General features: G+C 47.0%; 437 protein-coding genes, 5 pseudogenes, 2 riboswitches and 1 other annotated feature (2 of these 445 only partly in view). Of the genes and pseudogenes, 91 read left to right on the top strand and 351 right to left on the bottom strand.

Features of this window, described 5'->3' with window-relative positions; all coding sequences use genetic code 11:
* Positions 1-1603, bottom strand: the 5' portion of a protein-coding gene (locus ADU24_RS08795) for an ABC transporter transmembrane domain-containing protein (RefSeq protein ID WP_053366272.1). Its footprint begins 149 nt before the window's first position; only the first 1603 of its 1752 coding nucleotides appear in the window; its start codon is at positions 1601-1603; the stop codon falls past the left edge of the window.
* A 445-nt stretch (positions 1604-2048) separates the two neighbouring features.
* Here ADU24_RS08795 and ADU24_RS08790 point away from each other — a divergent pair, with 445 nt between their 5' ends.
* The gene (locus ADU24_RS08790) at positions 2049-2330 is read left to right on the top strand and encodes a hypothetical protein (protein ID WP_053368854.1); all 282 of its coding nucleotides are present in this window, start codon (positions 2049-2051) and stop codon (positions 2328-2330) included.
* A gap of 455 nt (positions 2331-2785) precedes the next feature.
* Here ADU24_RS08790 and ADU24_RS08785 read toward each other — a convergent pair whose 3' ends face one another.
* The 6 genes from ADU24_RS08785 to yneA form a co-directional block, all read right to left on the bottom strand.
* Positions 2786-3007 (bottom strand): YneF family protein, encoded by a 222-nt coding sequence (locus ADU24_RS08785; RefSeq protein WP_053366271.1) that lies wholly within the window; start codon positions 3005-3007, stop codon positions 2786-2788.
* Between the two features lie 75 nt (positions 3008-3082).
* Positions 3083-3523, bottom strand: a complete 441-nt coding sequence (gene sirA, locus ADU24_RS08780; protein ID WP_053368853.1) for a sporulation inhibitor of replication protein SirA — start codon at positions 3521-3523, stop codon at positions 3083-3085.
* A 321-nt stretch (positions 3524-3844) separates the two neighbouring features.
* Entirely contained in the window at positions 3845-5851 is a 2007-nt protein-coding gene (gene tkt / locus ADU24_RS08775) for a transketolase (RefSeq protein WP_053366270.1), read from the bottom strand.
* Positions 5852-6029: 178 nt separating this feature from the next.
* Positions 6030-6263, bottom strand: coding sequence for a DUF896 domain-containing protein (locus tag ADU24_RS08770; protein ID WP_053366269.1), 234 nt, complete (start codon positions 6261-6263; stop codon positions 6030-6032).
* Positions 6264-6317: 54 nt separating this feature from the next.
* Positions 6318-6974 carry a YneB family resolvase-like protein gene (locus ADU24_RS08765; protein WP_053368852.1) on the bottom strand — a complete coding sequence of 219 codons (657 nt, stop codon included), beginning with the start codon at positions 6972-6974 and terminating at the stop codon, positions 6318-6320.
* Between the two features lie 17 nt (positions 6975-6991).
* The gene (yneA, locus tag ADU24_RS08760) at positions 6992-7327 is read right to left on the bottom strand and encodes a cell division suppressor protein YneA (RefSeq protein WP_053366268.1); all 336 of its coding nucleotides are present in this window, start codon (positions 7325-7327) and stop codon (positions 6992-6994) included.
* A gap of 155 nt (positions 7328-7482) precedes the next feature.
* Between yneA and lexA the strand changes: the two genes are divergently transcribed.
* Positions 7483-8103 (top strand): transcriptional repressor LexA, encoded by a 621-nt coding sequence (gene lexA, locus ADU24_RS08755; protein ID WP_053366267.1) that lies wholly within the window; start codon positions 7483-7485, stop codon positions 8101-8103.
* A gap of 41 nt (positions 8104-8144) precedes the next feature.
* Here lexA and ADU24_RS08750 read toward each other — a convergent pair whose 3' ends face one another.
* Positions 8145-8366 carry a hypothetical protein gene (locus ADU24_RS08750; RefSeq protein WP_231689682.1) on the bottom strand — a complete coding sequence of 74 codons (222 nt, stop codon included), beginning with the start codon at positions 8364-8366 and terminating at the stop codon, positions 8145-8147.
* A 1138-nt stretch (positions 8367-9504) separates the two neighbouring features.
* On the opposite strand from ADU24_RS08750, the gene ADU24_RS08745 reads away from it, so the two are divergent.
* Positions 9505-10428 carry a sensor domain-containing diguanylate cyclase gene (locus ADU24_RS08745; RefSeq protein WP_053366265.1) on the top strand — a complete coding sequence of 308 codons (924 nt, stop codon included), beginning with the start codon at positions 9505-9507 and terminating at the stop codon, positions 10426-10428.
* 77 nt (positions 10429-10505) lie between these two features.
* On the opposite strand, the gene glnA is transcribed toward ADU24_RS08745, so the two are convergent.
* The 4 genes from glnA to ADU24_RS08725 all read right to left on the bottom strand — a co-directional run bounded on the left by glnA (position 10506) and on the right by ADU24_RS08725 (position 13650).
* Positions 10506-11840 carry a type I glutamate--ammonia ligase gene (gene glnA / locus ADU24_RS08740; protein WP_053366264.1) on the bottom strand — a complete coding sequence of 445 codons (1335 nt, stop codon included), beginning with the start codon at positions 11838-11840 and terminating at the stop codon, positions 10506-10508.
* A gap of 30 nt (positions 11841-11870) precedes the next feature.
* Positions 11871-12272, bottom strand: a complete 402-nt coding sequence (locus tag ADU24_RS08735; protein WP_053366263.1) for a MerR family transcriptional regulator — start codon at positions 12270-12272, stop codon at positions 11871-11873.
* Between the two features lie 122 nt (positions 12273-12394).
* Positions 12395-13111, bottom strand: coding sequence for an MFS transporter (locus ADU24_RS08730; RefSeq protein ID WP_053366262.1), 717 nt, complete (start codon positions 13109-13111; stop codon positions 12395-12397).
* An 8-nt stretch (positions 13112-13119) separates the two neighbouring features.
* Entirely contained in the window at positions 13120-13650 is a 531-nt protein-coding gene (locus ADU24_RS08725; RefSeq protein ID WP_053366261.1) for an MFS transporter, read from the bottom strand.
* A 98-nt stretch (positions 13651-13748) separates the two neighbouring features.
* Between ADU24_RS08725 and ADU24_RS08720 the strand changes: the two genes are divergently transcribed.
* The gene (locus ADU24_RS08720; RefSeq protein WP_053366260.1) at positions 13749-14096 is read left to right on the top strand and encodes a winged helix-turn-helix transcriptional regulator; all 348 of its coding nucleotides are present in this window, start codon (positions 13749-13751) and stop codon (positions 14094-14096) included.
* Positions 14097-14965: 869 nt separating this feature from the next.
* On the opposite strand, the gene ADU24_RS08710 is transcribed toward ADU24_RS08720, so the two are convergent.
* From ADU24_RS08710 to miaA, 7 genes are all read right to left on the bottom strand, one after another.
* Complete coding sequence (locus tag ADU24_RS08710) at positions 14966-16228, bottom strand: methionine gamma-lyase family protein (RefSeq protein WP_053366258.1); 1263 nt, start codon at positions 16226-16228, stop codon at positions 14966-14968.
* 48 nt (positions 16229-16276) lie between these two features.
* Complete coding sequence (gene hflX / locus ADU24_RS08705) at positions 16277-17536, bottom strand: GTPase HflX (RefSeq protein WP_053366257.1); 1260 nt, start codon at positions 17534-17536, stop codon at positions 16277-16279.
* A gap of 249 nt (positions 17537-17785) precedes the next feature.
* A complete protein-coding gene (locus tag ADU24_RS08700) occupies positions 17786-18022 on the bottom strand; it encodes a hypothetical protein (RefSeq protein WP_053366256.1) in 237 nt (78 codons plus the stop codon).
* Between the two features lie 172 nt (positions 18023-18194).
* A complete protein-coding gene (locus ADU24_RS08695) occupies positions 18195-18428 on the bottom strand; it encodes a glutaredoxin family protein (protein ID WP_082306857.1) in 234 nt (77 codons plus the stop codon).
* A gap of 223 nt (positions 18429-18651) precedes the next feature.
* Positions 18652-19599: a stage V sporulation protein K gene (gene spoVK / locus ADU24_RS08690; protein ID WP_053368851.1), complete on the bottom strand. Its 948-nt coding sequence runs from the start codon at positions 19597-19599 to the stop codon at positions 18652-18654.
* A gap of 205 nt (positions 19600-19804) precedes the next feature.
* The gene (hfq, locus tag ADU24_RS08685; protein WP_053366255.1) at positions 19805-20041 is read right to left on the bottom strand and encodes an RNA chaperone Hfq; all 237 of its coding nucleotides are present in this window, start codon (positions 20039-20041) and stop codon (positions 19805-19807) included.
* A gap of 42 nt (positions 20042-20083) precedes the next feature.
* On the bottom strand, positions 20084-21025 hold the full coding sequence (gene miaA / locus ADU24_RS08680) for a tRNA (adenosine(37)-N6)-dimethylallyltransferase MiaA (protein ID WP_053366254.1): 942 nt from the start codon (positions 21023-21025) through the stop codon (positions 20084-20086).
* A gap of 322 nt (positions 21026-21347) precedes the next feature.
* Between miaA and mreBH the strand changes: the two genes are divergently transcribed.
* The gene (mreBH, locus tag ADU24_RS08675) at positions 21348-22355 is read left to right on the top strand and encodes a rod-share determining protein MreBH (RefSeq protein WP_053368850.1); all 1008 of its coding nucleotides are present in this window, start codon (positions 21348-21350) and stop codon (positions 22353-22355) included.
* 258 nt (positions 22356-22613) lie between these two features.
* Here mreBH and ADU24_RS08670 read toward each other — a convergent pair whose 3' ends face one another.
* From ADU24_RS08670 to ADU24_RS08650, 5 genes are all read right to left on the bottom strand, one after another.
* Entirely contained in the window at positions 22614-23027 is a 414-nt protein-coding gene (locus tag ADU24_RS08670; RefSeq protein ID WP_053366253.1) for a hypothetical protein, read from the bottom strand.
* Positions 23028-23090: 63 nt separating this feature from the next.
* A complete protein-coding gene (locus ADU24_RS08665) occupies positions 23091-23534 on the bottom strand; it encodes a hypothetical protein (RefSeq protein WP_053366252.1) in 444 nt (147 codons plus the stop codon).
* A gap of 294 nt (positions 23535-23828) precedes the next feature.
* A complete protein-coding gene (locus ADU24_RS08660) occupies positions 23829-24464 on the bottom strand; it encodes an NUDIX hydrolase (RefSeq protein ID WP_053366251.1) in 636 nt (211 codons plus the stop codon).
* Between the two features lie 21 nt (positions 24465-24485).
* Positions 24486-24797, bottom strand: a complete 312-nt coding sequence (locus ADU24_RS08655) for an iron-sulfur cluster biosynthesis family protein (protein ID WP_053366250.1) — start codon at positions 24795-24797, stop codon at positions 24486-24488.
* A gap of 239 nt (positions 24798-25036) precedes the next feature.
* Positions 25037-25465: an organic hydroperoxide resistance protein gene (locus tag ADU24_RS08650; RefSeq protein WP_053368849.1), complete on the bottom strand. Its 429-nt coding sequence runs from the start codon at positions 25463-25465 to the stop codon at positions 25037-25039.
* Between the two features lie 234 nt (positions 25466-25699).
* On the opposite strand from ADU24_RS08650, the gene ADU24_RS22970 reads away from it, so the two are divergent.
* The gene (locus ADU24_RS22970; protein WP_156324539.1) at positions 25700-25837 is read left to right on the top strand and encodes a hypothetical protein; all 138 of its coding nucleotides are present in this window, start codon (positions 25700-25702) and stop codon (positions 25835-25837) included.
* Positions 25838-25925: 88 nt separating this feature from the next.
* On the opposite strand, the gene mutL is transcribed toward ADU24_RS22970, so the two are convergent.
* Both mutL and mutS read right to left on the bottom strand, forming a co-directional pair.
* Positions 25926-27968: a DNA mismatch repair endonuclease MutL gene (mutL, locus tag ADU24_RS08645; RefSeq protein ID WP_053366249.1), complete on the bottom strand. Its 2043-nt coding sequence runs from the start codon at positions 27966-27968 to the stop codon at positions 25926-25928.
* A gap of 72 nt (positions 27969-28040) precedes the next feature.
* A complete protein-coding gene (gene mutS, locus ADU24_RS08640) occupies positions 28041-30695 on the bottom strand; it encodes a DNA mismatch repair protein MutS (RefSeq protein ID WP_053366248.1) in 2655 nt (884 codons plus the stop codon).
* A 350-nt stretch (positions 30696-31045) separates the two neighbouring features.
* Between mutS and ADU24_RS08635 the strand changes: the two genes are divergently transcribed.
* Positions 31046-31483: a cupin domain-containing protein gene (locus ADU24_RS08635; RefSeq protein WP_053366247.1), complete on the top strand. Its 438-nt coding sequence runs from the start codon at positions 31046-31048 to the stop codon at positions 31481-31483.
* A gap of 59 nt (positions 31484-31542) precedes the next feature.
* On the opposite strand, the gene ADU24_RS08630 is transcribed toward ADU24_RS08635, so the two are convergent.
* Positions 31543-31746, bottom strand: coding sequence for a hypothetical protein (locus ADU24_RS08630; protein ID WP_053366246.1), 204 nt, complete (start codon positions 31744-31746; stop codon positions 31543-31545).
* A 143-nt stretch (positions 31747-31889) separates the two neighbouring features.
* Here ADU24_RS08630 and ADU24_RS08625 point away from each other — a divergent pair, with 143 nt between their 5' ends.
* Positions 31890-33044 (top strand): 4Fe-4S dicluster domain-containing protein, encoded by a 1155-nt coding sequence (locus ADU24_RS08625; RefSeq protein WP_053366245.1) that lies wholly within the window; start codon positions 31890-31892, stop codon positions 33042-33044.
* Positions 33045-33169: 125 nt separating this feature from the next.
* Here ADU24_RS08625 and ADU24_RS08620 read toward each other — a convergent pair whose 3' ends face one another.
* The 97 genes from ADU24_RS08620 to ADU24_RS08135 all read right to left on the bottom strand — a co-directional run bounded on the left by ADU24_RS08620 (position 33170) and on the right by ADU24_RS08135 (position 144257).
* Positions 33170-33712 carry an outer spore coat protein CotE gene (locus ADU24_RS08620; protein ID WP_053366244.1) on the bottom strand — a complete coding sequence of 181 codons (543 nt, stop codon included), beginning with the start codon at positions 33710-33712 and terminating at the stop codon, positions 33170-33172.
* A 404-nt stretch (positions 33713-34116) separates the two neighbouring features.
* On the bottom strand, positions 34117-34551 hold the full coding sequence (locus ADU24_RS08615) for a RicAFT regulatory complex protein RicA family protein (protein WP_053366243.1): 435 nt from the start codon (positions 34549-34551) through the stop codon (positions 34117-34119).
* On the bottom strand, positions 34552-36111 hold the full coding sequence (miaB, locus tag ADU24_RS08610; RefSeq protein ID WP_053366242.1) for a tRNA (N6-isopentenyl adenosine(37)-C2)-methylthiotransferase MiaB: 1560 nt from the start codon (positions 36109-36111) through the stop codon (positions 34552-34554).
* A 223-nt stretch (positions 36112-36334) separates the two neighbouring features.
* Positions 36335-37201: a 2-oxoacid:ferredoxin oxidoreductase subunit beta gene (locus tag ADU24_RS08605; RefSeq protein WP_053366241.1), complete on the bottom strand. Its 867-nt coding sequence runs from the start codon at positions 37199-37201 to the stop codon at positions 36335-36337.
* Complete coding sequence (locus ADU24_RS08600; protein ID WP_053366240.1) at positions 37202-38935, bottom strand: 2-oxoacid:acceptor oxidoreductase subunit alpha; 1734 nt, start codon at positions 38933-38935, stop codon at positions 37202-37204.
* A gap of 295 nt (positions 38936-39230) precedes the next feature.
* Complete coding sequence (locus tag ADU24_RS08595) at positions 39231-40154, bottom strand: dipeptidase (protein WP_053366239.1); 924 nt, start codon at positions 40152-40154, stop codon at positions 39231-39233.
* Between the two features lie 157 nt (positions 40155-40311).
* Positions 40312-40572, bottom strand: a complete 261-nt coding sequence (gene spoVS / locus ADU24_RS08590; RefSeq protein ID WP_010193268.1) for a stage V sporulation protein SpoVS — start codon at positions 40570-40572, stop codon at positions 40312-40314.
* 173 nt (positions 40573-40745) lie between these two features.
* A complete protein-coding gene (locus ADU24_RS08585; protein WP_053366238.1) occupies positions 40746-41543 on the bottom strand; it encodes a TIGR00282 family metallophosphoesterase in 798 nt (265 codons plus the stop codon).
* Positions 41544-41790: 247 nt separating this feature from the next.
* On the bottom strand, positions 41791-43353 hold the full coding sequence (gene rny, locus ADU24_RS08580) for a ribonuclease Y (protein WP_053366237.1): 1563 nt from the start codon (positions 43351-43353) through the stop codon (positions 41791-41793).
* Positions 43354-43600: 247 nt separating this feature from the next.
* On the bottom strand, positions 43601-44644 hold the full coding sequence (gene recA, locus ADU24_RS08575) for a recombinase RecA (protein WP_053366236.1): 1044 nt from the start codon (positions 44642-44644) through the stop codon (positions 43601-43603).
* Between the two features lie 285 nt (positions 44645-44929).
* Positions 44930-46180, bottom strand: coding sequence for a competence/damage-inducible protein A (locus ADU24_RS08570; RefSeq protein ID WP_053366235.1), 1251 nt, complete (start codon positions 46178-46180; stop codon positions 44930-44932).
* A gap of 30 nt (positions 46181-46210) precedes the next feature.
* Positions 46211-46789 (bottom strand): CDP-diacylglycerol--glycerol-3-phosphate 3-phosphatidyltransferase, encoded by a 579-nt coding sequence (pgsA, locus tag ADU24_RS08565; protein WP_053366234.1) that lies wholly within the window; start codon positions 46787-46789, stop codon positions 46211-46213.
* Between the two features lie 58 nt (positions 46790-46847).
* Positions 46848-47756: a helix-turn-helix domain-containing protein gene (locus tag ADU24_RS08560; protein WP_331457037.1), complete on the bottom strand. Its 909-nt coding sequence runs from the start codon at positions 47754-47756 to the stop codon at positions 46848-46850.
* 12 nt (positions 47757-47768) lie between these two features.
* The gene (locus tag ADU24_RS08555) at positions 47769-48560 is read right to left on the bottom strand and encodes a DUF3388 domain-containing protein (RefSeq protein ID WP_053366232.1); all 792 of its coding nucleotides are present in this window, start codon (positions 48558-48560) and stop codon (positions 47769-47771) included.
* A 154-nt stretch (positions 48561-48714) separates the two neighbouring features.
* The gene (locus ADU24_RS08550) at positions 48715-48972 is read right to left on the bottom strand and encodes a DUF3243 domain-containing protein (RefSeq protein ID WP_053366231.1); all 258 of its coding nucleotides are present in this window, start codon (positions 48970-48972) and stop codon (positions 48715-48717) included.
* A gap of 79 nt (positions 48973-49051) precedes the next feature.
* Positions 49052-49774: an elongation factor P 5-aminopentanone reductase gene (gene ymfI / locus ADU24_RS08545; RefSeq protein WP_053368848.1), complete on the bottom strand. Its 723-nt coding sequence runs from the start codon at positions 49772-49774 to the stop codon at positions 49052-49054.
* A 162-nt stretch (positions 49775-49936) separates the two neighbouring features.
* A complete protein-coding gene (gene yfmH, locus ADU24_RS08540; protein WP_053366230.1) occupies positions 49937-51238 on the bottom strand; it encodes an EF-P 5-aminopentanol modification-associated protein YfmH in 1302 nt (433 codons plus the stop codon).
* Positions 51231-52517, bottom strand: a complete 1287-nt coding sequence (gene yfmF, locus ADU24_RS08535; RefSeq protein ID WP_053366229.1) for an EF-P 5-aminopentanol modification-associated protein YfmF — start codon at positions 52515-52517, stop codon at positions 51231-51233. Before yfmF ends, yfmH begins: the two co-directional genes overlap by 8 nt.
* A 303-nt stretch (positions 52518-52820) precedes the next feature.
* Positions 52821-53774, bottom strand: a complete 954-nt coding sequence (locus ADU24_RS08530) for an ABC transporter permease (RefSeq protein WP_053366228.1) — start codon at positions 53772-53774, stop codon at positions 52821-52823.
* A 1-nt stretch (position 53775) separates the two neighbouring features.
* Complete coding sequence (locus ADU24_RS08525) at positions 53776-54852, bottom strand: ABC transporter permease (protein WP_053366227.1); 1077 nt, start codon at positions 54850-54852, stop codon at positions 53776-53778.
* Positions 54849-56375: an ABC transporter ATP-binding protein gene (locus ADU24_RS08520; RefSeq protein WP_053366226.1), complete on the bottom strand. Its 1527-nt coding sequence runs from the start codon at positions 56373-56375 to the stop codon at positions 54849-54851. Before ADU24_RS08520 ends, ADU24_RS08525 begins: the two co-directional genes overlap by 4 nt.
* A gap of 162 nt (positions 56376-56537) precedes the next feature.
* Positions 56538-57644: a BMP family lipoprotein gene (locus tag ADU24_RS08515; RefSeq protein ID WP_053366225.1), complete on the bottom strand. Its 1107-nt coding sequence runs from the start codon at positions 57642-57644 to the stop codon at positions 56538-56540.
* Positions 57645-57715: 71 nt separating this feature from the next.
* Positions 57716-58441 (bottom strand): GntR family transcriptional regulator, encoded by a 726-nt coding sequence (locus ADU24_RS08510; protein ID WP_053366224.1) that lies wholly within the window; start codon positions 58439-58441, stop codon positions 57716-57718.
* A gap of 413 nt (positions 58442-58854) precedes the next feature.
* The gene (locus ADU24_RS08505) at positions 58855-61206 is read right to left on the bottom strand and encodes an FtsK/SpoIIIE family DNA translocase (RefSeq protein WP_053366223.1); all 2352 of its coding nucleotides are present in this window, start codon (positions 61204-61206) and stop codon (positions 58855-58857) included.
* Positions 61207-61387: 181 nt separating this feature from the next.
* Complete coding sequence (locus tag ADU24_RS08500) at positions 61388-61597, bottom strand: YlzJ-like family protein (RefSeq protein WP_053366222.1); 210 nt, start codon at positions 61595-61597, stop codon at positions 61388-61390.
* The gene (locus ADU24_RS08495; RefSeq protein WP_442853738.1) at positions 61594-62352 is read right to left on the bottom strand and encodes a ClpP family protease; all 759 of its coding nucleotides are present in this window, start codon (positions 62350-62352) and stop codon (positions 61594-61596) included. The genes ADU24_RS08500 and ADU24_RS08495 overlap by 4 nt, the downstream gene beginning before the upstream one ends.
* Positions 62353-62500: 148 nt before the next feature.
* Positions 62501-64168 carry a ribonuclease J gene (locus tag ADU24_RS08490; RefSeq protein WP_053366221.1) on the bottom strand — a complete coding sequence of 556 codons (1668 nt, stop codon included), beginning with the start codon at positions 64166-64168 and terminating at the stop codon, positions 62501-62503.
* A gap of 237 nt (positions 64169-64405) precedes the next feature.
* Positions 64406-65287: a 4-hydroxy-tetrahydrodipicolinate synthase gene (gene dapA, locus ADU24_RS08485; protein WP_053366220.1), complete on the bottom strand. Its 882-nt coding sequence runs from the start codon at positions 65285-65287 to the stop codon at positions 64406-64408.
* Between the two features lie 93 nt (positions 65288-65380).
* Positions 65381-66610 carry an aspartate kinase gene (gene dapG, locus ADU24_RS08480; protein ID WP_053366219.1) on the bottom strand — a complete coding sequence of 410 codons (1230 nt, stop codon included), beginning with the start codon at positions 66608-66610 and terminating at the stop codon, positions 65381-65383.
* Positions 66611-66640: 30 nt separating this feature from the next.
* Positions 66641-67696: an aspartate-semialdehyde dehydrogenase gene (gene asd, locus ADU24_RS08475; protein ID WP_053366218.1), complete on the bottom strand. Its 1056-nt coding sequence runs from the start codon at positions 67694-67696 to the stop codon at positions 66641-66643.
* Between the two features lie 198 nt (positions 67697-67894).
* Complete coding sequence (gene dpaB / locus ADU24_RS08470) at positions 67895-68494, bottom strand: dipicolinate synthase subunit B (protein WP_053366217.1); 600 nt, start codon at positions 68492-68494, stop codon at positions 67895-67897.
* Positions 68491-69393 carry a dipicolinic acid synthetase subunit A gene (gene dpaA, locus ADU24_RS08465; protein WP_053366216.1) on the bottom strand — a complete coding sequence of 301 codons (903 nt, stop codon included), beginning with the start codon at positions 69391-69393 and terminating at the stop codon, positions 68491-68493. Before dpaA ends, dpaB begins: the two co-directional genes overlap by 4 nt.
* A 355-nt stretch (positions 69394-69748) precedes the next feature.
* Complete coding sequence (locus ADU24_RS08460; RefSeq protein ID WP_053366215.1) at positions 69749-69997, bottom strand: YlmC/YmxH family sporulation protein; 249 nt, start codon at positions 69995-69997, stop codon at positions 69749-69751.
* A 180-nt stretch (positions 69998-70177) separates the two neighbouring features.
* On the bottom strand, positions 70178-71416 hold the full coding sequence (locus ADU24_RS08455) for a M16 family metallopeptidase (RefSeq protein WP_053366214.1): 1239 nt from the start codon (positions 71414-71416) through the stop codon (positions 70178-70180).
* A gap of 97 nt (positions 71417-71513) precedes the next feature.
* Positions 71514-72488 (bottom strand): polysaccharide deacetylase family protein, encoded by a 975-nt coding sequence (locus ADU24_RS08450; RefSeq protein ID WP_442853756.1) that lies wholly within the window; start codon positions 72486-72488, stop codon positions 71514-71516.
* Positions 72489-72763: 275 nt separating this feature from the next.
* Positions 72764-74884, bottom strand: coding sequence for a polyribonucleotide nucleotidyltransferase (gene pnp, locus ADU24_RS08440; RefSeq protein ID WP_053366211.1), 2121 nt, complete (start codon positions 74882-74884; stop codon positions 72764-72766).
* Positions 74885-75063: 179 nt separating this feature from the next.
* A complete protein-coding gene (gene rpsO / locus ADU24_RS08435) occupies positions 75064-75333 on the bottom strand; it encodes a 30S ribosomal protein S15 (protein ID WP_053366210.1) in 270 nt (89 codons plus the stop codon).
* 146 nt (positions 75334-75479) lie between these two features.
* Positions 75480-76430: a bifunctional riboflavin kinase/FAD synthetase gene (ribF, locus tag ADU24_RS08430; protein ID WP_053366209.1), complete on the bottom strand. Its 951-nt coding sequence runs from the start codon at positions 76428-76430 to the stop codon at positions 75480-75482.
* Positions 76431-76499: 69 nt separating this feature from the next.
* The gene (gene truB / locus ADU24_RS08425; protein ID WP_053366208.1) at positions 76500-77423 is read right to left on the bottom strand and encodes a tRNA pseudouridine(55) synthase TruB; all 924 of its coding nucleotides are present in this window, start codon (positions 77421-77423) and stop codon (positions 76500-76502) included.
* Between the two features lie 65 nt (positions 77424-77488).
* Positions 77489-77860, bottom strand: a complete 372-nt coding sequence (rbfA, locus tag ADU24_RS08420) for a 30S ribosome-binding factor RbfA (RefSeq protein ID WP_053366207.1) — start codon at positions 77858-77860, stop codon at positions 77489-77491.
* Positions 77861-77877: 17 nt separating this feature from the next.
* Positions 77878-78156 (bottom strand): DUF503 domain-containing protein, encoded by a 279-nt coding sequence (locus tag ADU24_RS08415; protein WP_053368846.1) that lies wholly within the window; start codon positions 78154-78156, stop codon positions 77878-77880.
* Positions 78156-80720 (bottom strand): translation initiation factor IF-2, encoded by a 2565-nt coding sequence (infB, locus tag ADU24_RS08410; protein ID WP_082306855.1) that lies wholly within the window; start codon positions 80718-80720, stop codon positions 78156-78158. Before infB ends, ADU24_RS08415 begins: the two co-directional genes overlap by 1 nt.
* Positions 80721-80739: 19 nt before the next feature.
* Positions 80740-81042: a YlxQ family RNA-binding protein gene (locus tag ADU24_RS08405; protein ID WP_053366206.1), complete on the bottom strand. Its 303-nt coding sequence runs from the start codon at positions 81040-81042 to the stop codon at positions 80740-80742.
* On the bottom strand, positions 81042-81323 hold the full coding sequence (gene rnpM / locus ADU24_RS08400; RefSeq protein WP_053366205.1) for an RNase P modulator RnpM: 282 nt from the start codon (positions 81321-81323) through the stop codon (positions 81042-81044). The genes ADU24_RS08405 and rnpM overlap by 1 nt, the downstream gene beginning before the upstream one ends.
* 18 nt (positions 81324-81341) lie before the next feature.
* Complete coding sequence (gene nusA, locus ADU24_RS08395; RefSeq protein WP_053366204.1) at positions 81342-82475, bottom strand: transcription termination factor NusA; 1134 nt, start codon at positions 82473-82475, stop codon at positions 81342-81344.
* Positions 82476-82580: 105 nt separating this feature from the next.
* The gene (gene rimP, locus ADU24_RS08390; protein ID WP_053366203.1) at positions 82581-83051 is read right to left on the bottom strand and encodes a ribosome maturation factor RimP; all 471 of its coding nucleotides are present in this window, start codon (positions 83049-83051) and stop codon (positions 82581-82583) included.
* Between the two features lie 197 nt (positions 83052-83248).
* The gene (locus ADU24_RS08385) at positions 83249-87580 is read right to left on the bottom strand and encodes a PolC-type DNA polymerase III (RefSeq protein WP_053366202.1); all 4332 of its coding nucleotides are present in this window, start codon (positions 87578-87580) and stop codon (positions 83249-83251) included.
* 186 nt (positions 87581-87766) lie between these two features.
* Entirely contained in the window at positions 87767-89464 is a 1698-nt protein-coding gene (locus ADU24_RS08380; RefSeq protein ID WP_053366201.1) for a proline--tRNA ligase, read from the bottom strand.
* 91 nt (positions 89465-89555) lie between these two features.
* On the bottom strand, positions 89556-90815 hold the full coding sequence (rseP, locus tag ADU24_RS08375; protein ID WP_053366200.1) for an RIP metalloprotease RseP: 1260 nt from the start codon (positions 90813-90815) through the stop codon (positions 89556-89558).
* A 101-nt stretch (positions 90816-90916) separates the two neighbouring features.
* The gene (locus ADU24_RS08370; protein ID WP_053366199.1) at positions 90917-92071 is read right to left on the bottom strand and encodes a 1-deoxy-D-xylulose-5-phosphate reductoisomerase; all 1155 of its coding nucleotides are present in this window, start codon (positions 92069-92071) and stop codon (positions 90917-90919) included.
* A 58-nt stretch (positions 92072-92129) separates the two neighbouring features.
* Entirely contained in the window at positions 92130-92921 is a 792-nt protein-coding gene (locus tag ADU24_RS08365; RefSeq protein ID WP_053366198.1) for a phosphatidate cytidylyltransferase, read from the bottom strand.
* A gap of 137 nt (positions 92922-93058) precedes the next feature.
* Complete coding sequence (locus ADU24_RS08360) at positions 93059-93844, bottom strand: isoprenyl transferase (protein ID WP_053366197.1); 786 nt, start codon at positions 93842-93844, stop codon at positions 93059-93061.
* 581 nt (positions 93845-94425) lie between these two features.
* On the bottom strand, positions 94426-94983 hold the full coding sequence (gene frr, locus ADU24_RS08355; RefSeq protein ID WP_053366196.1) for a ribosome recycling factor: 558 nt from the start codon (positions 94981-94983) through the stop codon (positions 94426-94428).
* Positions 94984-94985: 2 nt separating this feature from the next.
* Entirely contained in the window at positions 94986-95708 is a 723-nt protein-coding gene (gene pyrH, locus ADU24_RS08350; protein WP_053366195.1) for a UMP kinase, read from the bottom strand.
* A 268-nt stretch (positions 95709-95976) separates the two neighbouring features.
* Entirely contained in the window at positions 95977-96861 is an 885-nt protein-coding gene (gene tsf / locus ADU24_RS08345) for a translation elongation factor Ts (protein WP_053366194.1), read from the bottom strand.
* Positions 96862-97363: 502 nt separating this feature from the next.
* A complete protein-coding gene (gene rpsB, locus ADU24_RS08340; protein ID WP_053366193.1) occupies positions 97364-98071 on the bottom strand; it encodes a 30S ribosomal protein S2 in 708 nt (235 codons plus the stop codon).
* A 536-nt stretch (positions 98072-98607) separates the two neighbouring features.
* The gene (codY, locus tag ADU24_RS08335; RefSeq protein ID WP_053366192.1) at positions 98608-99387 is read right to left on the bottom strand and encodes a GTP-sensing pleiotropic transcriptional regulator CodY; all 780 of its coding nucleotides are present in this window, start codon (positions 99385-99387) and stop codon (positions 98608-98610) included.
* A gap of 106 nt (positions 99388-99493) precedes the next feature.
* Positions 99494-100900 (bottom strand): HslU--HslV peptidase ATPase subunit, encoded by a 1407-nt coding sequence (gene hslU, locus ADU24_RS08330; RefSeq protein WP_053366191.1) that lies wholly within the window; start codon positions 100898-100900, stop codon positions 99494-99496.
* A 19-nt stretch (positions 100901-100919) separates the two neighbouring features.
* Complete coding sequence (gene hslV / locus ADU24_RS08325; RefSeq protein WP_053366190.1) at positions 100920-101462, bottom strand: ATP-dependent protease subunit HslV; 543 nt, start codon at positions 101460-101462, stop codon at positions 100920-100922.
* A 37-nt stretch (positions 101463-101499) separates the two neighbouring features.
* Positions 101500-102399 carry a tyrosine recombinase XerC gene (xerC, locus tag ADU24_RS08320; protein ID WP_053366189.1) on the bottom strand — a complete coding sequence of 300 codons (900 nt, stop codon included), beginning with the start codon at positions 102397-102399 and terminating at the stop codon, positions 101500-101502.
* Between the two features lie 61 nt (positions 102400-102460).
* Positions 102461-103768, bottom strand: coding sequence for an FADH(2)-oxidizing methylenetetrahydrofolate--tRNA-(uracil(54)-C(5))-methyltransferase TrmFO (trmFO, locus tag ADU24_RS08315; protein ID WP_053366188.1), 1308 nt, complete (start codon positions 103766-103768; stop codon positions 102461-102463).
* Between the two features lie 200 nt (positions 103769-103968).
* Positions 103969-106044 (bottom strand): type I DNA topoisomerase, encoded by a 2076-nt coding sequence (topA, locus tag ADU24_RS08310; RefSeq protein ID WP_053366187.1) that lies wholly within the window; start codon positions 106042-106044, stop codon positions 103969-103971.
* A gap of 192 nt (positions 106045-106236) precedes the next feature.
* Complete coding sequence (dprA, locus tag ADU24_RS08305) at positions 106237-107109, bottom strand: DNA-processing protein DprA (RefSeq protein ID WP_053366186.1); 873 nt, start codon at positions 107107-107109, stop codon at positions 106237-106239.
* A 188-nt stretch (positions 107110-107297) separates the two neighbouring features.
* On the bottom strand, positions 107298-108200 hold the full coding sequence (gene sucD / locus ADU24_RS08300; RefSeq protein WP_053366185.1) for a succinate--CoA ligase subunit alpha: 903 nt from the start codon (positions 108198-108200) through the stop codon (positions 107298-107300).
* A 15-nt stretch (positions 108201-108215) separates the two neighbouring features.
* The gene (gene sucC / locus ADU24_RS08295; protein ID WP_053366184.1) at positions 108216-109376 is read right to left on the bottom strand and encodes an ADP-forming succinate--CoA ligase subunit beta; all 1161 of its coding nucleotides are present in this window, start codon (positions 109374-109376) and stop codon (positions 108216-108218) included.
* A gap of 150 nt (positions 109377-109526) precedes the next feature.
* Positions 109527-110318 carry a ribonuclease HII gene (locus ADU24_RS08290; RefSeq protein ID WP_053366183.1) on the bottom strand — a complete coding sequence of 264 codons (792 nt, stop codon included), beginning with the start codon at positions 110316-110318 and terminating at the stop codon, positions 109527-109529.
* A gap of 57 nt (positions 110319-110375) precedes the next feature.
* Positions 110376-111254 (bottom strand): ribosome biogenesis GTPase YlqF, encoded by an 879-nt coding sequence (gene ylqF, locus ADU24_RS08285; protein WP_053366182.1) that lies wholly within the window; start codon positions 111252-111254, stop codon positions 110376-110378.
* 32 nt (positions 111255-111286) lie between these two features.
* Positions 111287-111847 carry a signal peptidase I gene (lepB, locus tag ADU24_RS08280; protein ID WP_053366181.1) on the bottom strand — a complete coding sequence of 187 codons (561 nt, stop codon included), beginning with the start codon at positions 111845-111847 and terminating at the stop codon, positions 111287-111289.
* Positions 111848-112124: 277 nt separating this feature from the next.
* Positions 112125-112469: a 50S ribosomal protein L19 gene (gene rplS, locus ADU24_RS08275; RefSeq protein ID WP_053366180.1), complete on the bottom strand. Its 345-nt coding sequence runs from the start codon at positions 112467-112469 to the stop codon at positions 112125-112127.
* A gap of 135 nt (positions 112470-112604) precedes the next feature.
* Positions 112605-113342, bottom strand: coding sequence for a tRNA (guanosine(37)-N1)-methyltransferase TrmD (gene trmD / locus ADU24_RS08270; RefSeq protein ID WP_156324678.1), 738 nt, complete (start codon positions 113340-113342; stop codon positions 112605-112607).
* The gene (rimM, locus tag ADU24_RS08265) at positions 113342-113860 is read right to left on the bottom strand and encodes a ribosome maturation factor RimM (RefSeq protein ID WP_053366178.1); all 519 of its coding nucleotides are present in this window, start codon (positions 113858-113860) and stop codon (positions 113342-113344) included. Before rimM ends, trmD begins: the two co-directional genes overlap by 1 nt.
* A 5-nt stretch (positions 113861-113865) precedes the next feature.
* On the bottom strand, positions 113866-114258 hold the full coding sequence (locus ADU24_RS08260; protein WP_053366177.1) for a YlqD family protein: 393 nt from the start codon (positions 114256-114258) through the stop codon (positions 113866-113868).
* 144 nt (positions 114259-114402) lie between these two features.
* Positions 114403-114633 carry a KH domain-containing protein gene (locus ADU24_RS08255; protein ID WP_053366176.1) on the bottom strand — a complete coding sequence of 77 codons (231 nt, stop codon included), beginning with the start codon at positions 114631-114633 and terminating at the stop codon, positions 114403-114405.
* 15 nt (positions 114634-114648) lie between these two features.
* Positions 114649-114921, bottom strand: coding sequence for a 30S ribosomal protein S16 (gene rpsP, locus ADU24_RS08250; protein WP_053366175.1), 273 nt, complete (start codon positions 114919-114921; stop codon positions 114649-114651).
* A 106-nt stretch (positions 114922-115027) separates the two neighbouring features.
* Positions 115028-116380: a signal recognition particle protein gene (gene ffh, locus ADU24_RS08245; RefSeq protein ID WP_053366174.1), complete on the bottom strand. Its 1353-nt coding sequence runs from the start codon at positions 116378-116380 to the stop codon at positions 115028-115030.
* 11 nt (positions 116381-116391) lie between these two features.
* Complete coding sequence (locus ADU24_RS08240) at positions 116392-116724, bottom strand: putative DNA-binding protein (RefSeq protein ID WP_053366173.1); 333 nt, start codon at positions 116722-116724, stop codon at positions 116392-116394.
* Positions 116725-116851: 127 nt separating this feature from the next.
* Complete coding sequence (locus ADU24_RS08235) at positions 116852-119659, bottom strand: VWA domain-containing protein (RefSeq protein WP_053366172.1); 2808 nt, start codon at positions 119657-119659, stop codon at positions 116852-116854.
* The gene (locus tag ADU24_RS08230; RefSeq protein ID WP_053366171.1) at positions 119643-121418 is read right to left on the bottom strand and encodes a vWA domain-containing protein; all 1776 of its coding nucleotides are present in this window, start codon (positions 121416-121418) and stop codon (positions 119643-119645) included. Before ADU24_RS08230 ends, ADU24_RS08235 begins: the two co-directional genes overlap by 17 nt.
* A gap of 10 nt (positions 121419-121428) precedes the next feature.
* Positions 121429-122298: a DUF58 domain-containing protein gene (locus ADU24_RS08225; protein ID WP_053366170.1), complete on the bottom strand. Its 870-nt coding sequence runs from the start codon at positions 122296-122298 to the stop codon at positions 121429-121431.
* Positions 122295-123302 (bottom strand): AAA family ATPase, encoded by a 1008-nt coding sequence (locus tag ADU24_RS08220; RefSeq protein ID WP_053366169.1) that lies wholly within the window; start codon positions 123300-123302, stop codon positions 122295-122297. The genes ADU24_RS08225 and ADU24_RS08220 overlap by 4 nt, the downstream gene beginning before the upstream one ends.
* Positions 123303-123306: 4 nt before the next feature.
* The gene (locus ADU24_RS08215; protein WP_053366168.1) at positions 123307-124902 is read right to left on the bottom strand and encodes a hypothetical protein; all 1596 of its coding nucleotides are present in this window, start codon (positions 124900-124902) and stop codon (positions 123307-123309) included.
* A 16-nt stretch (positions 124903-124918) separates the two neighbouring features.
* Positions 124919-125749 (bottom strand): ABC transporter permease, encoded by an 831-nt coding sequence (locus ADU24_RS08210; RefSeq protein WP_053366167.1) that lies wholly within the window; start codon positions 125747-125749, stop codon positions 124919-124921.
* Entirely contained in the window at positions 125746-126681 is a 936-nt protein-coding gene (locus ADU24_RS08205) for an ABC transporter ATP-binding protein (RefSeq protein ID WP_053366166.1), read from the bottom strand. The genes ADU24_RS08210 and ADU24_RS08205 overlap by 4 nt, the downstream gene beginning before the upstream one ends.
* The gene (locus ADU24_RS08200; RefSeq protein WP_053366165.1) at positions 126674-129055 is read right to left on the bottom strand and encodes a hypothetical protein; all 2382 of its coding nucleotides are present in this window, start codon (positions 129053-129055) and stop codon (positions 126674-126676) included. Before ADU24_RS08200 ends, ADU24_RS08205 begins: the two co-directional genes overlap by 8 nt.
* A 163-nt stretch (positions 129056-129218) precedes the next feature.
* Positions 129219-130205 (bottom strand): signal recognition particle-docking protein FtsY, encoded by a 987-nt coding sequence (ftsY, locus tag ADU24_RS08195; RefSeq protein ID WP_053366164.1) that lies wholly within the window; start codon positions 130203-130205, stop codon positions 129219-129221.
* A 17-nt stretch (positions 130206-130222) separates the two neighbouring features.
* Positions 130223-133789 carry a chromosome segregation protein SMC gene (smc, locus tag ADU24_RS08190; RefSeq protein WP_053366163.1) on the bottom strand — a complete coding sequence of 1189 codons (3567 nt, stop codon included), beginning with the start codon at positions 133787-133789 and terminating at the stop codon, positions 130223-130225.
* A gap of 45 nt (positions 133790-133834) precedes the next feature.
* Positions 133835-134584, bottom strand: a complete 750-nt coding sequence (rnc, locus tag ADU24_RS08185; protein ID WP_053366162.1) for a ribonuclease III — start codon at positions 134582-134584, stop codon at positions 133835-133837.
* A gap of 119 nt (positions 134585-134703) precedes the next feature.
* A complete protein-coding gene (locus ADU24_RS08180; protein WP_043933362.1) occupies positions 134704-134937 on the bottom strand; it encodes an acyl carrier protein in 234 nt (77 codons plus the stop codon).
* 104 nt (positions 134938-135041) lie between these two features.
* On the bottom strand, positions 135042-135785 hold the full coding sequence (gene fabG, locus ADU24_RS08175; protein WP_053366161.1) for a 3-oxoacyl-[acyl-carrier-protein] reductase: 744 nt from the start codon (positions 135783-135785) through the stop codon (positions 135042-135044).
* Positions 135782-136729 (bottom strand): ACP S-malonyltransferase, encoded by a 948-nt coding sequence (gene fabD, locus ADU24_RS08170; RefSeq protein WP_053366160.1) that lies wholly within the window; start codon positions 136727-136729, stop codon positions 135782-135784. Before fabD ends, fabG begins: the two co-directional genes overlap by 4 nt.
* 16 nt (positions 136730-136745) lie before the next feature.
* Entirely contained in the window at positions 136746-137750 is a 1005-nt protein-coding gene (plsX, locus tag ADU24_RS08165) for a phosphate acyltransferase PlsX (RefSeq protein WP_053366159.1), read from the bottom strand.
* The gene (gene fapR / locus ADU24_RS08160) at positions 137734-138330 is read right to left on the bottom strand and encodes a transcription factor FapR (RefSeq protein WP_053366158.1); all 597 of its coding nucleotides are present in this window, start codon (positions 138328-138330) and stop codon (positions 137734-137736) included. Before fapR ends, plsX begins: the two co-directional genes overlap by 17 nt.
* A 97-nt stretch (positions 138331-138427) precedes the next feature.
* Positions 138428-140476 (bottom strand): ATP-dependent DNA helicase RecG, encoded by a 2049-nt coding sequence (recG, locus tag ADU24_RS08155; protein WP_053366157.1) that lies wholly within the window; start codon positions 140474-140476, stop codon positions 138428-138430.
* Positions 140473-141357 carry an L-serine ammonia-lyase, iron-sulfur-dependent, subunit alpha gene (sdaAA, locus tag ADU24_RS08150; RefSeq protein WP_053366156.1) on the bottom strand — a complete coding sequence of 295 codons (885 nt, stop codon included), beginning with the start codon at positions 141355-141357 and terminating at the stop codon, positions 140473-140475. Before sdaAA ends, recG begins: the two co-directional genes overlap by 4 nt.
* An 18-nt stretch (positions 141358-141375) precedes the next feature.
* Positions 141376-142038 carry an L-serine ammonia-lyase, iron-sulfur-dependent subunit beta gene (gene sdaAB, locus ADU24_RS08145; RefSeq protein WP_053366155.1) on the bottom strand — a complete coding sequence of 221 codons (663 nt, stop codon included), beginning with the start codon at positions 142036-142038 and terminating at the stop codon, positions 141376-141378.
* Between the two features lie 163 nt (positions 142039-142201).
* A complete protein-coding gene (locus ADU24_RS08140) occupies positions 142202-143872 on the bottom strand; it encodes a DAK2 domain-containing protein (RefSeq protein WP_442853755.1) in 1671 nt (556 codons plus the stop codon).
* A 22-nt stretch (positions 143873-143894) separates the two neighbouring features.
* Positions 143895-144257, bottom strand: a complete 363-nt coding sequence (locus tag ADU24_RS08135; RefSeq protein WP_053366153.1) for an Asp23/Gls24 family envelope stress response protein — start codon at positions 144255-144257, stop codon at positions 143895-143897.
* A 295-nt stretch (positions 144258-144552) separates the two neighbouring features.
* Between ADU24_RS08135 and rpmB the strand changes: the two genes are divergently transcribed.
* Complete coding sequence (gene rpmB, locus ADU24_RS08130; RefSeq protein WP_053366152.1) at positions 144553-144741, top strand: 50S ribosomal protein L28; 189 nt, start codon at positions 144553-144555, stop codon at positions 144739-144741.
* A gap of 513 nt (positions 144742-145254) precedes the next feature.
* On the opposite strand, the gene spoVM is transcribed toward rpmB, so the two are convergent.
* From spoVM to ADU24_RS08045, 17 genes are all read right to left on the bottom strand, one after another.
* Positions 145255-145338 carry a stage V sporulation protein SpoVM gene (spoVM, locus tag ADU24_RS08125; protein ID WP_048824436.1) on the bottom strand — a complete coding sequence of 28 codons (84 nt, stop codon included), beginning with the start codon at positions 145336-145338 and terminating at the stop codon, positions 145255-145257.
* Positions 145339-145438: 100 nt separating this feature from the next.
* A complete protein-coding gene (locus tag ADU24_RS08120; protein WP_053366151.1) occupies positions 145439-146086 on the bottom strand; it encodes a thiamine diphosphokinase in 648 nt (215 codons plus the stop codon).
* A gap of 102 nt (positions 146087-146188) precedes the next feature.
* On the bottom strand, positions 146189-146833 hold the full coding sequence (gene rpe / locus ADU24_RS08115; RefSeq protein WP_053366150.1) for a ribulose-phosphate 3-epimerase: 645 nt from the start codon (positions 146831-146833) through the stop codon (positions 146189-146191).
* 2 nt (positions 146834-146835) lie between these two features.
* Complete coding sequence (rsgA, locus tag ADU24_RS08110) at positions 146836-147717, bottom strand: ribosome small subunit-dependent GTPase A (RefSeq protein ID WP_053368845.1); 882 nt, start codon at positions 147715-147717, stop codon at positions 146836-146838.
* Between the two features lie 82 nt (positions 147718-147799).
* Complete coding sequence (gene pknB / locus ADU24_RS08105; protein ID WP_053366149.1) at positions 147800-149764, bottom strand: Stk1 family PASTA domain-containing Ser/Thr kinase; 1965 nt, start codon at positions 149762-149764, stop codon at positions 147800-147802.
* Positions 149765-150517 carry a Stp1/IreP family PP2C-type Ser/Thr phosphatase gene (locus tag ADU24_RS08100; RefSeq protein ID WP_053366148.1) on the bottom strand — a complete coding sequence of 251 codons (753 nt, stop codon included), beginning with the start codon at positions 150515-150517 and terminating at the stop codon, positions 149765-149767. It lies immediately after the preceding gene.
* On the bottom strand, positions 150518-151612 hold the full coding sequence (gene rlmN / locus ADU24_RS08095; RefSeq protein ID WP_053366147.1) for a 23S rRNA (adenine(2503)-C(2))-methyltransferase RlmN: 1095 nt from the start codon (positions 151610-151612) through the stop codon (positions 150518-150520).
* 3 nt (positions 151613-151615) lie between these two features.
* On the bottom strand, positions 151616-152965 hold the full coding sequence (rsmB, locus tag ADU24_RS08090; RefSeq protein ID WP_053366146.1) for a 16S rRNA (cytosine(967)-C(5))-methyltransferase RsmB: 1350 nt from the start codon (positions 152963-152965) through the stop codon (positions 151616-151618).
* A gap of 58 nt (positions 152966-153023) precedes the next feature.
* Positions 153024-153968 carry a methionyl-tRNA formyltransferase gene (gene fmt / locus ADU24_RS08085; protein ID WP_053366145.1) on the bottom strand — a complete coding sequence of 315 codons (945 nt, stop codon included), beginning with the start codon at positions 153966-153968 and terminating at the stop codon, positions 153024-153026.
* Positions 153965-154450 (bottom strand): peptide deformylase, encoded by a 486-nt coding sequence (gene def / locus ADU24_RS08080; protein ID WP_053366144.1) that lies wholly within the window; start codon positions 154448-154450, stop codon positions 153965-153967. Before def (ADU24_RS08080) ends, fmt begins: the two co-directional genes overlap by 4 nt.
* A 103-nt stretch (positions 154451-154553) precedes the next feature.
* A complete protein-coding gene (gene priA, locus ADU24_RS08075) occupies positions 154554-156968 on the bottom strand; it encodes a primosomal protein N' (RefSeq protein ID WP_053366143.1) in 2415 nt (804 codons plus the stop codon).
* A complete protein-coding gene (gene coaBC / locus ADU24_RS08070; RefSeq protein ID WP_053366142.1) occupies positions 156965-158173 on the bottom strand; it encodes a bifunctional phosphopantothenoylcysteine decarboxylase/phosphopantothenate--cysteine ligase CoaBC in 1209 nt (402 codons plus the stop codon). Before coaBC ends, priA begins: the two co-directional genes overlap by 4 nt.
* 391 nt (positions 158174-158564) lie before the next feature.
* Positions 158565-158786, bottom strand: coding sequence for a DNA-directed RNA polymerase subunit omega (gene rpoZ / locus ADU24_RS08065; protein ID WP_053366141.1), 222 nt, complete (start codon positions 158784-158786; stop codon positions 158565-158567).
* Positions 158787-159401, bottom strand: a complete 615-nt coding sequence (gene gmk / locus ADU24_RS08060; protein ID WP_053366140.1) for a guanylate kinase — start codon at positions 159399-159401, stop codon at positions 158787-158789.
* A 10-nt stretch (positions 159402-159411) separates the two neighbouring features.
* Positions 159412-159675 carry an extracellular matrix/biofilm regulator RemA gene (gene remA / locus ADU24_RS08055; RefSeq protein ID WP_053366139.1) on the bottom strand — a complete coding sequence of 88 codons (264 nt, stop codon included), beginning with the start codon at positions 159673-159675 and terminating at the stop codon, positions 159412-159414.
* A gap of 63 nt (positions 159676-159738) precedes the next feature.
* Entirely contained in the window at positions 159739-160716 is a 978-nt protein-coding gene (locus ADU24_RS08050; protein ID WP_331457035.1) for a YicC/YloC family endoribonuclease, read from the bottom strand.
* Positions 160713-163394 (bottom strand): cation-translocating P-type ATPase, encoded by a 2682-nt coding sequence (locus ADU24_RS08045; protein WP_053366138.1) that lies wholly within the window; start codon positions 163392-163394, stop codon positions 160713-160715. Before ADU24_RS08045 ends, ADU24_RS08050 begins: the two co-directional genes overlap by 4 nt.
* A gap of 186 nt (positions 163395-163580) precedes the next feature.
* On the opposite strand from ADU24_RS08045, the gene ADU24_RS08040 reads away from it, so the two are divergent.
* Positions 163581-165293 (top strand): Rqc2 family fibronectin-binding protein, encoded by a 1713-nt coding sequence (locus tag ADU24_RS08040; RefSeq protein ID WP_053366137.1) that lies wholly within the window; start codon positions 163581-163583, stop codon positions 165291-165293.
* A 70-nt stretch (positions 165294-165363) separates the two neighbouring features.
* Here ADU24_RS08040 and pyrE read toward each other — a convergent pair whose 3' ends face one another.
* The 45 genes and pseudogenes from pyrE to ADU24_RS07815 all read right to left on the bottom strand — a co-directional run bounded on the left by pyrE (position 165364) and on the right by ADU24_RS07815 (position 213933).
* Entirely contained in the window at positions 165364-165987 is a 624-nt protein-coding gene (gene pyrE, locus ADU24_RS08035; protein WP_053366136.1) for an orotate phosphoribosyltransferase, read from the bottom strand.
* Positions 165984-166703: an orotidine-5'-phosphate decarboxylase gene (gene pyrF, locus ADU24_RS08030; RefSeq protein ID WP_053366135.1), complete on the bottom strand. Its 720-nt coding sequence runs from the start codon at positions 166701-166703 to the stop codon at positions 165984-165986. Before pyrF ends, pyrE begins: the two co-directional genes overlap by 4 nt.
* Positions 166672-167613, bottom strand: a complete 942-nt coding sequence (locus tag ADU24_RS08025) for a dihydroorotate dehydrogenase (protein ID WP_053366134.1) — start codon at positions 167611-167613, stop codon at positions 166672-166674. The genes pyrF and ADU24_RS08025 overlap by 32 nt, the downstream gene beginning before the upstream one ends.
* Positions 167610-168386 (bottom strand): dihydroorotate dehydrogenase electron transfer subunit, encoded by a 777-nt coding sequence (locus tag ADU24_RS08020; protein ID WP_053366133.1) that lies wholly within the window; start codon positions 168384-168386, stop codon positions 167610-167612. Before ADU24_RS08020 ends, ADU24_RS08025 begins: the two co-directional genes overlap by 4 nt.
* On the bottom strand, positions 168383-171589 hold the full coding sequence (carB, locus tag ADU24_RS08015) for a carbamoyl-phosphate synthase large subunit (protein WP_053366132.1): 3207 nt from the start codon (positions 171587-171589) through the stop codon (positions 168383-168385). The genes ADU24_RS08020 and carB overlap by 4 nt, the downstream gene beginning before the upstream one ends.
* Entirely contained in the window at positions 171568-172674 is a 1107-nt protein-coding gene (locus ADU24_RS08010; RefSeq protein WP_053366131.1) for a carbamoyl phosphate synthase small subunit, read from the bottom strand. The genes carB and ADU24_RS08010 overlap by 22 nt, the downstream gene beginning before the upstream one ends.
* Positions 172671-173957 (bottom strand): dihydroorotase, encoded by a 1287-nt coding sequence (locus ADU24_RS08005; RefSeq protein ID WP_053366130.1) that lies wholly within the window; start codon positions 173955-173957, stop codon positions 172671-172673. The genes ADU24_RS08010 and ADU24_RS08005 overlap by 4 nt, the downstream gene beginning before the upstream one ends.
* A complete protein-coding gene (locus tag ADU24_RS08000; RefSeq protein WP_053368843.1) occupies positions 173920-174846 on the bottom strand; it encodes an aspartate carbamoyltransferase catalytic subunit in 927 nt (308 codons plus the stop codon). The genes ADU24_RS08005 and ADU24_RS08000 overlap by 38 nt, the downstream gene beginning before the upstream one ends.
* Positions 174847-175008: 162 nt before the next feature.
* Positions 175009-176313 (bottom strand): solute carrier family 23 protein, encoded by a 1305-nt coding sequence (locus ADU24_RS07995; protein WP_053366129.1) that lies wholly within the window; start codon positions 176311-176313, stop codon positions 175009-175011.
* A 246-nt stretch (positions 176314-176559) separates the two neighbouring features.
* Positions 176560-177099, bottom strand: coding sequence for a bifunctional pyr operon transcriptional regulator/uracil phosphoribosyltransferase PyrR (pyrR, locus tag ADU24_RS07990; protein WP_156324677.1), 540 nt, complete (start codon positions 177097-177099; stop codon positions 176560-176562).
* A gap of 183 nt (positions 177100-177282) precedes the next feature.
* A complete protein-coding gene (locus ADU24_RS07985; protein WP_053366127.1) occupies positions 177283-178194 on the bottom strand; it encodes an RluA family pseudouridine synthase in 912 nt (303 codons plus the stop codon).
* Positions 178166-178678, bottom strand: coding sequence for a signal peptidase II (lspA, locus tag ADU24_RS07980; protein WP_269432219.1), 513 nt, complete (start codon positions 178676-178678; stop codon positions 178166-178168). The genes ADU24_RS07985 and lspA overlap by 29 nt, the downstream gene beginning before the upstream one ends.
* Before the next feature lie 135 nt (positions 178679-178813).
* Entirely contained in the window at positions 178814-181579 is a 2766-nt protein-coding gene (ileS, locus tag ADU24_RS07975; RefSeq protein WP_053366126.1) for an isoleucine--tRNA ligase, read from the bottom strand.
* A gap of 75 nt (positions 181580-181654) precedes the next feature.
* Positions 181655-181893 (bottom strand) — a binding site (T-box leader).
* Positions 181894-181944: 51 nt separating this feature from the next.
* Positions 181945-182460, bottom strand: coding sequence for a DivIVA domain-containing protein (locus tag ADU24_RS07970; RefSeq protein ID WP_053366125.1), 516 nt, complete (start codon positions 182458-182460; stop codon positions 181945-181947).
* A gap of 130 nt (positions 182461-182590) precedes the next feature.
* Positions 182591-183364: a YlmH family RNA-binding protein gene (locus tag ADU24_RS07965; RefSeq protein ID WP_053366124.1), complete on the bottom strand. Its 774-nt coding sequence runs from the start codon at positions 183362-183364 to the stop codon at positions 182591-182593.
* Positions 183365-183443: 79 nt separating this feature from the next.
* A complete protein-coding gene (locus ADU24_RS07960; RefSeq protein WP_053366123.1) occupies positions 183444-183704 on the bottom strand; it encodes a YggT family protein in 261 nt (86 codons plus the stop codon).
* A gap of 6 nt (positions 183705-183710) precedes the next feature.
* Entirely contained in the window at positions 183711-184151 is a 441-nt protein-coding gene (locus tag ADU24_RS07955) for a cell division protein SepF (protein ID WP_053366122.1), read from the bottom strand.
* On the bottom strand, positions 184141-184842 hold the full coding sequence (locus tag ADU24_RS07950) for a YggS family pyridoxal phosphate-dependent enzyme (protein ID WP_053366121.1): 702 nt from the start codon (positions 184840-184842) through the stop codon (positions 184141-184143). Before ADU24_RS07950 ends, ADU24_RS07955 begins: the two co-directional genes overlap by 11 nt.
* A complete protein-coding gene (pgeF, locus tag ADU24_RS07945) occupies positions 184842-185669 on the bottom strand; it encodes a peptidoglycan editing factor PgeF (protein ID WP_053366120.1) in 828 nt (275 codons plus the stop codon). Before pgeF ends, ADU24_RS07950 begins: the two co-directional genes overlap by 1 nt.
* Positions 185670-185727: 58 nt before the next feature.
* Positions 185728-186009 carry a YlmC/YmxH family sporulation protein gene (locus tag ADU24_RS07940; protein ID WP_053366119.1) on the bottom strand — a complete coding sequence of 94 codons (282 nt, stop codon included), beginning with the start codon at positions 186007-186009 and terminating at the stop codon, positions 185728-185730.
* Between the two features lie 178 nt (positions 186010-186187).
* Complete coding sequence (gene sigG / locus ADU24_RS07935; RefSeq protein ID WP_053366118.1) at positions 186188-186967, bottom strand: RNA polymerase sporulation sigma factor SigG; 780 nt, start codon at positions 186965-186967, stop codon at positions 186188-186190.
* A 165-nt stretch (positions 186968-187132) separates the two neighbouring features.
* Positions 187133-187852, bottom strand: coding sequence for an RNA polymerase sporulation sigma factor SigE (gene sigE, locus ADU24_RS07930; protein WP_053366117.1), 720 nt, complete (start codon positions 187850-187852; stop codon positions 187133-187135).
* Between the two features lie 44 nt (positions 187853-187896).
* Positions 187897-188829, bottom strand: a complete 933-nt coding sequence (gene spoIIGA / locus ADU24_RS07925) for a sigma-E processing peptidase SpoIIGA (RefSeq protein WP_053366116.1) — start codon at positions 188827-188829, stop codon at positions 187897-187899.
* Positions 188830-189078: 249 nt separating this feature from the next.
* The gene (gene ftsZ, locus ADU24_RS07920) at positions 189079-190215 is read right to left on the bottom strand and encodes a cell division protein FtsZ (RefSeq protein WP_053366115.1); all 1137 of its coding nucleotides are present in this window, start codon (positions 190213-190215) and stop codon (positions 189079-189081) included.
* Positions 190216-190388: 173 nt separating this feature from the next.
* On the bottom strand, positions 190389-191672 hold the full coding sequence (gene ftsA, locus ADU24_RS07915; RefSeq protein WP_053366114.1) for a cell division protein FtsA: 1284 nt from the start codon (positions 191670-191672) through the stop codon (positions 190389-190391).
* A gap of 119 nt (positions 191673-191791) precedes the next feature.
* Positions 191792-192156: pseudogene (locus tag ADU24_RS07910) on the bottom strand (small basic family protein); the annotation flags it as partial.
* Positions 192156-192899, bottom strand: coding sequence for a DUF881 domain-containing protein (locus ADU24_RS07905; RefSeq protein ID WP_053368841.1), 744 nt, complete (start codon positions 192897-192899; stop codon positions 192156-192158). The gene ADU24_RS07905 and the pseudogene ADU24_RS07910, both read right to left, overlap by 1 nt.
* Before the next feature lie 37 nt (positions 192900-192936).
* On the bottom strand, positions 192937-193644 hold the full coding sequence (locus ADU24_RS07900; protein ID WP_231689589.1) for a DUF881 domain-containing protein: 708 nt from the start codon (positions 193642-193644) through the stop codon (positions 192937-192939).
* Entirely contained in the window at positions 193622-194407 is a 786-nt protein-coding gene (locus ADU24_RS07895; RefSeq protein WP_053366112.1) for a cell division protein FtsQ/DivIB, read from the bottom strand. Before ADU24_RS07895 ends, ADU24_RS07900 begins: the two co-directional genes overlap by 23 nt.
* 167 nt (positions 194408-194574) lie before the next feature.
* Positions 194575-195483 (bottom strand): UDP-N-acetylmuramate dehydrogenase, encoded by a 909-nt coding sequence (murB, locus tag ADU24_RS07890; protein WP_053366111.1) that lies wholly within the window; start codon positions 195481-195483, stop codon positions 194575-194577.
* 392 nt (positions 195484-195875) lie between these two features.
* Positions 195876-196976: a stage V sporulation protein E gene (spoVE, locus tag ADU24_RS07885; protein ID WP_053368839.1), complete on the bottom strand. Its 1101-nt coding sequence runs from the start codon at positions 196974-196976 to the stop codon at positions 195876-195878.
* Between the two features lie 85 nt (positions 196977-197061).
* Positions 197062-198414 (bottom strand): UDP-N-acetylmuramoyl-L-alanine--D-glutamate ligase, encoded by a 1353-nt coding sequence (murD, locus tag ADU24_RS07880; protein WP_053366110.1) that lies wholly within the window; start codon positions 198412-198414, stop codon positions 197062-197064.
* Positions 198415-199389 carry a phospho-N-acetylmuramoyl-pentapeptide-transferase gene (mraY, locus tag ADU24_RS07875; RefSeq protein ID WP_053366109.1) on the bottom strand — a complete coding sequence of 325 codons (975 nt, stop codon included), beginning with the start codon at positions 199387-199389 and terminating at the stop codon, positions 198415-198417.
* A gap of 163 nt (positions 199390-199552) precedes the next feature.
* On the bottom strand, positions 199553-201025 hold the full coding sequence (locus ADU24_RS07870; protein WP_053368838.1) for a UDP-N-acetylmuramoyl-L-alanyl-D-glutamate--2,6-diaminopimelate ligase: 1473 nt from the start codon (positions 201023-201025) through the stop codon (positions 199553-199555).
* A gap of 165 nt (positions 201026-201190) precedes the next feature.
* Complete coding sequence (locus tag ADU24_RS07865; protein ID WP_053366108.1) at positions 201191-203110, bottom strand: stage V sporulation protein D; 1920 nt, start codon at positions 203108-203110, stop codon at positions 201191-201193.
* Positions 203111-203283: 173 nt separating this feature from the next.
* Positions 203284-205497: a penicillin-binding protein gene (locus ADU24_RS07860; RefSeq protein ID WP_053366107.1), complete on the bottom strand. Its 2214-nt coding sequence runs from the start codon at positions 205495-205497 to the stop codon at positions 203284-203286.
* A 2-nt stretch (positions 205498-205499) separates the two neighbouring features.
* Positions 205500-205856, bottom strand: coding sequence for a cell division protein FtsL (gene ftsL / locus ADU24_RS07855; RefSeq protein WP_053366106.1), 357 nt, complete (start codon positions 205854-205856; stop codon positions 205500-205502).
* A 50-nt stretch (positions 205857-205906) separates the two neighbouring features.
* Positions 205907-206839 (bottom strand): 16S rRNA (cytosine(1402)-N(4))-methyltransferase RsmH, encoded by a 933-nt coding sequence (rsmH, locus tag ADU24_RS07850; RefSeq protein WP_053366105.1) that lies wholly within the window; start codon positions 206837-206839, stop codon positions 205907-205909.
* Positions 206840-206899: 60 nt separating this feature from the next.
* Positions 206900-207331 (bottom strand): division/cell wall cluster transcriptional repressor MraZ, encoded by a 432-nt coding sequence (mraZ, locus tag ADU24_RS07845; RefSeq protein WP_053366104.1) that lies wholly within the window; start codon positions 207329-207331, stop codon positions 206900-206902.
* A 187-nt stretch (positions 207332-207518) separates the two neighbouring features.
* Positions 207519-209153 carry a bacillithiol biosynthesis cysteine-adding enzyme BshC gene (gene bshC, locus ADU24_RS07840; RefSeq protein ID WP_053366103.1) on the bottom strand — a complete coding sequence of 545 codons (1635 nt, stop codon included), beginning with the start codon at positions 209151-209153 and terminating at the stop codon, positions 207519-207521.
* Positions 209154-209250: 97 nt separating this feature from the next.
* Entirely contained in the window at positions 209251-209646 is a 396-nt protein-coding gene (locus ADU24_RS07835) for a DUF3397 domain-containing protein (protein ID WP_053366102.1), read from the bottom strand.
* Entirely contained in the window at positions 209643-210536 is an 894-nt protein-coding gene (locus tag ADU24_RS07830; RefSeq protein WP_053366101.1) for a 2-dehydropantoate 2-reductase, read from the bottom strand. The genes ADU24_RS07835 and ADU24_RS07830 overlap by 4 nt, the downstream gene beginning before the upstream one ends.
* A gap of 155 nt (positions 210537-210691) precedes the next feature.
* Positions 210692-212233, bottom strand: coding sequence for an acyl-CoA carboxylase subunit beta (locus tag ADU24_RS07825; RefSeq protein WP_053366100.1), 1542 nt, complete (start codon positions 212231-212233; stop codon positions 210692-210694).
* Positions 212234-212243: 10 nt separating this feature from the next.
* Entirely contained in the window at positions 212244-212456 is a 213-nt protein-coding gene (locus ADU24_RS07820; RefSeq protein WP_053366099.1) for a biotin/lipoyl-binding carrier protein, read from the bottom strand.
* A gap of 148 nt (positions 212457-212604) precedes the next feature.
* On the bottom strand, positions 212605-213933 hold the full coding sequence (locus ADU24_RS07815; protein ID WP_053366098.1) for an acetyl-CoA carboxylase biotin carboxylase subunit: 1329 nt from the start codon (positions 213931-213933) through the stop codon (positions 212605-212607).
* A gap of 305 nt (positions 213934-214238) precedes the next feature.
* On the opposite strand from ADU24_RS07815, the gene ADU24_RS07810 reads away from it, so the two are divergent.
* Positions 214239-214712, top strand: coding sequence for an N-acetyltransferase (locus ADU24_RS07810; RefSeq protein WP_053366097.1), 474 nt, complete (start codon positions 214239-214241; stop codon positions 214710-214712).
* Between the two features lie 50 nt (positions 214713-214762).
* Here the strand turns inward: ADU24_RS07810 and ADU24_RS07805 are convergent, their stop codons facing one another.
* The 4 genes from ADU24_RS07805 to ADU24_RS07790 form a co-directional block, all read right to left on the bottom strand.
* On the bottom strand, positions 214763-215368 hold the full coding sequence (locus ADU24_RS07805) for an RsfA family transcriptional regulator (RefSeq protein ID WP_053366096.1): 606 nt from the start codon (positions 215366-215368) through the stop codon (positions 214763-214765).
* Positions 215369-215450: 82 nt separating this feature from the next.
* Complete coding sequence (locus ADU24_RS07800) at positions 215451-216206, bottom strand: enoyl-CoA hydratase/isomerase family protein (RefSeq protein WP_053366095.1); 756 nt, start codon at positions 216204-216206, stop codon at positions 215451-215453.
* Between the two features lie 89 nt (positions 216207-216295).
* Positions 216296-216469, bottom strand: a complete 174-nt coding sequence (rpmF, locus tag ADU24_RS07795) for a 50S ribosomal protein L32 (protein WP_053366094.1) — start codon at positions 216467-216469, stop codon at positions 216296-216298.
* An 80-nt stretch (positions 216470-216549) separates the two neighbouring features.
* Positions 216550-217074, bottom strand: a complete 525-nt coding sequence (locus tag ADU24_RS07790; protein WP_053368837.1) for a YceD family protein — start codon at positions 217072-217074, stop codon at positions 216550-216552.
* Between the two features lie 240 nt (positions 217075-217314).
* Here ADU24_RS07790 and ADU24_RS07785 point away from each other — a divergent pair, with 240 nt between their 5' ends.
* Complete coding sequence (locus ADU24_RS07785; protein WP_053366093.1) at positions 217315-218535, top strand: nucleotidyltransferase; 1221 nt, start codon at positions 217315-217317, stop codon at positions 218533-218535.
* A 13-nt stretch (positions 218536-218548) separates the two neighbouring features.
* Here ADU24_RS07785 and ADU24_RS07780 read toward each other — a convergent pair whose 3' ends face one another.
* Complete coding sequence (locus ADU24_RS07780) at positions 218549-219577, bottom strand: SepM family pheromone-processing serine protease (protein WP_053366092.1); 1029 nt, start codon at positions 219575-219577, stop codon at positions 218549-218551.
* 2 nt (positions 219578-219579) lie between these two features.
* A complete protein-coding gene (locus tag ADU24_RS07775) occupies positions 219580-220362 on the bottom strand; it encodes a patatin-like phospholipase family protein (protein ID WP_053366091.1) in 783 nt (260 codons plus the stop codon).
* A gap of 310 nt (positions 220363-220672) precedes the next feature.
* On the opposite strand from ADU24_RS07775, the gene ylbJ reads away from it, so the two are divergent.
* Positions 220673-221893, top strand: a complete 1221-nt coding sequence (ylbJ, locus tag ADU24_RS07770; RefSeq protein WP_053366090.1) for a sporulation integral membrane protein YlbJ — start codon at positions 220673-220675, stop codon at positions 221891-221893.
* A 235-nt stretch (positions 221894-222128) separates the two neighbouring features.
* On the opposite strand, the gene coaD is transcribed toward ylbJ, so the two are convergent.
* Positions 222129-222611, bottom strand: a complete 483-nt coding sequence (gene coaD / locus ADU24_RS07765; RefSeq protein WP_053366089.1) for a pantetheine-phosphate adenylyltransferase — start codon at positions 222609-222611, stop codon at positions 222129-222131.
* Entirely contained in the window at positions 222604-223185 is a 582-nt protein-coding gene (rsmD, locus tag ADU24_RS07760; protein ID WP_053366088.1) for a 16S rRNA (guanine(966)-N(2))-methyltransferase RsmD, read from the bottom strand. Before rsmD ends, coaD begins: the two co-directional genes overlap by 8 nt.
* A 365-nt stretch (positions 223186-223550) precedes the next feature.
* Here rsmD and ADU24_RS07755 point away from each other — a divergent pair, with 365 nt between their 5' ends.
* Positions 223551-223940 carry a DUF7147 family protein gene (locus ADU24_RS07755; RefSeq protein WP_053366087.1) on the top strand — a complete coding sequence of 130 codons (390 nt, stop codon included), beginning with the start codon at positions 223551-223553 and terminating at the stop codon, positions 223938-223940.
* 122 nt (positions 223941-224062) lie between these two features.
* Here the strand turns inward: ADU24_RS07755 and ADU24_RS07750 are convergent, their stop codons facing one another.
* The gene (locus ADU24_RS07750) at positions 224063-224338 is read right to left on the bottom strand and encodes a YlbG family protein (protein ID WP_053366086.1); all 276 of its coding nucleotides are present in this window, start codon (positions 224336-224338) and stop codon (positions 224063-224065) included.
* 140 nt (positions 224339-224478) lie between these two features.
* Between ADU24_RS07750 and ADU24_RS07745 the strand changes: the two genes are divergently transcribed.
* Positions 224479-224811, top strand: a complete 333-nt coding sequence (locus ADU24_RS07745; protein ID WP_053366085.1) for a hypothetical protein — start codon at positions 224479-224481, stop codon at positions 224809-224811.
* 200 nt (positions 224812-225011) lie between these two features.
* Here the strand turns inward: ADU24_RS07745 and ADU24_RS07740 are convergent, their stop codons facing one another.
* From ADU24_RS07740 to ADU24_RS07730, 3 genes are all read right to left on the bottom strand, one after another.
* Positions 225012-225452, bottom strand: a complete 441-nt coding sequence (locus tag ADU24_RS07740; RefSeq protein ID WP_053366084.1) for a YlbF family regulator — start codon at positions 225450-225452, stop codon at positions 225012-225014.
* A 100-nt stretch (positions 225453-225552) separates the two neighbouring features.
* The gene (locus ADU24_RS07735) at positions 225553-225801 is read right to left on the bottom strand and encodes a YlbE-like family protein (RefSeq protein WP_053366083.1); all 249 of its coding nucleotides are present in this window, start codon (positions 225799-225801) and stop codon (positions 225553-225555) included.
* Positions 225802-225815: 14 nt separating this feature from the next.
* Positions 225816-226226 (bottom strand): YlbD family protein, encoded by a 411-nt coding sequence (locus ADU24_RS07730; protein WP_053366082.1) that lies wholly within the window; start codon positions 226224-226226, stop codon positions 225816-225818.
* Positions 226227-226358: 132 nt separating this feature from the next.
* Here ADU24_RS07730 and ADU24_RS07725 point away from each other — a divergent pair, with 132 nt between their 5' ends.
* Positions 226359-226859, top strand: coding sequence for a PaaI family thioesterase (locus ADU24_RS07725; protein ID WP_231689588.1), 501 nt, complete (start codon positions 226359-226361; stop codon positions 226857-226859).
* A 7-nt stretch (positions 226860-226866) separates the two neighbouring features.
* Positions 226867-227229: a hypothetical protein gene (locus ADU24_RS07720; protein WP_053366081.1), complete on the top strand. Its 363-nt coding sequence runs from the start codon at positions 226867-226869 to the stop codon at positions 227227-227229.
* 32 nt (positions 227230-227261) lie between these two features.
* On the opposite strand, the gene ADU24_RS07715 is transcribed toward ADU24_RS07720, so the two are convergent.
* The gene (locus ADU24_RS07715) at positions 227262-228353 is read right to left on the bottom strand and encodes a CAP domain-containing protein (RefSeq protein ID WP_442853754.1); all 1092 of its coding nucleotides are present in this window, start codon (positions 228351-228353) and stop codon (positions 227262-227264) included.
* 157 nt (positions 228354-228510) lie between these two features.
* Positions 228511-228945 carry a CBS domain-containing protein gene (locus ADU24_RS07710; RefSeq protein ID WP_053366079.1) on the bottom strand — a complete coding sequence of 145 codons (435 nt, stop codon included), beginning with the start codon at positions 228943-228945 and terminating at the stop codon, positions 228511-228513.
* A gap of 251 nt (positions 228946-229196) precedes the next feature.
* Between ADU24_RS07710 and ADU24_RS07700 the strand changes: the two genes are divergently transcribed.
* Complete coding sequence (locus ADU24_RS07700; protein ID WP_053366077.1) at positions 229197-229556, top strand: YugN family protein; 360 nt, start codon at positions 229197-229199, stop codon at positions 229554-229556.
* 149 nt (positions 229557-229705) lie between these two features.
* Positions 229706-230764, top strand: a complete 1059-nt coding sequence (gene ytvI / locus ADU24_RS07695) for a sporulation integral membrane protein YtvI (RefSeq protein ID WP_053366076.1) — start codon at positions 229706-229708, stop codon at positions 230762-230764.
* 35 nt (positions 230765-230799) lie between these two features.
* Here the strand turns inward: ytvI (ADU24_RS07695) and ADU24_RS07690 are convergent, their stop codons facing one another.
* The 7 genes from ADU24_RS07690 to cyoE form a co-directional block, all read right to left on the bottom strand.
* A complete protein-coding gene (locus tag ADU24_RS07690; RefSeq protein WP_053366075.1) occupies positions 230800-231267 on the bottom strand; it encodes a DUF420 domain-containing protein in 468 nt (155 codons plus the stop codon).
* A gap of 119 nt (positions 231268-231386) precedes the next feature.
* Positions 231387-232280 (bottom strand): cytochrome c oxidase assembly factor CtaG, encoded by an 894-nt coding sequence (ctaG, locus tag ADU24_RS07685; RefSeq protein WP_053366074.1) that lies wholly within the window; start codon positions 232278-232280, stop codon positions 231387-231389.
* A 195-nt stretch (positions 232281-232475) separates the two neighbouring features.
* Positions 232476-232811 carry a cytochrome c oxidase subunit IVB gene (gene ctaF / locus ADU24_RS07680; protein ID WP_053366073.1) on the bottom strand — a complete coding sequence of 112 codons (336 nt, stop codon included), beginning with the start codon at positions 232809-232811 and terminating at the stop codon, positions 232476-232478.
* A gap of 4 nt (positions 232812-232815) precedes the next feature.
* Entirely contained in the window at positions 232816-233445 is a 630-nt protein-coding gene (locus ADU24_RS07675; RefSeq protein ID WP_053366072.1) for a cytochrome (ubi)quinol oxidase subunit III, read from the bottom strand.
* On the bottom strand, positions 233445-235316 hold the full coding sequence (ctaD, locus tag ADU24_RS07670; RefSeq protein ID WP_053366071.1) for a cytochrome c oxidase subunit I: 1872 nt from the start codon (positions 235314-235316) through the stop codon (positions 233445-233447). The genes ADU24_RS07675 and ctaD overlap by 1 nt, the downstream gene beginning before the upstream one ends.
* Before the next feature lie 30 nt (positions 235317-235346).
* A complete protein-coding gene (coxB, locus tag ADU24_RS07665; RefSeq protein WP_053366070.1) occupies positions 235347-236420 on the bottom strand; it encodes a cytochrome c oxidase subunit II in 1074 nt (357 codons plus the stop codon).
* Between the two features lie 87 nt (positions 236421-236507).
* On the bottom strand, positions 236508-237440 hold the full coding sequence (gene cyoE / locus ADU24_RS07660) for a heme o synthase (RefSeq protein WP_053366069.1): 933 nt from the start codon (positions 237438-237440) through the stop codon (positions 236508-236510).
* 662 nt (positions 237441-238102) lie between these two features.
* Between cyoE and ADU24_RS07655 the strand changes: the two genes are divergently transcribed.
* The gene (locus tag ADU24_RS07655) at positions 238103-239005 is read left to right on the top strand and encodes a COX15/CtaA family protein (RefSeq protein WP_053366068.1); all 903 of its coding nucleotides are present in this window, start codon (positions 238103-238105) and stop codon (positions 239003-239005) included.
* Positions 239006-239573: 568 nt separating this feature from the next.
* On the opposite strand, the gene ADU24_RS07650 is transcribed toward ADU24_RS07655, so the two are convergent.
* Positions 239574-240773, bottom strand: coding sequence for an FtsW/RodA/SpoVE family cell cycle protein (locus tag ADU24_RS07650; protein ID WP_053366067.1), 1200 nt, complete (start codon positions 240771-240773; stop codon positions 239574-239576).
* Between the two features lie 153 nt (positions 240774-240926).
* Positions 240927-241208, bottom strand: coding sequence for a YlaN family protein (locus tag ADU24_RS07645; protein ID WP_053368835.1), 282 nt, complete (start codon positions 241206-241208; stop codon positions 240927-240929).
* A 179-nt stretch (positions 241209-241387) separates the two neighbouring features.
* Between ADU24_RS07645 and ADU24_RS07640 the strand changes: the two genes are divergently transcribed.
* Entirely contained in the window at positions 241388-241882 is a 495-nt protein-coding gene (locus tag ADU24_RS07640; protein ID WP_053366066.1) for a hypothetical protein, read from the top strand.
* Between the two features lie 72 nt (positions 241883-241954).
* Here ADU24_RS07640 and ADU24_RS07635 read toward each other — a convergent pair whose 3' ends face one another.
* Positions 241955-243283 carry a PhoH family protein gene (locus ADU24_RS07635; RefSeq protein ID WP_053366065.1) on the bottom strand — a complete coding sequence of 443 codons (1329 nt, stop codon included), beginning with the start codon at positions 243281-243283 and terminating at the stop codon, positions 241955-241957.
* 156 nt (positions 243284-243439) lie between these two features.
* Here ADU24_RS07635 and ADU24_RS07630 point away from each other — a divergent pair, with 156 nt between their 5' ends.
* A complete protein-coding gene (locus tag ADU24_RS07630; protein ID WP_053366064.1) occupies positions 243440-244027 on the top strand; it encodes a YhcN/YlaJ family sporulation lipoprotein in 588 nt (195 codons plus the stop codon).
* A gap of 213 nt (positions 244028-244240) precedes the next feature.
* Here ADU24_RS07630 and ADU24_RS07625 read toward each other — a convergent pair whose 3' ends face one another.
* Positions 244241-244696, bottom strand: a complete 456-nt coding sequence (locus ADU24_RS07625) for a pyridoxamine 5'-phosphate oxidase family protein (RefSeq protein WP_053366063.1) — start codon at positions 244694-244696, stop codon at positions 244241-244243.
* A 180-nt stretch (positions 244697-244876) separates the two neighbouring features.
* On the opposite strand from ADU24_RS07625, the gene ADU24_RS07620 reads away from it, so the two are divergent.
* Positions 244877-245077, top strand: coding sequence for a YlaI family protein (locus ADU24_RS07620; protein ID WP_053366062.1), 201 nt, complete (start codon positions 244877-244879; stop codon positions 245075-245077).
* A gap of 79 nt (positions 245078-245156) precedes the next feature.
* Here ADU24_RS07620 and ADU24_RS07615 read toward each other — a convergent pair whose 3' ends face one another.
* Genes ADU24_RS07615 through typA form a run of 3 tightly spaced genes read right to left on the bottom strand, consistent with a single transcriptional unit; the run spans position 245157 to position 247646 of the window.
* Positions 245157-245462: a hypothetical protein gene (locus tag ADU24_RS07615; protein ID WP_053366061.1), complete on the bottom strand. Its 306-nt coding sequence runs from the start codon at positions 245460-245462 to the stop codon at positions 245157-245159.
* 18 nt (positions 245463-245480) lie between these two features.
* Positions 245481-245786, bottom strand: a complete 306-nt coding sequence (locus tag ADU24_RS07610; protein ID WP_053366060.1) for a YlaH-like family protein — start codon at positions 245784-245786, stop codon at positions 245481-245483.
* 21 nt (positions 245787-245807) lie between these two features.
* Complete coding sequence (typA, locus tag ADU24_RS07605; RefSeq protein ID WP_053366059.1) at positions 245808-247646, bottom strand: translational GTPase TypA; 1839 nt, start codon at positions 247644-247646, stop codon at positions 245808-245810.
* A 194-nt stretch (positions 247647-247840) separates the two neighbouring features.
* Here typA and ADU24_RS07595 point away from each other — a divergent pair, with 194 nt between their 5' ends.
* A complete protein-coding gene (locus ADU24_RS07595; protein WP_053366057.1) occupies positions 247841-248020 on the top strand; it encodes a DUF5325 family protein in 180 nt (59 codons plus the stop codon).
* A gap of 92 nt (positions 248021-248112) precedes the next feature.
* Here ADU24_RS07595 and ADU24_RS07590 read toward each other — a convergent pair whose 3' ends face one another.
* Both ADU24_RS07590 and ADU24_RS07585 read right to left on the bottom strand, forming a co-directional pair.
* Positions 248113-248907, bottom strand: coding sequence for an inositol monophosphatase family protein (locus ADU24_RS07590; RefSeq protein ID WP_053366056.1), 795 nt, complete (start codon positions 248905-248907; stop codon positions 248113-248115).
* A 205-nt stretch (positions 248908-249112) separates the two neighbouring features.
* A complete protein-coding gene (locus ADU24_RS07585; protein WP_053366055.1) occupies positions 249113-249307 on the bottom strand; it encodes a hypothetical protein in 195 nt (64 codons plus the stop codon).
* Between the two features lie 176 nt (positions 249308-249483).
* Between ADU24_RS07585 and ADU24_RS07580 the strand changes: the two genes are divergently transcribed.
* Positions 249484-250104 (top strand): YktB family protein, encoded by a 621-nt coding sequence (locus ADU24_RS07580; protein ID WP_053366054.1) that lies wholly within the window; start codon positions 249484-249486, stop codon positions 250102-250104.
* A 109-nt stretch (positions 250105-250213) separates the two neighbouring features.
* On the opposite strand, the gene ADU24_RS07575 is transcribed toward ADU24_RS07580, so the two are convergent.
* Positions 250214-250486, bottom strand: a complete 273-nt coding sequence (locus ADU24_RS07575) for a UPF0223 family protein (protein WP_053366053.1) — start codon at positions 250484-250486, stop codon at positions 250214-250216.
* Positions 250487-250571: 85 nt separating this feature from the next.
* Positions 250572-251537 (bottom strand): NAD(P)H-dependent flavin oxidoreductase, encoded by a 966-nt coding sequence (locus ADU24_RS07570; RefSeq protein WP_053366052.1) that lies wholly within the window; start codon positions 251535-251537, stop codon positions 250572-250574.
* A gap of 252 nt (positions 251538-251789) precedes the next feature.
* Here ADU24_RS07570 and ADU24_RS07565 point away from each other — a divergent pair, with 252 nt between their 5' ends.
* Positions 251790-253262 (top strand): aminotransferase class I/II-fold pyridoxal phosphate-dependent enzyme, encoded by a 1473-nt coding sequence (locus ADU24_RS07565; protein ID WP_053366051.1) that lies wholly within the window; start codon positions 251790-251792, stop codon positions 253260-253262.
* A 79-nt stretch (positions 253263-253341) separates the two neighbouring features.
* Here the strand turns inward: ADU24_RS07565 and ADU24_RS07560 are convergent, their stop codons facing one another.
* Together ADU24_RS07560 and ADU24_RS07555 are read right to left on the bottom strand one after the other, a co-directional pair.
* Positions 253342-253467: a GapA-binding peptide SR1P gene (locus tag ADU24_RS07560; RefSeq protein ID WP_053366050.1), complete on the bottom strand. Its 126-nt coding sequence runs from the start codon at positions 253465-253467 to the stop codon at positions 253342-253344.
* 417 nt (positions 253468-253884) lie between these two features.
* On the bottom strand, positions 253885-254184 hold the full coding sequence (locus ADU24_RS07555) for a DUF3055 domain-containing protein (RefSeq protein ID WP_053366049.1): 300 nt from the start codon (positions 254182-254184) through the stop codon (positions 253885-253887).
* A gap of 155 nt (positions 254185-254339) precedes the next feature.
* Between ADU24_RS07555 and ADU24_RS07550 the strand changes: the two genes are divergently transcribed.
* Both ADU24_RS07550 and ADU24_RS07540 read left to right on the top strand, forming a co-directional pair.
* Positions 254340-254777 carry a DUF1885 family protein gene (locus ADU24_RS07550; protein ID WP_197277487.1) on the top strand — a complete coding sequence of 146 codons (438 nt, stop codon included), beginning with the start codon at positions 254340-254342 and terminating at the stop codon, positions 254775-254777.
* Between the two features lie 505 nt (positions 254778-255282).
* Positions 255283-255663, top strand: coding sequence for a hypothetical protein (locus ADU24_RS07540; RefSeq protein WP_053366047.1), 381 nt, complete (start codon positions 255283-255285; stop codon positions 255661-255663).
* A 44-nt stretch (positions 255664-255707) separates the two neighbouring features.
* Here the strand turns inward: ADU24_RS07540 and lpdA are convergent, their stop codons facing one another.
* The 5 genes from lpdA to ADU24_RS07515 form a co-directional block, all read right to left on the bottom strand.
* On the bottom strand, positions 255708-257117 hold the full coding sequence (lpdA, locus tag ADU24_RS07535; RefSeq protein ID WP_053366046.1) for a dihydrolipoyl dehydrogenase: 1410 nt from the start codon (positions 257115-257117) through the stop codon (positions 255708-255710).
* 3 nt (positions 257118-257120) lie between these two features.
* Positions 257121-258497 (bottom strand): dihydrolipoamide acetyltransferase family protein, encoded by a 1377-nt coding sequence (locus ADU24_RS07530; RefSeq protein WP_053366045.1) that lies wholly within the window; start codon positions 258495-258497, stop codon positions 257121-257123.
* A 72-nt stretch (positions 258498-258569) separates the two neighbouring features.
* Entirely contained in the window at positions 258570-259547 is a 978-nt protein-coding gene (locus ADU24_RS07525) for an alpha-ketoacid dehydrogenase subunit beta (protein WP_053366044.1), read from the bottom strand.
* Positions 259548-259549: 2 nt separating this feature from the next.
* On the bottom strand, positions 259550-260665 hold the full coding sequence (gene pdhA, locus ADU24_RS07520) for a pyruvate dehydrogenase (acetyl-transferring) E1 component subunit alpha (protein ID WP_053368833.1): 1116 nt from the start codon (positions 260663-260665) through the stop codon (positions 259550-259552).
* A gap of 520 nt (positions 260666-261185) precedes the next feature.
* Complete coding sequence (locus ADU24_RS07515) at positions 261186-261851, bottom strand: YkyA family protein (protein ID WP_082306854.1); 666 nt, start codon at positions 261849-261851, stop codon at positions 261186-261188.
* A gap of 219 nt (positions 261852-262070) precedes the next feature.
* Here ADU24_RS07515 and ADU24_RS22525 point away from each other — a divergent pair, with 219 nt between their 5' ends.
* Together ADU24_RS22525 and def (ADU24_RS07510) are read left to right on the top strand one after the other, a co-directional pair.
* On the top strand, positions 262071-262205 hold the full coding sequence (locus ADU24_RS22525) for a YjcZ family sporulation protein (protein ID WP_082306853.1): 135 nt from the start codon (positions 262071-262073) through the stop codon (positions 262203-262205).
* A 217-nt stretch (positions 262206-262422) separates the two neighbouring features.
* A complete protein-coding gene (gene def / locus ADU24_RS07510) occupies positions 262423-262977 on the top strand; it encodes a peptide deformylase (protein ID WP_053366043.1) in 555 nt (184 codons plus the stop codon).
* Positions 262978-263079: 102 nt separating this feature from the next.
* Here def (ADU24_RS07510) and ADU24_RS07505 read toward each other — a convergent pair whose 3' ends face one another.
* Positions 263080-264003: a DMT family transporter gene (locus ADU24_RS07505; protein WP_053366042.1), complete on the bottom strand. Its 924-nt coding sequence runs from the start codon at positions 264001-264003 to the stop codon at positions 263080-263082.
* A gap of 488 nt (positions 264004-264491) precedes the next feature.
* On the opposite strand from ADU24_RS07505, the gene ADU24_RS07500 reads away from it, so the two are divergent.
* Entirely contained in the window at positions 264492-264701 is a 210-nt protein-coding gene (locus tag ADU24_RS07500; RefSeq protein ID WP_053366041.1) for a DNA-dependent RNA polymerase subunit epsilon, read from the top strand.
* 6 nt (positions 264702-264707) lie between these two features.
* Entirely contained in the window at positions 264708-266375 is a 1668-nt protein-coding gene (gene rnjA, locus ADU24_RS07495) for a ribonuclease J1 (RefSeq protein ID WP_053366040.1), read from the top strand.
* 53 nt (positions 266376-266428) lie between these two features.
* Here rnjA and ADU24_RS07490 read toward each other — a convergent pair whose 3' ends face one another.
* From ADU24_RS07490 to ADU24_RS07435, 13 genes and pseudogenes are all read right to left on the bottom strand, one after another.
* A complete protein-coding gene (locus ADU24_RS07490; RefSeq protein WP_053366039.1) occupies positions 266429-267091 on the bottom strand; it encodes a potassium channel family protein in 663 nt (220 codons plus the stop codon).
* A gap of 62 nt (positions 267092-267153) precedes the next feature.
* Positions 267154-268170 carry a cytochrome d ubiquinol oxidase subunit II gene (locus ADU24_RS07485; RefSeq protein WP_053366038.1) on the bottom strand — a complete coding sequence of 339 codons (1017 nt, stop codon included), beginning with the start codon at positions 268168-268170 and terminating at the stop codon, positions 267154-267156.
* Positions 268171-268227: 57 nt separating this feature from the next.
* The gene (locus ADU24_RS07480; RefSeq protein WP_053366037.1) at positions 268228-269559 is read right to left on the bottom strand and encodes a cytochrome ubiquinol oxidase subunit I; all 1332 of its coding nucleotides are present in this window, start codon (positions 269557-269559) and stop codon (positions 268228-268230) included.
* A 209-nt stretch (positions 269560-269768) separates the two neighbouring features.
* Positions 269769-270680: a DUF4349 domain-containing protein gene (locus ADU24_RS07475; protein ID WP_053366036.1), complete on the bottom strand. Its 912-nt coding sequence runs from the start codon at positions 270678-270680 to the stop codon at positions 269769-269771.
* Between the two features lie 116 nt (positions 270681-270796).
* Complete coding sequence (locus ADU24_RS07470) at positions 270797-271252, bottom strand: TlpA family protein disulfide reductase (protein WP_053366035.1); 456 nt, start codon at positions 271250-271252, stop codon at positions 270797-270799.
* A gap of 100 nt (positions 271253-271352) precedes the next feature.
* Positions 271353-271901, bottom strand: coding sequence for a peroxiredoxin (locus ADU24_RS07465; RefSeq protein WP_053366034.1), 549 nt, complete (start codon positions 271899-271901; stop codon positions 271353-271355).
* A 242-nt stretch (positions 271902-272143) separates the two neighbouring features.
* Positions 272144-272863, bottom strand: a pseudogene (locus tag ADU24_RS07460) (M20/M25/M40 family metallo-hydrolase); the annotation flags it as partial.
* Between the two features lie 7 nt (positions 272864-272870).
* Positions 272871-272948 (bottom strand): annotated as a pseudogene (locus ADU24_RS22520) (2,3,4,5-tetrahydropyridine-2,6-dicarboxylate N-acetyltransferase); the annotation flags it as partial.
* Positions 272949-273020: 72 nt separating this feature from the next.
* Positions 273021-273902, bottom strand: a complete 882-nt coding sequence (locus tag ADU24_RS07455; RefSeq protein WP_053366033.1) for a LysR family transcriptional regulator — start codon at positions 273900-273902, stop codon at positions 273021-273023.
* Between the two features lie 77 nt (positions 273903-273979).
* On the bottom strand, positions 273980-275488 hold the full coding sequence (locus tag ADU24_RS07450; protein WP_053366032.1) for an MFS transporter: 1509 nt from the start codon (positions 275486-275488) through the stop codon (positions 273980-273982).
* A 79-nt stretch (positions 275489-275567) separates the two neighbouring features.
* On the bottom strand, positions 275568-276014 hold the full coding sequence (gene cbpB, locus ADU24_RS07445; RefSeq protein ID WP_053366031.1) for a cyclic-di-AMP-binding protein CbpB: 447 nt from the start codon (positions 276012-276014) through the stop codon (positions 275568-275570).
* 127 nt (positions 276015-276141) lie between these two features.
* Positions 276142-276378, bottom strand: a complete 237-nt coding sequence (locus ADU24_RS07440) for a YkuJ family protein (protein WP_053366030.1) — start codon at positions 276376-276378, stop codon at positions 276142-276144.
* A 233-nt stretch (positions 276379-276611) separates the two neighbouring features.
* Positions 276612-277325 (bottom strand): DUF3993 domain-containing protein, encoded by a 714-nt coding sequence (locus ADU24_RS07435; RefSeq protein WP_053366029.1) that lies wholly within the window; start codon positions 277323-277325, stop codon positions 276612-276614.
* 248 nt (positions 277326-277573) lie between these two features.
* On the opposite strand from ADU24_RS07435, the gene ADU24_RS07430 reads away from it, so the two are divergent.
* The gene (locus ADU24_RS07430; protein ID WP_231689586.1) at positions 277574-278353 is read left to right on the top strand and encodes a C39 family peptidase; all 780 of its coding nucleotides are present in this window, start codon (positions 277574-277576) and stop codon (positions 278351-278353) included.
* 108 nt (positions 278354-278461) lie between these two features.
* On the opposite strand, the gene fadH is transcribed toward ADU24_RS07430, so the two are convergent.
* Complete coding sequence (fadH, locus tag ADU24_RS07425) at positions 278462-279226, bottom strand: 2,4-dienoyl-CoA reductase (protein WP_053366028.1); 765 nt, start codon at positions 279224-279226, stop codon at positions 278462-278464.
* A gap of 176 nt (positions 279227-279402) precedes the next feature.
* Here fadH and ADU24_RS07420 point away from each other — a divergent pair, with 176 nt between their 5' ends.
* On the top strand, positions 279403-280275 hold the full coding sequence (locus ADU24_RS07420; RefSeq protein ID WP_053366027.1) for a metallophosphoesterase: 873 nt from the start codon (positions 279403-279405) through the stop codon (positions 280273-280275).
* 82 nt (positions 280276-280357) lie between these two features.
* Here the strand turns inward: ADU24_RS07420 and ADU24_RS07415 are convergent, their stop codons facing one another.
* Positions 280358-282487 (bottom strand): putative bifunctional diguanylate cyclase/phosphodiesterase, encoded by a 2130-nt coding sequence (locus ADU24_RS07415; RefSeq protein ID WP_231689585.1) that lies wholly within the window; start codon positions 282485-282487, stop codon positions 280358-280360.
* A gap of 229 nt (positions 282488-282716) precedes the next feature.
* Here ADU24_RS07415 and ADU24_RS07410 point away from each other — a divergent pair, with 229 nt between their 5' ends.
* The 3 genes from ADU24_RS07410 (at position 282717) to ADU24_RS07400 (ending at position 285210) form a co-directional block, all read left to right on the top strand.
* Positions 282717-283331 carry a helix-turn-helix transcriptional regulator gene (locus tag ADU24_RS07410; RefSeq protein WP_053366026.1) on the top strand — a complete coding sequence of 205 codons (615 nt, stop codon included), beginning with the start codon at positions 282717-282719 and terminating at the stop codon, positions 283329-283331.
* Positions 283321-284583: an MFS transporter gene (locus tag ADU24_RS07405; protein WP_053366025.1), complete on the top strand. Its 1263-nt coding sequence runs from the start codon at positions 283321-283323 to the stop codon at positions 284581-284583. The genes ADU24_RS07410 and ADU24_RS07405 overlap by 11 nt, the downstream gene beginning before the upstream one ends.
* A 165-nt stretch (positions 284584-284748) precedes the next feature.
* Complete coding sequence (locus ADU24_RS07400; protein ID WP_053366024.1) at positions 284749-285210, top strand: YkyB family protein; 462 nt, start codon at positions 284749-284751, stop codon at positions 285208-285210.
* Positions 285211-285303: 93 nt separating this feature from the next.
* On the opposite strand, the gene ADU24_RS07395 is transcribed toward ADU24_RS07400, so the two are convergent.
* The gene (locus ADU24_RS07395; RefSeq protein WP_053366023.1) at positions 285304-286623 is read right to left on the bottom strand and encodes an MFS transporter; all 1320 of its coding nucleotides are present in this window, start codon (positions 286621-286623) and stop codon (positions 285304-285306) included.
* Between the two features lie 186 nt (positions 286624-286809).
* Here ADU24_RS07395 and ADU24_RS07390 point away from each other — a divergent pair.
* Positions 286810-287700: pseudogene (locus ADU24_RS07390) on the top strand (aminotransferase class I/II-fold pyridoxal phosphate-dependent enzyme); the annotation flags it as partial.
* Between the two features lie 43 nt (positions 287701-287743).
* On the opposite strand, the gene ADU24_RS07385 reads toward ADU24_RS07390, so the two are convergent.
* From ADU24_RS07385 to ADU24_RS07335, 12 genes are all read right to left on the bottom strand, one after another.
* Entirely contained in the window at positions 287744-288109 is a 366-nt protein-coding gene (locus tag ADU24_RS07385; protein WP_053366022.1) for a hypothetical protein, read from the bottom strand.
* Between the two features lie 60 nt (positions 288110-288169).
* Positions 288170-289045 carry an NAD(P)-dependent oxidoreductase gene (locus ADU24_RS07380; RefSeq protein ID WP_053366021.1) on the bottom strand — a complete coding sequence of 292 codons (876 nt, stop codon included), beginning with the start codon at positions 289043-289045 and terminating at the stop codon, positions 288170-288172.
* Between the two features lie 162 nt (positions 289046-289207).
* Positions 289208-289600, bottom strand: coding sequence for a hypothetical protein (locus tag ADU24_RS07375; RefSeq protein WP_231689584.1), 393 nt, complete (start codon positions 289598-289600; stop codon positions 289208-289210).
* Positions 289601-289787: 187 nt separating this feature from the next.
* Entirely contained in the window at positions 289788-289931 is a 144-nt protein-coding gene (locus ADU24_RS23295) for a hypothetical protein (RefSeq protein ID WP_197277486.1), read from the bottom strand.
* A gap of 258 nt (positions 289932-290189) precedes the next feature.
* Complete coding sequence (gene ptsP, locus ADU24_RS07370; protein ID WP_053366019.1) at positions 290190-291905, bottom strand: phosphoenolpyruvate--protein phosphotransferase; 1716 nt, start codon at positions 291903-291905, stop codon at positions 290190-290192.
* Positions 291905-292171, bottom strand: coding sequence for a phosphocarrier protein HPr (locus ADU24_RS07365; protein WP_053366018.1), 267 nt, complete (start codon positions 292169-292171; stop codon positions 291905-291907). The genes ptsP and ADU24_RS07365 overlap by 1 nt, the downstream gene beginning before the upstream one ends.
* Positions 292172-292402: 231 nt before the next feature.
* Positions 292403-293296 carry a hypothetical protein gene (locus tag ADU24_RS07360; protein ID WP_156324537.1) on the bottom strand — a complete coding sequence of 298 codons (894 nt, stop codon included), beginning with the start codon at positions 293294-293296 and terminating at the stop codon, positions 292403-292405.
* Between the two features lie 314 nt (positions 293297-293610).
* Positions 293611-294804 carry a DUF58 domain-containing protein gene (locus ADU24_RS07355; RefSeq protein ID WP_053366016.1) on the bottom strand — a complete coding sequence of 398 codons (1194 nt, stop codon included), beginning with the start codon at positions 294802-294804 and terminating at the stop codon, positions 293611-293613.
* Positions 294804-295751 (bottom strand): AAA family ATPase, encoded by a 948-nt coding sequence (locus ADU24_RS07350; RefSeq protein WP_053366015.1) that lies wholly within the window; start codon positions 295749-295751, stop codon positions 294804-294806. Before ADU24_RS07350 ends, ADU24_RS07355 begins: the two co-directional genes overlap by 1 nt.
* 32 nt (positions 295752-295783) lie before the next feature.
* The gene (locus ADU24_RS07345; RefSeq protein WP_053366014.1) at positions 295784-296527 is read right to left on the bottom strand and encodes an SDR family NAD(P)-dependent oxidoreductase; all 744 of its coding nucleotides are present in this window, start codon (positions 296525-296527) and stop codon (positions 295784-295786) included.
* Positions 296528-296602: 75 nt separating this feature from the next.
* Positions 296603-296791 carry an aspartyl-phosphate phosphatase Spo0E family protein gene (locus tag ADU24_RS07340; protein ID WP_053366013.1) on the bottom strand — a complete coding sequence of 63 codons (189 nt, stop codon included), beginning with the start codon at positions 296789-296791 and terminating at the stop codon, positions 296603-296605.
* A gap of 108 nt (positions 296792-296899) precedes the next feature.
* Positions 296900-297094 (bottom strand): hypothetical protein, encoded by a 195-nt coding sequence (locus ADU24_RS07335; RefSeq protein ID WP_053366012.1) that lies wholly within the window; start codon positions 297092-297094, stop codon positions 296900-296902.
* 256 nt (positions 297095-297350) lie between these two features.
* Here ADU24_RS07335 and ADU24_RS07330 point away from each other — a divergent pair, with 256 nt between their 5' ends.
* On the top strand, positions 297351-297539 hold the full coding sequence (locus ADU24_RS07330) for a YkvS family protein (RefSeq protein WP_053366011.1): 189 nt from the start codon (positions 297351-297353) through the stop codon (positions 297537-297539).
* Positions 297540-297576: 37 nt separating this feature from the next.
* Here the strand turns inward: ADU24_RS07330 and ADU24_RS07325 are convergent, their stop codons facing one another.
* Positions 297577-298248 (bottom strand): NAD-dependent epimerase/dehydratase family protein, encoded by a 672-nt coding sequence (locus tag ADU24_RS07325; RefSeq protein ID WP_231689583.1) that lies wholly within the window; start codon positions 298246-298248, stop codon positions 297577-297579.
* A gap of 156 nt (positions 298249-298404) precedes the next feature.
* On the opposite strand from ADU24_RS07325, the gene ADU24_RS07320 reads away from it, so the two are divergent.
* Entirely contained in the window at positions 298405-299016 is a 612-nt protein-coding gene (locus ADU24_RS07320) for a CPBP family intramembrane glutamic endopeptidase (protein ID WP_197277485.1), read from the top strand.
* Between the two features lie 23 nt (positions 299017-299039).
* On the opposite strand, the gene ADU24_RS07315 is transcribed toward ADU24_RS07320, so the two are convergent.
* Positions 299040-300083, bottom strand: coding sequence for a YkvI family membrane protein (locus ADU24_RS07315; protein ID WP_053366009.1), 1044 nt, complete (start codon positions 300081-300083; stop codon positions 299040-299042).
* A gap of 211 nt (positions 300084-300294) precedes the next feature.
* Between ADU24_RS07315 and ADU24_RS07310 the strand changes: the two genes are divergently transcribed.
* Complete coding sequence (locus tag ADU24_RS07310; RefSeq protein ID WP_053366008.1) at positions 300295-302454, top strand: ATP-dependent Clp protease ATP-binding subunit; 2160 nt, start codon at positions 300295-300297, stop codon at positions 302452-302454.
* A gap of 79 nt (positions 302455-302533) precedes the next feature.
* On the opposite strand, the gene ADU24_RS07305 is transcribed toward ADU24_RS07310, so the two are convergent.
* Entirely contained in the window at positions 302534-304228 is a 1695-nt protein-coding gene (locus ADU24_RS07305) for a M3 family oligoendopeptidase (protein WP_053368828.1), read from the bottom strand.
* A 217-nt stretch (positions 304229-304445) separates the two neighbouring features.
* A complete protein-coding gene (locus ADU24_RS07300) occupies positions 304446-304886 on the bottom strand; it encodes a MarR family winged helix-turn-helix transcriptional regulator (protein ID WP_053366007.1) in 441 nt (146 codons plus the stop codon).
* Positions 304887-305371: 485 nt separating this feature from the next.
* Here ADU24_RS07300 and ADU24_RS07295 point away from each other — a divergent pair, with 485 nt between their 5' ends.
* Entirely contained in the window at positions 305372-306604 is a 1233-nt protein-coding gene (locus ADU24_RS07295) for an MFS transporter (protein ID WP_053366006.1), read from the top strand.
* Positions 306605-306728: 124 nt separating this feature from the next.
* Here the strand turns inward: ADU24_RS07295 and ADU24_RS07290 are convergent, their stop codons facing one another.
* A complete protein-coding gene (locus ADU24_RS07290) occupies positions 306729-307244 on the bottom strand; it encodes a hemerythrin domain-containing protein (protein WP_053366005.1) in 516 nt (171 codons plus the stop codon).
* A 217-nt stretch (positions 307245-307461) separates the two neighbouring features.
* On the opposite strand from ADU24_RS07290, the gene ADU24_RS07285 reads away from it, so the two are divergent.
* Positions 307462-307803 (top strand): hypothetical protein, encoded by a 342-nt coding sequence (locus ADU24_RS07285; RefSeq protein WP_053366004.1) that lies wholly within the window; start codon positions 307462-307464, stop codon positions 307801-307803.
* A 364-nt stretch (positions 307804-308167) separates the two neighbouring features.
* Here the strand turns inward: ADU24_RS07285 and ADU24_RS07280 are convergent, their stop codons facing one another.
* From ADU24_RS07280 to ADU24_RS07235, 10 genes are all read right to left on the bottom strand, one after another.
* On the bottom strand, positions 308168-308452 hold the full coding sequence (locus ADU24_RS07280) for a ferredoxin family protein (protein WP_053368827.1): 285 nt from the start codon (positions 308450-308452) through the stop codon (positions 308168-308170).
* On the bottom strand, positions 308452-309747 hold the full coding sequence (locus ADU24_RS07275) for an FAD-dependent oxidoreductase (RefSeq protein ID WP_053366003.1): 1296 nt from the start codon (positions 309745-309747) through the stop codon (positions 308452-308454). Before ADU24_RS07275 ends, ADU24_RS07280 begins: the two co-directional genes overlap by 1 nt.
* Positions 309740-310771, bottom strand: coding sequence for an electron transfer flavoprotein subunit alpha/FixB family protein (locus ADU24_RS07270; RefSeq protein ID WP_053366002.1), 1032 nt, complete (start codon positions 310769-310771; stop codon positions 309740-309742). The genes ADU24_RS07275 and ADU24_RS07270 overlap by 8 nt, the downstream gene beginning before the upstream one ends.
* 32 nt (positions 310772-310803) lie before the next feature.
* Positions 310804-311628 carry an electron transfer flavoprotein subunit beta/FixA family protein gene (locus ADU24_RS07265; RefSeq protein ID WP_053366001.1) on the bottom strand — a complete coding sequence of 275 codons (825 nt, stop codon included), beginning with the start codon at positions 311626-311628 and terminating at the stop codon, positions 310804-310806.
* A gap of 342 nt (positions 311629-311970) precedes the next feature.
* The gene (locus tag ADU24_RS22965) at positions 311971-312237 is read right to left on the bottom strand and encodes an aspartyl-phosphate phosphatase Spo0E family protein (protein WP_231689582.1); all 267 of its coding nucleotides are present in this window, start codon (positions 312235-312237) and stop codon (positions 311971-311973) included.
* Between the two features lie 229 nt (positions 312238-312466).
* Positions 312467-312991: a 1,2-dihydroxy-3-keto-5-methylthiopentene dioxygenase gene (locus tag ADU24_RS07255; RefSeq protein ID WP_053365999.1), complete on the bottom strand. Its 525-nt coding sequence runs from the start codon at positions 312989-312991 to the stop codon at positions 312467-312469.
* A gap of 87 nt (positions 312992-313078) precedes the next feature.
* Positions 313079-313708, bottom strand: a complete 630-nt coding sequence (locus ADU24_RS07250) for a methylthioribulose 1-phosphate dehydratase (RefSeq protein ID WP_053365998.1) — start codon at positions 313706-313708, stop codon at positions 313079-313081.
* Positions 313702-314376 (bottom strand): 2-hydroxy-3-keto-5-methylthiopentenyl-1-phosphate phosphatase, encoded by a 675-nt coding sequence (locus ADU24_RS07245; protein WP_053365997.1) that lies wholly within the window; start codon positions 314374-314376, stop codon positions 313702-313704. The genes ADU24_RS07250 and ADU24_RS07245 overlap by 7 nt, the downstream gene beginning before the upstream one ends.
* Positions 314373-315581: a 2,3-diketo-5-methylthiopentyl-1-phosphate enolase gene (locus ADU24_RS07240; protein WP_053365996.1), complete on the bottom strand. Its 1209-nt coding sequence runs from the start codon at positions 315579-315581 to the stop codon at positions 314373-314375. Before ADU24_RS07240 ends, ADU24_RS07245 begins: the two co-directional genes overlap by 4 nt.
* A 99-nt stretch (positions 315582-315680) precedes the next feature.
* Positions 315681-315782: riboswitch (SAM riboswitch) on the bottom strand.
* A 75-nt stretch (positions 315783-315857) separates the two neighbouring features.
* Positions 315858-317042: a pyridoxal phosphate-dependent aminotransferase gene (locus ADU24_RS07235; RefSeq protein ID WP_053365995.1), complete on the bottom strand. Its 1185-nt coding sequence runs from the start codon at positions 317040-317042 to the stop codon at positions 315858-315860.
* 125 nt (positions 317043-317167) lie between these two features.
* On the opposite strand from ADU24_RS07235, the gene ADU24_RS07230 reads away from it, so the two are divergent.
* Positions 317168-317950, top strand: a complete 783-nt coding sequence (locus ADU24_RS07230) for a carbon-nitrogen family hydrolase (protein ID WP_197277564.1) — start codon at positions 317168-317170, stop codon at positions 317948-317950.
* 41 nt (positions 317951-317991) lie between these two features.
* Here ADU24_RS07230 and ADU24_RS07225 read toward each other — a convergent pair whose 3' ends face one another.
* Positions 317992-318573, bottom strand: a complete 582-nt coding sequence (locus ADU24_RS07225; RefSeq protein ID WP_053365993.1) for a DUF2087 domain-containing protein — start codon at positions 318571-318573, stop codon at positions 317992-317994.
* An 84-nt stretch (positions 318574-318657) separates the two neighbouring features.
* Here ADU24_RS07225 and ADU24_RS22960 point away from each other — a divergent pair, with 84 nt between their 5' ends.
* Positions 318658-318798, top strand: a complete 141-nt coding sequence (locus tag ADU24_RS22960) for a hypothetical protein (RefSeq protein ID WP_156324536.1) — start codon at positions 318658-318660, stop codon at positions 318796-318798.
* Between the two features lie 205 nt (positions 318799-319003).
* On the opposite strand, the gene ADU24_RS07220 is transcribed toward ADU24_RS22960, so the two are convergent.
* A complete protein-coding gene (locus ADU24_RS07220) occupies positions 319004-321298 on the bottom strand; it encodes a thiamine pyrophosphate-dependent enzyme (protein ID WP_053365992.1) in 2295 nt (764 codons plus the stop codon).
* A gap of 2 nt (positions 321299-321300) precedes the next feature.
* A complete protein-coding gene (locus ADU24_RS07215) occupies positions 321301-322311 on the bottom strand; it encodes a 2-oxoacid:acceptor oxidoreductase family protein (RefSeq protein WP_053368826.1) in 1011 nt (336 codons plus the stop codon).
* Between the two features lie 309 nt (positions 322312-322620).
* Between ADU24_RS07215 and ADU24_RS07210 the strand changes: the two genes are divergently transcribed.
* Together ADU24_RS07210 and ADU24_RS07205 are read left to right on the top strand one after the other, a co-directional pair.
* Positions 322621-323652, top strand: a complete 1032-nt coding sequence (locus ADU24_RS07210) for an acyltransferase family protein (protein WP_053368825.1) — start codon at positions 322621-322623, stop codon at positions 323650-323652.
* A gap of 185 nt (positions 323653-323837) precedes the next feature.
* Positions 323838-325583 carry a B12-binding domain-containing radical SAM protein gene (locus tag ADU24_RS07205; RefSeq protein ID WP_053365991.1) on the top strand — a complete coding sequence of 582 codons (1746 nt, stop codon included), beginning with the start codon at positions 323838-323840 and terminating at the stop codon, positions 325581-325583.
* A 16-nt stretch (positions 325584-325599) separates the two neighbouring features.
* Here the strand turns inward: ADU24_RS07205 and ADU24_RS22955 are convergent, their stop codons facing one another.
* Together ADU24_RS22955 and ADU24_RS23290 are read right to left on the bottom strand one after the other, a co-directional pair.
* Positions 325600-325749: a hypothetical protein gene (locus tag ADU24_RS22955; protein ID WP_156324535.1), complete on the bottom strand. Its 150-nt coding sequence runs from the start codon at positions 325747-325749 to the stop codon at positions 325600-325602.
* Positions 325749-325910: a hypothetical protein gene (locus ADU24_RS23290; protein WP_197277483.1), complete on the bottom strand. Its 162-nt coding sequence runs from the start codon at positions 325908-325910 to the stop codon at positions 325749-325751. Before ADU24_RS23290 ends, ADU24_RS22955 begins: the two co-directional genes overlap by 1 nt.
* Before the next feature lie 155 nt (positions 325911-326065).
* Here ADU24_RS23290 and ADU24_RS07195 point away from each other — a divergent pair, with 155 nt between their 5' ends.
* The 4 genes from ADU24_RS07195 to ADU24_RS07180 all read left to right on the top strand — a co-directional run bounded on the left by ADU24_RS07195 (position 326066) and on the right by ADU24_RS07180 (position 329626).
* Positions 326066-326413, top strand: a complete 348-nt coding sequence (locus tag ADU24_RS07195) for a DUF3905 domain-containing protein (RefSeq protein WP_053365989.1) — start codon at positions 326066-326068, stop codon at positions 326411-326413.
* A 118-nt stretch (positions 326414-326531) separates the two neighbouring features.
* A complete protein-coding gene (glcD, locus tag ADU24_RS07190) occupies positions 326532-327956 on the top strand; it encodes a glycolate oxidase subunit GlcD (RefSeq protein WP_053365988.1) in 1425 nt (474 codons plus the stop codon).
* A complete protein-coding gene (locus tag ADU24_RS07185; protein WP_053365987.1) occupies positions 327953-329293 on the top strand; it encodes a (Fe-S)-binding protein in 1341 nt (446 codons plus the stop codon). Before glcD ends, ADU24_RS07185 begins: the two co-directional genes overlap by 4 nt.
* A gap of 132 nt (positions 329294-329425) precedes the next feature.
* Entirely contained in the window at positions 329426-329626 is a 201-nt protein-coding gene (locus tag ADU24_RS07180; RefSeq protein ID WP_053365986.1) for an alpha/beta-type small acid-soluble spore protein, read from the top strand.
* A 29-nt stretch (positions 329627-329655) separates the two neighbouring features.
* Here the strand turns inward: ADU24_RS07180 and ADU24_RS07175 are convergent, their stop codons facing one another.
* The 4 genes from ADU24_RS07175 to ADU24_RS07160 all read right to left on the bottom strand — a co-directional run bounded on the left by ADU24_RS07175 (position 329656) and on the right by ADU24_RS07160 (position 335002).
* A complete protein-coding gene (locus ADU24_RS07175; protein ID WP_053365985.1) occupies positions 329656-331068 on the bottom strand; it encodes an anti-sigma factor domain-containing protein in 1413 nt (470 codons plus the stop codon).
* Positions 331065-331820 (bottom strand): RNA polymerase sigma factor SigI, encoded by a 756-nt coding sequence (gene sigI, locus ADU24_RS07170; protein ID WP_231689581.1) that lies wholly within the window; start codon positions 331818-331820, stop codon positions 331065-331067. The genes ADU24_RS07175 and sigI overlap by 4 nt, the downstream gene beginning before the upstream one ends.
* 119 nt (positions 331821-331939) lie before the next feature.
* Positions 331940-333091, bottom strand: coding sequence for a DUF5667 domain-containing protein (locus tag ADU24_RS07165; protein ID WP_053365983.1), 1152 nt, complete (start codon positions 333089-333091; stop codon positions 331940-331942).
* 330 nt (positions 333092-333421) lie between these two features.
* Positions 333422-335002, bottom strand: a complete 1581-nt coding sequence (locus ADU24_RS07160) for a peptide chain release factor 3 (RefSeq protein WP_053365982.1) — start codon at positions 335000-335002, stop codon at positions 333422-333424.
* A gap of 588 nt (positions 335003-335590) precedes the next feature.
* Between ADU24_RS07160 and ADU24_RS07155 the strand changes: the two genes are divergently transcribed.
* Entirely contained in the window at positions 335591-337327 is a 1737-nt protein-coding gene (locus tag ADU24_RS07155) for an AAA family ATPase (RefSeq protein ID WP_053368824.1), read from the top strand.
* Between the two features lie 141 nt (positions 337328-337468).
* A complete protein-coding gene (locus ADU24_RS07150; protein ID WP_231689580.1) occupies positions 337469-337885 on the top strand; it encodes a YkvA family protein in 417 nt (138 codons plus the stop codon).
* A 25-nt stretch (positions 337886-337910) separates the two neighbouring features.
* Here the strand turns inward: ADU24_RS07150 and ADU24_RS07145 are convergent, their stop codons facing one another.
* From ADU24_RS07145 to ADU24_RS07115, 9 genes are all read right to left on the bottom strand, one after another.
* Complete coding sequence (locus tag ADU24_RS07145) at positions 337911-338495, bottom strand: cell wall hydrolase (protein WP_231689579.1); 585 nt, start codon at positions 338493-338495, stop codon at positions 337911-337913.
* Between the two features lie 222 nt (positions 338496-338717).
* The gene (locus ADU24_RS07140) at positions 338718-339587 is read right to left on the bottom strand and encodes a carbohydrate ABC transporter permease (RefSeq protein WP_053365979.1); all 870 of its coding nucleotides are present in this window, start codon (positions 339585-339587) and stop codon (positions 338718-338720) included.
* Positions 339584-340591, bottom strand: a complete 1008-nt coding sequence (locus tag ADU24_RS07135; protein WP_156324534.1) for a carbohydrate ABC transporter permease — start codon at positions 340589-340591, stop codon at positions 339584-339586. The genes ADU24_RS07140 and ADU24_RS07135 overlap by 4 nt, the downstream gene beginning before the upstream one ends.
* Positions 340592-340852: 261 nt before the next feature.
* Positions 340853-342145 carry an ABC transporter substrate-binding protein gene (locus ADU24_RS07130; RefSeq protein ID WP_053365978.1) on the bottom strand — a complete coding sequence of 431 codons (1293 nt, stop codon included), beginning with the start codon at positions 342143-342145 and terminating at the stop codon, positions 340853-340855.
* A 307-nt stretch (positions 342146-342452) separates the two neighbouring features.
* Positions 342453-342590, bottom strand: a complete 138-nt coding sequence (locus ADU24_RS22515; protein WP_082306847.1) for a YjcZ family sporulation protein — start codon at positions 342588-342590, stop codon at positions 342453-342455.
* Positions 342591-342608: 18 nt separating this feature from the next.
* The gene (locus tag ADU24_RS22510) at positions 342609-342716 is read right to left on the bottom strand and encodes a YjcZ family sporulation protein (protein WP_082306846.1); all 108 of its coding nucleotides are present in this window, start codon (positions 342714-342716) and stop codon (positions 342609-342611) included.
* A gap of 131 nt (positions 342717-342847) precedes the next feature.
* Entirely contained in the window at positions 342848-343879 is a 1032-nt protein-coding gene (gene ytvI / locus ADU24_RS07125) for a sporulation integral membrane protein YtvI (RefSeq protein WP_053365977.1), read from the bottom strand.
* A gap of 132 nt (positions 343880-344011) precedes the next feature.
* Positions 344012-346648: a cyanophycin synthetase gene (gene cphA / locus ADU24_RS07120; RefSeq protein WP_053365976.1), complete on the bottom strand. Its 2637-nt coding sequence runs from the start codon at positions 346646-346648 to the stop codon at positions 344012-344014.
* A 3-nt stretch (positions 346649-346651) separates the two neighbouring features.
* Complete coding sequence (locus ADU24_RS07115) at positions 346652-347461, bottom strand: cyanophycinase (protein ID WP_053365975.1); 810 nt, start codon at positions 347459-347461, stop codon at positions 346652-346654.
* Between the two features lie 205 nt (positions 347462-347666).
* Between ADU24_RS07115 and ADU24_RS07110 the strand changes: the two genes are divergently transcribed.
* The 3 genes from ADU24_RS07110 (at position 347667) to ADU24_RS07100 (ending at position 348536) form a co-directional block, all read left to right on the top strand.
* Positions 347667-347897: a hypothetical protein gene (locus ADU24_RS07110; protein WP_053365974.1), complete on the top strand. Its 231-nt coding sequence runs from the start codon at positions 347667-347669 to the stop codon at positions 347895-347897.
* An 18-nt stretch (positions 347898-347915) separates the two neighbouring features.
* Positions 347916-348038 carry a hypothetical protein gene (locus ADU24_RS07105; RefSeq protein ID WP_053365973.1) on the top strand — a complete coding sequence of 41 codons (123 nt, stop codon included), beginning with the start codon at positions 347916-347918 and terminating at the stop codon, positions 348036-348038.
* Between the two features lie 153 nt (positions 348039-348191).
* Complete coding sequence (locus ADU24_RS07100) at positions 348192-348536, top strand: spore coat protein (protein WP_156324533.1); 345 nt, start codon at positions 348192-348194, stop codon at positions 348534-348536.
* An 88-nt stretch (positions 348537-348624) separates the two neighbouring features.
* Here the strand turns inward: ADU24_RS07100 and ADU24_RS07095 are convergent, their stop codons facing one another.
* From ADU24_RS07095 to ADU24_RS07080, 4 genes are all read right to left on the bottom strand, one after another.
* Entirely contained in the window at positions 348625-349275 is a 651-nt protein-coding gene (locus tag ADU24_RS07095) for an amino acid ABC transporter permease (protein WP_053365971.1), read from the bottom strand.
* A 12-nt stretch (positions 349276-349287) separates the two neighbouring features.
* The gene (locus ADU24_RS07090; protein WP_082306845.1) at positions 349288-349938 is read right to left on the bottom strand and encodes an amino acid ABC transporter permease; all 651 of its coding nucleotides are present in this window, start codon (positions 349936-349938) and stop codon (positions 349288-349290) included.
* Between the two features lie 98 nt (positions 349939-350036).
* The gene (locus ADU24_RS07085) at positions 350037-350849 is read right to left on the bottom strand and encodes a transporter substrate-binding domain-containing protein (RefSeq protein ID WP_053365969.1); all 813 of its coding nucleotides are present in this window, start codon (positions 350847-350849) and stop codon (positions 350037-350039) included.
* Between the two features lie 20 nt (positions 350850-350869).
* On the bottom strand, positions 350870-351598 hold the full coding sequence (locus ADU24_RS07080) for an amino acid ABC transporter ATP-binding protein (protein ID WP_053365968.1): 729 nt from the start codon (positions 351596-351598) through the stop codon (positions 350870-350872).
* 364 nt (positions 351599-351962) lie between these two features.
* Between ADU24_RS07080 and ADU24_RS07075 the strand changes: the two genes are divergently transcribed.
* Positions 351963-352316, top strand: a complete 354-nt coding sequence (locus ADU24_RS07075; protein WP_053365967.1) for a hypothetical protein — start codon at positions 351963-351965, stop codon at positions 352314-352316.
* A gap of 77 nt (positions 352317-352393) precedes the next feature.
* Here the strand turns inward: ADU24_RS07075 and ADU24_RS07070 are convergent, their stop codons facing one another.
* Together ADU24_RS07070 and ADU24_RS07065 are read right to left on the bottom strand one after the other, a co-directional pair.
* Positions 352394-353368, bottom strand: a complete 975-nt coding sequence (locus ADU24_RS07070; RefSeq protein ID WP_053365966.1) for an aldo/keto reductase — start codon at positions 353366-353368, stop codon at positions 352394-352396.
* A gap of 83 nt (positions 353369-353451) precedes the next feature.
* Entirely contained in the window at positions 353452-354333 is an 882-nt protein-coding gene (locus ADU24_RS07065) for a GNAT family N-acetyltransferase (RefSeq protein WP_197277482.1), read from the bottom strand.
* 133 nt (positions 354334-354466) lie between these two features.
* Between ADU24_RS07065 and ADU24_RS07060 the strand changes: the two genes are divergently transcribed.
* The 3 genes from ADU24_RS07060 (at position 354467) to ADU24_RS07050 (ending at position 358299) form a co-directional block, all read left to right on the top strand.
* Positions 354467-355363 (top strand): ABC transporter ATP-binding protein, encoded by an 897-nt coding sequence (locus ADU24_RS07060; protein WP_053365964.1) that lies wholly within the window; start codon positions 354467-354469, stop codon positions 355361-355363.
* Positions 355364-355374: 11 nt separating this feature from the next.
* Entirely contained in the window at positions 355375-356331 is a 957-nt protein-coding gene (locus tag ADU24_RS07055) for an ABC transporter permease (RefSeq protein ID WP_053365963.1), read from the top strand.
* A gap of 108 nt (positions 356332-356439) precedes the next feature.
* Positions 356440-358299, top strand: a complete 1860-nt coding sequence (locus tag ADU24_RS07050; protein ID WP_053365962.1) for a GGDEF domain-containing protein — start codon at positions 356440-356442, stop codon at positions 358297-358299.
* An 88-nt stretch (positions 358300-358387) separates the two neighbouring features.
* On the opposite strand, the gene ADU24_RS07045 is transcribed toward ADU24_RS07050, so the two are convergent.
* The 5 genes from ADU24_RS07045 to ADU24_RS07020 form a co-directional block, all read right to left on the bottom strand.
* Positions 358388-359644: a GNAT family N-acetyltransferase gene (locus ADU24_RS07045; RefSeq protein WP_053365961.1), complete on the bottom strand. Its 1257-nt coding sequence runs from the start codon at positions 359642-359644 to the stop codon at positions 358388-358390.
* A gap of 21 nt (positions 359645-359665) precedes the next feature.
* Positions 359666-360547 carry a GNAT family N-acetyltransferase gene (locus tag ADU24_RS07040; RefSeq protein ID WP_053365960.1) on the bottom strand — a complete coding sequence of 294 codons (882 nt, stop codon included), beginning with the start codon at positions 360545-360547 and terminating at the stop codon, positions 359666-359668.
* A gap of 314 nt (positions 360548-360861) precedes the next feature.
* Positions 360862-362016: a glycerate kinase family protein gene (locus ADU24_RS07030; RefSeq protein ID WP_053365958.1), complete on the bottom strand. Its 1155-nt coding sequence runs from the start codon at positions 362014-362016 to the stop codon at positions 360862-360864.
* A 152-nt stretch (positions 362017-362168) separates the two neighbouring features.
* Entirely contained in the window at positions 362169-365129 is a 2961-nt protein-coding gene (locus tag ADU24_RS07025) for a type III restriction-modification system endonuclease (protein ID WP_053365957.1), read from the bottom strand.
* A gap of 3 nt (positions 365130-365132) precedes the next feature.
* Positions 365133-367019, bottom strand: a complete 1887-nt coding sequence (locus tag ADU24_RS07020; RefSeq protein ID WP_053365956.1) for a site-specific DNA-methyltransferase — start codon at positions 367017-367019, stop codon at positions 365133-365135.
* Positions 367020-367306: 287 nt separating this feature from the next.
* Between ADU24_RS07020 and ADU24_RS07015 the strand changes: the two genes are divergently transcribed.
* The 8 genes from ADU24_RS07015 (at position 367307) to ADU24_RS06980 (ending at position 374288) form a co-directional block, all read left to right on the top strand.
* On the top strand, positions 367307-367879 hold the full coding sequence (locus ADU24_RS07015; protein ID WP_053365955.1) for an FAD-dependent oxidoreductase: 573 nt from the start codon (positions 367307-367309) through the stop codon (positions 367877-367879).
* Between the two features lie 415 nt (positions 367880-368294).
* Positions 368295-368825, top strand: coding sequence for an RNA polymerase sigma factor (locus ADU24_RS07010; RefSeq protein ID WP_053365954.1), 531 nt, complete (start codon positions 368295-368297; stop codon positions 368823-368825).
* A complete protein-coding gene (locus ADU24_RS07005) occupies positions 368806-369414 on the top strand; it encodes a hypothetical protein (protein WP_053365953.1) in 609 nt (202 codons plus the stop codon). The genes ADU24_RS07010 and ADU24_RS07005 overlap by 20 nt, the downstream gene beginning before the upstream one ends.
* 133 nt (positions 369415-369547) lie before the next feature.
* On the top strand, positions 369548-370738 hold the full coding sequence (locus ADU24_RS07000; RefSeq protein ID WP_053365952.1) for an NAD(P)/FAD-dependent oxidoreductase: 1191 nt from the start codon (positions 369548-369550) through the stop codon (positions 370736-370738).
* Positions 370739-370935: 197 nt separating this feature from the next.
* On the top strand, positions 370936-371631 hold the full coding sequence (locus tag ADU24_RS06995; protein ID WP_053365951.1) for a response regulator transcription factor: 696 nt from the start codon (positions 370936-370938) through the stop codon (positions 371629-371631).
* Positions 371628-372977 carry a sensor histidine kinase gene (locus ADU24_RS06990; RefSeq protein WP_053365950.1) on the top strand — a complete coding sequence of 450 codons (1350 nt, stop codon included), beginning with the start codon at positions 371628-371630 and terminating at the stop codon, positions 372975-372977. Before ADU24_RS06995 ends, ADU24_RS06990 begins: the two co-directional genes overlap by 4 nt.
* Positions 372978-373060: 83 nt before the next feature.
* Positions 373061-373759 (top strand): PepSY domain-containing protein, encoded by a 699-nt coding sequence (locus ADU24_RS06985; RefSeq protein WP_053365949.1) that lies wholly within the window; start codon positions 373061-373063, stop codon positions 373757-373759.
* Between the two features lie 124 nt (positions 373760-373883).
* Positions 373884-374288, top strand: coding sequence for a PepSY domain-containing protein (locus tag ADU24_RS06980; protein ID WP_053365948.1), 405 nt, complete (start codon positions 373884-373886; stop codon positions 374286-374288).
* Between the two features lie 47 nt (positions 374289-374335).
* Here ADU24_RS06980 and ADU24_RS06975 read toward each other — a convergent pair whose 3' ends face one another.
* From ADU24_RS06975 to ADU24_RS06960, 4 genes are all read right to left on the bottom strand, one after another.
* Positions 374336-375772 carry an NAD-dependent succinate-semialdehyde dehydrogenase gene (locus ADU24_RS06975; protein ID WP_053365947.1) on the bottom strand — a complete coding sequence of 479 codons (1437 nt, stop codon included), beginning with the start codon at positions 375770-375772 and terminating at the stop codon, positions 374336-374338.
* Positions 375773-375879: 107 nt separating this feature from the next.
* A complete protein-coding gene (locus tag ADU24_RS06970; RefSeq protein ID WP_053368822.1) occupies positions 375880-379080 on the bottom strand; it encodes a DEAD/DEAH box helicase in 3201 nt (1066 codons plus the stop codon).
* Between the two features lie 232 nt (positions 379081-379312).
* Positions 379313-380407 carry a cytochrome-c peroxidase gene (locus ADU24_RS06965; protein WP_053365946.1) on the bottom strand — a complete coding sequence of 365 codons (1095 nt, stop codon included), beginning with the start codon at positions 380405-380407 and terminating at the stop codon, positions 379313-379315.
* A 153-nt stretch (positions 380408-380560) separates the two neighbouring features.
* Entirely contained in the window at positions 380561-381292 is a 732-nt protein-coding gene (locus ADU24_RS06960) for a YwaF family protein (RefSeq protein ID WP_053365945.1), read from the bottom strand.
* A gap of 273 nt (positions 381293-381565) precedes the next feature.
* Between ADU24_RS06960 and ADU24_RS06955 the strand changes: the two genes are divergently transcribed.
* Complete coding sequence (locus ADU24_RS06955; protein ID WP_053365944.1) at positions 381566-382516, top strand: Gfo/Idh/MocA family protein; 951 nt, start codon at positions 381566-381568, stop codon at positions 382514-382516.
* 137 nt (positions 382517-382653) lie between these two features.
* Here ADU24_RS06955 and ADU24_RS06950 read toward each other — a convergent pair whose 3' ends face one another.
* From ADU24_RS06950 to ADU24_RS06935, 3 genes are all read right to left on the bottom strand, one after another.
* Complete coding sequence (locus ADU24_RS06950; RefSeq protein ID WP_082307036.1) at positions 382654-383910, bottom strand: cytochrome P450; 1257 nt, start codon at positions 383908-383910, stop codon at positions 382654-382656.
* A 464-nt stretch (positions 383911-384374) separates the two neighbouring features.
* Positions 384375-384911: a DinB family protein gene (locus ADU24_RS06940; RefSeq protein WP_053365942.1), complete on the bottom strand. Its 537-nt coding sequence runs from the start codon at positions 384909-384911 to the stop codon at positions 384375-384377.
* Between the two features lie 147 nt (positions 384912-385058).
* Complete coding sequence (locus ADU24_RS06935) at positions 385059-385718, bottom strand: HAD family hydrolase (protein ID WP_053368820.1); 660 nt, start codon at positions 385716-385718, stop codon at positions 385059-385061.
* Between the two features lie 115 nt (positions 385719-385833).
* Between ADU24_RS06935 and ADU24_RS06930 the strand changes: the two genes are divergently transcribed.
* Complete coding sequence (locus ADU24_RS06930; RefSeq protein WP_331457065.1) at positions 385834-386502, top strand: response regulator transcription factor; 669 nt, start codon at positions 385834-385836, stop codon at positions 386500-386502.
* Positions 386499-387518 carry a sensor histidine kinase gene (locus ADU24_RS06925; protein ID WP_053365940.1) on the top strand — a complete coding sequence of 340 codons (1020 nt, stop codon included), beginning with the start codon at positions 386499-386501 and terminating at the stop codon, positions 387516-387518. Before ADU24_RS06930 ends, ADU24_RS06925 begins: the two co-directional genes overlap by 4 nt.
* 39 nt (positions 387519-387557) lie before the next feature.
* On the opposite strand, the gene ADU24_RS06920 is transcribed toward ADU24_RS06925, so the two are convergent.
* Both ADU24_RS06920 and ADU24_RS06915 read right to left on the bottom strand, forming a co-directional pair.
* A complete protein-coding gene (locus ADU24_RS06920; RefSeq protein ID WP_053365939.1) occupies positions 387558-389477 on the bottom strand; it encodes an ABC transporter permease in 1920 nt (639 codons plus the stop codon).
* On the bottom strand, positions 389464-390231 hold the full coding sequence (locus tag ADU24_RS06915; RefSeq protein WP_053368819.1) for an ABC transporter ATP-binding protein: 768 nt from the start codon (positions 390229-390231) through the stop codon (positions 389464-389466). The genes ADU24_RS06920 and ADU24_RS06915 overlap by 14 nt, the downstream gene beginning before the upstream one ends.
* 426 nt (positions 390232-390657) lie before the next feature.
* Between ADU24_RS06915 and ADU24_RS06910 the strand changes: the two genes are divergently transcribed.
* A complete protein-coding gene (locus ADU24_RS06910) occupies positions 390658-391098 on the top strand; it encodes a C40 family peptidase (protein WP_053365938.1) in 441 nt (146 codons plus the stop codon).
* A gap of 46 nt (positions 391099-391144) precedes the next feature.
* Here ADU24_RS06910 and ADU24_RS06905 read toward each other — a convergent pair whose 3' ends face one another.
* From ADU24_RS06905 to ADU24_RS06835, 15 genes and pseudogenes are all read right to left on the bottom strand, one after another.
* Positions 391145-392275: an ABC transporter permease gene (locus tag ADU24_RS06905; RefSeq protein WP_053365937.1), complete on the bottom strand. Its 1131-nt coding sequence runs from the start codon at positions 392273-392275 to the stop codon at positions 391145-391147.
* The gene (locus ADU24_RS06900; RefSeq protein WP_053365936.1) at positions 392268-393476 is read right to left on the bottom strand and encodes an ABC transporter permease; all 1209 of its coding nucleotides are present in this window, start codon (positions 393474-393476) and stop codon (positions 392268-392270) included. The genes ADU24_RS06905 and ADU24_RS06900 overlap by 8 nt, the downstream gene beginning before the upstream one ends.
* 12 nt (positions 393477-393488) lie before the next feature.
* Positions 393489-394412: an ABC transporter ATP-binding protein gene (locus ADU24_RS06895; RefSeq protein ID WP_053368818.1), complete on the bottom strand. Its 924-nt coding sequence runs from the start codon at positions 394410-394412 to the stop codon at positions 393489-393491.
* A gap of 111 nt (positions 394413-394523) precedes the next feature.
* Positions 394524-395633, bottom strand: coding sequence for a bifunctional diaminohydroxyphosphoribosylaminopyrimidine deaminase/5-amino-6-(5-phosphoribosylamino)uracil reductase RibD (ribD, locus tag ADU24_RS06890; protein ID WP_053365935.1), 1110 nt, complete (start codon positions 395631-395633; stop codon positions 394524-394526).
* Positions 395626-396366 carry a GTP cyclohydrolase II gene (locus tag ADU24_RS06885; RefSeq protein WP_053368817.1) on the bottom strand — a complete coding sequence of 247 codons (741 nt, stop codon included), beginning with the start codon at positions 396364-396366 and terminating at the stop codon, positions 395626-395628. Before ADU24_RS06885 ends, ribD begins: the two co-directional genes overlap by 8 nt.
* Positions 396367-396510: 144 nt before the next feature.
* On the bottom strand, positions 396511-396981 hold the full coding sequence (ribH, locus tag ADU24_RS06880) for a 6,7-dimethyl-8-ribityllumazine synthase (protein WP_053365934.1): 471 nt from the start codon (positions 396979-396981) through the stop codon (positions 396511-396513).
* A gap of 50 nt (positions 396982-397031) precedes the next feature.
* Positions 397032-397640 (bottom strand): annotated as a pseudogene (gene ribB, locus ADU24_RS06875) (3,4-dihydroxy-2-butanone-4-phosphate synthase); the annotation flags it as partial.
* A 12-nt stretch (positions 397641-397652) separates the two neighbouring features.
* A complete protein-coding gene (ribE, locus tag ADU24_RS06870; RefSeq protein ID WP_053365933.1) occupies positions 397653-398309 on the bottom strand; it encodes a riboflavin synthase in 657 nt (218 codons plus the stop codon).
* Between the two features lie 238 nt (positions 398310-398547).
* Positions 398548-398697, bottom strand: a riboswitch (FMN riboswitch).
* A 95-nt stretch (positions 398698-398792) separates the two neighbouring features.
* Positions 398793-400493 (bottom strand): hypothetical protein, encoded by a 1701-nt coding sequence (locus ADU24_RS06865; protein WP_053365932.1) that lies wholly within the window; start codon positions 400491-400493, stop codon positions 398793-398795.
* Positions 400494-401000: 507 nt separating this feature from the next.
* Complete coding sequence (locus tag ADU24_RS06860) at positions 401001-401744, bottom strand: L,D-transpeptidase family protein (protein WP_053365931.1); 744 nt, start codon at positions 401742-401744, stop codon at positions 401001-401003.
* Between the two features lie 470 nt (positions 401745-402214).
* On the bottom strand, positions 402215-403984 hold the full coding sequence (locus ADU24_RS06855) for an ABC transporter ATP-binding protein (RefSeq protein WP_053365930.1): 1770 nt from the start codon (positions 403982-403984) through the stop codon (positions 402215-402217).
* 3 nt (positions 403985-403987) lie between these two features.
* Positions 403988-405739: an ABC transporter ATP-binding protein gene (locus ADU24_RS06850; RefSeq protein ID WP_053365929.1), complete on the bottom strand. Its 1752-nt coding sequence runs from the start codon at positions 405737-405739 to the stop codon at positions 403988-403990.
* Between the two features lie 340 nt (positions 405740-406079).
* A complete protein-coding gene (locus ADU24_RS06845) occupies positions 406080-407570 on the bottom strand; it encodes a peptide MFS transporter (protein WP_053365928.1) in 1491 nt (496 codons plus the stop codon).
* Between the two features lie 482 nt (positions 407571-408052).
* Positions 408053-408757 (bottom strand): DUF421 domain-containing protein, encoded by a 705-nt coding sequence (locus ADU24_RS06840; RefSeq protein WP_053368816.1) that lies wholly within the window; start codon positions 408755-408757, stop codon positions 408053-408055.
* Positions 408758-408916: 159 nt separating this feature from the next.
* Positions 408917-409579 (bottom strand): lysozyme family protein, encoded by a 663-nt coding sequence (locus tag ADU24_RS06835; RefSeq protein WP_053365927.1) that lies wholly within the window; start codon positions 409577-409579, stop codon positions 408917-408919.
* A gap of 350 nt (positions 409580-409929) precedes the next feature.
* Between ADU24_RS06835 and ADU24_RS06830 the strand changes: the two genes are divergently transcribed.
* On the top strand, positions 409930-411054 hold the full coding sequence (locus ADU24_RS06830; protein WP_053365926.1) for an ABC transporter ATP-binding protein: 1125 nt from the start codon (positions 409930-409932) through the stop codon (positions 411052-411054).
* Entirely contained in the window at positions 411054-412616 is a 1563-nt protein-coding gene (locus ADU24_RS06825; RefSeq protein WP_053365925.1) for an ABC transporter permease/substrate-binding protein, read from the top strand. Before ADU24_RS06830 ends, ADU24_RS06825 begins: the two co-directional genes overlap by 1 nt.
* Positions 412617-412684: 68 nt before the next feature.
* Here the strand turns inward: ADU24_RS06825 and ADU24_RS06820 are convergent, their stop codons facing one another.
* From ADU24_RS06820 to ADU24_RS06810, 3 genes are all read right to left on the bottom strand, one after another.
* Complete coding sequence (locus ADU24_RS06820; RefSeq protein WP_053365924.1) at positions 412685-413299, bottom strand: TrkA C-terminal domain-containing protein; 615 nt, start codon at positions 413297-413299, stop codon at positions 412685-412687.
* Positions 413300-413562: 263 nt separating this feature from the next.
* Entirely contained in the window at positions 413563-413880 is a 318-nt protein-coding gene (locus ADU24_RS06815; protein ID WP_156324530.1) for a hypothetical protein, read from the bottom strand.
* A gap of 148 nt (positions 413881-414028) precedes the next feature.
* Positions 414029-415243 (bottom strand): MFS transporter, encoded by a 1215-nt coding sequence (locus tag ADU24_RS06810; RefSeq protein WP_053365922.1) that lies wholly within the window; start codon positions 415241-415243, stop codon positions 414029-414031.
* A gap of 211 nt (positions 415244-415454) precedes the next feature.
* Between ADU24_RS06810 and ADU24_RS06805 the strand changes: the two genes are divergently transcribed.
* Positions 415455-415760 (top strand): BC1872 family protein, encoded by a 306-nt coding sequence (locus ADU24_RS06805; RefSeq protein ID WP_053365921.1) that lies wholly within the window; start codon positions 415455-415457, stop codon positions 415758-415760.
* 84 nt (positions 415761-415844) lie between these two features.
* Here ADU24_RS06805 and ADU24_RS06800 read toward each other — a convergent pair whose 3' ends face one another.
* The 10 genes from ADU24_RS06800 to ADU24_RS06755 all read right to left on the bottom strand — a co-directional run bounded on the left by ADU24_RS06800 (position 415845) and on the right by ADU24_RS06755 (position 429486).
* The gene (locus ADU24_RS06800) at positions 415845-416555 is read right to left on the bottom strand and encodes a response regulator (RefSeq protein ID WP_053365920.1); all 711 of its coding nucleotides are present in this window, start codon (positions 416553-416555) and stop codon (positions 415845-415847) included.
* Entirely contained in the window at positions 416533-418140 is a 1608-nt protein-coding gene (locus ADU24_RS06795; RefSeq protein ID WP_082306842.1) for an ATP-binding protein, read from the bottom strand. The genes ADU24_RS06800 and ADU24_RS06795 overlap by 23 nt, the downstream gene beginning before the upstream one ends.
* A gap of 99 nt (positions 418141-418239) precedes the next feature.
* The gene (locus ADU24_RS06790; protein ID WP_053365919.1) at positions 418240-419766 is read right to left on the bottom strand and encodes a tripartite tricarboxylate transporter permease; all 1527 of its coding nucleotides are present in this window, start codon (positions 419764-419766) and stop codon (positions 418240-418242) included.
* A gap of 20 nt (positions 419767-419786) precedes the next feature.
* A complete protein-coding gene (locus ADU24_RS06785) occupies positions 419787-420239 on the bottom strand; it encodes a tripartite tricarboxylate transporter TctB family protein (RefSeq protein ID WP_053365918.1) in 453 nt (150 codons plus the stop codon).
* Between the two features lie 97 nt (positions 420240-420336).
* Positions 420337-421362: a Bug family tripartite tricarboxylate transporter substrate binding protein gene (locus ADU24_RS06780; protein WP_053365917.1), complete on the bottom strand. Its 1026-nt coding sequence runs from the start codon at positions 421360-421362 to the stop codon at positions 420337-420339.
* A gap of 211 nt (positions 421363-421573) precedes the next feature.
* Positions 421574-423193, bottom strand: a complete 1620-nt coding sequence (locus ADU24_RS06775; RefSeq protein WP_053365916.1) for an ATP-binding protein — start codon at positions 423191-423193, stop codon at positions 421574-421576.
* A gap of 182 nt (positions 423194-423375) precedes the next feature.
* The gene (locus ADU24_RS06770) at positions 423376-425178 is read right to left on the bottom strand and encodes a S9 family peptidase (protein WP_053365915.1); all 1803 of its coding nucleotides are present in this window, start codon (positions 425176-425178) and stop codon (positions 423376-423378) included.
* A gap of 56 nt (positions 425179-425234) precedes the next feature.
* Positions 425235-426635: a M20/M25/M40 family metallo-hydrolase gene (locus ADU24_RS06765; protein ID WP_053368814.1), complete on the bottom strand. Its 1401-nt coding sequence runs from the start codon at positions 426633-426635 to the stop codon at positions 425235-425237.
* Positions 426636-426834: 199 nt separating this feature from the next.
* A complete protein-coding gene (locus tag ADU24_RS06760; protein WP_053365914.1) occupies positions 426835-428109 on the bottom strand; it encodes a M20/M25/M40 family metallo-hydrolase in 1275 nt (424 codons plus the stop codon).
* Positions 428110-428307: 198 nt separating this feature from the next.
* A complete protein-coding gene (locus tag ADU24_RS06755) occupies positions 428308-429486 on the bottom strand; it encodes a M24 family metallopeptidase (RefSeq protein ID WP_053365913.1) in 1179 nt (392 codons plus the stop codon).
* Between the two features lie 267 nt (positions 429487-429753).
* Here ADU24_RS06755 and ADU24_RS06750 point away from each other — a divergent pair, with 267 nt between their 5' ends.
* The gene (locus ADU24_RS06750) at positions 429754-430392 is read left to right on the top strand and encodes a helix-turn-helix transcriptional regulator (RefSeq protein ID WP_053365912.1); all 639 of its coding nucleotides are present in this window, start codon (positions 429754-429756) and stop codon (positions 430390-430392) included.
* Between the two features lie 50 nt (positions 430393-430442).
* Here the strand turns inward: ADU24_RS06750 and ADU24_RS06745 are convergent, their stop codons facing one another.
* A complete protein-coding gene (locus tag ADU24_RS06745; protein WP_053365911.1) occupies positions 430443-431054 on the bottom strand; it encodes a superoxide dismutase in 612 nt (203 codons plus the stop codon).
* 153 nt (positions 431055-431207) lie between these two features.
* On the opposite strand from ADU24_RS06745, the gene ADU24_RS06740 reads away from it, so the two are divergent.
* Positions 431208-431981 (top strand): YetF domain-containing protein, encoded by a 774-nt coding sequence (locus ADU24_RS06740; RefSeq protein ID WP_053365910.1) that lies wholly within the window; start codon positions 431208-431210, stop codon positions 431979-431981.
* Positions 431982-432022: 41 nt separating this feature from the next.
* Here ADU24_RS06740 and ADU24_RS06735 read toward each other — a convergent pair whose 3' ends face one another.
* Complete coding sequence (locus tag ADU24_RS06735; RefSeq protein ID WP_053365909.1) at positions 432023-432811, bottom strand: hypothetical protein; 789 nt, start codon at positions 432809-432811, stop codon at positions 432023-432025.
* A gap of 61 nt (positions 432812-432872) precedes the next feature.
* Between ADU24_RS06735 and ADU24_RS06730 the strand changes: the two genes are divergently transcribed.
* Positions 432873-433103, top strand: a complete 231-nt coding sequence (locus tag ADU24_RS06730) for a hypothetical protein (protein WP_053365908.1) — start codon at positions 432873-432875, stop codon at positions 433101-433103.
* A 54-nt stretch (positions 433104-433157) separates the two neighbouring features.
* Here the strand turns inward: ADU24_RS06730 and ADU24_RS06725 are convergent, their stop codons facing one another.
* Entirely contained in the window at positions 433158-433628 is a 471-nt protein-coding gene (locus ADU24_RS06725; protein WP_053365907.1) for an Hsp20/alpha crystallin family protein, read from the bottom strand.
* 99 nt (positions 433629-433727) lie between these two features.
* On the opposite strand from ADU24_RS06725, the gene ADU24_RS06720 reads away from it, so the two are divergent.
* From ADU24_RS06720 to ADU24_RS06705, 4 genes are all read left to right on the top strand, one after another.
* A complete protein-coding gene (locus ADU24_RS06720) occupies positions 433728-433958 on the top strand; it encodes a hypothetical protein (protein ID WP_053368813.1) in 231 nt (76 codons plus the stop codon).
* Entirely contained in the window at positions 433955-434188 is a 234-nt protein-coding gene (locus ADU24_RS06715) for a hypothetical protein (RefSeq protein WP_053365906.1), read from the top strand. Before ADU24_RS06720 ends, ADU24_RS06715 begins: the two co-directional genes overlap by 4 nt.
* A 113-nt stretch (positions 434189-434301) precedes the next feature.
* Positions 434302-435060 carry a YqcI/YcgG family protein gene (locus ADU24_RS06710; protein WP_053365905.1) on the top strand — a complete coding sequence of 253 codons (759 nt, stop codon included), beginning with the start codon at positions 434302-434304 and terminating at the stop codon, positions 435058-435060.
* 83 nt (positions 435061-435143) lie between these two features.
* Positions 435144-435710: a cysteine hydrolase family protein gene (locus ADU24_RS06705; RefSeq protein ID WP_053365904.1), complete on the top strand. Its 567-nt coding sequence runs from the start codon at positions 435144-435146 to the stop codon at positions 435708-435710.
* A 112-nt stretch (positions 435711-435822) separates the two neighbouring features.
* Here the strand turns inward: ADU24_RS06705 and trhO are convergent, their stop codons facing one another.
* Together trhO and ADU24_RS06695 are read right to left on the bottom strand one after the other, a co-directional pair.
* Positions 435823-436797 carry an oxygen-dependent tRNA uridine(34) hydroxylase TrhO gene (gene trhO, locus ADU24_RS06700; protein WP_053365903.1) on the bottom strand — a complete coding sequence of 325 codons (975 nt, stop codon included), beginning with the start codon at positions 436795-436797 and terminating at the stop codon, positions 435823-435825.
* Positions 436798-437006: 209 nt separating this feature from the next.
* Positions 437007-437252, bottom strand: coding sequence for a YuzB family protein (locus tag ADU24_RS06695; RefSeq protein ID WP_053365902.1), 246 nt, complete (start codon positions 437250-437252; stop codon positions 437007-437009).
* A gap of 251 nt (positions 437253-437503) precedes the next feature.
* Here ADU24_RS06695 and ADU24_RS06690 point away from each other — a divergent pair, with 251 nt between their 5' ends.
* The gene (locus ADU24_RS06690; RefSeq protein WP_053365901.1) at positions 437504-439030 is read left to right on the top strand and encodes a hypothetical protein; all 1527 of its coding nucleotides are present in this window, start codon (positions 437504-437506) and stop codon (positions 439028-439030) included.
* Positions 439031-439250: 220 nt separating this feature from the next.
* Here ADU24_RS06690 and ADU24_RS06685 read toward each other — a convergent pair whose 3' ends face one another.
* Together ADU24_RS06685 and ADU24_RS06680 are read right to left on the bottom strand one after the other, a co-directional pair.
* Positions 439251-440180 (bottom strand): aldo/keto reductase, encoded by a 930-nt coding sequence (locus ADU24_RS06685; protein ID WP_053365900.1) that lies wholly within the window; start codon positions 440178-440180, stop codon positions 439251-439253.
* A 33-nt stretch (positions 440181-440213) separates the two neighbouring features.
* Positions 440214-440801 carry a class I SAM-dependent methyltransferase gene (locus ADU24_RS06680; protein WP_053365899.1) on the bottom strand — a complete coding sequence of 196 codons (588 nt, stop codon included), beginning with the start codon at positions 440799-440801 and terminating at the stop codon, positions 440214-440216.
* Between the two features lie 690 nt (positions 440802-441491).
* Between ADU24_RS06680 and ADU24_RS06675 the strand changes: the two genes are divergently transcribed.
* From ADU24_RS06675 to ADU24_RS06650, 6 genes are all read left to right on the top strand, one after another.
* On the top strand, positions 441492-442760 hold the full coding sequence (locus ADU24_RS06675) for a thermonuclease family protein (RefSeq protein WP_231689578.1): 1269 nt from the start codon (positions 441492-441494) through the stop codon (positions 442758-442760).
* A 132-nt stretch (positions 442761-442892) separates the two neighbouring features.
* Complete coding sequence (locus ADU24_RS06670) at positions 442893-443303, top strand: DUF6944 family repetitive protein (protein WP_053365898.1); 411 nt, start codon at positions 442893-442895, stop codon at positions 443301-443303.
* A gap of 457 nt (positions 443304-443760) precedes the next feature.
* Positions 443761-445110 (top strand): S8 family peptidase, encoded by a 1350-nt coding sequence (locus ADU24_RS06665; protein ID WP_231689577.1) that lies wholly within the window; start codon positions 443761-443763, stop codon positions 445108-445110.
* Between the two features lie 137 nt (positions 445111-445247).
* Positions 445248-445634 carry a VOC family protein gene (locus ADU24_RS06660; protein WP_053365896.1) on the top strand — a complete coding sequence of 129 codons (387 nt, stop codon included), beginning with the start codon at positions 445248-445250 and terminating at the stop codon, positions 445632-445634.
* 360 nt (positions 445635-445994) lie between these two features.
* Positions 445995-447233, top strand: coding sequence for a serine/threonine transporter SstT (gene sstT / locus ADU24_RS06655; protein WP_053365895.1), 1239 nt, complete (start codon positions 445995-445997; stop codon positions 447231-447233).
* Between the two features lie 245 nt (positions 447234-447478).
* Positions 447479-449305: a CocE/NonD family hydrolase gene (locus ADU24_RS06650; RefSeq protein WP_053365894.1), complete on the top strand. Its 1827-nt coding sequence runs from the start codon at positions 447479-447481 to the stop codon at positions 449303-449305.
* Between the two features lie 77 nt (positions 449306-449382).
* Here ADU24_RS06650 and ADU24_RS06645 read toward each other — a convergent pair whose 3' ends face one another.
* From ADU24_RS06645 to ADU24_RS06615, 7 genes are all read right to left on the bottom strand, one after another.
* Positions 449383-449727, bottom strand: a complete 345-nt coding sequence (locus tag ADU24_RS06645; RefSeq protein WP_053365893.1) for a hypothetical protein — start codon at positions 449725-449727, stop codon at positions 449383-449385.
* 595 nt (positions 449728-450322) lie between these two features.
* Positions 450323-450853: an RDD family protein gene (locus ADU24_RS06640; RefSeq protein ID WP_053365892.1), complete on the bottom strand. Its 531-nt coding sequence runs from the start codon at positions 450851-450853 to the stop codon at positions 450323-450325.
* A 217-nt stretch (positions 450854-451070) separates the two neighbouring features.
* Positions 451071-451799, bottom strand: coding sequence for a gamma-glutamyl-gamma-aminobutyrate hydrolase family protein (locus tag ADU24_RS06635; RefSeq protein WP_053365891.1), 729 nt, complete (start codon positions 451797-451799; stop codon positions 451071-451073).
* 172 nt (positions 451800-451971) lie between these two features.
* Positions 451972-452757 (bottom strand): SDR family oxidoreductase, encoded by a 786-nt coding sequence (locus ADU24_RS06630; RefSeq protein ID WP_053365890.1) that lies wholly within the window; start codon positions 452755-452757, stop codon positions 451972-451974.
* A 166-nt stretch (positions 452758-452923) separates the two neighbouring features.
* Complete coding sequence (locus ADU24_RS06625; RefSeq protein WP_053365889.1) at positions 452924-454348, bottom strand: vWA domain-containing protein; 1425 nt, start codon at positions 454346-454348, stop codon at positions 452924-452926.
* A gap of 227 nt (positions 454349-454575) precedes the next feature.
* Positions 454576-455124 carry a GNAT family N-acetyltransferase gene (locus ADU24_RS06620; RefSeq protein WP_053368811.1) on the bottom strand — a complete coding sequence of 183 codons (549 nt, stop codon included), beginning with the start codon at positions 455122-455124 and terminating at the stop codon, positions 454576-454578.
* A 92-nt stretch (positions 455125-455216) separates the two neighbouring features.
* Positions 455217-455525, bottom strand: a complete 309-nt coding sequence (locus ADU24_RS06615) for an MTH1187 family thiamine-binding protein (protein WP_053365888.1) — start codon at positions 455523-455525, stop codon at positions 455217-455219.
* 129 nt (positions 455526-455654) lie between these two features.
* On the opposite strand from ADU24_RS06615, the gene ADU24_RS06610 reads away from it, so the two are divergent.
* Complete coding sequence (locus ADU24_RS06610) at positions 455655-457004, top strand: FAD-dependent oxidoreductase (protein ID WP_053368810.1); 1350 nt, start codon at positions 455655-455657, stop codon at positions 457002-457004.
* A 106-nt stretch (positions 457005-457110) separates the two neighbouring features.
* On the opposite strand, the gene ADU24_RS06605 is transcribed toward ADU24_RS06610, so the two are convergent.
* Together ADU24_RS06605 and ADU24_RS06600 are read right to left on the bottom strand one after the other, a co-directional pair.
* Positions 457111-458157 carry an ATP synthase subunit B gene (locus tag ADU24_RS06605; protein WP_053365887.1) on the bottom strand — a complete coding sequence of 349 codons (1047 nt, stop codon included), beginning with the start codon at positions 458155-458157 and terminating at the stop codon, positions 457111-457113.
* 593 nt (positions 458158-458750) lie between these two features.
* Positions 458751-460943: a S8 family serine peptidase gene (locus ADU24_RS06600; RefSeq protein ID WP_053365886.1), complete on the bottom strand. Its 2193-nt coding sequence runs from the start codon at positions 460941-460943 to the stop codon at positions 458751-458753.
* A 374-nt stretch (positions 460944-461317) separates the two neighbouring features.
* Here ADU24_RS06600 and ADU24_RS06595 point away from each other — a divergent pair, with 374 nt between their 5' ends.
* A protein-coding gene (locus tag ADU24_RS06595; protein WP_053365885.1) for a hypothetical protein crosses the window boundary here: on the top strand, positions 461318-461373 show its start. 310 nt of this gene lie beyond the right edge of the window; only the first 56 of its 366 coding nucleotides appear in the window; it begins with the start codon at positions 461318-461320; its stop codon lies off the right edge, out of view.

Below are 461373 nucleotides of genomic sequence, written 5' to 3'. Positions count from 1 at the left end.
TGGCGCTAAGCCTGTGGGAAGTGATGATCGTTGTCTTTCCTTCCCGTTCCTGCTTCAATGCGGACAGGATTGCTTCTTCCGTTTTCGCGTCAACGGCGGAGAGCGAATCGTCAAGAATCAGAACTTCCGGATTCATGAGCAGCGCTCTTGCAATTGAAATCCGCTGCTTTTGCCCTCCCGAAAGCGATACGCCGCGTTCCCCGACAACCGTTTCATAGCCATCGGTAAATCCAAGGATATCGGTATGGATATTCGCGAGTTTCGCAGCCCCGATTATTTCTTGCTCGGTCGCATCTGGCTTGGCGAACGCGATGTTTTCACCAACCGTTGCCGAGAACAGGAAATGGTCCTGCGGCACGTAGCCGATTGCCTTCCTTAATTTTTCAAGCTTATAGTCCAAGATGTTATGTCCGCCAAAGAGGATTTCGCCTTTTTCAACGTCATATTCCCTGATTAATAGCTTCAGAAGAGTCGTCTTCCCTGCCCCTGTTTTCCCGACAATCCCAAGTGTCTCGCCTTTGCCGATTTCGAAGTTGATATTTTTCAAAAGAGGGGCGTTTTCACCCGGGAAAGAAAACTCATCAATCGCGAATTCAATCCTGCCCGCAGGAATCTCGTCGATTGCATCTTCTTTTTCCTGGATGTCGACAGGCTGGCGCAATAATAGGGATACGCGGTCATAGGAAGCCCGGCCGCGTTCAACGATATTGAACAGCCACCCGAATGCAAGCATTGGCCAAATCAGCAGTCCAAGATACGTCGTAAAGGAAATCAGCTGGCCAATTGTCAGGTTGTCATTCAGCACTTCCCTTGCCCCGAATCCAATGGAAAGGAAGAAGGAAATGCCGGCAATGATGGAAATCGTCGGGTCATATAGGGAATCAATTTTCGCGACGACCATGTTTTTCTGAACAACATCTTCGGACTGGTTGCGGAAGTCCTCGATATCCTCGTCTTCCTGGCCGAACGTTTTGATTACCTTAATCCCGGTGATGCTCTCCTGCGTTTTGTCATTTAAGGACGAAAATGCTTCCTGCGCCTTGTGGAAGGAGCGGTGGAGCATCGTCCCGAACCAGCTCGTCAGCATCGCCATAAACGGCATTGGAATCAGTGCAATCAATGTCAATTTCCAGCTGATTGTAAAAGCCATCGCGAGGATGACGAAGCCTCCGGTAGCAAGCGAATCGACCAATGTTAGGACGCCTGCCCCAGCGGTTTGCTGGATGGCGGAAAGGTCGTTTGTCGCATGCGCCATCAAGTCACCAATTCTTCTTTTTTGGTAAAAGTTTGGCGACATATTGGTGAAGTGCTCGTAAAGATTGTTCCGGAGATTCCTCGTCAGCTTTACGGCTGAGCCGAAAATCATGATTCTCCAGAAAAAGCGAAGGATGTACATCGAAAGACCCGAACCAAGCAAAATGAGCACCCATTTGGTTAGTGACCCCGATGTTATGGTCCCTTCCTTGATTTGGTCGGCGACAATGCCGATGACCTTTGGCGGGATCAATTGAAGGAATGCAACTAATAAAAGCATAATGATTCCGGTTATGTATGCCTTTCTTTCTTGCCAAAAAAACCATTTTAACTCAGCAAATATTCTCATTATTCCCCCCACTCTTTCTCTCTAAATTCCATTGAAAGGGTAAATTTTGTGGCATAATCGCCCATTTAACCCAATCATCGGAATTACCATTTTACCAAATTTTTTAAAAATAAGGAAGATTACTAAATCTTTGAAATACACGCTGATGGCTGTAATCTAGCTGATTGCGGGACTCGAAAATTTTTTAACACGATAAGTAGCGGAGTTTTTTATAGAGGGAATTGGTGAAATCACATCCAACGAAACTGGATTTGCGTAACATTTGAACAGTGTCTTTGCTTTTGAATGTCACGCATCGGGTAGGTTGGTAGAGTCGGTCTTTTGAAGTGGTGCCACCTAAGAAGGAGGAGATAGTGGAGGCATTTCCCATTCGTGGAAAAGCATCTTTAATATTATGAATTTTTTTGAGCCTGTTTATGGTAAAATCAATTTTGGAGGTGAAATTGTGAAAAAATTTAGTATATTGTCAGCAGCCTTGCTGATTTTAGGACTATCATTATACGGTTTGAATTGGATAATAGATGGCTATTCGGAACTGGCTGCCCTATTTGGTTTTATTTCTTTCTTATTTGGAATTGTACTAAGCTTTATAGCAATCGCTAAACAAGAAGCAGGAGCCCTAAAATACATATCCCTTATTGCTTTCTTCGTTGTGATGTTTTTAATTATTTGGTTTGAACCCTTGGAGATTCTTCGGATTATTACTTGGTTAAAGAATATATCTTAACAGCTACTGTCGAAGCGTAAAATGGGAACCTCATGCATTTGGGGTTCTCTTTTTATAATTCCTAATCGGATGGATAACAGACATCCCATTTCACCTGACACGGCCTACAAGTGCGTCTAAAAGTGACAGTTCAGGATATATGTGATAAAGAAGTTCCCGATATATTTAAAAATTCCCGGATATAATCGAAAAATTACCCGATACCCGATATCCATTAAATATTGGCGGCATCCCACAACAGCGAGGAGCTTTTTTCCATTTAACGGAAATTTATAATGCTTGGCATGGCATTAATACCGGGTTTTGTCCTTGGTAAGTCACGTATCAGAATCTGAAATGACAGTGAATCCGTGTTCTTACTCAAGAATGTAACTCATACCGGCTTCCCCCTACCCGGAATATTATCAATCCATACAATAATAAAAGCGCCCATCCATTAATGAGCGCTTTGCGTGTTATTTCGTTTGCTTGTTCATTGCTTGCATCATTTGATTGATTTTCTTTTGGGACGGTTTCATTCCCATTTGCATCATCATGACTTTCAGCATTTGTTCGTTGATTGGCGGATTTTTTTTCAGATAATCCATCATGTACTTTCGTGTTATAAAAAATCCAATTGCGATACCGGCTACAAGCGCCAGAACGGCAATAAGGATTACATAACCAGTACTAACCATTTTATTTCCTCCTTCATGTTGTCCTGCTTATACAGTGTAAATTACCAAGCGTAATTATACAATAGTTCGCCCACATTAGACAAATTTTCTTTCCTTTATTGGTTTCAGCCATCCATATTTATCATTTTCCAGATCAATCGCCAGGAACGAAGCTTCACATTTGCGGAGGACTTCAAAAAATGCCGTTTCCGCTTCGTAGCCGCCTTCAGCGTTAATCAAAATGACAACTTCTTGGACCGTTAACTCTGCCCTGCTTGTCCGGTTGTTCAGCTCAATCGTATAGCAGCCGTTCTCCACCTTCAGGCTATTCGTCTTTTCAAGCTGTTTATGGAGCAGCTGGTGGATCCGCAGGACGGGCAGCGGTTTTGTTATGTAGCTGATTTGCTTGTCAGTTATGTGCTTCAGTTCACCGGCAGCCTGCCTATTTTCCTTGAATAAATGAAAAAATATGCGCTCTCTTCCGAAGTAATGGGAGGCAAACTCGTCTTCAATTAAATAGAGTTGGTACTTTCTCATTCCATTCTCTCCCTGCTTCAATCTCTTTCTCCTTGGACCGTGTAACGGAGGAAAAGCGAAATTTGGTCATTTAAAATGAAAATAACTCGGCTGGTTTGGTCGGTATCCCCTTTAGCAATCACGATTACTCCAATTATTACTACATTGAACTTATTTATTTGGACTATTGCAAATTTTTACCTTGTCTTTCATTATACTATTCCAGCCCCGGGCTGTCACGAGTTATACAAGGCTGATATAGGACAAAGTGGGCCGCCTGGGGATTTTTTTCAAAAAAAAGGCCGGGCAATTTAGCCCAGCCTTCGAAACATAGTCTATCAATTATTGTTGGAGAAGGTTTTTTACTTTTGCAACAACATTCCCGACACTGAAGCCATACTCTTCCATGACTTTTTCGCCAGGTGCGGATGCGCCAAATGTATCAATCGCAAGGACTTCACCTTCGTCACCTGTGTAACGGTGCCAGCCAAGGGATGAGCCCATTTCAATGCCAAGGCGTTTCTTAACAGACTTCGGAATAACAGAATCTTTGTATTCCTTCGATTGCTTTTCGAATCGATCCCATGATGGCATGCTCACGACGGATACTTCGATTCCTTCTTTTGAAAGCTCTTCCTGTGCTTTTACGGCAAGGCCTACTTCTGAGCCCGCAGCAAGGAGTAGTGCGTCCGGAGTTTCCTTAGTGGAAGGAGACACAACATAGGCACCTTTCTTAACGCCTTCATAGGCATTTTCATCCGTTCCTTTAATGGTAGGAAGGTTTTGCCTTGTCAGGACAAGAGCAGTTGGTACGTCCCTGGATTCGACAGCCAACTTCCAGGCAGCTACAGTTTCATTTCCATCAGCCGGACGGATGACGGAAAGGTTCGGCATTGCTCTTAGGGCAGCCAATTGCTCGATCGGCTCATGCGTCGGTCCGTCTTCACCGACAGCGATACTGTCATGAGTGAAAACATACGTAACTGGAAGTCCCATTAGAGCTGCAAGCCTGATTGCCGGGCGCAGATAATCCGAGAATACGAAGAACGTTCCAGCGAACACTTTCAAACCGCCGTGGAGAGCCATTCCGTTAAGCGCGGCACCCATTGCGAATTCCCTGACGCCGAACCAAATGTTGCGGCCTTCGAAAGAATTCGGCAGGAAGTCTCCTCCATCCTTGATTAAGGTTTTATTGGAACCAGCAAGGTCAGCGGAGCCGCCAAAGAACGTTGGAAGGTTTTTGGCGATTGCATTGATCGCTTCTCCGGATGAAGCCCTGCTCGCAAGGCTTTTTCCTTCGCTGTAAACTGGAAGATCCTTGTCCCAGCCTTCAGGAAGCTCGCCTTTAAGGGCCTGTTCCAGCTGGTTGCCTAGTTCAGGATGGTCTTTTTTGTATTGCTCGAACAAGCTGTTCCACTCGGCTTCTTTTTTCGCGCCGTTTTCCTCGACAAGCTTTTGGAAATGGGAATAAACTTCTTCAGGCACATAAAAATCTTCTTCGAATGTCCACTTGTACGCTTCTTTTGTCAGCTTAAGCTCATCCATTCCAAGCGGAGCGCCATGAACATCGGATTTACCGGAAAGGTTAGGGGAGCCGAACCCAATGATTGTTTTTACTTCAATCATAGTTGGGCGGTCCAAATCGCTTCTCGCTTCTTCAAGCGCCTTTGCCACCTGATCAAGGTCGTTACCGTCTTCTACTCTGATGTATTGCCAGCCGTAGGATAGGAAACGGTCTTTTACACTTTCAGAGAAAGACATGTGTAGGTCGCCATCGAGTGAGATGTCATTTGAATCGTAAAGCACGACAAGCCTTCCGAGCTTCAAATGGCCCGCAAGCGAAGCAGCTTCTGCGGATACGCCTTCCATCAAGTCCCCGTCACCGCAAATGCTGTATGTAAAGTGGTCTACGAGCTCGTAGTTGTCTTTGTTGTAGGTAGCTGCCAAATGGCGTTCTGCCATTGCCATCCCTACAGCCATTGCGATACCTTGTCCAAGCGGGCCAGTTGTGGCTTCAACGCCTTCAGTGTGGCCGTACTCAGGATGCCCAGGAGTTTTTGATCCCCATTGGCGGAATTGCTTAATGTCATCCATGGTTACATTGTAGCCGGAAAGGTGGAGCAAGCTGTACAACAGCATGGAGCCGTGTCCTGCGGATAGCACGAAACGGTCGCGGTTAAGCCAGTTCGGATTTTTTGGATTATGGTTCATGAACCGGGTCCATAGTGTATAGGCCATAGGCGCTGCACCCATTGGCATTCCCGGGTGACCGGAATTTGCTTTCTCAATTGCATCAATTGATAACGTCCTGATTGAATTCACGGACAAAGCATCAATTTTGTCAAACATACATTACATCCTTTCGTAATCAAATTCCTACCTTCTTAATATTATAGCTCTCTTGTGAATTATTCAACAAATCCCACTGTATGAAGGCGCTGTCATTTTATTTTTTTATTTTCCCTGGAAAAATACTCAAAAAACGCGCGATTCTAGCTTTTTTTGGCAAAAAAACAGGCACCCCATTTTAGTGGAGATGCCTGTTTCTTTTTCTATCCTTTATTTTCTCCGGGGTTACGTCGTTCCCTTCCGGATCAATGATGGTCGTGTTGGTTAATGTATCCAGCATGGAAGAACGGAAAACCTCAAGGTATTCCTTCCTTAACATGGTTTGCTCTTTGGCTTCTTCACCTGTCAATCCGACCGATTTTGATTTCCTGGCCAATTCGTTAATCCTGGCGATTTTTTCTTTTGATAGCATGGCGCTCCCTCTTTCGGTTAGACTACCATGCATAATACTAGAAATTAGGCCCTTTTACAAGGAAGATGGCTTGTCCGATTCAATTGCTTCCCTGTACCGGCGGTGTACAGTCGCCTTGGAAATATCGTAGCCGAAACCCCTAAGGGTCGCTGCTATTTCGGCGAAGGTAAGGCCATTTCCCTTCAGCCGGATGATTTCATTGACTGGGACCTCGATCCGTTCCCGGCCAGGGCTCTCATTCACGTTTTTTAGGTTTTTTTGGGGCTTATAGCCATTTTCAACCGCTCTTTTCATTCCGCGCTTTATCTTAATATTGTGAAGCTTCCGCTGATATTCCTCTACCATCGCGACGATATTCAGGATCATCGAATCGGATTCCGACAGCTGGAGTTCCCCGTCATGAGCGACGCTGTATAGCTTGATGCCGTTTTTTGATAGAACATGGAGAATCGCTATTTTCGCGTTTCCCCTCCCAAGCCTTGTTTCATCCTGAATGAGAACGGCATCGATTTCCCCTTCCTTTATAAGGCCCAGCAATTCGAGGAGACCTTCCCTTTCAAGGGAATAGCCGCTTGCCTGCTCCCTGTAGACCGCAGCTTTTTCAAATCCGTGCCTTTGGGCAAGAGAAAGAAGTTCCTCCTCCTGCCTTGCAAGGGAGGTTTCCTGGGCTTCCTTTTCTGTGCTGACACGGCAATAAATCGCTGCCCGGATGCCCTTGTTACCCATATTTATTCTTCCTTTCCGTTTACCGCGCTTGCTAGCTGCTTTCCTTCGCTAATTGTGAGCTTTTTTACAGGGACGATAATCTTGTCCCCCGGATAAATCGTGTCGCCCGCGAGCCCGTTGTTTTTCTTTACCCAGTTTATGATATCAGAACGGTCCATTGAATGCCGTTCGGCAAGCTCTTCCGCTACGGCCCAGATGGAGTCCCCTTCTTTTACTATAATAGTCATGTATGTATCTTCGGTTGCTGGTTTGCTGAAAAACGAAACCGCCCCTGCGCAAAGGCAGCTGACAAAAATCAATAGTACGACATAAGAATTATTCATCAAAAATTTCTTCACTAGACGCACCCCTTAGGAATGTATGTTCGGTTTATTTGATTTCATTATAATCCGAACGTCTGTTTGATGTCAACAATTTTATCGAACTTATGTTTGTATCTTTGTCCTACCCGTGCTATAATAAGGTAACAATACCAGAAGAGGTGTTTCCATTTATGGCTAAAATATCTAAGAGACAACAAGAAATTCTTGATTATATTAAAAGTGAAGTAAAAAAGAAGGGTTATCCGCCGTCTGTCCGTGAAATCGGAGAAGCAGTCGGGCTCGCCTCCAGTTCGACTGTACACGGCCATCTAGAACGCCTTGAGCTGAAGGGCCTCATCAGAAGGGACCCAACCAAGCCAAGGGCGATTGAAATTCTTGAAGCCGATGAAGCATACATCCCGAAAGTAAGGGTTGTCAATGTTCCAGTCGTCGGGCGTGTTACTGCCGGACAGCCAATCACCGCCGTTGAAAATGTCGAGGAGTACTTCCCTCTTCCGGAAACGATGGTCCCTTCGGACGAGCAGGTTTTCATGCTTGAAATCATGGGGGAAAGTATGATTGAGGCAGGCATCCTGGATGGCGACTACGTCATTGTGAAGCAGCAAAAGACCGCCAATAACGGGGATATTGTTGTCGCGATGACAGAAGAGGACGAAGCTACGTGTAAGAGGTTTTACAAAGAAAAGGACTATTTCCGACTCCAGCCGGAAAACCCGACCATGGAGCCAATCATCCTTCGGGAAGTGTCCATTTTGGGAAAAGTGATCGGCGTCTATCGGAGCATCCATTAAAAAACAGGCTATTTTCGGATAGCCTGTTTTTCTTTCTATTATTAATTGCTGTCCGTCTGGGCTTCTTCCTTTTGCAAGGCCCGCTCGTCATACCAAAGCTTTACGTGTGTAAGGATTGAGAACACAAAGAAGAAATTCATTGCCCAGACCCCGACAAATGGGCTGATACCCCCAAACTCGATTGTTGTATACCCTTTTACAACCATAACAAAATACGATTCTAAAAATACCAGAACAAATCCCACAGTACCAGCAATCGCCATTCTAATCAAATCGACCCCTCCTGTCGTGGAAATTCAAAAGTTTGTCAAATAGTTTTTACAGTATTGTGAACTTAAACAACATACGAACATTTTTAACGTCGAATCTGTTATTTTAAAAGTACAGAAAAACATCAACAGCAATCGATTCAAAAACAAGCCATCAAGTGATTGCTTAGCCAAAACATCGCAATACCCATCAGGAACACAACGAAGATTCAACAGCCATGATACATGGATGAAAACAAATCACATCGTGCATTAACAGGGGCTCCAGCCAGACACATCAATGATTTGCATCAAGATACAGAATCGTCCATCTAAGAAACACCTAGGGTTTGCATCCAGATACACATTATCTCAGCATCGATACAGCGAAGATCAGCATCCAGATACAGACCAATCCATTTTAGAAACAACCATGAATTGCATCCAGGTACACAAAGCTGCATCTTAGAAACATCTACGACTTACATCCAGATTCACAACGTTACAGCTTAGATACAACTATGCTATGACTTACATCCAGATTCACAACGTTACATCTTAGAAGCAACTATGACTTACATCCAGATTCACAACGTTACATCTTAGAAGCAACTACGATCCGCATCAAGATCCAGCCCAGTTCAGCATAGAAACAGCAAAGACGGGCGACATGAGGCACAATGACTACATCAGCACCCGAGAATAGCCAGGAAAAGGCATCTTAGAGACAACACAGAAAAGACTTACATCAAATCAGCTGGCATTAGTTGCAACTGGCTGCCAGCTGTGACCGCTTACCCGCATTGAAAAATGCTGTATATATTCCAAAGTGGCCGCCTCTCCCCCTTGGCGGCTATTTGCTGTTGTTTTCCTTTTATTATATACCAACCAGGAATATAAAGTCATAAACAAAAATCACTATTATGGCTTATTTTACAAGGCATCCCGTATTTTTAAAAATTTCTTGTCTTCTATCAAAAATAAAAAAATTTGACTCATGTATAAAAGGTCAACCTCATTAACAAAATAGTAATCGAATAAACCTTATAGGCCATAATAACTAGAAAATATCCAATATATTCATAGTTCTTGTCTTTTTCATAGCATTTTAGTTTATAATAAGACTCATTATTCAATCAGGAGGATAACAAGCGTGGATTTAAATGATTTAAAATTGCTTTCAGGCAAACGTTTTTTGCAAAATGATAAGGTCGATTTCCCATCAATCGAATTTATACTTGATCATCTATCAAGTGGTTTTTTTATTCTGGACAAAAATTGGTCGGTTGAATATATTAACAAACCGATGGAGTACTGGATTGGAAAAAGGCTGACCGAGCTGGCCGGAAAAAATATTTGGGATGAGTTCCCCGATATGCTGGATTCGAACTTCGCCTATTTTTATAACAAGGCTAAAACTAAAAAAATTAGTATTACATTTGAAGATTATTATGAGAGGACCAAAGAATGGCTAAAGGTGACGGTAGAACCTTATAACGGAGGAATTGTCGGATTTGTCAGCAACATCTCAGAGCAAAAATTAAGTGAGCAAACGATAAAGGATCTCGTTTATTACGATGCCGTTACAGAACTGCCGAATCGGGCGTCTTTTGAGGAAACGATTGATAAATTCATTTATAGCGCCGCACAAAGAATAGAAAGTCTTACTCTCATCATCATTCAGATAGAACAATTGATTAATTTTGAAGATGTGTACGATTATGAGGCAGAAAAACATATTTTCCGTAGTATTGGCTCGAGAATATTGCTGCAATTGGACCATCGCGGCTATGTAGCGAGAATTAGGGACAATCGGTTCGCGGTCTTGCTTTATGGAACCACAATGGAAACGGCCGAGGAATTCGTTAACAACCTGAATGAAAGCTTCCAATCCACCCCCTTCAAGGTGGAGGACTACAATGTCTATATCACCGCTAATGAGGGGATTGCCATGTACCCTCTTCAGGGGTACGATGCAGATGAGCTGATAAAAAACGCAAAAATGGCACTTGCGAAAGCAAAGGAATGCGGCTGCAATCATTTTTTTACATACAATAAGATGGACTTTGCCATTTAACAAAGGTCATGTACATATTCTAGCCCAATCAAAACAAGCAGCCCACTTCATAGAAGCGGGCTGCTTGTCTTGTTTTCTTAGTACATACTCATATACTGCTCGCGTTCCCAAGGATGTACTTGAGTGCGGAACATATCCCATTCGATTTCCTTCGCTTCGATGAAGTGCTCCACGATATGTTCGCCGAGCGCGGACAGGATAACTTCGTCAGTTTTCATCATATCAAGCGCCAGACCAAGTGTAGACGGCAGGTCGGCGATTCCTTCTTCGATGCGCTCTTCCTTCGTCATGACGTAAATGTTGCGGTCAACCGCTGGAGGAGGCGTCAGTTTGTTTTTGATACCGTCCAGACCCGCCTTAAGGAGAACAGCCATTGCCAAATATGGATTGGCCGAAGGGTCGACGCTGCGCACCTCAACGCGTGTGCTCAATCCGCGTGAAGCTGGGATACGAATGAGCGGTGACCTGTTTTTCGCAGACCATGCAACATAGCATGGTGCTTCATAGCCAGGTACTAAGCGCTTATAAGAGTTGACAGTCGGGTTTGTGATTGCGGTAAAGTTTGTTGCATGTTTCAGGACGCCAGCGATGAAATGGAATGCATTTTCACTTAGGTCCAATTTGCTGCCTTTTTCATAAAACACGTTCTCTTTTCCCTTGAACAGGGACAGGTTGCAGTGCATGCCGGAACCGCTCACCCCGAACAAAGGCTTTGGCATGAACGTTGCATGCAGGCCGTGCTTCCTGGCAATTGTTTTTACAACGAGCTTGAACGTTTGGATATAGTCGCACGCCGTGATGGCATCCGCGTATTTAAAATCGATTTCGTGCTGTCCCGCCGCGGTTTCATGGTGGGAAGCTTCTATCTCGAAGCCCATTTCTTCAAGCTCTAGAACGATGTCCCGGCGGCAGTTTTCGCCAAGATCGGTTGGGGCGAGGTCAAAATAGCCGCCGCTGTCATTCAGTTCAAGAGTTGGTTGGCCATTCTCGTCAAGCTTGAACAGGAAAAATTCCGGTTCTGGCCCGATGTTGAAGGTCGTGAAGCCGAGCTCTTCCATTTCTTTAAGAATTCGCTTCAAATTGTTGCGCGGGTCGCCGCCGAATGGCGTTCCATCCGCGTTATGGATGTCGCAAATGAGGCGTGCGACTTTTCCTTTTTCGGCTGTCCACGGGAAAATGACCCATGTATCAAGATCAGGGAATAGATACATGTCGGATTCCTCAATCCGGACGAAGCCTTCGATGGAGGAACCATCGAACATCATTTTATTGTCAAGTGCTTTTCCCAGCTGGGAGATTGGGATTTCCACGTTTTTGATTGTCCCGAGAATGTCCGTGAATTGTAGACGGACAAACTTTACGTTCTCCTGTTTTGCCATTTTTTCGATGTCATCTCGTGTGTACCTTGCCAAGTTGTTTCCTCCTTTATAAATAGCAACGGGTTAATTGAAAAATCGGGACATATCGCCTTGCCTCAAGGTCGAACGGTTGAACCGCCCGGCATGGAGCAATTCACTGCGAAGCAATTTCCTTAATTCAACTTCCGTTATTTCCTTTTTCGGCTTCTGTTCCTTTTCGGATTCGCGCTGCCGATCCGCCTGGTTGACGAGGAACAATTCCCTGATTCCAGCCATATTGACGCCCTTGTCAATCAGATCCTTAATCTCAAGGAGCCTGTCAATATCATTCAAGCTGAACATTCGCCTGTTCCCTTCAGTCCGTGCGGGAGAAATCAATTGATGCTCTTCGTAATAGCGGATTTGCCTCGCGGTCAAATCGGTCAGCTGCATCACAATTCCTATCGGAAACAGCGGCATGGAGCGACGGATCTTGCTTCCCCCCATGATTTCTCCTCCTTATCGTGACTTACAAACTGAATTATATTCCAATGTAAAAAAACCTGTCAACCTTATGTTAGGTTTCCTGACATGAGATTCGAAAAAAATTTTTCCCACAAGCCAATAAATCAGGAAATTATGGACGGAACGGCTCTACTCTTTTCCTTTTTTGGACTGAACATCCTAAAAAGGATACTTGCGGAAACCGAAATCAGGATGCCGGAAAGGACAAATAGGCTGATGTAGCCGATGCCTTCACCAAGGTGCGAAACGATTCTCATGCTTGTCAGGCCGGCTGCGCCTATCCCGATTGTCTGAGCCATAAAACCGATGCTGTTTGTCAGTCCCCTATTCGTAGGCGGGACTTTTTCCATCAATAGCTTTGACTGGATCGGCATCATCGCATAAAACAATGCTCTGAAACAGATAATGACCGCCGCTGTAAGCCAAATGTTTGTTGAAAAACCGATTGCCAGCAGGCATGGTATTCCTACAGCCTGATACAGCAGAATGGTTTGGATTTCCCCTACCCTTTTGCTGATAAGCGGATTCACGAAAATCATCCCAACCGTAAAGAGAGTGGCCGTTGACAGGATGAGGCTGATTGTTCCCGCCGACAAGGCGAACCGCGCCGATAGAAACAGATTGATAAACGGCAGGGTAAGCCCAACGCCGGTGCCTTCAAAAAGCTTCACCAGGCCGTAAATCCACATAAACGGAGAGGTTGCTTTCCTTTTTTGCCCATTGTCATCTTCTGTCCCTTTAGGCTTATTCCCTATTTTCTCTTTTTTAATAGTCAAAAGCGGAAAAAAACTTATAAAAATGATCGCGGCAGCTGAAAACAATACCCATTTCAGGCTACTGACGGCAGGCAGGGCAAAATAATTCTTGAAAAAATCAGCCGAGCCCCCGCAGCAAATGTTCCAAGGAACATGAACAAATTTCCCGATCCATAGGCAATACTGAAAAGCTTCGCCCTGCCTTCCGGGTTGGAATACTCCGTCAACAATGGAACGAACATGACATTCGTCAAAGCCTGGCCCACCCCGGTCACGACCGTGAAAAGGTAGAGCGACATCATCGATTGCGCGGAAACACTTCCGAAGATCCCTGTCGATAAAATAATAATGCCCAGCTGCAAAACACGGCGCGGGCCCATCCTGTCGGAGAGAATGCCCGCAATGATGGAAAAACCGCCGTAAAAAAGATAGCTCAATCCCACGAGGCTGCCGATTGTACGAATCGAATAAGCTTCATTTAAATATAAGTTGAATAAGACTGTGTACACACTTAACCCAAGACAAAATAAAATATTCCATAGTAGAATAGATTTAACAGAAAGTTTGAATTGGTTAATTGACGTAAGATGCCTAAAAAATTTCATCGTGGATATCCCCCTTTTTTTCCATCACAGGTGCTGGAAAACTAGGGAACAAGTAGGCACTTTTTTGTATCCACCTGTAATTGGGAAGGAGTTTTGGGATGAATGCAAAACGGTATTACTGCCCTGTAGAGGCGACCGTCGATGTGATCGGGGGGAAATGGAAGTCGAGGATTCTTTGGCATTTATCGCATAGCACATACAGATACGGGGATTTCATGAGGCTCATTCCCGAAATTTCAAAAAAGATGCTTTCCCAGGCTTTGAGGGAGCTTGAACGGGATGGGTTGATTATGCGGCAGGAATTTCCCGAAAAAATCCTGCGGGTTGAATATTCCCTGACAGAGTACGGAAAAAGCCTTGCTCCCCTATTGGCAGCGATGAGCAAGTGGGGCAAGAACCATATGGAGATGCTTTCCGATCCCGAGGAAACGCGAATTTCCTTGTAAAAGATATACGGAAGAGAACCGCGGACCAAACCTAACGGAGTCGGTCTTGAATTAAAAAGCGAATTAATAGTACTTTTCGCACAGTAAGTGGTATTAGGATTTGTAAGCGGTTTGGAGATATAATAAACACAAACAAGGCCTGGCGACCGATTTGATATGGTTCCAAGCCTTTTACTTATAAGAATTTATAGCGCCAATCCACCCGTTACTTAAAGATGATCCTTTACAATCTTTTGTTACTCAAGATATTGCAGTATTGTAGCTGCAATACTCAAGATTGTTAATAATATCGTCAAAGCCATCACCCGATTTAAACGCCTAATCCACTTACCTGATATTTCTCTGGTAATAACTTGTTCTCCATCAACTTGTTGAAAGTCTTTTTTTAAACGATAAAACTGTAGTCCCCCTAACAAAAAGCAAATAACCGATATGACCAAAACTAAAACTTTTATCCACTCCACATCTTCACCTACTTACAATCACTGTTAATTGACGTTTATATAATAATAGCTCAAGAAATGAAGCCTTTGATAATGAAAAATCGCAACCCGGTAGTTTAGTAACCATTTATTGTGAATTCCCCATTGATTCTTCTTGAACTAACCCCCCGTTCGTAAAATAAGCTTCCTTTTATTTTAATATAAATACCCAATAACCTCGTCAGAAATTTCAACATCCCCATTAGCATTAGAATTAACATGCGAAAACAGGTGCTATTTAGCCCTCAAATTGGTTAAAAAACCTGCTATATCAACAAAAAAAGCAGTCCAATTCAGCATTGAATTGGACTGTGAATCAGTGTACTATATTAGCTTTTGTACTCGAAAACAGAACCCGTTAAACCAAAAACCCATTGTGCAATTTTTTTACGCCAATCCCTCTTCAATCAGCCGGTCAAGCGCCAGGCAGATAGCCATTTTCACATGGGAGTACGTAAGCCCTCCCTGAACATAGGCGGCATACGGCGGCCGCAACGGCCCATCCGCAGTGAGCTCGATGCTTGCTCCCTGGATGAAGGTGCCGGCAGCCATAATTACGTCGTCTTCGTAACCCGGCATGTAGGCCGGATACGGCGTGACGTACGAATTGACCGGAGATGCGAACTGGATGGCCTGGCAGAATGAAACCATCTTTTGGCGGTCATTGAATTCCACCGCCTGGATGAGGTCGGTCCTTTTTTCGTCCCACTTCGGAAAGGATTTCATCCCGAACCGCTCAAGCATTGCCGCCGTAAAAACAGCGCCCTTCAGCGCCTGGCCCACAACATGCGGAGCAAGGAAAAATCCCTGGTACATTTCCTGGAGGCTGTAAAGCGACGCGCCAGCCTCTGCACCGATTCCCGGGGATGTCATCCGGTAGGAACATGCCTCGACATATTCCTGCTTGCCGACGATATAGCCGCCTGTTTTGGCAATGCCGCCACCCGGATTTTTAATGAGGGAACCAGCCATCAGGTCGACGCCCGCGTGGCACGGCTCTTCCAATTCCACGAACTCGCCATAACAGTTATCAACGAAAACGACAGCTTCGGGCTTGATTTCTTTTACAAACCGTGTCATTTCTCCGATTTCCGCAACTGTAAATGACGGCCTGGTCGCATACCCTTTGGAACGCTGGATGCCGATCATTTTCGTATTCGGTTTGATTGCGGCGGAGACAGCGTCCCAATCAATGCCGCCTTCTTCCGTCAGGGAAACACTATTATATGAAATCCCAAATTCCTTTAGCGACCCGTTCCCCGTCCCGCGGATTCCGACGATTTCCTCAAGAGTATCATATGGTTTACCTGTTATGTAAAGAAGCTCGTCGCCAGGCCTTAAAATTCCGAACAGGGCAATGGAAATGGCATGTGTGCCTGATATGATTTGCGGCCGGACAAGCCCAGCTTCCGCTCCGAAAACATCCGCATAGATGTCGGCGAGCACATCCCTCCCTGTATCGTCATAGCCATAGCCAGTGCTTGGGGTGAAATGGGAATCGCTCACTCTGTGCTTTTGAAAGCTTTGCAGCACCCTGAACTGGTTCGCCTCAATCATTTCATCAATCTCCCCGTGGATGGGGGCAATCTGTGTTTCCACCTCCCGTGCCGCCTGGCTTATTTGTTCTCCGTGCTTCAAGTGCTTAAACATGGTGTTTCTCCAATCTATTCTGTTAATTTTGCGGCTGGTCTTTCCAGCCTATAGTGTGAATTTTTGCAGCTGGCCAGCAACCTTGTGGTCCTTTAATGCATAGCCTTTGCAACGATAGACTTGGTCATTTTCCTGAAAAGAAAGCTCCCTAAGAATCGTTTCGTTTTTCAGGATGGACAATAGCTTTCCTTCATTCGCGGGAATGAGGACATTGTAGGGCTCCATCATCGCAATGGCGGTTTCTTCAATTTTCATTTTAAGCGCATCACGGTCTTCCTTGTCAAATGCCGATATAAAGGCTGTCGGCGTATCGGCCGTCGGAACGAAATCCGGATGCTGGATGTCCCGCTTGTTGTAGACCGTCAATTGCGGTATATCTTTTACATCGAGCTCCTCAAGCAGCCTGTTAACCGTTTTTTCGTGTTGGAAATAATCCGGGTTCGACATGTCCACTACATGGAGGATCAAATCTGCTTCCCTTACTTCCTCGAGTGTAGAACGAAAGGCTGCGATAAGGGAAGTCGGCAAGTCCTGGATGAAGCCTACCGTATCGGTAATCAGGCAATTATATCCGCTTGGCAAAATCATTTTCCGCGTCATCGGATCCAAGGTCGCGAAAAGTTGATTCTCTTCATAGGAATCTGCTTCCGAGAGCCTGTTGAACAAAGTGGATTTACCGGCATTCGTATAGCCGGCAATCGCGATTTGGAAGGCTTTGTTCTTTTTCCGGCGCTCCCGGTACCTGTCCCTGTGTTCGACAATCACGGCAAGCTGCTGCTTGATTTCATCAATTCTTCTCCGGATATGCCTTCGGTCGGATTCAAGCTTTGTTTCACCAGGACCCCTTGTGCCGATTCCTCCCCCTAGCCTGGAAAGCTCAGTCCCCTGGCCGGCAAGCCTTGGCAGTATGTATTGCAGTTGGGCAAGCTCAACCTGCAGCTTCCCTTCCTTCGAGCGGGCCCTTTGCGCGAAAATATCCAGAATCAATTGGGTCCTATCTATAATTCTGGCATCGAGCTCCGAGCCAAGGTTCCGTTTCTGGCTTGGAGACAGCTCATCATTGAAAATAACAATATCAGCTTCAAGCTGTCCAACCAGCGCCTTCAGTTCTTCCACTTTTCCCTTTCCAATATAGGTCGCAGGGTGAATCCGTTCACGCTTTTGGACAACAGAAATCAGTACTTCACCCTTCGCCGTTTCTGTCAGGGAAACAAGCTCTTCCATTGAATACTGAAAGCGAAGGTCATCGTTTTCGGTCGTCTGGCAGCCGACTAGGATAGCTTTTTCTTTTTCCATTTTTACTTCCATGCGCCACACTTCCTTCATTATTATCTTCTTCCCATCATAACAAAACTTTGTGGATTTCTCTATTTTGGCTATTGGTATGAGTGTTTACGGGATGACCCAATTAGGTTTCGGCAAGGTTCCGTTTGCTGATGGGTTTAAGTGACTTCCTTTCGCGATTTTGGCCCATCATTGTCACTCAACGGAATTAAAGTGACATTGTACCCGGTTTTCAGCCATTCATTGTCACTCAAACATGGTTTGCGTGACATCCTAACTGGCTTTCGGTAATTCTTTGTCGTTCAAACGGATTTGTGAGACACCTTTTCGGCTTTTGACCCAATCTTTGTCGTTCAAACGGATTTGTGAGACACCTTTTCGGCTCTTGGCCCAATCTTTGTCGTTCAAACGGATTTGTGAAACACCTTTTCTGAATTTCACCAAATCTTTGTCGCTCAAACGGATTTGTGAGACACCTTTTCTGAATTTCACCAAATCTTTGTCGCTCAAAAGGATTTGTGAGACACCTTTTCGGCTTTTGGATCAATCTTTGTCGTTCAAACGGATTTGAAGGACACCTTTTCCAAAAAGAATGAAATCTTTGTCACCCATACTTTTTCAACCTGCGCCTACCCGGTTTTTGCCGCCACAATGAAAAAAGAGGCCGCGGCCTCTTTTTCCTCTACTCTTTCACGTATTGCATCAAAGTTTCTGGATCAAATCCAAGCACCCAGTTGCCATTGACCTTCGTCTGCGGTACGCCCATCTGCCCAGTTTCGTTCACCAGTTTTTCAGCGGCGGCACGGTCATTCTGAACATTTACTTCTTTATAGTCCAATCCTTGAGCCTCAAGGAAGTTTTTCATCATTGTGCAGTACGGTCAAGTGTTTGTTGTGTAAACAATAATTTCGTTCATTTTTAAAAGCCTCCTTAACATTTTATACCCTTATAGGTATTATCACCGAAGGTTCCTCAAGCCGTCAAAGAATTGGCTTGGCCTACCCTTTGCAAATGAGGATACAGTATTGTCTTTCCCTGTTTCTCTGGATTTAACCATAAGGTTTTTTAACTATTGTGCGTTTCCCCCCCAATCATAAGGGAAGAAATTTCACAAAAAAAGAACCCCTTATAGGGGCCAGTTAGCCTTCGTCAAAAATGAGGTCATTGCTCCTAATAGTCATCAGGTCATGCCTGTCGTAGCTGTTCTGGATCAGAAGCCTCATCGCTTGGGCGCGGATCGACTTTTCGATGATATTCCGGATGTATCTGCCGTTCGAAAAGCTGTTTGGCGATAGGACCGACTTAATCCAAATGAGATGGTCCCGCAATTTCTTTTCCGCTTCATGGCTAAGCGAATATTCCCTTTCCCTGACCATCCTGTCCGCAATGTCCATCAACTGGTCTATTTTATAATCGGGAAAATCAATGACTAGCGGGAAGCGGGAATGGAGGCCCGGATTCAGAGACAGGAAATATTCCATCTCGCGTGAATAGCCGGCGAGAATCAGGATAAATTCATGCTGCTTGTCTTCCATATGCTTGACGAGCGTATCGATGGCCTCTTTGCCGAAATCCTTTTCACCGCCCCTCCCAAGTGAGTAGGCTTCATCAATGAACAGGATTCCGCCCATCGCCTTTTTTATAAGATCGCGTGTTTTCTGCGCCGTGTGGCCGATGTACTCCCCCACCAGGTCCGCCCGCTCCGCCTCGATCAGATGCCCTTTTGTAAGGACATTCATTTTTAGAAAAAGCTTGCCGATCAGCCTGGCGACGGTCGTTTTACCGGTACCGGGATTTCCCTTAAACATCATGTGAAGCGCCTGCTTCTTCGCCTTCAGTCCAGCCTCTTCCCTCTTTTTGTTAATATATATCCAGGCATAAATTTCTTTAATCGTTTTTTTCATCTCTTCCATTCCGACAAGGGAGCCGAGTTCTTCTTCAATTTCCTTCAATGCCGCGTGCTCTATTTTCTTTACTGCCATTGGCAGAGAGGGTTCGTGCTCACGCAGAAGTGCCGGATTTCGTTTCTGGGTATTCAGGACAATTCTGATTTGGCCATTGTCTTTCATGCGCATCGGCTGGTCCAAAGCTTTCACCTCTCAAAATCCTTCTCTTTCGCGCGGGTTCCGGTTCGCGACCGGAGATTTTATCCTTCATACTATCCTATTCGCCCATGGGAAAAACATTTCTTTTTTGCCAAAAACAGCTTTTGGAAGAAGCTTGGGTACATGGCCACCAGCCAACGAAAAAAGGCCCGGCTTGGGTAAGCCGGACCTGTTTCATTTTAAACGATTATTGCCCCTGGCCTTCAAGGTCGAGCTGGACATTGCGGGCTGGCGCGAATGTTGAAATCGCGTGCTTGTAGACGAGCTGCTGTTTTCCTTCAGATTCGAACAATACGGTGAAGTTATCAAATCCTTTGATTTGGCCCCTTAGCTGGAAACCGTTCAATAGGAATACGGTAACGTTCGTGTTATCCTTGCGAAGCTGGTTTAAAAATTGGTCCTGGATATTGATGGCTGTTTTCATTTAAAATCCTCCTCTATTGTCTCTACATTTTATGTATTCGATTTAAAGTTCAAGCTTTCCTTCCACATAGTTGAATATTTCAGGAATTATTTTCGGGAAGCCATCCGTTTCTGACATATCATACCATTCCACGTCCAGCTTGTTTCGAAACCAGGTAAGCTGCCGTTTTGCGTACCTTCTTGTATTTTGTTTCAAGGTATCGATTGATTCTGCGAGTGTCGCGTTCCCGTCAAAATAGCTATAAAACTCCTTATAGCCGATTGCCTGGATGGACTGGCAATCCCGGAGCCCCTGATCGTAAAATTTCTTCACCTCGTCGACGAGCCCTTCTTCGACCATTATGTCAACGCGCCTGTTGATCCTCTCGTACAGCAATTCCCGTTCCATCGTCAATCCGATGATGGCGGCGTTGTAGAGAAGTTCAGGCACTGTGGATTTCTGGTTTTCAGCGAGCGGCATGCCGGTTGATTTCACGATTTCGAGTGCCCTGATGACCCTTCTGACATTGTTTGGGTGCAGCTGTTCCGCCGCTTCGGGGTCGAGCTCCGCCAATTCCCGATGCACTGCCTCATTTCCCTCTTCCTCGGCCTTCTTTTCCAGCCTGGCGCGAAATGCCTCGTCCGCGGGCGCTTCGGAAAATTGGTAGTCATACAGCACGGACTGGATGTATAGGCCAGTGCCGCCTACAATGATCGGGAGCTTTCCCCTAGACGTGATTTCGTCGATTTTTTCCCTGACAAGGGTTTTGAATTCGGCAACCGAGAAAGTTTCTTCCGGGTTTTTAATATCGATGAGATGGTGGGGAATGCCTTCCATTTCCTCTTCGGTCACTTTTGCCGTACCGATATCCATCCCGCGGTATATTTGCATTGAATCCCCGCTGATCACCTCGCCATTGAAGTGTTTCGCCATTTCAACTCCCAACCTCGTTTTTCCCACCGCGGTCGGGCCGACAATGACGACTAATTTCTGCAAGCTTTCCAAATTGCCTCACACTGCCCTCTCATACTGGATGCCCTTATTATACACAATGAAAGCGCCAGAACCAAACTGAAGCAAATTCCGTTCAAGTATCGACGTCCTTTTCCAATCTTATTCTAACTGAATTGGCTGCTTTGCATAAATTTACATGTTTCTTTACAATTCGATAACGATTCAATTACATTCGGCTAGCAACCCCCATAGCAATGGTAGTCTAATAGAAGTCTATCTTGTGAGGGAGTTTGCGTCACGCTCCCACTGATTACGTATATTTCAGGGCTTTTGTCCTGCCTTCGGAAAATAATGAATGGGGGAACTGGGAAACATGTTTACATCTGCTGAAATTGGAATTGATTTAGGAACCGCCAATATACTTGTTTACAGCAAAAATAAAGGAATCGCCGTCAACGAACCTTCCGTTGTGGCCATTGATACGGAAACGAAAAATGTCCTTGCCGTAGGGAAGGAAGCGAAGGAAATGATCGGCAAGACGCCTGGTAAAATTGTCGCTATCAGGCCTCTGAAAGACGGGGTCATCGCCGATTACGATATGACCACGGAAATGCTCACCCATATAATGAAGAAAGCCTCGAAAAAAATCGGCCTGTCGATGAGAAAACCGAATGTGGTCGTCTGCACACCATCCGGTTCAACCAGTGTCGAACGGCGCGCCATCCACGATGCTGTCAGGAACGCGGGCGCCAAGAAAATCCAATTGATTGAGGAGCCTGTCGCCGCTGCAATCGGTGCGGGAATGCCGGTTGACGAGCCAGTCGCGAATGTAGTCGTCGATATTGGCGGCGGAACGACTGAAGTTGCAATCATTTCATTTGGTGGCGTCGTTGCCTGCCATTCAATCCGCATTGCCGGCGACCGCCTTGACGACGACATTATCAAGCATGTCCGCAACGAATACAACGTTCTGATCGGGGAACGGACCGCTGAAGCGATTAAGATGGAAATCGGCTATGCGCTTGTCGACCATAAAGAGCTTAAAATGGAAATCCGCGGACGTGACCTCGTTACAGGCCTTCCGAAAACCATAACGCTCTCTTCCTATGAAATTAGGGAAGCCATTAAGGAATCTCTTCTCCACATCCTTGAAGCAATCCGGGCCACGCTTGAGGATTGCCCAGCTGAGCTCAGTGGCGACATCGTAGACCGTGGCGTTATTTTAACCGGAGGCGGCGCCATGATGAAAGGCATGGAAGAATGGCTTTCAACCGAAATCTTCGTTCCTGTCCATGTTGCGCCAAACCCACTTGAATCAGTAGCGATTGGGACTGGAAAAGCGCTACAGTACATTGAAAAGCTGCAGACTGTAGCGAAATAAATGGCTTAAACCTTTGGTTTTGAAGTGCAAAATTCATTATAACCTTGCATTTATCACTTAAATTTTCATAAAGATCGTAAGCTATTTGGAAAGTAAAATTAGCACAAAAAGGGCTTGGAGACCGATTGATAGGTTCCAAGCCTTTTACTTATAAGATTCTATTGTGATAAAGCAGCACCCGACCTTGATGGACTAAAAGCTTAGTGTTAGTTCCTTTTGGAAAACCGAAAACAATTTGAATATCTTCAGTTTCAGGATCTAATCCCACCAAACTGAATACACTTTATAGCCATCAAATAATTCTGGTGCAAATGGTGGCTGTCCGAAAGCATAACCTTCATCCAGCTCCGAAGGTTCCAATATTTTTACCCAATCTTCAACCAGTTCAATTTCAGCATTAGTTAAGATATATATTCTTTCTGAAAACGGCCAATCCTCTTCATCATCTTCTAATTCCATTATTTCAACAAATACATCTTGAACGTTATCTTTTTCTCTAATATTACGAAGTACCCCATAAAATGTTTCAATTCCTGGGTGTTCCATTAAATTGCAACCGATCGAACTTTCGTCTGAATTTCCTTCAAAAAAATCCTCTAGAGTTACAATTGGTGCAGTTTCTTCCTCTGGATAACCCTGTGAATAGATGTTTTCTACAAGTTTTTCTCTCATTCTTTTCTCCCCCTTAGATGCTATTTAAAATTTTCATACTAAAACATTTACTAGGTAAATCTATCAGGAAATCAAATTATGTATGTACTTCAATGTGTTTATAAGAGGAAGTAGCGGTATTAAAACAGCAAAAATAATATTACTTTCAAGAATCGCTTTCCAAAATTTCAGTCCGTTGCGGACCTTATAAACGAACAAAAAGAGCGATATGGCAGCGAAAGCAAACAGCATCCAAAAGGATTTCTTTTGCCTACTTACTTGATGCTCAATTTCATCTACCTTCCAAGTGTCTTTTTCAGAAAAGGATTTAGTTTTTATATCCTTTTCAATCCCTAACAAATTGAAGGTTTTTAGTGAGACTTTATCCTTTTGCACTGTTTCAATTTCGAATCCATTAGGTAGATAGGACATTTTATACACAATAAAATATGAAGCATAAGCTAGGATGCTTGCAATTAATAAAAATGCCGAAATTTTTATAACCATTGCCCTAAACTTATTAACCATTCGCGTGTCAGCCTCCCCCTTTATTATTTTTCCGTTTGTTTTTGTAAAATTCACTCTATTTTAACATAAATATACAATCAATCTTCACAAAAGAATTCACATGCTTGCAAGGGTTTCAGTGGTTCGAATAAGGGTGCGAATTCCACCTCGAAAAAATGTAAGCTATATTTTATGAACAAAAAAAGCAGCCCAATTGTAGTTCGAATTAGGCTGCTAAGTGTTGTAGTAATTTGGTTTTTGTTCAGGAAGACATAACCTGGGACATTTAAGAGGGCGTGATTCTTTTTAGAAAAATCAGGGCATTTCGAGCCCGTCTTCCTTCATAATCGCGATGAAATGGGCTAGGATGCGCGCAGTTAAGCCCCAGATAATCCGCCCTTCGTAATGGTAAAAATATTCCTCCATATGCCTGGCCCGCCAATTATAATTTTTCCCGCCGGGAACCCAGTCGAACGGGAAATTTTCCTCAGGCTCCGGCTTAAAATTGATGTGGTAAACTTCGGGCTCTGCGGACATGAAAAAGCTAAGCGGAACCGTGAACACCTCGCCCACTTCGGCTTCATTCGGTTTAATTGCGTCCGCTTCCTGAATGAAACCTGCAAACGGGTAGATAATCATGCCAAATGGGGAGATCAAATAATCGAGCGGCTGTACACCCGTTATGGATTCCCGCTTGATTCCAAGCTCTTCAATGGTTTCCCTGATGGCAGCTCCCTTTTCATCCGGATCCTCCGGGTCGACCCGCCCGCCAGGAAAACAAATTTCTCCAGGCTGACGGCGGAGCTCCATCGACCGCACCTCGAACATAACCGAAACCCCTTCTTCTGTCTCGATTAAAGGCAGAAGGACGGCGTATTTTGAATAGTTTTCGCTTCCCAATATTTTCGGAGTGTGCCGCTTTAATTTTTCAATAATTGAATCAGGATTCATTCGTCATCATCCCCATTATTTCTATACCCTTTCCAGCTTCAGGTTGTACCTGTATACCTCTTCATCCGACGACAGCTTGAAACCAAGCCCCGGATTGAAATCAAGTGTAATCCGTTTGTACAGATGCTTTTGGCTCTCTTTGGAAACAAGGATCCGAATGCCCTCTATCTCAAAAAGATCGTCATCTTCATTCGTTTTATCGATTTTCAGGGAATACTCCGCATAAATGGAACAGCTCCCGATAAAGACTGCTTCAATCCGGATGCCTTCCACGTCATGAAGATTGGCCTTTTTCAATTCATCAAGTGCCGCTGGCCTTATGATAATCTCCATTATTACCATCCTTCTTTTAAAAATAAGTCATTTTATTTATTTTTGTGATAATCGAAGGCTTAGTCGTAATAGTATTTTTTGAAAACTTAGCCAGTCATTTGAGTGTTAGTTTTTCCTAGAGTAAGCTGTTAGTTGATGTGTTTATTATTTTCGAAAAAATCAAAAGGTGCCGCATGGCAGCACCCTGTTGTCATTTGTGTATTTGGCTTGCAATTTGGAACACAGTCCGATTCGTCCGATTATTCGGCTACTGATTCAAGGGAAACCTCGATGTTCCCACGGGTCGCCTTTGAATACGGGCAGAATTCGTGCGCTTTTTGCACAAGGCTTTCCAGCTTTTCCTGGTCAATTCCTTTGCCTTTTACCTGAAGAGTAACGGCGAGCTTGAAGCCATCGTCCTGTTCGTCTTTTAATAAGCTTACATTCGCGGTAACCTCGGAGTCAAACTTTACGCCTTCCTTCTTTGCCATCAGTTGCAGTGAGCCGTCAAAGCAGGCTGAATATCCGGCTGCGAAAAATTCCTCGGGGTTCACCGCATCTGGAAGCTGCTTCGCCCGATCCGTGCCTGGCATTGCCAGATCCATGTCGATTTTCCCTTCCGATGACCGAACATGTCCTTCCCTTCCGCCTGTTGCGGTTACAGAAGAAGTAAGAATTTTTTCACTCATGATTCCATCCCCTTTAACGTATAGTCTCTTTCTCTTTTCCACTGCCCGGACAACCATAAACCCGCCCGGGGGCAGAAAGTAATTTACAAGCTCCGCATAATGCATAAGTGTTAAAAATTTGTCACTATCCTCTATCCATCATGGACCCTGACATTGTAGAATGAAGGGACAGGTTGCTTTCGAAAGCGGAAACTTAAAGCAAACCATAGAAGGACACGCAAGGGGAGAAATTAGTTGCAGCACAGTTCCATTACAATTGATACGAACAAGACAATCATCACGTTGGTTAACACCGGGGAAACAGTTGACAATACCCATTTTGAACCTGGGAAGGAATATATCGTCACCATCCAGCTGACAAAAGTTAAATAACCTTAACAAACAAAATCCCCTGCCGCCAATGGCTAGGGGATTTTTTCCGTATTCGCGGGTTCCGCCGCAAATTCTTTTGCAAGTTCTTTTACATAACTCGCTTGAACATCTTCTCCATTTCATATGAAGAAAAATGAACAATAATCGGGCGGCCGTGCGGACAGGTGAATGGGTCCGAAGCGAGGCGAAGATCGTCAAGGAGCGCCTGGATCTCATCGTTCCGCAAATGGCGGTTCGCTTTGATGGACGCCTTGCAGCTCATCATGATTGCCGCCTCTTCACGAAGCCTTTTAATGTCGATCTTTTTCATTGAAATGAGCTGTTCAATCATTTCTTCAATGATTTCCTTTTCCTCACCCTGAGGTAGCCATTGCGGATGGGAACGGACAATAAAGCTGTTCGGGCCGAATTCCTCGAGAAAAACACCGACCTTTTCAAGCTCTTCCCTGTGTTCATTGATTTTCACACATTCGTCCGTCGAATACTCAAATGTGAGCGGAACAAGCATTTCCTGCAGCTCACTTTCTACCTGTCCAACTTTGTCCCGGAAAAACTCGTACTTCAGCCGCTCCTGTGCCGCATGCTGGTCTATGATATATAGCCCGTTCTCATTCTGTGCGAGGATATAAGTGCCGTGCATCTGGCCGATCGGATACATGCGTGGCACCCGTTCTGTTGCGGTCCCGGCGGATGGAGCAGGGCCTTCAGAAACTGCTACTTGTTCGCCCTCCAATGGCAAAGGCTCCCGGCTCCCCTCTTCGGCTTGCGGCAGGAACATTTCCTTCACCTGATTCGGCAGGCTCGTCCAGGAGGTTTCCGTGCTGGCAACCCGCCGCGTTGGGAATGGTGCGGATTGAGCCGAAGAATGGAGTGCTCCATTCATTCGGGACAGACCTATTTGCGCTTCCTCTCGCCCCGTACTACTTCCAGTAATCACAGAATCTTCGTAAACTGGTCCTCCTCCATTTGGAGGTAACTGGTTGGACGAAGATTGAGATGGTGCCTCGTACCCAAAACGAGATTCATTTTGGACACTTCGTGAAGTAGCTTGTGCGGTTGTTTCCTGCCCATTATCAAGTTGAAGACTCGTTTGTTCGGACATTGGTTTCACAATCCGCTCGGGTTTGTAGCCGGACGGGATGAGCTGCTTGTCCTTGAAGGCGGCTGAAATGGCGGATTGGACGAGTTCAAACAACTCGGCTTCCTTACTGATTCGCACTTCCATTTTCGAAGGATGGACGTTCACATCGACGAGAATCGGGTCCATTTCGATGTTCAGCAGCACGATCGGAAACCGGCCAATCGGGAGGAGCGTATGGTACCCTTCCATGACCGCCTTCGCAAGCCCGTAGTTCCGTATAAACCGGCTGTTGATCATCGTCGAAATATAATTGCGTGAAGCCCGCGTTACTTCAGGAAGCGACGCATAGCCGCTGATTTTGTAATCGAGAGACTTGCCCTCGATCGGCACAAGCATCTTTGCGATTCCCATGCCGTATATCGCAGCAAGAACCTGGCGGACATCCCCATTTCCGTTCGTGTGGAGCAGTTTTTTCCCATTATGGACGAGCCGGAACGAAACTTCGGGATGGGACAACGCAAGCCTGTTGACCAGGTCCGTGATATTGCCAAGTTCCGTATGGATCGTCTTCACATATTTCAGACGGGCGGGCGTGTTATAAAACAAGTCCGTGACCGTAATATCCGTTCCCCGCCTGCTCGGCGCCTTTTCAAAAGCGGTTTCCCGACCGCCTTCGATTACAATTCTCGTTCCGGCTGAGTCGCCGGTCGATGTTTTCATTTCGAGCCGGGAAACCGAGGCGATACTCGGAAGCGCCTCCCCGCGGAAACCAAGCGTCCGGATTCGGAACAAATCCGCTTCATCCTTGATCTTGCTCGTCGCATGCCGGTGGAAGGCTTTTGCCACATCGTCCTCGGAGATGCCTTCCCCATTATCTGTAATCCGGATTTTCGCAAGCCCGGCTTCTTCAACTTCTATTTCAATGATGGTGCTTCCCGCGTCAAGGGCATTTTCGACCAGCTCCTTGACGACGGAAGCCGGGCGTTCAACAACCTCGCCAGCCGCTATTTTATTCGATAACGCGTCATCAAGCTGAATGATTTTGCCCACGGACACACCCCCTGTATCTTTTTACGATGCCTTTTTACGGTGCCTTGCACCCGAATGGATGGCACACTACCGTTAATTCCGTACCTTTTTTTGCAGTTCATAAAGGATATTCATCGCCTGGAGCGGTGTTAGGTCCAGGATATCCAATTCGCGGATTTTTTCAACGACCTTCTTTTCCTTCGTACCAAGCTCCGCCTTTTTCGGCTGGACCGGCTCGTCAAAAAAGGATAGCTGGGCGGTCTTCGCAACTTTGTGCGCTTGTTCTGCCACATGTTCAGCCGCCGTTTCCTTCCCATCCGGCAACACCGGAACGGGCTTTTCAGGCGTTTCAAGCTTTTCCCCCTGAGCTTGCGACTGCTCGAGCGATGAAAGTATATCATTCGCCCTGGAAATGAGTTCCTTCGGGAGTCCGGCCAGTTCGGCAACATGGATTCCATAGCTCTTATCGGCCGGGCCTTCTTTTATTTTATGAAGAAAAACAACCTTGCCTTGATGCTCAATCGCGCTGACATGTACGTTATGCAGCCTTTCAAGCTCTTCTTCCAGCACGGTCAGTTCATGGTAATGCGTTGAAAATAGCGTTTTTGCGCCAATCCGGTTATGGACAAACTCAATGATCGCCTGGGCGAGCGCCATCCCGTCATACGTTGATGTCCCACGCCCGATTTCATCAAATAAAATCAGGCTGTCCTGCGTCGCGTTTGCAATCGCGTTTTTCGCCTCAAGCATCTCGACCATGAATGTGCTCTGCCCGGAAACAAGGTCGTCCGCCGCGCCAATCCGTGTGAACACCTGATCGAATATCGGCAGCACTGCCTTAGAAGCCGGGACATAGCAGCCAATCTGCGCGAGGATCGCCGTCAGGGCAACCTGGCGCATATACGTGCTTTTACCCGACATATTCGGTCCGGTGATGAGAAGTATTTCCCGGTCGCCGGACATCCTGCAGTCATTCGGGACGTATTCCTGGGAATCAAGCACCTTCTCGACAACCGGATGCCTGCCTTCTTCTATAACAATCTCCCGAGAGTCCGAAAACTCAGGCTTCACATACTTCCTCGTCTCGCTCACTTCGGCGAAGCTTTGCAGCACATCAATTTCGCTAAGCGTTTTTGCCAAAGCCTGAAGCCTCGGAATATGCTCCTTCACCTGGTCACGGATTTCACAGAAAAGCTCGTACTCAAGCTCGCCGCATTTCTCTTCCGCCTCAAGGATCAGCGCTTCCTTTTCCTTCAGCGCCGGTGTGATGAACCGCTCCGCATTCGTTAACGTCTGCTTTCGCTCGTACTGGCCCTCCTCAAGGAGATGCAGGTTTGCCCGGGTCACCTCAATGTAATAGCCGAACACGCGATTATAGCCTACCTTGAGCGATTTGATTCCCGTCTTTTCCCGCTCATCACGCTCGAGCTGGGCAATCCAAGTCTTCCCGTTCCTGCTCGCATCACGGTATTGGTCGAGCTGTTCGTTGAAACCATCCTTGATAATATTCCCGTCCTTTACCGACAGCGGCGGATTGTCGACAATCGCCTGCTCGAGAAGGTCGACTACTTCCTCGCAATGGTCAAGGTTTTCCGCTAGCTCCCCAGTCTCCTCTCCGGGAATCCGGCTCAGGATATCATTCAAATGGGGAATTTGCTGGAGGGACCGCAACAGCTGCTTCAGGTCGCGGGCATTCACATTCCCGAATGCAACACGCCCCGCAAGCCGTTCAAGGTCATACACTTCCTTCAACCGCTCCTGCAATTCCTTCCTCTCAAAATAGGCGCTGATGAACTGGCCGGTCAACGCAAGCCGCCTCTCGATTTCCTGGCGGTCAATCCGCGGCCTGTCAACCCATTGCTTCAGCATCCGGCCGCCCATCGCCGTCTTCGTTTCATCCAGAAGCCAGAGCAGTGAGCCCTTTTTTCCTTTCGAGCGGATTGTTTCCGTCAGCTCGAGATTGTGTTTTGAAAAATAATCGATTTTCATGAACTGGTGGACCTGGTACGTCGTCACCGGCTGCAGGTGGCCAAGGCTCCGTTTCTGGGTACGGTGCAAATAGTTGAACAACCGCGCCGCCGTCACCCGGAACTTGTCCTGATTCAGATCTTGCATCAAATCCGCAAAAGAATCCGCCACGTCCGTCTCTTCCTCATACGAAATTGCAAGCACATTCCGTTCCTGCATTTTCTTCTGAAGCCCTTCATCCAGCTTTGCGGAAAGGACAACCTCTTTTGCCCCGAGAACGGAAATTTCGTTCAGGACCTCTTCTTCTTTCGCCGCGAGCAGCGTGACCTTGTTTTCCCCCGTCGACAAATCCGTATAGGCAAAGCCGTACGTACCATCCTCGCATTGCGTAACCGTTGCGAGATAGTTGTTTTCTTTTTCCTGCAGGCTCCGGCCTTCCATGATTGTCCCCGGCGTAATCAGCTGGATCACTTCCCGGCGGACGACCCCCTTCGCCTGCTTCGGATCCTCCGTTTGCTCGCAGATCGCCACTTTATAACCCTTTTCAATCAATCGCTCTATGTACCCTTGAGCGGAATGATACGGAACGCCGCACATCGGAATCCGATCATCCGTGCCGCCTTCCCTGCTTGTCAATGTAATTTCAAGCTCCTGGGAAGCCTTCAGCGCGTCCTCGAAAAACATCTCGTAAAAATCGCCAAGGCGAAAAAATAAAAAGGCATCCTGGTATTCTGCCTTAATTTTTAAATATTGCTGTATCATCGGCGTATAAGCTGCCATCGTATCCTCCAAAAATCACATTCTAGTATGGGGCCTTCCCCATTCGTGTTCCTTCGACAGTTAATTATAACATATTTTGCTCCGCCGACCCGAAACAGAACGGTCTTTTTGGACACGTAGGCACGCAAAAAAACCACAGGTTTATCTCCATAACGTTACATTGGGAAACTTCCAAAGAAAAATGGAAACTTGTTTAATCTTCCAGCAAACCGGGAAACATGTGGTTAAAGCGACTTCCTTACGACGATTTCATCCCGAAAAACGATGGTCCCATTTTCAAAAACGCTAGCAACCAAACAGCACGCAATGGCTGTACATATGATGGCTGATTATTGGGAGGGTAGGCAGGTATGAAGTATTCTGATGTAAAAGTAATCTATTTACTCGAAAATCGTTTTGTGCCCGGGAAACCGGCCAGACCGGTCCTTTACTATCCAGGTGCACTGAAAGACGCATCGCACGGCGCCGAAAAGCAACTCGTGGACAAATGGAAGAACGGCATTTCCGGGTACTATCGCAACCACCGCTCCAGCCATGAAGTCCTCGGTGTCATCCAGGGAAGTGCCGCCCTTGAAATCGGCGGTGAGCGCAAAGTCCAGCTCGAAGTGAAGCCAGGCGACCTCATCGTTTTCCCGACGGGCACCGAAAAAAGGCCTGTCTCCGTAAGCCCCGACTTCAAAGCAGCCGGTTTCCATTCGGATGACGATGGCGAAGACGTCTTCTATTCCGAAACCCCGCTCTATAACAACCAGGAAGCACACTATTACCAACTGACCTTCAACTTCTAAACATGCCGCTAAATAGCAAAAGCAGCCCGCCGAATCAACGGCAGCTGCTTTTTTGAGTTTTAATCCGAAAAATACTCCTCGAACTTTTCCTTATCCGTTTGCTTCTTGTTTTCATAGTAAGGATTGTCCTCAGTCGGACTATCCGGATCCAAATTCGTCTTAATGACAAGCATCGGCCCCTTCGCCCCTTTGGCAATCACCCTATCATCAAGCTCCTTGAAATCCGGCAGGCGTTCGCTGCCCGGCTTATTCGGTTCCGTCATCTCCGCACCTCCTTCTCCTATCTTTCCATGAAGCAGCGCGTTTATGTATCGTTTCCGAACGTTTTGTGAAACAATGAGCATAAACAACAAATTCCCATCCTTCCGGTTTACAATGAAAGAAAAAGGGACGGGAGCTGAGTCCGTTGTCACTATTGACCAAATGGCTGGAAAACCTCGCCGGCGAAATCGAACTAACCCCCGCATGCCTCCGCGCACAAAGCCCGAAAAGCACCTGCGCCAAATGCCTATCAGGCTGTCCCGAACAAGCCATCGCCCTATCGGAAGCCGGCGCAACAATCAATCCTGCCCTATGCACCACCTGTGGAGCGTGCGTCCCTGCCTGTCCCGTCCAGGCAATCCACGGCCGCTCCCCCGAACGCCGCGTCACCGGAAACACCCTCCTGCTGGAAGAAGGACCGTTCCCCGTGGCCCAAGAGCTTCTTTATTTTTATAAAAAAGGGGTCAACACACTCGATTTCGGCCCCAAAAACCCTGGTTACCTGGATGCACTCCAGATAGCGGACTCCCTGCTCGCCGACATCGGCCTGCCTTCTTTTACCATCGTTCACTCGCTCCCGGCCGGTAAATACAGGCGAGATGGTTCTGAACGGGAGGTTTTAATGCTGAATGATATGCTGGCGGATGGCTCAGGACTGGACGGTTCTGTTCAAGGGCTTTCCATGTTGAACGATAAGCTGGAGGGTTGCTCTGGACTGGAAGGTTCTTTACAGGAGACTTCAATGCTGAATGTTATGCAAGAGGGTTGCTCTGGAAGGGTCTCTCCAGTGCACGGTATTTTTCCGCCAGATTCAACTTCTCAGCCATCTTCAAGGCGGCAATTTTTCCATCACGCATTTCGGGAAACTACGAAAATCGCGGCCAAAACGCTCACCCCATCCAAGTGGCGCTTCAATCATTCCGAATTCAATATGGCAAGGATGTTTACTGAAGTGTCTCTTTATGAAGTAGATTTGGATCGAAGCAGCTGCACCCTCTGTGAAGCGTGCTTCAAGCTATGCAAGCAGCGCATTTTTACAATAAAAGGCGATACTCTAGAAATTTGCCACGCCAAATGCAACGGCTGCGGCCTTTGCGCAGATGTATGCGACAGCAAGGCGGTTCGCATCCGCTTGAAAGCACATCGGGTATTACGCGAGGAACTACCGCTCAACCAGGATGTTTGTACTGAATGCGGTTCCGCCTATCCCGGCTGGCCTGAAAATAGAAAGGCGGACTCAACCTGCCCGCCGTGTGAAAGCAGGAAACAGTTTGGCTACCTGAACCCTTTTTGCACATAAAAATTTTCCAACCGCAAAGACCGATTCATCCCAACCCTCGTGGCGAATCGGTCTTTCGAAACAGCACAAGCGTGCATTGCCCGCAAAAAGAAGAAAACTAGGAAGAAAACCCTCCTAGTTTATGCTTATTCTTCTTCCGAGCCGACAAGGAAATCTGGGTTGATTTCTTCAAACTCCCCATCATCAAGGCCAAGATCCCATTCATCATCGCAGCCGCAGCCGTCTGGGTTGATCGCCACACAGACCTTTGTTTCCCCAATCACCTCAACCGTGAATTCCCTCTCCACGTGGACGATGATTTTGTTTCCGCTCGGCGAGATGACTGCCTCGCAGCAGTTTGGCTGCTGAAGGACTTTCGCGATGATTCCATCGTCATCCTGGCAATCTTTGTCCCGGTATTTGAGCTTGATGACATCCGTATAACGGACACGTTCAGTGACAACTTCTGTTTTTGAATTGTCATTGAACGAGTGCCAAATGTTGATGTCATAGGAGCCATGGATTTCAACCGTTTTGCCGACTTTTTTCGCTTCGTATTTATGGTTGATAATCCAGCAGCCAAGTATGCTGGATGGATTATGCGCCGGACAGATCGTGTGCTGGGACTGTGTAAACTTGTGCCCCTTTGCAACGACTGCTTTTGTAATTATCTCTCTGTAATCTCCCATTCGAGCAAACCCTCCTCATTCAGTATCACTTCATCCTATGCGTGTGTACAGACTTGGGTGCACTTAATTTACAATGCATCGGATAAATGTATAGGCATGCTTCATTATATGCGCGGCAGAATGATAAGTTCCTTTTCAGATGGGAGATGGTAGGTTTTTGCCCCGAAAAACAACCCGCCTGCCGATTAACCTGTCTTCTAAAAAGTTGAATGTCCGGACTCTATTAGGGCTGCGAGTGAAACCCTTTTCGAGTTTTAGTGCGTGCTTGTCACTCAACAGGGTTTGAATACTTGGTTGTCACGAATCAAGGCTTTGCATGACACCAACCTGTTCCCCCCTTTGAATGAGGCATCATTAAACGAAAAAAAGCAGGCTCAACTAGTGAGCCTGCCATAAAACATGTATTAATGATCGTGGCTGCAGCCGGCGCCGCTCTGAACAGCCGCGCCAGTTTCGCCGCGGAGAACATCCCCGCCTGTTGATTCGATTACAAGATCCGTTACGGTGTTTGAAATTGTTGTCGCGATCATTTGAAGAAGCTCATTGATTTCGACTTGGGATTGCTTGAAATCCTGAACGACAGGAATCTCATCCAATTCCTGCTGGATTGACTCGATTTTTTCTTCAACTTTTTTCAGGGCTTCGGGCTTCCCATAATGCTGAAGGTTGACCGCTTGCTTTTGAAGGCCTTTAATGTCTGCGATCAGGGTGCTTACCTTTGGATTGGAGTGGATTTTGGCTTCCGCCTTTTTGAAGAAATCCACTTCTTCTGTTTCCGCAATCATGTTGGCAAGCTCTTTCGCGCGTACAATGATATCATCTTTCGAATACTTCGCCATTTAATTCACCTCTGCCAATGATACAGCCTCCTCGGCTGTTGCTTCTACCATTTCGCCGTTCAATGACCATGTTCTTGTTTCGTTGATTTTCACTTTGACGATTTTGCCGATTGCCGTTTTTGGCCCTTTGAAGTTAACAAGCTTGTTCTTGTCTGTATAACCAGCAAGAATATCTGGATTGTTCTTGCTTTCCCCTTCAACAAGAACCTCGACAATTTGATTTTCGTACGTTTTCATCGCTTTGGCCGATAGCTCATTTACAAGGCTATTCAAACGCTGAAGTCGGGCTTTCTTTACATCCAGCGGTACATTGTCCTTCATTTTCGCAGCTGGCGTACCTTCACGTGGGGAGTAAATGAACGTGTATGCCAACTCATAGCCAACTTCCTCGTATAAGGTCATTGTCTCTTCGAATTGCTCATCCGTTTCATTTGGGTAGCCGACGATGATGTCAGTCGTCAAGGCGACGTTCGGGATGGCAGCCTTGATTTTGCTGACAAGCTCAAGGTATTCTTCACGGGTATATTTACGACCCATAATTTTCAGCACTTCCGTTGATCCTGACTGGACAGGAAGATGGATATGCGGCATTAGGTTTCCGCCCTTGGCAAGTACTTCAATGAGGCGGTCATCAAAATCCCAAGGATGGCTCGTTGTAAAACGGACACGAGGGATGCCTATCTTACGCATATCATCCAGAAGGTCACCAAGACCATATTGAATATCTTCTATATCTTTTCCATACGAATTCACGTTCTGGCCAAGCAAAGTAACTTCCTGGTAGCCTTCAGCAGCCAGCTGGCGGACTTCTTGGATGATATCTTCAGGCCTGCGGCTCCGTTCTTTTCCACGAGTGAACGGAACAATACAATACGTACAGAATTTATCACAGCCGTACATAATATTGACCCAAGCCTTAATGTTACCGCGGCGAACTTTAGGGAGGTTTTCTATAACGTCGCCTTCTTTGGACCATACTTCCACTACCATTTCCTTCGACATATATGCATCGCTAAGGATGTTTGGCAGCCTATGGATGTTATGGGTTCCGAAAATCATATCGACATGCTGATACGTCTTCAAAATTTTGTTGACGACGGATTCTTCCTGGGACATGCAGCCGCAGACCCCAATGAGCAAGTCAGGACGCTCCTTTTTCAAGCCCTTCAAGTGGCCGAGTTCACCGAAAACTTTGTTTTCCGCATTTTCACGGATGGCACAAGTGTTTAACAAGATGACATCGGCATCTTCGGTCTTATCGGTCGGTTCATAGCCAAGCGCCATAAAAATACCGGCCATCACCTCAGTATCATGCTCATTCATCTGGCAGCCATAGGTACGGATATAGAATTTCCTGCCATCGCCCATACCCCTGAATTCCTCGGAAATGGAAAAATCATCATGGTACTTAACTTCTTCTTTACCCCGTTTTCTCGCATCCTTTAGGGAAGGCGGCACAAATACGGTTTCGAAATACTTGCTGTAATCCTTCGCGGATTTTTTGTCCGTTGAATTATCAGCTTTTGCCTGGCTGGATTCTAAACGCTGATTCTCGTTCATTGTCCTGCTCCTTTCCTGCTTGTTTTCTATTAGAAAAACACACTTTTTATATAAATCTGCACATTACTATAGTATAAATGGTTGGAAGGGCGAAAACAATAGAAACTTCCCCCCCGGCGCCTCTTGCCCCCTACCCGCTTACAGCAGCTTTCAATTGGAGTGTTCCCTTAAAACAAAAGCACCCCGGCTGGAGAGCGGGGTGCTTTTAGACCAAAAGGATAGGTTACATGAATTCGGCTGCAAGCTTGTCGAAATGCGCCTGGTCAAGATCCAGGTCTGCGTGGGCAAGCGGGGTTTGGGAATAGCCGGTTACCAGCTCCTGATAGGACTGGCGCTCTGTGTTCTGGTAGATTAGACCTGTAACCAGCCCGTTATGCCTCATCAGCGTCTGCATCGCGAGTTCGCGGTTATGAGGGTCATAGCCTTCGATATCGCTCAGCTTTGTCAGGTTTTCCTTGAACCAGTCGTATGTGTTCACTTTATTGTACGTAACACAAGGGCTGAAAACGTTGATCAGGGAAAATCCTTTATGATTAATGCCCGCTTCGATGAGGGCGGTAAGGTCTTTCAGGTCGGTTGAAAAGCTTTGGGCAACGAAGGTCGCGCCGGCTGTCAAAGCCATTTCCATCGGTGCAATCGCCTGTTCAATCGAACCCATTGGCGTTGATTTTGTTTTGAAGCCTGCGGCGGACCTTGGGGATGTCTGCCCCTTGGTCAATCCGTAAATTTGGTTGTCCATGACAATATAGGTAATGTCGATGTTACGGCGAATCGCATGGATCGTATGTCCCATTCCGATGGCGAATCCATCTCCGTCCCCGCCGGAAGCGAGGACAGTCAGATCGCGGTTGGCCATTTTAACGCCCTGGGCGATTGGAAGCGAACGGCCATGGATGCCATGGAAACCATAGGAATTTATATAACCGGAGATACGGCCGGAGCAGCCTATTCCTGAAATGACGGCAAGTTGTTCCGGCTCAAGGCCAACGTTTGCTGCTGCGCGCTGGATGGCAGCCTGCACGGAAAAGTCCCCGCATCCTGGGCACCAGTTCGGTTTTACATTGTTGCGGAATTCCTTAAATGTTGCCATTTAGAACAACTCCTTGCTTTTTGTGTAAATTTCATTAGGAAGGAATGGGTTTCCGTCATATTTCAACAGATTGTACATTTTTTCGGCATGGCCCACATTCATCTTCATAATATTAGCCAGCTGTCCGGTTGCGTTGTTCTCGACAACCATGACCCGTTTGGCGGAGCGTACAAGCTCCAGGACCTCATTCGCCGGGAACGGGTGGATCAGTCGGATTTGGGCATGGTTCACTTTATGGCCGTCAGCTTCAAGGCGGCCAATTGCCTCTTCAATCGCCCCTCTTGTCGAGTTGAAGCCAACGATCAGCAGGTCTGCCTCCTTGTGCGGGGCATACGTATGGACAGGCGTGTTGAAGCGGATATTCTTGATCTTCCTGAAACGCTTATCCATTTGTGCGATGCGGTTCGCTGCCGATTCGGACGGTTTTCCAGTCTCATCGTGCTCTACGCCAGTGACGTGGTGGATACCGTTTTTCATGCCAGGAATAACCCTAGGTGATACCCCGTCTTCTGTAACTTCATAACGCTTAAAGTAGCCTTTATTATCAATTTCCGGAAGCTCGCCGGTTGCCAGCTTGCCTCGGCGGATTTCCACCTTGCTGAAATCAAGCGGCTCGACAGTCTGCTTTCCGAGCGAAAGCTGCAGGTCGGAAAGAACGATTACCGGACACTGATACTCTTCCGCCAAGTTGAACGCCTCGGCAGTATCGTAGAATGCTTCCTGTACAGTGCTCGGCGCCAGGACGATTTTCGGAATTTCCCCGTGTGTTCCGTAAATCATTTGCATCAGGTCGGATTGCTCCTGCTTAGTCGGAAGGCCTGTTGATGGGCCACCGCGCTGTGTATCGACGATAACGACTGGCGTTTCGGTGATGCCGGCGAGGCCGATTGCTTCCATTTTAAGCGAAAGGCCCGGGCCTGCTGATGCTGTCAACGCGCGGACACCAGCGTAGTTTGCGCCGATTGCCATCGTTGCCGCAGCAATTTCGTCTTCCGTTTGAATAACTGTTCCGCCAAGGGCAGGCAGTTTTTTAATCAGGTATTCCATGATTTCGGATGCCGGCGTGATTGGGTATGCTGCCATAAAACGGCAACCGCCTGCAAGCGCTCCCAAAGCAATCGCGTCGTTGCCAATCATGAATAGCCTCTTCTTCCCATCAGCCTTGCCTAGCTGCATTGTGCGGATGCCAGCAAGCTGTTCAATCATGTAATCATGCCCTGCCTGAATCGCTTCCATGTTCTTCGCGACAACCTGGTCGCCTTTACGGCCAAAGATTTCGCGGACAACCTCTTCAAATACTAAAATATCAAGATCCAAAACCGCTGTAGTAGCACCAATCGCCACCATGTTTTTCATCAGTGACGTGCCGAGCTCTGTAGCAATATCTGTAAATGGAACCGAATACATTGCTGCCTGAGTATCTTCCGGCTTTTTAGGGCTGAACTTTGCGTCGGCAAGGATAACCCCCTTGCTATGCAGTTCCTTGTAGTTCAGGTCAATTGTTTCCTGGTCAAACGCTACCAGAATATCAAGGTCGTCGGAAATCGACCTGACTTGGGTAGTGCTGACACGGATTTTATTGTTCGTATGCCCGCCCTTGATTCGTGAAGAAAAATGGCGGTATCCGTACAGATAGTAACCAAGACGATTTAATGCAATTGAAAAAATTTCTCCCGTGCTTTCAATACCTTCCCCTTGTTGCCCTCCAACTTTCCAGGAAAGTTGATTGATCATGCTTTACACCCCTTTGGATATGTAAAAAAATTATAGTAGTGACCTTCAACTAAAAGTGTAGCACTTTTCCAAATAAACAACTAGAAATACGCTTGAATCTCAGTGATGACAAGCACTTTAGGAATCTATCTGGAGGGGTACTAAACGCTATCAATTCTAGACCTATGTTGACAAAAAAGCAACCCTTTGTGAAATTTTCGTGTCGAATTTTTTTTATTTTTCTAACAGTCAGTTTTATTTTTCAAAAACACATCCCCAACCTGTTGCATTATCGGTATCTAAATGAAAAAAGGCGCTACTGCGGAAGCCGTTTCTCCATATTTTTAAAAAGGAAGTTTTCAACCTGTATTTCAGAATAATGTTTTTGAAGCTCATTTACTAGATTCGAATAATCGGAAGCGGAAGCCAGACGGTCCACCGTTTTTTCTATGCCATCAAAGTCGGAACCAAAGCCGACATGGCCCTCGGCGCCAAGCGAGCAAACATGATCAAGATGCCGAAGAATGTCGCCGATCCCAGCCTCACCCGATTCATTCAGGAAATACGGTACAAACGTAAGCCCCATCACGCTGTCCCTACGAATCAAGGCACGAATCTGGTCATCCTTCAAATTCCTCGGGTGGCGGCAAAGCGTATGGCTATTGGAGTGGGAGGCCATTGGATAATCGGCCAGCTCAATGACATCCCAGAAGCCTCTTTCTGATAAATGCGAAACGTCGCACCACGTTTTCGTTTCGTTCAGAAGCTCGACAACCTCCCTCCCGAAAGGCGTCAGGCCCCTTCCCCGCGGTTCCTTCGCTCCGTCAGCGACTGCGTTCGCCCAGTTCCATGTCAGGCCGACAGACGATACCCCGTAGCCGAGGAGAGTTTTCAGCTTTTCGATGTCACTTCCAATGCATTCGCAGCCTTCAAGCGTCAGCATTGCCCCCATTTCGTTTTCCTTTAACCGGGCAATATTGCCACGTGTCTTTACATGGACAATTCCTTCGCTCTCTGCAATGACTTTTTTATGAAAAATGGCCGCCATCTCTTCCGCGGCATTAAACAATTGATTCTCCTTCAGCTCGGAAGGAACGTAAATCGCAAAGCATTGGACCTTCACCCCCGACTTCTTCATTCCTTCAAAATTGGCCTGGAGAAGCGGTGAATTGTTAAAATCGATCGTCTTGTCCTCAAAAAGCTTCAATAGCACGTCGCAGTGCGCGTCAAAAATCTTCATGCCTGCTCATCTCCTCGTTTCAGGTTCAACTCCCACTATCTATTATGGCATGAAAAAACCTGCCTGGTAATCACCAAACAGGTTTTTGCGGCAAATTTTGGTTTTCCCCGAAAAAGTGAAGCGCCATCCGGCCCGGCAGACCATCGCAGCTTTTTGGCTAACGCGGTTCGACAATCAATTTAATGGCTGTCCGTTCTTCCCCGTCAATGAGGATATCGGTAAATGCAGGGATGCAAATCAAATCCACTCCGCTAGGCGCCACGAACCCTCTTGCAATCGCTACTGCTTTTACAGCCTGGTTCAATGCACCTGCACCAATCGCCTGGATTTCCGCTCCGCCTCTTTCACGCAGGACCCCGGCAAGCGCACCAGCTACAGAATTAGGATTAGATTTTGCTGAAACTTTTAATATTTCCATTCCTAGCTCCTCCTCATATAATCCCGATCCCGCATGAGCAGCTCATGGACAAATCAGGTATATATCTTTCCATTCATACTATATTCATAGCCAATGGGACATATTCCGTACTGGAGGATATTTCGCTCATCCTTCTCTTCTATAGCAGGTCCTGAGAGCTAGGGTGCGCGGTGCTATGAGTAAAAAGGATGGTCACTGTTGATGAGAATCCTCTCAATCTTCTTTGCCTTTCCCGTTTTTCGGTCCAGTTCGATGGAAACCGCCGATAATTGGAAACGCCCTTCCTTAGGCACCTCGAACCTGACTGGCATGGATGTGAGGAACCGCTTCAGAACCGCGTCCCTCTCAACGCCCAAAATACCGTCATACGGCCCGGTCATTCCTACATCTGTTATAAAACCCGTCCCTCCCGGCAAAATCCGGTTGTCGGCCGTCTGAACATGCGTATGCGTGCCGACAACCGCGGATACTCGTCCGTCAAGGTACCAGCCCATCGCCTGTTTTTCGCTTGTCGCTTCTGCATGGAAATCAACGAATATGAACGGCGTCCTCTTCTCCGCTTCGGCCACCAGTTCGTCCGCTTTCCGGAACGGGCAGTCGATAGGCGCCAAAAACGTCCGGCCCTGCAAATTGATAATTGCGACTTCAAGCTCATTTATTTTAATATAGGCAATCCCTTTGCCAGGCGTGCCTTCTGGAAAATTTGCAGGCCTGACCATATTTTTTGCCCGGTCGATAAATTCAAGGATTTCCCGGTTGTCCCAAGCATGGTTCCCAAGCGTAACCGCCTGTGCGCCTGCCTCAAGGAATCCTTTGTATATTTTTTCTGTAATCCCTTTGCCTCCAGCTGCATTTTCCCCGTTTATTACGGTTAGATGAGGCCTATATTTTTCTTTAAGTTTTGGCAGATATTCCTTTACCATATCCCGGCCTGGGGAACCTACCACATCACCGATAAATAATATGTTCATGCTGCGCTCCAATACTTTTTGTCTTTTCCCTCATTGTATCACATAACCAAGCCCTTTATCCCACTCTTGGTGGGCATCTGATGTGCTCCTCTTTATCCCGCGTGAACGGTAGTGAGAACAGCTATTCTATTTGACCACAAGTTTTCGGGACTTATGTAGCTCATATAACCATTCCTGTGTCCCGATTCCGAAGTTTTCTGAATTCATAAAAACGAAAGACAGCGGCATGACTGCCGCTGTCTGTTTCTTACTTAGCGTATTCCACTGCCCGGGTTTCACGGATGACCGTTACTTTAATGTGTCCCGGATAGTCAAGCTCTTCTTCGATCCGTTTGCGGATATCCCTTGCCAGCCTGTGGGCTGCAAGATCGTCAATCGCTTCCGGTTTAACCATGATCCTTACTTCACGCCCTGCCTGAATGGCGAATGATTTTTCGACTCCTTCATAGGACTCGGAAATTTCCTCCAGTTTTTCCAGGCGGCGAATGTAATTTTCAAGCGTTTCGCTGCGTGCGCCAGGGCGTGCGGCCGACAAGGCATCGGCGGCGGCGACCAGGACAGCGATAACGGAAGTAGGCTCCTTATCGCCATGATGGGAAGCGATACTGTTGATGACAACCGGATGTTCCTTGTACTTCGTAGCAAGTTCCACACCGATTTCAACATGGCTTCCTTCCACTTCATGGTCAATTGCCTTTCCGATATCATGCAATAGTCCCGCGCGGCGGGCCAGTGTTTCGTCTTCCCCAAGTTCGGCGGCCAGCAACCCGGAAAGGTGGGCCACTTCCATTGAGTGTTTAAGCACGTTCTGTCCGTAGCTCGTACGGAACTTCAGGCGCCCGAGAATCTTGATCAAGTCAGGATGCAATCCATGGACTCCGACCTCGAACGTCGTCTGCTCGCCGATTTCACGGATGTGCTCATCGACTTCACGGCGTGCTTTATCAACCATTTCTTCAATGCGCGCCGGGTGAATCCGTCCATCCTGCACGAGCTTGTCGAGCGCAAGGCGGGCAGTTTCGCGGCGGATTGGGTCAAACCCGGATAAGATAACCGCTTCAGGGGTATCATCGATAATCAAATCGATACCTGTCAATGTTTCAAGGGTGCGGATATTCCGTCCCTCACGGCCAATGATACGGCCTTTCATCTCATCATTCGGAAGGTTGACAACTGATACAGTGGTTTCTGCCACATGGTCGGCCGCGCAACGCTGGATTGCAAGGGAAAGGATATCCTTCGCCCGCTTGTCAGCTTCCTCTTTCGCGCGGTTTTCTGTTTCCTTGATCATCATGGCCATGTCATGGGCAAGTTCTTTCTCTGTCTGGTCCAGAATAATCGCTTTAGCTTCTTCCCTGGTCAAGCCTGAGATTCTCTCAAGCTCAGCCTGTTGGGCCCGTACCATCTCGTCCACTTTGCTTTCCATCTGTTCAATATGCTGTTGTCTTTGGTTAAGAGAATCGTCCTTTTTCTCTAAAAGAATTTCACGCTTGTTGAGCGTTTCATCCTTCCGGTCCAAATTTTCTTCTCTTTGCAGCAAACGGTTTTCTTGTTTTTGCAGTTCGTTTCTTCGTTCACGAATCTCACGTTCAGCTTCTGTGCGAAGCTTGTGAATTTCATCCTTTGCTTCAAGCAGGGCTTCCTTCTTGGAGGCTTCCGCATCACGCTTCGCATCATCAAGAATCAAAGCCGCTTCGCTTTTTGCTCCAGCTACTTGTTTTTCGGCAAAGGATTTACGAATAAAATAGCCAACAACCGCACCGACGAATAGGCCAAGCAAAATGGAGATGATGATAGTAAATGGATCCATCGTTACACCTCCTCTTGCTATGAACTTTTGTTACATTTTCAAGTGTCGGCATGTACATTGTCAATCAACATACAGCAAGCACCAAGGCTTTTTAACATGTAAAATTACCAAAAATGTAAAATATACAATGTTAATTGTATAGCTGTCAATATTTATTGTCAAGGGTTTGTCCTTTAACACTTTTCAATAATTTGGAATCTGCAGAACAAGGAAAAAAGCAAAGCCGTAATGGCTTTGCTTTTGGGAGTTAATCAATCAGTTCAAACTGCTCCGAATCGTCGTCAGTTTCGGTGATGGTCTTTTCCCCATCGAGACCGTAATGGTCGCGGATTTTCTGCTGGATCGTCTTGAGGACTTCAGGGTTTTCCTTCAGGAATGCCTTTGCGTTTTCGCGACCCTGTCCAAGCCTCTCCTCGTTATAGGAATACCAGGAGCCGCTCTTTTGGACAATATCAAGCTCGGAGCCAAGGTCAATGACCTCACCTTCCTTGGAGATTCCTTCACCATACATAATATCGACTTCCGCAGTCCTGAACGGCGGAGCGACCTTATTTTTCACAACCTTGATTTTCGTTTTATTCCCAACCATTTCGGTTCCCTGCTTCAATGTCTCCGCACGGCGAACTTCAAGGCGGACTGTCGAATAGAACTTAAGCGCGCGCCCGCCCGGAGTTGTCTCAGGGTTTCCGAACATGACGCCGACTTTTTCACGAATCTGGTTGATGAAAATAGCGATCGTCTTCGATTTATTGATTGCACCGGATAGCTTGCGGAGTGCCTGGGACATCAGGCGCGCCTGCAAACCGACGTGTGAGTCGCCCATTTCCCCTTCAATCTCGGCTTTTGGCACCAATGCCGCAACGGAGTCGATGACAATGATGTCAATCGCACCGCTTCGCACGAGGGCTTCAGCAATTTCAAGAGCCTGTTCCCCGGTATCCGGCTGGGAAAGAAGCAGCTCATCAATATTGACACCAAGCTTTTGCGCATATGCCGGGTCGAGCGCATGCTCGGCATCGATGAACGCTGCCTGGCCTCCAGAAGCCTGTACTTCAGCGATTGCATGAAGGGCCACTGTCGTTTTACCCGAGCTTTCCGGGCCGTAAATTTCGATGACGCGTCCCCTTGGATATCCTCCTACCCCAAGGGCTGCATCAAGTGCGAGCGAGCCGCTCGGAATTGTGGAAATCCTGCTCTCCGTCTGTTCACCGAGCTTCATGATAGAACCTTTTCCGAATTGTTTTTCTATTTGCTTTAGCGCCATTTCTAAGGCAGCCTGACGATCACTCACAGTGTTTCCTCCTCCAAAATCATATATATATAAAAGCATAAGCGATTGACTCTAATCTAGCAAATTGCTTCTATTAATACTATACAATTTCCAGTTGCATTTGTCCAGTAAAAATACGAACGTTTATTCGATTAATTTTGAATGGCACCAGCAACCAAAAAGCCAGAATTTCCTATGGAAAGGAGGTTTTTACCCCTGACTATCCCACTGGTTCGGCGGTTATGCCCCATAGTCTGAAAATTAGCCTTCAGCCTGCCTCCACAAAAAAAAGAGAAGGAAGCCAGTTTAGGCTTCCTTCCCTTCGTTCAACTGCTTCAGGAGAAAATGGCAGCCATATTTGACCGTTCTGATCCGATTGGCACGCCTCCCGCCTCCAAGATTCAACTTTTCCACATGGGCGGGTTTCCCGTTCAGGCTGATGCCGATGTAGACTGTTCCGACCGGTTTTCCTTCAAGTTCATCCGGCCCGGCGACACCGGTAAAACTAATTCCGATATCGGCGTCCATCAGGCTTGCGACATTTTCGGCAAGCTCCGCCGCGCATTGGGCGCTCACAACGCCTACATTTTCAATCGTTTCCTTCTTTACATGAAGGACGCCTGCCTTTACTTCGTTCGTATAACAAACTACTCCGCCTTTAAGGCTGGATCCTGCTCCGGGTATGCTTGTGAATTCCTCCTGGAACATACCGCCGGTCAGGCTTTCGGCGCAGGAAATCGTCAAGCCGGCTTCTTTGATTTTTTTGGCGAGCTCGTTCATTAGGGACGTGTCGTCATAGCCATAAAAATAATCGCCAACCCTGTCGAGGATTTTCTTTTCCGTCTCGTCAAGCAATTCAATGGCGCATCCCAAAATCGAATGCTTGGCGGTCAGGCGGAGAGTGACTTCCCCTTCAGATGCGAGCGGGGCGATGGTCGGGTTTGATTGGCTGTCTATTAAATCCTCAATTTCGTTCTCAAGCATGGCTTCCCCGATTCCGAAGAAACGTAGCACCCTGGAGACAATTTGCTCCTGGGAGGGCTGCCTGCTAGTTAAAGCCTTCACCCCATACGCCAGGAACATCGGCTCCATTTCGCTCGGCGGCCCTGGAAGCAGCATATAGAGCTTATCCCCCTTATCCAGGACCATGCCCGGTGCCATCCCATGATCATTCGGCAGCACCTGCGAACCTTTTAAAACAAGCGCCTGTTTACGGTTGTTCTCGGACATCACCCGGTTGGTCCTCTTGAAGAAAAGCTCGATCGATTCCATTGCCAGCTTATCCGTTTCGATGCCGACTCCCAAATGGGATGCAATCGTTTCTTTTGTCAGATCGTCTTTTGTTGGGCCAAGTCCCCCTGTAATAATCACCAGGTCGGAGCGGCTTTCGGCAATTTCGAGCGCCTGCTTCAGACGGCCCGGATTGTCCCCGACAACTGTATGGAAGTACACATTGATTCCGATTAGCGCGAGCTGCCCGGAAAGGAAGCGTGCGTTTGTATTCGTAATTTGACCGAGCAAAAGCTCGGAACCGACTGCAATAATTTCAGCATTCACCCATCAATCACACCTTCAACTATTAGAGCTTTATTTAGAGTTTTTAAAGACATGCATATTTTTCGCAAAATAATCCCATCCGGACCAAAGCGTGAAAAATAATGCTACCCATAGAGCGATATCATCGAAAGGAATGGAAACCATTTCGAAAATAATGTTATGGAGCAGCAGGGCTGAAATGGCTACAATTTGTGCCCATGTCTTAATTTTGCCAAGATTATTGGCCGCCACAACTTCTCCACCCTCTACGAGAAGAAGGCGCAAACCGGTTACGGCGAATTCCCTGCTGATGATTAAAATGACAATCCACGATGGCGCAAATTGCAATTCAACAAGCACGATCAGCGCCGCGGAAACAAGCAGTTTGTCCGCAAGCGGATCAAGGAATTTCCCCATATTCGTGACAAGCTTGTGTTTCCTTGCATAGTAACCATCAACCCAATCCGTAGCTGCCGCCACGATGAACAGCAGCGCTCCAACAAGGTGGGTGACCGGCATCGTCGCACCCAGCAGGCTGACCGTTCCCCAATCAAACGGGGCAAGCACAATAATCATAAATAAAGGGATTAATAAAATTCTCGAGATTGTTATCTTATTAGGCACATTCATTAGCTTTCCTCCAAGGTAATTGTTTAACGCGAGAAAAAATAGCCATCATCCAGGATGACTATTCATTCCCTTTGTTGTAGCGGATCGTAATATTCTGGGAGACCATTTTCGTTGGCGGTATCGCATATTCCAGCTTCTCGCCATTTACGAAAATATCAGTATCGCTTGTTCTCCCAACTCTTAATACTGCCTCCGCTTCATTGGAAAAATCAACTGTTTTTTCGCTATCCGGTTTGCCAACAGCCAATAATCCCTGGAAGAAAGTTTTGCCGCTGCCATTTTTAATACTTACCCAGGTTTCCCCTTTGGAAACAATCTTCAGCTCAAATTTTTCGGCATTATTCAAGTCATAGGTCGTATTGCCGCCGGAAGATTTCGCCACAACCATTTCCTGGGCAGGGGTTTCCGGCTCGGCAGGCTCTTCCTTTTGCTGGTTATCTTCGTCTTCTGCCTCTTTGCCGTTTCCAGCCTTGTCTTCTTGTTTATCGCTATCTTTCACATCAGGCTCGACAATTGACGCTGGATCCTTGGTATCGCCACCGGCCGAATTGGAATCTTTTCCGGCGTTTTGTTGGAAGAAGTAATAAATAAGCGCCGCCACTCCCAAAACAGCAACCCAAACCAATATTTTCGGTAAGATCTCAAAAACCTTGGAACCGCCATCTGTCAGTCCTTTCCTAGATTGCACCCGCGATAGCTGCTCAGGCAGGTCCTGCTGGTACGGGGAGGGGATGTCCTCCTTGTATGTATCGAAAATCTCATCCGGATTCAAGCCAAGCGCTTCACAGTATTGCTTGATAAACGCACGGACGTAAAAGTCGCCCGGCATGCTGGAATAATTCCCTTCCTCTATGCCGGATAAATATCGTTTCTGTATCTTCGTTGCAGCCTGCAGGTCATCGAGGCTCAGACCCTTCGCAAGCCGTTCCTCCTTTAATCGGTTTCCCAATTCAGTCAATGCAAACACCTTCCAACCTTATTAAAAATTGAACTCTCCAAAATCAGATGCGAACGGTTCGTTTTCGTTATCGACCACATCATATGTAATTTCCTCGTCAGCATCGTTACGGAGTTCAATGATGTAGTCAAAATCATCCATTGTATATTCCGAATTCCGTATAAAAATATCAGGATGCTCAATTACCTTAACAGCGGGCAGACGCATGATTTCCCGGACAAGCTGCCAATGTTTTTCGTTTGCCCGTTTGGCTGAAACAATCCCATCAATGATGAAAATATTGTTCTCACTGTATTCATCTTCAATCAGCTGGCTCCTGATCGTTTGTTTTAAAAGGGTTGACGATAAAAACAGCCACCTCTTATTTGCACAAACGCTTGCCGCTACAATTGATTCCGTCTTTCCAACCCGCGGCATACCCCTGATTCCGATTAATTTATGGCCTTCCTGCTTGTACAGTTCGGCCATGAAATCGACAAGGACGCCAAGCTCGTTCCTGACAAACCGGAACGTCTTTTTGTCATCGGCATCGCGCTGGATGTATCGTCCATGCCTGACTGCAAGGCGGTCCCTCAGCTTCGGTTCACGTATTTTAATTACCTTTATTGTATCCATTGTATGCAAAATCGACTCGAGGCGCTGAATCAAATCGTCGTTATCGGCGCGGATAAGCAGTCCACGCCTGCCCTGGTCGACTCCATTAATCGTCACAATGTTGATGGAGAGCATGCCAAGAAGGGATGAGATATCGCCCAGCAAGCCAGGCCGGTTTTGTTTGATTTCATATTCTACATACCATTCTTTCATCACCATAATTACCTCCTGGCCGAGCTTCTGACAAATTTCATCATATTATCTAAACCTATATTATATGATTTCGCTAGAAGATGAAAGGAAAAAACAATGCGTTCAATGTTTCCAGCCATCTTCCCGGAAAAAAGCAAAAAAAGAGAGGGTGCCCTCTCTTTTAGCGTGTACCGTTATTTTGGACAAGCTTGACCATCATGTTGGCAATGGCTTGCTGCTCATCCTTGTCAGCTACAGACCAAAGATCTGCTAGGATTCTTTCCTGCTCGTTTTTCGGTTCAACCTGGTTCGCAAGATAATCGCCAATCTGATAGGCCAAATCCGAAACAACCTCTTTGCTGACCCCTTCGTCCTGGGCCTGGTGAAGCCTATCGGCAAGGAAGTCCTCCCACTGTTTCCAGTTGTCAAGTACAGACATCGCAATCCCTCCTATTTCATAATACAACGTTAGTTTTCCGGAGGGCGGGCGAAAATATACCTTCATTTTTCTACGCCTATCATGTATACCATCCGCCATTGACGGACAGGATGTGTCCGGTAATATACGATGCCTGCCCAGATAGCAGGAAGGCGGCCGCATTGGCGATTTCTTCAGGCCGCCCAAGCCTGCCCATTGGAATATCGTCAGACAGCCCCGCTAATTCCTCTGGTGTAAAACCGGCAAGCATCGGAGTCTCCACGGCCCCCGGCGCAATGGCATTCACCCTGATTCCGCTCGGCGCCAGCTCTTTGCCCAAAGCTTTTACGAACGAAATTTGCGCGCCTTTCGCGGCCGAATAAACCGTTTCACAAGCGGCCCCTGTCTGTCCCCATATCGATGAAATAAAGATAACGCTGCCCGTTTTCTTTTTCAATAGTTCCGGAATCAACTCTTTCGTCAACAGGATTGGATTCAGGACATGGATATTGAACAGGCTCTCCGCCTCCTCATCCTCAATGTCCTGGAATAGCCCATATGCCCCCGTTCCTCCGCAATGCACAATCGCGTTCACTCCAACCAGGTTTGGGAGCAGTTCCTTATACCCTCCCTGTTTGGAAAAATCGGCCTGGACAGGCACGTATTCCCCTCCATGCCCGGAAAGCCTTGCCGACAAGTGTTCGACCGCTTCCATATTCGTATTGTAATGAAGGTATAAATGATAGCCACGCGCGGCAAGCTCGGCGGCGATTGCCTGGCCGATTCCGCCGCTCGCACCCGTGATCAAAGCGAATTCCCGCATTTCCCCAACCTCATTCCTATTAACCGATTTCTCTAAAAAAGCGCCTGAATTGGCGCTTCCGTACAAAATAAAATTGTATAAAGTTTTCAACCGAAATGCCAATGGCGCCTCCGCCTTTCCTCAACAGGACAGGTAAGCGCGCCAGGCATCAAGTTCCTCTTTTTATCCAGCCTGCGCGCTATCGCCAGGCACGACCTGGCATACCGAAAAACGGTCCTCCGAGAACAGGTCCTTTGCTACGTTCCGGATGTCATCGACCGTTATTTTCTCCAGCTCGGGCACGACAGAGAATAAATCCATTTCATTGAACGCGTACCTTGTGAACTGGTTGGCGATAAATTCAGGCGAGTTGACCGCCCTCAGAAACGTACCAATCCTTTTCCGTTTTGCCCGTTCAAGCTGCTCCCCGGAAATGTTTCCATCCTTTATTTTCTCAAGAATTGCCTTCAAGGCGTCAGCCAGTCCATCAGGGTTTGCCGTATCGCCGCCAATCATCGCAAATCCGAATCCCTGTTCCTGGGTATAATCGAACGAAAACGTCTCATCAATGAGCCCGTCATCATAGAGGCGGATATAGTTTTCGGAGCTTTTCCCAAAAAGGATATCCAGCAGGAGATTAACCGACAGTTCCTGCACAAGCATTTCCCTTCCGCTTGCATCCGTATGTGCCGCCTTAATCCCGACAAGGCACTTCGGAGTCTGGACATTCATTTTCAGCACTTGCTTCGCCTTGGCAACTCCTGCCTGCTCCTCTTCAAATTTCCTCTTAACCGGAGGGCGGTCGGTGAATTGTTTCCGTGCCTGGTTCTCCCTCACCTGATCCATAATCTTCTCCGGTGAAACCGGCCCGACAATGAACAGCAGCATGTTTGCAGGATGGTAGAAGGTATTGTAGCACTCATACAGCATATCTTTATCGATTTTCGCGATGGATTCAATTGTCCCCGCGATATCAATTTTCACAGGATGTGTGTGGTACATGTTTTCAATCAGGCCAAAGTATAGGCGCCAGTCCGGATTGTCATCGTACATCGTAATTTCCTGGCCGATGATTCCCTTTTCCTTTTCAACCGTCTTTTCGGAAAAATACGGATCCTGAACGAAGTCGACCAGTGTCTCAAGGTTTTCCTCCACGCGGGACGTGCTCGAAAAAAGGTAGGCGGTCCTTGTAAAGGAAGTGAACGCGTTGGCGGATGCACCCTGCTTGCTGAATTGCTGAAAAACGTCGCCGTCTTCCTTTTCAAACAGCTTATGTTCCAGGAAATGGGCAATGCCATCCGGTACTTTGACAAACTCATCCTTATCGTAGGGCTTAAACGTGTTGTCGATTGAACCGTATTTGGTTGTAAACGTCGCGTACGTTTTGTTGAACCCTTTTTTCGGAAGGATATATACATCGAGCCCATTTGGCATCTTTTCGTAATAAAGTTCTTCGTTTAATTGGCCGAACTGAATTTTATCCATTATTGGCAGCCTCCTTTCCTGTTAAAAAATAAATCGTATCAAGTTCGATTTTTTCACCGACGGCAATTATATCATCGCGTGTTGCTTCCTGCATGCCTTTAATCCAGTTATCAAACGGCACATGTTTTCCGGCGGCGACATTATGGTAGAGGACTTCGACTAAGCCCCTGTTCGTATCGATCGTTTCAAGGAGCTGGTTCACGATAACCGCTTTTGTTTGTTCAAGCTCTTCATCGGAGAAATCGCCTTTTTTCATCGCTTCCATTTGTTCCTTAATAATTCCGACTGCCTGATCGAAATTTTTCAGGTCGATTCCCGACATGACGAGCATGAGGCCTTTATGGCTTTCAAGCCTGCTTGCCGCGTAATATGCGAGGCTTGCCTTCTCACGAACGTTGATGAACAGCTTCGAATGCGAGAAGCCTCCGAATATACCGTTGAAAACCTGAAGCGCATTGTAATCGGAATCGCCATAAAGAATATTTGTCCTGTAGCCGATATTCAGCTTGCCCTGCTTTACATCCTGCGCTTCCTTAATCACTTTCGGCTCCCCTTTTCTCGCAAGGGGTGCGTTCGCCGGTGATTTGGCTTCTCGCTTGTCAAAGTGGAACAATTCCCCGGCAATGCCTTTCACCGCTTCTTCCTCCACATCGCCGACAATGTAGATGTCCATCTCATCCTCGGCAAGGACAGTGCGGTAATAATCGTAGAGGCTTTCAGGGCTAATCGCATCGACATCCTCAATGCGTCCGTTCACGTTCAGCGCATAAGGTTCCCCTTTGAACATCTCCTCAATCAGCCGGAAGCTTGAATAACGCATCTTGTCATCAAACGTTGACTGAATCCTTTGTTTCAGCGTCCGCTTTTCCTTTTCGACGGTCGCACTGTCAAAACCGCCCCCCTCCAGAAGCGGGTTGAGGATGATTTCCCTCAGGAACTCCATTCCTTTTCTTAATAGGGGTGCCTGATCCGATAGGAATTTTTCATTGGCAATTTCCATAAAAAACGTAATAATATGCGAGTTTCCCTTTTTTGCGAGGTCCACACTTAAGACCGCCCCATACAGATCATCGAGGTACGACCTTAGTAAAGTGGTTGTCGGGTATGCAGTTGAACTGCTTTGCAGGACATGCGGGAGAAGAGCCCTCATCGTCGCGGTTTCCTTGCTCAGGGGCGCTTTCATTTTAAAAACAATCGCATTCGTTTTATATTTTTCCGTCTTCGTTACATGAAGGTTATATCCTTGCATCGAAAACGTTTGTTCAGGCAATAAACTCATGTCCGAGGCCTCCTTTTGTAAAATCGATAGGCAATAATATCCATATTTCTGCCATATTATTTTCCCCATGCCATTTACATTCTATTCTAACTATAATTTGTCAGGGCTTATTTTTACAACTTATACAGCTTATATGCGATGATATAGGTTGAAACAAAAATGTATTTCCGAAACTCACCATTGCCGATTATTTCCTTTCTACAATTGAAGGCGCTCAAGAGGAATGATTTCATGGACCAGCAAAAAGCCCCCTGGACGTACCAGGAGGCTTGAGTGTTCTCACGTATTCAGAGTTTTTTAAAATTATCGTTTCCCAGAGTCGAACGGCTCGCCGACTGCTTTTGGCGCCTGGGATGATTTCGAGAATACGACCAGGGCAATCAACGTTACGACGTAAGGGAAAATTTTAAGGAGGATCGGCGGAATGACAGCCAACTCCGGAATAACTTGCGAAACGTTTGCGATCGTGCTTGCAAAGCCAAAGAATAATGTGGCTCCCAATACGCCGAGCGGCCTCCATTGTCCGAAAATCAGGGAAGCGAGGGCAAGGAATCCAAGGCCCGATACTGTACCCGTAAACTCACCAGCATAGGTGAGGATAATGAGAGCTCCGCCCAATCCTGCGAAAGCACCGGAAATTAGGACACCCGCGTACCGGATTCTCCGAACATTGATACCCGCCGCCTCTGCAGCCTGCGGATACTCACCGCATGACCGTAGGCGAAGGCCGAATCTTGTTTTATACAAAACAAACGTACTGACAATCAGGATAACGAGGATCAACCAAGTGGTTGGATACGTTTTTGTAAAAAACAAGTCGCCAATTACAGGAATTTTTGAGAGGCCGGGAATTGTATCCTGGGAGAATCCTTGTTTAATACGGATGTTTCCGCTTCCCGTCATATTCCTTGCCAGAAAGATTGTCAATGCTGTCGCAATCAAATTGATCGCAGTACCGCTGATGATTTGGTTTGCACTTAAATTGATGCTTGCAAAGGCATGCAGGATTGAAAACAAGAGTCCGACAACAACAGCCGTCAAAAGCCCTAACCAGAGCACCATTGTATTGTTGGACACTACCCCGCTTAGGAAGTGGACCGCGAGCGCGCTTGAGAATGCGCCAATGATCATTAACCCTTCCAAACCAATGTTGACAACGCCGCTTCTTTCACTAAAAAGGCCGCCCAATGCAGTAATCAGAAGAGGAATTGTAAAAGCAATCGCATACGGAAATATTTGCTCTATGATGGTCCACATTTTATGCTTCCCCCTTCTTGGACGCGGATGCATTGATTCCTTCTCCGGCACCGCGCTTCCAGAACTTATTGACAAGGCGGTGGATTAGAACACTCGTTGCCGCGAAATAAATAATGATGGCAATAATTGTGTTCGCCAATTCTGGTGGAATTTCCGTCATCGCATTCATGAAGCCGGTTCCGGAATATAGGATTCCAAATAGAATCGCCGCAAAGAACACGCCAAAAGGAGTGTTGTTCCCGAGCAGGGCGACAGCGATGCCGTCAAAGCCCTGGAACGGCATGATGCCGATTTGGATGCTTGACGCGTTCCCGGTGTATAACGCCACACCACCAAGGCCTGCAAGCGCCCCCGAAATAACCATTGAAAGGACGATGTTCCTGTTTACCTTCATACCGGCGTATTCTGCGGCATGCCTGTTGAAGCCAACCGCTTTCAATTCGAATCCAAGCGTTGTTTTGTTTATAATGAACGCAATAACAATGACCGAAATGATTCCCAGGAAAATGCCCATGTTAATAAAGGATCCCTGGAACAACTCCGTCAGAAATGGCATTTTTAAAGTTGCTGCATCCGCAAGCTTCTTTGATTCGGTTTCAAGAAATTCACCTTTAAAATAACCCGGAACGACATAATACACGGTCCAGTATGCGATCCAGTTCATCATGATGGTCGCGACAACTTCGTGAACATTGAATTTTGCTTTTAGCAAACCAGGCAGGAATGCCCACAATGCCCCGCCGAGCGCTCCCGCGAAAATCATCGCCAGCAAAAGGACCGGCCTGGAAAAATCGTAGGTAAGGCCTACCGCAGTAGCGCACAGTCCGCCTATCAGCATCTGGCCGGAAGCACCGATATTAAAGAGCCCCGTCCTGAAAGCAAACGCCACTGAAAGGCCTGTGAAAATGAGCGGAGTAGCCGTAGCAAGGGTATCACCTATACGCTGGATGTTTTTAAATGCACCCTGGATCAAATACGAATACCCTTCAATCGGGTTGCTTCCAATAAAGAGCATCAGGATGCCGCCCGCGATAAGTCCTAAAATGATAGAAATTAGTGAAACGATGGTATTTCTCATATGCTTCTCTCCTTAGTTACCCCTGCCATCATAAGGCCAACTTCGTTTTCATTCGTTTCAGAAGCTTGTACAATCCCGACTAACTCACCATTGTTAATTGCGGCAATACGGTCGGACAGTTGAAGGACTTCGTCAAGCTCAAGGGAAACGAGCAAGACTGCGTTGCCTTTGTCCCTGTGCTCAACAAGCCTTCTATGAATATATTCAATTGAACCAACATCCAAGCCCCTTGTAGGCTGAACCGCGATTAGCAATTTCGGATCAAGCTCGATTTCCCTCCCGATGATCGCCTTCTGCTGGTTTCCTCCTGATAGGGTTCTGGCAATGGACGCCGCACCTTCGCCAGAGCGGACATCAAAGTTTTCAAGAATGTTTTTTGCGTATGTTTTCATCGCAGATTCATTTAACAGGCCAAATTTTGAAAAAGGTTCTTTATTATAGACTTCAAGGACCATATTGGATTCCAGTGTATAATCGAGAACTAGTCCGCGCTTATGCCTGTCTTCGGGGATATGGCCCATTCCTTTTTCAATACGCTGGCGGATTGGGATGGAAGTAATTTCGTGGCCGTTTAATTCAACTCTGCCTGATTCGGCCTTGCGCAAACCGGTAATCGCCTCAACAAGCTCGGTCTGCCCATTTCCATCAACTCCCGCAATCCCGACAATTTCGCCGGCGCGGACTTCGAGCGAAAAATCCTTTAAGCCGAGTACCTTTCTGTTGTTTTTTACAGAAAGGGAATCTATTTTCAATACGACATCGCCTGGCGTACTTTCTTTCTTATCCACTTTGAATGAAACATGGCGGCCGACCATCATTTCGGCAAGGCTTTCAGTGCTTGCATCCGCCACATCGACTGTACCGATTGACTTACCTCTTCGGATAACCGTGCATCGGTCCGCAACGGCTTTGATTTCCTTCAATTTATGGGTTATGATGATAATCGATTTGCCTTCTTTAATAAGATTGCGCATGATTTTCATTAGTTCGTCAATTTCACTCGGTGTCAAAACCGCTGTCGGTTCATCAAAAATGAGCACTTCCGCTTCCCTGTAAAGCATTTTAAGAATCTCGACCCTCTGCTGCATCCCTACTGAAATATCCTCGATCTTCGCATGGGGATCAACATTCAAACCGTATGACTTTGATAACTGCTCAATCCTTTTTGCGGCGCTATTGATATCGAGGACAACTCCGCCCTTTAAAGGCTCACTTCCCAAAATGATATTTTCCGTAACAGTGAAATTGTCAACCAGCTTAAAGTGCTGGTGCACCATCCCAATTCCAAGCCGGTTCGCAACATTCGGGTTCGTTACGCGAACTTCCTTGCCATGGACTTTGATAACTCCCTTTTCCGGTTGGTACATTCCGAACAGCACGCCCATAAGGGTTGATTTTCCCGCTCCGTTCTCACCCAGGAGAGCATGTATCTCTCCCTTTTTCAACGAGAGGGAGATATTATCGTTGGCAACAATACCCGGGAACTCTTTCCGGATATTCAGCATTTCAACTACATAGCTCATAGTAACACTCACCTTTGCCATTTACTGATTCCTTGATTTATTGGAAATGCCCTATTTTGCCCAGCCTTCGATTATGGCCAGTTTGCGTGTTTTATAGAATCCAAGGGAGCCAATATACAAAAGAGACGGCAAAACCGTCTCATTTTGTATAGTTGCCTTTTTTTACTTGAACAAATCGCCTTGCTCTGCCTTAACTTCGATGTCACCAGATTTAATCTGTTCGTATACTTCCTTCACCTTGCTGACAGTGTCTTCGCTCAGGTTAGGATTTTCGTCAGGAAGGCCGACACCATCGTTTTTCGCGTCAAACGTAAGTGTCTTTCCGCCCTGGAATTTGCCATCCAGTTCATCTTTGATCATTTCATAGACTGAGTGACTAATTTTTTTCGTTGCAGAAGTAAGGATAACAGACTTGTCGCCGTCATATTTACCATCTTCATACTGGTCGACGTCAACACCCACGATCCAAACTTTTTCACCTTTGCTGGCACGTTGTTTCGCTTCGTTGATTGCACCTACTCCAACGCCGCCCGCAGCTGCGTGGATTGCGACAACACCACGATTAAACATTTGGGCTGCAATCTGAGCGCCTGCTGCAGAGTTGTCGAAAGAACCTTGGTAGAGGAAGTTTTCAGGTTTCATACCAATCTTCGTTCCAAAATTTTCGTTGGCATATTTAATACCTTGCTGGTAGCCCCAGTTGAATTTTTGGACTGGAGGAATTTCCATGCCGCCGATGAAGCCAACTTCTCCTTCTTTCACCTCAAGTGCAGTGGCAATACCAGCTAAGAAGCCTGATTCATGCTCGGCATAGAAAATGGAAACTGTGTTGTCCTTCACAACTGGGTTGTAATCGCCTTTGTGCGGATTTCCATCAATGATGACGAATTTCGCATCTTTATACTTGTCCTGAGCTTGGAATACAGCTGTTTCAAATTTAAATCCTGGTGTTACGATGAACTTGTAGCCTGCATCGTACAGGTTGCCAATTTCCTTCAAGTATTCAGCTTCGGTTGTACCTGCCGGCTTTAGGTATTTTGTTTTAACGCCAAGATCGCCCTCCGCTTGCTTAATTCCTTCCCAAGTACCCTGGTTGAACGATTTATCATCGATTGTACCCGCGTCAGTAACCATGCCTACTTTAAGGTCGTTTTTCTTTTGGTCTCCATCTTTACCTTTGGAATCATCGTCTTTACCGCCACATGCAGATAAAAGCATTCCCGCAGACAAAAGCAGCGACATGAACAATCCGAATTTGCGCTTTTTCAAGGCATTGTCCCCCTAAAAATTGTTGTTTGATTTAGTAGAAATGGTGTTCAATGGCGGGAACTCCAGCAAGGCTATACCCTCTTTCTAAGGACCTTGAAGCTGAACTTATCCGCTTTGAAATAGTTTACCGAGTAAAGGATTGGTTCGTCGGCCTCATCGTAGTGCATTTGTTTTAGCACCAATAAGGCCGTTTCCGGTTCGCATTCAAGGATTGGAGAAATTTTATCATGGTAGCCAATAGGTTCAATCTGGGCCACCGCGTACGTAATCCTCCGCCCCGCCTGGTTTTCCAAAATGGAAAGGAGCGATTCTTCCTGATGGGAAAATGCCTCGGGCAGTATGCGTACAGGCACAGTGTCTATGCAATAGACAACGGGTTCCCCATTGGCGGTCCTTACCCTCTCGGTCACGGCGATTGCTTCATCCTCTTCCAGCGAGAACCGGCGAGTGTCCTCCTCTGTCGGCAGTTGTGTTGATGAGCTCAGAAAAATAGTGCCCGGCTTCATTCCTGCCTGTAAAATCATGCTCGTCACACTGCTAAGCTGTTCGATCCCGGATGTAAACAATGGCTTCGCGTTAACAAACGTACCGACACCATGCCGGCGAATGATAACGTTTTCTTCTTCGAGTATGCGAAGCGCTTCCCGAAGCGTCGCCCTGCTTACCCCCAGTCGTTTCGCTAAATCGAATTCAGAAGGCAGCTTCTCTCTTTCTTTATAAACGCCCTCTTCAATATTCTGCTTCAACCGATCGATCACCTGCAAATACAAATGACGGTTATCAGACTTAATAGACATGTCAATCCTCCAGGCTTCACTGAGACATCAGACCTCTGATGTTTAATCATTCCTACTAATCGACAATACTATAACACTTTTCAAAGCATAAATAAATAGAATAAAGTCTTTTTTCCGAAAACAAAAATCGTCGAATTAATAATTTTTTTGTTGACATTTGTATTATTATTTTGATAAAGCGCTTGCGATTGCGTTAATGTGAACAATTTGTGAAAGAGCACCGGCTTTTTATTATCATCTGTCCCTTTTCCAATATTATCCTTTAGACACACGAACGATATAGTATGTCATATTCATTGAAATGATCTGCCGTTGGGAAAAGCGTAAACTATTTTTCTGCTTGTAGTTCTCAATTGTAAAACAAAAAAAAGAAGCCGGAATAACCGGCTTCCTCTATACAATACATTATTATCTTAATGCCCAGCTTCTTCCGGCTGCTTTGAAACAAGTACCGCCCTCGGTTTGCTTCCCTCATACGGGCCGACTACCCCGCGCGCTTCCATTTCATCAATCAGCCTCGCTGCCCTTGTGTAGCCTATCCTGAACCTCCGCTGCAGCATGGAAACGGATGCGGTCTGCATTTCAACAATCAGGTCGACTGCTTCCTCATAAAGTTCATCATCCACTTCACCTTCTACTTCCTGCACATCATCGGGTATCATTTCCTCCTGATACTGCGCCTTTTGCTGGGAGATGACAAACTCTACTGTATTTTCAACTTCTTCGTCCGATAAAAATGCTCCTTGTACCCTGATCGGCTTTGTGGCGCCGACAGGCAGGAACAGCATGTCGCCCCGGCCGAGCAGCTTTTCGGCCCCGCCCATATCAAGGATCGTCCGCGAATCCGTCATCGACGAAACCGCGAAGGCGATCCGGGATGGGATGTTCGCCTTGATTACCCCGGTAATGACATCCACGGAAGGGCGCTGGGTTGCGATGATTAAATGAATACCCGCAGCCCTGGCCATTTGCGCAAGCCTTGTAATCGAATCCTCAACATCCGACGATGCGACCATCATCAAATCCGCAAGCTCGTCAACAATGACAACGATATAGGGAAGCAGCGGCTGCTTATCGTCTTCTTCCGCGTTATGCCGCCTGATATGCTCATTATAGCCCTCAATATTCCTTGTTCCGGTGAATGAGAAGAGTTCATAACGCCTTTCCATCTCATTAACGACTTTTTTCAGTGCCTGGGACGCTTTTTTTGCATCGGTCACAACTGGCGCGAGCAAATGGGGAACTCCATTGTATACATTCAACTCGACCATCTTTGGATCGATCATCATCATCTTCACTTCATGTGGCTTTGCCCTCATCAAAATGCTCGTAATAATGCCGTTGATGCACACACTCTTCCCGCTTCCCGTTGCCCCTGCGACCAGAAGGTGCGGCATCTTGTTCAATTCAGCGAGAACCGCTTCCCCGGTAATATCGCGTCCAAGCCCGATTAATAGCTTGGAATCCGGGCGGTCGTTTTGAGTTGCTTCAAGTACTTCCCTTAAAGAAACCATCGCAACTTCGGAATTTGGGACCTCGATTCCAATCGCCGATTTTCCGGGAATAGGCGCTTCAATCCTAATATCCTTGGCGGCTAGTGCCAGTGCGAGGTCATCATTCAAGCTGACAATCTTGCTTACCTTGACGCCGACATCAGGATGGACCTCGTATTTTGTCACGGCCGGACCAAGGTGTACCTGGGTAACCCTTGCCTTAACCCCGAAGCTGTTGAATGTGCGTTCAAGCTTGGCGGCATTTGCGTGGATCAGTTCATATTCCCTGCTCTGGTCCGATTTCCTTGGAACATTTAACAGCGACAGCGGCGGAAGTTCATACGATGTATTTTCAAGTTCCACAAACGTGATTGGGGGAGCATTATCCTCCTCCGGTTCATTTTCCTCATTTGCAGGCTTGGCAGGTTTTTGGCGTTCCTGCACATTGCCGTTTCCATATGCCTTGTCTACAAAACTTGAAATAATCGGTTCCGGTACCGGCGGCTCTTCCGTGATGCCAGTACCTGGGCTATCGAGTATTTCAGTTGGGGCAGCCACAGGTTTTTCCGCAGGCTTTTTTTCCTTTGCGGGTTTTTCCCGTTTTTGCTTGTCTTTCTGTTTATTCCTATTTTCCTTCCATTCCGACAGATCGGCTTTAAACGCCTCAAGCTGGTTCTTGTAGCCCGACCCAATTAGGGAGAAGATTTTCCCAAGCGCTTCTCCAAATGTTTTTCCTGTCAACAGAATCAGGCCGCTCACAATCAGCAATCCCGCGATGATTTTCGTACCTGTCGTTGCGAACAGGTAATGGAACATTGCATACAGGACGGCGCCGACCATCCCGCCGCCAAGATCTGCAGTAGATGGCTTTCCCTTTACCTCATCCCAGAAAAATCCCCAAGTGTTGGCTATGACACTCGGATTCTCAATCTGGCCATTCTTTACCAGCGAAGAAAAGAGCGTAATATGGCTAAGGATCAGCAATGCGGCCAAAATCAGGTATGCCCCCATCAGCCTCGATGGAAAAAGAAAGGGCATTTCACGTTTCCACATCAGAATGATGCTTAACAGGAACATCCCGATAAGCCCTGCCATCGCCCATTCCCCAAGCCAAAGCCGGAAAAACAGGGAAACCCCATTTCCCACAGCGCCCAGTCCAGCCATTGAAATAATCGATAGCGCGAGCATAATCAGTCCGGCCAGCTCGAATTTAAGTGTTGTTTTTAATTGATTATCCCTGTTCCGGGTTTGCCTTCGTTTTTTCTTGGCCATTCAATCACCTTTATGTATAAGTCTGCAGCAAGGAGACCGCCAAATAGAACAAGCAGCCATCCGGCTGCTTGATTCAGTATGGCAATTCCAGCCTTTGGATACGGAATCCAAAAATGCCATTTTCCTAAACCGTAATCCGATTATAACATAAAGGGCTTCCGGATTGGACAGGACCTTTAACCTACATTGAAATTTTCGAGCCCGGCAGCCATCTGGCGTCCATATAATGGGCGGGATCCGTGCTCAGCAGCCTGACGATCATTAAACCGTCGCCCGAAGGTTCGACTTCCAATGGGACACCATCCCTGATAATGATTTTCCTTCCTAATTGTCCGGTTTCCTGCTGTGGTGGAAAAATAAGCTCTTCGGGCATCATTGTATAAAGGATCATTGAATCAGCCCTTCCTGCTCCGTTTTTTGCATATCAATTAATTCATTAAGTTTTTTCATCGCCGGGCCAAGCCCACCCACTTCATCAATAAGCCCATAAGCGACCGCATCGACGCCAACTACATTCGTCCCGATATCCCGGGTCAGGTTTCCTTTCGCAAACATCAATTCCTTGAACGTTTCCTCAGGGATATTGGAATGGGATGTGACAAAACGGACGACCCGTTCCTGCATTTTATCGAGGTATTCAAAGGTCTGCGGAACGCCAATAACAAGGCCTGTCAGCCGGATTGGGTGAATCGTCATTGTTGCTGTTTCGGCAATAAAGCTGTAATTGCAGGAAACCGCAATTGGAACTCCGATTGAATGGCCTCCCCCGAGGACTATGGAAACGGATGGCTTCGACAAGGATGCCAGCATTTCTGCAATGGCAAGGCCAGCTTCGACATCCCCGCCGACCGTGTTAAGAATAACGAGCAACCCTTCAATTTTCGGATTTTGCTCAATTGCCACAAGCTGAGGAATAATATGTTCATATTTCGTCGTTTTATTTTGCGGCGGTAAGGTAAGGTGGCCCTCAATTTGCCCCACGATTGTCATGCAGTGAATGCTCGAATCATTTGAAAGCTGCGGCACATTGGTTGCCCCAAGCTGCTGTATTTTCTCAATCAGCGTGGAACTTGGCTTCTCCTCGGTTTCAGGGCTCGGCGCCTCGGCCTTGTCGCCCATCCGCCCTGACGGAAGTAAGTGGTCCATTTCAACTGTCTCCCTTCGGTTCATATACGATTAGTATTGAACCGCCCAGTCAAAATCATGCCTCTTTGATTTTTCGATAAAAGAGCAATAGGAACACACTGATGAATATTACAAAAAAAAACACCGGCAAGGCAGCCGGTGCTCTGATTTAGGCTTCCATAATGATTGGTAAAATCATCGGGCGCCTTTTTGTTCTATCAAATAAGTATTTATTCAAATCATCCCTGATTTCCTGTTTCAGGCTGGTCCAATCAAAGAAATCACGGGAAATGTTTTTCTCAACGATATCCCTGACCATCTTTCCGGACTCTTCCATCAACTTTTCGGATTCCCTTACATAGACGAAGCCCCTTGAAATAATTTCAGGCCCCGCAAGAATTTTTCGCTCTTTCCTTGAAAGAGTGACGACAACAATCAATGTGCCGTCCTGGGAGAGTAGCCTGCGGTCACGTAGGACAATATTGCCGACATCGCCGACGCCAATTCCATCAATCAGAACGTTGCCGGATGGAACCTTTCCGCCCGGAACAAACTTCCCTTCCTTGATTTCGACGACTTCCCCATTATCCGGAATGTAAATTTGATCCCTTGAAAGCCCGCACTCCCTAGCAATTTTTTCATGGGCTTTCAGCATCCGGTATTCCCCATGTACCGGAATGAAAAGCTTAGGCTTCATCAAATTGATCATAAACTTCAATTCTTCCTGGCTGCCATGGCTTGAAACGTGGATCACTTTTTTGTTTGAAACAACATTCGCACCCGCGCGCAATAGCATATCCACCGTCTTGGCAAGGAAAAGTTCGCTTCCCCTAAGCGTAGAGGCGGCAATCATGACTGTGTCGCCTGCCTTGATGTTTACAAGCCTGTGCGACTTGCGCGCCATCTTTTGGAGCCCTTCGATTGGTTCTCCCTGGGATCCTGTCATCAAAATGACGATTTCCCTGTCCGGAAGATTCCCAATTTCCGACGCCGGGATAATCAGCCCTTCAGCTATATCAAGATAACCGAGTTCCACGGCGATATGGTAAATGCGTTCAAGGCTTTTCCCGACAACAGCCACCTTCCTCCCTGTTTCCTGGGCGGAATCGAAAATATGCTGGATGCGGTTAATATCCGAAGCGAAGCACGCCGCGATAATCCTGCCGGGCGAGCTATAGAAAGTGTCACACATTTCCCTGGCTACAATCGCTTCGGAAGTTGTATATCCTGGCTTTTCCGCCTCCGTGCTATCCGAAAGAAGGCAGAGCACCCCTTTTTCGCCAATCGCGGCCATTTTGCCGATATCAGGCTTGTACAGGTCTGTCGCGCCCTGGTCAAATTTGAAGTCGCCCGTATAAACGATTGCCCCTTCGGACGTGTTTATGCAAATGCCGACAGACCCGGGAATGCTATGGTTTGTTTTAAAAAATGAAACGGCCACGTTCCCAATCTCCACGATTGAATCCGAGTTGATTTCAATAAAATCGGTCTTTCCCCTGAACTCCTGTTCTTTCAGCTTCGCCCCGGCAAGTGCCAGCGTCAGCTCCGTCCCGTAAACAGGAACCTTGATTTGCCTAAGGATGTAGGATAATGCCCCAATATGGTCCTCATGGCCATGGGAAAGAAAAATCGCCTTTACCCTTTCCTTGTTTTCGAGCAGGTAGGTGATATCGGGAATGACAACATCAATGCCAAGCATTTCATCCTCGGGGAACATTAACCCGGCATCGATGATGAAGATATCCCTATCCACCTCGCACAGGAACATATTCTTCCCGATTTCTCCCACGCCGCCAAGAGCGACGATCCTGATATTCTTATTTTTTTTCTTTGCCAATTTCTGTTTCCTCCTATGGTGATTTAGGCCGATCGAGATCAGTTACAATCATTATACTTGAATGCGGAAAATCTTTACAACCTTATTCCCATTCCCGCATGCTAAAAGAGAAAAACCTTCCTGGCGCGACAATGGTTCATTCGTTATAAAGTTAAAGCATGAAAAAAGGCAGCGGGCAAAAATCACGCCAGCTGCCTTTAAAATCAAATCAATACCCTTTCGGGGACGAAAATACAATTACGATGGCTGATGGATTCCCAGCACTGAAGACAATGTAGCGCGTTCTTCAGCGGTTAACGGAACGAGCGGAAGCCTTACCGACCCAACGTCCAGCCCTTTCAACTGCAGCGCAGTTTTTACCGGGGCGGGGCTCGGAGCGGCGAATAATCCCTGCATGACCGGAAGAAGCTGCTGATGCAGCCGGGCTGCCTTGTCAGTTTCTTTCGTGAAAAACGCCTGGACCATTTCCTGCATTTCGTTGCCGATAATATGGGAAGCCACCGATACGACGCCAAACCCGCCAATGGAAAGGACAGGCAAAGTAATGCCGTCATCGCCACTGTAGAGAATGAAATCTTCCGGTGTACTTGCAATGATTTTTGTCATGGCATTCAGGTCGCCACTGGCTTCCTTCACTGCTACGATATTTGGAATCCCGGATAGGCGGATAATCGTTTCCGGCGCAATGTTGACGACTGCCCGGCCAGGAATGTTATAGACCATAACCGGCAGCTTTGTACTTTCCGCTACCGCCTTGAAATGCTGGTAAAGGCCTTCCTGGTTTGGCTTGTTGTAATAAGGAGCCACAACCATGACAGCATCCACGCCAAGCTGTTCCGCTTTCTTCGTCATTTCAATGGATTCGTACGTATTGTTGCTGCCGGTTCCCGCTATCACTGGAATCCTGCCGGCGACAGTTTTGACAGCATGGCTGAACAGCGCGAGCTTCTCCTCTTTTGACAATGTCGGGGATTCGCCGGTTGTACCCGCAATGACGAGGGAGTCAGTCCCATTTTCGATTAAATGGTTGATTAATTGGGTTGTTTTTGAAAAATCAATATGCCCTTTGTGGTCAAAAGGCGTTACCATTGCAGTTGAAACTCTTCCAAAATGAATCATTATCCTCTTCACCCATCCTTTGTTTGGTTTGGGCAGGCAAGGTACCTGCCGGCTAACTTCCATTTGCTATATGTGTACAATCCTTGCAGCCAATCAATAATCGGCGGACTCGTTTTCGAGCTGGAATGCATCATGCAACGCATTGACCGCCTTTACGAGGTCGTCCTGTTTTACAAGAACCCAAATGGTGGTATGGCTGTCCGCAGATTGGAGGATCCGGATTCCCTGGCCGGCAAGCGCTGTGACGATCCTAGCCGTCACGCCCGGAACCCCGGCCATTCCCGCTCCGACAACCGAAACTTTAGCGCAGTTCCTTTCCACGACCGGATCATGCCCAATTCCGTTCAGGACTGAAATTGCCCGGTCAGCGGAATCCTCTGATACGGTGTAAACAACCCCGTTTGGAGAAATATTGATAAAATCAACCGAAATTTTCTCGTTTGCCATTGCCTTAAAGACTTCGGATTGCAAATTGTACTGGCCGTCCTTTGCGAACACCTTAATCTGGGTCACGTTAGGCACATGTGCAATCCCGGTGACCGGCCGCTCCTTTATATCGCTGCCTGCGCTTGTTCTCGCCTGGCTTGTAACGAGTGTTCCCGGGCCGTCCGAGTAGGTGGAGCGGATGCGCATCGGCACTTTTGCCTGCATCGCGATTTCAACCGCGCGCGGATGGATGACTTTCGCGCCCTGATAGGCGAGGTTGCATACTTCTATATAGGTGACAACTGGCAATGGCCGAGCATTTTCGGCGATTCGCGGGTCGGCCGTCATGATTCCTTCAACGTCGGTAAAAATATCGATCCACTCGGCGCCAAGTGCTGCTCCAATTGCTGCCGCAGTTGTATCGCTACCGCCGCGTCCAATAGTCGTTACGTCCCCGTTTTGGGCGATTCCCTGGAAGCCGGCGACCACGACGACATCGTACTCATTCAATTCTTCGAGCAGCCGCTCGCATTTCATTTCAATGATCTTGGCGTTCGTATGATCGTCATTTGTCCGGAAACCGGCCTGTGCTCCATTCAGGGCGGCAGCCTTAATACCTGATTCAAGAAGAAGTGATGTAAACGCTACGCTGGAGATGATTTCACCACAGGACATGAGCATATCGATTTCACGCCTGCTGATTTTCCCGATGCTCCCTTCCACAAGGGATAGAAGCGTGTCTGTGGCATACGGGTCGCCCTTGCGTCCCATTGCCGATACAACGACAACGASCTTATACCCCTCCGAAAGGGCCTGTTCTATATGTCTTTTGGCATTTTGCCTGCTTTCTTCGTTCCTGACGGATGTTCCGCCAAACTTCTGGACAATTACTTTCATTCAAGCACCCCAAAACTGCTATGTTGTATTTTATTTTTGTCCAACGACTCCGAGGCGGACAAGGCTTTCCGCGATTTGAACGGAGTTCCAGGCCGCGCCTTTCAGGAGATTGTCCGAAACGACCCACATATGGAAGCCCTTCGTGTTATCAAGATCCCTTCTTACCCTGCCGACAAATACATCCTGTTTCCCTACACAATCAGCTGGCATCGGGTATACCTGGTTGGCCGGATCATCCTGGAGGACAACCCCTGGCGCTTCTTTTAAAAGTTCCTTAATATCGTCCGCGGTTACACCGTCGGATTCGATTTCAATGTAAAGCGATTCCGAGTGGCCTGTCTCGACAGGGAGCCTGACGCATGTAGCCGCTACCTGAAGGTTCTGGTCGTGCATGATTTTTTTCGTTTCATTGATCATTTTGAGTTCTTCAAATGTAAAGCCATTATCCTCAAACATGTCGATTTGCGGAATGGCGTTGAAGGCAATTTGATAATGCCTGTCTGCACTTTTAACCGGAAGAACTTTAGGTTCATATGGCTCACCGGCAAGTATGGCCTTTGTTTCCGCCTTCAGTTCCTCAATCGCCGCTGCTCCCGCGCCGGAAACTGCCTGGTATGTGGAGACGATGATTTTTTTCAGGCCAAATTTCTTGCGAATCGGTTCAAGCGCAACAACCATCTGAATTGTTGAACAGTTCGGGTTCGCGATTATTCCTTTATGAGTATGGACATCCTCTTCATTCACTTCCGGAACAACGAGGGGCACTTCCTGGTCCATCCGGAATGCGCTCGTATTATCGATGACAATGGCACCGCGCTTTGCCGCTTCCGGCGCTAGCTCCTTCGATACGCTGCCGCCTGCACTGAATAAAGCGATATCGATGCCTTCAAAGCTTTCCGGCCTTGCCTCCTCGACTACATGCTCCTTCCCGTTTACTGTAACAATTTTACCTGCCGACCGGGATGAGGACAACAGGACAAGTTTTTCAATCGGAAAATTCCTTTTCGCCAATGTTTCAATTATTTGCTGGCCAACAGCGCCAGTTGCACCTACCACAGCCACTTTCAATCCGGTTTGACGATCCATTTTCTGTTAACCCCTTCCATCCAACAAGCGTACGCTCAGATTATTTAAGTGAATGCAATCCTATGATGGAGCTTCCCCTTAAAGGAAGTCCATATGTATGAAAGATATCAGCGGGCCTTGCCCGCCGACAAACTTTCCTACATTTTATCACATTCACCCGACAATGAAATAATCAATTGCATGGCTGGTTCGAATTGGCTAGTTTTTATCGAGGTATCTTTCGACGAGAACTGGCTGCAATTGAACCCCTTCCAGGGCCGATTCTACCGTTTCTTTTAAAAGCCCCATCCGAGCAACCATTGAATTGGGTTTTTTAACAGGATCGTCCTGCCCGAACGGAATGAAGTAAATATTTTTCGCCGACATGAGCCTCATCAGGTTAACGCCATTCAGCCCAAGTGCATCGTTCGTGGAGATTCCAAGAACGACCGGCTTCTGGTTCCGGAGTGTGGCCTTGGCCGCCATCAATACAGGGGAATCATTGATCGCGTTCGCGAATTTGCTCATCGAGGCTCCGGTCAATGGGGCGATGACCATGCAATCGAGTGGTTCCTTCGGGCCGAGTGGCTCAGCTCTCACGATTGAATCTATGGCTGTTTTCCCGGTGAGCTTTTCGATCCTGTCAATCCAGTCCTCTCCCTTGCCGAATCTTGTCTCGGTATTCTTTACCGTAAACGTGACAATGGGAACAACCTCCGCGCCAGCGTTCACCAGCTTCTCAATTTCCGGATAGACGGCATCGTATGTGCAATGTGAGCCTGTAAGGCCGAAACCGATTCGTTTCCCTTTAAGATTCATGTTGCTTTCCCCTTTCGATTTTTTAAATCCGCTTGGAGCAATTGCGTCAAGACATTCGCCAAAATCTGCCCAGCTGTTTTCGGGGCCACGATTCCGGGAAGCCCCGGGGCCAGGAGCGCCTTGATGCCCCGTTTTTCCGCATAACGGAAGTCTGTTCCTCCTGGTTTGGATGCTAGATCGATAATCAGCGTATGCGCCGCCATTTTCGAAATGACAGAAGCACTGACGATTGGGTGCGGTACCGTATTGATAACGATATCCATATCCCTAAGTTCTTTTTCTATATCAGAAAGATGAAAAGGCTCAAGTGCCATTTCCGTAACCCTCGCAAGGTGTTCGCTCTTCCTTGCTCCCACTTTCACCTTGGCTCCAAGAGCGGAAAACGCCCGCGCAACACTCATGCCGGTCCTTCCAAGCCCGAGCACTGCCACTTTGGATCCGTGGATTGTAATATCGGTATGCTGGATCGCCATCATAATCGTTCCCTCGACGGTTGGAATCGAGTTGTAAATGGCCACATCATCCCGCTCAAACAGCTGGATAAGCCGCCTTTTCGCCTGCTTCGTTATTCGCGTCAAATATGGATTGGTGATTCCGGTATAAACCGTGCACGACTCAGGCGTTTTGGCTAAACATGCTTCTGTTAAAATAACTTGCTCATTCGAAAAAATCGTTTCAACCTGGCCCTCCAGGCTCGTTCCCGAAACCGGGAGGATGAGCGCATCCATTTCGGATAAGTCCGCTTCTGCAAGTTTTTCCTTTTGCGCACCTGTAAAGGCATGATCCAGTTGCTCGAAACCAATCAGCGATAGTCTTGCGTCCAGTTCGGTCAGCTTCCTGATAATTTCGAGCTGCCGGGCATCTCCGCCAATGATGGCTATCTGCATACCTGTCAGCATGAACCCTTCACCTTCTTTATAAGAATCATTCGTGCCCAGGTCTCCAGGCTACTTATCAGTTTATGAAGGGAAGCGGATTTCTGTGAAAAACAAACAATGCTCTATTATTTCCACGCCTCTTGTCTGTGTAAAGTGCCAGTCGCTTCAATCACAGCCCAATTAAGGCAATTGAAGACAGTGCAGTTTTCAACTTGTACACCTCTCACACGGAGAATGTAAATTTGCACAAAAAAATAACCCGGCTGTCCATCAACCGAGCTTTGTTAACATAATGTTATTATCGTTATTTAGCTGTTGGCAAAATCAAGTCGCTTTAACTTAAATTTCCTATAAAAGCTTTTGTCTTTCTTTGAAGCTATTCATCGGCTTCTCCAGGGAAATCAATGATAATCATATCAGCACCGATTTTTTTTATGTGCTTCCATTGAACCCGAATTTCATCGCCCTGCTTCCGGAGGCCAAACCATTTTAGTGACGGGATCAGCAATGCCTGGATCTGGCCTGTCTGTTCATTTATTTCAAGATCAGTCTGGCCAAGGACTCCCAGCCGTTCCGCCCGCTTCACATCCACAATTTCCTTTCCGCTTAGCTCGCTCAGCCTCAATTTGATCGCCCCCCTGCTATTCTCTTACTAGTGTATAGCTTTTGGCAGGAAAATAGACTACCTATGAAGGACAGCTATTTTACTCTTGCGTGTACAATTGGATTTTTGGATGTTTGGCTGCCCCCTGCCCATCCCGCCATGCAAAAAGCCATTGCATCCGCAATGGCTTCAATAAATCTTCTATTTCAATTTTGCCGGAAGTACTCCATCTGGGCTGATTAGGGAAATCGAGAAGTGGTCAGTGAAAATCGAGTTTGCCAGACGGTCGACGCCCTGTTTTGTTACATTGTCGATTAGCTCAACAATTTCATCCAGTGAACGATGATGTTTTAACAGCAGTTCATTTTTCCCATTCCGGCTCATCCTGCTGTTCGTGCTCTCAAGGCTAAGCATCAGGCTTCCCTTAAGCTGCTCCTTGCTGTTTATCAGCTCTTTTTCGGTAATGCCGTCACGCTTCAGTGTATCAAGTGTTTCCTGGATTGTTTCATACAGTAAATCGAGCTGGTTGGCGCCGGTTCCGCCATAAATCGTGACAATCCCGCTATCCTGGTAGGCTGAATGATACGAAAAGACCGAATAGGCGAGGCCGCGCTGTTCACGGACGTCCTGGAACAGACGGCTGCTCATGCTTCCTCCAAGGACATTGTTCAACACAATCAGGCTGTAAATATCCTCATGGCCAACCTTCAGCCCTTCAAATCCGATGCAAAGGTGGGCCTGCTCCGTTTCTTTTTTCCGTGAAAGCCTGTTCGCATGGAAAACCGGTTTGTTCTCGCTGAAGTTAGGATTGCCGCCCTCATATGAGCCGAAATACTTTTCCACCTCCGAAATAAAGGTGTCCGAAATATTCCCGGCGATCGAAATGACAACATTATCGGGAGTATAATAATTAAAAATATAGTCCTTTAGCGTGTCACTCGTGAACGTTTCAAGCGTCGATTCGGTTCCCAGGATCGGATAGCCGAGCGGATGGGATTCATAAACCGCTTTGCTTAAAAGATCATGGACGATGTCATCCGGCGTGTCGTCGTACATTTTGATTTCTTCCAGGACAACGTTCTTCTCCTTCTTTAGCTCTTCGCTGTCAAATATTGAATTGAAAAACATATCAGAAAGGATTTCTAACGCGAAATCCGCATGCGTATCAAGCACCTTTGCGTAATAGCAGGTGTATTCTTTCGAAGTAAAGGCATTTACCTGGCCGCCGATGCTATCGAATGATTCAGCGATTTCCCTGGCTGTACGCGTTTTTGTCCCTTTGAAGAACATATGCTCCAAAAAGTGTGAAATTCCGTTATTCTCAGGCAGTTCATTTCTGGAGCCTGTTCCGATCCAGACTCCGATGGCAACGGACCTTACCGTTGGAATCGTTTCCAGCACAACCCGTACACCATTTTGACAAGTATATTTCTTAATCATCGAATTCCTCCTGTTCTTGGACAACTGCTGCGGCTTGCTCTGAAATCATTTTACATGTTTAGGGCGGATTCTCCAAATTTTAGAGGAGCCCCTCAAGCTAATCAATTACTTCCACCCTGCTTTCCGAGAGCATATCGGATACCGTGCCGATTTTCAGTTTTTTTTCTTTTATCAATAATATTAATCGTTCCAGTGCAATTGCAGTCGGCTCAGTCGGATGCATTAGAATAATTGAGCCGTTTGCAACCTTCGATGATACCCTGTTAATAATTGTATCCGGACTCGGCTTTTGCCAGTCAACCGTATCAACCGTCCACATGATTGTCCTCATCCCCGTTTCGGCGGCAATCGCTGCTGTTTCCGAGCCCATACTGCCGCTTGGCGGGGCAAACCAAGTACATTTATTGCCGGTTGTCGCTTCTATGACCTCATTCGTCCGTCTTAACTCATCGAGGGCCTTTTCCCTGGATATTCGTTTCATATCCACGTGGGAATAAGAATGGTTGCCGATTTCATGGCCGGCCGTGGCAATCATCTTTGCCAACTCTGGATTCTTCTTTACCCAATTTCCTTCAAGAAAAAAACTCGCGGACACATTGTGCCTCTTCATCACGGCCAGCATATCCGGCAAGTACTCGTTCCCCCAGGCAACATTAACGGCAAACGACACCATCGGCTTTGACGGGCTCCCCCTGAAAATTGGAGCAGGCGGCAATTGGCCCAGGTGTACCTTAGGCCTGACCTGCTTATAAACGAGCTTCTTCGGGTCAAATTTTCCTGAAGCTTTCATTTTTCGGTATGAGCCAGGTATGTCGACCTCCAGGCCATTATATCCCGGCATCGCCTTCCATACTTTATCAATGCGGGCATCTTCAGGCGGAATCCTTTTTTCCTCTGCAGCCAATGAAATTTTCTCATACAAAGGATCTTTCTGCTTAGAAACGGCCTGTCCGCCAGCTTTCAGCGATTGTATGTATGTCCCGACCAGCGGGCTGTTAACTAATGATAATGAAAAAAAACATGCCACAAAAAACAGTCCAAACCGTTTTGCCATTTTCGCTCCCTCCTCCATACAAAAGTATGTTGGCGAAGCATTTGATAGAACAAGCCTCCTGGCTGCAATGGCATTTAGGACTGCCATAGGATTTTTTTAAAAAAAGCTGCCAACAGAACTTGCATTTTCTCCAAAAGGGTTTCTTTGAAAAAAAGTACATCAGCAACTTCCGTCATCCTTAAAAAAATGTTCCTCTGAAAAAAATTCTTTAAATACGAAAAGCCAGGGATCCCCCTGGCTTCGTTCTTATCCATATATAAGCAATCAACCGAGCCGCGGTTAATCCGGATGCATTAGTTGTTTTGTTGCTCCGCTTTTTCGCGCTGCTCCTTCAGGACGGCTTTCCTTGACAGGTTCACCCTGCCCTGGCGGTCGATTTCGGTTACCTTGACTAGCATTTCATCGCCAATTTTCACGACGTCCTCGACTTTACCGACCCTTTCTTCAGCAAGTTCGGAAATGTGGACGAGGCCATCTTTACCGGCAAATATTTCAACGAAGCAGCCAAACTTTTCAATCCGCTTGACCTTCCCTAGATAGTATTCACCGACTACTACTTCCCGGACGATATCTTCAATGATTTTCTTGGCTTTCTGGTTCATTTCTTCATTTGTCGAAGCAATGAAGACAGTTCCGTCCTGCTCAATATCAATTTTTACGCCGGTTTCTTCAATGATTTTATTGATTTGCTTTCCGCTTGGCCCAATAACATCCCTGATTTTGTCCGGATTAATGGTCATTGTCAGGATTTTAGGCGCGTACGGAGACAGCTGCTCCCTTGGCTCGGAAATGGTCGCAAGCATGGACTCGAGAATTTGCATCCTGCCCTTTTGCGCCTGTTCCAAAGCTTCCTGGAGAATTTCACGGGAAAGGCCTTCGATCTTGATGTCCATTTGAAGCGCCGTAACACCTTTTGATGTGCCGGCAACCTTAAAGTCCATATCGCCAAGATGGTCTTCCATTCCCTGGATGTCTGTCAATACAGTATAATTATCCCCTGATTTCACAAGGCCCATCGCGATTCCCGCTACAGGTGCCTTAATTGGCACGCCGGCATCCATCATGGCCAGGGTGCTTGCGCAGATGCTCGCCTGCGAAGTCGAACCGTTCGACTCCAGCACCTCGGAAACGAGGCGAATCGTGTATGGGAAATCCTTCTCGGATGGAATAACAGGCTCAAGCGCTCTCTCGCCCAATGCTCCATGGCCGATTTCCCTGCGGCCAGGACCCCTGATCGGACCGGTTTCCCCTACAGAGAAGAGCGGGAAGTTGTAATGGTGCATGAACCGCTTTTCTTCCTCAAGGCCAAGGCCGTCAAGAATCTGGACATCGCCCATCGCACCAAGCGTACAAACGCTAAGCGCCTGGGTTTGCCCGCGGGTAAACAGTCCGGAGCCATGTGTGCGCGGCAAAATGCCAACTTGGGAGGACAATGGGCGGATTTCATCCACGCCCCGGCCGTCCGGGCGCACTTTTTCTTCAGTAATCAAGCGGCGTACTTCATCCTTTACAAGCTTGTCCAGAATTTGTTTTACCTGCTTGATGTCTTCGTCGGTTGCTTCCTGCTCAACGTATTTCGCAAGAACCTGGTCTTTTACTTCTTTTATGGCTGCTTCACGCGCATGCTTTTCCTGCACCTGGATCGCGTTCAGCATGTCTTTTTCACATAGTTCAAGAACTTCGGCTTTCAAGTCCTGATCAACCTGATAAAGGGAAATTTCGCGTTTTTCCTTGCCGACCGCCTTAACGATCTCATCCTGGAATTCAATCAGGCGCTTGATTTCTTCATGGCCGAACATTATGGCTTCAAGCATAACCTCTTCCGGAACCTCCAGGGCACCCGCTTCAACCATGTTGATTGCATCCCTTGTCCCAGCTACAGCTAAATGGATATCACTCTTTTCGCCTTGCTCAACCGTTGGATTGATGACAAACTTGCCATCCACCCGGCCGACGATAACGCCTGCGATTGGGCCTTCAAACGGAATATCTGAAACGCACAAAGCGAGGGATGAACCAAACATTGCAGCCATATCGGAAGGGCAATCCTGGTCAACGCTCATGACAATGCTAATAACCTGGACATCATTCCTGAAGCCCTCTGCAAACAAAGGGCGAATCGGGCGGTCAATCAGGCGGCTGGCGAGAATTGCTTTTTCACTCGGACGGCCTTCGCGCTTAATAAATCCGCCAGGGATTTTCCCAACCGCGTATAGACGTTCCTCGTAGTTTACTGTTAGCGGGAAAAAGTCCAAGTTTTTTGGTTCTTTTGAAGCTGTTGCCGTGCTAAGGACGGCTGTATCTCCATAACGGACAAGGGCGGCGCCATTCGCCTGCTTTGCAAGCTGGCCAACCTCAACAGTTAGCTTTCTTCCTGCCCAGTCAATGGAAAACTCTTGTTTCGGTGATTCCATATAGTTATTACCCCTCTTTCCGGCTCATTCGCTTTTGAATATGCCATCAGCACTATTACATTTATTTAATAACAAATTAATGTTAGTATGCTCAAATTTCAACTGGCTTAAAATATGTATGAATATTGCCGCACTATTTTTACCTAACAAAAAAGCGGGAAAATTCCCGCTTCTTTTGACTATCGACGTAAGCCAAGCTTATTGATTAACTCACGGTAGCGTTGAACGTCCTTGTTGCGAAGGTAAGTCAAAAGGTTACGGCGCTTACCAACCATCTTCAAAAGACCGCGGCGTGAATGGTGGTCTTTCTTGTGCGTGCGCAAGTGGTCGTTCAGGTTGTTGATTGATTCTGTAAGGACAGCGATTTGGACCTCTGCGGATCCAGTGTCGTTTTCATGAGTTTTGAACTCATTGATCAGTTCGTTTTTGCGTTCTTGCGTGATTGCCATCCTGGTTCACCTCCTAAAATTTCAATCCCCGTTTACTGAGCAAGCGTCGGTGACTCGACTTGCCAAGCAAAGGTTCTTTTTAATACGTTTATAAGAATACAACGTTTCGGCTCAAAAAGCAAGCATGAACCTTGATTTCACAGTATTTATTCGGCAGGAATTCCGAAATAGTCCATAGCGTCCCGCTTGTCTTTTAAAATTTGGCCCACGAGCGCGTCAATGCCTGGAAACTTTTGTTCCTTTCGCAAATACTTGTGCCACTCGACAACGACTTGCTCATCATACACATTTTCCGAAAAATTGAATATATGGACTTCCACGGATGGCTTGCCTTCCAAATCTTTGTTGAACGTCGGCTTGAACCCGATATTGCAAACCCCAAAATGCCATTCTCCGGCAATCTTGATTCGGACCGCATAAACGCCAGGAGGAGGGATGATGTAGCCTTTTTCCGGTTCGACATTGGCAGTCGGAAACCCGATTGTCCTTCCCCGTTTGTCCCCGTGGATGACCACACCCGGCGTCGTATACTGCCTTCCGAGCAGATCAGCAACTTCATCCGTCCGGCCATCAGCCAAAAGCTTCCTGATCCGGGTGGAGCCGATTTTCTCTCCTCCATCACTTAGCTTCCCGACGGTCGACTGTGTAAATTTTCCTCTCGAATGGAAGGGAAGTGTTTCCATCGTCCCTTTTCCCATCCGTCCGTACGAATAATCAAAGCCGGCGGAAACATGGACAATATTCAATCCGATAATGTACTGGTCCACAAATTCCTGCGGAGTGAGATTGGCAAATTCAGGCGTGAAGTCCACGATGTATAAAATATCCACTCCTTGGTCACCGATACGCCGAATTTTCTCATTCAGGGGAGTGATATGGTCGATATCCTGCCTGAGCTTTCCAAGCACTGCCTTCGGATGGGGATGGAAAGTCATCACAGCAGTTTTAATTCCCATTTGCGCAGCATGCTCCCTAGCATCGCCGATGACGCGTTGGTGCCCGCGATGGACACCGTCGAAATAACCGAGCGCAACCGCTGCCTCGGGCACGGATTGTCGATCCAGGTTATGGGGGAATCCAAGATTTATTACTTCCACTATAGGTTCACCTTTCTCGTAAAGCTGCAGCCTCACAGGACTTGCAATGAAGCCGTTGAAGCATACTCTTTATAGTTCCCTGTCATTTCGCAGCACTTTGGCAGGCTTCATGATTCCGGGTTTTTCAGGATGGCGGCTGTAAATCGCCAAAGCCTTACCGTCACTGCTTTCCACAGCGATTGGGCCATCCACCTCCATGAATTGCTCAGGGATTGGAAGGCGCATCCCGTTCTTCACTTTCTCTGCTAATGTATCACTTATCCTGTATTTCGGCAAATGCAAAAGTGCATTTTCAAGGGGCCGGAGCGCTTCTCCGATTTCACCCTTTTCCATTAATTCCTCTATCTCGGTGAAAGTGAGGCAATCCTCAAGGGAAAAGGTTGCGGAACGCGTCCTGACCAGCGATGACATATGGGCTGGGTAGCCCAGGCGTTCGCCTATCATGACGGCTAGGGTCCTGATGTAAGTCCCCTTGCTGCATTCAGCCCTGAACCGGAAGCTAATTTTCTCACCGGCAAATTCTGTCCGGCTATCCAATAATTCAAGTGCGTAAATCGTTACCTTTCTTGATGGCCGCTCAACCTCCTGGCCGTTTCGCGCGTATTCATACAATCTTTTCCCGTTTACTTTAACAGCAGAGTACATTGGCGGCACCTGGATGATATTCCCTGTCAATGATTCAAGGACCGAGAGGATTTCCTCCCTCGTAATAACACGGTTGATTGGGATTTCCTCAACTATCGCTCCCGATGCATCTTCCGTTTCTGTTGAAACGCCGAGTGTCACTTCGCCCTCATACGCTTTTCCGGCATCCGTTATGTATTCGGCAACCTTTGTCGCCCTGCCTACGCAAATCGGCAATACCCCTGTAACATCAGGGTCGAGAGTCCCTGTATGCCCAACCTTCTTTGTTTTTAAAATTTTCCTCAGCTTAAAAACGCAGTCATGAGAGGTAAGCCCGGTCGGTTTATATAACGGTATTATCCCTTCCATCGCCACTGCTCCCTTCATTATTTAGTCAGAAAAAAGATGGATAGACATACGTCTACCCATCTTGCCTACTCCTCATCGTTCTGTCCATTTTGCTTTTCTTCATTGTGGATTTTCGTGAGGAGTGTTTCAATCCTGTTTCCATAGTCGATTGACTCGTCGAATTCAAATACGATTTCAGGAGTTTTCCTCAAGCGAATTCGGCTGCCTATCTCGGAGCGGATGAATCCTTTTGCAGTGGCAAGGCCCTTCAACGTATTTTCCCGCTGCTCCTCATCACCCAGAACAGAAATGTAAACCGTTGCCTGTTGAAGGTCGCCGGTTACATGCACATCTGTTACCGTTACAAATCCAATCCGTGGGTCCTTGATTTTCCGGCCGATGATTTCGCTCAACTCTTTTTTCATTTGTTCTCCAACACGGTTTGCTCTATGGCTCATGTCAGTCACCTCTTATTTTAAAGCCACTCTATATCGGTGAGGGTCCTTTCTATTTCCGGAAAGGAATCAATCAGTTTGATTGCATTCTGGATTTCCCGTTCGGCAGGGACCTTCGAGGAGGCGATGGCAGCAACCGCGATCGCTGTCCTCTGCCACGCATCCTGATAGTCCACTTCCGAAACGGAAACATTGTATTTTTGCCTAATGCGCGTGATGATCCTTTGTAGTACAGCCCGTTTATCTTTAAGGGACCCAGCATTGTAAATCATGCATTCGCACCTAGCAATGCCTACAATCATTTTCTTTCAATCTCTTCCATGATGAACGCTTCGAAGATATCGCCTTCCTTGACATCATTGAAGTTTTTAATGGTTATACCGCATTCATATCCTTGCGCGACTTCCTTGGCATCATCCTTGAAGCGCTTCAAGGCGTCGATTGTTCCTTCAAAAATGACGATGCCGTCACGAATGACACGGATACCGCTATCTCGGGTAATCTTGCCATCTGTTACATAAGAACCGGCAATTGTACCAATTTTGGATACTTTGAATGTCTGGCGCACTTCAGCCTGCCCAATAACCTTCTCCTGGAATTCAGGATCAAGCATACCCTTCATAGCTGCCTCAATCTCTTCAATTACCTTGTAAATAATCCTGTGCAGACGCATATCCACTTTTTCAGCTTCAGCTGCACGCTTAGCATTTGCATCAGGACGGACGTTAAATCCAATGACGATCGCATTTGAAGCAGCCGCTAAAGTGATGTCGGATTCATTAATAGCACCGACTCCAGTATGAATGATTCGGATATTGATTCCTGGAACCTCAATTTTCATAAGTGAACCAGCCATTGCCTCTGCAGAACCTTGAGCATCAGCTTTAATAATGATGTTCAAGTCTTTCATTTCCCCTAGTTTTAACTGTTCAAACAGGTTATCTAGGCTTACGCGGGATTTTTCCCCTCTGGATGCAACCAGTGAAGTCTGGGCGCGTGCTTCCCCGACCTGGCGGGCGGTTTTCTCATCTTCAAAGACAACAAATCGGTCGCCTGCCTGTGGAACGTCACTTAGACCAGTAATTTCAACCGGAGTTGATGGGCCGGCTTCTTTTACACGACGGCCTTTGTCGTTAACCATCGCTCGGACGCGTCCGAACGTATCGCCGACAACAATCGGGTCGCCGACTTTCAGCGTTCCATTCTGGACAAGCAATGTAGCAACGGATCCGCGGCCTTTATCAAGCTGGGCCTCGATGACAGTTCCTACCGCTTTCCGGTTCGGATTCGCTTTGTATTCTTCCACTTCACTTACGAGAAGAATCATTTCAAGGAGATTATCGATGCCCTCTCCAGTCTTCGCAGATAGGGGAACAAAGATCGTGTCTCCGCCCCATGCTTCCGGTACAAGTGCGTGCTCGGTCAATTCCTGCATGACCCTGTCAGGATTGGCGGTCGGTTTATCCATTTTGTTGATCGCGACAATGATTGGAACTTCCGCCGCCTTCGCATGGTTGATCGCTTCAACGGTCTGCGGCATAACGCCATCATCGGCTGCGACAACAAGGATGGTGATATCCGTGATTTTCGCCCCGCGCGCGCGCATCGTAGTAAACGCGGCGTGCCCCGGTGTATCAAGGAATGTGATTTTCTTTCCGTTTTCCTCCACTTGGTAAGCGCCGATGTGCTGGGTAATTCCCCCGGCCTCTCCAGCAGTTACCTTCGTATTCCGGATTGAATCAAGCAGGGTGGTCTTCCCATGGTCGACGTGGCCCATGATTGTAACGACAGACGGCCTTTCGATAAGATCGCCAGACTCGTCTTCCGTGAAATAAACCTCAAGATCGGTTGTGTCGATTTTGATTTCTTCTTCCACTTCGACTCCGTATTCACTGGCAATCAGCTCAATCGCATCTTTGTCAAGCTCCTGGTTGATTGTCGCCATAACACCGAGAAGGAACAATTTCTTGATAATCTCGGATGGTTCCCTGTAGAGCTTCTTTGCAAGTTCCGCAACGGTCAGGGACTCTGTAAAGGTAATCTTTTCAGGAAGCTCCCTTTCTTTTTTCACGACAGGAGCCTGCTGGTGCTGTTGCGGTCTCTTGCCAGGCTTATTCCTGTTTTGGCCCTGGTTATGGTTTGGCCTATTTGAAGGTTTCCCTTTATTGAACGCTTTATTTTCTTTTGACCTGAAATCATTTTCCGTCTTTTTACTTTCTCCAGGCTTTTGGCCTGCCGGCTTTGCAGCTGGCCTTTGCTGGCTCCCCGGTCCCCCCTGTTGTGGGCGTCCTTGTTGTCCACCCTGTGGACGGGATGATTGGCTGCCTTGCGGACGGCCATCGCGATTTCCCTGTGGACGCTGCCCCTGGCTGCCTTGTGGACGACCATCTCTGTTTCCTTGTGGGCGCTGCCCTTGGCCTCCCTGTGGACGGCCATCGCGGTTCCCCTGTGGACGCTGGCCACCTTGGCCACCTTGGCTTCCTTGAGGGCGGTTATCGCGGTTCCCCTGAGGACGTTGCGCCTGGGCGCCTTGAGGGCGGGATTGCTGGCTGCCCTGTGGGCGGCCATCACGATTTCCTTGTGGGCGGCCATCCCTGTTCCCTTGAGGACGCGTAGCTTGGCTGCCCTGTGGACGATTATCGCGGCTTCCTTGCTGCTGACGGCCGGATTGGTCGCCCTGCTGAGGACGTTGCTCTTTTGCATCCTTTTTATTGTAGATGGCTTCCAATTTATTAAACGCATCTTTTTCAATCGTCGCCATATGGTTAGAGACTTCAACATTCATATCTTTCAATTTCGAAATTATATCTTTACTTGAAACATTGTATTTTTTTGCGTATTCATATACACGTGTTTTACTCATTCTTTCACCCCCGCTAGTATTAATCGAGCAGTGTCATCAATTTCGCGGCAAAACCATCGTCCAGTACAGCCACAACCACACGCGCATCTTTTCCGATTGCCGATCCGAGGTCGTACCGGGTTTCAACAGTCCTGCATGGGACACGATAGGAATTGCACTTGTCAGTGATTTTTTTAGCCGTATTGGCAGATGCATCCGCGGATAACAGGACCAGCTTTGCTTTTCCGCTCCTGATTTCCTTTATGGAAAGCTCTTCTCCCGAAATGACTTTTCGTGCCCGATTTGCCAAGCCAAGCAATGACATCCATTGATTCGATTTCATCAGGATTGCCGTTTCTCCTTTTCAATGAGCCCGAGGAGCTCGTCATATATCGCAGAATCTATGTCAGTTTGCAAATGGTTTGATAGTACGTTCTTCTTTTTTGCCAACAGGATGGCTTCACGATCAAGGGTAAGGTACGCGCCACGGCCTGACTTCTTACCCGTCAGATCGATTGAAACCTCTCCTTCCTTAGAGCGAACGATGCGAACAAGTTCTTTTTTGGGCTTCATTTCCCCTGTTGCGACACATTTGCGCATCGGAACCTTTTTCATTTTGTTCACGCCATTTCCCTCCGCTCTTTAATCCGTTTCTTCCTCAAAGCCATAGTCATCTTCCTCGTAAAATTCTTCCTCTTCGTCAAAAAGCCTGATTGTTTCCTCACGAGGGAAGATGCCCATTTCACGAGCTTCGGTTTCTGCCTTAATATCAATCTTCCACCCGGTAAGTTTTGCTGCAAGGCGGGCGTTTTGGCCTCTTTTGCCGATTGCCAGGGATAATTGATAGTCTGGAACGATCACCGTTGTTGCTTTATCGGCCTCATTGACAATGACATCCAGGACCTTCGATGGGCTTAGTGCGTTTGCCACGAATACGACCGGGTCATCCGACCATTTGACGATATCGATTTTTTCGCCCTTCAGCTCATTTACAACTGCCTGTACGCGTGTTCCTTTAGGGCCAACACATGAACCGACAGGATCCACTTCCGGGTTTTCGGAATGGACGGAAATTTTCGACCTGTCCCCTGCTTCGCGAGCGACAGACTTGATTTCAACTGTTCCGTCATAAATTTCAGGCACTTCAATTTCAAATAGCCTTTTCAGAAGGCCGGGATGGGTCCTTGATACAAATATTTGCGGCCCCTTTGTTGTTTTCTCGACTTTTGTGAGAAAAACCTTAATCCTGTCGTGCGGTTTGTATTGTTCGTTCGGCATCTGCTCATTAACTGGCAGCAGCGCCTCAATTTTCCCAAGGCTTACATAAATGAATTTGGAATCGATCCGTTGGACAATCCCGGTCATGATATCCTCTTCACGGTCAATGAATTCCGAATAGATGATTCCGCGTTCTGCTTCGCGCACACGCTGGGTCACTACCTGTTTCGCGGTCTGGGCGGCAATCCTGCCGAAGTCCTTTGGTGTGACTTCCATTTCAACGATATCTTCAACTTGGTAGTTCGGGTTGATTTTCCTGGCCTCGTCGATTGAAATTTCCAAGCGAGGATCAAAAACTTCATCCACAACTTCTTTTCTGGCAAAAACGCGCATAAGCCCGTTCGCCATATTGATATCGATCCTTACATTTTGCGCCTGGTTGAAGTTTCGGCGATATGCCGAAACGAGGGCCGCTTCAATCGCTTCTATTAATACATCCCTGGAAATTCCCTTGTCTCTTTCCAGAATAGTCAGAGCATCCAAAAGTTCGCTGCTCATGAGTCCTTATCCCCCTTTAGCCTTTATAATAAAATGGGCAAACCGTTGGGCCGATGCCTTTCAATAATGGCCATCTGCCCAAGCTGTTGCCTTATGGCCGTCCAATCAGCCGAACGTTACCGCCAGCCGCGCGCTCGCCACTTTCCCGAATGGAATTTCAACTGTTTTTTTGCGTGTTTTTACTTTGATTTCAAGTTTGACCGTTTGACCGTCATATTCAAGCAGAGTGCCCTCAAACGACTTTTCTCCGTCGATTGGCTCATAGGTTTTGATAAAAACATTTTTGCCGATCGCATTGATGAAATCCTTTTCCTTTTTAAGCGGCCTTTCCGCGCCAGGGGAGGATACCTCCAGGAAGTAATTGTGCGGAATCGGATCGAGTTCATCAAGCTTTTCGCTTACCCGCTCGCTCACCGTCCCGCATTCCTCGATATCGACGCCTTCTTCCTTATCAATGTAAAGCCGTAAAAACCAATCCCGGCCTTCTTTAACGTATTCGACATCGACCAGTTCAAGGCCAAGATCATTTACAATCGGAGTGGCCAATTCTTCCACCACTTCAGTTACCTTGCTCATCGCTAACCTCCTTTACAGCTTCTCGCCCATATTGTGCGCTTTTTACGGTGACAATTATTATATACCCCGCAAAATGCCCCTAGACAACAACGAAAGAGTGGGTTTCCCCACTCTTCCGGACATTTTGCTTAGTATTTCCAATAAAACTATACCATACACGTTACCTTATTGCAAATGAACGGCTTTCTGTCCGGTTTTTAGAAAAGCGACAGTTGGTTTTGCTCAGGAAGGGCATCCAGGCAGCCCTGTTTGTCTAGGTATTCAAGGATTGTTTTTGAAACCTTTCCTCGTTGCTGGAGGTCTTCCTTCGACAGGAATTCCCCGTCTTCCCTTGCCTTTACGATGTTTACCGCCGCGTTGGTCCCAAGGCCGGGAATGGAGTTGAACGGCGGAATAAGTGACTTGCCTTCAATAATGAATTCAGCTGCTGCTGACTTGTACAAATCTATTTTCTGAAAAGAGAAGCCCCGTTCACACATTTCAAGCGCAAGCTCAAGTACGGTCAGGAGGTTCTTTTCCTTTGGCGCCGCGTCAAGGCCCTTCAGGTTGATTTCTTCAATCTTCGCCCTGATTGCTTCCGAGCCCCGGGCCATCGCCTCAATGTCGAAATCCTCCGCCCTTACCGTAAAGTATGCGGCGTAATAAAGGAGCGGCAGGTGTACCTTAAAGTAGGCGATCCTTACTGCCATCAGGACGTAAGCTGCCGCGTGCGCCTTCGGAAACATGTACTTTATCTTTTTGCAAGAATCGATGTACCACTCAGGCACTTCGTTCTTCCGCATTTCCGCTTCCATTTCGTCCGACAGTCCCTTGCCTTTACGGACCGACTCCATGATTTTAAAAGCAAAAGCGGGATCAAGCCCCTGATAAATCAAGTAAACCATGATATCGTCACGGCACCCGATTACTTCGCTAAGCGTGCAAATCTTGTTATGGATCAATTCCTGCGCATTGCCAAGCCATACATCCGTGCCGTGGGAAAGGCCGGAAATCTGGACAAGCTCGGAGAATGTCGTCGGCTTCGTGTCCTCTAGCATCTGGCGGACGAATCTTGTTCCGAATTCCGGAATGCCGAGCGTGCCGGTTTTGCACATAATCTGCTCTTCCGTTACGCCGAGCGATTCGGTGCCACTGAATATTTTCATGACTTCCGGGTCGTCCGTCGGAATCGTTTTTGGATCAATGCCGCTTAAGTCCTGGAGCATCCGGATAACGGTCGGATCATCGTGCCCCAGAATATCAAGCTTCAGCAGATTGTCATGGATGGAATGGAAGTCAAAATGGGTCGTTTTCCATTCCGATGTAGAAGCATCGGCGGGAAATTGAATGGGTGAAAAATCAAAAATATCCATATAGTCCGGAACTACAATGATTCCCCCAGGATGCTGTCCGGTAGTCCGTTTCACACCCACACAGCCTGAAGCTAGCCTGTCAATCTCCGCACCTCTCAAGTGGAGATTGTTTTCCTGCTGGTATGCTTTAACGTATCCAAACGCTGTTTTGTCAGCGACGGTTCCGATTGTCCCCGCACGATAAACATTGTCTTCCCCGAATAATACTTTTGTATAGTTGTGGGCCCGTGGCTGATATTCCCCAGAAAAGTTTAAATCGATGTCGGGTACCTTATCTCCTTTGAAGCCCAGGAACGTTTCGAACGGGATGTCATGGCCGTCCTTCCGGTATTTCGCCCCGCATTCCGGACAATTTTTATCAGGCAAGTCAAAGCCTGAACCGACTGAACCATCATTAAAAAATTCGGAATGCTTGCATTTAGGGCAAACATAATGCGGCGGCAGCGGATTCACCTCGGTAATCTCGGTCATTGTCGCAACAAATGATGAGCCGACCGAGCCTCGCGATCCAACAAGGTAGCCGTCGTCGAGCGATTTTTTAACAAGCTTGTGCGAAATAAGGTAAATAACCGCAAATCCGTGGCCAATGATGCTCTTCAGTTCTTTTTCAAGCCTTGCCTCTACAATTTCGGGAAGTGGCTCGCCATAGATTTTCCGAGCCATCGAGTAACTCATTTCCCTCATTTCATCATCGGCGCCTTCAATTTTTGGCGTGTACAAATCATCCTTGATTGGCTTGATCTCATCAATCATATCGGCGATTTTATTCGTGTTTTGGACAACGAGCTCCTTTGCTTTTTCAAGGCCAAGGAAACTGAATTCCCTCAGCATTTCATCAGTCGTCCTAAATTGGACATCCGGAAGCTTGTGCCTGTTCAGGGGATTCGCGCCGCCCTGTGAGTTAATCAGGATTTTTCGGTAAATCTTGTCATTTTCATTTAAATAGTGGACATTCCCAGTCGCTACGACGGGTATACCGAGTTTTTCGCCCACTTTGACGATATTGCCGATGATTTCCTCGAGAGCCTTTTCATTCCGGACAAGCTCCATTTCAATCAAATGTGCATAAATAGGTTTCGGCATGACTTCAAGGTAGTCGTAAAATCCCGCCAGCGCTTCCGCTTCTTCAGGCGATTTTTGCATCATCGTTTCAAAAACTTCGCCGCGGTCGCAGCCCGATCCTACCAAAATTCCTTCCCGGTATTTTTGGAGGACGGACCTTGGAATTCTTGGAACTCTGTAAAAGTAGTTGATGTGCGAGATTGATATGAGCTTAAAAAGATTTTTCAAACCGGTCTCGGTTTGCGCGAGCAGTGTGCAATGATAGGGGCGGGCCCTTTGAAAAGCATTCCCTTTCCCCATGTTGTCATTGAACTGGTCATGGTATTCGATTCCTTTTTCGAGCGAATCCTTTATCATTTTCATAAGCAGATAGCCTGTCGCTTCGGCATCGTAAATTGCCCGGTGGTGCTGGGTCAGTTCGACATCGAATTTCTTGGCCAATGTATTCAGCCTATGGTTTTTCATTTCGGGATATAGGAATCTTGCAAGTTCAAGCGTGTCGATAACCGGGTTTTTCGCTTTTTCATATCCCAGTTTTTTGTATCCCGCATTAATGAAGCCCATGTCAAAGGAGGCATTATGGGCGACAAATATGTCATCACCCGCCCATTCCTTAAAGCGTTCGAGCACCTCGCCTACTTCCGGGGCGTTTTGCACCATGTCATCGGTGATCCCTGTAAGGTTGATTGTTGTGGCCGATAGGCGGTGATGCGGGTTGGCAAACGACTCGAACCGGTCAATAATCTCGCCGTCCCTTATTTTAACAGCAGCAAGTTCAATGATTGTGTCGTAGAATGCCGATAATCCGGTCGTTTCGACGTCAAAGACAACATATGTCGCTTCCGCCAGGAGCCGGTGCGCGTCATTGTAGGCAATCGGGACTCCGTCATCGACAAGGTTTGCTTCAATTCCATAGAGGATTTTAATGTCGTTTTTCTTCCCCGCGGAAAATGCTTCCGGAAATGATTGGGCAACCGCATGGTCTGTAATCGCAATCGCCTTGTGGCCCCATTTCTTTGCCTGGGCAACCAGGGCTGCAACCGGAGTGACCGCGTCCATTTGGCTCATCGGCGTATGGAGATGCAGTTCGACCCGCTTTTCATCTTCAGGAGCGGCATCTTTCCTGCTCACCGGTTTAATTTCATTAATATCATTGCCGATCATGACAAGGTCCCTGACAAAGGTGTCATTTTGGATGCTGCCGCGAACCCTGGCCCACATCCCTTTTTTCACCCGCTGGAAGAGCGCGGCGTCTTCCTTGTCGCGCGAGAACATTTTAACCATGATCGAGCTTGTGTAATCGGTTATTTTAAATGTCAGCAACGTTCTTCCGCTTCTTAATTCCCTTGTTTCCGCATCAAAAATATACCCTTCTACCGCAATTCTCCGCTCCTCATCGACAATTTCGATAAGTTTGCGGAACTCGGCATCTTCCTTGATCGTCAGGCCGATAACAAGCGGACCCTCATCCGCTTGGGAACCATTCTGGTCTTTCCCGGATTCGCGCTTTTGCAATTCAGCAATCGCCTGTAAAGCGCGTTCCTGGTCTTCTTTTTGCTTGGCCTCCATGAATTGCCTGTATTCCTCGTTCTTTTCTTCGGAAACCAGTTCCGTATCAATGGAGAGGAATGGGAATCCATAGGTTTGGTAAATGGAAGAAATAATGGAGCCATACTTACCCTTGATGGCTCCCCCTTCTGCGATATTCCTGACAGAAAGGATAAGCCGCGATCCGTGGACTTTGGGGATTTGTTCGTGCATAAGCTTTAGGAGCGGAGGAGCAATGCCGTCAATTTCCTGGATGCATTTTTGCCAGTAGCCATGAATGAGCTCTTCTGAAAAAGACTGGTCGGCAACCTGCAATTCGAAAGTAACTCCTTTTGCCAATTCTGAAAACTTCTGTTTCAGCCTTGCTTCAAGCATGCTGTATACGTTGCAGGGAAGAATTTTTTCAAGTGACAGCAGAAAATGCATGGTTTTAGACTTCCTGCTAATTTGCACCTTTTCGATCCTTCCCTTTTGAAAAAATGGAACGAGGGCGTCATCTGTCATTTCGAGCTGATGGAGCAATACCAGCAGCCGTTCCACTCTGTCATCCGAATGGGTATTTATCATACAACTCTCCCCATCTCTGTCATCTATTTTCAAAAGTTAATTATACCATAGAAACCAGCGGCATTCGGGAGGATTCAACAAAAATTATGCTGGAATCACAATCCTTTGGGCCTTGCTTCAAATCCGAAGTGACAAGCACTTAGCCGAAAAAAATACCGGGTGCATCCAGTCGGCACCCGGCTTGTATTACCTTTTCAAAATGGAATTAATCGTGTCTTCCAGCTTGTCCGATTGGACTTCAATTACTTCGCCGGTTTTTCTCACCTTAACTTCAACCATTCCCTCAGACGCTTTTTTGCCTACCGTTATCCGCACAGGGAGGCCGATTAAATCGGAATCGGCAAACTTGACTCCTGCGCGTTCCTGCCTGTCATCATACAAAACTTCGAATTTTTTTCGAAGTGTTTCATAGAGAGCTTCCGACAGGTTCGACTGTGCTTCATCTTTCGTATTGACCGTGATAAGATGGACTTGGTACGGTGCGACGGCTTCAGGCCAGACAAGCCCTTTTTCATCATTGAATTGCTCCGCGATCGCGGACAATGTCCTGGACACGCCAATTCCGTAGCAGCCCATGATCATCGGCTGGGTTTTCCCGTTTTCATTAAGGTAAACGGCTTCCATTGCTTCACTGTAGCGCGTGCCAAGCTTGAACACATGGCCTACCTCTATGCCCTTCGCAAACTGGATGGTTCCTTGCCCATCCGGCGAAGGGTCCCCTTCCTTGATGAAACGTACATCCGCATAACGGCTCGCTTCAAAGTCGCGTCCCGGATTCACATTCACATAGTGATAATCCTCTTCGTTTGCCCCGCAGACGCCATTGACAATCGATTCGACCGCAAAGTCCGCGACAATCTCAACATCCTTTACACCAATAGGGCCGACCGAACCAACTTCACAGCCGAGAATGCTCTTCGTTTCCGACGCTTCGGCAAGCTCAACCGATGAAGCCTCAAACATGTTTTTCAGTTTAATATCATTGACTTCATGGTCTCCCCTGACCAAAACAAGGACCGGACGGCCGTCAATTTTGAACAAGAGCGACTTGATGCATTGTGTTTCATCTACTTTCAGGAACTCCGATACCTCGGCAATCGTTTTTTTGTTCTCGGTTCTTACTTTTTCCAATCCTCGTGGTGCTTCTTCGCTTTTCACATATGAAGCCACTACGGGAGCCATTTCAATGTTGGCTGCATAGGAAGAAGTGTCGGAGTAGGCGATTGTATCTTCGCCGATATCGGAAAGGACCATGAATTCATGGGTATCTTTTCCGCCCATTGCCCCGGAATCCGCGATAACGGCGCGGTAGTTCAGCCCGCAACGCGCAAAGATGTTCGAGTACGCGGTAAAAATCCGTTCATACACTTCATCCAGGCTCTCCTTCGACGAGTGGAAGGAATAGGCGTCCTTCATAATGAACTCCCTTCCGCGCAAAAGGCCAAAACGCGGGCGCTTTTCATCACGGAATTTCGTCTGGATTTGATAAAGCGTCAGCGGAAGCCTTTTGTATGACTTTACTTCGTCACGGATAAGGCTTGTAATGACTTCCTCGTGGGTCGGGCCCAAGGCGAACTCACGCTCATGGCGATCCTTCATCCGCATCAGTTCAGGCCCATACGAATACCACCTGCCTGACTCCTGCCAAAGTTCGGCCAGCTGCAGTGCCGGCATGAGCAGTTCAACCGCACCCGCATTGTCCATTTCCTCCCTGACAATCGCTTCAATTTTTACCAAAACCCTCTTTGCCAGGGGAAGATAGCTATATACCCCGCTGGCGTTCTGCCGGATGAAACCGGCTCTCAATAATAACTGATGGCTTTTAACGTCCGCATCAGCCGGAACTTCCCTTAATGTAGGGATTAAAGTCATGCTTTGTCTCACTCTGTCCGCCTCCAACACTTTGCTTTTTTCGCCCTCACCCTAGAAGGCATATGTATGCCGGCCAGGATTTACCGGGCCGGCTTTGTTTTTTTTACAAAAAGAACCTTTGGATGTCATGCCATGTTACGACCAGCATCAACAGCATCAGAAGGGCGAATCCGATAAAATGGACAAGGCCTTCTTTTTGCCGGTCGACTGGTTTTCCCCTGACTGCTTCGACAGCGAAGAAAAGGAGCCGTCCGCCGTCAAGGGCTGGAATCGGCAACAGGTTCATAATGCCAAGATTGACGCTTAGCATGGCAGTCCATTTCATCAGGACAAAGATCCCGGATTTCACGACCGTATCGGTTGTCGCGTAGATCCCGACCGGCCCGCTCAGCATGTCGATGGCGAATTGGCCGGTTACGAGAAGGCCAAGCATCTCGAATATTTTCTTGGACCAGTAGACCGTTTCATTAAAACCATAAGACACAGCCAGCATTGGTGATTTTTCGACAGGGCTGTATACCCCGATAATCCCCATCTTCTGCTTTTCGACTTCCTGCGCTTTCGGCGTTACAGGAATCACCAGTTCTTTCCCGCCGCGTTCTACGATAAAATCAAGCTCTTTATTTGGATTTTTCCTGATGATTTCAACAACGTCCTTCCAGCTCGATATTTCCGAGCCGCTAATGCTTTGGACGACATCGCCCTCCTTCAGCCCCGCTTCAGCCGCGGCGCCGCCATCGGCAAGCTTCCCTAGTCTTGGGTCGTCTGAAGGAACCCCTTGGATAAATGCAAGCGTCAGAAAAATCAGGAAGGCTAGGATGAAGTTCATCATCGGCCCCGCAAAAATCGCCATCGCCCTCTGGCCAAGCGTCTTGGAGGCGAATTGGCGGTTGTACGGCGCAATCTGCGTTTCCACACCGTTCTCAACCGTTACTGCTTCGGGATGGACCGCAAACGACTGAAGTGTTTCATCGGCATCTTCCGGATAACCTTTTAGAACGAGATCCCTTTCCAGGTCTGCCTTCTCAACTTCAATAATTCTAGCATCCGGGAACTTGTCCTTATTGTTCAGGATGATTTTGCTAACCTTTCCGTCCTGGCCAAAAAGAAGTCCTATCCTGTATCCAGGCTTAATTTCCACAGCTTCGGGATCATCGCCGGCCATCCTTACATACCCGCCGATTGGCAAAAGGCGGATTGTATACAGCGTTTCTCCCCTTTTATGTGTAAACACCTTTGGGCCCATGCCAATGGCAAATTCCCTGCAGAGTATCCCGGCTCTTTTTGCAAAAATGAAGTGCCCCAATTCGTGGAAGAATACGATCGCCCCGAAAATGATTATAAACGCTATGACTGTATTCAATAAAAAAACCACCTTTTAAAAGAGTTCCGCGTGAACGTCTGGACTACAGTACTGCCTGGCTTCCCAAACTGCGAACGTTGACACATGAAATCGGAAATCAATTACTTCCTTCTATCGAGGTGAGAATGAATGAAGTTTCTCGCCTCCCGGTCTGCATGAAGGATTTCTTCTAGCCCCGGATTCGCAATCCGTTCATGATTATCAAGCGCTCTTTCTATCAAATCCTCAATTTCAAGAAAGCGGATACGCCCTTCAAGGAATGCAGCAACTGCCGCTTCATTAGCGGCATTCAGGACGGTTGGCAGCGATCCGCCTGCTTTTCCCGCTTCATATGCGAAGCGAAGGCAACGGAACCGCTCAAAGTCCATCTCCCGGAAATGCAGTTTGCCTACTTCGGCAAGGTTTAGCCGTTTTGCCGATGAAAACGGAAACCTGTCGGGATAGGTTAGGGCATATTGGATCGGAACCCTCATATCCGGACTGCCAAGCTGGGCAATAATGCTTGAATCATGGAACTCTACCATCGAATGGATGATGCTCTCCCTATGAAGAAGAACGTCGATTTGTTCATAGGGCAAATTAAACAGCCAATGGGCTTCAATTACCTCAAGTCCTTTATTCATCATCGTTGCCGAATCAATCGTAATCTTCGCTCCCATAGACCAGTTGGGGTGATTCAGGGCGTCCTCAACGGTTACGTCCTTTAATTCCTCCCTGCTCCGGTCCCGGAAGCTCCCGCCGGAAGCCGTTATAATCAATCGTTCAATGTTTTTTGCTTTTTCTCCTTGCATTGCCTGAAATATGGCGGAGTGCTCGCTATCGACCGGAAGAAGGGCGACCCCTTGCTTTTTTGCCGCCTCCATTACTAGATGGCCAGCTGTTACGAGGGTTTCCTTGTTTGCCAAGGCAATTGTCTTGCCGCACGCAATTGCTTCAAGTGTCGGTTTCAGCCCAACGCTTCCGACGACGGCATTTACGACTATATCCGACTTACCAAAGGTTGCAACACGCGAAAGGCCATCGCCTCCATATGAAAAGGAGATTTCCGGAAATTCCGTTTCTAGCTTTATAGCGTCTTCCTTTTCCTGCACGGAAACGAATTCCGGTTTGAATTCGATTATGATTTTCCTGGCAAGCCCACTATTCCGCCCTGCGGAAAAAGCGGCCAGCCTGAAGCTTTCCGGATGTTCGCGGATAATATCGAGTGTTTGGATGCCGATGGAGCCAGTGGCACCCATTAAACTAATATATTTCATGATTTCCTCTCCTAAAAAAACTGCCCCAGATAACCTGCTGATTCAAACTGTGCTCCATTCAAATAAGCTGGAACAAATGGATCAACGGCCATACGAATAACAGGCTATCAAATCTATCAAGGATGCCGCCATGCCCCGGAAGGATCTTTCCGGAATCCTTGACATTGTATTTCCGTTTGAAAGCGGATTCGGCCAAGTCCCCAAGCTGTCCAAAAACAGACAGGAGCGCCGTTACCACGAGCAATTTCACTGGCGACGCATCGATTTCGCTGAAGAACAAGAAAGCTAGAGCGACAAGAAGCGCACACACTACCCCTCCGACCGAGCCCTCAACTGTTTTATTGGGGCTAATTTCCGGCCAAAGTTTCCGTTTTCCAAAAGCGCGGCCAATAAAATATGCACCCGAATCTGTTGCCCAAATGATGAACAGGGAGTAAAAAAGCCAGATCAGCCCGCCTGCTTCCCTTGTTTCCATAAAATAATAAAAACCCGCCCCAACATAGACTGCCGCCATCACCATAAATGACGCATCGTCAAATGTGAAGCGGTTCTTTGTTGCGACTGTATGGACGAGAAGCAGCAAAACAGCCAGGATGGCGATTTCGTGCTTTTCCAAACCGATTGTGGTTAGAAACCCGTTATACCCTTCAGGAAGAATCAACATCCACATTGCTAAAAGTGAGATGATTCCTGGTATAGAAAAGAGCTTTATATTTTTCATTTTCGCGAGCTCATACAAGCCGACGCTCGCAAGAAGGTATGCCAGTATGACAATTGGCAAGCCCCCGACGATGACGATTGGCAAAAAAAGTGCCGCTGCTATGACTGCAGTTATAATTCGTTGCTTCATTGAATCTTAGGCAATCAGCCCTTCCAAAAAAAACGCGCGGTTTGGCGGGGCGATCTGCCTTTCCTCCTTCTCGTATAAATGGCGAATCGGCGGGTCGCTCCGTTATAACCCGATGCGTTAAATGTAACCAACACTCTTTAGGAGCCTTCAAGCCCGCCGAATCTTCGCTGCCGGTTTTGGTAGGCCTCGACTGCTTCCAGGAAATTCTCCTCGCCAAAATCCGGCCAAAGTACATCCGTAAACCAAAACTCCGTATATGCAAGCTGCCAGAGCATAAAATTGCTAAGACGAATCTCTCCACTCGTACGGATTAATAGGTCCGGGTCAGCCATCTTTGAAGTCATCAAATAGGAGGAAAAGGCTTCTTCGTCAAGGCTGTTTCCATTCAGTATACCACTCTGGCAGTCTTTTAAGACATGTTTCACAGCATCAATAATCTCAGCCCTGCTACCGTAATTCAAGGCAAAATTGAGGACGAGTCCCGTATTTCCCTTCGTCTCTTCAATTGCCCGATTAATGGCCTTCAAGGTGTGTGGAGGAAGCTTTTCCTTGTAGCCCATCATTTCGACCCGGACATTTTCTTTCACAAGCTCCGGAAGAAATGAGCCGAGAAACTCTTCAGGCAGCTGCATCAAATAATCGACTTCTTTTTTTGGCCTTTTCCAATTTTCTGTTGAAAAAGCATATAATGTTAAGGTTCCGATGCCAAGTTCATTGGCAAGCCTCGTCATTCTCCTGACAACTTTCATTCCTTCATGATGCCCCGCGATTCTAGGCATCGCTCTTTTTTTGGCCCAGCGCCCGTTCCCGTCCATAATAATCGCAATATGGGCCGGCACTCCGGCGCTTTTAACGCAGTCTATCCTGTCTCGGAGAGTGGAAGGGGCATGTTGGGTCTTCCAAATTTTAAGTTTATTTATCATGTTCTTGCTCCTCCAATCCAATCAATCTCCCTCCGATAAAGGGTTGAAACCTTCGCAGGGTGGGCTCGCCCCCGGGCAAGGCCCCTTCGCTTTTCTATTTGTCCAGCTGCGGGGCCTGGGGGCTCGTGGTCGCTTCAGCCCATCAACTGAAGCCTAAGTGCGGGCTTCCGTTTCAGGCCTTCCAGCGCTTGTCGCCCCCGGGCAAGGCCCCTTCGCTTTTCTATGTATATGCCCTGGTTTTTTTGGCATGCTTTTATCATACCAAAAAAGGGCGAAGATATCTCTTTTAAAAAGCATAATGCCGCCAATTTTCTTAGAAAAGCCCAATCGCCCGTTTAGCGGTCGACAGGACTGTAGGGAAGCGGCTGCTGAGTTGCCTCCCTACAGCTTTGCGGTCGAGCTGAAGATATGCTTCCATCATTAGGCTATGGCGCACGAGCAGAAGCGAATCGATGTTGATTTATCTTAGCGGGGGGGACCGAAGTACACTATGCGCTGGGCGCTAGAGCTAGACAATATAAGCCCCGAAAGTGGAAAAAACCCCATTAAGGGGCTTTTTACCGGCTGGAATTCCTGGAATGTTAGACCTCCATGATTTCCTTTTCTTTGTCCTTTGTAATCTGGTCGATTTTGTTAATGTGGTCATCGGTCATTTTCTGGATATCATCGGAATAGCCACGAAGGTCGTCTTCCGTGATTTCGCCGTTCTTTTCGAGCTTCTTCAGGTCATCGTTGGCGTCGCGGCGGATATTCCGGATAGCAACCTTAGCATCTTCGGACTCCTTTTTAACAACTTTCACAAGCTCTTTGCGGCGTTCCTCTGTCAATTGCGGAATCGCAATCCGGATCAGTGAGCCATCGTTTGATGGATTTAGCCCAAGGTCCGATTTCAGGATAGCCTTCTCGATGTCGTTCAAAATGCTCTTGTCATATGGCTGGATGACAAGTAGCCTTGCTTCTGGCGTACTGATGCCAGCAAGCTGGTTTACCGGAGTCGGAGCTCCATAATAGTCGACTGTTATCCGGTCAAGGAGAGATGCGCTCGCCCTGCCAGCCCTAATAGAAGCAAGTTCGCGGGTATACGCTTGGATCGCTTTCGCCATTTTTTCCTTTGCGTTGTTGATGACTTGTTTCGGCATTATTATTTCCCCCTAACAATAGTTCCGATTTTTTCACCCATTACTACACGTTTAATATTGCCTTTTTCCATAATTGAGAAAACGATTAACGGAATGTCATTGTCCATGCACAGTGATGAAGCGGTCGAATCCATGACAGCCAGGCCTTCCTTCAACACATCCAGATAGGATAGCTGCTCGTATTTCTTCGCATCTTTATCGTGGCGCGGATCGGCGGAGTAAACCCCGTCCACATTGTTCTTGGCCATTAAAATGACATCCGCTTCAATCTCGGCTGCACGGAGCGCGGCAGTCGTATCTGTCGAGAAATAAGGGTTGCCTGTTCCGGCTGCAAAAATGACGACCCGGGTTTTTTCAAGGTGGCGAATTGCGCGGCGGCGAATATAAGGCTCGGCTACCTGGCGCATTTCAATTGAGGTCTGTACGCGGGTTTCTATTCCTAGCTGCTCCAGGCTATCCTGAAGAGCCAATGAGTTCATTACTGTGGCAAGCATCCCCATATAATCGGCAGTGGCACGGTCCATGCCCATTTCTTCACCGATTTTCCCCCGCCAAATGTTTCCTCCCCCAACGACGACTGCTACCTCGACGCCCAGTTCGGCAACTTCCTTTACCTGTTCGGCTATGGATTTAATGAATGCAGGGTTGATTCCGAAGCCAGCATCACCGGCAAGGGCCTCTCCACTTAATTTTAATACAACACGTTTATATTTGGGATTGCTCATAAAAACCTCCTATGTAATCTGAGGCTATCGTATGCCTGATCAGAAGAAATCGGATCACCAACCTGTAATGGCGGATGTCCGCATCAGTGATTTCCACTAAAGGTAGACGCTTCCATGAAAGCCGGTTCCCTCCGCTTCAATCAACTTAGTAATAATCAACACGATCCTCTAACATTGCCTTTCCTTTAAAAATAGGGAACACCGTGTGTTCCCTATCCGTTTTGAAACAAGTTTCAAATGGCGATAAACGCCTATCCAAATGAAGTGGTTATTTTTTGTTTACCTGGCTCATAACTTCTTCGGCAAAGTTGTCTTCACGCTTCTCAATGCCTTCGCCTACTTCATAGCGTACGAATTCACGAACAGTCGCGCCTTTGGACTCAACGAACTGGCGAACTTTTTGGTCAGGATTCTTAACGAATGTCTGATCAAGGAGGCATACATCTTCAAAGTATTTTCCTAGGCGGCCTTCAACCATTTTGGCAACAATGTTCTCAGGCTTGCCTTCGTTCAAGGCCTGCTGAGTAAGAACCTGGCGCTCACGCTCGATTTCATCAGCGGATACTTCGTCGCGGGATACATATTTAGGGTTAAGGGCTGCGATGTGCATGGAAACATCCTTCGCAACACTTTCATCCGCGCTGCCTTCAAGAACAGATAGAACCGCGATACGGCCACCCATGTGAAGGTATGCGCCGAAAGCATCATTGTCAGTCTTTGTTTTGATTTCAAAGCGGCGAAGGGAAAGCTTTTCACCAATCTTCGCAATTGCGGAATTAATGTGCTCTTCAACGCTAGAGCCATTGTCCATCTTTTGGCCCAACGTTTCTTCGACTGAAGCAGGCTTGTTGGTGAGGAGATGGGAAGCTAGCTCCTGAACAAGAGTTTGGAATCCTTCGTTTTTCGCAACGAAGTCAGTTTCGGAGTTCACTTCAAGGATAACAGCATTGTTTCCTTCAACTTTGATTGCGGCAAGGCCTTCAGCAGCGATACGGTCGCCTTTTTTGGCAGCCTTCGCAATTCCTTTTTCGCGAAGGAAGTCAATTGCTTTTTCCATATCGCCTTCCGTTTCCTGAAGGGCTTTTTTGCAGTCAAGCATGCCTGCACCTGTTTTTTCACGAAGTTCTTTAACCATTTGAGCAGTAATTGCCATGAGAATTTCCTCCTTTTAATCTATGTACAAATGTTCGGTAAGTTTCTGCAGTCCACGGTGCATATCACTACTGTATTATCATAGCCAGCCTGGGACATTGTAAACCTGTTTCACCGCTACTTATTATGCGGATGTCGCTCCGGCTTAAACAACAAGCGTGGCCCGCTTTTCCTTATCTAGCTCCAGTAGCCAGCGTCTAGTGTCCTTCGGTCCTCTCACTACGATAAGTCAACATCGAATCGCATAGTGCTCCTGCGCCATAGCTTATTCATGGAAGCATACCTTCAGCTCGTCGCAAAGCCCACGTAGCTTTTCGAAGATGTTGCTTCATGAAGTGATTCAGAGCAGTAGCTTCGCTCTTCGTGTTTCCTTTATCTCATGTCGAGGCCCTCCAGGCCATACGGCGCTTAACGGCTACTTTCCGCTTTTCCTTTAAAAAAAGGTGATAAAGGGTGTTCCCTCTTATCACCTTTTTATTTACCGTGGTTGAACAATTTTTTGCTTATTCAGCAGGGACAGCTGTTTCTTCACCTTGTTTTGCTTCAAGGATCGCATCAGCCATTTTGCCAGTCAAAAGCTTGACTGCACGGATAGCGTCATCGTTCGCAGGGATGACAACATCGATTTCATCCGGATCGCAGTTTGTATCAACGATACCAACGATAGGGATGTTCAATTTGCGGGCTTCCGCTACAGCAATGCGCTCTTTACGAGGGTCGATGATGAATAGTGCGTCTGGAAGAGACTTCATGTCCTTGATACCGCCAAGGAACTTTTCAAGGCGCTCTTGTTCTTTCTTAAGTTGAACGACTTCTTTCTTAGGAAGTACTTCGAAAGTGCCGTCTTCTGACATTCTTTCGATATCTTTAAGGCGCGCAATACGCTTTTGGATTGTTTCGAAGTTTGTAAGGGTTCCACCCAACCAGCGTTGGTTGACATAGTACATGCCGGAACGTTCTGCTTCTTCCTTAACAGAATCCTGAGCTTGTTTCTTAGTGCCGACGAACAGCATTGTGCCGCCCTGGCCTGCAAGCTCCTTAACGAAGTTGTAAGCTTCTTCAACCTTTTTAACTGTTTTTTGAAGGTCGATGATGTAGATGCCGTTCCTTTCAGTGAAGATATATTTCTTCATCTTAGGGTTCCAGCGGCGAGTCTGGTGGCCGAAGTGTACACCAGCTTCAAGCAGTTGCTTCATAGAAATGACTGACATGTGTTTTTCCTCCTAATGGTTTTTGTTTTCCTCCGCCCGTATCATTTTCATGCGGGAACTGGCTAGCCAGCACCATCCGCTTGAATCAACAGGCGTGTGTGATTAACACCATGTAGTAATATAGCATAAGACGAAACGACAATCAAGAATTTCATTTAAAAACCGAACACTTTTCTGTTTTAAAAAATGGCTCAGTTAAACTTGGATGTTGCTTTCCGCTCCTGGCACACGCTTTCCGCGGGGTGACATTGGAGCCTCCTCGGCGGTTGCGCCTGCGGGGTCTCCAATTTGCCGCTGCATCCCGCAGGACACTGACTGGCATCATCGAATTTGCCCACGCACCAAGGAAACGCGGTAGCGCAAGGAAAGCTTCCAAGAATCTGCATCGCACGAAAATTATGCGATAGCATAATTGAGGATTTTCGAGGAGTCGGTGCCCTCCGCTTCAATCAACGTATTTAAAAATCAACATCGTTCTATAACACAGCCTAAAAAATAAATGCCTGCCGGTTAAACGCCCGGCAGGCAGCAATTCATTAATTGGAACGAAGCTTATCCAATTCAACGAGGAACTTGTCATTAAGTACTTTAATGTATGTTCCCTTCATGCCAAGTGAACGTGATTCGATAACGCCCGCGCTCTCAAGTTTCCTTAGCGCGTTAACGATAACGGAGCGGGTAATGCCCACACGGTCGGCAATTTTTGAAGCGACAAGCAGGCCTTCATTGCCATTAAGCTCTTCAAAAATATGCTCGATCGCTTCTAGCTCGCTATAGGAAAGGGAGCTGATCGCCATTTGGACAACCGCTTTGCTCCTAGCTTCCTCTTCGATTTCCTCAGCTTTTTCACGGAGAATTTCCATGCCAACCACTGTCGCGCCGTATTCGGCAAGAATCAGGTCATCATCATGGAATTTTTCATGCAGCCTTGCTAGAATCAGCGTTCCAAGGCGCTCGCCCCCGCCAATAATCGGCACGATTGTCGTAAGCCCTTCGCGGAACAAATCCTTGTTCTCTACAGGGAAGGCGGTATATTCGCTTTCCACGCCAAGGTTTGGGGATGTTTCATGGATATCGAAGAGGCCGTTTGTATACTCCTCCGGGAACTGGCGGTCTTCAAGCATCTTCTTCATCCGCTCGTTTTCGATTTGCTGGTTGATCGCGAAACCGAGCAGCTTTCCCCTGCGGCTGACAACAAAAATGTTGGCTTCGATAATTTCACTTAAGGTTTCGGACATTTCCTTGAAATTGACCGGTTTACCTGCCGCTTTTTGCAAAAGAGCGTTTATCTTTCTTGTTTTTGTTAATAAATCCATTTTTCATTTCCTCCTATTTGCTGCATCCATTGCTAAATATATTACTGCATCTATTGGGATGTCCATCTCTGAATTTACCCTAAGGATGCCGTGGCAAAACGGCTTCCTAGAGGATGAACTGGCTTAAATCCTTGTTTCTTGAAATTGCCCCCAGCTTTTCCTCCACATATTGCGGAGTGATGACCACTTTTTCAAGGTTTATATCTGGTGCTTCAAAGGACAAATCTTCAAGGAGCTTTTCAAGAATTGTATGGAGCCTTCTTGCTCCAATATTGTCGGTGTTTTGGTTTACCTCGAAAGCGACTTCGGCAATTCTCTGAATAGCATCGTCAGAAAATTCAATTTCTATACCTTCTGTCTGTAATAAAGCTCCGTATTGTTTTATCAATGCATTGTCGGGTTCAACAAGGATTCGGTAAAAATCATCGACTGTCAATTTTCCGAGTTCCACCCGAATCGGGAATCTTCCCTGTAATTCAGGAATGAGGTCGGACGGCTTAGCCATGTGGAACGCGCCGGCGGCGATGAAAAGGACATGGTCTGTCTTCACCGGGCCATACTTCGTCACAACCGTCGAGCCTTCAACAATCGGAAGGATGTCCCTTTGTACTCCTTCACGGGAAACATCGGCAGAAGCGCTCCCTGAGCTTTTGCTTGCGATCTTGTCGATTTCATCGATGAAAATAATCCCTGACTGCTCTGCCCGGAAAACAGCGTCCTGGGTCACCTCATCCATATCGATCAGCTTCGCGGCTTCCTCGTTCGCCAAAACAGCCCTTGCCTCCCTGACGGTAAGCTTCCTCTTTTTTCTCTTTTTGGGCAACAGATTGCTGAACGCGTCCTGCATATTCATTCCCATCTGCTCCATACCTGAACCCTGGAGCATATCAAACATGGACGGTGCCTGCTCTTCCACTTCCACAGTAACTATTTCATTTTCCAATTCGCCCTTTTCAAGCTTTTCCTTGATGGCGGCCCGTTTTTGCTGGGCGGAATAGTCCTCGGTTGAATCCGTTTCTGGTTCAGGCTGGGCATTGCCTCCCCCAAACAGCATTTCAAGCGGATTTTTGTAGCTGGCCTGTTTTTTTGCAGAAGGGCCTAAAAGTTCGATAAGGCGGCGGTTTGCGTTTTCTTCCGCCCTTCCTTTCACCTTTTGCATTTTTTCAGCCTTGACAAGCCTGACAGCCGTTTCGACGAGGTCACGCACCATCGACTCGACGTCACGGCCGACATAGCCGACCTCGGTAAACTTTGTTGCCTCTACTTTAATAAAAGGCGCCCCTGTCAATTTGGCAATCCTTCTTGCGATTTCCGTTTTTCCTACTCCTGTAGGACCAATCATCAGGATATTTTTCGGAATGATTTCATCGCGGATGCTTTCATCGAGCATTTCCCTGCGATATCTGTTCCTAAGCGCCACTGCTACCGCTTTTTTGGCGTCCTTTTGGCCAATTATGTATTGGTCAAGTTTTTCGACGATCTGGCGGGGCGTTAAACTAGGTGCCTTTGGCATATTCGCATTCTCCTTCCGGTTACAGCTCTTCGACTATGATATTCGTGTTTGTATAAACGCATATATCAGCTGCCACTTCCAATGAAGCCTTTGCGATTTCCCGGGCGGATAAATGGTCCCCGGCAAAATTTTTCAATGAACGGCCGGCAGCCAGGGCATAGTTTCCGCCCGAGCCAATGGCAAGAATGCCATCATCCGGTTCAATGACTTCGCCCGTCCCGCTTACAAGAAGGAGATAATCCTCGTTCATGACGATCAGCATCGCTTCAAGCCTTCTAAGAACCTTGTCGCTCCGCCATTCCTTTGCAAGCTCAACGGCAGCCCGCTGCAAATTTCCGTTGTATTCCTCAAGCTTTGATTCGAACAGCTCGAACAATGTAAACGCGTCCGCAACGGAACCGGCAAAGCCTGCCAGTACTTTTCCATTAAATATCTTCCTTACCTTTTTGGCTGTGTGTTTCATCACAACCGCGTTGCCGAATGTCACCTGGCCGTCTCCGGCCATGGCGCATTTCCCTTTGTGCCTGATTGCAAATATCGTAGTTGCATGAAATTGGGACATTGTGCACCCCCTTAAATGTTTGGGCATTCTTCAGCTTTTACGCCCTTGGATGATGGGCCATATATGTTTTTTTTAGCTTTTCGTTCGTGACATGCGTGTATATTTGCGTCGAGGACAAAAAGGCATGCCCCAGAAGTTCCTGGACTGTCCTCAGGTCGGCGCCGTTGTTAAGAAGATGGGTAGCGAACGTATGCCTCAGCTTATGGGGATGGATTTTCCCTGTAAGGGACGATTTCTCAATCATCCCATCCAATATTGTCCTTMCCCCCCTGGCTGTCAGCGGCCCGCCCCTATGGTTAAGGAAGAGGGCTGCCTGGTTCGGTTTTCCCTCAAGCAGTTGCTTTCTTCCATCGCCAATATATCTTTTCAGAGCCTCGCAGGCCTTCCCTCCAAATGGAACATACCTTTCCTTGCTGCCTTTTCCCATGACAAGGACGGTCGAAAGGGAGAAATCGAGGTCTTTTACGGAAATATTGCAGCATTCACTCACGCGAATTCCGGTTGCGTACAGAAGCTCCAACAAGGCTAGATTCCTCTGGCCGAGAGGGGTATCCGCGGCGCACGCCTCAAACAGGATGTTTAGCTCATCTTCATAAAAAAATTCGGGCAGCCTTTTTTCCCCCTTTGGCAAAACAACCAAAGCGAAAGGATTCTCTTTTACAATGCTTTCCCTTAGCAGGAACTTATAAAAGCTGCGCAGGCTTGAAATTTTCCTCGAAATGGTTTTCCTCGCCTGTTTTTGGCCAAAGAGTTTTGTAAGAAAAAGCCGGGCATCATGGTATTGGACGTCTTTAACGTCCATGATGCCTTGTTCAGCCATTAAGCTAAAAAATTCACTAATCGCATGATGATAATGGTCAATTGTATATTGTGATGAATTTTTTTCAATTTGTAAATATTCAAGAAACAACTTTAAACAAACGTTCACATTTCCCATTCATACCACCTCGCACGGCCTTTTAAATAGTACCATACACGAAATGCACATGCAAGGAACTTTACAAATTTTTCACAAATTTCTGAATTGTTTCAATTGCCCGGTTTGCGTATTGAAGGTTCCGCTCCTGCTTCCCTTTGATTCTTACCGGAAGTTCAGGGAACAGGCCAAAATTTGCATTCATCGGCTGGAAGTTTTTCGGGTTCGCATGGGTGATGTAGTGGGCCATGCTCCCCAATGCTGTTTCAATCGGGAATTCCACCGGCTCCTGCCCAAGCGCAAGCCTGGCAGCGTTAATCCCGGCAATCTGGCCGCTCGCCGCCGATTCGACATATCCCTCCACACCGGTCATTTGCCCAGCAAAAAACAAGTCTTTCCTTGCGCGGAATTGATAGGTTGGATCAAGGACTTTCGGAGAATTGATGAAGGTATTCCTATGCATGACGCCGTATCGGACGATTTCTGCATTTTCAAGGCCAGGTATGAGCTGAATTACTTCTTTCTGCGGGCCCCATTTCAAATGTGTCTGAAATCCGACAATATTGAAAAGTGTTCCCGCGGCGTCGTCCTGCCGGAGCTGAACGACAGCAAATGGGCGCTTGCCTGTTTTCGGGTCTTCAAGACCAACCGGTTTCATCGGGCCGAAGAGCATCGTTTTCTTTCCCCTAACAGCCATTACTTCAATTGGCATGCATCCCTCGAAAAAGACTTCCTTTTCAAATTCCTTAAGGGGAACTGTTTCAGCCGATACGAGCGCATCATAAAACCGGTTGAATTCCTCCTCGGTCATCGGGCAATTAAGGTAAGCAGCTTCGCCTTTATCGTAGCGCGATTTTAGATAGACCTTATCCATATTTATGCTATCTTTCTCAATGATAGGCGCGGCCGCGTCATAAAAATACAAATATTCCTCGCCAGTTAGCTCTTTCAGGCGGGCGGAAAGGGATGGGCTTGTAAGCGGGCCTGTCGCAATGACGGTAATCCCCTCTGGAATTTCGTCTACCTCTTCGTTTATGACAGTGATATTCTCGTGGTTCCTGACAAGATTCGTGACTCTTCCAGCAAACTCATGCCTGTCCACGGCCAAAGCGCCCCCGGCGGGCACCGCGCATTGGTCCGCGGAGGAAATAATCACCGAATCAAGCATTCTCATTTCTTCCTTTAATACGCCGACAGCATTTGTCAGCGTGTTTGCCCTTAGTGAATTACTGCACACAAGCTCCGCGAACTTATCTGTGTGGTGTGCGGGCGTCTGCCTTACCGGCCTCATTTCAAACAGGCGCACTTTCACGCCGCGCTGGGCAATCTGCCACGCAGCCTCGCTGCCGGCAAGGCCAGCCCCCACCACATTTACTATTTTCTCGCTCATATTCCAACCTCCAGGATGTTTTCTATTCAACTAATTCCACTAAATGCAAAGGTAAATGCAAAAGATTCTATCCACATTCATCTCCATATTGCGTTTTACAATACGTATAGGCAAGCAAAAAGTTTCAGCTAAGCGCCGGCAACCTTGTTGCCATCTTCTGCCTGTCGGCCAAATGAAAGGAGCGGGCATTCAGCCCACTCCTAACTTTGCTGCTCTTCTTTGTAATCGCAATTGGAGCATTGTACCTGGACACCTTTTTTCAGCTTCTTCTCGATGAGGACATGGTCGCACTTCGGGCAATTCCGTGGAAGCGGCTTATCCCAGGAAAGGAAATCGCATTCCGGGAAACGGTCGCACCCATAAAAAATCCGCCTTTTCTTGCTCTTCCGTTCAATGACCCGGCCTTTTTCGCATTTCGGGCAGGTGACGCCAATGTCCTTGACGATCGCCTTTGTATTCCGGCATTCCGGGAAGTTGCTGCAGGCCATGAACTTGCCAAACCGGCCCATTTTAAAGACCATCGGGCTTCCACAGTTTTCGCAATCCTCGCCTGCGGGCTCATCCTTGATTTCAACTTCCTGCATTTCCTTTTCGGCTACTTCAAGCCTCTTCTCGAATCCTTCATAGAATTCGCCAATAATTTTGACCCAGGCAACTTTGCCGTCTTCAACATCATCAAGATCCTGTTCCATTTTCGCAGTGAACTCGACATTAAGTATTTCAGGGAAAAATTCCAGCGTCAGCTCATTTACGATTTCCCCGAGCTCCGTTGGGATAAAACGCTTATTATCGAGTGCTACATACCCACGCTTCTGAATTGTGTCAAGTGTCGGGGCATAAGTGGACGGCCGCCCTATTCCCAGTTCTTCCAGCGTCTTAACTAGCCGTGCTTCCGTATACCTCGGCGGCGGCTGGGTGAAATGCTGTTTTGGTTCAATGCCGGTATTGGCAACTTCATCGCCTTCCTTTAAATCAGGAAGCATGCGGTCTGTTTCCTCCACCTGGTCATCCGTGCCTTCAACATAGAGCTTCATAAAGCCTGGAAAACGTATTTTTGAGCCTGTGGCCCTGAAGGTTACATTTCCATTTATTAAATCGACACTCATCGTATCCATTACAGCCTGGGCCATCTGGCTTGCGATGAAACGGTCCCAGATCAGCTTGTACAGCCTTAATTGGTCCCTTGAGAGAAATTCCTTGAGAGACCCCGGGTCGCGGAACGAGCTCGTCGGCCGAACCGCTTCGTGGGCATCCTGTGCGTTCGCCTTCTTCTTCTCTTTTCCCGCTTCCTCTTTCAAAAAATTCGCACCGAATGAAGAAGTGATATATTCCTTCGCTTCTGACTGGGCAACTTCCGAAATCCGGGTCGAGTCCGTCCTCATGTAAGTGATAAGACCGACTGTGCCTTCTTTTCCGAGGTCGATCCCTTCATACAGCTGCTGCGCGAGCATCATTGTTTTTTTGGCGCGGAAATTTAACTTCCTGGCAGCTTCCTGCTGGAGGGAGGAAGTTGTAAATGGTGGCGCGGGATTCCTCCTCCGTTCCTTTTTCGTTACGGAGGCGACGGCAAACCGGTCGCCGCTCATTCCAGCCAGCGCTTCTTTTACGTCCTGGTCGGAATGGAGCTCCCTCTTCTGTCCGTCAATACCGTAAAAGGACGCTTCAAATGCATCCTTCCCTTTTGTAAACGTTCCGCCAATTGTCCAGTATTCTTCCGGGACGAATGCCTGGATTTCCTTTTCACGGTCAATAATCAATCTGACAGCGACCGATTGGACCCTTCCCGCGGAAAGCCCTTTTTTGACTTTTTTCCAAAGCAACGGGCTAATATTGTAGCCGACAAGCCTGTCGAGTATCCTCCTTGCCTGCTGTGCATCAACGAGATTCATGTTGATTGCCCTCGGATGCTTAAAAGATTCCTTGATTGCATCCTTGGTAATTTCATTGAAAACAACCCTGCAGTCCGAATCCAAATCAACATCAAGGGTGTTGGCGAGGTGCCAGGCAATCGCTTCCCCTTCCCTGTCGGGGTCAGCCGCGAGATAAACTTTCTTCGCTTTCTTCGCGGCGGCCTTTAATTCTTTCAGGACCGGGCCTTTGCCTCGAATGGTGATATATTTAGGATCGAAATCATTATCTATATCTACGCCCATTTGGCTTTTCGGCAAATCGCGCACATGGCCCATGGACGCTTTTACTTTATATTTTTTTCCAAGATATCGCTCGATTGTTTTCGCCTTTGCCGGCGATTCTACGATGACAAGAAATTCTGCCATTCAATCATCCTCCTTGCGAGGGATTATTCTAATACCTGTTGCAAAATGTATACTAGTTTACTGATAATTTCAACCTTTTTCCTAAAATTTACGTAAATATTTCCAGTTTGTGTGAACAAAACGATGCCTGAATGGTCCTTTAGGGATTCATTTCTCTCCAGCCACTTACATTACGCTCGGATTTAGTGAATGTCAATAGCGAAGTTCCTCCAAAATATCCCCCGCCTTTGTGACAAGTTTCGCACCCTGCTGGATTAATTCGTTCGTCCCTGCTGAAAAAGGGCTGAAAATATTGCCGGGCAGCGAAAATACATCCCTTCCTTCATGGACTGCGTAATTCGCGGTTATAAGCGAGCCGCTCTTATTTTTCGCTTCTACAATGAATGTTCCCCCCGAAAGCCCGCTGATAATCCTGTTTCTCATCGGAAATTGCCAGCGGGCGGGCTTTGTGCCAGGAGGATGCTCTGACAGGACGAGCTGTGTTTTCATCATTTCAATTGCCAGTTTTCTGTTTTCCTCAGGGTATACATGATAAAGGCCGCCAGCGATAACTGCAATTGTTTTGCCTCCGTTGCGGATTGCACATTCATGGGCAACCGTATCAACTCCCTTGGCCAGGCCACTGACAATGACGGTGCCTTTTTCAATCAATTCCGGGAACATGAGCCTGATCGCATTCTTTCCATACTCGGAAACCTGGCGGGAGCCAACTACAGCCAGCTTCGGTGTGGCGTGGAGAAGGGAAAGGTCCCCGCATGCGAAAAGCGCCCAGGGAGGCTGATAGATTTGTTTTAAAAATGGTGGATAATCGGGATCGAGAATGGTAATGATGGAGATTTTTTTTGCACTGTATTGTTGGAGAAGATTTGTGAGGATTTCATTTATGGGAGTGGTTTGATTCATAGAAGCGTGGGCAGAGCCCTTCATAGGAGGCAATAATTTAAGCGCAGGCAGGCTCGCAATGGGCTCTGGCAGAGGTTCCGCCTTCATTATGCGGCCAATAGAGTTCCATGTCGCATTAGGCTGGTTAAGCAGCCAAATGAGTTTGTTTCTTATCCTTTCCATTAAAAAACCCTCCATGATTTAGATTTTTTGTTTTAAAAAGGTGCAAGTTTATCGAATGTGGGAAAAATGCGGGACGCGGGACGCGGGAGAATGGATTTGGGTTCATCGACTGAAAATGGCAGATGGAAGAATGCGGGAATAAGCCCTCCAAAAATCGAAGGGCTTCTTTTCTTCCCGCTATTCATTTCTTAATGGGTTTTGCACTTTTCGTACAGGCCTTTTTCCTTCAATACTTCAATAAGCGTTTCGCCCATTACGGAAGGAGTGTCCGCTACCTTAATGCCGCATTCGTTCATGACGCGGATTTTTTCATCGGCCGTTCCTTTTCCGCCGGAAATGATCGCGCCAGCATGGCCCATCCTCTTTCCTGGAGGGGCAGTACGTCCGCCAATAAAGCCAACGACCGGTTTGGTCATGTTTGCTTTAACCCATTCAGCCGCTTCCTCTTCGGCAGTTCCACCAATTTCGCCAATCATGATAACAGCATAGGTCTCAGGATCTTCATTGAATGCTTTTAAAACATCGATGAAGTTCGTTCCATTGACAGGGTCGCCGCCGATCCCGACAGCTGTTGTCTGGCCGATTCCAGCCTGTGTGAGCTGATGGACGGCTTCGTACGTTAGGGTTCCGGAACGGGAAACGACGCCTACATGGCCTTTTTTATGGATGTAGCCAGGCATGATGCCGATTTTGCATTCGTCAGCGGTGATGACGCCAGGACAGTTCGGACCGACTAGGCGGGKTTTCTTCCCTTCCATATAGCGTTTTACTTTTACCATATCAAGGACTGGAATATGCTCCGTGATGCAGATGGCAATATCAAGTTCGGCATCGACTGCTTCGATAATCGCATCCGCTGCGAATGGAGCTGGAACGTAGATGACGGAAGCGTTTGCACCAGTGGCTTCAACAGCTTCTCTTACTGTATTAAAAACAGGTACGCCTTCCACTTCCTGGCCGCCCTTGCCGGGTGAGGTACCGCCGACAATTTTTGTGCCGTATTCAAGCATTTGTTTCGTATGGAAAAGTGCAGTTGATCCAGTAATCCCCTGGACGATGACTTTTGTGTCTTTATTGATAAAAACGCTCACAACAATTACCCCCTTCTATTTCACCAAAGAAACGATTTTCTGGGCACCGTCAGCCATTGATTCAGCCGCAACGATGTTCAGCCCGGATTCGTTCAGGATCTGCTTGCCTAGATCAACGTTCGTCCCTTCAAGGCGGACAACAAGCGGCACTTCAAGCCCTACCTGTTTCGCAGCCTCGACAACGCCCGTCGCAATGACATCGCACTTCATGATTCCGCCGAAAATATTGACAAAAATGCCTTTTACTTTCGAATCTGAAAGGATGATTTTAAATGCCTCGGTGACCTTTTCAGCTGTTGCACCGCCGCCAACATCAAGGAAGTTCGCGGGGTCGCCGCCGTAATGCTTGACGATATCCATTGTCGCCATAGCCAGGCCGGCTCCGTTTACCATGCAGCCAATGTTCCCATCAAGGGCGATATAGCTTAGGTCGTATTTGGAGGCTTCAATTTCCTTTGGATCCTCTTCTTCAAGGTCACGGTATTCCAGGACATCCTTTTGGCGATAAAGGGCATTTGAGTCAAAATTCAGCTTCGCATCAAGCGCCATTACTTTTCCGTCACCGGTTACTACTAGGGGGTTGATTTCTGCAATTGAGCAGTCTTTCTCAATGTAGGCATTGTAGAGGCTGGTCATGAATTTGACTGCCTGGCCGACAAGTTCCTTCGGTATATTGATGTTAAAAGCAAGCCGGCGTGCCTGGAACGGCTGAAGGCCGATAACAGGATCGATTTCTTCCTTGAAAATCTTTTCAGGAGTTTTTTCGGCAACCTCCTCGATTTCCGTTCCGCCCTCCTCGGAGCCCATCAAAACGACACGGGACGTAGCACGGTCAAGGACAAGGCCGATGTAATATTCCTTTTTGATATCACAGCCTTCTTCAATCAAAAGGCGCTTAACTTCTTTCCCTTCAGGCCCCGTTTGATGAGTGACAAGCGTTTTCCCAAGAATTTCACTCGCATATGTACGGACTTCATCAAGATTTTTGGCAACTTTAACACCGCCGGCTTTTCCCCTTCCGCCAGCATGGATTTGCGCTTTTACGACACAAACCTTCGTTCCAAGCTCACGCGCGGCTTCTACCGCTTCTTCAACCGTGAACGCCACTTTTCCATTAGGGACTGTTACTCCGTATTTCCTGAGTATTTCTTTCCCCTGATACTCGTGGATATTCATTTCCCATCCTCCTAACAACCTGTCAAAAATTGCACTGCGCTTTCATTTTATATAAAGCCTCGTGGCTTGTCCACACTTTAGGCTAAACATTGCCTCTCATCTGAAAGTTCGGAAAGATTTCTCCTCGTTTTGGAAAAGGTGCGGCCACAATCAGTTATTCAGCAAATTCCCGCTTTCATCCGCCAGTTTTATGGGAGCGAATGATTTTCTGTGGTAAGGCGTGATCCCATGTTTTTCAATCGCTTCCATATGCTCTTTTGTCCCATAGCCCATATTTTTTTCAAATCCGTATGCGGGAAATTGTTGCGCGAGATGTTTCATGAACCTGTCCCGTTCATTTTTGGCCAAGATGGAAGCCGCCGCGATTGTAATGCTTTTTGCGTCCCCTTTGATAATTGCCTCAGCCGGAAAAGGCAAATCAAGTTTGACTGCGTCGGCAATGACATAGTCCGGCAGGGGTGACAGGGCCGCGATTGCAGCCTTCATCGCTTTGATTGTCGCCTGGTAAATATTCAGTTCATCAATTTCCTCCGCTCCAATCAGGCAAGTGCTGAATGCGATGGCTTCCCGCTTAATAATCTCCTCAAATTCTTCCCGTTTTTTGGCCGTAAGCCTTTTTGAGTCGTCGAGCCCCGGAAGGAAAAAATCTTCCGGCAGGATAACGGCTGCCGCTGCTACAGGCCCTGCGAGAGGCCCCCTTCCCGCTTCATCAGTTCCGGCAATCCATTTGTATCCCTGCTCCCGCGCTCTTTTCTCAAAAGCGGTCATCTCGAAAAATTTAGCCTTCATTTTCTCTTCATCCAGCCTTGCCTTGTTCCATTTCTTCAGGAGCGCTGCGACACCCTTCCGGCCATCCAAGCCCAATTCTCGTAAAAATGGATCTTGTTCATCCGTTATTGAAGAAAGCCTATTCTCGATTTCAGTGATACTTAACTTTGTCATTTGGTTAATGCCCCTATGTATTTTGATTTAATGAAAGAAGGCCCTCGACAAGAGAGCCTACACCGTTCCATTTTCACTTTTTTCCCTAACTTCTTCCGGCCATTCAAAGGTTAGCGGCCCGAACTTTTCCATCCTGATGTCACGGACGACCAGTTCGGCGACTTTGTCATAATCAACTGACCCTCCGCTGCCAAGTGCCCCTCTCAACCGGCCAATATGCTCAAAAAGTTCCACCGGGTCTTCAGGAACCTCATTAAACTGATACCTCTCCGTTAGCCTTCCCGGGTATCTCTTTTCCAAAAACCTCAGTCCGAAAAGGGCCAAATCTTGCAAATTAAGGAGGGTATCTTTAATTGCTCCTGTAATTGCAAGCTTTTTCCCGACCTCCTGGTCTTCAAACTTCGGCCAGAGGATGCCAGGAGTATCAAGGAGTTCAAGTTCCTTGCCAACCTTGATCCATTGCTGCGCCTTTGTCACGCCAGGAGTATTTCCCGTTTTGGCGATATTTTTTTTGGCGAGCCTGTTAATCAGTGTCGACTTGCCGGCATTCGGGATTCCGACGATCATCGCCCGGATTGCGCGCGGCTTGACGCCCTTCGCCTTCAGCCGGTCGAATTTTTCCTTCAGTATTTCATGGGAAGCTGCAGTTATTTCCTTCATCCCTTCCCCTGCCTGCGAGTTGATTGCCAAAGCCTTAATCCCATTGTCAGCGAAATGGCGGATCCAGGCCTTAGTAGCCTCTTTATCGGCCATATCCGCTTTGTTCAAAAGGACAAGCCTTGGTTTATGCTGGATAATCTCATCAATCATCGGATTCCTGGATGAATAAGGTATCCTCGCATCAATGAGTTCGAAAATGATATCGACGAGCTTTAGTTTTTCGGTAACTTCCCTGCGCGCCTTTGCCATGTGGCCAGGAAACCATTGGATGGTCAATTCGGCCACCTCCTGTTGCTTTTAGTAGTAAATTATTCTTCCAATTTTACGATGCGCATATCCTTGACTGGCCAGTAAACCACACTTGTTTTTCCAAGCACTTTTTCCATCGGGACCGTGCCGATGTGGCGGCTGTCCTTCGAATATCTGCGGTTGTCCCCCATGACAAACAGCTCGCCCTCGGGGACAGTCTTCTCGCCGGTTTTCTCTTCAAGCGTGAACGGGTCGGTCAGCGGTCCGTCCACAACCATTTTCTTGTAGGCATCCAAATACGGCTCTTCGTATGCCTTTCCATTTACATAAAGGGTGTCGTCCTTATATTCAATATGGTCCCCAGGAAGGCCGATTACACGCTTAATATAATCTTTGTGCTCCGGAGCGTGGAAAACAATGATGTCAAACCGCTTCGGCTCCCCTATCCGGTAGCTTAATTTATTCACAATCATCCTGTCCTGGTCCTTCAGGGTTGGCATCATCGACTGCCCGTCAACAACAATCGGCGCAAAAAGGAAATAGCGGATGACTGCGGCAAGCGCAACAGCGACAAGCAGCGCTTTGGTCCATTCCCATACTTCATTTTTCTTTTTCGTCATAGTCTGTTTTCCACCCATTTCCCGTAAAGTTGATTCCATACTCTATTTTACATAACCCGGCCCGCTTAAACACAAACGGAAAGCATTTTTCAGGAGCCAATTTGATGATTGTTAAAAAGATGAAACATTTTGGGCGGCGGATAAGTTTAATATGGCTGATAAATTTTTACGACAGCACGCTTTCATCAGTTGAACATGCCCCATAAAACAAACGAAGCGCCATCGCGGGGCACCGGCCGAAATGGCTGGGAGACCTGGCGAAGGCGCTTCCTTGTTTTTATCGAATTTCTTTGATACGGGCTTTTTTCCCGCGAAGTTTGCGCAGGTAGTAAAGCTTCGCACGGCGGACTTTACCGCGGCGGATTACTTCCAATTTCGCAATTTTTGGTGTGTGGACAGGGAAAGTACGCTCTACGCCTACTCCATAAGAAATTTTACGAACAGTAAAAGTTTCGCTGATTCCACCACCACGACGCTTGATCACAACACCTTCGAACAACTGGATACGCTCGCGTGTGCCCTCGACAACCTTAACGTGTACACGTACAGTGTCACCAGGACGGAACGCAGGATGATCCGTGCGAAGCTGTGCTTTTGTGATTTCATTGATTAATTGTTGCATCGTATTCAACTCCTCCCACAGATGCTCTTGCAATCCATTGCCTATGCAGCGGAACATCGTTTTCAAAGGCCTACCCCGGAAACCGGTTCAAGCCACAAGAAGTATCTTACCATAAACAGAAGTATGACGCAATAACTAGCGGCCTTCTTTTTTAATCTCCTCAAGCCATTTTCTTTGGATTGGCTCGAGTTCAATCGCTTCGAATAAATCCGGCCGTCGTTCCCACGTTCTCCGCAGCGATTCCTTCGTCCGCCATTCTTCAATTAGCTTATGGTTGCCCGAGATGAGCACTTCTGGTACCTTATGGCCCCGGAAATCTGCTGGCCTTGTATAATGCGGGTGCTCGAGGAGCCCGGTGCTGAACGAATCCTTCCGATGGGACTCCTCGTTGCCCAGGGCCTCCGGAAGCAGCCGGACGACGCTGTCGATCACGACCATCGCCCCGAGCTCCCCGCCGGTTAAAATAAAGTCGCCTATCGACAACTCATCCGTCACCAGGTGCTCCCTTATTCTTTCATCATACCCTTCATAATGGCCGCATATAAAAATCAAATGCTCTTCACCAGCCAGCTCCTCCGCTTTCCGCTGGGAATGGCGCTCCCCTTGCGGACAAAGAAGGATGACCCGGGGCCTTGTGCCAGCCCCTTCCGACAATGCCTGGACAGCATCGAAAATCGGCTGCGGCTTCAACACCATCCCGGCTCCGCCCCCATACGGGTAATCGTCGACTGTTTTATGCTTATTGTCCGCATACTCCCGGAAATTGACGACATTATAGGCGACGGTCCCTTTTTCAGCCGCTTTTTTCAAAATAGAGCTGCCTAATACTCCTTCGAACATTTCCGGAAATAAAGTTAACACATCGATTTTCATCATGACAGGAGGCCTTCCATCGGGTCGATGATAACCGTCTTTTCTTTTACATCCACTTTCAGGACGACATGTGCGATATAGGGAATCAGGTGCTCCTTGCCGCCCTTCCCTTTTACGACCCACACATCATTCGCGCCCGGGGTAAGAATTTCGGTTATCTTCCCGATTTCCTCCCCTTCTGTTGTGAACACGTGGCATCCGATGATTTCATGGAAGTAATATTCATCTTCCTCCAGCTCGCCAAGCTGTGATTCATGCACTTTAAGGAGGCCGTCCCGGAACTTTTCAACATCATTGATATTCCCGTAGCCTTCGAACTGGAGCAGATCGAAATTTTTGTGCTGCCTATGGGCTTTTACCGTCAGTTCCAGCGGCTCTTTTTCCTTAGGAAGGAATAGAAATAGCTTGCTTCCTGGCTTGTACCTTTCGTCGGCAAAGTCGGTTCTTGAAATGACCCTTACCTCGCCCCTTATTCCGTGGGTATTGACAATTTTCCCTACATTGAACCATTTATCCATTTGCGTCACCTCTTGCGTATCTCTTCAATAATCCCGTCGCGAATGATAATTTCCTCCTGGAGAAGGCTATCCTCCCAGGGATCGCCAGGCTTTATCTCTATGATTGCCTGAACCTCTGTTTCTTTCAATTCGCTCCCTATTGGTAGCATATGCAGCTGTCCGATTTGAAAATCAAGCTGCCCAATCTTTTCCGCGCGCGAGAGGATTTCCTTTTCAAATTGCCTTTTGATTTCAGCAGGCGGAAGTCTGCCGGCCTTCTCGAGCTTTTTCTGTTCAAATTTCAGCTGGCCGCACTCTTTCTCAAGCTGCGCTTTCTTTTGCCCGTAGGCATCAAGCAGTTTCTGGCGGCTGTTTTCAGTCAGGACTTGCTTCACTGCAACATTTCGGAGAATTTTCATAAAAAAACCTCCCATATGTAAAGATACCAAAAAAGGAGGGATTTCTCCCTCCTTTCGTTTCGAAATAATAACTTTACTTGTCCAGCTCCAGCGCCCGGACCCTCGAGGCATCAATCCTCCCAGGTCTGGGGCAAAGCGCTTTTCTTATTCACTTATTTCCAAAAACAGTTTTTTCTGTTCCGATGCACCAGCCGCGTAGACGACGGTGCGGATTGCTTTCGCAACGCGCCCCTGCTTTCCAATTACTTTTCCCATGTCACTCTTGTTGACGGAAAGTTGATAGGTTACGCGCTGATCTTCTTCCATAACGTTCACACGAACATCTTCCGGAAAATCAACAAGGGGCTTTACAATCGTTTCGATCAACTGTTTCATAGCGGACCGCCGTTATTATTTGCCAAGCTTGGCATTGTGGAATTTCTCCATGATGCCGGCCTGGGAGAATAGGTTGCGGACAGTGTCGGATGGCTTGGCGCCATTTTGAAGCCACTTCAGAACCAATTCCTCGTTGATGTCGACAACTGCAGGCGCTGCAACCGGATTGTAAGTGCCTACTGATTCAATGAAACGTCCATCACGCGGTGAACGGGAATCTGCTACAACGATACGATAGAAAGGAGATTTTTTTGCTCCCATACGCTTTAAACGAATTTTTACTGCCATTTTAACTTGCACCTCCGAATAGTTTCACACAAGATAGTATAATACCAATTGTTAAATCGTTTGTAAAGTCTTTTTTCTTAACACCTAAAAACAGGGAAATATTTACTTAAAAAGGATTGAACGGCAGCTTGAATCCGCCTTTCTTTTTCCCTTTTTGCTGCATACCAGCCATTTGCTTCATCATTTTTTTCATATCCTCGAACTGCTTCAGCAGCCTGTTCACCTCGGGAACGGTTCTTCCGCTTCCTTTGGCAATCCTCTGCTTGCGTTTCGAGTTGATGATTTCCGGGTTCGTCTTTTCTTTCGGCGTCATCGAGCGGATGATCGCTTCCACATGGGCAATCTGTTTCTCATCGATAGAAACATTATTCAGTCCCTTGATTTTGTTCGCGCCCGGAAGCATTTTTAAAATATCCTCGAGCGGCCCCATTTTCCTTACCTGCCCGAGCTGGTCGAGGAAGTCATCGAGCGTAAAGGAAGCTGTCCGCATTTTTTGCTCAAGTTCCTTCGCCTTTTCCTCATCGACATTCGCCTGGGCTTTCTCGATCAGGGTCATCACATCGCCCATCCCGAGAATCCTGGAGGCCATCCGTTCAGGATGGAACGCTTCAAGCGCATCCAGCTTTTCACCAAGGCCGACAAATTTAATCGGCGTGTTCGTCACAGACCGGATGGACAGCGCCGCCCCGCCCCTTGTGTCGCCGTCAAGCTTCGTCAGAACGACTCCCGTTAGGCCAAGCTGCTCATTGAAGCTTTGGGCCACATTCACGGCATCCTGCCCGGTCATCGCATCGACGACAAGGAAAATTTCATTCGGTTTGGCAAGCTCCTTGATGTCCTTCAATTCATCCATGAGCGCTTCATCGACATGAAGCCGGCCCGCTGTATCGATCAGGACATAGTCGTGATGGTCTTCACGCGCTTTCGCGATTGCCTGCCTCGCAATTTCTACAGGGCTTACCTGGTCGCCAAGCGAAAAAACAGGCATGTCAAGCTGTTTGCCGAGCGTTTCGAGCTGCTTGATTGCAGCGGGGCGATAAATGTCCGCGGCAACGAGCAACGGTTTCCGGTTATATTTTTTCCTGAGCAGGTTCGCTAGCTTCCCGGTCGTCGTCGTTTTACCGGCACCCTGAAGCCCAACCATCATGATAACGGTCGGCGGCCGGTTCGCAACGGCAATCATGCTCTGCTCCCCGCCCATCAGCTCGGTCAATTCTTCCTTAACGACCTTGATGACCTGCTGGCCCGGCGTCAGGCTTTTTAAAACTTCCTGGCCGACTGCCCGCTCACTGACTTTTTTGACGAACTCCTTGACTACTTTAAAGTTTACGTCTGCTTCAAGCAGCGCCAGCCTGACTTCCCTCATCATCTCCTTGACGTCCGCTTCATTTACCTTCCCCTTGCCGCGGATTCTCTGGAGCGTATTCTGCAGTCGGTCGGCCAAACCTTCAAATGCCATAGTGCCGCCTCCTAATCTAGTTTCTCAAGCTCGGCCACCGCTTCAAGCAGGGCCTGCTTAGGGAGTGGTTCCGTTTTAACCAATTCTTTCATTTTCCCCAAAATGGTGCTGCGTTCCTGGAATTTTTGCAGCAAAAGCAGTTTTTCTTCATATTCCTCGAGCATTGCTTCAGTACGTTTGATATTATCATAAACAGCCTGGCGGCTAACATCATACTCTTCGGCAATCTCCCCGAGCGAATAATCGTCCAGGTAATAGAGAGACATATAGCTCTGCTGTTTTTCCGTCAACAACGACTGGTAGAAATCATAAAGATAATTCATTCGCGTTGTTTTCTCAAGCATGCTATCCCTCCTTGTTAAGTGAAAAACCTTTACATCGTTAAGTTTACAGCCCTGGCCCGGCGATGTCAAGGTCACGGGCGGCAGGCAAAAAAAACAAAAACACCGCGTTTTTCTGCAGTGTTTTAAGCTACCTCCTCCTCTTTTTCGCTTCAAGAAGGCGTTTCATCCTGTCCTCCGCCCCTGTAGCAGCCGAGCCGTGCGGAGCCGGCCTCTTTTCTGCAGCCTGCTTTGAATCATGCGGTGGGAAGGGGGGCGTTTCCGTCTTATCAAAAATTGGCTTATCCTTTTCCGGTACATGCGGGCCCGGATTTTTCAAACCAGCTTTATTAACGGTACGGTCCTTCGCTTTGGCGAGCCTGCCTAAAACCACAGTTGCCGCATCGCTTCCCGTTTTCCCGGGTGTTTTTCGTTTTGGAATCAACTTCCCGAGCACACCGGTTCCAAACCTGCGCAGGAAAATTTCCGCAATAAGCAACAGGAAAGCAGCCAGGAGCAAATACTCGCTGACAGGCTGTTTCGTAGACGGCTTCGATGAAAGCGGCCTGAATGCATCCTTTGGAGAGGCAAGCTCCTTTCCTCCGCTTATGGAAACGAGTCCATTCAGAAACACTTTATTCGTTCCCTTCAGTAAGAATTCCTCGGAATAAGGAACGGAAAATCCGGTACGGTAAACAGCGGATACCCCATCCTTGTCCTTCTTCCTGATTGAAAGGTAATACATTCCATGCCGGCCCGGGATGACTAGTTCATACTTCCCCGGGGAAACAAGTTTCGTGTTCGCATCAATGGCTTCTCCTGCCTGTGTCAGAACGGTCGCTTCAATCGGTATCGGATCGGCGTTTCCGCTGCTCAACGAAATGACCGCATTTCCCTTATCCTTATCCACCGACACCGAGAACGGTTCGCTCTCATATTTCGGAAGGGACTCACTTACGATTTGATTAATGAAGCCTGGCCAATTTGGCCACCTTGCCCAGTCCCCTGACCATTTTCCGGAAAGACCGGATGTAAACGCCAGAGTTGATCCAAGCCCGTATTGCCATTGGGCAAGGACAGGGTCATCTTTTTCGCTTAAGACCGGAACGCGTGCCCGCGGCTTCGGGGTAACTGCAACATAGGCATTCATTTGTGGAACGCCGTTTTCAAAAAGCACTTTCCACTCCGGGTACGCCCCTATTACCGGATAAAATGGGTCGTCCTCGATGTATGTCCGCGTTGTCATGACGGTTTCCCGTGATAGCACGCTGGGAATGACCGAAGCATCCGATACATCGTAGAAACGGCCGCTGCCCATCTTCGCAAGTTCCTCAAGAAGCCTCCTGTCCGCGTCACTGCCAAGGGCAAGCGTTGAAATGGTGATATTCCGTTTTTTCCCCTCCTCAATCAATGCGGCATAATCCCAGTCTGTTGCGGATTGGCCATCCGTCAGCAAAATAATGTGTTTGCGCTGTAGCTTTAAATCACGAAGTTCGCCATAAGCCTTTTCCAGGGCCGGATAAATATTCGTGCCTCCGCCTATGGCAACGGAACGGATTTTCTCAATGGCGTCCTGCTTATTTTTGAGTGGGGCCGTTTCGACTATTACCCACGGTTTGTCATCGAAGGCGATAAAGCCGAGGGTATCATCCTTCCGGAGCAATTCGGCAGACCTTGCCGCCGCTTCCTTCGCCAGTGAAAACTTTGCCCCTTCCATGCTTCCGGACCGGTCAATGACGATAACAAGGCCAAGCGACGGCATTTCTTTTTTGCCTTTTATATCCATATCGACAGGAAGCAGCTTTTCAAGCGGCGTTTTAAAATACCCGCCAAGCCCGAAGCTATCCTCTCCGCCTGTCATGACAAAGCCGGTCCCAAATTCCCGAACCGCCTTTTCAAGCAGATCCATCTGTCCCTCAGACACCCTGTGGCCGGGAACATTTTCAAAAACAATCGATTGGTAGTTGAGATACCCGCCAAGCGCTGTTGGGAGCCTTTCCGGCACGATTGCGTCTACTGCCAGTCCAGATTCCCGTAAAATTGCGGGCATCCTCCCGCCTGGCGTTCCTTCGACGACAAGCACTTTAGGCACACCTTTTACATCCGCGACCGCAAAAAGTGAATTGTTTTCGATATGGGCGTCCCCAGAATTGATTAATTCAGCCTTGTAGACCGAGAGGCCGGTACCCGTCGAACGGTGGGTGAATGTGAAGGCATTGTTCCCCTCCTTCAAGCTTACATCTTTTTTTAAAATCTCCCTGTTGTTAAGAGTAAGCCTCAATACAGCCTCCATTTCAGCATTGCTTGAAACGGCAACGGAAACGGATGTTTTCTCCCCCTCATAAAGGGTGGGCGGAACGGTAAACGACGTCACGGCGGCATCGTTTCCCGCAGCCTTCCTAAGGGTGGCGTAGTCGAGTTCAATCTTCCGGTTCTTTAACATTCGCGCCGCGGTAGCCGCTTCGCCCGCAGTGTTATTTCCATCCGTAAGAAGGACGATCCTCCCTGCCCCGGCACCTGGAATTAGCGAGGAAGCAAACCTGAGCCCGGAGCCGATATCTGTTTCGGTTTTATCCAGGTCCCCGCTAAACTGGGAAGGAATTTCCCCGCCAGCGGCCAACGACGATTCAGATTGCGGCTCCTTCGCGAAAGAAGCAATCGCGAATTGCATGCCTGGACCTTTCTTGGAAACCGCCTCATGAATCCAGTCCAGCGCTTCTTCGCCAGCGGCCTCGACACTTTTCGACCTGTCCACAAGAAAGATGACCGTTTCTGTTTTGGCCGGGAAGACAATCTGTGGAGCAGCCAGGGCAAGGATCAGTATAAAAAAAACAACTGACCGAATGAGGCCGATAATTTTTTGCTCCAACGTGCCTTCCCGGCTGAAAAACCTGTACATGAGAAAAGCCGCCGGGAGCACGAGGGCAAACATGAGGGGATATTTAACGTCCAAGCCCACGCCTGTACACCTCCCATTCCATCAGCAAACACAAAAAGGCGAGGATGCCGAGCGCCTGCCAGGCCGTTTCATTTTCCCGGACAGCCTTTTTCCCCGCTATAAGCGTCTTTTTATTTAGACTAAACGACTCTGAATGGGGAGCCGTTTTTTCCCTGTCGTCCAGCATCACGGAAAAGAAATGAATCTTTTTGCCGGAGGATGCCTGGTATACGCCCGGTTTGAAAGGAGCCTTGAAATTTTCGGTCGATAAATCGTATTCGGCCAAATTTTTTCCATCTCGGTCAAAGATGGCTAGTTTCCTGTCATGGGAATCCAACGTTAGCCATTTCTCTTCTCCTGGCTGAAAATATCCTAGAAATGTTGATTGCTTGGAAAGCCATTGGTAGCTGTTGGATAGGAAAATCGGAAAGCCGGGGTGAAGCGGCCAATCAGAATCTTCAATCGCAAAGTTCACCGCGATTGCCGGCTGGCCTTTTCGGTACCCTGTTTGAATCAGGGGGCGGCCGCCGGATTCCGCTATCGTTTCGAATGAACCGCTATAAGGCTCTGCCGCAGAGTGAATATATGTTTTGCCGAATTCGGTGAATTGCAGTAGAGGAGAATCTACTGCTTTTATTTTTTTCATTAATTCCAACCGTTGACCCTTGTCCTTGTTGATTAGCAGGACGGGTAGATTCGGAAGGTTTTCAGGTTCCTTCCCCTCAACCAGGAGGATGCCTTCCTTAATGGAAGCGAATGCGCTTTGATCTGGCTGGATAATGTCCAACCCAAGCGACTTTACCCCTTTCAGCAAAAAGGGATTTACATTGCCGATTGCAAAAAAAGGCGGATCTGCCGGTGCCAGAACAGCCGCGGCTTCGTTATCCGCCTGATAGCCATCCTCTGCGATTGCCTCCGCAAGATAATAGGGCTGCTCGGGCAAATCGGGAATATCAATAATTTCCTGGCTCGCAGCGCCAATTTTTATGCTCTTTTCAAACAGAACCTCCTTCTCCCCTTTCACTGTGAACAGGACATCACGATCTTCACTGCCCTGGTTTTCGAGTACCGCCGCGGCGGCAATTGCATTGCCCGCCCTTGCAGCCCCAAAAGACAGAAGCGCCACATTCCGAATCGGGGCGCGGCTATTATGGACCTGAATAAATGCGTTTCCCGCAACCGGTTCTATTTCGTCCTTAAGGGCGGCATCGGAAAAAATATGTATCTCGTTTCCTTCAGTCGAGGACAACGATAGAGCCAGCTTAACTGCATCAACGATATTTTCGTGTTCATAGGTAAGGGAAAGGGACTGAATCGCATCACTCGCGGCCCTTTTTTCAGCTTCCCTATTCAGGATTACTTCAGGCCTTTGCCCCGCGCTGATAATGGTAACTTCCCCGGTCCCGCCTTTTTCCAGAAGCTCAAGCATTTTCTTTTTCGCAACGTCCACCCGTGTTCCATCATCCCCAGCCGCCGCGGACATGGACGATGAAGGGTCATAAATAATCACTAGATGATTCCCGGCCATGCTTCCGCTTTCCCAGCCCGGTTTTGCAAGCGCGAACATCAAAAGGGCCAGTGTGATGACCTGCAGCCACAAAAGCAGGCTGTTCTGCAATTTTTTCAGCCATGGGGATGCCTGCCATTCGTTCATTGCCTCGGCCCAAAGCATGTTGGATGGATTGATGACAGGCTTATACTGCTTTCGGAAAAAATATAGAAGAATGACAAATCCAAACAAGCCTGCCAACGCGAAATAGGCGGGGTTGGCGAAGTGCATTCAGGCCACCTCATTCCAGCACTTTTTTAGCCGTGCACATATGAAAAATAAATTCATGAAAATCATCCTTGTCAGTCGTGGACAAATAGGCAAAGCCATATTTTCTGCACAGCTGTTCGAGCGAGGCGTTGTGGGCTTCCAGCCTTCTTTGATACAGTTTTACAACACTTTCCCCCATGCTCACCTCGACCGCTGTTCCGGTTTCACTGTCGATCAGCCGCAAATCACCCGTACCCGAAGGATTTATTTCCTCCCCGGCAAGAATATGGATAAACTTTGCCTCGATTTTCGATGAGGCAAGCTTTCTGAACAGCTTGGCGAATTCACCGGGGCTTTCAAGGCCGTCGGTTATCACAATGACCGCCTGGGCGCCCTTCAACCCCTCGGCGAGCACCGATTCCGTGAACGTTCCGGCCGCAGATGTTTCGTCTGTTACGAGAATACTATTGTAGACGCTTTTGGCATAGACCGCTCCTTTTCTCGTGATTTTCCCACCCGCTGAAGCGGATGCGGGAATGAAGGATAACCGGTCTTCCCCATTTAGGGCGATAAAGGACAAAGCAGCGGCAATTTCCTTCGCCCTCTTCCATTTCGATTCAATTATCCGCATGGACGGGGTGGCGTCCAGGATAACAGCCGCATGGATTTCCTGCTCATCAAGAAATCTTTTGATATAATGCTTGCCGGTCCTGCCAAATAAATTCCAGTCAATCAGGCGGAGATCATCCCCAGGCTGGTAGGCACGAAAATCGGAAAACTCCAGGGATTGGCCTGGCCTCCCCGATCGGCGCCCGCCTTTATGGGCGGCCCTTTTCCGGGTCTTGACGGAGAGCCGCAATCTTTGGAGCCTGGCTAGCAGAATGCCGTACCCGGAGCTCATTTGGCTGCGGCCGCCTTTGAGGAACTCTCCAGTATTTCAAGGATGATTTCATCCGTTTCCATACCGCGGGCTTCACCTTCAAAATTTAACAGAAGCCGATGGCGAAGGGCGGGGAGGGCCGCATTCTTCAAGTCCCCGGTTGAAACATGGTACCTGCCGGAACACAAGGCCCTTGCTTTTGCCAGCATTAAGAGGCTCTGCAATCCCCTTGGGCCAATTCCATATTGGACGTACTTGTTGACGGATTCCGGTGCCCCCTCTTTTCCGGGATGGGAACTCGTGACGATGGCAACCCCAAAATCAAGAATTTCTTCCGATACAAGGATTTCCTTCGCGAGTTGCTGGAGCCGGATGACATCCTCCGCCGAAACGACCCTTCTTACGATTGGCGTTTCCGTACCTGTCGTTCTGCGGGCAATTTCCTTAAGCTCCTGGCCCGAAGGATAGCCGACGTGGATTTTGCATATGAACCGGTCCATTTGCGCTTCAGGAAGCGGGTAGGTCCCCTCCATGTCGATTGGGTTTTGCGTGGCCAGCACGAAAAACGGCCTAGCCAGCATTTTCGTGCTCCCCATTACGGTAACCGTCCGTTCAGCCATCGCTTCCAGCAAGGCGCTCTGTGTTTTAGGGGTGGCCCTGTTTATTTCATCGGCTAGGACGATATTGGCAAAAATCGGCCCCTCATGAAAAATGAACTCCTGCCTGCCGTTATCGCCCGGCTGGAGAAGCATCGTCCCGGTTATGTCGGACGGCATCAAATCCGGGGTAAATTGAATTCGGTTGAAAGAAAGGTCCATGCAGTCCGCGATTGTCCGGATCAGCATTGTTTTCCCAAGCCCCGGCAGCCCTTCGAGAAGGCTGTGCCCGCCGGACAGTATGCTCCAAAGAACGTGCTCGATCGCTTCGTCCTGGCCCACAATGAACTTTTTAATCTCCTCCCTGGCAGCCTGAAGTTTGCCAACGGCGCTGCTGAATTGATTTTCCTTATCTTTCATCGCTTCCATGGAATCACTCCTTCTTGGGATCCAGATCAGAAAAGTAATTTTTAACGATATTCTCAAGGCCGCCTGGAAGCTTCATCCTGTCAAGGCTGTTTCGGTATGAATCGGCATATTCGCCATAAACTTCCTCATATGGCCGAATCGTCCCCCGCTGGACAGGTCCGTCGCTTTCATATTGGGATGTGTTTCCTTCCCCAAGCTTCCCAAAATCCGATTCCAGGTTTGTGTTGCCTCCTATTTTCTCAGGGATGGTCAAGAACTCCCTAGGTCCTTCTCCCAATCCGGCTCCTTTGCCAGGGTTGGCTCCTTGCCCGGCACTGCTGCCAGCCCCTTTCCCGCCGCCGGCTCCGGTCCCTTGCCCGGCCCCTGTTCCATCACCGGTCCCAGTTCCGTTTCCTTTCCCATTCCCGGAGCCGCTTCCTGGTGTTGAACTTTTATTCGGGCTGCTTCCGGACTGGGTACCGGCGTTGCCGCTGTTTAGCGGATCATTTTTTCCCTTGCCGCCTGCGGATGGTGCCTGGCCATTATGGATATTCTTTTCAGGTCCCATCGCGAGGGTTCCTCGCAATAAGCCTTTTGCGACCATTTCTCCTCGAAGCATTTGGCCTTGTTTTGTAACCGTATCCTGGAGGGCTGCCAGCTCTCTTAACTCATTTCCCGACTGGAATGACTCCTTAATTTTTTTTTGCAGGCTGTCGAGCTGTTTCCCTGAAAGTGCGCCGTCCGTACCGGCAAGTTTTTTCAAGGCTGCCGATTGGGCCGGGGTTCGCTGTGCGCCGTCCTTCGATAGCCGCCCTATTTCCGCCATAGCCTTTTCAACATCCTTTTCGGCAATGGCAGAAGCGAGTTTCTTAAGCCCTGCTTCCTCCATTTCAGTAATCAGAGATTCAAGCCCGGAATTTAGGTCTTTTTCCTTCAGTTCTTTCAGGACCAGCTCTTTCTTTTTTCGTTCGATTGTATTCAGGGCTTCTTCAGGAGTCCGGGCTTTTGCGAGTTCCTTCTTCAATTCTTCCAGCTCTTTTTTCGCAAGCGGATTTTTTTCCTTTTTCATTTGCGCGGAGATGTTTTCTTCCGCCTTTTTTACAATAGCTATTTCGGTTTTCCTCTTTTCGGCCAGCTCGATCTTTTTGTTGGGAAATTGTTCGAGTGACAGAGCCGCGGCAGCAAGCAGGATGCCTGCCGCTAACCATTTTGTGATGCGGTATTTCTTTTTCCGGGAAAGGACGCGAGCTTGTTCCCTTTTCATGTAGGAGACCGTTTCCTTGATGAGCAGTTTTTCTATGGGACCATCTTGATCTTGAAAGGAATGGGCGGCTATAACCCTGTCTTCCGGAACATAGCTGTTGTATAGCCCTGCCGCTTCCTTCCAGCCTGGCAAACGCCTTATAAAAAATAGAAACACGGAAAGGAAGGCAAGTATGGAACAAACTGCCGCAGCCTCGTAATAGTAAGGAAATACAACCATCCTTGCCAGAAGCAGTACAATCACACAGCCAGCGCCGGCCGATGCCAGCCCGTATTGCGCGGCTGCAAAAACCCTGGCCAGCCTAAGCTGCCGCTTTACCGGAGCCAAAAGCTTGAGAAACTGCCTTTTATCATCCATATCCGCCCACCCTCTTTTAACGTTTTGATCCTGCCTTCGGGCGCAATTTCCGGATGCTCATAAACATTGCGGCCGAAAAAAGAAGCGTATACGAAATCAGCTGTGCGGCCCATAAAGGAAACTGAATCCCGGTCTGCCTCCCTAGATCCTTCAACGCTCCCGGCTCAAAAATACCAAACAAAACGGCGAAGGGATTCAGCATTGCGAAGAAATATGATACCGGATTAAACCCTTGGGCTCCGTTGCTGAACTGCAAGGACACGAGCAAAAGGAAAGCTGTACCGGCTGCAAAAAACAGCGCGGTCCCATACGCTGAAATCATTGAAACAATTGTTTTCCGTATCAGGGTAGAATAAAGCACGCCAAAACTTCCAAATACGAAGATGATAAACATATAGTATCCGAGAACGGTCAGAAGCTGCAGCGGCGAGATGCCGCCAAACAGGAAAACGATGCTATAGATAGGCAGGCTCGCAAAAATCATCAGCATCAAAAACGAGACGGACGATACAAGCTTGCCGATGATGATGGCTCCCGAACTTTGCGTTGTGGTCAGGAGGATAGTAAGCGTCTGCTTCTCCCTTTCCCCACTGATGACTCCGGCTGTCAGCCCCGGAGTAATGAACAGGACCAGCCCCAGCTGGATGAAGGAAAGGACCATGAACATTATCCTGCTTGTATCGGGCCTTACATATGAGTTTCCCATCGATTGGGAATTAAGAAAGATGAAGCCGACCACGAAGATTGAAACAGCCAGCAAGTAGAACATGAGCCCGAGAAAACTTTTAAAGGAGCGGAACCTCAGTTTGTATTCCTTCAGCATAACCGGATTTAAAAACAGCCTCATGACAGTTCCACCCCCTTCGTCATTTCCATAAACACATCTTCAAGATTGGACTCAGCCTCCGCAAAGCTAATGACATGAATATCCGCGGCTATCGCCTGTTTTAAGAGAAGGAATTGGTCTTCATCCGTACCGGAGAAAACAAATTGCACCCTTTCCCCATCTTCGCTCTTTTCAAGGCGGCTGACTAGATGATGGTCCTCGAAGAATAATGCAGCCCTGTCAAGATTGCCATAATTTTTAACGGTAATTAGTTTCTCGCCCTGCAGCCTCCTTTGGATTTCAGCGACCGAACCTTGGGCGACGAGCCTCCCCTGGTCAATAATTCCGATTGTATCGCACATTTCCGAGAGCTCCGGCAATATATGGGATGAAATGAGGATTGTTTTCCCCATATTCTTCAATTCTTTCAGGATTTCCCGCATTTCCACCCTCGCCCGCGGATCAAGTCCGGATGCAGGCTCATCAAGGATCAGCACTTCTGGATCATGGATGAGCGACCTAGCAAGGCAAAGCCTTTGTTTCATCCCGCGTGAGAGAACGTCAACATACGAGTCCGCCTTATGGGACAGGTTGACGAGATCAAGAAGCTGGGGAATCAGTTTTGCCCTCTCCGGAGCAGGGATTCCATAGCTTGCTCCGTAAAAATCAAGATACTCGACAGCCTTCAGCTGATCATAGACTCCGAAGAAATCCGGCATATAGCCTATTTGCCTCCTGACTGCAGCGGGTTCCGCGGCAATGCTGCACCCATTTATATAGGCGGTTCCGGAGGTCGGCGCCAAAAGCGTCGCCAAAATTGAAAAGGTTGTTGATTTGCCCGCGCCGTTCTGGCCGACAAAGCCAAACACGGTCCCTTTATCGATTGTCAGCGTAAGGGAGTCAAGAGCGGTAAACCGGCCATACTTTTTTGTCAACTCAATTATCTCAATCATTTTCCACCGCTCCCTTGATTGTTACCGATGGCAAACGTACGGACGGGGCGCTTTGCCCTGTTTTTTCAATTCGTATCCTTATTTTCCCGTCTGAGGAAATGAATCTTTCAGGCCGGTCGGCAATGCTAGTCACCGGGCTTGCCAGACTCGTAAATTCCCCGCTCGTGGCATCTTTTATCGAAAAAGCTGCCTGGCCTTTATGGAGCATAATTGAAATTTCCTCAAACTTCTCAGTTCCCGTGGATAACTGCTGGGGCAAATGAAGAATGTACTCATATACACCATCTTCGAGGAATGCCTCTCTTCCTTCAGGCGGCAAGTCGATGTTCCCACCTTTAATCGGAATTAAATCGAACGAAAGGGAATCTTCATTAATTGAGAAAGCGCCGTTAAATTCCCCGGGAACTTCCACATCCTGAAAGATAAGCGAAATGCTGGTGATTTTTTCTTTTTTATTCACGAGGTCGGCATTCATTACCTGGTCTTTTGTAACGCCATACACAATTGGCTTGTTTTTCTCTCTGGATTGATTGTACAGAAAGCTGACCCCCTCATTCTCAAGCCGGGCTTTCTTCATTTTTTCTATTTCCTTTCCATAAAAGCCGGGACCCTGGTAACCATTCCCTGCGAAACTTGGCCCTAATAAGTATTTAATGTTGAGTGCGTGATTCACTTTTATCACCGACCCTTTTTTCAGAGGTCCCAGCTCGACCTTTTTCATACCGGACAAGAAATAAACGTTATCAAAATCGTACGGAAAATGGTTTTCAATGGTTCCTGTAATGTTCCCGCCGGCATAATGGAAATCTGTCCTGAATTCGCCCGCCTGTTCAATTGAAGCAGTCCCGTACAATATCCTCGTTGACCAATATTCTACATTCCGGAAGGTAGCGTGGTCCTTTTCCCTTCCTTTTTCCATAACCGCGAATCGCTCGGGGGCTGAAGCAGGGCTAAAAGAAGATCCGGGGATGCCATTGAACTCGCCGCCCTTGAAAGAAAACGTATAATCACCGCCGGTATTGGATAAAAGCGAAACAGCTTCAATTCCGTTCAGCCGGCCGCCGAAAGCTTTATATACTCCCATTTGGCTAACCTGGGGGGTTGCAATCCTATCCTTCGCGCCAATTGCAAAGATCGCAGCCGAGCACACAAGTGCAAACGTTGGGACAACCCACCAGGCATGTTCCCGCCGGTCCATCCTCTTTAAAAGGAAATAAAGGGCGGGCCCAGCAAGCAACACATAAAATACAAGCATCAAGGCAATTTGTCCGGTTGAAAACTGGACAGACGGAAAGTACTCGTTTACATCGGCGACAATTGAATAGTAATTGTCATAAGGATTGAAATTTCCCGGCATATTGTTTCCCGCTTTTAATGGCCGCGCTTTCGCCAGAATCGAGGAAAACCATTCGCCATACCCCTTCCAGGATGAAAGGGGTTCCTCGCCGGCCGAGAATGCGGTTTGCCAAATTTCGCCGTTCCCCACTCCTTTTTTTGCGACTATCGGCGTTTCTCCGAGCTTCAGGACCACTTCCGCGCCCTGTGCCACTGAACCAAAGTAAGCGGGTACGGATTTGAACTTATCACCCGGATTGATGGAGCTTTCCAATCCGGTAAGGTCGGCCCTGGATTCTCTGCTTGTTTCCATTGGAAGTTCGCCGTAAAGCTTGCCATACGCCTGGGCCATATTCGGTGCTCCGCCGGCAATCAAAATCCCCCCGCTTTTCACCCATGCAAGGAGTGCTTCTTGCTGGGCTGGTTTCAGGCTTGAAACCGGAAACCCATCAAGCAGGATGTAATCGAAAAACTCAAGTCCGGACTGTTCCTCAGGTATGGCCTGGCCCCCAAGGATGACCGTTTCGATTTTACTGTCGGCCGGCAGCCCTTTCAGCTCCTTTAGCCGATCTGGTTCCTCGCTAAGGATGCCGAGCGTTTTCCATGATTGGACGCTATATTTCATAGCCAGTGTTTTTGAGCCCTGGAAAGCGGCTTCCTTGCCGTTTTTCCAGCTGCCTTTATAAAGAAAGATGTTTCTGTTGGCAGGATTCCCATACTGGCCTTCATCGGAAACGCCGGGAAGTGAAACAGTGTACGTTTTTTTACTCCCTTTCGGCACATCGATATGGATGGCCCTTGCACCTGATGAACTGTATGTTGGATAAAAATTGATGAGCATGTCGCCCTGGAAATCGTCGCCGCTGTTTTCAACAGTAATCGAGACCGGAAAGCCCCTGCCAATTTTCACATAACCATCAAAACCGGTTTTTGTAGTAATCTTGATTCCGTCCACGGCTGCCGAAGCAGGGAATGGGATAAAAGAAAATATAAGTAAAACGATTAGAACAAGAACCCATTTTCCGTTTTTCCGAGCCAAATTGATTCCCCCTAGAGATTCCTTACTAGATTAGACGTATGTTCTTTCCTTTTTGCTCCACTATTAACCAACTAACTTGGTGTAATTTTACACTTTCCATTAATAAAGAGCAATCACAAAAAAACAGTACCGCACTCATTTGCGATACTGTTCAACTAGCTGCCTATTCAGTTTTGTCAACCTGGTCGGCAAAAAGGCCATACACATATTGTTCGGGGTCGAATTCCTGAAGATCATCCATTTTTTCGCCAAGGCCGACAAATTTTACAGGGATTTGCAATTCATTTCGGATTGCGAGGACAATACCGCCCTTTGCAGTCCCATCGAGTTTCGAAAGGACGATGCCCGTCACATCCGTTGCTTCCTTGAACGTCTTTGCCTGGATTAGCGCGTTTTGCCCGGTTGTCGCATCCAGTACCAATAGCACTTCATGCGGCGCCCCCGGGATTTCCCTTTCGATGACCCGCTTCACCTTTTCAAGTTCTTTCATTAGATTCACTTTATTCTGGAGCCGGCCGGCCGTATCACAGAGAAGGATATCCGCTTTTCGCGATTTCGCCGCCTGGATTGCGTCGAACATGACGGCGGCGGGATCCGAACCCTCGGCTTGCTTTATGACAGCGGCGCCGACACGGTCGCCCCACACTTCAAGCTGGTCAATTGCCCCGGCCCGGAACGTATCGCCCGCCGCAAGCAATACGGTCTTTCCTTCCGAAATGAATTTGTGGGCAAGCTTCCCAATCGTCGTCGTTTTTCCTACTCCGTTGACGCCAACGAAGAGAATGACCGTTAAGCCCGAATCCTGGATATTCAGCTTGGGAGATTCATTTCCTCCTGCATTGTAAATGTCGACAAGCTTTTCCGAGATGACATTCTGGACTTCGGCCGGGTCGCTAATATTTCTGCGCTTTACCTCAAGCTTTAACTGATCGATCAATTCCATTACAGTATCAAAGCCGACATCCGCCTGGATCAGGATTTCTTCAAGCTCTTCGAAAAAATCCTCATCCACTTTGCGGTACCGTGCAACTAGGTCATTGACCTTTCCGGAAAAGCTGTTCCGCGTTTTCGAAAGCCCTTCCCTGAATTTATCCGTTACACTATCCGTCTGCCTTGTAATCGTTTCTTTTAATTTTTTGAAAAAACTCATTTCAACACGTCCTTGTTTTATGTTTCAACCAGCTCTTTCGTTTCCTCAAGCCTTACAGAAACAAGCTTGGAAACACCCGATTCCTGCATGGTTACGCCGTAAAGCACATCCGCTTCCTCCATCGTCCCTTTCCGGTGGGTAATGACGATGAACTGGGTCTCTGTACTGTAGCGCTTCAAATATTGGCTGAAGCGATACACATTCGCCTCATCAAGCGCCGCTTCCACCTCATCGAGGATGCAGAATGGCACGGGGCGGACCTTGAGGATTGAAAACAGCAGCGCGATAGCTGTCAGTGCCCTTTCACCCCCGGATAGAAGCCCTAGGTTTTGAAGCTTCTTCCCCGGAGGCTGGGCGACAATTTCAACCCCAGTATGCAAAAGATTATCGGGATCAGTTAACCGTAAATCCGCGCGGCCGCCTCCGAACAATGCCTTGAAGACAGGCTCGAAATGCATGCGGATAGCTGAGAATGTTTCTTCGAATCTCTTTATCATCTCTTCATCCATTTCGCTGATTACAAGATGGAGAGTATCTTTCGCTTCCTGAAGGTCATTTTTTTGCTCCAGCAAGAACTCATAGCGCTCCGATACACGGTCATATTCCTCGATGGCTCCGAGATTAACCGTTCCAAGCTCCTCAATGCCCCGCTTAATGAGCTTAACCTTCCTTCTCGCTTCATCAGGCGGAAGGAGGAGTGGATGGTTTTCCTTCGCCCCTTCAAACGTAAGCAAATACTCTTCCCGAAGATGGGAAAGTTTATTCTCCAGTTCAACATCGAGCCGGTTCAGCTTTACTTCCTCGTCGCGTAGCGCTTCCGCCATCCCTTTATGCAGCCTTCTGATCTCTTTCGCCGCGGCTTCCGACTGCTCAAGTTCTGTAGAAAGATGGAGCCTTTCTTCCCGGCGAGCGGAAATCAGCTTCAGTGTATTTTCCTTGTCCTTTTGCTTTTCAGCGGCGGCGGCAAGGAGGAGCTCTTCGCCTGATAGGCTGCCATCCATTTCGGAAACAAGAAGGCCAAAGTCCTCCTTCTGCACTTCCAGCTTAGACGAAACCCCTTCAAGTTCTTCCGACACCCGGTTAACTTGTTCCATTGCATAAAGATATTGTTCGTTTTTCGCTGCGAATTCAACCTTGAGGCTGTTGATTTCCTCTGAAACCGCTTCTCTGGATGTAAGGGCCTTTGCCTTTTGCTCGGACAGCCTGGCGATTTCAACGTCAAGCGATTGAATTTTCTCCCTTGCGCCATCGAGCGCACTATCAAGTTCGGTTTTCCTTGACAGCAGCCTTTCCCTGTCCTCGGTGATTTGGCTTTTTTCCATATCATAAATGGCCAGGCGGTCGCTAATATTTTTCAATTCAAGCTCGGCTTCCCTGAGTGCACCTTTCAAACGCTGCTCCTCAAGGCGTTTTCCTTCACCGGTTTCCCTCAACTCTTCAAGCAGCCCTTCCGTTTCCTTTACACTTGCTTTCAGGGCTTTAACTTCCTCTTCAAGCTGGGACGTTTTTTCTTCCATACCACCAAGCTTCGCCTTTATTTCATCCAGTTCGGTTTTTCTGCTCAAAAGGCTTGTCGCGTTTTGTTTCGCTGCCCCGCCTGTCATCGATCCTCCGGCGTTAACGACATCCCCCTCAAGGGTAACAACCCTCATCCTGTATTGAAGGGAGCGGGCAATTTCGTTCGCGCCTTTCAGGTCGCTGGCAATCAATACATTGCCCAAAAGGTTTTCAATGACATTCTTGTATTTATCGTTGAATTCGACAAGACCGGATGCGGTCCCGATAAAGGAAGGATGCTGCCTGGCCACATCAAGCTGGGACTGTGCCGCGAATTTGCTTTTAATAACACTAAGCGGAAGGAATGTCGCCCGGCCAGAGGAATTCCTTTTTAAAAATTGGATTGCCTCACGTGCGCTCTGTTCCGTGTCGACAATAATATGCTGAAGGGCGCCGCCTAGTGCGGTTTCAATTGCCGCCTGATACTCTTTTGGCACATGGACGACCTCGGCAACCGCGCCTTCGATTCCATTCAGCTTTGTCCCGCGCGCCTTTAATACTTCCTTAACTCCCTGGAAAAAGCCGTTGTAGCCTTCCTCCATTTCCTCAAGCATCTCTTTTCTCGATTTCGCCTGCTGGAGGAACTGATATGCCTGATACAGCATTTTTTCCTGCTTCTGATAGTTGGCGTTAACTGTTTCAAGGTGCCGTTTGTTTTTTAAAAATTCCTGCACCTGGGATTCCAGTTCTTTAGCCACTGATTCGAGTTCCGCCGTGATCGCTTCGACCTTATTCGCCGCATTGGCGCGTTGTTCGAGGAATCGCCCATTCTCTTCATCAAGCCTCGCACTCTTCCTGTCAAGCTGTTCCAGCTGCTGAAGCACGAGCTTCGTTTCGTTCCGGGCTCCCGCCTGTGCGTTCAACTCTTCAATGTATTCGCTTTTCAGCGCCTCGATTTTATCATCGGCATTTTCGCTGAGAAGAACTAGTTCCCCCTGTTTCGCTTTAAGTTTCTCCTGCAGTCGGGATGCTTCGTTTCCGAGCGATTTGGCTGATGACAAAAGCTTTTCCCGCTCTGTTTCAAGCGCTTCTTTTTTATCGGAAAGTTCCTTTATGCTTTCTTCTAGCTGCTTTTTGTTTTGCGTGGCGTTCTTCTTTCGTTCCTTCAGGACTTCTTTCCTGCCTTCAAGCTTTTCGAGTTCCTCGCTCGCATGGAGAAGGACTGTTTGCAGGTCGCTAATCGACTCATCCACCGCGGCAATACGGTCACGAGCCTGCTCGATTTCCGCTTCCTTTTTCTGAAGGGAGGCGGACAGTTTGACTTCCTCCGACTTATGTACGTCAAGAAGTCGGGAAAGCTCTTCCCATTTGCCGTGCAGTTCCTCAATTTCATAAACGGTCAGGGCGACCTCAATTTTCTCCAGCTCATCCTTCTTTTCCTGGTAATCACGGGCGATTGATGCCTGAATTTTCAGAGGCTCTACCTGGCTCTCCAATTCATGGAGGATGTCCGTAACCCTGTTCAGGTTGTCCTGTGTCTCCGCCAGCTTGCTTTCAGCTTTTTTCTTTCGCTGCTTATATTTCAGGACGCCAGCTGCTTCCTCAAAAATACTTCGACGCTCCTCCGCCTTGCTGTTCAGGATTTCTTCAACTTTGCCCTGGCTGATAATTGAAAAAGCTTCACGGCCAAGGCCAGAATCCATGAAAAGATCAACGATATCCTTGAGCCTGCATGGTTGCTTGTTGATCAGGAATTCACTCTCACCAGACCTGAACACCCGCCTTGTTACACTAACCTCATTATAATCAATCGCAAGGCGCTGATCTTCGTTATCAAGGGTTAGCGTTACCTCTGCGAAATTTAGCGGCTTGCGGGAATCGCTTCCTGCGAAAATGATATCTTCCATTTTTGTTCCGCGAAGGGATTTGGCCGATTGCTCGCCAAGCACCCACCGGATTGCATCGATGACATTGCTTTTTCCACTTCCGTTTGGCCCGACCACAGCCGTGACACCGGGGACGAAATCGACGCCTATCCGTTCGGCAAAGGATTTGAAACCTACAACATCGAGCCGTTTTAAATACACTGCCTGCTTCCTCCTCTTGCTAATGCCGGTTTTCTGTACCCTCTTCTAGCTGTCCCCCTGCTTAAGCCTAAGCTGTGTAAGAGCCATTTGCGCGGCCAGCTGTTCCGCTTCTTTCTTTGAGCGGCCGGTCCCGACTCCGAGCTCATCTCCGTTAAGGGAAACCCGGGATACAAATTCCCTGTTATGGGCAGGGCCCTTTTCCTGAAGTACCTTGTACTCGATTGTTCCGGTGCCGTCACGCTGCACATATTCCTGCAGCTGGCTTTTATAGTCCATGACATGGGAAAATGCGCCCGAATCGATTTTTGGGAAAATTGTTTTTTCCAGAAATCCGACTACGCTGTCAATCCCCTTGTCAAGATACAACGCTCCGATAAAGGCCTCGAACACATCCGCGAGCAATGCGGGACGGGTTCGCCCACCGGTCATTTCCTCGCCTTTTCCAAGTAAAATAAGCTTTCCGAATGAAAGTTCATTTGCAAAAGACACCAAGGATGGCTCACAGACAATCGCTGCGCGGAGCTTTGTCAGCTCCCCCTCGCTCATCATTGGATATTTTTTAAAAAGGAACTTTGATACGGTCAATTCAAGCACGGCATCACCCAGGAATTCAAGCCTTTCATTGTCTTCAAAAAGCTTCCTGCGATGCTCGTTCACATAGGATGAATGGGTAAAGGCCTGTTTCAGCAACTTTTCATCCGTAAATTGAATGCCAATCCTGGCCTGGAATTCTTTAAATAGATTTTCTTTTGCGCGAGCCGCCACAGTTTCTCGTTCATTATTGTTTTTGCGCATATGTCTCCACCTTGCTTCATCATTCTTCTTTGGGATGCCATTCTTTAATGGAAAACCTCGGGTAGTTCTATAATACAGAAGAAAGCTCCGTTTGAAAACGGAGCCCGAGAAACCTGCGATTAATTTTTGCTATTTATGTAGTTAACAGCATCTCCTACTGTGCCGATTTTCTCAGCATCATCGTCAGAAATCTCCATATCGAACTCATCTTCCAATTCCATAACAAGTTCAACTACATCCAGGGAATCTGCGCCAAGATCATCTTTAAAGGAAGCTTCAAGTGTTACTTGGGATTCATCAACACCGAGGCGGTCCACAATAATCTTTGTTACGCGTTCTAATACTTCTGCCATGCTTGTCACCTCCCCTCAAGCTATTATAGTGCATTTCAAAATAGGGGTAAAGCGAAACCGGGATGTTTTTTTACCCGAAAAATACCCGTACTTACAACCTTTTATTACATGACCATGCCGCCATCGATATGGAGTGTCTGCCCGGTCATATAGGAGGAATCCTCCGAGGCCAGGAACACAACCGCCTTGGCAATATCGGAAGGCTCTCCGAAACGGGCGAGCGGGATCTGTTTTAGCATTTCCGCTTTTACTTCCTCAGTCAGCTTGTCCGTCATATCGGTCGTGATAAATCCAGGAGCAATCGCGTTTACAGTAATATTCCGCGATGAAAGTTCCTTTGCCGCCGTCTTTGTGAGGCCGATGACGCCCGCTTTCGCTGCCACATAGTTAGCTTGCCCAGGATTCCCGCTTACCCCCACAATCGAGGCGATATTGATAATGCGGCCGCTCCGCTGCTTCATCATTTGGCGGGTAACGGCTTTCGTGCAAAGGAATACGCCTTTGAGGTTGATATTTATAACATCATCCCATTCGGATTCTTTCATTCTCATCAAAAGGTTGTCGCGTGTAATGCCCGCGTTGTTGACGAGAATATCAAGGGATCCGAACCGTTCAGTTGTTTCTTTGACCATGGCAGCTACAGCATCAGGATTGGAGACATCGCCCTGGATTGCGAAGGCATCGCGTCCCAGGGCTTTTATTTCTTCCGCTGCCTCATTTGCTTTCGCTTCACTGCCGGCATAATTGATGACAACATTCGCGCCTTGCCTTGCGAGCTCAAGGGCGATTTCCCTGCCTATTCCCCGTGATGCACCGGTAACAAGCGCCGTTTTTCCTTCAAGCTTCATTGTTTTTCCTCCTTAAGGGCAGCAATGGTTTCCATGCAGCTCTGTTCATCGGAAACTGAATAGGTTTTGACGTCCCGGCTTATCTTTTTCACGAGACCACCGAGCACCTTCCCAGGGCCGAACTCGATAAACGTGTCGACGCCGAGTTCGATCATTTTCCGGACAGAATCTTCCCATAATACCGGGGAATAGAGTTGCTTTACCAGGTTTGACTTAATTGTTTCGGCATTTTGCATAGGCATTGCGTCTGCGTTCGCGATGACTGGCACGGATGCGTCCTTGATGTGGGCGCCGTTAAGGACATCGCTCAGCTTTTGAGCGGCGGGTTCCATCAAGCTTGAATGGAATGGCCCACTTACCTCTAGGGGCAAGACTCTTTTCGCTCCTGCTTCCTTCGCCTTTTCGCCTGCCAGCCTAACTCCGTCCGCAGTACCGGAGATGACGATTTGTCCTGGGCAATTAATATTCGCAAGTTGAACAGGATATCCTTCTGCAGTAACAGCCGCTACTGCTTCAGCTAAAGGACCGCGCTCAAGGCCAAGTACCGCCGCCATTGTCCCCAGCCCATCTGGAACTGCCGCTTCCATGAATTCTCCCCGTTTCCTAACGATGGAGACACCTTCTTCAAACGAAATGGCTCCAGCGGCAACAAGGGCTGAATATTCACCGAGGCTGTGTCCGGCGGCATAATCGGCCTCAATACCTGATTCACGGAACAAATCGAGAAGCGCCGTGCTGCTCGTCAGCAAAGCGGGCTGGGCGTTGACTGTTTTGGTCAGCACTTCCTTTGGGCCCTCAAACATTATTTCCGACAGGCTGTAGCCCAAAAGCTCGTCCGCCTTATTGAATAAGGTTCTGCTTTTTTCATGATTCCCGGCAAGTTCTTTTCCCATCCCAACCGTCTGGGATCCCTGCCCCGGAAAGATAAACGCGATTTTTCCCATTGAAGCACCTCTTACATTAAGATTCTTTTTCTGCCTGTTTTGCACTTTCCGCCGATTGTTTGATTAGCCCGGTCACATCGTTTGCAACCATTTCCCTTGTTTGGCGGATCGCACTGAACAGCGCCTGGGCATTTGAAGACCCGTGAGCTTTTATTACTGGCGCTTTTAGGCCAAATAAGGCCGCGCCGCCATACTCGGAGTAATCCATCTGGTCCTTCAATGCCATAAGGTCAGGCTTCAGTACAGCTGCGGCAAGCTTGCTTTTCAGGCTGGACGTGAGCGCACCCTTTAGCATTTTAAAAACCGACATCGCCGTTCCTTCGACTGATTTCAATACCATGTTCCCCGTAAAACCGTCCGTGACGACAACATCAGCCACACCGTTCAGCAAATCACGCGCTTCGACATTGCCGACAAAATTCAGGTTTGATTCCTTCAAAAGTACGAAGGCGTCCTTTGTCAAGTCGGTGCCTTTCTTTTCCTCGGTCCCGATATTAAGGAGTCCCACCCTGGGATTGGTTATCCCCCGGACCTTTTCTGAATAAACGGAGCCCATTAATGCAAATTGGAATAAATGCTCCGGTTTCGCGTCAACATTCGCGCCTACATCGAGAAGGAGGAATCCTTCACCGCCAATCGTCGGAAGTGTCGGCGCCAGTGCAGGCCTATCAATTCCTTCGATACGGCCAACCACAAACAGCCCGGATGCCATTAATGCCCCGGTATTCCCAGCCGAAATGCAGGCATCCGCAGCGCCTTCCGAAACCTGTCTCGCCGCAAGGACCATGGAAGCATTTTTCTTCCGCCTTACTGCCCTAACAGGCTCATCCGTTCCAAGGATGACTTCGTCGGTATGAAGAATCGAAATTCTGTCATGTCCGGTGAACGTTTCCCTAATTTTAGCTTCATCGCCGACAAGCAGGATTTCGATGTCTTTAAATGTGTCGGCGGCCTTAATCGCACCGAGGACGATTTCCTTCGGAGCGTGGTCGCCGCCCATTGCGTCAATTGCCAGCCTCATCCGTTTTGCCACCTCTGCTTTTATTTGAGCGGAACATTTCAAATTCCCCAATGAAAACGGGCTCATTGTTCACATAACTTGTCACTTCAACAAATGTCCTGTCATGCTCATTGTCAATCCGGGTTACCTTTGCCTTGGCGATAACCCTTTCGCCTTCATGAACGGACCTTTTGAACTGCAATGCGGATTTCGCTGTTAAAGCGAGTTCATCGTTGATGACCGCAACCGCGAGCGAATTAGCCTGGGCGAACAAGTGATGCCCCCTGGCAATCCTGTTCCGTTTGAAAACATGCTCTTTTTTTATATCCAGTATGGAAATAGCACTTTGGTCGAGCTCTATATCAATAATATCCCCGATTACTTCTTCTATCGGCAAGGACCGTACTTCATCCTCGAACTTTTTCTCTGCGACATTCTTAATCCGTTCCCGAAGTTCAGGTATGGACAATTCCAGCCGATCGAGACGGATTGTCTGGACGCTGACCGAAAACAGCTCGGCCAACTCCTCATCGGTTATAAAGGGGTTCTCCTTTATCGTCATCACAAGTTCGCGCTGCCGTTCCTTTTTATTACGCTTCATCGCATCCACCGCCATTTGCTCTTATGACTAGGTACTAACAGTAGTATAAAAGTAAGATATCCAGATTGCAAGAGTAATTATCTTATTTGCTTTCGGATCAATCCAGCTTCTCTCCCTTAAGCAACCCCGCTTCGATTAATCCTTCCCTAAGGTTTGCGTACTCAGGCGATTCCCAAAATGCCCTTGACTGGACGAGTTTGGCGGCGTCCTCCCTTGCCGTTTCTAAAGCACGGTAATCATGGACCATATCGGCAACTTTGAATTCCGGGATGCCGCTCTGCTTTTTCCCGAAAAAGTCTCCTGGTCCCCTTAGTTCAAGGTCCTTTTCGCTGACAACAAAACCATCGTTTGTTTCCGTCATGATCTTCATCCGCTCCTTGCCTACTTCGGATTTCGGTTCGGCGAGAAGGATGCAGTACGATTGGTCGCTGCCCCTGCCAACCCGGCCCCTGAGCTGATGGAGCTGCGCCAAGCCGAATCGCTCGGCGTCATAAATGACCATCACTGTCGCATTTGGGACATTGACGCCTACCTCAACGACCGTGGTCGAAACTAGAACCTGGATCTCATTTGCGGCAAACGAACGCATGACTTCCTCTTTTTCCGTAGAATGGAGGCGGCCGTGCATGAGCCCTGCCTTGAAACGGTCCTGGAAGTAGTGCACGAGGGATGCGTGGACATCGATGGCATTCTGGACATCAAGCTTATCCGATTCCTCGATCAGCGGGCAGATGACATAGGCCTGCCGCCCCTTCCGCAATTCTTTTTCCATAAACGCCAGCACCCTGTCAAGCATATCCTGCCGTGCCCAGTACGTTTCAATCGTCTTCCTTCCGGCCGGCATTTCATCAATGATGGATACATCCATTTCTCCAAAAACAGTGATCGCAAGTGTTCTTGGAATCGGGGTCGCCGTCATGAACAGGACATCCGGATTTTCGCCTTTTTCCCTCAGTACACGTCGCTGTTCAACGCCAAAGCGGTGCTGCTCATCGGTTATGACAAATCCAAGCCGGTGAAAAACAACTTCCTCCTGGATCAGGGCATGCGTCCCGATCAGGATATCAATTTCACCCAAAAGGAGGGCCGCCAAAATTTCCTTTCGCGCCTTCCCCTTTACCGAACTTGTCAGAAGTTCACAGCGGACTCCGTACGGCTCAAACAGTTCTTTAAGTGAAGCGGCATGCTGTTCCGCGAGTATTTCGGTCGGTACCATCAGCGCTCCCTGACGTCCGGCAGTAATGGCCGCGTACAGCCCGATTGCGGCGACGACCGTCTTCCCCGAACCAACATCCCCCTGCAAAAGGCGGTTCATCCTGTACGGCGATTTCAGGTCGGTGAGGATTTCGTTCACTACCCTCTTTTGCGCCCCCGTCAGAGGAAAAGGCAGGGCATCGATGAACCCTTTCAGCCTGTCCACGTCGTAATGTTGGACAATGCCCGGGGATTGTTCTCTCTCCAGTTTCCTGAGCGCCTGCATTTTCAGCTGGAAGGCAAGGAATTCTTCATAAACAAAACGCCTTCTCGCCTTCTTCACATCTTCCGGCATATCAGGAAAGTGCATGATTTTCAGGGCGTGGCGCCTGTTGGGAAGCCGGTATTTTGCAATAAGGCCTTCAGGCAATGTTTCTTCAATTTCATTCCCATACAGGTCGAAAGCCTGGGCAATGTATTTCCGCATGTTTTTCATCGTCAGGCTGCCCCGCAATGTATAGACGGGTTCAAACATTTTTCCGGCCCTGTTTTCACCAAAATGCATTTCGGATACCGTTATCGCCATCCGGTGCTGATCCCATTTTCCTGTAACTGTTACTGTTTCACTGATTTTTATTTTGCTTCTTAAATATGGCTGATTGAAGATGATGGCCTGGACAAGGTACCGCCCGACAAGGAGGCGGACCGTCATCCGGGATTTGTTTTTTCCAAAACGGGCAAGGGAAGGCTCGCTATGAACCTTCCCCTCCACGGTTATTCTCTCATCATGCTTTACATCAGCCAAGTCGCGCAGCCTGTAATCTTCATAGCGGTACGGGAAGTGTTCGAGCAAATCCTTGATCGTCATAATATTCATGTCGGCCAGAAGCTCCGCTGTTTCTTCGCCTATCCCTTTTAGGGCTTTTACTGATTGCATGAGATTCGTATTCACTGTTTTGTAAGCGGGATTCCAAAGATTTTGGCTTCCAGTTCCCTACCGGTTGGAGTCGCCGCCAAACCTCCCTGTGCAGTTTCTCTAAGAGCAGCCGGCATCGATTGGCCAATTTTAAACATCGCGTCAATTACCTCGTCGCACGGGATCCTGCTTTTAATTCCCGCAAGCGCCATATCGGCCGCGACCATCGCATTTGCCGCGCCCATCGCATTACGCTTCACGCATGGTACTTCAACGAGTCCAGCGACAGGGTCACAGACAAGCCCGAGCATGTTTTTCAATGTGATGGCCATTGCCTCTGCGCACTGCTCAGGGGTTCCACCCGCAAGCTCGACAAGTGCCGCGGCCGCCATCCCAGCGGCAGAGCCTACCTCCGCCTGGCAGCCGCCAGCTGCGCCTGAAATAGATGCATTATTCGCGACTACGAAGCCAAACGCCCCGGATGTGAATAAAAAGGAAACCATTTGTTCACGCGTCGGGTTCAGCTTGCTTTTTACGGCAAACAACGTTCCGGGAACTACTCCCGCGGAACCTGCTGTCGGTGTTGCGCAGATAGTGCCCATTGCCGCATTCACTTCATTCGTGGCGACCGCCTTGCTTACGGCGTCAAGCAATATTTCACCCGAAAGGAAATTTCCTTTTTTAATATATTCCTGCATTAGGACGGCATCGCCGCCGGTGAGGCCCGAATGGGATTTGACCCCCTGGATGCCACGCTCTACCGCCTGCTCCATAACCCGCAGGTTCCGGTCCATCATTGCGATGATTTCTTCCCTCGGCCGTCCTGTTACTTCGACTTCCTGCTCAATCATGATTTCCGAAATTTTCTTATTCTTGCTGGTTGCCAGTTCGACCAGCTCTGCCACATTGCGGAACATCCGCCTTCCCCCCTTTATCTAATCGACAATTTTCGTTACTTTCAGGATATTTGGAAGCTTTTCTATCTCATCGAGGATATTCTGCCCTATGTTATGGTCAACCTCGATTGTCATTAGTGCCATTTTCCCCTTTTCTTTCCTGGAAACCTCCATATGGCCGATGTTTATCTGATGGCTTGCCAGGACATTGGCAACATTGGCGATTGCGCCGAACCTGTCGTTATGGACAACGAGAATGGCCGGATGATGCCCAGAAAGCTTCAGCTCAAAGCCGTTCAGTTCGGTAATCTCGATTTTTCCGCCGCCGATGGATATGCCGACGAGTTCGAGTTCGCCCATTTCGTCACCAATGATGACCCTTGCTGTATTCGGATGGTCAGTCACAGCGTCTTCCTCTATGAATCTCAGCTTAATCCCTTTTTCCTCCGCAAGGTCAATGGCTTGGATAATCCTCGGATCATCCGTATCAAAGTCAAGCAAACCGCCTATCAAGGCTACATCGGTGCCATGGCCCCGGTACGTTTTCGCAAAAGAGCCATAGAGTGAAATATTCGCCCATTTCGGCTCCCTGCCAAACAGGCTCCTGGCAACACGGCCAATCCTCGCCGCGCCAGCCGTATGCGAACTTGATGGCCCAATCATAACCGGGCCGATGATATCAAAGACACTTTTGTATTTCATGTTCATTCCCCTTATCAGCTCGGGCCGAACCCGTTTGTACTTTAAAGCCTATCCTTTATTTTATCGAATTTCCTTGTATTTTGACAAATTCTTTTCCTTATGGCGAAACGGCGGTATAAAGAAAAGGCATCCGCCAATTTGGTGGAATGCCTTTCCCCTATATTTATTCTATTGCAAAAATGAACGAATATAGCGGCTGTTCGCCATTATGGATTTCGATCTCGACATCCCCGTAATTATCTTCGACAAACGAAGCGATTTCGGCAATTTCGGCTTCGGTAACGCCTTCGCCTTGAAGGATTGTCAAGATTTCCGATTCATCATCTAGCATTTTCGCCAGCAGCTCCTGGGCCGCCGCAACTTTTTCCTTGCTTTTAACAACAATTTTTCCTTCGTTGATGCCCATGAAATCGCCTTTTTCAATATCGAGCCCGTCAATGTTCGTGTCCCGGACCGCGAATGTAATCTGGCCGGTCTTGACATGCCTCATCGCCTCGGACATAGCGGCTTCGTTGGATTCCATATCGGCTCCCGGATTAAACGCAAGCAGCGCCGACAGCCCTTGCGGTACAGTCTTTGACTGGATGACAACCGCTTTCGAACCGGTTACTTCAGCGGCCTGCTGGGCTGCCATAATAATATTTTTATTGTTCGGGAGAATGAATACTTGATCCGCATTGACATCCTCAATTGCCTTAACAATATCCTCCGTGCTCGGATTCATCGTCTGGCCGCCTTCAATGACGGAATGTGCACCGATGCTCCGGAATAATTCCGCAATGCCGGCTCCCATTGATACGGTGACAATTCCATATTCCCGGCGCTCTTTTGGCGCGTTCGCGGCAACGAGCGGCGTATGGGTTTCGCCTACAATGTTTGAATGCTGCTGGCGCATGTTTTCAATCTTGATATTGATTAGGCTCCCGTATCGTTGCCCGTAGCTAAGAACTGTGCCCGGCTGCTCGGAATGGATATGTACCTTAACCACATCCTCGTCGGAAATGACAAGGAGCGAATCGCCATATTGGCTGAGATCGTGGCGGAAGGACTCTTCCTTGAACGGCTTGGCTGCAAACTTGTCCGCCTCGAATTTCACCATGAATTCAGTGCAATAGCCGAATTCGATGTCTTCCGTGTTCATATGTGACTGGACGCTCCTGTGGTGCTCCGCATTGACAAGTTCACTCATCGACGGCATTGCCTCGGGAGAATCAGGGAGTTTTTCCCCCTTTAGCTCGGCAAGGAACCCCTCATAGACAAAAACTAGGCCTTGGCCGCCGCTGTCTACAACCCCTACTTCCTTCAGGACTGGGAGAAGGTCTGGCGTCCTCTTCAGGGATGCCTTCGATTCAGAAAGCACCGCCTCCATGATTTCAATAATGTCATCGGTTGACTTGGCAGCCTGGACACCCTTTCGCGCGGAGTCTTTTGCGACAGTAAGGATTGTACCTTCGACAGGCTTCATTACAGCTTTGTAGGCTGTTTCGACACCAGTTTCAAGCGCCGCGGCGAATTCCTTCCCGCTGATGGTGTCTTTGTTTTCAATTGCTTTTGAAAATCCCCTGAACAACTGGGATAGGATGACTCCGGAATTCCCGCGCGCACCCATTAACAAACCTTTGGAAAGTGCTGTTCCGACCTTGCCGATATGTTCCTGGACATTGTTTTTGACTTCCTTTGCCCCGGAGGTCATCGACAAGTTCATATTCGTTCCGGTATCGCCATCCGGCACGGGAAAAACATTCAGGGAGTCAACCAGCTTTGCATTTGCTGCAAGGTGGTTGGCACCCTGAATAACCATTTCCGCAAATTGTATACCGTTTAACGCTTTCATTGACACTGATGCTTCCTCCTCACTACGGGTTCGTTACACGAACTCCCTGGACGTAAATATTTACCGAGTCAACCGTTAAGCCAACCGTTTTTTCAAGGGTATACTTCACTTTCGATTGCACATTGTGGGCAACCTCGGAAATTTTCGTTCCGTAGCTGACGATGATGTACATATCAATATGTACTTGATCGTCTTCCTGGCGAACAAGGACGCCACGCGTGAAATTTTCCCTCCTCAGGATTTCAGTGAGCCCGTCCTTAATCTGGTTTTTTGAAGCCATCCCAACAATGCCATAGCAGTCTATCGCCGCACCGCCTGAAATGGTCGCGATTACTTCGTTTGAAATATCGATTTGCCCGAACTTCGTTTTCATTTCGATGGACATGAACGTTCCCCCTTTGGTAATTGCTCATTTGCTAAAGCCATTTTACTATAGTCCGGCCTTTTTTGAAAGTTATACTGCCATGCTTATTATACAGCAACTCCCCCTGTTTGATGTCAAGGTTTTTTTCTTGAAAGCTTTTGTTTCATCTATTGCAATCATAATCGTTGTATGATAAATTATTAAGGTATCTTTTAGAAACGGGGACTAACTTCTTTTCCCCGCTCCGGACGAAACCGGATATGGCGAACATACAATAGAAAAGTACTCGCTTATGGATGTTAAGGAGGGAAACAATATGCCACGTCAATGTGTTATCACAGGCAAGAAAACTTCAACTGGTAATCACCGTTCTCACGCTATGAACGCTAACAGACGTACATGGGGCGCCAACCTTCAGAAGGTTCGCATTCTTGTTGACGGAAAGCCAAAACGTGTTTGGGTATCCGCAAGGGCTCTCAAATCAGGCAAAGTAGAACGCGTATAATGCTGTTCAGGAACAGGCATCCATATGGTGCCTGTTTTTTGTTTTTTAAGAACAAAATGCGCAAGCGCCTTCGCGACAAGCACACACCGCTTGTCCCTGCGAGGATTATTCTAAGGAGCTTTCCTTAGTGGTCAGCCCCGACCAGCATAAGACGGAGCCCGCAGGACGGGCCTGCCCTCCGGAGGGAACCCCGAAATGCATAAGCGGCTTGCCCAGGGGCGACAGGCATAAGACGAGCCGGCAGAAGGCATACTTTTCCTTCAGACGGATTGGCTTATGACCCCGAGCCCCTAGCCGCTGAAGCTGGACACGGCTTAGACCATAGAGGGGCTAGGCGCTCCTCGGAAAAGAAGAACACTTTTCCTTCGTGCGATGATATGCTGCCGTAGCTTTCCTTCTGGAGCTGGATTACAATAACTTGTTTCGAGTTATCCCCAAGGATCAATTTTATAGTTTCCTTAACAATAAAGGAAAAGCACCCTAGTTCAAGGGTGCCCTAACATCCATATACCTTCATTCGCCTTTTCTAAACATCCCAATCATTGCCCGGACTAGACCTCCCAGGAATCTCGGCAGTTTGATCGTATAAAATTTCATAGTGCCCCTCCTCACCTTTTCACACGGCTCAATCTTTACCTGCACTCTTATTTAGGATATTCCGCTTATTATAAATAAGTACATTAAACCGGAGAACAGATTAGTCATTGCTCCTTATGACTATTAATATGCCTTCGGAAAATGAAAAAGTACCGGTTTCCCCAATTAGTTCATTGCTGACACAAAGGGTCGAACCTTTTGGAACATAACGGTTTTCCAAGGGGTATTTGAATCCTTGCAAAGTCAGGCCCGCTACGTCCTGTGAGCCAGGGAGGAAGGAAATATATTTTTTGCCGCTCTCTTTTTCAACTTGATAGAGTCCCGGCAACTTTACGGAAACATGATTGGTACAATCTATCATGATGATTTCACATGGCCTTTTTTCATGGGCGTATTTTTCAAGCAAATGAAGATTGGCAAGGAAATGGTCGATTCGCCCTCCCGTAGCGCCAAAAATCCGGATGCTGTCCGGATTTTGTCGAACAGCCCAGGAAAGGGCAAGCTCCATATCCGTTTCATCCTTTTCGGGCTTGTACTTTTTCAGGTTGGGAACGGCCGTTTCAAAGTTTGCCAATTCTTCTTTTGTAACAGAATCGAAATCCCCAAATGCGGCGTTAGGTTTAATACCATTTTCCAGCAAAACGGCAGTGCCCCTGTCGACTCCTACCCATTTCGTTTGGGCGATTTCGTATTCCTGAAGCGGAGGAATGTATGCCCGCGGGCCGCCTCCAACAATATTGATTATCACTTGCACACCTCCTCCGCCATTCAAGGCGGCGTAATAAAACTCCCATCCGGCATTGCCGGCCCAAAGAAAAAACCAGCATTAAGCTGGCTGTTCCCATTCCTTTTATCCGCGAATGTCGGCTATTGCTTTTGCCCTGTCAACGTGTCCATAGACCGCCGAGCCCGCAACAAGAACGGTTGCTCCTGCATCAATGCATAATTTGGCGGTTTCGGCGTTAACCCCGCCGTCTACTTCAATTTCAATGTCCTTGCCGGTTGCTAAAGCCATTGCTTTTACTTCACGAATTTTCGGGAGGACCCCCGGTATGAACTTTTGCCCCCCAAATCCCGGATTAACGGTCATAAGCAGCACCATGTCGACATCTTCAATGATATGCTTAATCGACTCTACGGGAGTCGCAGGGTTCAGGACTACGCCAGCCTTGACGCCAAAGCTTTTAATGATTTGGTTTGTCCGGTGCAGATGGCGGCTAGCCTCAACATGGACCGTGATGTAGTCCGCACCCGCTTTCGCAAACGCCTCAATGTATTGGTCAGGGTTTTCAATCATAAGGTGCACGTCGAGCGGAAGGTCCGTTATCGGGCGGATTGCCTCGACAATCAGCGGACCGATGGTGATGTTCGGTACAAAGTGGCCGTCCATCACATCCACATGGATGTAGTCCGCCCCGCCCCGCTCGACATCTTTAATTTCCTCGCCAAGCCTGGAGAAATCGGCTGAGAGGATTGAAGGTGCTATTTTTACCATAACTAATACCTCGGCTTTCTATCTTTAATTTCCTGTAAAAAATTCAAATAGTTTTCATAGCGGTACTGAGGGATTACACCTTCCTCAACCGCGGCCTTAACCGCGCATTTCGGCTCCTTCACATGGAGGCAGCCCCTGAATTTGCAGTTTTCGGCGGAACGTGAAATCTCAGGGAAACACGAACCGAGTTCGCCAGCCTCGATTTCCTGGAATTCAAGCGAGCTGAAGCCGGGGGTATCGGCGACGAGCCCGTCCCCGATTTCAATCAGCTCGACATGGCGCGTCGTATGCTTCCCCCTGCCAAGATGGCTCGAAATGCCGCTCGTTTTTAGCTCGAGCCCGGGTCGAAGAACATTCAGAAGAGATGACTTCCCGACTCCGGATTGGCCGGCGAAAACGGAGATTTTCCCGTCAAGATGAGGATGGAGCTGCTCAATCCCGGTCTCTGTTTCCGAAGATACAAGGATGACCTCATAACCCGCTGCCCGATAATCGGACGCATAACGCTCAATCTCCCTTAAATCACTTTCGGCCACAAGATCGGTTTTCGTTATACATATGATTGGTTCGATATGGTTGTATTCGACCAGGACGAGAAAGCGGTCCAGAAGGACGGGGCTGAAGGCTGGCTCAACCGCGGAGAAGACGAGAAACGCCCGGTCAACGTTTGCAATTGGAGGCCTGACAAGCTCGTTTTTCCGCTCCTTTACTTCGAGGATGTACCCTTCCTGTTCATTATCTGCCTGGAACACAACATCATCCCCGACAAGAGGCGTGATTTTGTTTTTCCGAAAAACGCCCCTGCCCCTGCATTGGGTAACCGTTCCATTATGGACAACATAGTAAAAACCGCTTAATGCCTTGATGATTTTCCCTTCAGGCATATACACACTCCTTGATTTATCGTTTTCCCCAAGAGTTTGCGGGCTGAAGGCTGTAAAAACACCCTTCCCGCCCGCCTTATACTTATTCGGCATCTTCATAGGATACAGTGTAATTATCAATGACCCTATTGTCGAGTATGACTTGGTAGCCCGCTTTTTTCCCGTATGGCACCTGGAGTTCGATGACAATTGTTTCAGTGGATGTAATCGCGCCTGTTTCGGCCGGTTCCGTCATTGTATGGACGGCATCATCAATGTAAACCTGGTACTCTTGCGGCTGGCCGGGTACTTCCGGGTCATATTCAAGCGTTATTTCCCTCCGGATCTTCTTCGGGAGAATTTCTTCCTTCCCTTTTGAAAGCACAACGGTGACCGTATCCCCTCTATAAAGCTCCGATCCGGCAGGAGGAGTTTGAGAGACAACAAGCCCTTTTTCAATCGTTTCATCATAAACTGGCTCGGCCATTTTTACTTTCAATCCGGTCGACTCCGCATAATCGGCAAGGCTTTTTTCATTATACTCCCTCAAATCGCGGAGAGTAATTTTTTCGGGTCCCTTGCTGATAATGAACTCCATTTCAGTTTCTTCCGGAACAACGAATTTGCCTTTTGGTTCACTCTGCCGGAGGATTGTCCCTGGATCGCTCTCATCATGTTGTTCGATTCCGCGGACATTCTTGAAGTGTTCCTTTTTAAGAAGAGTTTCCACTTCCTTGAAAGGTCTTCCTGTGTAATCAGAAAGTTCATATCTTTCCTTCCCGGAGCTGACGAAGAGATCAATCCTCGCCCCTTCCTTGGCGGTATGGCCTCCAGGCGGGTCAGTTTTGACCACAAGCCCTTTCTCGACGAGATCATCAGGTATTTCCCTCGTTTCACCGATTGCAAACCCGGCAGCTTTTAAATCGGAAATGGCATTGTTGAGGGTTCCCCCACGGACATCGGGGATTTTGACGTCCTTCGCCCCAAAAATCGCCGGAAAGACGGTTAACGTCATCACTCCCAGTAGCACGAGTGCCACAAAAGTGGAAACGAGGATGATCGGCCATTTCTTCCGTTTCTTTTTCGCCTTTTCCTGCGGCGCGGTGTAATCGGCCGCGCTTTCCCTGTCCTGGGCATGGATGATTGTTTCATCCAGGTTTTTCAGTTGCTGGTCCGCGGTAATGACCGGTATCGCTATTGTCGCGTCATTATCCTCCGGAATGACAAATTTAGGCTCATTGATCCTCTCCGGATAAAGGGATGTCCGCAGGTCGTCTTCCATTTCTTCAACACTGTTGTAGCGTAGGAAAGGATCTTTGGCGGTTGCCTTTAAAACTATGTTTTCCACGCTTTGCGGGATATCCGGATTCCATCTGCGTACGGATGGCGTTTCGGATTGAAGGTGCTTCAAAGCAATGGAAACCGCCGATTCCCCAAAAAACGGAAGCCTCCCAGTCAGAAGCTCGAACATCACGATGCCGAGGGAGTAAATATCCGATTTTTTATTCGCCATTCCGCCTCTCGCCTGTTCAGGTGACAGATAATGGACCGAGCCCATTACGGAGTTGGTTTGAGTGATGCTTGTCGAACTAAGGGCCATTGCAATGCCAAAATCGGTTATTTTAACATTTCCCTGCTTGTCGACAAGAATGTTCTGCGGCTTGATATCCCGGTGGACTATGTGATTCTGGTGGGCGTGGGCAATCGCCGAAGTCAGCTGCTTCATAATGTCGATGGCCGCTTCCACCCTGAGCGGGGAGTATTGCTGTATGTATTGCTTTAGTGTTTGCCCATCGACGTATTCCATAACGATATAATATAGGTCCTCTTCCTCGCCGACGTCGTAAATGTTGACAATGTTCGGGTGGGCGAGGCTGGTCGCCGACTGGGCCTCGCGGTGGAATCTTCGGATGAATTCCTCGTCGTTGGCAAAGTCAAGGCGGAGCATCTTGACGGCGACATTCCTGTCAAGAATCATGTCGTGTGCGAGGTAAACATTCGCCATCCCTCCGCCGCCAATTGTATCAAGTATCTTATATCGCCCGCTAACGCGTTTTCCAATCATCATTTAGTTATCACCCTCGCTGACTCCGGCAAACTCGACAATCGCCAAGGTGATATTGTCTTCCCCGCCGTAATCATTGGCAAGGGAAATCAGCCTGAAGGCTTTTTCCTCAAGCGAAGCCCCGCTTGAGAGGACCTCCGCCATTTCCTTTTCGCTAACCTTATTGGATAGTCCGTCGGAGCAAAGCAAAAGTGCGTCGCCTTCCTCGAACATGATGGTGCTGACGTCCATCTCGACTTTTTCCTCCGTGCCAAGCGCCCTGAGCAGAACATTTTTGCGGGGATGGTTTTCGGCATCCTCCCTTGAAATTTGCCCGGAACGAAGCAATTCATTCACAAGGGAATGGTCCTCTGTTATTTTCCTGAAACCTGATTCATTGAGGATATAGCAACGGCTGTCGCCAATATTGGCGATTGTGGCGGAATCCTCCAGCATAATGGCGGCGACAATCGTCGTCCCCATGCCATCACATGCCTCATTGGAGCGGGCATGCCTGAAAATCACCCCGTTGACGAGGCCGATATGCTCCTTCAGCCACCGTTCGGCTTGGCCGGGAATTTTAATCCCTCTTGAATTTTCCCAGAAATTTTTCAACTCGGCCAATGCCAACCCGCTGGCAACATCCCCGGCGCGGTGGCCGCCCATGCCATCGGCTACGATGGCCAGGCGGTAGCCGTCGCCATTTACAAAAATCCCCCCGTTGTCCTCGTTATGGCTCCTGATTCTCCCCTGGTCAGTCATATAGACCGCTCTCATCTAGCTTTTCAACTCCTCCTTGCGGGTTTTGGCCCGCAGCTGTCCGCATGCCGCATCGATGTCATGCCCCTGCTCTCGCCTGATGGTTACATTGATTCCCCTGTTTTTCAAGGTTTTTTCAAACGCAAAAATCTGATCTTTTGGAGTCCGTACATAATCCCGTTCTGGAACATAGTTGACAGGAATAAGATTTACGTGGCATTTTAGCCCTTTTAAAAGGACAGCCAGCTCTTCAGCGTGTTCAATTTGATCGTTCACTTTCCCAAAAAGGCCATATTCAAAACTAATCCTTCTCCCCGTCTTATCGATATAATACCTTACAGCTTTCATTAAGTCATCAAGTTTGTAAGCCTTGTTAATCGGCATCAGCCTGCTTCTTAGCTCGGTATTTGGGGCATGGAGGGAAATGGCGAAATTGATCTGCATGTTCTCATCCGCAAACTGGTAGATCTTCGGGATGATACCGCTTGTTGAGACTGTGATGTGGCGGGCGCCAATATTCAGTGCTTTGTCATGGTTGATGATTTTCAGGAAGGAAAGCATATTGTCATAGTTGTCGAACGGCTCGCCAATCCCCATAATAACGACAGAACTTACCCGCTCATCCGTTTCGTCAAGCGCTTTTTGGACTTTAACGACCTGGGCGACAATTTCCCCTGCCTCAAGGTGCCGTTTCAGCCCGCCTAGTGTGGATGCGCAAAAAGTGCAGCCGATCCGGCAGCCTACCTGTGTCGTTACGCATACCGAATTTCCGTATTCATGGCGCATGAGCACCGTTTCAATCGAATAGCCATCATGTAGTTCGAAAAGGAATTTGATGGTCCCATCGGCCGACGTCTGCTGGATGGCTGTTGTGAGGGTCGTCAATTTGAAATTTTCCTCCAGTTTTTCCCGGAGGTTTTTTGAAAGATTGCTCATTTCCTCAAAGGAAACAGCCCTCTTCTTATAAAGCCATTCAAAAATCTGCTCTGCCCGGAACGGCTTTTCCCCTTTTGCGGTTAGCCATTCCTTCAATTCGTGAAGCTGGAGTGAGTATATGGACGGCTTCTGCTGTTCTTCCACATTGTTTTTCTTTGCTGTATTATTCGGTTCCAACCGTTACACCTTCTTTCGTAGACTTGCAATATAAAACCCGTCTGACCCGAAGTCCTGTGGCATGATCTGAAGTTCACAGCCATCGACCAAAGGGCGGACCGCCTCAGGCATCCTGTCAGCGAGCCCGTTATCCGATTCATATTCGGGGTGCCTTTTGAGAAATTCCGTTACACTCCGGTGGTTTTCTCCTTTATCTACTGTACACGTACTGTACACAAGAATTCCACCTTTTTTTAACAACGGCGCCACGGAATCAAGGAGTTCCTGCTGGATTTTTTCAAGCCGGCCAAGGTCCTCCTCTTTTTTCGTATATTTCATATCGGGTTTTCTCCGCATGACCCCCAGGCCCGAACATGGTGCATCGAGAAGAATCCGGTCAAATGACTCTGGTTCGAACCTATCTTTGGCGCTACGGCTGTCAAGCGCCATTGCCTCAATATTTGGCAAATCAAGCCTGTCCGCATTCTCCTGAACCAGCTTCACTTTATGCTCATGAAGGTCGAGCGAAACGACATTTCCCGTCCCAGCCATTTTTTCGGCAATATGGGTGCTTTTCCCTCCAGGAGCGGCGCAAGCATCGAGAACCTTTTCATCCCTCCGTACGCCAAGCGCGTATGCGGCGAGCATCGAACTTTCGTCCTGAATTGTTATTAGCCCATCCCTGAAAGCCTTGGAAGACGCGAGATTTCCTTTCAGTGACCTCACAGCCTCGGGGATGACCGGGCTTGCTTCAACCATAAACCCTTCCCCTTCAAGAAGTGTTACACACTCGTCCCGTGAAATTTTAGAGAGATTCACCCTTCCCGTTTGAAGCGGGGCAGTCAAATTGATTTCACACATTTCCTTCGTTTTTTCAAAACCGAATTGGCTGATCCACCTTTTTACCAGCCATTCCGGATGGCTCGTTTCAATGGCCAGCCTCACTGTCCGGTCCTGGATCTCTTCAACGGAAGGAACCCCTTCCCGCTGGATGCTTCTCAGTATCCCATTCACCATCGATGCGATCCCTTTATGTCCGCGTTTTTTCGCTATTTCAACAGCTTCAAATATGGCGGCCCTGTCCGGTATTTTATCGAGATAAACCATTTGATATACAGTAACCTTTAAAAGGTGGATGACCCAGCGCTCGATTTTCCTTGGATTTTTCAAAAAAGGCGCCAGATAATAATCAAGTGTCATGCTCCTTTGAAGGGTTCCGTACGTTAGCTCCGTCAAAAGTCCAATATCCTTTTGGGGAAGCTGGTTTTTCTCAATTGTATGGTGCAGGAGCAAATTGCTGTATGCCTGGTTCTTTTCGATTGCTTCCAGGAGGTCCAAAGCCGTCTCCCGGACATTTTTTCTCTTTGCCGCCATTTTTACGGGCAATAAAGCATGCCCTTCTCTCCTTTCAATAACCCGGAACGCACCGGTGTTATTCTCCGAATTTTTGCCCCTCCTTGAGTTTTGCACCTGCCCCGCGAAGAAATTGGCCGGCATCCATCGGCTTTTTACCAGAGGGCTGAAGGATTGTAACCTTTACTCCCGTCCCATTCCCGGTTCCGACCGTTATGCCATCCTCTTTCAAGGAAATAATTTGTCCGGGTGCGAATTCTCCCTTTACCGGCACTTTTTCGGAGGACCACAGCTTTACCACTGTACCGTCAAGCGTCGTATATGCAACCGGCCAAGGATTCATCCCCCTGATTTGGTTGTATATTTCTTCACCCGTTTTCGCCCAGTCAATCCGTTCTTCTTCCCTTTTTATATTAAATGCAAATGTAGCTTCATCTTCATTCTGTTTGATTGGCTCCAATTCACCATCAAGAAGTTTAGGCATTGTTTCGGATAATAGGTCCGCGCCCGCTATGCTCAGTTTGCCATGAAGTGTTCCAACCGTATCGGAGTCGGTTATCGGAACCTCTACTTGGGTAAGGATATCACCTGCATCCAGCTTTTCCACCATATACATAATGGTTATCCCGGTCTTTTTCTTTCCCTGGATAATCGCATAGTGGATCGGGGCTCCTCCGCGCAGTTCCGGCAGCAAGGAAGCGTGGACATTGATGCAGCCATATTTTGGAGCTTCCAGCAGCTCCTTGGGCAGGATTTGTCCGAATGCAGCTGTCACAATCAGGTCGGGATTAAGGTCAATGACTTTTCCATACTCGTCCTTCAGCCTGATTTTTTCGGGCTGAAGGACCGGAATCCCATGTTTTTCGGCCTCTACTTTTACCGGTGGCGGTGTTAGTATCCTTTTCCTGCCCACCGGCCGGTCCGGCTGGGTTACAACCCCGATTACTTCATAGCCGTCCTCAATCAGCCTTCTAAGGACCGGTACCGAAAAATCGGGAGTTCCCATAAACACTATTTTTGTCATTCGCTTTCAACTCCCTCAAGTTCATCTTCTTCCAAATACCGTGTCACCTTCGACGTGAACAAGACACCATCAAGGTGGTCAATTTCATGCTGGATAGCCCTGGCGAGGAACCCTTCCGCCTCAAGGGTAAAGCTTCTCCCTTTCCGGTCTTGCGCCTCGATTTTGACATGGGATGGCCGCTTAACCTCCCCATAAAGGCCCGGAAAACTCAGGCATCCCTCCACCCCTGTTTGTTCTCCAGCCGAGGACAAAATTTTGGGATTAACCATTTCAATGGTTCCCATTTCATCATCAATATCGACAATGGCTACACGGACGGGCTGCCCAATTTGCGGGGCAGCGAGACCAACGCCATCGAATTCAATCATTGTTTCATACATATCATCAAGCAATTTCCCGAGCTTTTTATCAAACTTGCCTATTTCGGTGCAAGCCTGCTCCAGGATTTCTGCTGGATAGTACACTAGTTTGCGAATTGCCAAAGATTGTTCCTCCAATTACGTATCATAATATTACTTTTACCAATAAAAGGACCTGATAATCCCTTTTTTCCCTGCACCCAGGGCTGCTGGGAGTGTGGCCGCATCACATCAGCAAGTATGGGTTGATGTCGACGGAAACCTGCAGGCCGCCAGCCCCCTCCTCTTTCTGGTAACGGTCAATGACATGCTTCAGATTTTCCGGAAGGGACGGCTCGCGCTTGTATTTTATGAGGCACTGATAACGGTACCGGTCATTGATCCTCGGAATCGGGGATGCCACCGGACCAAGCACGACAGCATCCTCGGACACCCTCGCCCTTATGAACGCCGTGATTTGCTCAGTGACCGTGACCGCCTTCATCAGCTGGCCATGGCTGACTGTTACAAGTGCGAGATAATAGAACGGCGGATATTTATGGACTTTTCGCGCAATCATTTCCCTTTGGTAAAAAAGGTCGTAGTTCTGGCTGCCGGCAAGCTCGATGCTGTAATGGTCAGGCGTGTAAGTCTGGATGACGACCTCTCCGGGAAGCTCATGCCGGCCCGCCCTCCCGCTAACCTGGGTTAAAAGCTGGAACGTTTTTTCCGACGAGCGGAAGTCAGGGATATGCAGCATCGTATCCGCTGAGAGGACGCCGACAAGGGTGATATTAGGAAAATCCAGGCCTTTGGCAATCATTTGCGTGCCGAGAAGGATATCGGCACGCCCTTCCGAAAATTCCTTCAGCAACCTTTCATGTGACCCTTTCCTTCCCGTTGTATCCATATCCATCCTTACAACGCGGGCATGGGGTATAAGCTTGCCCAATTCCTCTTCAACCTTTTGCGTACCCGTCCCAAAGTAGCGGATGTGTTCGCTTAGGCATTCCGGGCATTGCAGGGGGACACGGGTTTCATATCCGCAGTAATGGCATTTCATTTGCTCATTTTTCCGGTGGTAGGTCAATGAAATATCGCAGTGCGGGCATCCCATGACATAGCCGCAGTCCCTGCACATGACAAAAGAGGAGTGTCCGCGCTTATTGAGGAACAAAACAATCTGTTCCTTTTTTTCAAGCCTGTCTTCAATTTTCTCAAATAGCTTCCTCGAAAACATCGACCGGTTCCCGGAACGCATTTCTTCCCGCATGTCCACAATTTCGACCTCTGGCATCGGCTGGTTATTCATCCGATCCGGAAGCGCAAGCAGGGAATAAACGCCTTTTTGCGCCCGGGCGAACGATTCGAGCGAAGGCGTTGCGCTTCCGAGGATAATCGGGCAATGATGCCTCTTTCCCCTTTCAATCGCCGCGTCCCTTGCGTGGTAGCGGGGCATTTCCTCCTGTTTGTAACTCGTTTCGTGTTCTTCATCAATAATGATGATTCCAAGGTTTTCAAACGGGGCGAAAATCGCCGACCGCGCGCCGACCGCCACCTTAACCTCACGGCGCTGGATTTTCCGCCATTCATCATATTTTTCCCCCGCTGAGAGCCCGCTGTGCAGGACGGCAACCTCCGCTCCGAACCGACCTTTAAATCGCTCGACCATCTGGGGGGTCAGGGCGATTTCCGGGACGAGGACGATCGCTTCCTTGCCTTTTTGAATCACATCTTGGATGGATTGCAAATAGATTTCCGTTTTTCCGCTGCCTGTCACCCCATAAAGCAGGAAGACTTCGTGGCGCCCTTCCGAAATTGCGGCCTTCACCGGTGTAATGGCTGCCCTTTGGCCTAGGGTGAGCTCGAGCGGGGCCGTTTTTGGAAAATTCCTGTCCTCATAAGGATCCCGGTATACTTCAAGCTCTTTTTCGCCAAGGATTCCCCTGTCGATAAGCGCCTTGGCCGCGGAAGGCGAATACCCCAGTTCAGCGGCCAATTTCCTTGCCTCAGCTGGCTCCGGATTGCGAATGAAATACTCTAGCAATTCCTTTTGCTTCGGCGCCCTTCCAGATAATTCTTTCTGTTCTTCCTTAAGCTGCCCTGGCGAAAGAAGGGGAATGATATATTTGATATGTTTTTTGCCGAGGCGTTTCCGTACTTCGTAAATGACTTCTACCGTTCCTGCCGCCGCTTCTTTCTGCAGGACGGGAACAAGCCCGCCCTTGACGGCATCCTCCCATCCAATTGCCTTGCCGCCTTCGAAATAATGGTGGAGGCTTTCCGGAAGTTCCTCGATGCTAGCTCCCTGGGCGAGCTTAACCTTCTTATTGTATTTTGCTTTCAAGGCCGCTGGCAGCATTGCCTGGAAAGCGGAAATTTTAAAGCTGAGCGTTTTTTCTGTTAGCCAGTTGCCAAGAGCAAGAAGTTCGCTGTTTAAAACCGGAACCAAATCCATCGGCTCCTGGATTTCCCTCAGGCTTTCGAATTCAGAATGGTCCTTTAGGCCAATAACAAAACCCTGCACCTTCCTAGGTCCAAATGGGACGACGACCCTCATCCCGGGCACAATTGCCCCCGCCCATTTTTCGGGTATTTTGTAATCAAATGGCTTGTCCGTCTGTTTGGCGGGTACATCAACGATTACGCTCGCAATATTCATTTACCCGCCCCCTCTGCCAGGATGGACGCTTCCTTTAAAATCCTTTTTGCTACTTCATGCTTCGCCATGAGGGGAAGGCTTTCACTTGAACCGTCCCGCCTGAAAAGCGTAACAATATTCGTATCAGTCCCAAAACCCGCGCCGCTTTCCGTTACATCATTGGCAACGATCATATCGGCGTTTTTGGCGGCAAGCTTCCTTCTTGCGTATTCTTCCACGTTGTTCGTTTCGGCTGCGAAACCGACGAGTACCTGACGGGTTTTTCTTTTTCCAAGTTCCATCAGGATATCCTTCGTCCTTTCGAGCTCAATTGTTTCATTACCAGGCTGTTTTTTCACTTTATAGGCATAGGCTGTTTTAGGGCGGTAATCAGAAACCGCCGCTGATTTAATGACAATATCAGCATCTTCGAAATGGCGAAGCGCTGCATCGTACATTTCCTCCGCGCTTTCAACCCGGACGACAAGCGCATCTTTTGGGGGCTCGATACCGACCGGCCCGGTAATAAGGATGACTTTTGCCCCTTCCCGAATAGCTTCCTCAGCAACTGCATAGCCCATTTTGCCGCTTGAGTCATTTGATATGAAACGGACAGGGTCGATTCTTTCCCGGGTAGGGCCCGCTGTGACGAGGACAGTCCTGCCTGCCAACTTCCCTTTTTCCTCTGCGAAGAAATCGGCGGCAAGTTCCACAATCCTCTCAGGCTCTTCAAGTCTCCCTTTGCCGACATACCCGCAGGCAAGGAAGCCTTCGCCTGGCTCGATGAACCTGTATCCAAATTGATAAAGTGTTTCAATGTTCCTAGTAACCGCTGGGTGCCCATACATATGGACATTCATTGCCGGTGCAATCCAGACCGGTGCTGTGGAAGCAAGGAGTGTGGTTGTAACCATATTATCGGCAATTCCTGCGGCGAGCTTCCCGATTGTATTTGCGGTAGCAGGGGCGCAAATCACCAAGTCCGGCCAATCCGCAAGCTCGATATGGGCAATGGCGCCCGGAATTTTTTCATCAAACGTATCGGTATAAACATCATTCCGTGACAAAGCCTGGAAGGTCAATGGTGCGACAAATTTTGTGGCTGACTCGCTCATAATTACTTTCACCACGGCCCCGGCCTGGACAAGCTTGCTAGTAAGCGCGGCAGCTTTATATACCGCGATCCCTCCGGTGACACACAGCAGGATTTTCTTTCCTTCAAGCATTTGGCATTCCTCCGCCTCTCCTGACATTAGATTCAATAAGAGCCTCATTGGATCATCCCTACAACAAGAACACTCGTTCTCCTATTATATCAAAAAATGAGAGAATACGGCTAACATAAACATTTTTCCGCCGCATTTTCTGCCGGCATCTATCCGGTCCGCTACGAAAGAAAGGCAATGGCTCATTACGCTTCTCTAAAAACACAAGCGCCCTGATAGAGGCGCTTGTGTTCGGTCAAATCGATGCAAGGTTTTTAACTTCATGTCCGAATCCGATAAAGGACAATAAGAAAGGGGCTGACATTTTGCGTTTGCCATGCCCCTATCAGCGAAATCCTTCGTATGAAAACCATCCCAAATTAACGGCAGTGTTGCCAGCCCGCACTGTAGCTTACGATTCAGCAGGTGTTTCCGCTTTGCTCCCAACACGATAGGTCAGCTGGCCGCCATAGATTTCTTCAAGCGCTTTTCCGACATATTTATGTGAAACATACTTTTCAAGGCGGTAGCCGCCATGTTGCTGCATGTATCTCGCCCTTTTCGCGGCAACAGATACGAGGGAGTACTTCGAATCAATTTTATTCAACAGGGAATCAATAGATGGATATAACAATTATTCCGCCTCCAATAATTTAATGTATCGCTGTTCGACCCGTTCACGGCGGCAATGCTCCGCTGTGACGATGGCTTTGATCCGTTCACAGGCCAGCTCAACCTGGTCGTTTTCGACAACGTAGTCGTATAGGTGCATCATTTCAATTTCTTCACGCGCTGTGAGCATCCGGTTATTGATGAGGTCCTCCGTTTCAGTCCCCCTCGTCACAATCCGGTTTTTCAGTTCGGTAAGGCTTGGAGGCATAAGAAAAATGAATAGCCCCTCAGGGAATTTTTCCCTAACCTGTTTCGCGCCCTTCACTTCGATTTCGAGGAAAACGTCTTTTCCCGAATCTAGTGTTTCCCGCACATAATCGACCGGTGTCCCGTAATAATTTCCGACGTATTGGGCGTATTCAAGGAGCTTCCCCTGGGAAATCAGCTCTTCAAACTCTTCCCTTGTTTTAAAGAAATAATCCACCCCGTGAACTTCCCCTTCGCGAGGGCTCCTCGTTGTCATTGAAATGGAATATTCAAAAGACGTATCAGGCTGGGAAAAAATCTCTTTCCTTACTGTACCCTTTCCCACACCTGATGGCCCTGAAAGCACTATGAGCAATCCTTTTTCCTGCATTTGGCCTATCCTACCCTTCATCCAATATATCTTCGCGGTCCGAAAGCCTGCCGGCAACCGTTTCCGGCTGTACCGCCGATAAAATAACATGGTCGCTATCCATGACGATAACCGCCCTTGTCCTTCTTCCATACGTGGCGTCAATCAGTGAGCCGCGGTCACGGGCGTCCTGTATGATCCGTTTTATCGGAGCGGACTCGGGGCTTACAATTGAAACGATCCGGTTTGCGGATACGATGTTCCCAAAACCAATATTGATCAATTTAATGTTCATGCCCATTCTCCAGTCATCAATTTTATCATTATGCCCCGCGGCTGCCTTCCTAAAACGGGGCGCCTATTCAATGTTTTGAATTTGCTCCTTCAGCTTTTCAAGCAGGCTCTTCAGTCCCACTACTCGTTCGGAAATCCGGGCATCACTCGATTTTGACCCAATGGTATTGACTTCCCGGTTCATTTCCTGAACAAGAAAGTCAAGCTTTCTTCCTACAGGTTCTGCTTCATCGAGGGCGGCTTTGAATTGGCCAATGTGGCTTTTCAGCCTCTCCAGTTCTTCATTGATATCCGATTTATCGGCATACAGGGCGACCTCGGCGAGAAGCCGTGATTCATCCGCTCCGCCATCCAGCAGTTCCGCCATCCGTTTGGATAGCCTTTCTCTGTATTGATCAACGACGGAAGGAGCATAAACGGTTAACTCGGACGCAAGGGCCTGAAAACGTCCCAAATTGGCGGACAAGTCTTCTTTCAATGCCTCACCTTCTGAAAGCCGCATTGACTTCGCCATCGCTCCCGCCTCATCGATTGCTTGGAGAATAATGGCTTCAAGCTCCTCGTTCCCGGTTTCCCGTTCCTCAATATGTAAAAATTCCTCCCGCCCAAGCACATGCTTAAAGGCTTCCATGGTGTCAAACCCGTATTTGGCGCCGGCCTCGGAAACAAAACGGTAATAGCCGTCCAACAGGTTCCAATCCACACGCAGGACCCTTTCCTGCGGCCCTTCCCCCTCTACGGAAATATACACTTCTGCACGGCCCCTGCGAATGTGCCGACCAAGAGCTTTTTTAAACTTGTCTTCTGCGTTCAACAGGTAGCGGGGCATACGGAAACTAAACTCACAAAATCGATGATTAACCGTTTTTACTTCAACATGTATGGAAAAGGTTCCGGTTTCTTTTTTGCAGCTTCCAAAACCAGTCATGCTTACAATCATCATCCGCACATCCTTTTCACAATCCGGCCGGCAAATTGCCAATCCATAAAGAAAAGGCAATAGAGCCGCCTCTACTACCTTTGTGATTATATCATACCTCATTTTGTTTTTCTTGCCAAAAATGTTCCGGCCAGCAAAAAAGTTGGAATTGCAGAAAGACCCGTTATTAATAGCCAATCATTCGGCTTGACCGCAACTGTATGAAATACCGGCTGCAGCGGCGGATAGTAAATGACGGCAACCATCAGCGCTGCCGATGATACAACCGCCCAAACAAGATATTTGTTGCCGAATGGATTTCTTGAAAGAACGGAAATTTCGCTTCGGCAATCGAATACGTGGATGAGTTGGGCGAGAACAAGGGTAGCGAACGCGACTGTCCTGGCATAATCCAGCTGTTCGGGATGCCTGTTGTAAATTGCCATAAAGGCAAGAAGTGTCACAATCCCGATTAAAAAGCCCCTCGAGACAACTTTCCAGCCAAGGCCACGAGCGAAAACTCCCTCACGCGGGCTTCTTGGCTTCCGTTTCATCACATTTTCCTCCGGCTTGTCGAGCCCAAGTGCCATGGCAGGCAACCCGTCAGTCACTAGATTCACCCAAAGAATTTGGATGGGAACGAGCGGGAGCGGCAAGGCGAGAATCATCGCGAATAGCATGACAAGGATTTCCCCTACATTTGAAGCAAGAAGGTAGCGGATGAATTTACGAATATTTTCATAAATATTCCGTCCCTCTTTAATTGCGGATTTTATGGTTGCGAAATTGTCGTCAAGAAGGACGAGCGCCGAAGCCTCTTTGGCAACATCCGTCCCTGTAATTCCCATGGCAACGCCAATATCGGCAGCCTTAATCGCTGGGGCGTCATTCACACCGTCGCCTGTCATCGCAACAACATGCCCGCGGTTTTGGAACGCCTTTACAATCTTTAGCTTGTGCTCGGGCGAAACACGCGCAAAAACAGAGACGTCCTCCACCACCTCTTCAAGTTCTTCGACAGACAATTCCGAAAGTGCCTTCCCATCCATAATCCTGCTTTTCCCGGAAAGGATTCCGAGCTGGCTGGCGATTGCTTTAGCCGTAATGACGTGGTCTCCCGTAATCATGACCGTCTTGATTCCCGCATCACGGCATTCGCGGACGGCTTCCTTTACCTCGGGCCGCGGCGGATCGATCATTCCCTGTATGCCGATGAATGTCAGATCCTTTTCCGCTTCACGCTCATTCAGGATAACACGCCCAGCTGGCAAGGGCTTGTAAGCAACGGCAATCGTTCTTAAAGCTTTTGAAGCAAGGCCTTCAACCGCAGCGTTTGCCTCCGCCTTCGTTTCGCGGGCCATCGTTTGGACTCTTCCATCTTTAAGAATGCTGCTCGAGACCCCAATCAGGACATCAGGCGCGCCCTTTGTTACAATAAACACTTTTCCCTGCCTGTCCTGGACGACAACACTCATCATTTTTCGTGAAGAATCGAATGGAAACTCATTCAGAATCTTATATTCCTCTAGAAGTTTTTTTCTGTCATACCCGGCTTTCATGGCGCTGACCAGAAGGGCACCTTCTGTTGGATCCCCATCCAGGACAAGCTCGTTTTCCTTACGCGCCAAATCCGAATGGTTGCAAAGCATCCCAAACATAAGCAGCTGCTGGAGCGCTTTTTCGTTCCTGACCTGGATGGGCTGTTTGTTCTCCCCATAAAAGGCGCCCTCTGGCTCATATCCGATTCCGTCCACGGTCCAGTTTTTCCCGCCGCTCCACAAATGGGTTACCGTCATTTTGTTCTGTGTCATCGTCCCGGTTTTATCCGAACAGATGACTGATGCGCAACCGAGCGTTTCGACCGCGGGAAGCTTCCTCACGATTGCATTGCTTTTTATCATTTTCTGGACGCCAAGAGAGAGAGCGACGGTTACTATGGCGGGCAGTCCTTCGGGGATAGCCGCGACAGCAAGCGAGACGCCCGCCAATACCATCTCGTACAAGCCATGTCCCTGCAAAAGGCCGATCACGACGACTAGAAGTGTCAGCAGGAGCGCGACTGTAATGAGGATTTTTCCAAGCTGTGCAAGCCTTCTTTGCAAAGGCGTCTCGGCGGTTTCAGCATTTTGAAGCAAATCGGCTATCTGGCCCATCGCCGTTTTCATTCCGGTGGCAATAATTGTGCCTAAGCCGCTCCCCCTGGTCACCATCGTACCCATGAATGCGATATTTTCCATATCCCCAAGCCCGGGGCTGGGTATGGAGAGAACCCCGTCAACTTTTGAAACTGGCACGGATTCACCTGTAAGGGCCGATTCTTCAATTTCAAGGCTCTTTGATTCAATAATCCGGATATCCGCCCCGATTCTGTCCCCACTTGAGAATTTGATAATATCCCCCGGGACAGCCTCCCGCGAAGGAATCTTTAGCCATTTCCCTTCACGGAGCACCTGGATTTGCGGCGCCGACAATTCCTTCAATGCCTGAAGTGATTTTTCGGCTTTCCTCTCTTGAAAAAAACCAAGGAAGCCATTTATCAGTACGATTGTAATAATCGCGATCGCATCGATATACTCACCGAGCAGCCCGGATATGAGCGTAGCGGCCAGCAGGACCAGGACCATAAAATCCTTGAACTGGCTAAGAAAAAGCAGCAGCGCGGATTGCTTTTCCCCTTCGTCGAGCTCATTGTAACCGTGGATTTTTATCCGTTTATCCGCTTCATCCAAGGATAATCCAGACGAATAGTCAGTATTCAGCGCCTCTTCCACCTGGCTTGCATTCATTTCATGGAACCTCATCCGGCCATCACGCTTCCCCCTTTGATTTTTCCACGGAACGCCTTCTTTTTTACCTGCATTCCATTCTCTCAAGTAAGCTTATTCAGACTCGTCCAAAAAAATGCTAAAATAGAAGGAGCAACCGCTGAGCGCACCAGGAAGCTTGCAAATAGCGCGTTAGAATTTTTGAATGAGAGGGTATTTCCAATGTCATTTGATGGATTATTTACGAGAGCCATGGCCGGTGAGCTTGCCAAAACACTTGCGGGCGGCCGGATTAATAAAGTTCAACAGCCATATAAAAACGAAATTATTCTTGTCATTCGGGCAAACGGGGCAAACCACCGCCTTCTCCTGTCCGCCCATCCAAGCTACGCACGGGTGCAACTGACGAATGAAACGCATGAAAACCCAAGCGAGCCGCCAATGTTCTGCATGCTTCTGAGAAAGCATATCGAAGGCTATATTCTTGAGGACGTTTACCAATCCGGTACGGACAGAATCCTCATTTTTGAAATAAAAGGGCGAAATGAAATTGGCGATTTCAGCTACAAACAGCTGATTATCGAGATTATGGGGAAACACAGCAATATCATCCTTGTAGATAAAAGCAGGGGGATGATTTTGGACAGCATCAAGCATGTATCGTTCGCTGTGAATACCCACAGGGCCATTCTTCCGGGCCAGCCCTATATAGCGCCGCCAATACAAAATAAATTGGACCCGTTCAAGGCAACGGAGGAGGATGTGCTGAAAGCGATCGATTTTAACAGCGGCAAGCTTGACAGGCAGCTGGTCGAAGCTTTTTCCGGTGTGTCCCCCCTTTTCGCAAAGGAGGTTGTACACTCAAGCGGCCTGGCAAACAGGACTACAGTACCGAAAGCTTTCGTTTCAATGATTGATCGGCTACGCGAAGGCAGGATTGAACCGGCGATAACAGCCAGCCAAAACAAGGAGGCGTTTTACCTGTTCCCCCTCCATCATTTAAAAGGCGAACCGCGGTTTTTTCCAACCTTGAGCGGCATGCTTGACCGGTATTACTTTGGAAAGGCCGAGAGGGACAGGGTGAAGCAGAAGGCGGGCGACCTGGAAAGGTTTATCGCCAACGAAAAAGAAAAGAATGAAAAGAAAATAGAGAAATTGAAGAAGACCTTAAAGGATGCGGAAAAAGCAGACGAATTTCAGAAGTTCGGGGAGCTTTTGACAGCAAATATGCATGCTGCMAGAAAAGGCATGAAAGAAATCGAGGTGCTCGATTACTACGATGAAAGCGGTGCGATGGCGGTCATTCCGCTTGACCCCCATAAAACGCCTTCCGAAAATGCGCAAAAATATTTTTCAAAATACCAGAAAGCCAAAAACGCGGTTCTTGCCGTGAAGGGGCAAATCGAAAAAGCCGAAACGGAAGCAGCGTATTTCGACGGCCTGCTGCAACAGCTTGATTCGGCGTCCCCAAGTGATATTGAAGAAATCAGGGAGGAGCTTGCCGAAGGAGGCTATATTAGGCAACGGGCCAAAAAGAACGGGAAAAAACAGGCAAACTGGAAACCGTCGCTCGAGAGCTATACAGCTGGGGATGGAACAGAAATCCTCGTCGGCAAAAACAACAAGCAAAACGATTACCTGACAGGTAAACTTGCCGGGCGGGATGAAATCTGGCTCCATACAAAAGACATTCCGGGTTCGCACGTTGTCATCCGGAGCAAGGAGCCTTCCGAGGAAACAATACGCGAAGCCGCGATGCTGGCCGCCTATTTTTCAAAGGCCCGCAGTTCCGGTTCCGTGCCGGTTGATTATACACGGGTCAGGCATGTTAAAAAACCAAATGGCGCGAAACCGGGATTTGTCATCTACGATCATCAAAAGACAGTCTATGTCACCCCGGATGAAGATGCGATCCTGGGACTTAAGAAGAAATAGTCCACCTGCCTCCCTAGTAAAAAATCAGGTGCCAATGCAAATAGCCCGGCTTGTATGCCGGGCTAAATTTTTAATTCATCCATTCACTCGGGTTCCTGTACCATTCCATCAGCAGGCCGAATTCGTCTTTTTTGATGTATCCTTCATCAGCCGCGATTTTTGCGAGTGCGGGAAAATCAGTAATCGTATATGCGGCAAAGTTTGCTTCTGCAAGCTTTTGCTTCCCCTTTTCAAGTCCGTAAGTAAAAATCGCCGCGACTCCAAGCACTTCGGCCCCTGCTTCCTCAAGCGCCCGCGCAGCTGTTATCACACTGCCCCCGGTCGAAATAAGGTCTTCGATGATAACGGCCTTTTGTCCTTTTTCCACCTTGCCCTCAATCTGATTTCCCTTTCCATGGCCTTTCGCGCTGCTCCTGACATAACACATTGGAAGCTCCATGCCCGCGCTGACCCATGCGGCATGGGGAATTCCAGCTGTGGCGGTCCCGGCAATCACCTCTACTTCGGGAAAATGCATATGAATCAATGAAATTAGGCCTTTCGCAATTGCCTTCCGGACTTCCGGATAGGAAAGCGTCAGCCTGTTATCGCAATAAATCGGCGACTTGATTCCGGATGTCCATGTAAACGGCTCCTGCGGCCTTAAGGTAACTGCATTGATTTCCAATAGTTGAGCGGCAATTGTTTTGTTCATCGTGATGCTCCTTTCCATGCTTCCATCCATGTTTCATAGGCTTCTACAGGTTTTTCTGCCCGTATGATCGGCCTGCCTACAACTATGGCCGATATCCCGGCTTCACGCGCCTTTTCGGGGGTTGCGACCCGTTTTTGATCCTGGTGGCTGTCCGTACCCATCCTGATGCCGGGAGTCACCGTCAAAAATCCGCTGCCTTGACGTTCCATAATCTTTCCGGCTTCCCATGCGGAGCAAACAACTCCATCCATACCGGCTGACCTGGCAAGAGAAGCATAATGTAAAACAGATTCTTCAAGGGGAACAGGAATGAGCTGTTCAGCCTGCATCCTCGCTTCTTCCATACTGGTAAGCTGTGTGACGGCAACACAGGCTGGCCTCGTTCCTCCCGCAGGCGTTCCAGCCTCAAGCCCTTCCATCGCAGCTTCCATCATTGCTTTTCCCCCGGCCGCATGGACTGTTGTCAAATCGCAGCCGAGGCTTGAAAGCGACCTCATCGCGCTCATAACGGTGTTCGGGATATCATGAAGCTTCAAATCAAGGAAGACGCGATGGCCCATTTCCTTCAATGTATGGACTGTCCGCGGACCTTCCTTGTAAAATAGCTCCATTCCCACTTTCAAAAACAAGCGATGGGTAGTGAAAGGCTTAAGAAATCTTTCAACCTCATTTAGGTCTCCAAAATCAAGCGCGATGATAAGCGGGTTGTCCTGCATTGTTCCAGCTCCTTCCCCTGCATTCGAGGATATGTTCATATCCCAATTTATCAAGCAAAACAGGCAGTTCTTCGGTGATTTGCGGGCAGATAAACGGATCGGTGAAGTTTGCCGTCCCGACCGCGATGGCACTGGCTCCCGCGTAGAAAAATTCAATAACATCCGCCGCTGACTGGATGCCTCCCATGCCAATGATCGGCAAGTTGGTCTTCTGGCTTACTTCATAAACCATTCTTAAGGCAACCGGTTTGACTGCAGGCCCGGAAAGCCCACCGGTTCTGTTCGCAAGGATCGGCTTGGCAGTTTTTAGGTCGAGCCTCATTCCGAGCAGTGTATTGATCATCGTGAGGCCGTCCGCGCCGCCGTCTTCAGCTGCCAGGGCGATGTCCACAATATTCGTTACATTTGGCGAAAGTTTCACATATACAGGTACGGCGGAAACGCCCTTTACCTTTTTTGTGAGTTCCTTCAACACGACAGGGTCTGTCCCAAAGGCAATCCCGCCTTCCTTCACGTTCGGGCACGAAACATTCAATTCGAGTGCGCGGACATTCGGAGCCTTTGATATGTGCCTGGCGACCTCCACATATTCGTCTTCGGTAGAGCCCGCAACATTTGCAATGATCGGGACATCGAACTGTTCAAGCCAGGGAAGTTCCGTTTCGATAATTTCCTTATATCCGGGATTTTGGAGGCCGATCGCGTTCAGCATCCCGGATGGGGTTTCCGCAACTCTCGGCGTAGGGTTTCCGAACCGCGGTTCACCGGTAGCCGCCTTGATCATGATCGCTCCAAGAATGTTTAAATCGAAGAGCCGGCTGAACTCCCTTCCAAATCCAAAACAGCCGGAAGCGGGCATGACCGGATTCTTTAGGTTTAATCCAGGCAAAGAAATGTTAAGCCTGTTCATAGTACTACCTCCCCGGCACGGAATACTGGCCCATCACTGCAAACCTTCCTATAGGCATGGCCGGACATATCGCCCTGCACTCTGCAGACGCAGGCAAAACATGCGCCAATGCCACAGCCCATCCGTTCCTCAAGTGAAAGGAACACTTTCTTATCCGGATAGCCTGTTTCCAAAGCCTTAAGCATTGGTACCGGGCCGCACGCATAAAGAGTGTTGAAGCCAAGCTGTTCCTTCCTTAAAACATCGGTTACAAACCCCTTTTCCCCAAAGGTTCCATCAACAGTTGCGATAAATGTTTCCCCAAGTTCAGCGAATTCCTTTTCGTAAAAAACGGCCGACGCGGTCTGGAAACCAAGCACATGAACAACTTTAACCCCTTTCTGTACGAGTTGGCGGGATAGTTCATAAAGAGGCGGAACGCCAATCCCTCCGCCAACAAGCAAGGCAACTTCCCCCGCCGCTGTTTCACCAACCTTAAACCCATTTCCCAGCGGGCCAAGAATATCTATTTCCATCCCGGCTGTAAAGGTAGAAAGCAACACTGTCCCCTGCCCGCCAGCACGATAAATGAGTGTCATTGCGCCGTTATGCCTGTCGATTGACGAGATGCTGATTGGCCGCCTTAAAAGCGGCCCCATTGCACCGCCTATCTTTACATGGACGAATTGGCCCGGCAAAGCTTCCGATGCGATATTCCCTTCAACCGTCAGCCTAAAGATTGAGTCGGCTATTTCTTCATGGCGGACAACCGCGCACAATTCTTTGGTAATCAAATCAACGCAGCCTCCCTTGTGTTCGGGCCAATTGTTTCTATTGAAAAATTCATTGATTCAATGACCCTAAGAATTGCGGCCGCTGTATCAAGTGATGTGAGGCAGGGAATCCCATTTTCTACAGCTTCCCTTCTAATCCTGAAGCCGTCCCGCTCAGGCTGCCTGCCCTTTGTTAATGTGTTGATGATAAATTGAACCTCGCCCTTATGGATAATATCGACAAGCGTAGGCCCTTCGGAACCGATTTTCCCTACAACCTCAACCGGGATTCCGGCCTTTTCAATTGCCCGCGCGGTCCCGGAAGTCGCTATGATCCGGTAGCCCTGGGCGGCAAACCTTTTTGCGAGGGAAGCCGCTTCCTGCTTGTCTTTATCCGCCACCGTCATAAGAACGGTGCCAAATTGCGGAATCGAAATTCCGGATGCCACGACCCCTTTATATAAGGCTTTTTCAAGCGAGACATCTTTGCCCATTACTTCCCCTGTTGATTTCATTTCAGGCCCAAGCGTAATATCGACGCTTCTCAATTTCGCAAAAGAGAAGACAGGCACTTTGACATACACTTCTTCTTTCTCCGGAATCATTCCACCTGGGTAGCCCTGTTCGCGTATGGATATGCCAAGGACCGCCTTTGTCGCGATTATCGCCATTGGCACGTTTGTAATCTTGCTCAAAAATGGGACAGTCCTGCTTGAGCGCGGGTTTACTTCAAGGACATAAATGCCGCTATCCGCAAGAACGAACTGGATGTTCAAAAGGCCAACGATGTTCAATCCCCGTGCAAGCCTGGCGGTATAGTCAGCGATCAGCCGCTTTTCTTCAACGGTCAGCGATTGCGGTGGGTAAACGGCAATCGAGTCCCCCGAATGGACCCCGGCCCGTTCAATGTGTTCCATTATTCCCGGAACCAGCACATCGGCCCCGTCCGAAATTGCATCGACTTCAATTTCCCTGCCTGTGATATAGCGGTCGATCAGGACCGGATGGCCCGAATTGACTTTCACTGCGTTTGTCATATAAAGAATGAGATCCTGTTCGTGGTGGACAATTTCCATTGCCCTCCCCCCGAGGACGTAGGATGGGCGGACGAGTACCGGGTAGCCGATTTCATTTGCAATCGTTACGGCTTCCTCGACGGATAAGGCGGTTTTTCCAAGAGGCATAGGGATCCCGAGTTCGACAAGGGCGCGCTCGAACTTGTCGCGATCCTCCGCCCTGTCAAGATCTTCAAGGCTCGTGCCCAGAATCCGGACGCCTCTTTCCGCCAGGCCGGATGCCAGGTTGATCGCAGTCTGGCCGCCGAATTGGACCACGACCCCAATCGGCTTCTCATGGTCAATGACATGCATGACATCCTCGAGCGTGAGTGGTTCAAAATACAGCTTGTCGGAAATGCTGAAATCGGTCGAAACTGTTTCCGGGTTGCTGTTAATAATGATAGCTTCATAGCCTGCTTCCTGAATCGCCTTTACCGAATGGACGGTCGCATAGTCGAATTCAATCCCCTGTCCGATTCTGATCGGGCCGGATCCCAAAACGACAACGCTCTTCCTCGTACTAGGCACGGATTCATTTTCCTCTTCATATGTTCCGTAAAAATACGGCGTCGCTGCTTCAAATTCAGATGCACATGTATCGACCATTTTGTAAACTGGCAAAATGCCATTCTGCTTCCTCCATTGGGAAACATCCAATTCCGCACAGCACCATAGCGAGGCGATTACTTTATCGGAAAATCCGCGTCTTTTTGCCTCAAAGGCAACAGAATGGGCGAAAGGTTTGTTTTTAACAAGGACCTCAAGGTCAAGAATTCCTTTTAATTTTGTTAAAAAGAAAAGGTCAATTTGACTCCATTCGTGGATTACCCCAACTGGAACGCCCCGCCTCATTGCTTCGGCGATGTAGAACAGCCGCTCATCCACAGCTTTCCGGATTCTTTTTTCAATCGTTTGGTCAGGAATGGATTCCCCGCCTGGGAGGGCAAAATGATGGATGTTCGCCTCCAGTGACCGGATTGCTTTTAAAAGCGACTCTTCAAATGTCCTTCCAATCGCCATCACTTCACCGGTAGCCTTCATTTGGGTCCCGAGTTCCCGGTTTCCCGTTTCAAATTTATCGAACGGCCACCTCGGAATTTTTGTCACGATGTAATCAAGGGCTGGCTCAAAGCTTGCATACGTCTTGCCCGTAACAGGGTTGACCATTTCATCAAGGGTTAGGCCGACCGCAATTTTTGCCGCTAATTTGGCAATCGGATAGCCAGTTGCCTTGGAAGCGAGCGCTGAGGACCGGCTTACCCTCGGATTCACTTCGATGATATAATAGTTGAAGCTTTCGGGGTCAAGGGCAAGCTGTACATTGCAGCCCCCTTCAATGCCAAGGGCGCGGATAATCTTCAAAGATACGTTTCTTAAAAGCTGGTATTCCCTGTCGCTTAGTGTCTGGCTCGGGGCCACAACGATGGAGTCGCCCGTATGGATGCCGACAGGGTCGATGTTTTCCATATTGCAGACGACTATTGCCGTGTCGTTGGCGTCACGCATCACTTCGTATTCAATTTCCTTATATCCTGCGATGCTCTTTTCCAAAAGGCACTGCCGTACAGGACTATTTTTCAACCCGCTTAAAACTATTTCCTCTAGCTCATCGCCATTCGAGCAAATCCCCCCGCCAGTCCCGCCGAGTGTAAAGGCCGGGCGGACAATGACCGGAAAACCGATTTTTTCGGTAAATGCGCGGGCTTCTGGCAGCGAATGGACAATTGCGCTTTCAGGTACGGGCTCACCAAGCTCGTTCATTAAATTCCGGAAAAGCTCACGGTCCTCGGCTTTTTCAATCGCGTCCAGCTTTGTACCGAGTATCTCCGTTCCGCATTCCGCAAGCACGCCCGATTTAGCAAGCTCCACCGCCAAATTCAGGCCAGTCTGCCCGCCAAGAGTCGCAACAAGCGCGTCCGGGCGCTCTTTTCTGATAATCCGCGATACAAAATCGACTGTCAGCGGTTCGATATACACTTTGTCGGCTATCTCCGCATCGGTCATAATCGTAGCGGGATTCGAGTTTACGAGAATGACCTTGTACCCTTCTTCCTTCAATGCAAGGCATGCCTGTGTGCCGGCATAATCAAATTCAGCGGCCTGCCCGATGATGATGGGGCCCGAACCTATTACGAGAATGGTTTCTATATCCGTACGCTTTGGCATGATTGCTGTCCTTCCTTTTCATAGGTTTCTATCACCTTTAGAAATTCATCAAAGAGGCTATTTGCATCATCCGGTCCTGGTGAGGCTTCAGGATGGTACTGGACACTGAATGCAGGAAGGCTGGAATGCCGGAGCCCTTCAACAGTGCCGTCATTCACCGCGGTATGTGTGATCTCAAGCCCGGTGTTCTTTAGAGAATCAGCCTTTACGGAATAGCCGTGGTTTTGGGAGGTAATTGTTATCTTCCCTGTTGCCAGCTCCCTTACAGGATGATTTGAGCCGCGGTGGCCGAACGCCATTTTCTCGGTATCCGCACCCGAAGCGAGGGCAAACAGCTGATGGCCGAGACAAATGCCAAATATCGGTACCTTTCCTAAAACTTCACTGATCATGGTGATTGCTTCAGGTACATCCTTTGGATCTCCAGGGCCATTGGATAGCATGATTCCATCAGGCCGGAGCCGCATGATTTCATCCGCGGATGTGTCATAAGGCACGACCGTAACATCGCAACCGCGCTTGTTCAATTCCCGCAGAATTCCATGCTTCATCCCGAAATCGACGAGAACGACCCTCTTTCCACGTCCCGGGCTTGGATAAGGATTCTTTGTTGAAACCATATTGACCTGGCCGGTTAGTAGCGGGCGGCTCTTTAGTCTCCCTATCACTTCCTCGGTATCGGAATTGATTTCGCAAATGGCGCCTTTCATTGTTCCATGCTTCCGGATCGCCCTTGTCAGCATCCGGGTGTCAATTCCTTTTAATCCGGGGATCTTCTTGATTTTCAAATAGCCATCCAGTGTCAATTCGCTTCTCCAGTTGGAAGGAAAGCTTTCGGCTTCTTTCACAATCAGGGCTCCTACAGCGGGATTGATCGATTCAAAATCATCGCGGTTGATGCCGTAATTCCCGATTAATGGATACGTAAGAACGACGAGCTGCCGGCAATAGCTTGGATCAGAGAGAATTTCCTGATAGCCCGTCATCCCGGTATTGAAAACTACTTCGCCTTCTGTTTCTGAAAGGTCCCCAAAACCTTCTCCGGTAAAAACAGTGCCATCTTCAAGAATCAGTTTTCGTTTCATGCTTTCACCCCGGCCTTTTTCCAGGCGATTTTTCCGCCCGCTATCGTCAATACCGGCCAGCCTTTGCATGTCCAGCCACCGAATGGCGTATTCTTTCCTTTTGATAAAAATTCGCGCGGGTTGATTTCACGTTCCGTTTCCAAATCCAGCAGGACGATGTCAGCCGACACTCCTTCTTCAAGCCTTCCAAACGGAAGCCCGAACGCTTCAGCAGGTTTAATTGTCAAAAAATCGATGAGCTGCTGGAGGCTGAGCATTCCCTTTTCAACAAAATGCGTGTACAAAAGTGGAAAAGCTGTTTCAAGGCCTGTTATCCCAAACGGGGCCAGCTGCATTCCCTCTGCTTTTTCTTCGGCCGTATGGGGTGCATGGTCGGTTGCAATGAAATCGATAGTTCCATCCAATAGCCCCTCAAACAATGCTTCCTGATCCACTTTGCCGCGTAGAGGCGGGTTCATTTTGAAATTGGTGTCGAGGCCCGGTATATCGTCCTCGCACAACAGGAGGTGGTGGGGGGTAACTTCCGCCGTGACACGGATTCCTGCGCGCTTCGCATCCCTCACCACCCTCACAGATTCCTTCGTGCTGATGTGGCAAACATGGTAATGGCAACCTGCCGCTTCCGCAAGCAGGACATCCCTGGCGATATGGACGCTTTCGCATACGGAAGGAATGCCGTTAAGGCCGTTTTCTTTTGAAAAAGAACCTTCATGGACGCACCCTTTATTGATGAGCGAATCCTCTTCGCAATGGGCGACTATTGCCATATTTAGCGCGGCCGCTTTTTTCATCGCCTCAAGCATCACCGCAGCCGTTTGCACGCCTACTCCGTCATCGGTAAAAGCGAAAGCGCCTGAAGCCTTCAACTCCTCGAAATCAGTCAGCTCCCTGCCCAATTCACGAATTGTAATTGAAGCATATGGAAGCACCCTGACAGAGGCGGTTTTTGCAATCCTTTCCTGAAGCCAGTCAAGCTGCTCCTTGGAATCAGGCACCGGCCTTGTATTCGGCATCGCGGCGACAGTTGTGAATCCGCCTTTCGCCGCAGCAAGTGTGCCTGTTTCAATCGTCTCTTTCTTTTCTCCGCCAGGCTCGCGAAGGTGAACGTGGAGATCGATGAAGCCTGGCGCGGCCACATAACCCGTCCCATCAATTACCCTATCCGCTTCCACTTTAAGGTCGTGGCTGATTTTTGCAATCGTCCCGTTCTCTATGAAAATATCCATTTTTTCCGATCCTGTAGATTTATCTTGCAATTGCACGTTTTTCAGCAAAAGCTTCATGGTACCAACCTCCTGTTTTTTGTGCCAAAGCCCTTTTCAGGACCGCCATCCGGACATAAACGCCATTTTCCATCTGTTTGAAAATCCTCGAACGTGGCGATTCTACGAGGCTTGAAGCAATTTCGACATCCCTGTTAACAGGAGCCGGATGCATGATGATGCTGCCGGGCTTCATAAGATTTTCCCTTTCAAGGGTAAGCCCGTACTCGCAATGGTACTCTTCTTTCGATATTCCCGAATGCCTTTCATGTCGTTCATGCTGGATCCGGAGGAGCATGACGATATCCGCCGTCTTCACCGCACTGTCGATTTCCTCATAGTTCGTATTCTCATCGAACCACTCCGGCGGACCTGAAAAAACGACTTCGGCACCGAGCTTTTTCAACGCGATGGCATTGGAATGGGCGACCCTGCTATGCCTGATGTCTCCAACAATCGCAACCTTCAAGCCTTCAAATCTTCCAAACTCCTGCTTGATTGTCATCAGGTCAAGAAGCGATTGGGTCGGGTGGTGGCCGCAGCCATCGCCGGCATTCAGGATTGGAATCCTGCAGCCTTCCAAGAGTTCCTCATAGTATTGGTCAGCCGGATGCCGGATGACCACCGCATCCACGCCGATAGATTCCAGTGTACGGACCGTGTCATAAAGCGTTTCACCCTTCAGCGCACTTGATGCGCTCGCCTCAAACTGGATAACTTCAAGGCCAAGTTTCCTCTCCGCAACTTCAAAGCTGCACTTCGTCCTGGTACTTGGTTCAAAGAAGAGATTTGAAACAAACGCCGGCCTTTGCGGAATCCAAACCGCCCCTTTTGAAAAGCCTTCTGCCTCATCAATCAGTGTGTGAATTTCTTCCGGCTGTAAATCGGCCATTGTCAGTAAATGTTTAATCATTTTTCCATTCCTCCCCAGATTTTTTGCTTTAGGGCGAAAGAAAACGCCCTCGGCGGTAGCCTGGGCGCATGAAATCCCCGGCTGCCGGGAGATATGGCTTTCCGGCAGCCGGGCGTGCACCCTTACCGGCCTCACGGGACCGGTTTAAAAGGTGGTACCTTATGCAGATTGTTTGTCGGTTGAAACTTCGAACATGTCTTCATTTACAGGCTCCCTGCCAGGCAAAATCAGGTTCAGCAATACCCCAAGGATTGCCGCAAGCGCCATGCCCTGGATTTCGAAGCCGCTTGTTATCTTGATGAACGCCCCTCCGATTCCGATTACGAGGATGACGGAAGAGATGATGAGGTTCCTGTTGTTGCCAAAATCAATGTTGTTGTCAACAAGCATCCTTAGGCCGGAAGAAGCGATGATACCGAAAAGAAGGATTGAGACTCCACCCATGACGGCTGGGGGGATTGAGCCGATTAGTGCGGTAATTGTTCCGCTGAAACCGAAAATGACTGCCGCCACCGCAGCACCAGCGATGACATACACGCTATATACCTTTGTAATCGCGAGGACGCCGATGTTTTCACCGTAAGTTGTTTTCGGCGGGCCGCCAATCAGTGCGGAAATCATCGTCGCCGTCCCATCACCTAAAATAGAGCGGTGAAGGCCGGGCTGTTTAATGTAATCACGGCCGACTACCTTACTCAGCACAAGCTGGTGGCCGATATGCTCAGAAATCGTCACGACCGCGACCGGAACCATCAAGAGGACGAGATCCAACGTTATTTTTATTTTGTAATCAACAAACGGAATGATGAAATCAGGCATTACAAAAAGATCCGCATCTACTACCTTTGAGAAGTCGACCAGGCCTACTGCCAGTGAATACACGTATCCGATAATAATTCCCGCAAGGATTGGAATGATGCTCAGTACCCCTCTCGCATAAACCGAGAAGACAACCGTGGCAATAAGGGTAACCAAAGCCGCCGAGAAATGCAGCATGCTGTAATTTTCAATGTTATCCAATGTATTCATTGCCATCCCGACTGCGGTTCCCGCCAGTGAAAGGCCAATGACCATGATGACAGGTCCCACTACAATCGGAGGAAGAAGATTCATGATCCAGCGATGGCCCGCCTTCTTTATGATAAGCGCGATAATACCGTAGACAAGGCCTGCCATGAAACTTCCGATCATTGCCCCGCCTGGGCCACCCATTGCCTTCGCGCCGATAATCGGTGTAATAAAGGCGAAGGATGAACCGAGATATGCAGGCACTTGCCATTTTGTGATTGCCAGGAAGGCCAATGTGCCAAGGCCGCTCGAAATGAGGGCGATCGCCGGGCTTAAATCGACAAGATAAGGTACAAGGATCGTCGCGCCGAACATGGCGAACAGGTGTTGAAGGCTAAGCGTAATCATTTGGCCAAATCTTGGTTTTTCGTGTACATCCAGGGTTGGGGTATTCATTTTTTTCTCCTCCGATTTTAATAGGATTTACATGTATTTCTTACTGTTTTAAAAGCTCTTCAAAACTAGCACCAATCATATTAGGCAAATAAAAAACCTCCCTGCATCCAAAGCGCAAGGAGGTTAAAATGCTTGCCGGACTTTTATTGTTCCGGCTTTTGAGCGACACCCGTGGCGCGGCTCCGCATTTCCCCCTTTGCAGGCTCTCAGGACTGCTTTTAAAAGGGCTATTTATTATTGTCCGATCTATTCGTATATGCTTACCTGGTCGCAGCCGTCCACTTCTTCGAGCTCGACGACAATCCTTTCGGAACTTGATGTTGGGATATTTTTACCGACATAATCTGCCCTGATCGGCAATTCGCGATGGCCTCTGTCCACAAGGACTGCCAGCTGGATTTGGGCCGGCCGCCCAAGGTCCATGATCGCATCCATTCCCGCCCTCACCGTCCTGCCGGTGTAGAGGACATCATCGACAAGAATGACCTTTTTATCTGTTACCCCGCCCGGAATATCCGATCCCTTAACATGCGGTTCCAGATCCTCGGTAACTTTAGTCAAATCATCCCGATATAAGGTAATATCAAGTTCGCCGGATGCAACAGAGGCGCCTTCAATTTCACGGATCCTTTCAACAAGGCGCTCCGCGATGTAAATGCCTCTTGTCCGGATCCCCACAATCACACATTCTTCAATTCCCTTATTTTTTTCGATGATTTGGTGGGCAATCCGCGTAAGCGCCCTTCTGATTGCCTGTTCATCCAACACTAGTGCTTTCTGGCCCATCATTCTACCTACCTTCTTTTACAATAAAAAACCTCCCGCAGCTAGTGGGGAGGTTGGAAAAATCGCATGTAGCCACATACCCTGATAGGGGTGTGTGAATGTCGGTTCCTTCCCAGCCTCTCTGGACTGCTTTTAAAGGGCTTATTAATCTTATAAACATACTACTTGAAGCCGTTTCCTCTGTCAACCATTATTGCGCAATTCATCGAGCAGTTTGTCGAAATATGCGGGTAACGGGGCTTCAAACTCAAGATATTCGCCGGTTCTAGGGTGCTTAAAGCCAAGAATTCCGGCGTGGAGGGCCTGGCCGCCAAGCTCCAGCGTTTTCTTCGGGCCATATTTCGGGTCTCCCGCTAGCGGGTAGCCGATATATTTCATATGGACCCTAATCTGGTGGGTCCTTCCTGTTTCAAGCTGGCATTCGACAAATGAAAAATCGCCCAGCCTCTCGAGGACCTGGAAATGGGTAACGGCATGTTTCCCGTTATCAACGACCGTCATGCTTTGCCGGTCCTTGGGATCCCTGCCAAGAGGTGCGTCAATCGTGCCATGATCGTGGGGAATGCTCCCATGCACAAGCGCCTTATACTTCCTCGTAACCGATTTTTCAACGAGCTGGTTAACGAGGCTTTCATGCGCCATATCATTTTTCGCTACCATGAGGAGGCCTGATGTATCCTTGTCGATTCTGTGGACGATCCCGGGCCTCAGCACTCCGTTGATCCCGGAAAGATCCTTGCAATGATACATTAGCCCATTAACAAGCGTCCCGGTCAAATGGCCTGGAGCCGGATGGACTACCATCCCTTTTGGCTTGTTCACCACCAGGACGTCCCCATCCTCATAGTAAATTTCAAGATTCATTTTTTCCGGAATCGCATCAAGCTCTTCCGGTTCCGGAATCGATATTTCAATAACATCGTGTTCAGCGCATTTATAATTTGTTTTTACCGGCTTGCCATTTACAAGGACAAGGCCGTCCTTAATCCATTGCTGGACCTGGGTCCGGGACCATTCCTCATTCAGGCCTGATACCGCTTTGTCAATTCTGTCACCCTTCTCGCTCTCAGCGATGGTGTGTACCATTTTTTCCATATGTTTTCTCCTTCTTCGTTTGGCGCTCTTCTTTCAGCATCTGGAACATCAAAAGGCTCACCCCGATAACCAGCGCGGAATCAGCAATGTTGAATACCGGGAAATTGTAGCTGAAAATGTACGTGTGGATGAAATCAACCACTTCCTGGCGGTAAACCCTATCAATAAAGTTTCCGATTGCCCCGCCAAGCATAAACCCTAACGAAACACCCAAAAGCCTGTTTCCCCCAGCAGCTTTTCGGATGTAATACACAATTCCTATGATGACCACAACGGTAATCACATAAAAAAGCCACATTTGTCCCTGGAGGATTCCCCAGGCGGCTCCCTTGTTCCTATGGGAGGTGATATAAAGGATATTCTCGATAACAGGAATACTGTCCCCTATGTTCATGTTTTTTACAATCAGCCATTTGGTAAATTGGTCAAGTGCAATAATAAATGCTGCAATCACGTAATAAAACACCAAGTTAACCCTCCACATCTTCTCGATGACTTCTTATGCATTTTAGCATAAATAAGCCCCCAATCACAATTGCAGCCGACGCCCCCACATTTTCAAAAAAATAGCCGCCCTGCAAAAAGCAGGCGCGGCCCACACTAGATATACTACTTTTGCTTACAGTTGCGAGGATTCTTTAACAACACTTGCGCAACGGGCGCACAAAGCCGGGTGATCCGGATCGGAACCGGTATCTGTCGTAACAACCCAGCACCTGTCACAAGTCTCGCCTTCCGCCTTCGTAACCACAATGGAAGCAGTCTCAAGCTTAAGAGCCTCTGCCGGAGCATATTCCGCCTCGCCGGCCACTTCCAATCCGGAAACGATGAAAAGCTGTTTCAGATCCTCATCGATTGAATCAAGAAGCTCCCTGGTTTGCTTATTCACATAAAGGGTTACCTTCGCGGTCAGCGACTTGCCAATCACTTTTTCATTCCGCGCTTCTTCGAGTGCTTTTAGGACATCATCCCTGAGCTTCATGAATGCTGTCCATTTTTCCATAAGCGCATCCGCATTATCATATTGTTTATATTCAGGCATATCGGTCAGCTGGACGCTTTCCTCGTTAACGCCCGGAATGAATTCCCAAACCTCGTCCGCTGTATGGGACAGGATTGGGGAAACGAGCTGGGCAAGGGAAACGAGCGATTCATAAAGTACGGTCTGAATTGCGCGCCTTGCCTTGTTATCCTTCGCCTCGATGTAAAGAATATCTTTTGCGAAATCAAGGTAGAACGAACTCAGGTCAAGCGTACAGAAGTTGTTTACCGCATGGTAAATTCCCGAGAATTCATACTTGTCGTAAGAGGTTCTCACCTGCTTGATTAGCCTGTTGAGCTTCACGAGCATGAATTGGTCTACCTCACGCAGTTCTCCATAGGAAAGGGCATCTGTTTCCGGATTGAAATCAGCCAGGTTTCCGAGCAGGAACCGGAAAGTGTTCCTGATTTTCCTGTATACTTCGGCAACCTGCTTCAGGATCGCATCAGAAACGCGCACATCGGATTGGTAATCGACCGAAGCCACCCATAGGCGCAGGATGTCCGCACCCATCTGTTTCATGATTTTTTCAGGAACCATGACATTCCCGAGTGATTTACTCATTTTCCGGCCTTCCCCGTCGAGGACAAATCCATGGCTCAATACCCCTTTATACGGCGCCTTGCCTGTCACGGCTACAGCGGTAGAAAGCGATGAGTTGAACCAGCCGCGGTATTGGTCGGAGCCTTCCAAATAAAGGTCGGCCGGGCGCTGCAGGTCATCCCGTTCTTCCAGCACAGCCTGATGGGATGAACCGGAGTCGAACCATACATCCATGATGTCGGATTCCTTTGTGAATGCCCCATTTGGCGAACCAGGGTGTGTGAAGCCTTCAGGGAGAAGGTCCTTGGCCTCCCTTTCAAACCAAATATTCGAACCATATTCACGGAACAGATTGGAAACATGCTCGATTGTTTCATCCGTGATAATAGATTCGCCATTTTCAGCGTAGAAAACGGGAATCGGCACGCCCCAGACACGCTGCCTGGAAATGCACCAATCGCCGCGGTCACGGACCATATTGAAGAGGCGCGTTTCGCCCCAGGCAGGAACCCATTCCGTTTCTTTAACCGCATCGAGCAGTTCGTTCCGGAAATCCTTGATCGAAGCGAACCACTGGGCGGTGGCCCGGAAAATAACCGGCTTTTTCGTCCGCCAGTCGTGCGGATAGGAGTGGGTAATGAACGAAAGCTTCAGCAATGCCCCTGCTTCATCCAATGCCTGTGTGATCGGCTTGTTGGCTTCATCGTAAAATTTCCCTTCAAAGCCTTCCGCCTCTGCTGTCATATAGCCTTTGTCATCCACTGGGCAAAGCACACCAAGCCCATATTTCTGTCCGACATAAAAGTCATCTTCCCCGTGCCCAGGGGCGGTGTGCACACACCCGGTTCCCGCATCGGTTGTTACATGCTCGCCAAGCATGACAAGGGAATCGCGGTCGTACAGCGGATGGCCTGCTGTAATGTATTCAAGCTCGCTGCCTTTAACCTTCCGGGCAACTTCATAGGAATCCCAGCCAATTTCCTTTGCCACTGACTCGAGAAGGGCCTCGGCAACAACATAGTTCTTCCCGTTTGCCGAAACAACCGCGTAATCAAGGTCCGGATGCACGGAAATACCGAGATTGGCAGGAATGGTCCATGGAGTCGTCGTCCAGATAATGATGCTCGTATCCGCATCAAGTACGCCTTTTCCATCTTTCACTTTGAAACCAACATAAATGGAAGGCGACTTTTTATCCTTGTATTCAATTTCCGCCTCTGCAAGCGCGGACTCACTTGAAGGTGACCAGTACACTGGCTTCTTGCCCTTGTAAATATAGCCTTTTTTCGCCATTTCCCCGAATACTTTGATTTGCTGCGCTTCATATTCAGGCTTCAGGGTGATATATGGGTTATCCCAATCGCCCCGGACTCCAAGCCGTCTGAACTGAGACCGTTGGCTATCGATTTGGCCAAGCGCGTATTCGGTGCAAAGCTGCCTGAATTCAGCGACTGTCATTTCCTTACGCTTAACGCCCTTATTCGCCAATGCCTGTTCGATTGGCAGGCCGTGTGTATCCCATCCAGGTACATAAGGAGCACAGTAGCCTGTCATCGACTTATGGCGGACAATGATATCTTTCAGGATTTTGTTAAGGGCATGGCCCATATGGATATCACCGTTCGCATACGGAGGGCCGTCATGCAGTACATACATCGGGCGGCCTTTTGTCCGCTCCTGCACTTTTTTATAAATATCTTGTTCTTCCCATTTCACCTGGATTTCCGGCTCCCTTTTCGGAAGGTTGCCCCGCATTGGAAAATCCGTATTCGGCATCAGCAATGTGTCTTTGTAATCCATTATCTTTTCCTCCTGAACTTACTGGCCCTTAATTAGGGGACATTTTCTTTCAAAATAAAAAACCTTCCCATCCCAAATAGGGACGAGAAGGTTTTGTTTTCCCGCGGTACCACCCTGATAGGCAGCATATTTACACGCCGCCCGCTCAAACATCCGTAACGTGGATTTAGCGCCACAGCTTACTAGGCTTCGCTTCAGCCGTTCAGTGCGGGACTCCCGGGTGATTTTCCAATTTCCTGCTTTTGCCGGCTTCCACCAATCCCGGCTCGCTAGAAAAGCTTGTGAAATTGTACTGTCCCTTTCATAGCCTGTTAGTCTTTTCAATTCTTATATTAGGAAATTATATGCCATTATGAAGGCATCCGTCAAGCGAGCGAATCCTCTTCCTCGGTCGCCTTCAGTTCGGTCGCATCCAGCTTATAATCGAGAAGGTGATCCCAGTCGTCGTTGTTGATCATATCAAGCTGTGCTTCGATGAGCATTTTGAAGCGGGTCCTGAATACTTTGGATTGTTTCTTCAGATCTTCGATTTCAAGAGCGATCTTACGCGCTTTCGATAATGACTCGTTTACTATCCTGTCGGCGTTCTTCTCGGCTTCCTTGATGATAAGCTTGGCTTCTTTCTGGGCAATCCGCTTTACTTCCTCGGCTGCCTCCTGGGCGATGATAATCGACTTGTTCAGCGTTTCCTCAATATTGGTAAAATGGCCGAGACGGTCATTCATATCATTCAGGCGCTCTTCCAGTTCCTTTTTTTCGCGGAGGATCAATTCGTAGTCCTTGATCACTTGATCGAGAAATTCGTTTACTTCGTCTTCATCGTATCCCCGGAATCCCTTTGTGAATTCCTTATTGTGTATATCCAATGGTGTTAATGGCATAACGCCACCTCCCTTAAATTGAGTATCCGTTCCTTATGCAGGCATACCTTTCTTTCTGTTTGTTTGATATGTATTTTATCTACTTAATAATTCGACAGGAACAGGCAGTTTCCTGCAAAAGGCTGTAAATTTATTTTTGTTTTGCGGCAATAATTCGCCATTTTTCTTTTTTAGTTTTCCCCTCAATGGAAATGACCCTGGATCGGCCATAGCCGCGGGTTGAAATCATGTCGCCTTCGCCCATTTCAAACGCGGGATTCGCCGTCTCAGCCCAATTTACTTTGACGAGCCCCTGCTGGATGAGGAGCTGGGCTTTCTGCCTCGATAAATGGTGGATGGCAGCAAGAACAGCGTCAAGCCTGAGCGAGCTTACCGTCAGCGTCTCTTCGGCCCAAGCTTCAGCTGGCTGCAGCGCCTGCCCAATTGGAATTTCACTGATGTTTACCGAAGCCCTTCCAATTGACTCTAGCTGCATCTTGACGAAATCCACCACTTCGGAAGCGCAATAAAATTGCGCTTTTCCTTCACCTATCAAGATGTCGCCGAACTTCCCCCGTTTCAATCCGATTGACATCAGGCTACCGAGAACCTGGGGATGTTCGATTGAAACAAATTTCGAAGGATAGCGGATATCCATGAGGCTAATTTGGAACTCTTCCTCCGCTGTTTCGGCATAATCCGGAAGCAAAAGCGCCCGCCTTCGTTCGGCCCGGCCGGTGCCCCCGTAGAACTCGACCCGGACTTCCCCGTTCTCGCCGATCAATGTTTTAAGAATATGCTGCTCCCTTGGATCAAGAAAGTCGGTCAATTTCACCGCATAGGAAATTTCCGCCTGGTTTTTCCATTGCAGTACCTGATCTATGAATTCCCTTTCCGAAGGCCTGAAATGTTGGTAAATATTCATATTTTTGCTCCTCGAATACAATGCTCAAGCAAAAAGGACCGGCCGCCTAAAGCCAGCCCGCCTAAAAGCGACGCGCCCATTAAAACCAGGTGAATACCCTCATAAGGCCATTCATCGCAAACTGGAGGACAAGGATGGCGACAATCGGGGAGATGTCAATCATCCCAAGCGGCGGGATGAATCTTCTGAATTGTTCCAAATACGGTTCGCAAATCCTTGCCAGGAACTGGCCGATGGCAGTCCCTCTTGCATTTGGAAACCAGGACATTAATATGTAAATAATTAAAGCCCAGATATATAAATTAACGATTTTCGCTAGATAAAATCCAATCACAGCCATTAACTTTTACCACCTCGAATCCTGAAAATCATGCTCCTGCATCAGCTCGGATATATTGCCTGAAACCTCGACATTATCCGGCGTGCACAGGAAGATGCTCAGGCCAATTTTTTGTATATCGCCGCCAATCGCATACACGGTCCCGCTGAGGAAGTCAACAATCCGCTTAGCCTGATCATGGTCGATCCGCTGCAGGTTGACGACAACGGCCCGGCGGTTTTTCAGGTGATCGGCGATTTCCTGGGCTTCGGAATACATCCTTGGCTCAATCAAAACCACCTTTGAATTTGATGCCTTCTGGACGCTTTGGAGGCTGACGACATTTTGCGTCTTTGCCACCTGCTGTTTTTGTGGCCTTAACGGTTCAGGCTCTTCAACATAGTCCTCTTCTTCATCGTATTGTTCGTCAAGAAAGAAGAAATTTTTAAACTTTGATTTAATGCTCATCTACATGCACCTCCATATCGTTTTTTCCGACGAGGGACGTGCCAATCCTGACCATCGTCGCCCCTTCCTCGACGGCAACTTCATAGTCATTCGACATCCCCATTGACAATTCCGTGCACGGGGCATGCGGCAATCCCATTGCGCTGATCTTGTCCCTCAACTCCCTGAGTGTTTGGAAGCAATTCCTTAGAACAGCTTCGTCATCCGTCAAGGGAGCCATCGTCATAAGCCCTTCAACACGTATTTTCCGGTATTGCTTCACTTCCGAAATGAATGCTATAACGTCTTCCGGTTTAAGCCCCTGTTTCGATTCTTCACCGGAAACATTTACTTGTACGAGGCATTTTACTTCTTTCTCCGCCCGCTTATCAATTTCTTTGGCGAGTGACAGCCTGTCCAACGAATGAATGTAATCAGCTTTCCCGATGATGTTTTTTACTTTCCTTGATTGCAGCGAACCGATGAAATGGAAAGAGGCCTTTTCTCCGAGGGTATCCCATTTTCGGAGAAATCCGTCATCACGGTTTTCCCCGATGTCCCGAATTCCGGCCTCGACTGCTTCCAAAGCCCTATCCGTACTGACATATTTTGTTACGGCAATAATTTTCACTTCATCAGGATCCCTTTTGGATTTCAGGCAGGCTTCTGCTATCCTGGTGCGTATTTCTCTATGATTTTCTGCTACCCCCATTACCTAAAAGAACCCTCCTTCCAACCAATAAATCCAAGCATCCTCCCGGTCTTCCCCTTGTCCCTTCGGTGGGAAAAGAAGCTTCCATTTCCGCACGATGAACAAAGCCCGGTCACAGCAATGTTGCGCGCCGGTATTCCGGCCTTTTCCAACAGTATCTTGTTCATTGTCTGGAGATCTAGGGAATAGTGCCCGGCGCTAATTTGATTATATGGTTTTTTTTCGACATGTTCTAGTATCTTTTCTGCAAAAGCGATTACCCTGCCGTCGACAATGTAACAATTTTTGCAAATGGATGGCCCGATGGCCGCGAAAATATCCGAAGGCGCAATCCCTTCCGCCCTCCAGGCATCGACCATTTTAGGGCCGATTCCGTTAACTGTACCCTTCCATCCAGCATGGGCGATGCCTACCATCCTGCTCCCCGGATCGAAGAAATAGAGCGGTACGCAATCAGCAAAACAGAGGGACAACAGGATGCCTGGTTCGTTTGTGTAGAACCCGTCTGTATCCCGGACAGAATCACTGTAGGCTTCTGCTCCCCGCCCCTTCAAATGGGAGCCTGCTTTGACAATGTTCGTCCCATGTGTTTGTTCGGCACCCACCATATCAAGAAGCGAAAAGCCTGCCATCCCGGCAATTGTCTCCCGATTTTTCCTAACCACGGCAGGATTGTCCCCCACATGGAAACCGGTATTCATACTCTCAAATTCACCCGTGCTATACCCTCCGGCCTTCGCAGTAAAGCCTGCGGAAAGGCCGGGATATTCCTTCATCCAACCGCCTAGAAATAAAATTGATTCATTCTGTGAAAGAAATGGTTCCATCGTTTTCCCCTGTTTTTTCTCTAGTTTACCATACCGCGCCTAAATCCGACAGGCTAACTTACCCGACGGTGTTTTCCTGCCCTTCAGGAGCGGATTTATGTGCCAGCCCACTGGCTCTTACCAGGATTACGTCCTGGCCAATCTTCAGGATGTTGGCCCAAGGGATTACAGTATCTTCATCTTTTCCGAAAAAGCCAAGCACCTTTCCCGCGCCTCCAATCACCACCGCCTGTATTTTTCCGGTGGCAAGGTTTATGTCTATGTCGGTTACGTTGCCAAGCTTTTTTCCATCGGCTACATTAATGACGTCCTTCATTTGAAAATCGGATATCCTCACCATTACAATCCACCCCTGTCATTTGCTATTTAAACTATATGACAGAGGGACGGGAAAATTGTTTGCACAGGGGGAGAAAAGTTGGCAGGCCATCCATTCCTCCATGCAGCCAGCCTTTTTCTTTGGGCAAATCAGGAAGCCAGGGTAAAAAAATTGAAGAAGCCGCCTTTTCAAGGCAGCTTCAGCTTTGAATATTTTTATTCATTTGTTTAATGGCCGCTTTTTCAAGCCTTGAAACCTGCGCCTGCGAAATTCCTATTTCATCCGCTACTTCCATTTGCGTCTTCCCCTGGAAGAAGCGTTTTCGCAATATAAGCTTTTCCCGGTCGTTCAGCCTTCGCATCCCTTCCTTGAGCGCGATTTCCTCAATCCAATGCGTATCCTTGTTCCGCTCATCACTTAGTTGGTCCATCACATAAATGGGATCCCCGCCGTCATTGTAAATCGGTTCGAATAGGGAAACGGGATCCTGGATTGCATCAAGGGCAAAGACGATTTCTTCATGGGGAACTTCAAGGACCTTCGCAATTTCTTCCGCTGTCGGCTCCCTTGATGTTTCGCCCATCAGCTTCTCCCTGACCTGCAGTGCCTTGTAGGCGATGTCCCTGAGCGATCTTGATACCCGGATGGGATTGTTGTCGCGCAAATAGCGCCTGATTTCCCCGATAATCATCGGCACCGCGTAAGTGGAAAACTTTACATTCTGGCCCAAATCGAAATTATCGATTGACTTCATGAGGCCAATACAGCCAACCTGAAATAGGTCGTCGACAAATTCGCCGCGGTTGTTGAAGCGCTGGATGACACTGAGCACAAGCCGCAGGTTGCCATTGACAAGCTTTTCCCGGGCAGTCAGGTCCCCTGCCTGCATTTCACGGAAAAGCATGCGCATTTCATCGTTTTTCAATACAGGAAGCTTCGATGTGTCGACGCCGCATATTTCAACCTTATTTCGGGTCAATGCCTTTTCCCTCCTTGTAGGAGCTGCTGTTCAAAAAACAGTATCTCCTTGGAAAGGAAAAATATGCAGGCCCCCATGAGCCGGGAAAGACGGTCCAAGCCCAAATCCCTTTACGTTCGCGACTTCCGCCTTCAAAATTTTTTTTGCCGCCCCATTGAAGGCAGTTTAGACCATTTTATTGAATTCCTTGCGCAACCTCTTAATAATCCGCTTTTCAAGCCTGGAAATATACGATTGAGAGATGCCGAGCATATCAGCGACATCTTTCTGCGTCTTCTCTTCCCCGTTCGCCAGGCCGAAGCGCAGCTCCATAATTTGCTTCTCGCGGTCCGATAGCTGGTGCAGCGCTTTGGATAGCAGCTTTCGGTCCACATTTGCCTCAAGATCCCTTGTAATAATATCGTCATCCGTCCCAAGTACATCCGAAAGAAGAAGCTCATTTCCATCCCAATCGATGTTGAGTGGTTCATCGAAGGAAACTTCCGACCTGATTTTGTTGTTCCTCCGCAAATACATTAGGATTTCATTTTCAATGCATCTGGAAGCATAAGTGGCTAGTTTGATCTTTTTCTCTGGATTGAATGTGTTTACAGCCTTGATAAGCCCTATCGTGCCGATCGAGATCAAATCCTCGATATTGATGCCCGTATTTTCAAATTTCCTGGCTATATAAACGACAAGCCGCAAATTTCTTTCAATCAGGATGGAACGCGCGGTTTTATCCCCCGCGGGAAGCTTTTTCAAGAGGACTTCCTCCTCCTCCTTGCTAAGCGGTGGCGGCAGTGCTTCGCTGCCCCCTATGTAATGGACTTCTTCACTTTTCAAACCAAGCTTAAAAAGCAGCTTCGACCAGTAATAGTATAAACGGAGCCTCCATTTTTTCACGTTTGTTCCTCCTTCTAAAAAAAGTATCGGTGAGTATATTAGTATTAACTTGCCATGCCGGGGCCTCCCGGAACGCCTGTCAGCATCTTAGGATGGACAATGCACTCAAAGGACCCATCGGATGAAAGCTCCTGAAGTGTAAATGAAACGAGCGCTTTTTTTGTATGGAATATTTGTTCACCTTGCGTAATGGCAACCATATCTGGTTTGATGGCCAGCACCAGCCGATTTTCTTGTCCGACTACCGAATAAGGCACAATTCTTATGCGATGCTCCCATTCGGCATCCAAAGGGACGTCTCCATAAATAATTGCATCCGGGTCGGATGATGCGGCCAGAATCGGTGGCGGCAATGAGCCAATTGTCTTTTTCACGGAAGCAAACATGACTGGAAGCCTTGTAATTGGGTCATACAGCTGGTTTCCGCTATCGATTAAACCGGTAAAGCAGAGCTCTTCCCCATTAATGGTAATTTGGACTTTGACAAGCTGGCCGAATTTGATTTTCGCCATTTCAATGGCCGCAAGCCTGTTTTTTGAAAAATGCCAAGCGAGAGGAAATCCAATTAACACGAATGCCCAGCTTACCGGATCCCCGAACCCTTCCGATATGGAAGAGAGGAACGCTTTCGATGCTGCTCCGCCTGTTTGCAAAAAATAATGCGCCCCCATCATCGCTCCCCCGACCAAAAACGTCGAGAGGTAGAGGGCGGCAAGCGATGATAAAAAGAATCTCATCCCTTTGTAGCCAAAAGCGGCCAGAACCATCAAAATTGAAAACAGCAGCTTGGAAAGAGGATGCCCTGCATATGTGCCAAGAGGAGTGAAATGGAGCAAGATTATTAGGGAACCGATGAACCCGCCTGCCGCTATTTTCCAGGGAGGAACGGCCATTTTCAGCACAATTGCCGACAGGCTGAGAAGGAGGCAGTCAAAGAGCAGGTTCAATGCCCATATTACATCCAAGTAAACAGTCACAAGCATATTCTCCTCATTCGGGATCCTGTTAGACAGGATGCCTTGTTCTGTTTACGAAAAAGTATATAGCATCCCGAGGTTGAAAGTGTGTCGATTCCTGTACGTGAAATGATGGAATTTTCAACGATTCCCCTCGGCTTTTGCCAATTTCAATTGTAAAGGCTCCACTTTGGCAAAAATAAAAAGCACGCCCATTTTTGGGACGTGCTTTCAACATGATATTTTTTAAACTGGCTGGAAAACCTGTCGTTACCTTCTCCTGTTCCGGTTGCGAAGGAATGTCGGGATATCCAATGTATCTTCCTGTGAGACCGAGGAAGGCCTTTGCGGCTCCTGTACCGGTTCTTCACGTTTCGGCTCCCTCTTGACAGTCCCAATCGATGGTTTCGGCTGTCCAAAAGTCGGACGGGCTGATGGCTTTTGCTGAAGGGATTCTTCATTGAAGCCGGTCGCAATGACGGTTACAAGAATTTCATCCTTTAAATTTTCGTTAATGACTGATCCGAAGATCATGTTTACTTCCTGGTCAGATGCTGAAGCAACAATATCAGCAGCTTCCTGGACTTCATACAGGCTAAGGTTCGTTCCTCCGGTGATGTTCATCAGGACGCCTTGCGCGCCATCAATCGAAGTCTCAAGCAGCGGGGAGCTGATCGCTTTTTTGGCGGCTTCGGCAGCGCGATTTTCACCTGAAGCAACCCCGATACCCATTAGCGCGGAACCTTTGCTGGACATAATTGTTTTTACGTCCGCAAAGTCAAGGTTAATCAACCCAGGCACGGCGATAAGGTCGGATATGCCCTGGACCCCTTGCCGCAATACATTGTCCGCTTCACGAAAGGCTTCAAGCATCGGCGTGCTTTTGTCAACAATTTCGAGAAGACGGTCGTTTGGAATGACGATTAAGGTATCAACAGCGTCCTTCATCCCGGAAATCCCCATGGCTGCCTGGGTCTGCCGCTTTTTCCCTTCAAACGTGAACGGGCGTGTAACAACCCCTACAGTCAGGGCGCCAAGGTCACGCGCGATTTGGGCAATGACAGGAGCCGCGCCGGTTCCGGTGCCTCCGCCCATTCCGGCTGTAACGAATACCATGTCGGCACCGCGGAGCGCTTCTTCAATTTGTTCCTTGCTTTCTTCGGCTGCCCTTTTGCCAACTTCGGGATTGGCACCTGCTCCAAGCCCTCTTGTTAGCTTCGCGCCAATTTGCATTTTCACTTCCGCTTTGGACAGATTGAGGGCTTGGGCGTCTGTATTGACAGCGATGAATTCAACCCCCTGGACACCATGTTCGATCATGCGGTTTACAGCGTTGTTACCGCCGCCCCCGACGCCAATAACTTTTATGGTAGCTAATTGATCTAAATTTGTATCAAACTCCAACATGACAAATCCTCCTAATTCGTCCATTTTCCTTGTCGCCCTGTCGCCCCGTTCATTTGAGGCAAATTGCCTGCCTGATTTTCTAATCTAAAGAAAAAGGGATTCAGGCAGGAGAACCCCCGGTTTTAATCGATTCATCAGTCAGCGTCTGGAAAGCAGTTTCAAAACATTTTTGCCTATTCAAAAAAGTAGCCAAAAAATTTCTTAACTTTCGTGGACATTTTTTCTTCAGGCTGTTTGGGCTGCTTTTGCGCTGCCTGTTGTTTTGGCGCCCTGTTTTCCTTATGGTCCTGGGAATGCGGAACGCTTACCGACTGGATATAGCCATCAAGCCTGCTGTTCCTGCTTGCATATTTAATCAATCCGACCCCGGATGTGTATTGCGGTTCCCTTACTCCAATGTAATCAGGAATTGCCCTTCTTACCCTGCTTTGGAAAACCGCCTGCGCAAGTTCTAGCACGCCTTCCATATTTGAAACGCCGCCCGTCAGGACATAGCCGCCTGGAAGGTCGCCGACTCCCATCCTTTTTAGTTCATTCAGGATAAGATCAAATATTTCTTCCAGCCTCGCTTCGATAATTTCCGAAATTTCAAGCTGGGTAAATTGCTGGTGCTGGTCGCTGCCGATAACAGGGACACTGAAAACTTCATCCCCTGAAGCTTGCTCGTAATAGGCATGTCCATATTTGATTTTGATTTTTTCCGCATTTTCAGTTGAAGTCCTAAGAACGATGGAAAGATCCTTCGTAATATGTTCACCGCCAATGGGAATCACGCTCGTGGCGGTCAGGCGGCCCTCATCAAACACCGCGATGGTTGTTGTTCCTCCCCCGATGTCAATAAGGGCTGTGCCGAGGTTTTTCTCATCGTTTGAGAGGGAAAACATTCCGGCGGCAAGAGGCTGGAGCGTAATATCAAGAATTTCAAGATTCGCCCGTTCAACACATCTTAGGACATTATGTAGGATTGTTTTGTAGCCTGTTATGATTGTGCCTTCCATTTCGAGCCTGACGCCCATCATATTGATTGGGTCGGTAATTTCGTCCTGGCCATCGACAATGTACTGGTATGGCACCACATCAATGATTTCCCTTTCAGGCGGGATTGAAATAACCTTGGCTGCATCTTCGACACGGTTAATATCCTCGCGGGTAATTTCCTTGTTGTCACCGGAAACGGCGACTACCCCGTGGCATGGCTGGAGCATGACATGGTTCCCGGTAATCCCGACAATAACTTGCCGTATTTCCATTCCTATCATTCTCTCGGCCTGTTCGACTGCTTTTTTAATAGAATGAACGGTCTCTTCTATATCAACGATGGCCCCTTTTCTGAGCCCGGCTGATTTCACGTTGCCAACTCCGATAATATTTAACGAGTCATTGACCTTCTCACCAATGATCACTTTTACACTGGATGTACCGATGTCAAGACTTACAAATATCTCATTGTTGTTCATCCTATGGCACCTCCTTCGGCAAATACTGCATTTCTACTAGTTTTATCGTTCATAAAAATGTAAATATAATTATATATTATAAAAATATTCGTCAGAACGAAATGATTCCCTTTAAAAAATATCAAATTTTTTCTGTTTTTTCACGTGATGCCGACCATTTGGTAAGGATAATTCGCCTGATTACCGCGATATTTTGAAAAAGCCTTACCCCAAATGCGAACACGGCAGCTAAATACAAGTCTACACCAAGATGGACTCCCAGGAAAGCTAAACTTGCTGCAAGGATTATATTAAAGAAAAAACCCGATACGAAAACCTTTTCGTCATATATATTTTGCAAGTGCGCCCTGATTCCGCCAAACAGGGTATCCAGCGCGGCCAGGACGGCGATTGACAAATAATTCGAATACTCTTCCGGAATCCTGATCTCGGTCATAAGCCCGAGTATCACTCCGATGATAAGCCCCAGGACTGGAAGCCACATCAGGAATTCCCCCCTTCATCGGTCTTGGCCGGCTTCATTGTGTTGATCCTGATCGGATTTCCATATGCCTCGATAGTGATTTCCTGTATTGGGTCCGATACAGTCAAGCGGAGGTTTTCTATGAAAAACTCTTCCATCGACTGGGATGCTTTCATTCGGTTGGAGAGTTTTTCTGCGGCCTGCGCATTGTCTACGATAACTTTTATTTCTACCGGAAGCGCCGAGAGCCGATGTCCGTCTATCCTGGTCTCCGAGCTGATTTCCCTGATGACGGTTGAATTGATTATCCTTTGCCCATCAATGGAGATGTGTTTTGCCTCATACATATTTAATTCGTTTGTCAGCCTTTTTAATAAATCGGGAGTTACAGTCGTACTGATTGGATCCCCGATAAGAACCTCCTCATACACAGGTCCGATTGTCAGGATGATGCCCGGGCCGGTTATTTCAGTCAAACCCGCCTCTATCTTTAATTCCTCAAGCGTTTCCCGGAGTACCTGTTCTTTCCCGTTTTGCCTCTTTGTTTCATACCCGGCAAGCTTGTCCTCGGCTGACCTGATTTCGCCAAGGAGTTCCGACTGCAGCTTCTTTTCCTTGAGGATGTCCTGCCGGAGCTGCCAAATATCCCTTGTATCGCGCACATCAACAGGTTCCTTTACGGTCTGGAACTGGATTGCGATCATAAAACCGATAATGGCTGCAACGATTGAAAAGCTTGTAAGATTCTTTTTTTGCTTGTCCACTTTTTTCACCTAACCTTCTTCGTGGACATTAGTTGAATTAGCTGCCCAAAATCGGATTGAAATTAATAGAATCCTTTTTTTCCAGAGTAAAGACAATATTATCGTTCACTATCTGGTCCTTGACGCCGCCTGTCATGTTAAGGGCTGACTCCAGGACCGCCGGGTCGCCGATCGCCGAAATGACAAATGGAGCAGGGTGCTGTTTTCCGTCTACCGTTATGACAGGCCCATTGCAAACGATGTAAGATTTTGCGGATAGCCTTTGCCCATTTATGGCAACGGCTTCAGCGCCGGATACATACAACTCATTTATCACCTTGAAAACATGGTATTCATGGACGAGATAGTTATTGATGTTTTTTTCATCCGGATTGTATTCCCCATCCGCCAAAGAAACCTGTATTCCCGGCCCTTTCACCTTTACCTTGCCAAGGAACATCCGGTATTTTTCGGCTTCCCTGGCAATTGCTGAGTATGCTTCTTCTTCGTTTGAAAGTTCCTTTTCAATTTGAAGGACCTTTGCCTGCTTTTTATTGTATTCACCTTGGAGCTTCCGGTTCGCTTCCTCGAGGGAAATAAGCTGGTTGCGCAAATCCAGTGTCCGCTCGTAATGGCTGCCTGTGACGTGTTTGTTTTTATGCTTGTTTTCCACAAGCGTCAAATGATAGGAAAAGGCCATTATGTATCCAAGAACAAGGCAAACGAGCGATAAAATCACATGTTTACCCCTCATTTTCTTTTTCAAGGCCTTCCTCCTCCTTTTTTTCGTACGCTTTAAAATAGGAACCGACTTCCAAATCAATGACTCCCTTGACATTAGGATCGAGCTGGCTCACGATCGATGGATAATGAACCATTTTCTCGGCGAAGGTCCTTAAGGAAGCACTAACCTCAAACCCGTCATTCATAAACAGTGACACATGGAATTCATCTGTTTTTTGGGGAGTATAGTGGATTTCGGAAATGGAATTGTAAATTTCCTTTGGTAGCGAAAGAAGGGAAGAACACATTTCATCTAGCACTTTGCCTTCCTTAAAGCCCATCAGGACAGGAACATTTTCTGAGAGAGACTCCTTTTTGTTACCTGGAAGAACCTTTCCGTTTTCCATTACTGAATAAAATCCCGCGTCCTTTGCGAGATATGCAATCCGCCTATGCTCGGTTATCGTAAGAAGGATTTTATTTGGAAGCACGAGTTTTACGCTGGCACTTTTTACTTCCGGCAATTCCATTATTTTTTTGGAAACTGTATTCTTATTGATTTTCCAAATGTTAGTACCGTTGGAAATTCCCGACACTTTCACTAGTTCCGTGTCTTCGTAGGAAGAACTCCCCCTAACTTCCACTCTACTAACGTGGCTCAGAGGGGATTGTATGTAAATGACGGCGGCTATCAGGAAAAAAAACATAAACAGCAGAAGAATCAGCCTTCTATTCGCCCTTTTTCGCCGTTGTTCCTTCAATTTCGGTATCCTGTCTTCAAGTGTAAGCACTTTTCCCTTTTGCATTTCGGTTTCACCCCATCGTGATTAGTGAGAAAAACTCCCCGTAAAGGAAGGGATAATCGAAAACAACGGCACGATAGTCTCATGCCGCCGTTTTTGGTACAGCTTTTCGCCTAATCCAATGGAAACATTATAGCATACAATTGTATGCCGGTATGATGATTTTCCGCCTATTTACGGCCAATTATTTCGACTTCCGTCTCCATGCGGATGCCTTTAAGGGAGAAAATCGTATCCTTGACATGCTGGATGAGGGCAAGCACATCCTCAGCGGACGCGGTGCCGGTATTGACGATAAAATTCCCGTGCATTTCGGATATTTTCGCACCGCCAATCGAGTGCCCTTTTAGCCCGGCTTCTTCAATCAGCCTTCCGGCGTAATTCGGAAGCGGATTGCGGAAAATGCTGCCCGCGCACGGGAAATTCCACGGCTGTGTTTCCTTTCGGTAGTCCTTGTTTTTTTGAAGTTCCGCTACAATTGCTTCCCTGTTCCCTGTTTCAAGCTGGAAAACAGCTTCAAGGACGATTCCCGGCCTTTTTTTCTGAAGGATAGAGGTCCTGTATGAGTATTCAAGCTGCTCATTTGATAGCCACTCTATTTGGCCATCCTCAAATAGAATATGAGCCTTTTTTAAAATCTTGCTAATATCCGAACCATGGGCGCCTGCATTCATGTAGACGGCCCCGCCTACCGAACCCGGAATCCCTCCGGCAAATTCAAGCCCTGTGAGCCCTTTCCTGCTAATTGATGTGGCAAGCGAAACGAGAGATTGTCCGCCGCCGACTGTTATTTCGGTTCCGTTTTGTTCCAGACGGTCCAGGCCGCTGCCGAGTTTAATCACAACCCCTTCAATTCCCCTGTCCGAGACGAGCAGGTTTGATCCCCGGCCTATAGCCCTCCAAGGCACACCATGTTGCCTTACAATTTCCATTGTTTTAAGCAGATTTTCAATTGAGGAAGGCTCAACAAAAATGTCTGCGGGACCCCCTATCTTTATCGTTGTATGCTGCGATAGCGGCTCCAACTCTTTTACTTTTCCAACTCCAGCCAGTTCAAGTTCTTTTTTTAGCCCGGCCATATGATCCCTCCCTTTCTAATTTCAAACGGAGTTTTTTTCAGTTTATGCAATGCCTAACTCGTGGTTCGATTTCATTTCAGCCGAGGGACGCCCAATCCCAGGAAAGCATTATGCGTCCGCCCCCGCCATGTTTCATCGGTATGTAGTGCCAACGGCAAATTTTTTATAAATCTTGTTTTTTTCCAAACCGATATATTAGACCAGCGCATGATCATTGAAAATCATTTTTCACAATCCAGCCAAAAAGACACGAAAAAATGCACCCGCTTCATTTACCCTCATTCTACTATATTTTAAACTCGGAAACGATCAAAAGAGACCTTGAATCCATGCCATTTTTATCCTGCGTAGAGCTAAAGAGAAAAAAGAACCCTGCGACGGCAGGGCCATGGTTAATATTTTACATACCGGCTAATGTTCAATAGTACCCCAATAGCCATGAGCATGAGCGTCAATGATGAGCCACCATAGCTTAAAAATGGCAATGTGATACCTGTAACCGGCATAAGCCCGGTTACAACACCGATATTAATCATCACCTGGATGGCAACCATGGAAATGATGCCCACCGCAAGGAAACTCCCAAACAGGTCGGGAGCGCCAAGCGCAATCCTTATCCCTCGCCAAAGAAGAAGGGAAAATAAAAGGAGAATGAGCGAGCCCCCGATAAAGCCGAGCTCTTCTGCAAGAATAGCAAAAATGAAATCGGTCTGCGGTTCCGGCAAATAAAAGAATTTCTGTCGGCTCTCTCCAAGCCCCAACCCGAAAAGGCCACCCGGCCCGATGGCAAACAGCGACTGAATGATTTGAAAGCCGCTATCCTGCGGGTCAGACCACGGATCAAGAAAGGAGGTTATCCTTTTGATCCTGTAGGGGGCGGATATGATCAATCCAGCGAAACCGCCAGCCCCAAGAAGGATAAGCCCCGCGAAATGGAGTAACCTTCCTCCGGCTACGAAAATCATGACAAGGCATGTTCCTACCATGACGGTGCCTGTACCAAGGTCGGGCTGTAGCATAATCAGCGCAAAGGCAATGAAAACAAGCCCTAGCGATGGAACAAGGCCTTTTCGCAAAGACGTAATGAACTTTTGCCGCTCCGAAAGGTATTTTGCCAAAAATGCAATCATAGCCAGCTTCATGAATTCGGAAGGCTGAATGGAGAACGCCCCTACACCAATCCAGCTTCTTGAGCCATTGCGGACATTCCCAATTCCGGGAACGAGCACAAGCAGAAGCAGGAAAAAACAAACGATGATAATGACTTTTGCCCATGTGCGCCATGTCAGGTAGTTGATGTTCATGATAAAAAACATCGCGGCGATTCCGACCCCGGCAAACAGCATTTGCCTCTTCGCAAAGAAAAAGGAGTCATCGAACTTAAATTCCGCCCAAATCGCACTTGAACTATAGACCATGATAAGCCCGAAAGCGAGCAGCGCGAATGTTACGGCCAACAGGATCATGTCGGGAGAATTTTTTTTCACTGGCACTTCCAAACACCTCTGCCCCATATATTGGGCCTTCCGGAGAGCCAGGCAAAAATTCGCGCAAGCGGCTCAAACGAGGAGACAAGCCCTACTTAAGCTTATGCACCGCTTCGATAAACATGTCGCCCCTGACCTCAAAAGTTTTGTACTGGTCCCAACTCGCGCAAGCCGGAGATAGGAGTATGATGTCTCCGGGCTGTGAAAGCCTGTACGCTTCCGGAACAGCACCCTCAACATTATCGGCGCGGACAATCGATTTTATTCCTGCCTTCCTGGCGGTTTCCTCCAGCTTTTCCGCTGTTTGGCCAAAAGTAACCAATGCCTTTACATTTTTCATGGAAGGAACCAGTCCATCAAATCCATTCCCACGGTCAAGGCCTCCTGCAAGCAGGACGATTGGCGCGTCAAATGCCTCAAGCGCCTTTTGGGTGGCGAGTATATTCGTTGCCTTAGAATCGTTGTAGATTTTTCGTCCACCCTTTTCTGCAACAAACTGCAGCCGATGCCTGACACCCGTAAAGGTTTTCAGCACAACCTTAATCGCCTCATTTTCCACGCCCGATAGCTTGGCCGACGCGATGGCTGAAAGGATGTTTTCCAGGTTATGCTCCCCGGGCAGGGCGACTTCCTCGCGATGGATGATTTTCTCTCCATCAAAGCAAAGCCAACCTTCGCTCGCGTAGGCTCCCTGCCCAAGCTCTTTTGTTGCCGAAAACGGGATGAGCATGGCTCGCGAGTTATTAGCAACAGCGATGGTTTCCTCCTGGTCGGCATTATAAACAAAATAATCGCCTTCTGCCTGATTCTTGGTGATATTCGCTTTTGCATTATGGTATTCCGCCCTTGTACCATGGTAATCGAGGTGGGCATCATATAGATTGGTAAGGACGGCGACTTTCGGCCTGAAATTTTCAATACCCATTAACTGAAAGGATGAAAGCTCAATGACGATCGTATTTTCCGCAGTTGCTTCCTGCGCCACTCCGGATGCAACCGTCCCGATGTTACCTGCAATAAGCGGTTGTTTCGCCCCTTCTTTAAGCATTTCGAAAATCAAGGTTGTCGTTGTTGTTTTTCCATTTGTGCCGGTAATTCCAATAAATGGGGCTTCGGAAATTTGCCAGGCAAGTTCAACCTCGGTTATGACAGGAATCCCTTTTTCAAAAGCCCTCTTTACCATTGGGTTTGAGTATGGGATGCCGGGATTTTTGACAACCAGTTCAAAGCCTTCCTCAAGCAATTCAACCGGATGGCTTCCCGTTATGACAGTGATTCCCTGTTCAAGCAGCCCTTGGGCCTCCTTGTTCTCGGAGAGGGGCTTAAAGTCATTCACGGTGACGAATGCTCCAAGCTTATGAAGGAGCCCAGCCGCTGTTACTCCACTTTTCGCAAGCCCGAGGACGAGTATTTTCCTATGTCGGTACGTATCTATCATCTTCACTTAAATCCACACCCCGATATAAATTCCGAGTATCGCAAAAAGAAGGCCAACTGTCCAGAACGTGACAACCACGCGCCATTCGGACCAGCCTGACAGTTCATAATGATGGTGGAGCGGGCTCATCTTGAAAATCCTCCTGCCGGTTGTCTTGAACGAAATGACCTGCAGGATGACCGATAACGTTTCGATTACAAAAACGCCGCCTATCACCAGGAGCAGCAATTCATGGCCGGTGAGGATCGACAGTGCGGCTATCGCTCCCCCAAGCGCAAGTGATCCGGTATCTCCCATAAAAACCTTGGCGGGATGGGCGTTGAACACAAGGAAACCCAATACAGCGCCAACGACTGCGACACTGAATATCGAAAGCTCAAATTGCGATTGGCTCCATGCAAGGACGGCATATGCACCAAAGGCAATCGCCGCGGTTCCTGACACAAGTCCGTCCAGCCCATCCGTCAAATTGACCGCATTTGAAAAACCAACAAGCCAAAAGATGACAAATACGAGATAGAACCAGCCAAGATCGATAGAATAATCGGTAAAAGGAAGCCCCAATTCGGAAGGCATTTCATTCCTTCTATAAAGTAGATAGAAAATGACCGAAATGATTATTTGGCCGAGCAATTTTTGCTTTGACGTTAGGCCAAGATTTCGTTTCATGGCAACTTTTATAAAATCATCCAAGAAGCCGAGCAAACCGAAGCCGGCGATAACAATGATCAGCATGTATGTCTTGGAGGTCGGGCCCGCAAATTTGCCAGCCATGACGAGTGAGGTGATGATAACCGACAACAAAATCATGATGCCGCCCATCGTAGGCGTACCTGATTTTTTCATATGCGATTTCGGGCCCTCTTCCCTTATGCTCTGACCGAACTTCAGCCTTCTCAGGAAAGGGATGAAGACCGGTGAAAGGAGGACGGTTATTAAAAATCCCATCAATATCGTGAAAAATATAACTTGCTCAAGCATGATGTTGCCTCCTTACAGGAACAATGGCGTCCGCCAAGCGCATGGCCACAGCACTATCATATGAAATTTTATTATTCGGGAGAAGGCCCCCTTGAAAAAATACATTTTGTTTGCTACTCATATCTATACGTTAGTCTCCAATGTTAAAAGTTTAGTTTGAATCTTATTTTTCTTTACACAGGCGTATGACCGCTTCCCGTGCACACACGCGGTCATCAAAATCATATTTGACGCCTTTAATTTCCTGATATGTTTCGTGCCCTTTCCCCGCGATGACGATGACATCCCCGGGTTGGGCAGACCCGACGGCGTATTCAATCGCTTCCTTCCTGTCCGGGATGATTTTGTAGTTCCTTCCTTCAACGCCTTCTTCCATATCGCGTAGGATGGCGTCCGGATCCTCGCTTCTTGGGTTATCTGAAGTGAAAATTGGTTGTGTGCCGTATTCGCAGGCGATGCGGGCCATCATAGGTCGCTTTGCCCTGTCCCTATCCCCGCCGCAGCCAGCCAATACATAAATATCGTTTTCTGCGAATTCCCGGATGGTCTTTAGGACATTTTCCAGGCTGTCAGGGGTATGCGCATAATCGACAATGATGGTAAAATCCTGCCCGGCGTCGACGGTTTCAAACCTTCCGGCCACACCATCAATCCGTTCAATAGATGAAATGGCGGTTTCAGGGGTTATTCCCGAGGCCAGTGCCGCGCCAATTGCCGCAAGTGCGTTATAAACATTGAATTTGCCGACCTGTTTCATTGTAACTGGATACGATTTCCCTGCAATATCAACCATAAACGTTGTCCCCTGGGGAGAAAGACCGATATTTTTCGCCATAATATCTGCCTTTTTATCAATCCCGTATGTAAGAATATATGCCGCGGTTGCCCGGATGAACTCTGGGGCGGCTGGGTCGTCGGCATTAATTACTGCAAACTTTGGCGAAGTTTCAGAATAAGTATTTCCTAATTGGGAGAATAACAAGCTCTTTGCCTGCCTGTATTTATCCATCGTCTGATGATAATCAAGATGGTCCTGTGTCAGGTTTGTAAAAACGGCAATATTGAAATCAGTCCCATGGACCCTTCCCAAATCAAGGGCATGCGAGGAAACTTCCATAACGGCATGGGTAACTCCCTCGTCGGCCATCAGCCTGAACGTCTTTTGCAGAGTAAGGCTCTCGGGAGTTGTATTTTTTACATCAAATTTCCTGTCGCCAACTTTTGTATACATCGTTCCAATTAGCCCGGTTTTTTGGCCAGAGTCGGAAAAAATTTGTTCAATTAAATGGCTTGTCGTCGTTTTTCCGTTCGTACCGGTAATCCCAATCAAATGGAGCCCGTGGCTTGGCTGCCCGTAAAATGCATCCGCCAGTATCGCTTTTGCCCTTGAAGTGTCGCTCACAACATAAACAGGCACTGGTACATCCAGTTCCCTTTGGGCAACGATGGCGACAGCGCCATTGTTTACAGCTTCCAGGGCAAAATCATGTCCATCTGCCGTAAAGCCTTTTATACAAATAAACAGGCTGCCGCCCCGAACCTTCTTGTGGCTGTCTTCCACAGAAGATATGTCTGGGTTTGCATCAGGCAATGAGGCCGGGTGATGCAAATGAGTTAAAAGCTCATGCAATTTCATTGTTTTCAAATCCTCTCCTGCATAACAATCGATACTTATTTTACATGATATACATGCATTTCGCCATTAATCCTTAATGAATTTCCTCTAGTGCCTGCAACTTATTTCCGTTTACTGGATGCACAGGAAGAAGGCGGCGGAAAAGTTCCATCGCCTTCCATAATGTTAGTTTCCTTTTCCGAAATAAAGGATGATTGTCGAACCTTCTTTTACCCTCGTTCCAGCCTGCGGCAACTGCTTCACGACAATATCGCCTTCCCCTTTTGCCTCTATTTTCAGGTTTTCCAGTTGTTCGCCGAGCTCTTTTTTGGTAAGCCCCTCGAGGTTGGGCATTGAAATCATCGGGACATCCTGCCAAGTCCTTTTCTTTTCGATTTGCTCCTTTCTTGGCTCAACCCCCATGGCGAGCAAAGAATCCTTCATGATATTCCCAACAATTGGGGCGGAGACGACGCCGCCAAACTGGACGGTCCCTTTGGGGTTATCCACAGCAACGTACACAACAAGCTGCGGGTCATCCGCCGGCGCAAACCCAATAAATGAAACTATATGGTTATTTTCCAGATAACGGCCGCCCTGAGCTTTTTGCGCGGTCCCAGTCTTCCCGCCGACCCGGTAGGAATCGATGAACGCCTTTCCACCGGTCCCTTGTGCGACAACGCTTTCGAGCGCATGTCTGATTTGCCTGGATGTTTCTTCGGAAATGACACGCCTCTTCAAGTTCGGCGAATTTTTCATAACCACCTGCTTGGTGGCCGGATCAATCAGTTCCTTTGCAATATAGGGCGTGTACAGATAGCCTCCGTTTACGGCGGCGGCCACAGCCGTCACTTGCTGGATCGGCGTTACGGAAACGCCCTGCCCGAAAGCGGTAGTCGCCAATTCGACCGGGCCGACACGGTTCATATTGAACAATATTCCCGTGCCCTCTCCCTGGAGGTCAATTCCCGTCTTTTGGCCAAAGCCAAACCCTTTTATATAATTAAACAGTTTTTCTTTTCCAAGCCTCTCTCCAAGCTCGACGAAACCGGGGTTACAGGAGTTTTGGACAACTTCAAGAAACGACTGGCTTCCATGTCCCCCGCGCTTCCAGCATTTCAGCCGTGCTCCAGCGACTTGGACACTTCCCGAATCGTGGAAATGCTCTTTTTCAAGGTTTACTTTACCTTCCTCAAGCGCTGCTGCAAGCGTAATGATTTTAAAGGTAGATCCAGGTTCATACGTGCTCCAGACGGGCAGATTCCTGTTGTAAACTTCCTGCGGAACCGACCGGAAATTTGCCGGATCGAAATTCGGCCGGCTTGCCATCGCCAGGATTTCCCCATTGTTCGGGTTCATCGCAATCGCAATTAGCCCGTCCGGGTTGTAAGTCTTTTGGGCGATATCCAGCTCTCTTTCAACTATGGTTTGGATTTTCGTGTCAATCGTCAGTTTTAAATCGAGCCCGTCGATTGGCGGCTGATAATCGTCAGCCATATCATTCATTCGCCGGCCTTTTGCATCGGCATAAAATTGAACCGATCCTTTTTGGCCGCTTAATTCTTTATCATAAAACAGCTCAAGCCCCATCAGCCCCTGATTGTCTATTCCCGCAAAGCCGAGCACATGTGACAAATAACTGCCGAACGGATAATGGCGCTTTGAATCATCGCCAATATAGATTCCTTTCAGGCCAAGCAAACGGATTTCCTTTGCTTTTTGATGCGAGATTTTCCTCCCTGAGGGCAGACGGATAATCGATTCTGTCTCAGTCAGGCTTTTTAGGACGCTTTCCTTTGAAGTATTTAAAACCAGCGCCAGCTTTTGAGCTGCCATTTCAGGTTCTTCTATTTGCCGTGGAACAATCCAGACGGTCGGGGAACTGATATTGGTTGCAAGGGGGACGCCATTTCGGTCGATAATTTCTCCCCTATCTGGCGCGAAAGGGATATTCCTGCTCCAGGAATCCTTCGCTTTGCCTGTTAGCATATCGCCCAAATAAAATTGGACGTAACCCAGGCGGACATCAATAATAAAGAAAATGAGAATACCTGTAAACAAGGCTGCCATCAGCCTTTTTCTTACAGTTACATTTGAAACCCGCATAATTGTTCCCCCTTCTCCATGGGCAAGGCCATGGATAATGAAGCACTAAGCCCCTATAAAAGGACATGCCTGTCGTTCATTTTTATGCGGGCCCCCAAAAAATTAGAACGCCGGCGGTCATTGCCGCCGGCGTTTTGCTATTAAATGCAGAAGACAGGATATACTGGAATTGTCTACTCTTTTATTTCAGGATCCCTTTCTTCCTCATTTGTCCCATTCAAGCTGTCAAGCGGAGTTTCCAGCTCGATTGTCAGGCGGTCCCCGCTTTTAATCTCGGTGCCCTTGGTAATGCTTTGCTTTACGACATACCCCGAACCTTTAAAGTTAAGGTGAAGCTTCGCAGCGTTCGCAGCCTTTAATGCATCCCTAAGCGACCATCCTGTCAAATCGGGCATGGCGGCATCACCAGACGTGCGCAGAATTACTTTTTCACCTTCCATAACGGTTTCACCAGGAGCGGGAATCTGCGCGGCGACTGCTCCTCCTTTGCCGATGACAACCGCATTAAACCCTTTGGCCTCCAGAATCTTTGCCGCTTCGGCGGAAGGCTTGCCGGCCAGGTCGGGAAGCGCTTCTGTTTTTGCAACAACGAGGCTTGAAGGTTTAATATTCATATACTGCAGGCTATTTTTCATGACCGGATTAAAGACCATCGAAACGGGAAGGGATCCCTTGAAATAGCTGTCGATATCGGGCTGCTGAACCGCCACGTAGACAATCAGCTTAGGGTCATCCGCAGGCGCCATTCCGAGAAAGGAGAAAATGTAATCCCCCGGGCCTTTTAAATATCCACCGCCCTGGGACATTTCCGCTGTACCTGTTTTCCCGGCGACTCTGTATCCTTCAATATTATACCGGTTATGCCCCGTTCCCTTCGGTGATGTGATAACCGTTTCAAGGATAGCCCGGACCTTTTTCGCGGCTTCCGGTGTAATAGGCTGTGAAACGACCTCTGGTTCCTTTTCCAGAATCGTTTCCCCTGTATCGTGGTCGACGACTTTCTTGATGACGTGAGGCTTCATCATTTTCCCATCATTCGCAATCGCGGTGGCCGCCTGGATTTGCTGGATGGCTGTGACAGCCGTCCCTTGTCCGTACGAAGTGGTGATTTTTTCGATTGGCCATTCATAGCGCAGTTTGCTTGTCGCTTCGTCAGGCAGGTCAATCCCCGTCGGCCTGTCGAGCCCGAACTTTGTCAAGTAGTCACGAAACTTTTCAAAACCCAATTTTTCTTTTGCGATTTTCGCAAATGCCACGTTCGATGAGCGCTGGACGCCCTCTAGGTAGGAAATCGAGCCCCAGCCTTTTCCGTTATGGTCCTTGATAGCCTTATCACGTTCTGTAACTTTGTAGGAGCCCGATTTGTATTTCTCTTCCGGATTGAATACTCCTTCATTTACAGCAGCCGCTAGCGTAAAAATTTTCATGGTCGAGCCTGGTTCAAACGGATATTCGATTGCTTCATTGTGCCAGCTTTTTTCGATTCCATCCCTTGTTTTCGGGTGGAAGCTCGGCCTTTGCCCCATCGCCAATATTTCCCCGGTTTTCGGATTCGCAACAATGGCGATGATTTTTTTCGGTTTGTATTCCTCGACCGTTTTATTTAATGCATCCTCCAGAAAGGTCTGGATTTTCCTGTCCAAAGTCAGATAAATATCATTTCCATTTTTGGCTGGGGTGACAAGCTCCTTTCCGGATGGAAGCAAATATCCCCATAAATCGCTTTCGAAATCGATTTTTCCATTCTCGCCTTTCAGATATTTATCCATCGACTTTTCAATGCCAAGCTTCCCGAATGTTTTTGCTGCCGTATTCTCCCCTCCCGCTTTCTCAACGAAACCAACGACGTGGGAAGCAAAAACGCCATTCGGATAATAACGTTTCGATTCTTTTTTAAACGTGATTCCCGGGAGCTTTTCCGCTTCGATTTGTCTCTTCGTCTGGAAGGATATGTCTTTTCCGGCCTTGCCAAACTCCACTTGGAATAATTTTGGATTTTCCTTTTTCTTGGAGAGAATCCTTAAAATTTCGCTTTCGCTTAAATCTATATATTTCGATAGAATAACAGCGGTTTTTTCAGGATCGACCACATGCTTAGGGTTATCAGGATTGGTCGTCATCTTTTTATCAAGGATTGCAATAAGGCTGTAAGAGGCCGTATCTTCGGCGATAATTTCTCCAGTTCTATCCTTGATGGTGCCTCTCGCCGCTTCGATTGTGCTATGCCTCATATGCTTTTGTTCCGCTTTGGCCGCTAGCGGCTGGCCAGCCGCTTCACCGGTGATGCCAATAACGAAAAAATGGTATAGGATTGCAAAAAAGAGCAGGCTGAATAGAAAAAACAATCCAACTGCTCCCCTGTTAATATTCGGTTGCTTTTTTGGCATTATTATTGCACGACCTTGACATTATTTTCGTTCAGCATCAAACCGAGCTCCCTTGCCTTCGCCATAATCCGGTCATAGTTGCTGAGTTCCTTTACCTGAACTTTCAGGTCGCTGTTCGCCTTTTCATGCTCCTTGATGGAAGCTTTCATTTCCTGGATATCCTTGTTCACCTTGTATACTTCTGACTGCGCGGAGACGATTTGCACTGCGCCGAAGAAAAGCAGGGCTGCGAAAATAGCCCAGATCAATTTTTCGCCAGGGGTAACCCTTTGCCTTAACGCTTTTCTCCTCTCCGGCTGGGCTGCTTGCTGTCTTTGCTGGCTATGCTGTTCCTGGAGATTTCTTGCTAAACTGCTCATTCTTTCCCCTCCTGAACTTCTGGTTTAATTTCTCGTCTATTTTGCATTCGTTAAATTTTTTCAGCAATTCGAAGCTTTGCTGAGCGCGCGCGGTTGTTCTCTTCAAGTTCCCTTTCTGATGGAAGAATTGGTTTTCGGTTTACGAGTTTTAAAACCGGCTTGAATTCTTCGGGAATGACCGGGAGTCCCGGTGGCAACGGCGGAGTTTCGGACGCCTGCTTGAAGGTTGCTTTACAAATCCTGTCTTCGAGTGAATGGAACGTAATAACGGAAATCCTTCCGCCCTTGTCGAGAAGATTGATTGCCTGCTTTAGGGAATTTTCAAAAACGCCCAGTTCATCATTCACTGCAATCCTGATTGCCTGGAAAATCCTTTTTGCCGGATGGCCCCCTTTTCTTCTAGCGGGTGCCGGAATGGCTTCCTTGATTAGTTCGACAAGTTCAAATGTTGTTTCAATCGGTTTTTTAGCTCTCGCCGCTTCAATTTTGCGGGCAATCTGCTTGGAGAATTTCTCCTCCCCATAGCGGAAAAATATCCTGACCAAATCTTCGTAGTTCCAGCTATTCACAATGTCGTAAGCCGAAATTTCGGCGCTTTGGTCCATCCTCATGTCAAGAGCCGCATCATGGTGATAGCTAAACCCACGTTCAGGTGTATCGAGTTGCGGGGAAGAAACACCAAGGTCGTACAAAATCCCATCGACTTTATGTATCCCAATTTCTTCGAGCCCGCTTTCAAGATGCATGAAATTGCTTTTGACCAACGTCAGCTTGTCCGCATATGGAGCAAGCTTTTCCTTTGCATTCCTGATTGCCGTCTCGTCCTGGTCAAATGCAACCAGCCTGCCTTTTTCACCGAGCTTCCGGATAATTTCGAGGCTATGGCCCGCACCTCCCAGTGTGCAGTCCACATAAATTCCGTCCGGCTTAATATTTAGTCCATCAACTGCTTCATCCAATAATACTGTTGTATGTTCAAACATAGCTAGCCACCTTTCCAATCGAACGATAAACAAAGAAACTATTGCGAAATAATAATTCCCTTAAATATCGAAGCCAATCATATTTTCTGCAATTTCAGCAAAAGAATCCTCGGATTCCTGGAAGTATTCTTCCCAAATCTGCTTGCTCCAGATTTCAATTCGATTGGAAACCCCTAAAATTACACATTCTTTTTGTAAATTTGCATAGTCAAGCAATGGAGCAGGGATGTTGATTCTGCCTTGCTTATCGATTTCGCTTTCCGTTGCTCCGGAAAAGAAAAACCTAGTAAAGGCACGGGCGTCTTTTTTTGTGAGCGGAAGTGCTTTCAGCTTCTCTTCGATCACGCCCCACTCAGATAGCGGGTACCCAAACAGGCATCGGTCCAGTCCCCGGGTAATAATGAACATTTCCCCAAGGTTGTCCCTCAGTTTGGAAGGCACAATCAGGCGGCCCTTATTATCAATGTTATGATGATATTCGCCCATGAACATGCCCACTACCCCCACTTTCTAATTAGACTGTACCACAATCCCCCACTTTCCTCCACACTTTTTTTATTTTTGGTCAAAATCATTTCCGGAAGATTCTGACATTGGAAATACATCGGAAAGATCGGTACAAAAATAGCCTCCCAAGATGGGAGGCTTATGGTCCTGCTCTAAACAGGAGATTATTCTATTAAATACGGACCAATTTGTGTTTGCCGTCAAATTCATATTCAAGATCTGAAAGCCTTTCAACGAAGTCAAGGCCATATTTATTCAGGTAATAGATGATGTTCCATACCCGTTCCTGTGGACTGCTTTCAGGGCGGAGGGCGAGATTAACGCGGGCGAATTTATCAAGGACAGCTTTATGCTTTAATCGGATTGCTTCTTCAAGCTTCCTTTCAAGGAATGCAACCTGGGCCAGGACAATCGCTTCATTCTTTTTCATCAGCGGAAGCAGTGCCGGTGCTGAACCTGCTGCCTTTCCAACCAGGCCCTCATATTGCCTGATTATTTCGGCCTTTGCCCTGGCAAACGCCTCTTCCAATTCTTCATCCCTTAAGGATGAGAGGAACTTCTCTTCTTCGGAAGCAGTTCCCTGGATAATGGCCCCGGTAATGTCCAGTTCCAGTTCCTGAATATCATCTTCCACCGGCCGTTCAAGGATGGTTATGTTCAATCTCGGAACAATTGGCGGCATCTTCATCCCGAAGTGTTCAAAAACCAGCTTCAATTCAGCCCAATACGCAATTTCGCCAGGCCCGCCGATAAACGCCAAAACCGGAAACAGCCATTCCTGCATCAACGGCCTTGTCACAACATTATTGCTCAACCGGAATGGTTCCTCCCTCGCGATCTGGAGCAATTCCTCCTTTGTAAAAACAATCGAGCCGCCTTTACCGGTAAACCGTTCTTCCAAGGGGTCAAATTCAAGAAGGATTCTCTCTTCAAGCCGCCTGTCATAATAAAAAAGGTTTGCCGAATTTTTGGAGGCTTCGATCGTATTCGTAAATCCCTGTTTCCTGATTTCCTCCTGCTGGCTTAAGAGTGATTCCGAGATTTCGGCATGGCTGTTAATGATTGCCTCGAATTTGCCACTCTCAAGCTGGCGCAGTTCCTTATTGCCCGAATCGACAATGAGCAGCCCGGAATCCTTGAAAAGATGAAGGATCAGCGCGGCAAAAAAATCAGTAAAGGAAGAATGCGCCTCAAGTGAGTGCTCAATGGCCTTGACCAATTCCTTTGTATGGTCCGTTTCCCCAAGATGGGCAATCAATTTTGAAACCCAGGCGCCGCAAGCTTCCCGATCAATTTCAATTTCGGATACCATTTTCTTTCCGCTGGTTTTTTGAGGGAAAATCCACTTTTCCGCCGAGGTTCCCGCAGGCACAAATAAATGGTTGACCTCATCGTAGTCATGATCTTCACCGGCGATCCAGAAAACAGGCACGACCGGGACGCCGAGCCTTTCCTGTTCAAGTTTCGCAAGGCGGATAATCGAAATAGCCTTATGTATCGTATAAAGCGGACCAGTCAATATCCCTGCCTGTTGCCCACCAATGACAACCGCACTATCCGGACGCTTCAGTTTTTCGATTGATTTGCGGATTTCCCCGCTATCCCCAAACCTGGACATATACGCTTCAATATGGGCAGCAAGCCGCTCCCTTGGATAATCCCTTAATGCCAACTCTTCAAGCCTGTCCCTGTATACCCCCGGCTTGTTGTATGTATAATGAAAAAACGGTGTAACTGCCTCCGATTGTTCCAGGTATTCTGAAGCAAATCGATTCGCAGCCGGGAGCGAGAGATTCGAAATCTCCATATAGTACTTCCTTTCTGATTAAACAATAGTCATACCATATGAGTATAGCATTAACACATTGCCAGGAAAAAAACTTTGCCTGTAAGTTTCCAGGCCGCTAGGAAGCCTGGACGGCAAGTATGGCCCGTTCCACAAGGCCGAACAAAATTAATCCGATATAGGCGGCAAAGAATAGCAAAAAGGTGAAGCGCCAAAATCCCTTGAAAACATTTCCCAAAACGACTTCCCCTTTTGTTTTCCACTGAATGACAGCCGTCCCCATCCCAATTGACATAAGGACAACAAAAATCAGCCATAGAAATGAGATTTTCCAAATCGTCATAATCAAAAAATGGACCGAGACCACAAGCAGGAATGTCGTGGCATCCAGCGCAAGCCCGACCGAACGGCGGTGGCTCCCAGTCAACAGTTTGCAAATGGAAAATACAAGTACATAGCCGAGCAGCGGGAGAAAAATAAATAATGCAAAAATGGATGACAAAATTGTACTCAACCGCTTTCCCTCCCGGACCGTTCTTTTCCTTTTATCATTTCATATAAAGCCCGCAAAAGTGGTGCCTCCAACCCTTTGTGGGCTGCTTCATCCAAGAGGTAGCCAACAATGGCGTCCACTTCCGTCTCCCTTCCTGCATCAAGATCTTTCAGCATCGACGATCGGTTCTCGGACGTATTTCGGCAAATTCCCTTTACCTTCAAAAGCCTTTCCTGCTTATCGTTAAAATCCAAAATACACGCCGCCTCTTCAAAGACTCTTTCCAGGAGTTTTTCATAGTGCGCATTCTCGACGAGCTCCCCATTCCTCACTCCAAGAATCGCGGTAAGCGGATTGATGACGGCATTCGCCGAGAGCTTTCCTGCAAGCATTTCAAAGTAATCGGGTTCCAGCTGCAATGGAAAGTTAGCCGATAGCAATTCCGCAGCTTCCACAAGCAACCTTGAATCTCCCCTGAAAACAGCCACCCGGGTAAGTCCTTCCCCATTATGGGAAACAGAGTCCGGACTTTCCCTTAATGCCCCATGTTCAACCGACCCGACATAAATGTCATCAGCCTCCAACTGATCGAGCAGCCTTAAATGCCCCATGCCATTTTGCAAAAAAAGCAGCGCCCCCTTGGCCGGAAGGTGGCGAATGACCGTTTCAAGCTGGTATTGCTTGACCGCGACGATTGTCAAATCGTTATCCATCACCTCGCCGCCAAGAACTTCCGCCCGGACTTTCGCTGTCAGCACACCGGCTTTTTTTATGAGCCTAATACCGTTTTTGTTTATCTGTTCTGCCTGGCCAACCGACCTCGTATACACGGTCACATCGAACATCTTATGCATGTATGCTCCAAAAAGCAGCCCGATGGATCCTGCACCAATAACGCCTATTTTTAACATAACATCTCCCTGCCTTCTCTTTGCCTACATTTTACCAAACAACAGGACCTTTGTACCGGAAAATTGGATATTTACCTTCCATTCTACACCTTTCCCGCGTGCAAGAAGAACAAAAAGGGCCTCCCCCTTCGATAGGGAAAAGCCCTTATACCTCTTTATACCGGATAAACCGGATGTTTCCTTGTACTGAAGTTCAATTCTTTCGTTTCATAGTAGGCAAAACGATTGATTAATACATTCCGGAGTTCGGACGGGGCAACAATTTCGTCAACGATCAATTCGGAAGCCAATTTATAAATATCGATTGATTCCTTGTACTCCTCGTGCTTTGCCTGGACAAAAGCAATCCTTTCTTTCGGGTCATCGATTTCATTGATTTTATTTGAGTAAACCGCGTTTACGGCTGCTTCCGGACCCATGACGGCAATTTGGGCTGTCGGCAGGGCGATGCACACATCCGGTTCAAACGCCGGTCCAGCCATTGCATACAAACCGGCACCATAGGCTTTCCGGACAATGACCGAAATTTTCGGTACTGTGGCTGAGCTCATCGCGGCAATCAGCTTCGCTCCGTGGCGAATGATTCCTGCCCGTTCCACTTTAGTTCCAATCATGAAGCCTGGAACATCCGCCAGGAAAAGAAGCGGAATATGGAAGGCATCGCAAAGCTGAATAAACTTCGCGCCCTTATCCGCAGAATCAACGAACAGCACCCCACCCTTCACCTTGGGCTGGTTTGCAATAATGCCAACCGTCTTTCCGCCGATGCGCGCAAGCCCAGTAATCAATTCGGGGGCGAAAAGTTTTTTTATTTCATAAAAGCTTCCTTCATCAATCATGGAGTTAATTCCTTCATACATATCGAACGGGGCATTCTGGTTTTCCGGAATGATCGCTTCGAGTTCCCTCCCCGGTGCTGGCGGCTTCGGCTCAACTGCTTTTGGCTTCTCGCGGAAGTTCGCGGGGAAGTAGGCAAGATAGTCTTTAGCGGATTCAATCGCTTCCTCCTCGGAAGAAGCAAGGATGTCCCCGCAGCCTGATACTGTACAATGCATCCGGGCTCCGCCCATTTCTTCGAGGGTAACTTTTTCCCCGATTACCTTTTCGGCCATTCTCGGAGACCCGAGGTACATGGAGGCATTTCCGTCCACCATGATAACAATATCGCAGAAAGCGGGTATGTATGCGCCGCCCGCAGCGGAAGGCCCGAACAGGATGCAGACTTGCGGAATCATTCCCGAAAGCTTCACCTGGTTGTAAAAAATCCTTCCCGCGCCACGGCGGTTCGGGAACATATCGAGCTGGTCGGTAATCCTCGCACCCGCCGAGTCCACAAGGTAAAAAAGCGGCACCTTAAGCTTTTCGGCGGTTTCCTGGATCCGGATGATTTTTTCCACTGTCCTTGCTCCCCAGGAACCCGCTTTCACGGTCGAGTCGTTTGCCATTACACAAACTGTCTGCCCGCCCACCTTGCCGATTGCTGTCACGACTCCATCGGCTGGAAGCCCCTCCGCCATATTGTTGGCAAATTTGCCATCTTCCTCGTATTCCCCATTGTCAAATAGAAGGGCTAGCCGTTCCCTTACGAAAAGCTTCCCCTGCTCTTTTAGCTTCTCGTGGTATTTTTGGTGCCCTCCTGCTTCGGCAGCCTTTATTTTTTCAGTTAATTTCTGCTGGATTGCACTTGTTCCTGACATATGCTCCTCCTTATTCCAGAGTGGCCAGGACATCGCCTTCATTCACGAAGTCTCCGACTGCCACCCTTAATTCGGCTATTTTACCACTGCCCGTGCTTTCAACGGGGATTTCCATTTTCATCGATTCAAGGATTAGAATCGTTTGTCCCTCGGCTACCTCGTCGCCTGCTGAGGCCAAAATATTGAATACTGTCCCTGCCATCGAAGATACAATTTCCTTCATGCGTTTTTCCTCCATTATTCTACTATTTTACAAACCTATATAGGTTGAATTAAAGATTTTATATTGTTTAGAAACCTTGGGGTTGATTTCAAATAGATTGTGTAAATAGTTGTTTCAACCTATATAGTTTTTTCATTGGGTAAATCGGCTAGCGGTTGTCCAGGAAAGCTGTCGTGTAATTGCCTTCTGAAAAATTCCGGTTTTCAAGGATTTCCCTGAATAGCGGAGCATTTGTTTTAATCCCTGTTATTTGTAGCCCATCAAAAAATTTTTTCGCCCGGGAAAGTGCTTCACTCCGGCTTTCCCCCGAAAAGATGCATTTGGCGATCATCGGGTCATAAAAAGGAGTCACGGAATCCCCTTCTCCATAGCCAGCATCAATCCTTGTTCCCTCACCTTCCGCAAACGAAAACACTTCTATTTTTCCGGGAGAAGGGAGAAATTTCTCTGGATCTTCCGCATACAGGCGAAATTCAATCGCATGGCCAGATGCGGTAATGCCGCTTTGGGGAGCAGGAAGTTCTTCGCCGCGCGCCACCCGGATTTGCCATTCAACCAGGTCGAGGCCGGTCAACTCCTCTGTAACTGGATGCTCAACCTGGAGCCTCGTATTCATCTCAAGAAAATAAAAGTTCTCTTTCTCGTCAAAAATGAATTCTATTGTTCCGGCATTTGTGTAGTTAACCGCTTCAGCTGCTTTGACAGCGGTTTCAAAAAGTTTTTCCCTTGCGCCTACCGAGAGGAATGGAGAGGGAGATTCTTCTACCACCTTCTGGTTCCTCCGTTGTATGGAGCAATCCCGCTCAAAAAGATGGACAATGTTTCCTTGGCGGTCACCAAAAACCTGCACTTCAATGTGCCTTGCATTTTCTATGAATTTCTCAAGGAAGACGCCGTCAGAGCCAAAATAGGCTTTCGCCCTCGATTTAACAGACGTAAATGACTTCTCCAAATCTTCCTTTGAAGAGCATTTCACCATTCCGATTCCACCGCCTCCGCTGGATGCCTTCAGCATGACTGGATATCCGATTGACTGGGCGATTTCAACAGCCTCTTCCACCGTTCCAATTCCGGCGATACTCCCTGGCACAACCGGTACTCCAGCCTCTTCCATCGTTTCCCTCGAAGCGACTTTATCCCCCATTAGCCGGATTGTAGATGGTTCGGGGCCAATGAAGATTAATCCTTCCCGCCGGGCTGTTTCTGCAAATTCCGCATTTTCCGACAAGAAGCCATACCCTGGGTGGATGGCGTCTGCCCCCATTTTTTTTGCCGCATCGATAATCGCTTCCACCTGGAGATACGACTTTGCTACTGGAGGCTCACCGATCCGCACCGCCTCTGTCGCCGCTTTGACATAAGGAAGTCCTGCATCGGCATCGGAATAGATGGCAATCGTTTCAATTCCCATCCTTTCACATGTTTTTATAATCCTTAGAGCTATTTCACCCCTGTTGGCAATTAGAATCCTTCGCACATAATACCCCTTTCTTCCCCTTGGTCCGGTTTATTCCAGGAAACTTGCAAAATAGCATTTTGATTCCCCGGCACATGATCCGGCTTGTAAGCGGATACAGAAATCCCCGGAGAAATAAGTCCCTATACTATGTTTCTACCATATACTCTGAATATCCTGCAAATTTTGAAATTGGGAATTCAAGCGTAGATGCAGAATTTTTTGTTTTTTTGATATATAATTAAGGGGTCAAACGCTAGATACAAATCAATGCTTGTTTCTTTTTTCCGATTCGAAATAAAAGAGGGTATTTAGGGGGTATCAAGATGGCGGTAAAAGTTGAAAAGCTTAAGGTCAATTACAAAACGCTTGAGGAATTCAAAAAGTTTAAGGAATATGGTCTTCAGGAACTGTCGATGCTGGAGGACCTTGAGGCCAATATTATTGAAAATGACAGCGTTTCGCCTTTTTATGGTATTTATTTCGGGGATAAACTCGTCGCGAGGATGAGCCTTTATGAGGTCGACGCGAAATTCGACCGCTATTTCGATCCTCCGCAAACCTACCTTGAACTCTGGAAACTCGAAGTCCTACCAGACTACCAGGGAAAAGGGTATGGAACCGCGCTCGTCCGGTTTGCGAAAGAATTCGGATATCCAATTAAGACGAATCCCCGTGTCGGCTCAAAAGGGTTCTGGGAGAAGCATGGCTTTACGAACGTTGTTTACGAGGTTGAAAGGGACCTGGGAGAAAACCCGCTTGTCTGGTATCCGGAAGGTGTAAGCGCCCAACATCACTAAATCAAAGTAAAGGCTGCATGGAAGCCATGCAGCCTTTTTCCATTTAAACATCATTCAATCCTCTCCAAATTCCCGAACTTGTCAACCTGGAATTTCGCCTTTTGCTGCATTTGCGGGGCCTCGTCCTTGCCGATTGCCATTGTACGGGCTTTTTCAAGAATTTCCATGAGGGAATGATAATCTTCCTTCMCCCTGTTCAGTTCCGTTACAAGCCTCTCATTTTCTACCTCCAATTCTTCAAGCCTCACAAGCACTTGTTTTTGACCATTTGCGTTGGAAGTTGAACTTTCCGCGAGTTCGTAGAGCTGTTCAAGATAAGAAATGACGGCGTGGAAATCTACGGGAGGCCCCCCCTCCTTTTCCTGCTCTTTCCCTTCCTCTTCCCCAACGTTCTGCGGAGCGAATTTTTCCTGTGGAACCCCTTGTTTTTTCCCTTCCTTCCGCTGGTTCTTGGCGTGTTCGATGCCGGCCTTGTATTGCTTCCTTACATGGGAGTTCCACCTGAACCCACAGGCTGCGGGAGTTCGGGACAGCTGCTTTCCCACCTCTTCAAATGCCTGCAATTGAGTCCCGCCTTCCCTAATGTTCCTTAGAATTACCTCGGCAAGTAGCAAATCCTCGTCGGGGGTCCATGCGTCTTGGCGTGTCGATGGCATTCTTGCATCCCTCCTATTTGTTTTACCTCATACATATGCACGTAATAGGAAAGATAGAATAGCATCCGGAAGATCGGGTTTTTCAGCTTCTTTTCAGGAATTCCGCTACATGGCGATGGTGGGCTTCACTTTCCCACAAGGTGGAGCAAAAATCAACTTCACTTTCAATTCTATCCTTAAGCTTCGTAGCCTTCCATTTTGCGGCCCAAACCCGCTTGTAACCTTCCAGAACGCCGGTTTCATGCCTGACCATCTTTGACAGGAACACTATTGCCGCTTTTTCGGTATCGCTTTCAAAGATTTCATCAATGAAGCCTGCCGCAGTCAATTCCTCGGCAGGGAGCGGTTCGGCTTCCATCAACAGCCTCATCGCATGGGAGCCCGCCATTTTCTCTGAAAGAATGGAACCTCCACCCCAGCCGGTTGTGATTCCCTGCTTTCCCTGGATAAAACCAGCCTTAATTCCTTTTTTGGCAATCCTGAAGTCACAGGCGGAGGCTAGCTCGCACCCGCCCCCCACAGCTGTGCCGTTTAGGACTGCGACCGTCGGTTTGGGCAATGTCAACAGGCTATAAAGTATATTGGCCATCTTCGAGAGCATCGTTAACGCTTCGCCCTTTGTTTTAAGGGTATGGAATTCAGCGAGGTCCCCCCCTGAACAGAATGCCCGGTCTCCTGCCCCTGTTATCGCAACAGCCTTAATCCCTTCCCCATGCGCCTCTTTTATTAGCCGTTGTAGTCCATCCATGATTTCATAGTTGATGGCATTCCGCTTTTCTTCCCTTTCAATTGTAAATAGAAGGATGCCGCCATCAAGCTGTTTTATTGAATAAGCCATTCTATGAGCCTCCCTGTCTATGTAGTATCCTTTCCCATGACGAAAAAAGCACAAGGGATGTACTCCCTTGTGCTTGATCGAACGGAAAATTAGTCGTTGACAACTTCTTTCCCCTTGTATGTTCCGCAAGCTTTGCAAATGCGGTGAGCAAGTTTCATTTCTCCGCAATTTGGGCATGCCACCATACCAGGAACATTTAATTTAAAATGAGTGCGACGCTTTCTCTTCGCAGTTTTAGAAGTCCTCCTAAAAGGTACAGCCATTCTTCCCACCTCCTTAAAGGGTTATAAGAAAGTTATGAAGGCCAGAGATGCTGGTTCTTCACTTGCTTACTTTTTGCCGATTATGAATCGGATGGATTGTTGTCGTCAAAAAACTTGGCTAGCCCTGCAAGCCTAGGATCGATCCGGTTGCTTTTGTCTTCCTCGCGGACAACTTCCCAGTCTTTTCCGGATTGAGGAGCCGCCCCTTCGGGATTCGCATCATTGCAGAATACCTGTATCGGAATCTCAAGCAGAAGGATTTCCCTAATGACAGGCATTAAGTCGACTACGTCACCCTTGACCTGGTGGGCTTCCTCATCTGTTTCATATCCAGAAGTATTGAAAAGGAATGTTTCCGTTGTTTCGACATCAACTGGATAATTGACATCAACTAGTGTCCTGGAACAAGGCAAAACCAAATGGCCCGTTAACCTGATATTGAATACAGCCTTATGCGGACCAATATCAGCCCGTCCCGTAACACGGATCGGGGAAACGCCTCTGACTGATGAATCAATCTCCTTGATTTCATCAGCATTGACCAATTCATCAATAGCCAATTCCTTATTCCGGCTTTTCTGCAGTTGGTTTATTGTCCATTTCATTTTCATCACCTCAAGGCAACAAAGGTAATTATAGCCCCCATGAAACCATTTGTCAATATTTTTTCTTTACACCTAAACCTGTTGATAAGTTCATCCTCGCCAGTGTCGGAAACCTTCTATTTCATTAGTTTAACCGTAATCGTGTGGCGCAAACATAGCCCCCTAATTGAGGATTTTACTGTTCGCCTCTCCTGCTTTATAGTAAGAGGTAAAAGGTATCTGAAACAGGAGGTCTATCAGTTGAAAGCCGTCGGAGTAGTTGTAGAATATAATCCGTTCCATAATGGCCATCTGTACCATCTTCAATCCGCAAAAGAAGTATCGGGAGCGGATATCGCCATTGCCGTAATGAGCGGCAGTTTCCTCCAAAGAGGGGAACCCGCCCTTGTTTCCAAATGGGCGAGGGCGAAAATGGCACTTTTAAATGGCGTTGACATTGTTTTTGAATTGCCTTATAAATTCAGTACCCAAAAGGCGGAAATATTCGCCCATGGAGCCGTTTCAATTCTTGATGCAGCCGGTTGCTCGTTTCTTTGCTTTGGAAGCGAGTCTGGGGAAGCTGGCGCGTTTGAAAAGACAGTCGGCTTTATCGAAGGGAAAAGAGAAGCCTATGATATCCTGATAAAAAAGTACAGTAAAACAGGGGTGAGCTACCCAAAGGCGGCTTCTCTGGCATTGGCGGAGCTAAATCCGCCTGCAGAAACAATTCCATTATCCCAGCCAAACAATATCCTTGGCTACCATTATGTAAGATCGATTTCCTTTCTTGGCAGCAGGATGAAACCCATAACAGTAAAAAGGAAAAACGCGAACTACCACGATGAGGATTTTTCATCCGCCACCATCGCGAGTGCGACGAGCCTTAGGAAGGCACTATTCTCTATGGAAACAAGCCTTGAAGGAATCAAACAGTACATTCCGATTCCGACCATGGCAGTCCTTCGGGAGTACAAGGGAAATTTCGGCAGATTCCATCATTGGGAATCGTATTGGCCATTTTTGAAGTATCGACTTCTCCAAAGCAGCCCCAACGAAATCAGAACGGTTTACGAGGCGGAAGAAGGACTCGAGAACCGTCTTGTGGACGCGGCCCGCCGATCGGTAAGTTTTCAGGAGTTCATGGAATATGCGAAAACAAAGCGGTACACATGGGCAAGGATCCAGCGCCTTTGCACGCACTTGCTTGTTAACGCCAAGAAAGAAGAGATGGCAGAAGATATCAATGGAGCCGGCTACCTTCGCCTTCTCGGCATGACGGAAGATGGAAGGCGATATCTGAACAAGCATAAAGGGTCATTCGGAATTCCTCTTGTATCGAAGCTCTCTTCGTTTTCGAGCCCAGAAATCAACCTCGATATTAGGGCATCCGCCATCTATTCACTCGGCCTTTCCGGAGCAAGCGGGCAAAAACTGCTTGAAATGGAATACAGCCAGCCGCCTTTGTTTATTAAAAAGGGATGAAGCAAAAACCGCTTCATCCCTTACCTTTTTTCGGCTTCAGTTTTTCAAGATAGGCTACAGCTTCATCAAATGTATCGACCGGAACAATCACCATTTCCGTATCAATCTCTTTTGCCGTTTTTACAGCGGCCCGATAATTCGAATCTTTCGCCCCTTTTTCATTTGGCGCAAAAAAATACTCGGCCCCGGCCTTATCGGCAGCGACAATTTTTTGTTCTATCCCGCCGATCGGGCCGACAATCCCATCACTTAACGTGCCGGTACCGGCAATTTTGTATCCTTTCGTCAAATCATCCTCCGTCAGCTGATTGTATATTTCAAGAGCAAACATCAAGCCGGCTGATGGCCCCCCAATTTCATCCGTATTCACTTTCACTTTAGGGCTGACAATGATTTCCTTGTCGTCAACAGGTTCAATCCCGATACCAGCCTTTTCGGGAATCTCTTTGAATGGTTTTAGCGCCAGCTCCACCTTCTGCCGTTTGCCTTTCCTGATATATTCCAGCTCGACATCGTCTCCGGCCTTTTTGGCGGCAAGCCGGGATAAAAGTTCGTCCATCGATTTCAGGTTTTTTCCATCAACACTCATCAGCCTGTCCCCTGTTTCAAGCTTCCCTTCGGCGGGCATACCCGGGACAATGTTCATTATATAAACACCCTTGTATCTGTATTCCACCGGAATGCCGGCTTTTTTGTAAGCCGCCTCAATCGCATATGTTTTTGAGCTTTCCATTAAATGCAGCTGTTTCATGTTGTAGTCATGTTCACTTTCCCCTTTGCGGAGAATATCATCAATTGGATAAATTTCCTGGTATTTGCTGAATTTCGCCAGAAGGTAGGTGTAAATATTCGCCTTCCCCATCCTGACCGTCGTAAGCATGAAGCTTCCTTTTTCCTGATGGCCGCCTTCCACCGTTATAATGGGTTCTAGCTCCTTTGCCAATCCGGGCTTTGAAATATAATAGGGCAAAGTATAGAACATGCTTGCCACTATCAAGAGTGCCGCGAGTATATACGGGATTTTCAGGTGTTTTTTATGCATTTCTATTGCTGCTCCTTCCAGCGCCTAATGGCAGCATTGATTGGCTCTATATGTTTCAATGCCTCTTCTTCCCCTATTTTAATAATCTCTTCTATATTGGTAAAGGCACGCGAACTGAATCTTCCAACCTCCGGGCGAATCATCACATCTGATTCGATTTCCCGGTTTTTCAGAAGTTCGGCCTGCATGATGTCAATGCTCTGCATAATGACATCATATATGGATTCGATCCGCGCATTACGCTGAAAGCCTGAAACATCCACGGCTATCACAATATCCGCGCCCATTTCCTTCACGACCGAGACTGGGATCCGGTCTGCAACACCGCCATCAACGAGCAGCCTCCCGCCGATTTTTTCAGGGATCAGGATACCCGGTATGGAAATACTTGCCCTGACCGCCTCTGCCGCCGGGCCTTTTTTAAAAACAACCTTTTCCCCACTCATTAAATCGGTTGCAACAATGGCTACTGGCAAATCCAATTCTTCAATATTTTTATTATGTGTAAAAATCCTAATAAACTCTTTTACCCGTTTCCCGGCGATAAACCCCATCTTGGGAACGGAAAAATCGAGGAAGTATTTTCTCTTGAAGGAAATTGATAATTTATAAAAGCGTTCCAAGTCGATCCCGGTTCCGTAAAGGCATGCAACAAGCGCACCCATGCTGCTGCCGGCGATCATGTCTATCGGGATGCCCTGGTCACGAAAAACCTTGAGGACGCCCAAATGCGCAAATCCCCGGGCTCCCCCCGAGCCTAACGCCAGACCTACTTTTGGAGCCATAACATCTGACCTCCCCTGAAACTGAACATTCCTTGCTTTGGCCAAGGCTTCAATACCGGGTGCAAGTTATTCCCGGAATTGCTGGCAGGGCTTGAAAATCTCCTTCAATCTTATGGTCTAAAACATCATTCTATGAGTATATTGTGTTACAGGGACAAGGGTTATACGACATCGCACCGCCCTTCCCTAAACGAATTGCCACGTATTTTTTCAACCCAATGCAAAGCTCATTTAAGCGCACCAAACCATTTTATCAAACCTATTTCCGCTTAACCATACATTCTACTTCGATTCCTGAAGGAGGCCAGTCATGTTCCGTTCAAAAGTAAAAACAATCTTCCTGGCAGCTTCGGTAACCGTCATGGCGGCCTCGCTTATTTCTTATCCCCAGGAGTCCTTTTCCGCTTCCATCCGCGGACTGAATATGTGGTGGGAAATTGTCTTTCCTTCCCTGCTACCCTTTTTTATCATCTCCGAAATGCTGATTGGATTTGGAGTTGTCAAATTCATAGGAGTCCTCCTTGAACCGTTCATGAGGCCGCTATTTAAAGTACCGGGAGTAGGAGGATTTGTATGGGCGATGGGCATGGCTTCCGGTTATCCGGCCGGCGCGAAGCTTACCGCGCGGCTGAGGCAGGAAGGCAACCTGACGCGGGTAGAGGCGGAAAGGCTTGTGTCTTTCACAAACTCATCTAACCCCCTCTTTATCTTCGGGGCTGTTTCCGTTGGGTTTTTCCATAACCCCCACCTCGGCATAATCCTGGCGGTTTCCCATTATCTCGGAAACATTGCCGTAGGCCTGTTTATGCGCTTTTACGGGAAAGACGATCGGGTAACGAGAAGCAGCCGCCACCGGAAATTTAAAATCAGGGAGGCGCTTGCGGCGCTTCACAGGACCCGGATTAAGGACAATCGCCCCATCGGCAAGCTTCTTGGCGACGCGGTCACTTCTTCAATCCAGACTTTGCTTATGATTGGCGGCTTCATTATCTTGTTTTCTGTAATAAACAAGCTGTTGTTCCATCTCCATATAACCGCCTTCCTGGCAAAAGGCGTTGATTTCCTGCTCTCCTCGCTGGCTTTTCCCGAAATGCTGAGCATTCCCTTTATTTCGGGGCTATTCGAAATAACACTCGGCAGCCAGCTTACAAGCCAGGTCCAGGAGGCGACGTTGCGGCAGCAGGCAATGGTCACAAGCTTTATCCTTGCGTTTAGCGGCTTCAGTGTCCAGGCTCAGGTTGCAAGCATCCTCGCTCAAACGGATATCCGGTTCAAGCCTTTTTTTATCGCAAGAATCTTGCACGGCTGTTTTGCGGGTGTTTTCTCTTTTTTGTTATGGGAGCCCTTTTACTCAAGAATTGCTGGTTCAACGGCCCCACTCGATGCAATACCGGTGATGCTGCAAGATCAGTCTCGAATTTTATCAAGTTCCTATATTCAACTTGCCGAGGCAGGACCGTTGATCACCATATTCTCACTTGCCATCTACATAGCCATTTTATTCAGGAGGATAAAACAGGGAAGCCCATAAACTACTTCAGCAACACACCTCGGAAAAAAATGAGCAAGCGCCTTCACGCCAAGCAATGACAGCTTCTCCCTGCGATGGTCATTCTTATCAGCTTTGTGGCCAGGTTATGCTCCCGTAGCTTTCCTGGTGGTAGCTGGTTTGTATTAAATTATTATGGGTTATCCACATGGATCATTTCTAAAGTCTGCTTAACAATAAACAAAAGCCGGGCGTCAGGATGCCCGGCTTTCCTATTTCATCGGTTAAATTTTTTGTGCAGGGCTGACTCGACGGCCGAGGGAACGAGCTCGGAAATTTTCCCGCCATATTTCGCGACTTCCTTTACAATGCTTGAGCTCAGGAAGGAATATTGATTGTTGGTCATAATGAAAAAGGTTTCTATGTTCTCATTCAATACCCTGTTCATTGAAGTGATTTGCATTTCATATTCGAAATCGGAAACCGCGCGAAGCCCCCTGATGATGGCTCCGGCGTTAACGCTTTTCGCATAGTCGACGAGAAGCCCCTGGAACGAGTCGACTTTTACATTCTTTAAATCTTTAGTGACCTCGCCAAGCAATGATATTCTTTCCTCCACGGAAAACAACGGGTTCTTTGAAGAATTATTAAGGACGACAACATATACTTCATCAAAAACTTTCGCACCCCTCCGGATGATGTCGAGATGCCCATATGTAACCGGGTCAAAACTGCCCGGGCAAACAGCAATGTTAGCCATTTTCATTACCCTCCTGGATTGGATATGGATAAGCATAAATAGTAATTGCGATAATCCCGTATACTTCGCTTCTTATCATTTCAAAGCCGCCGGCATTGTCCGGCATTTGTACATCCTTGCTATGTTCACACACAATTTTCCCAGTTCTTGATAGCCTTCCGTCCGAGTAAATCCTCTCCAGGAGGGAAACAAGCTGTTGTTTTTTATAGGGAGGGTCAAGAAATATGTAGTCGAAATTCAGATCCCGCTTCTTCAATGCCTTCAAAGCCCTTTCCGCATCATTCCGGTATACCTCGGTGCGGCTCTCGAAGGAACAGGCATCAATATTTTCCTTAATCGTCATAATCGCTTTTGGGTCACGGTCAACAAAGATGACCGTATCAAGGCCCCTGCTTAATGCTTCTATTCCTAGGCCACCGCTGCCCGCGAACAAGTCAAGGCCAGCGCCTCCCTCAAAATAAGGGCCGATCATGTTGAAAATTGCTTCCTTTACTTTATCGGTCGTTGGCCTGGTGCTTACGCCGGGGACGGCTTTCAGCGGGCGGCCCTTGCAGCTTCCCGAAACGACTCTCATCAATTATCACCGCTAATCTGATCATACTTTTTTCATAATCCTAACACAATTGGCCCAGCCAGCCAAATCCTATTTCACTGGTTCATTTCCTTTTCAAAAAAAATTCCGCATTTGTGTGTATATCCTTGCCAGCAGTGGAAATAATGGTAGTAACAACATCGATTCGAGGATGTTGTTGCCAACCGCGGAGAAGACTTACGTTTCCCCATAAGTTCTTCCTCCGGTTTCTCCTCTCCCTTTGCCTTCTGTCCCCGGTGGGATATAGAAGGACCCCGCAGGATTCCTGCGGGGTTTTTTTTCTTTTTCCGGACATTCGAATATGGTAATGTAAGTAGGCAGAATAATAGAAAAAGGGGCGTATATCAATGATTCAGCGTTTCATTGAACTAGGCAGGGGGTACGGGGATTTATACGAATTGATTGAGATTGCGGAATCCAGCTCGCATCGAATCACTCATTTCCTCGCCCTGCATACGGAAATCGACAATAAAAAAGTTACATCACTCGCTATCATACTCAATTCCGCCGGTGAAGGAAAATTCCAGCCTATTTACATATGCAGGGAAGGTGTGCCGGATCCGCGTACCTTGCCATCCAAAAGGTACTCACTCTTTCAAGATGCCGCTATCCGGCTCGGAAAGGATATTTACGAATTGGAAGTAAAGCCTTCTACTCTTTTCGCTGAGCCGGAATTGTACTACCAGCAGCTGATTGGTATACTCCGCCTTAACCATTTCCTGCCTCCGCTTTCATAGGCAGCATTTGAAGTTCAGCCATCATGGCCAGAAAAAACAAAAGTGAGGGAGCCTCTCCCTCACTTTGATTCCACTTATAACAGGGCTGGCCATCAGCAAAAGCCGGCTGAAGAAAACTCATTCTAAATCCCCATTTTATAGTCGTATTCTTTCGCCTTGTCAGGTGACGAATTTTCATATTCCACTTTTATAAAAGGTTTATAGGATGGCTCCACCTTTTTAACAAAGGAGTATGACTGCAGTTTCTCCATAACTGTTTCTATTTCACTTTGGTTGCAGTAGATGACAGCATATTTAAGCTTTTTGGAAATATAGTGGACATTCCCAAACCTTCGCAGCATTTTGGCCTGTTTCAATGTATAAAGCCAAACTACCAAACCTTGCCTTTGACCAAACATAAATTTTTCCCCTTCATGATCGGTGTTTCTTATAAGTCTAGCACATCGAAACAGGATAAATCAATCAGGCTGGCGTCAAGAATTTGAATACTTCCGAATAAAATAGCAGGAATCCGGAACTTTTGAGAGGGGCTCTGAAAATGGACCTTACTTCAATTTGGGATCTCTTTATTGAAAAAGCAGCTGAATTGCAGGGGGTGGCGGCAATAGAAATGAAGAAAATTGCCGGCATTCCGTTTCTGTTCGTCTATCCAGATGGGAACGGCACTCTTGAAGAAATTGAAAAGGGAATACGGGTTTGTTCAGCGGAAGTAATGAAAGGAAAAAGGCTTAGCAGTGAAACTGTTTTTGTGAGAACCGAGGACAGCTATCACGTCTTTCGCCACAGGTTTCTTGTTCCGCAGCGAAAAATGTTTTGCTGCGGGAACGTGTGTATCGACTGTGTGAGATTTGAAACTGACCGGTTTTTTTAGCAAAGTGATGGGGGATCAGCATGAAAGAAGGCCCTTTTGTACTTAGCAGTTGATCTCCATCGGGAACATGGATACTTACAAACATAAGGCGGCTATTACTTGTATTGGAATATATCCAGGGTTTCCTAGTTTTTCACAAAATAAAAGACCGGCAAAAGCCGGCCGATATATTTCGCCACTATTTCACAAAAACACTATGCCTAACATCCGCAGCTTCCGCCTGATCCGCAGCCGCCTCCACAACTGGAGCCGGTATCGAAGAAGGGATTCCCGGTCGGGACTTTGATATGCCGTGATACGGAACCACCGACCAGGACACTGATTTCATCCAGCAGTGATTGCAGGTCGTTCTCAGCGCGCTTGAATTCCGCGACACGATCATCAAGATCCATATCTCGTTTGGCTTCCCTTATCTGCATCATTACGGACTTGTAATCAGGATGGTATTTACCAAAACGCTGTACCTCTTCATACTGGTCTTTCAATTTGACGAAGCGGGAAATCTTTTTTTGTGACTCCCGGCTTGTACGCAATTTATATAAACAAAGCCGATAATGCTCGGCAACATCGGATTCGCTAACCATTTTGCCTAACTGCTCGGCATATTCGAGCAATTCAACTCTTTCAGTAGTCGCAAGCAAATTTGTCCACCTCCACTGCCATTTTACCACGTAGACAGGGTAAAGGTGAAATCTTTCTGAATTAAGCCATTTATTTTCCCAATTAGAACAAGGAGATTACCTAACCTCCCTGGTTTGAATTCTTCATACTCTGCAGCATTTGGAACATCATTGAAGCCATTTGGACACCATTTGAAAACTTTGCCACCCTATGGGGAATCGTCTTTTCAAAATAATATAAAGACGCTGTTTCGAATGCCTCAAGGTCATTTGGATTTCTGGACAGCTTTCGGTACCAAACCGGCTGCTCCCGCAGGAATTGTTGCAAATCCTTCCGGGCCACAATGTACTCCATCACTTCCATCCTCATCGATTTCCCTCCCATCAATCCTTGCGGTAAGGAAATGGCTGCGGAGGAACCGTTTCCCGCTGAGGAGCCTGAGGTGGCGGCGGGCTGCTTTGAAACTGGCCAATTAAGCCCTGAATCGCCCCGAGCGCTTGGCTAAGGTTGTAAAGGTGCCCTTGAAGCTGGGCTGCATCCATCTTTTTGGCCATATTCAATAGATTGCCGATCAGGTCGGATTTGCCGCCGCTTTCTTTTTCCTTAGCCGGAACCGCTTTTCCAGTTTCGGATGGCCCGTTCCAGCGCGGATCATCTTCCCCAAGCAGGTACCAGTCCTCATACAGCTGCTGCCATGTCGCCTTTCCTTCCCGTACTTCCTTTACAATATGAGGATTGTTTGTAACAAATTCCTTAAACCTGCCCACAGAAGGATGCAGCTTTTCTCCTGCCATTGTTGCATCCCCTCCTTTCCCCATGCCTATATTACGATATGTAGGCGATAACAAAAGGTGAAAGGCTAATTCTAAAAACTATAAAAATACTATCCTTAATGGTACTATTTAGGGGGAAAAGGGGAGAGCGATTTGAAAAACGAATTGGAACAGCTTCTTAAAGAATACATGGACAAGGCGACCGAAACCGACCTCAGGGCAATGGCCCATGTCCTCAAGGGAATGAAAAACAAGATTGAAGGAAAGTCCACAACCTATATTGGCGGGATTCTCCATTACGAAAAGAACCCGGATGAGTCGGTATGGGAACTAACAGTACCTATCAATCCCGCGCTGTACAATTCGTTAGGAATTGTACACGGAGGAATCACTGCCACATTGGCCGATTCAGCCATGGGCACCCTTGCCAATACGCTTGTTCCAGAGGGCTACGGCGCTGTTACATCCCAATTGAATATCCATTACCTTGCCCCCGGGATTGGTGATACGCTCCGGTGTCGCGCTGAAATCGCCCATCAGGGACGAAACACGATGGTTGTCAGCGCGGAAGTATTTCGGAAAGATGGCAAAAAAGCCGCCCAGGCAACTGGAAGCTTCTTTATTGTCGAGAAGAAGGTAAGCAGCGGAGAGTGATTCAAAGATGGTTACAGCCATCCTCATTCCAATTATTTGTTTGTATTTCCTCTGGATCACTTTGAGAGAGGCGAAAGAGAACGAGAGGAAATGGCTTCAAAGCGGAACGACCAAAGAAGAAGCCATCGTTACTGGAGAGGTACAATCGGTTTTCAAGGAAAAGCAGCGCTTCTATTACCACAGGTATATTTTTGTCCAGGAGCTGACAATCAGGACTGAAGCAGGGACGGCCAAGGCCAAAATTATCACTCCATTAATGAAGGGCGCGGCCCCCACCAACTATTATACAGGCCAGGTTGTCCGGGTTTACGGAAGTTGGGATAAAAACTGGTTTTACGCGAACAGGGTTGAAATTGTAAAGAATCACTAAAAGGAGAGTGGCGCATCGCCACCCTCCTTTCATCATTCAAGCCACTTTTGGATAAAGTTCTGGGTATAATACTTCCGGTAAACCCCGACCCCCAAATGCGTAAAATCCTGATTGAGGAGGGACTCCCGGTGGCCCTTGCTGTTCAGCCACCCTTCGACCACGGCTGGTGCGTCAATATAATTGGCAGCAATATTTTCACCTGCCGACTGATAAACCACCCTCGCCTTCTTCAGGCGGTCGGATAAATTCCCGTACTTTTTTGATTCATGGGAAAATGTATTCGTTTCGTACATATCAAGGCTATGTCCATAAGCTGCCTCTGCGGTTTTTTCATCCCATTTTACCGTTTCAAGCCCGTGGCGCACCCTAAGTACATTCGTCAAATCAAAAATCTGCTTTTCAGCCGCCTTTTCTACTTCCTGCCACTCCTCATCCCCCAGTTCCCTGGGTTCGATCAGGCTCCCCCTGTACGCCACTTCATAAGGCCGCATTTTAATCAGGGTTTCAGCATCTAGGAAGCGCACGCTGGACAGGCTGCCGGTAAATTTATCGATATAAAGCTGGGCATAGATATCCCCGAGTTGGATAAGGGGCATCGTATTAACATCCGTATCGGTTAAATCGAGGCGATAGGCATTTCCCCCATACTCAATCGTTATATTTGTATGGATGGCAAAGGAGGTGAAAATCTCCTCAAGCGGTTTCCCGATTGCAAACGGTTCAACATTTGTATCCCGCCCAATTGCATAAATGGTGACTGCCTTATTATCAAGGATTCCGACCTGCAAATACTTATCCAGATACAGGTTATAAATATACCAGTCGTAATCATAGCTGGACTTGTCGATTCTTTGCGGCTTACCAAGTGCTTTTTCCACTTCGCCCACAGTTTTTCCGATTAACGTAGACAAACCTTTCACTGGCCGGTCGGGGATTTCGTATCCAGTTGTACCCCTTTGATCAGCCTGGGCTGGTTGCTCAGGCGCCGGCACAGGCTCTTCCCTGATGAGTGAATCTTTATAATCTGAATTATTTTGGCTGACATAAAACCCGATTGTCAGAAAGACAGTCGATAGTATAAGGATGCGTAATAGTGCCTTCAGGACCGTCCCCCCTTCCCCGATTGTCTACAATACTATATGTATAGGCAAAACCAATTATATCATCAGTGGCGGCAAAGGTAATAGCCACCTTTGAAATTATAACAAATTCTTAACAAAGTTAGCGTTCTTCTTTGAATTTCTATTGAAATGAAAAAAGGCGCTCTACGCGCCTTTTTTCCTAGTGCTGGACTCCGTTATAATTCGATTCGGATATTTCCGACAGTGCGCCTTTGGCCTGGTCATCAGTTAATTCCCTCACCGCGAAATCGCCAAGCGAAACAATCCCAATTAATTTGTCCCCATCAACCACCGGCAGGCGCCGGATTTGATGCCTGGCCATTATCCTCGCTGCTTCCTCCGTGGTGGCGTCCCGTGAAATGGTATGGAGATTTTCAGTCATAATATCCTCCACCCTTGTTGAACCGGGATGCTTTTCCGCCGTACCCCTTACAACAATGTCCCTGTCGGTGATAATTCCAACAAGCTTCCCGTCATCCACAACAGGGATCGCCCCAACGTTCAAATCTTTCATTTTCACAGCAACTTCAAACATATTATCGAGTAGTGAACAAGTTTCCACATTTTCCGTCATGATATCGGCGACTTTTTCCATCACTGTTTCCTCCCGTCAAAAAATGGTTGTTTGGTTCAATGCATACAATTTTATCTTTTCCCAAGGCCCATTCATTATTCCCTGACATACTCCACGGGGCGGGCCCGCATGGTTTTACGAACAAGCTCTATAAAGGCTTGTTCTTCCATGTGAATTCATTGCATATTGCCGGCATTTCAACTATTATAAAAATTGAGCTTAATTGCCGGATTATCTAGTTGCAGGCATGTTGTTAAAGGGGGATATCGAAAATGAAGTTTGAAAATACGGGAATTGAACAACTAAGGGCAGATTTGGAAAGGCTTGATGAGGTAATGCTAAGCCAGGGCCTCGTCCGGGAAGGCCAGTGGGATTATGAACGCGTTACATATGATAAAAAATTTGAATTAAAGGATGGAACTTACTATTTAAGGCTTCGCGGCTACGCGGTTGAGGGCGATATTGATTCGAGAAAGGCAATTATCCAGCTTCTTCCTCCACTATTGGGCAAGCACTACTACCCGCATGGAGTTGAATATGGGGAAGGTGAACAGTTCCCTGCCTCCCTTGTGAACCAGTGCAAAAATTTGCTTGATCGGCTAAAAGGAGAAATTGAAGCATTTGCTGAATAATAAACAATTTTTTTAGGTAAAAGAGCGCATCGGTGAATGCGCTCTTTTATTGCACATTTTTTAAAAAAACCGATATTGTTCGGATCCCATTTTTAACGTTATAATGAAATTTAACGAGTATTTACTTTTCATAAGGAAGGTATAATCCATTGACCGCTTTTTTTACAAAAAAGAGAATTGCATGGCTATGCAGCATTGCCATTACGGCAATAGCCTTCTATTTTATCCTTCCGGTTTCCATCCCGCTCATTATGGCACTGATTACAGCCATTCTCCTTGAGCCAGGTGTCCGGTTGGCCATTGGGAAGTTTGGAATAAAACGGAATACGTCAGTGCTTGTTATATTTACGCTCTTTGTCCTAATCGTTGCTTCCGCAGGTTATTACGTTGCGACAAAGGCGATTACGGAAGCTATTATCGCAGTAAACCGTATGCCCGATTTCGTCAATACTCTTTCAGCCCATTGGTCTGACGCAAAGGATGCAATCGCCCGTACAGCGAACGATTTGCCGGATGCCGTCGTCATTCAGATTACAGGACAGCTCGATAATTTTATCGTGACCATTAAAAATACCCTTTTGGAATATGTAAATATCGGAAATATGAAGGCATTGCTGACGAATGTCCCAAACATCCTGATATCCTTCCTTGTTTATTTGGTCGCATTATTCCTATTTATGATGGACATTCCAAGACTAAGGAACGGCCTCCAAAAACATTTGTCCGAGCGGACCGCGGAAAAAGTGAATATTATGTTTTCAAGGCTTTCCTATATTATGCTCGGTTTTTTGAAGGCCCAGTTGCTTGTTAGTGTGCTCATATTTGCGTTTTCCTTACTTGGGCTCTATTTAATTATCCCGGAAGCGGCTGTTTTTGCGGCCTTCATCATCTGGATATTCGATTTCATTCCAATAATCGGTTCTATTATCGTTTTGGGTCCATGGGCACTGTTAGCCGCGTTAATAGGCAATGGATTGCTTGCCATTGAATTATCGGCGCTCGCAGCCGTTTTGATTACGACAAGGCATTACCTTGAACCAAAAATGCTCGGCTCACATTTCCGCCTTTCCCCATTGCTGACTTTGGCCGCGATGTATCTTGGATTTAAAATCATCGGCCTCACAGGCATTGTCCTCGGACCCATACTCGTCGTGGCGATAAGTTCTGCCCGGGAGGCTGGTATTGTAAAATTCAATTACAAATTTTAAGCAAAAAACAGGCAGCCCTTAAGCTGCCTGTTTTGTCATGAACCTAAAATTGCTTTGATAACCGATGTTGTTTCCCCGCCTGTGTAAATTACATAGAGAAGCAGGTACACTGTTACACCGGTAATGGCGGTCGCAAACCAGACGATGCTAGTCACCGGGCCAAGTTTCCGGTGGATGCCAAGCTTGTCTTTTAATCCGGTGTATATGTTAATGAGTCCCATGATACCGCCTATTGTAGACAAGGTAATATGGAATACAAGGAAAATCGTATAGATAATTTTGAGATTGTCGGGTCCGCCAAAAGATGTGTTCCCAATAAATATTGTTCTAGTAGCGTAAATAATGAAAAACGTTAAGGCTGCCGCCCCCGCGAACAGCATTGTCCGCTTATGGGCCTCCACCTTCCTCATGGAAATCTGGTACCAGCCTATCGCTACAAGGATGGCGCTTATTACAATAAAAGATGTACTAATGGTTGGCAAAATCGGCAGGGTGTGATCCATGTCTTAATCCTCACAATCATATATTCTACTATAATTTTAGACGAGTTGAACTTATTTTTCAAATCGATTATAAGTGATTTCTTTCCCATCCAAATGGAAAAGCCCCCGTACAGGGGACTTTATTCAGCAGGAATCGGCTCGGGCTCGGGATCAATCCCTGATTGCTCTTTCCTGTACCATTCAAAAAATACTTTTCCAAGGAAAACAGCATAAACAACTTCCTGAATAATCTTCATTATTACGCCGCCAAGCCTCTGGTCCTCGACAAGAGTCATGGAACTGAACATTTCAGGCCCGGACAAGTCAAGGCCGGCAAGCAAGGTAGGCGAGACACAAAGCTCCATTGACTTTGCCCATAGGGCCGGATTGGAAAAAGTAGCGTATAATGGGCTGTTTGTAAAAATAATCAGCGCGCAGGCAGGGGTAAGCAAGATTCCGTCTGCAAAGATGTAGGCAATTTTTTTCAGGCCGGATAATGTTTGATACTCCGGCAATTCAGCCACGATTGGCCACCACATGATAATTGCAAGGAAGAACAACGTACCTGTATATCCTGCATGCAAAAGCAAGGATTGCTTTACGGCATCAAATACAAACGGGACATGGTATAGCGAAAACATCCCGTTGAATACAATCAATGCAATCATGGGCTTCGTTAAAAACGAAAAGATTTTGTTGAAACCCGGAGACCCCAAGACAGTCCTCCATATCCATGGAGGTATTCCCATAATCAAAAGCGGCGGGACAATCAGGAACAAACATGCCATTTGAATCATGTGCGCCCAGAACATGATATGCCCCATCAAATCCAAGGGTGAACCTTTAATCGCGTAAATCAAAACCATGGCTGTGGTGAAATAGGCGGCCTGCCTTGCAGTTAATGGTTCACTGCCAGCGAAACGCCCCCTGAATTTTACGGCCACAAGAAAGTATGCCATCGTCAAAACGGCAATTGATATAAAAAAGTACGGGCTCCAAAGCGCTTTAAAACCAAATATGTCCAGACTAAGCACCGTATCATCACCTCTGTAAAATTTCGTTCCACTCCAATTATAGCCAGTGGAAGACCGGATGGCAAAGGAAGCTATCCCCTCGCCCCAAAAAAATCCATAAAAAGAAAATCGGCATAAAGCCGATTTTCTTTTTATTATAGATTTGATTCATGAAGATTTCCTAATTTCGGCGCTAAACGGGCGCTTCCGCTTTTCTTACCACCAAACAATTGTCATTAGGGCAAGGATTGTTATAAGGCCGACCAACAGGCCTGTAAACAGAAATAACGTAGGAGCTTCATGTCCTTTGTGGCTCATATGCATGAAATAATACAGCTGGAAAACTACCTGTACAGCAGCCAGCAGCAAAATCACGGGAACAGTAAACCAGCTTGAGAAGCTTCCCATCCCTACCGCAGCGAAAGAAATGAATGTCAAAAAGAGCATCAGCGAGAAGGAGATGATCTGGTAACGCATCTCCTCCTTGCTTTTCCGCTTCCTATAGGCAAGGTCGATTCTTGGGTTCCCTGAGTTCAAATTTTGATTCGCCATCAGTTTATCCCACCATTCCCATTAAATAAACTACTGTAAAGATGAATACCCAAACAACGTCGATAAAATGCCAGTATAGGCTCGCCAGGTAAAACTTAGGCGCGTTGTAAAGGTTAAGGCCGCGTTTTGCGTTACGGACCATCAAAGCGGTTATCCATACGAGGCCGAAGATAACGTGCGCACCGTGGAATCCGACAAGCGTATAAAACGCCGATCCAAAAGCGGAGCTTGTAAACTTATGGCCGTATTGATGGACATAATGGTTGAATTCGTAAATCTCTAGGCAGAGGAAGCCGAGGCCAAGAGCGACAGTAACGCCAAGCCAGAGCATCATCTTCCTGTGGGCAAAGTTTTTCATATGGTGTATTGCATACACGCTTGTCAACGAGCTTGTCAACAGGAGCATTGTCGCAACAAACGTCAGCGGCAGGTCGAAAATATCCTTCGCTAAATGATGGGTATCGTCAGGCACCCTGTCCTTCAAAGCAAGATATGTCGCAAACAGGGAGGCGAACAATACTGTTTCCCCGCCAAGGAATAGCCAAAAACCAAGAAACTTGTTTTTGCCTTCAAGCGTTGCTTTTTCAGGGAGGGCTGGCCACGTTTCAAACGTCAATTTTTCTTCAGTTTGCATTATGCCTCAACCCCCTTATCATCTTTATCAATCAGATCTTCTTTATGGATGTGGAATCCATGGTCGTCCTTGACGGAACGGAAGATCATTGCCCCAAAGGAAATGAGAAGCCCGATGATAATAACCGGGACAGCCCACGCATGCCCGTCAGGGTTATACATGGCGCCAAATGCGGCGACAAAGAAACCGAACGAAATGACAACCGGAACAAAGGAAGAATTCGGCATATGGATGTCGCCAAGCGGTTCGGCAGGCATCATGCCTTTTTTACCTTCCATTTTTTCCAGCCATAAAGCATCCAGCCCGCGGACAAGCGGAAGCTGCTTAAAGTTATAGAAAGGAGCTGGAGAAGAAATTGACCATTCAAGAGTCCTTCCGTCCTCCCAAGGATCATTTCCAACACGCTCATTCTTAATTTGAGTTACCACAATGTTGTACAGCAGTACTATTACCCCTGCTGCCATAAAGAATGCACCTACTGAACTTACCATGTTCCCTGTATCAAGGCCCTGGTTAGGCAGGAACGTGAAAATACGGCGCGGCATTCCCATCAGGCCAAGGAAGTGCTGGATGAAGAATGTCAGATGGAAACCGATAAAGAATAGCCAGAATGTAATCTTGCCCATAAATTCGTTAAGCATTGTGCCAAACATCTTCGGCCACCATAAATGCGTCCCGGCAATAAGGCCGAACACAACGCCGCCGACAATTACATAGTGGAAGTGCGCAACCACGAAATAAGTATCATGGTATTGATAGTCCTGTGGTGCGGACGCGAGCATGATGCCGGTTACGCCACCCATAACAAAAGAAGGAATGAATGCGACGGCCCAATACATCGGCGTCGTAAACTTGATGCTTCCTCCCCACATCGTAAATAGCCAGTTAAAAATCTTAATTCCTGTCGGTACCGCAATCGCCATCGTTGCAACGGCAAAAATTGCGTTCGCCACTGGACCCAGGCCGGTTGTGAACATATGGTGGGCCCAAACCATGAACCCTAGAAATCCGATCAATACGGTTGCGAAAACCATTGACGAATAACCGAACAGGCGTTTTCTTGAGAAGATACTGAAAATTTCAGAGAAAATACCGAATGCCGGAAGAATCAGGATGTATACTTCCGGGTGCCCGAAAATCCAGAATAGATGTTCATAAATAACAGTGTTTCCGCCATTAGCCACGTTGAAGAAGTTTGCGCCGAACATACGGTCGAACATCAATAACGTAAGGCCCACAGTAAGCGGCGGGAATGCAAACAGAATAAGTGCGGAGGCTACAAACGTAGTCCAAGTAAACAACGGCAGCCTCATATATGTCATCCCTGGCGCACGCATGTTAATGATGGTTACAAGGAAGTTAATCCCTGCCATCAGCGTACCAAATCCGGAAATCTGCAAACCAAGGATATAGAAGTCGACACCGTGTCCCGGGCTGTGTATCGCCAGCGACGCATAGGAAGTCCAGCCGGCATCCGGTGCGTTTCCGAAAAACCAGGAAAGGTTCAGGAAAAGCCCTCCAAAGAAAAACAGCCAGAAGCCAAGCGCGTTCACAAATGGGAACGCAACGTCTCGCGCACCAATTTGCAGCGGCACAACGGCGTTCATAAATGCGAATAGCAGCGGCATGGCTGCAAGGAAAATCATCGTCGTTCCATGCATTGTAAGTATTTCGTTAAAAGTTCCCGCAGAAACGAAATCATTATCGGGACGCATTAGCTGGATGCGGATGAACATCGCTTCCAGTCCGCCAACGATAAAGAAAAATCCGCCTGCGATTAAGTATAGGATTGCAATTTTTTTATGGTCGACAGTCGTTAAATAGTCCCATAAAACTGCACCGAATCCCCTTTTTTGAGCGTAGGTACTCACAGTTTTACCTCCCTTTCAACAAATCCCCCGTTAATCCCGGACTTTAAGCCCCATCAAATAAGCCGCAAGCTGGTCAAGCTGCTCGTCGCTAAGCTTCCCGTAAGCACCGGTCATAAGGTTGCCTGGCTTGTATTTATCAGGGTCTTTAATCCAATTCTTCAAGTTCTCTTCATTATGCTCCAAAATGCCTGCTACACGTGTACGGTCACCAAAGTCTGTCAAATTCGGGCCGCGCCTTGCAGCTTCAGGAGTCGTATTGGCAGGTGTTACCGCATGGCATGCAATGCAGCTCTTATTGAAGATTTCCTGTCCGGCCTGGGCATCAGCGGATTGCGGCTTAACAGGTTCTTTAACATCCTGCATTGAAGCCACCCATTTATTGAATTCATCGCGTGGCACTGCCCTTACCTTGAAATCCATCAGGGCATGCGATGGCCCGCAAAGCTCGGCGCATTTCCCGTAGAAAAGGTCGCCTGCCTCTTCTGCTTTCTTGCCGTCGAATACGAGCCACATCTTATTCACTGTATCTGTATTCGTGTCCATCTTTCCACCAGCGGCAGGAATCCAGAAAGAGTGTTTTACGTCGGAGCCCTTTAGATTGAAATATACTTTTTCATCGGTTGGGACTACCAGTTCCTGGCTTGTTACAATTTTTTGATCCGGGTATTCAAACTCCCACCAATACAGGCTGGCACGCACGTTGACGACAAGCGCATCCCTTGTGCCATCCTTGTTTTTCTTCTCCATCGGCTTAACATCCGCGAGATGGAAAGTATCGGCAACAGTTGGTACAGCCAGGATCAAAAGCAAAATAATAGGAATAACTGTCCAAATGATTTCTAGTGCGTGGTTTCCTTCAACCTGTTTTGGAATTTCTCCGTCATGCTTTCTGCGAAATTTCAACAAAACAATGATGAAGATGACCGTTACCACAAGGATAACCACAACCATAATCCAGGTGCTTAGCTTCATTAGCCATAATTGCCTTTCAGCAACCTCCCCAGCGGGCCGAAGCGCTGATAAATAAGGTTCTCCGCATCCGGAGAGGATGAGCGCCAAGGCCGTGAATAACGGGAACAGGCGCCATTTTGCAAGCCTTTTCATAGCTTAATCTAACCCCTCTTTCAATTAAAGTCTTAATGTGTGGGCGGATCCGCCTTCCTGCCGGGCAGGAAGCCCCTATGGGGAAAACTAGATGACTGAGAAAATGACCATCGCCACAAACATAATCGTCATGTACTGAAGCGAATACACAAACATCAATTTCGCCCATTTAATATCATCTTTAATCCTATATCCATAAATCCCCAACGCCAGCCACCCTATATTGAGCAAGGTAGCCAGGATCAGGAATGGGATCCCGAGTGAACCAAGGAAAAATGGAATTGGGAGCAGAACGGCAACCCAAATCACTATATGATGCTTTGTAACCTGAAAACCTCTTACAACCGGGAGCATTGGAATGCCCGCCGCCCGGTACTCTTCAACACGCCTCATTGCAAGTGCGTAGAAATGGGGCGGCTGCCAAGCAAACATTAAAGCGAACAATGCCCATGCCATTGGGTCTAGTCCCGGATCAACCGCAGCCCAACCGATAAGGGGCGGGACGGCGCCGGAAATGCTTCCAACAATTGTATTGGATACGTAGAGCCGTTTGGACCACATCGTATAAAGGACCACATAGCTGAAAACGCCAATGATGCCAATCACTGCCGCTGTAATGGTAGTAAGTAATAGAAACAAGGTCCCGATAAGGACAAGCGCAATTCCAAGCCATAACGCTACCGCAGGCTGCACCTTGCCGTTTACCGTTGGACGGCTCTTTGTCCGTTCCATGTACGGGTCGATGTCCCTGTCATAAAAATTATTTATGCTGCAGGAACCGGCGATAATAAGCGCGGAACCGGCTAACGTGAAAAATACGATATCCAGGTTGTCAAGGAATCGCATCCCCGAAAAATGAAGGGCAAGCCAAATTCCTGTAAACGCTGTGATTAAATTTGAATTGACAATACCAATTTTTATAAGAGCCAAAAAATCTTTCCAGGCCGTCGTCTTTTCCAGGCCAATCGTTCCAAGTCCATCATTTACCGATGCTTCGCTATATGCCTTCGGATTGGACATCTTAATTCCTCCCTGTCCTCCCTTTGGCAGGCAATTGCTTTACATGGCAATCCCGCCCTAGGGGTAGTCGGTGATGCTTCTCTATCATTCTATTTGCAATCCTAATTTTCACTATTAGAATAATGTAAATTATATGAGAAAAAGGTAAATGCTTTCTCTGTATATTAAATCACACTTCATCCCTCTTTTGTGAACTTTTTTTGAATTTAATTTAACAAATTTATGACAAAGTATGATTACTCTTGAACATTTTCTGTTTCCGCATCAACTTATATAAGATAAAATGATACAGACGGCTATTGCTTCCCTATTTTAATAAAAAAATGAAGAGAGGTGCCCGAGGACCTTGCACGCTGTATAGTAACCAGCTTATTTTGTGGTATTTTCTTATGTTACTATAATTAAAGAATCGCACAGAAACTATTGAAAGAAAATTCACGCATTTGTCCAGCTTGGAAATGGGGGCTGCCATGAAGCGTATCAACGCCAAGAATCGACATCGGTTTTGGACGCCCCAACGAAGAGGCAGAAAATCATGCAAAACTCTGTTCTTTTCTCCCTTTCTTGGCTATTATGTATGAGTGCCTATCCGCCAACTCCCATTTATTATACTGACAACTTGTTTTTATGACAAATTATTGAACTTTAAAGAAGGTGATCTTTTGCGACGCTCATTGAAGTGGTTTGCAGTTGCAACAACAGTAGGAATGATATTTATTTTACTTGGAGGCGCGCTCGTAACAAAAACGGATTCAGGAATGGGGTGCGGCAGATCGTGGCCACTGTGCAACGGTGAGTTCATGCCCGGCGAAGTAACGCCTGAATTACTCATCGAATTCTCCCACCGCCTTGTGTCAGGGGTAGTGGGCCTGATGGTTTTGGGCCTGTCGGTTTGGGCATGGCGGGCTATCGGCCATATAAGAGAGACAAAATTCCTTGCACTGCTTTCCTTCGCTTTTCTCGTGCTTCAAGGCTTGATTGGAGCGGCGGCAGTTATTTGGGGGCAATCGGATTTTGTGCTCGCACTTCATTTTGGCATTTCTTTAATCTCGTTCGCATCGGTCTTTCTCTTGACCCTGCTTATTTTTGAAGTGGATAAGAAGTTCGATGCCGAGAAACTTGTTATTGATAAAAGGATGCGGTTCCATATCATTTGGGTGACAGTCTATAGCTACATTGTCATCTACACCGGGGCGCTCGTCAGGCATATAAACGCAAGCCTCGTATGCCCTGAATGGCCTTTATGCAACAGCAGCGGTTTTACCTTGCCGGATAATATATATGAATGGGTCCAAATGGGACATCGGGCCGCAGCAGGGCTAATTTTTATTTGGGTGGCATACATCGCATGGCTTGCCGCGCGGAATTACCGATCTGAAAAAGTGCTTTATTGGGGATGGATGATTTCCCTGATCCTTGTGTCCCTTCAGGTAATCGCTGGCGCCTTAGTCATTTTTACAAGATTGAACCTTTACATTGCACTTTCCCATGCATTTTTCATCACGTGCCTATTTGGAATGTTCAGCTATTTTATTCTCCTTGTTTATCGAAGTAAACGAACATAATACAAAAAAGATGCCTCTTTTTCCGAGGCATCTTTTTTTTGCAGCTTGCTATATAGGTTGAACCCAAAATTTATATACAAATGGAATCTTGCTGTTGATTTCCGCTCCCATAAAGGAAAGCTTCAGCGAATAATCATTGGCGCAGGAGCAGTTAGGAGCCCCCTCAGCGCTAGCGCCTGCTTGTCGAGCTACACAAGGAAGGCTTCGGCAGCATAGGCATCGCACGAAGGAAAAGCGATAGCTTTTTCGAGGAGCACCTAGCCCCTCGAGGTCGCTTCGGTCCTTCAGGTGAAGTCAAAGAGCGACTTCTCCTTCAGACCCTCCAGCGCTTGTCGGGGCTGACCGAGGCGCTTTCGCTTTTCGAGGGGTCTCCACCTTGCCACTGCATCCTGCTGGACACTGAATGGCATCCTTGAATCCGCCCGCACACGAAGGAAACGCGGTAGCGTTTCCGAGGAGTCGGTGCCTTCCTCTCCAATCAACTTACATTTTAAATAAATAGTGTCCAAAAAATATATTTCAACCTATATAGTTTATGAAAAAACATATTGGCACAACAGTCTGCGTGCTATCTCCTGGCCCTGATTGGTTCGCGAACCGCCAGTGCGGGAGGGGTTTGGGCCTTTTTCACTTTAAATTTACTTTCGTAGTTGGCAAACATCGAAACATTCACGAGGATTCCGGAAGCAACCGCCAACTGGATGATGGAAGATCCGCCATAACTGACAAAGGGAAGCGGAACCCCTGTTAATGGAATCATTCCCGAAACCCCGGCAAGGTTAATGACCGACTGGATGCCAATCATACTCGAGATCCCAAGGGCCAGGAGGCTTCCAAATGGGTCCTTGCATTTCATACCGATATGAATCCCTTTCAGAACGATGAACGCTATACATAGGAGGACAAATGTTACTCCAACGACGCCAAGTTCCTCCGCGACGACGGCAATAATGAAATCGGTATGCGACTCAGGCAGGTAGCCAAGTTTCTGGACGCCTTTTCCCAGGCCAAGGCCGGTAATGCCACCTGAGCCTATTGCCAATAGCGAATTCGATAAATGAAAACCTTCATCCTGTTCGCTTTTGAACGGGTCCTCGAGCACCGAAATACGATGCATCCTCACTTCGGAAAATATCTTGTCATGTAGTGCAACGCCAAAAACTATAAGGATAAGTGTCCCAATTCCAATTAGTTTAAAAATGTTTTTCCAGCTCATCCCGGAAGAAAGTATGATTGCCAATGCAATCAGGATGATGATACCAGCTGTGCCGAAGTCCGGTTGGGCCATGATGAGGACGCAAACGAACACCAGGTAGAAGAGCGGCGGCATAACTCCTTTATTGAATTCGTTAATATAGCTTTGCTTCTTCGCATAAACAGCCGACAAGTAAATGATGACTGCAAGCTTCGCGAATTCGGAGGGCTGGATGCTTACCCCTCCAAGCTCGTACCAGCTCTGCGCATTTCCGGCCACTTTACCAAAAAGAAATATCCCGCAAAGCCCCACCAGGGACATAATGACCATGGGTGCAAGAAGCCGTGTACTTTTCATAATTTTGTACGGGAAGAATGCAAAAAACGAAAAAATAACCGCTGCCCCAAGCAAAAACATTTTTTGCTTTTGGAAAAAATGGTCTGCGTCCACACCATACCTCTGCACGGCAAAAGCCATACTTGCGCTATAGACCATGACAAGGCCAAAAATCGACAATGCCACAATCGTTGCTATTAACAAATAATCATATGATTTTAACACTTTTTTAAGCATCGCATTTCCCCGATTCGATAATGGATGTATCTATTATAAATGAAAACCGCTAGTTTTAGGTGAATTAAATGCTATTTTACCGATTTGAAATAAAAATGAAATACAGTCCGAAAAATAACAAAACCCAAACACGGAGGTGTCTGGGTTTGGTAATTATTTTTTCATTGATGCTTCGTGAAGGGCGGATAGCTCCCTCTCCAGTTTTTCAAGGATGGCTTTGCCGTCTTTTTCATCTATCAGCCCCAGCCTTGAGGCAAAATCTATTTCCCTGGATAAACCAAACATCTGCGTGTCCAATACCTCCTCATAAAGAGGGCATTGGGGCATTGTCAAGTTATCCATTTGCACCTTGATTAGCTTCAATATTTTTTCAGCGTCAGCCTGCAAAAGGGCATATGCTTTTTCTTGATGATTAATGATCATTTCGGACGCCAACATCGATCCCCCCGTTTCCGAGCGATTACTACACTATCTTTAAATTTTACAGGTCATGTCCTGAAATTGCAAGAATTATTAAGCTGCACGGTTGGTTAATCTCCCTTGTCCGGATAAATGACATGAAACAACGAACGGGTTATACTCATAGTGGAGCTAGAAATTGGAGGAATGGAAATATGGATGGAATTATACAAGTAACCGGAAAGGTGAAATATCCGATTACAATCGACCCCGGCGTATGGATTTTTGACGAACGCCGTGTCGATCTTGACACCTTTTTTGAAAATGCGAACGAATCCGCCAGCGAACTGGAGACATATACAAAGTCGGCCTCGCAGCAGTGGGACAAGGAAATCACCGAGGGGGCACAACTTCCGCCAGACCCAGGAAAGAAGGTATATGAAAAACAAAAAGTTCTTACAGGCTCATTTGGTATGCCTATTGGGCCTTTTCTGGAAAACTCCGAGCCCACTGGGGAGGCAAACACGCTCATCGTCCAAGCTGACGGAAAGGAATATTCCTTCCCGCTTACCGAGGCTTATAGCCTGATCGCAGCATTCTCAAACAAGGGCAAGCCGCTTCTTGAGGATGGGCCAATCCATCTCTACATGGAAGATGGGTCAAACAGGGACAATCCCATTAAGAATGTAACAGGATTCATCATAAAGTAAAATGGCGGATTCCGAATTCAAAGAGGAACCCTTTTGCAATTGAAAAACAGCCCTACGGCTGTTTTTTCTTCTTTATAGTAGGTCCGCAGCAAGCCGGGCAAGCCCTGACCTCTCTCCCTTCAGCAGCTTCACATGGCCAGCAATCGGCTGGTCTTTGAATTTTTCCACGACATACGTTAGTCCGTTATTATATGCATCGAGGTAAGGATGGTCAATTTGATCCGGGTCGCCCATCAAAACAATCTTGCTCCCCTCCCCCACCCTTGTCAAAATGGTCTTCACTTCGTGTTTCGTCAGGTTTTGGGCTTCATCAATGATAATATACTGGTCGGGAAGGCTCCTTCCCCTTATATAGGTCAGCCCTTCAACTTCAATTGAACCAAGCCCTGCCAAAATCGCATCGAGTTCCCCAGGCTTTTTGGTATTAAACAAAAATTCCAGGTTATCAAATATTGGCTGCATCCAAGGCCTCAGTTTTTCCTGTTTTTCCCCAGGCAAAAAACCAAGATCTTTTCCGACAGGAACAATCGGACGGGCGACAAGCAGCTTTTTGTATTGCTTCAGGTCCTCAATTTGCATAAGCCCTGCGGCTAGCGCTAGCAAAGTTTTTCCCGTCCCTGCCTTCCCAGATAAAGTCACAAGCTGGATGTCCCTTCTAAGCAGCAATTCAATCGCCATCGTCTGTTGAACATTCCTCGCGTGGATGCCCCATACATGGTCTTGCTTTATGACAAGCTTCCTGGCTTTTTTTCCCGAGCTGTCTATAAGCCCCAATGCTGAAGAAGAACTTCCGAGCGCATCTTTCATGATTAGGAACTGGTTTGGATAAAAAGGATGGTTCGCAAGTTCCGAAACATGCAAATCCCCTGTTGCGTAAAATTTATTAAGCGTTTCAACCGGCAAGTGGATTTCAAGGAATCCGTCATATAAATGGTCTGCTTCAACAACCCTGTCTTGCAGGAAGTCTTCGGCATACAGGCCGATCGCATCCGCCTTAACCCTGACCAGGGCGTCTTTGCTGACAAGGATGACACGCTTTCCATTTTCCTTCGCCTGTTCTTCCAAAAACAAGTTTTTTGCAACGGCAAGAATTCTATTGTCATTCGTTTTTTCCGTAAAAATTTCCTGAAGTTCATGGAACGAACGATGGTTAATTTCTATTCGCAAATTCCCCCCATTTTCCAGCTGGATCCTTTCATGAAGCTTTCCATACGCCCTGAATCCGTCAATCAGCCTTGATACCTGGCGGGCATTTCTGCCTATTTCATCCATATACCTCTTTTTGGAGTCAACTTCCTCCAATACGACAGCAGGGATGACAATATCATTGTCCTCAAACGAAAAAATCGAATACGGGTCCTGCAGCAAAACATTTGTGTCCAATACATAGATTTTATTCAATTGAATGCCTCCCGCTTATCTGGCCTCTCTCAAACTTTTGGTAAAATATATGATTTCAGGAATAAAGATAGACGATGTTCCGGACAATAATCTTGTGAAACATGTATTTTTCTGGAGGGGCTTTCGGCATTTTATAAGAATAGGTGGTTTTCTACAATGGACAAATTGTTGATTATAGTTATCATCCTGCTTGTCATTACCGACTGCGGGGCAAATGGACGGCCTGATGTGGGGAAAGATTCAAAGCAATTGGTACAGGTGAAAAACAGCGCAGCCCCGAACCCGGACAGAAAGGCTGGGCAAAGGGCCGCCAGCCATCTGGAGCAAATCGCTTCTTCTGTCCCGAAGGTAAACGGTGCAAATGCGGTCGTCCTTGGAAAATATGCGATTGTCGGAATTGACATTGATTCCACAGTGGAACGTTCCGAAGCTGGTACAATTAAATACTCGGTTGCAGAGGCGCTGAAGGATGACCCTTACGGAGCGAGGGCGATGGTCATTGCGGATCCCGATATGAATGCCCGGTTAAGGGAAATTTCAGCAGACATTGAAGGTGGCAGACCAGTCCAGGGAATTCTATATGAACTAGCCGATTTGGCCGGAAGGATTGTCCCGGAAATGCCAGGCAAAATCATTGAACCTGAACGAGGCAGGCCTGTTAAAGAACAAAAGGAAAAAATGCCTAAGCAGGATAAGGAAAAATTGGAGCGCAGGCAGGAAGAAGAGTCCCTTAGGAGAAAATAGCAATAAGGGCAGAATGATTGGATGCGGAGGTCCAGGAAGTGCCAGCCGAGGGCAGAAATCCGGTTTTTCAATCCTCCGTATGAATGTGCAAATGGGGGTTTTAATTAGAAAGGCCCGGCAAAAAATTGCCGGGCCGTTTCTTTACGGAAAATGAATTTTTATCAGTTGAGATAAGTGAATCCAAAAACTCGGATTGTACCCAATCCTATTGAATCAGGCATTCCGGAATGCTTCCATGACCTGGTTGTCAAGCCGTGCGGCGGCGACTTTGTCATACGTCTTATCGTACTGTGGTTCCTGGGTGATTTTTGAACCGTAGAACATGACATCGCGCACCTCTTTGATTTTCACTTCTATCAGTGCCAGCTTTAACGGAACCCCTTCCAACTTTTCCTGCTTGACAGCCGCATTGCCGTTAATCGCGTATGTAGTTTCATTGGCAATGACATTTATGGCCACATCGCTTTTGTTCTTAATGTTCTGGACGATCCGCGAACGATTATCCACCGCGAAATAAATCGTGTTTTCATCCTTTGCAAGCAGCCAGGAAATAGCGCTGATATTCGGCCCGCCTGTTTCGTGGTCGATAGTTGCAATGGTGGCAAACCGCTCTTTCTGCAATTCATCAAACAACGGTTTAATAAGTTTTGGTTCTACCTGGTTAGCCATTTTAAGATTGCTCCCTTCACTTCTGGTAAATGTCCGGCTCCAACAATATTACTATTTACTATTTCATACATCAACTTGCAGGACCGCCGGGGCTATGTACATGTAATATCCCATGTTATACTATTAGTATGCCAGCAAATGAACCAAGGTGAAAGCAAACAGATTTGAGGTGGCCCGAGCTTGAGAGTAAAATGCGTTTTATGCGATACAATTGAAACAATCCCGGACGAATCCCCTGAGGCAAAAAGGCTGCGCAACCGGCCAATCCATACGTATATGTGCACCTCTTGCCATGACAGGATTGCCACGAGGACAAATGAACGGGTAGCAAGCGGTAATTTCCGCCTGTACCGGACCAAAAAAGACAATGATGAATTTTGACAGGACAAAATGCGGAAACGCCTTCGAGACAGCAGCAAAGACAAACCCCCTGAACGGCTTGTTCAGGGGGTTTTGCAGTTCAGTTTTCTGTTTCTTCGGGGAAGTTGCAGAATTTATCAGGTTCCATGTTTATCTGATTCAGCATAACTTCAATCAGTTCCCGAGGAAAACGCGTTTTCTTTTTTTCCCCATCACGCTCGTAGTGGACATAATACATGTCTTCATCGGTTTCAATAAGCAAGTCCGAAGCAGCGACACCATAGTTTTCAACCATCATTTCTTCAAAAAGCTCTTTTGTTTCAAAAGCAGCAGAATCATCAGGCCGGGCATCACAAACCACTTTGATGGTGAGCCAGTTATAAATCGTATCCTGCAAGGAATTCATCGGCAGACTCTCCCTACATTAAGCTTCTGTTTTTTGTTTCCGCTCTTGGTTCAGGCGGATTTTGTAAATGATTAAGATGATTGCAGCGACAACGAGCCCCTCGGTTATCGGCAGCATCACTCCCAAAAATGTGAGGATCGTGCTGCCTAGTGCGAGGAACAAGTAAATAACGGCAGATTTGGCAGGAGGAAGCTTTTTGGCGAAACCTAATTTGTATACTACGACAGCTAGGGCGACAATCGTTATATACAGCATCCACATCCCCATTTTTGGGTTTTCCCCTACCCTGTAAAGAGCTGCAAAAAAGGACAGCCTGTCCTCCATTCTTGCATTCCTCCCCTACTCCTAGTTCATTTCTGCATATTTCTTCTTCTTGGCAATCCGTTCCCGCTCATTTTTATCAAGGATTTTTTTGCGGAGGCGGATTGACTCCGGTGTAACTTCACAATACTCGTCTTCATTCAAATATTCAAGTGATTCCTCCAATGTCATAATCCGCGGCTTTTTAATCGTGGAAGTTTGATCCTTGTTAGCAGAACGGACGTTGGTTGCATGCTTCACTTTTGTAATATTAACGGTAATGTCATTTTCACGGGTATGCTCTCCGACAATCATGCCTTCATAAATTTCAGTGCCTGGCTCAACAAAGATAGTACCCCTGTCCTCAACCTGCATGATGCCATACGTTGATGCTTTGCCTGATTCCATGGAAACAAGCACACCTTGGCGCCTTCCTCCTACCTGGCCGGCAAGCATAGGCTGATAGCTGTCAAATGTATGATTGATGATTCCGTAGCCGCGTGTCAATGTAAGGAATTCTGTTGTATAACCAATTAACCCTCGGGCAGGAATCATGAAGATTAGTCGGACTTGGCCGTTGCCATTATTAATCATATYSGACATTTCACCTTTACGCGCTCCGATTGATTCCATAATCGCCCCAGTATATTCTTCCGGAACGTCGATTTGAACTCTTTCGACTGGCTCGCAGCGAACTCCATCTATCTCTTTTACAATGACCTCAGGTTTTGAAACCTGCAGTTCATATCCTTCACGGCGCATATTCTCAATCAGGATTGACAGGTGAAGCTCACCACGTCCTGAGACTATCCATGCATCTGGTGAGTCAGTGTTTTCGACCCTTAAGCTTACATCGGTTTCAAGTTGAGCATGCAGGCGTTCCTCAATTTTTCTGGACGTTAGATATTTTCCTTCCCTACCTGCAAACGGGCTGTTATTAACAGCAAAGGTCATTTGGAGGGTAGGTTCATCAATATGGAGTACCGGCAGAGCTTCCTGATGTTCAACCGGGCATACTGTTTCACCAACATTGATATCTTCCATGCCTGAAACAGCTACTAGATCTCCAGCAAATGCTTCCTGGATTTCCTGGCGCTTTAAACCAAAGAAGCCAAACAATTTTGTTACACGGAATTGCTTTACACTGCCGTCAAGCTTCATTAAAGCAACTTGCTGGCCAACCTTCATCGTTCCCCTGAAGATGCGTCCAATACCGATTCTCCCGACATAGTCATTGTAATCGAGCAGTGCAACCTGGAACTGAAGCGGCTCTTCACGGTTATCAGCCGGTGCCGGAATATGCTCGATGATTGATTCATAAAGCACCTGCATGTTTTCATCCTGCTGGTCGGGATTTGTGCTCGCTGTACCATTTAACGCAGAAGCATAAATCACCGGGAATTCCAACTGATCCTCATTTGCATCAAGTTCGATGAACAAGTCAATTACTTCATCAATTACTTCAGCAGGACGGGCAAAATCCCTATCAATTTTATTGACAACAACGATAGGTGTTAGGTTTTGCTCAAGCGCTTTTTTTAACACAAATCTCGTTTGGGGCATAGTACCTTCATATGCATCAACGACTAGAAGCACGCCATCGACCATTTTCATAATCCGCTCTACTTCTCCGCCAAAATCCGCGTGTCCGGGAGTATCTAGAATATTGATTTTTGTATCCTTGTATTGAATAGCGGTATTTTTTGCAAGAATGGTAATTCCGCGTTCCCTCTCGATATCGTTGGAATCCATTGCCCTTTCTTCGACATGCTCATTTGAACGGAAAATTCCTGATTGCTTGAGCAACTGGTCGACAAGGGTTGTTTTCCCGTGGTCAACGTGGGCAATTATGGCAATATTTCGTATATCATTTCGTTTATTCAAGGTAGTTCACTCCTGCCTCTTGTATGGGTAAAACCATTTCTAGCCTTATTATTTCTAGTACAACTGAAACATTATAACACAAACCGAGTAGAAACCTATAAATTTTTTGGTTACAATAGTCCTTGAAGTATATATTTTCCCAAAAATCATCGAGATGAATCCAACTTATAGTGGGGAAAAGGATTGGAGAAATAATGAAAAAAGTCAATTGGGGAATCCTCGGTATTGCGATTCTAACTGCCGGGGCCATTTCCGGCATCGGGATTGCAATCGGGGAAAAAAGTATTCTTGGGGTCATTGCCTGTATTGCTACCCTAGTATTTGCGATGCGGGAAGGTTTTAAACGGAAAAGACAAGCTGCAAAAAAGCACTGAGGGGGCAGGCTCGCCGCCCCTCAGTGCTTTTTTCCCGGTCTAAGCGAGACGAAAAATTCGATTATATGCTTCCGAGTAATGGAAGCTTCACCTTATTTTTCAGCTTTAAGATACCGGTCCAAAATATCTCCATGAAGGCCAGGACCTGCCGCGAAAACGGAAGATTTGTTCAGCATATCCAGCTTAACCCCATTAAGATTTGTCACATTTCCGCCTGCCTCTTCTACTATAATGGCGCCGCCGGCATAATCCCAAGGGGCCAGCCTTGGCGAAATATAGGCATTTACCCTGCCCGTTGCCACATAGACAAGTTCGAGTGCCGCTGAACCATAAGATCTGGTCCCCCTAGCCTCTCGGACAAGCGGGATGAGCAGATTATGGTCGACCATTTTATTTTCCAGCACCCATGTTGCGTTCATGGCTATAATCGATTCTTTAACATTAGCCCTTTCTAGTTTCGGTAATTTCCTTCCATTTAAATAGGCGCCGTTCCCTGCCTGGGCATGATAAAGTTCATTATGGACGATATCATAAACAAGGCCGATTTTTCCCTTCCCATTTTCATATATCCCAATTGATATTGCGAAGTTCCTTTGTTGATGGATAAAATTCATTGTTCCGTCGATTGGGTCGATAATCCATACAACTCCTTCGAGGTCTGAAAGAGCATCGCCGAAACCTTCTTCCCCGAGGATCCTATGCTCCGGGAAAGCACCTCTGATTTTTTCAATAAAGAATTTTTCCGTGTCCCTGTCAATGTCTGTCACAAGGTCATTTGGATCTGATTTTGTGTGGATATTAAGAGTTTTATCAAAGGATGAACGAATCCGCTCCCCAGCTTCAAGAGTCCATTTTTTTGCTTGTTCAAATATGTGTCCAGTATCCATTCGGTAATCCCCCCAAACAGTTATTCCTTTTATTTCGCCAGTAATGTTTAGCTTATACAAATGAACGGCGTCCATCAACCTTTAGGGTACCCACAGCCGCCAAAAAATAATAAACGAACTCTCCAGCATTGCCGGGAGTCCGTTTTTAACTTGCGCTTTCCTATATGGCAACTCAATTTTTTAATAGTCTTCCTCTCCACCCTTATTAAAGGGCCTTTAATCGGAGAAGTTCCTGCCGGATCTTTTCAAGGCGTAATTTGCAATGTTTTTTCATCTCTTCATTATTTTCCGCCATAGCATCATACAGCGTCGCAAGTTCATAGTCCATTTCAAGCCTTAGAACCGCTGTCCTTTCCTTATCGAAAGCCTTTTTTCTAGTCGTGTTAATTAACTGTTTCATTAGTAAGCACTCCTTCCGGCCATTAATCTTATTTCTCGAATTTTTTTATTATAGTATGAAGCTCTTTGTGAATCTGCGACAAAATGTGATTCTATCCTTCTTATAAGGACAACTATTTTTATCAGTCGGCTTCTGTATGCTAAAATAATTTCATTACTGTAATTCAGGAGGCCCGCATGGAATTTAATGGTTTCACCCAAGATGACTTTAATGTTTTTTCTATTGACGGCCTGGAAGCTCGAATGGAAGCTTTAATTTCCCGTGTCCGTCCGAAATTAACCTGGCTTGGGGATCATTATGCCCCGATTCTCTCCGAAATGACAGGGCAGGATATGTTTGCCCATGTAGCAAAGCACGCCAGAAGGACCAAGAATCCACCGAATGATACGTGGGTTGCCATCTCAGGTAGTCGAAGAGGGTATAAAATGATGCCCCACTTTCAGATTGGCCTATGGGAAACCCACCTTTTTATCTGGTTCGCGGTTATTTATGAATGCCAAGGGAAACCGCAAATCGGAGAAAACTTCCAAAAACACCTTGGTGACATCGTTACCGGAATCCCAAACAACTATGTCTGGTCAGAAGACCATATGAAGCCTGGAGCGCTCCTCCATGGCAGCCTTTCAACAGAAGATCTGAATGATTCCTTCCAACGCCTTAAAGATGTTAAAAAAGCGGAAATTCTGTGCGGCTGCCACTTTGATCGCGATGAAATTGTCAAGATGGGCCCATCTGAATTACTGCAACATTTTGATGGTGTATTTAGACAAATATTACCCCTATATAAATTGACATAAACCTGCAAAATATTATGCGAAAGTGATAGTGGCATAATAAGGGAATGCCACAGTGGAAATTCTACGAAAATAATGAACCCCCATGCCGTTTCGGCATGGGGGTTCATTATTACCTTATGCGGAGTTTGCCACCTTCAGGAAGCTCCTTCGCTTTCATGACCGCTTTATAGGAGGAGTAGCCGCTAAGCTCCTCGAATTCCCCGCAAAGCTTCTTTTCTTCGGACTTGCCCGGGACTATCTTTTTGAATTTCCTGTACGATGACATGAATTCATCCCGTCCTATTCCTGTTTCATACGCTTCCTCGACCGCCTGAAAAAACTGGATAACTTGTACAGTTTCATCGGTAGTCCATGTGTAATCAATTGGGTATTGGTAATCCATCTTACGCACCTGCTTTACTAATTAATAGCGCGAATATAGTTTACCACTTTTCATGGCAACCAAAAAGATTGGGGTTCGCGCAATGTTAGCCGAAGCTCCCCCAACGCCTGCGGATTTCGGATGCTTCTCCGAGGATTCGTTCAAAAAGTTCCTTGGTTGTCGGAATGTCACGGATCAATCCGATTGCCTGTCCTGCCCACGCAAAGCCTTCCTCTACTTTTCCTTCATAGATGAACCTCCTGTTAGCTTCACCGCTGATATATTCCTTTAATTGCTCGTACCCTATTCCTTTCTTTTCAAGTTCAATTATCTTTTCGGCCCATTCATTATGAATAACCCTTCCTGGGGCACCAAGTGATTTTTTTATAATCACGGTATCGGATTCGTCTCTCTCAAGCAACTTTTGTTTATACTTTTCATTTGCATGGACACATTCCTTTACAGCAATAAATCGAGTCCCCATTTCAATTCCTTCTGCGCCAAGGGCGAACGCAGCCATAAGACCCCTTCCATCGGCAATTCCTCCGGATGCGATTACCGGTATGGTAACAGATTCGGCAACTCGGGGAATAAGGACCATCGTTCCTATATCATCCTTTCCTAAATGCCCTCCCCCTTCCTGTCCGACCACCATTACGGCGTCGGCGCCAAGCTGTTCCGCTTTCAACGCTTGCCTTCTCGAGGCAACAAGGACGAGCGTTTTACACCCGGCACCTTTTATTTGATTAAAAATAGGCGCAGGATTGCCCCCAGTCATGGAGATGACCGGTACACTTTCTTCTATTGCCGCCTCAACATAATGATGAAAAGGGCGCCCATGCTGCCCGATGGCAAAATTCACACCGAACGGCTTGTCCGTCTTTTTCTTTGTTTTCCGGATTTCTTCCCGCAGCATTTTCGGGCTGTCCAGTGACATTGCCGTTATTTGGCCTAGTCCGCCGGCATTGGATACCGCAGATGCCAATTCAGAGTACGCAAGATGGGCCAAGCCGCCTTGTATAATTGGGTACTCGATTCCAAGCATCTCTGTTACTCTCGTTCTCCACTCCATTTCTATGCCTCCTCCATCCCGTCCCTTATGTAATTCTCCCATTTCGGTTAATTTCCTTCCATTAACGGGAAACTACATAGAAAGCCTGGATTTACCTAAAAGGGAATGAATATTTATTTGCAAATAAAAGCAGAAATGCTATAATTCATTTGTTTTATGTCCTGCCGGCCAGAGATTTCATTGGGCGGGAGCCTTGCTTCTGCAGGAACATAGTCGAACGATCCGATCATTCAGTAAAGAGGTGTGGAAATCTTGTCCCAATATGAAACGCCGTTGTTCACCGGCCTTGTTGAACATGCTAAAAAGAATCCAGTCCAATTCCATATCCCGGGCCATAAAAAGGGAACTGGAATTGATCCTGAATTCCGTGAATTCATTGGCGACAATGCGTTAAGCATTGACTTGATAAATATTGGCCCGCTTGATGATTTGCATTCCCCTAAGGGGATAATCAAGGAGGCACAGGAACTGGCCGCTGAAGCTTTTGGGGCGGACCATACGTTCTTCTCAGTCCAAGGCACTAGCGGCGCCATTATGACGATGGTAATGACTGTTTGCGGACCAGGGGACAAAATTATTGTACCTCGCAACGTTCATAAATCGGTCATGTCGGCGATTGTATTTTCCGGAGCTATACCGGTATTTATTCATCCGGAAATTGATGAAAATCTCGGTATTTCGCACGGCATTACGACCGAGTCTGTCGCCAGGGCGCTGGACCAGCACCCCGACGCCAAAGGAGTGCTCGTGATTAATCCGACTTATTTCGGAATTTCCGCAGATTTACGGAAAATCGTCGAAATTGCCCATTCATATGACGTGCCGGTCCTTGTTGATGAAGCCCATGGAGTCCATATCCACTTCCATGATGAGCTACCTTTGTCCGCAATGCAGGCCGGTGCCGATATGGCTGCGACAAGCGTGCATAAACTCGGCGGGTCCATGACCCAGAGTTCCATTTTGAACGTGAGGGAAGGCCTTGTTTCTTCCAAACGCGTCCAATCCATTTTAAGCATGCTGACAACCACTTCGACGTCCTACCTTCTCCTTGCATCCCTAGATGTAGCAAGGAAAAGGCTTGCAACAGAAGGGCGCGAATTAATCTCAAAAACAATCAGACTGGCGCAAACAATGAGGAAAAGGATTAATGAAATCGACCGCCTCTATTGCGTGGGACCTGAAATCCTAAAGTCAAAGGCAGCTTTCGATTATGACCCTACGAAGCTTATTATTTCCGTCAAGGATCTTGGAATACCGGGTTATGAAGTTGAAAAATGGCTGCGCGACAGGCATAATATCGAAGTTGAACTTTCGGATTTATATAACATCCTGTGCATCGTCACACCGGGTGACACAGAACGTGAAGCCGATATCCTTGTAAATGCACTTAGGGAGCTCGCAGAAGAATGCGTTGAGGAAGCAGGGAAGCCTGAGCCATTGAAGGTGTTCCTTCCAGATATACCGCTCCTGGCCCTTACCCCAAGGGATGCATTTTATTCGGAAACGGAAGTAGTTCCGTTCGATGAATCAGAAGGAAGGATAACCGCGGAATTCATAATGGTTTATCCACCAGGGATTCCAATTTTTATTCCCGGTGAAATCATTACGAAAGAAAACCTTCTTTATATTCAAAAGAACCTGGAGGTCGGCCTTCCTGTCCAGGGGCCTGAAGATGACCAAATCAAGACCATCCGTGTCATCAAGGAATACAAAGCGATAAAATGACAAAAACAGGATTCTTTGGAATCCTGTTTTTTGTTTAGTATTTATTTTTTCCGTGCTCTACTTGAGGCATCCAACATTCTTACAGTTCATCATCCTTGCGGGTATGGCATTTATCACACGTGCATTTTGAGTAAAGGACTGTCACTTTTTCATCTTCGAAATGGTCAATCGTTGAATTGCAAGTTTGGCATACAATTGTTCCCATGTTGATCGACTCCCTTAAGATTAGTAGAATGTAAGCGCTTAATGTAATTTATTTATATATTAATATAACCTATTTAAAATTTCAAGTCATATTGTATGTCACTTTTAGCTTATTTTTCGGTAAAAAACACCACATTTCCTTAAAAAGAACAAAATGCGCAAGCGCTTTCGCGACAGGCACAAACCGCTTGTCCCTCCGATGATTATTCTTAGAAGCTTTCCTTAGTGGTCAGCCCCGAGCAGCATAAGACGGAGCCCGAAGGACACTGAATAACATCCCTGAATGAGCCCTCGCACGAAGGAGATGCGAGCCCAAAGGAGGGCTTCAGCGAACTTACATCGCAATTTGAGTTATCCACAAGGTTCAATTAAATATTCCTGACAATGAGAAAACAGGCCTTTGTCTGGCCTGCCTCATTCAGTCATATTGAGTTATGAATGGTGCGGACGGAAGAATTTCAGAAAAGAATTCGACAAGTTCATTCGCCTGTCCTTCATCATTAATCCGAAAAACATGTTGCAAATGTTCTATATCTTCAAGGTCTTTAGGTTCGAGGAGGGTTGATCGGCCGGTTTGCATACAAACGACAAGGGGCTTTCCGAAAAATAGAGAGGAATAGACGACACCAAAATCATAGCGGGCATTTTCCGTTGTGAAGCCAGTGAAACGAACCTTTACGTTTTCATGTTCGTCATATAGCTTTTCAAATTGATCCATAACACTCCTCCTTAAAAGTTTTTAGAATATTATTATAATTCAGTTTTGACAATATTTCAAACAAAGTGCCTCCTAACCGACTTGGCGGTTGTTTCTCGAAATTAGACAATGCTACAATGGGGATGTACAGAAATACGAATCAAGGGGGTATGGTGATGGCTGAAAACGCTTTTATAAAACTTGTGCCTTCATCTTCGAAGCAATCTGTAACACTTGATGAACTAAAGGATTTTTTTCATTATTACAAGGATATTACCTCTAAAACCGGGACACAGGTTAACTGGAACTATGGCGAGAGCGCATTTCCATATGAAATAAGGGAAACGCCAGAAGGGAAGGGAGAATGGTTTTACTTGCATTCAACCGAAGACGACCGTTACCGTGCGATTGCTATCGCAGTCGGAAAAGAGGCTGTTGAGGCGGAAGATGGTACTTCCGCAATCCAATCGTATGTCCAGATTACCCTGCCTGATGGTGCGACCGCAGGAGACAAAGGTAAAGCAAATGAATTCTGTAAATTCCTTGCGAAAAAACTGCAGGCGGAACTGCATTTGTTTAACGGAAGAATCATGTATTTTAATCCAAGGAAATAATCCGGCAAGCATTCCAAAATATTGGAATGCTTTTTTCTTTTTCCTCCTGATTATTTTTGTAAGATAAATGGAAATTCAAAATAAGAAAGAACTATATGAATGGACGCATATAGACCAAGGCTGAAAGCAGTAAGAAAAAGAGCCTTTCTTTGGGACTCGATAAAATTCTCACCGATAATAACCGCTAGATAAAAGAACACTAAAAACATGAGGACATTATATAAAGGATGGTCCCGCTTCGACAGCCACTCCGTTAATGTATAACCGCTCCAGATTATAAACTGGATCAGAAATAAAACATACACCTTCATCCTAATCACCGCCTAAAACCCCAGGGAAAACCTGGCCATTTACTGAAGTATATGCCAAGCCCGCCAATGATATTTTTCATTTCTGTAACATTTGCATGACAAGGGAAGGTTGCCGCCAACCGTATGATAAAATGTGGGGGATGCCGTGTATTGCCAGCTGTAGGAATCATTTCGGACTATTGGGGGCAAAAGTTATGAAAGGTTATCCTGTTTACGTACTCTCTTTTTTATTGCTTTTAACAGCATCCTGCAGCCAAGCGGAGCAGGCAACGCTTTCAGTTGATAAAAATACAAAACAAATTATTTTCTTCTCTAATGAAAAGGAATATAATCGCGAAGCTGCCTATTACGATGCCTTGATTGAACTGAAAAAAGATTTTCCGAATGAAATGGAAAACCTGATGGTCCTATCAAGCAAGGAAAAGAAGAAATACTACGACGAATTTAATATTAAATCAGGCCCTGCCCTGATTGTCCTCTATAAAGAAAAAGTAATGGTTAGAATTGACGGACTTACAACCAAGGAGAAGATTATCCGGCCTGTATCCAAAGTGTTGGATGGGACCAATAAATGATCACAAAAAGCCCTTCCCATTGTGGGAAGGGTTTTTTGTTTCATTTATTTCACGATATGAATCGGGCTACCAATTGCTACTTCTGCAGCTTCCATCGTGATTTCACCCAGGGTTGGATGCGCATGGATCGTCATTGCCAAATCCTCGGCAGTCATTCCGGTTTCAATCGCCAAGCCGAGCTCGGCAATCATATCCGAAGCGCTTGGGCCAGCGATTTGGGCACCAATGACGAGCCCATCCTCCTTACGGGTAACAAGCTTCATGAAGCCATCGGTTTGATTAAGCGCCAATGCGCGGCCGTTTGCGGCAAACGGGAACTTTGCCGCCGTTACTTCAATGCCCTCTTCCTTTGCCTGTGCTTCGGTATAACCGACCGATGCCAGCTCAGGATCAGAGAAAACGACTGCCGGGATAGCAAGATAGTCGATTTCGGACGGGTGCCCTGCTATGGCTTCAGCTGCAATTTTACCTTCATACGAAGCCTTATGGGCCAAAGGTGGTCCAGGTACGATGTCGCCGATCGCATAGATGTTGCCAACATTCGTACGGCATTGCTTATCAATCTTTATTACGCCCCTGTCGGTCATTTCAATGCCGACCTGTTCAAGGCCAAGTTCATCAGTATTCGGGCGACGGCCAACCATGACGAAAACATAATCGGCTTCAACTGTTTTTTCCTCGCCTTTTACTTCATACGCCACCTTAACGGAATCCGCTGATTCCTCTACACCTTTAGCAAGGGCTTTTGTAACAATTTCAGCGCCTTTTTTCTTAAGGTTGCGCTTTACAAGCGAGGACATCTGTTTTTCAAAACCGTTCAGGATTTCGTCCGCGCCTTCAAGGATGGTTACTTTTGTTCCGAAGCTTGCGTACGCTCCGCCAAGCTCCGTTCCGATATAGCCACCGCCGATTACAACGATGCTTGCCGGAATTTTATCCAACGCAAGGGCGCCAGTGGAATCAAGGACACGCTTTGTATATTTGAAAGCAGGCAACTCAATTGGACGGGAGCCTGTCGCAATGATTGCATTTTTGAACGTATACGTTTGGGCCGAATTTTCATCCATAACCCTTAATGTGTTCGTATCAACAAAATAGGCCTCTCCGCGAACGATGTTAACCTTGTTCCCTTTTAAAAGGCTCTCAACGCCACCTGTTAGCTTTTTAACAACGCCAGCCTTCCATTCCTGTACTTTGGAAAAATCGACAGTAACATTTTCCGCCATAATGCCAATGTCACTGGAATGGGTTGCGGATTCATACCTATGGCCCGCTGCTATCAGAGCTTTGGAAGGGATACAGCCGACATTCAGGCAGACTCCTCCCAATGTTCCGCGTTCAACAATCGTCACTTTTTGGCCGAGCTGGGCAGCCCTGATTGCAGCCACATACCCCCCAGGGCCTGCGCCGATTACTATAGTATCTGTTTCAACTGGAAAATCTCCTACTACCATTTTTTACGCCTCCATTAACAAGAGTTCCGGGTCGTTCAGCAACCTCTTAATGTGGTTCATGAAATTCTGCGCGGTTGCCCCATCGATAACCCTGTGGTCAAAGCTCAAAGATAGTGCGAGGACAGGCGCGGCTACGATTTCCCCATTTTTTACGATTGCTTTTTCCGCGATTCGGCCAATACCCAGGATGGCAACTTCCGGATGGTTGATGACAGGGGTAAACCATTGGCCACCTGCAGAACCGATGTTCGTGATTGTGCACGATCCACCCTTCATTTCATCCGGAGCAAGCTTTCCGCTTCTTGCTTTGGAAGCAAGCTCGTTAATTTCATTGGAAATGGCAAATACTGATTTCCTGTCTGTATCCTTCACAACAGGAACAAGCAATCCCTTGTCTGTATCAGCCGCAATTCCAATGTTGTAATAATGCTTTTGAATAATTTCTCCGGCTTGATCATCGACTGACGTATTTAGAGCCGGATACTCCCTCAACGCACTTGTCAGCGCCTTGACAACGTATGGAAGGAATGTAAGCTTAATACCCTTTTCTGCTGCTACTTCCTTGAATTTCTTGCGGTGTGCAACAAGGCTTGCCACTTCCACTTCATCCATAAGGGTTACGTGCGGAGCCGTATGCTTGGAGTTCACCATCGCTTTGGCGATTGCACGGCGGATTCCGCTCATCTTCTCGCGTGTTTCAGGATATTGGCCTTGTGGAACAGGAGCCTGCTTCACCTCTTCGGCTGCTGCCGGAGTGGCCGCTTCAGTTACTGCGCCCTGGGCCTCCGCTTTCGGAGCAGCCTGGCCCCCGCTCAAGAAGGCATCAATATCGCCTTTAAGGATTCGGCCATTGTTGCCGGAACCTGAAACCTGGCGGATATCGACTCCTTTTTCACGAGCATATTTCCTTACTGAAGGCATGGCAATGACTCTGCGGTTCGGGTCAACTTCAGCTTTTTGACCTGCATCTACAGTAGCCGCTCCTGCGCCTGTAGCGCCTTCCGGTTTCGGTGCCTGTGCGGCTTCTTTTTCAATTTTCTGGCCGGACTCAAGAGTGGATTGAACCTGTGCCTCTGTTTTTTCATCTCCGGCAGGTTCGCTGTCCTCATTATCGTCGCCCTTAAATTGAAGATTTTCGTAGCCCGGGGCATCGAATGTAACAAGCACTTGGCCAACTGTCGCGACTGTGCCTTCGCCAACCAGGATTTCCTCTACGGTACCTTCTACTGGTGAAGGAATTTCAACAACAGCTTTATCGTTCTGGATTTCGCAAAGTACATCATCTTCACTTACTTTATCTCCAGGTTTAATAAACCATTTGACTATTTCGCCTTCGTGGATTCCTTCACCTATGTCAGGCATTTTAAATTGGAATGACACTATGCCTCATCCTCCTATTGTTCCTGAATATCTTCATGTTTATAAAACTTCGCCTAAGCAGCGCTTGTCCTATTAAAACGTAAGTACTTTCTTGGCCGTTTCAATGACATCTTTAAAATTTGGAAGCCATACGTTTTCAGCCTGGGAGAAAGGATAAACCGTATCAGGCGCAGCCACAGTAAGTACAGGCGCTTCAAGGCTCAAGACGGAACGCTCCATGATTTCGCTGATAACAAAATTTGCGGCGCCAGCCTGCTTCTGGGCTTCCTGGACAACAATCGCGCGCCCTGTCTTTTCAACTGAAGCAACGATTGCTTCGATATCCAAAGGCATCAGTGTACGGAGGTCGATTACTTCCACGGAATGGCCTTCCTTCTCAAGTTCTTCCGCGGCTTTAAGTGATTCATGAACCATCGCGCCATACGTAATGATTGATAAATCCTTTCCTTCGCGCTTAATATCCGCTTTCCCAAGTGGGATGGTGTATTCTTCCTCTGGCACCTCTTCACGGAATCCACGGTAAAGCTTCAAATGTTCTAGGAAAATGACTGGATCGTTATCACGGATAGCGGAAATCAGCAGTCCCTTCGCATCATATGGCGTTGATGGAACGACAACTTTTAATCCTGGTGTCTGCATCATTAATCCTTCAAGGCTGTCGGAGTGAAGTTCTGGTGTATGTACCCCGCCGCCAAATGGGGATCTGACCGTAATCGGCATATTGTAACGCCCCCCGGAGCGGTAGCGCATCCTTGACATTTGGCCGGCAATGGAATCCATTACCTCAAATACAAACCCGAAAAACTGAATTTCGGGGATTGGGCGATAGCCGGTAAGCGAAAGGCCGATTGCCAATCCGCCGATGCCCGATTCAGCAAGCGGTGTATCAAATACCCGCTCTTCGCCAAATTCCTTTTGAAGGCCTTCGGTAGCACGGAACACACCGCCGTTTACCCCCACGTCCTCCCCGAATATCAAAGTCTTTTCGTTATTGCGAAGTTCTATGCGTAAGGCATCCGTGATTGCCTGGATCATTGTCATTTGAGCCATGATTACTTCGACTCCTTTGCTTTGTAAATTTCATATTGTTCCTTCAGGTGGAAAGGCATTTCTTCATACATGATCGACATAAGGTCTGTTACCTTTTGTTTAGGGGCTGCGTCGGCCTTCTTGATGGCCTCTTTAATTTCTTCCTTCGCCCTTTCGATAACTTCGTTTTCTTTTTCTTCGTTCCAAAGCCCTTTGCTTTCAAGGTACTTCCTGAAACGGACAAGCGGATCCTTCTTTTCCCACTCACTGTCAAGGTCCGCAGTCCTGTAGCGTGTCGGATCGTCCCCTGCCATCGTGTGTGGGCCGTAGCGGTAAGTCAACGTTTCAATTAATGTAGGACCTTCGCCATTAACAGCGCGGTCACGGGCGTCACGGACAGCTTTATAAACCGCAAGAGGATCCATTCCATCCACCTGAACTCCCGGGATACCGGCTGCAACCGCTTTTTGCGCAATAGTTTTCGCGGCAGATTGCTTTTCAACCGGCGTGGAAATTGCAAATCGGTTGTTTTGAACAATGAAAATCGCAGGTGCCTTGAACGCTCCCGCAAAGTTGATGCCTTCGTAAAAATCGCCCTGGGATGCACCGCCATCGCCTGTGTACGTGATTGCAACCGACTTTGAGCCGTTTTTCTTCATTCCAAGCGCAACCCCGGCAGCCTGAATATACTGGGCGCCAATAATAATTTGCGGAGAAAGGACATTGACGCCTTCTGGGATTTGGTTGCCTTGATAATGGCCCCTGGAGAAAAGGAATGCCTGGTAAAGCGGAAGGCCGTGCCAAATAAGCTGAGGTACATCACGGTACCCAGGTAAAATGAAGTCATCCTGCTCAAGCGCGTATTGGGAAGCTAGCTGGGAAGCCTCCTGCCCCGCTGTAGGCGCATAGAATCCAAGGCGGCCCTGGCGGTTAAGGGAAATGCAGCGTTGGTCAAGAATACGTGTATACACCATCCTGCTCATTAATTCCTGAAGCTGTTCATCACTTAGTTCCGGCATTGCCGCCTCGTTAACGACCTTGCCTTCTTCATTTAAAATCTGGAGCGTTTCAAATTGCTGCTCAACTGTTTCGAGCGTCTTCACCGCATCGATTTGGGCGTTCTTTGTCTTAGAAGCCATTTGGGTCACCATTCCTTTCTTTTCCACAATTTTCTCTTCTTACAGCAAACAAATTCGGGGTTTCTTATTTAATGGGATGTAAATACTCACTTATGTTACCCATAAAAGCGGCTATATGATGCTTTCCCTATAAGAATGTTATAAATTGCTGCCTGATACTCCTGTATGTCCAAAGGGCAGCTGGCGCATATCTATATAGTTTTCCACAAGCGCGGCGATTGGAAACCCAATTTCCGCAATGCACTGCTTTTTATGCTGTACCAGTTGTTGGCCCCATTAAATTAATACAATTCTCCCCTGCAAATCGAGTTTACACCATTCCCTTCCAAACCGTCAATAATCACGACCTATAAATTTACCACTATTACAATATTGGAAAATAACATGAACATAAATCAATCTGTACTAGTTCATTTTCTGAATCTGTATTAGTTCTGTCTCACCCATATATTACCTTGAAGTAACAAACGGAAGGAGCTTTTGCCGGCAAAAAAAAGCAGGCATCCTCTGCCTGCTCCGATTAGGATTCCTTGCCGATAAGCCCAGCCAATTTATAAAAGTCGAGCTTTTCCTGATTGTATTTTTCGGTTAATTCATTAAACTTTTCATTCGCTTCCAGGATGCTGGAGTAAGTGTCATTAAGTTTGTTTACCTGGCCTTCGAGGTTTTCCAATGATACATCCTTTGCCTTAAGGGAAGTATACAGTTTGCGGTCTCCCTCAAGTGCGTTCATGTATTCCTTAAAGAGCGATTCATGTATTTCGTATCGTTCTTTCATCGTTTCATATAGAAATTCTGCTTTTTTCTTCAATTCGGGCTTTTTGATTTTATCCAGGATGGCGGATGCTTTTTCGAATTGTTGCCTGGATTGTTCAAGGCTTTGGCGCTCAAGTTCGATATGTTCTTTTCTTTTTGCGACAATGGCTAGTGCCTCATCCGACAAAGTGGATATTTGGCTGTATTCCTTCAGGCCAAGGCCCATAATTTTATCAAAAATTGCTTTTTCCTTTGTTTCAAGCTCAATGAGGGGATCTTGTTGGGCTTCAAACTGTTTTTCGGCTTTTACCGCTTTTTCCATCACTTCGTACAGCTGCGATTCCGGTGATTCTTTTCCAATGCACCCTGTTAGCAGCATGATGGCTGCCCCTAAAAGGAACAGCAGTTTTTTCGTTGGAGAAAATGGCAAAGTAAATCACTCCTTTTCTTAACAATTCAACTATATCGGGAGTTTTTGCATTTGACAACTTTCATTAAACGAATGCTTGTCCGCGATATTCCACTCTATTCATGGAAATACCCTTTTATGAGTGGGCGCCGGCCCATACGATCCGATGGGGGCCCGCATAGGCTGTAATAGTCGCCCGGGTAAAAGGGCCGGCGAACGTTATGTGGAGGAGGAACGCTTATGTACGGTTACTGCGGATACGGCTATCCCGTCGGAGTTGGCGGATACGGTGGATTTTGCGGCTGGGGCAGGGGTTTTGCCTTAATCGTTGTACTGTTTATTCTTTTGATTATTGTCGGTTGCGCCTGGCTATAATGGCATATGAAGGAGAGGTGCCCGCCTCTTCTTTTTGTTGCAGCAACAAGCCGCCTCCCTGCCGTTTTTGACAGGACGGTTTTACCACCCGATTTTAATGGGCCAAAAAATTCATCTAATTAACTTTTTGGCGATTGTCTGCTAGACTAATGTCATACTTCTTCCCTACGATAGGGATTGGGATTAATGTTTTGTTTTACAGGAGTGAACTAAAAATATGATAACAATGGACGATATTATTCGGGACGGGCACCCAACCTTAAGAAAAACAGCCAATGAAGTGCCCATGCCTCCCTCAGAAGAAGACAAGGAAACCCTTGCGAGCCTCCTTGAGTATGTTAAAAATAGCCAGAACACCGAGATCGCAGAAAAATACGGGCTTCGCCCTGGCATAGGCTTGGCCGCACCGCAAATAAATGTGCCGAAAAGAATGATTGCCGTCCATGTGCATGACGAAAAAGGGAATGTACATAGCCACGCCCTTTTCAATCCAAGGATTGTGAGCCATTCGGTGGAAAGGGCATACCTGACTTCAGGTGAAGGGTGCCTTTCAGTCGATGAGCCCCACCCAGGTTATGTCCCACGATACGCGCGTATCACGGTAAAAGGATACGACGCGGATGGGAACGAAGTAAAGCTCCGGCTAAAAGGACTAACCGCTATCGTCTTCCAGCATGAAATTGACCATCTGAACGGCATTATGTTCTATGACCATATCAACAAGGAAGACCCTTATAAGCCGATTGAAAATGCAATTCCTATCGAAAGATGATTTTTTCAGCCGTCCAATCCTTATGGGCGGCTTATTTTTCCACAAAGCCAAACCGGATGCTTCATTGATCGGCCATGGAATATGGCTTTTGCTTTTTAAACTTCAATTCGCTGTCTTCGATTTGGCTTTTTGGTTGGAACTGCTGGCGGTACGAGCTTTTGGTTTAATAGAAGATATATAGACGCCTGAAAAAATAATACCTAGGCCCAACATCATCGACAAATGGATTTCCTCCCCGAGAAGGAACGCTCCCCAGATGATTGCGAAGACCGGTGCTAAATAGGTTACAAGAGCAGCAAATTCAGGGCTCCCTTTTTGCACAAGATAATAATAAATAAGATAGGCAATTCCCGAACCCACTGCCCCTAGGCCGACAAACGCCCCTATATTGTGCAGGCTAAAGAAAACCGATGCGTCCGGCAGCCCCGTTACGAGCATCGCAATGAAACTCGCTACCGAGGAAAAAGCGAGCGTATACAGCGAAAGTTCAAAGATTGGCACTCCACTGGCATATTTCTTCGTCATATGCGATCCAATGCCATAACAAAGCGCCGCCCCACTCATCATTAAAATGCCCGCCAAATTGCCCGACCCAAATGTGTTGCTCCCAAAATCGGAAAGAAGGAATATTCCGCAAAACCCAATGAAAGCCCCAATCCACTGGTTTTTCCGAAGCTTTGCCGAAAAGAATAGAAACCCGATTAACAAAGTCCATATGGGGGTAGTAGCATTAATAATGGAGGCAAGGCTTGATGTTATCTTTGTTTCTCCTGCTGATATCAGCAGCCACGGCAAAACATTATTTGCAAGTGCAATGGCGATAAGTTTCGCGTGGGGAAGCCCCGTTAATGGCCGCAAAGATTTTTTCACAGCAAAGGCGATGGCCAAAAGCATGGCGGCGCCGAAGAACGTACGGCCGAAGACGACCTCCGCTGGCCCAAGTGTTTTTAAAAGAATTTTGATAAACATAAAGGAAGTTCCCCAAATCATACCCAAACCTACTAACGATACATAAAGCCTGCCCAAAACCATTCCCCCTGACGTCTTTCAATAGTAAAAACATTAATCTTTCAGAAATATCTTGTCAATTTACTGACATTTAACGATTCCAAGATTAACCATGAAGATATTGAACGGACACACATATACTAGTAGTAACAAGAAGAACGATTTTTGTTAAGATTCACGCCCGAAAATCGGAAAAACAAGCCCAATTATTCACCTGGCTGCTTTACATTGGACAAGGATGGTATAAAATAAAGGTAAGGAGATGATCCACTATGTTAAAGAAGCTCAGACAAAAGCTTTTAAAACAGTGGAAAGATTTATTACGAAAAAAATCCATTGCCTAATGTTTTGAGCCCTTCAAACTTGCGGAGGGCTCCTTCCTTATTGTAAATTGAAAGGCAGTGGGAATGATGTTAGCGTTTCCCCCGGAATCCGGCACAGGCATGGAATTCGGACCAGGGGTTTTATAATAGACAATGCAAATGTGGAGATAGGAGCGAGGAAACATGTTATTCAAGATTTATTACCAGGAAAGGCTCAACGAGGTACCTATCAGGGAAAATACCAAATCCCTTTATATCGAGGGTGAGTCGGAAAGGGATGTCAGAAAAAGACTGGCCGACCGAGGCTACAATATTGAATTTGTCCAGCAAGTAAAAGGTGCCTACCTGGAATATGAAAAAAAAGATGAAGACTTTAATGTATTGGAGATATGATTATTTATGAAATTTGTTAAAAATGACCAAACCGCTGTTTTTGCCCTTGGCGGCCTTGGCGAAATTGGGAAAAACACGTATGCAGTCCAATTCCAGGATGAAATCATCCTAATCGATGCCGGCATAAAGTTTCCGGAGGACGAACTTCTTGGAATTGATTATGTCATTCCGGATTATTCCTACCTTGTGAAAAATGCAGAAAAAATCAAAGGGCTTTTTGTTACCCATGGCCACGAGGACCATATTGGCGGGATTCCTTACCTTTTGAGGGAAGTCAATGTACCGATATATGGAGGAAAGCTTGCGCTTGGACTGATTAAAAACAAGTTGGAAGAACATGGCCTGCTAAGGACAACAAAGTTTATTGAAATTAAAGAAGACGACATCATTAAGTTTCGGAAAACCGCCGTTACGTTTTTCCGAACAACACATAGCATTCCTGATTCTTATGGGATTGTTGTAAAAACTCCGAATGGACAAGTCGTTCATACCGGAGATTTCAAATTCGATTTCACGCCGGTTGGCGAGCCTGCGAACCTGACGAAAATGGCTGAAATCGGGAAGGAAGGCGTTCTTTGCCTCCTTTCGGATAGCACGAATAGTGAAATACCCGAATTCACAATGTCCGAACGCCGGGTTGGCGACAGTATCGATGATATTTTTCGCAAGGTGGATGGCCGGGTTATTTTCGCGACTTTCGCTTCCAATATCCACAGGTTGCAGCAAGTAGTTGAAGCTGCCGTCGCAAACGGCAGGAAGGTTGCCGTTTTTGGGCGGAGTATGGAAGCGGCCATCAACATCGGCCAGGAACTCGGCTATATCCGTGCACCAAAGGAAACCTTTATTGACGCCCAGCAAATCAACAGGCTCCCGGCAAACCAGGTAACCATTCTGTGTACAGGAAGCCAGGGTGAGCCAATGGCCGCCCTTTCGAGGATAGCAAATGGCACACACCGCCAGATACAGATCAACCCTGGAGACACTGTTGTATTCTCCTCCTCCCCAATTCCGGGGAACACAATCAGCGTTAGCAGGACAATTAATATGCTGTTCCGCGCTGGCGCCGATGTAATCCATGGCAAACTAAGCAATATCCATACATCCGGACACGGAGGCCAGGAAGAACAAAAACTCATGCTAAGGCTTATCAAGCCGAAGTTCTTTATGCCAATCCACGGTGAGTACCGTATGCAGAAGATGCACGCAAAGCTTGCGGTCGATTGCGGCGTGCCGGAGGAAAACTGTTTTATTATGGACAATGGCGAAGTACTTGCGCTTTCGGAAGACAGTGCTCAAATTGCCGGTAAAATCCCTTCTGGTTCTGTCTATATCGATGGAAGCGGGGTTGGCGACATCGGGAACATCGTCCTTCGCGACAGGAGGATCTTGTCAGAAGAAGGCCTTGTGGTCGTTGTTGTGAGCATCAATATGAAGGAATTCAAGATTGCTTCCGGACCTGACATCATTTCTCGCGGATTCGTTTATATGAGGGAATCCGGTGACCTGATCAACGATGCCCAAGCCCTCATTTCAAAGCATCTGAACAAGATTATGGAGCGGAAGACGACCCAGTGGTCCGAAATCAAAAACGAAATCACCGATACACTCGGCCCATTCCTATATGAAAAAACCAAACGCCGCCCAATGATTCTTCCAATCATTATGGAGATCTAAAAAAGTGGATAGAAAATACGAAAAAGGAAGCTTGCAGCCGCAAGCTTCCTTTTTTAATCTTCTATAACCTTCTTCCTGAACCTTTCAATGTCCACGTCGGCTCCGATTACAATCAAAATATCGCCAAGCCAGATTTTCTCGTTTGCCAGCGGAGAAACGATTATGTCGTTCCCCCTCTTTATTGCGACGATGTTGATTCCGTACCTGGCGCGGATATTCAAGCCGATAATTGTATTGCCGCCAAGCCGTTCATTTGCGACAATTTCAACGATGCTGTGTTCGTCGGAAAGGTCAAGATAGTCGAGGACGGTACTCGTTGAAATATTATTGGCGATGCGGATTCCCATATCGCGTTCAGGATGCGCAACTACATCGGCGCCAATTTTCAAAAGAACCTTTTCATGGTAATCATTCAGCGCCTTGGCCGTTACATGCTTTACCCCAAGTTCCTTCAGGATAAGGGTAGTCAGGATGCTTGCCTGTATATTGTCCCCAATCGCGACGATGACGTGGTCGAAGTTCCGGATTCCAATTGCCTTCAGGACTGCCTCATCGGTGGAATCCCCGAGAATGGCATGGGAGGCAATGGAGGCGTACTCATTAACCCTCTCTTCGTTGTTGTCCATCGCGAGGACTTCCATCCCCAGTTCGGACAGCCTGCGGCAAATACTGCCGCCAAAGCGGCCGAGGCCAATAACTGCAAAATCTTTTTTCACTCAGATTCCCCCAAGGAACATATTTATTCCTATAGTAGCAAAAAAGGGACAAAACCGAAACATCACTTTTTTCCACGCACATAATCGGCGTCGAAAAGGAACAGCTTCATTAATAGACCAAGCGACGGGACGAGCAGGAAAAGCCCCGCTATAAAAGCGATTACGAGCGCCGTCCCCATCGCATCATTTGTCACGGCTGTGTGGATTGTGATGAACGGGTCAAGGATATATGGAAGGTGAGACGCCCCGTATCCGAAAAAAGCGAAAAAGAATTGAAGCATAACAAGGATGAACGCCCATCCGAACCATTTTTTCCGGTAAATGAAAATAGTTGCCACCAAAAAACAAAGGAACGAAAGCCCAAACATCCACCAAATATCAAGGGCATTGGAGAAATGCCTGGCATTGTGGCCCTTCAAGGCTGTGAAAACAAGCAGGCTGGCAAGAATGCAGGGAATACTCCAAAACAAAGCAAATTTCCGCAGTACGTTCCTGGCGTCAACATCGTTGGCCCTGTCGGCATAATAGGTTAGGAAAGAAGCGCTTATGAACAGGACTGAAACAATCGCGAGCAATACTACGGACCAGGAATAAGGGCTCGCAAACAGTTTCATGGCTAGAAATTCGACAGAGTCCCCCTTCTTCTCCAGGAACCCGCCTTCGGAAATGGTCAAGGCGGTTGAAAGCGACGCCGGAATCAACAGCCCCGTAGCGCCATAAAGGAATAAGTAAAAGCTATTACCTTTTTTAGCGCCATAATTCCCAAACGCGTAAAACGAGCCCCTGAGAGCAAGGAGAATCAGTGCAATACTGCCCGGGATAAGCAGGGCAGTACCATAGTAATACGCAGTGTCTGGGAAAAAACCGATCAACCCGACAAAAAAGAAAACAAAAAACACATTGGTAACTTCCCACACGGGAGAAAGGTACCTGCTGATAATATGGTTGATAACATGATCTTTTTTCGTTATTTTGCCGTAGTAGGCAAAGAATCCAGCCCCGAAATCGACCGAGGCGACGATAAGATATCCATACAAAAACGTCCATAGGACAGTTATGCCCAAAAGCTGCAAGCTCATCATCATACCCCTTTCCTTAATGGTTTCCCGACGGATCCATTGCAAGCCTCCATACTATTAAAATGCATTGGAATACCGTTCTTCGAATTCCTGCTCAGGTGTTTTCTTTTTAAACATCCTGGTGAGGACAATGACTGTCATAACTGCAAGGACGAGGTAGAGCGCAAGAAACATCAGAAATGTCAACCCGACATGATCCGCCCTGGTTGCCCCCTCCGCCACCTTCATATAGCCTCTTAAAATCCAAGGCTGGCGGCCAACCTCGGCGAATATCCAGCCAAATTCAATGGCCAGCATGCTGAGAGGCCCGCTTGCGACAATTGACCATAGGAGCGGCTTATTGAACGGGTTCCCCCTAAACCTCATCAGGAAGACGAAAACAGCGGATATAAAAGTGGCATACATGCCAATTACCACCATCAGGTCAAACATATAATGAATCCATAATGGAGGCTGTTCATCTTCAGGGATTTTGTCAAGCCCTATAACTTCCGTATCAAAGGAATTGCCTGCAAGGAAGCTCAATACTTTTGGCAACCGGATTTCATTATGTATCTCCCGGTTTTCGTCAAGAGTACCGAATAGGATAAGGTCGGCGTTTTTGCCTGTTTCAAAATGCCACTCTGCGGCAGCAAGCTTCTCAGGCTGCACCTTGGCGAGGAACTTAGCCGATATATCTCCTGCCACTGCCGTTCCCAGGGCAAATATGAGTCCGGCGGCCATTGTAAGTTTCAGAGATTTCATATGGTACTCTGTCTTTTTGCCGAATAGGATTACCCAGGCAGTTATTGCTGCGAGTATGAAGGCCGACGTCATATAGGAGGATGTCAGCACATGAAAAACCTTCGAAGGCGTCGCTGGGTTGAACATCGCCTTGAGCGGGTCGATTCCTGTTATTACTCCGTCCCTTAGCGTGAAGCCTTGAGGCGTATTCATAAAGGCGTTCACCGTGGTAATGAAAATGGCCGAGGCCGAGGAACCGATGATGACAGGGATGGACAAAAGCCAATGGTAAATCGGCTTTTTAAACCTGTCCCACGTATACAAGTAGATTCCGAGAAAAATAGCTTCGAAGAAAAAAGCGAATGTTTCCATAAAGAGCGGCAGGCTGATTACCTGGCCCGCAACTCTCATAAAACTTGGCCAAAGCAACGAAAGCTGAAGGCCAATGCACGTTCCTGTAACCACACCTACCGCGACGGTAATCGTAAAACCCCTCGCCCACCTTCTGGCGAGGAGGATATAATGTGCATCCTTCCTCTTTATGCCGATGAATTCCGCCAAAGAAATCATGACCGGAACCCCCACGCCAATGGTCGCAAAAATGATATGGAATGCGAGAGTCATTGATGTTAGCATTCGGCTGAGCATTACACTATCAAGTTCCAATTGCTTTCCCTCCATAAAGTAAAATCAGACATCCACATCACTTGTGAAATTGTGAACAAATTGTGACAAATGTCGCTGCAAATCTATGTTCTAACGACTTGCCCCTTTTTGGCTGTAATTCCTATAGCCAAAAAACAGGGCCCGCAAACACGGGCCGAGAGGATATCGGGTAAAACCGCAGTCTTAATAGATGTTCGACGGCTGTCAGCTTATTCTGCTCCCCTTCTTTTTACCACTTTTTTTATGAAAAAGAAAATTATTAGCCCGCCAACAATTAGAATGAGGAAAACGGGAAGGTTTCCAACGAAAAAGACGATTAATCCCGATCCGGCTGAAAGAAGGAAGTTCGTGCTGCTGATGAACTGTTTTTTCGTTCTTGCCCACGTATCGAGCTCCTCTGGTGTCGTTGCTTTGGCAATCAATTTCCTTTCAAAAAGGGAGATTTTAATAGTCGATAAGGATGACTGGTTTTGAAGATACTTCATTTTTCCGGTTATTTGCTCAATTTCTTCCTGAACCGTTCCGAGGTCGGCCGATATTTGAAGCAAATCTTCCGTCTTTGTCGCCCCTTTCATGAAATCCAGCAGCCTCGCCTCAACCGCTTTTTTGGACCTTAGCCTGGACTCCAGGTCGACATACTGTTCCGTAACATCCTCCCCGCGAATTGAACGGTCAAGTACCTCGGCGGCGTCCTTTTCAGCTTCATGTAAAAAACTTTCAAACTTCGCAGCCGGGACACGGATTGTCATGATGCCGCTCGTCTGCTCGCCTCCATCCCGCGAGACAGAGGATTCAACAATGTACCCGCCTAATTTTTCAGCTTTTGATTCAATCGATTTTTGGGCATTTTCAAAGTTCTTGACGCGCAAATGAAGTTCGGCATTCCGGATAACCATTCGGTCCGAGACATCCTTGGATGGTTTCGCCCCATCCGATGTGTCCGACTTTTCCTTTCTATCCCCTTCCCCTGCAACCGAGTCGCCGTAATCCCTGTCCATTGTGTTTTGCCCCGCACTATCTGACATTTTCGCTGAATCCGATTGACCCGCATTGCTGCATGCCGCCAATAGGGCAGCCAGCCCAAAAACCATGATTAGCACCCATTTTTTAAGGTTTGCCATACTCTGATACCCCCCATTCCTTTACAAATTAGACGGGGATGGCGAATTGTTTGTGGCAGCCGACTTTTGCAAAGGAAAAAAGGCCCGGCATCCCAAGGTGCCAGGCCCCAATTTCTTTATTCAGATTTTTCCGTTTCGTCCAAAACGCGGTTTACCCGCTTCTCGAGCATCTTCATGCCGCTTCCGCCCGCCTGGAAATGCCTCAACTTTCCTTCCTTATCAAAAACATAATACGCAGGGACGTATTCATTTCCGAATGCATCCGTAAGCTTATGTTCACTGTCAACAAATATTGGCTGGGTAATGCCGTGTTCAGCTGCGGTTTTCTTAATATCCTCCATATTCAGGTCATCTTCCGACCTTGGCATATGTACCGCCACTACATTTAGCCTGTCTTTATAGTCGTCGCGGAACTGGTTCACCTGCGGCATCGCTTCCTTGCACAGATGGCAGCTGACTGACCAGAAATGGATTAGGGTCGGCTTTTCGCCAATCAACTGGTCCCTTGTCACTTCACCATTCAGCCATTCGGTGGCGCCTGCAAGTTCAGGCATTGGTTCACGTAATTTCATCTCATTGCCTCCCCGTTATTGTTTGCTAAAAAAAGACCTAACATATGAATTGGTTAGGTCTTTAGATAATGATGGTTTCAATTGGCCATCGAATGGCCGATTAAACGCTAAGAGTTTTTTGGCCTGGCTTCCAGTTTGCCGGGCAAAGTCCGCCAGTTTGAAGAGCCTGCAGGACGCGGAGGGTTTCATCTACATCACGGCCAATATTGTTGTGGTTGACTACCTGGTACATCAATTCGCCTTCCGGGCTGATAATGAACAGGCCGCGAAGCGCGACGCCTTCTTCTTCAATCAGCACTCCGTAATCGCGGGATACAACATGGTTCGTATCGGCAGCAAGCGGATATTTCAAATCGCCAAGGCCATTGTCCTTCCTATCTGTTTTGATCCAGGCAAGATGGGTATGGATTGTGTCGGTAGATACGCCTATGATTTCGGCATCAAGATCCTCGAATTCATCATAACGATCTGAAAGAGCCGTAATTTCGGTCGGGCATACGAAAGTGAAATCCATTGGGTAGAAGAAAAGAACAGTCCACTTGTCGTTTTTCATGTTTTCTTCAAGGCTTACTTTTCCAAACTCCTTGTTCGGCAGTACTGCTTCCATTTCAAATCGCGGTGCTTGTTTTCCTACCATACGTTCCGGCATGAAAATCCCTCCAAAATATTGTTATGTACGGGAGATAGCTTGTTCGCTATCCCTTTTACATCGCCTATTATAGGGCAACCCCTTAACACAGTCAATTTTAACCAATCACCGTTCAAACCAGCAATCACTGTTCCTAAGAATAGCCACCCTTATAGTCTTGCCCATCTCACCGTGAAATAATCAGGTGAAACAGGCCTATTATAAGTCTATCATCCCTTACTTTAGAACGGGAAACAGCTTGCTCATGGCTTGTCCTTTGGCCCGGATTTTAAAGAAATGTACCCGCTTAGCAGGCGGATGGCCAGGGGTATCGCAGCTTCATCGGGCATTAGCCCGGAGTGGTGGAGGCCGTTTGGTGAATTGACCCCAAGCCAGAACATGAATCCGGGTATCTCCTTCAGCATATAGCCGAAATCTTCACCCGTCATCGCCTCCTTGCAGCGGACTGCTTCTACCCCGTCCAAAGCCGATGCAAAGTCGAAAAATTCAGTTGCGAGCCCAGGATGATTGAAAACCTGATGGTACATGGCACCGTAATCGATGGCCGCTTCGCATTCAAACCCCGCCTCGATCCCCTTTACTATGGCCTCAATCCTTCTTTTGACTGTTTTCATTGATTCGGGTGACAAGGTCCTAATCGTCCCCTCAAGCCTAGCCCTTTCAGCAATCACGTTTTGTACCGTTCCTCCGGTGATTTTGCCGATGGTTATCACGGCACTATCGAGCGGGTCAACATTGCGTGAAATAATTGTCTGAAGCCGGGATACAAGATAGCAGGCAGCGACAACCATGTCGTTTGCCTAGTGCGGAAATGCTGCATGCCCTCCTTTTCCTGTCAAATCAATAAACAACTCCGATGTATTGGCGAACAGCAGCCCTTCTTTAAGCGCCACCGTTCCTACCGGGTATTCGGGGGCGATATGGAGCGATACAATCATATCAGGCTTCCATTCCTTCATTATCGCCTTATATATATACCTTTACTGGAGTGGATTTCTTCGAGTTTTGAATAAACGAAATAATTTCATTGGCGTCCATCATTTTCATTGGTTTTCCTCCAAGATGCATATTTGAAAAATACGCTAACAGACCGCCTGTTTGAAAACAAGAAAAAATACGTTACTTCCCATCATTAATATGTTCCAGCATCAACTCCGTAAACGCCCTGACTTGTTTTAGTTCAAACGAGGATTCATACCCAAGAAGCCATGTGTCCCGTTTAATCGGCCGGTTCCATTCATCAAGGAGCGGGAGCTTGAAAATATCCTCCCCGGCGCCATGGAGTGTGATTTCCGGGAGGATTGCATAACCAATGCCATTGAAGGCCATTTGTTTGCATGTTTCAATTTGGTCGACAAGAACAGTCCTCTTTGGCGGCAGCTTGAATTGGCGATGCCACCATTCCTGGATTTCCTGATAGTAATTCGAATCGCTCTTAAATTGGATAAAAGGCCGGTCTGTTTCAAGAACCTGCTCCATGTTCGAAATTTCCCTATCCACAAGAAACAGCCTGTCTTCGAACAAATGGACCTTTTTCCCTTTCCATTCAGGCGCACCGCGTATAATGCCGATATGGACTTGGTGGTCATAAAGCGAACGAAGGATTTCGCTGCTCCAGCCGGTCACAAGCGAAATCTTCGCCTGGGGATAACGCTCAATGAACTTTTTCAGCACCTTTGGGAGCCAGTGCTGTCCAACAATGGTTGCGACTGCAATTTTAAGTGTTCCCGACACACCGGATTCCATTGAGTGGATGGCTTCCCTTACCTTTTCCTCTTCGGCTAGGACGCCATTGGCAAACCGGATGACTTCTTCACCTTGGGGAGTAAGTGCAAGCCCTTTTTGCGAACGGATAAAAAGCTTCGCGCCCCATTCCTTTTCAATGGACTGAAGGCGCTGGCTAAGGGCAGGCTGGGAAACGAACAACCGCTCGGCCGCCTTGCGCATATTCATTTCCTGTGCCAGTACGGATAAAAGTTGAAACTCGGAAAGTGAGGACATTCCCATTCCTCCATAAGATTTTCTTATATTATAACTTATTTATTCCCAAAAAAATAACCCGGGTTTCCCCGGGCTTTTTATGCTGGTTTCTTTTTTGGCAAAAACAAAATCACTGCCATGCTGATTATCGCAAACAATAATACGCCAATATAGACGGTATGGAGCGAAACCGTAAGGCCTTCCTGGAGAAGGGCCTTTACGTTCCCGGGGAGCGCGGCCCGCTCTTTTGCATCAAGCAGGACATTGGCCGTTTCAAGCGTTGGATTGCCTTCCGTGCCTGTCCCGTTTTTTTCAAGGTAAGCCATAAAGCGGCTATTAAGGATTCCGCCAAGCAAGGCAGCGCCAATCGTATTGCCAAGGTTTCGCATGAACATGTTGGATGCCGTTGCAATACCGCGCTGCTGCCAGCCGACAGTCCCCTGAATCAGCAGGATAAAAGCGGTCGATGTCAGTCCCATTCCCGCACCTGTAAAAAAGGAACCAAAAGCCGCCCACACCGGGCCTGCACCTGGAGACATTGTCGCAAAAAAAGTTCCGCCAACAATCAGTAAGACTCCCCCAACAAGGCATGTGAACCTGTATCCTTTCGCAAGTGAAATCCTCCCGGAAAAAGCCGAGGCAATGGGCCAGCCGATGGACATGGCTGTTAATGCGAACCCGGCAACGATTGGGGATTGTTCCATTACCCCCTGGACAAACGCCGGGAGAAAGCTTGAAATGCCGATCAGCATCACCCCTGTTGTAAGGGATACGATATTTGCAATAAAAATCGACTTTTCTTTCCAAATCGAAAATGGCATCATCGGTTCCGCTGCCCGTTTTTCCTGAATGACAAAGAGCGTGATTGCCGTAAAACTGACAAGGAAGAAAGCCGCTGAAGGAAGTGATACCCAGTTCCAGCGATGCCCTCCTTCCACAAGAATATACATCAGAGAGGAAATTCCGATTGTCACGAGGATTGCGCCTATGTAGTCAATTTCATGGCTTTTCTTCTCGACCTTCTCATGAAGGAACATCCAAAGGCCTGCCATGGACAGGATTCCAAGGGGAATGTTCACCCAGAACACATAATGCCAACTTGCATATTGCACAAGGAGCCCCCCGATTGCAGGACCAAGGATAGCCGAGATGCCCCACACACTAGAAAGATATCCCTGGATTTTAGCGCGCTCTTCTGTATTGTAAATATCCCCAACAATCGTTGTCGCGATCGGCATCACGGCGCCGGCCCCAAAACCCTGGATAAGCCTGAACACAATCAGCATTTCCATTTTTTCCGCAAAGCCGCACAAGATCGAGCCAATCATAAAGACTGTAAGCCCGAAAAGAAGGACTGGTTTCCTTCCGAATAAATCAGACAATTTTCCGTATATAAGAACCGTTACGGCATTCATTAACAAATAGGCTGAAAATACCCAGCTATATAGGGAAAAGCCACCCAGCTCCCCGACGATTGCCGGCATCGCCGTCGACACGATGGTTGCTTCGACTGCACCCATGAACATGGCAAGCATTACGGACGCAAGGACGAGCGGCCGACGCGTGAGTTTTTTTCCCGCCTGCTGCTTCTTAAAGGCTTCCCCCACAGACTGCACCTCTTTTACGTAAATATTCGTTAATGGCTGAAAACAATAGCCCCCACTAATGGGAGCCCTTTGGTAAAAATTACTTCTTATTCTGCTTTTTTAAATGCTTATTCAACTGGTTAAGCACAGTACTCCGCGGCAGAATCCCTTCAAACCGCCCATCGCCTGATTCAACGCACAAAAACGGATGATTGATTAATAATTCCACGCAACGATTAATGGATGCACCCATTTGCACACGGGGAACGGAGTGGTTCATGATTTCCTCTACCTTTTTTTCTTCCAGTTTTTCGAATTCAATTCTCTCAAGCCCCAGGAGTGAGTCCATAATAATCGACGTACTGATCAGTCCAAGAAGCCTGTAGTGCGGATCAAGGACGGGTATGGCGGTATATCCGCTCTTTGTAAGAACGAGCAAAGCATGCTCCAGGTTATTTCCCATTTGGACATGTGCTACCCTCTCGGAAGGAATCATCAGATCCCTAATGCTAATTTCTAAAAATTCTCCGCTATGAAGACTTATCATTACTGAATGCTCCTCAAATTTGTTTTACACCATATATATTCTACCATAGTTCTGGCGGGTTCTGGTTATTTTAGGCTTCGGATCAGGAATTGAAAAAGGAACCTGTTTTCGAGGTTCCTGGCGTTAATCATTGAATCAATTCAAAAATTTCAATTGTAATCATATCGATATTATCGAACTGGTAACGCTTTGGTTTTTCCTTATCATTGTATACTTCCAGTTCGAACGTTTCTGTTTTCGGGTGAAACGTAACCTGGCATTTCCGCTCGCCATTTACCTCAAAGTAGCGTTGTGCAGGCTCACCGCCGCCCGATTGTTCCTGAAGATTTTTTAAGCGGGTAATAATCCCTTGTAGCTGTGACATGCTTTCTCTCCTTTCAAAACACAAACAAGCTATTGCTATTAGATTTCTCTCCCCGCACGTTTCTATCCATACGGATCTTCCCAGATTTCATCTGGTTTTCCTTGTTTGCCAATACTAACAGCATAAATTAGTTTTGTACATACATACAAGTAAAAACTGATTAAACAGGGAAATTTTTAATTCTCTGAAAGAAAACCGCCCATTCTAAATGGGCGGCATTCCTGGATTGGTGGTCATTTGGCAAATGCACTTGCATTTTCCCTAACATCCATCTTCCCGTCAGCAGCGAGGCTTCCAGCCTGCCCCTCACCAATGAAGGCTGCGTATTGGAAAAGGCCGCCAATCGGATTCACCCCGAGCTGGAAATGGATTGAAGCAGCCTCCACTGCTTTTTCCCGCTCGGGTGCGGCAGGAGTCTCCATACCGCTTTCATCCACCGCGGCAGCCGGTAACTCAGATTGTGAAATAACCGAATCAGGAATATCGTCGTATAAATACTTGGAAACTTTCCAGCCTTCAGGTGTTTTTACAAGCAAGAGGCCTTCATAATGGCTATCATAGCCCACCGGCCCGTCTGTGCTTTCCGGGAAAAACTCAAAAACGTACGCTTCATTTTTCCCAACTACAACTTGCGTACTGTCGGAAAATCCATAGTACGGGATATAGTATTGGCCAAAGTCGGTCCCATATGTAACATATTTTCCGTTTTCCTCAACAAGGTTTGCTTCTAGGAAAAGCCCTTTATAACTGTCTGTAAAATACGGGGCAAGGATTGCATCGACTTCCTCTTTCGAACGAAGCTCTTCACCAAGGGATAACTGGGCTTCAAATGCATTCCTTAATAAAGAAAACGCCTCGTCCCTTCCCATCCGCTCACCTGTTTCCGCTTCAGTATACAGAGGCAAAAACAGCATAAACGCACAAATCAAAAACAATGATTTTTTCACGAATATTCCCCCTGTTTAGCCCTCCTTCAGGGCATTTATTTCAATATCAACTTAAATATGATTCGTTATGCATGTGCACTTCTTATCCATTACCCTGTATCACAGATGTTTAACCAGGTTCGGCCCAAATGGATAAAATTATTTTGTTTCGGCCCATCATGGATTGTTTTGGCAGACGGCTTCTTCTATACCAGCCTGCAAATTGGGGAATATAATCATACGCATAATTTTTTTTGGGGGGGATTTCTTTGAATATCCGGTTTTTCTTGGCTGGTTTAATATTCATCCAGGGATGCAATAGCGATGCCATTACGAGGGGCGGGCAGCAAACGCGTACCCCCGCCATAACTACGGATGAACAAGGTATAAGCAAGCCTTTTGGGCAGATGGTTGATAAGAATCAAACAAAGGACGATTCGATTGGCGGTCTGCCAGATAAGGTGATCCTGGATGTTCCTCTCATTAAACAAAATCCTGAGCTAAAATACGGCTGCGAGGTGACTAGCCTCGCGATGGTCCTGAATTACGCGGGAGTATCTGTCGATAAAATGGAGCTTTATCGGGCGGTCAGGAAAGAATCCGATCCGCTCGATAGGCCAAAGGGGGATATAAAGAGATGGGGAGACCCTGCTCGCGGGTTTGTTGGCGATATGACAGGGAAGGCACCTGGATATGCTGTGTTTGATAAACCGATTGTCGAATTAATGGACAAGTATTTGCCGGGAAGGGCTGTAAATTTGACTAATAAGGAATTTAAGGATGTTCTCAGCCATATCGCGGCGGGAAATCCGGCGGTGATCTGGACGACCGGTGATTTCAGGCTACCCGATAGATGGGAGTCCTGGCTGCATGGAAAACGGACAATCAGGACTCCTTTGGATCTCCACGCCGTTGTCCTTGTCGGGTTTGATTCGGATAAAGTGTATGTAAACGACCCCCTATCCGGCAAAGTGCAACATGGTGTTGACAAAGAACAGTTTATCCACTCGTGGATAGCCTTAAAAAAACGCGCAGTGAGCTATAATTAACACTCAATGAATGGCCATGATTTTTCCCAACCTTTCCTCGCCTCCCGAAATGGGTCCCTTACTTTTCAAGTCCGTTTCATTTCACCATTAACAATCGAAAAATTCACTTTAAAACGGGAACTGGTTGAGCCATTGTCCGCCATCCATCGTTATACATTCCCCATTAATATAGGAGGCGTTATCGGAAAAGAGGAAATAAGCTAATTCAGCGATTTCTTCTGGTTTTCCAAGCCTGCCAAGCGGAACGCTCTTAAGTGTGCGCATGGCCGCTTCTTCCGATTCCCAGAGCTTTTCCGCACCCCCGGTCCTTTCAATCGGCCCCGGGGCGATTGCGTTTACCCTAATGCCGTATTTCCTTCCCCACTCGACCGCGAGCGTCCTTGTCATGGACAGGACGCCAGCCTTTGCGGCGGCTGAGTGTATGACTCCCGCCCCCGCATCCCACGCATAGGTTGCAACCATGTTAATGATTGCACCTTTTCCATTATTCGAAATCCAGTGCTTCCCTACCTCCCTGCTGCAATAAAATGTGCCATTCAAGACAATGTCGATCACTGACTTCCAGCCGTTCGGGGAAAGCTTTTCGGCCGGACAGATAAAATTGCCGGCCGCATTATTGACCAAATAATGAATTTCCCCGAATTCTGCAACTGTTTCTTTTACCATCCTTGTGACATCGTCAATATTTCTCACGTCCATTTCTATCGGGAGGATGTTTCCCCCGCTCACGGGCATTTCCTCCTTCGCCTTTAAAAGCCTGTCAATTGACCGGCCGGTAATCGCCACATTCGCGCCGGCCTCCGCAAATCTTTTCGCCATATACTTCCCCATCCCACTCGATCCCCCGGTGACAATAACCGTTTTGCCCTGCATCTTCATACCTCCATACCTCTTTTTCCAAAGCATACCACAAAAGGTGGGAATGTTCTGATAATTGGTATCGTATTTTAGTAAAGGACTCCGCTTCTATTACAAGTTTTAGTTTGATAGTATTAAAACTGAATGCCCGAATTTTTAAAGAGTTTACAAGACAGGCTGGTAGATAGATGATGGCAAAAAAACAAACGCGCAGGACGTTTCTTAAATCTTTGGTTGGCGGCACACTCGCGGCATTGGGGATTGGAGCGGGAGGATATTTTTATGCAAGGGAAATTGAGCCAATCTTGCTTGACGTCCAAACACATGAAATCATCCACCCTCTCATTCCCGAGCAACTCGACGGCATACGTATCGTCCAGTTCAGCGACACACATCTTGGCTTCCAATATACGCTCGGACAGCTTACAGAACTTGCAGGAAAAATCAGCAGCCTTAAACCCGATATGATTATCTTTAGCGGCGATTTAATGGATGAACCGAATAAATTCGATTCAGCCCACGCCATCATTCCGATACTTCAGGCGCTTCATGCCCCGCTTGGGAAATTTTCAATTTATGGAAACCACGACCATGGCGGCTATGGTACAAAGCTTTATAAAACCATAATGGGTGAATCAGGATTTAGGACACTTGTGAATGAAAGCGTGGCGGTCACAAGGAATGGCCAATCGATTTACCTGGCCGGAATTGACGATGCCATGCTGGGAAAACCGGATATCGAATCTTCAGTCAAAGGCATTCCGGCAAATGCGTATAAGATTCTATTGTCCCATGCCCCAGACCTCGCCGACGACGCCGCTGGTTACGGGTTCCATTTCCAGTTGAGCGGCCATAGCCATGGAGGGCAAATCAAAATTCCGTTCTTTGGGGCACTAGTAAAGCCGCCGTTCGCGGAGAAATACCATGAAGGCTTTTACACCATAGCCGGTGAGGTGCCGCTCACCCTTTATGTCAACAGAGGGCTGGGAACAACAAGGCTCCCTTTCAGGTTTATGTCGAAACCCGAATTAACGGTTTTTACGTTGAAAAACTCAACGAAGTAGACGCTGTTCTAGGGTAATTGAAGCAGGTTGCACTGCAAACCCAATGGAAGAACCCTTTATCACACAGATAAAGGGTTCTTCGTTAGCTGTATTCCCGCATTGCAGGGATTGGCAGTTTTAAATATGTGCCCTCCAATTCATGGGCAGGAGCCGGTGCTGCAAAATAATACCCCTGTGCCTTTTGGCAGCCTTCCATTGCCAGGAATTCCGCCTGTCCGGCCGTTTCAACCCCTTCGGCAATTACTTCGACCCCTAGGCTTTTGCCAAGGTGGATGATTGCCGAAGCGATGGCGGCATCTTTTGCATTTTCACTAATATCCTTCACAAAGGATTGATCAATTTTCAGCACATCAATTGGAAACTTCTTCAAATAACTTAACGATGAGTACCCTGTCCCGAAGTCATCGACCGAGACAGTGACACCAATGCTTTTAATGGTCTTTAGAACAGGTGCCGCTTCTTCCGTGTTTTGCATCGAACTCTCGGTTATTTCTATTTCCAGGCATGCCGGGTCGATGAAATGCCGCTCCATAGCCGCTTTCAGGTAAGCTGGAAAATTAGGCTGCTGTAGCTGCTTCGGGGAGATATTGATGGCAACTCTGAACCCTTCATATCCGAGGCGTTTCCATTCCTTGATTTGCCTGCATGCAGTTTCAATCACCCAATTCCCAATCGGGACAATCAAGCCTGTATCTTCTGCAAGAGGGATGAATACTCCGGGCGATATGGGGCCCAATTCCTTCGAATTCCAACGAAGCAATGCTTCAAAGCTCGTCGCTTCTCCCGTCATCAACTCCACCTGCGGCTGGAAATGAAGGCTCAATTCCTTTTTTTCTATTGCTTTGCGGAGATGCGTTTCGATTGAAAGGATATTCGTCACTGAAGAACTCATGCCCGTCCTGTAAAACTGGAAATGCGCCCGACCACGCTCCTTAACCCGATAAAGCGCTTCATCCGCATTTTTCAAAAGTGTTTCCGCATCTTTTCCGTCATTCGGATACATGCTGATCCCAATGCTGGGCGAAATATAATATTCCTGTGAATTAAAGTAAAACGACCGCTTGAACATGGAAAGGATCCTTTGTGCAAAAAAAGCGGTGGACTTCCTCGTCGTATGAAGCAGGAGGATGATAAACTCATCACCACCCTGCCGGTAGACAAAACAATGGTCGTTTTGGCATTCCAGCAGTCGGGCAGCGGCCTTTTTCAATATTTCATCCCCGACGAGATGTCCGAGGGAATCATTCAAGTATTTAAAGCGGTCCAAATCGATGGAAATCAAGGCGAACTCACTATCATGCCTTGTTGGGGAAAAAAGCTGTTCATTAAGCTTATCAAGGAGCGCCCTCCTGTTGAGCAGCCCTGTCAATTGGTCATGAAACGCCATATATTTAATCATTTCCACATTCTTCGATTGCTCGGATATGTCCCGGATAATGACATAGATTCCTTTTATTTCACCGAAAACGATAATCGGAACCGTTTTGATGTGCAGCGTAAGCAAATACCCTTTCCTGTGGATGAACCGGCAGTCGAGCGATTCCTGCGATTGGCCGTTGCCTGTATTCTCAACGAGCGCCTTAAAATTCGCAAAATCCAAATCAGAGACGAGCTCGTAAATCGAGCTCCCGACCAACTGCTGTTCATGAAACCCCGTCAGCTTTACGGCAGCAGGATTGGATTCGAGGATTCGCCCATCCATTGCAATTGAAAAGATTGCATCCATGTTATGGTCGACAATCGATCTGTATCGTTGTCCGCTTTCAATGATTTTATTTTTTTCAAGAAGATATTCAGTTATATCCCTTGTAATCGCTACAATATACTGGATTAAGCCTGCTTGGTCCCTTACCGCTGACAGGACGGTTTCGCCGAAAAACTCCTTGCCTTCTTCGGTGAAAGAGGCATCGAACACCGACTTTGCGCCATTGGAGGAAAGGAACCGCGTATATTCTACCTGAAGTTTTCCGGCAATCTCCGGAGGCAGGGCATCTTGAAACGTTTTCCCGATTGACTCGTGCGAAATGCCCGCCCGCAGGAAAGCGGTTTCATTCACGAACAAATACCGGAAGGTTGGCCCCTCCTCGACTTTCATGATGAAAACCATATCCTTCGCGTGGCGGAATACGAGATCAAACAGGATATTTTCCACATTTGCAACCCCTCTATGGCCTGCAATGCCCATATCCAAAATGTTCTTGTTGAACTCCATACTATCATCCTCAAAATTTTTACAAGATTGTTTGTTCAAATGAACAGTTCATTCATCGGACAAAAAATTGGACTATTCTACAAATTTCCCTTCCTCTATCATACTATAAGATTTTCCAACCCGGGGAAAATATCGAAAAATTTTCCTTTTTGTTTGAAAAAAATAATTGCAAAATCTTTCCTGTAAATATATCATAGTGATATATCATCTTGATATTTGGAGGGTTTTTATGTCAACCGAGCATGCAATTTTGGCCGTGTTAAGTTTTAAACCGAGTTCCGGCTACGATATAAAAGCTGAATTTGAACATGAAGCGGCGGGGTTATATTGGGGTATGAGTTATGGGAGTATTTATCCAAAGCTGAAAAAGCTCGAAGAACAAGGTTTAATCGTTGCGAAAGAAAGTGCTACCAAGGGCAGGCAAAAAAACGTTTATGAACTGACACGATCAGGTTGGGCCGAACTGGAAGGCTGGCTTCTTAAAGCCCCTGAATATCCTATGATAAAGGATGAGCTGTTTATGAAAATGGCAGTCTGGCATGAGGGTATGGATAACAATGCCTTGATTGCCCATTTGCAGGTACGGCGTAAAAGAACAATGGAGWTTCTCCGGTTTGTTAAAACATGGCCTGAAAACAATACCTCTTATGTCAGCGGCGTTGGAAAACTAGCCATTCGGTATGCAAGAGTGAGACTTGAAGTGGAGCTGGGTTGGATAGATGAAACAATCGCGGTCCTTGAAGAAGGGACCCTCCCTGAACCCCAGGATCCATCCGGGATGGCAAGAGGCATAAAAGCGAGGCGCCTGCGGGCAATGGAGGGAGCGGGTATAAATGAAGAATAATATGTTTGGGGTCTTAAGGAACAGGGCTTTCCGTTCCCTTTTCGCTGCCCAGGTTTTCTCCGATCTTGGAAACTGGCTAGATTTTATCGCCATACAGGTCATCGTCGCTTACAAATGGGGACTTGGTGAGGAAGCCATTGCGGCTGTTATTATCGTTCTTGCGCTTCCCTGGGTAGTAATTGGCCCTTTTGCAGGCGTTTTAGTTGATCGGATGTCCAAAAAACACGTGATGATTGTGACACTTCTATTACGGGCGGTTTTCGTCTCAGGCCTCTATTTTTCTCCTAACCTCTATATTCTTCTGTTGTTCTTACTACTAAAAAGTACGGCCGGGGCTTTATTTGATCCAGCAAGGCAAGCGATGATCCGGGAAACTGTCAATGAAGGCGAACTTCCGAGTGCGGTAACACTTAGCCAACTGTCTTTAAATTCGACGAAAATCATAGGCCCCGCGCTTGGTGCCGGCATCATCTCTCTGTTTGGGGCAAAAAGCCCGTTCCTGTTTGAAATAGCCGGTTTCGTTCTTGGAACCGTATTCCTGTTTATGCTCCCCACAGCAAAATTCATGCATGCAACCATTCATGACGGCAGAGCGTCGGGTGGAAAGCCCGCTTTTAAAAAGGAACTGGCCGAGGGAATCATGCACATTTTTAAAGTGCCGGTCTTAAGAATTTCGGTTATCCTTACGGCCGCCGCATTGTTCATTATCTTCCTGTATGATGGCCTTTTTGTCTTTATTGCGAAGAGTATCGGATTCAACGGTGAAAGCTTCGGCCTGCTTGTTAGCTCCGTAGGGCTTGGAAGTGTTGCCGGGGCGATTTTTTTGGGAAACTGGACCAGATGGAAGACCCTGCCTGTCCAGTTTATGTCCGGTTCCGCCCTGTTCAGCGGACTCCTGATTGCCTGTATTGGCTTGGGCGGACACAAGGTATTCACCTTGGCTGATTGGGGGTGGATGATCGGGGCCTTTTTGCTTGGAGTACTTGGTGCGAGCCAATCTGTTCCGTATGGGTACGTACTGCAATCCGAAACCCCAAGCAAGTTAATGGCCAGGGTATCGGCTGCCGCTTCCGCCCTGCAGACGTTTTCGATGCTTGTAGCCCCCGCGGCTGGCGCCATGCTCGCTAAAGTGATTGGCGTGCCCAATGTCATGCTTTTGGCAGGTGCGGCAACAACCTTCCTTGGCGTGTGTGTACTTACCGCCTACTCGGCAAGAAAAAGGAACATGGAAACAAAAGCTGGAGCGTCCTAACCAAGGCGCTCTTTTTCACTGTCCTGAATGCAGGTTAAAAAAATGGGGGGAGTTTTCTTTTCTATCTTCCCTGGCAGATTTAATTAGATGAAAAGGCAAAGATTTCAATTTTAACGCATTCGCGTTATAATGGATACAAATGCACAAAATGAAAGGAGACTTTGCTTGGACAGTACGAATCCCCGGTTTACCGACTATAAACTATCACTAAAAAACCTCTCCCAGGCAATCTATATTGTCAATCGGCACGCGAAAACGGCCCCGGATCCTAAATTCCTTTATCTTCTAAAGCATGAAGCGATAAAAAAACTTCTCAGTGAAGGAAAAGCGAAAAAAGTCGGACTGCATTTTTCGAAACATCCAAAAAACAGCCAGCAGCAATCCGATGTCCTAATTGAATGTGGCGACTATACATTCCATATTCCTCCGGAGAAAAAAGACTTTGCCGAACTTCCCCATCTTGGATCACTGAATGGATTGGTCAGGAACCCCAAAGCGGCGCTTTCCCTCACTCAATCAAAATTGATTCTTAAAGAGTACACAGGGATAAAAGAGCCAAAACAACCCCCAAGGGGAAAGAAAGTTTACCAAAAGCCCGTTTTCAAGCGGCTTGGGGAAAGCTTTTAAGCATTTGGACAATTGATTTCCTAGACAAAAAAGCCGGCGATTGCCGGCTTTTTCTGGTTTCCTTTATATCCTTTAAAAAGTAACCCATAAGCTTTAATCTTCACGGATTCGCCTATGCACCAGGAGCCCCGCCACGGTAAGGATGATAAGCGATCCAAGTGCAAGCCTGCTAGCTATATTCCCATAATCGGCAAACACGAGCGTGATGCTTCCGTAAAGAAGTGGACCGACAATGGAGGACACTTTCCCCGAAAATGCAAACAGCCCGAAAAACTGGCCCCGTTTCTCATCAGGGGTCAAGTCGACAATATAGGTTCTTGTTGTCACCCACATCGAACCAAGGGCGATGCCGAACATGCTTCCGGCAATCCAGAACATCGCGCCATTGACCGCCAGGCAGGCAATAATGAGGGCTGCGAGAAGCAGAATTCCCACGTAGAAGACAGCCAGCCTCGCACCAGTCTTTTTCGTCACATAGCCAAAGATAAACGAACCGATAATACTGGAAATAGTCGATACTAGATAAAGCAAAATGAATTGCCCGGTTGAAAAGCCAACGATTGTTTTCGCATAGACAGCCATCATCGCAATCGTTGTAGCAAGGGCATCATTCAGGAAAAAATACGCAATCATGAATGTGAAAATATTTTTGTGTGCTTTCATTTCCCTGAACGTCGCGGCGATTTCCTTATATCCGGAAAGGAACGATTCCTTTTTCGGTGAGGGAATTGGCCTTTCTTTTACAAAAAAGAAAATCGGCAATGAAAATAATAGGAACATGATGCCTGTCGGAATAAAAGCTTCATGGAAACCGTCATCTCCAATGAACGGGTAGACCGCAAGCCCCGCCAGCGTTCCAACATAGCCGATTGCAACCCCAAAACCCGAAATTAAAGGGATTTCCTGTTTCGTCCCTAAATCGGAAATCATCGCGTCATAGAAGACAAGGCTTGAATGGTAAAAGAACTTTGCAATAATAAATAAGATAAGAACGAGTACGAGCGGGATTGGCATGCCGAACCATTTCCCATTCAGGCCGGCACCTCCGAAAACCCCCATGAGGATTGTCGAGACAGCAGCTATTACTGTGAAAATCGCAATATATTTCTTTTTTTGGCCGGTTCGGTCAATCATTACTCCGTAAAGCGGAGAAAAGATAACGAGGAAAAAGCTTGCGATTGCATTTGAATAGGAAACGAACGTGCTTGCGATCTGATTTAAAACCTCATTGTTGCCAATTGCTTCCGTCATATAGAACGGAAAGAAAATTGTATTAATATTTGAGGAAAATATTGTGTTCGCAAAATCATATAAGGCCCAGGAAAAGATGGGCAATGTAAAATACAGCTTCCAGCCCGTCCGGTTCAATGCTCCTTGTGGATGGGCGGGATTTGATTGTTCGGTTTGTGCCATGGGGTCAACTCCTTTTTCTAATCAATTTGCTTTTATAAGCCTCTTTGGATAAGTATACCATTATTTGTTTTCGTTTTTCACAAATTTTCGGACTATTTTCATATACAATGGATTCGTTGGAGGGATGGCATTTATAATCCCTTTTCTTGTAACATGTTAGAATATGAAACCGTAGGAAAATGTGGTTGGGAGGCGGAAACGGAAATCATTGTGACTACAGGAGCCAGTGAAGCGATTGATATTTCTTTCCGGACCATCCTTGTAGAAGGGTGTGAAGTAATCCTGCCGGGTCCGGTATACCCGGGGTACGAGCCGATTATTACGATGTGCGGGGCTACTCCAGTCTTTGCGGATATCCGGGACAATGGTTTTAAGTTCACAGCCGATACCATAAAGAAATACATAACGGAAAAAACCCGCTGTGTCGTCCTGCCCTACCCCTCCAACCCTACGGGAGTCAGCCTTTCCGGGGATGAAATCCGGGATATAGCCGATTTGCTGAGAGGCAAAGACATTTTTGTACTCGCGGATGAAATATACAGTGAATTATTATATGGCATGAAGCACGTATCCATCGGTTCGTTTTTAAAAGACCAAACGATTGTCATTAACGGGCTTTCAAAATCCCACTCAATGACCGGGTGGCGAATCGGCCTTCTTTTCACGCCTGAACCAATCGCCCGCCACATATTAAAGGTGCATCAGTACAATGTCACATGCGCCAATTCCATAGCCCAGGCAGCAGCCGCCGAAGCGCTTACTGCCGGAATCAATGATGCCGCAGCTATGAGGAATGAGTATGAGCAACGGCGCGATTATGTTTTCAGGCGACTTTCAGAGATGGGTTTACAAACAGTGAAGCCGGACGGGGCGTTTTATTTTTTCGTCAAGCCGCCGAAATCAACGAAGCTCAATTCTTTCGATTTCGCAATCGATCTGGTCAACAAAGCGAAAGTGGCAGTTGTGCCGGGCAGCGCATTTTCGGAATTTGGGGAAGGATATTTCCGCCTCTCGTTTGCCTATTCCATGGACACCCTGAAAGAGGGCTTGGACAGGCTTCAGGCATACTTAAGTTAAATTTCATGGAGAAACCCCCGCTTAACCCGGCGGGGGTTTTGATTTAACCCATTTTCCTGATGAACCTGACTTCCCGGTATCCTTCAATCCGGTCGGTTGTAAAGAGGCCGATTTCCGCAAACGTGCCCTTAAGGCTTGTAAGGACGGCTTCGAACTCCTCGGGAGACTTTGGTTTGGAATATCCAAGCCTTCGGATTTCTTCCATGAGGATTCTGAACCCGCCGTCTGTTTCAATATGGCTGAATTTCACAGGCAAAGTCCCCTTCACCTCATTCATCAGCGTAAGGTCCCATTTGATCGGGCGGGCACCATTCACGGTTTTTTCCCTGCTGAAACCGTCGATCCTCACAAGATACCTGCCATCTTCAAGTTCATCAAACTTTTCTTTAATATCCTCGAATTGATTCATCCCATTCCCCTCCTTCATAGAAAGGGTATTAAGGACAATGAAGTTTTAGAAGGTAAACCTCTATTCCCAATATTTATATAACGCCTGGGTTCCGCTATTTTCCTCGCCTTTTCCGGCCAGTTCATCATACAGGGATTTCGCAAGCGATAAGCCCGGTGCGTCCATGCCCATCCGTTCGGCCTCTTGAAGTGCGATGCCCATATCCTTGATGAAATGTTTTATGTAAAAGCCAGGGGCGAAATCCCCACTCAGCATCCTCGGGGCAAGATTGGATAACGACCAGCTTCCCGCCGCGCCTGTCGAGATGCTTTTTAAAACATTTTCAAGGTCAAGGCCAGCCTTCCTCGCATAAACCATTGCTTCGGCAACGCCAATCATATTCGAAGCGATGGCGATTTGGTTGCACATCTTCGTATGCTGCCCCGCACCCGCCTCCCCTTGGTACACAATATTCGTCCCCATTTTTTCAAGCAACGGCCTGACATTCTCGAAAGCCTGTGCATCCCCGCCAACCATGATGGCGAGCCGGGCTTCCCTGGCCCCTATATCACCCCCGGACACCGGGGCGTCCAATGAGTGCATTCCACGCGCTTTCGCTTCTTCATAAAGCTTTTTCGCAAGTGTTGGAGTGGAAGTTGTCATATCGACAAAATACGTACCAGCCCCCGCATTCGCAAAAATCCCATCGTTTCCGAAGTAAACTTCTTCAACATCCTGCGGATACCCCACCATTGTAAAAACAACATCGGCATTACGGGCGGCTTCGCCTGGTGTATCTGCCCAGTTTGCTCCCTTTGCTAGAAGGCTGTCGGCTTTTTCCTTTGTCCTTGTGTAAACAGTAAGATTGTAGCCCGCATCCATTAAATGGCCCGTCATGCTTTTGCCCATTACGCCAGTACCAATAAATGCAATTGAAGTAGTTTCTGGAGTTAACATTGAATCAGCCCTTTCCTTGTCTGTCCCTTCTATTTTAGCATGGGGTCATTTTGTGTGGGCTTTTTTTACAAAGAGAAAAGCCCCAGGCGACAGTTCCCGGGGCCATGTGCCAATCTCCAATTATGCACCTTCCCATTATGCCCCATAAGAGGCCGTTTTATCCTACAATTCAGAGGAAAAATTGGATAAATAGCCGCGGCCGAAGACCTCTTTGCCATTGAACACTTCAATCGAAACGGCGTCCCCCTCGGCGATCATTTTTTCAAGCTCTGCAATATGAAAATCAATGTTCAATGGAAGCGGATCCATAAGAATATAATTGCCGCCATCTTCTTTTACTTCCAGATACTCRCCGTTCAGCACCTCTTCTTCGCCATAGATGATTTCTTCTGTTCCGAGCGCCGCAGCGAGCTTTTCATCATGGATATTCACCTTTACTTTGAACATATCCTCGCCCTTTAAATAGTTTTCATTGATTTTAAACCTGAATTGAAGTTCATTGTTTTTCGTTAAAAATGCTTCAGCATACTTGCTTGCGATAATGTCGCGATCCATAAAAAGTCCGCAACCTGAAACAGTCAGCGTAAGTATAAGAAAAAGAACAATCCGCATAGTCTTTTCAACCCCTTCCCATCCCCTGCCACTCTTTAATCTAACCTTAGCCAAAGTGCGGGCTGGATAAACGTGGGGACGAAAAAAATTGACAAGCAAAAGCCCCTGACAAGCAGGGGCTCCCGTTTTCTTATTCCGCATTCACTCTATTCTTCTTTTTTGGCGCTCCTAGGGATTGCATTTGATTCATCAGTTTTTCACGGGATTCCTTGTTCCTCATCAGATACGCTGCGCCAAGTGCCACAGTTGTCATGAGCATTTTTTTCCTGTCCATCGAATCTCTCCTCCCTCGAAATGTCCATTCATTAAAAAACTTCCCTAATGGCAAGGCATATAAACATAGGAATCGAAAAAAGGATTTCCTAAATAAACCAATGTACCCTACAAGTGAATAAAAAAAATCCGGCTGCATATGCAGCCGGCAAAAAGGGGGAAAATGAGAATGATTAGCTTACACTAAATCATACTAGTTGCTTGGTAGTATATTACCCGTAAACTTGTCCCTAAAACCTTTTTAATTATTACAATACCATTACATGTTTATTGCGTTTTTTACAGATTGAACAACCTCTTCGACGGTTCCCATAGAAAGGGCTTTTGAGGCCAACTCTTCCATATCCGATTTGCTAAGCTTTTTAATTAAAGACCTCGCTCGGAGGATGGAGGTGGCACTCATGGAAAATTCATCAAGACCAAGCCCTACAAGCAGAGGGATTGCCATGACATCGCCTGCCATTTCCCCACACATGCCAGCCCACTTTCCTTCAGCATGGGCTGCATCAATAACCATTTTGACAAGCCGGAGAATGGCAGGATTATAAGGCTGGTACAGATAGGAAACCCGTTCATTCATTCGGTCCGCTGCCATGGTATATTGAATCATATCGTTTGTACCGATGCTGAAAAAGTCGACTTCCTTGGCGAATTGGTCAGCCAAAATGGCCGTCGATGGGATTTCAACCATAATTCCGACCTCAATCCGGTCAGAAACTGTTGCCCCCTCTTCCTTAAGCTTTGACCTTTCTTCTTCAAGGATTGCTTTCGCTTTCCTGAATTCATCAAGCGTAGCGATCATTGGAAACATAATTTTCAAATTTCCATATGAACTTGCTCGAAGAAGGGCACGAAGCTGGGTCCGGAAGATTCCTTCCTGGTCAAGGCAAAGGCGGATAGCCCGGTAGCCAAGGAACGGATTCATCTCTTTCGGAAGGTTTAAATAAGGGAGTTCCTTGTCACCGCCGATGTCAAGCGTCCTGACAACAACCGGCTTTCCTTCCATTCCTTCGAGGACAGCTTTATAGGCTTCAAATTGCTCGTCCTCCGTCGGCATCTGGTCCCTTCCCATGTAAAGGAATTCAGTCCGATAAAGGCCAACAGCTTCCGCCCCGTTTTCAAGGACGCCCTTTAAGTCGTTCGGTGTTCCGATATTTGCGCCAAGCTCGACTTCGTGGCCGTCAGCTGTTACAGTCTTTTCGTTTATCAGCTTGGCCCATTCCCCCTTTTGGGCTTCATAGTCGGCTTTTACCTGCTCATAAGCCTGTACCAATTCAGGGGTAGGATTGATATGGACTTCGCCTTTTAGTCCGTCGATAATAACCAAATCCCCGTTCCGGATTTCCTCTGTCGAAGTCCTCGTGCCGACTACAGCAGGAATTTCCATGGACCGGGCCATTATCGCAGAGTGCGATGTCCTTCCTCCAATATCTGTCGTAAAGCCTTTGACAAACTGCCGGTTTAGCTGTGCGGTATCTGAAGGAGTCAGGTCCTCCGCAACAATGATTACTTCTTCGGCAATCATGGAAGGGTTAGGAAGCTGGACGCCCAAAAGCCTGGCGAGGACGCGTTTTGTTACATCGCGGATATCAGCGGCTCTTTCCTTCATATATTCATTATCCATCTGTTCAAACATGGAAATGAACATGCCCGCGGTTTCATTCAGGGCAAACTCCGCATTAATCTTTTCTCCCGAAATTCTGTCCTCGATTGGAGAAATGAGCTCAGGGTCGGAAAGAACGAGAAGATGGGCTTCAAAAATGGCAGCTTTGTCCTCACCCAAGTCTTCCCGCGCTTTATCACGGATCTGGGCCAATTCAGCCTTCGATTGTTCAAGCGCAGCCCTGAACCTTTCGATTTCCGCATCAGGATTTTCGACGGGTTGCCTGCTGAAGGATAAGTCGGGCTCAGTTAGCCTGTATGCTTTGGCGATAGCGATTCCATTCGAAGCAGCAATCCCCTGCAAAAAAGCCATTATTCTGCGAGTCCTTCTTTTTTCAATGTTTCTTCAAGTGTGCGAAGCGCTTCCTCGGCATCCCCGCCCTCAGCTGAAATGGAAATCGCCGAGCCCTGGCCGATTCCCAAGGACATTACCCCCATAATGGACTTCAGGTTTACTTTTTTCCCTTTATATTCAAGGTTGATTTCGGAATCGAACCTGCTGGCTGTTTGAACTAAAAGTGTGGCTGGCCTAGCGTGGATTCCTGTCTCAGCAGTAACCATAAATTGTTTTTCTGGCATACTTAATCAATCTCCTTCAATATATTAATAAATGATTTGTTGCGGGGACGACCCTGTTAAACCAATCCGATAATGCCCGGCCAATCATAAAACCGCCCCTAACCTTCTTAACTTAACCAATATTTAAAATATAGTCAAATAAACAGGCAGGCAGCCCGTATTTTACCGTTTTAGGTAAAATGAGCAAACCTGCCGTGCATGAAATTCCTTTCCGAAAAATGGCCATGGCGGTTATGGCTGCTTCTTTGGCCGCTTCTTTTGTTCCTTCCGTTTTTGCTTAATCATTTCCTTTAGTCCCTTTAGTTCACCACGTGCAAATTCAAGTTCGGAGTGGGTCACGTTGAGGTCTCCATAGCGGACATCTTCGTATAAACCAATCACTCTTTGGTTGGAAGGTGCCCCAATCCTGCTTAGCCATTCCCCAACTGTTTCAAATCCCAAACGGCCGAAACCGTTTTTGACAGCGAAATATTCAAGGTTGAAAATTTCTCGCCGAAGCAGGTTATCCGGAGGGGAAGGCTTTTTCTTCCTTGCCGTTCCCTGGCCTGCATTCCGAATACCAACAGAGCCAACAGTATTTACCTTTGTATTTTCAAGAATGAGGCGATTCCTTTTTTTATACAAAAAGATGAATAGCCCTATTAAGGCGAGGACGACGAGTACCATAAGAGCCGTTTCCGTATATTTTTGCATTGCCTCTTCACGGATGACTTTTCCGACACTCGGCCTTTCCACATAGTCGATTTCATTTACCCTATCGGGATCCGTCCATACTTTCTTGGTTTCGGACCACTTAAGAAGAGGCGATGCCAAGGCACCAAAAATCCATGCTACCCCCCTCAAGACTAAAAAGAACGCGGACTGGATATAATCCATAGCCATTGCGATGAGGCTGCCAGCCAAAACAATAGGGGTGATCAACTTCCCGAAAAACGCCAAATATCCCGCCTTATTCCGATTATCTCCTTCGATCGTTGAAAGATTCAAGAGGAAGCGGCCTGATAAAACAACCATAACCTGTATGATTACTATTGCTATTGTAAGGTGGAAGATCATCTCATTCTTCGTATAAGCACCTATTAGGGCTGGAACCGCAGCCATAGCCGAGAAGGTAGCCAGCAACAAATCGTGGTCCTCCCCCTTTCCGCCAGCCAGGGAATTCCCTCTCCAAAAAAGGAAAGCAACCCCACATGCCACAGGAACGGGATGGAAGCCAAAAAATAAGCCGGTGGCGAATAAGGCCGGAAGTAAAAGGATAAAAAACATTATTTTTGCCTTTTCCCCCAACCGGACAAGGAGCCATGTATAAAGAGTAAAACATAATACGAAAAGGGCCAGCGCAGGAATAATAGACAATCCTTTTTCCTTTGGCCAAAAATATGGAAATACTAGCAACGTGGTGAATAACAATTCAATTAAAAACACATACATTTTTTTCATCAAGAGGATCGCCTTCCTTCCATGGAAGGTGAAAACGGCGTAAGCTCCGCCTTATCCTGAATGGTTTGCAGTACCATGAGCCTGATGCCACGCTTCCTAAATTCATCAAGCTTGGCCGCTGTATATCCGGGCATTTCCCCTGCATGGATAAGGCAGGGCAGCATATGGAGGTTCCGGTCCATAAACGAGAGCATCTTCTCATAAGGATAGGGGGCAAATGAATTTGCCAGCGCCAGCATTTCAAATATTTTTTGAAGTTGCTCCCTCCCATTTCCCGGCGGAAGATAAAAGAACGGAACATCACCAGCGTTCCTCATGTTCATGCAAAGCGAAACAGGGATTTGCCTGGAATAAGCAAAATACGCAAGGTCAGCGGCGCTTCCAAGCATTTCCTCAAATTTCACCGGAATTGAATAGCCATCCGCAACATTAATGCATATGACGATCCCTTTTTCTGACACCTGGTCATATAGCTTTGTTTGAAGCCTGCCAACACGTGCACTCGCCTTCCAATGGATTCGATGGAAACCATCGGAGTAAGTATAGTCCCTCGTTCCTGCGGGCGAAAGCATATCCTCATAGAGTGAGAATGGGGTAAATTGGCCTCCGGGCTTTAATGATACGAGATCCATTTTATTGACAACTTCCAGCCTGTCCGGGTAAACGATTACTTCCTTTGGAAGGGGAAACCTGTACTCAAGATTTACTTTTCCAAAACCGAATAGATTCGGTATTTTCAGTTCGATCTTTCTGATTTTTGCTAATCCCCTTTGTTTACTCGTAAAAGGAAGTTCAAATTTCTTAGCCTCTCCCTTATTGAGGGAAAGAGGAAAGGAGACTTCGTGCAGCCATTTTTTATCATTTTCGTCGGCGCCTGGAGGCTCGACTGCCTGGTCGAAGAATACCCGTGCTTCCGCATTTAATATCGGCCAGCCTTCATTCGTGAACACCAATTCCCAATTCCCTTGTTCATCAATGAAGTAGCGATCCCTCTTCCTCTCCGCCCCTACATCCAGGCCTTCCCCCATCTTTTTTTCATAGAAAACATTAAGGGAGATAAGTACAAAAGATATGACTCCTGCAAAGAATAAAAATTTCGTATCTAGATAAAGTGAAAGCAGGATAAGAAAAATCGCCATAAATTGTATGGGAAGGATTTTCCCGTCTGAAAATGAATGCTTACTCCAGGACATTAGCTTGCCCCCGCTTCAACCGGGACAGGCACACTTTCCATGATTTCCGAAATAATTGCCTCCGGGCTTTTTGTAAGGGACCCTTCCGTCGATAAATAAATGCGGTGTCCCAATACAAATGGGGCAACTGCCTTAACATCATCCGGCACCACATAATTCCTGCCAGCAAGGAAGGCCTTTCCCTGTGCTGCCTTCATGAGGGCAAGCGTCCCCCTCGGGCTGACCCCAAGCTCAATTAGAGAATGCTCCCGCGTTTTCCTGGCAAGTTCAAGAATATAGGTTTCAACTTCATCATTTATTTGTACTTCTTTGGCTGCCTGGGAAAGTTCCCGCAGCTCGTTCTTATCTAGAACCTGTTCTATCTTGGAGGCAATGATGCTAAAACGGTGAATCTTTAATATTTCTTTTTCTTCATTAAACTCCGGGTACGCGGCATCCAATTTAATGAAAAACCGGTCCATTTGCGCTACCGGCAGGGGAAATGTCCCCTGCTGGGACTCAACCGGATTCTGAGTTGCGATAACCATGAAGGGCCATTCAAGCGGAAGGGTATGGCCGTCGATTGTGACCTGCATTTCCTCCATCGCCTCAAGAAGGCTTGACTGGGTCCGCGGTGTGGCCCGGTTAATTTCATCCGCCAAGACAATATTTGCCATGATTGGCCCATGGAGCAATTCAAACTCCTGTTTCTTTGGGTTGAAAAACTGGATACCGGTAATATCCCCTGGCAGGACATCCGGGGTAAATTGGATACGCGAGAAGCTTCCGCCAACCGCCTCTGAAAACTTTTTCGCTAGCATTGTCTTACCTGTTCCGGGAACGCTTTCCAAAAGGACATGCCCATTGAACAGCAGGGAAATGAACATCAGCTCAATTTCCTGCTCCTTTCCGACCAGATGGACGCCTATTTCTTCCTTCAGCCTGTTGCCAACCTCTAATACTCCCATTTTCCCACTCCTATTTATCTTTTTTTATAAAACTACTCTTCATACATCATTTTCCTTGTCATGCCTCCATCAATGATGATGTTTTCACCTGTTACAAAATCATTGCGGGGATCGGCGAGGAACAAGCAAGCCCTAGCGACATCCTCGGGCTTCCCTACCCTGCCGCTTACATGCTGGCGATGGTCACTTTCCGAAAGCAAGCCATACTGTCCGGTTTCAATCCAACCCGGGCTGATACAATTTACTGTAATACCGTAAGGCCCAAGCGTCCGGGCCAATGCATGGGTCATCGCGACGATGCCGCCTTTTGATGCGGCGTATGCTTCGGTATTTGGCTCGGACATAAATGCCCTTGTCGATGCGATGTTGATGATTGTACCGCCTCTTTCCTTCATTACCCTGGCTGCCGCTTGTGAGCAGAGGAACACACTGCGGAGGTTTGTATTCAATATGTCGTCCCATTCGCTCACCGCCATTTCAAAAAAGTCATGGAAGGTTGAAACACCGGCATTATTCACGACAACATCAACTTGCCCAAAGCGGGAAACAGATTCAGCAAACAGCTTGTAAACGCTTTCCTCCGACCTGACATCGGCCTCAAGGAAGACTGCACTCAGATTCTCCTTCTGGAGACTTTCAGCAGCATCCATTCCAATCCTGCTGTCAAAATCGGCCATCACTACATTCGCTCCATTGGCGGCAAATTCCCTGGCAATGCCCAATCCAATTCCTTTGCCTGCCCCGGTAACAATAATTGTTCTGCCTCTGAATTGCATCCTAAATCCCCCCCAACTGTCCGATTAACGGAAAAAGCAGGCGCCCAGCGTTTAAGCTGGGCGCCATAGGCCGTTTTAATTTTTCATAGCCAGTGAGCAGGAAAAACCAGCAACGGTCGCCTTATTATGCAAGTTGAGCAAATCATCCAGCTCCCGACTAATAATAAGGGTCTGGTGGCTTGCTAATCCTGTCATTGTGGCCGCCAAAATCATTTCTTTCCGCTTGTTTTCTATTTTGTACAGCAGATTGTCATGGGTTGGCAATGGTCCTTCACCTTCACTCCGCAAGGGTTATTGGATTTATTGTACACTTATAGGTAAAAATTCACAATATATTCATAAAATTTTTACAAAAATGGAAGGGAAATTTTTTCAGCTTCTCGGCTCTGGCAAATATTCATAAATAACATTTCCGCCTCGCTGGGCAATTCCGCGAAAGTGCTTGAAATCCTCCCGCTTTACAAGAGTACTCCGAAATTCGAGGAAATCTTCATTCGTCACGTAATATTCCGCAAGTTCCCCACTTTTCAGCCTATCAAGAATTTCATTGATTCCTTTTTCGTCCATTATCTTTCACCACCTGGTTGCAACAATATAATAGGATTGTTCCTTAATCCAAATCATAATGGAGCCCATTTTGTCTGTCCAGCACCTTTCCCACTTCAAGAATAGCCCGAAGTAGAAAATTTTAGGAAAGAAAGCCTTTACGTTTTCATAAAATTAGTGCAAACTGTTAGTAAAATCTGCACACTAGCTTTTGATTAAGTGAAGATTCCATTTAAAGAAGTTAATCAAAATTAGGGATGAAGAAGGAGAGAGGCAGTTGAAGAGAGCAGAAGTAGGGAACGTCATTGAATTCCGCGGTGGGCTTCAGGGAATCGTAGAGAAAGTGAATGAAAACTCTGTTATCGTAGACCTAACTTATATGGACAATTACCGCGATCTTGAATTGGACCAACGGACAGTAATTAATCACAAAAACTATAAAATTGTTAAAGAATCGGCCAACTAATACAATTGCAAAAAGCAGCGGAACGCTGCTTTTTGTGTTATTCGGCAAACATTTTTCCAAGCTTGGCAATTTCATCGGACTCATGGACGACAATTCCTTTTGTATCGCCTAGAGCAATAGCAACCATTGCTTCCGCAACCGTTTCAGCGGCAATGGGCGCAAATTTCAGCAACTTTCCGGACATTAGCCTCCAAAATGGCCATGTAATCCATTTAGCCAGCTTTTCTCCAAAACGAAATTCCTTCCGGTCGCCTACTAATAAAGAAGGCCTGAAGATATGGACAGCCGAAAATGGCATCAATGCAGCCTCCCTTTCCATTTCGCCTTTCACCCTGCTATAGTAAAAAGCCGACTTCCTGTTTGCCCCCATCGCGGAAATGATGAAAAACCTTTTGGCCCCTCCCTGTAAAGCAAGCTTTCCGGCAAGGAGAGGCAAATCGTAATCGACGAACATAAATGCTTCCTTTGAGCCTGCTTTTTTCATCGTCGTCCCTAAGCAGCAATAAATATCATCAGCCTTAAATTCTTCGGGATGCCTTGTCAGGTTCTCCATGTCCAATATAGTTTCCTTAATTTTTGGTTTGATAATTCCAGTTGCCCTTCTCCCAATGATTTTAATCTCGGAGTATTCTTCCCGCCCAGCAAGCTTTTCCACCAGATGCCCGCCAACAAGGCCTGTTGCCCCTAGGACCAATGCTTTCCTTCCCACTAACATCCCTCCCTTTTTAATTACTATAACGATGATTTGGGCCTGATGCTATAGTGGTTTCCTCCGATTTTTCATTGCTTTAAAATACACAGACTTTTTTTGATTCCTTCTATTTGCTACAATAGGTTCAATGCACGAAAGGAGACAGACGCTTTAATGGTATTGAAAAAAATTGACTTCCGCCTGGTTGGTGGCTTTTTGCTTGCCCACCTTTTACTTTATTTTACCTTCCAGGATAAAAAAATTTTTTGGTACATCTTCCCAGCGTGCCTGTTGCTCTTAACAATTTGGACAATCCTCCTTGAGGATGTGGACGACAGGATTTCTTTTATCCGGTATATTACAGCAGGCATACTTTCAGGGCTACTTTTATATGGGCTTTTTTATTTTGGAAATGCCATGATCCACTTTTTTCATCTGCCTCTCGGAGACAATATTGGTAGGCTGTACAAGTGGTTCTCACCGCGCCAATCCTGGCAATATATCGCCCTTGTTCTAATTGCCGTTCCCGGCGAAGAGATATTTTGGAGGGGATTTATCCAAAAAAGGCTCCTCAGGCACTCCTCGGCATTCTGGAGCATTGTTGTCTCTGCTGCCATGTATGCCTCCGTCCATATTTATTCCACCGAAATGATTCTAGTCTTTGCGGCATTCATTTCAGGGATTGTTTGGGGTGTGTTGTTTGCCTGGAAACGGAGCATCCCGCTCGTTATCGTATCCCACCTCGTTTTTGACCTATTGCTCTTTATTCTTGCGCCACTCTACTAAAAGGCCGCCGGTTTCCGGCGGCCTTAATTCATTTTCGGCAATGGCTTTACCCATAAAAGGATTAGAAACAGGAGGCTCACATAACCGAACAGCGGATAAAGAAATGAAAGAAGCGTTCCGTAGTGAACGAGGCTTGCGGCATATGAAACAGCAAAGATGCCCACTGTTATCGTTATAGTATGGAGCGGCACATATTTTCTAATCTGGCGTTCGAGCCCATAAATATTTCCGATGACGGAAGTAAAAATTTCTGCATAAACGACTCCTATGAACACCCAATGAAACCCGCCAGCCACATTTCTCATTACTTCAGCCATTGGGATGTCATAGGCCTCCAGGTTTGGGAGCATGACAAGCGTTAGGTGGCTGGATATAAGAATTAAGGTAAGGGCAGACCCTCCGAGAATCCCTCCCCATTTGATCGTCCAATCATCCTTTACCTCAAATGCAATTGGGACGAGGACAGCCTGTGAAAGACCGAGATTGAATGCAATATACAAAAACGGGGAAATGGCCCCTTTCCAACTTCCGCGTAATTCCCCTATTTGAAGAAAAGCTTCGGTAAATCCCGGCATTGAAACCGTAAGCGACATGAGCATTAAACTGAACAAAATCATTGCCGGCACTATGAACGTGTTAACCGCAAATAACGCTTTTGTCCCAAAAACCATTACGATGATGGAGAGCGCGATTGTTAAAATGACACCCGAATTCCTTGAGGCGCCGAGCTGTTCCTCAAACACCGCTCCAGCGCCGGACATCATGACAGAGGTAACGCCCAGCAGCATTAGCAGCATAAGTACGTTAATCGCCTTTGAAGCCCGGCGGCCAAATAGGAATTCATTAAAGCCCTGATACGTATCGACGTTAGCCCTTGCAGCCGCCCTCATTAATTTTGCACCCATAAAAATAAGAAGAAAGCCGCTAATCAAAATGCCAAAAAMCCCAATCAACCCATAACGGGAAAAAAATTCGACTATTTCCCTGCCTGTAGCAAAACCCGCCCCAACGACCGTACCCACATAAACGGCCGCTATTTGGAAAGCCCCTGGCCAATTTCGTTTCACGCAATCCCCTCCCCTTAAACACTATATGGAGATTAGGACAAACAATGCTACCAAATTCCAATCACCGGAAAATGTGTACTTTGGTAAAAATTACATACACCAAATAGTTGAAAGTCAAAGAAGGTCAGAGTATACTAATAATCAGAAAGGTCAAAGAAAGTCAAAGACAAACAAAAGCCTTTCAGAAGATTTTTAACAAGGAGGCAGAAATATGCTTTGCCAACTATGCAATCAATCACAAGCAAATGTGCAATTTAAATTAATGGTGAATGGCAGAAAGAAAGATTTAATGCTTTGCCAGGACTGCTTTAGCAAAGAACGCCAGGCAATTGCGGGCTCATTGGGGCCATCTGCCGGATTTCCATCTTCATTTTTCAGCCAATTTAATGAGCAGCCATTTGGCAGCATGGGCTACCCAGGCCAAATGGATGAAACAATAAAGGAACAACCTAATAAAAGCGGCGGCAACGGATTTTTTGACCAATATGGAAGAAATCTTACCCAATTGGCCAAAGCCGGCCTAATCGATCCCGTAATTGGACGCGATGAAGAAGTTGAACGCGTAATTGAAATATTAAATCGAAGGAGCAAAAACAATCCTGTACTCATCGGGGAACCAGGGGTCGGAAAAACGGCAATCGCAGAAGGCCTTGCTTTGAAAATAGCCGAAGGAAATGTACCCGCCAAACTTTTGAATAAGGAACTATATCTCCTTGATGTTGCTTCCCTCGTAGCCAATACAGGAATCCGGGGACAATTTGAGGAGCGGATGAAACAAATGATCTCCGAGCTTCAGTCCAAAAAGAACATTATCCTCTTCATCGATGAAATTCATCTGTTGGTCGGAGCCGGTTCTGCGGAAGGATCGATGGATGCAAGCAACATCCTCAAGCCAGCGCTCGCTCGCGGCGAACTCCAGGCTATTGGAGCAACAACCTTGAAGGAATACCGCCAAATTGAAAAAGATGCGGCACTTGAGAGAAGGTTCCAGCCAATCCATGTCCATGAACCTTCCCTAGATGCAGCAATTGAAATTTTAAAAGGTATTCAATCAAGATATGAGGATTTCCATGAAGTTAAATATTCGACCGAAGCAATTGAGGCGTGTGTCCAATTATCAAATCGCTATATCCAAGACCGCTTCCTTCCAGACAAGGCGATCGATTTGCTTGACGAAGCCGGTTCAAAACTAAACTTGCTTTCCGCAGGGGTTTCTTCAAAAGAGGACATTGAGGAAAGGTTGAAGGCGATTGCAACAGCTAAAGAAGCCGCGCTCAATGAGGAATACTACGAAAAAGCCGCGGAGCTTCGCGATGAAGAAGCCGAGCTTGAAAACAAGCTTGAAAACGCCGGGCCATCAAACCGCCCTGTTGTGCAAGCGAAACACATCCAGGAAATCATTGAGAAGAAAACCGGCATCCCGGTCGGCAAGCTGCAGGAGGATGAACAGCAAAAGCTGAAACATCTCGAAGAATCGCTAAATGGCAAGGTCATCGGCCAGGAAGATGCTGTTCGAAGAGTAGCGAAAGCCATCCGCCGGAGCCGTGCCGGCCTGAAAGCAAAACAGCGGCCAATTGGCTCATTCCTGTTTGCCGGCCCTACAGGCGTCGGAAAGACAGAACTGACAAAAAGGCTTGCTGAAGAGCTTTTCGGCTCAAAGGATGCAATGATCAGGCTCGATATGAGCGAGTTCATGGAAAAACACAGCGTATCCAAGCTCATTGGTTCCCCTCCAGGCTATGTCGGCCATGAGGAAGCCGGACAGCTTACGGAAAAAGTCCGCCGCAATCCTTATAGTATCGTACTGCTTGATGAAATTGAAAAGGCCCACCCGGATGTCCAGCACATGTTCCTGCAAATTATGGAGGACGGACGCCTGACGGACAGCCAGGGGCGTACTGTGAGCTTTAAGGACACTGTCATCATTATGACAACGAACGCCGGGGTTGGCGTGAAACCAATCCATGTAGGCTTTGGAAACACCGGCGCCACATCGGAGAGCGGCCTGCTTGAGTCACTTGGTAGCTTCTTCAAACCGGAATTTCTCAACAGGTTTGACAGCATTATTGAATTCAGCGGCCTGAAGAAGGAAGATCTTCTCCAAATTGTTGAATTGATGATAAATGAACTTCAGGAAAATCTTGCTGAGCAAGGCCTTACTCTCACTGTCAACAATGAGGCCATGGAAAAATTGGCCAAACTTGGCTACCATCCGTCATTCGGCGCGCGTCCACTCCGCCGCGTCATTCAGGAACAGCTTGAAGATAAAATTGCCGACTTGATCCTTGACGAGTCGGATGCCGACAAGATTGAAGCCATTGTGGAGGAAGGCCAAATTTTGGTCCGGCCACAAGCGACTATTCGCCAATAAAGCTATTCCTTAAACCGTTATCGTAAAAATGAAGCCCGGTCCAGACATATACTATCTGGACCGGGCCTTTTTGCGTTTATTAAAGTTTCTTGTCGTCGATGGAATTCAGGTAGTCCTCGATTACGCCGATAACCGATTCGACACAGCCGTCTTCAAACGGTGAAATCAAGCCGGCTTCCTTGACTAGCCCGGTAAAGGACTGGCTTCCGCCTAGCGTGCAAAGGCGGGCATAATCCTTCCAGGCCGTTTCACGGTCTTCCCTTGACTTTTTCCAGAACTGAAACGCGCAAATCTGTGCCAGCGTATAGTCGATATAATAGAAAGGAGAACCATAAATATGGCCTTGGCGTTGCCAAAATCCGCCCCTCGATAGGTAGTCATTGTCTTCATAATCCTTATGCGGCTGGTATTTCCTTTCAATTTCCCGCCATTTCGCCTTTCTTTCCGCTGGTGTTGCTTCCGGGTTTTCGTACACCCAATGCTGAAACTCATCAACAGAAACGCCATACGGAAGGAACAGAAGCGAATCACTAAGGTGCTGGAACCGGTACTTGTCAGTGTCTTCCTTGAAGAACAGCTCCATCCACGGCCATGTGAAGAACTCCATGCTCATCGAATGGATTTCACAAGCCTCATAGGTCGGCCAATAGTATTCCGGTACATCGAAATGGCGGCTCGAATACACTTGGAATGCGTGGCCGGCTTCATGCGTAAGAACATCGATATCGCCTGATGTGCCGTTGAAATTCGAAAAGATGAACGGTGCCTGGTAGTCTTCAATGTATGTGCAATATCCGCCGGAAGCCTTACCCTTTTTGGCGACAAGGTCCATCAGGCCATTATCCTGCATGAAACGGAAGAATTCTCCCGTCTCAGGGGAAAGCTCGTCGTACATTTTCTGGCCATTGTCAATAATCCACTCGGGGCTTCCCTTTGGCGCCGGATTCCCTGAAGTGAAGCTGAATCCTTCATCATAATAGAAAAGCTTCTCTACGCCAATCCGCTCCTGCTGGCGTTTTTTTAGCTTCGTGGCAATCGGTACGATAAACTCCTCGACCTGCTTCCTGAAACCGGCGACCATTTCCGCGTTGTAGTCAGTGCGGTGCATCCTGTAATAGCCAAGTTCAACGAAGTTTTTATAGCCAAGCACGTGTGCGATTTCAGTCCTTACTTTTACAAGGTCATCATAAATCCGGTCAAATGCCTCTTCATTTGCGCTGAAGAAGCCAAATTTCGCTTCGCTTGCCCGTTTCCTTGTATCGCGGTCAACAGATTGGATGAATGCATCCAGCTGCGCCAGGGTCCGTTCTTCCCCTTCAAACTCTATTTTCGCGGAAGCAACCAGCTTCGTATATTCGGTCGTCAGCCTGTTCTCCTTTTGAAGCAGCGGTACGATTTCCGGCTTGAAGGTTTTCAGCTGGCCCTCTGCTAACGCGAACAGTTGGCGGCCCCACTTTTTCTCAAGCTCGGCGCGGAATTTAGAATTCGTTAAAGCTTCATAATACTTTGTGACTAGCCCTTCAAGCTCAGGGCCAATCTCGTCAATATAATCCTGCTCCGCCTTGTAAAACTCATCCTCCGTATTGATTGTATGGCGGACAGACACAAGCGAAATCATTGTCCCGATATGATTCCTCTGCTCATTGATTTTTTGAATCGCCTTCTCCTGCTCTGCCGCACTGCCTGCGGAATTGAATTCCTCAAGCGCACTTTCAAACTGCTTCTTAATCTCTTCAAGGTCCGGCCTTACGTATGTATAGTCCTGAAATTTCACCTGAAACCCCTTCTCTCTTTTTAAATTCACTTCATTCATTTCGACATCCGAAACTTGAATTCCTCCAATTTCAGAAAAATACCGGAAATTTTTGAAGTTTACTCCCCGGACATTTTGTTGTCCTTCCAAGATCATGAAATTCGCCCAATGGGCACTCTTGAAAAATCCAAACAAAAAAGCGGCAAAAGATATGCCGCATTTTTGGGGGACTACCTTATTAAAACTTTCCCGATGGCAGTCCTAATTTCTTCAATAGTGTGATTGCCTCTTCCCGCTCCTGCTCCGTAAGCCGAGACATGAGTTCATGGATGTTCCGTTCGTGCTCAGGAAAAACATCTTCAATAAATGCTTTTCCTTTATCAGTAATTCTTGCATAGGTCACCCTCCGATCACTCGGGCAGGCCACCCTTTGAAGAAGCCCTTTTTGCTCAAGCTTATCGACGACATACGTAATACTCCCGCTCGCAATCAGGATTTTCCCGCCGATTTGCTGAAGCGGCTGGTCTCCTTTATGATAAAGGAGCTCCAGGACGGCAAACTCGGTAGGGTTTAGGCCGTTTTCCTGGATAAATTTATTGACCTGTTCATTGATCGCCTTATAGGCTCTGGATAGGACAATGTAAAGCTTAAGTGATTGTGAAATAGATTCTCTTTCCAATATGATCAATTCCTTTAATGGCTTTTTAAAATCACCTTGAATTCAAGATAATTATAATAAATTTAGTGGACAGTGTCAACGAACCACATTACAATAAATCCCAAATACCTTTTGTAAATTAAAATTAACTGTAAATCCTATCTTTTTTATTTTCCGCTATATAGGTTGAAGCAAAAATTTATTTTCAAATGGAACCTTGCGGTTGATTTCCGCTCCAGGCACTCGCTTTCCGCGGGGCGTCAGTGGAGCCTCCTCGGTGCTAGCGCCTGTGGGGTCTCCACCTTGCCGCTGCATCCCGCAGGACACTGAATGGCATCGTCGAATTTGCCCACGCACGAAGGAAACGCGGTAGCGTTTTCGAGGAGTCTGTGCCTTCCTCTCCAATCAACTTACAATTCAAATAAATAGTGAGTAAAATTTATTTCAAGATATATAGTCGAAAATGCTGTAATATAGGAGGGACAAACTTAAGGGGAGCTTACAATATGAACCAGGCAGCACTAGTCCAAAAGCCTGCCGAATCCGGGCAGGCAACCACGTATAAAATACTATATATCATAGCCCTTTGCCATTTGCTGAATGATTCGCTTCAGTCGGTTGTACCCGCCATGTTTCCGATTATCGGCAAAACCCTCGGACTTAGTTTCACCCAGCTTGGCATGATTGCCTTCGCACTGAATATGGTTTCGTCTGTCATGCAGCCAGCCGTAGGATTGATGACCGATCGAAAGCCAATGCCCTATGCTTTGCCGGCAGGCCTTGCCTGTTCGATGGCGGGAATCCTCGGCCTCGCGTTTGCACCCAATTTCGCACTTATTATCCTATCTGTTATTTTTATCGGTATCGGCTCGGCGATTTTTCACCCCGAGGGATCCCGTGTCGCCTATCTTGCAGCAGGTCCCAGGAGGGGGCTCGCACAGTCGATCTACCAGGTAGGGGGCAATTCAGGACAAGCACTGGCGCCCCTTATCACAGCTTTAATCCTTGTGCCATTCGGTCAGAGGGGGGCTGCCATGTTTTCGGCAGTCGCCGCCATCGCGGTCGCCCTGCTGATGTATATCGCCCGTTGGTACACTGAAAAGCTATCTGCTTCACGAAACGCTGCAGTAAAGCAAGTTGGGGAAAACGGCGCGAAAAAGGCTCTTCCGAATGGCATCCTGCCAGCTTTGGCGTTAATCCTGCTCCTGATTTTCGCTCGCTCATGGTATATTTCCGGCATAACGAATTTTTACGCCTTTTTTGCAATTAATGAATATTCGTATTCAATCAAGCAATCACAATTCCTGCTTTTTGCATTTCTTGTGTCCGGCGCTGCCGGAACATTTTTTGGCGGGCCGCTGGCAGACCGGTTCGGCAAGAAAAATGTTATCACTGCATCGATGCTGTTTTCGGTGCCCTTTTCGGCTATCATCCCGTTTTTGCCGTCATCTGCCGCACTTGTTTGCCTGATTTTAAACGGTTTCATTTTAATGACAAGCTTTTCGGTTACGGTTGTATATGCCCAGGAACTCGTGCCTGGAAAAATTGGGCTCATGTCCGGACTCACTGTAGGCCTTGCCTTTGGCATGGGTGCGATTGGGTCTATTGGGCTTGGCTATATCGCCGATTTGGCTGGCTTGAAGGAAATGATTATCGGAGTTGGCTTTCTACCACTTCTGGGCATTTCCGCACTCCTGCTTCCATCTGATAGAAGACTAGAGCAATGGCATAAAGCCTAAACCCCTGTTCGTACCGCCTAGGTTAATGGAAGCAGCTGGCAGGGTTATTTCATAATAAAAACGGTGGCCATCCTAAATAAGGTTGGCCACCGTTTTTTTTTGAAAACCATTTTGGTTGCTTGTTCTAAATTTCTTTGATCCTTCGAAGGAGTTCCACTTTCTCATCTTCCGATAACATCCGTTGCGCCATTGGAAACAGGACATTCTCCTCTTTAGCGAAATGCTCTGTCAATGTATAGTATGCTTCTTTAATTTGGGCGGCAAGCTCGCGCATTTCATCCTCAGAAAACTCAACTCCTTGTTCCTCGGTCCTATCCAGGTAAGTGCCAATAAGTGTTTTTGCCCGATCATGCTCGTACTCCATCACAGCAATCGGACCCGAGGTGCGGCCAATATAGTGGCCCATCATTTCGAACAGGACGCCTTCCTCCCTGTCCGAATGTGGACCTAAATCGGCAATAAATTTCTTTGTCTTATTAGTCAGTTTAAGGAATGCTTGATTACTAGTATCTCCATTTTCAATCTTGCGGACTTCCTCAAGCAACCCATCTAATTGGGCAAGAAGTGGAGGATGCTCCTCTTTTAATTGCTTCAGCCCAGCACATAGTTCGACTTCAGCTGCTCCTCCAAATGCGCTCATGAACCACTCATCTTTATTTCCCCTCTCGATAGATTGTTATCTAAGGACAGTATAGGACGTTTTCGGATGATAAGTTGTGATGGCCGTCACAAGCCATGAATTTTTCACAATCTATTGGTTGCGCTTTCAAGTTTCGAAAATTTTTAACATTTACACTGGCATTCATAGCCTGCGATTTCATATAATTTAGTTAGAACCAAAAAAGGAGGGACAAAATTTGAATTTCCCACATTATAGAGACTTTTATCCAAAAATCATCATGCCGATCGGGATGAACGACACAGCCGTTTTAAAGGAATCCCCCTTTGCGGACACAGAGGCCACCCATTGGCTGATCGCGCTCCAAGGTGAACATGAAGGTTTGCCAGCCGGCTGCTGCAATTGGAAGGTTCTCGTCTACACGTCCGACCCTGAAGGTGCATTTAGCTGGGAGAAACCATATTACGCATCTTCCATAATGGAATCGATCGACTCTGCAATTGAGCTTGCACAGCAATTCGAATCATTCGGTAAAAATGATGTGCTTTGCACAATGGGTTCAGATAAAAAAATTAGCTAATCACCTAGCCCATTCTCCTCTTTTAAGCTTCTTCTTTTTGCCCTCTATTGTGAAATCCCATACATAGCATGTTAATAGTGTTTATTCCCCTATCCATTAAAACCGATTTAGTCTCCTTACAACAAAAAGGGCGAAGTGCCCATTTTTATAATTTTCATATGTGTAAAAACCAATAGAATTGGTGTATCCTTCTTTCCCGAAGGACAAGCTGCCCCTGCTGTCCAGGCACTAAGACTTTTTTCTTTTGCATTAAGGGCGGATTGTGCGGAGCCTGCCCATTCGTTAAAACCACTTTTTGCGGTGAAGATCCTAAAAAAAGCTGCCTGCAAGTGAATGCGGACAGCTTTTTAAATACGATTCTATCTTAAGCAAGCCGGAAGACGATTCCATGGCCGCCTTTTGGATATTCCCATTTAATATTCTCATAAGGACAGCCAATCCTGCAGCTGCCGCATTCATGGCAGCCCTCAAAACCTACCTGCATACGCTTTCCTTCCCATTTGTATACTTCGGCCGGGCAAAAAACAGTGCATAGCTTATCCGGGCACTTTGTCGCGCAAATATCGTGGTCCAGAACGGTTAAATGGGACTTTGTGTCACACCTGAAACGAAGGAGATACTGTTTTTCTTCGAGATTTTTGGTTGACATTATTTCACCGCCTTCCATGCGCGATAGACATCCTGCAGCACCTTGAAGGTCCCGCGTTCGCTTGTCATGCCTTTAATAATTTCCTTCTGCTTGTCACGTTTAGGTGTACCGTCGACCGTAAAGAATTTGCTCATTGCCTGGTTCATCATTGGCACATATTCCTTGAAGTACTGCGGGTATTTTTCGAACGTATGGGCTGCATCTTTGTACTTTTCAAGGTCTTTCATGATAAAGCTTCCGTATAGTGCTTCGCGGTAGCTGTTCAGGCTTGCCTCACTGAAATTGTTGCGGGCTTTCGCCTCGATGATTGCTTCCGCGGCAAGCTTTCCTGAATACATCGCCATGTTCGATCCTTCGCGGTGAATCGCATTGACGAGCTGCGCTGCATCCCCAACAACAACAACCCCATTCCCGGCTACCTTTGGCACTGACCTGAATCCGCCCTCCGGAATTAAGTGGGCCAAATATTCGGCTGATTCCCCGCCTTCAAGCATCGGGCGTACCATCGGATGCGTCTTCAGGTAGTCGAGCAGGTCATATGGCTTCAGTTTCGCTTTAATCATGCTCGACAACGTTGTACCTACACCAATATTGAGGCTATCTTTATTTGTATAAAGGAAAGCGGTCCCAAGGTTGCCTTTTGTCGAATCCCCGAATATTTCAATCGTACAGCCGTGGTTGCCTTCCAGATTGAACCTGTCGTTTATTTTCTCTTTTGGAAGATTAATCACTTCCATGACAGTGAGGGCAACTTCGTCAGGACGGAACTCTTTATGGAAACCAAGTTGCTTTCCAAGCAGCGAGTTTACTCCGTCAGCGAGGACAACAACATCCGCGTATACATCGCCATCCGGCCTGTCAGTTCGGACCCCAATAACCTTCCCGTTCTCGACAATGCATTCCGTTACTACCGTCTCATTAATCAGGAGCGTACCTTGTTCGACAGCCTTTTGTGCAAACCACTGGTCGAACTGCGCCCTTAGGACTGTGAAATTGTTGAATGGCTCACTTGCCCACTCCAGGCCTTTATAGCCGAAGGAAACGACCGATTCCTTATCCATCATCCAAAAACGCTGCTCAACGACCGGCCGCTCAAGCGGTGCTTCCTTCCAAAACTCAGGAACCAATTCCTCTGTCTGTTTTCTGTAAAGGACGCCGCCCATTACGTTTTTGCTTCCAGGGTATTCCCCTCTTTCAATCAGCAGCACTTTCAATCCGTTCTTCGCGCACACAAGGGCGCATGCCGTACCGGCTGGGCCGGCGCCAACTACGATTACATCAAATTTTTCAGGCATAACTGATTTCACCGCCCTTTTGGTTCCTCATCTGTTTAAACTGTTCTGTCAATTTCGGGACGATTTCGAGCGCATCCCCTACAATCCCGTAAGTGGCCACATCAAAAATCGGCGCATTCGGATCCTTATTTATTGCAATGATAATCTCTGAGTTCTTCATGCCGACGACATGCTGAATTGCTCCTGATAGGGCAATGGCAAAATAGATTTTTGGCGTAACCGTTTCCCCGGTCTGGCCAATTTGGAGATGGTGGGGCAGCCAGCCAGCCTCGACAACATCCCTCGTCCCGCCAACGGTTGCGCCGATTGCGTCGGCTAAATCGTTGAGCATTTGGAAGTTTTGCAAATCCCCCATACCTTTTCCGCCGCAGACAATCACATGGGCATCAGCGAGGTTTGCTTTATTTGTTATGTCTTTCACAATTTTAAGCACTTTTGTGCGCATATCGTCTTCGGAAAGGGCTATGCTCTCTTCAATGATTTTCCCGGTCCGCGAGCCGTCCGGTTCGAGCGCTTTCATCACTTTTGGCCTTACTGTTGCCATTTGCGGCCTATGCTTTTTGCAAAGGATGGTAGCCATGATATTTCCTCCGAATGCCGGCCTGCTGGCTTCAAACAGGCGGTTGTCAAGGTCAATATCAAGCATCGTCGTATCGGCGGTCAAGCCGGTGTTTAAATCGGTCGCGACAGCGCTTGCAAGATCCTTCCCGTTAGGCGTCGCACCATAAAGAAAAATTTCCGGTTTATACTTTTCGGCAAGCATGATGACGCCCTTCATGAATGACTCTGTCCGGTATTGTTTCATAACGGGGTGGTCGATAACATACACTTCATCCGCCCCATACGCGATTACCTTTGAAGCAAGCGGCTTTATGCCATGCCCCATCAGCACCCCAGCTAGTGGTACCTCGAGCTTATCGGCAAGCTTTCTGCCCGCACCGAGCAGCTCTAGTGAAACGCCTTCAATATTGCCCTCTGTTTCTTCTATAAAAACCCAAACCCCTCTGTAGTCATCTATATTCATCAGAATCCTCCTATCCCCTTATGCTGATTAAATTAATTTGCCGATTTGGGCGTCAACAGCTCTTTTTTATCCATAAGGAGGCTGATTAGCTCCTTTACCTGCTCATCCGCGGTGCCTTCGAGCCTTTTTCCTCCTTCGGGTTTTGGAGGAGAAAACATTTTGCCTACGATGGTCGGGGATCCTTTTAGCCCCAGTTGGGTACGGTCAACGTTTTCGAAATCGCTCACTGCCCAGATGACTGGTTCGTACCTTGCCGCCTTAATCATGTTCGGCAGCGGGGAGTACTCGATTTCATTTATTTCCTTTTCAACTGTCAACAGGCATGGAAGCTGGGATTGAATTAATTCATAGCCGTCCGTTTGCTTCCGTTTAATAAGGACGGTCTTTTCCTTTAAATTTACTTCTGATACTTCAATAACATTCGTGACAGGCGGGATATCCAGCCTCCTGGCAATACCTGGCCCAACCTGCCCTGTATCCCCATCGATGGCATGCTTTCCGCAAATCACCATATCAATGGGCATTTCCTTGCTGATTTTTTCAAGCGCTTTAGAAAGCGCATAGCTTGTGGCCAGCGTATCAGCACCGGCGAACGCGCGGTCTGAAATTAAATAGCCCCTGTCGGCCCCGATTTCGACGCTTCGCTTAATGACAGCGGTTGCCTGGGGCGGCCCCATTGAAAGAACAGAAATTGTTCCTCCCGTCATCTTCCTGATCTTCACAGCTTCCTGTACGGCATGGGCGTCATATGGATTTAGGATGGCTGGCGCGCTCCGCCTGTCAAGCGTGTTTGTTTTCGGATTGATTTTAATGATTTTTGTATCTGGTACCTGTTTGACACAAACAACAATATGCATGTACTACCTTCCCCTCTGCAGGATATTTGTGCAAGCGCTTCCTTTAATAATTCATTTAATGCTTTTGTTTTACGATATATGATTCGTAAAACGAGCATAGTACCAACAAAAAAACGTTGGAAACACATGATGGCCGTCCCGGCACTGTTACGCAGGCAGCCTGGAATAGGAAAAACAGGCGGGGCGGTTATTAACATAGCTGTTAATACTACTATAAAAAATATTCAGATATAGACAATGATATAAATCACATCTTCTGGATTTTTAAATAAATTTTAGGAGAATTAAGGACATTTTAAGAAATAAAAAAAAGAATGCCATTAAGCATTCCATTCATTGGGTTTAAATCGCTGACTGGACCACGAATCTTTCCCGGATATTTGCACTCGCGGGCGGCCATTTAGAAACGAAAGTGCCGGCACCGTTGGGCGGCTGCCAGCAAGTTTGCCTTGCCTTTTGATAAACGGCAATCAACTCATCCAGTTCCTGGCTGTATTTGATCGTCCTTTCGTTCGTAAATCCATTTTCATTTGCGGAATCGATCATCACTTTTCGTTTCTTTTTAATCTCGTCCAACAGTTGCAACAGTTCAAAATTATTTATAAACACCTTTATCCTGCCTCCAGCTAAATCCATTATTTTACAATAGAGTTCGGCCCCAGCATCGTAAAAAAGAGGCGCTTGTTGCATTATGCCAGCCTTTCGGATCAAAGTAAATAGATTCGCAAAACAGGTCAAAACATCTGATATTTCTTCGTTATTCGACATGGCCTGTTTCTTTATTTTCCGAAAAATGCAAATAGCCGGCATGCACTTGCGCCGGCTCTCTTGAGTATATTCATATAGCTTTTTCGTAAATCGGCACCCATCCTTCAGAGGTTACAAATATCCTGATTGCCACAACCTTCCTGTCGTCCTGGAGGGTGAAATAGTGGCGCACATTTTCTGGAACAGAAATCAGGTCGCCAGGGTCAAGGTTCACTTCAAAGAATTCCCCATTATTCCCCTGGATGACAAAGATGCCATGCCCGCTTACAATAAAGCGGACTTCATCATCTGTATGATGATGTTCTTTTTTGAAATTCTCGAGAAGTGTATCAAGATTTGGGGTTGACTCGGAAAGCGAAATGACGTCCTGGGCCTTATAGCCGCGCCTCGCGGAAATGTCCTTGATTTCATTTTCGAATGCCTTCAGAATCTGATCCTTGTCCTCATTGGAAAGAGCGTAGTTTTCCTTCAGGTTTTCCGGCAGCTTTGCGACATCCCACTTTTCGTAAATGACTTCCTGAGACTCAAGGAATGACGCTACTTCTTCCTGCCCCCGCAACTCTTTACCGCTAGTTTGAAAACTGATCCATGCCATTTAATAAACCTCTTTTCTTTTTTGTTTTTGGCAAGGTTTGCACCGGTTTGATTCCGCTCCAATCAACCAGGCTCCTTCCAGTAATTTTTACACTACCTTGAATAATTGGAATGGTTTGTGCTCGAGAAGTCGGAGCTGATATTTGAATAAAAATTCGGAGGCTTCCAATAACTTCTTTGCCTCAAACGCGTTCCTGCCCCATACCGTGATTCCATGGTTACGAATTAACACCGCTCCCGTATCGCCTTTGACATGCTGTGCGAATTCCTTGGCCAAGGTCGGAATATGGGCATAGTTCCGGATAATCGGGATTTTCAAAACCGCATCCTCATCCCATTTATCGAATGCCTTGATAATTTCCTGGCCCTGGAAAGATACTTCCCCGCGGTCCCCGTAAATTTCTGAAATAACGTTGTTATCTATTGTATGGACATGGAGGCTGCAGCCCGCTTTTGTCCTTCTGTATATTTCAACATGGAGGAGCGTTTCGGCTGAGGGCTTCAAATGGGTTTCCCCCACAGGGCTGCCAAACTCATCGACCAGTAAAAAATCTTCATCCGTCCTCTTCCGCTTGTCCTTTCCGCTCGCTGTGACAAGGAATTGCAGCGGCCTGTCGCCCACCTTGATCGCCAGGTTGCCGCTCGTCCCCATAAACCAATCACGTCCTGAAAGTTCATCCTTTACATCTGCAAGCTCATTCCACTTTTCATTCAGCATGCCTGCTCGTTCACCCCTGTCCGTTTTTTAATTGATTCAATGCAATCAAGAAAGCTTTCAAATGGCGAATGGGATAGGCCCCATTCTTTACACTTCTCCAAAAGCAAATCCCGGGCCAGTACGAAATCCGCCTGTTTTGCCGCTTCAAGATCGGTTACTGAATCGCCGATGACGATTTTAAAATAATCATCCCCGTGGCCAAGCCTCCTGATGACACTTGGCTTGCAGCAGCCGCAGCCATTTCCGCACTTTTCATCACAGCTGTTGGGCCAGAGGATGCGGATCGTTTCTCCAGCGAAGTCCGAGCTGTTGCAGAAAATACCATCAAACGGCCCATATTCGGAAAGGACTGGAAGGACGAAGAAATCGATCCCTCCGCTTATGATATATAAAGGAATGCCTTCTTCCCTCGTAAAAGCTACAAACTCATCGAATCCATGCCTGATTCTTGCCTGTTCAATCGCAAATTCGGCAATCTGGTTTTTTTCGTCCGTAGGGAGCAGGGAAAATAGTTCCCCAACCCCTTTTTTAATCGAGATTTCCCCCGAAAGAATCTGGTCCTTAATCCGTTCCCATCCAGGCGGGGCAAAGGTCTTCATGATTGAAATAATGTTGTCCTTTTCGGTAATTGTTCCGTCAAAGTCACAGTAAATAACAGGTTTTTTCATTTCGCACCCTCCTTTTGAGGTATCCCCCATAAGGCAAGCGCCTGTTGAAGTTCCTGCTGGCATTCAGCCGCCTCCGACAAGCTGTGGCCTGCGAGAACCACATCGATTGCCTGGCGGAATGCCTTCCCTCCAGCCGCCGCTCCTCCTGGATGTCCATGCACTCCACCGCCCGCATTGATGACCGAATCAATCCCGAAATCGGAAATCAGCAAAGGTACGAGGCCCGGATGAATTCCTGCCGACGGAACCGGGAATGACCTTTTTAAGGAATCGTCTTTAATAAGCTCTTTTGCTATCCCAAGCGCGCTTTCCCTTTCAAGCGCCACCGAGCCGTACGGTGATGGGAACAACGCGAGGTCCGCACCGGCATATCTGAGCAATTTTCCTAAAAGGAGTGAATGTGAAACCCCATATTCTGGCGATGAAGCAATTGCCCCGCTGAAGGCGGGATGCGCCATGATTGGCAAGCCTATATTCTCGTCCTCCCTCAGTTCCTGGAGGACATCGAGCCCGTAGGAAAAAACATTGACCAATAGTGCATCAGCACCTGCTTCCGCAAACCTTTTTGCCTTTTCCCCGAGTTCAGAAGTCCTCCCCGTCAAGTTCACAGCGTAGAGGGTCCTGTGCCCGGTTTCGGAATACACTTCATCCAGTATGCGGCGCCCTGCCTCAATTCTTTTATCTGATGGAGTCAACGGATTTTCAAAAAGGATCTCATCATCCTTGACGATGTCAACCCCGCCCCGTGCCTGCTCCTTTAATTGGCTTGAAAGAAACTCGACGTCCTTCCCCAGGACTCCTTTAAATATGCTCATCAAAAGCGGGCGGTTATGGACGCCAAGCTTGTCCCTTAAGCCATCAATACCAAAGCGCGGACCGGGAAAAAAGCTTTTCAGTTCTTCACTGAATTCCAGGTCCAGAAGCCGGATTTTCCCGTCCAGTGACAATTTTCCAAAGACGGTAGTTAGGATGGCTGGCAAATCAGCGGAAAAGTTGATTGCGGGATACGCAATAGAGAGTATCGCGCTGTTTTCATTCGCCTGTTCAACAGATACGATCCTCCCTTTGTGTTTCCGCAGCTGCTCCTGTTCAAGTGCGGGTAAGTTTGTCCAGGAGCCGACCGTCAGACCCAAAGCGATTTCCTCCGCTTTCTTCGCCGGATTTCTTTCATCCCCAACGTGATATGTTGCTATCAATTCACTCATGGTGTCCTTCCTTTCCTGAGCAGTTTTCTATATCAGGCTTGAAATTTAGCATTAAAAAAACCCCTTCCAAAGAAGAGGTTAGCGCGGCAAACTAATCTCTTCTCATCTATCAGCTTTCGCTGCAAGAATTAGCACCGTGCTTAAAATAAGTCGGTTGCCGGGCTTCATAGGGCTAGTCCCTCCGCCTGCTCTTGATAAGAAAATGATTTTTAATATATTTACTATTTTCATAATGTTTAGATTTAATATGGATTATCGCAGGAAATAATTTTGTTGTCAAACATTTTTTTGGAAAATTTCCAGTGAGGCAATCCTGCTTACCGCTTCAGCTAGCCTTTCCTCAGATGCAAGGAGGCCAACGCGGACAAAGCCCTCGCCGAATTCGCCAAAGCCGATCCCCGGCGCAACCATGATATGCGCTTTTTCAAGAAGATAGTCGGCAAATTCCATCGAACTAAACCCTTCCGGAACCTTCAGCCAGGCAAAAAAAGAACCTGCCGGCGCAGCAACGTCCCAGCCAATATCCCTTAAACCGCCAATGAGCGCCTTTCGCCTACCTTCATACAAACGGACTAGTTCATCAACGCAATCCTGCGGGCCATTAAGCGCTTCGGCGGCCGCCTCCTGGACAGCTCCAAACAGGGAGACGTACAAATGGTCCTGCATCAGTTCAATTGCAGAGACGATGCTTTTGTTGCCAACTGCAAAACCTACTCTCCAGCCGGCCATATTGTAGGTTTTCGAAAGGGTATAAATTTCAATCCCAATCTCCTTCGCCCCTTCGGACTGGAGGAAACTGACCGGCTTTTCCCCCCCGAACCCTATCGCCCCGTAAGCAAAATCGTGGACAACACACATACCGTGTTTATTCGAAAGCGACACGGTTTCATCGAAGAACTCCTTTGTCGCAACCGCACCGGTAGGGTTGTTCGGATAGTTGAGAATCATGAGTTTCGTGTTTTCCAAAACTTCAACCGGCATTGCTCCATAATCGGGAAGGAAGCCGTTTTTCTCTAGGAGCGGCATCATTTCAAGCTTCACCTGTGTAAGGGCCGCGCCCGATAAATAATCAGGATAACCCGGGTCGGGAACAAGCATCGTGTCCCCCGGATTCAGGAGGCATTGTGGAATCTCAACAAGCCCGGCTTTCCCCCCAAAAAGGATTGCCACCTCGGTGCCGGGATCGAGCTCGACATTGTATTCACGTTTATAAAAATTGGCGACGGCTTCCTTCAGGTACCTAAAGCCCTGAAAAGGGGAATATTTATGGTTTACTGGATTTTCGGCAGCCAGCTGGAGCCGCTTCACAATGTGGGGCGGTGTAGGCTGGTCAGGATTTCCCTGCCCAAGGTTGATAACATCATGGCCTTGCGCAATCGCCTCGCCTACCTTTTTGACAAGCCCCGCGAAAAACTGGCCGGGAAGGCTGTTCAATAATTCAGACTTCGGGTATTCCTTCACAAATGACCACCTGCTTTTAAATGATTTATATAATTATGGAAATCTAGTCACAAATGATATAACGTAATAGGTATCTTGTAAAGAAGTTTTTTACTTTTCTGAAATAAGGGGGAATTAGCTTGAAAATGAAAATTGCCATTGCCCAAATGGATATCTCCTATGGAAAACCCGCGGAGAACTATGCGATCGCGGACAGATTGATTGATGAAGCTGCTAAAGGGAATCCCGACCTCGTTGTCCTGCCCGAACTATGGACGACGGGATACGACCTTGAAAGGCTTGATGAAATTGCCGACAGCCAGGCTGCAGAATCCATCGCCTTTCTTGGCAAAAAAGCGGCCGAGAAGAAGGTCAACCTGATTGGTGGATCGGTTGCGAACCGCACCAGCGCCGGCGTGGAAAATACGATGCTCGCTGTTTCAAAAGAAGGAAGCCTTGTCCATACATACAGCAAGCTTCATCTGTTCCAGCTGATGGATGAACACCATTATTTTATCCCAGGAACCGGAACCGCGAATTTCGAACTCGGCGGCCGTGTGTTTGCCGGCTTTATCTGCTATGACATCCGCTTTCCCGAATGGCTAAGGAAACATGCATCTAAAGGGGCGGAAGCTATCTTCGTGGTAGCGGAATGGCCAAAGGCAAGGGTTGCCCATTGGCGCGCGCTCCTGATTGCCAGGGCAATTGAAAACCAGTGCTTTGTTATTGCCTGCAACCGGGCGGGAAGCGACCCTAAGAATGTATTTGCTGGCCATTCCATGGTCATCGATCCGTGGGGCGAGGTAATTGCTGAAGCTGGCGAAGGCGAAGAAATCCTTACGGCTGAAATTGATCTTGAAAAGGTGAAGGAAGTTCGGGGTATCATACCGGTTTTTGAAGACAGAAGACCGGAACATTACTGCGAATAGGATGAAAAGGAGGCGCTTGGCAGCTGCCTCCTTTTCTCGTTTTACGGCTTCGCCCACATTACTTCCGGATTCAGTTCGTAAATGCCGTTTTCCCTGTACATATAATGGTTGATGATGAATTCCCGGCGGATGGTCGCGTAATCATCATGGAACTTCTTGATGAATTCATTAATTTCCTTTTCCTCGTACTTTTTGCCTTTTGCCAGGCCCCTTACGAGTTGTTCAAAGACATAGAGCTTCTTCTTGCGTTGGGCTGGAATGTTTTTTAGCTTCCCCTCCGCTGTAAAGAAGTTTGCGATAACCTTCTGTCTCTCATCGTTTGCATTAGCCATTTCACCTAGTTCCTCCCCTTCCCGATTCGCAAGCTGTGTTAGCGCCTTTGCATGCTGCCCCAGTACTTTTTCATTCAGGTAAAAATAAATTGTATTTTTGTCCCTTCTTTCAAAGACAACATGGACATCCCGAAGTTTTTTCAAATGATGGGTAATCGTTGGCGGCGTCAGCCCAAGTTTGCCTGCGATTGCCTGGCCATGAAGCGGGCCGGCCGCCAAGAGCGCAACAATCCGGATGCGTGTTGGATCGCCCATGGCTTTATAGAATGAAACGAGCTTGTCTAATTGCATATCTATCACCTTCGTTTATCTAATTCGATATATATCTAATTAGATTTATATCAATTGTTTTTTGAATAGTCAAGATGATTTTGAATGAATTTTCCGAATTTGGATTTGCGTTACCAGACCGATGACTTTGTCCAAATTGTGACAGTTCTCGATAAGTGGAAGGAAATTTTCGATATCCTTCTAAAAGTTTTCGATATATCCAAAAAAGTTTCGATAAGGGCATGAAAATTTTCGAAATATTGTCCAAGCCCTATAAAAATGCAACCTTTTCACTCTTGATACAAAACAAATTTGCCACTAATACCAAATTGAAACCGGAAACCGGGATGCCTTTTCCCAAAAAACCCCATCCCTGTTCACCATAACAGAAAAAAGCGGCCTTTTTTTCACAAAAGGACCGCTTTGCATGAATTTATAGCAAGGATATGATTTACAGCATTGGATGGTCGTGCTTTGCCTTTAGCCGCTGCCAGCGGTTTTCGATTTCCATTTCAAAGGCAGAAAGCATTTCCTTGTTTTCTTCCTTCAGTAAATGCTTGGATTTTCCCATGTATCTCAGCCATTCGGAAGCAGGCACACGCTTATTTTTTTCTTCCGGATTGTACGTGATTGTGGTAACGCCTTGTTCAATCTCATACAGCGGGAAGAAACACGAATTCACTGCCGCCTCCATGATTGTGTTCCCGTACCTATCCTCTGATTTCCAGTTCAGCGGGCAGGTAATTAGTATTTTCCCATAAACGGTACCGACATTCTGTGCATACCACTGTGCCTTCGCACCCTTTTTGACTAGGTCCTGCGGGAATGCTTCCGTACCTGTGAAGACGTATGGAATATTCGCCGCTGCCATCAGCTGTGCCGTGTCCTTATGGTGGAAGCTCTTGCCTTGTTGGGTTTTCCCTACACTCGTTGTGCTTGTCATATGGCCCATTGGGGTGGAATACGACATTTGCGAACCAGTATTCATGTAGCCTTCGTTATCGTATTCAACGATGATGAGCTTATGGCCGCGGAGCGCGGTGCCAATTGCAGAGCCCATTCCGATATCCATTCCGCCATCGCCGGTGACCATTACGAATGTCACATCATCGGCAACCTCGATTTCCCCGCGTTTTTGCAGCTCAAAGAATGCCTCGACCGTACCGGACAGCGTTGCCGCTCCGTTCTGGAAAAGGTTGTGGATCATCGTTTGCTTGTGGGAAGTGTACGGATACGCTGTCGTCGTTACATAGGCGCACCCCGTCTGGTAAAGGACGACAATATCCCCCTCGATTCCCTTAAAGAACAGCTCAAGCCCCGGGAATATGCCGCAGCCCGGGCAGGCGCCGTGTCCTGAACCGAGCCGCTTCGGTTTCGCTGCAAGCGCCCTGAGCGGCGGTATTTTCACCTTCAATTTGCCGGTTTCCCCATCCATTGTCACATCGATCAGGCCGGAATTATACGTTTCTCCATATTGTGGCTCAATGACCGGCTTGAGCGCTTTTTCCGGGTTGCCTGGAACAATCCCGTAATAATCAAACGGTTTTTCGGCATAGCCCTTTTCCATAGCGCCGATGGCCAGTTCAAAAAACGCTTCGGCATCATCCGCGTAAAAATCCTTTCCGCCAAGCCCGAATACCCTGCTTAGGACAACCGTTGCGTTTTCCTTATCTTCCTGAAGCGCCGATTTCACTTCATTCGTAAGATTCGGCCCATGTGCCCCATACGAATCGGCACGCTCGCCCACAAGCAAAGCCTTGATGTTCTTTAGCGCTTCACGGATTTCTTTCGCCGGGAACGGACGAATGATATTCGGTGAGATGACGCCCGCCTTGATCCCCTTTGCCCGCAGCTTGTCAACAACATCCTTCGCTGATTCGGCAGCGGAATTCAGAAGGAACAAGGCAACTTCAGCATCCTCCATTTTATAAAGGTCGAGCACAGGATATTCTCTGCCAGATAGTTTCGCATATTCAGCCGCAACTTCCTTGAAAACTTCCCCGGCGGCATAAATCGCTTCGGACTGCTGGAAGTGGTTGTTCATCAAGTCTTCACCGTTCATATGCGCGCCAATCGTAACAGGCTTTTTCGGATCCCTTGCAAAATTGTAGTCAATCGGGCAATCGCCGACAAACTGTTGGACAACAGAGCGGTCCTTGAAATATTCTACCCTTCTCTTCTGGTGGGAAGTGAAAAATCCATCATAGGCAACGATGACGGGCAAACGGACTTTCGAATGCTCGGCGATTTTCAGTGCCATGATATTCATGTCATAAACCGCTTGTGGAGTCCTCGCTGTAAGAATGACCCAGCCTGTATTCAGTGCATAGTACAAGTCTGAATGGTCTCCCCTTATATCAAGAGGGCCGCTGACAGCCCTCGTTACAAGATTCATGACCATTGGAAAGCGCGTCCCCGCCTGGACAGGAAGCTGCTCGATCATGTAGAGAAGGCCGTTGGCGCTCGTCGCGTTGAATACGCGCGCACCTGTTGCCGCCGCACCATAGCAAATCCCTGCCGATCCATGTTCCCCATCCGCAGGAATCAGCTTGATGTCATGCTCTCCCCTCGCCTTCATCATGTCAAGGTATTGAGCTACCTCGGTAGAAGGAGTGATTGGGAAGTACCCCATAATATGATAATTGATTTGCGCCGCAGCCATAGCGGCCATTTCATTGCCGGATTCAAAGGTGAGCAACTGCTCTGCTTTTGCGGTTTCCATTAGTTCTTTTTCCAACATGGCCATGTTTATATCCTCCCTGCTGCATAAGGAAAGTTTTGCCGTACCCGGTTGGCATCTGCGTAGCCAATCGTCTCGCGCAGGTCGCCGAGCGCATCGGTCGGGCACGCCTCAACACATTTCAGGCAGCCTTTGCAGTATTGATAATCGATGCCTTTCAAAAACATTTGCTCCCTGCCGCGCTTGTCCTCACCCTTTTCCCACACAAAGCAGAAATCGGGGCAAACCGTATCGCATGATGCGCAGTGGATGCACTTTTCGATTTTCAATTCAGGAAGGAAACCTTGTCTTGAACCGCTCAAATCCTTAAGGATGCTATTTGCCGGAGCGGTAATGGCACCGCCTATTTCCTGGGTAAAATAGCCAAGCTGTGGAAGCGGCCTCGTGAAAGTCTTGCCCTCGGCACCAGCCGGCACTTCATATTGCTTGAAACGGACTTCATTGTATCCACGGTCAAAAGTCCTGATATTCGGTTCGACCATGTGCGGGTATTTCTTTTCAAACGTTTTCCTGATAACTTTCCTCATCGCATCCGGGTCAAGAAAATCGCATATCCTGAAAAGCGCGCCAAGCATTGCTGTATTCACCTTCGTTTTCTCTTCGACGGCAATTGTTAGCGCGTCGACAATTGCCAGTGTCCCGTATTCCAGTTGCAAATCCTTTTTGATGCCGTCAAAATCCCTGGCCGAGTTGACAAGGACAATTCCCTCGGCATCCAGGCCGCTGACAACATCAACCATTTTATACAAAGCTTCATGGAAAACCCCGATTATATGCGGCTGTTCAATCGGGCTATGATCCCGTATTTCAACATCAGGATCACAAAAACGGATAAAGCTTTTAACAGGCGAACCCTTTTTCTCAGAACCATAAGACGAAAAATTCGAACCGTTTAGCCCAAGCCCAAGCACCCCCGCTTCAGCAAGCATTTTTCCGGCCAGGTTTGCCCCAAGGCCGCCAATCGATTCAAGGCGTATTTCAAAAAATCCAAGTTCATTTCTTTTTGGCAGTATAGACATGTTTTCCCTCCCAATTCCCTTCTTGATTTCCCTGCAGGCTAATAAGCCGGCATCCCCACCATCTATTTTAGGCATCAGCGGATATTTTCGCTGTGACAAATGTTATACAACCCTAAAAAATTTTAGATACAGTACGAATACTCTTTTCATGAACACAGGCTTTGCAAAGGTTGGAGGTTATCCATAACAACTAATACAGATTACCATTTGTAATATAACAGGTTGCTGGATTTCATTACCTGTTTCAAAAAATCACTTTCGGGTATTAGGCAAGTGGGATTGCTGGGGGTCTCTTAGTTGGAGGAAATAATGAAAAAACGAAACTACTACTTTGACAATGCAAAATTCATCCTGATTTTTCTCGTTGTTTTCGGCCATTTGCTAAGGGCGTTCATTGAGGATAATGAGGTCTTTTTCGCGCTTTACAAGGTTATTTACACGTTCCACATGCCCGCTTTCATCCTGATCTCTGGTTTTTTTGCCAAAGGTTTCAATGAAAAGGGTTATGTGGGGAAAATAGCGAAGAAATTAATTCTTCCGTATATCTTTTTCCAGGTAATCTATTCTGTTTTTTATTTTTATCTATACCAGAAACCAAGCCTAAGGATTGACCCTTTCGATCCACAGTGGTCGCTCTGGTTTTTGGTCAGTATGTTCTACTGGAACCTAATGCTGATATTATTCACAAAAATTAGGCCATCCTTTGCGATCGCCGCCGCATTTGCAGTCGGATTGTTGATTGGCTATATCGGCTGGGTTTCGAATTACTTGAGCCTTTCCAGAACATTCGTGTTTTTCCCGTTATTCCTTGTCGGTTATTACATGAGGAAAGAGCATTTTTATTCGCTATTCACCATCAGGAAACGAATCGTTGCGCTTGGACTATTCCTTGCGGTTTTCGCCGGATTTTATTTTTATCCGGATATGCAGTACCAATGGCTTTTTGGCTCAAAGCCGTATGAGGCAATGGGGGTCGCTTCTGTGTGGGCGATGTTTAAAAGGCTCGGCATATACGCACTTAGCCTTGTCATGGTAATGAGCTTTTTCGCATTCGTTCCAAGGAAACAATATTTCTTTACTACGCTAGGCAAAAACACGCTTTACGTATACCTGCTACATGGTTTTTTCGTAAAAGTTTTTCGTGAGAGCGCTTTTGTTTCCTATTTTGACAAGACGGAAAGGATTGTCCTGCTTGCCGGCATGTCACTCATCATTGTCTTCGGGCTATCAAGCAAGCTGATTACATCTTTTACCCAGCCGCTGATTGAATTGAGGACCTCGCGGACTAAGAAATTGCTAGGCAGGCTGTCAGGCGGCCTGCGGCTTAACCAAGAGCGCTAATAAAAATAAGAGATACCATAAACCCACAATGCACATGATAATTGTTTCCCAAATCCCTTCCGGCAACTGGAAGGGATTTATCTTTCCCCATATCAGGCAACATTCTTTAAAATTTCCTTCCTTTTACATCCCATCGTGATTATACTAAAATACTGATTAAGAACCTTTTAGAGGAGTTACTAAAAATGAAGATTATTTGTTCAACGCTGAACGCTAAATATATCCACACGAATCTGGCAATCCGTTACCTCAAGGCATATGCGGCTCCCGAGTTCACGATTGAACTGGCGGAATATACTATTAAGGACCCGGCAATGAATATCGTTTCCGACCTTATTGCCAGAAAACCGGATATCATAGGATTTAGCTGTTATATTTGGAACATCGAAGAAACACTTAAAGTGATTTCGATGATAAAAAAAATCGATCCGGCTATCGCCATTGTCCTTGGCGGACCGGAAGTAACCTATGATACAACCGAATGGATGGAAAAAGTCCCTTCAGCGGATTTCATCGTTATCGGGGAAGGGGAGGCGTCGTTCAAGCAGCTTCTTACGGAACTTGAAAGCGGTGAACCGGACTTTGGCAAAGTGCCCGGATTGGCTTTTAGGAGGGATGGGAACGTAACAATCAACCTCCAGGCCGGCAAGCTCGATTTGAAAGAGCTTCCTTCCCCGTACCGCTTTCCGGAAGACATTCCCCATCTGGCCAAAAGGGTCACATACATTGAAACAAGCCGGGGCTGCCCATTCAGCTGCCAATTTTGCTTATCGTCCATCGAGGTTGGGGTGCGGTATTTCGACAGGGAGAAAATAAAGGACGACATCCGCCATTTGATGGCAAACGGGGCAAAAACAATTAAATTCGTTGACCGCACTTTTAATATAAGCAGAAGTTATGCAATGGATATATTCCGCTTCCTGATTGATGAGCACCTGCCGGGAACGGTTTTCCAATTTGAAATAACAGCCGATATCATGCGGCCGGAAGTCATTGAATTCCTGAACACCGAAGCACCGGAAGGATTGTTCCGTTTTGAAATCGGTGTGCAGTCGACGAACGATTATACGAATGAGCTTGTAATGAGGAAGCAGAATTTTGACAAGCTAAAGCGAACTGTCACGATGGTGAAGAAAGGCGGCAAAATTGACCAGCATCTTGACCTGATTGCCGGCCTGCCGGAAGAAAACTATCATTCCTTCCGCAAAACCTTCAATGATGTGTTTGAGATGAGGCCCGAAGAGTTACAGCTCGGTTTCTTGAAAATGCTCCGTGGGACTGGCCTCAGGATCCGCGCAAGTGAGCATGAATACATTTTTATGGACCAGGCTCCTTATGAAATACTTGGCAACAACGTCCTTCCATTTGAGGATATCATTCGCATCAAGCAGGTCGAGGATGTACTGGAGAAATACTGGAACAGCCACCGGATGGACGCCACGATTGAATACTTGATTGCCCATGAATTCGAGTCACCGTTTGATTTCTTCCAGGAATTCGGAGCCTATTGGGACGAAAAGGGCTGGGCCAGGATTGGCCATCAGCTTGAGGACCTGTTCAAACGCCTTCAGTCCTTTCTCTCATCGAGGAATACACGCAACATGGAAATTGCAGAAGGGTTAATGATGTTCGATTATTTATCAAGGCACAAATACAGCCCGCGTAAACCATGGTGGGAAAAACGCTTCGATAAAAAGGACAGGAGCATCTTCTATCAACGCCTGCTCAACAATCCGTCACTCGCCGGCAAATCGTTTCAAAGCCTCGGCCTCTCGGAAAAGGAAATGTACAAGCATACTATTTTGGAGCCTTTAGCCTTTGACCTGGGCGGCTACTTGTCTACAGGAGAAATCCGGGCAGTACCTTCCGCCTTGGCGGTATACTATGACCCATCCGGAAAAGGGCCGCTAATAGGTTCCTTTGCACAATAAGCCGGCGAATGCCGGCTTATTTTTTTACTTTTTCAGCTTGTTCCTTATCCTTTTTATTTTCTTCCCGGCCCATTGCAAAAAGTTCATACAGTTTAATCCCGTTCACATCACCGAATTCGATGCTGAACTCTTCCCGGTTGGCATGTCTTTGGACTTTATCCTTCATCAGCTCCGCCCTTTCCGCCCAAGTTTGGAATTCCGGTTTGCTCCTTTCATCGGATCCTCCTCATGGGCAAGTTCGGCAGAGAAATCCGACTCCCGAGTATTTTTATAAGGGGTCTTGCTATATTTCTCAACCGCATTCCGCTCCGCTTTTCGCTTAGCCATTGATATGATGCCTCCTTTTTCATTAGTCTCTTTCTCCAGCGCTATTTTCATGCATGGCCAATTGTTCCATGAAATCCCCTTCCTTCTGGGTGCCCCCTATGCGGGGATAAAACCATTCCGTTTTTCAAAAAATAAAGAAAAAAGGAGGAAAGAGAATGGCTAACGATGCGGACGAATTAAAACGGCCCGAAATCGATGGGACTCTCCCCCACCAAATCAATGCACCTGATTTCAAAGGAACAGGCATGGCCATGGAACCGCCCTTTATGAACGAGCATAATGTAATCATTGGAGACAGCCGCTATGCTTCCCCAAACTCCCCGCTTGAAAATTGGACCGAAGAAACGGATCCGGAAATTATGGCAGGCGATCAATGGGTCCATCCAACAAACGATATTGGCTGGAACACTGCCGAGAACAGGGGGCTACTTGAAAGCAAGCAAAAGCCACGGGCGGTTCCTTTCATGCATCCGCAAATTGATACAGGAAAAGGCACGGACTAACATAGAAGAACCGCCTCACTCATGCAGGCGGTTCTTTTACTATTTCTTTTTAAAAGCAGAAATCGGACAATTCAGTTTATAATGACAGTAGAAGTACTTCTAGGATGGGAGGATCTATATGCTGGCACAAGGAATTTCAGAGCAAATAAAAAACAAATTTATCGCGGTTGTATCGCCGGAAAATTACGAGGACACTCAAACGAGCCGGCTCGTTTATTCCTATGATGCGACACCAAATTACCAGGCGATGCCTGAAGCAGTCATTAGCCCGAGGAATACCCGGGAGGTGTCAGAGGTCCTGAAAATTTGCAACGAATATCGGATCCCTGTCGTTCCAAGGGGTTCAGGTACGAACCTATGTGGAGGCACATGCCCAATTGAAGGGGGAATTGTCCTTTTATTCAAACATATGAACAAAATCCTTGAAATTGATGAGGCGAATTTGACGATTACAGTCCAGCCCGGTGTATTGACTGGCCAAATCATCCAGGCGGTGGAAGCGAGGGGGCTTTTTTATCCACCTGATCCAGGGTCAATGAATATCTCAACAATAGCAGGTAATATTAGCGAAAATGCCGGAGGCCTCCGCGGGCTTAAATACGGGGTTACGAGAGATTACGTAATCGGCTTGGAGGCGGTATTGCCAAATGGCGATATCATCCGGACTGGCGGGAAGCTTGCAAAGGATGTCGCAGGCTATGATTTCACCCGCCTGTTTGTCGGCTCTGAAGGAACGCTCTGTGTCGTTACCGAAGCAATCCTGAAACTCCTTCCCTTACCGGAAACGAAAAAGACCGGACTGGCACTTTTCGGGGATCTTGAATCGGCTGCCAGGGCGGTATCGAGTATCATCGCCAACAAGATCATACCGGCGACGCTTGAATTCCTTGACAATGCAACCATCAGGGTCGTTGAGGATTATGTAAATATCGGCCTCCCCGTCCATGCCGAAGCCATCCTATTGATTGAACAGGACGGCCCGCCCGAAATCGTTGAGCGTGACATGGCCAGGATAACGGAAATTTGCCTCCAGGAAAACGCATTTTCTGTCGAGGTTGCCCAAACGGCACAAGAAGCAGAAGCACTGAGGACGGCAAGAAGGACGGCTTTATCCGCCCTTGCAAGGCTTGCTCCGACAACAATTCTTGAGGATGCGACAGTCCCGCGTTCCGAAATTGCCAGGATGGTTAAGTCGATTACAGAAATCGCCGGGAAATACAATCTCAATATTTGTACATTCGGCCATGCAGGCGATGGAAACCTTCATCCAACCTGCCCGACCGATATCCGGAACCGCGAGGAAATGGAGCGTGTCGAAAAGGCATTCGAAGAAATATTCGCAAGAGCCATCGAGCTTGGCGGAACGATTACCGGGGAGCACGGAGTCGGCATCATGAAAGCCCCCTACCTTGAAATGAAACTCGGTAAGGAAGGGATTGCCGCCATGAAGGCTGTCAAAGCGGCACTCGATCCGAACAACATCATGAACCCTGGTAAAATTTTTGAGGGAGACAGCCGAAACCGGGTGGTGGTGTCAAGATGACTAATGTAAAGGTACGGGAATCCATTCAGAGCGGTTTCAAAGCGAGGATGGATGAAGACGAACTATTGAATTGCATGCGCTGCGGGTTTTGCCTGCCAAGCTGTCCGACCTATATCGAATCCGGATTTAAGGAAAACCATTCCCCGCGTGGGCGCATCGCGCTGATGAAGGCAGTCGCGGATGGGCTGATCGAGCCTGATGCAGGCTTTGAGCGCTCATTGGACCTTTGCCTTGGCTGCAGGGCATGTGAGACGGTGTGCCCGCCCGGCGTCAAATACGGCTCCCTTCTTGAGGAAGCACGCGATATCATCGCAAACAATAAATCTTATTCACTCCCGGTAAGGCTCACCAGAAAGGCCGCTTTTAAAGGACTTTTTCCGCACCAGAACCGGATGCGCGCGGTTGCGGGCCTAATTGGATTTTACCAGAGGTCCGGGCTGCAAACTGCCGCCAGGAAAATTGGGTTTATGAGCCTCCTGCCTGAGAGGCTTGCTTCCATGGAAAAAATACTGCCTGATGTTCCAACGATGAAGGAATTAAAAAACAGGCCTGAATTTTTGCCGGCATCGGGCAAAAGAACCATGAGGGTTGCATTTTTCAGAGGCTGTTTAATGGATACAATGTTCCTGGAAACGAATAATGCGACAATCAAGCTTCTCCAGCTTGCCGGCTGCGAGGTGGTTATACCAAAAAGCCAGGCTTGCTGCGGTGCGCTCCATGGCCATTATGGTGAAAAAGATTCGGCAAAGGAATTAGCGAAAAAGAATATAGATGCGTTCGAGGGGTCAGGAGCGGATTATATTATTTCCAACGCAGGAGGATGCGGCGGCTTCCTTGTCGAATACGGGCACCTGTTTCAGAATGATGCGAAATGGCGTGGTCGGGCCACTGAGTTTTCTGGAAAAGTGAAGGATATATCAGAAGTTTTGATTGAAGCTGGATTCCTTGGCAAAGTAGAACTCGAACTTCCGCAGCAAATTGTCACGTATCAGGATTCCTGCCACTTACGGAATGCAATGAAAACCGCTTCCGCTCCCAGAGCATTGTTAATGGCGGTAAAAGGCGTCAATTACCGGGAAATGGACGAGGCAGACCGCTGTTGCGGTTCCGCTGGCATCTACAACATATTAGAATCGGAAATGTCCATGAAGGTTCTGGATTACAAAATGGAGAAAGTGAAAAATACTCATGCCGCAACAATTGTAACCACGAACCCCGGCTGCCTGCTGCAGATGAAGCTTGGCATTGAACGGGAAGGCTTATCAAAGTCAATGCGGGCGGTCCATATCGCGGATTTGCTTCTTGAGGCTGTAAAAACGGCAACGCCTGCTATTTAAGAAACGCCTTCACCAAGGTAATTTTCTATATTGCCAAACGGAATAAGAATTACCACTAATATTTTCTGTCTCCTCTCGAAAAACTATTCCTACAGAGATACAATCTCTGAAGTTAATGAAGGAGTGAGATCCATGGCAAGAAACAGCAATCAGCTGCTTGTTCCAGGAGTGGAACAATTCCTTGACCAGGTCAAATATGAAATCGCCCAGGAGTTTGGCGTCCAGTTGGGTTCGGATACGGTTTCCCGCGCAAATGGTTCTGTTGGCGGAGAAATTACGAAACGGCTCGTTCGCCAGGCCCAGGCTCAAATGACCGGGCAAGGCAACCAATAACAATCGAATACAAATGGGAAAAAGTCCGGCTATTTGCCGGACTTCTCTTTATTATTACTTTTTGTTTTGGCTTTCTGCCCATCGTTTTTTGATGATGGATCTTTTCTTTCTCGATTTTCGTTGTTACTATTATTCTTCTGGCCATTACTATCTTGTTTGTTGCTATTTTCTCCGCTCTTTCCTTTCGTTCCGTTGCCTTTGTTATCGTTTTGTTTGTTGCCCTTGTTATCGTTTTGTTTGTTGCCATTTTGTCCATTCCTGCTGTTTTCATCAGGGGTTTTGTTTTGCCCTTTACTTTTGCCCTGCTTGCTTTGGGCATTGGGCTTTTGGCTGCCATTCCCATTTACGCTGTTCTTTTCATTCTTGTTGTCTTTCTTTTGTTCCGGGTCACCACCTTTTACATCACTGCCCTTTTTTCCCTGGTTATCGCCCTTGCTATTTCCATTTTTTTGTTCGTTGCCGTTTCCTTTGCCGTTTCCTTTGCCGTTTCCATTACCGTTCTTCTTACTTCCATTGCCAGTATTGTTATGATTGCCTTTTTGGCTGTTTTTGTTTTCTTTCTGTTTGCCCTCGTGTTTTCCTTTTCCGTCTTCATCCTTTGGGTTTTTAGGCCCATTTCCCTTGCTTTCGGGATTCACTGGGACGACTGGTTTTACAGGGTCGGCTTTTTTTATCTGGCCCGGTGCGGATGATTTCCCTGCATCGGATGGAACAGCGGATTCGCTTGACGCAGGATCATCCTTCATTTCCAGTTGGGCATTCCCCTGCTGTTTGGCAACAGCCCCAACCTTGTAATGGCCCGTGGTCACTCCGCGTTTATGGGCTTCTTTCAAATCTTTTGCCGTAGCGCTCACAACCGTTACTTCATGTTCTTCCCTTTTGGCTGCCTCGGATATTTCCCGAATTGTTTCATCGAGCCTAAGGTCGGCCATCTCTTCTTTTTCGCCGGTTTTCACCGTGGAAATAATCACTTTATTCGTTGTCGCAAAATAGCCCTGGCGCCCGATTTCGGAAAGGATTTTCTCTGCCACTTCGGATACATCTTCCTTTTTCCAATCTTTCAGGCCGGAGACAATTTTCTTTCCTTCCTTGTTGTAGCCATTCATCCTCAGTACTTGCATTTTTTCATTGACCCCTAGCTCAATGCTCGGGTTCACATCAATGGACATATATGCGTAAACTTGATTGCCGCTGCCCAGCGGGAATATCGCCGAAGCCATAATGATCAATGCCGCTGCTGCAGACATCCAAATCTTCTTCATACCGGCCAGCTCCAACATCGCTTTTCTCTTTTTTGTATGCGGTTGGATGGCAGGTTCAAACGTAATCTCTTGGCCGATCGAGTACATTTTTCCTTTCCTGCTCGCCCTCAAAAATTCTCCCTCAGGGGTCAATAAGGTTAGAAACGACTCATCCATTTCCAAAATGATACCTGTTCTCATGAATCAAGCACCCCTTTTATATAATCCTTCATATACACATAATCGCCGGACATGATCAGAGCCATCGCGATAATATACTTCCTGTTTCGTTCGAGTGTTTTTCGGCTAACATGTACCAGGTCTTCCAATTGCTTCATTGGAAGCCGTTTTTTAACGAGAAGGCTTTCCCGTAGTTCTTCATTTTCAGCAAGCAGCCTTGCCGCCTCAATTGCATTCTTGCGGGCATCCGCATGTTTTGGCGCCTGGTCGACCAAGTCCTGAAAACTTAAGTCGTATTCACGAAGATGTTTTTGAAAACGGAGAATTTCTTCTCTCCTCAATTCCTCATCCGTCTTTTTCCGGTAGTCGTCGAGTGATATTTCGTTCTCAATCAAAGCTCCCCTTGAATCAGGCTCTCCGGTCTCTGACTGCAGCTCTAGGCTAACGGTCTGATTCTTCGCTTCCTTCCGGATATGGTCAATGACACGCCTTTTTATCAGCACTTCGGCAAAGCTTAGCAGCGAGCTTCCTTTATCAGGGGAATATTTTTGGATTGCTTCGTTAAACGCAATAAGGCCTATGCTAAACTCATCGTCTGATTGAACGATATACCTTTTGCATACAACCGAAACAGTTTTGGCAATGAACGGCTTATAGGCTTCAATCAGTTCATTATTCAGCTTCTTGTCGCCCTGCTGTATTAATCTGACAGACTCTTCTAGCGTCTGCTTCTTTTTTTTGGCTAAGAACAATAAGCTTAGCATAAACCTCACCTCTCTAATCCCCAATTATAGCATATGAGAGATGCCTGTGGTTTAATTGGGAGAAAAGATAGCCCAAAAAGGACTATCTTTTCCATTGCTCCATGCTTATGACTAGCGCCTGGTCGGTCTTAGTTGCCATTCTTGCCTTTGTCGGCTGCTTTTCCGTTTTCTTCCTTTTCAACGTTTACCTGGGCTTTCGCCTCTACCTTGACAACTTTACCAGCTTGCTTCACTTCTTTTGCCTGCTGTTTAGCCTGAGTACGAACTTCCTTTGCTTCATGGTGCGCTTGCTTGCGAGTTTCTTTTGCTGATTGATTTGCCTGCTGGCGGATGTCTTTTGCTTTTTGTTTTGCTTCCTGTTTTACAGAGGATGCGGGCACTGCAGGAGTGGCTGGGACGGCTGGGACAGCTTTTACTGCAGGTCTTTCGGCAGTAGTCTCTTCCTTGGCAGTTACCTCAGCCTCAGCGGAAACTCCCTTTTCAGTCTCAATCGGCTTAGTGGTTTCATCTGTCATTTCTGTTTCTTCGGCTGTATTTCCAGCAGCCAGTTTATCTTCCTTCGTGGCTTCTTTTTCCGCCTTTTCAGCTATTTTGGCAAGCGTTTTATCAATATTTTTTTGCAGCGCAGCTCTCGCTGTCGGGTTTTTCACTTTTTCCAGCGCTGCTTTCAGTGCAATAATGTTATTGCGGACAAGATCTTCGCTTGATTCTGCCTTGTCTTCATCTTTTTCAACCGCTTTTTCTTCTTCCGCTAGCTGATCTTTTGCCATTTCACCGTCGGTTTCCGCTTGCTGCTCGGCGCTTTTAGCTTTTGGCTCGTCCGTTTTTTGCTCTTCTGCTTTAGTTTCTTCGGACTCTTGCTCAGCGGATGTTGTTTCTTCCGCTTTCGCATTGTACTCATTCAGGTATGCAATTCCGTCCTGAAGCGTTTTAACCGCTGCGTCTTCTTTTCCAGCATTGAAGAGCTCTTCTGCTTCGGCTAGCCTTTCAGCGGCATACCCTGCCAGAAGGTTTGCTTCCTTTTCTTTATCGAATGTAATTGCAAGCTTGATTTTCTCAAGGGCTATTTTAATAAAGTAGAAGAAATCGCCAGGTATCAATTCCGGTTTAGCCGTATCTTCCTGTACTTGGACAGTAGCTGCAGCTGAAGAATCAGCTTGCACCTTCTGGCCTTCAGTTAGTGTGTCCGCGGACGCAAATGTTGGAGAAAATGTAAATGTTCCTGCAAGGGCCATTGCCATTGCGGCTTTCCCCATTTTTTTCATTTCTATGTTTTTCATTGTTGTCACCTCTTGTAAGATTGAAGCGGCCGCTTTTCACTAAACCTTACGCAATAGCCATGCGCTTTTCTGAGGGTAAAAGAAAAATTATATTAATTTTAAAAAAACAGGGCCCTATACTTATTACAGTTTTCGGCTCTGTCCATATTAATCGGATATATGGAAAAGCTGTCTGATTGCGTGATTTGGCAAAACCTTTAATAATTTTGATTTAAAAGGAAGGAGCGTGCTTTCAGTCCATTATCGCAACCCCATTTGCTGGTAATCCGCACTCAATGGAAAAAGGCCGCAGCATAATGGGCTGCGGCCTTATAAAACCAGTAAAACATGTTAATCATGCATATCCATCGGATTGTAGAGCTTTACTTCAGGGTTTTTATCCTGGAACCATCTCAAGGCAAATTCATTTTCAAAAAGGAACACATATTTCCCAAACCTGTCCTTGACGAGCAGGCTGCGGGAATTAGAGAGATTTTCATTGACTGTTTCCCCTTCAACCCATCTCACTACCTTGGAACCGATTCGTTCCATTATGACATCCGAATTGTATTCGTTTTTCATTCGGTGTTCAAAAACCTCAAATTGAAGCTGCCCAACTGCTCCGAGCAAATACTCTTCCATCCTGGCTGTTTTGAATAGCTGGATTGCGCCTTCCTGGACTAACTGTTCGATCCCTTTATAGAATGACTTCTGCTTCATAACGTTTTTCGCTGATACTTTCACAAAAAGTTCCGGGGTAAACAGCGGCAGCCGTTCAAACTGGAACTGATCCTTGCCTCCAGTTATCGTATCGCCAATCTGGTACGTCCCAGTGTCATAAAGGCCGATAATATCCCCGCTAACAGCTTCTTCAACGGTATTCCGCTCCTCAGCCATAAAAGAGGTGGATTGTGAAAGTTTGATTTGCTTACCGATTCTTGGAACATTTACGCTCATCCCGCGCTCGAATTTTCCGGAACAAACCCTTACGAAAGCAATCCTGTCACGGTGGGCCGGATTCATGTTCGCCTGGATTTTAAAAACAAAGCCTGAAAAGGTTTCGGAAAGGGGATCAATTTCACCTTTTGATGAATTACGCGGCTTTGGCGGCGGAGCGAATTCCAGGTAGGATTCCAGGAAGGTCTGGACTCCGAACGTCGTAAGCGCGCTTCCGAAGAAGACTGGCGTTAAATTTCCAGCCGCAATGCGCTCAGGGGAAAAATCGTTCCCCGCCTCATTCAGAAGCAAAACTTCCTCAAGGGTTTGATCATATAATCCTGTTTTCTTGATAGGGTGGTCGCCTTCAATCTCACCGTCATCATTCAATGGAATGAAACGATCTTTTTCCTCAACCCGGAACTGCTCGATCCGGTTATGGTGCCTGTCATAAATCCCGAGGAATTCCTTCCCCATGCCAATCGGCCAATTCATCGGATACGATTCAATTCCAAGGACTTCCTCCAGCTCGGCCAGCAGTTCAAGCGGTGCTTTTCCCTGGCGGTCCAGCTTGTTCATGAACGTGAAAATCGGAATCCCCCGCATCCGGCAAACCTTGAACAACTTCATTGTCTGCTCCTCGATCCCTTTGGCGGAGTCGATAATCATGACGGCGCTGTCGACAGCCATCAGCGTCCTGTATGTGTCTTCACTGAAATCCTGGTGCCCCGGGGTATCAAGGATATTGACCCTGAAACCGTCGTAGTCGAATTGCATAACACTCGATGTAACGGAAATTCCGCGCTGTTTCTCGATTTCCATCCAGTCACTTGTCGCGAATTTGCCAGTCTTCTTGGCTTTAACGGTACCGGCGTCACGAATGGCGCCGCCAAAAAGGAGCAATTTCTCCGTCATTGTCGTCTTCCCTGCGTCCGGGTGGGAAATGATTGCAAAAGTCCTTCTTGAAAGGACTTCATCTTTAAAACTCTTGCCCATATTTAGATCCTCACTTTTGACAATTAGATTTTGTCCATAATTTCTATCTTATCCCTGTGCAATAAAGTTTGCAATCATGAATATTTTCCTATTATATAGGGTGATTAAAAAGTTGATACCCTGGTGGAACCTGCCAGTGTTTTCCCGGCAGGAGAAAAAGCAGTTGCATTCTCAAACAAGCCACGTGCCTTGCACTGCAATTTGCGAATGTTTAATACCCTCTGTCTAAAAAAACCGGTCGCTTATTTACCAAGGTTATAATCTTGTAATGCTTAAAAGGCATTTTATTATCATAGCTTAATAAAAACGCAAATATGGCAGAAATGTGTCCATATTAGGAGGGATACGGAAAAAAACATACCATCTTTACATTTGGAATTTCAGTCTGATTTATGCATCGAAAGTCCCTTCCCCACGAAGGCTGGATTATGTTTGGAGTGCTAAAATACTCATAAATTCACAAGTTGTTCAAACCCTACGCCGCTAATTTCCTGCAATTCCCATAGCGGATAATCCTCATTCCCTATTTATTACAAAAAGTATTTTCATATAATGGAGATAGACATAAAGGAGTTGAGCATAGTGGATATGAGTAAAAAGGCGTTAAATAAATTCATACCGCTGATTGCAGCAGTGATAATAGCAGCCGCGGGAATTACTTGGGCACTACAGTCTACGGCGAAAGAAACCGTTATTCCGTTCTCTTCGATGGAAAATAAGATTAAGGCGGAAAACGGTAAAATGGTCTCTCTTGAAGAACGGTCCGATGGCAGCCTGATACTAACAACAAGCGAGGGGAAATTCATGGCAAAAGTGCCTCCAAACAGCCAGATGGCAGATCAATTGGTTTCCAAATACAACGTTGATTATACATTTACGAACAACAGCAAGTACGGAAAGTGGATTATGGGCGGAGTGATTGTTTCATTGGCAGCCGCAGCGTATGCACTTCAAAAAGCAAAAGGCGGAAGCGGTATCGGTGTTTCAAACACAATGAAAAACAGCCTTTCAAAGGCACGTCCACTTCCGGAAATCTCACTTAAAGATGTAGGCGGACTGGGTGAAGAAATGAAAGAGGAAATCCTCCAGACGCTTTCCATTATAAAAGAACCGGAGCGCTCTTCAAAGCTCGGCATCAAGCCGCCAAAAGGAATCCTTTTATACGGGCCTCCAGGAACCGGTAAAACACTTCTCGCTCAAGCGATGGCAAAGGAACTTGGCGCTTCATTCTTTTCAACAAGCGGCTCAGCCTTCAACGAACTGTTCGTCGGAGTCGGAGCTTCAAGGGTGAGGAGCCTGTTCCAAAACGCGAGAAAGCAGACGCCTGCAGTTATCTTCATTGATGAAGTCGACGCCCTTGCCGGGAAAAGGAAAGCGCTTGGCGGCGAGGAATCAGAAAAGACACTTACCGAACTGCTTGTCCAGCTTGATGGCGGACATTCAAATGACGGGATTTTATTTGTTGCCGCAACAAACCGGAAAGACATGCTCGACGATGCGTTCCTCCGTCCGGGAAGAATCGACTTCTCGTTCCGGGTTCCGCTACCCGACACAAAAGGCCGCAGGGAAATCATTGAGATCCACACGAAAGGCAAAACACTTGCCGATAATGTTATGGCCTCACTTGATGACTTGGCCGAAAGCACATCCGGTTTTTCCGGCGCTGATTTGAGAATGCTTTTTGAAACAGCCAGCCGCAGGGCAGTCCGGAACGGCCAGGATATCATCACAAAGTTGGACCTTGACTATGCGCTAGATAGGACCATCCTCGGCAGCACATCCCGCGAGCTTCAGGATGCCGATACAAAACGGCGCGTGGCAATCCACGAAGCTGGCCACGCGATTGTCGCAGCAATCACAAAGCCTGGGTCTGTCCGGAAAGCGACGATCATTCCAAGGGGCGACGCACTCGGGTATGTCGCGCCAATTCCAAAAGAACTTCACCTGTCCACAACAAGCGACCTTCTTGACAGAATTGCCATGATTTTAGCGGGCGGGGTCGCCGAGAGGATGTTCCTTGGCGAGCATAGCATTGGAGTAAGCGGGGATGTGCAGCAGGCAAAGCATATTATTGAGCAAATGGTCGACACCGGAATGCTGCAGGACGGGTTCACCCTCACCTTCGTAAAAACCGAAAAGGAAGCGAAGATGCAGGAACTATTCCAGAACGGCCTTGAAAAGTCCGAACTGATTATCCGTTCAAACCGCCATGCTTATGAACAACTGGTCGAAGCCCTCCTGAAAAAAGAAACACTTGAAGGCTCGGAAGTCGAAGAAATTATCGCTTCCAGCAGAGCAGCAGAGGAAGATTTTATTTACGCATAATAAGAAGCCGGGTTCCTTATCATGGGTACCCGGTTTTCTTTTGTGCTATCGGACTTAATTACACAAAGAAGTTTAGCCGGTCCCATTCCGTGGAAAATGACCAAAAGCATATACCACTTCTAAACAGAAAGGATGCCTACTATGTTGAACGGCTTTGCAGGCTTCGGCAAAAAGTACAAGAAGGAAGCAGAAACGTATTATGATAATCCCCACAAGACCGACTCGCTCCTAAAGAGGGCATTTGGAAAAGCGGACAAAAACAAGAAATCGCTTGGCTTTTCTTGGAATAAACTTCAGCTTCTATTTGAATTGGCAAAGGCATGGGCAAAAGGGGAGTACAAGGATGTTTCCAAAGGAACAATCCTTGCTGTCATCGGGGCGATTATTTACTTTGTGTCACCGGTCGATATCATTCCTGATTTCCTTCTAGGTATTGGCCTTATTGATGATGCCGCTGTCCTGGCATTTACATGGAACCGGCTTTCAAAAGACCTTGAAAAATTCACTGCATGGAAAAACACGATTGATTTTCAGTACACAAAAAAACCCCTATCCTAAATGGATAAGGGGTTTTATGGCCATGCTAGCTTGTAAAAACATGCCTTCCTATTTTTGCAATGATTGCCCTTTTTCGAATCCATGTATCGGTTGCAATATCAGGATTATAGAAAAACAGCGCATTGGTTACCTTCTTATCTGTTCTGATGGCTTCCTCTACAGCCTTTTTCGCTTCATATCCTGCAGGCTTGTTGATTTCCCCATTAGAAACAGGCTGGAATTGCCTTTTTTGATAAATCACGCCTTTAACTGTATTTGGAAAGTTCCCGCTCTGTACCCTGTTCAGGACAACTTCTGCAACGGCTACTTTTCCTTTAAAAGGCTCTCCCTTCGCTTCGGCATGGACTAGCCGGGCAAGAAGCTCCTTCTCTTCATCGGATATTGCCGGCACTCGTTGTGCGGGTGGCAGTTGTTTTTTCTTTTGAAGCTTTGGGGCAGGTTTTGCCGCTGCGACCGCCTTTTTGGGCTTGAACAGCTTTTCGGCGGCAGGAATGCAATGTAAATCATTCTGTTTCTTTACTGACAGGCTGCCAGTCAATATATTAGGAAAGGCAAGCATTAGTGACATGGCCGGCATAAGAAGCATAACTGCGGGTTTCTGCATTCTCATCCCCTCCATCTCCCTTCTTTTTAACTCCCTATAAGGCTAACATTGCAGGAGGGCGAAACCAACCCCAAAATGTTGCCATGGAAAGAAAGACAACTTTTACCTAAAAGAAGGTTGGTACTTCCCCCTGCAGGGAGTGAATAGAGCAATTTTATATTTCATAAATGGGAAAACCCGGAGCAACCGGGTTTTCCGCACTTTCTGCGCTATGTTGGCAGTTAAACATTAACCCTTCGTCCCGGAAGAGATATTTGCACCTTCAATGAAGTAGCGCTGGAAGAAGAAGAACAATAGAACAACGGGCAGTAAAACCATTACAGACACGGACATTAAATAATGCCATTGCGTCTGGACGGTGCCCTTAAAGGTCTGCAGGCCAATCTGCAGTGTATAAAGCCGCTCGTCGTTAATGTAGAGAAGCGGGCCAAGCAGGTCATTCCAAGCGCCATTAAAAGAGAATATGGCCACTGCCATCAAGGCAGGCTTTGTAAGTGGAATCATGATATGCCACCAAATCTGAAGATGGTTGGCACCGTCAAGCACCGCCGCCTCGACGAGCGAATTCGGTATGGTCATCATGAACTGGCGGAGCAGGAAGATGAAGAACGCGCTTCCGAGGAATGCCGGAACAATCAATGGCAAATACGTATTTACCCAGCCAAGCTTGGAAAACAGAATATACTGTGGAACCATTGTCACGAATCCCGGAATCAGCATGGTGGACAGGACGATTACAAATAGAGCGTTGCGTCCCTTGAATCGGATTTTTGCGAAGGAATACGCAACAAGAGAATTGACAAGAACACTCCCGATCGTCCCCATGATTGCTATGAAAGCCGTATTCAGTGCCCATCGTGTAAATGGGGCGGTCTGCCACGCTTTAATATAATTATCGAACTTAAATTCCTTAGGAAAAAATGTCGGCGGATATTGTGCGATTTCAGCCGGGGTTTTCAGGGAAGTCGAGATCATCCACCAAAGCGGAGATAGGATGATCACACTCCCCGCTACGAGCAAAAGCGTAACCATCCACGCCTTGACCTTTTCCTTGAATTTTCTTTTTTCGTAAAATTTCGGAGCCGTATAGGCACTCATTTATTCTCGCCCCCTTCATAATGGACCCAGCGTTTCCCAAGCTTCAGGTTGAGAACCGTTAAAATCATGACAATGATAAAGAGGATCCAAGCCATTGCGGAGGCATAGCCCATATCGAATACCTTGAAAGCATTATTCCACATATGGAGATTATAGAATAACAGCGAATTGGCTGGCGCGCCGCTTCCATTTTCTGTCATGACGTAGGCTTCCTGGAAAATTTGGAAGGCTCCGATGGTGCTTGTGATAATATCAAAAAAGATAATCGGGGAAATCATTGGCATGGTGATGTAGAAGAATTTTTGAAGGCTGTTCGCCCCTTCAATATCGGCCGCTTCATACATTTCGCGTGAAACTCCCTGGAGGCTCGCCAGGTATAGAAGCATCCCGCCGCCAACTCCCCACATTTTCATCATGATTAATGCCGGCTTGGTCCATTCAGGATCGAACAGCCAGGCGGGACCGTCGATTCCGAACCAGCCGAGGAAAGTGTTTACGAGTCCTGTCGACGGGCTTAACAGTTGCATCCATAAAAAGTAAACTGCAACGCCGGACAAAATCGCCGGCAAGTAATAAATGGTCCGAAAAACTTTCATGCCGAAAATTTTCTGGTTTAAAAGCACCGCAATGAGAATAGCCCCCGCGGTCGTTAGCGGAACCGAAAAGATGACATAATAAAGTGTGTTCCATAGAGACGTCCAAAATAGGTCGTCTATCGTGAACATCCTGACAAAGTTATCGAAGCCGAGGAAGTTCATTTTCGACGTAATGTTATAATCCGTAAAACTCGCCACCAGCGAGAATAGAAGCGGTCCGAGCGTCAGACAGAGAAACCCAACAATCCAAGGGCTAATAAACAAATAGCCCCAAATATTGTCTTTCACCGCCCTCGATAACCCCTTTTTAGGGGACGTATTCCCGGATGCATCAACCTGAATGCCTTTTTGAACCGTAAGCTTGCTTTCTTCAGTCAGTGCAATGTTTGGAGATTGTGGCGGCTTCATTTTTTCTTCCCCCTTTTTCTTGTTGCATTGGAAATAAAATAGATCTTTCCGGATCACTCGAAACAAGTTATGTAATCCAGCTGCACAAGGAAAGCCGACGCAGGATAACAACGCACGAAGGAAAAGTGGTTTCCTTTTCCAAGGCGTGCCTGGCCCTTCTATAATCTAAGCCGTGTTGTGCTTCCGGATTTTGTTCTACGATTGAAAAGAGAAAGGACAGCGCCGCCATCCCTTCTCTCAAGGTAATAAAAAACGTATTGATTATTTCTTTATTTTCTTTACGTCCGATTCCGCTTTTTTCAATGCTTCTTCCGGGCTTAGCTTTCCGGTGAAGACCTTATCGATATTCGGATTGATCCTGTTCTGGTAATCAGGGTAATCGACAGGGACAGGATAGAGATTTGTTTCCTTCAAGTTATCAACCGTCATCTCATATACTTCCTTGGCTTGTCCATCAAGTGACTCGGAAACAGCTTCAGCGCCTTCAATATTGGCGACGTTATCGTAGTTCTTTTCTCCCCAGTATTTCTGCGCTTCCTTACCTGTCAAGTATTTAATGAATTCAACTGCCTCTTTCGGATGCTTGGAGCCTTTTGGAACTTCTACAACAAAGCCTCCGCCATCAGCCCAATGTTTGCTGTTTTCATCATATGCGGGAATTTTGGCGACCCCGAATTCCATGCCATTCCCATAATCACGGATTTGCGTATAGAAAGTACCTACATCAATAATCATCGCGACCTTGCCGGATATGAATGGGTTGGACTGCTCGCTTCCAAATTCAGCCTTGAATGCCTGAACATTCTTTTCGCCATAGCGCTTCTGCCATCCCAGCAGCCATTCCAGCGCCTCTACTTTTTTCGGTGTATTGATTTCCAGCTTTCCGTCATGGATGAAGCCTTTCCCACCATCGGCGCTTACCATCCAGGAGGCTGGGCCAACACTTCCCCATAATGGATAGAACCCGAATCGCTCATACTTATTGCCGTTTTTAATGTCTAGCTTATTCGCATATTCTTCCAGCTCCGCCCATGTTTGCGGAGGTTTGTTTGGATCCAGTCCAACTTCCCTGAATGCCTCTTTATTGTAAAATAGGAGCCGCGTGTCCGTATTGAACGGAACAGCATAAGGCTTTCCTTTATAGTCGACCATTTTCCATAGGTGAGGATAGAAATTGTCCTTGAACGACTCATCAAGGTATTTGCTAAGATCTTCTGCCTGGTTATTCTCGGCCCGTTGTGCAACTGAGTTAATGTCGTTTACAATCACATCAGCCGGATTCCCGGCAGCGACTGCCGCAAGGTTTTTCGTCCAAATGTCTCCCCATGGCAGGAATGTATGCTTAACTTCAATTTTATCCTGGGAGTCATTGAAATCTTTCACAATCTTTTCAATAATCGGCCTCCGTGTTTCTGAACCCCAAAACGTCCAGAAGTTGAGGACGACTTTGCCCTCTTTCTCTTTCGTGTCAGCCGAGCTTTTTTCCCCGCTGCACCCAGCTAGAATTCCTATTACCAAAAAAATACTTAAAAACCCAAGTAACCCCTTTTTCATATTCTCCTCCTATAATTTTTTTATGTATATTTTAGGCACTATAACTTTTTACCCAGGTTCTCAGGCTTTAAACCTTTTTTTGAGGAAATCGTTGTAAATTCGACATTTTTTAAAAGAAGATGATGAAAAGGCTCTAGCTTCTTTAAAGCTCGACCGAGAATTTGGGATTAGGTTCTTCTTGGGCAAGTGGGCCATATTTCATAACTTGATTTGAAACTGGCAGTCGTAATTATCCAATTGGCTCTCCGCGCGTCCCGGGCGCATACGAGAAAAGGCTGAACCACATGGGTCCAGCCTTCATTTCCAACTAGCATCTAAAGCATGCTGCGCCAACAATAATCAATAGGATAAACAGAACGACGATTAGGGCGAAACCGCCACATCCAAAACCGCCGCCATACCCGTAACCGCAGCCGCCAAATCCTCCATATCCGTATCCGAACATAATAGAACCTCCTCTAAATTAATAGAAACCTCCGTACCCCCAGGAAGCCCCGATGATAACCAACAGGATGAACAGTACTACTAGCAGGGCGAAACCTCCGCCGTATCCGTAAGCTCCTCCAGACATTAACATTACCTCCTTTAGTAAAGTCCATATATCCTATTCATCCGGGGGAAAATGTGCAATAGACTATGAGTACAATTTTAATAATTGGGCGCAGACGAAAAAAAGGAACCTTTTGCAAGGCTCCTTTTCCTCTAGATTTTAAAATTCATTTTGATAACATTCACCTTAATGAGCGCGTCGACAATGATGACAATGGCCGGCCCTGCAAACAGGCCAATAAAGCCGATAAGCTTGAACCCGATATAAAGGCTGGCAAGCGATGCGAGCGGTGAAATCCCAAGGCTGGTCGCATAAACTTTCGGCTCCACGGTCCGCCGGATGATCGTAATGGCGACGAACAGCACAATCAATCCAATACCAAGGAATTGTTTATCCTGGACAAGTGAAAGAACAGCCCACGGAACAAGGAAGGAGCCGGTACCTAGAATCGGAAGAATGTCGACAATCACAATCAGAACGGCAATCAGGGCGGCATATTTTACTTTTAAAAGAAGCAGCCCAACAAAAGCAAGGATATAGGTCATGAGGCTGAGGATGATCTGGGCTTTTATAAATCCGACCCCCGCTTTCGTCAACTGACTAAGGACAATTGATACCTTCTTCTTAGTCCCTTCGGTAAGATGCGATTTAATTGAAGCCTTGATTTCAGGGAGTTCAAGGCTGATTAAGAATAACGCAACAAGATATATAAGGAACTCAATCAGGAATCCTGGAATGGAGGTAAGAAAGCCAATTAAAACCTGGATGATTTCATGCAGAAACCGATCGAGGGAATTAACAGTGTTGTCAATGGTTTTCTCCACGGAAGTAATTACATCCGGTGGAAGCGTTTTTGAATAGGCTTTCCATTTTTTTATGAGCGGCTTAATTCCTGTTGAATATAAATCCTTGACAAATGTAGGCGTTTTTTCGGATAAATTGATGACCTGCTGAAAGAGGATAAGAAACAGGTTGTAGCCAATAACGAGGAGTCCCGTCAAGAAGGTTATAAAAGCAGCAATAACAGACTTGGCCCTGGTAAGTTTCAGCTTCCTTTGAAAATACCCAACCAGCCCCTCAAGGAGAACCGCCGTTACCAAAGCAAAAATCAGCGGCAGGCTGTATGGTATAAAAAAAATGAACAGCAGGATTACCGCTGTGAGGATGATCCACTTTTTCCACATTCTACTTCTCTCCCGGGAAATATTACTCGCATGATGAGCATTATTATCTAATTATACCGTGTATATCCATGCAAAGCGAAATATTTGTCGAAAAAATAAATTGGAGGGGCTCGAAACGCGCCCCCCCTTCCATTATATTATTTTTCTTGCCTGGACTTTTTTCCCGCCGTTAACAAGAGATAAAAACTCGTGTACGACAGAGTATTTTTCATAAAAGAATATTAGTGTGTCCCCTTCAGCCGATTGGTTCCAGGCCTCTTCATAAGCTTTCAGCTCCTCGGGGATAATTGAAACCTGTTTTCCGCTGTTTCCTTTTTCCTTTAGCGCAACAGCATGCATGATATTCGCTAACTCATACGGCGCCCTGCCCCTAAGGTCTTCGTCTTCGCGGATAATCATCCGGTCGGAATTTCGCATGGCGATTTTGGCCATCTCGCGGATTTCATGATCCAGCCTGTCTCCCGGGGAGGATATAACCGTAATGGCGGCTCCCGCTCTCATGTGGCGGACTGTATCAAAAAATGCATTAAGCCCGGCAATGTTATGCGCATAATCGACGATAATTTTCCGTCCAGCAATTTCATACATATTGAATCTTCCCTTGGATTGTGCACTATCCGGTTTGAAAGTCAACGCCTTTTCCTTTAACACTTCAAAAGGTACTCCCTGCGAGTATGCAGCAGCCAGTGCCTGTAGAAGGTTGGAAATGTTATGCCGCGCTTTTCCTTGAATTGTAATCGGAATATCTTTGGCCGGAAGAAGCCTTTTCGGGTTACCGCCTTCTATACAGCAAATCCAATTATCTTCATCGAGAATCCAGACTGTCCAGCCTTTTTCCGCTGCATCCCTAATATGGTGGTTTGTATAAAACAAACTTGTATAGACAACCTTCCCTCTTGTATGTTCCGCCATCTGGACAACTTCGGGGTCATCGGCATTCAAGATGCAATGGCCATTTTCCATGACAACTTCCGGAATCAGCCGTTTCAGCTTGACGAGCTGGCTGAATTCTTCAATCCCGTCAAGGCCGAGATGGTCTTCAGATACGTTTGTGACAATCCCTACGTCGCATTGCCTAAAAGCAAGCCCTTCGCGCAGGATGCCGCCCCTGGCAGTTTCAAGGACCGCAGCATCAACGTTAGGGTTTGAAAGAACTTTACGGGCGCTAATTGGCCCGCTGCAATCCCCTTCGTCAATGATTTGGTTCCCTATATAGACGCCATCGGAATTCGTCATGCCGACACTATAGCCTTCCCGTTCAAGGAAGTACTTGATCATCCTTGTCGTTGTCGTTTTCCCGTTTGTTCCTGTAACCGATATAATCGGAATTGCCGCGTCTTCCTTTGATTTGAAGAGGTAATCGACAATTGCTTTGCCAACATCACGTGGTTTCCCTTTCGCCGGATAGTGGTGCATCCTGATTCCCGGAGCTGCATTTACCTCGATGATAGCGGCTTTTTTCCTGTCAAGCGGAGCGGAGATGTTAGGGCATATGAAGTCSACCCCCGCCACATCCAATCCGATTGCTCTCGCTGCGGTCACCGCCATTTCCCTGATGGTCGGATGCACTTCATCCGTTACATCGACCGCTTGCCCGCCGGTTGAAAGGTTTGCATTACCTGCCACCTGGACAATTCTTCCCGGCTCTGGAATCGAATCAAGAGTCATGCCTGATTTTTCAAGGAAGCAGGTGACAGACGCATTCAGAGGGATTTTCGACATTGGTTTTTCATGGCCGTCTCCCCTGAGCGGATTTTTGTTTTCCTCCTCTATTAGAGCCCTTATGGAATCAATGCCATTCCCTATGACAAAAGGCGCGATTCGCATGCTAGCGGCAATGAGCTTGCCATCCACAATGAGGAGCCGGTAATCTTGCCCTTCATAATAACGTTCAACGATATAGTTCGTTTCCGGGGATTCCATGCTATGCAGGATGTTGAAAAGTTCTTCCCTGCTTTTAATATTCGTATAGACTCCGCGCCCTTGATTTCCCTTTAACGGCTTAATCACTAGCGGGAAACCGACCCGGTCCGCGGCTTCGAAAACTTTCTCCACGGTAGATGCCATCTCTCCTTCAGGAACAGAAACACCCGCTCCCGCCAGGATGGTTTTTGTCATGTGCTTGTCACAGGAGCTTTCGACAGCCATAAACGATGTCTGGCTGGTGATGGTAGCCTGGACGTATTTTTGCTTGGTGCCTGTGCCCAGCCTTAGTAGGCTATCCTCGCCCACCCTTTCAACCGGGATTCCTTTCGCGAAGGCCGCATTGTAAATTGCCTCGGTACTCGGCCCCAGCTTATGGGTGTAATAGAGATCTTCAATTTTTTCAATATACGGCTGTGCATCGACAGAATGCCCGCCTGCAATGATTTTTTCAACTATCTCTTTCGCCGCCTCGAACGCATATATGCCTGATTTTGGTTCGCGGTAATCGTAAGTCACGTAATAGATGCCTTTTTTGTTGCTCGTCAGGGTTTTGCCCCTCCGGACCTTTATTCCGGCGAGATACTGAAGTTCCAGCGCTATATGTTCAAGGATATGGCCCATCCATGTTCCTTCGCGCAGCCTCTCAACAAAACCTCCCGGGTAACCGAGCGAGCACGTGTGGTCCATCAGACTCGGAATCGATTCAAGCAAGGCTTCATTAAATCCCGGAAGCTCATTGGAAGGACTGAATTCCAATTCTTCCAAATCCAGCTCGATCCACATGGTCGGTTTGTAGCTAAAGTAGTTTGGCCCCTTTAAGTACCGCACGCGGTTTATCTTCATGGTTTACTCCCCTTTGATTAATAGTTTTCTGTTTATCAAATCGAATGTATAGCCGTGAGTAAGGGTATGAAGTTTAAAGTTTGAGAGCGTCAGTTCCTCGCTCCCCTCTTCGGTTTTGTTTACTTCCACGAAGCTGTTTTCCTTTCCGTCCAGGATGAGCACCTGATGCTCGCCAATCACTTCAAATTGGTCTCCTTCAACAAGAATCGCCGTGTTCTCATCAATTCCAATACCCATCAAATCCGGATTTCCCGCAATTGCCCCAAGCAGCCTATCAAAACGGGACCTTTGTGAAAAATGCTGGTCAATCAGCATATTTTCCATGAATCCGAATCCTTTATCCATTTCTACCTGAAGGATTTCATCCGAATCCTTCGTCAGTGCATTCACAATCATATGCTTACCCATGATGGACGCTCCCGCACTCGTACCACCGAGCACCATCCCCTGTTTCCATTTATCGAATAATAGCTTGTGCAACTTTGTTCCCGTTATCATTTGTGTTAGCCGGCTTTGGTCGCCGCCGGTTATGAATAAAGCTGAAAGGCTCTCTACATCCTTAAGTATTTTGGGGTCTTCTGCCTTTTCCCTGGAATCTACATCTATTGTGATTGGATTTTCCAGCCCAAGGTTTTCAAACACCTCTTTGTACTCTCCGCCTACTTCAATTGGTATTCTCGTGGCCGTTGTCAGGATTCCTACTTTCCCGTCATTTTTCAGGGATAGGTCCACAAATTTTTTCAGAATGGTGACACCACTATATTTTTCTTCAGCGCCGCCAATGATTAATAAAGGGCCATTTTTCACACTCATCACCTGTCTGGTCAGAATAAAAACTGATTACAACAACATTTCTTTACCCTTTTAAGTCTTTTTAAAACGCAATCCGTAACAAGGTATATGTTTTAAAATATAAAATTATGGCAAGTTTCCCAAAAAAGTACCCATGGCTATTTCATATACCTGTTGTTTTAGCCACAACGGGTATAGGGTATACAAATGGAAGAGGTGATAACAAATGGAAGGAAAGGAAAAGAAGCCGAAAGCATTACTGCAGCAGGGAAAACGGGACAATCCCGAACAATATCCGACAGATACGGAAAGCCTGTTTGATAAATTTGAGAGTGAGATGAATGTCGACCCAATTCCTATGGAAGACTTAAAGATTGAGCAGCGGGAAGAAAAGGCCGAACACCATACGAAAGACGATTCTTCAAGCGAGCGGAAATTCAATACAGGTTTTAAATGACAACGAGGAGGGCCAAGAGTGGATAGGAGAAATGAAAACAACAACTCATTAGAACAGGAACAGAAAAAGCAGACGGGTAAAGACATCGAACCTGAACGGGATCCCGTTAAACCCCAGGAAGAAACTAAAAAGGATAACTAAAAATGATTAAAAGGAAGCACTGCCTGGCATAAACGCCGGGCAGTGCTTTTTTTCCAGGCCTATTTTTTTACAACTCGGCTGAGCGGATGTTTTTTCACCAAAAAAATGAATCATTCATAAACTATCTTGGATGACACCAGAGGAGGTAAGCGAATGGAAAACAGACAAATGTTTGGCGCCCCAGGCATGGGAGGATATGGCGGATATCATGGCTATGGCGGATATCCAGGCTATCCCGGCCATGCTGGTTATCACGGCGGGTACGGCGGAGTCCCCGGTTATGGAGGCTTTCCGGGATACGGCGGGTATCCTGGATATGGCGGGTATCCTGGATATGGCGGATACCCTGGACACGGGGGATATCCTGGACACGGGGGATATGGCGGATATCCGGGGCACCATTATGGATATGGCCACCACCATCATCATGGACATCACCATGGGCATCACCATGGGCACCACCATGGATATGGAGGTTACGGACACCAGCAGGAATAGGGCAATCCACTAGCGGGGCTAGGCGGCAAGTATTGATCCAATGAATAGCAAGCAAGCGTAAAGGAAAGCCTGACTCCTTCAAGAGGAATCAGGCTTTTTTAAGTTCGAGTTTTCCTGCTAGAACTGACAGCAGGTAGTTGACTGCAAAATACATAAATGCAAGGATAACTAGCATCGGAATGACGTATCCATCCTTTTGGCCATATATGATTTGCGCGTTATGCGTCAGTTCCGGCAGTGAAATGACGACTGCAAGGGATGTGTCTTTTAAAAGGGAAATAAATTGGCTGACAATCGGTGGGACCATCCTTCTAAGCGCTTGAGGCATAACAATATACCGGAGGGTTTGGACGTAGCCCAGCCCTGAAGAACGCGCCGCCTCAATTTGCCCCTTTTCAATCGAATTCAGGCCACTCCTGATGATTTCCGACAGCATTGCCGATTCGAATATCGTCAAGGCGACAATCGCCGCGGTTGTGACAGGAAGCTTAAGCCCCACTTCCGGGAGGGCGAAATACGTAAAGAAGATGATGAGGAGCAAGGGCAGGTTTCGGATGGTTTCAACCCCAACTGCCAATATATGCGAAACAACCGGAATCCTGGCATATCGGGCGGTTCCGATTGCACCTCCAATAATGAAGCTTAAGACGATGGCAATAAATGCGACCAGGAGGGTAACCCCGAATCCCTGGAGAAGAAATTTCAAATGGTCGAACGAATAAGCGCCAATAAAATCCAAGTTGGCACCCCCTTAATTGCTCCGTGCCAGGCGTCGCTCCAAATAACCAACGCCAAGGCTGAGCGGAATTGTCAACAGCAAATAGAACAATGCAACGATGATATACGTATCAAAGACGACAAACGTCCTTGAAGAAATAATGTCAGCTTGGTACATCAAATCCATCCCTGCGATGACGCCCAGGATCGAAGAGTTTTTTACAAGATTGATAAATTGGTTGCCAAGCGGCGGTATGACGATTTTGATCGCCTGTGGCAGGATGATTGTTAGCATCGCTTGGTTGTACGTCAAGCCCGATGACCTGGCCGCTTCCATCTGGCCTTTTGGAACAGCAAGAATGCCCGCCCTGATGGCTTCGGCTATAAAAGCAGCTGTGTAAACGGCCAAAGCGATTGTTCCTGCCGTCAATCCGTCAAAATCCACCCCCACGGATGACATTCCAAAAAAGAAAAAGAAAGCGATGACCAAAACCGGAATATTCCTGACGAATTCTACATATGCCCTTCCAAGCCAGTTTAACAGCTTTATTGGAGCAATCCTGAAGACCGCTATAATCGTCCCAAGCAGGAAGCTGGAAATAAGCGCAATCAAGCTTGCAATGATCGTTACTTTAAACCCCTCGAGATAGAGGTCGAGGTTATTTGTTAAAATTGAAAAATCCACCCGCGCCACCTCTTTTGCATTTGCCAATCAGGCAAACATTTTTCCTTATGAAGCAATCAGGATGAGCCAGGGAGGCCCATCCCGATTTCATTAGCGGATTATTGTTGTTTAATCCATTTATCCTTTATTTCATCATATTTGCCAGAATCCTGAACTGACTTGAGAGCTTTGTTTAGTTTGTCGACTAGTTCCTTGTTGCCTTTTTTAACGGCAATCCCGTATGGCTCTTCAGTGAATGTACCGCCGACAAGCTCGAAGGACGGATCTTCGTCAGCCATTCCATATAAGATGGAGTCATCTGTAGTAAGGGCGTCGCCTTTTCCTGATTTGAGGGCAGTAAACGCTTCTGCGTAGTTTTCAAACTCCAGCACCTGGGTTTCAGGGGCTTTTTCACGGATATTGAGTGCCGAGGTAGACCCTTTTACCGCCAGAACCTTAGTCCCTTTGGTTAAATCTTCGAGGCCTTTGACTTTGCTGCCTTTTTTGACAAGGAGGGATTGCCCCGCCAAAAAGTAAACATCAGTGAAATCCACTTCCTTTTTACGCTCCTCTGAAATGGTCATTGTTGCAATAACTGCATCGATATCGCCATTGTTCAGCATCGGAATCCTAGTTTTGGAGGTAACTTCCTTGAACTGGACTTTGTTTTCATCACCGAGGATTTCTTTTGCGAGCGCCCTTGCTAAATCAACGTCGAACCCTTCAACCTCTCCGGTGCTCGGGTTCTTAAGCCCAAAAAGCCTTGTATCATGTTTGACGCCAAAAATAATTTTATCCCGTTTCTTTATCTGGCCCATGACGCTTTTGTCCTTGTCGTTCTCGCCGCTAGTCTTTTTCTCATTCCCACCGCACGCCGCAAGTAGCAGTACCGCGATAATTGAAATAATCGTTAATTTAAAAATCCTTTTCATCTACATTTCCCTCCTGAATTCTAATGGTTTAATATACGGCTGAGAAACAGTTTGGCCCGCTCTTCACGCGGGTTCTCGTAAAACTCAGCCGGTGTTGCTTCTTCAAGGATCCTGCCTTCATCCATAAAGACAATCCTGTCGGCCACTTCCCGGGCGAATCCCATTTCGTGTGTGACGACGACCATCGTCATGCCTTCCTTCGCAAGCGCTTTCATAACATCCAGCACTTCACCGATCATTTCCGGATCCAGAGCGGAAGTCGGTTCATCGAAAAGCATGACCTCTGGCTTCATCGCGAGTCCCCGCGCGATTGCGACACGCTGCTGCTGGCCGCCGGACAACTGGGACGGATAGGAATTCGCCTTGTCGGGAATGCCCACTTTTTCAAGGTATTTAATTGCTGTTTCCTTAGCCTCCTTTTCCGATTTTCCAAGTACTTTCATAGGTGCCAATGTAATATTTTCAAGGACGGTTTTATGCGGGTACAAATGAAAATGCTGAAAAACCATCCCGATTTCCCTGCGCAGCTTATTGACGTCGGTTTTTTTATCGTGAACGCTTACATTATTCACAGTCAAAGTTCCGGTCGTGATTTCCTCTAGCCGGTTGATGCAGCGAAGCAGTGTGCTTTTCCCTGAGCCGGACGGCCCAATGACAACCACTACCTCGCCATTGTTTATTGTCAAATTAATATCCTTAAGGACGTGAAATTCCCCAAAATACTTGTTGACCTTTTCAAAAACGATCATGCCATTTCCCCTCTCCTCAAACATCAATTCGAATCGTGTTCAATTGGATGAAAATAAATGTTTTGGAATATGTGATTATTATAAATTTTCAGAATTTATTTTTCTATTATAATATAACAATTACAATTTGGTCAATGTTGTAATAAAACACGTAAAAAATGAAATATTTCTTTCATGCCGACCTGTTGTAATGGAAATATCTAAGGAAAAACAACTTTCACCCATTTTTTTATGTATTCTTTCATTCTACTTTTTTCCCGACAAATTGCGTCTTTCCGAGTTTTTATAAAATTCCAAGTTTAACTTTCAGTTCAAAAGGAAGAAGTACAGGGAGGAATGATTATTTAAGGGAGGAATGCCATCTATGCATTTGGATAATTTCGAGGATCAAAAAGTACAAATAAAATTCCGTAACTTCCCAGAAGAATTGAAGGGTGATGTTACTGGCATCTACGAGCCGGAAGAATGGTACCTTGCAAAACTTGTAAAAAGCGAAAACTTTGGCATCTGGGTCGAAAACCCATGTTACAAACGAACGATGATCCAAGACGACGAAGGAACTCACATCCCACAAGAAGAGCAAATCGAAGAAACATGCGTCACCCACCTCCTTATCCGCTGGGAATACATCAGCTCCATCATCACCTTTCCCGAAAAAACCCATGTCGGAGTCGACAAAAAGGCCCATCTCATCGGCTTCCAGCCTGACAACGATTAACAGCCAGCGGTGTCTGGCACCCATGTGGGACAAAACATGTCCCAGCGGGGTGCCAGGCACCAATATACAAAAGTTGTTCATGGGAGCCGCTTGCCTCGTGAGGCGATGTAGAGGCTGTACCATTCTTCTCTTGTCATGAGGGTGGCCTGGCGGGGTGCGTCCTGGCAGTTTTTGATTCTTTCCACGTTTGTGGTTCCGATGACGGGCTGGATATTTGCCGGGTGGCGCATGAGCCAGCCCAGAAGGATGGCTTCTTTTGTCGTTTCCTTTTCTTCAGCCATTCTTGCTACGAGTTCCGCGGCTTCTTGTTCAGCCGGTGAGGAATAACCCATTCTGCCTGTGTAAATCCCTTTTGCAAGCGGCGCCCATGCCTGGAGCTGAATTGTTTCGAGCATGCAATGTTCGATTAACCCTTCGGAAAAGTGAGTTTCCAAGCCCGCCGCCTGATTTACATGGATTCCTTGATCCAGCCAATCGATTTTTTTTAAGTTCATTTCCATCTGGTTTACAACAAGCGGGCTGCCGACGTAAGCCTGAAGAAGCTTCATCTGTGCGACATTCATATTTGAAACCCCGAAATTCCTTACCTTCCCCGCTTCAAGCAGGGAACTAAAGGCTTCGGCGACTTCCTCCGGTTCCATTAATGGATCGGGACGGTGAAGGAGAAGGATATCCAGATAATCAGTTCCTAGCCTATCGAGTATGCCATCCACCGATTCAAGAATATGGCTCTTTGAAAAATCATAACGGCCCGGATTTTGGCCGTCCGCAAAACGAATCCCGCACTTACTTTGAATTATGATGTTCTCCCTTAAGCCCGGCCGGTTTTTGAGGCATCTTCCGAATACCGCCTCCGCTTTCCCTCTTTTATAAATATCGGCATGGTCAAACATCGTCATGCCCGATTCCAAGGCTGCATCAAGCCCGCGTTCCGCTTCCGCAAGCTCGTTTTTCCCGATTTCCCCTGTTTCCCAATCGCCTCCAAATCCCATAAAACCAAGAACGAGGCGGCTATCCGTAATTCCCCTTTTCTCCAAAGGCATGTTTGACATATACGTATTCCCCACTTTCATAAATATTCCATTTCCCTTTTGCATGCTGCATGCATAATGGCTTAGTGTAGCACAGCCAGATCTTACGCCTGCGCTGTAATTGGATGCTTAAACTTGGAAGGCAATGAAATGCCACAAGCCGTACGGAAAAACATGGCTTCACTTCCCGAATATGTGTTAGTTTCAAATGCCAACGAAGCGTCTTCAGGGGTAAAGTGAAAAACGACTTTTTCCGTTTCCTCACCAGCTATCTTCTCAAGAATCGAGGATAAGTCCAAGTGATTACTGCTGATGAGATCGAACAGCTGCAGCTCTCCAGCCTCTTTCTCATAAATGGCGATGCACTCTTCACCCTCAAGATAAAAAATACAATGCTTGAATACATTCAAACAATAAAACATGAGGAGCTCCTCCGTACCGGTTGCCGAAAACATACTTGAAACCGGTATCCGCTTCTTCGCCATTTCAAAAAGCAGTTCCCTATCCCGCACATCTTCCATATTAAGCTTGCGAATCCGCCGGCTTGAAACTCCGCAGCTTCCCAAGAACGGCAGGGAAAAAAGGGTCTCCTTTTTTTGAGCAAAGCCAAATTTGGGGTAGTAATCGAGCACTGATTGATTAGCGAACAAGTACATTACATCATAAATCCCTTCAAAATCCGCCAACACCCGTTCCATCAAACTGCGGGAAAGGCCCTTCCCCCGAAAATCCGGGTGGACCATTACCGTTCCAATCTGTACCCCTCTTCTCTCCACTCCTTCCATTAAAAGGCCAATCCGGTTAACGGAAACATTCGCAATTACTCTTTCACCGTCATAATACGAATAGGGGATGTATTTGTCTGTCCAATACCCCATCCCATACCAGCGGTTGAACTGTATACCGAATACCGCCCTTGCCATGCTGAATAAGCTTTCCCTTACTATAGGATTATCTCGGTACCCTTTTACAAACGTAAACGCCATCCCATACTCTCTCCATCCTTTTTTAAGAACTTCTTCCATTTTACCCCTTTGGCCGATTTAATACTAATCACAGATAGTGTACTATTATAAATAGAAACCAAGTTTTATAGCGCAGTAGCTGGAGGGCAATGTAGTGGAAACGATACTGGAATTAAACAATGTAAAAAAAGTAATTGGAAAAAAGACAATCATTAACGGCTTAAGTTTTTCGGTTCGCAAAGGGGAAGTTTTTGGCTTTCTGGGGCCGAATGGCGCCGGCAAGACCACAACAATACGGATGATCGTCGGTCTAATGGATATTACGGAAGGTGACATCGTGATATGTGGGACAAGCATCCGAAAAAGCTTTGAAGGAGCAATCCGAAATGTTGGGGCAATTGTTGAAAATCCTGAAATGTACAAGTTCCTTTCAGGCTATCAAAATCTGCTTCAATACAGCCGGATGCACAGTAAAATCCCTAAAAGCAAAATTTCGGAGGTTGTCCACCTGGTCGGGCTTGCCGAGAGAATACACGACAAAGTTAAAACGTATTCACTTGGAATGAGGCAACGTCTCGGGCTTGCGCAGTGCCTCCTCCATGATCCGAAACTCCTTATCCTTGATGAACCGACAAATGGCCTCGATCCGGCCGGGATACGTGAAATCAGGGACCACTTGAGGATGCTCGCCCGCGAAAGAGGCATGTCTGTAATTGTTTCGAGCCATCTTTTATCGGAGATGGAACTCATGTGCGACAGGATTGCCATCATTCAGGATGGCGAGCTTATCCAGGTCCAAGATGTGGATGCGTTTGTGGCGGATAACGGGAGCAGATATTCGTTTGAAACAGGACCGCTCGGGGATGTACGCGGCTGGCTCCAATCCGAGTGGGATGCCCAGTTCTCGGAAGATGGCTTTACCGTTCATGCAAAACGGGAAGACATTCCATTCATTCTGAAAAAAATAATCGAGGCGGACGTTGATGTTTTCTGCGTGAAGGTTGAATCGAAAACGTTGGAAGACCGCTTCCTTGAAATCACTGCCAACTAAGGAGGCTCAACATGAAGAATCTCGTAACAAACGAATTGGTTAAAATTTTCGGCAGGGCGGGGACGTATGTCATGATCGGCCTGATTGTCATCCTGGTAATGGGGATGGCGGGATTGTCCAAATACGAGGAATACGACAATCCTCCTAAGGAAAATCCTCATTGGAAAGCAGAACTTGAAAAACAAATTGTGAACGACCGGGCCTCGCTTGAAAATTTCGGAACTGTTAATGGAAATTTAGGGCAATATTACAAACGGGAAATTGCCATTAAGGAATACCGCCTCAAGCATGACATGGCTCCCCCTACGGAAATGCATGTCTGGTCATTCGTTGAAGATGCAAAAAGCTTTATCAGCTTTGTCGGCCTTTTTGCGATTGTCATCGCGGCCGGAATCGTTTCATCCGAATTTTCATGGGGAACCGTTAAACTTTTGCTCATCAGGCCGATTGGCAGGTGGAAAATCCTGCTTTCAAAATATTTCGCCATACTCGTTTTTGGAACTGGCCTATTAGCTTTTCTATACGTTTTTTCCCTATTGGTGGGCATAATCGTTTTTGGGCTTCCGGACCACCCGGCTCCCCACCTTGTTTTTACTAATGGGCAAGTAGTTGAACGGAGCATCGCCCTGCAGTTAATGGCCGAATATTTGATTAGCTCCATCGACATCCTCATGGTTGCGACGATGGCATTCATGATATCGGCTGTTTTCCGGAACAGTTCGCTTGCGATTGGAATTTCGCTGTTCCTCCTCCTGACTGGGGAAGCATTGACCATGCTTCTGGCAGGCAGATTTGAATGGGCGAAATACTTCCTTTTTGCAAATACGAACCTGGCCGTTTACATTGATGGCACGCCTCCGATTCAGGGAATGACGATCGGCTTTTCAATCATAATGCTGATCCTGTACTTTGCGCTTTTTCATTTGCTTGCATTTTGGATATTTTCGAAACGCGATGTCGCTGCCTAAGCCGTGTATTGTTTCTCAGATTTTTCGACATTATTTTTGTAAGAAAATTGTAAATAAAGGCAACCTTAACCAGTCCGTATGAGGTATAATTAAATTGGGTGATGCTTTATGAAAGATGGGGCTATTATTATAGCAATGTTGACGATGCCAGCTTTGTTATACATACATATGAAAGAGTTAGATACACCCCTATTTGCGGTTTCTCTTGCGGCCGTAGCCTTTTGCGTCTTTAATTTTTTTCAGTTTAAAAAGGCACAGCAGGATGCGAAACAAGCCCGGGAAGAGCTTATTGAAAAAAACAGGAAACTGGACACCATGTTCGGGCACTCAGCCCTCGGAATTATGGTTGCCGATAAAGGCGGGCAGCTATTGGATGCCAACCCAAAATTCCTTGAGATGCTAGGCTATTCCATGGAAGAATTGAAAACTCTTAGTTTCATCGACCTGACTCTTCCCGAAGACCGCGAGAAGGACAGGGAGCTCTATGAACAGGCTGTAAAAAAGAAGCTGCCTTATTCAAAAGAAAAAAGATACCGCAGGAAAAACGGCGAAATGTTCATCGGAAAACTCTCTGCTTCCTTTGTCCTCGGTAATGACGGCGAACCGATGTACGCAATTGCCCATGTGGAGGATATTACAAAGGAAAAGCTCCTTGAAAAGGATTTAAAGGAAAGCCAAAAACGGTACCGCGACCTGGTTGCCTATTCCCCGGAACCTATCATTGTCCACCGTGATGGCGTAATTATTTTAGCAAATGAAAAAGCCTGCCAGATGGTTGGACTGTCCACGGAAGAATTGCATCACAAATCCATTTATGACTTCATCAGCCCAGAATACCATGGAAGAACAAGGGAAAGGCTTGTGGAACTACAAAACGTTGTTGGGGAAGAAGAGTCGCGCCATTTTAAAATCATCATTCCCGGGGGCCAAAAACTGACAATCGAAATAACACATAAAGCCATCGAATATGAAGGCCTCCCCTCCATCCAAGCTACATTCCGGGATGTAACGGACCGAAACCGGCTTGTAAAAGATCTTCGGAAAGCGACTGAACGCTATCGCTTCATTACCGAAAATTCGAAAGACGTCATTGCTTTCATTGATTCCGAATGCCGCTATGACTATATTTCTTCTGCCTGCAGGGATATCCTTGGGTATGAACCGGATGAACTTATTGGCAAGAATGTTTTCAGCTTCGTCCATGAAGACGACGCCCCTGAGTTGGAAAAAGCCCAGCTTGAAAACCTCATCGGGGTGAATGACCATTTTTCCCTGATTTACCGGCACCGTTTAAAGGATGGAAGCTACCGGTGGATCGATACAGTTGCGAAAGTGTTAATGAATGAAAAGGGTGAGATTGATTCCTTCCTGGCGATTTCGCGCGATGCCACTGAGCGGAAAGAAAAGGAGAAAAGCCTAGAAAGCGCGAACGATTTCCTGAAGATGCTATCTTCTCTCGACGGCCTGACGGGAATCCCGAATCGCCGCTATTTCGAGGAAATCCTCGAGAAGGAATGGGAGAGAAACAGGACAAATGATACTCCCCTTTCTGCGATCATGCTCGATATCGACTGTTTCAAGCTTTACAACGACACGTTTGGCCACCTTGCCGGCGATGATTGCCTAAAGCAGGTTGCATCGATTATCCGGGATGCCCTCAAACGGCCAAGGGATCTTGCCGCGAGATATGGCGGAGAGGAATTCATCATCCTTCTCCCCGAAACGGATAAAGCAGGAGCCATGATGATTGCCGAAACAATCAGGGAGTCTGTCAGAAAACAGGAAATCCCTCATACATCATCGGAGATAGATTCTTACATCACGATAAGCGCTGGCTTTGCCACCATTGTTCCGGATGCTCAGTTTGCGCCGAAGGATTTAATAAGGGAAGCCGACATCGCCCTTTACCAGGCAAAACGCAATGGAAAAAACAAAGTATGCTCAAAGCTGGTAAACTCGCCTTTATAGCCATCGCAGTAGGGCGAACAGCGCAAATAGACTAAAGGGAAAAACGCCGGATCCATCATCCGGCGTTTCTTCATATCATTTAACGTTTTTAAAAAGGCGTAGTGCAAATCGGTTTTTCATCTCCCCGGAAAGCCTTCTCCATTAGGGGCGCGAACTCCGGTTTGCTTAGCTTCAGCCTTCCAAAACGATGCAGCTTCCTAAAGCCAACCGCACCGACCATCAGGGAGGAGAATTCCGCAATATCAAGTTCCATCTCAAACTGTGTATCTTCAGCATTCCCTTTCGAAAGTTTCCCACCGTCCAGTCTGACATCAATTTTTGTGGGTTCTACCGAATCGAAGCTGTCGTGGACGATTATGGTAAAACTTGTTGTCACATTTCCGAATACCCGTGAATCAAGGTCGCCAATTATTTTTTCAATGTCAATAATTTTATACATCAGGCCGATGCCGGCGCGATTCGTTTCGTGGAAAACACTCGGAATGAGGTAATCGCTTCCGTCCCGCGCATCACCTAGAAGAAATTCGAGTGAGTCATCCTGTGTATTAAGGATAATCCGTTCAATCTGGTCGGATTGTGAATTCAGGAACTTTGCAAGGCTTGCAAGGGCTTCGGGCGTTTCATAAATAAATTCCCTGACAACAAGGTTATTACGCAGAAAATTTTGTTTATCCGCCTGTTCAAACCCGTAAACGATATAGCCATTCAGCTCCCCACCATTGAAAACTCCAAGGATGCGGTTTTCGGGGTTTTTAAAAAGAGCGTCTGTGTCGTATGCAGTTTTTAGAATCATGCCGTGTGTCTTTGTCGCGGATCGGTTGTAGCACTCCCTGATTTTTTCCTTATCGGCCTCGCGAAGCATTGCAAGCCCTTCCTTGCTTCCCCCTGGCGGAAAGCTGTCTGGTTTGATCCTGTATTGGTTCATCTTCGTCCCGTAGCCGAAGCCCATTTTTTTATAAAAATCGGGTCTGAAAGGGTACAGCATCGCGATTGACGCCCCTTCATTCCTAAAATGGCTGATGAAATAACTGATCAGGTCTTTGGCAACCTTCTCCTTTTTATGTAAAAGGTCAACAGCCACAAGGCCTACTCCCCCGACAAGGACAATTTTTCCATAAAGGTTCATTTCAAATGAATGCAGCCTCATCCCGCCAACGAGCTTGCCGTTTCTGAACAGGCCGTAAAAGTCGATTGTGCCTGATTCTTCATGGACGCGGCGGAGATTGCTGGCAAGCTTTTCTTTAAATTCAGGGGTGTTTTCCTTGTTTGCAGGAAAAGCCTGTATGGCAATGTTGGCAAATTCAAGGAATTCATCTTCAGCCAATTTTCTGATCGTTGATTCCATGTTGTCACTCCCCTTGTTTTTCTATTCCATTTCCCGGTTCATCATGACCTGATAAACAAATGGCGTAAACCCGATTTCCTTCAATGTTTCATGTGCAAGGCCGCTCTTTTCTTTCGGGAGGTTTAGGACAACCCTTCTGATGTCATTTTCAAACGACCCAAAAATGTAGCTTAATAGTGCCTGCATGATTTCCTTTGCATCCTCCCGGCTTTCATCCGCTTCACATTGATAGATTGTAGTTGCGACATGCAGACCCTCTTCATTAAAACCCTTTTTGAAGTAGGCATACCCCGCATCTTTTCCATTTTCATCAGACAGAATGGCTGCTTGGGCCAGCTTGGCACTTTGCCAGTGGGTCTGCCAAGGGTTGCCGCCCTTGTAAAAAGCAAGGTTGCCAACCTGGATTGGATAGGCCTCCCTTATTGTGAAACGTTCTCCCGCCTGAAATGGGGAATCTATAAGTTTTCCCTTTAGCTCCAGGTATTCAAGGCGATCAACAATTTTATAACCAAGGCTTTCATATAAGGCAATTGCTTTGTCGTTTCCTTCAATTGCTTCAAGCATAGCGAGCTGGACGCCCTCCTGCCTGTAAATCTCGATCGTTGCTTCCATTAGTGCCCGCCCGACGCCCTGCTTCCGGTATTTCACTGCAACCGCCGTGCCCCCGTTCCAGGCTGTTTTTACCCCTTTAATCGTCCGGATTCCATTCACGATCAATCCGGCAGGCTCTCCGTCCACAAATGCGACAACACTCATGGATGGCGAGAGGTCCTCTAACGGAAATCTTTGCAGGAAGGCCTCATGGGTCATCGTCAAATCCACGAAGTATTCCTCAAACCCGGTATTCCAAGCGGTTAACACTTCGTTGAATGTACAATCCGTAAGCCGTTTTATCTCTATCATTCTCTCTCCCCCATTTAGCTTAATTTACCATTCTCGTTTAGTTTAACCATTTTGTGGTTTGGCCGTCAAAAATGAACTGCCGCCCGGGGTTGGCCGGGCGGCAGTCATGATTATGTATATACAAATCATTCTGAATGTTATCCAATATATTGTAGTGAAGTATAACCTCATATGCCCGATTAAGGACGTATTGGGGTCGCTTCGCAGTTCCGGCTTTTTTTCCGAACTCTACCCCTTCGAAATAATCGTTGTGTCCTTATTTTTCGATTTTTGAGACACATAATCCTGTCAAAAACCATTCTGTGTATCGTTTCTTAAAAATCAGCTACCCCACTTACCTTTAGGAGCCGGGCGGCATTTTCCGCCGTTCTTTCGAGATTCCTTTGCCCATTGGCAAGGGCTTCTTCCAACGGAACAACACCTTCATTAATGCCGAAGATGGCATCGATTTTTTCATGGAGCGGTTCAATTCCATCGCCAATTTTTCCGGCAAAAGCAATCACGGGCTTGTTCCATTTTTTAGCCAGCGCAGCGACCCCGTATGGCGTTTTCCCAAACCGGGTCTGAAAATCAATGCTTCCTTCCCCGGTCCAGACCATATCCGCCATCTTTACTTTTTCCTCAAGTCCGGTATATTCAATCACAAGGCTAATGCCCGGTTTCAAGCCGGCATTTAGAAAGGCGATTAGGCCGGCACCTAACCCGCCCGCCGCCCCGGCGCCTGGAATATTTATGACATCATGGCCGAGCTGTTTTTTTATGACGTTTGCAAAATTCGTTAGGTTTTGGTCAAGCATGTCAACCATTTCTGGACTCGCGCCTTTTTGTGGCCCAAAAACATGGGAAGCTCCCTCCGGTCCGCACAGTGGATTTGTTACATCGGAGGCAACTTCGACAGAAATGGATTTCAGCCGAGAATCCAGCCCGGAAAGGTCTATCCTGCTTAGTTTTCCAAGACTGCCTCCCCCTTTCGGAAGTTCATCCCCGTTTTCATCGAGGAACTGTCCGCCTAGCGCCTGTACCAATCCAGCACCGCCATCATTTGTGGCGCTTCCTCCAATTCCAATTAGCAGTTTTTTAATCCCGTGGCCAAGGCAGGCGCCAATTAGCTGCCCAGTTCCAAATGTAGTAGTTATGAGCGGATTGCGTTTCTCCTTCGGCACAAGATGGATTCCGCTCGCGCTCGCTATTTCAATTGCCGCCGTTTCCCCATCGCCAAGGATTGCATATTCGGCTTCCACCTGTTCGCCAAGCGGGCCGCTTACTGTTTTTGTAAAAACCCGCCCACCGGTAGCATCTGCAAGCGACCGCATTGTCCCTTCCCCGCCGTCGGCCATGGGGACATGAAGGCAACGGACGGGCAACCCGGATTTAAGGATTCCCCGTTCCATCGCCTCACACGCCTCTTTCGCCGTCATGCTTTCCTTGAACGAATCGGGAGCGAGTACAATTGTATATTTATTTCTCATGTTAGTCCTCCGCACGATTATTGATAACTTAATCGTATCAATGAAGATCGTTTCGGTAAAGGGTAACCGCCACGTTCAACTTGTTTATCTTTACAATGGCCCAAGGACATCCGGAAGCTCCAATCCAAAAAAGAGCCCGGGCGTGAACTGCTTTATCCATTCATTTTCAGCATAAATTCGTTTACATCGCTTTCCGGTCCCGCAAAGGCGATTCCAGACTCAATTGCCTCAAAATGCTTTTTTGCGAATTTGATTTTCGCAAGTTCCTCGGGACGGAGGCCGGACTCGATGCTGGTGCCTTTCGTCTCGATGACAAAGTACAGCTTTTCCTCGCCGTCTTTTGTAATGACCGCGGCCCAGTCAGGGTTGTAATTGCCAACAGGCGTTTCAATTTTGAACCAGCTGGGCAGCTTCACGTATACTTTGACATCGGGGTCATTTTCGAACCGCTCGGCAAACTGCGCCTCGATTGTATACGAATCGTACAGCACATAGTCGAACGGAGACTTCGTGCTCGGCAGCGCATTGTCATTCAAATAGGCAAGCAGCTCTTCATTTTTGAAAAGTTCGACCACATAGCAGGCTCCCTCCCCAATCTTGTGGTAACGGATGCCATCAGCGAGGAGGAGCCTCATTTCCCGCTGAATGATTTTTCCCGCTTCTTCAATAAATTTTTGCGGGTTGTTTTTAAAATCGTCAAGCCTTCCGCAAGCGGCTAAAATCCGCACAACCGTCTTCCTCGTCAGGTTTGTCCGATTCTGGAGCTCGGTGATGATGTCGGGAAGCACATGGCCCGGAGAAACATAGTCCTCGACGCGTTCGCTTGTCATCAAGCCTTTCATGCCTGAAAGGCGGTCAATACCCGAAATCCGATCTTTCCGGGAGATGATCCGCACCCTGTCAATTTTCGGCATCGCCGAAATTCCTGCAACCGACTTTTCGATTAGCTCGCGGCTGTCAAATTGTACGGAGTAAACTGTTTTGTACTTGATTTTATCCCACAGTTCAAGGAACTCGCCAGAATCGAGAACAGCTTTATTTAGCTTCACTCTTCTTTTCTTTGTGGCATCCTTGATCGGCAGGCGGTTCACAATATGATTCAATTCCCTCATGATGGCGGATGCCCAAGGGGTAAATTCTTCCGGGAGCACGAACTGGCCGCTTTCAAGGGCTTCCTTGAGTGAGCCGGTCGCCTTATCTTTCCTGTCGAGAGCTCCGGAAGCCTTCAGCCAGTCAAACAGCTTAGCCGATTTATCGTATCCAAGCTGTATTAATTCATCGCTTTCCGGATTAAAATAGCCAAGCTTCGTGAACGTATGCTTTTCGATTTTCCCAAAGACAATCCCGGTCTGTTCTTCCATTTCCTTTTGAAGGTTTGCAACAAACTCTTCATACGATTCACTTGCCATTACGGTAAGCGTGTTAATAGTGTAGTCATCAACGCGCTCTCCGTCCTGGTTCACAGCAAGCCTCAAGCCGCGGCCAATTTCCTGGCGCCTGCTAATATATGTGCCTGCCGAATCCTTTAGGGTACAAATCTGGAATACATTCGGGTTATCCCAGCCTTCCCGGAGTGCCGAATGCGAGAAAATAAACCTGAGCGGCTCATCAAGGCTTAGAAGCCGTTCCTTCTCCTTCATGATCAGCGAATAAACATCCGTATCGGCGGCTGTGTTTCCTCTCGTATCCTTCAATACACCTTTTTTATCCTGGGCAAAATAACCATTGTGGATCCTGTCCACTTGTCCGGCTTCCTCATCGATGTCTTCAAAAAGACTCCTGTACTTCGGCTTCCGGATCAGCTTGCGGTATTCTTCTTCAAACAGTTCCGCATAAATACCGGGTACCGGGCGCCCGTTCCGGTCGTAATCGCGGTAGTTGGCGACCTTGTCGATGAAAAACAAACTCAGTACCTTGATGCCTTTTGGCTTCAACTGCAATTCTTTGTCGAGATGCTCTTCGATTGTTTTACGGATTTGATACCGTTTCAAAGTCTCTTCGCCTTGGGCGCCGATTGCCTGCCCAATGGCCAGCCTGTTTCCGTTTACCTCGATTGATTCGCCGCCTTCCGTCCAATCAATTTGCTCGACGAACACGTTACGGTACAGCTCCCTTCCGCCTGAAACGTCGAACAGGTCATCGCCGTTTTTGACCGTTTTGGCTGTCCGCTTTACCTGTCCTTGTTTTTCCACATCAAGTTCAAGCTTCGCCTTGCCCGGCTTTACTTCAACAAGCTTCATGTATGGAAGATTATGGTCCTCTTCGGAACGTACCGACATGACCTCGATTTTCTTGACGAGCTTTTCATTATACGCATCGACCGCGTCGAGCCTGTATACCATATTGTATTTTTTTACATGTGTCGCCGAATAGCGAAGCGTGCAAAGTGGCTGCAGCGAGGAGATGGCTTCCTTTGACTTTGGCGTTGTATCCACGCTTTGCGGTTCGTCAATGATGACGATCGGGTTCGTCTGCTGGATAAACTCGATTGGACGGTAGCCATTCATCCTGTCATTCGGACGGTGAATCAAGTTCGATTTATCCTCTTTATCTGGATCATCAAAGCTTTTCCGGAAGGCATCGATATTGATGATCATCACCTGGATGGCTGTCGCCGTTGCAAAATTGCGGACCTGGTCGAGTTTGTCGGAATCATACACGAAGTATTCAAGCGGCGTCCGGTCATAAAGCTCGGCAAAATGCTGTTTCGTCACCTCAAGCGATTTATGGACCCCCTCGCGGATTGCAACGGAAGGAACGACGATGACAAACTTGGAAAAACCGTATTTCCGGTTCAACTCATAGATTGTCCTCAAGTACACATACGTTTTACCGGTACCCGTCTCCATTTCGACTGTAAAATTCATGCCATCAAGTGTTTCGCTTCTTGCAAGGCCATTTTCAACCTGGATTTCCTGGACATTTTTCAAAACTTCAGCCTCAGTTAAATCCAGCCTGTTCCCTACTCCGAGGTCGGTCTGAATCATCCCGGCATCTTCGCCATATGAAACTGTAAAGTTTGACTGCTTTATTGGCTGGCCTTTAAAAATGCCAACAACGGAATCGATTGCCCTGCGCTGGTAGGGCAGGTCGGAAATAAATTTTAGTTTCATCCCCTACACGCTCCTGACATCGAGAATCCCGTTTTTCTTTAACGTCTGAATTGCATTGGTTTTGATCGTATCGTCCGGGAATCCAGAATCATTGAAAATTACCTTTGTATCCTGAGAATCTGATTTATGCTTCGCCAACCCATTGACAAGCTCAAGGGTGATTTCATCTTCAAGGCAAATCAGTACAGACCCATTTGCAACCTTATAAATTAACTTTCCGGCAATCTGGATTTCCTCGACCCTTTCCGTCAGTGGGATTCCAACCTTCAGAAGCATTTCGGCAAGGAGGTCTTCTTTCGTCCGGCCTTCCTTTATGCTGTTTTCAAGGTCGAACAGGGTTTTTTCAAGATTGTCAGTGTCGGGGTCCCACGCTTTTATATTTGAGCTATCAAGCTTGTATACCTTGAATCCAGTATCTATTTCCGTCCCTCTGCCGGTATCCATCTTTTCCCCGGCACGGCGGATACGCTCCTTCGCTATTTCGCAAATCGTGCCGAAACCCTCCCTTGCCGCTTCTGAATCAGGGCTTGTCTGTTCCGGAAGCTGCACCATGATGAACTTTCGTTTGCTGCCGTATTGCCGGTTTACATCCATGACCGCGTGGGCGGTTGTAGCGGAACCCGAGAAGAAATCCAGGATCAAATCGTCTTCCTTTGACCCGATCAGGATAAAGTCTTTAATGAGGTCGAGCGGCTTCGGATTGTCAAACACTTTTCCGTTAAACAGGCTTTTCAGCAGGTTCGTCCCGTTCCCCGAGCTGTATTCAGGCTTATAGAACAGCGATTTCGGTTTTTTTCCGCGAATGCCCTGGTCTTCTTCAAGGCGCTGCTTTTTGTAAAAAGAGATGCCATTCGCCGTCTTTTTCACTATGATTTCGCCATACGTATCAGCAAGTGTTTCCTTCGAACGCCGCCACGACATTTCCTTGCCATCTGCTGTTTTCGGATATACTTCGTAATCGTCGCCGCTCATCCGCTCAATCGAAATGCGCGAAAGGTCCTTCGTGACATAGATCGGATAATAGCCTTTCGGGCGTTTTTCCCGCGCGCCGGCCTCCCCTGTCCGCATCAGCGTTGCGCCCTGTTTGTAATAGCCCTTCTCGTCCTTGAGGCTGTAATCACCGATATCTTCCTCCGAAAGCGGCAGCTCGCCAATCGAATCTTCATTCGCGATGTTTTTGGCATATACAAGAGTATATTCATGTGTACCGGAGAAACCATATTGGTCATTGTTCCCTTTCAGGTTCATGATTGTCGGGAGCTGGGCCACGAAATTAATCTCTCCGAAAATCTCGTTGCAGATCGCACGAAGATTTGTCACTTCATGATCATCAATCGAAATGAATATAACTCCATCATCGGAGAGCAGGTTCCTGGCAAGCTTCAGCCGCGGATACATCATGTTCATCCAATCGGTATGGAAACGCCCGCTTGTTTCCGCATTCGCCTTCGTTGCCTGGCCCGTCACTTCTCTATAGTTTTTCAAATTGTCGATAAAGTTGTCCTTGTACACAAAATCGCGCCCGGTATTGTACGGCGGATCAATATAAATCATCTTCACCGCGGCGAAATATGCTTTTTGCAAAAGCTTCAGGACTTCCAGGTTATCGCCTTCAATATAGAGGTTTTCAGTGGACTCCCAGTTTTTGCTTGAGCCTTGATCAGGGCGGAGCGTCCCCGTGGAAGGGGTTTGGGCGATTTTCAGCGCCCGAGATTTTCCGTTCCAGCTGAACTCGTACCGCTCCCTGCCCGTTTCTACCGATTCCCCGAGCAAAGCACGCAATTTTTCAAAATCAATTTTCCCGTCCGTGATGGCTTCTGGAAAAAGCCGTTTAAGTTCCCCAATGTTTTGCTTCGTTATATTAAAAGAAGTACCTTCTACTTTTTGCATCCATAACTCCCCTTACAAGATGAATACGTATGGACAAGTTCCTGTTCCCCTGTCCGCTGTCGTTTCTTTTTAAGTATAGCAAACTCGCATGAAGCGATAAATGCCTCAAGCAGTGGGCTCATGTGAGGTGGCGGCTTTTGGTGTTATAGTTTTGGTAATTTGATCCTACGAAAAGCGGCTGACATGTAACCTGCGCAGCCTTTCTCTTAGGCCTACTTGGTTGACTTTGGAAAAAGTGTTGTTTTAAGATATCTTTAGTTCAAGGTATTCAAAAGGAGGCTACAAGTATGTTTGATATTGCGATCATCGGAGCAGGCCCCGCTGGAGCGAGTGCAGCACTTTTCTCCGCAAAAGCCGGCAAGAAGACTGCCCTCATTGACAGTGACAAAGGGATGACGAAGCGTGCCTGGGTTGAAAACCATTATGGGGTACCGGAAGTATCGGGTCCAGACCTGATAGAAACCGGTAAGTCCCAGGCGAAAAAATTCGGCGCAGAATTACTTGAGGATGCTGCCACAAACGTTGAAAAAACTGAAAACGGATTTAAAATTGAAACCGAAAACAAAGGCAGCATCGAGGCTAAACACGTTATTTTTGCCACGGGGATTTCCGTCGACCTAGCCGAAAAGCTTGGTGTAAAAACGAAACCAGGTACAGAACCAAGGATTAAAACCGTCCTGGATGTGGATTCGGATGGAAGGACGAATGTGGAAGGCGCCTGGGCTGCCGGCACTTGCGCGGGCGTCAGCGTGCACACGATCATCACTGCCGGGGATGGTGCAAAGGTTGCCATTAACGTCATAAGCGTGCTAAAGGGCGACCGTTATGTCGACCACGACGTTTTAAAGCCAAAGGAATAAGTATTCTCTTACATTAGCTATATTCAGATGAGAACGGCCAGGCATACGCTTGGCCATTTTTCTGCCTAAAAGGAGCTTTGGTCACGAGGCCCGGAGGTTTTCCCTTCTCTGTCCAAAAATTGGGCTGCTTTGGACACACAACCCTTAAAAACTCACTTTGCTGTCCAAACATGGGAGGTACATGGAATGATCTCTAGTAATCTAGCATCTCATTTTAGACAAAAAGAAAGTGGATTTTTTATACAAAGGGAAAGCCAACCTTCCCACGTTTTCAATCGTTTGCCGATTTGAATAAATCATGAGAAAAGTCATTCGCCAGGCTCTTCGCTACAGAAATTACAATTATTTTTAAAAAACTGAAATTACTCCCCCGCTTCCCCGTCTAATTGGTAAATGAAAGAAAAGGAGGCCGGACATGGAAAATGAAAACCTAATCCAGCAATGGTTCAACGATTACCATGATGATGTGTATAACTACCTTGTGTACTATTTTGGGACAAAGGACGTAGAGGATTTTGTCCAGGAAGCCTTTATTAAAGCCTATCAAAATATGAACAAATTTGAAGGGCGCGCGAATCCGAAAACGTGGCTCATTACAATCGCGAGAAATGTGGCAATCGACCATTTGCGGAAAAATCGGCTAAAACGGTTCCTCCCCATCAACCTGTTGAACAAGGCTGCCGCACCGGAGAAGAACCCTTTGGAACATGTCCTTGAGGACGAAACGAAGCGGGAGCTTTATGAAATGATTAAACAACTGAAGCCAGCGTACAGGGACGCCCTAATCCTTCGCGGCATCATGCAGCTAACGCCCGAAGAAACAGCAGCAATCCTGGGCTGGGAAAAAGCAAGAGTCAACCTCTCCTACCACCGGGCTATTGAAGGCTTGAGGAAACAGCCGAAAAATGAAAAAGGAGGTGCCCAAAATGCGGCCATTAACGAATGAAGAAATCCAGAAGGAACTTAACACTTTCCCGCGCCATACCCTTAATCATGCGGCGAAGGAGCGGATAGGGGCCACCTTGAACCGGATTGATTCGACCTTTGTGAAAAGAAAGAATTTTTTCCCGGCCGCCCTTAGCTTCGCGGTCCTAGCCTTTCTCTTTATCGGGCTATCCGCCTTCATTGCGAGCAACATTTCTGGCAATGGCCTATTCTTCGGCTTAGGCGCGGCCCCTGAAGAAAAGTTTTCGATCGACCCGATGGATAAATTTACGATTGAGAGGATTTCAGACGATGAAGTGGAGTTTTATGTGGATGGAAAAAAAGCCGGCGGCATTGAAATCATGACGGAAAGCGAAATGCATAAAAATATTGCTCAACAGAATCTTTTTGAAAACACTACTCTCCCGGGCTTCCACTATCCCGTCAGGTTTACTCTCGACCATCAGAAAACTGAAAAGGCTATCCAAATCCGCCACTACTTTTTCTTATCGGAAAAATCGAAGCTCCGCTACCATGTATATTTCTACTGGGACCAGATTGATCATTCGGATGCCGAGAAAATCGCCAGGACTTTCCGGATAAATGAATAACTCTACCGCGCCGGTCCCAGCCGGCTTTTTTTGTGCACTTTTATAAAAAAAGGAAAAATGCTCAATATTTCACAATATAAGATTGTGAAACTCTGAGCATGGTAGTATACTATAGTCAAAGGGAGTGATACGGATGGTAAAAAAGGAAAAGATTGTTATCCTTGGTGGAGGGTATGCGGGTTTGCTGACCGCCGTCACTCTCCAGAAAAAAGTCCATGCAAAGCGTGCGGAAATTACCCTCATCAACAAAAATGACTATCACTATTTGACAACCAAAGTCCATGAATTGGGTGCCGGGACCATCCCGGCAGAATCCATCGTGTTCCCGATTAAGGAACTGATCGACCCAGAGCGGGTAAACTTTATTAAAGATGAAGTAACCGGCATCGACCTTGCTTCGAAAACAGTCACGCTAAAAAACAATCAGCTCCATTATGATTACCTCATTATTACGATTGGCGGCGTCCCGCAAACATTCGGGCTTCCGGGCGTGAAGGAGCACGCCTTCTTCCTGTTTGACTGGGAAGGAACGAACAGGCTGCGAGTCCACATTGAGGACCAGTTTCAGAAATTCCTCGAAGACCGTGATGAAAAGCGGCTTAGATTTGTGATTGGCGGCGCTGGTTTCTCTGGAATGGAATTCATCTTTGAGCTCACCGAAAAGCTTCCCGTCCTTTGTGATGAGTATGGCATATGCCAAGAACTCGTTAAGATTATCTGCGTGGAAGCCAAAGAAGATGTATTGAATGGCTATGATGCTTCGATGGTGAGGGATGCAAAGATGGCCTCGGAAAAATTACCTGCCGAGTTCAGGACGGGGACAGCGATCGCTTCCTGTACCGAAACGGAAGTCCGTTTTACGGATGGTTCGTCAATTGAAACAAATACGTTTGTCTGGGCGGGCGGTGTCAAGGGCAATCCCCTCCTGGATGGCCTCGGATTTAAGACTTGCCGGGACGGGCGCGTCATTGTGAATGACTACTGCGAGGTGCCGGGCTACCGGGATGTGTATGTGCTTGGGGATGCCTCCGCCAGCTTCTCCCCCGAAGGCAATCCCTACCCGCCAACCGCTCAAATCGCCCTGCAGCAGGGCAAGTATTGCGGGTATAATCTCGCCGCGAAAATTTACGGGGTACCGGCGAAACCCTTCAGGTATATCCACCGCGGCACAGTGATGAGCATGGRCCACAAAAACGCAACCGGGGTCGTGTACGGAAAGGTGATACATGGGCGGTTCGCTTCTTTAATGAAATGGGTAATTGAAAAAAGGTATTTCTTTATGCTCGGCGGCCCACGCTTGTTGCTCAAAGAAATTAGGAAATAATCGAACTCACAGCTTCCGTCCGCGTATGCGGGCGGTTTTTGTTTTGAAATAGTGAAACACTAGATACGTCCCTGTTTTAAGTAAGATTTGGAGCATAAAATGTGACCGTCGCCTCGTTCTGCTTTGCCGGGGTGGAAAAGTTAAGGATTTTCCTCTATTTTTAGAGGAAAGGAAGTTTTTAATCAGGAGGCAGTTGAATGGAAAAGGGATCGATTTTAATAGTTGAGGACGAAGAGAAAATTGCCCGTGTTTTGGAGCTTGAACTAGAATTTGAAGGCTATTCCGTTACGAAGGCTGCTGATGGGATTGAGGGCCTTGAAGCGTACCGGACAGGCAAATGGGATTTAATTTTACTTGATGTAATGATGCCAGGGATGAGCGGGATCGACTTGCTCAGGCGGATTAGGGCGAACGACCCTGTTACAAAGGTGATTATGCTAACAGCGAAAGGTGCGGTGGAGGATAAGGTCTCAGGCCTTGACCTCGGGGCAAACGATTATATAACGAAGCCCTTCCAAATTGATGAGCTGTTGGCAAGAATACGCGCTGCGCTAAGGTTTAAAACAATTGAGAAATCCATTGAGGATGGGAACCAGCTACTCTTTGGCGGCCTCACGCTTAACCTGAAAACACGTGAGGTAAACCGCTCCGGCGTTTCGATTGATTTGACGCCAAGGGAATACGATTTGCTTGTCTATCTTCTTACGAACAAGAAGCAGGTGCTGACAAGGGACCAAATTCTTGAAAAGGTTTGGGGCTATGACTTTGCGGGCGATACAAATGTCGTCGATGTTTACATTCGCTATTTGCGGAAAAAAATAGACCTTTCCGGCCTCCCTCCCCTTATCCATACTGTACGGGGCGTGGGGTATGTGCTGCGGGAGGACCAATGAAGCTCCGTTCAAAAATTAACCTGTACACAACCGCACTGTTCGCTCTTGTGTTAATCATTGTGAATGGTTTCATTTACGTCACGTTCAGCAAACTGACTTATGGAAGCCATATGGATGCTGCAGAGGCTGAACTGAAAAAAGTTTCCGCAGTAGTGACCCAGTCGCTCGGGAACATTCCCGAAGCTGTTCTCTTGCGCGCCTACGTGCCTGTTGACGGGATGATACAGCTAGTAGGCATTGATGGGAAAGGTTTGGCTACAACCACTTCCCAATCGGAGCAAAAGCTGGCCGAACGGAATCCCCGCTATTTTACAAGTGAAACGAGCAAAAGGATCGAGTATCTCGGCCGGGATTACTCTTTCCAGTCGATGCCTATCATTCTTCCAAGCGGCACAATCGCAAACCTGCAAGTAACCACGAGCCTTGAGCCGGCTGCAAGAATCGTCCAGACACTCGGACTAGTTCTCATGCTTGCTACATTAGCGGCCTTGATTCCCGTACTGGCATCAAGTGCCCTACTCGGCAAAATAATAATCGGGCCTGTTACATCGATGATTCGAACGATGTCCGAAATAAGGCGAAGCGGCCAGTTCAAACGGATCCCGCTTGAAGGCAAATCGAACGATGAACTTTATCAAATGGGTGATACGTTCAACCATATGATCGAGCTGCTCGAAACAAATTTTGACAAGCAGAAGCAATTCATTTCAAATGCTTCCCATGAGCTGAAAACTCCGATTACGATCATTGATAGTTATTCCTCATTGTTGAAACGGCGAGGGTTGCAAAATCCGAAAATTTTTGAGGAAGCTGTAGAAGCGATCCATTCCGAAGCAATCCGGATGAAGGAGTTGACTGAGCAGCTTTTGCTGCTGGCAAAGCATAATGAGCAGTGGAACCTCCGGATCGAACACGTTAATTTGAATTCACTCGTTATTTCCTCTGCAAAAGCGTTTGAAAATGCCTACAACCGTAAGGTGATTCTGGAGCACTCCGGAGATACCTTTATCGTCAAGACAGATGAACTGAAATTGAAGCAACTGCTCTTTACTTTTCTCGACAATGCGCGGAAGTACAGTGACGCTCCGATAACAATCGGATTGGGCAGCCAGGACGAGGAAGCGGTAATTACAATTGCCGATAAGGGAATAGGAATTGATGAAGAGGAATTGCCGCGTGTTTTTGATCGTTTCTATCGTGTAGATAAAGCAAGAAGCAGGAAAATCGACGGATCTGGCCTTGGCCTTTCCCTGGCAAAAGAAATTGCCGACGCCCTGAATATCCGGCTGCAGCTCGAAAGCAAGCTGGGCTCTGGAACGAAAGCATTCCTGTTCATAAAAAAATAGCCGTTTCTCATCAATTTTTAATATTTGCAGTGCAAACTGGGAGTAGAAAGCACTATGAATTTGCGAAAAGGCGGTGAAACAGGATGGGAAAGAAATGGGGGCTTATTGCGTTATTTTGCTCGCTTTTCATACTATCGGCACTGCTTGGCTGGCTTCTTCTCAAGCCGGGAAGCTCTGCGGCCGAGGCGATGACGAAGGAAGATGCGAAAAAGCTCGTTGAAAACCGATACGGCGGGAACGTGTCTTTTTTGCAGGCCAAAAAACAACTATATTACGCAAGGCTTGATATCAAAAACCAATCCTACGAGGTAAAAATCGATTCAAAAACAGGAAAAATCCTGTCGATTGACCCGATTGGCCCGGTAAATGAAGGTCCAACATCCGTCCTTTCAGAAGACGAGATTAAGAAGATCATTCTCTCGAAAGCCGGCAGGGAACTTATTTCTTTTAAAAAAACAGAAAGCGGTGGAAGGCCGGTTTTCGTTGCAGTAGTGAGGGATACAGACCAGAATACAACAACTGTTTCAGTCGATGCGGAAACCGGGGAAGTACTCTCGGAAAAAACCACCCCCGCGAATCCACCGACAAGGCTGACAGAGAAAAAGGCGATAGCCATTGCCCAAAAGGAAGTAAAGGGCAAGCTTGATGATGTAGACCTTGAGACAGAGAATGGGCAGACATTTTATCTCATTGAAATCAAGACGTCTGATGACAGGGAAGCCACTGTCCAAATCCATGCCATCACCGGGGCTGTCATGTCTGTAACCTGGGATGACAATTAGGCCGACTACTCCCGTTTAATCCGTAAAAAAGAGCCCTTCTCATGAATTTCTAATCTTTTTATCCTGTTCTTCTCATTTTCAGAGGATATAGTGAAAGCAACGATAAGAAAAGGAGTGAAAGATTATGAAAAACAAACTTTTGGCCGCAGGTGTTGTATTCGGGCTGATTGCGGGAGGAACTTTTGCCGTTGGGGCGGCCGAAAAAGATGATACCGGCCGTGAATTGAAATTTGAGCAGAAAGCAGAACATGGGGTTGATTTCGTCAAAACGGAAGGAAACGATGTTAAAAAAGCCATCGAAAATGCGGCATCAATTTCATTTGCAAAAGCAGCAGAAATAGCAAAAAGCTCAGCAAAAGGTGAAATTACGGAAGCTGAAGCTGAATTGGAACATGGCCGTGTCGAGTATGAGTTCGAGCTTAAAGACGGTAAGAAAGAAACCGAGCTGAAGATTGACGGCAACACTGGAAAGATCCTCAAAATTGAAACCGAAGATGACCGGTATGACGATGAGGGTGACGATGATTAAAAAAGGGAAAAGGCAGAGTCCGCTTAATGGGATTCTGCCTTTCTTTATTAAAGCTGCATAGATATATATTTTATCTCGAGGAATTCGTCCATGCCGTGATGGCTGCCTTCCCTGCCAAGGCCGCTCTCCTTAATGCCTCCGAATGGGGCCTGTGCCGTTGCCGGAAGCGCATCATTCACGCCGACAATGCCATATTCAAGGTTTTCCGAATAGTAGAAGGCTTTTTGCAGCGATTGTGTAAATACATAGGCCGCAAGCCCGTACCGCGTATGATTGGCTCGCCGGATGGCTTCGGCATCATCAGAAAACGAACTGACCGGGGCAACTGGGCCGAAAGTCTCTTCCTGCATGCATGCCATGTCGTCCGTCGCACCCGACAAGATGACCGGATCAATGAAAAAGCCCTTCGCTTCACCTGCTTTCGGTCCTTTGATGGCTTCTGCCCCCTTGCTTATGGCGTCATCAATTTGCCTCTTCACTTTTTCGATTGCCGCTTTATTGATGAGTGGTCCGATATCAGTCGATGGCTCGAGCCCGTTTCCGACTCTTAAGGAACTTAATGCGGTCTTGAACGCCTCTATAAATGGCTCCTTGATGTTTTCATGGACATAAATCCGGTTTGCGCACACGCATGTTTGGCCGGCGTTCCGGAACTTCGATTGCATGACCCCGTTCACTGCGGCTTTAATATCTGCATCTTCGGCAATGATGAAAGGCGCAAGGCCGCCAAGCTCCAAGGAAACTTTTTTGACGGTATTAGCCGCTTTTTCCATCAACAGCTTCCCTACCTGGGTGGAGCCGGTGAACGTGATTTTTTTGACGCGGCTATCGTCAAGCCATACGTCCGAAACAGCCGCCGCATCAGTTGTTGTGACAACATTGAGTACTCCGGCAGGAATGCCAGCTTCATGCGCGCATTCAGCCAAAAGCAATGCGGTCAAGGGGGTTGCCGGAGCAGGTTTGATGACGACTGTACAACCCGCGGCAAGGGCAGGCGCAACTTTCCTCGTAATCATGGCAGCGGGGAAATTCCAGGGTGTAATCGCCGCAACGACGCCAACGGGCTGCTTCTGGACGAGAATCCGTTTTGAACTTGACGAGGCAGGAATCGTTTCGCCATAAACCCGCTTCGCCTCCTCGGCAAACCATTTAATGAACGAGTTCGCATAAGCAATTTCTCCACGCGCTTCAGATAGCGGTTTCCCCTGTTCGAGGGTAATCATCCTTGCAAGTTCTTCCGTTCTTTCCGCAATCACCTGAAACCAGTTCTCAAGGAGAGCCGAGCGTTCATAGGCGGTTTTTTTCGACCATCCGAGAAAGGCTTTATGCGCTGCCTCTACAGCCATCGCCGCTTCCCTTCTCCCTCCATCCGGTACATACCCGATGGTTTCAAGAGTCGCCGGATTATCAACGGCAAATGAATCGTTGCTGTAAATTTCCCCGCCGTTTATATACATGCCTTTTTTGAAAATTGCTCCATCCATCCCTTTGTTCCTCCTTATCGAAAATATTCATACCAGGCCAAAACCAAGGTGCCTGAAGCAAAACAACATCCATTTTAAGCACATTTTCAATTTAATACATCCAAATGTCAGTCGCTTCCCATGAGGAGGATTTCCCTTATATCCTCTTCGGTGAGTGTTGAAATGGAAGGGTCGGCTGTTCCAATAATCCCGTCAACAAGGTCCCGCTTCTTTTCCTGCAATGCATGAATCTTTTCTTCGATCGTCCCTTTGGCAATCAATTTAATAACATGGACGGGATTCTTTTGCCCCATCCTGTGTGCGCGGTCGGCCGCCTGTTCCTCAACAGCCGGGTTCCACCAAAGATCGTACAAAATGACCGTATCGGCCCCCGGTAAGTTAAGCCCGGTCCCGCCTGCCTTAAGTGAAATCAGGAAGAAATCACGTTCGCCGCCATTGAAGCGGCTGCAAATGTCGACCCTTTCCTCGGAAGGAGTTTGCCCATCAAGATAAAAATAGGAAATTCCCAGGTTTGCAAGCTCCCTCCCAATCAGGCCAAGCATTTTTGTAAACTGCGAAAAAATCAGGACGCGCCTGCCGGCTAGCCTTGATTCATCAACAATTTGCATGAGCTGTTCAAACTTTGCGGAACTTCCTTTGTAGCCGTCCACAAACAGGGCGGGGTGGCAGCAGATTTGCCGGAGCCTCGTCAACCCAGCAAGGATTCGGATCCTGTTTTTCCGGATTGTCTCCTTATCAAGATGCTTGAACGTCTTTACCCGGAGCTTCGCCAAATAGGCCGCATACAACTTTTTTTGCACAGGGAGCATTTCGGATGTGTCGGTTGATTCAATTTTTTCCGGCAGCTCCAAAAGGACATCCTTTTTGAGTCTGCGAAGCATAAAAGGCCTTGATCTCCGGGCAATTTGCTTTCTCGTCAGATGGCTGTATTCACGCAGGCCCTGGAATAATTCAGGGAAAACCACGTGGAAAATCGACCATAATTCCTCAATTGAATTTTCAATTGGAGTCCCGGTCAGGGCAAACCGGTGGACCGCGCGGATTTTTTTCACAGCACGCGCCGTTTGGGTTACTGGGTTCTTAAACGCCTGCGCTTCATCAAAGATTACGCAATGGAACTTTAGACGCTCATAGGTTCCAATATCTTTTCGGAGCAAAGGATACGATGTGATGACAACATCAATTCCAGCCAAATCCGCGGCAAGGCTCGCCCTCTCCGCTACCCCCCCGTCCGCGACGACGGCATTCACTTCCGGAGCGAATTTGGAAAACTCATTCAGCCAGTTATAGGTTACCGACGATGGACAGACAATGAGTGCCGGGAGTCCCTTTTCCTTCATCCTGGCTAACTCCGATACGATGAACGCGATGCTCTGGAGTGTTTTTCCAAGTCCCATATCATCAGCAAGGATACCGCCAAACCCGTGGCTGGCAAGGGTTTTGAGCCATTGGAAGCCTTGTTTTTGGTAATCGCGCAAAACAGGCTTTAGGCTGCCGGGCACAGGATGATCCATTTCCCCCGGGTTCCTGATTTCTTCAAGAAACATGCGGAACGAGTCTCCAAATGAAAATGCTGTCCCTTCTCCCGCCGAATCAAGCAGGCGTAACCCCTGGATGAATGGGACATTCAAAGTCGACTCAAAATCCTCGTTCTGGATGGGCGCCGCCTTTAAAAATCGCTGGATTTCTTCATACTCCCTTTCCTCGAGCGAAAGAAGGGAACCATTTCTGAGGCGGTAATACTTCCGCTTTTCTTCAAGCGCGGCCAGGACGTCGCGGATTTCTTTTTCCGCTATTCCCGCAAGCTCGAATGTGAATTCCAGCCAATTCGTCCTTTCCTTCTTCACTTTTACGCTAATTTTCGGAGGAGATGGGCTTTTGAATATCCGGTTCCTGACCGCCGTTGTCGCAAAGAGTTGGACATGTTTTTCAAGCAGCGGGACAATGTGGTACAAAAATTCATATTCTAGCTCTTCGTTGTGGAGAAAATAGCCGCCTTCCGTTTTTGCAAACGAACCCTTTTCCATCAATTCAAGGATGAGATCCTCCTTTTCAGTATTGCGGTGGATTCCCGGGTTATAGGCGGATGCGCCTGTTTCCAATGGATTAAGAATATGTTTGCCGTAATGGAACTCGAGCCCGGCCAATAGGCGGTTTTTTACCCGGTCCAAATAAAGCTTTGCGATAAGTGGCGGAAAGGCATGCTTCCCGGCAGCCGTTTCATAAACGCGAATGCTTCCTAGCTTCCTTAATTCCGGGATCACCTTTTCAAGAAAATAGGCTTCCTGGCCGGAAGGGATTTTTAGTTCCTTTGTCCCTCCCCCTACGAATAGCCGCTTTAGTTCAGCGAGGCGGGCACAATCTTCTTCCGCTACGTGGACTAGTTTTCCGCCTGCTAAGGCAATTCGGTACGGCTCCATTAATACGATATTTTCGAGCCCTTCAACCACAAGTTTATGGCTTCCGGATTCTTCCTTCATTTCAATTGTCAAAGGAAGCGGGCCGTCTGACAGCTGCATGCCGGGATACTCCAGGCCTCCATAAAAGAGTTTTATCCGGGGAGCTGCGGTAAGCAATGGCAAAAGAGTTTCCCATGAGGCAGGCGGGATTGGAAGAAGTTCCGGTTTAGCCTCCCCGCCGGCAACTCCGTTTCCTGTAAATGTTCCCTTCAGTATTTTTTCGTCCTCCATTATCCGGATTAATTGATGGAGAACGGAGTCTATTTCCGGCTCGAAGCAATGGAGCTGGGGATTATACAGTCCCGAAGTGTCGCGAGTGCCTTTTTCCACACTCTCAAGGAACCCGCGGATTTCGCCAATTGCGATAGAATTTACATATAATTCAACCCCAAACATTGCCTGTCCATTATTTAATATAGTGGGCCTGCAAGAAAAGCCTGCATTAAGTACCTCCCGTGTTTCAAAATGGAGCCTCCGGCCGGAAGGGAGCTTGGTCCGATTGGCAAACAGGGCGGCGAGCGGACCGTTATCCAAAAGTGCTGTGGAATTTACACTGCGATGCGGAGTTTGCCTCTCACCGAGGATGGCATATAGAACCGCGGCTACGTGTTGGCAATCCTTGTTGACCGATGCCAGGCTGGGGCATGTACATGCTGTCGTAAAACCACCGCGGTCATTGGCTTCAACTGTAACATTGAAATCCTCGGCGCCAAGCACGATCGCAGTCCATCTGCCTTCCATGCCGGAGTGCAATCTCACCTTATTCCCGCGGTAATAAGCCTCACCCCTTTTAGAGGAAGCAATCCCGCAGCGATTTTTAATAATGTTCTGATTTAGCTTTATAGTCAATGGAAAATCCGTTCCTTCCATAGTCAATCGTTATTGGCATGCTTTTACAAAAAGACAGTTAAGCTGTATCTGTATTATAGCTCTCTTTTCGGGCGGCGTGCCAGGGTGAAAAGGAGGAAGCACCTTTGCTTCACTTATTTACAAAGGATGTTTCATCAAACCATAAAAAGAAAAAACCCCGCCTGGGCGAAGGTTTAAGTAAAGAATTAGGAACCGGGGCGGTATGGCCACTTCACGGAAGAATAGGTTTTTCAAAAGTGGGCGGCTGCCCACCCAAGGATTTCAGGAATGCAAGCAGATCCGCTTTCTCTTCATCCGAAAGCCCGAGCGGCATGAATTGCTTCATGAAAAAGCTCTTATTCGGGTGGGAGTCTCCTCCCCGGTCGTAATAGTCAATCACATCTTCAAGAGTTTTTAGGCTGCCGTCCCTCATATATGGGGCAGTATGGGTAATTCCGTAAAGCCCTGGCGTTCGGATGCGCCCCATGTCCCGAGGGTCATTTGTGATAGCGAAACGGCCTTCATCGGCCGATTCTATGCCAATATTATAATAGTTATTGTCTGAAAGGTTTGGTCCATTATGGCATGTTACACACATAGCCTTGCCGACAAATAACTCGAGACCGCTGATTTCCTCGTCAGATAATGCTTTTATATCTCCTTTTAGGAATTGGTCGTACCGGGTATCTTTTACGACAATCTGCCGTTCAAATGCAGCGATGGCTTTTGCGATATTCTCCTTTGTAACCCCTTCGCCAAAAGCCTTTTTAAACATCTCTTCGTAGCCTTTGGCTGCCTTTAGTTCCGGTATCAATTCCTCGAGCTTCTGGTTCATTTCGTTAGGATTTTCAATCGGGCCCAATGTTTGTTCTTCAAGTGATGTGGCACGGCCGTCCCAAAAATATGTTTTGTAATAGCCGGAGTTGATAACAGTCGGCGAGTTGCGTGCACCCACTGTTCCATCCACTTTTTGGAATGTTGGTTTTCCGTCCCCATAGCCAAGTCCGGGATCATGGCAGGACGCACAGCTCCTCGTATTGTCTCCGGACAAGCGGGGGTCGAAGTAGAGCGCCTGGCCAAGCATTAATACTTCCGGAGTCATCGGGTTATCGGCAGGGACAGGGATATCTCCAAGCGGCGTGAGAAGTTGGTGGGTCTGAAGGACATGTTTTAATTCCCCTGACACTTCCTTCGGTTCATCCCTGGCTTCCCCGTTGGCCTGGGAGATGGTTGGTGCTTTGACTGCCGCTTCTTTGGAGCTCGAACAGCCCGACATGTTTAGTAAAATAAAAATTAAAAATAGAATACCAGTTATATATTTAGCCATGGTGGTTCCCTCCGGATTCTCCTTCGTACTTCCATTATAAGCGGAGAATGGTAGCCCAACGGCTATGCTATGTGAACAAATTATTAAACATGTATACATGAGAAACTTCTCTTTTACAATAAATGAAGCAGGGGATACGTCCCCTGCTTCACTCTAATTCATTTGCCTTGAAGTACCGGATGCCTTTCCCCTTTCCCGGAAAATCAGCCAGACGATCAGGCTGAGTGTGACGAGCAGCCCTTCCAATGAAAGGATGTACCAGGGATATGGACCAAGCATATCTAGGAGGCTGGCGGTTTCGGGCTTGTGGCTTAAATACATATAATTGCCGCCTACCAGTTTGTTAATGAGCATGACAACGGGCATGATCAAATTCAAAAATACGATGAGCCTGATGACGGATGAAAAAGTCGGCCTGTATCCCTTCACCCACGTATAGTAAAGCGGGACAAGAACGATCAGCATATGCGTATAGAAAAAATGAATAAAACGGAAATGCGGAAAATCAAAGAACAAATACGGCGTGGCGAGCGCCTGGGTCGCGCCGAGAAGCGCGGTGTAAAGTAGGATGTCATAGATAGCCTTGCTGCCTGTTACCAATAGGATAATAGCCAGAATCAAGCTGATGCTGCAAAGTCCGGCCGGCAAAGAATCAACCGCACGCCAAAACCCATTCGCATACATCCAGACATGGTATAGGGATTCCATCACAATAAGCGTTACCGCCGCCCAAATTTCTTTTTTCCGCTGCCATGGCTCTTGAATGCGGCCACGAAACACATACATCCCAATTGCCGCCAAGAGAAGAATCGCCAAAACCGCAATGTGTGAAGCCGAAAACATAACAAACCGATAATTCTCCGAACTGCCTCCGAACCAGTCCATCCACTCCACCTCTCTCAGGACAATGACTTTCCTCAAACCTGTATAGTTGAAAAACAGCAGTTCCCTGTTACGGTATATTCATTATTTTACCATTTTTGAACAACACTGGCTTATATTTTTTTTAGAAGATTATAAGGAAATGCAGTTGGCTTCCCCAAGGCTATCAATGATAAAATAGACTGGTACATATTTACGTAATTAGTATTTTTTAAGAGGCTCCTGCATTGCCTGGTTGGCATTTGCCAGGCGCCTTTTCCAAAGGGGGATTTCTTTATGGGGAAAATAAATGTCGGCATCATTGGCACTGGCGGTATTGGTGAACGCGTAATGAATGCGTTCCTGGCACACCCGGATACAGACATTTTGGAGGTATTTGATGGCAATGCCGAGCGGCTTGCGGAAATTTCCAAAAAGTACGGAATAGCCGCCGCGGATGACTACAGGGCTCTTTTTGACAATCCTGACATCAACCTGATTTATATCGCCGTTCCACCAAAATTTCATCACCAGTATGTGATGGATGCGCTTCGGAGCGGCAAGAATGTCCTTTGCGAAAAGCCTTTGGCGAGCACCGTGGCCGAAGCGGACGAAATGCTTGAGGCCGCTTCTTCAAACGGGCTGATTCACGCGGTCAATTTCCCGACGATCTTCGGGGCGGGCTTCCTTGAACTCGAACGATTGGTGAAAGATGGTTTCCTTGGCTGTCTGCGACGGATTGAGCTTCACTGCCATTTTGAGGAGTGGCCTCGTAAATGGCAGCAAAACAGCTGGATTTCTTCCAGGGACCAGGGCGGTTTTGTCCGTGAAGTGTTCCCGCACTATATCCAGATTTTGTTGCATTTGTTTGGAAAAATAACTGATGTCCGTACTTCTTTGGAGCTGCCGGATAATCAGCAGCTCTGTGAAACAGGCATCATCGCGAGCGGGACTCTTTCAAACGGGGTGCCTGTCCTTTTCAATGGGCTGTCAGGTATCGGCATGAAGGAAGAACTTCGTTTTGATTTGTATGGAACAGAGGGTACTCTTTCCCTCCGTAACTGGTCGGAGCTGTGGGCGGCGAGAAAAAGTGAACCGCTGCAACGGGTTGAAGTTGCAGGTTCGAACAGTTACCAGATTTTCCTGGATGAATTGGTAAATGCATTTGAAGGAAAACCGGCACGGATTGTATCCTTCGAGCGCGGTCGCGATGTCCAGGCAATTCTAGACGAGCTTCTGGGAGTGTAACCCTTGTTCGGAGTTGTGAAAGGATATTCAAGTAGTGAAGCAGGGAACGTTTCCCCTGCTTCATTTTTTGGTGGTGAGGTTTGAGGCAGAGGACGGTCCCTCTGCTTCTTCTTGCAATAGCAAAATTCTCTTGTGGCTCATTTAATTCTTTTCACATTCGCCATGATAAACCCGCTTTCCGGGCGGGTTGGCATCCGGACGAGGCTGTAGCTCAAATCCTGATCTTCCGGTACATCATAAGTGATTCCGTTTACTAGCAGGTCGATGCAAACTTTCATGACCTCGACTGTAACTCCCTCCCCCGGACAGCGGTGGCCTTTTGCCGGGTCCCCGCCCCCCTGGGGAATAAACTTGAACAGGTTTCCGTCCCAGTCACGGAATCGTTCCGGATGGAATTGATCCGGGAATTCCCACAGCCTGTAGTCATGGTTCGTTCCGTACATATCCAGCAGGACAAGCTGTCCCTCTTCAAAATTGTAGTTTTGCCACGTAAACGCATTCTTCACCCTAGCACCGACAAACGGCCCAAATGGGTAAAAACGCCTGACCTCCTCCACAAACCATTCCCGGTATTCGTCCCCTTCCGTACGGAGTTTTTCAACGCATTCCGAATGTTCTTGCAGGGCAAGGGCACTGAATGAGATGAAAGTCGCAATCGCAACAATCGGCCTTAAGAGATTTATCAGTTCGACCGCCGCCATTTTCGCATCAAGCGATTTCCCATCAGGGTCACGGTAAACGGCCCATGAATGAAGCGCCGACCCTTCCCTGGCCGCGAGCTCCCCTGCCCGTACCTTTTCAATGACATCCGTAATCCATTCTTCCGCCCGGGGACGCGCCCTTCTCCCCTTCCAATGGCGCGGGCCGACAGCACCGAACGCATCGATCATTGCCGTGAAATCCTTGGCCCTCTCCTTAGCTTCTTCATCCTTCAAGGGAATTCCCGCCCAATCACAGGCAATTTTACAAAGAATTTCTTCGGCCTCTTCAAAAAGGACGACCCTGTCCATCGTTTCCCATTTGGTGGCGGCTTCCCGGAAATACTTCTCCGCCAAATTGCGGACTTCGGCGACTCCCTCCGGGGACAATAGCGACATAAACAGCATTTTCCTGCTTTGGTGTACCGCACCATCCTTTGTCTGGATCGCATTTACCCCAAAAAGCGTCTTTTGCACCCTCTTTGGCGCAGCACCTTTTCTTTGAAACTTATCATTATCATAAAAAATCCTGGCCGCTTCCTCGCCAGTCATGCACACAGCCTTTTGGCCAAGGAGCCGCGCCTCGAACAGGTCCGCGCCATATTTCTTGCAGCGGTTCCCGATAAATTCATACCCCTCCCGCATCAGCCCCAGGCTGTTATCGAGGCTGTGGTCTTTAGGGACTTCACCGTTCAAATCAATCTTCTCCTTTATAAAAATATGTACATTCCACTGCATACATATTTGCCCTTCCGGCACCTTGCTAAACATTAAACTGTTTTCCCGAGGACTGTTGTCATGATTGTGCAGATGAAGGACGGGGCTTGAATGTTTCTGGATTTTTCAGTTCTGGATATGTGCTTTGAAATTCTGGATATGTCTCCTGAAATTCCGGATAAGTGCCTTGAATTTCTGGATATGTGCTTCGAAATTCCCGATATCTTGCCGCTATGCGAAAAATTGGCGCTAAGTGGTACGCCCAACCAGGGAAGTAACCCGATTTCATGAAAAACGCTCCATAATAAAAGGAGCTTCTTCCTGCAATCGAAGGTTAAGAACACGGATAAAAAAAAGACAGGAGATTACCCCTGCCTTTTACATATTATACTTCACAAATTCCCTAAAATGCTACGCAGGGTATGTCCCTGCTTCACTACGCCTTACCCTGCAGGGAACCCGTTGGAGCCAAGGTATCGTTCCATAAGGATTTTGCGGTGGTGGAGTTCGTGGCCCGCGATAATTGCGGCGATTGCCCTCACAGATACGAGATAGCCATTGGCATTCCCGGTCCGTGTCCACGCTTCCTCGCCGAGCGATTTCGCCAGATTTACCGTCGCCGCACGGACCGCCAGGAAATTCATTAGCAAATTTTCAAGTGGTTCGCGGTCAAACCCGGCTTCCCGAACGTATGCGTTCTCCTCAAAACCAGGGAGTGGTACCGCGTCCCCGCGCGCAATCGTTAAAAGCCTGTACGCCATAATCCGTTCCGTATCCGCCATATGTCCCAAAACTTCCTTAACGCTCCATTTAGACTTGCCGTACCGGAATAAAGCCTGGGCTTCCGACAACCCTTTCAGGAGGATGACAGTTTCATCCGCCTGCCTTTCCAAAGCTGAAACAATATCCCCTTCTGGTACCAATGAGATGTAAGGTTCATAATAAGATGGATATTCTCCTTGCTCTGGCCTTTTATACATGAAAACCACTCCCTTCGGTTTCTTGATTTTACATTATCATGTTCAAAGGTATCTTTACCAAAGATAAGTTGGCGGCAAACATAAACTTAATGGCCGCCCCTTACAAGAAAAAGCAAAGCATAATTCGAAAGGATGGCCCGCTGCAATTCACAGTCCGCACCTTTCAACTTCCTCAAGCACTTCCGCCAAACTTTTCTCCGCCATTGAACCAAGCCTGAGTCGGTAGTTTTCAAACGGAAGGTGGTTGGTAACCGGATTCGGGACGATGACACAGTGCATCCCGGCTGCGATGGCAGCCGCTGAGCCGTTCAGCGAGTCTTCGAAAGCGACCGCTTCTTCAGGAGAGATTCCAAGACTTTCAAGCGCCAATATGTAGAGTGCCGGATCCGGTTTTACTTTTTCGACATCTTCCTTGGTCTTAATTGTTTCAAAATAGTCGAAAATGCCAAACTTCCTTAAATATGATTCGACCCATTCCCTCCGCGAACTGGATGCGAGGCCGATTTTCACACCGAGGGTTTTTGCTTCATCCAAATACTCGCGAACCCCTTCACGGAGCGCCAGGCTGCCTGCTTTTTGCTTATAAAACTCATTCGTTTTCAAATGGATGTCTGCTTTCTCGACAGTCATTCCTGTCATTTTTTCAAAATACGCATTCAGTACTTCGTTTGTCGTCCCGATTACTTTTGAAAATTCCTCAAGCGGGAGGTCGCAGCTGAATTCTCCCATAACTTCCTTATATGCGTCATACCATAGCGACTCAGTGTCGACAATCAGTCCGTCAAAATCAAAAATGATCCCCTTAATCATATTGTTCCCTCCAGTCATCTTTCAAAAAATGGCACTCTACTAAATTCCTGCCAAGTCTACTATACTATAGATACAAACTTTGTAAGAAGAAGGTGGCCTTTTGAGAAGAGTGATGATTGTGGAGGATGAACCGAAGTTAAGGCAGCTGATTGCCGCTCATCTGGAAAAATGGGATTTTACCCCCTGCCCGGTCGGTTCGTTTGAGGATATTGATGCACAAGCCGCCAGCCTGGAGCCCGATCTCATTTTGCTCGATATCAACCTGCCCAGCTACGATGGGTTTTACTGGTGCAAAAAAATTCGTGAAGTGACAACCGCTCCGATCGTGTTCATTTCATCGAGAACGGAGAATATGGATATCGTCATGGCCATGAATGTCGGCGGCGATGACTATATCCAGAAACCCTTTTCGCTTGACGTGCTAGTCGCGAAGCTGAATGCCATGCTTCGGAGGGCAACTGCAACAACAGCAGGACAGCAGGAAACAATTGTACTCGAATACAACGGGATCCTCCTCAACCTTGAAAAAGCAGCTGTGCAATTCGAGGGGAAGGAAGCTATTTTAACAAAAAATGAATTTCATCTATTGGCGATGCTCATGAAACGGCCTAGCAGAATCACAGGAAGGGATGAAATCATGAGGGCCCTCTGGGAGGATGAAAGCTTTATAGATGACAATACCCTGACAGTCAATATGAACCGGCTCAGGAAGAAGCTTGAAAGCCTCGGCCTCGAAGGCATCATCCAAACGAGAAAAGGGCAGGGGTATATATTGCAATGAAACCTGGAGAATACGTTTCCGGCCAAAAAGCCCTCATCCTCTGTTTCACACTTATCATTGGCTTTATCAATGCCATCGCCCTTGCCGACCCGTCCCTGTCCATTCATCCTGCGAGCCTGTTGTATATCGATTTTGTTGCAGCTCTCATCATCGCGGGTTATTTCTTCATCGATTTCCGCAGGAAGAAAACATTCATTAAGGAAGCAGAAGCCTACGAGCCGGGCGGCGCATCAGTTTTCAAAGGCATGCAACACACCCACGAAGAAAAACTGTATCTAGCTATCATCAAGGGCCACTACCGGAACTATCTTGAAGAACTTAGGATGGCAAACGAAGAGAAAAAGGAATGGATGGAATACATGACTTCCTGGTTCCATGAAATCAAGACGCCGATTGCCATTAGCCGGATGCTCTATGAAACCGGAGAAGGAAGCCCGAGCCTTGAAGAAGAAATGGACCGGATCGAACATTTCGTCGAGCAGGCCCTTTATTTTTCCCGCCTGAATGAATTCAATAACGACTACCTCATCCAGGAGGTTGAGATTGGAAAAGTCGTCAAGGAATCAATGAAAGCCCATTCCAAAGCTTTTTTGGCAAAAAAAATCCGCTTGGACGTCCGCTTGGAGAGCTTTGAGGCGCTTACCGACAAGAAAGCCATTCTGTTCATTTTTAATCAGCTGCTAGGGAACGCGCTTAAATATACCCCTGCTGGAGGGGATCTTGCCATTTACGTTCACTCAAAGGAACGGGTGATTTCGATCAAGGATAACGGGATCGGAATTTTACCGGAGGATCTTCCAAGGGTTTTCGAGAAAGGCTTTACCGGGAAAAATGGGCGCGAACTCCATTCATCCACGGGCATGGGGCTTTATCTCGCCAAAAAAATCGCCGATAAGCTCGGCCATACAGTGACCGTCAATTCCGAAAAAGGAGTCTATACCGAGGCGCTCATTCATTTTCCGGTTCCCGGAGGTGTGTATTACCTTGGAACCGGGACAGGCAGCGGGAATGAGTAAATGGAAATAGGGATGGAGAACCATCCCTATTTTGCGTGCCTATTCATTTACAAGTGTAAAAAAACGGGCCGACGTGTAGTTGAAGTAGGCCAAATACAGGCCGATATACAGACCGATGACGACCATGAACGGACCAGCCATTCTGATGCCGGCAAACCCGGCGAGCGCCGAAATCAAGATTGAACTATGTGATACGGCAAGAAGGATTGGAATGGAAAATACAAACAATGTCTGGACCCTGATCGATTTTTTCATTTCCCGCGTGTCGAAGCCAATCTTTCTCAGGATTTGGTATCTCGGCCTGTCGGCGGCCGCTTCTGACAGCTGCCTGTAAAACAGGACGCTGCCGGTTGCCATTAGAAAGACAAGTCCGAGAAAGCCGCTGATGAAAATAAGGATTCCGTACGTTTCCATCCCCTGCGCGTATTCCTTGTAAAAACTTGACCAAATTAGCTCATTTCGATCTTCCGCATGTTCCCAGAGAATTTCTTCGATGTTTTCCCCCAGCTCCTTTGTATCCTTTTCCTTCCCTAGTTTGTAAATCTGCAGCTGTGTTGTATGCGCGCCTGACCCCACTGCTTTTTTATAAACAGCATCTTTTATAACAACCGGGAAAGCAAAAATGGCTTGATTTAGAAGCGAATAGCCTTCATAGGAAGCGAATTTTACGGTTTCCCCTCCAGGCAAGCCAATCTTCCTCCCGTTATAAGGATCATGCGTCCTGTTCAAATTGCCGTCGTAAAAGGCAATCGCTTCATTGCCAGCGAAATCTAGGTCAGCATCTTTCCCCATTTTCCCGGCGAGTTGCCTAAAAGAGGATTCCGGAATAAGCAGGATTGGGTACTCGGGAGGAAACCTTCCGGAAAAATCGGGGCCAGCTTCAATTTTCACAGGCTCGATCTTTTGGCTGTAAAGGATATCTTCCCTTGCTTCGAACAGCCGGGCAATTTCCGTTTCCGCTTCCTCATTTTGCACCGTATAAATGAAGCTGTGAGGGAAATTCTCCTTCGAAATATCATTCAGATTGGCGTACAGGCTCCACGTTACCCCCATCAGGAATAGCGTGAATGTGGACAGCAACGCCAATACAGACAGGACAATGATATTCCCTTTAATCCTGAAGAGCAGATTTGAAGTGCTAATCATGTTAGGTCCTTTATAAAAAAAAGCCTTCCTTTTCGAGAGAGCTGAAAGAATATAAACGATGAACGCTCGGATGAACAGGTACGTCCCAATAATCAGGCAAGCAAGGGCACCGAGGATCTTTAGCCAGGCGTGATTCGTCCAGAGGCTGGAGGAAACTGGCTGGAGGACAACCCAATAGCCTGTTCCGATGAATAACAGTGATAAAATAGCCACGCCAACGGACGCTCGCGGCTTCTTCTCCGCCTTTTTACCCGCCTGGAAAAGTTCCAGGAGTGTCGATACCCTAATAACCCTTGCATTATAGATGGAGGCAGCGGAAATAATGAGAATGAAAACCACAATCGTTTGGAATGCCGCGCCCGCTGAGAACGCAAAGCCAGCAACAATTGGAACCCCCATCAGCTTTACTAGGACCATCGCAAACAGCTTGGACAGGACTGCGCCAAGGCCAATGCCAACCAGCAGCGCTATTGCGCCGACGAGCATATTTTCATAAAAAAGCATTTTGCCAATCACTTTTTTCGACATGCCATATAGCGAATACAACGCGATTTCCTTTTTCCGTTTTTTCATAAAGAAGCTATTGGAATAAAGGATGAACAACGCCGAGAAAACCATCAGGAAAACTGAAGCCGCCATGAATGCCGGCCCGATTTTCCCAAGGCTCGCAGCCGCATTGATGATGTTTCGGTTGTATTGCAGGGAAACAAAGGTAAAGTAAATAACAACACTGAAGACCATCGGGTAAAAGTAAACCAAATAGGCACCCAGGTTTCTATGGATATTCCGTTTTGTAAGCTCAATCAGACTCAATCTGTCCACCTCCCAGGGCAGCCAGAACATTTACAACCTGCTGGAAGAACTGCTTCCTCGTTTGGCTTCCCTTCCTCAATTCGGTGAAAAACCCGCCATCCTTAATAAAAATGACACGGCTGCAAAAGCTCGCGGCAAATGGATCGTGAGTGACCATCAAAATGGTTGAGGCATTGGCTTTATTGATTTCCTCGAGAGTCTTCAATAGGATGTGTGCCGACTTTGAATCAAGGGCGCCAGTCGGTTCATCAGCGAAAACGATGCTAGGATTAGCGACAAGGGCCCTCGCCGCGGATGCCCGCTGCTGCTGTCCGCCCGATACCTCATAAGGATATTTTCCAAGAGTCTCAACTATCCCGAACGCTTTTGCAATTTCCGTTACACGACCGCCGATTTCCGCTGGCCGCATTCCGGCAAGTGCAAGTGGAAGAGCGATATTTTCTTCTATTGTCAATGTATCCAGGAGATTGTAATCCTGGAAAATGAAGCCGAGCTTTTCCCTCCGGAACATGCTGATATCCGCTTCCTTCAAGCTTTGTACATTCGTACCGTTAATTTTTACAATGCCGGAAGTTGGCGTATCGATTGTCGACAAAATGTTCAGCAAGGTTGTTTTTCCCGCTCCGGAAGGCCCCATGACAGCAGTGAATTCCCCTTTTTCAATCTTCACATCGATATTGTGAAGTGCGGAAAACACATTTCCCTTGCTACCAAATGACTTATTGATTCCGACAGCTTCCAAAACCAAATCCATATTCATCCCTCTTTGCTCTTTTGTTACTTTTACTGTAATAAAATTCTTATTACGCATCCATCGTCTTCCCTTACATTTTCACAATCGTACCTTACAATTTTGTAAGAAATGTTTATGGAAAAATCTCTTTTTTTACAAATGTTTTATATATTCAAGCCACATTTTTTACTATTTTCACAGTTTGTTTACTTTTAAAAGACCAATTAACCTTGATGAACCGCAAACGGCTTAAGAGGCCATTAATCCAGTAACATCAAGGCTTTTCAACATAATAATCTAGTATTTTCACCTTTAAAAGTAATATTTATGTTAATTTTCTGAATTTTCAACTCGACTTGTAATAGACTTGTAATATAGCTGTGATGACGCTGTTAAATAGAATAGAGTATAGTAGGTTTAGCAAATGACACCAGGGGGTAAACTTACATGTTGAAGAAATTTATGGCGGTTCTGTTTATGGCAACTATGATGGTCACAATCCTGCCGTCCATGAGTGAAGCTGCAACTTATCACAACAGTGCAATTTCCGTCGCTAAAGCCAATATGGGAAAACGTTATACATGGGGCGGGATCAGCCCAAGAACGGGTTTTGATTGCTCAGGCCTCGTGAAGTATTCTTTTGGCAAAGCCGGAAAGTCCCTTCCAAGAACAGCTGGGGAAATGTGGGGCAAGGGCACTCGCGTTACCAGCCTGAAGCCTGGCGATCTTGTTTTCTATCAAACATACAAAGCGTCTAAACCGACCCATGTCGGCATCTATATCGGCAACGGAAAATTCATCCATGCCGCATCATCTAGAGGCGTATCCGTCGCATACTTAAGCAACTCTTATTGGAAGCCACGTTATGTAGGTGCGAAGCGCATCTAATTATACTACAAAAGAGAGCCGGACAGGCTCTCTTTTTGTATGTCTATCAATGCTCATATTTCAGCTTCCTTAGTCCCATATAGTAAAACAACAGACAGAAACCGGCGAGAACCGCGCTTGACGTCCAAATCGTCGGACCGTGGAGGCTTCCGCTTACAATTTCTCGTATCCCTGACATCATCCAGCTCTGGGGGACGAATTTTGCAATTAGCTTCATGAAATCGGGAACGACGTCGAGCGGCCAGTATACGCCCCCGAGCATGCTTGTGCTGACAATGATGACAGCGCTCAATGCACCCGCCTGCTGCTTCGTTTTTACCAATCCGGCAATCATGAGGCCAAGGCCGACCACCGTTAGGATGACAAGTGACGAAAACGGGATGAAATAAAGCGGGCTTCCCCATCTCCCGTTAAACAGCACTTTAATCGAGAGAGCCAGAATGCCAAGCTGGAGCCATCCTAGTAAAAAATAGGACAGGATATAACCAGAAATAATTTGGAACTTGCTTATTGGCGCTGCCATCAGCCTTGCCCAAGTTCCGCCAGCCCTTTCTTCAAGAATTGTTGAAGCCGCTCCTGAAATACCAAACATCATGAACATGATCGTGAATCCGATGGAACTTAGGGATACAGCCTCCCCCTTGCTTCCTTTCCGTTGAATGACTTCTTTTTCAATTCGGATTCCCTGGTTGCCCGACACATCCTGCAAAAGTGTGGAAAATTCGTCTGGCGCGATATCGACAGCAATCTGATAGCTTGAAACGATTGACCGCGCCGTTCCTTCAAGATGAGGATACAACGCCAAATATTCCTGTGTCTCGCGCTGGATTGCAACGGTGAGCAGCGGTTCCTTGTTTGTAATCCGCTCAGCCAATTCTCCCTTAATAATGACTGCGGCGATGGCCTTTTGGCCGTTGACGGCTTCTCTTGCTTTTTTCGCGGAAACCTTTTCCCATTTATATTGTTTATTCCCTGTCAGCAGTTTCTCAGCCTGTAAAGATACATCATCGTTTCCGGCTGAATACAGTACAATCGGTTTGTTTTTTTCAGAACTGCCAGCCATTCCCCCGAAAATAATGCTGAACATGAGCGGCATGACAACCATCAAAACCCATACAGACGGGGTCCGCGCCATTGACTTTAGGTGAAGCAGCGCAATCGCGGCTGTTTTACGCATACTTTATCCTCCTTTCCCCGGCAAACCTTAGCCAACCGATGGCCAGGAAAAGAAMCCCCAGCCCCAAAAGTCCAGCCGCGCCTGGGAGGATATCGCTTATCCCGCCGCCAGCCATAAGTTCCAGGAATGATTGCAGGGCAAGCGCATTCGGAAAAACTTTTACGAGTGTGTTCACCCAATCCGGCATCAGGTACAAAGGCACCATGCTCCCCCCAACAGCCGCCATGATTTGCGTCCCTAGCATACCCGCAATATTAAAAGCCTTTCCGGTCTTCACGAGTGAACCTGCCATGACCCCGAGACCGCAGGCACTGAATACGAAGCTTATTCCAACTATGAAGACACCTATGAGGGATGGCCCCCAATCAACCGAAAAAATGAATCGGGTTCCGAGAATAATCACAAACAGCTGCAGCGTCGATAAAAATAAGAGGCCAAGCACTTTCCCGGCCAGGTATTCATAATGGGTTAATTTTGAAACAAGGAGCCGTTTATAAACCTCCTGTTCCTTTTCTTCAATCATGGCAGATACCCCAATGGTAACAGTCATGAGCAGGAACATGACTCCCATGCCCGCAGCATAATATTGAAAGGAGCCGACCGGCAATCCCTCTTCCTTCGCTGCTTCTTCCTTTACAAGCGTGAATGGGTCTTCCCCCGTAAAAGATTGACCCGCACCAAGATTTGCCTGCCCCTGATCCCCCGCTTTTGCCGCGGCCTCAATGGCAAGCTTTACCCCGTTGGACCTGATTGCAGCTTCCCTTGCAAACTGCTGAACGACGTTTTCCGTTATCGTCGCCTGAATGCCAGCTGACGGGATCGAAATCAGCTTCACCTCCGCTTCCTTACCGGTAAGGACTGCTTCGGAAAAACCTTTATTAATAATTAGGCCCACAGCGGCTTTTTGGTTCTTGAGGCTCCTGTATAATTCGGCTTCATCCAACTTTTTCACTTTCACAAGATTAGGAAGGCCTTTTTCAAAAACTTCTTCCTCGAGAACCGTGCCCATCTCCCCATCATCAAGATTTGCCACGGCGAGTGTGAATTTGTCCAGTTTTACTTCGCCGTCTCCCATCAGCTTGCCAAATGCCGCTCCCAGTATACCGATCAATAGCAATGGCATTAGGATAAGTGTAAGCAAGGCTTTCCGGTCCTTCGCGATTAGGACTGTGTCTTTTAAAGCAAGCCACCAGAAATTCATTTTTCTCCCCCCTTAGTCGCGCAGGCTTCTTCCTGTCAAATGCAAAAAAACGCTTTCCAGGTTCGGTTCGACGATTTCCACTCCAGAAATTTGCGCACCCATTTCCGTAATTCGCTGGATGAGAGAGCTCAGTACGGATTGAGGCTCCTTATGGAAAACGGTCAATTTATCCCCGGAAACCTGGCAATCCTTAGGTGGTACAATCCCCTTCAGGATATCTGGGTTGGGAGCACCCTGGATGGTAAAGACCATCCTCGACCTGTCACCTATCGTCTCCCTCAGTTCCGGTATCGTTCCGGAAGCAATCAGCTTGCCGTGGTCCATTATGCCAATCCGCTCACAAAGGAACTCCACTTCCTCCATGTAATGGCTTGTGTAGATGACTGTCATTCCCTCATTGTTCAATCTCTTAACCGTTTCAAGGATATGGGCTCTCGACTGCGGGTCAATTCCTACGGTTGGTTCATCCATAATCAGCAATTCAGGCCTGTGCAATATAGCCGCTCCGATATTGACCCTCCGTTTCATCCCTCCGGAAAATGTCTCGACTTTATCATTGGCCCTGTCGGCAAGTCCAATCAATTCCAGCGTTTCGGCGACCCGCTGATCAAGGAGGCTGCCGGAAAGGCCGTACATCCTTCCCCAAAAGTAAAGATTGTCTTTCGCACTCATCGTTTGGTACAGGGCGATTTCCTGCGGTACAATTCCAAGCAGTGCCTGTGCTTTTTTCGGATTGGATTTCATGTCGATGCCAGAAAGCATGATTGATCCCTCATTAGGAGGAAAAAGGCCCGTCAGCATATTGATGGTTGTTGATTTCCCTGCCCCGTTCGGCCCGAGCAATCCAAACGCTTCACCTTTTCCGACCGTAAATGAAACTCCGCGTACGGCTTCAAAATCCTTAAACGCCTTTCTTATTCCCGACACTGAAAGCAGTTCCATTCTCCCATCCCCTTTCTTTCCTAAGGCTATTTTACTACACCCATTTTCCCAATTGTACGAATTGTCCAATTGCTACGGAATTTTTTCCAAAATAAAAGACCAGCATTAGCTGCTGGCCTTCCCTCTATCATATACCGGATAGCCGGTGAACTTGAAATCACGGCCTATCCTTTCAATTGTCGTATGTTCCAAATCAATGACATCCGCCATTGTAGTTGCCCCGGCACCTTCAAGAAATGTCGGTGCAGCCTTTCCGCCAATCAGCTTCGGAGCCAAATAAAGAATGACTTTATCGACTAATTTCTTATCGATAAAACTCGCATGGATGGTTCCGCCCCCTTCAACCAGGACAGACGAGACCAGCTTTTCTCCTAGAATATCAAGCACTTCTCCAGGGTCCACCTTACCCCGGCCCGCTGTACGGAATACACTAACCCCCCGCTCCTCAAGCAGTTTCCCTTTTCCCTGATCAGCATCCTGGGTTGTAAAAATCCATGTTTCCGCCAGTCCGTCCGTAATCACTTTTGAATCAGGCGGTATAGTTAATGCTGAATCCAGCACGACACGAATCGGATTTCTTCCATTCGGAATCCTCGTGGTCAATTCCGGATTGTCTTTTATAACTGTATTGACGCCAACCAGGATGGCCATGTTTTCGTTCCTTGAGAGATGGGCATCCCGGCGGGCGTCTTCGGAGGTAATCCATTTGCTCTCAAATGTATGGGTGGCAATTTTCCCATCAAGGGAAGATCCCGCCTTCATCGTAACAAACGGCCTCTTTTCAACTATGAATTTGTTGAAAACCTCGTTCATCTTCCGGGATTCCTCTCCACAGATTCCTATTTCAACCTCAATGCCGGCATCCTGGAGGATTTTAACGCCATTACCTTTGACAATCGGGTTCGGGTCAAGTGTGGCGATAACCGCCCTTTTCAAACCGGCCTCGACAATCGCCTCGGCGCACGGGCCTGTCCGGCCGTGGTGCGAGCACGGCTCCAAAGTGACATAGATTGTGCCGCCCTGTGCTTTTTCGCCCGCCATCCGAAGGGCGTGGACTTCCGCGTGCGGGCCTCCGACCTGCAAGTGCGCGCCAACGCCGACAATCCTACCTTCATTCACAATAACCGAGCCGACGAGCGGGTTCGGGTCAGTCTGGCCTTTTAGCGCCCGGGCATTTTGCAGGGCTAGGCCCATATAAAACTCATCACTAGTCATTCAGGCAAGAACCCTCCTCCCGAAGATGCCCGGAGCGGTTAACCTTCGTCTGCAGGTATTTCTCATTGTATTCGGAAACGTCGCCCCATAGCTGGCGCCGGCCGGAAATAGGCATGCCTGACTCCCTTAGCGCCTCCAGCTTCTTCGGATTGTTCGTAATCAGGGAAACCGGTTTGGAGCGCAATGCTTTCAGGACGGAAATCGCATCCTCGTAATTCCTGGAATCGTCCACAAAACCAAGTCCCTCATTCGCCTCAACGGTGTCGTAGCCATTTTCCTGAAGAATATAGGCCATCGCCTTGCTGAATAGCCCAATCCCCCTGCCCTCATGGTTGGCCAGGTAGAATAAGGCTCCCGTACCATGCTCCACGATCATTTTCATCGAATTTTTCAATTGGAAGCCACAGTCACACCGCTTGCTTCCGAAAATGTCCCCTGTATGGCAAATAGAGTGCATCCGGATGAGAGCGTCGTCGCCATACTGGAAATCTCCGTAAGCAAGGACGCTTGATTGCTGCAATTCCGCAAGATTGGAAGAGGACAATTTGTCAATGATCCGCTGGTAATCCTCGGTCACTTCATCACAATTGAGCCAGCAGTACCATTGGAATTCGATTGTTTCCCCATACAGATTGACGGGAAGCCGGATTGGGCCGACCAAATAAATGGCTCCTTTGGCGGTTTTTATAAGTTGGATTTTATCTTCAAGTATGGAAAGCACTTTTGAATCCATTTTCAGCTCGCTCACTATGGATTTCTCCTTTTTCAAAAAAGATTTTTATAACAAGGTTGCCCACTTTTTCGGATTATTCTCCAAAGTATGGAGGGAATTTGCAAAAGGAACTGCGCGATGCAGTTCCTTTAACATTACTGGGTATTATACTTCGATGGCACGGATGAGGTTGGCCATTTCGATTGCCGATGCGGCTGCCTCCCAGCCTTTGTTCCCAGCTTTCGTACCCGCGCGCTCGATTGCCTGCTCGATTGAATCGACAGTCAGCACGCCGAAGATGACTGGAACTCCAGTTGAAAGAGCGGTGTTCGCGACGCCTTTGGCAGCTTCATTGCATACATAATCAAAATGCGGCGTGGATCCGCGAATGACCGCGCCAAGGGTGACCACTGCATCGTACTTACCGCCCTTGGCCAGCTTTTGGGCGATGAGCGGGATCTCAAAAGCGCCTGGCACCCATGCTACATCCACATCCTCCTCATTTACTCCATGGCGCTTCAGGGCATCGAGCGCGCCACCCACTAATTTGTCAGTAATAAATTCGTTGAAACGCCCCGCAACGATTCCTATTTTCAGGCCCGTACCAATGAGGTTGCCTTCGTAAACTTTATTCATCGTCCATTCCTCCAGTTTTGATTCAACAGGGCGAATTAGTTTGTTGCACCCAGCTGTTCTTTCCTTTTTCTAAAAGCAATCAAATCTTCTATTGTAATCAATTTGAGTCCAAAGCGCTTGGCTACTTCTGCAAGCTGGGGAACCCTGGCCATTGTGCCATCTTCATTCATGATTTCGCAGATGACGCCGGCCGGTTTTGCGCCGCAAAGTTTGGCTAGGTCGACCGCCGCTTCTGTATGGCCGGGCCTTTCCAAGACCCCGCCTTTTTTTGCAACAAGCGGAAATACATGCCCCGGCCGTTTAAAGTCCTCAGGGCGGGCAGTTGGGTCAAGCATGCTCAGGATTGTTGCTGACCGTTCATATGCGGAAATCCCGGTTGTTGTGAATTTATGGTCGATGCTAATTGTAAAAGCGGTTCCGTGCTCATCTGTATTCTCGTCCACCATTGGGTGCAGCCTCAATTTTTCCGCGATGCCTTCCTCAACAGGAACGCATATTAGCCCCCTCCCATGGGTGGCCATGAAATTAATGACTTCGGGCACAGCCTTTTGGGCCAGTGAGACAAAATCCCCTTCGTTTTCGCGCCCTTCATCATCACAGACGATGATGACCTTCCCTTCCTGTAAATCGCGAAGGGCTTCTTCTATTGTGCTGAACATGGTGATCCCTCCTTAAATGAACCCATTCTTCTCCAGGAATTGGGCGGTTATCTCCTGCTTCTTTTTTCGAGTTTCGCTTTTGCCTGGGTTAAGGATATGGTGAACATATTTGCCAAGCATGTCACATTCAATATTGACGCTGTCGCCCGCTTCTTTAAGGGAGAGAATCGTTTCAGACAGTGTATGGGGGATGAGTGAAACGGTAAATGTATCACCGGTTACATCAAAAACGGTCAGGCTTGTCCCGTCCACAGCAACAGATCCTTTCAAAATGAGGAAAGGCATCATGGAGGGGTTTGCTTTAATCTCATAATAAACGGCATTCGCCATCTTTTTCTTTCCTAAAATCGTTCCCGTGCCGTCGATATGCCCGCTCACAAAGTGGCCGCCAAACCTGCCGCCGGCCGCCATGGCGCGTTCAAGGTTGACTTTTGAGCCCGTCTTTAAGTCCTCGAGATTCGTAGCTTTCATGGTCTCCGGCATGACATCGACGGTAAACCGATTTTTATCAAAGGAAGTTACCGTCAGGCAGACTCCGTTCACGGATATGCTGTCGCCGAGGTTGACATCCTCCAAAACCTTTTTCGCCTCGATTGTAAGGACCATGGATATGCCTGTTGCGGCGATTCTTGAAACAGTGCCAATTTCCTCAATGATTCCAGTAAACATTCTTTTCTCCTTTTATCGTGGCTTATCCATTATAAGGATATCCCAAAGGGGTGGAAAAACATGCGAAAGCCCCAAAGGCAAAAGCGCTTTGGGGCTGAAAAACGGCATGCTCAAATAAAGGTTTGAAATTATCGGGTTCTGGCATATTTTTAAAGGCCATCTGTTTTTAAGCGGAATACGCCAAAAACCGGCGGCCCTTTACAGAAGGCACACCATTCCCTTATTTCTCAAAACCTGCTGCTTCCTTCTCCCATCCAGACTATACTGTCGGCCCCGGATTCACACCGGATCCACCGCTTGCCAAAAAAAGACGGCAAACGGGTCACGGGCTTAGGGGACTTGCCCCATCACCGCCGGTAGGGAATTTCACCCTGCCCCGAAGGAATATTCAATTGGAATAGTTAGATTATACTCAATCCAGCGCCAAAAAGAAACTGTTTGGCATTTTACAAGTATTGGATCAAAAACCATTCACCGTCGAGGCTAGAGGTCGAAAAAGTCGGAGAAATCATTTTGTTCATAAGGGTTGTATTCAAGCCATTCGGCAAACCGGCTATTATCCACATTGAAATACTCTTTCGTAAAACGGATGAATTCAATCGTCGCCAGTTTTTTGCCCGAATAGGTGGAGAGGTAATCGGACAGGAAAGCAAGTGCCGGTTCAGCTCCATATGGCTTCATCATTCTCCATAGATAAAGCGTGGGCTTCGCCTGGATTTGGCCAACCATTCCGCCTTGTATCCCGATATATTGGTCAGCAGGCATGTTGGATTTAAGATCCGTCCTCATAATATAAAATTCATCAAATGTGTTTGCAAACGCGAAGCTTTCCTCTTCGCTTTTCTTTTGTCCGGCCAAAAAGAAGAGAGAAACCGACAGCTCGGAAAGGCCATTATTCAGCCACGAATCCGTATGCCTGTCAAAGTCGACTTTCCCATTAAACCACTGTTGGGCAAGCTGATGGACGAGTAAATGGTCCTGGGTTTCCTCTACCTGGGGATAGAAATATTTATCAATTTTAATAACGGACGGCTGGAGGACCATCCCGGGATAGCTGCCCTTCCGCTCGCTTGTCAGGACAATATCGATCTGCTTATGCTGCAATTCTCCAAAGCGGGCTGTAAAAAAACCGACTGCCTCCGCAGCTTTGGCAAGTACCTCTCTTCCCCTGTCCAATTCTTCTTCAAGGGCAAATACACGGATTTCAATTGAACCCGCCTCCGTTTTAAACATTTTGTAGCTATCCAGAAGCATTACATTCATGTCTTTTAGGCTCTGTTCCTGCACATCCCCTGATCCGCCTGCCTGTTCGCGGTCGGTTCCCGAAGTTACGGCAATAAGATTATCGGGTATTTGAAAACGCAAGCGGAAGTTCGAAGGTACGGGGGAATATGTTTCTACTCCAAAGGCGGACGGCTGGATGAGCCAATCATAAGTAAAATTCGGGAGCATCGGATACCATTGGTGAAGGTCGAAAGCAAACTTTTCATTTCCCGTATTCGGCAGCGCAAAGGAGTAGGAAAATTCCACGTTTGCTTTCCCGCCAGTTTGTAAGGCCTTCTTTAATGGCACCTTCATCTTTATGCCTTCCAATTCATACTGAGACGGTTCACCGTTTAATTTTACTTCGTTCACTGTCAAATTGCTGTCGCCAATTTCGTTAAGGCATTTGTCAATTGCCCATGTGAGAACCTTCCTGCGACATTCATCCCTTGCCAGGTCACCGAGCTGGTTTGGAAAAAAGAAAAATGAAATTTGGCTCCAGCCCTTATCGGATGTATTGGTTACGTCAATAGATGCATGAACCTCGAAACTGTTTTTCTCGGGCATCTTTAAATCAAGTACATAAGATGCAGCGGATCCGCCGCTTAACACCTGAGGCTTAAAATTCTCCGGTATGCCTGGCGTCTCCGGTTTTTTCCGTACCGATTTTTCTGAACCAGCCATTGGCGCCGAGGATGTATCCCCCTTGTTTCCCCGCTCCGACGGTTTCATTTTTTGAATTGAGAAAAAAGCGGCAACAAGAAGGGCAACTGAGGCAATGATAATCGCTGCGTACCGGAACGTTTTCTGCATTCGCGGCCTTACCTCAATATTTTCAGATGAATATGTAAATTCCTTTGGTGTTTGGTCCTTATTCAGCATTTCATAATTGGAATTAACGAACGTAAACTTTTTCTCCATGGCAATCCTCCTGATGGCATTCTAATACCTAAACCTTTAGACTGTATTTAATTGGAGAAAGTTACAGGAAAAGGGATGTTTTTTCAAAAAAAGGGTCTTCATCATAAGTGCTGGTTTATTAATTTATTTTGTAGAATGGCGATTGGAGTGGAAGGCGCGAAGACTCCTCGAAAATGCTACGCATTTCCTTCGTGCGTGGGTAAATTTATGGAAGCCCTTCAATGTCCTGAGGGAAAAGCTGGCCAGGTGAGACCCCGGAGGCATGGGTTTCGCCGAGGAGGCTCCCGGACTGCCCGCGGAAAGCGAAGCGCCTCGTGACAGGCAAAATCGCCTGTCACTGCGATGTTTATTCTAGGGAGCTTTCCTTTGTGCTGCGTAAATCAACAATTTAAAGAAAACCACTCTTTGTGGTGAAGAACCAAAAAATTAACCCGCTCCTGTTGGGAAGCGGGTCTGCTTTTCATTCTGCTTGCAAAACTAAGGGCGGTTCCGCCTTTCCCCGGCTTGCTAAAGTTTCCCCAAAGCCTTCCAGGTTGCCGAATCGGTAGTACCGGTCACTTTCAATTTGTTGTCCTTTTGGAACTTTTTCACGGCGGCTTCTGTACCGGGACCAAAAACCCCGTCTATTCCATTTGTTGAATAACCCATTTGTGTTAAGCCGATTTGCAGTGTTTTTACGTGTTCGCCCTTGCTACCCTTTTTTAGCGTAACAGATGAAGGGAGAGCTGCCGCGATGGCCGAGCCTGATACTTTATATCCGTTTGCTGAAGCAATTGAATGAAAAGGCAATTTTGAAGTGGTGATAATGACAGGTGTGTTTACTGCCACCTGATCAAAGAGCCACCGGACTTCCTCATTGTGCATCCTGATACAGCCACCGCTGACGTATTTGCCAATTGAGGAAGAATTGTTGTTTCCATGTATGGCATACGTCGTTCCCCATGTCCCATTGGCATTCAGCCCAAGCCACCTGTTCCCAAGCGGGTTCTTGGGGCTTCCACCCGGTATTTTGTCTTTGTAATACGGGCGGTTGACGATTTTGTTGACGATCTTGAATGTCCCCTCGGGCGTCAAGGATGCTTCCCTGCCGGTGCCAACGCTGAATATTTTCACAAGAGTGCTATTTTTGTAATATGCCAATAGGTTGGTCGACTTATTGATAATAATAATATCACCGCCCGCAGCCAGTGCCGGTGCTTCATAAAAAACAACTGAAATGAATAGAAGCAGGCTCATCAGTACTTTTTTCATCTTTGTTGCCCCCTTTGATTCTTGCAATCCCTTTGGAAAATCATTTTTGGAGGAATTGCCCTTTATATATTAGAACGATTTCATACATAATAGTTACATAGTTTTTACCTTAATGGTATTTTTTTCTACCTGTTTTTTGCGACAAATTTTTCTTATTCGGTCGAATTCTGGCTCCAGCACTTATAGGCCGCCACGAAAAACTTTTTGTGGGAGTTCGGTGGTGAGAGGAGGGCTTGGTGTAACTTCTAATGATTGGTTCGGACCCATAGCTCCTAGATTTCTAGTTTGTGTCCAAACCTGGGGGTCTTTGGACACACGTCCGCTGAAAATTCACTTTTCTGTCCAAGCATCGGTTTCTTTGGACTCAACGAAGTTTATACCCCTAACCGGTCCTATAACCACAAAAAAGGCATTCCACCATTTAAATGGGGAAAGCCTTTTTTACGGGAGAAGCCTTTAATTAAACACCTTTATACAGCCTTCTGGGAGGCGTGGAGTTTCCAGTAGTGGCCCTTCCGCCGCAATAGTTCCTGATGGGAGCCTTCTTCAACAATCCTTCCGCTTTCGATAAACAGGATGCGGGTCGCGTTTTGAATTGTCGATAGGCGGTGAGCGATGATGAAGGACGTCCTTCCTTTAAGGAGTGTTTCCAGTCCTTTTTGCAATGCGAGCTCGGTTTCCGTGTCGATTGAGGAAGTCGCTTCATCGAGGATCAAAATCCTCGGGTCGGCTAGCAATGCACGTGCAAAGGAGATTAGCTGCCTTTGGCCGGTTGAAAGCCTTGTGCCCCGCTCGTTTACTTCCGTTTGATATCCGTCCTTCAGCTGGCTGATGAACTGATGGGCCTGGACGGCTTTTGCCGCCTCAATCACTTCTTCATCCGTGGCATCAAGCCGGCCATAGCGGATATTGTCCAGGATGGTCCCCGAGAAAATAAACGGATCCTGCAGCATGACACCCATTTGGCCGCGGAGTGACGGAATCGTGACGGTATTGATATCGGTGCCGTCAATTTCAATTTTACCGCCGGTGATATCGTAAAAGCGGCTGATCAGGCTGACAATGGTCGTTTTTCCGGAACCGGTCGCGCCCACTAGGGCTATCGTGTCGCCAGGCTCAACCTTGAAACTGACATCATCAAGAATCCGGTCCGCTGCCTCATAGCCAAACACAACATTCTTGAACTCGACCTGCCCCTGGATAGGTGCAAGTTTTTTTGCATTTGGCGCATCTGTTACGGCTGGCTTTTCATCCATGGTCTCGAAAATACGCTCAAGATAGGCCATTGCGTTAATGATTGCGTTATAGAAGTTCCCGATGTTTGCAAGCGGCGTCCAAAACATCCAAATATAGCCGACGAATGCAACTAGGGAACCGACTGTCACCCCATCGCCAATCATCGAAACGCCAATGATATAGATGAATGAAACCGTCAGGACTGAAATGTTTTCGATTGCTGGCCAGAGCAGGAAGTGGATTTTAATCGCGCGCATCCAGCTAGTGCGGTAACTGCCTGAAACTTCACCGAAAATTCGCGCGTTTTCCTCTTCCCGGGAAAAGGCCTGGGTCACTTTAATGCCGCTGATGCTTTCATGGATATATGCATTCATGTTGGATTGCTTGTTGCTCAAAATTTGCCATGCCTTCCGCTGTGCATTTTTCAAAAGAAGAATGACGCCGGCAAGAACCGGGAAGCCAGCCATTGCATAAAGGGTCAGCTTGGGGTCGATGGAAAGCATAAAACCGACAATGACCAAAAGGCTGAACAAATCGGTAATGACATTGATAATTCCGTTGGATAAAAGATCGCTTAAGGAGTTGACATAGTTTACGACCCTCACAAGGATTTTCCCATGCGGGCGGCTGTCGTAAAAAGAGAATGACAGCTTTTGCAAATGGATGAACAAATCCTTCCGGATGTCCCGGATAATGCTCTGCCCGGTCTGGGACATCATCCGTATCCGGAACTTCATGCAAATTCCGGTGGTGATAAGGGCAAGAATGTAGATCCCGGCTAAAAGGAACAAACCTGATATATCTTTAGCCGGGATTTCCTTATCGATTGCCTGCTTAACGAGATAAGGCCCAATAAGGTTGGCACAGCTCGCCAATAGCATCATCATGACCGTAATCATGATTTTTTTCTTGTACGGCTTTATATACACCAGCAGACGCTGGAAGTGGACGAGGCGAAATGGCGATTCGAGCTCCTCATCGACATCAAATTTATTCCGTGCCATCGCCTACACCACCTCCTTTGCTGCATCCTGGCCCTGGTAGCTATTATGCTGATTGATGAAAACTTTCGAGTAATACCCTTTTTGTTTCAGTAAGTCCCCATGTGTTCCCCGCTCGATGATTTGGCCATTTTCCATCACCAGAATCAAGTCGGCATCTTTCACTGAAGAAATCCGGTGTGCGATGATGAAGCATGTTTTTCCTTTTAGGACGGACTGCAGCGTTCCCTGGATTTTGAGTTCGGTTTCCATATCAACCGCGGACGTTGTATCGTCCAGAATCAGGATCGATGGATTTTTCAAAAGGGCCCTCGCAAGCGCAATCCGTTGTTTCTGGCCTCCGGAAAGGCCGACGCCGCGTTCCCCGACAATCGTGTCATAACCTTCGGGGAGGCCGAGGATAAATTCATGCGCTTCCGCCATTTTCGCGGCCGCCTGGACCTCATCAAGTGTTGCATCCGGATTGCCGTATGCGATATTCCCTTCAATCGTATCCGAGAACAGGAATATATCCTGCATGACCATCGCCATGCTCTCTCGGAGTTTGTAAAGATCCCAGTCTTTTACATTAATACCGTCGACTTTCACTTCTCCGCTGTCGGCATCGTAAAACCGGCTCAAAAGATTCACCAGGGTTGATTTGCCTGATCCCGTCGCCCCGATTATTCCGATGGTCTGCCCTGGTGACGCGCTAAAACTAATGTCTTTTAGCACATCCTCATCGCCGTAGGAAAACGAAACCTTCTTGAATTCGACGAATCCCTTTAACTTTTCCTCGTTCAGCTTTTTGCCGTCGTTTGCGATCGACGGCGTGGTCTTCATCAATTCCTCAACTTTTTTAGCGGAGGCATTGAATCTTTGAACATCGTTTATGAGCCATCCGGCCATACGCATTGGGTTGTTCAGCGCCCAAATGAGGCCGTTGAAAGTGGCGAGTTCACCGATTGTAAGCGACCCATTGATGACCATTACTCCGCCCACGAGAATCATGACGACTGTGAAAAGTCCGGCAAGCGAATCAAGTACAGGAAGGTACTTCTCCCACACCTTCGCGGATGCAAGCGACTTTTCCTTGTAGCCTTCATTCTCGGCGGCAAATTTCTTTATCTCATGCTCTTCCTTCGCGAACGCTTTTACGACCCGATTTCCGCTTATGTTTTCCTGGACGACCGAATTCAATTTAGCGAATTGAGTGCGGATTTCCGAAAAAGTCGGACCGACGGCAAACGTCATCTTATAAGCGAAAAAACCTATAATCGGCGTTACAAGCAACATCGTGAGGGCAAGCTGCGGATGAATGTAAAACATAAAGCCGACAGCGAATAGCAGGATGGTGGCATTTTCAAAAATCATATAAATTGACCATGCGGAAAACGCCCGGACCATTTCCATATCCCCGGTCATTCTTGCCATGATATCACCGGTTTTTGTTTTATCGTAAAAATGAAAATCCAGCTTGTTGAGCCCGTCATACAGCTCTTTCCTAATCCGGAAAATTGTATTCTGGGAAATCCGCTCAAACTGGATTTGATAGGTGTAGCGGATCAGCGTTTTCAGCACGGTTGCCCCAATCATCGTGGCGATGAAGGGCCATAACAATTCCTGCTGCTTTCCCAAAATGACTTTATCTATGATTTTTCCCGCGAAAAAAGGATTAACCAAATTTAAAGATGTAACAACGAGCGCAAAGGCCAATCCTAGGAAAAACCGGAACCGGTACTCCTTCAAATAGCCCCATATCCACCGAAAACTTTGCATTTCTCTCTTCTCCCCCTAGGTAAAACTAAACATAAAACCAATATATTGCGGTTTCAGCCCTCCTATGTCTCATTTTCGAACTATTACGAAAAGCGAAATAATAACTTGATAACCATTCTACAACAGCCAAAACACTCTGGCTAGATAAAAATTCTAAAATAGGGCAAAAATTCCTAGAAAGTTGGCATGGCCAAATAATTGGGGTAAATGAGTGGCGGTGCCAGGCACCCTCGTGGGACAAAATACGTCCCAGACAGGTGCTGGCACCAAAAAGGAGGCACTAAAATACAAAAAAAGCACCCGCTCCCTTTTGCAAGGGTGCGGGTGCTCGATAGGTTTATTAGCGGATTCCTTTCATATAGCCTTCGATTTTCGGAGCTATGATGAAAAGAATGAGGCTGAGCACGATTGACGCGCCGCCAATGATACCGAAGTAGGCAATTTCGTTTTGTGCGGAATAGAATTTGACCACTTGGGCGTTGATTGCCTGCGCGGCGGCACTGGACAAGAACCAAAGGCTCATTGTTTGCGCTGAAAATGCCGCTGGTGCAAGCTTTGTTGTAGCTGATAGGCCGACCGGCGACAGGCAAAGCTCACCGAGTACAACAATCAAGTAGCTCAATACAAGCCACATCGGGTTAACGAGCGTCTCGGTTCCGCCTAAGTATCCCGGAAGAAGGATGACCAGGAAGGACAAGCCGGCAAGCAGCAGTGCCAAAGAGAATTTTTGCGGAATAGATGGCTGGCGTTTACCAAGCTTGATCCACATCCACGCAAAAACAGGCGCCAACGTGATGATGAACAATGGGTTCAATGATTGGAACCATGCCGGGGGAATTTCAAATCCGGCAAAGTTAAGCTGTGTCCGCTTATCGGCATAGCTTGCAAGGATTGTAGCCCCTTGTTCCTGGATTGCCCAAAACATAACCGATGCGATAAACAATGGAATGTAGGCAATCAGGCGAGAGCGCTCGACATCATTTGTTTTCGGACTGCGGTACATAACAATGAAATACAAGGTCGGAATTAATATACCAAGAACACCGACAAGATTAATAAAGCTGTGGAATGTCAGCAATCCTGCCGGGATGGCAACAGCAATCAAGCAACCAAGCAAAACGACAGCCGCCCCGATAGCCAAAAAAGTCTTTTTCTTTTCGGAAGGCGACAATGGATTTGGAATAGTGGTGCCTGCAAGCCCAAGGTTTTTCTTTTTTGTCAAAACAAACATGAGTAGACCGAAGAACATACCAACAGCGGCAATCCCAAAGCCTAGGTGGAAACTTGTTTTCATCACTTTACCAACAATTAGAGGTGAAATGAATGCGCCAAGGTTAATACCCATGTAGAAAATACTGAATCCGGAATCCCTGCGCTCATCCTTTTCACTGTAAATTTCTCCAACGACGGATGAAACGTTCGGTTTTAACAGACCTGTACCTAGAACTATCAAGACCATGGAAACAAAGAAAAAGGTGACGTTCCCCGGAATTGACAAGGCGATATGCCCTAACATAATTAATATTCCGCCGTAGAATACAGCTTTCGCTGTTCCGAATACCCTGTCGGCCAGCCAGCCGCCAATGATACCTGACATATAAACAAGCGATCCATAAATAGACATGATAGCAAGCGCGGTGTTTTGGTCGATGCCAAGACCGCCTTTTGAAACCTCATAATACATATAGTAAACAAGGATTGCCCTCATCCCGTAGTATGAGAATCTCTCCCAGAACTCGGTGAAGAAAAGTGTGAACAAGCCTTTTGGATGCCCAAAAAATCCTGTTTGCGGAACACTGTCCACAATTTTCTGTCTATTGAAGTTTGACATGGTTCTAGCCTCCTCTATTATTATTCCATGATACTTTCTTTGGTTTAAAATTGTCAAAAACTTTTTTTGCCATAAGTAATGAAATCTTTTTAAAAATGCAGATAAAACAATGTTTTCCACCTATTAACCTTACAAAAGAAAGTTTTTTGAAAATAATAATTATATTCTAAACATTTCCTGTTTTGTGAGTCTTCCGCCACCTAGCTGCGCTCCCCCCTTCTGTTTTTTGCAAAAATAATGGCCTCCAGCCATATAGGCGGGAGGCTGAATACCAGCTAGTCCCCAACCAATTTTGCAAGTTTTTCCGACCGTGCCTAAAGCTTGCTTGGAAGGGATTTATGCTTGCGCTTACCTTTTCTTTTCTGGATTATTCGTAAGGCTATTTGTTCTGCTTTCCCCGATAATCTCGATGATAAACCAATAAGTTCCAAAGATAGGCCATTGAAAATTGTTTTAACTCCACCTTAACCTCATGGCCCGCTTCACTCGATATCTGTTGGCGATGAAAGCTTGTCCTCGTATTTGTCTATAAAAAGAACCCCCCGCGTGTTAATGACAGCATAATAAATGTTTTCAACTCTCAGATCTCTCCTCACGCATTCCGTCTCGATCCAATCCTGGCTGTAAATTCCACTTGTATTTTTGGCAATGATTTTCCCATCCATGATCAATTCGACAGGAAGGGACTGTTTGGCATATGTCATCCCAAGATCCTGCTTTGTGGGGGTTTGGTATGGCGCTTTTTTAATAATGGATAAGGCGCCGCTGACTTCCAGCAAGGCATAATCGACCTCACCAATATTAAAAACGCTCTTTTCCCTTAATAGCTGATTGAGGTCATCGATTGACAATTTTACCTTCTTCATATTTGTGTCGAGTATTTTCCCGTTTTCAATTAACACTGTCGGCCTGCCTGACAGCCACTTCCTTATCCATCGGCTTCTCCAGGACAGCAGAAGGCAAATATAATATAAAAACAATAAAGCAACAAACGCGATTAAAATATCCATGAACTTAAGGTTTGTGTGAAACCCCATATTTGCAATAAAAGAGCCAATTGAAACGGACAAAGCGAAGCTAAAGTGGGTTTTATGTGAATTTATGTGCTTGCCGATGATAAGGGTGACAAAAATCAATAGGACGAAACTGGTTAACGTCCTCCCTATCGGAACTAAAATCTCTTCCATCCTAATCTTCCCATCGCTTTGGATTCCTTTCGCCAAATAAAAAAGGCCGGGTAGATTCCGGAGAATCACCCAACCTTTATTCTTCCAAATTATGCATTTATTATCCCAATTCGTCCCTATGGGAACTAGTCCAAAGCCAGGGAACCCGCCGTGGCTCCATCAATGCCGTTTCCCCGCCAAAGGCTGATTAACTGAGTGGAGATTGCTCATAACCTTCGTGCTATAAGTGAAATCCCCGTAACAATAAGGGTAGCGGAAATTGTTTTTATTACCGCCGCAATTGTAAAGATTCGGATTTTTTTGGACCTGAATGTACGAATAATCTTTTGCGAATTCTTCGTTGTGTGTTCCACCCTTTTCCGAAATAAAGTCGATATACCCAAGTCCCATGTTATACGCTTGGATGATGGTGGGAAGATCGACATTTTTCTTTTCCCCATATTCGATTGCCCTCTGAAAATGCTTGACCCCCTGCCGGATGCTTTGCTCGGGATCATTAATGGCGTTGCGGGGCAACCCAGCCGATTCGGACGACTGCATCGGGTCCCCTCCGACCCCCTTGCTTTCCTGCTGCATTACCGCGGCAAGGAGCGGCGTATACTCCTCTAGCTGAACCTTCTCAAGTTCCTTATGGATTAAAGGCGTATACCTTTTCACATTTTCCGATGGGATGTTTTTAAAAACGAGCTCAGGCTTTTTGGTTAAAGAAAACTCCTCGTTCAAAGCCGCTACAAGAAAGAAGACTCCGGCAAGGATTATCATAATATGAAAAAACCTCTGCTTTTCCTTCCTCTTTTTCGACAATTTCCTTATCTTCTTCATCCCGTCTCTCCAAACCTTGTATTCTCTTATCTATTATTAGCAAAAAATAGCCGGATTGACTACTATTTGACGGCGCAAAAATACAACCATTTTCAGGTTTCGACAAAACTACTCCTTCCCGATGACTGCAAGGGACTTTTTTTCTGAGGAAAAGGTTTCCTTTTTAAAAGAATTGGTAAATAAAAGAATAAGTAACTTTTAACCTCAGGCAGGCGCCCATGCCCACAGCTCTTCCAATTGCATCCTTTCTTCCGGTTTCGGCAAAAACTGGCTAAAGTCTTTCTCAACCAACAACTCTTGTGTTAGTATAAAGTTGTTACTTTTTACAAAAGAAAAATAGGGGGATTTCGATGATAAAGTTCGATAATATCGGCAAAAAATATCAGCGGCAGGCAGTCATCCACAATTTCAGCCTCGAAATCGAGGAAGGACAGCTAGTTGTTTTTATTGGTCCGAGCGGCTGTGGAAAGACCACTCTCTTAAAAATGGTCAATCGCCTGATCGAGCCAACGTCAGGAAAAATTTATATAAACGGGAAGGATATTTCAAAAACAGATCCGATCGAGTTGCGCAGGAATATTGGCTATGTCATTCAAAGTACCGGCCTTTTTCCGCATATGACAATTCGGGAAAACCTTGAACTGATTCCGAAGCTTAAAGGCGAAAATCCAGCCGCCATTGAAGAAAAAACGGAAAGGCTATTAAATCTTGTTGGCCTGGACCCCGTCCAATACCTCGACCGTTACCCGAAGGAATTAAGCGGAGGGCAGCAGCAGCGCGTCGGTGTAGCGCGTGCCTTTTCTACTGATTCCGATATCATTCTCATGGATGAACCATTCAGCGCCCTTGACCCCGTAACAAGAAGTTCCCTACAGGAAGAATTGTTCAATATGCAAAAGGAATTAAACAAGACAATCATTTTCGTTACCCACGATATGGATGAGGCGTATAAAATCGCAGACCGTATTTGCCTATTGAAGGATGGGGAGATTTTGCAATACGACACGCCTGAAAATATCCTTAAAAATCCCGCATCGGAATTCGTCGAGAACTTCCTTGGAAAAAGGCGGGTATGGAACAACCCGGAAGTGCTGAAAGCGGAAGACATCATGATTCCAAATCCTGTCAAGGTTTCACCGTTGCGGAATGTGCTGCAGGCGCTTGAAATCATGAAGGAAAAAAAGGTGGACAGCCTGATGGTTACGGGAAAGGACAATACGTTGATTGGCCTTGTAACGTTGAAAGACATCCAAGTGACCGACCGGTCCATGCTCATCAGCCAGGTAATGGAACGGAATATCCATTCCATTTCCGAAGACCTGGATTTAATAAATGTTTTTAAGAAAATGAATGAACACAGGATTGGCTATTTGCCTGTAGTGAATGATGCAGGGCAATTAAGGGGGCTGATTACCCGAACGAGTATTCTTTCGGCATTAAGCAGCCAGCTCATGGACCTGGAGGTGGCATTTTAATGAACTCTTTCTTTGACTATTTATCCAATAATACAGGCCAGATAGTGAACTTGCTTGGCCAGCATATTTATTTAAGCATCCTTTCCGTGTTGATTGCGGTTGCCATCGGGGTGCCGCTCGGAATCATCATCTCGCGGAATAAAGCACTATCAAAGCCGGTAATCGGAGCGGCGAATGTCGCCCAGGCAATCCCAAGCCTAGCGCTTTTGGGATTCCTCATTCCTTTTATTGGGATTGGCAGCACTCCCGCGATTGTCATGGTCGTCATTTACTCCCTTCTTCCCATTGTTAAAAACACCTACACAGGGCTAACGAATATTGACAGGGATATACTTGAAGCAGCGCGTGGGATTGGACTGACGAACAGTCAAATCATGCGGAAAATCCAGCTGCCGCTCGCATTCCCGGTTATCATGGCGGGGGTTCGGATTTCAGCTGTTACAGCAGTCGGGCTGATGACGATTGCCGCGTTCGTTGGTGCAGGTGGCCTCGGTTACCTAGTCTTTTCAGGGGTTTCATCGGTAGACAATAATATGATTCTTGCAGGCGCAATTCCTGCCTGTATCCTCGCATTGCTCATCGATTTCGTTGTCGGCAGGGTTGAGTCTAAAATTTCCTATACGTCAAAAACAGCCTCCAAAAACAGAAAGCCATCCTTGGCTAGAAGGATTGCAATTCCTGCGCTGATTGGGATTACCATCGTCGGAATCGGTATTACTTACGCCTTCAATATGGTTGGCGCGAAAGAAAAAATTGCAATTGGATCGAAAAACTTTACAGAAGCCGTGCTTCTCGCCAATATGGCCGCTGACCTGATAGAGGACAAAACTGACCTTGAGGTAGAACGGAAGCTGAAGCTTGGCGGAACCCAGGTTGTGTTCGGTGCCCTTAGGAAAGGAGACATTGACACGTATATCGAATATACTGGAACGGGGCTTGTTAGCATTTTGAAAAAAGAAATCTCGAATGATCCCGATGAGGTGTATAACATCGTCCGGAACAATTTCAAGAAAAAATACAACCTTGAAACACTCAAACCGCTCGGCTTTAATAACACGTACACACTTGCGGTACGGGAGGATACAGCAGAGAAGTATGGGCTTGAAACGTTCTCCGACCTTGCGAAAGCCAGCAATGAATTGACACTAGGCGCAACGATAGAATTTACAAATAGGGAGGATGGGCTTCCCGGCCTTGCAAAAATGTACAATATGCACTTTCGGGATTTGCGGGCAGTCGACGGCGGCCTTCGCTACACGGCGCTCAGGAGCAAAGAGAGCGATGTAATCGATGCGTTTTCAACAGACGGTTTGCTTGAGGAATTTAAGCTGAAGGTGCTTGAAGATGACAAAAAATTCTTCCCGCCTTATTACGCGGTTCCTATCGTCAGGGAAGACACATTGAGCGAACATCCCGAAATAAAAGGCGCACTTGACCTGCTTGCCGGCAAGTTGACAGACGAAAAGATGCGCGAACTAAACTACCGCGTGGAAAGCTTGAAGCAATCTCCGCAAAAAGTCGCAAAGGACTTTCTAATTGAAGAAGGTCTAATTAATAAATAATTAGAATAGAAAAGGGACGAATCCACGCTTTCCTTCGGGTTGCCGAAATAAGCGCTGGATCCGTCCCTTTATTCGTTTAAAAAGTCAAAAACACGGTTATATGTATGTTCATTGCCAATGACGAGCAAAATGTCCCCCGCTTCGATACTGGCGTAAGGCCCTGGCGAGATGATGATCTCCCCTTCCCTTTTCAGCCCGACAATCGTCCCGCCGGTGTTTTGCCAAAATTTCATTTCCGAAATCGTCTTTCCGATTTGCGAACAATCTTCATTAATTTCAATTTCAATCGGTACGAGCGGATTTGTATATCGCAGTTTCCCTGAGTAATCGACGATTCGCTCAATCGTTTCAAAAAGTTCTCCGTCCAGCTTTTCACGTTCCGCAATAATCTTTCGAAGTTTTTTTTCCATATCCTTTACGCTTTCAAGGTTGGAAAAACGGTTGATGTACGTTAATGCATTCTCCCTCGAAGAAATAACAACTCCCGCGCCCTTCTCAGATTTTACAATCGCGACATCCTCAAGGATCTTTATTGCTTTCCTAACCGTTTCAGGCGACACATTGTATTCGCTCGCCAAGGTAGAACGCCCGTGAATCTTTTCGCCGACCTTATACTTTTCATTGTATATACGGTTCGCAATATCAATTGCAATCTTTTCATATATAGGAATTTTTGTACGCATCAATATCTTCCTTTATCAGATGATAGCGTTTCTTTTTGAAAAAATAACGGCACCTCCATTTCGCATTGCAGAAATCCTTCAAAAGAAACATTGACTATAGTATACCACTTCGAAACAGAATTCTCTTCAAGGCCGTTTTGCCTCCCGCCAACCTGTTAGTCATTTGGAAAAACAAAATAGGACCCCATTGTCGCTGGTCCCTGGATGTTTATCAATATAACAATTACTATTGGCTATTTCCCTACGAAGAGTAAGAGCCATTTTTATAAAAACAAAAACGTCCCAAGGAAGAGGCAGAGCGACCCAACCGGAATGGGATGCTTGAAAAATGATGCAAAATATTGAAACAGGGATTCAGTTTCATTGCTTTCTTTCCGGAAACCCCCTAGTGTTACTGCCAGAAAGACGGCCGAGCAAAACAAGAGAATATATTGAAAAGACATATACTGTGTGCTAATCGGGAGCCGGAATGTATAGACAAAACCCCTCTCCTTTAGCATGGCGAAAACAGTATACGAAAAGAGGGCTTCAACGCCGAGTGTAAGCAGTGCCCAAAGCCAGAATTCGATTTTCTTTCTCATACATTTCTCCTTTAATGGATTTCCTTTCATTATAGTTGGGGTTTTCCATTCCATCAACACCCCAAATCCACCTAATTTTCCCATATACCAAAAAAGAAAGCCTGCTGGCCCTCCCGAATTCCCGGGCAAGGCTTGCAGGCTATTATGATTATGATTTTCCGTGTGCGAATGACCTTCGTAATTTTCCGCCTTTTAGCTCGCCCGCGTTCATATGGACAGCAGCCATCGCGGCCAATAGCAGGATGCCTGTTGCGATAAAGACAACCTGGACCGGGAATATGCCTCCGATAAATCCCCCAATCATTGGCCCAATCATTCCTCCGAGCTGATTCGCAGTCTGATTCAGACTGAATGCCCTGCCCCGGAAATCATCTGGCGTCGATTTTACAACAAGTCCGTTCAATGCAGGGTAAACCGCGCAGAAGAAGATCCCGAAAATAAACCTGGTAATGGAAAATCCCCATATTTCCGCGAATAAAACCTGCGCAAGCATGCCGAGGCCCCCGCCAAGCAAGCCGATAAACAGTACCCTCTGAAAGCCGACTTTATCTGCCCATTTCCCCCACCGCGGAGCAAATAGGACGCTGGCGATGGCTGGAAGGGAGAAAATGATTCCGGCCAGCAGCGCGGCGCTATCGGCAGACCCGCTTAATTTTACAACATATAAAGGGAGGACAGGTTCAATTGTCATGACTGAACAGCTGACGACGAGTGACAGAATGAGCACGAGCAGGAAGGTATGATTGTTAAGAGCCACTTTGAAGTCCTTAAGGACCGAACCCTTTTCCTTGCTCGGCCTGAAGTTCTCCTCGCGCACCCAGAAGATGATAAGCAATGTCGCCAGTCCGACGATGATTCCCCCGGTCGCAAATGCCCAGCGGTTCCCGACAAAATGGGCTATCGCTCCGCCAAACAGCGGCCCGGCGATTTGTCCGGCTGCCGAACCCGAGGAAATGAGCGAAAGCGCGTACCCTACATGTTTGCCGGGAGTGTTTGTGCCTACAAGGGCAATCGCGCCTGGAATGAATCCGCTCAACAACCCTTGCAGGATTCTTAACCCAAGGATTTGATAAGGGTTCGTAACAAACGCCATAAGTGTATAAATAACAAAAAGGGCAATACCTGCCCTTACAATCATCGGTTTGCGGCCGTATTTATCGGCCACCATCCCCCAAAAAGGCGAAGCGATGGCGCCAGCGAAAAATGCCGAGCCGAATATGAGCCCGGACCACATTTCAGTGTTTTCTTCCACACCCAATTGCAGAAGGAATAATGGCAGGAACGGAATGACCATTGAAAAGCTGGCTGCTGTAAAAAACACACCAATCCAAAGAACCCATAAATTACGTTTCCATGTTGCCATGCATTATCCATCTCCAAGCTGAAGATATATTAATAGTTTCATATATCGACAATTATAGCATGGAACGAAAGTAATTTCACTACCGAAACTTTCGTTATACGAAATAATTTTGTCTTTTCTCCATTATGGGAGTTATTTTTCAAAAAGTTGCAACAGGTACAGGTTTGAAAGAATGCTAAAATAGTAGCATCTGACAAAAGGAGCGAACACGATGGAGAAAACCGAGATTATCGCCCGGAGAATAATGGGCTGGAAGCTGAACAGATGGGATCGCTGGTACGACCCGGAAAACAAGGTTTTCATTCCTGTTTCCAACTTTCAGCCCTCCATCAACCTGAATCATGCGATGGCAATTGTGGAACGGCTGAAGCAGGCCGGATATATATATGAAGCTACCGAAAAAAATGAAGTATCATTCAATGAAATCCGTGCATCCGGAGCCACATTGGCTGAAGCCATTACGAAGGCCGCCTATTCCATTGCCGACAACAGTTCGGTCGATGATGGCTGGTTTTAATCGTTTTCCCACTCACTTGCACCGCCAATTACAAACAGCCCGGCTTTCACCTAAGCCGGGCAAAACTCCGAAACAATCGGATTATTATTTTTCTTTTACCAAATAGATGCGTTCCGGCCTCCCAACTGTTCCATACGCCAAGTCCGCATCCACTTTCTCTTCTGAAACCAAATACTCCAAATACCGCCTTCCGGTCGTCCTGCTAACCCCGATTTCCATTGAGACTGATTCAGCCGTTAGCCCTGAATCCGCCTTCACGAGGACATCGAGGACTTTTTCAAGCGTACGAGGATCTATCCCTTTCGGAAGCAGTACTTTCTCTGCCACAATGGCGCCCGCCTCTTTCCTTAAAAGCATATCAACTTGTTGCTGGGTAACATGGGAGGACTGCCTGCCAAGATGATGAAGCTGGACATAATAGTCACGATACCGGATAAGTGCTTGTTTGAACCGTTCAAAAATAACCGGTTTAATAATAAAATCAAAAACGCCAATTGTAACAGCTTCCTGCACCCGGTTAAATTCCTTGGTCGCGGTAATCATGATCACGTCAATCTTCTTTTTTTGCTGCTTTAGCTCCCTTAACAGGTCTATCCCGTCCATATCCGGAAAGTAAACGTCCAACAGAACAAGATCGGGCTGCATAATGTCGATATAGCTTCTCGCCTCATTATAGCTTGCGGCAATCCCGACGGTCGTAAAGCCCCCAATTTGTTCAATAAATTTCTGCTGGATTTCCGCAACTCTTAAATCATCTTCAATTATGAGCACTTCAATATGATTGTGGCTGTCCATTCCGCTTCCCCCTTTTTGGTAATGCTACGGTGAAAAGAGTCCCTTTCCCTTCAATGGAAGAGAAGGTAATGGTTCCGCCAAGGCTTTCCACAGCATTTTTGACGAGGCTAAGGCCAATTCCCTGGTTAGATGCTGAAGGTTTCGTCGAAAAGCCTTCTTCAAAAATTTTGCCACAGGCTTTATTCGGAATTCCTTTTCCGTTGTCCTCTACCTCAATAATTAAATCCTTCCCCAGGTCTGTTAAAAATAAGGAAACCGTCCCCTTCCTTTCAGAGTCATCCTTCACAGCCTCAAAGGCGTTATTAATGAGGTTCCCAATAATCGTAATCAAATTATCTCTGCTAATTTCAGGAGGTACATCCTTAAAAGAACTGGACTCGTCCACATTGAACGTTATTTTCATTTCGCTTGCCAGGCTTGTTTTTCCAAGTATGAAGCCAGCAATGACCGGGTCAGGCACCTCCCTCATCAAAAATTCGATAAACCCCTGTGCATGGTCCATCTCTTTCGATATAAATTCGACTGCCTCTTTATACGAACCAAGTTGGATAAGGCCCAAAAGCGTATATAGCCTGTTCGAATATTCATGTGTCTGTGCCCTGAGCCCTTCCGCATACGATTTGATATGCGTCAATTCCCTGAGGAGCTTCGATATCTCTGATTTATTCCGCAGGCTCGCAACAGCGCCTATCACCTCATTTTTATGGTTAATGATTGGAACGCGGTTAACAAAGAATGAGTTTCCGTTAATCGTGAGTTCCTGGTCATATTCCGCTTTCCCGCTTTTCACGACATTTGGAAGCTGGGAATGAACGATGACTTCTTCAATTCTTTTGCCCCGCAGCAGGATATGGTTTGGGACGCCCAGGATTTTATGGGCCGTTTCATTGACGACCGTTATGTTTCCGTCAGTATCAATCGCGATGATGCCTTCGTAAATTGATTCGAGGATAGCGTGCTTTTCCTGGTACATCCAGGCAATCTCCTTTGGCTCCAGCCCAAAAATGGCTCTTTTAATATTTAAAGAGATTAATAGGGCTGCTGCGATGCCTCCGAGCAAAATCGTGAGAGTCGCAAGGAATATCTTCTTTTGGACCTTTGAAACTTCCCTTTCAATATCGGTCTGAAGGTATCCGACTGAAACGACGCCGATGACTTTGCCATCATGAAAAATAGGCGCTTTCCCACGAAGCGACGGGCCAAGGGTTCCTGTAGATTCAGAGATAACAGACTCTCCTTTGAAGACCCGGACATTGTCTCCCCCGACCATTTTTTGGCCAATTCTTAACGGATTTGGATGGGAGTAGCGTATTTCTTTCCTATTTCCGATAACAATGAATTCCGCGTCCACCTCTTGCCTGATTTTCTCGGCAATAGGCTGGATAATAGCCGACGGGTTTTTTGAAAAAAAAGCTCTTTGGATTTCCGGCATATTGGCGATTGACTGGGCTACTGAAAGGGCTTTTGTTCCTTTTTCATGCTTTAGGTTCTCTTCCATAATTGTTTTAAATGTATATTCAAATATCCCGCCAATCAACAGGATAACCAAGCTAATGCCAACCATCAACTTTGTATGTAAGCGCATAACAACCTCCCTCTTCCTATCATAATGAATCGTGAATATTCTGCCAACAAGATACTTTTTTTAAAAAACAAAAAAACTCCCAGATAGGAGTTTTTTGTCTCAAGCCTCTTCGTTTATGACAACCGCTTTTCCTTTTAGTTTCATCAATATTGGAACAACCAGCCATAAGATGGTCATTAAGATGAAAACGAGCGAGAGCGGCCGTGTGAAAAACGGCGAAAAATCGCCATTCGAAATGGTCAATGCCCTCCGTAAATTATTTTCAAGCATTGGCCCCAGTACGAGCGCAAGGACAAGCGGTGCGATGGGGTAATCATGTTTGCTTAGGAAGTATCCGGCAAGGCCGCAAAAAATGAGAAGCAGCAAATCATTCACCGATACTTGGACGGCATAGACGCCGAAAATGGAAATGGCGATAATAATCGGAATCAAATACTTCTTCGGAGTCTGGATGATTTTCGCGAAAAATTTAACGAGCGGCAGGTTCAGAACGAGCAGCATCACGTTGCCGACAAACATGCTCGCAATCAGCCCCCAGGCCACCTGCGGATGGTTGTCAAATAGCAGTGGCCCTGGCTGCACGTTGTACATCATCAAGGCGCCCATAAGGATGGCTGTTGTACCCGACCCTGGAATTCCGAGCGTCAAAAGGGGAATCATCGCTCCGCCAGATGCGGCGTTGTTCGCCGATTCGGGGGCAGCGACCCCTTCAATCGCCCCTTTCCCGAATTTTTCAGGATTCTTGGAAATCTTTTTTTCCAAGAGGTAGGAGAAAAAGGATGCGAGTGTCGCTCCTGCCCCGGGAAGAATGCCGATAAAAAAGCCAAGCAGGGAGCCCCTTGCGATTGGAGCGGCTGATTCCTTCAGCTCGGCTTTTGTCGGGTACAGGTTTTTGATGGCTGCGACTTGGGAATCCTCTGAATCCTTTTCCAAAATCGTTTTAAACACTTCCCCAAGGGCGAAAAGTCCAACCGCAATCKTCAGGAACTCAATACCCTGATAAAGCCATGGCTGGTTGAAAGTAAAACGGGCAATTCCCGATACGCTGTCAATCCCGATTGTTCCCACCAGTAGTCCTGTAACGGTCATAATCAAAGCTTTTGTCACTGACTTTCCCGCAAGCCCGCTGACTGCCCCAAGGCCAAGAAGCATCAAAGAAAAATATTCTGCGGGCCCGAACTTAAGGGCGACATTTGACAGTGGGGTTGCCAATAAAACTAGCGCGATCAGCGTAAAAATCCCTGCGACAAACGAGCCGATTGCCGCGATGGACAAAGCGCTTCCGGCCCTCCCGTTTTTCGCCATCTGATAGCCATCAAGTGTAGTAACGACCGATGAAGATTCACCAGGGGTATTGATCAGAATGGAGGTTGTCGACCCCCCATACATCGCCCCATAATAAACGCCTGCCAAAAGAATGATCGCACTTGTAGCAGCCTGTTCGGGAGGCAAATTGCCGGTAATTGAAGCTGTAACAGGAATCAGGAGCGCGACACCGCTCATTGGCCCTATTCCAGGCAAAACCCCGACAGCGGTACCAATCAGTACCCCGACAAATGCAAAGATGAGATTGTACCATATGAATGCCGTACCAAAACCTTCGATTAAATAATGTATAACTTCCACGTTACCTTCTCCTTCCTTCTCTAAAACCAAACCGGCCAGCCAGGAAGCGTTCCTTTAAGCACCTCGACAAAGAGAAAATAAACCGCTAAGGAAAATCCCGCTGATATGAGCAAGGAAGCCACCCATTTGGAACGCTCCATTACCTGGAAGCAAACAAAGAGAAACACAAATGTCGTGATGACATAGCCGACCGTCTCCAAGGCCAGTGCGTAAATAATCGTCGCTGCGAAAATGATAAGGAATGGTTTGTAGTGGATTTTTTCCTTTTTATCCCCGGTGTTTTTCCTTTTAAAAGTCTCATAGAAAAGCCGTATGCTTAAAAGGATAAGCAATACTCCCAAAGAGAAAGGAAATATATCCGGGCCCACACTGCTCCCGTAGGCCGTTGCGGACAGCTTTTTGCTGCCAACTACAAAAGCGAGGCCGACCGCGAGAAAGAGTACCGACGCTATCCGATCAAACTTGTTATCCATTGTAATTCCCCCTTGTTGTCTGAAGTTTTCAGTTCCACTTCAGATTTGGGCCAATATTGAAAATCGGGAAGGAGAAGAAACTCCTTCCCTCCATATCCTATTTTTGCATTCCGAGTGCTTCAAGAAGTTTCTGTACCTGGCCTTCCTGATCCTTCAAAAACCCTTTGAAATCCTTGCTGTTCTTGTATTCCATTTCCCATCCCTGTGATTCAACTTCAGTTTTCCATTCAGGCGTTTCTACGAGCTTGGCGATTGCCTTGTCCCAATAAGCCTTTGCTTCTTCCGACATTTTTTCAGGGCCGAACACGCCGCGCCAAATCGTAAATTCGGCATCTACTCCCTGTTCCTTCGCGGTAGGAACATCCGCATAATCGCCTCCCAGGCGTTCGGTTGAAGTGACAGCCAGAACCTTTACTTTACCGGCTTTCAGGAATTCTTTTACGCTGGATGCGTCGGTTCCAATAACATCTGCATTGCCGCCAAGAAGGGCGGTAATCGCTTCACCCCCGCCATCATAGGAAACATATTTTACCTTTGTCGGGTCAATCCCGTATTCAAAGGCAGGCAGGATGGAAATCAAATGGTCCATTGAACCAGGTGCGGATCCACCGGCAAATGTCAGCTTTGAAGGATCCTTTTTCACCTCATCCAAAATGGATTTCAAATCGGTGAACTTGGAATCCGCTTTAACGACAATCGCTCCATAGTCACGCGTCAATTGCGCCAAAGGTGTCGTATTCGCATAGCCGTATGGGCTGTTTCCTTCCTTTTTAAGATTATTGATGATAATTGGCGGTGAATTTACAAACAGCATTTGGTTGTTGGATACATGCTGGGTTGCGTATTCAGCCATGAATACCGCACCGCCGCCTCCCGGCTTGTTTTCTACCGTCATTGGCTGCTTGACCAATTTTGTTTCACTAAGAATCTTTGTAAACGAACGCGCAGTTAAATCCCATCCGCCACCCGCGCCGGATGGAGCCACTACTGTTATGGCTTTGGTTGGATAATCGGAACCGCTTTTTTTCTTTCCCCCTGCAGATTCCTTTTCACTGCATGCCCCTAAGCTTAATGCGAGTACCCCCGCCGCTGCCAAAAGCGAAATCTTCCTCCATGCTTTCATACGATATCCCCCTTTTAAAATGAAAACGCTTTCTCAATTTTATTAAACATTTAGATAATTTGAATATTATAAATTTAAAAGGCATTAAAAACTTAATCTTCATTTTGTTCATTTTGTTCACAACGAAGGCCGATAATAGGAAAAAGCCCCCGTATAGGAGGCGATCGTTTGGAGAGATAGTTCCTTTTTCATTTTTTAAAAAACACCGCTATCATCTCGCAAGCGGCATCGTAATCGTGATGAGCGTCCCTTCATTCACGCGGCTCTCATACACAATACTCCCATGATGCTGTTTGATGATTTTATGGCAAATCATCAAGCCGAGGCCCGTCCCTTTTTCTTTTAAGGTGTAAAAAGGTTCGCCAAGGCGCGGGAGAATCTCTTCGGGAATGCCGCAGCCCTCGTCCTGTACGGTAATGAGGCATTTCCCGGCTTGATCGTTCCGAAGAGTGATTTCGATTTCCCCTCCATCCCCCATCGCTTCCATGGCATTCTTAAAAATGTTCAGGAACACTTGCTTGATCTGATTCTTTTCACATTTTATAAGGAATTCTGGTTCTTCATATTGGAATCTGAATTGGACGTCTTTCAAATGTGCTTCAGGAGAAAGAATATCAATTGTATTTTCAATGATGTCCCTTATATTTGCCTTGTCCAGAGTAATGGCCTGTGGTTTGCCAAGCGACAGCATTTCACTAGTAATCGTTTCAATCCGGCTCAGTTCATTAAGAATCAAATCATTAAACTTGAAAGCGGGGTTTTCTGCTTTATAAAGCTGGATAAATCCCTTTATCGTTGTCAGGGGATTGCGAATTTCGTGGGCGACTCCCGCCGCAAGCTCGCCAACTACAGATAGCTTCTCCGATCGCAACAGGATTTCTTCGGCTTTTTTCCGTTCAGTAATATCCCTGCTAACGATGACAATGTGCTCAATTGATTCGTTGTCTTTTACCGGCATGCAGCGGGATTCAAATTCAACCCAGCGGCCCTCTTTATGGCGCAATCTCAGTTCAATTGAAAGTGTTCCTTTTTTCCCAAAAAAGTCATTTATCGCGCTCTTAAACGGGTTTAAATCTTCCGGATGGATGATACTCAATATCTCCATTGCGTATAGCTCCTCGCAGCTGTAGCCAAGAGTGCTTTCATGCGATGGGGAAAAATAGTTGAAGGAATGATCCTTTCCTATAACGGTAATGAGGTCGGACGTATTTTCGGCAATGAGCTGGTACTTTGCCTCGCTCTCTCCTAAACTCCTCTTCATGGCTTTTTTTTCAGAAATGGTCCTGTGGAGTTTTTCATACGACTCAATCAGGAGGGCGCCCAACAGGACACCACCAAGAACAAACACTAGATATTGGATATGAAAGAAAGGATCATTCCGAAAGACACCAAAGATAACGGGAATCAAAATACTATAAATAGCCGCATAGAATCCGTAAAGGATGAAGCATTTAAGTGCCGGACGGACATAGGCATATTTTCGATCAATTAAGGTAAGCGCTGTCATAATTACTAACCAACCAACGACCGCCGGCAGCCAGTTCGGGCTTTCAAGAAGCCTCGCACCGAGGGCAATACCCCCTGCAAGCAAACCTGGAAGCGGTCCGAGATATGCAAAAACAAGGATAAGCACCGCATAGCGAATATCATATGAATATCCCTGCTGGTGAATGGATAGCTGTACGAGTATTGAGGATACGATTCCTGCATACAAACCTGCAAACAGGCGAAAATGCTTAATTGGATTAGGTTTTATGAATGAACGTATAACCAATGGCATATTTACCATTAAACAAAACATCGAAAGATTCAGAACATAGTCAAGCAACATCCCATTACCCACCCCCGGTCACATACGAAGAAATGGCACTCCTATTTTCAGTAAACCACAAATTTCGCCAATTATATACAGTTTTTTCTAAAAAGCAACCCCCGCTTAGCTTTCAGGCGGGGGTTGTGGACTGAGGCACGGAGATGGGGTTCATTTCCCATTTTGCCGATATGCACCTGTTCTTATTTCATTATGGCTGTCGCAGCCTTCCCAATGTGTACGTCCAAAAAGTCGGCTACGCCCGTATAGGCGGTGATGTTGTTCTTCAATTTTACAAAGAAATGGCCTTCATCCTCGAACCGGATGTACTGGACGGGATGGTTCCTGGCTTTCAATTCATTGACCATTTGCTCAGTTTCCTCGATTGGCACACGCGGGTCGTTCGCACCGTGGAGCATCATGACCGGGCATTCGATGTCCTTCGTTCGGTGAAGCGGGTCGATCTCATCAAAGAAATCGCCATCCGCTTCGATGCTGCCGTATTCCGCTTCCCTCAGCTTGCGGCGCCAAATACTCGTGTTTTCAAGGAAAGTCTTGAAGCTTGAAATCCCGACGATATCGATTGCCGCTGCCCATAGCTTCGGATAGTGCGTAATGGCGGCAAGAACCATGAAGCCTCCATAGCTTCGGCCCATGACGGCAATTTTATCAGGATCGGCGTTACCATTCTCCTTCAGCCAGTCGACGAGGGACACGAGATCCTTTACCGAGTCCATCCGCTTCCGCACATCATCCAGATGGGAATAGCTCTTACCGTACCCTGTGCTTCCCCTTACATTTGGCGTGCACACCGCATATCCGCGGCTCAGGAAATATTGCAGGAACGGATTGTAGACCGCGCGGATTTGCGACTCGGGTCCGCCATGGACAAATACAACGACCGGCAGCTTCCCTTCGGCGTTTTTTGGCCTATAATAAAAGGCTGGCACCTCAAGGCCGTCGAACGATTTGAATGTGATTAGCTCTGGCGCGATAAGCTGTTCCTCAACAACCGGCAGGCTTGATACGAATGTAAGCCTTCTTGTATCCTTTGATTCTATATCCAGCTCCCATACGTCCGATGGCTGCGTGGAGCCATTCAGCACATAGGCAAGCTTTTTGCTGTCCGGTGAAAATGAAAGTTCGGAAATTACTCCTGCGGGCGTTTCCCAAGTGGTGACTCTGCCGCCTTCAATATGATATAAGGCGCCTTTTGATATTCCGCCCTCATTGACTGAATAGGCAAGCACGTTCTTGTCCTTGCTCATCGCCAGCCCTTCGAGGTCCCATTCCCTTTCATCGAGCCATGCCATTTCTTTCGTAGCGACCGTAATGGCGGCCAGGGCGACGAATTCGCGATCCTTGTTTGTCAAAACGTAAATGGTCCCGCCATCCTTGCTGAACTCGGGGTTTTCGAATTTCGCTTCGCCTTCGTGGAGAGTCAGCCAAGAAACTTCCCCGGTATCAAGATTGAGCAGGCCAAGGTCGTTATCCAGATTGGTGTTCACCCTGTCGACCAGCAAGGATTGGCCGTCGGGTGACCATTTTAGTACATGGTACATGCCATTTCCCTCGGAAACCTTTTTAAACTCAAGAGTTTCAAGGTTTTGAACATAAATATCAAACTGTGCGGCATTCCTTCTGTTGCTCGCCCATGCAATCCATTTGCCATCCGGGGAGCTCCCGCCGTATTGATGGATATGTTCCGGTGAATCGGTAAGCGGTACAAGGGTTCCGTCATCGTTCAACAGGAACAACTGCTGCTTCTCGTTCACCCCGGCATCCATGCCGATAATTCGCTTTGAGGTGCCTGCTATGTAGCTGACGAACATGATTCTTTCTTCCGTAAACGAATTTTGCGCCGGCCAGCCGCCATTCAGGCTGAGCTCCCACACCTGTGGCAAGCCGGTATAATCGGTGATGAAACTGATTTTCGTGCCATCTGGGTGGTAAATCGGCTTCTTTGCCGTCCGGACATGCAAAAATGGCTGTATTCCTATTGTCATTTTGGTTTGGTCCTTTCTGTTAAAAATTGCCTTTTGAACGTGTTCCTATATAAATATCAAGCTTCCACTGTTTCGGCAGCAAGCTTCATGGCTTCTGGGAACCCTGCAAGCATATGGGCCATGTGGACGATACCCTGCTCGAAGTCAGCCAGGCGAATTGATTCGTTTGGCGCATGCGCTTTCGATTTCACCCAGCCGACGCCCGTACTGACGATGGGAAGCTGAAGGGTCTCACCGAAAATAAACATTGGCCCGGTTCCGGCGGAATTAGGCGCAAGGACGCATCCGGCATCGTACACATCATTGGCAGTCGCAATCACATGCTGAATAAAAGGATGGTTGTAATCCGAACGGTATGCTTTCTGGCCGTTAAGGGAAGTGACCTTCACATCATGGAATCCGTGCTTTTCCAAATGCTTTTCAACGCAGTCGAGGATATGGTCCGGATCCTGGCCTGGAACGAGCCGGCAATCGACCTTGGCTTTCGCGCTTTTCGGGAGGACGGTTTTCGCCCCATCGCCGGTATAGCCGCTTTCCAGTCCACAAATCGTCATCGTCGGATGGAAAACCATTGCTTCACGCGGGTCTTCACCCTTGGCGGCCGTAATGAGCGGCCGCTTCAGTCCGTAAAGAGTTGCTGTTGCCCCTTCATTAAATGGGAGCGCCCTAACCGCAGCCAATTCTTCTTCCGTTGGCGGGATGATCCCGTCGTAAAAGCCTTCCACCTTGATCTCATTTCGTTCGTTTCTCATTGTGGCCAGCGCCTGGACAAGCCGCCAGGCCGCGTTATCCACATAGGCGCCAACGGATGAATGCATATCAATATCTGCCCCGATGCAGGAAAGTTCAAGATATGCCATCCCCTTTATGCCCGCGACCATATTGATGCGGTCCTCGGCATCCTTTCCGCCAAATTCCCAAATGCATGCATCAGCCGCAAATAGATCTTTGTATTTTTCCAAATAAGGTGCCAGATTTGGACTGCCGATTTCCTCTTCGCCTTCAATGAGGAATTTAATATTGCATGGAAGGCCGCCTTCCGCTTTTTGCAGCACATTGATGGCTGCAAGCCTTGCGACAAGGTCGCCTTTATTATCTGCTACGCCGCGCGCATAGAGGATTCCATCAACAATAACGGGGTTAAACGGAGCTGAATGCCATTCCTCAAGCGGGTCGGGCGGCTGTACATCGTAATGGTTGTAGAACAAAAGTGTCTTTTCCGGGTCTCCGCCTTCTCCAGCCGCGAAAAAGGCGTAAACTACAGGATTCCCGCCAAGGTCATCGAGAACCTGGGTCTCCCCGCCTGCCTCCCGGACCATGTTCACAACAAAAGCAACCGTTTCCGGAATCGCTGTATTCTGGGCAGAAATCGTCGGCAGCCTCAAATACTCCTTTAAAATCTCAACTGCCCCTGGCACCTGCTCCTTCGTATATTTTTTTAAATCCTCCAACTGCATCCTTGCCATAAACTTGCCCCCTTTTAAAAATATGTCAATAAATACTTCGACACCCGAAGCACTAATCCCTCTTTATTTTCTAAATATTCTTTTAAATAACGATTCGGTGCCTGGCACCCTTCGTAGACACAAGCTGCATAGAAAATGGATAAATAGTTGCAGAAAGGGAGGCGGCACGAGGCTTCCTCCCTTTTAAAGGTCACCGCTTCAGCAAAAGCGGCTGGGTTACTCCTTCCACTCCGACGAGGCCAAGTATTGTTAAAAAGATGTTTTGAACACCCTTATAGGCGCCTGCTGGTTCGTAATATTCCTCAAGGGTATGGCAGCCGCCGAATGCTCCTCCACCACCGAGTGTAACAGCCGGGATCCCGAGGCTGATTGGCACATTGGAATCCGTGCTCACCGGCCCGTTCAGTACGGGATCGAAACCGAGCGCTGTGGATGCTCCAATTGCTGCCTGGACAATGATGCTGTCCTCAGGCTGAGAACCAGCCGGCCTGTCGCCGACAAGCTTAATTTCGACCCGGATGGAGTCGGTGCCCCAACGCTTATTTTCCGCATCAGCCGCCTCCTTCACCATCCCGAGTGCCTTTTCCTCAAGCTCCTCAAGGGCATCGGGTGAAACGGATCGCAAATCAAGGAGCATACCGGCACTCGCTGAAATCGTATTGACCGATGTCCCTCCTTGAATCGTCCCAACGGTAAATGTCGTTTTCGGTTCAGCAGGCGTTTCGATATCGCTAATACCCGCAATCGCCCGGCCGAGTGCATGGATGGCGCTCGGCTTTCCAAAATCCCCGAAGCTGTGCCCGCCCGGACCGTTATATGTTATATGGTAGCGCCGGCTTCCGGTGCCAAGATACGTAATCCGTTCGGGGCTGCCTGGTTCGATGGAAATAAAGCCATCGATGTCGTTGTTATTTTCAAATAGCGCTTTGACCCCGTTCAAGTCGCCAAGGCCTTCTTCCCCGACGGTTGCTCCGAACACGATATCCCCAACTGTATGTATGCCTGTCTTTTCAAAAGCCCGCAGCAATGTCAGGACTGCTGCAAGCCCGCGCCCATCATCGGCAATGCCCGGAGCATATATCCTCCCATCACTTTGCTTCGCCTTCACATCGGTCGTTTCAGGAAAAACGGTGTCAAGGTGGGCGCATACAACGAGGCGTGGCCCACCCCCGCTCCCCTTCCGAACCCCGAATACGTTCCCCTGTTTGTCAGTCGTGACATTTTGAAGCCCGTACCCGATTAATCTCCGTTTATAGTCCAAGCCGCGCACCGACTCCTGGAATGTAGGCGCCGGGATTTCGGTTATCGCAATTTGTTCGCTCGTCGTATAGTCGTTATCCTGTTCCAGGAATTCCAAGCCATGTTGCACGAGTGCCTCTTTTGCGAGTAGCTCATACACACTCTTTGTTACATTGGAAATTAGCCCTGCAGCTTTTTCCGTAGCAAAATCCAAATCTTTTGCCATTCTTCCTACCTCCCATGTTGTAATTGGCTTTCTCTTATAACTATACTCCGATAATTCAGAAAATTAAACACCTATGTATTTTATTGGCCTAATCTTTGTCACTCGGAGCTTTCGTAGTACATAAACGCGGCTAAAAAAGCTTCCCGGCACAAAGAAAAAGAGAGAATTAGGAATTCTCTCCTTATCAAAAAATATAGTTTAGTAGCAAATCATCGACTCGAAGTCCCTCGGGTAATACGTCAGCATTTCCATGCCGTTTTCAGTTACGGCGACAGTATCTGAATGCCTGAAACCGCCGAGTCCCCTTACATAAATACCAGGTTCAACGGTAAAGACCATTCCCGGCTGCATGATTGTTTGGTCGCCGAGATCAAAAAATGGCGCCTCATGTCCCAAAAGGCCTATTGCATGTCCGGTATGGTGCTGGACAAGATGTTCGACTCCGGCTTCCTTCCAGAACTTTTGAACAGCCTGCTCAACTGCGGAACATGGTTCTCCAGGCTTGATCGCCGCGAAGGCAACTTCCTGGGCTTCATACATGATTTGAAAATAGTTTTCTTGCTCCTTGCTCGCTTCCTGGACAAACATCGTTCTTTCCAACTCACTGTGATACCCCCAAACATCCGCAGCAGCACCAGTTACCAATGTGTCCCCTTTTTTCAAAATAAGGTTTTGGGTCACGGCGTGGGGGAAGGCGGACATCTCCCCTATCTGCCCTCGGAAAATCGCATAAGCCGTCCTTCCATGCGGGCGATATTCTTTCCCGAGCGTTTCAATCATGGCCATCGTTGCTTCAGTGGAAGCCCTGCTCGTAATCTCGATTTCACTTAATCCCGGATTTGAATATTTTTGCAGAAGGCGGTGGGCTAGGTTCCCCCAGCGGCATGATTCCTTGATCAACTCAATTTCAGCCGGAGATTTAATGAACCGCATTTCTTCCACTAGCCCTTTCAAAGAGACAAACTCCGCATCAAGAAAATCGCTTACGGCAGGACCCCGATACCCCATTGGCGATCCGTAGCCATTCGCGTCATAGCCAACAGACTTTCCGGAAAAGCCCGATTCGGTTAAAGCATCCTTTAAATATTCCATTGGATGCCTTAAGCCAGGGTATTCCGGATATGAATGGACGTGGTCAACGCAGGCAAATTCCTCCGCATGCTCGTGCTCAAGCGCCGGGACGAACAGGTGCGTTTTCTGGGACGGATCCACAAAAAAAACAATTGGCCTTTCAGTTGGATGGAAGTGGAAGCCCGTTAGATAGAAAATATCCGTCACACTGAACAAAATCGCACAATCCGCTTTCCTCTGCCCTAGCTGCGAGATAAACTTTTGCTGCCTTTCAAGAATCTCATTTTTGGGAATGGACAAAAGCATACATTCTCATCTCCTCATCTTCTTTAACAAACATTCTCCCATGCTTTTAAAAAGAAAACCGGAATCATTCAAATCCTCCAACCGCCTAACTAATGTCTATTTTTTGAATTATCCCTCTTTTCCGAAATTAACCAAGTGCCCGGCGTTTGTCAAGGAGATTCCAATTCCCATTCCCTTTCCATTATTTATACTCTATTGTATAATTAGTTGATTTAATGTTTGGGTTGCTACGGTTGGCGTATCCGATTTAAAAAAGGGGTGATGGGGATGGCGGAGCCTAGGAAACCGACAAAGGAAAGAATTCTGGAACTATTAAAAAAGGAATCGAGCATGACGGTCGCTTCACTTACGAACCGTCTGAATATTACCCATATGGCAATCCGGAAGCATCTAAATGTCCTGGAAACGGATGGGATCGTGCTATCTCGCGAGGCCAGGCAGCCGATGGGCAGGCCGCTCCAAATTTACTCCCTTACGGCTAAAGGGGAAGCTCTTTTTCCAAAAAACTATGAAGGGCTTACGCTTGATTTTCTTCAGGACATCCAGGAATTATATGGAGAAGAAGCCGTTAACGAGCTCTTTCAAAAAAGGGAAAAGCGTCTCACTGAGGAATATTCACGGAAAATAGCTGAAAAGGTGAATTCCGAGAAAATAAAAGAAATCGTCAGCCTCCAAAATGAAAAAGGTTACATGGCGGCTGCCACAAGGATTGACGATCATACCTATGAGCTGGTTGAATACAACTGCCCGATCCTAGCGATTGCCAACCAATACAAGACCGCTTGCAAGTGCGAGACGCAAATGCTGAAGAGTGTCCTTCAGACGGAGAACATCAACCGGGTCAGCTGCAAAGCGGACGAGGACGACCACTGCCGATTTCGAATCCAGTTTGCCGAAAAAATATAAAAAACACTTTCAGTCCGGGAATCCCCGTCCAGAAAGTGTTTTTTTGTGCCTTATTTCGCTGCGGAATATAGCTTGTTCACTTCGTCCCAGTTGATAACGTTAAAGAAAGCCGCGATATAATCCGGGCGCTTGTTTTGGTATTTCAGGTAATAAGCATGCTCCCAAACATCCAGACCAAGGATTGGAGTCTTGCCTTCCATTAGCGGGCTGTCCTGGTTCGGCGTGCTTGTAACAGCCAATTTGCCGTTGTCTACAACAAGCCAAGCCCAGCCTGAACCGAAACGTGTTGTTGCAGCTTTGGTGAACTCTTCCTTGAATTTGTCATAGCTGCCGAACGCTTCATTGATTGCATCCGCAACTTCACCTGTAGGAGCACCGCCGCCATTTGGAGAAAGAAGGGTCCAGAATAGGCTGTGGTTCGCGTGGCCGCCGCCGTTGTTGCGTACAGCAGTACGGATGTTTTCCGGAACGGCATCAAGATTGGCGATTAGCTCCTCAATTGTTTTTCCGGATAGATTGCCATGTCCTTCAAGAGCCGCATTTAGGTTGTTTACATATGTAGCATGGTGGCGGTCATGGTGGATTTCCATTGTTTGCGCATCGATATGCGGCTCAAGCGCATCGTTTGCATAAGGCAATGCTGGTAGTTCGTATTTAGCCATTTTTCAAATCCCCTTTTATGTAATTTTTCTTACGATTTGATTATAAAACTGGACATTTACTTTTTCAACTAATAAGTATAAAAACCTCCTTTTAACACATACCCATGCCTACCATTGGAATACTACGATTAAAACATCCAAAGGAGTTCCGGTATGCAGCTAACCGATTTGATTGCCCGCCTTGCATTATCTTACATAGCCTTACTGGCACTGACGAGAATTACGGGCCGGAAGGAAATTTCCCAAATGACTTTTTTTAATTTTGTATCGGCAATATCCATCGGACACATTGGCGCCTCGCTCGCAATCGACTCTTCCATCAGCATAAGGAATGGGCTGATTGCATTGGCTGCCTGGACATTGTTTACAGTATTGACAGGTTTCCTCGATATTAAATCACGTACTGCCCGCGGCATTGTCACCGGGGAACCCGCCATCGTAATCAGGGATGGGCATATCATGGAAGAAACTCTCAGGAAATCGAGGCTGGATATGGATTCATTGAGGGCTTTGCTGCGAAAAAAGGATGTGTTTTCCTTGTCCGAAGTCGATTATGCGATTTTTGAAACGGATGGCACCCTATCTGTTTTAAAAAAACAAGGCGAACTGCCACTTACGAAGAACGACCTGAAGCAAGGCGGCCAACCCCTAGCTAGGGACGGCATGAAGCCAAGTGAACGGACATTTGCAGAAAACAGCGTAAAACCAAACAACGGCACAAAAGCCCGATACCCGATTCCAATCGCAGTCATTTCTGACGGGCAAGTTTTGAAGGAAAACTTGCGGAAATGGCAACTGGATGAGGAGTGGCTGGGCAGCCAGCTGCAATCAGCCGGCATCAATGACCCGGAAAACATTTTTTACGCGGAAATTCAGTCAGATGGGAAATTGTATGTGGACACGAGAAGTGACCCTCCGCTCCACTGAAATTTTCGTTAATTTTCCTTGAGCCTGCACCGGGGCATGGTTTATCCATCCTCCACTTCTCTTGCCTGCTCCACGTTTTCCGAACTTTCCTCACTTGCAAGAGCCGCCCCGTCTCCAATTAAAGGAGGCCGGTTGACGCCGTAAGTCGCCCCAATATTCAGCTGCCCACCCAATTCCTTGATGCCCAATTGGCCAATCGTGTTGTTTAGCTCATATTTATCGACAATGACCTTCTCTATTTTGTATTCCTGGAAAATGACCGGAGACGGCTGAATACCCGCCCTTTGTTTTTCGGCCTTTAGGTCCGCTCTTTTCCGTTCTCGTTCCAACTCCTCCAATTCAATGATTCTTCGATTCTGTTCAGCCAGTTTGGCGTTCATTTCTTCCATCAAGCAGCCCATTTGTTCGAGCTTGAGGAGCAAGGCGGCCGTTACTTCCCCACTCCTCTCCTCCGGTATCCGCCTTGCCAGCTTCATTCTTGGCGGGATGTACCTTTCCTTTTTACTCCTGGCCTCCTCCAAATTATCAATTAGCCCATTCAACCGCCGGATTTCATCCAAAAACGGTTGAAGTTCCCTTGAGACAATCTGCCTGATGGATTTATCCAACTCTTTTTCATCACGGTTTTGCCATTCTTTCACTGATTCCTTAGGAGGACCTGCTTGTTCTTTCTTTTTTAAAAGTGGGGCCACATCCCTTTCCCATTGCAAAAACCTTTTAAGATGCACATCCAGCGTGTTGATTTTCCTAACACTTTTCTCCAATTCGGCAATCCTGCCATTTATTGCATCATTTTCTTCGTTGTTCGTGAATAGTCCTTTAAGAGACATGAGCTACACCACACTTTATCTGGACATTTGTTAAAAGGACTTTAGAATGGGAGTGGATAAAATGGCGCCTGGAAGAATTATAATTAATATACAAGGATGCAAAATCAATTCAATTGAAAATGGCTCGCTCGTTTCGCTAAGAGGGACTGTTCAAAAAAGGAAAACAAACTCCTACAAAGAGTCATTTGGCTATGGCTATCAAAACGGGGACGGCTGTTTTATGCACGGGGAAGCCAGTGGCATCCTTGACCAGGACATTGTCGACTCCATTAGGAGGAAGGGAAATCGATAATCTGCTTTCTATTTTCCAATACTCCGGCGGGTATGGCCCCCTGCTGTTGGAAGGCTATTTAATCGGGATGCTCTCTTCGGGCGTCCCGATGAATTCATAGACGATTGTCAGTACCCCATTTTGGAACGAGGCCTCCAGCTTGTTGTCCTTCGCCAGCCGCGGCAGCGCGATGACCCTTTCAAATTCACCGGTCTTTATTTCTTTTTTGATCTCCTTCAGGTCAATGAACGGGCTTGCGATTCGGCCCCGGATGACAAGCTTGTCCCCCTGAAGCGCCAGGAACACATCCTCCCGCTGAATGCCTGGAAGCGCGGCAAGCAAGTAAATTTTATCGGCCGACTCATACATATCTATAGGAGGGAATGTTCCTTCCATTCCAGTCCCCATGTCATTGAACCCGGAAAAGAACGAATTCGCGTTCATATGCTCCTTTGCAAATTCCTCATCGAAAATTTGCCCCCAAAAGGTGCCGCCCTGGACCTTTTGCGCAATTTCCATCCATTTCTTCAACTTGTCCATATCCATCCAAGAACCCTCCAACTCATATAGGAACGTTAACGTGCATATATTTTTCCAAAAGGGGGGAGACAATTGGCTGTACCAGCTATTAATATAAATATTTTTATGATCAAAATTAATTCCTTCGAAAATGCGTCGGCAGTAAATATCGGACAAAATCTCCTTGCTGAGTGGCAAAATTCGGATAAGAGAAACCAGGGCTATGGCCAAAATTATGGTGACGATACCGCCTTTGTCGGAAATAGGAATATGGTTGATGACAGGGATCAAATCGACTCCCCGGCTTCTTTTGAGTCCTGCCTTCCCGGAACGGTTAACGGAGGATTGGTTCCATGATATTTCTTCCCTCCATTGCGAATGTCTTTAATTTCAAAGTAAACGTCCTTGACCGCCATTCCCAAATTGCATTCGGTTCAATCCAGCAGGCGGACGTCTTCCTCTCCACAAAAAGGAATATGGGCTTCGGTGAACAAAACGGTGATATCTCCTTGATCAATATTCCGATTAACTTCATTAACGACTCTGATGTGACAGATGGAAATTCTATCAAAAACAGCGTTATATGATTTTTTTACACGGAGCTTCCTTATCCATGGGGATTGCTCTTTTTTTGAAAAAACTGCGCCGAATCACTTTGAAACGGTCCCTGAATACTCTAATGAGAGAGGGGGAACCGTGTATGGTTTTGTATAAGGAGGAGGAAGTTGCCCGGCTCGAGATGGAGCCATGGAAAAAAGATGCGGTACAAAAATTTTCCGTAAAGATGCGCGACAAGGATAAGCCGTTCCCTTGCATTCCGGCCACCATCGCCCACCGGATGGGCCACATTAGGTTTTCGTTTTTGCCGAACCCCGAAGTTCCCGATTCCGTGGCATTGCTTGCACGCGCACTTGATGAATACGCAAAAAATTACCGGAAGTTCGGAAATTATACCTCGCTCGTTCTATTTTATAAGGATACAAACAACGAGCCGCGGAGTGTTGAACAGTATGAGCAGCTATTTTGGGCTCAGTTGAATGAGTGCGTGAGGCTGGATGCCACCCAATGGCCCGCCCACATTCCTGTAGATGCCGGCAATCCTTTATGGGAGTTTTGTTTTAAAGGGGAACCGCTTTTTGTCTACTGCGGAACGCCGGCCCATGTTAATAGGCAGAGCAGGCATTTCCCATATTTGATGCTCGCAATTACACCAAGGTCCGTTCTGGTGGAATTCAATTCGTCGAAGGCCCGTTCCGCAAAAATCAAGGACGATATCCGGAATCGGCTAGCTGCATATGATCAAGCGCCGATCCACCCGGATTTAAATACGTATGGACATAATGACAATTTTGAATGGAAGCAGTATTTCCTTAGGGATGACGGATCAAGTCTTGGAAGCTGCCCCTTCCATCATTTTTTAATAAAGGGTGATAAGGCGAAGGGAGAAGATGGGGAATAACGTTCAGCATGCCAATTAGGCATGTTTTTTTTACATCGTGGAAACCTATAGTCCAAGAGAACCAGCAGGTAGGAGGAAATGATTTGGCAGAACTATTTGGCAAACCGGCGCTGCTCGTCCTGGACGTGCAGAAAGGCTTTGATGACCCTTATTGGGGCACGCGGAACAATCCCCAGGCGGAGGAAAATATTTACCGGCTGCTTGCAGAATGGCGGAAGCGGGAATGGATTGTCGTGTTCTCGCAGCACCTCTCCCTGCTTCCCGATTCGCCGCTGAACTATAAAAACGGCGAAAATATTGAAATCAAAGACCCCCTTCGTCCGCTTTCAGGTGAAACGGTATTCACGAAAAACGTCAACAGTGCCTTCATTGGGACGCCGTTGGAAGAGTTTTTAAAAGGGCATCAAATTAAAACCCTTGTCATTACCGGCTTTTCGACACAGCATTGCGTCTCGACGACGACAAGGATGGCGGGGAATTTGGGCTATACGAACTTCCTCGTCTCAGATGCAACCGCGGCCTTTGAAATAACCGGCCCTAACAATGTTAAACATCCCGCTGAAGAAATCCACGAGCTGGAATTGGCGATGCTTCATAAAGAGTTTGCCACGATTACAACAACGGATGAAATTCTGGATTCGATTGGATGATTGGGACAAACTTAAATCGGCCGGCTAAAGTGTACAGGAATTGCCCCATAGCTACCATTTTGAAAAAAATTAAGGGACAAACCGATCAAGAAGGTTTGTCCCTTTGTTTTATCTATTCACCAGTCTGGACCGGGGCTTCTTCACCCAGCGCTTTTAGGCGTTCGGCAACTTCAGCTTCGGTCAAGTTTTGTTCTTTTATATATAGGTTGCGTGGATGGACGCGGCACTCGTGCGTGCAACCGCGGAGATACTTGTGCTCGTTCTCTTCTGAACAAAGAATTTGCTTGTTGCATTCGGGGTTGGCGCAGTTTACATAGCGCTCGCATGGTTCACCTGTAAAATAGTCCTTCCCGACAACAACATGCTCGACCTGGTTAATCGGCACGGAAATCCTTTCGTCAAAAACATACATTTTTCCGTCCCACAGCTGCCCTTTCACCTCGGGATCTTTTCCATATGTCGCAATCCCTCCATGAAGCTGGCTTACATCTTCAAAGCCTTCCTTCTTCAACCAGCCCGAGAATTTCTCGCAGCGGATGCCGCCTGTGCAGTAGGTTAGGATTTTCTTGCCTTCAAATTGATCCTTGTTATCCCTAATCCAGTCAGGAAGGTCGCGGAATGCCTTGATGTCAGGGCGGATTGCTCCGCGGAAATGGCCCAGGTCATACTCATAATCATTCCGGGCGTCGATTACTACGGTTTCCGGATCCTGCATCGCTTTAAAGAATTCTTTCGGCTGCAAATAGTTGCCGGTTAATTCGTTCGGGTCAACATCGTCCTCAAGCCTTAGTGTAACAAGCTCGGACCGTGGACGTACGTGCATTTTCTTAAACGCATGGCCATCCGCTTCGTCGATCTTGAAAACCATATCGGCAAAGCGTTCGTCTTCACGCATTGCCTTCATATACGCATCGGTTTGTTCAACCGTACCGGAAACTGTGCCATTGATGCCCTCTTCGGCAACAAGGATACGGCCCTTCAAGCCTAGCTCCTTGCAGAAAGCAAGATGTTGGTCGGCAAATTCCTCCGGATTGTCAATGTTGACATATTTATAATAGAGTAAAACTCTATATGGGTGTGTAGTCATTTTCCTTACTCCAATCTCAGTAGTCTATCTAAAACCACGCAGTATTTTGCGTTTGGATATTTTTATACCAAAAGGCATAAAAACATTGTATAAAAAAATCCGCTATTTTTCAATATGGCCCGAAAAAAGCCCGCTCTTTATAAAATGAGGCAAATTCTCTTGCGATAACCGAGTTCCATCCACGTAGTTGGCCGCTTGGTTAAGAACCCTCATTCAAAAAGCGCTAGCTCCTTTTCAATCTGCCTTCTGATTTTATCAAGGCATTCCTCGGGGGTTTTTGCAAAAACCCGCTTACCGTTCACGATTGCATACGGGCTTCTAGCGCACATCCCGCAAAAAGACAGGCATTCATTCTGGAGGACAGACACTTCCGGGTATTCTGATTCAAGAATCGTTTCAAGATCGAGCACGTTTATACTATTGCTCTGGCATATATCTACGATGACGATGCCCAAATCGGTCCCCTCCTTTTTTTAAAAAAATCATCCCTTATAGTATACCCTTGATTTGGCGCCGATATAGGGATTTTGCTTCAGAGTGAAGGGTTGCATGATGGGCACTTAAGGGGAGAAAACTTCTTTCTTAACAAGCCGCAAATTATGGCGAAAAATCTTTTCCACAAAATTCATTATTCTCTCAATTTTACCCACAAAAAGAAAATCGACCCACCGAAACGTATGGTAAATTCGGTTAGGGGGTTTTACATTTGAAAAAGTCATTGAAGATTGCAGTACCTGCCCTTGCTCTTGGATTGGCATTCGGCACTGTTGGAAACGTATCGGCAACTACCACAGGACAAAAATCTTCCGTAAAGGTTTCCGCTTCTGTTTCGGTAAAGGCTTCCGCCAAGGATAAAGAAGCTAAAAAGCGGCTTGCCTCAATCCTTAAAAACATCGACAAGGTTGAAGCTAGTACCAGCAAGCTGGCAAAAGCTTCGGCTGAACTGTATGCGAAAGCGGCAACCGGTTCCCTTTCGGCAAAAGCCGAAGCTGAATTTTACTCGAGCACCTCGGGCAAATTGAAGGCGAACAACAACCAGCTGAAGGCATTGAAAACCCAGGTAGACCAGGTAGCCAAAAAATACGGAAAAACCGAATCGGTCAATGCGGCCTATGCTAAAATTACAGCACAAACGAATGTAATCTCCCAGGAACAAAAAAAGCTTGCCGATTTGCACAGCCAGTTTGTCCAGAAGCAAAAAGCAATTGATGCAGCCAAACTGTTGGCTTCCATCAAGGAGAGCGTAGGAAAGGCTGAAGCAAAAGTGGCGGCATCTTCAAAGGCAACAGCCGAGTTTTATGCGAAGGCTGCAACAACGCCTGTTACAGCCAATGCCGAGTTGGAATTCTATAAGAAATCCTCAGCTGATTTAGGTTCAGCGTCAAAAGAACTTGCTGATGCGAAAAAACAACTCGATGGACTTGTAAAGTCGTTTGGGAAGACTGATGCAACGACCGCCCTTTATGCAAGAATTGCTGTACAAAATGAAGCAATTGCCGTTGCGAAAAAGAACCTCGATAATTTGCACAGCCAGTACGTACAAAAAGAAGCCGCCAAACAACTGGCCTCCTTCAATGAAGCTGTACTGAAGGCCGAAGCAAACCTGGCAGCCACTTCAAAGAATATTGCAGATTTCTATGCAAAAGCGGCAGCCACTTCGGTAGCCGCAAAAGATGAAGCTGAATTTTACAAAAAATCGGCAGCGGAAATACACGCCCACGCAGTCCTCTTGTCTTCCATCAAAAAGCAGCTTGATGCGGCAGTCAAAGTAACTGGAAAGACCGATGCGTCAGCTGCCATTTATGGAAAAATCACTGTTCAAACAGAGGCCAATACCGCTCTGAAAAAGAAGCTGGATGAATTGCACAGCCAGTACCTGAAGGCTGAAGCGGCGAAACAAGTAACCGTGATTTCCGGCGAGGTAGCAAAAGTGGAGGCAAAAGTGGCTGCCAATGCCAAAGCAATCGTGGACTTTTACGCAAAAGCGGCAACCACGCCTGTTACGGCAAAAGCAGAGGCGGAATTTTATGTGAACATGACAGGTGAGCTTTCCGCAAACTCCGTCCAGCTTGCGGGACTAAAAAAACAACTCGACGAGCATGTCAAAAAACAGGGGAACACAGAGGCGTCAGTAGCGGTATACGCGAAAATAACCGCACAGAACCAGGCAATTGCCGCGGCAAGCAAAACGTTGCTCGAATTGCATATTAATTTCAAGCCTGCTTCAGCTTGATGTTTCAGGGAGGCCCTTTTTTAGGGCCTCCCTGATTTGTTTCTGGCGGCGCTCAGATAGACAGGCTTAAGCCTGTTTCATGCATCGGGGTCGTCTTGGCATCTGGGTTATCGTGGGCAGCCGGGTCGTCTCGGCAGACGGTCATACTGGCTTAGGCGTTCTCTCGGCAGCCGGGTAAATCTTGAAGCGTGATATTCTACATTCGTTTTAGTCGTTTTACCTACTCATTGAAGGCGAGGTCAATTAGGCGTATTTCGTCTTCCGTCAAATTGACATCGAGCGTTTTCAGGTTTTGCAGAACTTGTTCTCGTCGTTTTGCACCCGGGATGATTGCATCAATGACATCGCGTGTCAAATACCAGGCGAGGACGACATTGGCAACGTCAGCACCTTTTTGCTGAGCGATCCCTCTTACTTTTTCCACTTTTCCCAAGGCTGCCTCAAAGGTTTGCTTTTCAAAAAATTTCCCGCGCTTCCCTTCAAGGTTTGTATTCTTGTCGTACTTCCCGGTCAGAAGCCCTTTGGCAAGTGGGAAATATGGAATAAAGGAAATATTGTTGTCACGGAAATACGGGAATAATTCCTTCTCGGCATGGCGGTTCAAGAGGTTGTATTCGCCCTGGTAAACATCAATGTAGCCGTCCTTGTTCGCTTCCTTTAATTGCTCCAGCGAAAAGTTGGAGACACCGATCGCGCGGATCTTTCCTTCGTCCTTAAGCCGATTCAACGCGCCGACCGCCTCGTCTTTAGGCGTAACCTTGTCCGGAAAATGAATATAAAATAAATCAATATAATCTGATTGAAGGCGTTTCAGGCTCTCCTCTACGGAACGGGTCAAAAATGCCGGGTCATTGTTGTGGACAACTTCATTGCCGACAAAGGTGTAAGAAGCTTTTGTGGCGATAACCGTTTCCGAGCGTCTCCCAGTCTCTTTTACAACCTGGCCGATAATTTCCTCGGACCGCCCCAATCCGTAAAAGTATGCCGTATCGAAGAAATTCAGGCCATTTTCCAAACCGGCCCTAACCATTTCAAAGTTAGCCGCTTCATCAATATTCGGATAAATATTATGCCCCCCAACCGCATTTGTCCCCATTCCAATCGGATTCACCAGTAAATCCGTCCTTCCAAGCCTCATCTTTTCTGCCATCTCCAACCATCCTCCCTATATGTAATCATTCCTTTATTGTAAACCGGGCTTTCTGCAAAAAATGGTTTGCCGCCCTTCCAGTTCATTCTCTTCAAAAAAGAGAACTTTCCAACCCCGGAACTCATCCAGCAGTTCATTCGGCTTCAGCCGGAATTTATCCGATACCTTCCCCCCTGCCAATTTTGGCGAATCACAATACGTTTCCAAAAAGAAAAGGCCACCTTCTTTTAACAGGCATTTCACATATGGAAATAACGCACGGTCCAGATAATAAGCAATCACAACGAGGTCATAGGCACCTTTTTTAAACGGCAAATTTTCGGCATCTGTCAAGTCCATAACCGAGGCATTAAGCTTTAGTACTCTTTTTTCAGCCAACTCCCGGACATGCTTAATGGCTGTTTCCGAAATATCGGCGGCATCAACCGCATAACCATGCCCAGCCAAAAACAGGCAGTTCCCGCCAAGCCCGCAAGCAAGGTCAAGCGCTTTTCCTCCCGCCAAACTTTGTGATAGGTATTTCAACCTCTCGTTCGGCAACGGGTCCCCCATTTCAGCCAGCCGTTCATTATGCTTTTTATTCCATTTTTCTCTAACGTGGTTTCGATCTGGATGCTGCATGAGTTTTTGGGTCTCCTCCTCTCCACAGGCGTTTCATTTAATTAAGTTCCACAATTGCTCGTTAGAACCTTTCTTTTTGGAAAAATAAATCCCGGATCCATTTACGTTTTATGATGGCGAACTTTATTTGAGTTGAGTTTTGGCCAGTTTTCCACTGATGTGTGGCGCCGGTCTTGTACCACTGGAATCAACGAGCCAAATTAGTTGAAGTAAATCATTTAAGCGGATTGCTACGTGCTCTGCAAACGTAATTTAGAGATATTACATCGGATGGTAAGTTTGTCAAAAATGTGACAGTTTCCGATAAACGGCTTGAAATTTTCGATATCCACCTAAAAGTTTTCGATAACCATATAAAAGTTTTCGATATCGCATGAATTTTTTCGATAAATCTTCAAATCCCCTTTTTAATGGTAATTTTTGGAGCAGCGAATAACGGTTTCGCTGCCTCGGTGTCCAAATAAGACGGGGATTTGGACAGAAAATGGTTTTTACGCCAATCGGTCTCTTTTTCCAAAATAGATCTACTTTCGTTCCGACCATTCACAACGCAATATTTATTTCAGGTCGTGACAAAACTGGTTGGTTAGCAAAAGTCAGTTCCTTCCGCATTAGCCATTAAATACCACCATATTCAACTTAAAAATATTGGTATAATTGGTAGTGAATAATTTTAGGGGGAAAGAGAAGTTGAAGTTAATTAAAAACATAATAATGATTTTGCTGCTGTTGTTCTTGTTGATCCTTACGACTGCGGCACCAATCGCCTTGATTGGCGTGGCCGTATACGGAGCTGGTTTTTGGCTCAGCCACCAGAAGTCAAAGGGCAAGGTTTATTTTAAAAAACCATGGTTGATTCTGACAGCGGGAGTTGTTTCGACTATTATCCTGGTTGGAACGTTTGTAGAGCCGGTTGAGGGCCAGGCATCTTCAAAGCCCGCTGTAAAAATCGATAAGCAGGCCAGCGATAAGAACGCCGCTAAAGAAAAAGAGAAAGCGGATGAAAAGGCAAAAGCAGCACTTTTAGCAAAAAAAGAAGCTGAAGAAAAGGCGAAAGCGGAAGCAGAAGCCAAAAAACAAGCTGAGGAAAAAGCAAAAGCGGAAGCCGAGGCCAAAAGGCAAGCTGAAGAGAAAGCAAAAGCCGAAGCTGAAGCGAAGAAGCAAGCTGAAGAAAAAGCAAAAGCCGAAGCTGAAGCGAAAAAACAGGCTGAAGCTCAGGCAAAAGCCAAACAGGAAGCAAAAACAAGCGCGCTCGTTGCCTCCCTTGCGCTTGAGAAGGTTACAGTTGGCCGTGTAGTCGACGGAGATACAATCCAAACATCGGACGGGAGAAAAATCCGTTTCATCGGTGTAAATACACCTGAATCAACGACTAGGCACGAGCCTTATGGCAAGGAAGCAAGTGATTATACAAAATCGAGATTGACCGGGAAACAAATCTGGATCCAAAAAGACGTCAGCAATACTGACCGGTACGGACGCTTGCTGCGCATCATCTGGCTGGCAGTCCCAACAGACGACATGAACGAAAAGGAAATCCGGGCAAAGATGTTCAATGCCGAGCTCGTCCTGAACGGGTATGCGGAACCTTCCACTTACGCTCCCGACGTAAAATACAGCGATTATTTCGTGAAATTCGCACGGGAAGCACGGCAAAACAACAAAGGTCTGTGGGCATATGGGCCGAATGGGACAACGAAGGGCGACCTTGATCCAAAACCATCGGCACAAAGTACGTCACAGCCTAAGCCTGCTGCGTCCCAGCCTGCTAAATCAACTACAACGACCACAACGGCTCCGAAACCTGCTGCAACCGCACCGGCTGCCAGCACCCAAACCGAATATTTCGCAAACTGTACGGAGTTAAGGAAAAAATATCCGAACGGCGTACCATCTACGCATCCAGCCTATCAGGCAAAAATGGACCGAGACAAAGACAACTATGCCTGCGAACGCTAAAAAGTGAAGCCATTTCGGCTTCGCTTTTTTTATTTGATGAAAAATTGTCTGATCCGCATATTTATTTTCCGTTAAACAAATCAGGCGCCTGTGGAATACATTGAAAGTATCATTGTCGGGGCGGTGTCTTAAATGGACAATACCAAGTCAGCACGCCAGAAAGAAAAGAATGTCCGGGAAAAAGAACTTGAGGAACTTAAACTAACGCTTGAAAAACAAATCGCGATTTCGATTTGGATCCAGGCAATCGGACAGATAATGGAAGCGATACTTGTTTTAAAATTATTGGCTATAAGCGAAAAAACAGAGGGAGAGCAAACGCTGGCTACCGGGGTTGTCATCCAGATGGTTGGACAAATTGTCGAGTCAATAGGCGTAACGAAAGAAATAACGCAGCAAGCACCAGGTGTTCTGCCAGAGGCCCAGCGGATTGCCATCACCGGTGACTGGCTGCAGTCGATTGGCGCAGCCATTGAAGCGATTGGAGGAGAAATGGTCCTCACCGAAGAGCAGCAAGCCGGACGCACTGGTTTTGTACCTTAAATACTGAGCAAGATGCAGCATCTACTGCATCATAAAAGGTTAAAGTGAAGCAAGAATCGTCCCATGCTTCACTTTAGCCGAAATATCTTTTAACTCCGAACAAAACGGCGAAAAGTATTGGCCGTATTTTTAGGGCTCCTTCTTTGTATTCCCCTGCGCCGGTCCCATCTCTACAGATAGGTTAAACGAACATAAACAAGAAATTAATCGTAAATCCTCTTGTGTCTTTTTGCTCATTTTTCAAACTTTGCCGACTGGAAGATTCTTCGGAAACAGAAATAAATTTAAGTCTATTTGCCTTCTTTTAAATGTTTAGCTATCCTATTATCCGTTTGCTACTAGTCATATTGGTTTATTTCTTGTATTAAAGGAAATTTTTAGTTGACTTTTTTGTTATTGCGAAAAAGTAATTTTTAAATATAATGAAAATTAAGACATTAAAAAGGGGGAAGTTTCTTTGAAAAGAAATTTTTGGTCCGGTACACTAGCACTCACTTTGGGGGCGTCACTCGTCTTTAGCGCAATCCCCTTTTCAGGGAAGGCAGCTGCCGAACAGAATAAATACATAGTTGTTTTTAAGGAACAGGATAAATTGCCAACCGGCTATGCAAATGCCATTTCAAAAGCTGGGGGCCAAATTGAATCAAAACTGGAGAAGCTAGGTGCTGTTGAGGTTGTATCCAGTAACCCGAAATTCCTTTCAGAAATAAAGAAATCGGCCACTGTCCTTGAAGCTGGGGCCCAAAGCATTATTTACCCGGAACAATCCGTGGAAACTGAAGCCATTTCCGTACCTGAAGTAGGCGAATCCGCCGATTTGTACAATAATCTGCAATGGGATATCAAACAAGTAACAAATAATGGCGAGTCCTGGAAATTGCCAGGAGGAACCGGAAAAACTACTGATGGCAAAGACATTGTGGTAGGGGTTATCGACACAGGCATCGACTACAACCACCCTGATATTAAAGCCAATTACGCCTATGGAAAATCATTCGTCCCCAACTACCCTGACCCAATCGACCAAAACGGACATGGGACCCATGTGGCCGGTTCCATTGCCGGCAAGGGGAGAATCATGGGAATCGGGCCTGACTTGAAAGTTGCAGCCTACAGGGTCTTCGGACCGACTGGCGGTGCGGAAACGTCACATATCGCTGAAGCTCTGATGACTGCCGCCGATGATAATGTGGACGTCGTGAATATGTCACTTGGCGGGTACGATTGGTTCCAGGATCCAGAGTATGCAACAAAGGATGTTGTCGCCGACGTACAGCTATTCAATCGAGCTATCCAATACGCCATCCAAAAAGGCGTTACGGTTGTTGGCTCAGCGGGCAACAACGGCCTGGATATTTCTAGCCCTGGCAAGCTATCCAAACCGGATACAGGCGCAACCCACCGGAGCCCAAGCAGCCAAACACTGATTCGTGTTTCTGCAGGCGGCGCACTGAAAAATCTGGCGTATTACTCCAACTATGGCGTTGGTAAAATTGATGTCATGGCACCAGGCGGAGACCTTGGCCCGAATTATGACCCTGTTACAAAAACAGGAAGAGACAACACCTACCTTTGCTTAAGCGCGGTTCCTGGCGGCGGTTATGGCTATAAGGCGGGAACTTCGATGGCAGCGCCAAAGGTTGCCGGACTGGCCGGGGTCATCATTGCAAAATATGGCAAGGATCAGCTGAATCCCGCGCAGGTTAAGCAAATTATCCAAAACTCTTCTGAAGATATCTTTAAACCTGGATACGATGAAAAAGCAGGTTTTGGTTTAATCAACGCGGTTCGTGCCTTAAACAACTAAAAAATATAGGAAGGGACGGTTCTGCTACTTCAATGAAGTTGTAGAATCGTCTTTTTTTTTAAAAAAAACAATTGGTACGTCCCCCACTTCACAGCCATGGTAAACTTGAATGGACATTTTAAAAGGAGGCCTAGACAATGGCAGGAAGAAAAATTGACCATGTTGGCATAATGGTAAAGGATATTGAAAAATCGATTAATTTCTATACGAATATCGTTGGGTTTAAGCTGATTGATAAGATTGACCATTCAAATGGTGTTATTAAGCTGGCATTCCTGGGATTTGGTGAACACGGGGAAACAGAACTGGAATTGATCCAAGGGTACAATGACAGCCTGCCTGTTGAAGGAAAAGTCCATCATCTGGCGGTCGCGGTCGATGATGTTAATAAGGAATTTGCACGAATACAATCTCTTGAAGATGTCAAATTGATTGATGAAGACATTACAACTCTACCTAATGGTTTCCGTTATTTCTTTTTTCATGGGCCGGAAGGTGAATGGATTGAATATTTCCAAAGGTGATTGCAATGAGGCTGAGGAACATTCCCTGCCTCATTGTTGCTTTTTCGTGAGCTTAGATTTATTATCTTTTATATTAAGATAATACAAATTCTAAATATTTTCTAAATTGGTAATTATCAATAATAATGAGAAGCTTTACTAATTTATGAACTTTTTGTGATATTTTTATTGAAAAAAATGGATTTTTAAGGGTTTTGTGTAAAATTTATTTTTAACAAAGTTATTTACATCATTGTAATATATCTAAATATTCAATATAATACTTTTATCTTTACTGTTATTCATGGATAGCATTTAAATTGCTGCCGAAAAGTTATACTATAAGTACATCAAGTCAATTTGCACTAGTGGGGGGAGAATATGAAAGATTTATTTAAGAAGTGGAATCAATTAAGCCTTGTCAAGCAAATCATCATCGGTTTGGTGGTCGGTATAACCTTGGCTGTTGCAATTCCAAGTGTAGCAAAGCCATTGGTTATTTTAGGTTCATTATTCGTTGGAGCCCTAAAAGGAATTGCGCCTGTTTTGGTTCTGTTCCTTGTTATGTCGGCTATCGCGCAGCATAAGAGCGGTCACCAGACAAATATGAAATCAATTATAGTCCTTTATCTTTTGGGAACTTTCCTGGCTGGATTCATTGCGGTTATTGTGAGCTTTGCCTTCCCTGTCAGCCTTACACTTGCGGAGGGCGCAGAGGATTTAACGGCTCCGGGTGGAGTTGTCGAAGTCCTGAAGACCTTGCTCCTGAACGTTGTCGATAATCCTGTTAAAGCCATTTTCAATGCGAACTATATCGGTATTCTTGCCTGGGCGATCGTCCTGGGGATTGCCCTGCGCAATGCACCGGATACAACCAAAACGCTTATTTCCAATTTTTCGGATGCGATAACCAAAATTGTCACATGGGTAATCCGCCTTGCTCCGCTCGGTATTATGGGACTTGTCATTGAGTCCATCACTACGAATGGCCTTGAGTCTCTGTTGAGCTATGGCAAACTGCTGGCCGTATTAATCGGCTGCATGTTGTTTGTAGCATTAGTCGTCAATCCGGCAATCGTATTTTTCACAGCAGGCCAAAACCCTTACCCACTAGTATTCAGATGTATTAGGGAAAGCGGAATTACTGCCTTCTTTACACGCAGCTCTGCTGCCAATATTCCTGTCAACATGAGGCTTTGCGAAAAGCTTGGATTGGACAAGGATACGTATTCCGTTTCAATTCCGCTAGGCGCTACTATCAATATGGCTGGTGCCGCAGTGACAATCTCTGTATTAACTTTKGCAGCAGTCCATACTCTCGGAATTGAGGTAGACATCCTAACAGCTATTCTTCTAAGTGTTGTTGCAGCTATTTGCGCATGCGGCGCGTCCGGAGTAGCCGGCGGCTCATTATTACTGATACCGCTCGCTGCAAGCTTGTTTGGAATTCCAAACGATGTTGCAATGCAGGTCGTTGGCGTCGGATTTATCATCGGCGTCCTTCAAGACTCCTTTGAAACAGCACTTAATTCCTCAACGGATGTCCTGTTCACAGCTGCGGCTGATTACAGGAAACGCAAAAAAGAAGGAAAAAGCATTGGTGTGAAACAAGCAATCTAATCTAACCTGAGGCAGGGGGACGACTCCTCTGCCTTTTTTATTTCGTAACAGATGTTGGATCTTTGGGTTACCGGATTTTAATTCCTCTTACCTTCCCTATTTTTCTCGCCATATTTCTACACCACCTTCGCGTATATTCGTAAAATACTCCTTAAGTACCCTTCTTTTAGTACCTTTACAGTATTTAACAAATAGCTCTTGTTGTTTACTATGAATGTAAACCCTTTCAAAAAGGAGGAACAATGATGAGGTGGAGAAATACCCGCATCTGTATCACACTGCTGATATTGTTGTCTCTCTTAATAAGTCCCGCCCTAAGTAAAGCTTCTTCGAAAAGCACCGTACCGGAAAGAACCCCTGCACCTTTGCAGCAATGGGAAGAAACAATCTATGACCGCGCGGAACAATACTCCGGCTATAAAACGATGAAAGACGTCTTTATCACGATGCGTGATGGGGTCATCCTCGCAGCCGATGTGCATCTCCCGGACGGACCAGGCCCTTTCCCCGTCATCCTTACGCAAACGCCTTACAATAAAAATGTCAGCAATAAGGAAAATCTGAACGAATACTTTATTAAACGCGGCTATGCCCACATGGTTGTCGATGTGCGGGGAACGGGGACATCCCAGGGAACGTGGGACTCCTTTGGCGAAGCGGAACAGATCGATGGAAAAGAGCTTGTCGAATGGGCTGCCCGCCAACCGTGGAGCACCGGAAAAGTTGGGCTGTACGGTTCATCCTACAGGGCAATCAATCAGCTCCTTACCGCCGCCCAACAGCCGGACGGTTTGAAGGCTATTTTTCCAATTGTCCCGATGGCGGACATATATCGGGACATCCTTATGTCAGGCGGCCTGGTTAATACAGGATTCATTCCTCTCTGGCTTGGGCTTGTAACCGGAAGCGGTTTGCTACCGCCGACTTACACACTTTCTGAGCCAATCATGGCTTCCACCCTGTTGATTAGCCATGCCGGGCAAACGACGGGATTTCCGGCAAGCACCCTAAGTTCCGTATTGACAGGAGGGGAATTTGCCTATGACGGACCGCAGGCTTGGCTGCGATCTCCTATCACAGTGGCGGACCGGATCAAGGCGCCTGCTTTTTTTACAGGCGGCCTCCATGATTTATTCCAGCGGGGAACACCGCTTCTTTATGAAAAACTAAGGGCTAATGGTGTTACAACAAAACTCCTCATGGGCAACTGGACGCATGGGGATTACGGGAGCGGCCTTCCAGCCGGCAATGTCCCTGCCCTTGATCAAATCGCACTCAGGTGGTTCGATCATTACCTAATGGAGATTAACACGAACATCAACAAAATTCCAGATGTCACGCAATATGTAATCGGAGGAGATACATTTATCGTCCAGCCTGGATGGCCCCACCAGAATACAGCAGCTGAAAAGTATTACTTGCGGGCGGGAAATCTACTCACGAAAGACACCCCAGCATTGCTTGAACCTTCCAAGTCGATGCTCCAGCAGCCATTGAATGGAATTTGCTCCGGAAGTACGAATCAGTGGATGGCCGGTAAGCCAAGCGCCATTCCATGTACAAAGGACAATCGCCTGGCCGAATTGACGGAGTTAACCTATACAACAGCTCCGGCTAGCTCCGACCTTCGGGTTTCCGGGCCGATTGCCGCGAAAATCTTCGCGAAAACAACAGCCAGGGAACTTGTCCTATCCGTCCGCCTGACAGATGTCGCACCAGATGGAAGCTCGAAGGAAATAACTGCCGGCTGGCTTGCCGCCTCCCATCGGGTAGTTGATGAAAGCAGAAGCAGGGTTTTGGACGGGCAAAACATCCAGCCATGGCATCCATTTACGAAGGCCATGGTGAAAGAGGTTAATCCGGGGGAAGTTATGGAAATGAACGTTGAAATCTTCCCTTCAAATTTTGTCATAAAAGAAGGGCACAGGCTCCGTGTCGCCATCGGTCCAAGCGACTTCCCGCACTCGATTTCGCCAGTCCCCGAGCTCCTCACCCAGCTTGGCGGTATCGCGACTATACTAAGCAACAAAACATATCCATCCCACGTTGTCCTTCCGGTCGTAAAGGAGTAGCGCCCAGCATGGATGGACCTAGGAAAAACTTGAAAAGCAGCCCAATTTTCTATGCGGCTGCTTTTTTGCCAGATAAATTACTTGTTAAATTTCACGGGCATTTTAATTAACGTATAATCCCTTGTCCATTTCTCTGTTGTGATAATGAGCATTTCTCCATGCTTTTTAAAAAACAGCCCACTGCCTTCTTTTTGAAAATAATTCCACCCATAACGATTGACGAACGCCTTTATCGCTTCGTCCGTTGTTTCCATATTTTCCTCTTCGATAATGTACCAGTCATAATTTTTTTCTGTTGATAGTTTTAAAAGTTGCCCATTGGAGCGATGGCCTTTTTCAACCACTTCTTTTTTGCTCATTTGCTGGATTGGCAGCGGCGGATAATAAAATTTACTGGTTAATAGGATTGCACCAACAATCATTGCCAGCACTCCTGCCGCCACAACTTTAACATGCTTTCCTTTAGCCATTTGCCGTTAGAGTCTTTTTTTCAAGATTGATACTGCCGCATCGAAAACAAACCTTTGACGAATTGGTTAGCAGCCTCTTGCATTTGATGCACCTTTTCATTTTATCCTTCATCCCTGTTCCCTCCCATACAAGTAGTGAGAGCAGCCTAAGCAAGTGTCCCTAGGAAAAAGCTGAATTAACACATCAACCGGAATCAATCTCCCCCTGCGACCAACATAGCGTCTAGGCAAAGGTCGTTCCAGCATATCCACTTTATTTATTTGATTCAGAATCGGGTAAAAAGGTTACAAAAACTGAACCTGCGGGAGTCGGTACCCTCCGCCACAATCAATTTACTTTGCATAGATAGTGTAGATAAATTTATTTCAACCTATATTAAAAGAAACTTCTCTAATTCTATTATTCTACATTAAAGAAGAGATTCCTCTGAATGGTCTGATAATTTTAACAGTTTGAGGGGTAAACCTCCAGCAATCAGTCTTTTCTACGGACTGTATCGACTGTTCCTTGGTTGTATTAAAGAAATAAATGGCTTGGGTATTTCTATTACATCTCCACTACCCTTGTCCCAACCAGCTTGTCAGTCAACGTTCTTTCGCCATTGTTTTGATACAAAATATAGGCGTCCACTCCAGTATAAATGATGTAAATACCTATTACCGCGTTGAAATATAGGCTCCAATCAGGATAGGATTTCCCCAGCCCCCATAAAATCGCAGCGACTCCAACCAATCCATAGCGGATTAACCATCGCTTGACTACTTTTTGCAAATCACCCTCAACCTTTAAGCCTTGGACCCTTTGGCCAAGCGACTGTTTAAACCGTCCCGCAAAAGTTTTATCCAGCTTAAAGTCAAAGCCAAGTGTGACCGATAATATTCCTACGATCCCCATAAGGAAAAAGAAACCCAATAAAAAATATCCGTATTTATAGATGAAATCTTCTCCCCTAACCCAGTAAAAAAATCCCCCGATCATTGCAAAACCCATTGAGGTTATAAAAATCACCGTAATAATAAGTGCAACATCCTGCAAATAAGCCAAGGCTCTTTTTCGGATAAGATTTTGATTCGTCATCCTAATCCTCCCTGATTGATTTTGCTACCACAAAATGACCCTCTACTACAATTTTATTAAATCCTAACTAAAACTGAAATTTTTGATAACAATTAATCGTAAAACAGGAATTAAGACCCACTAATACGGCAGGACCAGCCCCTGCTTTCCTATTTTCAAAATAAAAACAGGAAACGGGATATTCCGTCTCCTGTAATTTTGGATTGAATGTGTCCTTTTAAAAAACGGGAACCTTAACACTGCTTGCGATAAATTCCTTGAATAGCCGGTTCATGGCTTCATTGGTTGGGGCGAGCGATTCGGGATGCCATTGGACGCCAACCGTAAATCTGGAAGGCTTCACGTATTCCACCGCCTCTACGATTCCATCTGCCGACCGGGCCACAACGCGCAAATCGTCAGCTACTATGTCCAGTGCCTGATGGTGAATGCTGTTTACTCGGACCCGTTCAGAGCCAAAGATTTGAAACAGTTTGCTGTCAGGAGAAACTGAAATCCAGTGTGAATCCTTGTCCCTCGCAACCTTTTGTCCATGCTGGATGGATTCCGGCATCTGGCTAGGAAGGTCCTGGATCAATGTCCCTCCAAGAGCGACATTGAGGATTTGGCTGCCCCGGCAGATGCCGAGCAGAGGAATATCATGTTCAATCGCATATCTTGCTATGGCAATTTCAACAAGGTCCCTCTCAAGGATAGTGGGCCCTAAATTTTGGTGAGGATCCTGGCCATACAAACCCGGATCGACATCCTCCCCGCCGCTAAGGATAATCGCATCAACAAGCGAAAGCATCTCAAGCGCCATCTCCGGATTGATGTAAGGAAGAATAATCGGTATTCCTCCATTCGCGGCCACTACTTTGTGATAATCGTGATGGACATAAGCGCCTTCCATATTTTCATTGTGCTTAACATAGGCAGAAGTTATCCCAATAACCGGCTTTCTCATCCCTTTTCCCCCAACTTTGTATTTTGCTCGTATAACCAAAATATAACACAAAATTTTCTGGAAATGGGAGGAAACAAAATCTTTTACCAAATGTTCATTTATTTTAGAATACTTTAATTTTTATTTTACAAGTTATAATCGATACCCTCATAATGCAGGGTGCCTTCTAACGTTAAATGCCTATGTCCCACCACTTCTTTTCTGTTTCCTTCATTTGCTTTTCGGTTTCTTCCGGGAAGGCAGTTCTGAATGGATGGGAATCCGCAGGGATGATTTCAACCATCTTATCAATCATATCCTGAGGATCAAATTGATTTTCCAAACCTTCTTCTGCCTTTAACAGGTCCTCTCTCTTCGTAAAATTCTTCTCCTCATCATACCATTTCCATAGTTCTTCAGCGGCGCGGTCGTTAAAGCCGGTGTTGAACGCGCCGGGATTGATGATGGAAACTTTTACTTCGAATCTTTCAAGCTCCTGCTTAAGCGTTTGCGCGATCGCTTCAATCGCATGTTTCGTAGCAGCGTACGGTCCGCCGTATGGAGAGGACATAATTCCTGCCATGGAACTCATGAACACGATTTTCCCTTTCCCTTTCTTTACCATCTTTCTTGCTGCCAGCTGGACTGTTTCAAGCGTGGCGAAAACATTCACTTCGAAAATTGCCCTGAAGCGGTCGATCGGCACTTCCGCAACCGGCCCCCGTTCATTGATAGCCGCATTTGCGACAAACACGTCAAAATCGTATTTGGGAATCTCTTCACGGTCCCGTGGATTAGTAATATCCAGTTTGAAGACTTCCATATCCAAACCCAAATTCTTTGCTTCACGCAGAAGGTCTGTTTTTTGCGATGTCAGTTCTGTGGTCGCGATAATCCTGTGCCCTTTCCTCGCCAGGCCGATTGCCGCACCTCTCCCAAGTCCGCTCCCTGCTCCTGTTATGAAAATGGTTTTCCCCACTTCAAATCCCTCCTGTTTAATGCCATGTAAATTCCCTCTTCCCATCCCAGTGTGGGGAGAAACATTAGTACACGGGGACCTCGCCACATCTGCCTATCATTTTACAGAAAAAAGACCCTGGCCAGGGTCTCCAAATAACGTCCGCTATACTGTTTTTGCAAAGGGGTTAAAGCCCAACCTGCTGCTTGATTGCGTCCAATTTTTTCGATAAATCTTCGGATTTAGCTTTGATTTCGTCGCTTTTCTTTTTATCTAAATCAGAGAAATACGTATTAATTTTATCGTCCCGGTCCCAGAGCCACTTGGAAAGGGCATTCTTTCTTTCAGCATCAATCCTGCCTTCTTTTTCTAGCCGGTCCAGCAATTCCTTAAATCTCTTCTCTTCGTTTTCCCTAAGCCTGAAAGATTTTCCCATCAGCGCATTAACCGCGTTATGGTGGTCCAACGTCGTCCACACATTGTCGGCCCATCGGTGAATGGCCCACCATCTCCATGTATTGATATTGATTTTTTCCTTCCAAACATTCTTGATTTCCTCAAGCTGCCGCTTTGTTTTAACGGAGGAATATTCACCGCCTCCAGCTTCCGCAACCAGTTTGAGCTGCTGGTCCGCCGCATCATCGACATCAAAACCAATGATATTGATTTTGACATTTGTATTATCCTCGACAGCTTTTTTCGCCGCTGCAACCGGATCGCCATCGCATGTCTCGATCCCGTCACTGACAACGTAAATAAAATTTTCGGTGTTGTCATCCTTTTGCGAAGCGAGCTGCTCGTTTGCCATCGTGATGCCTGCTGCCAAAGGAGTCCAGCCCATGGCATCAAACTTTTTCAAGGAATTCCCGAAGGCAGTACCATCATAGGCGTTCAATGGGTACATCGTTTCCACTGCTTGGCATGATTTCGCTTTATCCGCATCGCTGCCCGTTCCCTGATGGCCAAAGGCAATGAGAGAAACCTTTACGGATTCGGGAAGCTCCTTGGCCAGGCTTTCAATGCTTTTTTTAGCGAGAGCCATCTTCGGCTCCCCATCCACCTTCGCCTTCATGCTGCCGCTTGAATCAATGACCATCACGACATTCACCTTTTTCTCTTCATCTTCCGTTACTTCAGCCATGGTAAGGTCTTCGAGCAGGCGGCCGTCTGGCAATCTCAGCTTTTCATAAACAACAGGGTAGTTTTCAAGCTCCTCAGCGACATCTTTATAACCTGCCCGGAGCGCGTTTGTGATTGATTCCGTCCACTTTTTCTCGTCCCATTTCTTCGTATTCTTTTTGCCGACTTCCTCGATGTAAGCATCCAGGGCGTCTGCGGTCGCTTTTTTAAGTGCTTCTTTATCGTCAATATGTTCCTTGCCTTCTATGTATTTTTGATAAATGTTCCCTTTGTCTTGTTGTATGTATTGTTCGGCTGTAATAGCCGGAAGCTCACCGTTGCTAGGTTGGGAAAGTGCGATCGCCTTTCCGGGAACGAACCCATCTTCTTTTGCATCCTTTTTTTGTTGAGCGCCACCCTCATCCTTCCCTTGGCAGCCAAGCAACAATACCGCTGCGAAAAATAAAGCAATGACCGTTTTAGCTCTTCTCATCCTAATCCCCCTTCAGTTCTATGTTTCTATAGCATTTGGGCAAATCCTTTAAGATGGCATTTCTAGAAGGTTTTACCAGTATGTGACATGGTTCTATACCCCAATTCAAAAGAAATATGCCTGCAAACAGATGAAATTTCATAAAATTTGTTCAACTTTATGTTTTGGTAATTGAAAAGGCCGCCCTTAATGGCAGCCTCCTCTGGTACTTAACCAATCTATCTAACTTACTCATCCGGATTGACAATCCCATATAAGACAAGATCCTCAAAGGACCCGTTCTTAAAAATGTGGTCTTTGAGTGTGCCTTCGTACACCATCCCGCATTTTTCCATGATTCTCCCAGACGCAGGATTAGATTTAAAATAACGAGCGTAAACACGATGATAGCCCTTTTCCTTGAAAACAAATTCAATCACGGCTTTTGCAGCTTCCGATCCATAGCCATTTCCCCAATACTCCTCGCCAATCCAATAGGCAATTTCACCGTTTTTGTGTTGTTTCTGATTTGAAATTCCAATCGCCCCATATAATTTACCGCTATTTTTGTCTGTAACAGCGAATTCATACATACGGTCCGATTCAAAATTTTCAGCATGGTTGGCAATCCAGGATACCGCACATTCCAATGGATATGGATAGGGAAGCGTCAATGTGCTTTTAAAAATATTAAAATTGTTGCACATTCTGCTGACCTCGTTCGCGTCTCCTTCGTTAAACAGCCGCAGCAGCAACCGGTCCGTTTCAATAATTCTCTCTGTTTCGTTATAAATCATGCCCTCTCCCCCGGCCCCAAATAGTTTAAACTGAAACACAAGGTATGTCCCCTGCTTCATTTTAGAATAAGTTTAATCACTGTTCCCCTTTGTCAATCCCCCATTTTTTCACTGACGGCTTTCAGTTTCCCCTCCATCGTGCTTTCCCTGTCGCGGCGATCGTCAATCCGAATATTCGTGGCTACCCTCTGAATCCCCTTTTGAAAAGGCACCTCATGAATTTCACGCACAACATCAAGCAATTGTTTCAAGTCTCCTTCAATCAATGTACTCATCGGGGTCAATTGGTACTTAATTTCCCCTTCGTACTTTTTAAGGACTTTATGTATTTCAGCTACGTACTCACTCACACTCGGGGTTTCAGTTCCGATTGGGATAACGGTTATATCAATGATTGCCATGTTCACGCCTCCAAAAATTGGTGTTTTTTCTATGATAGCATAATTGACTAATTGAAAAGAACATACAATGTATAGGAAAATAAATAGAATCGCATAGAAATAATTTGGGAGTTGATTTATTCATTGGGCATGAAAAATAGAGCGCTTATCATAGGGGGCGGAATCGCTGGAAAATTGGCGGCGCGGGTTCTTTCCGAGCATTTTATAGAGGTTGTAATTATCGAAAAGGATAAAGAGGCAGCTGGACCAGGAACGCGAAAAGGGGTGCCGCAGGGAAGCCACCTGCATGCGCTGCTTCACGCGGGCGAGCAAGGGCTGGAATCGCTGTTTCCGGGAATCACCGAATCCTTCTACTCGGGCGGCGCGTTAAAAATCAATTCAACAAAGGACCTTGCCTGGTTCCATCACGGTGTCTGGAAACTTCGGTACGATGGCGGATACACGACCACTCTCCAAACAAGGTTCCATCTTGAATGGCAAATCGAAAACTACATAAAATCCATTCCAAACATTTCATTCCTTTATAAACATTTTGTTAAAAACTTTGTTTGGGACGAAAAGCAAAATAAGGTTATTGGGCTAGAGATGAAAGATTCAGACGGCAATCCGTGGACTCTCCTTGCCGATATAGTCGTCGATGCCAGTGGAGCAGGAAGTTTTACCGCCGCCTGGCTTGAAAAGCTCGGCATCTCTATTCCCGTTGAAACTGCAGATATTGGGCTTTGCTATGTTAGCAAGTTTTTTCGCTTGCCTGATCATCCGGATATGGACTGGGCGATAAAATTGATATACCCAAATCCGCCCGCTGAAAAAATAGGCGGGGCACTTTCCAAGGTAGAAGGAAACCGGTACATCACAACTCTCTTCGGCTATCAAAACGCCTTCAATGAAAAAGAAGCAGCCGCGAGCAACGAGGCATTTTTGGAGCTGGCGAAAAAATTACCAAAACCGGATATACATAATGAACTGCTGGCTGGAGAGCCTCTTGGCGAAACGGCTGTCTACCGGATACCAAGAATGACTTGGAGGCGTTACGACAAAACAAACAATCTGCCGGAAGGTCTGCTCCTGATTGGGGATGCAGTTTGCCGAATCGACCCGGTCTTTGGCCAGGGCATGAGCATCGCTGTCCTTGAAGCACTGCGGCTCCAGGAAATCATGTGGAACAAAACCTTACCTCTTTCAAAAGGAATTCGAGATTACCACCGAAAAGCGGCGGAAATTATCTCTCCCATTTGGACAATGGTAATGGCCGAAAATCTCCGCTATCCAGGCATTTCGGACAAGATTCCATTCGGGCTGTCGTTTCAACAGTGGTTCACTAAACAAATCTTTTTGTTATCTGCAAAAGATGAGAAAATCTATGATTCTTTTATTAAAGTGATGAATCTCGTCGAGCCGGCAGCCATATTATTGAAACCCGGCATTCTGGGAAGCGTCTTCCTGAACAATCGTGGAAATAGAAAAAAGCTTGATTGATAATTCCCACTTCAATCAAGCTATCATTTTCAAAAGGCCCAGAGGTTTATTGGACCATACAATTCCTGGTCAGACTAACCCTTACTTAGGGTTCAAGCTTGCCAGCCTATAGCCTTCCAATAAACGTGAGTTCGGCCGGCTCTTTTGAGTCGTACGCCCCATCAATGATTTTCCGTACATCCTCAATCGTTTCCTTCAGGTCAACATCGGCGCCTTTTTGGCCTGTAAAAGCTTCCGCAACGTAAAACGGCTGCGTTAGATAAGCTTCAAGCCTTTCGCCGCGAAGGTAGGTCTGCGTTTCTGAGGCAGGAATTCCTGCAATGCCTTTAACGTTCACTAATGAACGAAGCTCCCTGTACCTGCGCAGTAGTTTTTGAGCCCTTTGCTTTACTGTTAGATGGCTTTGGTCCAGGTTCGCACCTTCAAGGATCGACGAAGTGGACGATATCGGGTTGACCGCAGGAAACTTGAATCTGGCTGCCAAATCAGCGTCGAAGTCCCATAACGTTTCGAGCGGCCCGTATGGAAGTTCCTCATCAACCGCTTCGCCTTTCAAGTCGAGAAGGAAGGTCGTGACCGTCCTGATGTCAGCATCTTGCAACTTTTCCTGCAAATCAAAGATTTCCCCTGTTAAAACATGCGACCTGTCAGCTGTAAAAATGATGTCTTTGTCTTTGCCGAGCTCTGATATTTTTTTAAACGCTTCTTCAATTGAGGGAACAATGACATCCACATTTTCGTTCAAATCTTCCAAGCCTGGATAACCTTCAGCTTCAGGCTGCAGGACGATGCTTACGTATCCTTCTTTCTTAAGCCGTAGGAACAATTCTGAAAGCACAACAATCTGCCCCATCCCCGGCCTTGCCACCAGGCCAACCGTCCCGCCTTTGACAATTGGCGCGAACAAATCCAGCGTCTTGATTTTCGTCTCAATCATTTCGATCGCCTCCCCTTTTAAAATCAACTCATCCAGGCTGCATTGCGCAAGTGACGCGAGTGCAGCCAATGTCCGTACCTCCGCGCGCCCAACCGGAATTTTCCCTGTGCACAAATTTGATACCGTCGCCGGCCGGAGCCCAACTGACTTTGCCGCACTTGTTAAATTCGGCACCCTTCTGCGCAGCAATGAAACATTCAACCTTAAATCTTCCATTATTTCCACCTCCTTACTTATATAGTAATTTATTTTACGCTATAAAGCAATTATTTATTACTTTGAAGGGTATTTTTTTTACTTTTAATCGTTTGTGTTTTTGTGAAAAATAAAAGTGAGGTTTATTCTTGGAATTTCTTCAGACAGATATTGGCGAATATCTGAATATCCAGCCCCACCCCGGAAAAACTTCGATTATTTAGAGACTTGGATATTGAAGCTATATCACGAACATTTAGGTGACTTCGGACAAAGAATGGCTGTTTTGGAGAAACGTGAGCCAAAAATGAGGGAACCTCTAACTAAATTACACTTTGGGTAGCGCGTTATTCGTTCAAATAAGCGGTATTGGAATAAAGGCATTAATAATTGCAAGTTTGGCATTAATATAGAGAAGTTCGGCATTATTATCGGTACGTTAGGCATTAATATAGTAAAGTTCGGCATTATTATTGAGAAGTTTGGCATTATTATCGGTACTGTTAGCATAAATAACGCTTTGATTGGGATAAATACTAGCGTATTAAAACTAAAGAATATCAAATGCAAAATCCCCTTCCAGCCCAAATGCCAGAAGGGGATTTTTTTAATCTTTAACGATTGTAATCAATTACATACATATAAGGAATGCGGATACCGCCGGCACTTGATGTAACAGTAATGTATCCGCTCGTGAATTCACCGGTTCCATTGTTTCCTCCAGAATGGGTTCCCCTGTTCACAACGTCGACTTTGATTTCCGCCTTGCCCTTTGCCTGAATCGATACTCCTGTTTGGCTGAGTTTTAGATTCTCGTCACCAGAGAGAGTGTAATCGAGCTGTTGGCCAGTCGGGTTCACCAATGTAACCGTCATTTGATAAGATTGGTTTCCAGTCGGACGGACGAGCCCGAAGCTTAAGGAGGACGGGAATGCCATTGCTGGCGCATTCATAGCTGCACCCAAGTCAATTATGCCCGCGCCTACCTTTAAAGGATCTGCAACTTCAATATCCGGAAGCACGCTTCCCTCCACATTCCGGGCTGTTCCCATCAAGGCCGCTTTGACTTCCGCTGGACCCCAGCCAAGTTCTTTCACTTTGCTATAGGCCAGCAGGACAGCCGCCGCCCCGGCAACATGCGGAGACGCCATGGACGTACCTTGATACAATTCGTAGCCCCCGCCAACAACGGACGAATAAATGTTCACGCCAGGTGCCGCAACATCCGGCTTCAGCGTGTAATTTGGCGTTGGCCCCCATGAGCTGAAGTCGGAAATCTTATTCGGTACAGCATCAGTTTCAACCGGAGGATAGGAGAAGATAACTTTCCTGTCCCCTTGCCATCCTTCAAGCAGCTTGCCTGCTGCCTGGTCAATCATTACAGCAGGTACAGTCACGTTATCCGTTGACATTGTAATTGGTTCAGCCGGACCGTTCTGATATACAATAACTCCAATTGCTCCTGCGGCGGATGCGTTTTTAATTTTTTCAGCGAATGTACATGTACCGCGCTGAATGACCGCAATTTTCCCTTCCAACGGCTTTTCCTTTACCGGCGTACAAGCAAGTTTATCCCCGCTTGAAACTTCGCTCCAAAGAACATATTCACCTTCAATCTGCTCTTTTACCTCTCCGCCCTGGGTACCAGTCGTTGCGTTAGTTTCCCCGCCAGGAAGAGCAGGTGATTTTAACCGAAGGGCAAACGTACGGCTGTTTGTTGTGGCGGCAACAGTGATGACTTTATCCGCTGTTCCCGGAGAACCGACGGTATAGTAACCAGGCCCTTCATTCCCTGCAGAAATCGCAACAACAACGCCGGCATCCACCGCTGCATTGACTGCCATATCAAGCAGATCGGCTCCTTTATGAGGCGTCCCACCCAGACTCAGGTTGAGGACGTCCATTCCATCTTCGACTGCTTCTTCAACCGCTTTCGCGATGAACAAGCTTTTTGCATCAGCCACATCACCCGGGAAAACATTATAGTTTCCAAGGTAGGCTCCGGGCGCTACACCGCTCATCGGCTTGTCGCCAAGAGTAGGGCGGGTTCCCGCTTTTCCGGCGATTGTGCCGGCGACATGCGTCCCGTGGCTGTCAACCGCTTCCGCACTTAGCTTTGGATTCTGGTTGTAAACCTTGGCGACAATGACTTTATCGCTCGTAAATTTCGTATCCCCTTTAGGGAATCCTACCGGGGCTTTCATACCCTCATTCGGCTGCAGAAAAGGATGGTCTTGGTCGATTCCGGAATCGATGACGCCGACTTTCATTCCGGCTCCGGCATTCTCCTGTCCGCCAAGCCCATTCCAAATCTCTCCTGCGTTAATCAAGGCTGTACTTTCACTCATCGTCTTCCGGTATGTGCCGCTGACTCCGGCTTTAATGACTCCAGGGCCGCGACTAATATCCTTGAGCGATGCCCCGTTAAGCTTCAGCCCAAGACCGTTGTAAGCAACATTATATTCCGCGACAACTTCCACCTTAGGAAGCTGCTTGGCGAGCCACTTTTTATAATTCTCCCGCTGCGACTCAAGCCTTTTGCCATATTTCTTGGAAGCCGGTGAATTCAAATCCAGCTTCTTCCCTTTAGCTGGCATCGTTTTTTCATAACCGGAAATTGATCCATCGTAAGACGCAATTGGCGCATCACCGAATTGGACGAACACATATTCCTGATCCTCTGTCGCCGCTTTCATCGGATTATCGTCATTTTTGACAATCGCTTCTGCAGGAAGCCCCGCGTTCATAATAAGCAGAAGGATCAACGAAATCCCGAACACGTTCCTGATCTTCTTTAAGAACTTCAAACCATTTTCCCTCCTTATGTAACTCCGGCGCAACACTTTCGCTGCCAGGTCAAAATAAACTACAAGATATAAATTCGAGAAAACAAATCTTAAATCCTGTAGTATAATTTGTAATATTCCGAAAACTATTTTGTCAAATAAAAAGGGGTCGTAACGAACGCTGTCGATGTTGGGAAAATATTATTGGCGCATTGTGGTTCAATTGTCCGGTGCAACGTAATGGCAGCAAGCGGGTGGGCTTTTTTTTAAAAAAGAATCAGTGCCCTGTTTCCGGTATGCCTTGGAAACCTGTATCGCTAATTAATATAATTCTGTTAACAATGGTATAATTAGTTAATGGAATTTAAACAGTTGATTGGGGGTGAATTAGGAAAATGAGCACAGTTCTTACATATATGGCGTCCTTTGTGGTGATTGTCATTTCGGTGTT

This window comes from Bacillus sp. FJAT-27245 (assembly GCF_001273955.1).
In the GTDB taxonomy this organism is placed as follows: Bacteria; Bacillota; Bacilli; order Bacillales; family Cytobacillaceae; genus Bacillus_D.
Note: the sequence above shows the minus strand (reverse complement) of the source record. Positions and strands in the feature narration are given on the sequence as shown.

What these genes read in the sequence shown, in the direction of transcription:
- ADU24_RS08210 (WP_053366167.1), bottom strand. Translation starts at nt 125,749, where the DNA reads ATGAGGCTGTTTTTAAATCCGGTTATGCTGAAGGAATACAAACTGAGG.
- ADU24_RS07985 (WP_053366127.1), bottom strand. Translation starts at nt 178,194, where the DNA reads ATGGAAAAAATGGTACACACCATCGCTGAGAGCGAGAAGGGTGACAGA.
- ADU24_RS06640 (WP_053365892.1), bottom strand. Translation starts at nt 450,853, where the DNA reads ATGACGAATCAAAATCTTATCCGAAAAAGAGCCTTGGCTTATTTGCAG.
- ADU24_RS08655 (WP_053366250.1), bottom strand. Translation starts at nt 24,797, where the DNA reads ATGGAGATTATCATAAGGCCAGCGGCACTTGATGAATTGAAAAAGGCC.
- ADU24_RS06825 (WP_053365925.1), top strand. Translation starts at nt 411,054, where the DNA reads ATGAACTCTTTCTTTGACTATTTATCCAATAATACAGGCCAGATAGTG.
- ADU24_RS07130 (WP_053365978.1), bottom strand. Translation starts at nt 342,145, where the DNA reads ATGAAAAAGGGGTTACTTGGGTTTTTAAGTATTTTTTTGGTAATAGGA.
- pgeF (WP_053366120.1), bottom strand. Translation starts at nt 185,669, where the DNA reads ATGGAACCATTTCTTTCACAGAATGAATCAATTTTATTTCTAGGCGGT.
- rpmB (WP_053366152.1), top strand. Translation starts at nt 144,553, where the DNA reads ATGCCACGTCAATGTGTTATCACAGGCAAGAAAACTTCAACTGGTAAT.
- ADU24_RS06685 (WP_053365900.1), bottom strand. Translation starts at nt 440,180, where the DNA reads ATGGCAGAAAAGATGAGGCTTGGAAGGACGGATTTACTGGTGAATCCG.
- ADU24_RS07955 (WP_053366122.1), bottom strand. Translation starts at nt 184,151, where the DNA reads ATGAGCATTAAATCAAAGTTTAAAAATTTCTTCTTTCTTGACGAACAA.
- sdaAB (WP_053366155.1), bottom strand. Translation starts at nt 142,038, where the DNA reads ATGAAATACAAAAGTGTCTTTGATATCATCGGCCCGGTTATGATTGGG.
- ADU24_RS06860 (WP_053365931.1), bottom strand. Translation starts at nt 401,744, where the DNA reads ATGAAAAAAGTACTGATGAGCCTGCTTCTATTCATTTCAGTTGTTTTT.
- ADU24_RS06955 (WP_053365944.1), top strand. Translation starts at nt 381,566, where the DNA reads ATGGGGAAAATAAATGTCGGCATCATTGGCACTGGCGGTATTGGTGAA.
- ADU24_RS07270 (WP_053366002.1), bottom strand. Translation starts at nt 310,771, where the DNA reads ATGAATATAGATGACTACAGAGGGGTTTGGGTTTTTATAGAAGAAACA.
- ADU24_RS06965 (WP_053365946.1), bottom strand. Translation starts at nt 380,407, where the DNA reads ATGGCTAAATATATAACTGGTATTCTATTTTTAATTTTTATTTTACTA.
- trmD (WP_156324678.1), bottom strand. Translation starts at nt 113,342, where the DNA reads ATGAAAATCGATGTGTTAACTTTATTTCCGGAAATGTTCGAAGGAGTA.
- ADU24_RS22515 (WP_082306847.1), bottom strand. Translation starts at nt 342,590, where the DNA reads ATGTTCGGATACGGATATGGAGGATTTGGCGGCTGCGGTTACGGGTAT.
- ADU24_RS07015 (WP_053365955.1), top strand. Translation starts at nt 367,307, where the DNA reads ATGTTTGATATTGCGATCATCGGAGCAGGCCCCGCTGGAGCGAGTGCA.
- sdaAA (WP_053366156.1), bottom strand. Translation starts at nt 141,357, where the DNA reads ATGTTCCGCAATGTGGCAGAGCTGGTCGAACTGGCAACCAGCAAGAAT.
- ADU24_RS08635 (WP_053366247.1), top strand. Translation starts at nt 31,046, where the DNA reads ATGAAGTATTCTGATGTAAAAGTAATCTATTTACTCGAAAATCGTTTT.
- ADU24_RS07385 (WP_053366022.1), bottom strand. Translation starts at nt 288,109, where the DNA reads ATGAATCAATTCGAGGATATTAAAGAAAAGTTTGATGAACTTGAAGAT.
- ADU24_RS06720 (WP_053368813.1), top strand. Translation starts at nt 433,728, where the DNA reads ATGATCAAAATTAATTCCTTCGAAAATGCGTCGGCAGTAAATATCGGA.
- ADU24_RS07940 (WP_053366119.1), bottom strand. Translation starts at nt 186,009, where the DNA reads ATGGTGAGGATATCCGATTTTCAAATGAAGGACGTCATTAATGTAGCC.
- rpe (WP_053366150.1), bottom strand. Translation starts at nt 146,833, where the DNA reads ATGGTAAAAATAGCACCTTCAATCCTCTCAGCCGATTTCTCCAGGCTT.
- ADU24_RS08005 (WP_053366130.1), bottom strand. Translation starts at nt 173,957, where the DNA reads ATGAAGCTTTTGCTGAAAAACGTGCAATTGCAAGATAAATCTACAGGA.
- ADU24_RS07750 (WP_053366086.1), bottom strand. Translation starts at nt 224,338, where the DNA reads ATGTTTGGTCAAAGGCAAGGTTTGGTAGTTTGGCTTTATACATTGAAA.
- lspA (WP_269432219.1), bottom strand. Translation starts at nt 178,678, where the DNA reads ATGTGGAGGGTTAACTTGGTGTTTTATTACGTGATTGCAGCATTTATT.
- ADU24_RS07320 (WP_197277485.1), top strand. Translation starts at nt 298,405, where the DNA reads ATGGTATTGAAAAAAATTGACTTCCGCCTGGTTGGTGGCTTTTTGCTT.
- ADU24_RS07690 (WP_053366075.1), bottom strand. Translation starts at nt 231,267, where the DNA reads ATGGATCACACCCTGCCGATTTTGCCAACCATTAGTACATCTTTTATT.
- ADU24_RS08725 (WP_053366261.1), bottom strand. Translation starts at nt 13,650, where the DNA reads ATGAAATTTTTTAGGCATCTTACGTCAATTAACCAATTCAAACTTTCT.
- ADU24_RS07455 (WP_053366033.1), bottom strand. Translation starts at nt 273,902, where the DNA reads ATGTCCTCACTTTCCGAGTTTCAACTTTTATCCGTACTGGCACAGGAA.
- ADU24_RS06745 (WP_053365911.1), bottom strand. Translation starts at nt 431,054, where the DNA reads ATGGCTAAATACGAACTACCAGCATTGCCTTATGCAAACGATGCGCTT.
- ADU24_RS07150 (WP_231689580.1), top strand. Translation starts at nt 337,469, where the DNA reads ATGTTGAACGGCTTTGCAGGCTTCGGCAAAAAGTACAAGAAGGAAGCA.
- spoVM (WP_048824436.1), bottom strand. Translation starts at nt 145,338, where the DNA reads ATGAAATTTTATACGATCAAACTGCCGAGATTCCTGGGAGGTCTAGTC.
- ADU24_RS06940 (WP_053365942.1), bottom strand. Translation starts at nt 384,911, where the DNA reads ATGTATAAAAGGCCAGAGCAAGGAGAATATCCATCTTATTATGAACCT.
- ADU24_RS06835 (WP_053365927.1), bottom strand. Translation starts at nt 409,579, where the DNA reads ATGAAGAAGATAAGGAAATTGTCGAAAAAGAGGAAGGAAAAGCAGAGG.
- pyrR (WP_156324677.1), bottom strand. Translation starts at nt 177,099, where the DNA reads ATGGGCCAGAAAGCACTAGTGTTGGATGAACAGGCAATCAGAAGGGCG.
- ADU24_RS06620 (WP_053368811.1), bottom strand. Translation starts at nt 455,124, where the DNA reads ATGATTTATAACGAAACAGAGAGAATTATTGAAACGGACCGGTTGCTG.
- gmk (WP_053366140.1), bottom strand. Translation starts at nt 159,401, where the DNA reads ATGCAGGAAAAAGGATTGCTCATAGTGCTTTCAGGGCCATCAGGTGTG.
- ADU24_RS07790 (WP_053368837.1), bottom strand. Translation starts at nt 217,074, where the DNA reads ATGAAATGGACAATAAACCAACTGCAGAAAAGCCGGAATAAGGAATTG.
- ADU24_RS06715 (WP_053365906.1), top strand. Translation starts at nt 433,955, where the DNA reads ATGATATTTCTTCCCTCCATTGCGAATGTCTTTAATTTCAAAGTAAAC.
- carB (WP_053366132.1), bottom strand. Translation starts at nt 171,589, where the DNA reads ATGCCAAAGCGTACGGATATAGAAACCATTCTCGTAATAGGTTCGGGC.
- rimM (WP_053366178.1), bottom strand. Translation starts at nt 113,860, where the DNA reads ATGGATAAATGGTTCAATGTAGGGAAAATTGTCAATACCCACGGAATA.
- ADU24_RS07185 (WP_053365987.1), top strand. Translation starts at nt 327,953, where the DNA reads ATGACTAATGTAAAGGTACGGGAATCCATTCAGAGCGGTTTCAAAGCG.
- ADU24_RS07630 (WP_053366064.1), top strand. Translation starts at nt 243,440, where the DNA reads ATGGACAAATTGTTGATTATAGTTATCATCCTGCTTGTCATTACCGAC.
- ADU24_RS08650 (WP_053368849.1), bottom strand. Translation starts at nt 25,465, where the DNA reads ATGAGTGAAAAAATTCTTACTTCTTCTGTAACCGCAACAGGCGGAAGG.
- ADU24_RS07355 (WP_053366016.1), bottom strand. Translation starts at nt 294,804, where the DNA reads ATGTCCTGGAGTAAGCATTCATTTTCAGACGGGAAAATCCTTCCCATA.
- fapR (WP_053366158.1), bottom strand. Translation starts at nt 138,330, where the DNA reads ATGAAGCGTAATAAAAAGGAACGGCAGCGCGAACTTGTGATGACGATA.
- ADU24_RS07555 (WP_053366049.1), bottom strand. Translation starts at nt 254,184, where the DNA reads ATGGATCAATTTGAAAAGCTATATGACGAACATGAAAACGTAAAGGTT.
- ADU24_RS07475 (WP_053366036.1), bottom strand. Translation starts at nt 270,680, where the DNA reads ATGGCAAACCTTAAAAAATGGGTGCTAATCATGGTTTTTGGGCTGGCT.
- ADU24_RS07085 (WP_053365969.1), bottom strand. Translation starts at nt 350,849, where the DNA reads ATGAAAAGGATTTTTAAATTAACGATTATTTCAATTATCGCGGTACTG.
- ADU24_RS07700 (WP_053366077.1), top strand. Translation starts at nt 229,197, where the DNA reads ATGAAGTTTGAAAATACGGGAATTGAACAACTAAGGGCAGATTTGGAA.
- ADU24_RS08530 (WP_053366228.1), bottom strand. Translation starts at nt 53,774, where the DNA reads ATGTGGACCATCATAGAGCAAATATTTCCGTATGCGATTGCTTTTACA.
- ADU24_RS08225 (WP_053366170.1), bottom strand. Translation starts at nt 122,298, where the DNA reads ATGAGCTCCGGGTACGGCATTCTGCTAGCCAGGCTCCAAAGATTGCGG.
- tsf (WP_053366194.1), bottom strand. Translation starts at nt 96,861, where the DNA reads ATGGCAATTACTGCTCAAATGGTTAAAGAACTTCGTGAAAAAACAGGT.
- ADU24_RS07195 (WP_053365989.1), top strand. Translation starts at nt 326,066, where the DNA reads ATGGCTAACGATGCGGACGAATTAAAACGGCCCGAAATCGATGGGACT.
- tkt (WP_053366270.1), bottom strand. Translation starts at nt 5,851, where the DNA reads ATGTTTGACAAAATTGATGCTTTGTCCGTGAATTCAATCAGGACGTTA.
- ADU24_RS07110 (WP_053365974.1), top strand. Translation starts at nt 347,667, where the DNA reads ATGGAAGGAAAGGAAAAGAAGCCGAAAGCATTACTGCAGCAGGGAAAA.
- ADU24_RS06885 (WP_053368817.1), bottom strand. Translation starts at nt 396,366, where the DNA reads ATGGATTCAAAAGTGCTTTCCATACTTGAAGATAAAATCCAACTTATA.
- ADU24_RS07745 (WP_053366085.1), top strand. Translation starts at nt 224,479, where the DNA reads ATGGACCTTACTTCAATTTGGGATCTCTTTATTGAAAAAGCAGCTGAA.
- ADU24_RS06735 (WP_053365909.1), bottom strand. Translation starts at nt 432,811, where the DNA reads ATGTCTCTTAAAGGACTATTCACGAACAACGAAGAAAATGATGCAATA.
- ribD (WP_053365935.1), bottom strand. Translation starts at nt 395,633, where the DNA reads ATGACTAGTGATGAGTTTTATATGGGCCTAGCCCTGCAAAATGCCCGG.
- trhO (WP_053365903.1), bottom strand. Translation starts at nt 436,797, where the DNA reads ATGACTACACACCCATATAGAGTTTTACTCTATTATAAATATGTCAAC.
- ADU24_RS07055 (WP_053365963.1), top strand. Translation starts at nt 355,375, where the DNA reads ATGAAGAATCTCGTAACAAACGAATTGGTTAAAATTTTCGGCAGGGCG.
- ADU24_RS07350 (WP_053366015.1), bottom strand. Translation starts at nt 295,751, where the DNA reads ATGGGAGTATTAGAGGTTGGCAACAGGCTGAAGGAAGAAATAGGCGTC.
- ADU24_RS06635 (WP_053365891.1), bottom strand. Translation starts at nt 451,799, where the DNA reads ATGAGAAAGCCGGTTATTGGGATAACTTCTGCCTATGTTAAGCACAAT.
- ADU24_RS07590 (WP_053366056.1), bottom strand. Translation starts at nt 248,907, where the DNA reads ATGGATACTGGACACATATTTGAACAAGCAAAAAAATGGACTCTTGAA.
- ADU24_RS08010 (WP_053366131.1), bottom strand. Translation starts at nt 172,674, where the DNA reads ATGAAACGAAAACTGATTCTTGAAGATGGCACTGTTTTTACCGGAGAA.
- fabD (WP_053366160.1), bottom strand. Translation starts at nt 136,729, where the DNA reads ATGGGAAAAATCGCGTTTATCTTTCCGGGGCAGGGATCCCAGACGGTT.
- ADU24_RS07205 (WP_053365991.1), top strand. Translation starts at nt 323,838, where the DNA reads ATGAAGATTATTTGTTCAACGCTGAACGCTAAATATATCCACACGAAT.
- ribH (WP_053365934.1), bottom strand. Translation starts at nt 396,981, where the DNA reads ATGAATAAAGTTTACGAAGGCAACCTCATTGGTACGGGCCTGAAAATA.
- ADU24_RS07755 (WP_053366087.1), top strand. Translation starts at nt 223,551, where the DNA reads ATGATTCAGCGTTTCATTGAACTAGGCAGGGGGTACGGGGATTTATAC.
- ADU24_RS06830 (WP_053365926.1), top strand. Translation starts at nt 409,930, where the DNA reads ATGATAAAGTTCGATAATATCGGCAAAAAATATCAGCGGCAGGCAGTC.
- ADU24_RS23295 (WP_197277486.1), bottom strand. Translation starts at nt 289,931, where the DNA reads ATGGACAGGAAAAAAATGCTCATGACAACTGTGGCACTTGGCGCAGCG.
- ADU24_RS08595 (WP_053366239.1), bottom strand. Translation starts at nt 40,154, where the DNA reads ATGAAGATTTTTGACGCGCACTGCGACGTGCTATTGAAGCTTTTTGAG.
- ADU24_RS07160 (WP_053365982.1), bottom strand. Translation starts at nt 335,002, where the DNA reads ATGGGCAAGAGTTTTAAAGATGAAGTCCTTTCAAGAAGGACTTTTGCA.
- ADU24_RS08785 (WP_053366271.1), bottom strand. Translation starts at nt 3,007, where the DNA reads ATGGTTAGTACTGGTTATGTAATCCTTATTGCCGTTCTGGCGCTTGTA.
- ADU24_RS08365 (WP_053366198.1), bottom strand. Translation starts at nt 92,921, where the DNA reads ATGAAGCAACGAATTATAACTGCAGTCATAGCAGCGGCACTTTTTTTG.
- ADU24_RS07710 (WP_053366079.1), bottom strand. Translation starts at nt 228,945, where the DNA reads ATGGAAAAAGTCGCCGATATCATGACGGAAAATGTGGAAACTTGTTCA.
- pknB (WP_053366149.1), bottom strand. Translation starts at nt 149,764, where the DNA reads ATGATGATTGGAAAACGCGTTAGCGGGCGATATAAGATACTTGATACA.
- frr (WP_053366196.1), bottom strand. Translation starts at nt 94,983, where the DNA reads ATGCCGAAACAAGTCATCAACAACGCAAAGGAAAAAATGGCGAAAGCG.
- ADU24_RS07420 (WP_053366027.1), top strand. Translation starts at nt 279,403, where the DNA reads ATGGCAAAAAAACAAACGCGCAGGACGTTTCTTAAATCTTTGGTTGGC.
- ADU24_RS07145 (WP_231689579.1), bottom strand. Translation starts at nt 338,495, where the DNA reads ATGAGAATGCAGAAACCCGCAGTTATGCTTCTTATGCCGGCCATGTCA.
- ADU24_RS08045 (WP_053366138.1), bottom strand. Translation starts at nt 163,394, where the DNA reads ATGAGGTTCCATGAAATGAATGCAAGCCAGGTGGAAGAGGCGCTGAAT.
- bshC (WP_053366103.1), bottom strand. Translation starts at nt 209,153, where the DNA reads ATGGAGATTTCGAATCTCTCGCTCCCGGCTGCGAATCGATTTGCTTCA.
- ADU24_RS07335 (WP_053366012.1), bottom strand. Translation starts at nt 297,094, where the DNA reads ATGGACGAAAAAGGAATCAATGAAATTCTTGATAGGCTGAAAAGTGGG.
- ADU24_RS07250 (WP_053365998.1), bottom strand. Translation starts at nt 313,708, where the DNA reads ATGCTGAATGAAAAGTGGAATGAGCTTGCAGATGTAAAGGATGAACTT.
- ADU24_RS06925 (WP_053365940.1), top strand. Translation starts at nt 386,499, where the DNA reads ATGAAACCTGGAGAATACGTTTCCGGCCAAAAAGCCCTCATCCTCTGT.
- ADU24_RS08450 (WP_442853756.1), bottom strand. Translation starts at nt 72,488, where the DNA reads ATGGAGGAGGGAGCGAAAATGGCAAAACGGTTTGGACTGTTTTTTGTG.
- ADU24_RS08050 (WP_331457035.1), bottom strand. Translation starts at nt 160,716, where the DNA reads ATGAGGTATGATATAATCACAAAGGTAGTAGAGGCGGCTCTATTGCCT.
- ADU24_RS07025 (WP_053365957.1), bottom strand. Translation starts at nt 365,129, where the DNA reads ATGAAACTAAAATTTATTTCCGACCTGCCCTACCAGCGCAGGGCAATC.
- ADU24_RS07550 (WP_197277487.1), top strand. Translation starts at nt 254,340, where the DNA reads ATGGCTGAAAACGCTTTTATAAAACTTGTGCCTTCATCTTCGAAGCAA.
- dpaB (WP_053366217.1), bottom strand. Translation starts at nt 68,494, where the DNA reads ATGAATCTTAAAGGGAAACGAATCGGTTTCGGCCTTACAGGCTCACAT.
- ADU24_RS06650 (WP_053365894.1), top strand. Translation starts at nt 447,479, where the DNA reads ATGAGGTGGAGAAATACCCGCATCTGTATCACACTGCTGATATTGTTG.
- ADU24_RS07780 (WP_053366092.1), bottom strand. Translation starts at nt 219,577, where the DNA reads ATGCATAAAAAACACCTGAAAATCCCGTATATACTCGCGGCACTCTTG.
- ADU24_RS07075 (WP_053365967.1), top strand. Translation starts at nt 351,963, where the DNA reads ATGCATTTGGATAATTTCGAGGATCAAAAAGTACAAATAAAATTCCGT.
- ADU24_RS06815 (WP_156324530.1), bottom strand. Translation starts at nt 413,880, where the DNA reads ATGAGAAAGAAAATCGAATTCTGGCTTTGGGCACTGCTTACACTCGGC.
- ADU24_RS08025 (WP_053366134.1), bottom strand. Translation starts at nt 167,613, where the DNA reads ATGAACAGGCTTAACATTTCTTTGCCTGGATTAAACCTAAAGAATCCG.
- ADU24_RS07720 (WP_053366081.1), top strand. Translation starts at nt 226,867, where the DNA reads ATGGTTACAGCCATCCTCATTCCAATTATTTGTTTGTATTTCCTCTGG.
- ADU24_RS08260 (WP_053366177.1), bottom strand. Translation starts at nt 114,258, where the DNA reads ATGAAAATTCTCCGAAATGTTGCAGTGAAGCAAGTCCTGACTGAAAAC.
- miaB (WP_053366242.1), bottom strand. Translation starts at nt 36,111, where the DNA reads ATGAACGAGAATCAGCGTTTAGAATCCAGCCAGGCAAAAGCTGATAAT.
- spoVS (WP_010193268.1), bottom strand. Translation starts at nt 40,572, where the DNA reads ATGGAAATATTAAAAGTTTCAGCAAAATCTAATCCTAATTCTGTAGCT.
- ADU24_RS07030 (WP_053365958.1), bottom strand. Translation starts at nt 362,016, where the DNA reads ATGAGAAATAAATATACAATTGTACTCGCTCCCGATTCGTTCAAGGAA.
- ADU24_RS06755 (WP_053365913.1), bottom strand. Translation starts at nt 429,486, where the DNA reads ATGCTTTTGTCCATTCCCAAAAATGAGATTCTTGAAAGGCAGCAAAAG.
- ADU24_RS07965 (WP_053366124.1), bottom strand. Translation starts at nt 183,364, where the DNA reads ATGAATATTTACCAACATTTCAGGCCTTCGGAAAGGGAATTCATAGAT.
- ADU24_RS08405 (WP_053366206.1), bottom strand. Translation starts at nt 81,042, where the DNA reads ATGAAATCGAATCAATGGATGTCATTGCTTGGCTTGGCAAATCGGGCA.
- ADU24_RS07405 (WP_053366025.1), top strand. Translation starts at nt 283,321, where the DNA reads ATGAAGAATAATATGTTTGGGGTCTTAAGGAACAGGGCTTTCCGTTCC.
- rsmD (WP_053366088.1), bottom strand. Translation starts at nt 223,185, where the DNA reads ATGAGAGTCGTTTCGGGAAGCTGCAAGGGCCGCCCGCTGAAAGCCGTC.
- ADU24_RS06775 (WP_053365916.1), bottom strand. Translation starts at nt 423,193, where the DNA reads ATGTTGCTTGACTATGTTCTGAATCTTTCGATGTTTTGTTTAATGGTA.
- ADU24_RS07225 (WP_053365993.1), bottom strand. Translation starts at nt 318,573, where the DNA reads ATGCAATTAGACAAGCTCGTTTCATTCTATAAAGCCATGGGCGATCCA.
- ADU24_RS08670 (WP_053366253.1), bottom strand. Translation starts at nt 23,027, where the DNA reads ATGAGAGAAAAACTTGTAGAAAACATCTATTCACAGGGTTATCCAGAG.
- ADU24_RS06725 (WP_053365907.1), bottom strand. Translation starts at nt 433,628, where the DNA reads ATGGATATGGACAAGTTGAAGAAATGGATGGAAATTGCGCAAAAGGTC.
- lexA (WP_053366267.1), top strand. Translation starts at nt 7,483, where the DNA reads ATGGCTAAAATATCTAAGAGACAACAAGAAATTCTTGATTATATTAAA.
- ADU24_RS07650 (WP_053366067.1), bottom strand. Translation starts at nt 240,773, where the DNA reads ATGCTTAAAAAAGTGTTAAAATCATATGATTATTTGTTAATAGCAACG.
- ADU24_RS08555 (WP_053366232.1), bottom strand. Translation starts at nt 48,560, where the DNA reads ATGGTGATGAAAGAATGGTATGTAGAATATGAAATCAAACAAAACCGG.
- ADU24_RS06810 (WP_053365922.1), bottom strand. Translation starts at nt 415,243, where the DNA reads ATGGCAACATGGAAACGTAATTTATGGGTTCTTTGGATTGGTGTGTTT.
- ADU24_RS08520 (WP_053366226.1), bottom strand. Translation starts at nt 56,375, where the DNA reads ATGAGCTATGTAGTTGAAATGCTGAATATCCGGAAAGAGTTCCCGGGT.
- ADU24_RS06820 (WP_053365924.1), bottom strand. Translation starts at nt 413,299, where the DNA reads ATGCGTACAAAAATTCCTATATATGAAAAGATTGCAATTGATATTGCG.
- ADU24_RS07240 (WP_053365996.1), bottom strand. Translation starts at nt 315,581, where the DNA reads ATGAGTGAATTGATAGCAACATATCACGTTGGGGATGAAAGAAATCCG.
- pdhA (WP_053368833.1), bottom strand. Translation starts at nt 260,665, where the DNA reads ATGGCTTCTAAGACAAAGAACGCCCAAATCGATGCGGTGAAGACGCTC.
- ribE (WP_053365933.1), bottom strand. Translation starts at nt 398,309, where the DNA reads ATGTTTACTGGAATCATTGAGGAAATTGGCACTGTTTCAAGAATCGCC.
- coaD (WP_053366089.1), bottom strand. Translation starts at nt 222,611, where the DNA reads ATGGCTAACATTGCTGTTTGCCCGGGCAGTTTTGACCCGGTTACATAT.
- rbfA (WP_053366207.1), bottom strand. Translation starts at nt 77,860, where the DNA reads ATGAGCCATAGAGCAAACCGTGTTGGAGAACAAATGAAAAAAGAGTTG.
- dapA (WP_053366220.1), bottom strand. Translation starts at nt 65,287, where the DNA reads ATGATTCATTTTGGAAGAGTTTCAACTGCAATGGTAACGCCTTTTGAC.
- ADU24_RS07730 (WP_053366082.1), bottom strand. Translation starts at nt 226,226, where the DNA reads ATGGCAGGAGAAAAGCTGCATCCTTCTGTGGGCAGGTTTAAGGAATTT.
- ftsL (WP_053366106.1), bottom strand. Translation starts at nt 205,856, where the DNA reads ATGAGCAGTTTAGCAAGAAATCTCCAGGAACAGCATAGCCAGCAAAGA.
- ADU24_RS06660 (WP_053365896.1), top strand. Translation starts at nt 445,248, where the DNA reads ATGGCAGGAAGAAAAATTGACCATGTTGGCATAATGGTAAAGGATATT.
- ADU24_RS06605 (WP_053365887.1), bottom strand. Translation starts at nt 458,157, where the DNA reads ATGGAAGATTTAAGGTTGAATGTTTCATTGCTGCGCAGAAGGGTGCCG.
- ADU24_RS06785 (WP_053365918.1), bottom strand. Translation starts at nt 420,239, where the DNA reads ATGGATAACAAGTTTGATCGGATAGCGTCGGTACTCTTTCTCGCGGTC.
- ADU24_RS08585 (WP_053366238.1), bottom strand. Translation starts at nt 41,543, where the DNA reads ATGAACATATTATTTATCGGTGATGTGGTAGGTTCCCCAGGCCGGGAT.
- ADU24_RS07275 (WP_053366003.1), bottom strand. Translation starts at nt 309,747, where the DNA reads ATGCCTGAAAAATTTGATGTAATCGTAGTTGGCGCCGGCCCAGCCGGT.
- ADU24_RS06985 (WP_053365949.1), top strand. Translation starts at nt 373,061, where the DNA reads ATGGGAAAGAAATGGGGGCTTATTGCGTTATTTTGCTCGCTTTTCATA.
- ADU24_RS06760 (WP_053365914.1), bottom strand. Translation starts at nt 428,109, where the DNA reads ATGGCAAAAGATTTGGATTTTGCTACGGAAAAAGCTGCAGGGCTAATT.
- ADU24_RS07135 (WP_156324534.1), bottom strand. Translation starts at nt 340,591, where the DNA reads ATGAAGCCGCCACAATCTCCAAACATTGCACTGACTGAAGAAAGCAAG.
- ADU24_RS08615 (WP_053366243.1), bottom strand. Translation starts at nt 34,551, where the DNA reads ATGGCGAAGTATTCGAAAGATGATATCATTGTACGCGCGAAAGAGCTT.
- ADU24_RS08205 (WP_053366166.1), bottom strand. Translation starts at nt 126,681, where the DNA reads ATGATTGAGATAATTGAGTTGACAAAAAAGTATGGCCGGTTTACCGCT.
- ADU24_RS06795 (WP_082306842.1), bottom strand. Translation starts at nt 418,140, where the DNA reads ATGCGCTTACATACAAAGTTGATGGTTGGCATTAGCTTGGTTATCCTG.
- ADU24_RS07570 (WP_053366052.1), bottom strand. Translation starts at nt 251,537, where the DNA reads ATGGAGTGGAGAACGAGAGTAACAGAGATGCTTGGAATCGAGTACCCA.
- def (WP_053366043.1), top strand. Translation starts at nt 262,423, where the DNA reads ATGATAACAATGGACGATATTATTCGGGACGGGCACCCAACCTTAAGA.
- ADU24_RS06995 (WP_053365951.1), top strand. Translation starts at nt 370,936, where the DNA reads ATGGAAAAGGGATCGATTTTAATAGTTGAGGACGAAGAGAAAATTGCC.
- ADU24_RS08505 (WP_053366223.1), bottom strand. Translation starts at nt 61,206, where the DNA reads ATGGCCAAGAAAAAACGAAGGCAAACCCGGAACAGGGATAATCAATTA.
- ADU24_RS07070 (WP_053365966.1), bottom strand. Translation starts at nt 353,368, where the DNA reads ATGTCAAACATGCCTTTGGAGAAAAGGGGAATTACGGATAGCCGCCTC.
- lepB (WP_053366181.1), bottom strand. Translation starts at nt 111,847, where the DNA reads ATGACGAAAAAGAAAAATGAAGTATGGGAATGGACCAAAGCGCTGCTT.
- ADU24_RS07415 (WP_231689585.1), bottom strand. Translation starts at nt 282,487, where the DNA reads ATGGAGTTCAACAAGAACATTTTGGATATGGGCATTGCAGGCCATAGA.
- ADU24_RS22960 (WP_156324536.1), top strand. Translation starts at nt 318,658, where the DNA reads ATGAATTTTCCGAATTTGGATTTGCGTTACCAGACCGATGACTTTGTC.
- ADU24_RS08230 (WP_053366171.1), bottom strand. Translation starts at nt 121,418, where the DNA reads ATGCACTTCGCCAACCCCGCCTATTTCGCGTTGGCAGGCTTGTTTGGA.
- ADU24_RS07595 (WP_053366057.1), top strand. Translation starts at nt 247,841, where the DNA reads ATGAAAAAAGTCAATTGGGGAATCCTCGGTATTGCGATTCTAACTGCC.
- rsmB (WP_053366146.1), bottom strand. Translation starts at nt 152,965, where the DNA reads ATGGCGGCAAAGAGAAAAAATGTCCGGGAGACGGCTTTGGACCTCCTG.
- ADU24_RS08605 (WP_053366241.1), bottom strand. Translation starts at nt 37,201, where the DNA reads ATGGCAACATTTAAGGAATTCCGCAACAATGTAAAACCGAACTGGTGC.
- fabG (WP_053366161.1), bottom strand. Translation starts at nt 135,785, where the DNA reads ATGAAGCTTGAAGGAAAAACGGCGCTTGTTACCGGTGCATCACGGGGA.
- rpsB (WP_053366193.1), bottom strand. Translation starts at nt 98,071, where the DNA reads ATGTCAGTCATTTCTATGAAGCAACTGCTTGAAGCTGGTGTACACTTC.
- ADU24_RS07810 (WP_053366097.1), top strand. Translation starts at nt 214,239, where the DNA reads ATGGCGGTAAAAGTTGAAAAGCTTAAGGTCAATTACAAAACGCTTGAG.
- asd (WP_053366218.1), bottom strand. Translation starts at nt 67,696, where the DNA reads ATGGATCGTCAAACCGGATTGAAAGTGGCTGTGGTAGGTGCAACTGGC.
- ADU24_RS06710 (WP_053365905.1), top strand. Translation starts at nt 434,302, where the DNA reads ATGGTTTTGTATAAGGAGGAGGAAGTTGCCCGGCTCGAGATGGAGCCA.
- dpaA (WP_053366216.1), bottom strand. Translation starts at nt 69,393, where the DNA reads ATGCTGACAGGTATGCAGATAGCCATCATTGGCGGAGATGCCCGGCAG.
- ADU24_RS07580 (WP_053366054.1), top strand. Translation starts at nt 249,484, where the DNA reads ATGGAATTTAATGGTTTCACCCAAGATGACTTTAATGTTTTTTCTATT.
- ADU24_RS07310 (WP_053366008.1), top strand. Translation starts at nt 300,295, where the DNA reads ATGCTTTGCCAACTATGCAATCAATCACAAGCAAATGTGCAATTTAAA.
- ADU24_RS07470 (WP_053366035.1), bottom strand. Translation starts at nt 271,252, where the DNA reads ATGAAATTACGTGAACCAATGCCTGAACTTGCAGGCGCCACCGAATGG.
- rplS (WP_053366180.1), bottom strand. Translation starts at nt 112,469, where the DNA reads ATGCAACAATTAATCAATGAAATCACAAAAGCACAGCTTCGCACGGAT.
- ADU24_RS07210 (WP_053368825.1), top strand. Translation starts at nt 322,621, where the DNA reads ATGAAAAAACGAAACTACTACTTTGACAATGCAAAATTCATCCTGATT.
- ADU24_RS08220 (WP_053366169.1), bottom strand. Translation starts at nt 123,302, where the DNA reads ATGGAAGCGATGAAAGATAAGGAAAATCAATTCAGCAGCGCCGTTGGC.
- cyoE (WP_053366069.1), bottom strand. Translation starts at nt 237,440, where the DNA reads ATGTCCAATCCGAAGGCATATAGCGAAGCATCGGTAAATGATGGACTT.
- ADU24_RS07140 (WP_053365979.1), bottom strand. Translation starts at nt 339,587, where the DNA reads ATGAGTGCCTATACGGCTCCGAAATTTTACGAAAAAAGAAAATTCAAG.
- ADU24_RS07825 (WP_053366100.1), bottom strand. Translation starts at nt 212,233, where the DNA reads ATGTCAGGAACAAGTGCAATCCAGCAGAAATTAACTGAAAAAATAAAG.
- ADU24_RS07365 (WP_053366018.1), bottom strand. Translation starts at nt 292,171, where the DNA reads ATGCCAGAAAAACAATTTATGGTTACTGCTGAGACAGGAATCCACGCT.
- ADU24_RS07860 (WP_053366107.1), bottom strand. Translation starts at nt 205,497, where the DNA reads ATGCCAAAAAAGCAACCGAATATTAACAGGGGAGCAGTTGGATTGTTT.
- ffh (WP_053366174.1), bottom strand. Translation starts at nt 116,380, where the DNA reads ATGGCATTTGAAGGTTTGGCCGACCGACTGCAGAATACGCTCCAGAGA.
- ADU24_RS07560 (WP_053366050.1), bottom strand. Translation starts at nt 253,467, where the DNA reads ATGGGAACAATTGTATGCCAAACTTGCAATTCAACGATTGACCATTTC.
- sirA (WP_053368853.1), bottom strand. Translation starts at nt 3,523, where the DNA reads ATGAGAAAGTACCAACTCTATTTAATTGAAGACGAGTTTGCCTCCCAT.
- infB (WP_082306855.1), bottom strand. Translation starts at nt 80,720, where the DNA reads ATGAGTAAAACACGTGTATATGAATACGCAAAAAAATACAATGTTTCA.
- ADU24_RS07485 (WP_053366038.1), bottom strand. Translation starts at nt 268,170, where the DNA reads ATGAGCTTGCAGCTTTTGGGCATAACTGTCCTATGGACGTTTTTGTAT.
- ADU24_RS06855 (WP_053365930.1), bottom strand. Translation starts at nt 403,984, where the DNA reads ATGGCACGGAATAAATTTGATGTCGATGAGGAGCTCGAATCGCCATTT.
- mreBH (WP_053368850.1), top strand. Translation starts at nt 21,348, where the DNA reads ATGTTTACATCTGCTGAAATTGGAATTGATTTAGGAACCGCCAATATA.
- ADU24_RS06865 (WP_053365932.1), bottom strand. Translation starts at nt 400,493, where the DNA reads ATGGAGAAAAAGTTTACGTTCGTTAATTCCAATTATGAAATGCTGAAT.
- ADU24_RS07625 (WP_053366063.1), bottom strand. Translation starts at nt 244,696, where the DNA reads ATGGCTAACCAGGTAGAACCAAAACTTATTAAACCGTTGTTTGATGAA.
- ADU24_RS07115 (WP_053365975.1), bottom strand. Translation starts at nt 347,461, where the DNA reads ATGAGTGTGAAAAATGGCCCTTTATTAATCATTGGCGGCGCTGAAGAA.
- ADU24_RS07295 (WP_053366006.1), top strand. Translation starts at nt 305,372, where the DNA reads ATGAACCAGGCAGCACTAGTCCAAAAGCCTGCCGAATCCGGGCAGGCA.
- ADU24_RS07005 (WP_053365953.1), top strand. Translation starts at nt 368,806, where the DNA reads ATGCGGCCATTAACGAATGAAGAAATCCAGAAGGAACTTAACACTTTC.
- rnjA (WP_053366040.1), top strand. Translation starts at nt 264,708, where the DNA reads ATGAAATTTGTTAAAAATGACCAAACCGCTGTTTTTGCCCTTGGCGGC.
- hslV (WP_053366190.1), bottom strand. Translation starts at nt 101,462, where the DNA reads ATGTCCCAATTTCATGCAACTACGATATTTGCAATCAGGCACAAAGGG.
- ADU24_RS07230 (WP_197277564.1), top strand. Translation starts at nt 317,168, where the DNA reads ATGAAAATTGCCATTGCCCAAATGGATATCTCCTATGGAAAACCCGCG.
- ADU24_RS06845 (WP_053365928.1), bottom strand. Translation starts at nt 407,570, where the DNA reads ATGTCAAACTTCAATAGACAGAAAATTGTGGACAGTGTTCCGCAAACA.
- trmFO (WP_053366188.1), bottom strand. Translation starts at nt 103,768, where the DNA reads ATGAGCGAGAAAATAGTAAATGTGGTGGGGGCTGGCCTTGCCGGCAGC.
- ymfI (WP_053368848.1), bottom strand. Translation starts at nt 49,774, where the DNA reads ATGCGGGAATTCGCTTTGATCACGGGTGCGAGCGGCGGAATCGGCCAG.
- yfmF (WP_053366229.1), bottom strand. Translation starts at nt 52,517, where the DNA reads ATGAGTTTATTGCCTGAACAAACGTTTTCGATGCAAGGATATAACCTT.
- ADU24_RS08720 (WP_053366260.1), top strand. Translation starts at nt 13,749, where the DNA reads ATGAATGCAAAACGGTATTACTGCCCTGTAGAGGCGACCGTCGATGTG.
- ADU24_RS08290 (WP_053366183.1), bottom strand. Translation starts at nt 110,318, where the DNA reads ATGACAAAGTTAAGTATCACTGAAATCGAGAATAGGCTTTCTTCAATA.
- pyrE (WP_053366136.1), bottom strand. Translation starts at nt 165,987, where the DNA reads ATGAACAAAACAATTGCCGCTCAACTATTGGAAATCAATGCAGTTACC.
- hfq (WP_053366255.1), bottom strand. Translation starts at nt 20,041, where the DNA reads ATGAAAACAGCCATCAATATCCAGGACCAATTTTTAAACCAGCTTCGC.
- ADU24_RS07395 (WP_053366023.1), bottom strand. Translation starts at nt 286,623, where the DNA reads ATGGCACAAACCGAACAATCAAATCCCGCCCATCCACAAGGAGCATTG.
- mraY (WP_053366109.1), bottom strand. Translation starts at nt 199,389, where the DNA reads ATGCTTGAGCAAGTTATATTTTTCACGATATTGATGGGATTTTTAATA.
- ileS (WP_053366126.1), bottom strand. Translation starts at nt 181,579, where the DNA reads ATGGATTACAAAGACACATTGCTGATGCCGAATACGGATTTTCCAATG.
- ADU24_RS06840 (WP_053368816.1), bottom strand. Translation starts at nt 408,757, where the DNA reads ATGGAAGAGATTTTAGTTCCGATAGGGAGGACGTTAACCAGTTTCGTC.
- ADU24_RS07180 (WP_053365986.1), top strand. Translation starts at nt 329,426, where the DNA reads ATGGCAAGAAACAGCAATCAGCTGCTTGTTCCAGGAGTGGAACAATTC.
- ADU24_RS06765 (WP_053368814.1), bottom strand. Translation starts at nt 426,635, where the DNA reads ATGCAGTTGGAGGATTTAAAAAAATATACGAAGGAGCAGGTGCCAGGG.
- lpdA (WP_053366046.1), bottom strand. Translation starts at nt 257,117, where the DNA reads ATGGTAGTAGGAGATTTTCCAGTTGAAACAGATACTATAGTAATCGGC.
- ADU24_RS06750 (WP_053365912.1), top strand. Translation starts at nt 429,754, where the DNA reads ATGGCGGAGCCTAGGAAACCGACAAAGGAAAGAATTCTGGAACTATTA.
- ytvI (WP_053365977.1), bottom strand. Translation starts at nt 343,879, where the DNA reads ATGTGGAAAAAGTGGATCATCCTCACAGCGGTAATCCTGCTGTTCATT.
- ADU24_RS08710 (WP_053366258.1), bottom strand. Translation starts at nt 16,228, where the DNA reads ATGTTTAAGCACTTGAAGCACGGAGAACAAATAAGCCAGGCGGCACGG.
- ADU24_RS07585 (WP_053366055.1), bottom strand. Translation starts at nt 249,307, where the DNA reads ATGAAACAGTTAATTAACACGACTAGAAAAAAGGCTTTCGATAAGGAA.
- coaBC (WP_053366142.1), bottom strand. Translation starts at nt 158,173, where the DNA reads ATGCTTGAAGGAAAGAAAATCCTGCTGTGTGTCACCGGAGGGATCGCG.
- priA (WP_053366143.1), bottom strand. Translation starts at nt 156,968, where the DNA reads ATGAATATTGCGAGCGTAATCGTTGATGTACCCGCCAAACAGACGGAC.
- ADU24_RS08240 (WP_053366173.1), bottom strand. Translation starts at nt 116,724, where the DNA reads ATGCTTGAGAAAACAACGCGAATGAATTATCTTTATGATTTCTACCAG.
- mraZ (WP_053366104.1), bottom strand. Translation starts at nt 207,331, where the DNA reads ATGTTCATGGGCGAATATCATCATAACATTGATAATAAGGGCCGCCTG.
- remA (WP_053366139.1), bottom strand. Translation starts at nt 159,675, where the DNA reads ATGAACATTAAATTGATCAATATTGGTTTTGGGAACATCGTATCCGCA.
- ADU24_RS06610 (WP_053368810.1), top strand. Translation starts at nt 455,655, where the DNA reads ATGAAAAATAGAGCGCTTATCATAGGGGGCGGAATCGCTGGAAAATTG.
- plsX (WP_053366159.1), bottom strand. Translation starts at nt 137,750, where the DNA reads ATGAGGCTGGCAATTGACGCAATGGGCGGCGACCACGCTCCGAAGGAA.
- ADU24_RS07640 (WP_053366066.1), top strand. Translation starts at nt 241,388, where the DNA reads ATGGATGGAATTATACAAGTAACCGGAAAGGTGAAATATCCGATTACA.
- ADU24_RS07960 (WP_053366123.1), bottom strand. Translation starts at nt 183,704, where the DNA reads ATGGCTGTGATTGGATTTTATCTAGCGAAAATCGTTAATTTATATATC.
- coxB (WP_053366070.1), bottom strand. Translation starts at nt 236,420, where the DNA reads ATGAAAAGGCTTGCAAAATGGCGCCTGTTCCCGTTATTCACGGCCTTG.
- ftsZ (WP_053366115.1), bottom strand. Translation starts at nt 190,215, where the DNA reads ATGTTGGAGTTTGATACAAATTTAGATCAATTAGCTACCATAAAAGTT.
- cbpB (WP_053366031.1), bottom strand. Translation starts at nt 276,014, where the DNA reads ATGATAAGTCTTCATAGCGGAGAATTTTTAGAAATTAGCATTAGGGAT.
- ADU24_RS07615 (WP_053366061.1), bottom strand. Translation starts at nt 245,462, where the DNA reads ATGAATTCCTTGCAGGATACGATTTATAACTGGCTCACCATCAAAGTG.
- pgsA (WP_053366234.1), bottom strand. Translation starts at nt 46,789, where the DNA reads ATGAATGTGCCTAATAAGATAACAATCTCGAGAATTTTATTAATCCCT.
- yfmH (WP_053366230.1), bottom strand. Translation starts at nt 51,238, where the DNA reads ATGGATAAAATTCAGTTCGGCCAATTAAACGAAGAACTTTATTACGAA.
- ADU24_RS08770 (WP_053366269.1), bottom strand. Translation starts at nt 6,263, where the DNA reads ATGCTATCAAAAGAAAAAATCGCCAGGATTAACGAATTGGCCAGGAAA.
- hslU (WP_053366191.1), bottom strand. Translation starts at nt 100,900, where the DNA reads ATGCCAAAGGCACCTAGTTTAACGCCCCGCCAGATCGTCGAAAAACTT.
- ADU24_RS08360 (WP_053366197.1), bottom strand. Translation starts at nt 93,844, where the DNA reads ATGATAAATAAACTTAAAATTTGGAAGACCCAACATGCCCCTTCCACT.
- ADU24_RS06975 (WP_053365947.1), bottom strand. Translation starts at nt 375,772, where the DNA reads ATGGATGGAGCAATTTTCAAAAAAGGCATGTATATAAACGGCGGGGAA.
- ADU24_RS07245 (WP_053365997.1), bottom strand. Translation starts at nt 314,376, where the DNA reads ATGAAAAAACCTGTTATTTACTGTGACTTTGACGGAACAATTACCGAA.
- ADU24_RS07345 (WP_053366014.1), bottom strand. Translation starts at nt 296,527, where the DNA reads ATGCAATTCAGAGGCAGAACAATTATTGTTACCGGGGCAGGCAAAGGA.
- ADU24_RS07265 (WP_053366001.1), bottom strand. Translation starts at nt 311,628, where the DNA reads ATGCATATTGTTGTTTGTGTCAAACAGGTACCAGATACAAAAATCATT.
- ADU24_RS06805 (WP_053365921.1), top strand. Translation starts at nt 415,455, where the DNA reads ATGGAGAAAACCGAGATTATCGCCCGGAGAATAATGGGCTGGAAGCTG.
- ADU24_RS07040 (WP_053365960.1), bottom strand. Translation starts at nt 360,547, where the DNA reads ATGATAGAGATAAAACGGCTTACGGATTGTACATTCAACGAAGTGTTA.
- ylbJ (WP_053366090.1), top strand. Translation starts at nt 220,673, where the DNA reads ATGTTCCGTTCAAAAGTAAAAACAATCTTCCTGGCAGCTTCGGTAACC.
- ADU24_RS07870 (WP_053368838.1), bottom strand. Translation starts at nt 201,025, where the DNA reads ATGAAATTGCATGAGCTTTTAACTCATTTGCATCACCCGGCCTCATTG.
- ADU24_RS06740 (WP_053365910.1), top strand. Translation starts at nt 431,208, where the DNA reads ATGCAGCTAACCGATTTGATTGCCCGCCTTGCATTATCTTACATAGCC.
- ADU24_RS07540 (WP_053366047.1), top strand. Translation starts at nt 255,283, where the DNA reads ATGAAAGGTTATCCTGTTTACGTACTCTCTTTTTTATTGCTTTTAACA.
- ADU24_RS08495 (WP_442853738.1), bottom strand. Translation starts at nt 62,352, where the DNA reads ATGGACCACTTACTTCCGTCAGGGCGGATGGGCGACAAGGCCGAGGCG.
- ADU24_RS07865 (WP_053366108.1), bottom strand. Translation starts at nt 203,110, where the DNA reads ATGCGGGTTTCAAATGTAACTGTAAGAAAAAGGCTGATGGCAGCCTTG.
- ADU24_RS08660 (WP_053366251.1), bottom strand. Translation starts at nt 24,464, where the DNA reads ATGAATCCTGATTCAATTATTGAAAAATTAAAGCGGCACACTCCGAAA.
- ADU24_RS08550 (WP_053366231.1), bottom strand. Translation starts at nt 48,972, where the DNA reads ATGTCTGTACTTGACAACTGGAAACAGTGGGAGGACTTCCTTGCCGAT.
- ptsP (WP_053366019.1), bottom strand. Translation starts at nt 291,905, where the DNA reads ATGGCTTTTTTGCAGGGGATTGCTGCTTCGAATGGAATCGCTATCGCC.
- ADU24_RS06645 (WP_053365893.1), bottom strand. Translation starts at nt 449,727, where the DNA reads ATGATTGTTGGTGCAATCCTATTAACCAGTAAATTTTATTATCCGCCG.
- ADU24_RS06990 (WP_053365950.1), top strand. Translation starts at nt 371,628, where the DNA reads ATGAAGCTCCGTTCAAAAATTAACCTGTACACAACCGCACTGTTCGCT.
- ADU24_RS06905 (WP_053365937.1), bottom strand. Translation starts at nt 392,275, where the DNA reads ATGCGTAAAACAGCCGCGATTGCGCTGCTTCACCTAAAGTCAATGGCG.
- ADU24_RS07100 (WP_156324533.1), top strand. Translation starts at nt 348,192, where the DNA reads ATGGAAAACAGACAAATGTTTGGCGCCCCAGGCATGGGAGGATATGGC.
- ADU24_RS07830 (WP_053366101.1), bottom strand. Translation starts at nt 210,536, where the DNA reads ATGTTAAAAATAGGCGTTATTGGTGCAGGATCCATCGGGCTGCTTTTT.
- pyrH (WP_053366195.1), bottom strand. Translation starts at nt 95,708, where the DNA reads ATGAGCAATCCCAAATATAAACGTGTTGTATTAAAATTAAGTGGAGAG.
- ADU24_RS07500 (WP_053366041.1), top strand. Translation starts at nt 264,492, where the DNA reads ATGTTATTCAAGATTTATTACCAGGAAAGGCTCAACGAGGTACCTATC.
- rny (WP_053366237.1), bottom strand. Translation starts at nt 43,353, where the DNA reads ATGGATCCATTTACTATCATCATCTCCATTTTGCTTGGCCTATTCGTC.
- ADU24_RS07175 (WP_053365985.1), bottom strand. Translation starts at nt 331,068, where the DNA reads ATGAGAACAGGTATCATTTTGGAAATGGATGAGTCGTTTCTAACCTTA.
- ADU24_RS07820 (WP_053366099.1), bottom strand. Translation starts at nt 212,456, where the DNA reads ATGAAGGAAATTGTATCTTCGATGGCAGGGACAGTATTCAATATTTTG.
- ADU24_RS07280 (WP_053368827.1), bottom strand. Translation starts at nt 308,452, where the DNA reads ATGTCAACCAAAAATCTCGAAGAAAAACAGTATCTCCTTCGTTTCAGG.
- nusA (WP_053366204.1), bottom strand. Translation starts at nt 82,475, where the DNA reads ATGAGCAGCGAACTTTTGGATGCTCTGACTATTCTGGAAAGAGACAAG.
- pyrF (WP_053366135.1), bottom strand. Translation starts at nt 166,703, where the DNA reads ATGCAGGACAACCCGCTTATCATCGCGCTTGATTTTGGAGACCTAAAT.
- ADU24_RS07735 (WP_053366083.1), bottom strand. Translation starts at nt 225,801, where the DNA reads ATGAGGATGGAAGTGATGGAGTACATTGTGGCCCGGAAGGATTTGCAA.
- ADU24_RS07020 (WP_053365956.1), bottom strand. Translation starts at nt 367,019, where the DNA reads ATGCAAAAAGTAGAAGGTACTTCTTTTAATATAACGAAGCAAAACATT.
- ADU24_RS07065 (WP_197277482.1), bottom strand. Translation starts at nt 354,333, where the DNA reads ATGGCGTTTACGTTTGTAAAAGGGTACCGAGATAATCCTATAGTAAGG.
- ADU24_RS22955 (WP_156324535.1), bottom strand. Translation starts at nt 325,749, where the DNA reads ATGAAGGATAAAGTCCAAAGACATGCCAACCGGGAAGAGTTCAGCATC.
- ADU24_RS06670 (WP_053365898.1), top strand. Translation starts at nt 442,893, where the DNA reads ATGGACAATACCAAGTCAGCACGCCAGAAAGAAAAGAATGTCCGGGAA.
- ADU24_RS07255 (WP_053365999.1), bottom strand. Translation starts at nt 312,991, where the DNA reads ATGGCATGGATCAGTTTTCAAACTAGCGGTAAAGAGTTGCGGGGGCAG.
- murB (WP_053366111.1), bottom strand. Translation starts at nt 195,483, where the DNA reads ATGGCCGGGCTAAAAAAAGAACTTGAACTGGCTGGAGTTGGAAAAGTA.
- rpmF (WP_053366094.1), bottom strand. Translation starts at nt 216,469, where the DNA reads ATGGCTGTACCTTTTAGGAGGACTTCTAAAACTGCGAAGAGAAAGCGT.
- ADU24_RS06680 (WP_053365899.1), bottom strand. Translation starts at nt 440,801, where the DNA reads ATGCAGCATCCAGATCGAAACCACGTTAGAGAAAAATGGAATAAAAAG.
- ADU24_RS06625 (WP_053365889.1), bottom strand. Translation starts at nt 454,348, where the DNA reads ATGAGAAGAGCTAAAACGGTCATTGCTTTATTTTTCGCAGCGGTATTG.
- ADU24_RS07950 (WP_053366121.1), bottom strand. Translation starts at nt 184,842, where the DNA reads ATGGGGGTAGCAGAAAATCATAGAGAAATACGCACCAGGATAGCAGAA.
- ADU24_RS23290 (WP_197277483.1), bottom strand. Translation starts at nt 325,910, where the DNA reads ATGGCTAAGCGAAAAGCGGAGCGGAATGCGGTTGAGAAATATAGCAAG.
- ADU24_RS07010 (WP_053365954.1), top strand. Translation starts at nt 368,295, where the DNA reads ATGGAAAATGAAAACCTAATCCAGCAATGGTTCAACGATTACCATGAT.
- ADU24_RS08630 (WP_053366246.1), bottom strand. Translation starts at nt 31,746, where the DNA reads ATGACGGAACCGAATAAGCCGGGCAGCGAACGCCTGCCGGATTTCAAG.
- rpsP (WP_053366175.1), bottom strand. Translation starts at nt 114,921, where the DNA reads ATGGCAGTAAAAATTCGTTTAAAGCGTATGGGAGCAAAAAAATCTCCT.
- ADU24_RS07775 (WP_053366091.1), bottom strand. Translation starts at nt 220,362, where the DNA reads ATGGCTCCAAAAGTAGGTCTGGCGTTAGGCTCGGGGGGAGCCCGGGGA.
- ADU24_RS22510 (WP_082306846.1), bottom strand. Translation starts at nt 342,716, where the DNA reads ATGTCTGGAGGAGCTTACGGATACGGCGGAGGTTTCGCCCTGCTAGTA.
- ADU24_RS06930 (WP_331457065.1), top strand. Translation starts at nt 385,834, where the DNA reads ATGATTGTGGAGGATGAACCGAAGTTAAGGCAGCTGATTGCCGCTCAT.
- ADU24_RS07970 (WP_053366125.1), bottom strand. Translation starts at nt 182,460, where the DNA reads ATGCCATTAACACCATTGGATATACACAATAAGGAATTCACAAAGGGA.
- ADU24_RS08135 (WP_053366153.1), bottom strand. Translation starts at nt 144,257, where the DNA reads ATGTCCATCGAAATGAAAACGAAGTTCGGGCAAATCGATATTTCAAAC.
- ADU24_RS08385 (WP_053366202.1), bottom strand. Translation starts at nt 87,580, where the DNA reads ATGATAAATACCCATTCGGATGACAGAGTGGAACGGCTGCTGGTATTG.
- rsmH (WP_053366105.1), bottom strand. Translation starts at nt 206,839, where the DNA reads ATGTTTGAACATACAACAGTATTATTGGATGAAGCAGTTGATGGACTA.
- rsgA (WP_053368845.1), bottom strand. Translation starts at nt 147,717, where the DNA reads ATGCCTGAAGGGAAAATCATCAAGGCATTAAGCGGTTTTTACTATGTT.
- ADU24_RS06980 (WP_053365948.1), top strand. Translation starts at nt 373,884, where the DNA reads ATGAAAAACAAACTTTTGGCCGCAGGTGTTGTATTCGGGCTGATTGCG.
- ftsY (WP_053366164.1), bottom strand. Translation starts at nt 130,205, where the DNA reads ATGAGTTTTTTCAAAAAATTAAAAGAAACGATTACAAGGCAGACGGAT.
- ADU24_RS07610 (WP_053366060.1), bottom strand. Translation starts at nt 245,786, where the DNA reads ATGGAGGACAGGCTGTCCTTTTTTGCAGCTCTTTACAGGGTAGGGGAA.
- ADU24_RS08255 (WP_053366176.1), bottom strand. Translation starts at nt 114,633, where the DNA reads ATGAAACAGTTGATCGAAACGATTGTAAAGCCCCTTGTTGATTTTCCG.
- ADU24_RS08735 (WP_053366263.1), bottom strand. Translation starts at nt 12,272, where the DNA reads ATGGGGGGAAGCAAGATCCGTCGCTCCATGCCGCTGTTTCCGATAGGA.
- pnp (WP_053366211.1), bottom strand. Translation starts at nt 74,884, where the DNA reads ATGGAATCACCGAAACAAGAGTTTTCCATTGACTGGGCAGGAAGAAAG.
- ADU24_RS06915 (WP_053368819.1), bottom strand. Translation starts at nt 390,231, where the DNA reads ATGGATTTGGTTTTGGAAGCTGTCGGAATCAATAAGTCATTTGGTAGC.
- ADU24_RS07165 (WP_053365983.1), bottom strand. Translation starts at nt 333,091, where the DNA reads ATGAAAAACATAGAAATGAAAAAAATGGGGAAAGCCGCAATGGCAATG.
- ADU24_RS08600 (WP_053366240.1), bottom strand. Translation starts at nt 38,935, where the DNA reads ATGATCAATCAACTTTCCTGGAAAGTTGGAGGGCAACAAGGGGAAGGT.
- mutS (WP_053366248.1), bottom strand. Translation starts at nt 30,695, where the DNA reads ATGGCAGCTTATACGCCGATGATACAGCAATATTTAAAAATTAAGGCA.
- rimP (WP_053366203.1), bottom strand. Translation starts at nt 83,051, where the DNA reads ATGAGCAAGGTAACTGAAGTGGTGGAAGAATTGGCCACTCCGATTGTA.
- ADU24_RS07215 (WP_053368826.1), bottom strand. Translation starts at nt 322,311, where the DNA reads ATGTCTATACTGCCAAAAAGAAATGAACTTGGATTTTTTGAAATACGC.
- ADU24_RS07080 (WP_053365968.1), bottom strand. Translation starts at nt 351,598, where the DNA reads ATGATCGTTTTTGAAAAGGTCAACAAGTATTTTGGGGAATTTCACGTC.
- ADU24_RS07895 (WP_053366112.1), bottom strand. Translation starts at nt 194,407, where the DNA reads ATGCAAAAGGGAAAAGTGCTTACACTTGAAGACAGGATACCGAAATTG.
- ADU24_RS08100 (WP_053366148.1), bottom strand. Translation starts at nt 150,517, where the DNA reads ATGAGAGCGGTCTATATGACTGACCAGGGGAGAATCAGGAGCCATAAC.
- ADU24_RS07155 (WP_053368824.1), top strand. Translation starts at nt 335,591, where the DNA reads ATGAGTAAAAAGGCGTTAAATAAATTCATACCGCTGATTGCAGCAGTG.
- dprA (WP_053366186.1), bottom strand. Translation starts at nt 107,109, where the DNA reads ATGGAAAGGATAAGAAACAAACTCATTTGGCTGCTTAACCAGCCTAAT.
- ADU24_RS06850 (WP_053365929.1), bottom strand. Translation starts at nt 405,739, where the DNA reads ATGCAAAGTTTTCGGTGGATATGGGGCTATTTGAAGGAGTACCGGTTC.
- ADU24_RS06780 (WP_053365917.1), bottom strand. Translation starts at nt 421,362, where the DNA reads ATGAAAGCATGGAGGAAGATTTCGCTTTTGGCAGCGGCGGGGGTACTC.
- codY (WP_053366192.1), bottom strand. Translation starts at nt 99,387, where the DNA reads ATGGATTTATTAACAAAAACAAGAAAGATAAACGCTCTTTTGCAAAAA.
- ADU24_RS07800 (WP_053366095.1), bottom strand. Translation starts at nt 216,206, where the DNA reads ATGGCTTATTCAATAAAACAGCTTGATGGCGGCATCCTTCTATTTACA.
- ADU24_RS07380 (WP_053366021.1), bottom strand. Translation starts at nt 289,045, where the DNA reads ATGTTAACTCCAGAAACTACTTCAATTGCATTTATTGGTACTGGCGTA.
- ADU24_RS07045 (WP_053365961.1), bottom strand. Translation starts at nt 359,644, where the DNA reads ATGGAATCAACGATCAGAAAATTGGCTGAAGATGAATTCCTTGAATTT.
- ADU24_RS08370 (WP_053366199.1), bottom strand. Translation starts at nt 92,071, where the DNA reads ATGAAATATATTAGTTTAATGGGTGCCACTGGCTCCATCGGCATCCAA.
- sucC (WP_053366184.1), bottom strand. Translation starts at nt 109,376, where the DNA reads ATGAATATCCACGAGTATCAGGGGAAAGAAATACTCAGGAAATACGGA.
- ADU24_RS07675 (WP_053366072.1), bottom strand. Translation starts at nt 233,445, where the DNA reads ATGCAAACTGAAGAAAAATTGACGTTTGAAACGTGGCCAGCCCTCCCT.
- ctaF (WP_053366073.1), bottom strand. Translation starts at nt 232,811, where the DNA reads ATGGCGAATCAAAATTTGAACTCAGGGAACCCAAGAATCGACCTTGCC.
- ADU24_RS07465 (WP_053366034.1), bottom strand. Translation starts at nt 271,901, where the DNA reads ATGCCGGAACGTATGGTAGGAAAACAAGCACCGCGATTTGAAATGGAA.
- ADU24_RS06960 (WP_053365945.1), bottom strand. Translation starts at nt 381,292, where the DNA reads ATGGACTGGTTCGGAGGCAGTTCGGAGAATTATCGGTTTGTTATGTTT.
- ADU24_RS07995 (WP_053366129.1), bottom strand. Translation starts at nt 176,313, where the DNA reads ATGAATACCCCAACCCTGGATGTACACGAAAAACCAAGATTTGGCCAA.
- ADU24_RS08180 (WP_043933362.1), bottom strand. Translation starts at nt 134,937, where the DNA reads ATGGCAGAAGTATTAGAACGCGTAACAAAGATTATTGTGGACCGCCTC.
- ADU24_RS08140 (WP_442853755.1), bottom strand. Translation starts at nt 143,872, where the DNA reads ATGAAAGCGTTAAACGGTATACAATTTGCGGAAATGGTTATTCAGGGT.
- ADU24_RS08500 (WP_053366222.1), bottom strand. Translation starts at nt 61,597, where the DNA reads ATGATCCTTTATACAATGATGCCCGAAGAGCTTATTTTTCCACCACAG.
- ADU24_RS06800 (WP_053365920.1), bottom strand. Translation starts at nt 416,555, where the DNA reads ATGGACAGCCACAATCATATTGAAGTGCTCATAATTGAAGATGATTTA.
- glcD (WP_053365988.1), top strand. Translation starts at nt 326,532, where the DNA reads ATGCTGGCACAAGGAATTTCAGAGCAAATAAAAAACAAATTTATCGCG.
- fadH (WP_053366028.1), bottom strand. Translation starts at nt 279,226, where the DNA reads ATGCAGGGCAAAACGGTTATTGTCACCGGGGGATCGAGTGGGATGGGG.
- ADU24_RS07050 (WP_053365962.1), top strand. Translation starts at nt 356,440, where the DNA reads ATGAAAGATGGGGCTATTATTATAGCAATGTTGACGATGCCAGCTTTG.
- truB (WP_053366208.1), bottom strand. Translation starts at nt 77,423, where the DNA reads ATGGAAGGGATAATACCGTTATATAAACCGACCGGGCTTACCTCTCAT.
- ADU24_RS08665 (WP_053366252.1), bottom strand. Translation starts at nt 23,534, where the DNA reads ATGGTTAATAAGTTTAGGGCAATGGTTATAAAAATTTCGGCATTTTTA.
- topA (WP_053366187.1), bottom strand. Translation starts at nt 106,044, where the DNA reads ATGGCAGAATTTCTTGTCATCGTAGAATCGCCGGCAAAGGCGAAAACA.
- ADU24_RS07220 (WP_053365992.1), bottom strand. Translation starts at nt 321,298, where the DNA reads ATGGCCATGTTGGAAAAAGAACTAATGGAAACCGCAAAAGCAGAGCAG.
- ADU24_RS08620 (WP_053366244.1), bottom strand. Translation starts at nt 33,712, where the DNA reads ATGGGAGATTACAGAGAGATAATTACAAAAGCAGTCGTTGCAAAGGGG.
- ADU24_RS07440 (WP_053366030.1), bottom strand. Translation starts at nt 276,378, where the DNA reads ATGTCACAGCTACAAGGGATTATTACCCGCTTAAAAAATCTTCAGGAA.
- ADU24_RS06730 (WP_053365908.1), top strand. Translation starts at nt 432,873, where the DNA reads ATGGCGCCTGGAAGAATTATAATTAATATACAAGGATGCAAAATCAAT.
- ADU24_RS06770 (WP_053365915.1), bottom strand. Translation starts at nt 425,178, where the DNA reads ATGACAATAGGAATACAGCCATTTTTGCATGTCCGGACGGCAAAGAAG.
- ADU24_RS22525 (WP_082306853.1), top strand. Translation starts at nt 262,071, where the DNA reads ATGTACGGTTACTGCGGATACGGCTATCCCGTCGGAGTTGGCGGATAC.
- ADU24_RS07575 (WP_053366053.1), bottom strand. Translation starts at nt 250,486, where the DNA reads ATGGATTACCAATACCCAATTGATTACACATGGACTACCGATGAAACT.
- ADU24_RS08510 (WP_053366224.1), bottom strand. Translation starts at nt 58,441, where the DNA reads ATGTCTATTAAGTCTGATAACCGTCATTTGTATTTGCAGGTGATCGAT.
- ADU24_RS08215 (WP_053366168.1), bottom strand. Translation starts at nt 124,902, where the DNA reads ATGGATGATAAAAGGCAGTTTCTCAAGCTTTTGGCTCCGGTAAAGCGG.
- rpsO (WP_053366210.1), bottom strand. Translation starts at nt 75,333, where the DNA reads ATGGCAATCACGCAAGAACGCAAAAACGAACTGATCAATGAGTTCAAA.
- hflX (WP_053366257.1), bottom strand. Translation starts at nt 17,536, where the DNA reads ATGGAAGTAAAAATGGAAAAAGAAAAAGCTATCCTAGTCGGCTGCCAG.
- ADU24_RS07290 (WP_053366005.1), bottom strand. Translation starts at nt 307,244, where the DNA reads ATGAGCGCATTTGGAGGAGCAGCTGAAGTCGAACTATGTGCTGGGCTG.
- rnc (WP_053366162.1), bottom strand. Translation starts at nt 134,584, where the DNA reads ATGCGCAAAAACAATAATGAACGAGAAACTGTGGCGGCTCGCGCAAAA.
- ADU24_RS06910 (WP_053365938.1), top strand. Translation starts at nt 390,658, where the DNA reads ATGTTGAAGAAATTTATGGCGGTTCTGTTTATGGCAACTATGATGGTC.
- ADU24_RS08455 (WP_053366214.1), bottom strand. Translation starts at nt 71,416, where the DNA reads ATGATTAAGAAATATACTTGTCAAAATGGTGTACGGGTTGTGCTGGAA.
- ADU24_RS08525 (WP_053366227.1), bottom strand. Translation starts at nt 54,852, where the DNA reads ATGAGAAATACCATCGTTTCACTAATTTCTATCATTTTAGGACTTATC.
- ADU24_RS08750 (WP_231689682.1), bottom strand. Translation starts at nt 8,366, where the DNA reads ATGGCGATTGCTGGTACTGTGGGATTTGTTCTGGTATTTTTAGAATCG.
- ADU24_RS06615 (WP_053365888.1), bottom strand. Translation starts at nt 455,525, where the DNA reads ATGGCAATCATTGATATAACCGTTATCCCAATCGGAACTGAAACCCCG.
- ftsA (WP_053366114.1), bottom strand. Translation starts at nt 191,672, where the DNA reads ATGAACAACAATGAGATATTTGTAAGTCTTGACATCGGTACATCCAGT.
- fmt (WP_053366145.1), bottom strand. Translation starts at nt 153,968, where the DNA reads ATGACAAAAATAGTGTTTATGGGAACTCCCGATTTTTCGGTACCGGTC.
- ADU24_RS07525 (WP_053366044.1), bottom strand. Translation starts at nt 259,547, where the DNA reads ATGGCTCAAATGACAATGATCCAGGCAATCACGGATGCCTTACGCATA.